Raw genomic sequence first — 352,801 nt, 5'->3', positions numbered from 1 at the left:
CCAACGTTGCATAATCAGCCAGTTCATTCGTTTTTTTAAGAAATTACCTATTTTGGGCCCGTCCATGATTTTTTAAAAGTACGCATTATGAAATTGATTCAGTTAGAATATTTTATTTCACCTTCTAAAGAATTCAATCTGTATATCTCCATCGACTTTTTCAAATCACCTTCAGACCATTCAATATTTCTTTTTGATGGCTTATGTTCAAGTCTATTAGAACTTTTATTTCGCTCAAGTCGTTCTTCTACATCTGCCCCAAGCTCGACAAAGTAAACCGTACCTCCTCTGGACTCGAACAGCTGAGAGACTTCATTCACATAATCCCAGTCCTCTTGCCTATCAAACGCCCAGACATAAGTGAAAATCATTCCATACAAATCACTCTTTGATACTTCTTCAAATATCTCACGTCGAAACAGACTGACTAATCTCTTTCCTTCTTTCGTGCCGTAATCAAAGAAATGACCAACCAAATCAATCGTCATATGATTATGAAAAAGTTTCAAATCCGTTATTTTAGCTAATTCCTGTCCAACGGTCATTTTACCAACCGCTTGAGGTCCAAATACAAAGACAAATTTCATGAGCTCTCTCCTTCATTAACCTTATAAAGTTCGTCTGAAAAAATTATCGTCATGCTTTGTAACATTATGTATCTCCAAGCCAGCATCCCTTCACTTCTACTGATGCCGAAAATCAAACTCCTCATCCGGAACATCCAACGACACCCCATTGACCACCACCGTATCTTCATCTGTCCACTTAATCTCTGCCGTCTCTTCCCGGTAGTTCCAATAGATATTTTTCCTCTTGTCCTCTTTTTCATTGAATACTAACTCGCCTCTAACAGCATAGGCAGTCGTCGCTCCACCATTCGTCACATATGCCCGCAATGTGTACTTCCCGTCGGGGGACGATTCTTCTGACAGGAACTCCCCTTTCGGCAGCCTGTTCATATCATAAAAAGCCCAATAGACCCCATATATCACGAATGCCACGACACATAAACAAAAGATGCCCAATATAGTAAAAACTACTTTCTTTTCGGTTTCTACACCATGATTTGCCCCCATGTTATGTACTCCTTTTGAAAAACTTGCGTTATGGTTATCATTTGCTATCAATTTCTCAGTAAAAATGGCCGCTCACGTGGAAAAACCGATCCTGCCTTGGCCAATATACAGGTATCATCCCGTCATTCCACTGCATCATAAGCCACCAAATCCACTTATCGGCGAAAAACGGATTTTATCGGCGATATTTTCAATATAACGGCGAAATTCTCATTTTATCGGCGAACTATCAAATATATCAGCGAATCGCCCCAATCAGGGACGGACCTCGATTGAATGATTCTTTCAACCTTCTAAAAACGCTTATTGAAATGATCTAAACGCATGATCGTTCCTCGTAACCTACTAAAGTAGCTCACTACCAATTATTTCAAATGTGTAACGTAAACTCAATCCCATATAAAAAAAGAACTCAACCAATTTAGTCGAGCCCCTTCTGATCATCATAATACTTCCCAATCTCCCGACCCAGTGCAGAAAATCGCTCATTCCCTTCTAAGGAGAAATCCCTGCTGCAGGCCGAATTCGTCACCTGGAACTCATCATATACAATCTCTTATTACGAACGGCTCATACGCGTCAAAGTGCACATGATTCATCGCACTAAATCACACCCAAACGTCCCTACCACTCCTCTCTAAACACCCTCTCCACCACCCACCTGATCAAGTAAGAAAGAACGATATTGATTCATTCATACGTAAGAATCATGACTTTTTCCCCTTCCACATAACTTGATAGCATGTTAAAATTACCCAAAAATAAAAATTCCTTCCCTTCTTAAAGAAAGGAGATCAAGAAAATGTCAAGAAATCGTGAGCTGCTTACCATTTTGCAGACGCTCCAAACCTATTCAGATTGTGATATCACCCAGTCATTTTCTGAACATGATTCTGACGTATTGCTGGTTTCTTACTCTAAGGAATTAAACTCATTTGTCATCACTCATCATGACTCTGAGAAAAGCTATCATGATATCGACTCCGCTCTGACCATACTGGAAAATGTTTTACAGACCTAGCTTCTTATGAATGATCCATAGATTAAACACAAGAAGACCCGTCGTCGATCGACAGGTCTTCTTGTGTTTCTGTAACCATCCGGTGGCTATTTATTGCTGTTGGACTTGTTTGAACTATTGGAGTTGTTCGAGTTGCTGGAGTTACTGGACTGGCTTCCGCCTTTCGCTCCGATTTCCTGATAGAATTTCTTGTCGTGATTTTCTGAGGTTGCTTCTCCACCTTTTTCACCGATCTCTTGGTAGAATTCTTTGTCATGGTTCTTCGCCGTTTGTTCGCCGCCTTTACGGCCAGCTTCTTCGTAACTCATTTTGTTGTTACTGTTTTTACTATTGTTGCTGTTGTTATTGCTGTTACTGTTTGCCATAAATAAAATCCTCCTTAAGTTTAGTGAAAATGGTGTTGCTTTGTACATTGGTTATATACCTCGTGAGATGAGAGTCAAACAGATAATGGTGGTTTTTAACATTTCTGTAATTTAATTTACACCGGATTCATGACAGGAAGCTTCATAATTAGAAGTGCTCCTTGAAGAGGGGTATGATGGAGGTATCAAAGAAGATTAGTAGAAAGGGAGTCTTGCTACATGGATTACATCAAACGGGGAACACCGGCCTTTAGAAATGCAAACCTCGCCCTGTTTGCAGGCGGATTCAGCACCTTTGCCATCCTGTGGGGAACACAGCCCCTGCTTCCGGACATCGCAAGTGAGTTCGATGTCTCACCAGCCACTTCAAGCCTCAGCCAGTCATCCACTACGATCGCCCTCGCCATTAGTCTATTAATCGCAGGTTCATTATCCGATGTTTATGGAAGAAAATCCGTCATGACCTTCTCGTTACTGGTCTCTTCCATTCTCGCCGTCAGCACAGGATTCGCCTCAAGCTTCCCTATGCTCATCATTGGCCGGATCCTGCTCGGGATAACGCTTGCCGGGCTTCCAGCTGTCGCCATGGCCTACTTGGGTGAGGAAATCGAAGCGAAGAGTCTCGGGATGGCCATGGGATTATACATCAGCGGAAACTCCATCGGGGGAATGTCCGGTCGGATCATCAGCGGCGTCCTTACCGACCACTTCAACTGGCATATTGCATTGATGGGAGTCGGGATGATCAGTATGCTCTCAACCGTCATCTTCCTGGTGCTCATCCCGCCGTCTGCCCATTTCAAACCGCAGGCCTTTCAGCTGAAATCATTGACCGGTTCCCTGTTCAGCCAATTCAAAGTACCGGGGCTCACCCTTCTCTTCACCATCGGATTTCTGTTGATGGGCGGATTCGTCTCCCTCTACAATTACATCGGATTCGAGCTGATCGCACCACCTTATTCACTCAGCCAGACCGTTGTCGGATTCATCTTCATCGTCTATATCGTCGGCACCTTCAGCTCGACCTGGATGGGAATGCTCGCCGATCAGTATGGAAAAAAAAGAATCCTGCCCCTGTCGCTGATCATCATGTTATCCGGGGTCTTAATCACCCTGCATCCGAATCTGTGGGTGAAAATCATCGGGATTGCCATCTTTACCTACGGATTCTTCGCCGGCCACTCCATCGCCAGCAGCTGGGTCGGACGATTGGCCGTCCATGATAAAGCACAGGCTTCGGCACTCTACTTATCTGCCTATTACGCAGGCTCGAGTGTCGGAGGAACCGTCAGCGGCAGCTTCTATCACCAATTCGAATGGTCCGGTGTGGTGTGGATGATCGTAACTCTTTCCGTGATTTCGATCGGGATATCGATGCGATTGGGGAGAAGGAGCATGGCACAATCATAAAAGAGGACTTGCCATGAAGTCCTCTTTATTGGTCGAGATGAGGAGAAGTCACCCCTTCACTCCCGCTTGCGGATCCCACGACCCCTGTAATTTTCTAATATAAAGAATTTGTCCTGCATGGTAAGTGGTGTGGATGGTGAGGTGGGCAATGCTATCAGCCCAGTTATTCAGGTTCGCTTCATCTGCCTCTTCAACCGCCTTCTTCCAGTCAGCCATCAACTGATCGATCCGCACGATCGTTTCTTCCCAGCTGAGACCTTCCCTGTTCAAAAACGTACTCTCTCCTGTACTCTCTTCATTCTCGCTCCCATTCAATCGATTTAAATGGCGCTGATTATAGTAGATGAGATGATGGACGATTTCAGAAATCGAATTGGTGGCTTCATTGGCCTTCCACGTTGCTTGTTCCTCGGTGAGATCCTTGATCGAATTGATCAACGAGACAAACCAGGTATTTTGATCGTGACAGGCAACCAGTTGCATGAGTAGAACTTGTTTGGCGTTCATTTTATTCCCCTCCAGTATTTTCATATCACTAATACTTTCAAGATAGAGAAGGGTGATTCCTTTTTCACATATGGATTCTCCATTCAAAAAAGTCCTCTTTTTTAAAAAGGGACCTCCACCGTTTCATGAAACGTCATCCCGAAGTACTGATACTCGACCATCACCCGACTGACTGCTTCGTCATGAAACACATGCACCGCATAAAGGGTATCGTCTTTCGTCGCAGTCCCAGCATCTAAACTCTCCAATTGTTCCGAATTCGTTGGACCCGCCTTGATGGATACGTCCTCTAAGTTCTGTAAGCTCACTTCTATTGGAAGTTGATCACCAATATCATCAATTATGACGTATCCTTTCAGAAGATTACTGACCTGCATCTTCACTTTTTCAGGAGCATCATTATTATTGACTGTGACCCTCACCACTTTCGCTTCACGAAAACCATGATTGGTTACTTCAACCAGGACAGATGTCCCATCCTCATTCTGACCGATCATGCCAATCTCCATTGGGGGATTCTCTTTCACCCATAAATAAGTCCCTCCCCCTACAACAGCCACCACGAGCAGTACAACTGCAATCCAACTTTTTTTCATCCCTTAGCCCCCTTTATCTCCCAAAAAACTCCGGCAACGGTACCCCAAGATCGAATAATGCGCTCGTCACAAGAAGGATCAGCACCGGAATTACACAGAGCAACACGATCACCGTCCAAATTTTATGGGAAGAGTCCTCACGCTTTTTCTTCCGATATAGCTCTTGAACCCGTTTTTGCTTTTCATTGGTATGCTGGCTCATATGTTCCTCCTTACCTATCGCAATCTTTGGTTATCCGTCCCATCACTCCCTGTTTTCACTCTAAAATATTCGCCAGGCCATAATAATAATCCTGTTTTTTCCAAGTTTAATATATCTCCAAATCTATGTTGAGAGCCCTATATCGGAATAAAAAAACGATCCTAAGTGTGGACCGTTTCGATGACAGTATGGTTCTCTCCGCATTACAAAAGTATTTCCTAATCAACTGATCGCGCACTCCTTTATAATGGAGAGACTTAAAATCCTGAACCCATATCAGCCTGTTCACCTTTACCACCAGAATCATCATAAACTCCGACTTTTAGGGTAGCGGGCGAATTCAACCTACGAATCACTTTCCTTTATCAATTGAAGCTGATGATATCCCCAAAACACTGGCACCAATCCCATCACAAATAAAATCCCGCCACCTACTAAAAAGGTATTCATATATCCTCTTATCACAAGGTGGTAATAACCCATATCCGCTTCTCCACGACCGGCTAACCAGGCATCCGCACTGGAAGTTCCAAAATAAACGTTAAAAAACAGCATGATAAATCCAGCAATCGCTAACACAACACCTAAGCTGATGACATTGGTCAAATAATCTTTTGACATCGCTTCTCCCCCTATATGGAGTTCATCTCATTAAAAATAAGTAACAATCATCAGCACCAAACTGATCAACGTAAACAACACCGCTCCATAAAACACTCCCCCTACATTGCTTTTCAGTTCATTATCCTTCTGAATCTTCCACCCTGCCTCACTCGCTTCCAGAGTGGCCCCCTTGGATAACGCACCGCCACTGCTGTTGAAAAAGAATAGTCCCACCGTTATTCCGAGACCGATGAAAAAGCTCCATTCTCCGTAAGAAAAATTGATCAGAAGGCTCCCGATCCAGATAGCAATAGCAAGTATCGCAGCCGTTACTAATGATGTTCTTGTTATGAATTTCTTCATAATTTATACCCCCTCGTATTACTTACATTTACGAATGGATCCACTGAAAAGTTTCAATTTTCAGTCAACGATGCATTGTAATACTTTTACTCATCCTGCAAACTAAGCTTATCTTCTGTTGATAGATTCCTTAAAGCGCTTTATCCAAGTGCCCGATCAATAGAAATCCTATCACATGAGGTAATATCTCACTCATAATCCCTAAAACCATGAAAAACATTCCATACCGTTTTTTCTCGTAGTCCTTTTTTAAGACCAGCCCCACACAAAAGGCGATGAAACCGTGAAAAAACCAAGGAGTGAAGAAGGCCAAAATGACCGACAACCAACCGACGAATATCAGTATGTTCGTGCCTTTCTTATCTTTCATACTATCTCTCCCGTCTTAAATTGACTGATTTCTCGGAGCAGTCTTGAAAAATGCCTCTCTCACATAAATCGTATAAATCAAGACCATGACCGAAAAAACCACATTTCCTATAATGGGCTGTTGAGGTTCATTCGTTAATAACAGGAAACTGATGAATCCAAATAGGACCGAATACATGATCATTAACCAAAAACCCCATATTTTCATTCTCATGTATCCATAAACCATCCACAGGGAAACTACTCCAAATCCTTCTCCACCCAATGCCCCTCATCCGAATTTCTCACCACCACATCAAAAAGCTCGCTCTTCGGATGCATGAAGACTTCATATTGAATTCTCCGCTCTTCATGGGTTTTCCGTAGATATTCCACCTCCATCCCTCTTTCGGAAACATCGCGGATTCCCCTTCTCATGAGCTCTGTCTCACCATCCGTATAAAAGTAAATTTTGAGGTCGTATAAGTCGGGATTGCTGAATGCAACAGACATCCCTTCTACAATCGTCAGATTATTTTAGGACGAGATGAGCTGACTTCGTTCATAAGGGACGTCCAATGTGTAGAAATCCATCTCTTCCCTAACCATCTTGATATCCCGATCGAGTGCGAGTAGGTGGTGTGCCGCAGGATGACAGGCGGTCATTTTGGATTGATGGATTTCATTGTTGTATTCATATTGAATGGAGGTGTGTTTTCTCACGTCAGAATTGACGATATAGGGATCGGTGTTGATATAATTGACCCTTTTTCTTTCAAGGTGCGTCAAAAGCTTTTTGGCAAACGTAGTTTTACCGGAAGCACCATGCCCTGAAATGCCGATGACCATTCTTCCATCCATCTTGTTTATTCGATTGACTATGTTATGTAAGATATTATCCATGAGTTCTCTCCTTAATATTAAACTTATCCTTAATCATCCCCGCTGACATCGATTTCTAAATCACCCTCGTCCCCATCCTCATGCCGATCAAGATTCCGGTCTGGATGCCCCATTTCAAACATCCGATTCCGCAACCTTAATTGCTTGACGACCATTGCCAGGAGGAAACCGGCCAACGATAGGTAGAGCAGGTAATCGAGATCGAAAAACAAAGAAACACATAATAACAGAATGGAAGGAAGGGCAATTATCCCTTGTATCTTTTTCATCGGGAAGCTGCCAATCTCACAAATTCCTCGCTATCCCCTACACATAGCCTCATCCCTTTTTCCCAAAAGGCTTCCTCCGTAATGTCTTCCCCCAAATGCTTCATGACGAGGTCTTCTGCCGACATGCTTCCTGAATCCCGCAAGAGGTGCATGTAATGTTCCTCGAATCCTTTCCCCGTTTCCTTCGCCATTGCGAAGAAGTTGAGTGCAAGTAAATATCCAAAGGTGTAAGGAAAGTTGTAGAAAGGAGATTCTGTTTTATAAAAATGAGGCGTCCATACCCATGAATGAACGGGAATCTCATCCAGGGAACCGGCATAGCCTTCTTTCATGGCAGCCCCCATCAGTTCGTTCAAGCGTGCTGCAGGGACAAACCCCTTTTTCCGTTCTTCGTGAAAATTCTTTTCGAAGATAAATCTGGCATGCAGGTTCATTAAGTTCATGACGCTGCGCTTCAGTTTCTCATCAAGAATGAACAGCTTCTCTTCGTCCGTCTCCGCTTTTTCCATGGTCGCCTCCAGTATGATCATCTCTGCGAAGGTGGATGCCGTTTCGGCCAGGCTCATAGGGTAGGACTTGTTCATCCCGTTCACCGATTTCATCGCATGGTTATGAAAGGCATGGCCCAGTTCATGCACAAGGGTCAATACCCCTTTGAATGTGCCGGGGAAGGTCAGGAACACCCTGGACTCCCCCGTTAACGGAAACCCTGCACAAATGGGAACCGCAGACTTACCCGGACGATTTTCTGCCTCGACCCAGCCTTCACGGAATGCTGTCTCGGCAAACTGTCCCATTTCGGTACCAAATGCGCGAAATTGCTCCTCGACCAAAGCCGCCGCCTCTCCGTATTCCATTCCTTGATGGACATGATTCATTGGGGACCAAAAGTGGTAGGACTTCATTTTGGCATCGCCGTTCATTGCTGCCTTCACATTCATGTATTGAACAAACGGTTCTTTATATCTCTCCATCACTGAAAACATCGCATTCAGCGTTTCTTCCTTCATCCGGTTTTGGGCCAGGGGAACATGCAGGACGTCCTCGATCCCCATGCCCTTATACATATTCAACCGGAAACCGGCCAGGTGATTCAGGATCTCGGCAAACTGCCCCTCATGCTCGGTCCACTTTTCCACCAGCGCCTCATGAGATTCTTTCCGAACCGAAGCATCGTGGTGCGAACGCAGATTGATGGCCTGCCCAACAGAGAAATCCTGACCATTCACCTGGACCTTAATGCTGCTCATGAATGATTGATAGAACTGTCCCCAGGCGTGGTATCCGTCTGCCATAAGCTCCGACACCTCCTGTGAAGGCGCCCTGTCCGCTTCATCCCGCCATTCTTGGAGGATGAAGCGATACTCCTTCAGTTCCTCTGAAGCAAACAGGCTCATCCACTCCGATTCCTCTGCAAGTGCTAATTTCTTTTTCAAGCTACCGGTAATAGAGTCATATTTTGATTGAAGAACCGTGGTTTCCCCTCTATAGAATTGTGCTCCCTGGTCTTTCGGATTTTCTGAAAGAAGACAGATGGCGTAGGATCTTGCTTGGGATATGGACATCTTTATGTCCCTAAGTCGATTAAGAACATCGACCAGTTGATCCGACTCCAGCGTCACTTCTCCCATGGTTTCTTCCAGATCGGAAATTCTGTCTTCCGTCTGTTTCATATGATTATGTAATTCAGGTGAAGTGCTACCACCTTTGAAGATGCTATCGAGATTCCATACTGGTTTATATTTTGTGTGAGTCATCATTATTCCCTCCTATCAAGTTCCGAATGAAACGTATGTTCTTATTCTACCTTATTTTGTAGTTTCTTCCAACTTATACTAGTCTGAATTTCAAAAGTTTTAATCCTACTAATTTTAAGGAATGATAGCTTGAACCCCACTTACAATAAGCTAAAGAAAGTTTCCCTTACTTCTGATTCAGTAAAACCCTCACGATTTTTCGACAAAAGGATCATAAGTTGAAATTTAGGGGGCATAACTCAAAAACCCGGATCATAAAGTGCTGAAACCGGGTCATAAATCCCCCAAGCGGATCATAAGTCACGGAAACCGGATTATATTTCCAGGAGGGCATGAAATTTTTATAAGTGAACAGACAAATGAACCTACAATGAGGCTAAAAAAGCACACTTACAATCCCAAAAGCGGTTATTTTATCAAAAAAAAGCAGAATTCCATCTCAAAATGACGAACTCAATAAATGTCCCGTCCTGAACCTCCACCATCTAATGATTGACCATCACTGAACTATCGCGGCCGTCTCTTAAATAATTCATAAATACATCCTTCACCATCTCTGTCTTTCCAACCTCGACCAATTTATTCCCTTTCACCGAAGCGTATCCACATACTTCTTCATACAACATTGGAGATCCTGTCCCTACCAAGTAGACCTTCTCTTCCACCAGGCCTTCTCCATTCACTTTAACATCGGAAATGACGCCATCATGACGACTCCATGTAACTCCAGAGAACCCTAAAGCCCCAATCGGGATCCCGTGCGGCCTGAATCCATTTCCGTATACCTGTTTGGAGGTAACCTCCCCATTAAAACTATCCTCTATCAATCTCGCAATCTGTTCACCCTTAAGCTCCATCAACACAGGAGAATGCATGCTTTTGCATCGATTGTACACATCCCCCTTCGTCACATCGCCGGATTGCAGACCTTGATCCACTGCGGCTCCGCCATACATAATGCCAATCTCAGACTTCCAATAGTCCCGAACGGCTTCAGCCATGAACTGAATGATATCAGCATGAGTAAGGTCTTCCCTCGTCGTGTACAATACCTCAGAGAAAAACTCATTCGTTTCCTCGCGACCTTTTTCTAAAATGGCTTCCATACTGGCATCGGCTTCTGACTCGGGAGTGATCTCAACTAATTTCCCCTCAAAGGATTCGATCTTATCAAGACCATTCTCGATATGTACATCCATTTTCAACTCACCTACATATTGCCCATGAGACCCCGCTTGAACAATCAGGACACCGGATTCGACAACGGGACTTTGAAGCACCGTATGAGAATGAGCTCCCACGATCACATCGACCAGGCCACTGACTTCTTTCGCCATCTCCATATCGGCACCATGGCCCAAGTGGGATAAAAAGACGATGATATCTGCGCCTTGCTCTTTCAAATCAGCAACGGCTTTTTTTATGGCCGTAAGGGTTTCCAGATTCCTGAATCCGTGCTTATTCTCATAAAGATCCCCGAATTGATCGGTGGCTCCAAATAATCCAACCTTCACACCGTTATCGACTGTCACAAGGAGCGTTTCTTTGACCCCGCCGATGGGAGTCCCATCTCCCTCTACCAGATTCGATAACAACCACGGCACTCTGGTCTCCCGGCTATGCTTTCGAATCAACGCCGGCGTCGATCGCAGCAGCTCATTATTCCCCACTGACATTGCATGATACCCGACATCCGCAAGCATCTCTAAATGCATCTGGCCATTCGTCGCCAGGCACTCATTGATGCTCATATCCATATGATCCCCGCCTTCCAGCAATAAGTAACTCTCCCCTTGCGCTTTAAGCTCCCTGACACGTTTCTTTATGTAGGCAGCCTGCCGTACGACCAGGTCATAGTTTCCGTGAAGGTCGTTGGTGTGAAGAATGGTGATGGTTTTGTTCATATGTATTTCCCCCTGTTTATAAGTGCTTGCTTAACTCGATGTCTGCGTAGTGATCAGGACTGTGCTCCTTATGCCCCAATGTACGACAATATCTTCTCTTTCAAACCACCATTACTCGTGAACAGAATATACGTTTCTGAACCTGTTTGGATCACGACTCTATCCGTGTGTCCATATGGATAACCTATTCTCATTGCTGTTTTCTCTTCACCGCCATATGTATCATCATTTCGCACTTCTTTAATATCAGATAAAGGAATATTGATATTACTTAACTGCCACTTGATATTTAAGTTTTCGTCTTTTCTTGATACCTTTACTTCCATATGTTCCACTCCTGTCTTTATTTACATTTACGAAAATTCCAATAATTTTTCAGGAATTTGAATCATCATTGGATCTGATATTCTTTTTTAAACAGCATAGTCTTCATATCTGTCGCGAAACCTATTCGGTAAATAACTCGCTCCTGGCACAAGAGAAAAAACTATAGCGTCTTTCCAAAATAAACTACTCCCCCACAATCCTCATATCCTTAAGCGGATAAAACACAACCTTCGTAGTGCCAACAATTTCCTCCACAGGAATTGCCCCAATATGCCGGCTATCCTTGCTATCCCTTCTGTTATCCCCCATCACGAACAGATGACCTTCCGGAACGGTCGGTTGTCCCACAGCCGTATCCTCCAAGTTAAAAGGCATGGTCAAGTCCCCCTGTACATTCTCTTTTTGCTCATCCAGGTAAGGCTCCTCATAAACTTTCCCATTTACATATAACGTGTCCCCTTTATACTCGATCGTATCTCCGGGAAGGCCGATCACGCGCTTAATATAATCCTGTTCCTCATTTGCGTGAAACACAACGATATCAAACCGCTCGGTGTCCCCTAATTTAGACACAATCATCCGTTCCTGGTCCTGCAGCGTCGTATTCATGGAAGATCCCTTCACCATGATAGGAGTGACCAAGAAGGTACGGACAATAAATACAACGACTAACGCGATCACCAAAGCTTTCACCCATTCTAACACCACATTTTCCTTTTCAACCACGCTCTCCATCCTCTTTTCTTCCCTTAAATGAACCATGGCACCTTTTACACTGGCTGCTCATTTTACTTTTTCTTACATACGTTTGAATCCGCTGAAAGTTTCATTTATTGGAAATTTATAAGAAAAGCTAAAGACCAAATGGCTTAACTGAACTCCAGTTTTTGAAAATGATTAATCAAACACACCAAAAAAATCCGTACTAAAAATCAATAGCAACGACAACGAAAAAAAGACTAGCTGAGAAATAGTGAATTTATAATCATTCCTATTTTCTGCGTATCGCTTCTCCATAACAGCTGTAACCGTTTCAGACAGAGTGAAAAGGACAATAAGCAGGACATGAGTTTCAAAGAACCACATTCTTTCTAGTGGAGGCTGGGTAGCATTGTAGAAGCCGCCAATGACAATCAAGATAGCGAAAGTTATTCTGATCGTCCAATCTATCCACTTATGTTTTTTATTTAAATGATGATAGGAGAAGTGCTTCTTCTTTTTTACCTTAAACCACTTTCTCATTCCTTTATTAAACAAAAATATTAATAAGGCATAACTCGCAATAAATAGAAAAGCTTTCAACCAGAATTGATCCATGTAATCGTCCTCCCTCTGCCCCAATCCATTCCACTCTAAACAGACTCCTTCACACTATCTCTTAAGTGTGAAGGAGTCCTCTTTCCCATCCCACTGAATCACGACATGAAATTCATCGTCTTCAACCGTTTTGGCACAACCGGAACAAGCTGTTGAGCGTGTAAAAACTTTCCCGTCCACATTGATATTCCCACTACTATCCCCTGCACGGGAAGTGATGAAATATTCGATCTCCCCTATGCTCTCTTCCCCGGTATATCCAAACATAAATTCACCATTTTCACTGTTTGAAGTCTGATTGCTGATATAACTTCCTTCCCAATAATCTCCTTTCCCTTCAAAGGAAAGCGTTTTTTGCTGACATCCCGTCAGTAAGGTAACAATGGTATAGAAGGTCATACTGACAAGCAGCATCCTTTTCATCCTGTTCACCCCACTTTTTCTACTCCCATCAATCCCGTGGCAACATCTTTCGTATCATCCTTATCTGACCTCTATGATTGATTTCATCCTCGTATACGTGAAACCAGATAAAATAGTGATTAGAAGGATGGCCATCCCATTGTCGATCCTCATACAACCAATCATCTTGCAGGTGGGCAAATTCCTCCAACGTTCTGCGTCTTACTTCTTCAAGCTTCTCAATATAATACTCCAACGGGTTCCCCTTGATGCTCTCTCGACCTTTGTCCCCGAGGCTGTACGGCGGTCCCCACTCCTTCATCTCTTGTTCATTCGGGCGTCTCCCATCAAATATTTCGATTTGAAACCCTTTCTCAACTGCGGCCATATGTAATAAAAGAGCCCCGATGCTATTCCCATCCTCACTTGGCAAGTAATCCAATTCGGATTTGGTTAGACCCTTTACCGCTTCCAAAGTTGTGTACCTCGCATAATCCATCTGCGAGACAAGATGACCAACCTGTGGAGTGAAATCTATCCGCTTATCAATCTTGAATTTCATATATAACTCATCCCATTTTCTTTTTTACTACCAATTATTTCAAAACAAGGCAGTGAACTCAATATTTTATTTCATAAAAATAAGGAAGCTTCCCCCTTTTTGAGGAACCCCCCCTGTGATTGTAGTAATTTTTATAAAAGTAGTAATGGCAATGATTCTCCAGCCATTATCAATTCAATTTTTTTCAGCTCTCTTCCGCTGGTCAGCAAACTATCCCTCATCCTCTATAGCTGTCGATAATATAACTGTATCCCCAGTAAAATTACCTGTACATCGCTTCAAAATATACTGCTTCTTTCGCCCCTCTTCATTGGTCACCACATTTTCACACCGGTATTCTTCAATGAATTCTTCATCTACACTGCGATAGACGTGGACAGACTCCCCATTATAGGTCAATTCTTCAACCACTCTCTGTCCTTCAATCCCGTAATGGATCACATTGATCTTGGCTTTTTGATGATCTTTCAGCTTATCAACAAAGGTATCTAAGGATTCAATATTACTGATGTTTCCGTGTTCATTGATGACTTCTTCTACGTTCGTATGGGAGACTTGCTCATCATCTGAGAATCCATCCTTGATTATTTCTTTCACCTCTTCACCTTGAAATACAAAGAACGCAACGATTGCTAACGTGCACAAAATGATACTTCCGAATAGCAATGAAGGAATGAATCCTTTTTTCTTCGTCATGCTATGTCCCCCCCTAGAGCCTCGGTTCATTTACTACCAATTATTTCAAAATCGAACACTAATCACAATCATTAATTTTCAAAAAAAAAAATGACCACCCTCAGGATGATCATTCTCTCTTCTCCATTTATACGTTTCGAACAGCCTCTTCGATCCCATCATTTCCTGAAATCAAATCGAAGCCCTTATGAAATGTACGTTCTTCTCCCAGGCTCGCTACGATCGTGCCCGCTACATCTTCACGGGGAATCGATGCTCTTGATAGGTTCTCTCCTGCGGTCACCTTCCCTGTACCTGCTTCATTCAATAAACCGCCAGGACGGATGATGGTATAGGTTAATCCGCTCTGTTCCAGTGCACGGTCGGCAAAATGCTTCGCCACATAATACGGCTTCAAGGATTCGTTCCAGTTCTCACGATTGTGAGCCTGCAGGGCACTTACCAGGATGAACCGGTCGATTCCTGCCTGCTTGGCCGCTTCCATCGTTTTGACCGCTCCGTCTAAATCGATGAGCAATGTTTTATCCGCGCCCGTGTTGCCACCGGATCCGGCTGTGAATACGACGGCATCGGCACCCTTCAGACCCTGTGTAATCTCCTCCACTGTTCCTTCCAAATCAACCAGTGAAGATTGGACCCCATCCTGTTCAAAGGCCCGTGCCTGCTCTTCCTTTCTCACAATGGCCTTTGGCGTATGCTCGTTGCTTTCTTTTAAGAGCCCGATTACTTGCTTCCCGATTTGTCCATTCGCTCCTACTACTGCTACGTTCACATCCTCATCTCCTTATTCCGATAAATTTGGTATGAATTTATCTTCACATGTTTCGTGAATGATGACAAATCATCTGTTTGGGCAGTACGTTTCATATAAATAGAATAATCCTTCTTTTCTATTGATACGCTATATAAACACATCATATTGATTAGGAGAATGACGGATGAAGAAAATCATTTTGTTTGCGGATCCCGGCATTGATGATTCCATTGCCATCATGTACGCCCTGCTGAACCCTGACATTCAGGTACTCGCCATCGTATCCAGCTATGGGAATACATCCAAAGAGCAGGCAACGGATAATATCGCCTACTTGCTCAAGCTTGCGGGAAGAGAGGATGTTCCGATCATCGGGGGAACCAATAGTCCATCCTCTGGGGAAATCCCCACGTACTATCCTGAGATTCACGGACAGGAAGGGCTCGGACCCATCAGACCGCCTGAGAGCTTTTCAGGTGAACTCACCAATTTCTCGGAACTCTACAAAATCATCAAGGGTCAGGATGATATCACTATAGTTGACGTAGGGAGGAATACTTCCCTTGCCTCCCTTCATTTGTTAGGGGAAAACATCGTCGAAGACATCAAGGAATTTTACATTATGGGAGGCGCCTTTATGGTTCCCGGGAACGTGACCCCGTCTGCAGAAGCGAATTTCTATGGAGATCCCATTGCCTCACAGGTGGTGGTCAGGGATCTGAACAATCTATACATCGTTCCCCTGAATGTCTCGAATAAAGCCATCATCACCATGGACCAAATCCGTTACATTCAGCAGATGTCCGATAACCCATTGATCGAGATCATGGATGAAGTCATGGAATACTATATTGAAGCCTATAAGAAGCTCGTTCCCGGTATAAACGGTGCCCCCTTGCACGATGTCGTGACCCTATCCCTGATGGTGAACCCGGAAATGGGGCAGTCCATCAGAAGGGAGGTCAACATCTTGTCCACGGGAATCGGAAAGGGAACGTCCATCGCGGATTTCAGGCCCAGTTCCAAGCCGGCTGAGAAAAACGTCAACATCTTCCTTGATTTGGACTATCAAAAGTTTGTCGAGGATTTCATCAATGTCATGGGTAAGGCAGACGGAAAACCCTGAAAGATCAATGAGCTTTCTTTTCCAAATAAACAAAGACATTCGTGATCCATTTCGCCATCAGACCGACCACCACGTAGCCAATGAATAAGGTGAAATAATTCGTCCCATCGCCCATTTCAAACAGACCTATCGTAACAAGCAATGGCTTGAAAGCGAATGCAAAGACTGCACTGAGCAGCACCATGAATAAATAATAATTCTTATGATGGTTTAATGTAAATTGATACATGAGCATGTAGGCAACGGGAACCAAGGACACATCCAATGAGACCGAGCTCGCAAGTACCGGGAAAATTTTATATGGATAGAACCACTTCACCATATTGGCTCCTATCGCATCTACGTATGTAAAGAAAACATGAACATTATATCCATAGAACCCTAAAAGAAGGGCCTTTCGTTTATCTATTCTAAAAAAAAGCACGATCAAAGGAAGAACAAACAATGCAACCAATACCCAAAACGGCCAGGTGGCAAAATCGGAATATTGCTGCCAATAGCTGGTCCACATATCGGTTTGATTCTCCTGGATCTCTTTTAAACGGTCAAGCATGGTCTGCTGAGATTCACTCATGGTTCTCGCTCCTTTAAACGTATATGCTATAGTATGAGCATGAAAAGGACCGATTATGTTTTTCCAGTATAAAAAGCGGGTCAGACCCGCTTTTCTTTCCCGGCCTGAATCGGGATCTCATTCAACTACACTGCGCCCCCCTGCCTTTTCACCTTCAAATACCGGCCAGATTTACTGATCTCATAAGCGGCTTTTCCTCTTTGTCTCACTTCTTCCGACAATACAGACGCCTTTGTCCATCCATTCCCATTTATAACCGAGGGATCTATCAGCCTCACCTTTCCTTTATGGTGAATGTCATAATCGGCTTTATTTTCTTCTATACATACGTCTTGCTTGAGTTCAGTTAGTAGCCTCTCCATGTGGTCATCTGCCTTTTGGAGCTTCAAGAGGACCTCTTGATCCACCCCAAGAAAATCATCCAAACTGATCCAGCCTTTTTCTAATGCCGCCTTTAATACGTTGGAAAGTGCATGATTTCCATAGATATTCAGTGGATTCATGAAGAAATCAATGACCTCTGTATAATATGTCTTCACAAACCACTCCGCTGCACCAATGGATTTCACACAGATCTTCCCTTCCACCACTGCGACCTCGTCCAGGAAATCGTGGACCTCTTTCAATGAAATATACCCGTATCTGTACATATCCCTCAACGTGTAATCCACCCGGTCTGCACAAAGCTCGGGTGCCGGTTGCTCCAGTATGGACCATTTTGAATCATCCAGCAGGATATCCCTATAGTCATAATCGTATTTCTCCAAAATCTGTGGAATCTCAGATTGAAGGATGACCTGTTCGAATATGTCTTCGTGGTAATCCTCAGAAAGATTATCGAGAACACCATCGATCACATGGGAAAAGGCCGTATGGGACACATCATGCAGTAACCCTGCCATCTGCTCCTCTACCTCACCTCCCAGTTTTTTGATCAAAAGCATCACTCCTACTGAGTGCTCGTATCTGGTTACATCCCACATTTCATTGACCAGGAAACTGGCTCCGCCTTGATGGATCCCCTTTAATCGCTGAACCGGATCACTAAGAATCAGTTCTTCCAATACACTGTCCACCTTGAATTCTCCGTACAGATCATCCTTTATCCACATAACCCATTCCCCCTTAGATATAAATAAAAGTGCCCCCTGATAATCAGGAGGCACTGCGCTACGATCGATCACACATCGTCATTAACCAAATGGACGCCAACATAGTTTCCTATGTCACCTATATATTTTCGAAATTATCATACACCAATTGTCAGGTCGTGGCAAGGAAAATCAACGACCCTCTGAACACTTACGTTTGTCATGTATTGAACTCTGTTTCCAATCGTCTCTCGAAAGTTCAACCCTCAAATGATCGAATACAATTCTTCCACACTCGTCACAACGAAATCAGCATGAGGGTTTTCTTCAACCTGATCCGTAAAATAACAGGAACTGATCCCTGCATTTTTCCCCGATAATAAATCCAAATCCCGGTCCCCGATCATGATCGCTTCCGAATGATCGATATGATGGGTTCGAATCAGGTGTTGAATGGCGTTAGGACTCGGCTTCCTCTCAAACCCGTGCTGGGAGGTGATGAAGTCAGAAAAGTATCCTGTCAGCCCATAACCCTCCAGCATCTTGATCGAAGACTCGCCCCTGTGGGTGTACAAATAATTCCTTCTCCCCGTGGAATGAATATACTTACAAAGCTCCACAATCCCTTCGAAGGGCTTGGACAAATCGAATTCCACTGCTTTTCTGCGTGAATCGTAGGCTGTGATAAACTCGTCCCCGATTCCGTACTTCTCACCATAATGATTGAAAGCATATGTCATCGATACCTTCATATGTTTCGTAATTTCCTCCAACGGCTCTTCGATTCCCTGGCTTTCTAGCGTTTCCTTGAAGCTTCCCGCCATCACGGGATAGGTATCAAAAAGAGTGCCATCGAAGTCCCATATGATATGTTTGTACATGGTCATTCCTCCCCCTTTTGTAAACTATCCTAATTTTACCATAACCTTCACTTTCTTCGTCCATCATAAAAAAGGACTCATGCAGAATAGGAAAAATATGCTAAAATAGTGATAAAGAACAACCAAGGGGGACCCCATGATCCGTTCACGGCAAACGCTTTTCCTCATAAGTTCGGCCGCCCTGTTTTTCGCAGGGATCATTCTTCTTTCCTATCGAATATACGTATGGGGACTGCTGCCGCTGCTAGGGCTTCTCATTCTCTATCTGGCAACCAGAGTCAACCGGTCCGTCTTGTCCTTATTCCTTTTCTTCCTTCTCGGGTTCCTGCTGTTTCAATTCGCAACCGGCTGGATGAACGAATGGGATATTTCAAAAGAAATGAAAATCGTGTTGAACAGAGCTTTCCTTCTATTGATACTGATGTCTATAGCCGTCTCACACATGATATCAAAAGAAAAGATCCGTTTTCACACCAGATTTCCGGTTTGGAAAAAGCGCTTCTCCATGCCTTCCCATACCATTTCACTGCCCTTATTCTTACTGATCGGGCTCGCAGGATCATGCACCATCTTCATCCCCCTCATCTGGTCACCGGGAATCAGTGAGGTGAAATCATTATGGCTATTCGCACTGGGATTCACCATCCTGAACGCTACACTGGAAGAGCTCATCTGGAGAGGCGTCATGCTGTCATCGTTGAAACGAAACGTCTCCGTCCTTTATGCCGTCACGGTCACAAGCCTCGGATTCGGTCTGTTGCAGCTATCCATCGGAATCCCGGTACTTCTCAGTCTCCTCTTTTCTTTCGGTGGACTCTTCTATAGCATCGTCGTGCTTAAGACGGATAGCATCTATCCTTCGATCGTGTTCCATATGGTGATGAATATGGGGATGGTGTTGAATGGGTGGATAAATTAGTTTTCGATACTTCAAGAAAGAGGGAGAAGGATAAACTAAAATATTTGTCTTTCATTCCGGTTATGACAGGAAATTAATCCACTCTGTACCTGGCTTAAAGAATCAAAGAATAGCCTTAATGTATGCGGAGGTGAACGTATGGAAATTCCATTCATCATTTTAGGGGCACTCGTTAGTCTACTCATTTTCTACATGATTATTGAAAGAGCTGTCCGGGACGGTATCAATAATTCTTCAATCGGGAGATACCTCGAAGAAAAGCATGGCATTAAAGAACCACAGGGGGATGAGGATTTATTCGACGATAAGTAATTCTTATGGTGTTCTTTTTACGGGACAATACAACCCTTGAGCCAAAAGATGGAAAAATGAACGATATGTAGTGGGTAAGGGGAGAAAGAAATCTCACTTGACTATGAACATCATCCCCAACACCCTTCATCCTGTACGTCACCCTGGTCTATAGTGGACACGAAGTCTGTATCCAAAAAAAAAGTATCATTAACATTTACGTCAATGACACTGAGATTCTTCACTGCATTTTATTCTTCCCCACTTACCTTACAACTTCCCATCTACCTCAGACGTATCCACATCATCCCCGAACCAATCACTCAACTTCGCCTTAGCCTTCGCTTTGACCTCGTCATCGATAAACATGGCCACCTGCAATAAAGCAATACCCAGGGCACCTAAGTCGTCTGTGAAACCAATCCCTACTGCCATGTCCGGAATGAAATCTGTCGGAAGGATGAAATATCCAAGTGCCCCGATGATGATCATCTTCGACTTCTTTGGAACATCCGGCTTTTGCAGGACAAAATAAAGAAGCAGCGCCGTATACACGACGGAATGTCCCGCCTTCAACCCGTACCTTTTCAACTTACTCCAGAACTTTTCTTCTGAATAGTGTTTCTCGGTATTATCCATTACTTCCACCTCCAGTACGAGACGAACGTCCATCTCTTGTTCCTTTTATTGTAGAAGGTTTGGTGGAAATAGACAAATGTTTGGAAAGGTTGATTTTAAACCTAAGGCACCGAAGTACGTTATAATCCAATTACATAAACTTATATAGGATGTGATCCACATGTTAAATGCCATCATACTGTTTTTCATTGCAGGAATCGCCGAAATTGGAGGAGGCTACCTCATCTGGCTATGGCTCCGGGAAGGAAAGCCAGCCTATTGGGGCCTAGCCGGCGGAATCGCCCTGGCCCTGTACGGCGTCATCGCAACCTTCCAATCTTTCCCTTCATTCGGCAGGGTCTACGCCGCTTATGGTGGGGTGTTCATTGTCCTGTCCGTTCTGTGGGGATGGGGAATTGACAAGAAGACACCTGATCTGTATGACTGGGTTGGAGCGGGGATTTGTTTGGTTGGGGTTGGTGTGATGCTGCTTGGGCCTAGGCATTAGACATACCCCCGAACAATCGGGGCAATACCAGAATCGATGCCGTCGAAGCCTGGAATGAAATCAAGAAGCTTGCTGGGAGAAATAAAGTGTCTTCTCCCTGCGTGAAGACACCGGCGTAAAAACGCCATTCCACTGGACTTTCATTCATATGTATGTACATCCCATTCACAACCCCATATGGTTTTCGCCCTTTATATAGAGCTTAAGAAAAGAAGGCTCTCCTACTGTAATGGTGGGAGAGTCTTTCAAATCAGCTTATTTTTTTTACAAGTGACCCAGAAATCACGAAAGTGTTACCCTTTCACCCTCTCCCGCTTCATAAGCACCCCCATCGGAAGATACGTCACGAAAAACACCACAAGTGCCGCAATTTCCAGATTGATATAATACATGACACCCGATCCGAAAAAGGAAAGGATCGTTTTGGATTCCGTCGGATTGGCTAAGTAAAAGAAGTTCGTATCGAGAAGAAGATTAAGAAAGAAAATCGGCAGGGCGAGAAGATTGACCATAAGAAAGCCGGTCCATACAGCTTTTCTTGGCACCCGGTATCCCTCATACACGATGAAATAAAGGACGGACCAGGCAATGGCTGCATGATGGAGGAAGTATTTCAGAAAACGGTAATGAGGAAATTGGTAAAACATTTCAGGTGTTACCATGCTTAAAATCGGTGGAAGCAACCCGATAAAGAACAGTAAATAAAAAGCTTTCTTATTCGGTTTCAAGAACAAATAAATCGATACGAATGTACTGATGGAACATAGCTGCAGAGGCAGGTCACCAACCTCCCACTGTCCCGTTGCCACGAGCCAAATATGCCATGATAGCTCGCTTAGGACTAAGATTCCAAGTAACGTCCACTTGATAATCGGCTGATAAGGTTCCAGGAGTCGTTTACCATAAATCAGAAAAAAAGATATAGCCACAAACATCAAAAGCACAGCAATATGCGGAACAGAAAACAACTCGAACGTACGCATCTCTGTCACCGAAAACATCATGCCACCCCTATTCCTTTTGAAAGTGGTTATCATGAATAGTCTATTCGGCTTATAGGTTGATTAAGAATGGAGTTTAAGAATAGAAAAAACCCCCTTTAACAGGGGGACCACCATCCTACATCGTAAACGGCGGAATATAACGTCCATCCACATCCGTGAACCCATACTCCTTCGCCAGGTCCCCTGCTTTCAACACCTGTCCCGTCTTCTCCATCACCCCTGGATCCATTGCCAGCGCCGTGATGGCACGTCCAATATAATAAGGGGTCTCCGATTTCCTTAAGTCTTCCGATTCCTGCCAATGATCCTCGTCCATCCCCATATGGTCGAGTACAAGCTCCGTCCTCATAAATCCAGGTGAAACAGCAAGGACCGAGATATTATCCCCTTTTAATTCTTCTGAAAGTCCGTACGCCATTCGAACGAGAGCATTCTTCGCCAGATCATAATAGAACTGCCCCGTGTACTTACCATCATCCCAGAAGGTCGTGTGAATGATGAGGGCTTCATTATTCTCACGAAGTAACGGGATGGCAAAATGATTCGTCGCCAGCTGAGCCCGCACACCGGCCGTAAACATCGTATCCCAATTGGCAAGGGGCAGCTCCCAGAATGCCCCCGGGTTAACCCCGATGTCGTGCGCTCCCCACACATTATTGATCAGAATATCGAGCTTCCCCTGTTCTTCACGAATCTGCCTGATGACCGATTCCGTTTCCGAATCAACCGTATGATCACAACGAACCGCGATCCCCTTTCCACCTGCTTCTTCTATTTGTGAAGCCGTGTCATCAATCGTTCCAGGAAAGCCTTTCGTGGAATTCCCTTTCGTACTTCGTCCCGTGACATAAACCGTCGCGCCGGCTTTCCCCAATTCAACGGCGATCGCACGGCCCGCTCCCCTGCTTCCTCCCGTTACGAGAGCAACCTTTCCAATCAATGATTTCATTCATCCCATTCCTTTCATCTTTAAGATACATTTATTATACGATCCCATTCTTGACATCCACTGTCATATTTAATTAAATAAACTTAATAAATTCAGGAAAAAGGTGAAGCAGATGAGAGGCGACCGACTGGTATCCATTCTTTTATTATTACAATCACACGGGCAAATGACCGCAAAAGCACTGTCAGAGAGATTGGAAGTTTCTGAACGGACGATTTACAGAGACATGGACGCTCTGAGCGGAACAGAGATCCCCGTGGTGGCAGAGCGCGGAAAAAACGGAGGCTGGTCATTACTCGAAGACTATCAGACGGATCTGACCGGTCTGAAAGAATCTGAAATCCGCGCGTTGTTCGTGTCACCTTCATCCCAGCTCCTTGACGATCTCGGCTTGACCCGAACGTCCGAGGAAGCCAGAAACAAACTCATCGCCTCCCTTCCATCTATCTACCGTGAAAACGCGAAAGACGTATGGAACCGGATCCATATCGACACAAGTTCATGGAGGAAGCAGAAGGAAAAAATAGCCTCCTTTGAAGTGATCAAAGAAGCCATTTGGAAGGAGCAGAAACTTGGGATTACCTACCAGCGTGCAGACGGAAAAACAGATGACCGCATTGTGGAACCACTCGGACTCGTGGCAAAGGGTGATCTCTGGTACCTCGTGGCTTCCAAGGAAAACGGAGACATCCGGAATTACAGGGCCTCCCGTATCCTCTCCGCCGATTCTTTAGCCGAAGCGTTCGTAAGACCCCAGGGATTCGACCTGGCTCAGTACTGGACATCCTCCACTCTATCCTTCATTAAACGGCTGCCCTCTTATGAAGTGAAAGTCGAGGTCTCTCCACTTGCTTTATCAAGGCTGACATTCACCGGACGCTTTGCCCGTGTCCTTGAGATGGGGGATAGAAACAAAGAGAACTGGATACCGGTGACCCTTTCATTTGATACAGAAGACGAAGCAAAGGGGTATATCCTCGGTTTTGCCGATCAGGTAAGAGTGATTGAACCGAAGAATCTTCGTCAAAAGATACTAGAGATGGCAGAGGCGGCGGTTGCCTTTCATCGATAATTGACTTGAATCATTAGAGGATTTCATCTTGGTCAGGACAGAGAGAATCGTACAAAAAGAAGGGATGGGCATCTACTTCCACCCACCCCTTCCACTCTTTATTTATCCTTATCCCCAATAGTGATTAACTCTTCAAGGAACACGTCAAGATCCCCCACTAACACTCCGCCATGGCCTGTACACATCACGTCCGGGTCGTATTCCTGCATGATTCTTAGTCCGTTCAGAAATACCGGTAAGTCCAACTTTGCAACTCCACCACCTTGGAGATATTCAATCCAGGCCTGTCTAAGATCGTCCCCTTTTGAAACAAGCCCCCCATCCGACAAAGGATCCCCAAAGAAACAGAGGAAATCCCCCGTAAACAGAGTTCTGGTGGGCCGATGAAAGAAAATCACCGAACCCGGAGAATGATAGCCGACTCTGGTATATTCGTAATCTCCTATCGTTCCCCTCTCAAGAAGCTTCCCGCTAATGGAAGAAGCCACCGGCAACGTCTCATCAGCATGAATGACCTTTCGTGCATTCGTAAATAACGTCGCCCCTCCCACATGATCCTCATGACCATGGGTGACGAGCATAAGCTTTACATCGTCTGACGTTTTCCCGATTTTGTTTAGGGCGTGCTGGAGAAACACCACGTGCTCCTCTTTACACGAATCGACCACTGTCAATCCAGCTTCTTCCTGAATCAAGTACGCATTGGTATATGTATTCCATTCCGCATCCCAAACCGCCACCACATATATATGATCCTTCACCCGTTCTAACAGATAATCCACAGTCGCTCCCCCTTCTGATCTCTACTAGAATCCATTCAACAAACTGGGGGGATTCTCCTTTTTATGATGAAGAAGTTAGTAGATAAAGCCTTCGATGGACACCAGGAGCAATAAAGCAGATACGCCAAATAACAGATAGCTTCGATAAGACTTCCGGTTCTTCTGGCGTTCTTCCGCTCCCATGATCACCATGAGGATCGCCAATCCTGCCATGGTAAAAGGAAGCATTTCATTATGATTTGAAAACAGTCCATAAAGTGATAGACCCAGGACGATGATGCTGATCGTCATTCTTATTTTTTTAAGCATAGTTTTTCCCTCGTTTCGTCTTATACAAGTGAAGTTCTTCTACATCCTTATTTTACCACATTCATGATCCTTACTATATAAAAAGGCGTCTAACCTCCATTTCAGGTCAGACACCCATCCATTCGCTAGTAACCTTCTACCAACCCTACTTCGCATCCTTATCCGGCTGGTGAATTCCAAATACATTGCCTTCCGTATCTGTGTAGTAACCTTGCCACGCCATTCCCGGAAGGGCGTACTTAGGCATCGCTACCTTGCCACCATGGTCAAGAATGAGTTTCTCCGTTTCATCATAATTCTCAACACCCATCGTACACGAATATCCGTTCATCGGCTGGTTCGGTTCTGGAGGGGCACTTTGACGCTGCATCAACGCGCCATTGATTCCCATCTCGTTCTCGTCCCCGGTCACAGCCCCGACGTAAGGCATTCCGGCGTATTCACTCCAGTCCTCGAACTTCCAGGCGAATACTCCCCCATAAAACGTTTTTGCCCGTTCCATATCATCCACATGTACTTCGAAATGCACTAATCTCCCCATTGTTCATACCTCCTTGAATTCTATCATTCACTATAATCATTCTGTTTTAGAACCAAAATCCCTTCTTTTTCCTTCAGGACTCTTCAAAATTAAATCAAAATCTGAAATTCTATGATCCAAATCATATTAGAAATCGTTTCCTTAGTGCCTCTCTATAAAGAATTCGAAAGCGAGAAACCCAATTGTGTGAGAAATATGAAGACCAATTGTCCATTTTGTTACAAGTCAACATTTTTTCACATTTTCTAACAATCATTCTCTTGAATAAACTATGAACCTTCCATACTATTTAACTATAAAGCGATTTCATTCGAAAGGACGTTGATTATGCTGCCCATCGACAGACAACAACAGATTTTAACATGGCTGGAAGAGGAAGGGACACTGCGTGTATCGGAAATCAGCTCCCGGCTTGAGGTTTCTGAGATGACGGTGTATCGGGACTTGAAGCCTCTTCTTGAAGAGAACAAGGTCCACAAAACCTCCAACGGCATTTCAACCATCATGGATCAGGGCATTCCGACGAATGCCTGCATCTATTGCCTGAAGCCGGCAACTTCCAGAAGATCGGTTCAATTAGTGAAGAAGGATCACACGATCGAGCAGGCCTGCTGCCCTCATTGTGGATTACTCCGTTACGGGGACATTCAGGAAGAGGTGGTGCAGATCCTCTGTCGCAATTTCTTAACGGATATGACCATAAGTGGGAAGACCGCCACTTTCCTGATCAATGCGGACTTAAACCTGAACTGCTGCCAGCCCCAGGTCATCGTATTCGAATCGGACAAACAAGCCAGACAATTCCAAACAGGATTTGGAGGGCATCTTCACAGTTTCAAAGAGGCCATATCGGTCATTTCAAAAGAAATGTCAGGTACAGACTGCTGTCATGACTAAGAAAAGAGGAACCCACTATGCGTAAAAAATCGAATATGTCTCCTTATCAAACGATTTGGAGATGGCATTTCTATGCGGGGATCATCATTTCCCCGTTCTTACTGATCCTGGCTGTGACGGGGTCCATTTATCTATTCAAGCCCCAGATCGAACAGAATCTTTACAAAGAATATTACGAGGTCAAAGCACAAGGGGAGAAACTTCCTGCTTCCGAACAAATCGAAGAAGTGAAGACACTCCACCCGGATGCACAAATCACCAAGTATCGTCCGGGAGAAAGCCCCGAGCGCTCCAGTGAAATCGGTATCAGTACCGAAGATGGTTCAGCCACTGTCTTCCTGGACCCCTATACCGGGAAGTCACTTGGCGAGTTAAAGCCTGAAGACCGGATCATGGATAAAATAGTGGAATTCCACGGGGAGCTGATGGCGGGAACTCTCGGAGACCGCATCGTTGAGCTTGTCGCCTCCTGGGCCATCGTCCTAATTGTTACAGGATTATTCCTATGGTTTCCCCGGAAGAAGGACAAGCTGTCGGGAGTGTTCTTCCCCCGTTTCGGTAAGGGAAAAAGCATCCTGCGCCGGGATCTCCACGCTGTACCGGCATTCTGGATTACATCGGGAATGCTGTTCCTGATCATGACAGGCTTGCCTTGGTCGGGCTTATGGGGAACGAACTTCCAGAATCTCATGACCAATTCAGGGGCCGGATATCCTCCATCCATCTGGACAGGGGATGCACCACAGTCCGTCCTGAAAACAAAAGAAATCGCCGACGTCCCTTGGGCAGCGGAAAACCTCGAGGTCCCTGTATCGGCACTCGAAGGCTACACACCTGTATCGATTAATGATGTAGTGAACATTGCCGAAAGAGAAGGAATCGATCCGAGCTACACGGTGTACATCCCTGAGGATGAGAAAGGCGTCTATACCCTATCTGCCTTCCCTGCCAAAGCTCAGAATGAGGTCACCATGCATCTTGACCAGTATTCAGGAGCGGTCCTGGCTGATTATCGCTTCGACCATTACGGTATCGGCGGAAAAATCGTCGCCATGGGGATCACCCTGCATACTGGCACACAATTCGGTTTCATTAACCAATTGATCAGTCTCTTCATTTGCCTCGGGATCATCATAGTGGTGCTGAGCGGATTCTATCTATGGTTAAAGCGAAAACCGAAAAAGGAAATGGGAGCGCCGAAAGCGCCAAGCATCTTTAAAATGAAGCTCTTCCTGCTTCTCATGATCATCTTGGGCATCCTCTTCCCACTGGTTGGAGTTTCCTTAATCGTGATCCTGCTTCTTGACTGGCTGGTTATCAAACGGATACCTGCTTTAAATAAATTCCTCGGTGCGGAATAAGAAAGGACGATGCTTCATGAAGAACCGTAAGAAATACCTTGGTCTCATCCTGATCTGCACGATGCTCGGAGCCTGTTCCCCGAAAGAGGATGCAGCCGACCTTTACCGTCAGGAATCCCCCCTTCAGGCGGATATCACCATGCCTGAAGACTTTTCCGGAAGTGAGCCGATCAAGATTGCCCTTACACAAAGCGGTCAATCCGTCGATGATGCCGATTTTGTCCATGTCGAAATATGGAAAGGTGACGGCTCCTTACATGATCAAATGGAAGAAGCCGAAAATGCCGGGGATGGTAACTATACATTCAACAAAAAGCTGACGGACGATGGACTCTATTACATCAAGGTCCATGCCGGAAGCAACGGATCCACCATTATGCCGACCCTGCCTTTCGCTGTCGGTGAGCTGTCCAAGGCTGACGTCGAAGCCCTGAACGATCAAACTCCAGATGATAGTGGAAACCAGGAATCTCACCACTGATGACAAAAGACCGAAAGCAGATACTTGCTTCCGGTCTTTTCTTTTGAATGAAAGACTTCCCTCATAATCACTTCCCCCATATTTTCCCTCTAAGAGACTACACCTTTGCTATAATGGATTCATAGATAAACCACAGAAAGGAGCCCTCATCATGATCATTCGGGAAACCAAGGATTCATTTATCATGATCAGACAGCATGACCATGCCTATTTATCAGGCGAAACCATCAAGCACTTGAAGCCGTCTCTACTAAAATCAGATTCATTCTTTGACGATGCCTTATACGCAGCCTATCAGCACGACCGGAGCTGGATCGGTTTGGACGACACTCCGATTTGGAATGACAGGGAAAAGATCCCCTACACCTTTTCTGACTACCCTCTCCTGCCAAAGCTCGCATTCTACAAAATCGGTGTGGACGAGATTGAGAGGGTGAACACCTATGCGAGTCTCCTGTGCAGCCTGCACTTCTGTTCCTTCTTTTCACAATCTAACAATAAAGACTGCCTCGTCTTTTTAACAGGAGAAGCCAGGAGGCAAATGAGACTTAAGGAGGCGTTCCCTGACCTAGATGAAGAATTGCTTCAGCAGCATTTCCGCTTACTGCAATTCTCAGATAACCTGTCCTTATATCTTTGCCTGAATGAGCCGGGAGTGGATAAAGAGGAGGAACATCCCTGGTTTAAAAATGGATTTCAGAATACAGAGATGTTTCATCCGGAAAATCAGCCGCTTATGGCCCGGTGGATGAATGAAAAGGAAGTGACCCTTGATCCTTATCCTTTTGAGAAGGACTTCCGCGTATCCTTACCGTACAAAATAGTCGCAAAGGGATTGATTGAAGAGAAGGGGATTGCTGAGGCTTATGAGAAGAGTGATATGGGTGAAAGAGTGATTTTCGTTCGCCAATAGTTTCGAAAAAAATAGAAAAACATGAGGACGGCTTGCTCCCCATGTTTTTCTTGAAATATTATTTTTCCGGAAGCAAAAGGATCTTCCCCAGTTTTCCAGAGTTCTTGAAGTACGTTTGTGCTTCTCCCGCTTTTTCGAGAGGATAGGTACGATCGATGACCGGCTTGATCTTACCTGCAGTGATGGCGTCAAGCATCCGTTTAAACTCGTCTCTCGTTCCTAATACGGATCCATATAACGTGATATGTTTTAAATAAACGGTCCTAAAATCGAGTTCCGTCTTCTGTCCCCCGGCCGAGCCTGATATACAAAACTTCCCGCCATTCTTTAAAGCGCTTATGGATGTCGCAAACAACGCATCCCCGACTACGTCCAATACTGAATCCACCGGACCTCCATTGACTTCCATTATTTCATCGGCAAGTGAAGGGGACTTATAGGATAATACATGAGTCGCCCCCAGTTCTTTCATTCTACCTTCTAAACCCATGTCTCCTACAATCGCAATCACCTTCGATTCAAATACGTTGGAAGCGATTTGAACATTCAACGACCCTACACCGCCATTGGCACCGGTCACGACGACCGTTTCTCCCGGCTTAGCCTGGATCTGCTCCACCATATGCCATGCGGTCAATCCGCTGACAGAAAAAACGGCACTTTCTTCATATGTAGAGAGAGGCATATCATAACAGAGTTCTGACGGCCAAACGACGTATTCAGCATACCCTCCATCATATTCGGAACCAATGAACGACATATCCTCTGAAATATGCTCATACCCCTCAATGCCACTTGAAGTGAAAGGAAACAGAACGACATTCTTGCCGATCACCGTCTCAGAAACATTGGAACCTACTCCTACGATTTCACCGGTTATATCGGATCCCGGAATTCTCGGGAACTGTACACCTTCAGGACGCCAGCCTGACTTCTCCCCTGTTCCATATGCGCCTTCTCTCATCCAAATTTCCGTATTGTTTATGGCACACGCCTTTACCTTTACAAGGACTTCACCTTTTCCCGGAGTCGGGATCGAAATATCAACCAGTTCTAATTTGTCGATTCCTCCATATCCGGTGACTTGAACAGCCTTCATCATACTCGCCCTCTCTTCTATTGAATCTTCATGATTAGTTTATACCCTTATCGGGAAGCCATACAGACTCTTGTTTATTTCTATTAACTTCCCTGAACAACCTTGGTCAAAACATCTAAAATATCCACACACCACCATAATTTTCAGAATTAATTGACAAATAAACCACATTAGAACATATAATGGTATTACCATATAAAAAATTGGTATGACCAATCAGGAGGTGTACATTCCAGTGAAAGGACGTTCATCCGACATCATCGCCGGAAAACTCATTCAATCCATTTTAGAAGGGCACATCAAGGTTCATGAATCCCTACAATCAGAAAGAGAATTGGCCACCCGTTTTCAAGTGGGAAGACCTACCATCCGGGAAGCACTGCAGCGGATGGAACGGGACGGCTGGATCACGGGACGGAAAGGGATGCCCGCTGTTGTGAACGATTATTGGAAACAGGGGAATTTAATGACGATCGTGAATATTCTCGAGCACCAGGAAGAAGTACCCGATGAATTCATCCATCATATGCTCGAGCTGAGAATCTCTTTGACACCCACCTATTTCAGGGATGCCCTGAACCATCACAGGCTCAAGATCATTACACTCTTCGTTCCGCTTGAAGAGGTGCAGGACGATGCGCGATCATATGCGGATTTCGACTGGCAGCTGCAGCAAAGCGTGGCCAAGTTATCGGCGAACCCCATCTATCTCCTCATCCTGAACAGCTTCAAAGACTTCTATAGCAGGATGGCGGAGAAATATTTCAGCGAGCCGGATCATCGCAAAGCTTCGCGGGACTATTACGAAAAACTGTTGGACTCCATCTTAAAAGGGGACATGGAAGAGGCAGAGCACCTCATTAAAGAAATGATGGAAACCAGCTTAAGGTTGTGGAAACAAAAAATGAATGGGGGAAGTTGAGGATGAAAGAAAATCGATTGTATCGGGATTTCTTCTTACACTTTGATATTTTGGTCATGGTAGGAATCTTTCTTGTGGTGGTCGGCTTTTTGATGACCATGGAGCTTTCTTTATACGCCTTCTTATTTTTTGCCATAGGGATCGTCGCTTACATGTTCAGTGAATACCTCACCCACCGCTTTGTCTTTCACATCAAGTCACCGAAGAACGCTTTTCTTCTAAAATTGATGAAGCGCCTGCATTACGACCATCATAAAAAACCGAATGACCTGAAGCTCCTGTTTTTACCCATTTGGTACAGTGTACCGAGCCTGTCCATCCTATGTCTGCTGTTTTACTTCGTGATCGGCTCGATCTCAGCCACCCTTGCCTTTGCAACCGGCATCCTGTTCATGTTCTTTGTCTACGAGTGGAAGCACTATGTCGCCCATCGCCCCCTCAAACCGAAAACACGGTTCGGGAAATGGCTCAAAAAGACACATGTCCTGCATCACTACAAAAATGAAAACTACTGGTATGGCGTCTCCACCCCCTTCGTCGATGCGCTGTTCGGCACCTTGAAGAATGAAAAGGATGTGGAAACGAGTCAAACTGCGAAGGATTTGGAGAAGAGGGCGTGAGAAAATCCAATCGGGTTGATCCGATTGGACTTTCTTTATTCATATCAACATGAAATAACCAACTCTACAACCAAATAAAAAAAGAACCCAGGTGATCCTAAGCTCTTATCTTCAAGAAGTGTCTATTAAAGTCTCAGAAAAGCTAATAGTTTTTGGTTGCTATTAATCTGTAAGATTTTAAATTCATTTTTTATATAAAAATCATTTAAATAAGGAATATCATCATACTCTACACAAACCCTTAAACCTGTTAAATCAAAAATTAATTCGCAGTTTTCAAGCGCTAGCCCAAGTATAACTTCCCCGCTAATTGCACCCTTGTATCGATCAGATCTCCCTAATTGAGCAATCAGAATAGAATTAAATACTACTGCTTCTTTATCTCCGGTTAATTTCCTTCTTGATTCCTTTGAGACTTCACCCGTAATTTCAAATGGTTTTATCAAGAGAGTGAAATAACCAATTATTTCTATTTCACTCTCTTGATCATCGTCCACAACTAAACTCGTACGGGTAAAAGCTCTATTTTCATTTGGAATGGCTAATGAGTGCAAGAACGATTCAACATCCTTATTCTTCTCACATTTAAACGAACTCAAATAATGGATGATTTCATTCTCGTCTTCGGCTACTTCCAACAAACTCGATAAACTGATTACTTGCATCGACGTTTGTTTAATACCCTTTCAGCATTTGCCATTCTTTCCGTTTTATTAAGCTTTAAATCATTTAATATACCAGTATTCTTAATGATCGTACGCGGAGAGGAAATAATTTTTCTTGAAGCTTCCTCATCGAGGGAAAATCGCTGAGAAATTGTTTCAGTAGTCATCTTACCATCCTCCTTCTCACACATACCCATCACCCTTTTCTTAAAAAGTAGTAATTAGTATATGCCATTATTAGTAAAATTATAACATTTCCTAAAAAGCTAATCCACTCTGTAAAACTCCTCTAAGTTCATTTCCAGAATATCTCTTTAATAAAAACTGTCTATTTTATAATCGTTTCTACTCCCACTTAAACACATAACTAGCCAGCGTAAACCCGCCAACCAGCCAGGCACCCAATATCAGCGTCTCCATCCCCAATTCCATAAACGGGGTTCCAAGATTCATCGTTTCCCGCAACGCCGAACTCAAATGGGCGATCGGCAGCACCTTCACGATCGGCTGGATGAGATCCGGCATATTGTTGATCGGGAAGAACACGCCACCAAGAAACAGCATCGGAAACGTCACGAATCCAGCAATCGGACCGGCACTCTCCGGGTTCTTTGCCATACCGGCGATAATGAAGCCAAGTGCCATAAACGCAAGGGTTCCAAGAATGATGAAGAAGATCATGGCAAGCCACGAACCGGCGACGTTAATGTCAAAGATGAGATCGGCGATCAGGACGACGAGCAATGCCTGTGTTCCGTTTAGCATCAGGCGCGCCGTGATCTGGGCTGCGATGAACGTGGATGCTTTCAATCTCGTCCCCTGCATTCTCCGCAGGATCCCCCGTTCACGCCAGGCGGAAATTTGACCCGCCACCCCGTTCATGTTGTTGCTCATGATCATCATGGCAACGATCCCCGGTACCAGGAAATCAACATATCGGAGGTTCAGCGCCTCGATTCCTACCTTCTCGACCGTCACTAGCGGCTTATAGTCAACCAGGTCCTTGCTGTATTGATCGATGATGCCGTTCACCACCGTCAATCCAAGCTCTGACGTGGTCAGGTTTTTTTCATTATAGTACACAGGAAGAGAGGAAGCCTCCTCCCCATCTTTAAGGTTCGCTTCATAGCCTTTCGGGATTTCGATGAGAAGCTGGATATCTCCATTTTCAACGGCTTCTTTACCCGTCTTGACGCTCTCATATTTCGTGGTCTCGAGTCCCTCATTTTTATAAAATAAGTCCTTTAAGTCCTTCGAAGCTTCAGATTGATCCCCGTCGATCATTCCTACTGTTAACGAGAGGGAATTCCCCCCGCCTGCAAAGGACCCGAGTGCCACCATCAGGATGACCGGGAAGAGTAACGTAAAAAAGAGGACCTGCTTGTTTCGTCCAAAGATCCGTAATTGTGCCAAGGTTAACTGCCAATAAGCTCTCATGATTCCCGCAACTTCCTTCCTGTCATATGAATGAATACATCCTCTAATGTCGCCTGGCGCGTCTTTAGATCCTCGATTCTCAGATTGTGTTCCGTCGACACGGAAATCAGGGAGGTCAACGCCAGCTGAAGCTCATCGGTATAGAGCTGGACGAAGCTATCCTTGATCGCCGCTTCCTCCACTCCATCCATTTTCAAGAACCATTCCTGTTCAGGAGGATTGTTGAGATGAAATTCGATCGTACTCGTTGACTGCAGGGATTTCACCAGATTCGTCGGCGTGTCCAGGGCGATCAATTCCCCTTGATCCATGATGCCGATGCGGTCACAAAGCACATGGGCTTCATCCATATAGTGCGTGGACAGAATCACCGTCTTCCCCCGCTCCTTCAGCCGCAGCACAATGTCCCACAACGTCCGTCTCGCCTGGGGATCCAGTCCCGTCGTCGGTTCATCCAGAAACACAATCTCCGGATCATGAATCAGCGCCAGGGCAATCGCGAGACGCTGCTTCTGCCCGCCCGAAAGCCCCTTGATCCGGTCCTTCCGCTTCTCGGTCAGGAGCATATCCTCAATCAGTTGATTGATATCCACATGACTCGGATAAAAGCTCGCATACAAATGAAGGATCTCCTCGACCTTGAGGAGCTCAAACAACGAGGTCGACTGTAGCTGGACCCCGATCACCTCTTTCACCTTATTCACTTCTTTCCGCACGTCGTACCCCGCAAGTGCGGCCGTCCCTTCATCGGGCTTACGAAGTCCGACGAGCATCTCGATCGTCGTCGTCTTCCCGGCCCCATTCGGACCAAGCAAGCCGAAGATTTCACCCTTCTCCACCTGGAACCGCACTCCCTTCACTGCCGTAAAGGAACCATATCTTTTCACTAAATCTTTTACATCCACCATGACTTCGTTCGGCATAACGAGCCTCCTTTAACAAAAATGTAACCGCCCAAGAGTGAGCGGTCCTTCTGTGTTGTTTATACGCGATGATGATCTGCACGCCAAGTTTGTATCGTTTTTTTAATATCTTTGGCCGTTAAGTTCTCTGTTAATGTACGGTCCACTAATCCTGGGAATTCTTCATCAGGAGCAAAGCGGAGCGCAATCATCTGCTTCATGGATAACCTGGCATCCGGCGGATTCCCCGTTAAGCGATAATAGCGGAAACTTTCCTCCGTGCGGATGATGCGATCCTGTAGCTGAAGAGCATAGGTTCTTAGCTTTATCCCTATCAGGATGATCGTCAACACAACAAACAGCACCACAAAGCTGAGCAAAGTCTCTGTCCCGACATTCTTAACGAAAAACGTAATCGTCAGGATAAGTGTGATGAGTGATAATAGCGCAATCCCAGCATGATAGGCAGGATCGATCTTACTGTGGTTCTCATAGTTTTGCTGTTTCATATGTACCTCCTGAAGGTTATAGGTTTATTATAACGTAGTTGCGGAACAAAAAAAGAGCACACCTAAGAATATTATTCCGGTTTGAGATCTACCATTCCAATTAGATCTAAATCTTATTGGCACCAAGATCAATGGGCCATCCTACTTTGCGTTTGCATTAACACCTATATTTTTCCATATGATAATGGTAAGATGGTAGCAGAAGCACCACCTACAGGACGTTCACCTGCTTTTACCTAATAAGGTTTAGAAAAAGGAGGTTTCAAAAATGGTTTGGTTATTCGTTTTGATTCCCTTATCCTTCATGGCTGGGGTGGTTATCGTGGGCAGTATTAAAGAATCATTTTTCTCCCAGGGCTATCTCAAGGGGGAAAGTTATGACACCCACAGGGCAGAAGGACATAACAGTTTCAGCAGGGGACAGTCTAATTCCTACAAGTGGTACACAGGTGGAAATTGACGCAAACATCATGCAATCAGGTTTAATTCAGTAGCTTGCAGAGTAAAAAAGCAATAGTTGAAGGAGATCACCAAGTAAACATCAGAAGCAACACCTTCAAGACGATCACTTGCTTTTACCTAACAAGGTTTATAAAAAAAGGAGGTTTTCCAAATTGGTTTGGTTATTCGTTCTGATTCCCTTGTCCTTTATGGCTGGGGTGGTTATCGTGGTCAGTATTAAAGAAACTTACTTTTCTCAAGGCTATCTTACTGGTGATTGCTATGATACACACAAGAGTGAAGCTTATAATGCTTATTGGAATGGGCAGTCTAATCAGGCAAGGGGTTCTTATTGTGCCTGGTAAAGGGTAGTTCCTTTTTATAAGTCGGCTTTTTACTAAGGCATTGCTGAGCGCAATGCCTTTTTCCTGTTGAATAGCTGGGATACAGATTTTTCGATTACAAAGAATTTGATTGAAATGTCCCGTTTTTACTTTATCTTATTTATTTGTTCCGTCAGCTCTTTAAACTTTCGATCCAGTTCTGCATATTCCTTATCCCCCGGCATCATAAAACTGAGCCTTCCCAACACTTCCTGTCTCTCCGTCTCAAGCTTCAACCGCCATTCTCCCTGGTCATCCCGTTCTGAAACTGGTTCATTTAACTGCTTCCCGATGGTTCCATTCTCGATTACAAATTATAGCAAAAGGAAAAATGAAGTTCCGCCATTGGATGTTACCTATTCATTTAGAACATTTGAATGAGGTCAACTTTTAGTTATTTTCATTCTTTAATACATACAATTTCTTTGATTTATTCATAGTACCCAAAAAGACATCATTTATATCTGCGATGTTTTCTTTAAACAACTGACTCATTAGCCATCCTTCGTCTACTTGAAATTCCTTTAAGTTCTCATGTACGATCTTACCTTCATTTATGACGACGAGGGGGATATCAGTTGCACTTACAGGGAGATTCAGGTCCTTGGGTGTCACATGGGATTCCCGATCGTATTTCATGACGGATATAAACCCGTTTGGCTCTAAGATGGCATATTTGACCTGGCTTATATCGAAGACATCGTTTACCCGGAGTTCAGATAGGAGCAGCTCGACATTGATAAATTGCCGCTTTAGATTTTTCAGCACAATCCTTCCATTATCGATCAGGATTGCAGGCTTCCCATTAAAGAAGAAGCTGAACCTTCTGTTTTTCAGTGAAATCAGGCTGAACACGATGTGCCAGAAGAATAAAGTCAACAACGGAACCAGCATATAAGTAAATGATACCTTTCCATCCAACAAGGGAGATACCGTAATGGCACCGAGAATCCAAATCAGGGCAAAATCATACGTTGTCAATTGGCTTACGGATCGCCTTGATACCAATCTTCCCACAAAGAATCCAACAACTCCGACAATCAGTGTCCTGATTAAATACCCCCATAATGATATCTCCTCAATCACTCCAAATACATCAGGCAATGAAAGCTCCTCCTTAATGAATGAACAATTCATTCTGTTCGGTTATAAGACCAAGATTGACCTCTTCAATATCCGTTACATTCTGCTCTTTTAATTGGAAGTAAACCCAGTCTATACTAAGGTGTTTCTCCTTCATTATTTTTCTATCAACTTTTCCGTCATAAATCAAAATTTTAGTGAGTTCTTTCGTGGTCATTGGAATACCCATACTGGATTTAGTGACCGGTAAAGAAAGGCTGTCTTTCGCTACACTGAAATCTCCGTTCGGTTCTGCAATGACATATTCGACATTTTGCAAATCAAAGACATTCTTCTTTCTTAATATAGATAACAAGTTATCGATGGTGAGCATGGACTTCCTTAAATTCCCTTTACTCACTTTACCTTTTTTTACGAGGACTTTCTGTTTTTTAGAAGCAATGTAAGGTGAGACCTTTATGTAACTATAAGAGACCAATAAGATGATTAAGATATAAACAAATGTGATCGCAATCGCATCAATTGGCCGTGAAGCGGGCTGCACCATTCGAGATGCGGCAATGTGACTAATACCGGCAGCCACCAAAAAATTATAAGGAGTCACAATACCTGGCTGTCGAAATCCCAACGATTTATCTGCTAAAAAAAGAACAAAATACAAAATCGTGGTCCGGAGAAATAACTCCAGATAATTAAGCTCTTCCGCTTTAAAAAGTAAATTTTCCCACTCCAAGATAATCCATCTCCTTAATAACCCTAGATGATTAATTAATGGGGTATGTTATTAGTATTTGAGGTATGTCACTAAAGAATACCCATTCTATTACCGTTTTCTTGGAACGGAGTCTGCCCGTACTTTTCTCTCGAAAAAACTATCGTCCTTAAAGTATCAGATGTAAAATAAGTGGTAAGATAAACACTGTGGACTTATTTTCGAAAGGATAACATCACTGCCTTTTCACTAGGAAGGAGTTTTACGTTTGGAATCAATCTGGTTAGAATATGGATGGACATTACTGATCCTTATCGGCCTTGAAGGCTTGTTATCAGCGGATAATGCCCTTGTCCTCGCCGTCATTGCGAAACATCTTCCGGACGATGAGAAGAAAAGGGCCATTAAATACGGGATTTTTCTTGCCTTTGCCTTTCGTTTTGGTGCCTTGTTTGCGATTTCCTTTATCGCAAATGTCTGGCAAATCCAGGCGATTGGTGCAGCCTACCTTCTTTACCTGGGCTTAAAGCATGTCATCAAAGCACGTTTTGGAAAAGAAAACGAAAATATTCGTGAAGACACAGAAGAGGAAGCTGCCGGAAAAGGCTTTTGGCCGACAGTCGGGAAGATTGCATTGGCAGACCTTGCCTTTGCGATTGATTCGATCCTCGCAGCCGTGGCCCTTGCCCTTGGACTCCCCGATTCTCCCCTTGATGATTTTGGCGGGATGGACGGCGGACAATTTATCATCGTTGTCCTCGGAGGAATTGCCGGGCTGATTTTGATCAAATATGCTGCAACCTGGTTTGTGCAGCTGCTTGAAAAGCGCCCTGCTTTAGAGACAACCGCCTATGCCATTGTTGCCTGGGTCGGGGTGAAGCTCGCGGTCATCACACTGGCTCATGAAGATATTGATATCCTGGATCACGATTTCCCTCATAGCACCCTTTGGACCCTCACGTTTTACGGAGTCCTTGTGGGTATCGCCTTGTTTGGGTGGTTCGCACCGGGTAACAAAGAATCTCAGCATAGTGAAAGTTAAATAAAAGAAATGCCCTGTGAATCTTCACAGGGCATTTCTTTTCAAGACTGACTCCCTACACTCCCGGGAACCAGCCAGGCGTATTCACAATTGCATTCCATAACGGATCGGGAACGACCAATTCTTCCTGTTTCCCCTTATCGATCTCCGTTACAATGTCATCTTCTCTTCCATCTTCTATCTTCTTCAGCCAATCGGGATCAATGATCAGTTCACGACCAAGGGCCAATAGCGGAACGCCAGTACTGAACGCTTTATGTGCATCGTCGGCAGAGTAGATGGAACCTACACCAAGCAGTGGTGTACGGTCACCGATGGTTTCCAATAGATAATCCATTCTTGTTTTCTCAACGTCCTCCACGCCTCTTCTTGGCTTCGAAAAGAACTCGAACAGGGAAACGTGAAGATAATCAAGGTCCTTGTCTGCAAGGGCATCTACAAGGGTAAGGGTGTCACCCATCGTGAACCCATTGTCTTCAGGCTCCTCAGGTGAGAAACGGTATCCAACGAGGAACGATGGATCCGCATGCTCAGCGGCCACACTCTTCACCTTATCCACGATGGCAAGCGGGAACGTCATCCGTTTTTCCAGGCTGCCCCCATAACGGTCATCACGACGATTTGTCATCGGGGAGAAGAATTGATGGATCAGATAACCGTTCGCTCCGTGGATCTCCACGCCATCATATCCCGCTTCAATCGCTCGGCGGGTCGTCTCACCGAAGGCATCGATGATATTATCGATTTCTGCTTCCGTTAACGCTCTGGCTTTCTTCTCTCCGTTCTCACTCATTATGTCACTGGCACTCACAACATCCCCGTCTGGAACCAAATCAGGCGGGCATTGTACACCTCCGTGGAAAATCTGCAGGACGGCTTTTGCACCTTGGTCCTTGATTCCCTTTGCCAAACGTTCAAGGCTCGGGATCATTTCATCGGAGTCCCCGCCGAACTCACCCGGGAATCCCTTTCCATCAGGCGTGACATATGTGCAGGCCGTGATCACCATGCTGACATCTTTTGAACGTCTTGCATAGTAGTTGACCTCTGCATCCGTTACGTTACCCTGCTCATCAGACGAGAAATTCGTCATCGGTGCCATGATGATGCGGTTCTTTAATTCGACTCCGTTTTTGAATGTATAGGGAGATAATAGCTCTTTATATTTGTTGTTCATGATTTTGCCTCCTTGTGGTTGTTCAAGGGACATCTTAATAGATAAACAGGCTTATTGACCAGACATCTGCTTGGAGGATGTGCCGATGTGATCTAAAATGGGCATCCCTCAATGATTGAGGGATGCCCAGGATTTTGCTTTAGAGTGTGGTTTTAAGCAGGTATTCAAAAAAATTCTTCACCGCTTCATGAGAGAAGTCGATGTCACATGTATTTTCTGCGCTGACCGTGAACGTGTCAAATTCATCGTCGATATCAAGGTTTTATTTTAGAATCAGCTTCGCCACAACTTCTACGTGCGCAGTCTGCGGGAACATATCCACCGGCTGCAAATACTCCACCCGATACTGCTTCTTCAAATAATCGATATCCTTGGCGAGGGTCGATGGGTTGCAGGATACATACACGAATGTCTTCGGTTTTACTTCTTTCAGCGTATCAAGAAGCTTGTTGTCGCAACCGGTTCGTGGCGGATCGACCACGACCACATCCGGACGCCAGCCTTCGTTTTTCCATTTTGGCATGAGGGTTTCGGCACCTCCGACGAAGTATTCAGCGTGATCGACTCCGAACTTCTTGGCGTTCTTCTTCGCGTCATCGATTCCTTCCTTGATGACATCCATTCCGCGGATTTCTTTGGTTCCATCAGCAAGCCATAATCCGATGGTTCCGACGCCACAGTAGGCATCGACGACTTTTTCTTCACCTGTAAGGGCCGCTGCTTTCTTCGCTTCATTATATAACTTACTCGTCTGGATCGGGTTGAGCTGGAAGAACGCACGTGCGGATAGTTCGTAGGTGAACTCTTCCAGGCGTTCTTCGATGCTTTCTTTTCCGGACAAATGGATTGTTTCATCCCCAAATACGAGTGCCGTTTTTTTCGGGTTGATGTTTTGGGCGATGGAGACGACTTCCGGAAGTCGTTTCTGGATCTCGTTGATCAGCAATTCCTTGCGGGGGATTTTTTTCTCAGACGTCACGAGTACGACCTGAACTTCCCCTGTTTCAAAGCCGACACGGGTGACGATCGTTTTCAGGATCGGCTTCTTCTTTTTATCATCAAAGACAGGGATGTTGAAGTCGTTGATGATGCGCTTGATTTCGGTTGTCACTTTATTTGTCAGCGGGTGCTGAACGATACACTCATCGATGTCGATCAGCTTGTTAGAGTTCATGCTGTATAGGCCTGCGATGGCCTTGCCGTGTTGGATCCCCACTTGGAATTGGCTTTTGTTCCGGTAGTGCCATGGATTGTCCATTCCAATCGTCGGACGGATGTCCAAGTCTTCCAATCTAAGCTTCGTGTGACGCTCGAGAGATTGAAGCAGGATGTCCCGTTTGGCATCCAGTTGTCCTTCATATGAGAGATGCTGAAGCTGGCAGCCTCCGCACTGCTCGTATACCGGGCATGGAGCTTTGGTACGCTGTGGTGACTTCTTCCGTATCTTTTTGATGCGGGCTTCGGTGAATTTCGGGTGGACCTTGGTCACTTCGACGACCACTTCTTCTCCGGTCAGTGCTCCAGGTACGAAGACGATCTTTCGTTTAAAGAAACCGACTCCTTCACCGTTGATGCCGATTTTTTTTATGGTCAGAGGAAACTGTTGTTTCAGCTCGATTTTCACTTCATTATGTTGCTTTTTCTCGTATTGCTTTTTCATTGGTTCACGTCCGTTCTATTCGATACTTCTCCATAAATACAAGGATGCATAGCTTAAATAAGGATGCCAGGATGTGCTGAATTGGTCAAGCTCATCCATGGTCGGTTTTTGATCCATTTGGAATAATTTCTTGACGGCATTTTGGATGCCGATATCCGCTTTCGGGAAGAGATTCGGCCGACCGAGTCCGAATAACAGAAAGCTTTGGGCTGTCCATGGGCCGATGCCCCGGATTTTGGTAAGTTCCTTGATCACTTCTTCGTCCGGCTGCTCGGCCAGTTTGTCCAGGTCCAGTTCGCCGTTCGATACCTTTTGCCCGATGCCGATCGCATATTCCGCTTTCCGCTGACTGAATTGCAGCTCCCGCAGTTCTTCCACAGTGAGCCCGGCGACTATTTCCGGTGATGGATAGAACCAGACCCCATCCTTTTGCCAGCCATATTTTGTGACAAAACGATGGGTCAGGGTGAAGGCAAATTTCAGGTTCAGCTGCTGATGGACGATGCTTTTGATAATCGTTGCAAACGGGTCGAATTCCAAGATGATGGGCGTCCCGATATGCTCCTCGAAAATGGGCTTCAGGTCGGTCTGCAGGAAGTGCTCATGCATGTCCCGGAGACCGGTGTGCCACTGGAAAATGTCCGAGATTCGGCTCTGCTTCTCTTCAAGATTTTCTTCATTTTCAAACGTCATGCTGAACTCAGGCTGATCCGTGGTGCCTGTCGCCTGAACCTTGATGACCTCCCCTTTCCCATCAGAGAGATAGTAGGGAACCTTCACGCTTCGGTCTTCCTGATCCACTGCGTTCAACGGATCCAGCGCCAGCCTCTCCAGTACCCGGTCAAAATCATACGGACCTTCAACCTTAACATTCCTTATCACCATCATCCTCATCCTTCCGCACAAAACTTGTATGTGTATTATAGCATACCGTCGGTGTAACACCTCAACGTTGTCGTTCGTCTAATACAATAGCTGAGGGACGGACCTCTGAAAGTATGGGGGCTGAAGTACAGGGACGGACCTCATGGAATTTCTGAAAGGGATGATGTAATTGGTGAAGAGATGGATGATGGCTGGTTTGTTCCTTTTATTCTGTGTGGGTGGTTGCGGGGAGCCCGGCAATCAGGTGGAGACTCAAGCGGGGAAACAAGCGGGGGCTTATGAGCCTGTGGAGACAGATATAGTGAATACTCATGGGAATGTAGAGAATATGGAGAGGTTTGAAGAGTTTTATCAGAATGTGGTGGATGATGTGGAGGATCGCATTCGGATTGTTTCTTATACAGAAGAAGGTGATCCTATTTTGCACGACCTCGAGTTTGACGGGAATGTCCTTCATTCCGTAAGGGACTCACGGCGGGATACGTTCGGTAATGGTGAGATTGTAAAGATGTCCTGTGAGAATATCGAGTATGTACAAAACGGGGAAATGGCGGACCATATGTATAGGTTGGCCGATTGTGACCGGAAAGATGCCGATGACAGTGTGCTTTGGTATTAAAGAGTTGAGGGACGGACCTCATTTCCTAGGACCAGGTCCTAGGAATGAAGGTCCGTCCCTCTTATTTTTTCATCATTGGATGTTCATCCAGGCTTTTGAAGGTGTAGCCTCTTTTCTTTAGGTCCTTTATGGATTTTTCCATGGCGTCTGCGTTGTCTTTGGAGACGGAGTGCAGAAGGATGATCGCGCCTGGGTGGGCTTGGGCCATGATATTGTCGTACGAGTATTGCCATCCTCTTTGCTGATCGGTTTTCCAATCGATAAAGGCGAGGGACCAAAAGACGTGAGTGTAACCTTCCTCTTTCGCAATTTGGAGAGTGCGTTCAGAGAATACACCTCTTGGGGGACGCAGGTAGTTCATTTCTTTCTGACCTGTCAGTTCCTTCGTTTTCACTTTTACTTTTTGCAGCTCTTCCCGGATTTTTTGATCCGAGCTTGCCGTGAAGTCCGGGTGATGCCAGGAATGGTTCCCGACGATATGCCCTTCTTTCACCATGCGCTTGACCAGATCTTCAGCGCTAAGTAAATAGTGACCTGTCACGAAGAAGGTCGCCGGTACTTTTTCCTGTTTCAAGACATCAAGGATCTGACCTGTGTAGCCATTTTCATACCCGTTATCAAAGGTCAGATACAGGACTTTTTTATCCGGTGATCCTTTGTAAAAAGCATCATATTTCTCAAGCAGCCGATCATGCTGAGTTCCTGCTTCTGCAGGAACTTCATTCTGACTCTTCTTAAATCCCCAGCCAATCGGATTATTCGAAACTGCATAAGCTTGTGCAGGGATGAGTAATACTAAGATTGACGCTATCATCAACACTTTTAGTGAATTCCGCAAAATTGAACCCTTCTTTCACTTCCGTTTCCCTTAGTTTTTGAGAATGGGGAGGATTCATGTGTACTAAAAGTATCCATATATGGGTGTGATGATGTGAATTTTTGTTTTGCAGCAAAGATTTGTTGCGGTACCTTCAATGTTTGTCGCGGCACTTATCAACACTTGCTGCGCCAAATTGTGAACAGACAAGCTCTAAAGGTCCGTCCCTCACTCAAAAAACGTCTGATACTTCGTGGCCATTTCGGTTAGTTTTCCGTTGTGTTCATCGATGAATTGAGATACGATTTTTTTATCCCAGATGGCTTGGCCAGTTGGGAATTCTTCAAATTCATCCTGGAGGTTCTTGACCATTTTTTCCCTTGAAACGGATACCATGGATTCGTCTACTTGGAAGTGATATTCCTCTGCATTCGGAACGAGAAGGGTCAGGTAGATGGCGTTGTAATAAAAGTTCTTCCGGTCGGCATGATTACCATCAAACCAAAACTCATTCACTTCACTTTGAGTGAGGCTCTCTTCTTTATGGCCATAGGTCACCTTCACCATTTCCCCTGAAAGATCGATCTCCTGAATCGTTTCCCCCCCGGGCAATTCCTGAAGGATCGCACTGACTTTGGAGTTATCCCCCACATAGGTTCCACTGTTTTCTTTTAACGTATCAACGTTCACATCTTTAATGGAAGTGATATTCGATTTTTCACTATTGCTTGCACACCCTGTTAAGAACACCATCAAGGAAAGAAACAACATGCTCACTAATTTATTGAAAATCATCGTAGCCCTCCAGATCCTGTTTGTATGTAATACGAAAAATAGTCTTTATGGTTTCATATTTTAACATAAATACCCAATAGAAAAACCACCCCGCAACTTTAACGAGGTGGTTCCATTTCCTTATTTAAAAACAGGCTCTTTAAACTGAGCTAATTTTTCCAATGACGATTTATCCACTTCTTCATGCAGGCTGTTACCATGGGAATCCATCGTCACAACCGCTGTGAAGCCTTCCACATTCAGGTGCCACATCGCTTCTGGAATACCGAACTGCATCAGATCCACTCCGTCTACACCCTTGATACAATCTGCATAGTACTGAGCCGCTCCACCGATGGCATTCAGGTACACTCCGCCGTGATCTTTCAAGGCAGCAAGGGTTTTCGGACCCATTCCGCCTTTTCCGATGACCGCCCGGATACCGAAACGCTTCATGATATCCCCTTGATAAGGCTCCTCGCGAATCGATGTCGTCGGACCAGCCGCTTTCACGTGCCAGTTGCCCTCATCGTCCTTCAGCATGACCGGACCACAGTGATAGATGATTTGACCGTCAAGATCAACCGGTGCATCGTTGTCGCTCAAGTGTTTATGGATCGCGTCACGGCCGGTGTACATACGGCCGTTGATATGAACCACGTCTCCCACTTTCAGCTCACGGATTTTTTCTTCGGTAATCGGTGCTTCCAGTACGACTACGTTTGGCTGTTCCCCGGAAGAAGCCGCTGCCGTTTCAAGCTCGGCCTCTGATCCTTGAGTCAGGTCGATTTTCTCGCCTTCCTGGTAGAACCATTCGTCGATACCGCCCGATTCCACATCAAGCTTCACCCCTAAACGACGGAATGCCCAGCAGTTATACGCAACGGATACGAAGAAGCTGGCAGGAATGCGGTTCATTACACCAACCTTACATCCTAGCAGAGTCGTTTCGCCGCCGAATCCCATCGTGCCGATTCCAAGCTCATTTGCATGGTCCATCACATACTCTTCCAACTTGCGAAGATCTTCATTCGCATTCACATCATCAACGGAACGGAATAGTTGTTCTTTTGCCAGGTCATAGCCTGAAGAACGGTCTCCCCCGATTCCAACGCCGATGAAGCCGGCACTGCAGCCTTGTCCCTGGGCCTGATACACCGAATGCATCACGCATTTACGGATTCCATCCAGGTCACGTCCGGCACGGCCCAGCCCTTCAAGTTCACACGGAAGGCTGTACTGGATGTTTTTATTTTCACAACCGCCACCTTTTAAGATCAGACGCGCATCGATATAATCCTTTTCCCACTGCTCGAACTTGATGACCGGTGTCCCTAAGCCCAGATTGTCCCCTGAGTTTGCCCCAGTCAATGAATCAACGGAGTTTGGACGAAGCTTCCCGTCCTTCGTCGCCTGTACCATGGCAGCATAGATCGCTTCTTTGATTTCAAGCTGATTCACGCCGACGGGTGTTTTTATTTTAAAAGTCGGAAGTCCCGTATCTTGACAAATCGGTGATACATTGTCATCCGCCATCTTTACGTTATTTGAAATCGTGTCCAAGCTCATCGCCGAACGCGTACCGGCGTTCTCACGGGCTTTCGCCGACCGGATCGCACGTCTGACATCCTTTGGCAGGTTCGTGGATGTTTCCACAATCAAATCGTACATACTTTGCTGTAATGTCTCTTTATTCATCGTTCTCCCCCTCTAAAGATCTCAATAACAGTCTTAATTTTCATACATCATTATACTCCTATAAGAATAAGATTGAAAGGGATTTCACAATGGAATTTCCTTCTCGAAATAACATGAAACATCGTCTTCATCCTTATAGATGTACCCGTTGTTTTGGTAAAATCGGATGGCATCCGACCACTGTTTGTTCGTTTCGAGGATGAGGCTGCGAGCCCCAAGGGAGTGTGCTTTTTCTTCCAGAAATTTGAGCATGATGCACCCGAGACCACGTTTCCTGTAGGGGGATTGGACTGACATCCTCACAATCTGATACGTGTGGGGTGATTCTTTTCGGATGGCGCCTGTGCAGATGATGTCGTCACCCTCTCTTCCTACAAAAAAATGATGTTGCATGCCGTCATACTCTACGGATATGTCCTGAATATCTGGATTCAAAGTGTGATCGATGAGTCCGAATCGCTCGAGGAAACCGGACAGGATCACATCTTTAGCTGCCTGGCATTGGTGTTTTTCGATGGGTGTGATGATCATGGGGATTGCTCGCTCCTTTAATATGGCTTTGTATTAAAGTTAGACGTTTATGCGGGGATTTCCTGCTTGTGCATGCTTGCCTTATGGGCTGCATATGATGGAGAGTGGGGTCATCGACCGATCTATTTTGAGGGACGGACCTTTCAAGGAAGGAGGTCCGTCCCTCAAAAAAAATAAGAGCCCCATCCAGGACTCCTACTCACTCTTTTTAAATTGCTCGCATTTTACTTCTATATCATCGATCATCGCAATAAGGCGATCGATATCGTCTATATCCGCTTGTTCGGGATCGATTGAGTCCAGAACGTCGACGAACAGGTTCAGGCGTTGTTTTAAATAGCTTACTTGTGAGTCTTTATCGTTGATTGCTTTACCCAAGAGTTCTCTCTCCTTTCAATACGTTTACTATGGTAACCAATAACTTTCGGATTGACAAGGGCTGGACGTTTCTCAATAATGAATAGGTGACTTACTTAAAAAGGAGCTTTTATAATGAAAACTGATACTCTCTCCAAGAAAATGTCGATTGACCATGACCCTTGGGAGGCTTACTTAGATGTGGATGAGCATGGTGATATCACGCTTTCCAATATAGAATTCACCACCACGACACTCTGTAACATGAGGTGCGAGCACTGTGCAGTCGGTTATACCCTGTCCCCGAAGGATCCAAGCGCCCTTCCCATTGAATTGATTCTCCAGAAGCTCGACGATATCAAAACACTTCGTTCCCTTAGTATTACCGGCGGAGAGCCGATGATGTCCAAGAAATCAGTTGAAAATTATGTCTTGCCATTACTGAAGTATGCACATTCCAGAGGCGTACATACCCAGATCAACTCAAATCTGACCCTGGATCTCGAACGCTACTTGATGATTGCCCCATACCTGGATGTGCTGCACATCTCGCACAACTGGGGAACGATCGATGAGTTCATCGACGTCGGTTTTGCCAATATGGAACGAAAGCCAACAAGGGAGCAGCGTCAGAAGCTGTTTGACCGCATGATTGAAAACAGCCGCGCTCTATCTCAAGAGGGAGTCCTCGTATCGGCAGAAACCATGTTAAATAAAAATACCCTGCCTTACCTGGAAAAAATCCACCGTCAGGTAGTAGACGAAATGAAGTGCGGTCGTCACGAAATTCACCCGATGTACCCTTCCGATTTCGCGTCAAGCTTAGAAACCCTTTCATTGGAAGAAACCAGGGAAGCCATCAGGGACATTCTTTCCTTCCGTGATGAAAACGTGTGGATGCTATTTGGAACACTTCCATTCTACCCTTGCAGCTCTTCACAGGAAGACTTGGATTTTCTGACGGAACTTTATGCTGCTAAAAATGTCAGCGTCCGTAATGACCCTGACGGCCGTTCTCGTCTGAATGTAAATATTTTCACCGGTGATGTCATCGTCACTGACTTCGGTGACACGCCACCACTCGGAAATATAGCGAAGGATACGCTTCCTGCCATTTTTGAAAAGTGGAAACAACAGCCTCTTGCGAAAGAGTTGAATTGCCACTGCCCGATGGCCCGATGCCTTGGACCAAATGTACTTGTGAAGTCTATGTATTATGGAGATGTTGACTTTTCGAAGCGTGAAGCGAGGATTTCTCGATAGAAATAGTATGGGGGCTCAAATCTGTTATGGATTTGGGCTTTTTGTATGAAAAATGGGATCCGAAACCAAGGTCCGTCCCTCCCATTCCATTTCCACTTCACTAACCCCAAAACCAAGGTCCGTCCCTCACCAAAAACCAAAAAAAAGCACAACGGACATTCATCCGGTGTGCTTCTTATCCGATTGGGCCGCGGTGGTTTTCTTTTACGGGTTGGTCCATTTTCTGTAGGGCCGGGTCCATTGCGTTGTATGGTTGATTCTTAAGGCTTTCGGCATATACTTTTGCTCTTTTCGCTCCGAACCAAATTCTTATTGCTGTGTACGCAATCAGGATCCCGCCAAAAATAAGTAGATACTCCATGATATCCCTCCTTTAATTCTGAATATTCTAATTATTATAACATATCAACGAAAATAATAAAAGAGTGAAATTAAGATTTACCCCATTTCACTCCTCTTTAAACATTTATCTTGGTGTTTCGCTTGCCATGAAGCCGAAGTGGACGTGATCCTGGACTGGAATCCAGGCTCCGACTCCTTGGGATGTAACATTTTTCACGACGACGGAGCGTTTAGTTCCCTTCATCACAAGGAACACTTCGCCGTAGGTCACTTTTCCTTTTTCATTGATCGCCGGAGCGTAGGCATAGAGGTAGCCAAGTCGCTTAGGTGAGATATTGTACACCTGATCCTTCTTCGTCCCTGCTCCTACAATGGTTTGGAATGCAAGGGGCAGCTTTGATTTATCCATGGCTTTGATGAGCATCATCTTTTCGACATCATCGGCGTGTGGGACTTTAGCCGTCAATCCACCCTTCACTACTTTTTGTGCTTCCTGGACGTAGTGAATTTGATAATTGGATTTGCCGCCGCGGTTATCGAAGTAGTTCGTGTTGACCTTTTGATACTCCCAGTTAGGAGAGGTCTCGGTTGAAGCATAGTTTAAAGGCCATTCCCCTAAATAGATCGTTGCCCGCAATCCAATGGTTGGTGCTTTATTCATGGTGGATTCATTCAGCATCCGGATCAGATTCGGGTTTTCAATTCTCACATTCGATGTTTCGATTAATTCCTGGGACCATTCGCTCGGTTGAAGATACGGTTGATCCTGGGTTGAATTGGGATACGTATTCTCCTTTGCAATGTTCAATACTGAGTTTGGGATCTTTACGCTGGTATCTTCAGTTGGTTTCGGAGTTTTCTCCGTCGTTTTTGGTGCTTTGTCATTTTCTTTTTTTGGACTATTTTCAGCGTGAATACCCGTTGTTGCAACGAAAAATGCGAGTATGACCATAAGAACAGTGCGCATGATTTTCATGTGTTGACTCCTTTCAAGCTTAAGGGTTTGCCGTTAGTTTTTCCTAGTTGAAAAAGCTTATCCCAAAAACTTTATTTGAAAGAATATTTACAAAATTCAACTACTATTTTATACTAAATTGAAAAGAAAACAGTCAGGCTTCTACCTGCAAAGCATACTGGCCTGTTTTCAATTATTCCTACATTCCCTAAAAAAGCAGGGGAGTTCATCATTGAACTCCCCTGCTTTTTTAATCATATTCGCAAGAGCACTCTTCCGGTGGACAGACACATTTGATGTGCACTTCATACGGCTTGGTGGAAATCTTCTTGCCATCCATGACGACATAAGCTTGGATTGAGATACGATCATGCATTCCGTATTCAGAAATGATTTTTGCTGAATAGTTTCCTTCCTCGTCTGTGATGGCAGGATTGGGTGCGATGACCCCCTTATAGTGCTCTTCTTTTACTTCAAAGTGAACCTTTATATCTTCAAGTGGCCTGGAGTCACACAGCACTCTCCCTGTGAGGCGTGCTCCTTTGCATCCCACATACGGCGGCACCTTAAATATCAGTTTCACTTCACTGCATTTCCGGCAGCCTGCATAAACAAAGGCTTTTTCTACAATTTCCTCATCCTCTATCACGATGCTTGCCGAATAGATAACGTCTTTGAACGGCGTGTTCGGCGGCACTTTCGCGTCACTGGTAAACCTGCCATGTTCATCTGTAGACACAACATGGGGGTCAAAGTGTAAAGTCGGACTGGACAACTTCACTTTTACATCATGCAAAGGTTTCTTGTCACAACATACTTTACCGCTCACTTTTCCACAGCAGTCTATTTCTTTTATATGATCCAGTTCAATGGTCGGTTCTTTGCATTGGCAATGGATTTTGACCGTTTTGATCATCGACTTGATCACTGTGTCACCAAATATGGTCGTCGCCTGAATCGATATGTCTTCAGATTTCCCCGATACTGGAGTGATCATCGTTTCATATTCACCATGCTCATTGGTCCGGGCAGGATTTGGATTCACTTCCACAGCACCTGGGGATGAATCTATGATCGCAATCTTGATTGCTGCATGTCGGATAGGGGTTCCGTCGCATGTTAATTGTCCGGTCAATTTAGTGCCTTTACAAGGGATGACCTCGCACGGCACTTCGAGAGTCAGTTTAGGCTTTTCACACTTGTTACAACCTGCAATGACTCGATCGGTGTCCGAAACTGTTTTTCCATCCACCTTTGCTTCCGCTTTATAGAAAGCGGACTGAAACTTTGTTCCGTTTTTCACTTTGACGACCGCTGAAAATTCTCCCTTCTCATTAGTCACTGGGACAGGCGGCTTATACTTCAGAATCGGGGAGCCGGTTAATGTTACCGGGACATTCGCCTGAGGTACGCCATCACAGGTAACTTTCCCACTCACGATGGCACGGCAATCGATTTTCTTTAAATTGGTTACCTTTATGTCCGGATTCTCACATTTGACGCATCGAACCTTCACTTCTCTCGTTTCCGAGGTAACCTTTTTACCTCCGAGTTTCGTTATTGCTGTAATGGTAATGGTCTCCTTCACATCAGGAAAAAGGACCAGGGTTGCCGTGAATTTCCCGTCACTCTGAGTAATCGCAGGATTTGGAGTGATCACGATACGCTTGGATGGTGATTCAATGATAAATGAAATGGCCGCATTCCCTATTGCCCTTCCATCGCATAATAGCCGTCCAGAAAGTTTTGCCCCCTTGCACCCGACCGGTTCCTTGATCGGATCCAGCATAAGTTCAGGATGTTTACATTTAATACAGTCCACTCTCACCGATATCGAATCCTTGATGGTTTTCCCGATGACCATTGCCGTTGCGGTCACGATTACGTTAGGTATGATCGAAGTACCCGGAGCCACAGTCACTCTCGTTGAAAACCGGCCGGTGCTGTCCGTGACAGGAGTCTCGTTATCAAAGACCAGTCCCGTGAAAGATGAAGACAATGTAACCGTGACACCTTGGAGGGGCTGATAATCACATAGCACTCTGCCGCTGATGATGCCTTCACAGCTGATCATTCCTTTTTGATCTAGTTGAATGATAGGATTTGTACACCCTTCAAAGGGAAAAATCCCGGGACATCCTCTGGGAGGTAAATCGATTTTACAATCAATGACTTTGCCTAAAATCGGTTTTTTCTTTTTTCTCACCATTCTCATTCCTTTGCACAAAAACTCTTCTGTTATCTTATTCAGGATTGAGTAGGCGGTTCACACGAATTTTCACGGGACAAAGAAAAGGCCCGACAGACTGACCTGCCGGGTTCTCCATTATATTATAGTAGATAAAATCCAATCCCCATGATGAAGTAGGCTGCCAAAAGGGTAAGACCCTCAAACCAGTTCGTCTCCCCGTCATTGGATATGACGATCGTGACAAGTACGGCTGATACCATGGCCACAAGCTCCGGTAACGTAAACACAAGCGGCATGCTCGTTTCGAAAAACAGTGAAATCAACACAAGAACCGGCGCTACAAACATCGCAATCTGCAAGGTCGATCCGACTGCAATCTCCACAGCGATATCCATCTTATTTTTATAAGCCATAATGATCGCCGACGCATGCTCAGCAGCATTTCCGACGATGGCTACGATGATGACCCCGATGAACAGTTCGCTCCAGCCGAACGTGTTCCCGACCTCTTCAAACGTATGAACGAGGCGTTCCGATACATAGGCAACGGCTGCAGTGGAAGCGGCAAGGATCAGCAACGCTTTCCCCTTACTCCACTCCGGCTCTTCATGAGCGTGCGCACCCTCTTCGCTTTCATGCTGATACACCCCGCGGTGAGTCACTAACTTGAAGAATAAGGCAAATAAATAAAGGGCGATTAAGATGACCGAAACACCGATGGAAAGGGTCATGGTCTTCGCTTCGTTCATATCCTGGGCGAATACTTCCGGAATCACGAATGCCACGATGATCGCAAACATGAGCAGCCCCGAGTTGTGGCGGGCATCAAACACATTGAACTTCTGACGTTTGAACTTGATTCCCCCAACAAAAAAGGACAAACCGGCAACTAAGAGCAGATTTCCAAGCACAGATCCCGTCAAGGACGCCAGCACGACGCCGATCAAACCAGCTTTTAACGCAAAAATAGAAATAATGAGTTCAACCGCGTTTCCAAAGGTCGCATTCAATAATCCGCCGATACGGGGTCCCGACACAACGGCCAAACTTTCCGTCGATCTTCCCATAAAAGCTGCAAGGGCAATGATCGTCACACAGTAGATCACGAACATGATGACATTCGGCCAATGAAGCAGTGAGCCGATGACCGAGATCGGAACTCCTGCAAATACAAGCAGTGCAAATACTTTATTCATCTGTAAGATCCTTCTTTCCTAAAGAAAATTTGTTTAAATCAAGGGAGATGAGACACATTATAGATAGAACCCAATTAGGAGGTACAACCCATGTCACAAACCTTAAAAGATAAGATCGTTGAGCTTTTTTCCCACCATAAAATCGGCACCCTTGCCACGATTCGCGACAACAAACCGTATTCACGCTTTATGATGTTTTACCATGAAGACCTTACACTCTACACCGCAACCAATGAGCATGCGCACAAAGCGGAAGACATCGCGCAGAACCCTCATGTTCATATCCTTCTGGGCCATGACCGCGATTCCGATCATGAACACTATGTAGAAATCGAAGCAGAAGCTTCCGTCGAAGAATCCAAAGAACTCAAAGAAAAATTCTGGAACGACCAACTCAAATCCTGGATCGCAAGCCCCGACGACCCGGAATACATGCTCCTCAAACTCACACCCAAAACCATCCTCTACTACGAAAAAACAGGCAAAGAACCACAAGAACTAAGCCTGTAGAGGGAACCTTGAAGAGGGACGGACCTCTAAATCAGATGAGAACCTTGATGTAGTGGGGTTTATGCTGAGATAGAGGTCCGTCCTTTACCATTTTACTGTATTGAGGGACGTACCTTCATCTGGGCTATAACCTTTATACAATGAGGCTTGTAGCTGTTTTGAGGTCCGTCCCTCATTACTTTACTGCACTGAAGGACGGACCTTCATCTAGTTATAAACCTTGATTCAATAGGCCTCATACTCCTTAAAGGTCCGTCCCTCATCGCCGTCCCTCATCGCTCTTTCTCAACGTCTTACTGCACTAACTCAAAGGTTTCTTCGATTTTGATGCTGTCTTGTACGGATTGGACCATGGAGCAGTTTTTGCGTGTGAGCTTCATGGCTTTTTCGATTTTGTTTTTGTCGAGGTCCGTCCCTCTGATGGTGAAGTGAAGGGAGATGGCTTCGACGCGGTTGGCTTCGGCTTCGTTACGGGTGACGTCTGCTTTGATATGTATGTCGTCAAATTCGATGCGCATTTTCTCCAGGACTTTTCGGAGGACTCCCCCGCTGCACACGGCTACGGATGAAACCAATAATTGGAATGGACGAAAGCCATACTCTTCGTTACCCGAAACCTCCAGCTTCCCAAACCCTAAATCTGTGTAAAATCCGCCTTCTTGCATGTTAAATTCCATTTTCACTTCATTCCTTCCTTATTATGTTAGTAGATGTTTTGATTTTACTCTATTCGTTTCGTATTGCCAAACATTGAAATTGGGGGTACCATCTAAGAAGTAATCATCAATGATTGGGAGTTTTTGCAAATGAATCAAACACTAACCTTCCGTTTCTGGGTCCTTGTCGGAATCGTCGCGATTTCGGGGTTCTCACAAGGGATGCTCCTTCCTTTAATCGCCATCATATTCGAACAGGACGGCGTTTCTTCCTCCTTGAACGGATTAAACGCAACCGCACTATATATAGGAATCTTACTCGCCTCTCCATTAATGGAAAGACCACTTCAGAAGATGGGATACAAACCGATGATCATCATCGGGGGAATCGTGGTGGCAGCGTCACTCTTACTGTTCCCGGTCTGGAAATCCTTCTGGTTCTGGTTCTTCCTGCGTCTTTGCATCGGAATCGGCGATCACATGCTTCACTTTGCCACCCAGACATGGATCACATCGTTTTCATCGAAAGAACATCGCGGACGTAACATATCCATCTACGGGGTCTCTTTTGGAGTCGGCTTTGCCGTCGGACCGATGATGACACAGCTCATCACCATCCATCAAGCACTGCCATTCATCATCTCTTCCTTATTAAGCCTGACCGTGTGGATGTTCGTCTTTAAATTACAAAACGAATTCCCCGACCAGCATAATATCGGCAGTGCCTCGTTCCTTGGATCTTTTCACCGTTTCGGAAAGGTTCTCAAGTATGCCTGGGTCGCCCTGCTGCCTCCATTGGGATACGGATTCCTGGAAGCTTCATTAAACGGGAACTTTCCTGTTTTCGCACTGCGAAACGGTCTTTCCATTGAAGCCGTCGCGATCCTCCTGCCTGCTTTTGCAGTAGGAAGCATCATATCCCAGGTTCCACTTGGAATTGTGAGTGACAAATATGGCAGACAAAATGTCCTGCTCATCGTCATGATGATCGGCTTCCTCTGCTTTTCTGCCGCAGGAATCGTCTCTGAATCCACCATTGGCCTATTTATCTGCTTTACTTTAGCCGGCATGGCCGTCGGATCGACTTTTTCACTCGGTATTAGTTATATGACGGATCTTCTGCCTAAAGAATTACTTCCTGCCGGTAACATCATGTGCGGAATCTTCTTCAGCTTTGGAAGCATGATCGGACCATTCGTAGGAGGGATCACGATCGACTGGTTTAAAGGCTCGAGTTTCTTCTATTTAATCGCATGCATGATGCTGATGATTTTTGTGAGCTTACTCGTCTTTTCCCTTCAAAATCGACGCAATGAAATAACCCAGAATAACTAGCACAAAACTCTTTCCATTCTCATATACATGTGATAGGATTAGATTATAATAATTATAAATTACTAACTTCATATAAAATCATCTAAGAGCACGTGCAGTTTTGCTGTCACCTTTCATTGGTGGCAGCTTTCGTCGTTTTATAAGGGTATTGACGTTGATTATTATTCTCAATGAGAATCCCGTATTTTCATTTAACTAAAGGAGGAATACGCTATGAGCTCACAATCCAAAGCCTTAACCATGGGGACACCTAATGAAAAAATTAACTTCTTTGAAAAAATAAAGACTCATGCAGAATTGATCGCCGCACTGGTCAGCGGTGTGTTTATTTTACTGGGATGGTTGACGTCTAACAACGACTCCACCTTAAGCATCACCTTCTATCTCCTCGCCTTTGCCATCGGCGGGTTCGCCAAAGCCAAAGAAGGAATCGAAGAAACCATTGAAAACAAAGAACTGAATGTAGAAATGCTGATGATTTTTGCCGCTGTCGGATCTGCCATCATCGGTTACTGGACAGAGGGCGCCATCCTCATCTTCATCTTCGCAGTCAGTGGCGCACTTGAAACGTATACCATGAACAAAAGTCAGAAGGAGATCTCCGCACTCATGCAGCTTCAACCTGAAGAAGCATGGCTCGTGACAGGATCTGGTGAAAAGAAAGTCCACGTTTCAAGTCTTGAGATCGGCGACCATATTTTAATTAAACCAGGTGAACGCGTGCCAACAGATGGTGTTGTCGTAAAAGGAACAACGTCCATCGATGAAGCAGCCATTTCAGGGGAAGCCGTCCCTGTAACAAAAGGTCAAACAGATGAAGTGTTCGCTGGAACGGTCAACATCAACGGTGCCATCACCATTGAAATGACCAAACCAAGCAGCGAAACCCTATTTCAGAAAATCATTGATCTCGTGCAATCAGCCCAAAGCGAAAAATCGCCTTCCCAGCAGTTCATCGAACGCTTTGAAGGAACCTATGTAAAAGTCGTGCTTGCCGTAGTCTTCCTGATGATGTTCGTTCCACACTTCTTCCTCGGATGGAGCTGGACAGAAACATTCTACCGGGCAATGGTCCTGCTTGTTGTGGCTTCACCTTGTGCACTGGTTGCCGCGATCACGCCAGCGAGTTTATCGGCCATTTCAAACGGTGCCCGTCACGGAATTCTTTTCAAAGGCGGCGCCCACTTGGAAAACTTAAGCAACATCAAAGCGATTGCCTTTGATAAAACGGGGACGTTGACGAAAGGAAAGCCAGTCGTGACCGATATAGTAGTTGCGAATCATGTGGATGAACGTGAAGTCATGGCTACCGTTGCTTCGATTGAAAACCAGTCGAATCATCCACTTGCTCAAGCCATCGTCCGCCACGCAACCCGCGAGTTAAACCTGGAACTCTCACAGCCTGATTCCCTCGAGGACGTATCCGGCTGGGGAGTCAGAGCGGTTGTGGACGGTGCCGAATGGAAAATCGGGAAAGCCGATTTTGTGGATAAAGTGTTAGCAGAACAATTTAAGGATGGTGCCTTTGGAAGAATCGCTTCTGAAGGAAAAACGACGGTCTTCGTTGCCAAAGAGAATGAAATTGTCGCATTGATCGCACTGAAAGATGTGATGCGTGAAGAAACCATTAAAGCTTTGCAGCTCCTGAAAGATGAAGGCGTCCAAACGATCATGCTGACAGGAGACAATGAAAAGACGGCCCGTGCCATTGCCGAAGAAGCCAAAGTTGCCTCCTTCATTGCCGAGTGCCTGCCGGAAACGAAAGTAGACGAACTGAAAAGGCTGAAACGCCAATTCGGCACGGTCGGAATGGTCGGGGACGGGATCAACGACGCGCCGGCACTTGCAACGGCCAACGTCGGAATCGCCATGGGTGAAGGAACCGATGTCGCCCTGGAAACAGCCGATGTGGTGTTGATGAAAAATGACCTTACCCGAATTGCGGAAGCGATTAAACTATCGAAAAAAATGAAGCGGATTGTGCAACAAAATGTAGTCTTCTCCATCGCTGTCATCATGCTGTTGATCGCGTCGAACTTCCTGCAAATCCTCGATCTCCCTTATGGAGTGATTGGGCATGAAGGTAGTACGATATTGGTCATCTTAAATGGTCTGCGATTGTTGAAATAATGGTGATAAGCATCCAATCTTGAGAGATCGGATGCTTTTTTCTTGAATACGCGGTGAATTCGTCAGGAATTAATTGAATTAGAATGTCGGCTCATCAATCCTCCGACACTTATCCACATCCTTATTCCATCCACAATGACTCCACCATTCCCCCCCTTAAAATTATCCACAATCCACAATCCATCCCTCCCTTCCATTCCTCCCCCTACTAAACAACCAGGGTAGTTATCCACTTTCCCTGCAACACCTCTTCCCCTACCAAGGTCCGTCCCTCCAGCTAATAATATTTTCCTAAAATAATATTTTGTTGTTGCTTTCTTGAAAGGGATATCATAAAATGTGTTTAGTTAGTGCAAACGGTTGCATCTATTTTCATGTTACATAGCACTCTAATGATGAAGAGGCACCCATCAGCATTTCATTTAATCTGAAATGTAAACGCACACATGTCATTCCATGTAAAATATATAGACAAATAGATTGATATTTAAGGAGGAAACGGGTTTATGAAGAATTTATTGTCGTTTGATTTTTGGCAGAAGTTCGGGAAAGCATTGCTTGTGGTAGTGGCCGTCATGCCAGCTGCAGGGATCATGATTTCCCTCGGTAAGTTGATTGCGATGATGGGTGGAGACATCACATTAGTGCAAACGATTGCAAGAGTAATGGAGGATATCGGTTGGGGAGTCATCACCAACCTTCACATCCTGTTCGCCGTGGCCATCGGTGGCTCGTGGGCGAAAGAACGTGCGGGCGGTGCCTTCGCTGCATTGATCGCCTTCGTCCTGATCAACCGTATTACCGGAGCGATCTTCGGAGTTAATGGAGATATGCTCGGTGATCCCGAAGCAACGGTCTCTTCTCTTTTCGGACAAACATTAGTGGTTTCTGATTACTTCACATCGGTTCTTGGTGCACCTGCTTTAAACATGGGTGTATTCGTCGGAATCATCTCCGGTTTCTTAGGAGCCAATCTGTTCAACAAATATTATAACTACAGTAAATTACCCGATGCCCTTTCCTTCTTTAATGGAAAACGTTTCGTACCATTTGTTGTGATCGTTGGCTCCATCGTCATTGCTGTCATCATGGCGATTGTATGGCCAGTCATCCAGGGGTTACTGAATGACTTCGGTCAATGGATCGCAACTTCCCGGAACACGGCACCAATCATTGCGCCATTTGTATTCGGTGCATTAGAGCGTCTATTATTACCATTCGGTCTGCATCATATGTTAACGGTTCCAATTAACTACACGGAACTCGGCGGAACTTACAAAATCCTGACTGGTTCAGGTGCAGGTTCGACGGTTGCCGGTCAAGATCCACTATGGCTTGCCTGGATCGCTGACTTAAACAACTTCCTGGCTGCAGGAGATACAGAAAGCTACAAGCAATTATTGAATGACGTGACACCTGCCCGCTTCAAAGTAGGTCAAATGATTTTATCCACAGCTGCCCTGATCGGTATCGCTTATGCCATGTACCGCAATGTGGATAAAGACAAGAGGAAGAAATACAAATCGATGTTCCTATCAGCTGGTTTAGCTGTATTCTTAACAGGTGTTACAGAACCAATCGAATTCATGTTCATGTTCGCAGCCCCACTTTTATACGTTGTATATGCCATCATGACGGGACTTGCTTTCGCGATTGTGGATATCGTCAACATCCGCGTTCACTCTTTCGGATCCATCGAACTGTTGACCCGTGTTCCGATGATCCTCAAAGCCGGTCTATGGGTCGACCTTGTGAACTTCGTGATTGCTTGTATCGTATTCTTTGCTCTTAACTTTACGGTTGCCAATTTCTTGATCAAAAAGTTCAACTTCCCGACACCGGGTCGTAATGGTAACTATATTGAAGATGAAGCTGCAACCGGCGGCGGTACCGTAAGTGCCGATTCCATCGCTCCGAAAGTCGTTGCCATGCTTGGCGGTAAAGACAACATCGTAGACGTGGATGCATGTATGACCCGCCTTCGTGTAACAGTAAAAGACACAAGCCTTGTCGGGACTGAACAGGATTGGAAGAAAAACGGAGCATTGGGACTCATCCTGAAAGACAAAGGCGTACAAGCCATCTATGGTCCGAAAGCAGACGTCATCAAGTCTGACATTCAAGATCTGCTGGGAGCGTAAGACATGAAATTACTCACGTTGAATGGTCACTCATGGCAAGAAGACAACCAACTCGAAAAAATCTCGATCCTGGCCACTGACATCGCGGATAAATCCTATGATGTCATCGCCTTGCAGGAAGTCAGTCAGCTGATCGAAAGTGAACCAGTGGAGGGCTTAGTTAAAAAAGACAATTTTGCCCTCGTCCTTCTTGGGGAATTGGAGAAATGCGGCGTGACGGATTACACACTCGTCTGGGACTTCGCTCATATCGGGTACGACGTCTATGAAGAAGGCGTGGCGATATTGACGAAGCACCCGGTCATAGAAGAACACCGCTTCTTCATCTCAAAAAGCCATGACCCATCCTACTGGAAAACCCGGAAGATCGTAGGGGCCACGATTTCATATGAAGGAAAGCCCCTCACCTTCTACTCCTGCCACCTCGGCTGGTGGACGGACGAAGAAGAACCGTTCAAGTTTCAGGTTGATTCCTTGATGGAGCAAGTCACCCCTGAATTCCCCTACTTTTTAATGGGGGACTTCAACAACAATGCATGGGTTCGTGAGGAAGGATACGATTATCTTCTTTCAAAAGGACTTGTCGACACATTTGATGAGGCTGCAGAACGGGGCCTCGGCGTCACCGTTGAAGGGAAGATTGCCGGTTGGGATGAGAATAAGGTCGATTTAAGGATTGATCTTGTACTGTCCAGTGAGAAAGTGGACGTCAGGTCGTCCCGGGTCATTTTTAATGATGTGAATAAGCCTGTAGTTTCAGATCACTTCGGGGTTGAAGTGGTTTTGGATGACGGGAAAAGCAGCTGATCTTGGATTGGGTGGTTATAATGGGGGGGCTATTTTTGGATTAGTCTAAAGCCTTCCCACACTTAATACCAACAAAAAAGCACAGCGCCCAAAAGACGCTGTACCCCCACTCCTTACTTCAACTCCACATTATCTATCACTACATCGTGTGCGCCAAGCACCTCTCCAGTGGCACCCAGCAAAAACTTCAAACTCGTTTCCTCCCTCAAAGGGGTAGTAAACGTATATTCAAAGCGACCCAGATTTTCATCAAGCTCTGCAGTTTCCGAAAGGTACCTATTATACTGACTGTTTTCCAGCGTTACTTCCATCGACCGGGCTACCGAAGAGCTTGCATCGAAGGAAAGCGTGTATTCTTTCCCGGGCTCAAGCACCAGATTACCTTGAAAGAGTTGAACGCTCCATGCTTCGTTGCCTTCATTTCCGATGGAGATATGCGCTTCACCTTCAACATGCTGTATGCTTGCTCCTGCGTCAAAATGAATATAGGACTCCCAAGGGGCTAAACCATTATCGAATGACCCATTTTTAATAGGGAACGGATCAACAGGTCCCGCTTTTTTCAATAGTTTCATATTATCGAGCTTCACCTCATGAGTGCTGCCCCCAAGGTGGATGATCAGCTGCGCTTCCAAATCGGTCACATCCGGCATCGAAAACGTCATGCCATGACTTTCCCAATCCCCACTCAGAGGAATCGTTTCCGTTGCATAGGAAACCTCTCCATCCTTGCTTCTCAACTCAATCTGAATATCACGGGCACTTTCAGCTACCCCATCCAGTGTCAGTTCATATTCACTTCCAGCCTGAAGCTGAACACCTTTTTGCACTAATTGTACTCCGTCTGTTTCATTTAAAGGCTTAGCCGAAAATACCCGTTCTTCGGGATCCACCCCGATGAACTCAGCATTCTCTGAATCTACCAAATTCCAATATAGCAAACGGTCAGGGAATCCCTGGTCGAACGTTCCATTATAGACAAGGTTCCCGTCAGGAAGTGCAGGCTTGGAAGCATCCGGATCCACTTTCACAGGAGGGATTTCCTCGACCCGGACATTTCCGATCCAGACAGGCAGGGTGGACAAGCCTAAGTTAAACTCCAGTCGGGCTGCAAGATCGGTTTCCTCCGTCATTTGGAACACCGTTTCATAGGTTTGCACCTGGTCCGTTAACTCAAACGACTCATTACTTGAATACGTGGCATATCCCCTCTCTGCACCTCCACTGACTTTTACATTAATCGGACGCGCCTCACTGGACTTCGCATCAAAAGACACTCGATAATAACGTCCTTTTCCAATGGAGGCATCTTGTATCAGCTGGACAGAATAAGGTTGATTACCGGGCTCCTGTATATCGACTTTTGCGTAGTTCACGCTATCCAACTGATCAAGAGACACATTCGCCTTCCCTCCAAATTCAGGGACGGTCAAGAAATACCAATGATCTGTATTCGGTACTCCTGCAATCCCTTCAACGTCTTCCCATTCCTGATCAAATCCATTGTTGTAAATGAGATTCCCGTCTTCAAGGGGTTGTTTTGCCTCTTCCGGTAGTGGCTGCTGTTCGAATACAGGCAGCTCCGGCGTTTTATACGGTCTTCCCGTCAGATCATAAACCCGCACATAGTCAACGTCCATGGACTGAGGGAACATCGTATCCTCTGTCGGTTCCCCATCGAAATTCCCGCCGATCGCCACATTCAACAACATGTGGAAAGGCTGATCGAATGGTGCAGGATACGTGAAGTTGGCCGCATTGCCTGTCCCTTTGCTATACCAATTGTTCTGGGTTTGTCGGAGCTTCCCGTCCACATACCAGCGGATTTCCCCCGGCTCCCATTCAACCGAGTATACATGCTCATCGGCAATCGTCGAGCCATCTTCAAAGGCATAGTGAGCGCCGGTGTATTTGTTGTTTGGCCAGCTCTCACCATAGTGAATCGTGCCAATCGCTTCATGGGGATTGCTTCCCTGGGCTTCTAAAATATCGATTTCCCCGGAGGCTGCCCATCCACCATACTTATCATCTTCCGGGAGCATCCAGAACGCCGGCCAGTAGCCTTTCCCGACTGGAAGGGATGCCTTCATTTCGAATTTCCCGAATGCCTTTGAAAAAAGACCTTTCGTTTTCAAGCGGGATGACGTATAAGCAAAACCTTCATATTCTTCTTTCTTGGCCGTGATCAATAGCTTCCCATCTTCTGTCCTCGCGTTTTCCGGACGGTCTGTGTAATATTGCTTTTCATTATTTCCCCAACCCGGGATAAATTGACCGTTCGCATCGGTATATCCGTTGCCGATATCAAACGTCCACTTTCCACGGTCAATCTCAGCCTGATTGAATTCGTCATTCCATACGAGGGACCATGGTGAAGCAAAAGAAGATGCATCACTTGTTTCTTCTCCCTTATATGTAATGGTGCCGTTCAAGGTTGCCTTCTCCACGTTACCCTCTCCAGCGATGACCGATCCTTGACCGGATGCTGATACAGTAAGTTCCTTTACTAACGCATCCGTAGCAAGGTTAACAGTTGAAAGCGCGTTCATTTCCAACCGATCTGCAACGCCGTCAAGTTCTACTTGGGCCTCTCCCTTCTTACCAGTGGTTGTAATCGTTTCGAACTCGCCTTTTAAATTAGCCTTCTTCGTTTTGACCGTGGATGCCGATACGGTTACATCCTGGAATCCAGCGGAGGTAATCTCTCTTTCTTCCAACAATACATTTCCATCCAACACGGTTTCTTCAACGATCGATTCTCCAGAGACGGTGATCTTTGTAGGGTGACCAGGTCCTTGAACCGATAGATTGTGTAACTCCGAATCGGACAGCTGAAGAGTATCAGGCGCTTTCCCTTTAATAAGGGTCTTCCCGTGAACCGTCACGTTTTCAAGGGTAATGTCCTTTCCGGCATCAGGTGTGATCACCAGGTCGCCTTCAATCGTTTTATCTATTAATGTCGAATCCTTGAGGTGAAAAGGCTTTTCTTTCTGCTCTGCTTTTCCTATGTTTCCTGGGGTAAGACTCATGATGAGACATGCGGCGGTAAAAGAAGTGACTGCTTTTTTTATCATTGGAACGCCTCCTGTATTCAAATATGTCTCACGTGGGACATTTGTATATAACTATAAAACCATCCCCACTCTTTGACAACATTTTTTTACAATAACAATCTCTTTCTCTATTAAAAAAATGCTGACTCCCTTGGGAATACAGCATTTTCTTTTCTTTTATTATTTTTTTTGACGGCAGGAATCTCGTTTGACGAGTGTCGCTTGAAATGGACTCATATTTTCATAAGGGAGCTCCTCGATTCCGTGAATCAACTGCTCCACCAGGGACACCGCCATCTCAACTCTTGGAACATTCATGGTCGTTAATGCAGGGGACGTATATTCCGTAAGCAATAGATTATCAAAGCCAATGAGAGACACGTCGTCAGGAACTTTCCGGTTGGCTGCCTTTAACGCCTTGAGGGCACCGAATGCAATATGATCATTGGAACAGACGATGGCTGAAGGAAGAGTTCCCTGGCCAATCCAATGATGGACGGCATCCCTGCCTGATTCTTCGATGAACTTCCCTTTATATATGTAAGGCGATTGAACCGGGAGCCCTGCTGCCTCCATCGCTTTTTGATAGCCGCTTAAACGCTCCATTGCTGCAGAATTATTTTCATCACCCGTGATGATCCCAATCTCCTCATGACCAAGCTCTATGAAGTGATTGGTCGCCACCATCGCACTCCCTTCGTTTTGTAATAAGGGCATCGGGATCTCAGGTGCCCGCCTTGACACATTGTTTTGATCAAAGACTCCCACCAAAAAGCCCGCTGATGTAATTTGATCCACGATGGATTGGACGTTACTCCAACTGATGATGATTCCCGCATCGATACTCTTTTCACGGTAAAGCTTTAAAACGGGGGAGGAATCATTCAGATCCGTCATGGTCACAAGCATATTATATCCCCGCTCTGAGCAGGCATTGATCATGGCGCCGATCACCACACTGTAAAAAAGGTCATCCGAATAAATACGGTGCTTCTGAGGATCTTGAATGATAAAAAGCCCGATCGTGTGAGTCTTTTTCTTTACCAGCCTTCTCGCTGAAACATTAGGCTGATAGTGATGCTCCTCCATGATCTGCAGAATGCGTTCACGGGTCTCGGGTCGTACCTGGTCCGAATGGTTCAGCACCCGCTGCACCGTCTTCCTGGACACCCCCGCAATCCTCGCAATATCAAATATGTCCATAAAATCCTCCTGAATAGTTCTTTCTATCTATTATAGCGAATGATGCTTGGATTGGATATATGACCTTGATGGCAGATCGCCCTTCCCAACCGAACGCTCCCCCAAAAAAACAAATGAAACCTCCCCACCCCCTCATCCGTATATACACTATAAACAGAAGCACTTGAAAGGGGAACACTATGGGAAATATATTACTATTTTCAGTCATTGTCGGATTGGTCATGGCCTTACTCGTCGTACCGGTGACAATCATGAAAAAGCAGAATAAAAAAGAGGGGTATCCGTCATTTGCCGCACTGTTCGGAGCAACCCTCCTGATCACAACGATCATTGTATTCGTCTTCTATTACATGACGAATCTGGATCAGAACTTTACAAGCATGTGGATCTTGCTCATCGTAGCTGCAGGATTCGGTGCCACACTTGCAACCGTGACCGAACGAATGGTGAAGGGGGCGCTGTTCCTTGGAAGTCTCCTCGTCGGGGCTTACTTCCTGACCGCCTTCGTGTTCAACGCCGATCAGAAATTTGAATCAGCGCAAATGGACGTAAAAACGGAAATCGAAGCGTTTGATGAGAAGGAAACGCCTGCAAGCGTCCCTCCACAATTCGCCCGCAACAAGATGAAGAAAGCATTCGGTCAGGTTCCGAATACGAGTTACTATGAGCTTGGACGCCTGCAGATTCAGAAGGTCAATGGGGAGTACGTCTACATTGCACCGGTTGAATTCTCCGGCTTCTTCAAATGGTTCAAGGGAGATGAAACACCTGGTTACTTCACCCTAAGTGCCACCGACTCATCATCAAACCCTAAATTCATCAAAGAAGAAATGGTCTTCACACCATCTGCTTTCTTTAATAAAAAAATTGAGCGACACATCCGCTTGAACTATCCGAAGCAGATTTTCAATGGCGATGTTCAGCTTGAGATCGATGACGAAGGAAAGCCATTCTATATTCGAACGTACGGTGAATTCATTTCCGCACGTAACGGATTTGAAGCGAAAGGTATCGTCATGGTCGATCCGAAATCCGGGGATACCAAGTCTTACAAAATCGATGAAGTCCCGGCTTTCATTGATGGCGCGATTTCACCAGAAACCGTCAGCCTCCAAAACAGTTATTTCGGTAATTACGTTCAAGGATTCTGGAACAGCCGCTTCGGTAAATCAGACGTCAAGCTTCCTTCTGATGAAGGAACGGAAGCCAATGTGAGCCCTATTTTTGACGAAAATGGTGACATGTACTACTTCACCGATTTCACCTCGCCAAAAGAAGGCGTCGATTCCATGCTCGGTTACTCCTTAACGAACTCAAGAACGGGAGAAGCGACGTTCTATACAGGAAATCTTGAAGATTCCTACATGGATTCACAAGGTGCCCTGCAGATCATCCAAAAGAAATTCATCGAGAAAAAATGGGACGGCGAAATGCCGGTGCTCTATAACTTCTACGGAGAAGCAAGCTGGCTGACTCCGGTACTCGATGCGAATGGTTTCTTACAAAACTACTTCATCGTCTCAGCTGCCAACCCGGAAATCTCAGCCTATGCGAATACACCAAACCAGGCATTGAAGCAATACAAAACCGCGCTTCAACGGGGAGGCGGCAGTGTGGACGGCAGCTCGAAAGCTGAGGAAAAACAGTCAAAGGGTACAGTCGTCCGTGTCTACAAAGAAAAGACAGGTGACTACACGGTCGTATCATTCTTACTCGACAACGGCCAAAACTATATCGTCTCTTCCGAAAACAGCTTACTTGCGATCTACCTGAAGGAAAATGACAAGGTGAGCGTGAAATACATGGATACAGGGGAAGAATTCCTGCCAGTGAAAGAACTGACCATCGAAGGCTTATAATAAAAAAACGATGAGGGCCATAAGCTCTCATCGTTTTTTTATTACTCTCCTGCATTCACATAATACACCAGATTATCCGTCCACTTCCCAAATTCATAAATGAATCCTTTCCGGGTGCACTCATACTGCATTCCGACACTTTCTGCAAGGCTGATCGATGGCGCGTTATCCAGATTGATATGGGCCTCGACCCGGTGATAATTCAATTTCACAAAAGCCAGCTGAAGGGCTGCCTTCACCGCTTCCTTCCCGTAGCCACGGTTCCAGTAACGATTATGTACCGTGTAACCGACCCTGCCCCAGTTAAAGTTGTACCGCATCAGAGTGGAGAAGTCGATGGTCCCGATACTCGCACCACCTTCTTTCAGAAAAATCCCCAGAATATAGACCTGGTCCCGATCGATCATCTCATCATGCTTCAGAAGCATCTCCCGGAACCAAAACTCCGTGCACTCACTCATGTCCTGATAGCCAACGTCATATTTATGCTGGGATGGGAGCCTGTTCAGATGTTCCCTTAACCAGTTTTGGTAATCCCGGTTTACAAAGGGTCTGATGACCAACCTTGGCGTTTCAATGGTCAAGTCCTTGTACTTCATCCTTGCCCCTCCCTTTTCATTTATCTCTATTTTAATAGTATCAACCTGCCATTTAGAATGGTAGTCCTTTTTAAAAAACGGAAGGCGTCCCTCTGCTGAGAAACGCCTTTGTCATTACTTGTCTTTATACCATTCTTCCTCTAATTCCTTCTCGATCTGCTCATCGGACAAGTATTCTTCATCCAGCTGCTGCACATGCTCGGTGATCCGGTTGAGCTTGGAATGCACGACCCAAAGGCTGACTACCACGACTGCCATGAATAAAACAAGGATGAGTTCAAACTCCATATAATCGATGCCTCCTTTACCTATGTTTATTAATCAAACACGGGAAAAAGAAGGCTTTAGGAAGAAAAAGGACGGAAGGACCATTCTTTTGTCTCTTAATACGCTTTCGCCCAATACACCAAGTGTTTCGCATCCTTATTACAGCACACACATGTAACCGACACCTGCTCCTGCTCAAACGGCATGCACCGTGAAGTGGCACTCGTTTCTTCCTTGATCTTGTCTTCACAAGCCCTATCCCCGCACCACATCGCTTTGACGAATCCGCCTTTTTCCCTAACCGTCGTTTTGAACTCCTCAAACGTTTTGGCTACCGTTGTTTTTTCATCGCGATGTGCTCTCGCTTTTTCTAAAAGATTGAGCTGAATGTCCTTCAGAAGTTCAGCGACACCCACTTCAAGGTCTTCCATCGTGACCGTGATTTTCTCCCCTGTATCACGTCTCGCCAATACCACCTGACCGTTCTCGATGTCCCGTGGACCAACCTCCAGGCGAAGTGGGATGCCCTTCATTTCATATTCATTGAACTTCCAGCCCGGCTTTTTATCACTCGCGTCGATGTCGACACGGGCAACGCCGGCAAGCTGGCTTTTCAGATTATAGGCAAAATCAAGGACGCCTTCCTTGTGCTGGGCAATCGGCACGATCATCAGCTGAGTCGGTGCGATCCTTGGTGGAACCACCAGCCCCCGGTCATCCCCGTGCACCATGATCATGGCCCCGATGATCCGGGTCGTGAATCCCCAGGACGTTTGCTGCACATGCTGAAGTTTTCCATCACGGTCCGTGAATTGAATGCCGAATGCTTTCGCAAATCCGTCACCTAAATGGTGGGACGTTCCTGATTGCAAAGCCTTCCCGTCATGCATCAGGCTTTCGATCGTATACGTATATTTCGCACCGGCAAACTTTTCTTTTTCCGTTTTTTGCCCCTTGATGACCGGGATCGCCAGCAGCTCTTCACAAAGCTCCGCGTACACCTCCAGCATTTTCACCGTTTCATCATGAGCCTCCTGGTCCGTTTCATGACACGTATGACCCTCCTGCCAGAGGAATTCCAATGTTCGCAGGAATGGACGGGTCGTCTTTTCCCAGCGGACCACATTGGCCCACTGGTTATAAAGCTTAGGCAGGTCACGGTAGGAATGGATGATGTTCTTGTAGTGTTCACCGAACAATACCTCAGAAGTTGGACGCACACAAAGTCGTTCCGCCAGCTCCTCTTCCCCTCCATGAGTCACCCATGCCACTTCAGGCGCGAAACCTTCGATATGATCCTTCTCCCGTTGCAGGAGGCTTTCAAGTATAAATAGTGGCATATACACATTTTCATGCCCTGTTTCTTTTATTTTCGCATCGAGGGCATCCTTGATATTTTCCCACAGGGCGTATCCGTAAGGTCTGATGATCATCGACCCGCGGACGCTCGAGTAATCGATCAGCTCCGCCTTCGTCACGACATCCGTATACCACTGGGCAAAGTCTTCATCCATGCCCGTTACATCTTTTACAAATTCTTTTGCCATTTGAGAGCACCTCATTTTTAATTGGATTAATTTTAACGGCGATATTTTGATTTTATCGGCGATATTTTAGATTTAACGGCGAAATCCTGATTTTATCGAGCGAAATTCCAAATATATCGGCGAGCTGCCCGACACTCACATAAAACAAAAAAAGCCCCGCTTCTCATCAGGGACCATTTCTGGCGGTACCACCCTGATTCAAAGCAAAGCTTTACACTCATTCCATGATAACGGTATCGGACCGCTGATATCTTCATTCGATACAGAACTTAGAGGCAGGTTCAAAGGTTCATCAATGGGAGCTTTTCACCAAACCGCTCCCTCTCTTTAAAAGACAAGATCCCTTTACTGATCCTCGGCAATGTTTCAGTTATTTTAGATGATTATATATAGATATGCAGGGGCTGTCAATATTTGTTACAGAGAATATATCTTCTCCATTTCCCGACTGAAGAAATCATTCCCATTCCTCTCATCAAAATCCCCGGCGATCTCTTCCGCAATCTCACTCATCACATCAATGGCAAACCCCGGACGATGACCGGCTTCCACAAGCTTACGGTGAAGAACAATCGCACTCATATAAAAGTAAAACATCCCGTAAGGATCCTTCCCACTATCCGCATACTCGATGTGACGCTCCAATACTTTGATTCCCCTGACTGGTTCCGTTAAGGCAAGAAACCTGATATGCTCGGAAGCTTCGACTAAAAAGTGTGGCTTATCGTAAATGAAAAAGTATCCTTCCGACTGATAGCGCGAGGCTTCCTCCACCCGGCCATCTTCAAGATAGGGCAAGAGCAGCTTACTATAGGTCAAGTGGGGGATTTCACCACATGTCACTTCTTTTGATAATAAAAGCATTTCAATGGGTCTGGCTTTTTCCTTTTCACCGGTAAAGTAAAAATACTCAAGCTGTGTCTGGTATTCACAGGCTTCACAGTCTGAAAGGGAATCCCTTTCCGACGCTATCCACATTTGATAATACTCTTCCGCTTCTTCTGCATTCCCTGTTTTCAACGCACGTCTATGCTGATGCTGGTAAAAGGGACGCAGACTATAGCCATAACGGTCATACGCTTCTTGAAAATCAGTGAAAAAGGCATCTAACAGTTCCGTGTCAATGCCGGGCATCTTCACCAGATGCTCCGCCATCCATTTATAGATCCAGAAGAAGCTTTCCACCCAATCCTGCAGGCTCTCTTCGTTATCTAAAAAGAAGCCGTTGCACCACTCGAAGTGGTCGAATAATTCCTCATACTCCCCAAGATAGTTGACCGTCCTCATGATCCCGAAACGGCAGCAAAACTCCTTATAGAGGTCCTTTTCTTTCTGCGCAATGGACAACAGATCCTCTAAACCGTTCCACTTCTCATAACTTGCTTCTCCCCGGCCCATCAACTCTTCCCACCGGTCCCAGTATTGATCAGCCGTCATTTTCATCTACTGACCCCCTTTGTGTCTTTTTTTATTTATTATAACATTCAGAATGACGTCTTAACTTTTTTTCCCAGGAATTCCTGGTAGAGCTACTATATAAAATCACTGTGACCCCAAGCATGATGACAGAACCCGCTGCCACAACAAATCGAATCGACACCAGTTCAGCTCCCACTCCAATAAGCACCGTAGAAAGGATGACCAATACCCCTTCCAACAATCCATAAATACTAGCTACCCGTCCCATGATCTCCACGGGAATATGTTCTTGATAAAAGGTTTCAAACCCTGTCGTCGCAAAGGCCAACGCGAAGGATAAAACAGCGAACCCGATCGCCGCAATCAAGAAACCACCTGAAAAGGAATATATCAGATATCCTCCCGAAACGACCAGAGAACCAAATCCCATCAGGTGCATATAATTGAGTCTGTGAGAAAGTGCCGTGTTCAGGATCGATCCGAGTATAAATCCTGCCCCTGCAATACTTACAAGAAATCCATACGTGCTGTTCGATAGATGAAGCACCTCTTTTGAAAATGCGGCTTCCAGGGAATCAATCGCCGCCGTCATCACCAGCATACAGCTGAACAAGACATAGAGGACCATCACATACGCGCTGCGCCGGCTGAACCTCCACACCATCCGCCAATCCTCTTTGATGACTTCCCATTTGGTATCACCTGTATCAACGGGGATCCCATCCTCAAGCTTCGGCAGAAATAGGGTGATCACTCCTGATAAAAAGAGGGCCAATGCATTCATATAAAGGGCAAACGTCGGTGTCCCCATCATGAACATCAGTCCGGCAATTCCCGGTCCAATGAGAAACGCACCCGATCCGATCAGCCCCCTGAGAGCATTGAATCGCTGTCTGTTCCCCCGGGGAATGATGGTCGTGATGTACGCCATGGACGCCGGATAAAACATGGCGCTTCCCATATTGATGATCAACACAACCGCATACACCCACCAACTCGACGAAAGAAAAGGCAATGCCGCAATTAACACCCCTCTGAAAAAATCAAGCCCTGCCATCAGATTCCGCTTGTTGACCCTGTCAATCAAGCTTCCCGCCCAGCCATTTGTCAAAAGGGCAGCCACAGGCTTCAATACATATAAAATCACCACTGCCAGAGGTGATCCCCACTCGTCTAAAACAATCAGATTTAGGGCGATTAAATAAATCCACCCTCCTACATTCGAAATCCCGATGCCTGTCAGCAGCAATAAAGGATACTTCCACTTCCTCATTGGTTATTCCTCCCCGCGATATGTTTTGTGAAACAAAAAAATCCCACCCCCAAGACGTTGATCTTGGGGGCGAGATTCTATATCGCGGTGCCACCCCAGTTCGTTAATATGTCGCCATACTAACCTTTTCAGGTACGGCCAACCGGCTTATACCCTAGCCCGATAACGGGAGCTCCCGTCACACCATCCCCTGACCCGGTTCCGATGCACTGCTCAGAGTCTTGGTTCAATACCGTCCCTCTTGCTCCCTTTCAGCTGCCGGAGCTCTCTGTTAAAGAATTCAGGATATCTACTCTTCTCTTCATGGCATTTAATTGAAATTTTTATTATGATAGCATGTTTATTGAAGGAAGTAAATGGAATATTCACATCGGCAATCTTTGATTCAACATTTCTTGGTATCCTGGTTTTTGTTTGATGATGGTGATGATGAGTTGTTGAAGTTCTTCAAGTTCCCTGGTATCTGCCGTCGTTTCACATTCTGAATGATAGTACTCATATTCATCATTATTCATTCTTATCTTCATCATGTAATTCTCAAGGGAAAGAATGGTGCAACCCTCTCTGTAAGACAACGGTTTGTTTCCTTTCAGATCCAGGCTCTCTATTTTTGTATAAATCTCACTTCTTTCGTCTTTCGTGAAGGCCAGTGCTTTCACCTTCCCATCCTGATTTGTGATCGTGTCCGTAACTGTACTTATGGTCGTACCCCCATCGTAATGGATCTCCACATCAAAGTTCGATTTATTTGTAAAATAACCACTCAGTTTCTCGCTCCCAAGGAATCCCCATTGCTCCCCCTTCACTACGGCAAAAGCAAAAACGACGATAAGAACAATAGCGAAACTGATCAATGGAGCATACCACCTGCGCCGATACTCTTTTGGCGTCTTCCCCTCAGCCACTCTTTTCCGTACCTGATCCTTCATTTGGTTGTTAAAATCGAATCCTTGCAAGCCTTCATCCGTCATTTTTCTAACCTGTCGCTGAAGTTCCCTATCCATCCTGATGCACCCCTTCTGGATACATTTTCTTTAGTTTCTCTTTCCCTGTTTTCAAACGGGTTTTAGCGGTATTGATGTTGATTTCCAAACACTCGGCAATTTCCGAGATTTTCAGTTCCTCATAATAATACAGAAATAGGACTTCCCTGTATTTGATTGGCAAAGATAATAACCTGGAATTCAGTTCTCTGCCCGTTTCCCTATGTATCGTTTGAGATTCCGGCCATCGACTCCTGCTCTCCTGAATCCATTCACTAAGCTTATTTGTAAAAAGCAGCTTCCTCGTTTCCCACTTCTTGAGATGATCCTTACTCTGATTGATGGCAATCCGGATGACCCACGTCTTCAACGAGGAATCTCCCCGAAACGAATCGTACCTTTGATAAAATCGGACAAACACCTCTTGAGCGATATCTTCAGCAAGACCGTGATCCTTCACATAAGAATAAGCGATATACAAAACTTCTTTGCCGTATTCATTCATCACTTCTTCCAGAATTTCCTCCTTCGACTCGGTGAATTTGCATTCCTGGACTTCATTCAATCGGAGATCACCTCTTTTCTAGTACTTTGACGACAGCGGAAACGAAAAGGTTTGATTTTTTTGTGGAACTGGATTTTTGAAGGGAATTATAGTGGGATGATGAGGTTGATTTCGGGTTTATCGACCGTTCCTCATATAGCGACATATTTCGCACACCCAACCGCTCCCCACCAACAGCAACTCCAGCACAAAAAAAAGAGCACTCCCCAATTCCCGAGCGCTCTTCCCCATTAGCTCCCCATCTTACGACGAGTATTGCTGGGCTTCTTCGTTTGTTGACTTTGCATGCGTTGATTGGAAGCAAGGCCCCCAGTTGCTTGCTTGCCGCCTGCCTGAGCTTCTTTCTTCTTTGCCAGCTGCTGCTTCATCGCTTCCTGCAGGCTGATTTTTTTCTTTTCTGGCTGTATTTGCTGATCATTATTATTCGACATAAGGGAATCTCCTTTTGAGACTACTAAATTTTTGAAACTACCTCTATTATAATACATCCACCACCAGAAAACATCTCAAGTTCCAAATAAAAAAGCCAACCCGTAAAGGATTGGCCGTCATTTTCTAGTGATATCCATTCTGCCCGTTAGCAGAACCGGATGTTTTCTGTTTCGGTTTGTGCTTGCCGTTTTGCTTTGTACCGCCGTCTTTTTTCGTTTTCTTTGTCATGCTGAATCACTCCTAATAATTAGTCGTCATCAAGAAAACTTGTGGTTTTATGAACCATTCTTATTTTGTGCCAAAAAAGAAAAGAGTCTCCCGGTAATTACCGGAAAACTCTTTTTCATCAAGCTGCTGTTTGAGGAACGTCTTCGTCGACTTGAATGATGGATCCATCGTTTAAGCGCTTTCGTAATGTGTAAATAAATGCTAGGATCGCGGCGATAGTTACAACTGTTGCTCCCATATACGCTGTGCTCATTGGTAAACCGAAACCGATTGGAGCACTCAGGATATACGTAAATGTCACCATCGTCATGAAGATCGCTGGAATCGTTGCAACCCAGTGAGGTTTCTTTTGCAGCGCCAGATACATGGCACCTACCCAAAGGGCAATCATCGCTGTCGATTGGTTCGCCCAGGAGAAGTATCTCCATAATAGGTTAAAGTCGATTCGTGTCAACACGACTGAGATCACAAATAATGGAATCGCAATCCAAAGCCTGCTGGAGATTTTCACTTGTCCTACTTTGATATAATCGGCAATGATCATACGCGCACTTCGGAATGAAGTATCACCAGACGTGATCGGAAGAATGATAACCCCAAGGATTGCCAGTGTTCCACCGATTGATCCAAGCATAAGAACAGATACTTCACTTACAACCGCTGCAGGTCCGCCTTCTTTCAAGATGGCATTCAGTTCACCCGGCTGGAATAAGCTCATGGCAGCCGCTGCCCAGATCATCGCAATGATCGCTTCTAAAATCATCATACCGTAGAAAATCTTGCGTCCGTTCTTTTCATTTTGCGTCGTTCTTGAAATGATCGGTGATTGTGTGGCATGGAACCCTGAAAGTGCCCCACAAGAAATCGTCAAGAATAATAATGGGAAAATCGCTACAGATTCAGGATGCATATTCGTTAAGCTGATCTCAGGAATATCCGCCCCTGTAATCACTAATCCTGCACCGATACCCACCGCACTCACCACAAGCAGTGCTCCGAAAAGCGGGTAAACCTTACCGATGATTTTATCAATCGGTAATAGGGTTGCGACAATGTAATAAATAAAGATTGCGGCGATAATGACACCTAATGAAATCCAGGCTGGCGTCAGATTCGCGATTAATGCTGCAGGTGCTGTAACGAAAACCGTTCCCACCAGTACGAGCAAAAGAATCGAGAATGCGTTCACCACATGCTTCATCGTCTTACCAAGGAATCGTCCCGCAAGCTCCGGCAAATGAGCTCCACCGTTACGGATCGAAATCATCCCCGTTAAGTAATCATGAACCGCTCCGGCAAAAATCGCGCCAAGTACGATCCAAAGGAAGGCAACCGGCCCATAAAGTGCTCCCATGATCGGACCGAAAATGGGTCCTACACCAGCAATATTCAACAGCTGAATCATGGAGTTTTTCCCCGTCTTCATTGGAATATAGTCCACTCCATCCGCTTTTGCATAAGCAGGAGTCGAACGACTTTCATTGATTCCAAAAATCTTTTCAATTAACTTTCCATATGTGAAATAACCTATAATTAATACAACAATCGAGACCAGAAATGTGACCATGCTTATGATCCCCTTTCGTTCATTTATGAATACGCTTTCATTATAGCAATCATATTCACCATTTCGTCACATTCTGTTTAAGATGTCGGAAATTGGGGTTGAGGTGTTCTGTGGGAGGATTAATGTGCATGGTGGAAAAGTTGGGTGCCTGGCACTATTAGACGGTTTGGTGCCTGGCACCGATTGTTCGATTGGTGCCAGGCACTTAAAGTCAAAATTGTACCTGGTACAAATCCCCTCATCTGTACCAGGTACAAACACTCCTCTTTGTACCTGGTACACTCAAAAAACCACAACCACCTACAACTCCAACCGCTCCCTCAATTCCTTCACATAATTCCGGCTCACCGGAATCGCCTCATCCGCTCCATGAACCTTCAACTGATACACACCGCTCCCCCACGGGATGAGCTCCTCCACGAAGGGCAGCTGAACGAGGTAGCTTTTATGAACCCGGAAAAATGGATAGGTACTGAGCTTTGATTCCAATTCCTTGATCGGCAAGCGGCACGTATACTTCTTTTTCTTCGTACAAATAAAGGTCTCCCGCTCTTCCCGGAAGATATATAGAATGTCTTTCGGGCTGATGAAAACAATTTTATCTTCATCCTGAACCGCCAGTTTCCCCATCGACGGGCTTTCGCTCTGCTCTTTCATTCCGACTTTCAGAAGATTCTTCAAGCGCTCCATCGTTTGTGCGAGCTGATCTTCTTCAAATGGTTTCAATAAGTAGTCAACGGCTTCCACCCGGAACGCTTTCAGGGCATAATCCGGATACGCAGTGGCAAAGACGATTTCCGGTTTGTGCTTCATTTTCTGAAGGGCTTCTGCCAAGTCGACCCCGCTCATGCCCGGCATTTCTATATCAAGGAATAAGACGTCGGGTTCTTTTGTTAAAATGATTTCCAATCCCTTTTCAGCAGAGCTTGCTTCCCCGACTACCTCCACCCATGAATATCCACTTAAAAGATGTTTCATTTCCTCACGGCTATAAGGTTCGTCATCGATAATGGCAACTTTCATTCTTTCTCACTCCTTACCGTAAATTGAACGGTGGTTCCGTTTCCTGTTGATGATGTGATTGTTAGACCTGCTTCTTTCCCCATCATCATTTCCAATCGTTTGTTCACGTTATAGAGCCCGATTCCTGTACCGGTCTGTGATTCTACGGGTTCAAGCAAAAGCTTCTCCACTCTCCCTTCATCAATCCCCGCACCGTTATCCTCAACACGAACAGTCACCTCATCACCATTAAGCGTAATCGAAATCTTCAAAACAAATCCTTCTTCAATATTCTTCATCCCGTGCTTGATTGCATTTTCAACAAGAGGCTGAAGGGTAATCGAAGGGACCTTCGCCTGCAGGGCATTTTCGTCCATCTCATACACCACTTCCAGCCGGTCAAAAAATCGTGCTTCTTCAATGGCGAGATAGGCCTTTACATGCTGTCCTTCTTCTTTAAGGGGCGAGGTGGATTTCGTGCTTCCTGTCAGGTTCTGACGGACAAATTGAGATAGTGAAATCAGCAGGGTCCTCGCCTTATCGGGATTGATCCTCGTCAACGAAACAATGACATTGATGGTGTTGAACAAGAAATGCGGATTGATCTGTGCCTGCAGCGCCTTTACTTCCGATTCTTTCGCAAGCTCTTTATGGGTGTCGATTTCAGCAAGCTCCAACTGGTGACTAAGCAGGGTCGCAATCCCCTTCGTTAATTCCATCAGGATCGGCGTTATCTCTTTTTCCGAATGAAAATAGAATTTAAGCGTTCCGACAATTTCATCCCCTTTTAAAAGAGGCGCCATGATCGCCGCTCCCAATGGACATCCATTCCGGTCGCATTGTATATCCTCTCTTCCCACCTTCATGAGCTCTCCCGTTTCGATGACCCGTTTCGTCGCTTCGGTCTGAATCGGGCGCCCCTGCTGATGGTGATCCGAGGCCAGGCCGACATGAGCGAGGATGTGGGAAGTGTTCGTGATGGAAACCGCCAACGCGTTCACATCTCTCATCAGAATCTCACACGTAGCCTGTGCAGAGGCTGCATTCAATCCCTTTCGCATATATTTCACCGTGCTATCCGCCAAGCGCAATGCTTTCTGGGATTGTACCGCTCCCATCCGCTCTTCTTCATAAAAAACGCTTTTAATGATCAGCAGGAAAATCCCGGTTCCGACTCCATTTGCAAGGATCATCGGCCATCCGATGTCGGAAACGAGTAAATAAGCATCATCAAATGGCTTTGACAATAGAAGAATGAGAAGCATCTGCATCCCTTCTGCCACAAAACCAACCAAAAACGCTTTTTGAGGGGAAACAAGCCTGTTTTTCTTTTCCCGCTTCCCGATCCATCCCGCCAGCAATCCCGCTAAAACCGTCGAGATCCCGCACGAGAAGGCCGTGAATCCTCCAAGAAAATACCGATGGACTCCTGCGACCAATCCTGCTCCAAGTCCGATCCATGGACCACCCAGTAACCCGGCGACCACGACACCGATCACCCTGGAATTGGCGATCGCTTCATTCTGTTGTAGATGCCACTGCCATTTTGTATATTCTTCTTGAAATGGATTCACGATCAATCCTGTATATGTACCGACGATCCCGAAGAAACCAAACAGCAGGATGAGGAGCAGAGTCTGGGATTTCTTCACATGTGTTCTTTGTTCGATTAAATGACGGAAGAAACTGATCCTCGTCATCACAAAGGCTATCGTCACAATGATACCAAGCCTCTCCACCATCGCAGCTATCAACATAGGCTCCACCTCGCTTTCTATTTCACATCAAAAAAAGAAGATCCCCTTAAACACGAATGTTTAATAGAATCTTCCCCTACTTGTTCCTGTCCTATGTCCGGGGAATGATTTCCCCTATTTTAACACGAATCTTTATCTTTAATCGTTACGAGTGCATTGATTTCTCCGCCGATCATGATGATGATTCCCGTTAAGTAGAACCAGATCATGAGGACGATGATCCCTCCGATGCTGCCGTATGTGGCCGAATAATTTCCAAAGCTTCCTACGTAATAAGAAAACGCCAAGGAAGCGAGTACCCAGCCAAGCGTCGCAAAGATCGCCCCTGGGAAGGCACTTAAGCACTTGATCCGTTTACTCGGGGCAAAATAATACAACCCTACGAAAATGATAAAGAGAATGATGGGACTGATCGCCCAGCGAATCCCGTTCCATACCGTTAAAAATTGCTCTGAAAATCCGAATTGAGAAAATAATAATAGGCCGATCTGCTTTCCGAACACCGGAAGTAAAAGAGCTACGACAAATACGAGAATCATGGCTAGTGTCAATAATATAGACATGAGACGGGTCGCAATGAATGATCTTGTTTCCTCCACATCATAGGCACGATTTAAACTTTTCACGATGGCATTCATCCCATTGGAAGCCGACCAGATCGTGGCGATGATACTGACAGAAAGTAAACCGGAATTCCGGTTCGACATGACGTCCTGAAGGGTTTCCTCGATCATGGACATCGTTTCCCCGGGTGCAAAATCCCGGACCAGACCCAGTATGTCCCCCTGCTCGACGGGAAGGTATGGTAAAAGTGTCACGATAAAAATCAGCAGTGGAAAGAGCGATAAAAGAAAGTAATAGGCAATTTGCGCGGCCAGCCCCGTTACATCATTCGCACTAATATGTGAGAAAAGATTTTTAGAAAATCCTTTCCATCCTCCTTTGACCGTCTCATCCGACATGTTCTCACCTCGTTTCGTTAATACCCCTTAAATGAAGACGCAATAGGTTGACTCTCTTCATCCTGAGTTGTTAGTTCATTGGATGTTTCCCTATCTGAAAACGTTTCCTTATAAGCTTCTGAAGAGTCTTCAAAGGTTTCCTTTGTCTCCTCGATGATCTCTTTCACCTGTGGGGTCATCCCTTTGATTTCATCCACTTTTTCACTGATGAAATGAATATCCCTGCTCACCTGATCGGCTGTCGTGCGTAATTTCTCATATACTTCCTTCGATGACTCGACCAGTCTTTGAGGATTTTTTGAATACGTTGAAAGATAATTCCCGCTGTTCTTTAAAGATGTCCCCATTTCCTGACGGGTCGTTTTATCCAGCAGGGAAAGAAGACCTCCTGCTACAGCACCTAACAAAACCCCTTTGAAAAATTTATTGCTTCCCATATGTATTACCCTCCTTTAAATTCTTTAGATTATTTTCTATAAGAATGGCTAAATTTCCTTCATGAGCACAAAATTGATGCCAACGCTCTTCTTTTAACGTTTTAGCTTACCTACACATTTCCCATTCCTTAATAGTGTAAAACATTCTCCGAAAAAAATCCTTCTCGGGTGGAAGTTATGTTGACAGGTTGAAGGAATCATGGAAAGATAAATGTAATGAATGCACGTTAGAAAGGACGATCCAAATGGATTTATCACAAAACACAACCGAAAATATTGAATTCATGGTCACTGCCATCAAAGAAAAATTAAAAATAGTCAATGCCGGTGCCGTAAAGCCAGAAGATTTCAATGAAGAAATGTATGAAGATCTTCATGACCTATATGTAATGGTGGATCGCAAGGACAGATTCAGCCCGAGTGAAATGACGGCGATCATTGAAGAAATGGGTAACCTGCGTAAATAGTAGTCAGACGTGATAGGAAAAAGGGGACATTCCCTCAAAGGTACAAAATACCTTGGGGAATGTCCCCTTTCATTTACTTGCCCTATTTCGAAAGAAGCGCCAGTGATTCACGGTTGAATGCCGGAAGATCATCCGGTGTTCTGCTTGTCACAAGCTGGTTGCCGCATACGACGACTTCTTTATCCTCGTACGTCACACCTGCATATTCCATATCCACTTTAATGGACTTGAAGCCTGTCGCTTTTCGTCCTTCCAGTGCTTTTGCCGTGATGAGTAATTGTGGACCATGGCAAATCGCGAATACCGGTTTCTTCTCATCCATGAAATGCTTCGTGAATTTCACGAAACGGTCATCTGCACGCAGCTGATCCGGAGAGAATCCCCCTGGTAATAATAAGGCATCAAAGTCTGCAGGATTGACGTCATCAATGCTTTCATCGATCTTCACCGTTGCATCGCCCTGCTTGCCTTTCACTGATTTTCCTTTTTCTTTTTCAATCGTCACCACTTCATGTCCTGCTTCTTTAAACGCTTTTTCAGGATCTGTAAATTCTACGTCTTCAAACATGTCTGTCATTAACGTTGCTATTTTAGCCATAAAATTAAAACACTCCTAGTTATCGTTTGTTTTTTATTCACACAGGTACTTTACCCTTTGTGCATGAATTCAAACCCGACTCCCTTATTTATCCATTGTGAATTGGGAGAAAATCGTGTTCCTCTGCACTTCATATACCTCTTCACCAACGATGTCATTGATGATTTGAATATTCCGGTCCACAGCCAATCCTAAGTTCGTTGCCCCTGCACCGTGAGAATGCTCCAGGCTCGTCACCGTATAGAAGTGATGCCCCCGGTCTCTGTTCTCTTTAAATTCAAGCTTATAATTTCGGGAGACTTTATACTTCTTCTCATCTTCCCAGACGATTTTGTCCTCGAACTCCTCAAAAAACCATTCGGGAATATTCGGCTTATAACCCGTCGCCAAAATCACCTTATCCGCCTGATAGGAAAAATCACGTTCTTCCTGCCATTGACGGCAATTCAGGACGTACCGTTCTTCCTCTTTCCGGATCTTATTCACTTCCGTTAAAGGCTGGATCGTGATGTCAGGCGAGTGATCACTGACTGAATGGTTATAAAGGATATTGTAAATATTATTGAGGGTATCCGGATCGATCCCATTCCGCAGCTGATCCAACGTTGCTAATGCCTCCACACGCTTCTCATACGTCAATCCATGGAAATAATCCACATAGTCAGGGGCAAAGAATTCCTGCCCGAGCTTCGACGACTCGAGCTGCAAGATCCCTTCGGAACGGGTCAGCCATGTCAGGTGATAGGAATGATCCTTCTGTTCTTTCAAAAGGTCAAAGAACACCTCGGCAGCACTTTGCCCGGACCCGACAATCGTAATCGAGGAACCTTCCATCGTCGTGTTTTTATGGAATAGATACTTACTCGTATGATGGACATCCTCATCCGGCAGCCCCTCCATCCCATCTAAAATCAACGGCTTGCTTCCTGTCCCCATCACCACATGCTTCGCATAATAGATCTCACGCTCGTCGGTCAACCGGTTATCGATCACAACCTTATAGCAGTCGCCTTCATCCGTGACCCCGATCACTTCGCTATGAAATTGACAGCTGCTAAGATGACTGACCACCCAGCGGGCATAATCATTGTACTCCTGCCTCGGCATTTCAAACTTGTGAAAAAAGAAAAATTTATATAAACGATTATGGGTATGTAAATAATTCAAATAACTGTACCGGCTCTGTGGATTCGCAAACGTCACCAAATCCGCGATAAAAGGCACCTGCAGATCCGTCAGATTGATCAACATCCCCGGATGCCACTGAAACTCCGGAGTTTGATCAAAAAACTTCACCTTCAGATCCGTCTTCTCCTCCATCAACGCCGCCAAACTCAAATTATACGGACCTATCCCAATGCCGATACAATCATGCAATTCTCTACTCAATTGGCTCTCCTCCACATTTGTAATCATCTTTCTATTTTTACCCTAAAACGATGGGGGATTACCCTTTTTTAGTGAAAAAATTGTGACGTATGTGTGTGCGGAGTATTAAAGGGACAAATACGTATTGGTTCGTCCCTAAAAGGGGGGTGCGTGTCTCTTTATTATCGAGTTCACCCTATATATTATCGACTTTCGGATTATATTATCGACTAAGAAAAATCGACACAAACCGATATCCACCTCCGCCACATGCCAACACCACACATCCAAACAAAAAACCGATCTCCATCTTAAGGATCAGTTCTTCCTGAATATCATCACGTACCATCCGCCTTCTTTCACGATCGGTTCGACGGACTCCACTTTGAAGTTTGTTTTACTGGCCAATGTCTCCATCTCCTTCTGGGACGGAATGGGATACAGGTTCTGGAATGTCATGAAGAAGCTGTTGAAGGCACTGGAAAACTGCTGCCCATGCTTTGATTTCTGCATCGGGGTCAGAACAAAGAACAAACCTTCTGATTCCAGCCACGAAGATGCTTTTTCAAAGAACTGCAGGCGCTCGGACGGATCGATATAGTGAAAGAGATTATTGGCCATGATCATGTCAAAGAGCTGTTCAGGCTCATATTCATGTAGGTCCTTACAAAGGATTTCAATATTTTCATAGTCTTGAAGAGACTCTTCAGCAGCCTTAGCGACGGCTTCATGAATCTCGATCCCTACCATTCTCTTATCAGGATAGCGGTCTCCTATTCTCTTCACATATCCGCCTTCACCACAGCCAAGATCCAATATCGAATCCACATTATACTTTTTAATCGCCTTCTGTACCTTTGGAAAGGCAAAGCGCTCTAACAGTATCGACGTTTTCGCTACAGTTGAACCATGGACATCCGAGTTGAAATGCTGCTTCGTTTGATTACGTAATAATTGTGGATACGACAACAGGGCCGGTATGTGCAGCTCCATCATTTCTTTTAACAAAATGCCTGATGAATGCGGGTCCTTCTTTGAAGTCGGCAGCTTCCAGCGGTTCCTCGTGGTGACTTTCCCATCCTCCACCCGCTTCATATGCTTAATGGTGATCCCGACCTCTACCCACTGTTCAAGGAGGTCCATTTCGATATTTTGAGCAAGTGCCACTTCCTGAATGGAGGCAGGCTTTGTAAAACGATCAAACAGATCCATTTCATACCCTACGTAGGCATGCCAGCTGTACAGGAATGGAACATTTTTTTTCATCCATGTTCTTGCCCTCCATACTTTCACCATTTCTCCGATCATAGTAGGCCCTCCTTTCCTTTCCAGGGATAATCCTGGATTTCTGTAAATTTAGTGTTTGATTTCTCTTCTTCTGTCAACGAATCCTTTCTGATCGGGAGCACTCCCCCCTGGACCATCCGGTCGTACAGGGTTTCTCTCCACATGCCGAGACCGGATATGTTGAGCATTTGCTTGTAATGGGAGATCGAATCCCTCTCCATGCGCTGAAGGCTTTTATTTCGCAGCCAGCCGACCGGGCGATACGGATACGAGTAGACGAGGGCCGATAAATGACTGAGATGCATTTGATGGGCCACCCTTCTTTTCCGGACCTTTGGGTACCATTCCAGATTAGCCGGATCTAATTTACCGGCCGAGTACATATCACACAGCAATTCTCCAAGAATGCTCCCATCCTGTATGGCCATATTCATTCCTTCTCCGGCCATGGGGTGTACCGTATGCACCGCATCTCCAATCAGGGCAAGATGGTCCTTCACATAGGTATCCGCATGATATTTCTGGGGAACCATCAGCTGGATTTTCTTCCAGTCCTCAATTTGGTTCACGTAGCCATCGAGATCGGGACACATTTGGATATAAAGCTTATGAAATTCTGAAATCGGTTTTTTCCGAAGGGTCTTGTATTCCCCTGCCGGAATGAGATATACGGATCGTACTTCATCGTTTGGTAACGGGAATAGACCCAGGAATGATTGATAGGTAGAAATGATACGTCCCTTCACCATTTCCTTGGGCCGCGGAAATGTCACTGTTAAGAAATGATGGTTGTACTTTTTTTCCTTCACATCCACTTCCATATAGTCACGGGTGACAGAGCTTCTTCCTTCTGCCCCGATAATGAAATCGCTATGAATCTCTTGAGCCTCTTTCGTCTCGCGATCCTCGATGATCACGGTATGACCGTCTATTTTCTTACAAACGGTATTCGATTGGTAATGGAAGGAAGGGTACTCCTCTCCTTTTTCCCGTAGAATCTCCTTTAACGTTTCATGATGGATCATTAATGAATAGGGGTATCGACTGGGAAGAATCGAGTAGCTCATCGTGGAGTTCTCAGCTTCTGATTTTGCACTTTTCAATTCAATGAGTTCCAAATCGGAAATGATATGACCATTTTTGAAGACGGAGTCGCTGACCCCCAATGAATCAAATATTTCCAGACTTTTTGGCTGGAGGAGCTCTCCCTTGTATACGGAGCTTGGCCCTGGTAACCGTTCCACAACCGTTACGTCTATATTGCACTGTGCTAATTTCAGGCCGAGTGTCAGACCGCCAATTCCTCCACCACTAATCAAGACGTTCGTCTTCATCTCTCCTCACCTCTTTCTCTCTCTTTAACCTTTTCCCAGAATGTTGAAACGTGGCGATGTGCTCCCATCTAAATCGCCATGAGTAGACAGGTTCTTAAGAATGAAAAGAGAAATACGAAATTTGTAGAACGTACTATTTCCCGGAAAATATAAGCTTTTCATAAGTCCATTCTCTCTGGCATTTACATTTTTTGTCGGAATATTCCCTAATGGCCCTTCGACAATTCTCGAGGAAATAAAAAGACTCCACAGCAAGAGTTTCCTCTCACATGTGGAGTTCTTTCTATCTTTCTTTTGCAATCGGCAGCAAAATCGTAACGGTCGTTCCTTCTGTTACATTGCTTTGGATCGATAGTGATCCGTGATGCTCTTTGATGATTTTCTGGCAAATCATCAATCCGAGTCCGGTCCCTTTTTCTTTCGTGCTGTAGAACGGTTCTCCTAAATGCTTCATGCGCTCAGGAGGGATTCCGTTTCCGTTGTCCTGGATGGAGATTTTCGCATAGCCGTCCTCTTTTTCAAGTTGAACACTCAGGAGACCGCCACTCGGCATAGCTTCGAGAGCATTTTTCATGACGTTTAAGATGACCTGTTTCATTTGATGGGAGTCACAATAAATTTCCGCTTCTTCCACAGAGAATCTTACATCGACTCCTTGCTTCAGGCACTCCATCTTTATGAATTCAACAGAGCTTGTGAGCAGGGTCGTTAAGGACGTCAGGGAAAATTGAACGGCTCTTGGTTTCGCCAATGCGAGAAATTCATTGGTGATGATTTCGATTCGATCGAGCTCTCCCTGGATGACCCCCAAGTAAAAGTCGTCTTTCGCGTTTTCTTTCATCAGTTGAAGGAAGCCTTTCAGGGTCGTCAGGGGATTTCTGATTTCATGGGCCACTCCCGCTGCAAGCTGTCCGATCATCGCTAACTGTTCCGATTTCTTCAGTAAGTCTTCATTTCGTTTCTTCTCGGATAAATCCCGGATGATGGCCGAAATACCGATCAGGTTTCCATCATCATTTATGATCGGGTTCATGTTAAAGGCTATTTCGATCGGCGTGCCGTCTTTTCGGTACCGCACCGTTTCATAATCCTTTATTCGCTTCCCGGCCTTGATGGTCATTAAATTCTGTCTGAACTGTCCTACTTGGTCTTCCTGGTGAATAAAGGTGATTTTCCGTCCTGTAATTTCATCCTTATTCCAGCCGAACATCGATTCAAACTGCTGATTGACCTTTAATACGCTTCCCTCTGGATCTAAAAGGACAATTCCGTCTCCGGCATGCTCGAAGTACGCTTCCAGTAATTCTTTCGCTTCCTTTAGCTCTTCTTCCATCTTCAGTTTTTCTGTGATGTCCTGACCGAATCCATAAATTCCGATGACCTTGTTTTTGACCCGGATCGGGATGTTGGTGACCGCGACATGGCTTTTGCCACCTTCTCCATTTTCGAAGGTGGTGACAAATCTTGACGCTTCTCCTTTAAGGGCGACTTCAAAGTGATAGATGGCTGAATGCTTGCTGCCTTCCGCGATGAATTCACTGAAGTGACTGCCGATCATATGAGGAGAGATATGATTCCACTGCGTTTTCACAGCGGGGTTCACCTCCTGGATGATCCCTTTTGTATCGACCATATAAATATTGTCAGGACTGTATTTCACAATCGACTTATACTTTTGTTCGCTTTCGATCAGTTTTCTCTGAATATCTTTGATCAGGGAAATGTCCGAAATGGAACAGATGATTTCCACTACGTTTCCATCCTGCACCACTGGAACGATGGAGGCGATATATTCTAATTCCTTGTATTCATCCTCATACGTCAACTCTTCCCCTGTTTCCCATATGCGCTTTAGTTTAGGTTGGATTTTCCCTAAGTGATGGGAATCAAATACTTCTTCAATGGTTTTACCAATCACCTTTGAAGGAGTCAGATTCAATTTTTTTAATAGCTCCCCTGCCGCCATCTCGATCACAAATTCATTGTCTCTCTTATTGATCTTATAGGTGATCGTCTTTTGGAGCCGGAGCGTGTTCTCGAGTTCCGCTTTCAATGAGACCAGTTCGTTTTCATAGTTTTTCTTCTCCGTGATGTCGTGAAGGATGATTCCGACACTGTCTACGGTCCCATCACTTTTGTAATTGGCCGGGGAAATTGTAATATTGCATGTAATCTTCCGTTCCTTATTCATGATGAAGGTTACTTCTTCCCCGGTTGTATTCACTCCCCTTATTCCGTTCATCACTAAGGTAATAAAGGATTGATTCTGAAGGGGTGTTTGATTACAAAGGGACTCACCCAGAACGGTATCCGGAATATGAAACAGATCCTGAAAGGACTGATTCATTTCCACGACTCTCCCTTTTTTATCAAGGATACATACACAAGTCGGGGTGTTATAAATAAGAGACTCATATATGGCCGAGCGGGAGTTATTCGAATAATCATGAGAAACGTGCTTCTCTCCACAGGCCTCTGGAACAATCATCACTAATTCTTTTTGCTCATCCATCTGTTTACGTTTCACTGTGTAGGTATAATGATTTAAGCGAATGGAACAATTCTTTTCTTCTAACATTCTCTGAAGAAAATTATCTTCTTGCAGGGTCAATCCTTTCCATTCTTCATTTTCTTCAATAAAAGCTTGGTTTTTCACATCTATTATTGCAGCCGGGACTGGAATCGAATCAACACTCAATGCATGATAGGGTTGCAAATCAGCCATATTACCTTCCTTTTTCGTAACGTTATTTACCACCATTTTACCCTACCTCCAGTTACATATAAATGACCAATATATTTAAATGAAAAAACCCGGGCTTTTACAATCTGCCCCGGGTTCACTATTTTCACATAGATTAGAAGCTTTCTACCTTGGCTAGCTTGGCGTAATGAACCGCAATATCTGCTCCTACGTGAGCATTGTTCTTCACGAGGGCGATATTCGCTGTAAGGCTCTTTCCGTCTGTTAAATCCTTTACTTTACCCAAGAGGAATGGTGTTGCTTCCTTTCCGGCAATCCCTTGTTCTTCCACTTCGTTTAATGCTTTTTCTATGATCCTATTCATCTCGTTTTCATCCAGGGCATCCTCGGCAGGGATCGGGTTAGCGACCACCACGCCTCCCTTCAATCCAAGATCCCATTTCGCTTTTAATATATCAGCCGTCTCTTCCGGTGTCTCTACTTTATAGTTCACTGAAAAAGGACTGCTTCGTGTGTAAAAGGACGGTAAGGACTCTGTTTGGTATCCTAGGACAGGCACTCCTTTTGTTTCCAGGTATTCCATCGTCAAGCCTATATCCAGAATGGATTTTGCCCCTGCACAGACAACGGCCACATTCGTCACGGCAAGTTCTTCGAGATCCGCGGAAACATCCATCGTCACCTCTGCATTTCTGTGAACACCGCCGATGCCCCCTGTCACGAAAACGGAAATATCAGCTAGCTCCGCGCAAATCATGGTAGCAGCAACCGTAGTCGCACCGTCCTTTTTGGAAGCAAGAATATAAGGGATATCGCGGCGACTTGCCTTGATCACGTCTGTTGCCTGCCCTAAATATTCGATCTCTTCATGGGACAACCCAATCTTGATTTTCCCGTTCAAAATGGCAATCGTTGCGGGAACGGCCTCCTTGGAACGAATGATATCCTCTACTTCACGAGCGGTCTTCACATTTTGTGGATAGGGCATTCCGTGAGAAATAATCGTTGATTCCAATGCCACAATCGCCTTTCCTGTCTTTCTGGCTTCTCTCACTTCCTGTGAGTATTCAATATATGAGTCGATATTCATGTACATTTCCCCCTCTAACTAATAGAAAAGACTAAACTCTTGTTGAAGCTTCGTCTTGTTCAGCGTAGGCGCCACCGTATATTTGGATTGCAGAGTGATCGACGAGCAGATCACCCCGATCCGGCAGGCACCGTCTGTATCGGACCCTTTTAAATAACCGAATAATATTCCCGCGACAAGGGCATCTCCTGCACCTGTCACGTCAGCGACTTCAACCTTGGGAGGCAAAACGGCTCTCGCCTCTTTATAAGTAGTGTAATAGATCAATCCCTGATCTCCCCGGGTAATCACGACCCTCTCTGCCCCTCTTTGGGTGATGGCTTTAGCCGCTTTAAAATAGTCACCCTCTGTCTCAATCGTCATTCCTACATACGTTTCCGCTTCCCCTTTGTTGCATATGAACCAGGAAACCCCTTCCAATGATGTTGGCAGCTTCAACACTTTCGGTTCAGAAACCGGGATGATCGTAAGGGGCACCCCCTCGGTTTGGCACCTGCGGATGATGTATTTAAGTACATCCTCTGGAAAATTGGTGTCGAGGAGCACCATTTCCGATGAAGATATCAACCCCCATCTCTTATCAATAAAACCAATGTCAACGCTTTCATAAATGTTCATATCAGCCAGGGCAAACAGCATTTCCCCTTCTTCGTCCAGTATGGCGGAGTAAGCCCCGGTGCTTTCATTTAGAAGTCGCTGGGATGCCGATACATCGGCAAACGATTTCGTATGAGATAAAAGAAAGCTTCCTTCCGTATCTTCTCCAACCACCGTGATCAAATTGGCCTGTTTCCCTAAACGTCCTAAGTTCTCGGCGATATTGCGTGCCACGCCACCACTGGATTGCTCTGTTTTCGCAGGGTTTGAGGTTTCAGGAATCAATCTCCCGTCCAACTGAAGCTTACGGTCGATATTCGCTCCCCCTATGCACGTAATCCCATTTTTCTTTGGAAGAACATACGCACGCCCCATGATTTTCCCCTGTTTCACCAGATTCGAGATATATCCTGCAACGGCTGAGCGCGATAATCCACTTCGCTCCGACAATTCCTGTTGAGTCATAAACGGATTTTCCTCAATATACGTCAACAAAAGCTTTTCTTTATCGTTCACAAGCTCCCACCCCTATTAAGAAAAATGACTTTTGTTAATATTCTAAACTTTTGTTTAAATTTAGACAAGATGGAAACTTAAGGAAATTATTATTATTTATTATCTAACACGATACAGGATAGAAAAACAAAAAAAGACTTGCTCTCCCTCTCGGAAAAACAAGTCTATTCGACTATGATATTTTCTTTTCTTTTACCTTGCCAGTGTCTTTCAAATAATACTCATCTGACGTAAAGAATTCATGTGTAAGTCTCTTCACTTCTTTACTTAGGAGAAGTACCGCAATGATATTCGGAATTAAGATCGCCGCAAGGGCCAAGTCAAGGAATTGCCAAATGACCTTTGCTGCTCCAACGGAACCAAGCACAATCGCAACCGTATAAACAATCTTGATTCCTTGTGCTGCTTTGTAGCCAAATAGGAACTCTGCCTGCTTTGCTCCATAAAAGACGATGACAATGATCGTCGATAACACGAAGAAAATCAATGAAATCGTCACGAGGATTCCACCAAATTCCCCGAAATAACTTGAGAAAGCTTCTGTTGTCAGTGCTGAAGGATCATCCAATGCATTCTCAGCTGTCCATACCCCTGAAGATAACACGACGAAGGCCGTTGCTGTACAAACGATGATGGTATCGATCACGATTCCAACAATCGCCCAAAGTCCCTGACGAACAGGGTGATCGGTCTGTGCCGCCGCATGGGCAATCGGCGCCGTTCCAAGTCCGGCCTCATTGGAATATAACCCACGGGCAAATCCCCATCGGATGGTCTCAGCCACCGCTACCCCGGCGAACCCACCCATTGCAGACATGGGTTGAAATGCGTTCGACAGTATCAGACTGAAGAATTCCGGTACTGCATCGATATTCATAAATAGAATCACCAATGCGCTTCCTACATAGATCAGAGCCATGAACGGTACAAAGATTTCCGTCACTTTCCCAATACGCTTTATGCCGCCAAATACGATTAATACAACGATGAGGGCAATGACAATGCCCGTGATAAGTCCATCTACATTAAAGGTTTCCTCTACCGTTGATGCCACAGCATTCCCCTGCACCATCACACTTGGAATCAGCTCGATCATAAGGGCAAAAGCAAACCATACCCCGAGCCATCTCATGTTTAATCCTTTTGTCATGTAGTACATGGGACCGCCAACATATTCTCCCTTTTCGTTCTTCTCACGATAGCGAACCGCAAGTACACTCTCGGAAAACTTAAGGGCCATTCCAATTAAGGCAATCACCCACATCCAGAAGATGGCCCCCGGTCCACCAAACATGATCGCTGCCGGTACACCGACAATATTCGCCGCCCCGATCGTGGACGACAAAGCCGACGTCAACGCCTGCAACGGTGTCACCGTTCCTTCGCCTTTCGGCTTCTTAAAAACGCTCCCTATCGTTTGCTTAAATATGTAGAGAGGATAGCGAAATTGTATGAATTTCAATAAAAATGTCAGGTACAAACCCGTTGCACCCAGGACAATGATTAATGGGGGCCCCCATAACCATGCCGAAACTTTACCTATGATGTCAAAAAACGTATCCAATCGTGCTCCTCCTTTTAGTAGAGGCAGTGGCTAAGGTTTGGAATTCTTGATTGGGGCAGACGTAAATGATGATACAAACGTATGTATAATGCCTTTGTTCTTCTAAATGAGACCCCTGTTCCTGAAAAATTAGCCACAGCTTCTAAATGGTTTTTCAAACTTTTCCCTAAATTTGGTTGTGTGAAACATTTTGTTTGAAAATGAAGAAGGATAAGGATCATTCAGTTGGTGGAAAACTATTTGATTGGGTTTCAGGAAGTGGTTTCCATTCGACAAAAACCGTTCATTTCCCTGGAAATACGGCAACTTCAATAAAAAAATCTGCAGTCGAATTCTGACTGCAGATCCTGTTTCTTATTCCGATACCCTTGGCAGAATCAACACTTCCACCCGGCGGTTTTGTCCCCGGCCTTCTGATGTAGCATTGTCGGCAATCGGTTCAAATTCTCCAAATCCTTTAGCGCTGAACCACTGGGGATCAAGCTTAGGATTGTCCAAGATGATTTTCATGAAATTGACCGCCCGCATGACGCTTAGCTCCCAGTTTGAATCGTATTCCGCGTTGCTGATCGGGACGTTGTCCGTGTGTCCGCTGATGATAATGTTCCGTGGAGGATTCATTTCAAGAAGTGCCGATAGTTCACCGGCCACGCTCAGGTCATTTCCTTGGACTATGGCTGATCCCGAGGCGAATAATACATTGTCCCGGATCGTGAGAAGCAATCCTTCATCGGTAAGCTTCGTGACGAATTGAGCTTCTAAATGATTCGTTTTGATATACTGATTGATTTTTTCCTGAATTCCCCTCAGCTCTTCCTGATCCTTCAGGAAAGCCTGCTTTTCCAGATCTTCTTTCGTTAGTTCCTTCTCTTTTTCCTCTTCATTTCCTGCAGAGGCTGCCTGTTTGCTTTCCTGATCGCTCGACTGCTGAGGAGCTACGGGACTGGGATACTCCATCATTCCGGTTCCTCCCGTGAAGATTTCACTAAACACCTGGGAAAGTTCCCTGAATTTTTGAGCGTCCACCGAGCTTGACGCATAAAGCACGATAAACAGGGCCAGTAACAGGGTTAGCAAATCCGCGTAAGGGATCAGCCAGGACTCGTCCATATGCTCGTCGTCATGTTTCTTCTTACGCCGCCTCATCCTCATCCCCCTTTAACAACAATAATCGTTCACTTGCCGGTAAGTAGGATGCCAGCTTCTGTTCGATCACCCGTGGCGATTCTCCTTCGATGATCGATAGGATCCCTTCTACCATCATCATTTTCATCTGTACTTCACGCTTTGACTTACGCTTCAGCTTGTTAGCAAACGGGTGCCAGAGAACGTATCCCGTGAAAATACCGAGGAGCGTCGCAACGAAGGCCGCTGAAATGGCATAACCAAGTTCATCCGTATTGTCCATGTGACTGAGGGCCGCAATAAGTCCAATTACCGCTCCAAGTACGCCGAGGGTCGGTGCATAGGTCCCCGCTTGTGTGAAGATGAGCGCCCCGGCACTATGTCTCTCTTCCATGGCATCAATTTCTTCATGCAGCACATCCCGTATATAATCAGCGCTTTGTCCATCAACTGCTAATGAAAGTCCGTCCCTCAAAAAAAGGTCATCCACTTCCTGGGTTTTGGCCTCGAGTGCAAGCAGTCCTTCCTTTCGGGCAAGATCTGCTAATTGGGAGAAAAATTGAATCGTTTGTTTCGGGTCCTGCAGTTTTTGTTCTTTAAACAGTATGCCGAATAGCTTCGGTACTTTTTTAATTTCATGGGTTGGAAAGGCAATGGTCACCGCTGCCACTGTTCCCAGTAAAATAATCAAAATGGCTGCTGGGTTAAGCAAGGCAACAGGGCTTACTCCTTTGAAAACCATCCCCACTCCAACCGCTATCAATCCTAAAATGACTCCTATTAAAGACGTCTTATCCATCGATCGCTCCACCTTACTCTTCGTAGTCTACTACTAATATCGGATGGAACTTCTAATTATTGAGAGGCAAAAGCGTTCGAAATTTTCTCATAAATTACCGTAAACCGTTATAAAGCACAACCTTTTTTTGTCGATATATGTAATATATAGGTATTTATATTAAAGGAGAGAACCGTCATGACCCCAAAGCAATTGAAAGAAATCGATAGTAAAAGGAAAAATCTGCTGCTTCTTATCACCTATTCCATCAGCCTGGCCGCAGCCCTGACGTATTCCATCTTAAATGAGTCAGGAGTCATAACCGTAATCGTTTTCGCTTCACAGATTCTCTTTCTGTCTGCATACTTCATTGTGCTGCAATTAATGTTGAAAAAGCCACATTCTTTTGTGTATTTCAGCATTCCTACTGTTTATGCCATTATCGGAATCTGGCTGTTTTTAGAAGGGTCCAATCCCAACGAAATAGTCATCTTATTATTTTTGGCTGTCATAAGTGCGATTCATTTCAATCCAGTGATCTTTGGAATCGGTTACGGTTCCGGACTGGCCTTATTCATCTTAAATGGAGCTCTTGCACCTGCAAACGACCCGATTTTCACAGAATTATTTATTCCCGCCCTGCTTGTTTATGTACTATTGGGGACGGTCCTTGGAGTGGTGATTCACTTGAACCGCAATCAATTCAAGCAGCTTCAGGAATTCATCAAGATGACAGAAAGCGAAAGCATGAAAAAAGAAGAACAACGAAACTTCCTACAGAAAGAATTAGCGACCATCTCTACAAGCATTCATCAAATCAACGAGCAGATTCAAACTCACCTCGTCTCACATGATGAAATGAGAACGGCCGTGAATGAAATATCAGCGGGAAGCGTCACACAAAGTGATCAGATAAACAACATTGCTGCCGTTTCCGAGACGACGATGAGTAAAATGGAGGAGGTTTCCAAGCTTTCAAACAATCTCACTGTCCATTCCACTCAAGCGAATTCCATTGCTGTTTCGGGCAGTGAGCGCGTCACTTACTTGCAGGAAAACATGATTGAGTTGAAAAACATCATTGAAGGCCTTCGTCAAACGTTCAGCGAATTAACAAGCAAAATAGAAGAAACGAATACGTTCATTGGAAGCATTCAAGACATTACGGATCAAACCAATCTGCTCGCTCTGAATGCGTCCATTGAAGCGGCGAGGGCAGGAGAAGCCGGACGGGGATTCAGTATAGTAGCCGATGAAATTCGGAAACTGGCAGAGATTACACGAAACACAGCCACCCGCATTAACGATAATCTCGCTTCTGTTAATTCAGTGAACTCTTCTGCTGTCGAAATCATGAATCTAAGCTCAGAAAAGCTGGATGAAAATGTCGGAGCAACCGGTGAGGTAACAGATTATTTCACGACACTGCGTGAAAAGCTTGCTTCCTTGTCAAACCAGTTCAATACGTTAACCTCTACGGCATCAGAAGTAAGAGACCAAACCGAAGAAGCTGAGCTATCGACGAAAGAGCTTGCAGCTGTCATTCAACAAACCTCTGCAGGACTTGAGGAAATCAGCGCTACCATTGAAACCCTACATGGGGATAACCGCATGATTGCTCAATATGTTCAAGACACTGCCACAAGTGCGGAACGAATTCAACGCAGTGTCGAGGTGTAAAATATGATAAACTAAAAGCATCATTAGAGTACTAAAGGATGTGGCACCTTGAAACGAAGAATCATTATGATGATTCCCATCATGTTTATCGTAGCTGTCGTAGCAAATTGGATGCTCGGCAAAGGATACTCTGAAATTCCTTCCGAAGCCAAGACCATGATCATCATTGGAGCGGCACTCTTATCCGGAGTGATCTCATTCTTCTTATTTAAAGAGGAACCCCGGAAGAAATAAAGAAACACCACTTTCCTTGTCGAAAGTGGTGTTTTCATTATTTCAGCAGCTTGTTTTCTATTTTATGCTCATAATTTTTGAATAAAGAACCATTTGTATTGATTCTTTTCTTGGATAGCATTGCGTTGTATTTCAGCATGTTTTCATTCAGATTCTTCTGCAGCTCCTGCTTCTCCAAGTCGTCATCGCATGCTTTGATCAAGTCTTCTATCCGCATCATTTCTTTTTTTATATTCATTTCATCCGTCGTATATCCGGCATTCTTCATCATCCGGTGAGCCATCTTCAACTCCTGTGGCACTCCTGAATCGTCGTCTAACTGAAGCGGTTTACCGTAGCCCGGCAGCTCTTTAAATTCGCCCTCTTCATAAGCCTTCTTTATTCGTTGCTCAGATATGATCATCGAAAAATCCATCCATAACCCCTCCTGCTTCAAACTAAAGTGGACGCGGCTGGTCTTTGACGTATCGATTACTCCCCACTTGTTACCATTAGTATATCCAAAAGACTCCAGGTCTGTATGTGTAAGATACGTCTGTTTTCTGACAATTCCTCTTCACATATTTTCGTATGAGCTGGAAAAACTACCTGTATCACGGATGAAAAGGAGTGGCTTACATGGCACGTGGAAAATCGTTCGACTCAAAGAAAAAGGGACATCCAGGAAACTTCCCTCAGCATAGTGCACCAGAGGGAAAACACTCAGAAGACGCAGCCGGGGATGAAGAACTGATTGTGACCCAGGAAGCATTTAAAAATCGAGTGGATGAGGATGAACATCGCTTATAAAAACGAAAAAACGCCAGGGCTTCCTGGCGTTCTTCTGTTTGCCGAACCGCTTTTTAAACATTTACAATTTCCTTCTTCGATAAATCCATCGCTGGACCGAAGAATTCGAAGTGAATGTTCGATTCAGGAACTCCCATCTCTTTCAACGTAGAGATGACAACTTTCATAAATGGTACCGGCCCGCATACATAGCATTCCGTTTCTCTATCCACATATTGAGAAAGGATCTCTTTGTTCACATATCCTTTAAAATGACCTTGAGATTCGTTACGGGGATTTTCGTAAACATAGCAAGCTTCCGCATTCATCAACTCTTTGATTAGACTGTCGACCTCATTTCTAAAGGCATGGATCCCCTCATGTTTGCTTGCATGAATAAAGGCAGTAGGTCTCTCCAGCTTCGTTCGCGCGACCGTTTCAAGCATACTCATCATAGGCGTGATTCCGACACCTCCGCTTATAAAGGCAACGGGTGATTCGCCATCCGCTAAATAGAAATCGCCGGCTGGTGCACTGACTTCAATCTCACTTCCTACGGCTGCCTTGTCATGCAAGAAATTAGACACCTTCCCTTTCGGATCGAATTCTGCTTCTCTTTTAACAGAAATTCTGAAGAGATTCTCCATAGGCGCACTTGATAAACTGTACTGACGGATATGGGTGAACTCTTCACCAGGGATCGTCACCCGTACGGATATATATTGACCTGGCATGTAAGTTGGGACATTGCCCCCTTCTTTTGGTTGAAGATAGAAGGAAGTGATACAATCGCTTTCCACTACCTTTTTCGCGACGATAAACGGTTTAAAGTCTCTGTATCCGGCGTCTTTGTTCTCCGTTTCTTTGTACATTTCTTCTTCTACATCAATAAATACTCCGGCGATGACACCGTATGCTTCTCCCCATGCTTCAATGATTTCATCTGTCGCTGCGTCTCCAAGAACTTGTTTGATGGCTTGAAGTAAGTGCTCCCCAACGATCGGATAATGCTCCGACTTAACCCCTAAACTTCTATGCTTGTGAGCGATTTGCTTTACAACCGGCAGGATCATCTCGAGCTTATCAATATTCTGTGCAGCTGCATACACCGTATTGGCTAATGCGGTTTGCTGTCTTCCCTTTTTTTGATTGGCATGATTGAAGATATTTAGCAGTTCCGGATGATTAGTAAATAAATTTTTATAAAAAGTGGACGTAATTTCCGTTCCTTTGACTTCTAACACAGGTGCAGTTGACTTCACGATTTCAATGGTTTTTTGAGATAGCATTTTGGTCACCTCTAAAGATATATTTTGAATACACCTTTAGGGTACTCCTCTTTTTTCCACAAAGCAATATATAAAATACATCTTTAACAAAACAGCCACATTTAGACACAAACATGCTTCCTTCTGTATAATAAAAATAACGGATTGGAAAGGTGAGATAAATGAGACTAACTTTATACACTGACTACTCACTGAGAGTCCTGATCTTTCTGGCTTCAAAACCAAAAGAGGAACTCTCTAATATAAAAGAAATCGCTGATGCCTACAGCATCTCAAAGAATCACCTGATGAAAGTGACGTATGAGCTGGGGAAAAACGGTCTGATTGAAACGATCCGCGGCAGAAACGGCGGTATCAAACTGGCACACTCCCCAGAAGATATAAATATCGGAAAACTCGTCCGGACCACAGAAGAAGACTTCCATCTTGTCGAATGCTTTGACGCCACAAACAACAACTGCGTCATCACTCCAGTCTGCGGACTAAAGCATGTTCTCGGCAAAGCGTTGAACGCCTATCTCTCTGTCCTTGACGAATACACCCTGGCCGACTTGATCCAAAACCCGATGGACTACCGTTTCTTATTTCAAGAGCAACAGCAGGATGAAGCGTCAACTTAGGTGTGAAAACTCCTCTCCATTTTGATGGGGAGGAGTTTTTTTGTAGTGGAGCAGTTTAGTGGTGCGGTGCCAGGCACTTTTCGTCCAGATTGTACCTGGTACATTTCACACGATTTGTACCAGGTACAACTACCAAAAAGCCTGTTTTCCAACTGAAAACAGGCCCCTCTTCTACTTCTTGCTCTCACTATATTTAAATGTCATGAACACGAATAGGAAAAAGCTGAGTAATAACGTGCTTCCTCCTACTATATAGAAGACCATCGTGAAGCTCCCTGGCAGGTTGAATGGATTTAAGTTGTACATCCACATTCCGACGGTTAATCCGAGCGAACCGATAATTGCCGTCCATACGTGGGCAAATGCCAGTTTAGAAGATTTCGGTACTTGATAGGAACGATAATAGGATGAAAATGCAAATAAGCTTAGCCAGCCGACTACTAAAATATGAGCATGAATGGGCTTAAATGCATACGATCCGGCTCCTGCCATATGAGACCCAAGAAATGCTCCAATAAACCCATAGATGGCGGACATTCGTAATAAAAGGACATTCCACGGCACTGTTTCTTCCCCCTTTTTTATCTAAAGTATTGCTTCAATCATTATAGTATAGTTGCCCCTTGGTTCGCTATGTTTCTTGTTTGGTTGCCACAGAACGTTCATTTTCATCATGCACAAAACAAATACTTTTCCATACTTTCGCATACGATAGAAAGATGGGTGTAAACACTTGCAAACGGTGCCCGCACTGATACAATAAGAATGTAATAGAACATTCTGAAAAAAGGAGAATACATATGTCTAATTTCCAACAAAATCTTGAGAAATACGCTAGCCTGGCTGTTGAAGTCGGCGTCAATGTTCAGAAGGGTCAGACCCTGGTCATCAACACTTCCATCGATTCGGCAGAATTTGTCCGTTTAGTGGTAAAGAAAGCCTATGAAGTTGGGGCTAAGCATGTCTACGTTAACTGGAATGATGATGTGGTAAACCGTACGAAATATGATCTTGCTCCAGACGAAGCATTCCAGGAGTTCCCTCAGTGGAAAGCAAGAGAAGTTGAAGAGCTTGCTGAGGGTGGAGCTGCCTTCATGAGTATCGTATCTTCAAGCCCTGATTTGCTTAAAGGGGTAAATCCAGATCGCATCTCAAACTTCCAAAAAGCAGCTGGGAAAGCAATGTCCAAATACCGTCAATTCATTCAATCGGACAAAGTGAGCTGGTGCGTACTGGCAGCCCCATCTAAAAATTGGGCTGCAAAAGTATTCCCCGATGCTTCTGAAAAAGAGCAAGTGGATTTACTTTGGGATGCCATCTTCAAAGCCGTACGTGCCGACCAGGCGGACCCTGTCCAGGCATGGAAGGATCACGACGCAAACCTGCATGAAAAAGTGGAATACCTGAACGAAAAGAACTACAAAAAACTACACTACACGGCACCAGGGACGGACCTTACGATCGAGCTTCCTCAAGGTCACCTGTGGGTAGGCGCCGGAAGTGTGAACGAACAAGGAACCACTTTCATGGCGAACATGCCAACGGAAGAAGTATTCACGGTTCCATTAAAAACAGGTGTGAACGGAACAGTATCAAGCACGAAGCCGCTTAGCTACGGCGGAAACGTGATTGACAACTTTACGATTACATTCGAAAACGGCCGCATTGTGGACGTTAAGGCTGAGGAAGGCGAAGAAATCCTGAAGCGCCTTGTGGATACAGATGAAGGATCTCATTACCTTGGGGAAATCGCCCTTGTTCCTCATCAGTCCCCCATCTCTCAATCGAATGTGTTATTCTATAACACATTATTCGATGAGAACGCATCGAATCACCTTGCGATCGGAAATGCCTACGCATTCTGTATCGAAGGCGGAAAGAAAATGAATGAAGAAGAGCTTGAGAAAAACGGCTTGAACAACAGTATCACACACGTTGATTTCATGATCGGCTCTGACAAAATGAACATCGATGGAGTGAAAGAAGACGGCTCGACTGAAGCCGTATTCCGCGATGGCGGCTGGGCATTTTAAGATTTGACTGTCGAGGATCCCGGAAGGTGGTTTGGCTGCCTTTTGGGATTTTTTTATGGAGATGAGGTGGGGATTTGGATAGGATCGTTTGACTGAGCGCTCAATCTATTGTATGTAAATGGAAAAAAACGCATTTATCGAAATTTTGACGCATAAATTTGGAAAAAGACGCATAAATCAAAATAAAGACGCATAAAATTATATTTTGACGCAAAAAACACGAATAAGACGCAATCCCCTCCCCTTCAATCCGTGTATCCTTCTCCCATGATCCCATCTACCTTCCCTTCCTCATGTTATAAGTCCATTCTTCGAAACAAATCCTCCTCTTTCGGTCAAAAAGCTCCCCCATACTGCTTCGTCAACGCAATGGCTGCAATCGTTGCTCCGGCTGCCTGGGCATAGCTTCCGAATGCGGTGATCTGTAAGCCGATCTCCTTCATTTCCTTTAAAATATATACTTCTCCTATCGCTTCAATTGCTGCACCAAGGGATTGAAGTGTATTTCCGGCTGCCAGGAGATCTGAAAACTCCCGGGTACCCAACGTGGCCCCATATGCTTCCAATCCCGCCCCCAAGGATTGGACGGTGTCTCCAAATATATCAAGATTCAATCCTTCCACTTCTCTTCCTGCGAATTGGAGTTCAGCTGCTGCGACATTTGTGACATTTCCTGAAGCTTGAATCCAATCACCAATCACTCTTAACGTTTCACCAAACGAACCGTCTGACAGCTTTTCCGCTCCCACACCCTGAAGTGCATTTCCTGCCGCTTCAAATCCGTTTCCGATGGAGACCAACCGAAATCCGAGAGGCTCTTGACTGTATCGTTCTTCTTGTATGACCATGGTTTCGCCAATTGCTGCAATCACCGTTCCGATCACCTGCGTCCATGCACCGGTAATAAGGATTAGCCTATCGATCACCTCCACCCACCGTTCCTTTCCCTTTCAATACTTTTAATGTATTCAGAAAGGAGAAAATGGTATCTTTAGACGCCGCTTCAGCATGAGTAAATATTTTGTAAATACCAGTAAATCAGTCTTGTATATTTTGTCCTATCGAGCTATGATATTCTAGTTCATCTAGCGTTCATCGAGGGGAGGAATATAGATGAGAATTAGAGATTGGGACCGTAATTTAAAGGTTCGGCTGTTTGGGGAAGCAGCGATTAACATTACCTTCTGGATGTTCTTTCCGTTTTTGACGATTTATTTCACAGAATCATTCGGAAAGCAGACGGCAGGATTACTATTGGTTCTCTCGCAGGTATTTGCCGTACTCGCTAACCTGATGGGAGGCTATTGTGCAGACCGCTTTGGCCGTAAGCGAATGATGGTCATTTCGGCCTTTGGACAAGGTTGTGCTTTTTTAATCTTTGGACTGGCCAGTTCACCTTGGCTCGATTCAGCTATGATCGGCTTTATCTGTTTTAGTTTGGTAGGGGTATTTGGATCGTTTTATTGGCCTGCAAGTCAGGCGATGGTGGCCGATGTGGTGGATGAAAAGGACCGCAGTCATGTGTTTGCCGTTTTTTACACATCCATTAATATTGCCGTGGTGGTCGGCCCGATACTTGGTGGGATTTTCTATGTTCACTACCGCTTCGAGCTTTTAATTGCCGCTGCGCTTATTTGCATGCTCTTAGCTCTTCTTTTATATAAAATGACGAGAGAAACAGCACCTACAGACACTAGTAAGCTATTAGTGACAGAAGGAAAAAAGAAAGTCTGGCATAGCGTGATAGCCGATCAGATGAAGGATTATAGTGTTATTTTTAAAGACAAAACGTTTTTATTATTTATTTTAGCCGGAGTCCTGGTAGGTCAAACGTTCATGCAATTGGACCTCCTGATTCCTGTATATATTAAAGATGTCGTCGATCAGGCCACATTGTTCAGCTTCGGGGACTGGTCATTGACCCTTGTGAGTGAGCAGGTATTCGGATTAATTTTATCTGAAAATGGATTCCTGGTGGCCCTTCTTACGGTGGTCATCACGAGATGGATCACGAAATTCCGTGAGCGTAATGTGTTCATCCTATCCTCCGTCATCTACGCCGTCTCCATCTTTATGTTTGGACAAACGAGCTCGGTCTGGATGTTCGTGATTGCCATGGCGGTGTTCACATTCGCAGAGCTCATGACAGCGGGTATCCAGCAAAGCTTCGTATCAAAGCTCGCTCCGGATCATATGCGGGGGCAGTACTTTGCCGCAGCCAGCCTGCGTTTCACAGTTGCGAGAACGATCGCACCTCTATCCATCACTCTATCGCTTTATGTAGGATATGATTGGACGTTTATCATCCTGTCGATCCTTGCGCTGGTGAGTGCCGGACTCTTCTTCATCATGTTCGAGCGCTTTGAAAAAGAAGAACTGGAATTGAAGAAAGCTGTTCAATAAAAAGGAATGATCCGATGCGGATCATTCCTTTTCTTTTATCTTGCAACCCCAGACTGTTGCATTGTATTACCCAGGATATGTCGAAAGACCAAGGTTGGACTCACTGGCTGAAAACTCTTCATTTTCCACAAAAAAGTTTTCAGAAAAGGATGAATCCGAAAAATTCCCTTTTCCCCCTTTTTTCATTAAAAATGAGATGTTACAATGTACAACCGTAAGCAATCTTAACGTAGCTCATGCGAAGAGCTAGTCGGAGATTCCAATCAATACTACGCAAAGAAAGGATGTATATTTCAATGCATATCGGAAGCAAAGGCTGGTACGTACAAGAACTAAAAAAAGCAGGCGTACGCCACTACGAGGAACGCTATGTAGAATCCTACAAAAAACACGTTCTGGCAAACCTATTAGAACGCACAAAATAAGAAGATACAAGAGAGGGACGGACCTCAATTCCTATGACCAGGTCATAGGAATGAAGGTCCGTCCCTCTTTTTTATTTCAGCAGAAAGATAGTCATAGAGATTCACCACGTTTTTCCATGCTTTTCTTTTATAAAAAACTATTGTGGTCGTCTTCCGTCGTGTGGTAGAGTAGAAAACATATTTCAAATCAACTTCATACGAATTCCTTATATATCTATGGTGATATGGACCATAAGTCTCTACCTGGCAGCCTTAAAGTGCCGGACTATAAGGAAAGTCTTTTCTATATGCTGTTTGTGTATGGAGACTTTCCCTATTTTTTAGAGAATGTCTTCATGCACTTTTTTTATTTGTTTTCACGAGAGGTCTGACATCATACGACATAACCTTGAGAATTCGTTGAAGATTACATGTTGGGGGATTGGTATTATGAGTTTAGTATATGGCATCTTATCATTACTTGGAGTTATATTTTTGGCCTGGTTGTTGAGCAGCAACCGATCAGCCATTCAATGGCGTACGATCATCATTGGGATTTGCCTTGAGTTCCTGCTTGTCTTATTTGTATTAAAAGTCCCATTCGGACAAACCATTTTGAAAAAAGCAGCCTTGGGCGTACAGAAAGTCATCGACTACAGCAATGAAGGAATCATGTTCGTGTTCGGAGGATTCTTCGAAAAAGGTACAAATATTTCATTTGTCTTCGCAATCAATGTCCTGGGTGCGATCATCTTTATTTCTGCACTCATTTCAGCACTTTATTACTTACGCATCATCCCGTTCTTTGTAAAATATATCGGAATCGGGTTGGGTAAAATCCTTGGGACGACAAAGGTTGAGTCGTTTAATGCGATCGGGAATTCCTTTCTTGGTTTGGCAGAGGCTCCCCTGTTGATTAAGCCTTATTTAGCTAAGCTGACACGTTCTGAACTTTTTGCCGTGATGGTTGGGGGTACAGCTTCAGCAAGCGGAGCGATATTAATCGGATATTCATTGATGGGAATCGACATGAAATTCCTTCTTCTATCCGTCTTCAGTGTGCCAATCGTCTCTCTTGTGATGGCCAAAATCATCGAGCCTGAAACGGAAGAATCCAAGACGAATGGGGATATTTCGTTAGGAAAAACCAGTCATACGAACGTATTCGAAGCGATTTCCGAAGGTGCCCTCAGTGGTACACAGCTGGCCATCAATATTGGGGGACTGCTCATCGCGTTCATCGGTATCCTTGCTTTCATCAACGGATTGCTGGGTGCAGTCGATATGAGCCTTTCCACGGTCTTCGGCTATCTGTTCTATCCACTGGCACTTCTCGTCGGTATTCCAATGGATGAAGCGTTCCGTGCGGCCTCCATCATCGGGACGAAGCTTTCTGTGAATGAATTCGTTGCATACAAAGAACTTTCAGGAATGATGAACGAGCTTTCTCCTAAGACCGTTGCCATTCTTTCTGTTGCCCTTTGTAACTTTGCGAACCTGTCTTCGATCGGTCAATTGATCGTCGGCTTGGGTTCTTTGGAGCCGACACAGCGTCCAATGGTTTCTAAGTTAAGCTTGAAGGCCATCATAGCGGGTACACTGGCCAGCTTCATAACGGCCATTATCATTAGTATATTTCTATAATTTTTTCTCGCGATTATGTTTCTTCCGACCCCCTTTAGTGAATAGTATAAGGTAGCAATCTTTTTTCACATTGACAACGGAAGGTGAATTCATTGAGAGAAAAAAAGTTCATGAAAGAAACGAAAACAAGTAAAACGACCCACGTTCTTCCACCCGACACCAACCATCATGGTACATTGTTCGGTGGAAAACTGATGGCCTATATAGACGACGTGGCCTCCATTGCCGCTACCCGTCACGCCCGCAAGCCCGTCGTAACGGCTTCAACAGATTCCGTCGACTTCCTGCAGCCCATCAAAGTCGGGGATGCCGTGACTTTGGAAGCGATGGTCACGTATACTGGACGCAGTTCCATGGAGGTTTGTGTGAAGGTCACTTCAGAGGTGCTTCTAACAGGAGAAACCAATGTGGCAGCCATCTCCTTCTTGACCTTTGTTGCTTTAGAAGGCAATAAACCAGCCGTCATTGCGGAAGTCGTACCGGAAACAGAAGAAGAAAAATGGCTGAACGAAACAGCCAAGAACCGTGCCGAGCACCGTAAAGCACGCAAAAAACATAGTCAGGAACTTGCGGAATTTTTCCGTAAGGCGTATTGATGAATGGGAGATGCTTGATGAGAGCATCTCTTTTTTTGTCGGGAAAGAACTTGAAAATTGTCTGTTCGCCGTTATATTTGGAATTTCGCCGTTAAAAGTGAGATTTCGCCGTTATATTGAAAATATCGCCGTTAAAATGGGAATTTCGCCGTTATCTTGGATTCCGTTCTCCTGCTGATTATTAATCGTACGAGAATTCGTAGGATTAATTAAGACATCGATTCCGCCGTCCGCTGATACCTCGTGTTCGATGCCTAAAACACTTCTCATTCACCGTCCTAAATCCACCCCCTCCCCTTTTCCGATCATTTCAATTGCGATTCTACCCCGGATAATTGTAATTTTTCATTTAGTTGATAATTCTCTCCGGAAACTCCAGTCACCCCCACAACACTTTTTTCCCTCCTCCCCTTCATAATAGGTCCGTCCCTCCGATAATACAGAGGTACGGACATGTGAAGTGTCTCAACATTGACTTATTTGGAGGTAGCGTTTTGAAAAGAATAATCAGCATGTTTCTTCTTGTTATGCTTGTTGTGGCGGGATGTTCCACGCCTATGACGGAAGAAGCGGGTATAGAAAAGCAGCAGAGTATTGGAATCCTTCTCTCTGACACAGGGCTCGGAGATGGATCGTTTAACGATTCGGCATTTAGAGGATTAGAAAAGGCACGGGATGAATTAGGAATTTTATTTGATTATAGAGAAGCACCGGACGGGAACTTTGAGGAAGCACTCCAGGAGCTTGTCGATCAGAAGCATGAGCTTGTGATCGGTCTTGGGTTTTCGATTCAAGATGCGATCGAAAAGATTGCAAAAGAAAATCCTGACCAGAAATTTCTTTTGATAGACGGATTTTCAGATGTGGAGAATATCACATCGATTACGTTTAAAGAACATGAAGGCAGCTTCCTTCTCGGTATGGTGGCGGCCATGAAATCAAAGAGCAACACGATTGGATTCATTAGCGGGGCCGATGTTCCTGTTATTCAACGTTTTGAAAAAGGGTTTGAACAAGGGGCTCAGTACATCAACCCTTCCATAAAGGTATTGAAAGACAATGCCGACAACTTTGGTGACGCTGAGCTTGGCGGGAAAATAGCTGAGAACCAAATGAAACAAGGCGCCGATTTTATTTATCCTGCCGCTGGTTTTACAGGAGTGGGAGCGATTCAGGCTGCGCAAAAAGCAGGCATTTTGTCTGGAGGGGTCGACTCGGATCAATACTTCATCGCCGAAAAGTCCGTCGTCACGTCCATGGTCAAAAAAGTGGATAACGCGGTTTTCAACATTACAAAAGAACTCATATCAAATCAGAAAATAACTCAACAAGCCTTCGAGCTGGGTCTCAAGGAAGACGGAGTGGGATTAGCTCCCATTCGAGTCACCAGCTTGTCTTCTGAAGAAACAAAACAACTTGAAGACGCTAAAAACAAAATCATCTCTGGGGACATTACGATTAAATTGCAATAAATCTCATCTAAGGAGTATTCTCATGGCATTAAAAAAACGTTTACTGATTTTGGGACTTATCCCCCTTATCCTTTCGACGATTATCATTGGGTACATCGTCTCTCAATTGATTTCTCTTCAAAATTCTGCAAATGAAGATGTACAAGTGCTTCTGGAAACAGAAACATTACGGGGAGATTTGATTGTGGCAAAGCAGGCACTATCCAATTACTCCGTCAATTCAACAGCAGAAAACAAACAAATGGTAGAAGGTATGCTGGAAGAAACTTCTACGCAGATATCCGTTTTGAAAAAGCTTTTGACCGTTAAAAATCAGCAAGAAACCCTTTCATCCATCGAGACGAAATTCACAGATTTGAAGACTGCCTCAGATGCAGCCCTATCTGACATGAACAAAGCGGAGATCAAACGTCAGTCGATTCGTATCTCCGGAGTCCTGAACGATATGTATCTCTTAACGAAACAAACAAATGATTGGTATCAGAATCTATTAAAAGATAACAAGAGGCAAATCGAATTTATCGTGTGGGTGGCAGTGATTGGATTTATCTTGACCATCATCCTATCTATGGCAGCATCCATCTTACTGACTCAGCGGATTGTGAAGCCTTTAAACATTATGGTGGATAACGCTGAAAAGATGGCCAATGGTGATTTAACGATTTCAGTTGATTCGGTTAAAGAGAAGAACAGTAAATTTGAAGTGGACAAACTCCAAACGGCTTTCCACCATATGGTTCTGAACCTGCGGAGTACGGTTCAATCCGTCCATGAGATCGGATCAAATGTAGAGAAGTTCACCAAGGATGTACGCTCACAAATGACGAGTCTGGCAGAAAGCAGCAACCAGGTCGCGATTTCGACTGAAGAACTGGCAAAGGGAAGTCAATCCATCTCTGAAGACATTCAATCAACGGCTGCTTTAATGTCTGTGATGGGAGATGATTTTGCCCAGAATGTGCGACAAAGCGGAGAATCATCCGCTAGCAGTAAAGTGGCATTGGATTCGGTTGAACATGGCCGGGCATCCTTAAACAAGCAGCAGCAATTCGCTGAAATGATCGCTGAATCTTCTTCATCCATCATGGATTCCATCGAATCTTTTGCCCAGTATACCGGTGAAATTGAACATGCCTCCCATGCGGTCAGGGAAATTGCCGATCAAACCAATCTCTTGGCACTGAACGCAGCAATCGAAGCAGCCAGAGCCGGGGACGCAGGAAAAGGATTCGCCGTCGTTGCCCAGGAAGTCCGAAAACTGGCAGAAGACTCCTCCGTTGCAACCGAGCGAATCGGTAACATGGTCGGAAATATCAAAAACGGCATCCACTCTATTATGGAAGCTTCCCAAAAGGGAAAATCCCTTTCTACTCAGCAAGTGGACTCCATGAGTGTGACAGAGCATGCGTTTGAAGACATCTCCGGAAATGTTTCAACCATTTATGAAAATTTAGTACAACTTGAAAACGGCATGCTTGCTTCAAATGAGCGTACCAACCAGGTGATTGCAGCCATTGAAAACATCTCGGCCATCACAGAGGAAACCGCTGCCGGAACAGAAGAAATTTCTTCTTCAACAGAAGAGCAGCTGAGGTACTTCGAGCAAATGAATGAACAGGTAGGAAAATTGAACGGAATGACAGCAGAAATGAAAAAAGAATTGGAGCGATTTACGCTTTGATAATGAGAAAATGCCTCTTATAGTGGGGGCATTTTTTTGTTTGATAGATTGATTGATAAAGACGGTGTATCGACTACCACCATCCGACTACTCCAAACATCCCCATCTATATTACAGAACGTTTAAATTTTTTTAACGAACAAAAATTCAAGGTCCGTCCCCTTTTACCCATATAGGTATACAAAAACCCTCTATCATAGACTTTTACTTTTTTAATAACGCTTTCACTTCTGTCATACTTTGTAATAATTTGTCGGTGGTAAATATCTCCACCTTCATAACCCTCAAAAATCTCCTATACTGTATAGAAGGTTATACTGTCTAGAATTCTTATAGTTGGAGGAATATTGATGTTATCAAACTCTGAAATTGGTATCGATTTAGGAACTGCAAATATACTTGTTTATAGTAAAAATAAAGGAATTATACTTAATGAACCATCTGTTGTCGCGATTGACACAGAGAATAAAACGGTATTGGCAGTTGGAACCGAAGCCAAGAGCATGATCGGGAAAACGCCAGGAAAGATTGTGGCTGTGCGCCCGCTTAAAGATGGTGTGATTGCCGACTTTGACGTGACGACTGAAATGTTAAAACAAGTGATGAAAAAAGCGAGTAAAAAACTTGGATTCTCTATCCGCAAGCCAACGGTTGTTGTTTGTACGCCTTCTGGTGCTACAAGTGTCGAGAGAAGAGCGATTCAGGATGCCGTGAGAGGAAGCGGCGCGAAATCCGTGACCCTTATTGAAGAACCTGTCGCTGCTGCGATCGGTGCTGACTTGCCTGTAGGCGAGCCTGTTGCCAACGTAATCGTTGATATCGGTGGAGGAACGACGGAAGTAGCGATCATCTCTTACGGTGGCGTTGTTTCCTGTAACACGATCCGTATCGGTGGAGATCAAATGGATGAGGATATCGTTCAGTACGTTCGCAAACGTTACAATCTGTTGATTGGTGAAAGAACGGCAGAATTAGTGAAAATCGAAGTAGGTCAAGCACTGATCGACCATGAAGAAAGAACGATGGATATTCGTGGACGTGACCTCGTGACTGGACTTCCAAAAACGATTGAACTATCATCAAACGAAATTCAGGATGCGCTGAAAGAATCTCTTCTTCACATTTTGGAAACGATCCGAGCGACATTGGAAAATTGTCCTCCTGAACTAAGTGGGGATATCGTCGATCGCGGCGTGATTCTGACTGGTGGCGGAGCACTATTAAACGGACTTCAAGATTGGCTAAGTCAAGAGATTGTTGTACCGGTTCACTTAGCTCCAAACCCGCTGGAATCAGTGGCAATCGGCACAGGACGTTCCCTATCCGTGATTCACAAATTACAAAAAGTAAAATAAGAAGAAGTTATCCCCCATTTTGTTTGGGGGATATTTTTGTAATCAACTCCAAACTCACCCCTTACCCCACTAACCATTTTTCCAAACATTTGTGATCCAAATTCTAATTTCATTCGTTAGCTCAGTAAGCTTTTTAAAATTGAGTTCAGCCCCGTTGTTTAGTATCCTTATTGTATTCATTCCAAAGATAAGGAGCGTATTATGCCCAATGAACGCAAGGATATAGAACTGTATCAACAAGTTTTAGCCAAAGATCCGACTGCATTACGACAGCTTTATCAACAATATGAAAAACTGATTTATTCTTTCTCCTATAAAATGACAGGGGACCGTGAAATGGCCGAGGAAGTGATTCAGGAGGTTTTCATGAAGCTCTGGAAAAAACACTCACCTTATGATCACAGTAAAGGAAAATTTTCGTCCTGGCTGTTAACGATGACGAGGAATACTTGCCTCGACGCGATAAGGAAACGAAAGAAACACGAGTCTGTTGAATATATAGAGAAAGACTCCCTGCAGGTCACTCATGAAACTCCGGCCGACCAATTGGAATGGAAGGAAAAAGGAGCAGCGATTCGGGATTGCATCCAGTCTCTGAAAGATGATCAGCAAAACATTGTCCAATTATTCTATTATAAAGGATTGACTCAACAAACCATTGCCGAGTCCACTGACATTCCACTCGGGACTGTCAAGGGAAGAATCCGCCTAGCATTAAAGCATTTACACACGTGTCTTAAAGGGAAAGGAGGTCAATTCGAATGACTACACAACAATGCGATCACTTACTGGATTACTACAACGGTCATTTATCTGAACTTGAGAAAGCCCAATTTGAAAAGCATCTGGAAAGCTGTCCCCAGTGTCAGGAAGAACTTCATGAACTGGAGCAGTTAGCAGAATTCATGCCTTTCGCATCCGAAGTTGTCGAACCTCCCAAAGACCTGGAAGAACGTGTTTTTGCCAACATAATAGGTGAAGAGGAAGTGCATTCAAACGCCCGGCCCCTTTCCAGAAAGAAAAAGAAGTCATGGTTCCTCCCTTCTGTCGCTGCAGCTCTCGCCCTTTCTTTAATCGGGAATGCCTATCTGTTTACGCAGCTTGAGGATCAAAACGAAGTGGTGGAACAAGCAACGATTGATCAGGTTGTGCAATATGTAGACCTTGCACCTGTCAATAGTGATGCAAAGGGAACAGCCAGCATCATCAAGCAAGGCGAACAAACGAGCATGGTGGTCCAGGCTTCTGAGCTTCAAGATATTTCCAACGGGGAAGTCTATCAGGTATGGCTCATTAAAGATGATAAGCCGGAACGCGCCGGAACATTTGTCACGAGCCAGGACGGAAAAGGCTCGGTCGTTTTCAAATTCAATAAAGAATTCTCGAAGAAAGATTGGGATACAGTCGCGATCACTCTTGAGCCCGATGCCAACAGTCAGCTTCCACAGGGAGAAATTGTGTTGGCTTCAGAAATTTAATAAATCGTTTTCCCTTGCCCGGCAGTCCAGCACTGCCGGGCCTTTTTTCATTTTAATGAAGCTCCTGCAAGCAATACTTACATCCTACTTTTAATCCTTTTAAAAAATAATAGAAAAGTTTTTCAAAAAAAGTGATCCAAGTTTCATCTTCCGTCGTTAGCTCTATGAAAATATAAAAAAAGGAGAGATTCGACGATGAAAATGAAAAAAGGATATTTAGCGGTCCCACTAAGTATGACATTACTAGTACCAACTGCAGGTACAGTTTCAGCCCACAACGGTGAAGATCATTCAAACGAGGCGAAAGTGGATACCCCAGCCGGAGAATTAAGAACAACATTAGATCACTTACTTACTGAGCATGCATACTTAGCGGTGGAAGCCATGAGACGCGGAGCTGAAGGTGCTGAAGATTTTGATGCAGCAGCCGCGGCCCTGAACGATAACGCAGCCGATTTAAAAGGAGCGATCGCTTCCGTATACGGTGAAGAAGCAGGTAATCAATTCAACACAATCTGGACGAATCACATCGGATTCTTCGTTGACTATGTAAAAGCTACAGGTGCTGATGATCAAGCGGCGAAAGACGAAGCACTGGCAAATCTTGCAGGCTACAAAGAAGAGTTCTCTAACTTCCTTGAAACGGCAACGGGTGAACGTTTAAAATCTGATAGTTTGGCAGAAGGACTTCAAATGCATATCAACCAACTGATCGGTGCATTTGATAGTTATGTAGCCGGTGACTATGAAAAGGCTTACGAATACGAACGTGAGGCGATCGGACATATGGGAATGGTATCAAAAGGATTATCAAGTGCGATCACGGATCAATATCCTGACAAATTCGAAAATACGATGGCCGTTACACCGGCAACGGATTTACGTTCAACTCTTAATCACCTGTTAACAGAGCATGCTGCCCTTGCAACGATGGCGATGCAAAATGGGATTGACGGATCAGAAGATTTCGATGCTTCTGTTGGTGCCCTGAATGCAAATACTGAAGACCTGTCTGCAGCGATCGCTTCCGTATACGGTGAAGAAGCGGGTAACCAATTTAAGGATATGTGGTCCAAGCACATCGGATTCTTCGTTGATTATGTAGAAGCAACAGGTGCTGAAGATGAAGCAGCAAAAGAAGAAGCCCTTAAGAACCTGGATGGATATCGGGCAGAATTCTCCAAATTCCTTGAAACGGCAACGGACGGCCGATTGAAATCTGATGCCCTGGCAGAAGGACTTCAAATGCACGTGGATCAACTGATTGGAGCATTCGACAGCTATGCAGCCGGGGATTACGATAAATCATGGGATCAAATCCGCATGGCGTATGAGCATATGCTGAATCCGGCAAAAGGTTTATCAGGAGCATTTGCTGATCAGTTCCCTGACAAATTCAAAGCCAATATGCCTTCAGAAATGCCCAACACCGGTATGGGTGGAACAGCCGGAAGCGAATTCCCGTTCGAATTCCTTCTTGCAGCCCTCTTAATCATCGCTGGTGGAACCACACTCGGAATGAAAAAATACGCTACACACAAAAAATAATTTTAAATGATGAGAGGGACGGACCTATTAAGGTCCGTCCCCCAGTGTGAAGATGAAAGGAGTGGCTTCACATAATGTATACTATGAGGGTTGTACTACTTGTGCTTGTACTATTGCCCATTTCTGCCTGTTCTGCAGGATTAAGTTCAAGTTCTCAACAGGAAAAAGCTGAAACGCAAACAATCGAAAAGCAAGAAGAAAAGCCGAAAGCTCAAATGGCGAGTACCACCACTTCCCCTTCCCCATTTGCTGATACGATCATTAAGGATGAGCGAAGCGGAATCATGCCAACGACCATTGAAATCCCGGCAATCGATTTATCGGCACCAGTAGAGGCTGTCGGGTTAAAGGAAAATGGTGAAATGGCCGTAACCGAAAGCTTCGAGAAGACTGGATGGTACGAAGGCGGATACAAACCGGGCGAACCAGGAAATGCTGTCATCGGCGGTCATGTCGACAGCCGGAATGGCCCCGCTATTTTTTATAACCTGAACAAGCTTTCAAAAGGTGATGAAATCATTGTTAAAAATAAAGATGGTGAAGACCGTACCTTCGTTGTAACGGACATGAAGGAATATCCTTGGGATGACGCCCCTCTTCAATCGATCTTTGGTTACTCACACGCAAGTACCCTTAATTTGATCACTTGCACAGGTGATTTTGACCGTTCCTCAAGAAACTACAGTAAGCGCCTGGTCGTTTATACCGAATTGAAGCAATAGACAAACAGCACGGACTCCTTCCGTTGCTGTTTTTTTATGGATATTTTTACAAGATAGAGAAAACCTACTAGAAAGGAAGGTGAAGATAATGAACGAACATCAACTTGAAGATCTGTTCAGCTTTTATGGATATGAAGATCTATACAAACGATTCAAGACGCCTCTTTATGTGACTGGCATTATGGATGATGCCGACACAGAATTAGTTGAAGATTTCTTTGAGAATTTCACATTCGATGGTCCTGTCTTATTTGATGAATTCAGGTTTTGGTTTCAATATTATGAAGTGTCCAAACGTCCGCCCTTTACCTATTAAAAAAAGCTGCTTTCTGTACGAAACAGAAAACAGCTCCCCTTAATAAGGTCTATCCTGGTAGAAATAATTAGTGGTATTCCACGTATTGTCGTATTCTTTATGAAATATATGAGTCGTTGCCGGTGATACAGGTGGTATCAACCATGTCCAGTCCCCGGTCACATCACGGTCAGCACTCTTCTCGTTCTCTTCAAACAAGCGGAACTGCTGGGCAGCCGTATGATGATCGACGATGCTGACCCCATCTTCTTTAAAGGAATGGAGTACGGCGATATTCAACTCGATCAGCGCTTTATCTTTCCACAACGTTGCCGCTCTCGACATATCCAACCCCATGCAGCTCGCTACTTTCGGCAGAAGATTATAGCGGTTCTCATCCGCAAGATTTCGTGCGCCGATTTCCGTTTCCATATACCAGCCGTTAAACGGAGCTGCTTTATATGAGATGCCCCCGATTTTCAATTCCATATCAGAAATGATCGGGACTCCATACCACTTCAACCCGAGATCCTGAAACCAGTCAAATTCCGGATGACGGAGAGGGACCTCCAACCTGAGTCGAGCTTCAATCTCTTTCCACTGTGGAGGTCCGTCCCCGATTTGCACGACGAAAGGCAGGACATCAAAGTGAGTCCCCTGCCCGTTCCAGCCGAGTCCTTCGCATTTCTTGGTAAACTCAACGGAATGTGGATCCCCTGTATATTGTCCATCCTCCACATAGCCGGCATATCTGATCAATTGATGATTCCATAATCGAATGTCCGGTTGATGTGGCTGAGAGGGTCTGAAGATGGTAATCGTCGGACGGATTCTTCCATTATTGGAAGCATAGTCAAGGTGGCGCTCTAACGCTCTGAACACCTCGTCCTCCGTCGACGCTTCCCGTTCGTCAAACACGTTCAGTGAATTCCAGAACAACCGGCCGATACAGCGATTGCTGTTTCTCCACGCCATCTTGGCTCCGTGCACTAGCTCTTCTGTCGTATGAGTATAGGTTCCTTCTGTTCTTAGTTCATCTTCTATTTGTTGTAAGCGAAGCACCATGTCTGATTCGCTTTTATTTAATTCCTGATAACATTGCTCAATGAAGGCCCTCGCCTCATCCCAAATCGGTGTCAATATAATCGCTTCCCTGCTTTCTTATTCAGCGCATACTGTACCTTCAAGTATACCATTTATCCCATCCTCTTTTCCTTGGTACATTTGAACAAGGATTGAATCTTAAAGAGTCAGTGCTTTCTCATAACAGCGATATTCCTGATGCCCCTCTGGTTTAGAAGTGAAATAGACCGAACCCCGGTACTCATAGCCCATTTTTTCATAAAGGTAGTTGGCCCCTGTGTTTCTTGAATACGCATCTAACCGGATGCTTCCGAATCCACTATCACGAGCGAGCTCTTCACACTTTTCCATGAATATTTTCCCCCATCCATTTCCCTGCTGAAGGGGATCAAGAAACAACGCATGAATCACCCACTCGTTCTCGTGCTTCCAAGGAATCTCGGACCATTCGGGGGATTGCCATTCATTCAGGGTGGCGGATCCTGCTATTTTTTCATCTATCATGAGTACGTACAGATTTCCATTGGTCATTTCTTCTTCAAAATACTCACGGCTTGGGTAGACTTCATTCCATTGAAGCAATCCCTTTTCATCCAGATCTTTTTTACATCTCAGGTAAACGTCCATAATGGTGTCCAGATGGTCAGGGTTCGGTTTTTTTAGTTGTATGTTCATTTCATTTCCTCTACTTATCATTGAATTTATGTACTCTACTAGTGTTTCTTGATGATAGGGTGCTTATTCTGAATCCCCACGATCAACCTTACACGATTGATGATCCCTTCAGCTTTTCTGCCACTCTTTCCCCGGCTGAAATCCCGGATAAATAAGCACTTTCAAACCGTGTTCTTCCTGCTTCATCCTTTTCTCTGAGAAAAACATCTCCACAAACCATAACCCGCTGATTACGTCCAAGTTCCACATAAGGAGAGCGAACGACTTCTTCGGCCTCAGCGTATTTCCAGCGTTTCAATTGAGCATCGACAATTTGATTACCTTCTCCAAGATAAAGTTCTGCAACCTTCTGAATTTCAGCCAAAATGGTGTCGTCCTCAAGGTCAAAGCGTTTCTTCGACCAGTCTCCCGTCATATACACACTCACCGTTACGGTAGAAGAAATTCCTTTCTTGTGATGATCCACCACGCGTTCTACTCCCGGGGGCAGCTGTTCGTCCTTATGTCCCGGAGCAGGTACGATGCTATCCTTATCAAAGGTGAACATACCTACGAAGCATGGAGCGAAGGTGATATGCTTTAGCTCCGTGCCCTCGATTTCAGGTAGCAGTGTATGGGCTTGAGGTACAGGGGCCGTTACGATGATCTGTTTTCCCAGGATTTTTTCTCCATTGTCCAGCTCCACTTCCAGAGGTCCGTCCCTCCCATCACGGATGGAGGAGACTTTCGTATTAAGCTCTATAGGAAGTGCTTCGGCCAAGTTTTTGGCCAGGGCGTTCATTCCATTGACGGAGGTGTAGCGCGGGTAGGGGTTGCCGAACCATCTTTTGATCCAGCCAGCCTGCAGCCATTTCTCAACGTCTGTTTGAAGTTCTGGGGAACGCACCGTGAAGAATTGAGCGCCGTGATCCGCTTTTCCGTTTTGAATCCGTCTCGTGGCGAGTCTCCCTCCGACACTTCTACTCTTTTCAATGATGATGATATCTGTTATTCCTTTATCCATTAACGTTTTGGCCGCCATGATCCCTGACAGGCCGCCACCGATGATGATCACTTCTTTTTTAGACATTCATTTTCATCCTCTCTTCTTTTCCATTATACAAAGGTTATTGGAAATTATGGAAGGGAGATGACTTCAACGTCATCTCCCTTCTACACTAACCCATTAATTCTTCCAACTCCTGATACATTTTGTCCCGATCCTGCTCTTTCTGTTCTTTTTCCTTATACAGTTCCTGAAGGATGTCCAAGTCTTTTTGTGAAAGAAGCATCTCTTCAATGGAAAAAATCTCTTCTTCAACCCGTTCCAGCTCAGCTTCCACCTCTTCCATCTTCCGCGACGGTTTTATCGGGGCCACTTTAGGGGGCGCTTCTTTTTTCACGGGTGCTTCAGGCACTTCCTGTGGAATCAGTTCAGGGAGCTTTTCCTTTGCCCAGCTATAAGGGCCATCAAAGAAATAAAGTTTTCCCTTATGAATCCAGTACGTTTTTTTAAATAACTTATTTAAAAAGTACCGGTCATGAGAGACAGCCAGAATCGTGCCTTTAAAGTCTTCCAGGGCGTCCTCCAACACCTCCCGTGAATCAATATCCAGATGGTTCGTCGGCTCATCCAGGACAAGGAAGTTAATGTCCTGATGCATCAATTGGGCAAGGCGGAGTCTCATCTTTTCCCCACCGCTCAGCTGACCGACTTTCCTGAACACATTCGGTCCGTAAAATAAAAACCTGGCGAGAATATGCCGGGCATCCCCCTCTGTCACGGGAACCTCTTCCCGGAACGCATCAATCAAACGAACACTCGGATCCGCCACCGTAAACTGCTGAGAGAGGTATCCTAACTTCACATTGCTTCCGATTTTCACCACACCTGCATCGGCGGTCTCTTCTCCCAGCAGCATTCTGATAATCGTTGATTTACCGGTTCCATTCTGTCCGACAATCGCCGTACGATCCTTGAAATGGACGAGGAGATCGGCGCCACTGAACAAGCATTTGTCTCCATAAGCCTTTGAAGCATCCTCCATGGAAAACACGATTTTCCCGCTTCGATCACTTCCTTCAAACTCCAATCCCATCTTCTTACGGTCCAGAATCGGGCGCTTGACCTTCTCCATCCGTTCTAACGCCCTCTCCATGTTACGTGCCCGTTTATGCAAAGCTTCATTAGGAGGATTGGCCTGATTCGCCCATTCTTTCAATCGTTTGATGGCTTCCTTCATTTTCTTGATTTTCTTCTGCTGCTCCTGATAGGCTTGAAATTCAATCATCAGACGTTCTTCCTTTTCCCTCACAAAACCGGAGTAGTTCGTGTGATAAATCGTTAATTCCCCATCCTCTAAGTCATACACCTTGGTAATCACGTGATCGAGAAAATAGCGATCATGGGAGATACAGACGACGGTTCCTTCATACTCCTTCAAAAATTCCTCCAGCCACTCAACGGCTCCGATATCCAAGTGGTTCGTTGGTTCATCAAGGAGCAGAAGGTCAGGTTTTTGCAATAGGATCAAGCCTAAACCAAGCTTGGTTTGTTCCCCACCGCTGCAGTCATTGAATTCCTTATCCACCAGTTCACTGATGTCCAATCCATTGACGATTTTTGAAATGTTGGATTCCATTTCATATCCCCCGGCAAGGGTGAATCCGTCCTGGATTTTACCGTATTCCTCTAATAAACGGTTGAGAGTGTCAGCACCCTGCTCCATCCCCATTTGAAATTCCAACTCTTTTAGGCGCTCACCGGTCTTGATCAAATGGGAAAACGCAGAGCGCAATACGTCGAGTCCTTTCGTCCCTTCCGGATAGTCAGGGATTTGCGCAAGATAGCCTACCTTGGCTCCCTTTTTTAAATGAACGAGACCTTTATCAGGGGATTCGGCTCCTGATAATAATTTAAAAATCGTCGTCTTCCCCGTCCCATTTCTGCCAACGAGACCGATTCTTGCCCTTTCCGGTATTTCAAAGGATAAGTCCTCAAATATTAAATGTCCTCCAAACATCTTGCTTAATTCCTGTGCACTGCATAATATCATTTTCCTCTTCCTTTCGGTCATCTATTTTTAGGTAAGAGGTATTCATCACAAAAAAGCCATGAGGAAGCAGACGGCTCACCCATGGCTGACATGAAATGCGATTGTACCGCATTTCCCCTTTTATAAAAGAAGGCATAAAAAAAGAGAGCGAAAACGCCCCCTTTTTCCGATTCTTTATAGAAAAGTGATTGGAATTGAGACCTCTTACCGTTCAGTATTCATATTCACTTGCTGAAAAAGGGCATACGTGTCCCCTTGAACGCAAATGCATGAAAAATTGCACGGCAAATGTAAATATAGTCTAAATACTTCCCACGCAATCCTACAGAACGATTCATCTCAATTCCACCTCCTTCTCCATTACACGTTAGTTAATATCATCATTATATAATTATTCTGAAAGCTTTTGCAATGTGTTTATTTCTTTTTATATAAAATTCTTGATAACACAAGACCGATCACTCCGATTGGAATCAGAATCATGGCACGGATCGTGAAATCCAGGAACACCAGATCTGCCAGGAAGAATTTCACCAATGCCAGGGCTAAAAAACTGATCCCCACCCAGCGGTAAAAGGCGTCCTTCCTGCTTTCACCGAAAATGAGGTAAGCAATGGACAGGGTCGCAATCGCTACGGTGAAGGCGGTTGTCCGTGGGGTATAATCCCAACCGATTACAATGAAATCGGTCAAACGTAACACGAAGAACATCACAAGCCCTGTCAACACGACTTTAATCGCCGTTTTCGACACGTTTAAGAAAGTGGCCTCATTTGTATTGTAATGGGAGAACAGATACACATACCCAAAAGCGATCACAAAAATCGGCAGTTCAATCGTGAAGAAATCATCTGATGCACCCACCAGCACTGCGAGGATTGAATACAACATCAAAAGGATGGAAGCAGCCAAACCAAGATAGCTTTCCCTTCTTCCCGCAAGCCATAAAAGGGCCGTAGCCTGAATGCCGACTAAGACAAAGCGCCAATCGTATTCGAACAGTTCAAATAAGAAGAGGAGCACATGCAGGAAACCCAAGACGAGCAGAACATCCTTAGTTTGTTTCTTTTCCTTCGGTTCAATGAATGATACGCCGATATACACCGCAGCGAAAGTCACATAGTAAAAGAGCGGGATCACTGCGTAAATATCATTCAATAATCCAAGAAGGATGAATGAGCCTGACACTAGAGCAGGAATCATTTCGGCATTCGCGCGCTCATCGCGGCCCAGCACGATCAACAGTAAAATATAGGCGTGCTGAATCGCGAATGGGATCAGAACGGTCAGCGTCATCGCCCCTACTCCAAAGGCAGCAAAGAAAAACAGTGAGAAATATAGTAAATAATAATGAATATTCCAGGCAATCCGGTATCGTTTCACCGTACTGAACGTCATTAACACAAAGAACAACACTAACTCATATCCGTAAAACAACCACTCATTCCGTTCGTCCCCTGCGAAAATAAACGGAAACAGATACGCCCCTGCCCCGATCAAGCACAGAACAACTTCAGAACGGTGCTTATGAGAAGTCCACAATCCGACAGAAATAATGACCATTAATAGTAGATTGGTGGTGAGTCCACCTATATATCCATACAAAATGTTTGCTGAGAATAACGTAATGATCGCAAGGACGATGCTTCCCGATAGCAGCGTGATGGATAATTTCCTCTGATCCCGGCTATACCGTTCTCCTAAGAAATACATTACGATACTGATGACAGCCCCCGTTAACACCCTTAAACCAGGCGTTACCCAGCCATTTTGAGAAGCAGCCATAAAGCCCCAGATACTTCCTATCAGAAGAACAAATAGAAACACTTTCGGAAGCCAGCGTTCTACAGAAAAATCGAATGGTTCTTTTTCGATGAATGGCTCATCTTTTTCAGCAGGGAACGGCTTTTCAGGTTCCGCATACACTTCTGCTTTTTGAATAACAGGCGCTTCACTTTCGCTCTTCGCTTGGATCAACTGCCTTTTCACCAGGTATAACTCTTTTTCCAGAGTGCTGATTTTCCGTTCCAGGCGTTCAAACTCTTCTTTCTCCATATTTCCACCCCCTACTTTAACTTCCTGCGCCCGCACGCAACTCTGGAGGGAAGGGTTCCTGTAGTGAATCCGGACCTTGAGAAACTGCCGACTATGCCTGCCAGGTGGACGAAGTTGATTAGCCTGGCTCAGGACTGGATCATCGACCAAACCGCCTAACTTTTGTTTAGCTGAGCCCTTAACCAGCAATCGGCGGAGCGAACTCTTGACAAACCGAACTGGCCAATGGTTTAAAATGGCTGAACCAAGGGCTTATTTGGCATGCCTTCTTTTGTCCCCTTCGCCCTTGATGAACACCTCACAAACCATTGGCGTGTTTGTCAAGAGCGATTGCGGCGACCAAGAACCTTACTTTTGGGTTAAAGATAGTGCCCTTTACAACTTTTCATAAGTTTTTTGACACTACCCTTCTATTTATACAGGAAAAGGGTAATATTTTCCTTTATTTTACGGAAAGTAGAACGATATTTTTTGACAAGGCTCCATTTGTAAACATTGTTGCTATTTATATAGAGAAAGTACAGCCCGTGGGCATCCACGCCGATCTTTTGGGTCTCTCCCACTGATTATGCGCAGATTTCAAAAAAAGTAAATTTACCTATTGAATGAATCGTACTGTAAAAACATGGACCGTTCCTTTCCGCTCCAGGCACAAGATTCCCCGGGGAGGAAGTCGAGCCTCCTCGGGCTTTGCCCTGCGGGGTCTCGACTTTTCCTCTATCTCCCGCAGGAGTCAAGTGCCTTCCGCTACAATCCACTCTCTGCCACTAAATTCTGACAGCTATAAATATGGATATACAAACGAAAAAATACTCCTATTGTAGATAAGTTGAGCTTTCATTCCCAAAACGGACTATCTACAAAGGAGTAAAAGAAAATTTAATGTTAACTCAGATCGGTGGATCATCTAACTATCTATCAAATGAAACAAACAATGCTACCGTGGATAAGGACAACTTTTAAAGAGAGCAGTAGTCCGTTTTCTCCAGATAGTTTTTGTCACTATTAAGCTCTGTAACGAAATTCCCTTATAGATGGTGAGGGGAACTGCGTAGACTCCTGCGGAAGTACGGTCGTACCGAGACACCGTTCGGCTAAGCTGAGGAGGCTCGGCCGAACGCTAGCTGCAAGCGAAGCAGTTCCCCTCTCCATCTGAGCATACACTGATTGACAGAGCCAATGCAGTTCCTATGTAACTAAAAAACAATCTTTGCAAAAAGAGCTTTTGACAAAGAAAAAGCTCCACCTTATTGAAAGGTGAAGCTTTGTTTCTATGCCAATCGTTTGAAGTTTTGACCGAGTATTTCATTCATCGTATGGACCGTGATGAAGGCGCGATTATCAACCTGGGTGATGAATCCTTTCAGCTTGGTAAAGTCCTTTCGACCAAGGATGGTCGTGATGACTTCCTTTTCATCGGACGTGAACGCTCCCGTTGCCGTATGAATCGTCGCTCCTTTTCCCAATTCATGAACGATATAAGACTTGATTTCATCGCTGTATCGGCTGATGATCACAATCTCTTTATTTGAATTGAATTGCTGCAATGCATAATCGATGACCAGTCCGTTCAGGATGACACCGAAGAAGGCATACATTCCGACTTGCGGTCCGAATAGTACGGCTGAGGACGTAGCGATTGATAAATCTGCCAGTAAAACACCTCTGCCTACATCTATATTGAAATATTTATTAAAGATCAGGGCCACGATGTCCGTTCCACCCGTTGATGCCTGCTGGTTGAACACAATCGCCATACCGATTGCGGCAATGCACTGACCAATGATCAGTTGAATCAAGATATCTTCACTTAGTGGTGCACTCATGGGAGCAACTGTCTCTAATAACCAAACATAGAATGAAAGGGCGAAACTCGCGTAAATCGTTTTCGCACCGAAATTAAAACCGAGAAAAATCACACCGACGATAAATAACACGATATTGATTATGATCATGAACAGTCCAAGGGATAACCCTGGAAACAGATCGTTCATGATGATTGACAATCCACTTACTCCCCCTGTCGCTAAATTATTAGGCGATAAGAAAAAATGGACATTCACTGAAACAAGAAATGCTCCAAGATTCATCATTAAGAAGGAAAATATTCTTTGTCGCATCACCGCAACCTCCTTTTTCTTTAAAATTTTTTTTGGGTTTTCCGTAAATAGTTGAACAACGGGATTATAAAGCCCATCAAGACCCTTTGTAAAGGGAATCCGGTCAAAAAAATAAGGTTTAATAATTGTGAAAATTGGAAGGGTTTTCAGATGTGATGAGGATGGGGTTTGGGTTTAGGGGTTAACCATTAGGGTATAGTAGGAATTTTAGCTTCCACCGCAAAAAAAAGAACGATCCCATTAAAGAATCGTCCTTCCCATCTTATCGATTATCAATTTTCTCCGGATACAAATCATGGTTCATCAAGCGGTGGTCTGCCATTGTTTCGTATTTCGTACCTGGCTTTCCGTAGTTACAGTATGGATCAATGCTGATTCCGCCGCGTGGGGTGAACTTCCCCCACACTTCGATGTAGCGTGGATCCATCAATTCGATGAGGTCATTCATGATGATGTTCATGCAGTCTTCATGGAAATCCCCATGATTTCTGAAGCTGAATAAGTAAAGCTTGAGTGATTTACTTTCCACCATCTTTTCACCTGGTATATAGCTGATGTAGATGGCAGCGAAGTCCGGTTGACCTGTTTTCGGACAGAGACTTGTGAATTCAGGACAGTTGAACTTCACAAAATAATCCCGGTTCGGATGCTTATTGTCGAATGCTTCCAAAATGTGTGGAGCATACTCGAATAAGTAATTTGTTCCTTGATTTCCTAATAATGATAGATCTGTTAAATCTTCGTCTTTTCTTCCTGACATGTGAAAATCCTCCCCTTCAGAGTGCCTCGAATGAAGGAGGACATAGCATTAGCCTAAGAATCGGAGTAACAGGCAGTAAAATTGCAAAAATTGTCTTATCCTGTTACGCTTTAAGGATAACATGTTTTAGAAAACCTCATGTTAGATTCATAGAACCATAGTTTTTTATAGAGGGTTAATGCTATGAACCTCTCTCAGGTACTTGAGTTTAGTGTTACAGAGGTTATATTAAATAAGAACATTGGGAAAGTCAATCCAATTATAGATTGAAATTTGTAGCAGGAATTTCAATTCTATCTATTGAATATAGTTATTGGTATTTTTGCTAGGAGTGATCATAAATGAATCAGCTGGTCCAGGCTTTCACCAAGTCTATTCTCGCGGGAGACGTGCATTCATTAATGGAATTACATTCGTCTTCTATTCACTCAAAAATAGATAATTTTACTTTTTATGAGAAAATTATCAAACCATCTATGTATAGGATCGGTGATCTTTGGGAGAAAAATCAAATTACCGTTGCAGATGAGCATTTAGCTACTGCAACCCTTAAATATTTACTTGCTACCGTATTTACCCATCAAGAAGCTTTGGAAAACCACCCTAAAGCTCTTTTATTTTGTATAGAAGGTGAACATCACAGTTTAGGGCTGGAACTTGCGAACGAAGTATTCAAAGAAAAGCAATGGAATACTCGTTACTTGGGAGCCAACGTCCCTGTCAAAGATGTATTAACCTTTATTAGTGCCTGGAGACCCCATGCCATTGGAATATCCATCGGGATGACAACGGAACTGACTCGATTGAAAGAGTGCGTCGAAGAGATCAGAGAGCATCATCAAGAGATTGAAATTCTGGTCGGGGGCCGGTTGATTTCAAACTACACCCTGGATTTTCTGGAAAAATCACAGGTAGAAAGCTTTAATGACTTGTTAGAACTCGATGCGTACCTGACGGATATGTCCGGACAGCTCCTTTCCCAGAAAGGCTGACTCCTTCATTTCATCCAGCCAAACTTAAAAAGGTTCAACTGAATGTTATCCCACATGAAACTTTTCTCAGTAGAGAGGAACGGGGCAATGACGTCCATTTACTTTCCCAAAGGAGTGATCATGTGGAAAATCTGCATTTATGCCCGATTCCTTATCTACTATTGGATAGGCAATTTAATTTAATTGATGCTTCTAATTCGGGTTATGACTTTTTAAAGCCTGGAGAAAACTTCATGTCTATAGTAGAAGACGATAGCTCGCCAAAGTTCGCACGGATTATTCATAAGAATTTATCAGGTGAAATGGAATTGAATTTGAAGAAAAATGATTCATTTGAGCTATTTGATATCTTCTATCAGTTTTCCGATATACAGCAATATTATCATGTTGCCGTCATTTCTAAGGACGCTCAATACAAGAAAGTGTCCGATCAAATGAATGGCTTATTTGATCTTATGGGTAAGTCCACGTATCCACGAAAAGAACCGAATTTGACAGAGGTACTGGCTAAAGTATCTTCTCTTTATTTGAAACTTTCCAATACGTCTGATTGGAATCGACAAGAAATTATGGATAAAATAAAAGAGATAGAAAATCACCTTCAGCTAAATGTGAAGTGATAAAAATTTACTTTATGGGAGAGACGACATGACTTTATTAACGAACATACTTGATTACAACCAACAGTTTGTACAAGAGCAATCGTACGAAGAGTACAGAACAACCAAGTTTCCAGACAAACGATTAGTTATTCTTACTTGTATGGATACCCGTTTAGTAGAGCTTCTGCCTAAATCCATGAACATGAAAAATGGCGACGTGAAAATCGTTAAAAACGCCGGTGCTGTCGTGAGTCATCCATTTGGTAGTATCATGCGCAGCCTCCTCGTTGCGGTCTATGAACTCCAGGCAGATGAAGTACTCGTGATCGGTCACCACGACTGCGGAATGAGCGCCATCAACAGCGATAGTATCCTGGACAAAATGAAAGAACGCGGGGTGGCGGATGAAACACTCGAAACCGTCAACTACTCCGGAATCGACCTCCATGACTGGCTAAAAGGCTTCAGCTCCGTACAGGAAAGCGTCGCCCACAGCGTCGACATGATCAAGAACCATCCGTTGATGGATAAAAAAATCCCTGTTCACGGACTCGTCATCAGTCCTGAAACAGGAAAGCTGGACTTGGTTGTAGAAGGGTACAAATAAAGCCTTGCCCTATTCCGACTACCAGCCCAACCTCCCCCTGAAGGAGTAACTCCTTCAGGGGGTTTTTCACGTCACTTTGAGCGTTTTGAGGGACGGACCTCCAATTTCCACAAAAACCCGTCCCTATAGCCTTCTTGCCAATTGAATTTCAATTAAAGGTCCGTCCCTCCAGAGAAATTCTTCAATTCCTTCAGAATCGGCATCTTTTCCATTTCGTCTTCTGATACGTGGTCCCATTCGATGCCCTGTGGTTTTGGGTATGGGGTGTGGGTTTCGGTGATGCCTGCTTCGGTGATGATCCAGTCGACGGCCAGGTCATAGGAATCTCTTGGGATATCGTCTCCTACAAGCTGCTCACTGTTTATGGTCGTGATGACCGGCACCGGCTCGTTTCCGATTTCACGAAGGATGGCGTATTCACGATCGGCATAGCCCTCTCCTTTTCCGAGTCTTCTCCCATCACGATGAATCGCAACGGAACCGACCACTATCAGGTCAATGGGAGGTATATCCATGAGCGGTACGACTTTTCCATATGTATTCATATGCTTGATGCTCGCCGCCTTTCTCTCTTCTCCCCGGGGCACCCATTCAGGCTTAATCATGACAAATCCATCCTTTAAGCGCGGCGTTGGAATGAGCAGGATTTTCCCGTCCTTCAACACAGTTGCGCGAAGTGGAAGCTGAGGTGCATCCGGATTCACCTTTACGACCTCGGCATCCTTGTAAATATCCATATCCCGAACAAAAGAAGCAGCTGTTTCAGCTCCTTTGAAATTTGGAATCCGGCCCGTTAGAGGAAATGGAAAACCGCCTAATTTTCTCTCTGTCAACCGATTCCATACCTTATGCCTGATTTCATCTTTCTCACTCATACTTTCCTCTCCTCTCTTTTCAAAAAAAACCTGGAAACAGGTACTAATTTACTATACAATGAAATCTGTTCAAAATTTCCTTAAATGGAGGTGAAAAACATGTCAATGTATGGATTATTGGTTCTTGTCCACATCGTTGCTGCAGCAGCTGGACTTGGTGCAAGCTTTGCGATGCCCGTGGTGATGAAGACACCCGAAACGTCACATCAAGCGAAATTCTCTTTAGAGCTTAGCAAAAAGATCGAAACCTTTGCAAAAATCGGCAGTATCGTGTTACTTATCACTGGTCTCATTATGGGTATTATGAACCCCTATTTATTCAAAACTGGTTGGTATATCGCGTCCATCGTGATCTACATAGGTGTCCAGTTCATCGTTGCAGGGATCATGCCGAAAAAAGTAAAGCAGATGGCGGAAATCATCCACAACCACGAAGGTGACGACGTCCCTGAATCTTACGGAAAAATCAACTCAGAATTAAAACCATTCAATATTATTATACATAGTGCTGCCATTATTCTTATCATCTTAATGTCTATCAAACCGTTTTAATCTGAGTCGCCAGCCTGCTTGATGTGGGCTGGTTTTTTTATGGGTGTGTGCCGGGAACCGGGTCTCCATTGAACTCCCCGTTTTATGTTTGACGGTATCCCACTATACTCTTCTCTTTGAATAAAGAGGTTGCCCGGACTCGTCGGTCTAAACCCACGAGCCCCGGCACCGATGCCCCTGACACGTAACCCTCGTCTGCAGTTTCATATATTGATACATAAGAAAAGCATGCCTACCTTTTCGAGAATCGGGGTTGATTTCATTTTTCAGCTTCCTCATAAACATCCGGTCACACTGGCAGCTTGGACCGTATCGCTCATAACATAGGTCATGGGCCTTGCATGCTGCGTCTACTGAATTGATGGGAGAACCGGGTCCGCTGCATCCTGGTCCGCACCATTTGTATTCCGGGAAAATACACAGGTTTGGACCTGTCTTATTTCTTCTCATATTCATCGTCCTTTCTACTCACTCTGCACAATAATACGTTTTGTTTCTCACATAAAGGGAAATACTCTCCATGTAAGCAAAATAAATTACTATACTGTATGTATTTCAATCTGGTCAGGATTGTCCTAATGCCTATCTGACTGGAAAGAAATCAATAGGAGGAATGAATAATGGCAACTTTTCAATTAAATGATACGGTACCAAATTTCACGCTCCCGGCAGTTTCAGGTGAAACGTTCTCATTTGAGGACCATCAAAAAGAACATCAAAGCTGGCATCTCATCGTTTTCTTCAGGGGCTCATGGTGCCCGGTATGTCAAGAAGAACTTAGAGAGCTGCAAGCAAACAAAGAGGATTTTGAAAAACATAATGTTCACATACTTGCGATTTCCAGTGATAAAATGGAGGACTTGCAGGAGTTTGCAAACAAAGAGGATTTAACTTTCCCTGTCTTAGCAGACGAAAAGTTAGAGGCCATCAAAGCCTATGATGTGTTCTATCACGGTGAAGATGCCCCTTATGAGGATCACGGACAACATGGTGAACCGGCTTACTTCCTTGTGAATGAAAAAGGACAAACCATGTACCAGCAAAGACAAACGAGCCCCTTTGGCCGTCCACATGCGAATGAACTAAGAAAAATCGTGAAGTATATCCAAAAAAACGTTAAATAATTTCAGAAGAGGGACGGACCTTGTGTTACTCACCAAGGTCCGTCCCTCTTATTCTCTTATTAATGCAAGCTCATCCCAACTATTCGCCACATTCACCCCACCTTTCTCAAGTGTTATTCTTTGTAGAACCTAAACTCCATGTGATAAGTTTCTAATAATCGGAAGAAATTTTCAGCTTAAAATTACGAGGAGGAATCATGATGTTACCCGATAAGCAGCAACAAATCCAATTAGTCACCCGTCCTGAAGGAATGCCTGTAAAAGAGGATTTCAACTTCAAAGAAATTGAAGTTCCTAAACCATCCAAAGGACAAGTATTAGTCAAAACACTTTATCTTTCCGTGGATCCTTATATGCGGGGCAGAATGTCTGATGCCAAGTCGTATGTAGAACCATTCCAATTGAACGAAGCGTTGGCTGGCGGAGCGGTTGGAGAAGTCGTTGAATCAGAATCTGAACATTTCCAAAAAGGGGATTTCGTAGTAGGAATGCTGCCTTGGCAGGAATATTCCCTTGCCAATGAGAAACAGGTCCGCTCCATCGATCCGAATGTCGCCCCTATCTCTACTCACCTTAGTATACTGGGAATGACTGGATTGACCGCTTATTTCGGACTCCTTGACATCGGTCAACCGAAAGAAGGCGAAACCGTGGTTGTATCCGGTGCTGCAGGTGCAGTCGGCTCTGTTGTCGGACAAATAGCCAAAATCAAAGGAGCCCGTGTCGTCGGGATTGCAGGTTCTGATGAAAAAGTAAGCTATCTGACAGATACGCTTGGATTCGACGAAGGAATCAACTACAAAACAACGGACAACATCTACGCTGCGTTAAAAGAAGCGTGTCCAAACGGCATCGATGTGTATTTCGAAAACGTTGGTGGTGAAATTGGTGACGCTGCCCTTAGTTTACTAAATAAACATGCACGTGTACCAGTGTGCGGAGCGATTTCTTCTTATAACAAAACGGATCGTGATCTGGGACCTCGCGTACAAACCAGATTGATCAAATCAAGCGCACTCATGAAAGGCTTTGTCGTCAACGACTACAATGACCGCTTCAAAGAAGGAGCAACAGAACTTGGCCAATGGCTTTCCCAAGGAAAACTCCAATACGAAGAAACCATCACAGAAGGCTTGGAAAACGTAACCGACGCCTTCCTCGGACTCTTCCAAGGCAAAAACATCGGCAAACAACTCGTTAAAATCGCAGAACCAAGTAAATAACCCTTACTGAGGGACGGACCTCCATTTTTACCCAAATCCTATTAAATCAACACTTTGGTTGAAGGATTGAGTGAAGCGAGGTCCGTCCCTCTATTCATTTTATTTCCAGAAGTGAACCAACACACTCATTTAATCCCTTTTATATCAAGGTCTTAGCTTAATATATGAATGGAACGAGGTCCGTCCCTCGCACATCCCCATGTTTACCTTTCCCCATTGAACGGGAAAAGAGGGAGATATGATGAGAAACAGTTTTATGAGGAGGAGTAATCGTGAAGAAATATCAGATGTATATTAATGGTGAGTTTGTGGATAGTACGTCGAAGGAGACGTTGGATGTGATCAATCCCGCGAATGAGGAGACGATTTCTTCCATTCAGATGGGAACGGAAGAGGATGTCAATCACGCGATTGATGCTGCTCATTCTGCTTTTCTTTCATGGGAGAAGGTCCCTTCCAAGGAGCGAGCCTCCTATTTATATAAAATAGCCGATAAGCTGGGAGAACGGAAAGACCAATTTGTTCAGATGCTGACAGAAGAAAACGGGAAGACATTGGATGCTTCAGAGGGTGAGCTCGATTTTGCCATCGAGTATTTTCGCTACATGGCAGGCTGGGCGTTAAGATATGAAGGTGAAATCCTTGAGAGTGAACGCTCGAACGAAAACATACTTGTATACAAGAAACCGATCGGTGTCGTAGCAGGAATCGTTCCCTGGAACTTCCCTATGTTCATCCTCGCCAGGAAAGTTGCCCCTGCGATTGTGACAGGCTGTACGATCGTGATGAAGCCGAGTCAATACACACCAAATACAGCATGCGAGTTTGCTAAGATCATAGACGAAATCGGGCTGCCAAAAGGGGTCTTTAACCTTGTAACCGGGAAAGGGTCCGATATCGGAAACCCAATGTCCAGTCACCCTAAAGTACGCATGGTGTCCATGACGGGAAGTTACCCGGCTGGTTCAAAAGTGATGGAAGCAGCATCGAAGTCCATTACAAAGGTAAACCTGGAGCTTGGCGGTAAAGCCCCTGCCATCGTCACCAAGCATGCAAATATTGATCTTGCCGTTGAAAAGATCAAAACGTCCAGAATCACCAACTCCGGGCAGGCATGTACGAACGCGGAACGAGTGTATGTCCACGAGGATGTAGCAGAAGAATTCATCAGTAAAATGACCCAAGCGATGAAAAACACGACAGTCGGAGAGCCGACAAACCGGGATAATGACATCGGGCCTCTTGTGAATAAAGAACGCCTCGAGACCGTAACCAAAATGGTCAATACAGCCGTTGAAAACGGAGCAAAAATCCTTACCGGCGGGAAACCGCTCAGTATGGATAAAGGGTTCTACTACGAGCCTACCATTCTTGTAGATGTAAAACAGGATATGGAGATCATCCAGGAAGAGATCTTTGGACCGGTCCTTCCAATTATGACATACAAGGATTTTGATGAAGTCATCGAGCTTGCCAACGATACGGAATATGGTCTTTCTTCCTCGATCTTCAGTGAAAACCTCCATGAAATCATGAGGGCGGCGAATGAACTTCGATACGGAGAAACCTTCGTGAATCGTGAGAACTTTGAAGCCATCAATGGTTTCCACGCTGGTCGCGGTCAATCCGGAATCGGCGGAGCAGATGGAAAACACGGCCTTAACGAATACCTGGAAACTCATGTTGTTTATCTAGAGTACGATGAAAACTATAAAGGATAAGTACCAAAAGAAAAGCCTGCCCGCTTTAATCCCAAAGCGGGCAGGCTTTTTCAATGGAGGGATTTGCCCAACAAAAAAAGTCCTACTAAACAGTCAGGACTTTTTAAATCACAACAATATGATTAGGCAAGGATAAAGAAATTTGCTAATGCGAGTAATAATAGAATAATAGCAACTCCGGAACTCATCCAAAGAATATCGTTAAAATCCATTTTCAAATCGGCTAATTTATCTTTGTTTAGCAACGAACTTCACTCCCTTGAAAATTTTCAATAAATCCGATGACTTTAAAAATCGAAAGGTCCATTTTAGGATCTGTAGATGTTGAACAATGAGAGCACTCGATTTGGTTGACATTCATCGTTGAACGGAATTCATTCTCACAGTGTGTGCACTCCAGAATATGCAGATCCTTTTTCTTACCCTTGCGATCAAATTGAATGCGCTCTCTACCTTGGTTAATATAGCTCACTTTTCTCTCTCCCGTCGTGTGTTATTTAGTACATATTTACCCGATGGAAAGAACATAAAACATGATTTATCTGATTTCTTTAAGAAAATGTCTTCAAAAGCATATTGGAGATTTTATAGAAGAAAAAACTCCAATAAAAAAACAACCAGACCCTGCTGGTTGCTACAATCGTTTCTCCATAAAATACTGACTCTGACCTTTAGGAAAATCTTTAAGGACTCCGAATTCCTTATACCCTAATTTTTTATAAAAATGAGGGGCCTGAAAGCTGAATGTATCTAATATAACGAGATGGCATCCCTTCTCCCTGGCATACGCTTCTATCCGGTTAATCAATTTGGAGCCGTACCCTCCATGCCGATAGTCATCTGCCACCCACAGAAAATCAATATGGAGATGATGCCAGAACATTTCTCCGACCACCCCGCCAACGATTTCATCTTCATCGTTTCTCATAACAAAACTGATTTGCTCCAGGGGCGTCTTTGTCTGCTCATCTACTTGTGACATATTGTATTCAATTAATTTCTTACGTATATAATCACTATCTTCCTGAATCCACTGCTTCTCTATATTCATTGGTTCTCCTCCCTTCCCCTCTCCTATTTTTTCCTATTAAAGTCCTTTCGTCAATTCCCTTTTTTTACAAAATGATGTTTAAGAGGGGGCTCTACCGTTTATATGAAAAGTAAGCATTCTATAAGGAGGAATTACATGTCTTTCAAAAAAACACTGAGCGTACTGGAAAACTTGTACTTACAAAAACCTGATAAATTATTGACTGTATACTTGAATACGGACCGCAGCGACCCCGATCAACAGGGAGGCGAATGGAAAATCGCCCTCAAAAACGGATTCAACCGTCTGGAAGAATACCTTGAAAGTGCTCCCGAGGAAAAAGAAAGGCTTCAATCGATCCGTCCGAAAGTAGAAAACTATGTATATAGTTTAGAACGTGAACTGCCAAGAAGCTTTATCATCTTCGCCTCAGCAGACAGCGGTATTTGGGAAACCTTCGAACTTCAAGTACCCGTTGAAACGAATTTCTATTGGGAGGAGAACCCTCATCTGGATCAATTAAAATCCCTGCACAAAGATTATCCTTACACTGGATTGGTGCTTCTTCAGCAAAATCAAATCAAAATCCTCACCTCTGCCTTTGGAGAGATTCAGTCCAGCGAATTTATGGAGTTCGATTTAGAAACAGATGATTGGCGAAAGCATGAGGGTCCTCACCACGCAGACGTCAGCATGGGAAGCGGCGGCGGAAAAGCCAATCAGCAGGAAGAATTCGAAAATCGCCTCAAGGCCAATCAACAACGCTGGTGGAAAAGCCTCGGCAGCATCCTGGATAAAAAGGCCGCCGATGAAAAATGGGAACGAATCGTCCTCGTCGGGGATAAAGAAGAAGCCGCTGTATTGGAAGATAGCATGAATAAAGAGGTTCACGAAACAATCGGTAAAAACTTGCTGAATGAGAATGAACATAAAGTTATAGAGAAACTGCTGGCATAATAGTAGAGCCCACCTTCCTAGAATGAGAAGGTGGGCTCTATTGGTTAGAGAACAAGTAATGTGAGAGTTGCTTTCCGCCGGGTATTTCGAACTGCCATTTCCGGGATCTCCGTGCCATATTTTCATTACATCTGCCATTACATACATAGACAAAGTCAGCCCAATGCCCTCCTCCACCAATCTTCCCCCTCCCCAAAAACAATTCCCTCAAACAGGCACACGCCCCCCATTCATTCATACACTGAAATAAGGAGGTGTGTGTCCGTGCTTTCACGAATTAAATGGTTGTCCTTTTCAATTGAATTGTTTTTAGCTGTTCCTATCTTTGGCAATATTGCTGGAGATGCAATCCCATTTCTCCTTTGTTTAGTGGCTCTGTGGCATGCGAGCGTGTTGTATATCTCAAAATCAGAAGATCAGCCGATCCTTGGAAGTGTCCTTGGTATCCTTGCTTCCTTCTTAAACTTCTTCCCGGTCATCCGGTTGATTGCACACGCAATCACTGCAATTGTACTTATATTTGAAATTCAGAAGGCTCCCGGGATGGAGTAAACAGGAATTGGCACCAACCAAAAAGGATGGTTCTCCAAAGAGAATCATCCTTTTTCGTTTCGTAATATATTCAGGAACTGTTCATCCAGCCTACTGTACAACTCCTCCAGCATTCACATATCTTGCATTGAACTCCTGAAGAAATTGATTCGTGATGGCATCGTCATGGATGATGAGCATGTTTTCGTCATTCACATTATTGCCGTTTTCACTCCAGTTGGTCGACCCTACGATGACGGTCGGATCACTGTTGGTGTCTGCATCGATGAGCATCGTTTTGGCATGAAGCTTGCGGCTTTCATTTGCCTTGTACACGGGTGCAGGGTTTGCCCAGCGCGTATTTGGATTGTTCGTACTCGTTTGGGTAGCCGTTCTTCCTGTCATTTCAATGCTCGCTGACCACCATTGGTTCCAGAAGCTGGCATCGTATAGACCTTTCACATCAAAGCCGGTCAACGTTCCCTGGTTATCCACATAGCTTCCTTCCCACTTATTCTTCAATTCGTCCACAAGGGCCTGGTCGCTCCATGCGAAAATGGTGAAATAGGCATTTTCGTCTGCTTCTGTTTTCACTAGCTCTGTCATACGTCCCACCGCATCGTCTCCTGAAGAGAAGTACACTTCTACCGTATCTCCTCCAATGGTCAACGTATGAGGTGTGTTATCGACTTTCCTTGTGCTGAAGTTCGATACTTTATGATTCGGAGTCGTGGAACCACTCCCCCACATTTCTTCAAATTCCGTTTTATAAATGGAGGCAAGTTCAGGAGAGTGAACTTCCACGACATGCTGCTGGTTGCCGTCCAGGATTCCCTGGTTCATGTTTTCCTCAGAACCATATAAACCTGTTACGGTAAAATTCCAGCTTCCTGTGAAAACCCATTTCCCATCCACAACAGCAAATTTATTATGCATTTGATTCCCTGGAGAATAGTAGCTGTCCGTTTCTTTCCATTCCCCTTCCACAAACATATAGCCTGTTGTCGCCGTGCTGCCAACCGTCACGTTTCGCTGCGGGAAATCGCTGAAGCTTGCAGGTAAATCGTAAGCTGCCCGCTTCACGGCATCTTCCACTACAAACATAGGGGAATCTGATAAAATATGAGCATCATCCGCTGATCCTACTATTCCATCCTGACCGCGGACAAGCTTCTCCAGATATAATCTCATAGTTTCATATCGCTCTGCGTAATGAGGGTCCGATCCATCCTTGGCATCAGCGAGAATCCGGACGTCCACCCCTTGTGCCGCTTTGGCCATCAATGTATCGACCACTCGCGGCAAATTGATTTCATACGTGGCGAAGTCAATGGACGTGGTCGCTTCATTCAAACGTTCAATGAGACGATCTTCAAGGTTCACGTTGTAGTTTGCTTCGTTACCCTGCATGGCATATTGAGTCGATGCACTTTTATTAAAGTAGACGTTGATGGCACCCGGCGCCTCGCTTACATTGGTAAGTGATTCACTTCCACTTCCACTTCCCGAAGGAACAGCTGAATTAGCCACTTTAGGTGTTCCAAATCCACCTTCATAGGAAGCCGTCGAGGTGCTCCAATTGGCCGGATCCGTACCGCTGATAGAACGATCGTTTCGTTCCATCGTGGCTTTCGTGGTGTTGTCACCAGCGTACCAGCTGTTCACTTCATCGATAACCGAACCCGACGCATCCTTTAAATAAAGAACTTCATTGGAATTCCCAAGACTTCCTGTATACACTTGATCCGCTGCGACAGTTGAAATCGTGTCATCGCTTGTCCTTTCCAGTAAAAAATACCCCTGTGCCGGCACGGATCCGCTTAAAGCTATACTCGGTGATCCGTCCTGGGCTTCAATGGTCCATCCCTCCAAGGAAAGGTCGGATGAAGTGGTATTGGATAGTTCCATCCATTCATTGTTGTAAGAGCCCGTCGTCCCCATCCAGGCCACTTCATTTATTACGGCAGACTGAGGTGCAGCTGCCACTCCCTTGTCCATACTTTCTTGAGGCTGAATGAAACCTCCAGTCAGTAAAAACAGAATACTGATAATCGATAATGAAATCTTTTTCGTCCTCATAGCCTTTCCCCCTTCAGTTAAAAAACAAATATATTTAAATGATTACAGTACAAGTATATTTTGTCGCATTTTGTAATGTAATGGGATAATGGACACTATTTTTCTTATTATTTTGTAAATTATGTATAGAAATTGTAAACCTCTATCACAATCATCCTACTATATTTACTTAATTTTCTATCTAACCATCTAATTTCTTGAAAGATTGCTTTAATAGCCACGAGGAATCTTCATTAGGTATAAAGTCCTTTTCATCTGACAAATAAAAAACAGCAAAGCCCTCTCCAGACTTTGCTGCTTTCTACCATTCGAATTCCCATTCTTCGCTTAATCTCAGGTATAAAAGGAGAAGGGTATCCTCAAGCTCCTCATATGTCTTATCCTGCACGTCTAATCCAAGTTTCGGATAGAGGATAAGGGCAAGCTTTTTGGTTAATTGGTTTCGTTCTGAAAGGGGGAGCTGAACGAATCGGTTGCTGTACGTTTTGACCAGATTCCATTCCTTCGCGCCGAGCTGCTTTAATTCCCACTCTTCCACCGTTAAATCCTCTTTCCTCAAACCCCGGCGACGGATTTCCTTCTCGATGGCTTTTTCTTTTCGCTTTCCTTTGACGCGTCGCTCATGAACGACGATGGTTCCGGCAACGAGATCCCCTACCCTCTTATGCTTGGAATGAAGGAAGATCATGACCATACCAATGAAATAGGAAACGGGAAGCATGTCGATGATTCTTAATAGATTTCGAATGAAACAGGATAAGAGCGTGACGCTGTGTCCGTTTTCCTGCATCACCCGGATCCCCAGCATTCGCTTTCCTACCGTCTTTCCACCCCAGAAGAATTCTAACGCAAAGAAATACCCCCAGTTGAGAAAGAAGATGGAGATGATGGCGATCCCCCATAATGTCGAGTTGATTTCCAACAAGCTAAATATGCCATTATTCCCTGACGTTATAAAGAATAGGAGTACAAGGATCAGGATGTTTACGATTGTTAACAGCAGCTGATCTATCAACAGGGCTGCAGCCCGGCTGCCTAAGCCTGCAGGTTGAAATTGCAGGGAAACATATTCGGGGGTTTTAATATCGACTTGTTCTTCATGCAATACAATCCCCTCCTTATGGATGAATTTACCTTTAATGGTTTCTATTTTTTTCTTAACTTACTATAATAAGAGATAAGAAATCAAAAGAACAAGTAGGTGTCACAATGAACGTGAAGCAATTTGTCAAACAGCACCGGGACGACTGGAAGCAGTTAGAAGATCTCCTCGGAACTCTTCGCAAGAGGAAGAACACAACAGGCACGGCCATTGATCAATTCAACCGTCTTTATCAAAAGGCCGCCCAGAACCTTTCCTACAGCCAGACCTATTTTCCCGGCGAAGAAGTCACCGATTATTTGAACGGCCTCGTATCAAAGTCTCATAATCTATTATATAAAGACCAGATCTCAAGTGGAAAACAGATTAGACATTTTTTCTCTACGACATTTATCGGATTACTGCTTGAACAGTGGAAGTTCGTTGTCGCGGCGATGCTTTTATTTACGATTGGTGCTCTCGGTGCCTTCATTTCTGTCGTGAATGATCCCCTTCACCTTTATTCCATCCTGCCAGCTGAGATGTCTCAAGGGGTGGACCCCTCTAATCTCGGGAAAAGTGATGGAAGAGTGGATTCTTCGCTAATGTCGGCTGCCATTATGACCAATAATATCAAAGTCGCCTTCCTTGCCTTTGCCGGCGGTGTGACATTTGGCCTGTTGACGGTCTATATGCTTGTGTACAATGGAATCATTGTAGGTGCCCTGGCCGCTGTCTTCTGGCACCAGGGGATGAGCTATGAATTCTGGGCTTACATCGTCCCCCACGGAATGATCGAGCTTACAGCCATCTTTATTGCAGGCGGTGCGGGTCTTTTGATGGGCTATAAACTCTTTGTACCTGGACGTTTCTCACGGAGCTACCAATTAAAGCAGCAGGCGAAACGATCCGTCCAGCTGCTCCTCGGGACGGTACCCCTGTTTGTGATCGCCGGAATCATCGAAGGCTTCATTACGCCTGCTGCCATACCGCTTCCCGCAAAATATATGGTTGCTTTCTTAACGGTTATTGGTTTGATTCTCTATATGACAATCGGAAAGCTTCGCCTAAACAAAGCGGGGCTACAGTAATCCTCTGTTCATCATATCGATATAGTAAGAAACAGCCGTTGCGGCCAGTTTCTCTTCACGGGCCTCCACCATCAGGAGGCCCTGCTTTTCCCACTTGGCTTTCTCCCTCTTCTTCACGAGCATCTGCTTCTGGGCCATGCTCTTCATCATCGCCTGCTCTGAATCAACTGGCTCTGTCTTGATCCGCTTGACCAACGTTTCGTCTTCTACCCCAATCGTTAAAAAGAGATGCTGTTTCCGCATGCGCTGTAAATAAAACAGGGCGCTGTCTTCATGAAGGAAGGTGTGTACGTCACTGAATAATAAGAGCAGACTCCGCTTTTTCTGAACCGTTTGAACATAGTGGAGGACGGCAGCATAATTGGACTCGGCTGCGTCCACTTCCAAATGATAAATACGATGAAGGATCGTTTGCAGATGCGCCATCCCTTTGGCCGGAGGGATATATACCTTCACATCCTTACTGAAAGCAAGGATCGACACATAGTCCCCGTTTTGCAGGGCCGCTGCCGTCACGGTCAGGGCGGCCTCCAGGGATTTCTCCAACCGGTTTCCTTTTTTCAGTTCAGCTCCCATCATTCTTCCGCAATCAATGAGAATCGTGATGTACTTTCCATGCTCCGGTTCATATTCATTGGTCATCACTTCCCGGAGCTTTGCGGTTTGACGCCAGTTGATCTTTCTGGGGTCGTCCCCGAGTACATAATTTCTAATCTTGGAGAACTCTCCGGCACCGCTTTGCTGCTTACGGATCTTCACTCCTTCATACAGCAGGAACTGCTGAGCACTTTCCAATACTTTTTTCGTTTCAGTGAGATCTGGAATGACTTTCACCCCATCCTGGAGCTCCATTGTTTTTTGTTTTTCCCACAAACCGAGGGAGCTTCGATAGCGAAGATACAGCTTCGTCAGGTTATAGTCCCCCCGCACCTGTGTCACCACATCATAGGTAAGGGTCCCTGCTGATTCCTGTTCAAGCTTTCCTTCTAAGGGAAAGGATGTTTGAAAGCTTTGCGGTGTACCATCCAGGATCCGATACTCCATGCCACGGGAAGATCTGTTTATGATGTCCAGATCGACGGCATAATCAAGACCCCTTTCCATTTGATCCGGGATATGGCGCTTGATGTCCACATCCTTTTTGGATGGCGACAGAGTCAGGTCCATGAGACTCACGACGATAAATAAGCCGTTCAATACAAAAATCAGCGTCCATGACAGTCCAATAAACGTTCCGGCAAGAAGGATGACGGAGAATAGGAGATATGAGATCAACAACCTCCCCGTCGGCAATATCCCCTTATCTTGGAACAGGAATCGACCCAACAAGCTCTTGGATGACTTGGTCAATGGTCACTCCCTCCAATTCTACGTGCGGGGATAGCTGTATACGATGTCTTAGGGCAGGTCTTGCCACGATCTTGATATCATCCGGTGTGACATAGTCACGTCCTGACAGATAGGCCCATGCCCGTCCCGCTTTTCCAATCGAAATCGCCGCCCTTGTACTTGCCCCGAAGCGGATCGATTCCGTTTCACGGGTTTTTCTCACAATCTGCATAATGTAATCCAACACGGCGTCACTTAGTGTGACCTCCCCGATTTCCCTTCTGATGGAGAGGAAGGTCTCCATGTCGAGAATCGCCCCCACTTCACTTGCATCATAATGATTCTCGATCACTTGTTTTAATACGCTTTTCTCTTCTTCAAAGGTAGGAAAATCGATGTCCAGCTTAAACAGGAATCGATCCTGCTGGGCCTCAGGCAGTGGATAGGTACCCTCGAATTCAATCGGATTCTGGGTGGCTACCACGAAAAATACCTCTTCAAGGGGATACGTTGCCCCTTGGATCGTCACCTGCTTCTCTTCCATGGCTTCGAGGAGGGCCGCCTGGGTTTTGGCCGGTGTCCGGTTGATTTCATCAGCCAATAGTACATTGGTGAAAATCGGCCCTTTGATCGTTTGGAAGCTGCTATCCTTCATATTGTAAATCGTACTACCCGTGATATCACTCGGTAGCAGATCCGGTGTGAATTGAATGCGGTTAAAGCTTCCCCCGAGCAACCGTGAAAGGGTCTTGACCATCTGTGTCTTCCCTGTCCCCGGGACTCCCTCGATCAGTACATGCCCTCCTGCCAGAATGGAAGACAACAAGAGTTTAAGATTCGTGCCCTGACCTACAATGCGCTCTTCATATTTCTCCATTAAGGATGTGATTTCTGGTTTCAACGATCCTCCACCTCTTTCCTGAATAGTTCTATTCTTTTCGACCATAGTACGTATTCCTGTTTACTGATGCGCTCTTTCTCTAATTCAGCCCTTATCCCTGTTAAAAACGAATCGATTTCTTTTTTAGAAACGGTGGTTAATCTCCGTTCTAACGGTTCGTCCAATTCCGACCATTCCTTATTCGTCGGAATCCCCCAACGTTCCTGGAACAGAACTCTGACATACTCGGCTTGAATCACTAAGGACTCTTTGTATTGGCGCCCTTTTAAATACCAGGCAGAAAGCGCCTTGATTCGTTCATCACTGAATCGGACCGTCTCTTCCCTTGGTAGGAGAATATCTCCGAATCGTTTCCCCCGCATCCAGAGCCAAAGGGCGGTGAGGATCAGCAATTGAAGGATGATAATGAGCAGCCACTGGGGATAAAGGGTAGTAAGGCTTGCCTCACTCTCCCCCCCGTGAAGGTATTCATCGACGAGGATCGTTTTCCGGTCGGCTCCCCCGCTTTCTAATAGAGTGAGAACCAGCGGGAGATGGTCACTATCAAGAATATTCCCGTTCATCGCCCATGCCGGTGAAGTAGAGACAATCAATTGACCCTTTCCCATAGGAGAGCTGTAGGCAATCGTTCCATCCCCATCATCTAATAAGATGGTATCTTGATCCGTCGTTTCCAGTCTTACGTCCGATAAAATATCCGTTTGATATGTATTCCCTTTTCCATCACGTATAAGAGGATTATCGAGCCCTTCCCCTAATAGGAACGTCTTCGTGTCAAACATTCCTTTTGGATTATCTTTTAATAAAAGAATGGTATTGCCCGCCCTCATGAAATTCTCGTAAGCTTTCATTTCTTCTTGTTCAGGGATTGAAAAAGGTTCTACCATAATCAGTAATTGATCAGATTCAGCTGCTGGCAGCCTGTCAGGTGAAAAAGACCACCGTTGTATAGACGCACCTTCGTTTTCCAAGAAAGTATAAAGGGCTTTTATTCCAGAAGGAGAGGGAGACTCGGAAACATAGGCTGGATACTCCTTAGGCTTTTCAGGAGAAAGAAATACACCGATGATGATAAATAAGCTTAGTAGAGTAGTGAGCCAGACCCACGCCTTTAGATTTGTTTTCAATGCTCGTTCCTACCTCCTTTCTCTTATGCGTAAGGCTTTGAATCCGTTTCATTTCCCAACCAGCTTAGAGCTTCGTGCTTATAGGAAAGATACTCTTCTTCCTCCACTTCCCGCTCTCCATAGGCCACCTCATCAAACAGAAGGGCCAGCCTGTAGAATCGCTCTGCCCAATCCCGATTCACTTTACGCAGTTCATCATAATACTCCCAATTTGTTTTCCATACCTTTGCTTCGAGATAGTCTCTTTCGTGGAAGTATAAAAGGAGTGCCAGGAACATATGACGGGTAGCTTTCGAATAATCTTCGAGCCCCTCTTGTTTATAAGCTTCTTCTAAATGTTTATCATAGGACCACTCCATCTCATTCATGGATTGAAGTGGTTTATTCGAACGGAATTTCCGTTTTCGGACTCCGTTCCGAATGGCGAAGAATGCAACAACGAGGAGAATGGCCACAACAATGACAATCAACGTGATGAGGATGCCCGATGCCGCACCGCCTGTCGGTTCAAGGGAAGGGAACAGTTTTCCCAGCTGTTCTGATAGCCATTCCTTTGCCTTCCCCCACCAACTGGCAAGCAGTCCTTGTGACTCATCACGATAGGCCTTGTATTCCTCCCCATCCAAGATTTCTTCAATGTGATCTCTTGCTCTGTTTTCATTCAACATTTTCTTCACCTGGCTTTCAGATCAAAAGCCCGGAAGCATGAGACTTCCGGAGCCTGACTGGATACTTCAATTGTTCAAGGAAACTATTGGATTGTGTTATAATCATCGATCATTTCATTTAAATCATCTGCGTCATGTCTCGTTTTAAGGTCAAGGAACATAACCCCGAAACCAACGGCGAACAGCATTGACGTGAATAAAGACACAACGTTTACAATCATGCCATACAGGACACTATTCCCTAATACCAACCCGAACGTTAATTCGAAGGCAGAGCTTACGATTCCAACGATCAAGCCGAATACAATGAATAATAACAGAAGGATCCATCCACGCTTCTTCGTCAGCCTCCAGCTCCTGCCGAGACCGGGTGCGTCATTTTCTATGGCTGCCGCTCCAAAATAAAAGCTCCAACGTGTTAAGAAGTAAGCTACAGCAACCGCGAATGCAAGCAACAGGACAACTCCGGTGACCACAATCCCGACGCCCGGCTCAAGAAGTGAAGCCCCGAATACTCCGGCAAAACCAAATATGAAAATCGGAACAAATACGATACCGAATACAATCACTCCGAATAGGAGACTGCTTCCGATAATCGGCCAAAAACGGGAGAATGCCTGCTTGATCACAAGCTTCACCGTAAAGTCTTCATTTTTCCTCATATGATTAAGGGCAAATAAAATTGCAGCTTGAGCGATTGGAGCGAGGATTATACTGATAAGTCCAATAAGACCTGTACCAAGCTCAGCCGCCAGATTTACTTCTGGACCCCCTTCTTCAGTAAACTCGCCTGAAAAGCTGTTGACAATCCCATCGAACCAGTTTTCCCCTGTACCGACCGTTCTAAAGAAACTTACCCCTGCTGCCAGTTCAATGAGTGCCTGCAGTAAATATACAGGCCCTAACAGAATAAGGAAAATAAGAAAAAAGTCTTTAAAGCGGTTTTTACTTAATCGAAATGTATGGTCCAGTATTTCACCGAACCCTTTAGGCTTACTGAATTTTGTGTTCACGTCGTATCCCCCTACCGGTTATTTTTCAATATTTGACAATATATCGCTTATTCTACCATTATTCCTCCTCCCGTTGATGATAGATTTGTATTTTTTTCATTCTTGTTACCAAAATGCACCAATCCTTATTAGATGTATATTTCATGCTTGGATTCTCATGCTTGGCATTTTGGGGAAGGGATCCGTTTGCTTTCTTCTTTCTATACGAAAAAGTGACCCAAAAAGTTTTCTTTTTGGGTCACTTTCTCTTGTTTATGGCTCTTTTCGTAAACTTTGTTGCTTTTAAAAAAGCGAGTAGTGGTTGATTTCCGCTCCAGGTGCTCGCTTTCCGCGGGGCGTGAGTTGAGCCTCCTCGGGCTGCGCGAGGCCACTGAAAAAGTGTTATTACAATTAAGCATTTTTCATTTTCATAAAGATTGTCTAACTTTTTTATTTTATAATTAGGGTATTAGCGAAAAGGTGGTGTTCTTCATGTTATCAAAACAAGAAGAATTAGTATTAAGTCCATACTACGATTTGTACAATCTTGTAGTTCCAAAAGATAACATACTCCGACAAACGAAAGAACTCGTTGACTTCTCTTTTATTCTGGATGAACTAAAGAATAATTATAGTATTGATAATGGTCGAAACGCCATACCACCCATTCGAATGTTTAAATACCTCTTATTAAAAGTGTTTTATAACTTATCAGATGTCGATGTTGTCGAACGCTCTCGGTACGATTTGTCATTTAAATATTTCCTGGATATGGCCCCAGAGGAATCAGTCATTGATCCAAGTTCTCTTACTAAATTCCGAAGGTTGTGTATTAAGGATATAAAATTACTTGATTTATTAATCGAAAAGACAGTAGAAATTGCCCTTAAGCACAATCTCTTTTTAGGAAAATCAATTATCTTAGACGCTACACATTCCAGTTCTCGCTATAACTCCAAGCCAGCTACACAATACTTACAAGAATTGTCCAAAAAGCTTCGTAAGACGATTTATCAATTTGATGAAAAGATGAAAGAGAAATTTCCAAGTAAACCGGTAGATGGCGGTTACCAAGAAGAACTCACATATACAGAACAGTTAGTTTCTGTGATAGAAAACTCCCCCCAGATCGCTAAGGTGCCTTCCGTGAAGGAAAAGCTTAACGTTCTAAAGGAAGCTGTTGAAGATAGTAAGCATAATACTCATTTTTCAACCGACCCAGACGCAAGAGTCGGACACAAATCTGAAGACTATTCTTTCCATGGTTATAAGACCCACCTTGCCCTCTCGGAAGAAAGGATTATTACTGCGGCCGTTATTACATCAGGTGAAAAATCAGATGGCGAATACCTACCTGATTTGATTGAGAAAACTAAAAGAACCGGGTTGAAAATAAATACAGTAATTGGTGATACAGCCTACTCTCGAAAAGACAATCTTATTTACGCGAAAAAAGAAAAATTTAAGTTGGTTTCTAAATTACACCCCGTTATTACAAATGGCACAAGAAAAGATGATCATTTCATTTATAATAAAGATGCAGGCCGCTATATGTGCCCAGCAGGACACTTGTCTAAAAACAGTGGACAACTTAAAAAAAGAGACAAGAACCGTAACACGAGAATTAAGTTCTATTGGGACATTAAGAAATGTAAAGAGTGTCCGATTCGCGAAGGGTGTTATACAGAAGGGGCAAAGACAAAGAGCTACTCTCTGACAATTAAGTCAAAGGAACACTCGGAACACGAGACATTCCAACATACCGAAGAGTTCAAAGAACTGGCCCGGTCCAGATATAAAATTGAAGCTAAGAATAGTGAACTTAAAAATAGACACGGGTACAATAAAGCTATTGCCGCGGGTCTATTAGGTATGCACATTCAAGGGGCCACCTCCATCTTCGCGGTGAATATCAAGCGAATAATAAAACTAATAAACGAAAAAGAGTAAGAAATAAATAAGGATTAGGGTGTATTAGGGGCTGAAAATTCCAAAATACACTCTTTTTTTGTTCCTTAAAAATAATTTCTCTCTTACAAAATATAAAATCGTTATATTATCAGTGGCCTCGGCTGCGCCCTGTGGGGTCTCAACTTTCTAGCTCCGGCGGCTAGCCCCTCGAGGTGATAAGCTAAATGGGCCAAGAAGTCAAAGAACGCCTTCTAGGCCCATTTAGCTTATGCTTGTCGGGGCTGTGCGAGCCGCCTACGCTTTTCGTACTTTCCCGCTATTCCCGCAGGAGTCGAGCACCTTCCGCTCCAATCAACTTTCTAAGTGTGAGTTTCTTTCTATAGACTAAAATAAATATCATAAACGTTTAGAATACAACATTTTTCAAAGTGTAAAGTCAATTTTAGCTTGTATATAGAAATACTGTTTCTTTCAATTGTTTATTGGCATAAATAAGATCCTGCACAAAATGGTTGACAGAGTCCTGGCAGATTCTATGTTAGAAAACAACAATCATTGCAAAAGAGCCTTTTTTATTTAGCTAAGTCATGTTTAAAAGCATAGATCACAGCTTGGGTCCGGTCCTGGACTCCGAGCTTGGAAAGGATATTGCTCACGTGGGTTTTCACTGTTTTCAGGGCGATGAATAATTCATCGGCAATTTCCTGGTTCGTTTTCCCTTGTGTCATCAGGAGAAGGATTTCCAGTTCGCGGTTGGTGAGCTCTTCATGGGGATGAGAAACGGTCTTCTGTCTCATACGTGTCATCATTTTCCCCGTGACTTCCGGTTCGAGAATCGATTGACCGTTGTACGTCTTACGTACCGCTTCGGCAATCTCACTCGCTTTCGACGTTTTCAGCATATAGCTGACCGCGCCGGCTTCCAGGGCTGGGTACACCTTATCATCATCCAGGAAGCTGGTGACGATGATGATCTTTGCGTCCGGCCACTCTTGAATGATCTCCTTTGTCGCCTGGATGCCATCCATTTCTTTCATCACAAGATCCATGAGAATGATATCAGGCCGAAGCTCCAGGGCAAGCTGGACGCCTTCTTTCCCATCCGACGCTTCCCCGACGACATCAATATCCGCCTGAGCCGATAGATAAGAAGAAACCCCGATTCTTACCATTTCATGATCATCTACAAATACCACTTTAATCATTTTTTTCACCTTCATTCTCCACAACGGGAACCTTCACTTCCAAGCGTGTTCCCTTATTCGGTACACTGATGATTTTAAACGTACCACCGATTTCAATGGCCCGCTCCCTCATATTCTGAAGCCCATAGGAGCTTGTAACCTTCGATTCGTTGACATCAAAGCCCTGACCATCATCCACTACCCGTAAAATAATGATCGATTCCCTTTTGATCAATCGAATATCCAAGGAAGTCGCCTTCGCATGTCGCAAGGTGTTTGAAACCGACTCCTGCAGTATTCTGAAGAGATGATCTTCGATTCCTTTATCAAGGCTCATGTCTTCTATTTTCCACTCGACATCAAGGGGGACCTTCTGAGCTAATTCGACCAACAGCTCCTTCATTCCTTCTTGAAGATTCTTTCCTTTTAACGCAACGGGGCGAAGATGAAGGAGGAGGGCCCTCATTTCAAGCTGAGACTGATGAATCATCTGCTCCACCATGCCCAGCTGCTTTTCTTCATGAGGCGTTCGGCCGGGTGATGATGTTTCCGTAATGGCTGACATCAGCATCGATGCGGCAAATAGCTGCTGACTGACCGAGTCATGTAATTCCCTCGCCAAACGGTTCCGCTCCTGGGAAACGATCTCCTGGATTCTCTTCTCCTGCTCTTCCGCCTTTTCATTGGCTAGCTTCTGGGAATATCGCGCTTGATCCGTAAGATGCTTCCCTAACGCATCGACCTTTTTCCATACCTGTTGCACTTCCGAGGTTGCCGTTTCAGGGAGTGTGACCAATCGGCCCTGCTGCACATTCATAAGGGCATCTTCTATCTCCCTCAGCTGCCGTTTATCCTTCAACCCTGTCCGGATGCCAAACACCATCCCGATAAGGATACTTACAACGAGGATAAACCCTGCTCCCGGTATATCCATAATCTCTACTTCCCATAATAGGGACCAATCCTCCAAGGGATACAAATAAAGATAGGATAGGGATAAAAAGACCACCATCCCAAGGGAGAAGAGAATGCCTGCAACAATCTGCTTACTGACTGTGCTCATATTCTCTTCACCTCTAAATCCCCAATCCACATAGAGGTGACAATCTTCACCCGCTGGACAGCCGTATCATAACCAGGTGTTTGATAATAAAGGGACTGATTGATCGCTTTCGGCTCCACTTCTTCAAAAATCTCAATCGAACCGGCAAGTACCGAGTGATGGACACTCACTTCCACATCGTAAGGAATCAAGATTTCAATATTGCCTAAAATATTTCGAATCGACACGACGGACGTCCCTTTAGGAAGCACCGTATTTCCAATATCGATGACCGAGTCTCCGATCACACCCTGAATGTTGATATCATTCCATTCATATACGTCTTCCGGAGTCCGTTTCGGGCCGAACCATTCGTTTTGAAGAGCGGACTTCTTCATGACGAATGGCTCACTTGTGTGGGTGAACGTTTCTTTAATCGTCGGAGTGATGTATTTAGGATGTTTCTTGGAATCAGCAAAACGGACGATGATAAATAGAAGAATGGCAAACAATAAAAATTTAAACGCTACGGTATTAAAGATATTGATGGCTAAGCTGATGATCCCGAACCACAGCAGGAGCTTTCCAAGAGTACTCGGAAGCTTCTTTCTTCCAATATAGATACAGAAGGCCGCAATCGAGAGAAAGACGAGAACCCCCCCATCGTAGAATGATACTTCCAACAGTATTAAAAGGGTTCCTATTAAAATAATCCAGCTAATCCCGTCTGAACGTAAACGATTGAACAAGGGGGTTCCTCCTTTCTGGTTATGTATTTTTTTGAATGAGGATTTTTCGACAAGAGGTTCATATATCGTGATTCCGGATCAAAAAGTTCGTAATGTGGTTCATATTTTCTGATTTCGGTTCATAAATCCCAAATCCGGTCCATATCTCCTCATTTCGGGCCATAAATCTCAAATCCGGATTATAATATAAATTTCTCATCCTGACATATATATGATGCTAAAACGGGGTGAACCCGCTTGGGCTCCCCCTTTGTTTATCGTTTCGATTCGTTTTCTTAGATTAGAATACCATGTTTTACGAAGGAATGGCTTCCGTTTCCTCTTTTTTCACTTCTTTTTCTAATTTGGCGATCTTTGCGTCGATCGTATTTCGATAATAAGAGGAGTTCACACCATGCTCTAGATGATCTAAGTATGTTTCAATTTCATCGAATTTAGAGAAAGCCTGGCTGTTATAGCCTGAAGACGATTCAAGTACAGAATTCACCTTGTTATGGGCACGGGCGATATTCTCCCTTCCCATCAGCTCCATTCGCTTGATGTACATATCCTTCAGCTTGTGTTTCATCTCTTCATATTTTCTCTCAAGCTCCTCAAGCTCTTTCGTTGCTTTCAGCTTGGAGTCCTGGATGCGCACAGCGCGCTCTTCATAGTATTTTTGTTCCTGCAGGGCAAATTCATACAGGCCTTCTTCATTTGCCTTCGATGCAACCTCAGCCTGGTATTTTCGTTTGTCAGCTAATGCAGAAGCCTGCTGATACTCTTTTTGGAACTCTTCTTTTAATAGATACTGTCTTTCCACAAGCTTACTTACTTTTTCTACTTCCTGTTCACATTGTCTTAAATAATGATTCAACACGGCAATTGGATTTTTCTTTTCCTTTTTATCTAATGCTTCGTGCAGGTCGGACATGACTGTATTTTTTATTCTTTGAATTAAGTTTGCCATAGTAGTGAAATCTCTCCTTTAGTTTTTTAATTGAGACCATTCTCTTTCAAAATTAGTGAATGGATCCGATGAATTTTCTTCTATAATGTTTTCTTCTTTTTTCCAGTTCTTGTAGATCACATACAGAACGTATAGAGCAACCAATCCGATGATCGCCGGGAAGTTGGATATCGATGCACTGAATGCCGCAAGACCGATCAGTGCCCATAAGATCTTCTTCATTGTGGAATCTGTTTTCACAAACCCTTTAAAGCTGTAATACATGATCACTAAAGAGATGGCGAGCCCGACGATCGGTCCTAAATTGGCAAGCAGGACAATGGCTGCAATCCCTCCGGCTAAAAGCAATCCGAATTTCTTCATATGTTGTTGCCTCCTTTCTTCTTCATGTCTCTATCCTATCTATTTTCCGGGTTTCCCATAACGAGCCAGAGCTTTATTTTCGTATCAGACTTGAGGCTTAGGGGTGGTAGGACCTGTCGTTTTTTGGTGTTTCTGGGGAGGGGGCGGGGCACGAAATTTGTCGCTTTTTGAAGGAGGGTCGATATATTGAAGATACGGATGATAAATCGATAAACCTGAACAACGGTGGATAATCCCATATCAGTCTTTCTACTCAAAAAACAAGGTCCGTCCCCAAAATGGAACGGACCCTAAAGCATTATTCTGTTAACTCAAGAAATTCTTCTACGTCTGCTATGCATAGCTTGATACCTTTTTCCCAGAAGGCTTCTTTGGTGATGTCTTCACCGAGGTGCTTCATCGCAAGCTCCTCGACATTCATGACCGCTGTGTCACGAAGTAATGCCATGTATTTATCCTCATAGCTTTCATCCGACTCCAGGGCTTTGGCGTAAATACTCAGTGAGAACAAGTATCCAAAGGTGTACGGGAAGTTATAGAACGGCACTCCTGTAATATAGAAATGAAGCTTCGATGCCCAGAAGCGCGGGTGAACCTCTCCAAGGGAGTCTGAGAATGCTTCCTTCTGGGCGTCCACCATCAGTTCGTTGAGTTTATCGGCAGGTACAATCCCCTTCTTACGTTCTTCATAAAAACGGGTCTCGAATAAGAAGCGGGCATGGATGTTCATGAAGAACGCGACACTCCGCTGCAGTTTATCTTCCACTAAGGCAATCTTTTCTGCCTTCGTCTCCGCTTCTTTTACGGCAGCATCGGCGACGATCATTTCGGCAAAAGTCGATGCGGTCTCGGCAACGTTCATGGCATAGTTCCGATTCAATGTGTGCATCGGCTTTAACGCATAGGAATGAAACGCATGCCCTAACTCGTGTGCAAGTGTGGAGACATTCGACATAGAGCCGGAATACGTCATAAAAATACGGGATTGATCACTTAACGGGAAGGATGTGCAGAACCCGCCCGGACGTTTTCCGGACCGGTCCTCTGCTTCGATCCATTGGTTCTCGAATGCCTTTTCAGCAAACCGGGCCATCTCCTCACCAAATCGGGAGAACTGCTTGAGAATGAATTTTGCCCCCTCATCATATGACAAGGTGCCAGTCGACTCCCCCACGGGTGCGTCCAGGTCATACCAATCGAGTCGGTCTTTTCCGATTAGTTCCGCTTTTCTTTCCAGGTACTGAACGAAAGGCTGCTTGTGCTTTGAAATAGCGCCCCACATGGCATCCAGTGTTTCTTGCTTCATACGATTATATTCGAGGGGTTCCTTCATCAATTCATCCCAGCCACGCTTCTTATAGACATTCAAGCGAAAGCCGCCCAGGTGATTGAGGGTACGTGCAAAGAGTTCCTCATTTTGTTCCCAGGCCTTCTCTAATTTTTCAAAAACCTCTTTGCGCGTATTGGCATCTTTACTTGATAGCAGGTTATTCGCCTGACCGACCGATAGTCTTTTTCCATCGTGTTCAATCTCCATGGCCCCCACAATCGTGTCATACATCTGTCCCCAGCCGTGATAACCGTCGACGGCTAACGCCTGGATCAGTGACTCTTCTGTGCTGGATAGCTTATCTTTCGCTTTTTGTCTCCACTCATTGAGGACGAACGTAATTTCACTCAGTTGATCATGCTGAAGCAGTTCATTCCAGACCTCCTCTCTGCAATCTGAAAGCTGCTGCTGAAACTTTGTAAAAGTAGAAGAAAAGTCGGCACTCAGGCTGGTCACTTCCGCGCGGAGAGAATCTGCTTTTCGGTCATGCATATTTTGAGCTTCAAGACAGCTCACGAAGGCACCGGCCTGACGCAAATACAGCATCACTTCTTTGGCTTCTTCAATCAGGTTCCACACCAGGTCAGCATCACTAGCCGATTGAGGCGGATGAAAAGCGAGTGCATTTTCTGCGAAGTCATTTTTCTTTTTTTCTAACGTATCGAGGTGCTTTCTGAATTCTGGTGATTCACTACCTCCTTGGAAAAAACATCTAAATCCCAAACATCCGAATATGTATGATTTGTACGGTCCATAATGTCCCCCTAATAGATTTTCTCATTGTCCCTATCCTATTTCTAATTCTCGATAAATCCCTTAAATCCTTCCTGATCTTTCACTAATCCTTTTTCCCTAACTCTCTTCATTTGGTTTTTAATCTGACAAGAGTGGAATATTATATAACATCACTACTTACAGGGGGTACACTGAATGAAACTGATCTTGAATATTTTAGCATTCGCTTTAGTGATCGTGATGAATACGCTGGCTGTGACTTTGCCTTTGAATAATCAATCCACTGGTGAAATCAGTGACAGGCTCGATATCATGATCACTCCGGCGGGTTATGTCTTTTCCATCTGGAGCCTGATTTATCTGCTGCTCGCGATTTGGATCATCCGCCAGTTCCCTAAAGACAGAAGAGATCTTCCCCTTTATCAGGAAACAAGCGGACTATTCATCCTGAGCTGTTTATTGAACTCAGCATGGATCTTCGTTTGGCACTACAATTACTTTCTCGTTTCCGTCTTTATCATGATCGGACTTCTATTAACTCTTATTGCCCTTTATAGACGGGTGAAGAGCACAGGTCCGTCCCTCCTGGATAAAGCCCCTTTTTCGATATACTTAGGTTGGATTTCGGTTGCCACGATTGTGAATATCACGTATTACTTAACGGATATTGGCTGGGGCGGGTTTGGCATTTCTGAATTGGTGTGGGCTTATCTCGGACTGATTCTCGCAACGATCCTTGCTTTCTGGTTCCGCATCGGGCAGCATGACATGCTCTATCCACTTGTGTTTGTTTGGGCTTTTGTCGGTATCGGAGTAAAGAACATGGCAGAACACTCAACCTATGCCTATACTGCTTACGCCCTCGCCATTATCATCCTCATCTTTGACCTGGTCTACAAGCGCACACGTCAATCATAATGTACACGAAGGTCCGTCCCTCGGGCCTTCTTTTTTTGTATAGGAATCCTTCCGATGACTTACATTAAGTGATAGGGGGTGTGTTGTATGAACCAGCAGAAGAGAAACGTGACTCGTTCCGGAACGGATATTGATGAAGTCAAACGACTCAATCAGGATTCAGGGCTGACGTATAATCAAGTGAAACAGTTACTGGGAGAACAATATAGCAGGAAGAAGTAACCGTAAAAAAAAAGAAAGCGTCGACTTAGTCGGCGCTTTCTTGATTCGTTTCATTTTGAGCTTTTATGATTTCTTTTTCACGTTGAACCGTAAGCTTCTCCTGAATCTTATTCTTTTCCTTACAGGGCTTAGTGAGACTGACAATGACATCTCCCTGCTCAATCTTAGGTGAAGCACCTTCTGTGAAGAATTCAATCCTTCCTGCAGGTTTAAGGGCAAATATTAATAATGTGTTCTCATCCCGCTCCTGCAGATAAGATTCAAAGGTGTACTTTTCAGTAATATTTGTTTTTCTAAACACGTCTCCACGTTCAATGCGTTTGTTCAGCTCTTCCCACGTCACATGGTTCTGGAATAGGATCCGTCCGCCAATCGTATGAACCATATCTTCAAGATCATCATCCCGCTGGCTGCGCAGACTCAGTTGGAAGAGGTTATTACGGCCAATCTCCGGAACAAATGTGGTACAGACAAGAGCGTTGTAAGAATCCAGCTCCGTAGCCGCAATCATGTATTCATATGGAGTCATATCCAGATAGTATTCCGTTTGTTCAGATAAGATTTCACCCCGATAGAAGGGGATCCCGGCTTTTCTGACTGAAAATAATCGCTGCCATGAGGAATCCGAAATCAAGACCGGAATCTTCAGGTCTTGAAGGGTTTTGGCAAATTCAGTACTGAATTTGCTGCCTCCTACTATCATTACTCCTGGTCTATCATCAATGGCTAAATCCAATTTCTTCGCCATCCATTTAATGGAGAAGCCGTGTGCACATACGGTAGAGAATACAAGAGCAAAGGTTAAGGACGTTAGAATCGCCGCATCTTCAAAGCCTTTTTCTAATAGTACCGATGCAAAATAACTTGAGACGGTCAGCGCGACTATTCCCCTGGGGGCAATCCACCCGACCAGTAGTTTTTCCTTGTTAGAGAGGTCCGTCCCTATCGTAGACAACCAGATCGATAACGGTCGGACAATGAATAGCATAAGCAGGACGAATGCGACGATGTTCCAGTTAAAGATTCGTAAAAGCGTGTCTACGGTTAATGATGCCGTCAGCATGACAAAAATGGTTGAAATGAGCAGAACCGAAATGTTTTCTTTAAAGTGACGCATATCGTCGATGGATGAGATATGCATATTCGCAAGGGTCATCCCCATTGCTGTGACAGCTAATAGTCCCGTTTCATGTGTGATCTGATCAGATACTGTGAAGCAGGCAAGAACCAGTGCAAAAACGACAGGTGACTTCAAGAACTCCGGTACATGTCCATTTTCAAAAATAAAGCCTGTGAATTTCCCCAGTGCCCATCCAAAGACAACGGCAAATAGAGAAGCTGCAAAAAACAGTAATAGGGTTAACCCTGTTACGTCATCACTAATTAAAAAGTTGATGATTTCAAAAGCAAATACGGCGAGAAGTGCCCCGAATGGATCGACCACTATCCCTTCCCATTTCAGGATCGCTGCCGGTCTAGGTTTAAGCTTTGCCTGTCTGAGCAGCGGCAGGATGACGGTGGGCCCGGTTACGATGAATAATCCACCTATCACAAAGGACACAGCCCAGGATAAACCCGCTACATAGTGGGCGCCAAGTGAACCCAATATCCAAGCTAGTAAAGCTCCAAAGGTCACAATCCTGAATAATGGCTTGCCTAATCCCTTTACTTCCCGAAAATTAAGATTTAAGCTTCCTTCAAAAAGGATGATGGCAACGGCCATGGATATAATGGGTTTGAAGACCTCCCCAAAATCGTCCTTTGGATTAATGAGTCCAAATATTGGCCCCACCAGCAATCCAACAATTGACATGACGACGATGGCAGGAAGCCTGAATCTCCAGGCAATCCATTGGGAAGCGATCCCGAGCACTCCGACTAACATGATGTTAAATAAAATAGAATCGATCATAGCTTTCTCCTTTGAAGGTTATGAAATCAGCCATCATAACAGTAAATAGTATGTACGTGTTATCAGAATAAAAGATTGGACCCTCTTTGTGCAAAACAAAAGGGTTTAAAAGGGCACATTGTGTTTTTGTTTAGTTTACAATTTAATTGCTGATTTTAACCAAAGAGTCGTTTCCAATTCTCTGCAGATCGTAAAGTAATGAAGCATGGTGATCAGAACGGCCCCCGCGTTCATGCCAAGAATGACTCCTTCCATTCCAAAACGGGAACCCAGCAAGTATATCAGTGTAAACGAAAATATACTCGACCAGACGGTATGAAGGAGAGCATCCTTTACCAACCCGAGTCCGATTAAAAAGGCCTGAAGAGGAAACACCAGGAAATGAAAAAGGAAATACGGCCAGAGCAACTTCAAATAATAGGCTGATGCCACAGAATGAAAGAACGTTTCTGTAATATAGTCCCCAAGCAAATAGTATAAAAACACTGCCGGAACACCATATCCTAATGTAATCCACATGACCTGCTTAAGATGGGTAAGGATTCCATCAAAGTCCTTTGATGACACCTTTTCCGATACAGTCGGAATTAACACGATCAACATCGAAAAGCCAATAAAAGATGGGAAGAATCCGACGGTAAGGGCAATTCCAGCCAACATCCCGAAATGCTCATTCGCCTCAAGTGCCCCCATACCTGAAAGAACTAACGCCCATTTGATCAAAAATGGCTGAACCGCATGGGTGAGAGCGTGAAAAATCCGCAGCACCGTCGTCGGAATCGACACAGATAACACTGATTTTCTCATCTCAAATGTCGATAATGTAGAATGACTGTTCTTTCTTTTACCCCTAATCTCAAGTACGTAAGCATGAATCAGATAAACAAATACGACCGCTTCACTCGCAATCAGCGTCCCAAGGGCTATGAGGATCGACGTATTGATACCAAACGATAGAAAATTATAGATCGAAACCAGTAAAAAAAGCTGAATTCCTTTACGCAGAAAATTAGCGACGGCAATTTTACCCATCTGCTGGATCCCCATAAAATAGCCCCTGGTGATCGAAGTAAACGCCACAATGGGAATGACAATCATAATGAGCCAGCGAATTCCTGGGTGGTATCCTTCAAATAAAGGAGTCCAGGCATATATGAGGACCATGACAATTAAGAGAATGCACGTCGTGATGACCGCAAATCGAAAGGCATAATGAAGCATGCCCCGATGATACTTTTCTTCCCGTTCGGCAAAGAATTTGGAAAGGCTGATCGGAAGTTCCATGCTCGACAAAATGACAATCAGAAACACAGTCGGCAGAATTGACATATACGTGCCAAGACCAGCTTCCCCAAGCTCTCGAGCCAAAATCATATTGATCACAAACTCCAAACACTCTCCTAAAAAAGCCGTCACCACCAGCACCAATGTACCTCTTAAAAACAGACTCATATGTTTGTACCCTGCCTTTGTTTTAGATGGTCTATTCTATGATGGTTGTCCGGGGAATATGTGAAGGGGTGCGTCTAACTTCAACGCATAAAAGCAGCCCTCTACAGGACTGCTTTTCAATCAACTAATCATAAATGTCGTTATGGAATGCAAGGGAAGAGTCGTGGTGAAACTTCCATGCCCACAGGATAACGAAATCTCTTCATCATGGTCATTTCCATTCATGGCAACCACCACAATCTCCCCATCCATATTTTCAAAGGCGGTAGCTATAATGGTTGTATTTGAAACATCGCTCCAAATACGTCTGGCTCCAGGCTTGATATACTTACTAAAATGGCCAATATAATAATAAGAGCTATTATAGTGTACCTTGTCCTTCCCTGTATCTACGATCACCGGGGCATCGCAATAATTTCCTACGTGATTAGGTCCGCCTTCTTCATTCAATACCAGGTTCCAATCGATCCAGGCTTCAAGATAATTGTTCAAGTCACCGATGATATTCCTGCCGTAACGCTCGCCTGTGTCCCATGAACCTACTTGGACTCCGCCTTCCATGCACCCTTCTGTAAAAATCAGATGCTTATCAGGGAAAGCATGATGTACTTTAGAAAGATTTTCAAACTCCTCTGATACATACCAGTGCAAACCAGTTCCCCATACGTACTTAGCCGCTTCAGGATCCGATAACACAGCATGGGCACGCTCATAAATCACATCACGATTATGGTCCCATATGATGACCTTCACATCATCATGCCCATTTTTCACCAGGGACGGACCTAGATGATTTTTGATGAAGTCACGTTCTTCTGCTCCTGAATACAAACAGGAATCCCACACCTGCTTTGCTTCAGGTTCATTTTGAATCGTGATGCCCCAGATTCGGATCCCCTCTTTTTCCATCGCTTCTATGTACTTTGAATAATAATCAGCCCACACAGATTCATACTCGGATAAAAGTTTCCCGCCATTGTTCATTTCGCCGTTCGTCTTCATCCATGAAGGCGGACTCCAGGGTGAAGCTACAATGGAAAGCTCTTCTCCTGCTGCATCCATGGCTTCTTGAATAAGAGGAATCACGAGCTTCTTCTCACGTTCGATGGAAAAGCTTCCTAACGACGTATCGCCATCCTCGACATACGTATAGTTCCCTAATGAGAAATCACAGCTATTGATATGTGTTCTGCCTAAACGATAGCCCAAACCTTCAATCGGATCGAAATACCGGCGGATGATTTCTTCCCGCTTTTCCGGGCTGATGAGGGACAGGCTGTGAGCCGCCGCTTCGGTGAACGCGCCACCAAATCCTAACAATTCTTGATATTTCCGCTCCGGATCAAGCTGGATATGAGTATCTGATGGAGCAAGATCAGAAGAAAAGGAAACCGGTTCTTTTTCAGAGAACCGCTCTCCTGTTTCTTTGGCTGTCAAAATCACCTTTACTTGCTTTGCCTTCATTGTGCTACTTCCTCAGCATTTGTTTGAAGGCCATGTTTCCCTTTATGCTCCCGGATGATTTCAGCATAACGGAAGGCGCTGTCTTTCCAAATCCGCTCCTGCGTATCGAAATCCACATAAAGGATGCCGAATCGCTTATCATATCCGAAGCTCCACTCGAAGTTATCCATCAGTGACCATAGATAATATCCTTGAATGTTCATGCCTTCTTCATTAAGGTCAGAAACCGCTTGAAGATGCAGATTCAAGTAGTCAACACGTTCCTGGTCATGAACTCTTCCATTTTCCAATACATCGTCAAAAGCCGCTCCATTTTCCGTGATATAGATTGGCAGATCCGTATAAACTTGTCTCAGGCGGCGGATGAGGTCCTTGAATTCATTCGGCGCAATATCCCAGCCCATCCCTGTTTTCTCATAATCGGAGTAGGCTCCTTTATGCATGAAGTCATGGGCCGCACTGAACTCGACGATTCCCCGACTGTAATAGTTGATGCCGAAGAAGTCGCATTCCGTTGAAATAAGCTCCATATCCCCTTCTTTGATGAAGTCATAGGTATGAACATATTTTGAGAACAGGTTCATCATGTCTTTTGGATATTCGCCCTTGAATACCGGATCAAGGAACCAGCGATTCGAATAACCATCTGCATTGTTGGCAGCTAATGCATCGTTCACTGAATCCGAATTGGGATAAACCGGTGATAGATTCAACGTGATGCCGATATCCGTTTGGGATTGGAATTCTTTCTTCAGCATTTCAACCGCTTTCCCGTGAGAAAGCAGCATGTGATGGACAGCTTTAACCGCTTCATCCAAATTGGTATGCCCCGGAGCATGTACCCCTTGATGGTAGCCAAGGAAGCCCGCACACCAAGGCTCATTATGGGTGATCCAAGAATCGACTACGGAATCAAGCTCTGTAAAGCATGCTCTCGCATAATCCAAGAACCATTGTACCGATTCACGATTGACCCATCCGCCTTCCTCATGAGCCCACATTGGCAGATCCCAATGATATAGCGTAACGGCCGGCTTGATCCCTTCTTCTTGAAGTCTTCTTGCAAGTGTTTTATAAAAGTCCATGCCCTCTTGATTATATTTCCCTTTCTCAGGGTAAATTCTCGGCCAGGCAATGGAGAAGCGATACGTATCCACTCCAAGGCGTTTGATATGCTGGATGTCTTCTTCAAATCGGTGATAGTGGTCACAGGCGATATCCCCGTTATGCTGCTTATACACTCTTCCCGGAATGTCACAGAACATATCCCAAATGGACGGAGTTCTGCCCCCTTCCTGATGTGCACCTTCGATTTGATACGATGATGTGGCGGTTCCAAAGGTAAATGTTTGATCAAATTTCATAGGTCATTCTCTCCTCTATTCTTTGATTGATCCTGCTGAAATACTGTTGACGATATATTTAGATAGGAATAGGAACGCAATCATGATAGGAACGACTGAAATCGCGATACCTAAATACATTGATCCTAAATTTTGTGCCACTTGAGATCCTTTCAAGAATCCCATTAGCACTGGTAAGGTGTATTTTTCAGGTGAGAACAAGATGACCAAAGGCATAATGTAGTTATTCCAAGATCCAATGAATGTAAAAATTGACATCGTTGCAACGGCCGGCATCATGATCGGAATCGCAACCGTATGGAAAATCTTGAACTCACTCGCCCCATCGATGCGGGCTGCTTCAATTAAACTTGGATGAAGTGTCGTCTGGATGTATTGTCTTAAGAAGAAGACGACAAACGGACTTGCTATGGCTGGAACGATCAGTGGAATGAAGGAATCCAGTATCCCCAGGTTCTTACTCAATTCATAAAATCCGATAAGCCCCAATTGTCCGGGAACCATCATCATCACAAGCATGAATACGAACAAGAAATTCTTTCCCCTGAATGTATAAAATGCAAATCCATAGGCAGTCAATGCTGAGAAATATCCTGATAATAAAGTCGTAAGGACAGAGATGATCAGACTATTCTTGAACCCAGACCAAATGTTTACGTATTCCATCATCGTGGTATAGTTTTCGACGATAGAACTGCCTGGGATCAACGTGAATCCAGAAAGGATCGCTTCATTTGATCTTGTGGCATTTACAAGCATCATAAGGAATGGGATGAAACAAACGATTGCCATCAATACAAGAAGGATATAGATGAGGCTTTTCACAATGGTAATTCTGGTCTTTAGTTTGGACTCATGCGGTAAAAGTTCTGGCTTTTGTTTTTCTACCTTTTGAGTCGATACATTTTTTTCAACGGCTGTTTTTCCCAACATGCTTTACACCTTCCTTGCTTGTTTGCGCTCATTTCCATACATCCCTTTGAAGACAATCGCCGAGAAGATCAAGGTAATGACGAACAATCCATATGCCACAGCTGATGCATATCCATAGTTATTAAACTTGAATGCCTGATTGTACAGATACAACACCATGGTATTCAGTGATCCATCCGGAGAACCAATTCCGTCTGTCAGAAGCATCGGCAGATCAAACAACTGAAGGCCGCCGATCAGGGACGTGATCATGATATAGAGTAAAATCGGTTTTAATAAAGGAATGGTGATTTTCGTAAAGGTCTGCCACCTGTTTGCTCCGTCAATCAGTGCAGCCTCATAGTAGTCCTTCGATATTCCGGATACCCCCGCCATGACGACAATGAACGAATGACCGAACCACATCCAGGTAAGGATCAGGGATACAGACAACTGTGCAGTCGCAGGCTCGTTCAGCCAATTAATCGGTTCTGATATAAGACCTATATTTAATAGAATCATATTTAATGATCCATGCTGCCAGTCCAGTAAAATACCAAACAGCAGAGCGACCGAACTAATCGTGATTAAATTAGGTAAATAAAAGATCGATCTGAAAAATGCCAAACCTCTCAACTTCATTCTCATATCAGAGAAGATTAATGCGAGTACAAGGGCAAGCCCGATTTGCAGGACAAAATTGATTCCCCATATTTTCCACGTGTTAAAAAATGCTTCCACAAAATAACTGTCCGTGAGTAAACGGGTATAGTTGGCAAGACCGATGACTTCCGCTGTCCCGCTTCCTGAATAGTTTGTAAAGCTGTAGTAGAATGTAAGAGCAACAGGATAAATGCTAAATATTAAAAAGATGATCCAAAACGGGGCGATAAACAGATAACCAAATCGATCTACTTTCTTCATTCCCCAGCCCCCCTAGTTGATAGATTTGACAGGTGGCACGGTTCCATGCCACCTGCCCTGAATTTTTTTCTTGTTAATTTTTTGGTACTTTTATGTCCGGATATGCGTTTTGTACTTTTTTATAGAACTCTTTGATGGCATCATCTTTGGATTTCTTTCCGTCCACATACTGTTGAACGGCATTTCCGTAGAATGTATCAATCTGTTGATCGTATTTCGTTACGATACCAGGCTCGATTTCTTTCGCCTGCTCAAGGAAGAATTGATAGTTGTTTTGACCGCCAAGGAATTCTTCGCTGAAGTCATCCTTAATTTTGTTTGTTACAGGCAGATAAGATAAAACATCTCCCGTTTCTTTTGCCCAATCGGTCAGGAACTCGTCTTCCTGAGTCATCATTTTCACAAAGTCATAAGCAAGTTCTTTGTTCTCTGACTTTTCGTAGACACCTAACCATGTTCCACCCCAGAAGTATGGGCTTGGTCCACTTGTCACGGCCCAGTCACCGGCAGTTTCTTTTACATTCGTTTTCAGGACGCTGTGAAGTCCCCAAGTAGGAAGAACATAGGAGAATACTTGTGTTTCTTTCTCTTTTCCGTTTTCTTTCATTTTAATCGGCTTATCCATCGCTTCGAACCATGAAGGAGACCACTCAGCTGCAAGTGCTGTATAGTTGTTCTCACGAAGTTTTTTGGCAGATTCCATGTATTCGATCTTTTCATCAGTCAACTGAAGCTCATTCTTGTTGTTCACCCAAGGCTGTGGATTATCTCCTTGAGAGAACCAGCGGATAGAGCCCTCATCCGGGAACATGCTGTAGCCTTTTTCCTTCATCTTTTCAGCCACTTTGAATACATTGTCCATTGAGTTCATCATGTTTCCTACCTCGGTTGGATCATCTGTACCAAGTACTTCTTTCGCGATGCTTCTTCTATAGAAGATCCCGCCAGGAGTTGTCTGCCATGATAAAGCCCTTACATTTCCATCTTTATCTTTGCCTAAGTCGAATACGTAAGGTACGTATTTATCTTTGATTTCATCTACATTGTATGGTTTTTCCGATAAGTTTTCCCAGTAACCTGCGTCCACCCATTGCTTTAGGAACGCGATTTCACCAGTGAATACATCAGGTGCCCCTACTCCACTTTCTAATACAGGCTTTAATTTCGTCGGGTAATCAGCGATCGGGACAATCGTCAATTCCACTTTCACACCATTTTTCTCTTCAAACTTCGTAATCGGTTTCTTTAACTCATCCGTGAATGACCAAACCTTTAAATCTACATCTTTATCTTTTGAACTGCCCGATGACTTGGAATCTCCGGAGCAAGCTGACAACACCCCTGCCAGCAGTACAAGCGTCATAAATATCCCTAAAAATTTCTTCATTATTATCCCCCTTTGTTCTTTTTCAATATTGTTTCGAAAGCGGTTTCGATTTGCTTCTTTTAAAAATCCCGAAACCGGTTTCGGAATTACTAAAAAATAAAAATTAATTCTTTTTTTCTTTTTTTGGTGATGTACATGATTCTCTAATGATTAGTTCTACTGGAATGATTTCCGTTGTAATAAGTTTCTTTTTTTGAATGATCTGTTTAATTAGTAGTTGTCCTGCACGAGCACCGATTATATCCGTGTCTTGTCTGACTGTGGTAAGTTTCGGTGTAACATACGCCGACATTTCAATGTCATCATACCCTATGACGGATATATCTTCCGGTATTTTTAATCCCTTTTCTTTAATGGCTTCCATTGCTCCAATGGCCATATGGTCACCTGCTACAAAGACAGCAGTCGGCCATTCGTCAAGTGAGAGAAGAGATTCCATTGCTGCTCTACCCTCTTCAATGGAAAACAATCCACCGTTCACTAGGTATTCTTGATGAATCGGAAGGTTTAAATCATTCATGGCCTTAGAAAACCCTTTAATCCTTTGTGCTCCTGCATCTATGTTTGGATCTCCTGATATATGAGCGATTCTTGTATGGCCTAATGAATGAAGATAATTCACGGCCAGCCTTCCTCCCTCAATATTATCGGAATAGACAACGCTGCAGTTCTGGTTGCTCATATCAATCACGACAATCGGCACATGATTATTAATCATGTCTTGCACCTGCGGGTCGTTAGGATCTGAACATATCACGACGATCCCATCCACCGCACGGTACATAAAATGTTCCAAATAACTAGTATCCCGATTTCGCAGATTGCGAGAAGCAAAGATTAAATCATAGCCTTCCCGTTCTACATGCTTTCGAAAACTTTCAATGAGTGCGCTAAAGAAAGGATGCTTCATCCCGACCTCGTTATCCTCAGCGAACATTACACCGATCGTCCAGGATTTTTTTGTCGATAAAGACTGGGCGTGGGCATTTGGTAAATACCCCATTTCAGCTGCTGCATCGAGGATTTTTTGTTTCGTTTTCTGACTCACATCTGTGTAATTGTTAAGAGCTTTAGAAACTGTCGTACTGGAAAAACCAGTCCTTTTTGCTAAGTCATAGATTGTAACCATTGTTATCTCCTCTTCATCGAAAGCGCTTTCGTTAATGTTATTATAGTCCAGACTTTTGATGGAATCAATACTATTTTTCAGAAAATTTATATACAAGGTAAAAAAAGCAGCCCCGCAACAGGACTGCTTTCCTCAACCTACTCTTTTACTGCCTTACGTTTACGTCGACCAATCTTTCCTTTCATTTTCATCAGGATTTCATACACGATCGGCACAACGACAAGTGTTAATAGTGTCGAACTTGTCAGACCGCCAATTACGGTCACACCTAGTCCTTTCGAGATCAATCCGCTTCCTTCAAGACCCAATGCCAACGGGAACAGTGCCCCTATTGTCGCAATGGCTGTCATAAGGATCGGACGAAGTCGGGTGGCACCGGCTTCCAGTAATGCTTCCCGTGTGGATAGACCCTCGTTTTCCTTATGAATCACCCGGTCGATAAGAACGATGGCGTTGGTTACAACGATACCAATCAGCATGAGGGCACCGATCATGGAGGAAATACTGATTGTTTCTCCTGCCATCAATAGTCCAACCAATGCCCCGATGATCGTAAATGGCAGCGAGAACAGAATCGCAAACGGTGCAAGCCCTCCGCCGAATGTGATCACGAGGATCAAGTACACAATGGCAATGGCTGCGAGCATCGCTAATCCTAACTGTGTGAAGGATTCCTGGATGTCTTCTGTTACTCCACCCATGTCTACGTTAATACCCGCTGGCAAATCAAGCTCTTCGATTTCTTTTTGAATGTCTTGCGAAGCTTTTGATACATCATCCGATTTTAATTCTCCGCTCACTTGAGCAAATACTTTTCCGTCCCTTCTTGAAACGGTATCGGATGTTTTACCTTCCTGCACTTCAACGACGTCTTTAATCGGAACTTCAATGCCCAGTGGTGATTGGATCGTTTTATCCGTCAAGTCGTTGATGCTTTCGTAGTCTTCTTTCTCAACGTCTAAATAGACATTTACCTCTTCTCCATCCTTTTCGATGGTGGTGAGGACTGGACGCTGACGTGTCTGACCAAGCTCCATGGCGATTTGACCCGCTGTCAGGCCAAATTCACTCAGTTTTTCCTGATCTGCGATGAACGAATACTCATCGTACGATTCAGAGATACTTGATCCCACTTTTTTGAAATCTTTTTTATCTTCCATCATAGCTTGAATATCGTTTACGACAGGTTCGATTTCCTTCAGGGTTTCTCCGTACACGTACACGACAATTTCATTGCTGCCGGCACTTGCGGAGAAGTCTTGTGAAGCCCATTCCCCTTTATCTGTTGTTTCTTGCAGGTCTTTAATGACTTGTTCTTTTTCTTCAGAGAAATTCTCTGTATCATCACTGTATTGAACATAGAATATTGCATTGTTTGAGCTTCCCGGACTCATCGGGTTCTCTCCGCCAACCGAGTACTGAATCGTTTCAGCCCCACTACGTCCTTGGAAGTAATCTTCTGCATCTTGCGCGATTGTATTTACATCTTCTTCTGTTTGACCAGGTTCCGGTTTATACGTGGCCATGATCATCTTCTCTTCATCTGATGGCAGGAAGCTCACACCGATGAGCGGAACCAGGAACAAGCTTCCAACAAGCATCGCGACAGCCAGGAGTGACGTAATGATTTTATGGTTCAGCGTCCAGTTCAATACGCCTTTGTACCAAATCGCTAAACGGCTTTGCTTTTCAACATGCTTCTTCCCGACACCCTTTTTAAACATCGAGTGGGCAAGCATCGGCACAATCGTTACTGCCACAAGAAGTGAAGCCAATAGGGCAAACACGATGGTCAATGCGAATGGAAGGAATAATTCCCCGATCATTCCTTGAACCAATCCTAATGGAAGGAACACAGCGATCGTTACAATCGTGGAAGACGCGATCGGAACGAACATTTCCTTCGTTGCTTCCCGGATCAATTCTTTTCCTTTCAACATCTCACCTTTAAGGGACATCCGTCGGTAAATGTTCTCCACTACTACGATGGAGTCATCAATGACCCGTCCAATGGCTACAGTCATGGCCCCAAGAGTCATGATATTTAACGTGATATCCATCTGTTTTAAAAGTAAAATCGCGATTAACAGCGATAGGGGAATCGATACGACGGAGATAAGCGTCGATTTAATATCCCGTAAGAATAGCAGAATGATGATGACCGCAAATATGGCCCCGAATAATGCTTTGTTCAGCATGGTGCTGACTGATTCTTCAATCGGTTCCCCTTGGTCGAAGGTAGAGATGATTTCTACCCCATCCAGGTCTTTTTCAAAAACTTTCACTTCTTCTTTTACCGCGTTTACTACGTCTACCGTGTTGGCATCTGCTGTTTTCACGACTTGAAGTCCGATGGATTCCTTCCCATTGGTTCTTGAAATCGATTCGGCTTTCCCTTTCAGCTCGATATCAGCAATGTCTGATAGTTGTACGGTGGGGATCTTCATCCCCGCAGGTGCTTCCTGAGCTTGAGGCGTTTCTACAGGTTGACCTTGAGCAGCTTGACCACCAGGCTTTTGACCTTGCGGCGCTTCCGTATTCCCGGCTGAAGGCATCACAGGAATCTTCATCTCTTTCAAATCTTCGATCGTTGTAATATTTCCATCAACCATCACAGATTTTTGACTGTCTTTAAACGTGTAAAGTCCCAATGGTGCTGTCACATCAGAACCTTTGATCATATTCTGGACCGTTTCTTCGGTTAAGCCGTATTGAGCAAGCTTTTCCTGATCAAAAACGACTTGTGCTTCTTGAACTTGTTGACCTGAAACTTGAACAGATGCTACCCCGTCCACTCCTTCTAACTGTGGTACGATTGTTTCTTCTACAGTCGAAGTCAGTTGAGCAAGAGATTGGTCCTCATTTGCTACACTGAGTGCGATGATCGGGAAAGCGTTAAAGCTTAATCTTGATACTTCCGGCTCATTCACCCCTTCTGGAAAAGAGAGATCCGAAAGAGCATCTTCCACTTCAGTCTTTGCTTCGTCCATATCTTTCGAAAACTTGTATTCTATCTGAACGGCTGAAGCATTTTGATAAGACGTGGAGCTGACAACATTTACCCCATTTAAATTCTTCAAACGTTTTTCGATTGGTTCAGAAACCTTTTCGGCTACATCTTCAGGAGTGGCTCCCGGATACACCGTCGTAACACTTACGATCGGGGTATTAATGTTTGGTAAGGTTTCGAGTTTCATATTAAATCCTGAATATAAGCCTGCAATAATGACGATGATGGTCATTAACCATACGGCAAACTTATTCTTGAGTACGAAATTAATAATACTATTCACTCTTTATTCGTCCCTTCTCTCATTTTCTGACCGACTAGTCATAACATAATCTAATATAACTGACCGTACAGTCATAAGTCAATATACTAATAAAAGAAAAGGTTTATTTTTTGTGACCAATCGGTCATAATGAAGGTAAGGAGTTTATCAAGGAGAGGAACGCATGAAGGAAAAAGAGAAATTAATTATAGAAACATCAATCAAGCTGTTTGCCACGAAAGGGTTTAACGCCACCTCGGTGCAAGAAATCGTGAACGAGTGTGAGATATCCAAAGGTGCATTCTATTTGTATTTCAAATCAAAGGAAGCCCTTCTGTTAGCCATCATGAACTACTATTTTAAAATGATCACGGCTAAAGTAAATGAGATTGAAAACGAGGATTTGCCTCCTTATGAAAAATTCCAAAAGCAATTAGAGTGTCAGTTTATTGAAATCTGTAAACATAAAGAGTTTATCATCATGCAGATCAGAGAGAATGCCATGCCGTTTAACGATGAAATCCATGATCTCCTCAGTGAGATGAAAATGGACACCCATCGCTATTATAAAAGAAGATTATATGGGATATACGGAAAAAAAATCGAGCCCTACTTCTGGGATATCACCATGATGATTCAAGGTTTTTTCCATTCTTATTTGGAATTGGTGATGCTTGATAAAATCGAATTGGATTTTGCCTATTTATCCCGATTCATATTGAAACGTACGGATGATTTGGTGGAAGGTCTCCTGAAAAGCGGGGATCAGCCTGTCCTTTCCTTTGAAAAAGTGGAGGATCTGGTGAAGGATTTCACTTTATCTAACAGGACCAATGAGTCTACACTTGTTCATATGATCGAAGATGCACGTGAAGTAGCAGAGGACGAAAACACCAAAATTTCGTTGGAAGTCATTCAAGAGGAAATTCAAAAGGATGAAACCCGTCCGGTCGTCATCAAAGGAATGATTGTGAATCTTGAAGAGGATCCGTCACTGAAGCATCTCGTGAATGCCCTGAGACATTTTTATGCATTCTAAACGCGAAAGACCCGCTTAGTTCAATTGCGGGTCTTTTGTTTTGCTGATGTTATTTTACAGCTGCTGAATTTGATCCGATTCATGGATGGTTACTCTTTCACCGTCAGGGCCATTGGCGGCACGGTACATTCCATAAGCCACCTGACGTCCCGAAATGCTTCTGTATTTTTTCAGCCTGCCTATCATTACCGGGCTGATGGCTCTGGAGAAGAGTTCTCCCGCTTTTTCCCCAAGGCGGAATTCATCTCTTTCCCCTAAAAGAAGGGATGGCCTGAAAATGTGCAGGGCGGGATAATACAGGGCTATTAAGTCTTCCTCGAGCTCCCCTTTCACCTTACTATAAAAGAACGGTGACCCTGAGCTCGCCCCAATAGCTGATATGACCATATATTGTTTGGCTCCATGGTCCTTACCGAGGTTCCCTAGTTGAACGGGGTACTCGTAATCTACCTTTCTAAACGCTTCCTTCGTCTGCGCCTTCTTGATGGTCGTTCCAAGACAACAAAATACATCATCGATTTCCTCGTGGGGCAGGAGCTTCATCTGATCGAATGGGATGATTCGTTCATCCAACTTCTCATGCTTCACCCCACTGCTTCTTCTCACGAACGAAATCACTTTTTTATACTTGGGACTCTTGATCAGTATTTCTATCAGGTGTGAACCAACCAAACCTGTGGATCCTGCAACTAGGGCAACCTTTGTCATCAGCATTCCCTCTCTTTTTTAGTGACATGTTTATTTCAAATAATCTATTCCAGCGTTTGTAGTGGTGAACAGCAATACCTGCCGGATGAGGCTGCCAGCTTGCTAAGATTGGCAGGCCTATCACTTTGTTTCCTTATCTTTCAACAAGTTTGCCTTTTTCAGTTTGTTTTATTCTTCCTTTTAAGTATAGAGTTTTTTCCTTTATTGAAAAGATGAAATTTTCGAAAAAGGATAACTTACCTTTATATGTGAAACCCTAACATTAATTGTCTATGATTAATTTCATTCTTTTTCTTTACAACTCTTTTCTACCTGTGAGATAGTAGGACCTTGTGTTTTTTCATAGGTAAAAAATAAAGGAGCATTTGTCTTATATGTCTACTAAAAATCATTACACGTCCAAGATTGATTGGCCCGTATTTGCCATCAGTGGAGGATTATTAATCGTTTTCGTTATCGCTGCTTTTCTCAGTCTGGACAGCGTTACCGCATTTGTGAATGGAGGCTTCGCCTGGTCTTCGAAATACTTTGGTGCTTTCTGGCAGGTGTTAATGCTACTGCATTTTCTAGTGGCACTTTACATTGCATTCTCTAAATACGGGAATGTACGGTTAGGGTTTATGGAAAAACCGGAGATTGGAACGTATAAATGGTTATCGATCATAATGGCAACCTTACTTGCAGGCGGCGGCGTGTTCTGGGCAGCTGCTGAGCCAATGTATCACTTTATGACGGTTCCTCCAATGCATGAAGGAATCACTGCTAAAACCCAGGAAGCAATCATGCCTGCCTTGGCACAAAGCTATATGCACTGGGGCTTTCTCGCTTGGGCAATCTTAGGAACTTTGAGTGCCGTCGTTATGATGTACGGCCATTACCATAGAGGGATGCCACTGAAACCGCGAACTCTGCTATATCCCATATTCGGCGAAAAGCTTAAAACGAGCATCCTCGGAACGTTCATTGATGCATTTGCCATTATTGCTGTAGCGGCTGGTACAATCGGACCGATTGGATTCCTCGGTTTACAGGCTAGTTACGGTCTGTCTACTCTTTTCGGCATACCTGACCAGTTCTCGACGCAGCTTGCCATCATTATCTGTTTAGTGATTGTCTCCACCGTGTCAGCTGCAACAGGAATTCATAAAGGGATACAAATCCTGAGTAATTTTAATGTACGCTTGGCCTTCGGATTGATTCTTTTCGTCTTACTATTCGGTCCCGGAGGATTCATTATCGATTCCTTCGTCTCCTCATTCGGGTACTATGTGGATCACTTTATTCAAATCAGTACATTCCGGTCGGATAAAAGTTGGTTGGGGAGCTGGACCGTGTTTTTCTGGGGATGGTTCATTGGGTATGGACCTATGATGGCTATTCTTGTAAGCCGTATTTCACGCGGCAGAACCATTCGTCAAATTATTCTGGCCATTGCGATCATCGCTCCCATTGTCACCACCTTCTGGTTTACCGTTGTAGGTGGCTCAGGTATATTCTATGAATTGCAAAATCCAGGGAGTGTCTCACAGGAATTAATGAGTGGAGGTATGCCTGCTGCAATGATCGCCATCACAAACCAACTGCCAGTCGCAGGGATTATTTCACCACTGTTTCTATTGCTGACGATCATTTTTGTCGTCACAACAGGAGATTCAATGTCCTATACGATTGCGATGGCCGTTTCCGGAGAAGGAGATCCCAAGGTTTCCTTACGTGTATTCTGGGCAATCTTGATGGGCTTCATCGCAGCAATCCTCCTTTATATAGGTGATGGGGGTGTAACGGCACTCCAGAACTTTATCGTAGTGACCGCTGTTCCCGTCTCACTTCTTTTATTACCAACGCTATGGCTCGCACCAAAAGTATCAAAAGAGTTGTTGATCGAACAGTCACGTCAAACAAAGTAATATCAAAAGCGCCAATCTACTTTATGATTGGCGCTTCTTATTTTACTAACGATTCACACTTCAAACACGATGGATTACTTCCTACAGCTCTTCATCCTCAAAAAATTGCTGTAATTTCTCATCTTGTTCAGGGTCTGCATTTTCAGACGCATATGGATTATCCTTGACTCCTGCCGTATCCATATTTGTTTTGATGGCGAGAAAAGGTCCTTTCGGTTCCTCTGCTATGACACGGTCGTTTAACTGTTTGAAATCCGGCATGTCTTTATTTCCTTTATTTCCTTTATTCACTTTATCTTCTGCCTTCAATGGTTTCACCACCATTCTTATAAGCGATTAGAATAATATCCTCGTTCGTTTGCTGACGAAGTTCACTCTCCATATTCTGCACTTGATTCAACGTATCTTCTGATAGGTTTGCCACCGGAAACTCTTTATTCATCCTATTCTTCACCTCTTAACTATTTTCGTTTGCTTGTCCGATTTCTTTTTCGGCAATGAACCCGTTTCCTTCTTCTATTGCATGATGTTCCTCTACTGACTCTCCCGGCACATACACCTGACTGGGGGTGCGAACCTCATTGTTCAGTGTAAACTCAGGATTAAGCGGTGTATCCATACGTAGATCTTCAGGTTTCTTATGATCTCTCATCTATTCCACCTCCATTATTTAGTATGGCTACTGATAAAAGAATCATCCAAACTTCATTTAACTCAAAAAAGCGTTAAGCAACTTACGCTGCTTAACGCCCTGGTTCATCTTCATACCCACGTATAATCCCTTCCCCAACTATCCCGGGCAAGGTCTTTGATTTCATCGACAATCTCATTTTCCACAGCAAAAGCATCTCCCTGTTCATAAGGGTTGTAGTGGAATGCGTAAAGCCTGGAAACAAACTCGTGAAACGGAAGAGAGCATTCTCCTTCCAGTTCCCCGTTTTCCATGACAGAAGGTTCGATACCCTGACCCCAGTTCTGGGAGCCGTCGTTATTCGGATTATAGAAATAGATCCGATATTCTCCCTTGGGATCTTGGGTGATTCTCAGAATCGAAACGGCATGGAAACCAAGCAGCTTCCCATGAACATTTGTGATGAAGATCCCGACCGGATTTGGATAGATCAACCCGTAATCATCATTGTATTCCGGGTGGTGAGTGGCATAGAACAGGCGCACGAATCCCGGATAGTCAGAAATGAGGCCTGTTAATGAATCAATGACAGTGCTAAACCCTTTTTGAACCCAATCTCCATAAAATTCCGGATTCACCCAGCGGTGTCCATCTTCCCCTCTAAGCGATACACGTCTCATCATCTCACTGTAAATACGGTCAAGATGAGGAACGAGAACAAGTGACACAGGATCAAGCTCTTGATGAAGCTCAGGTGCCAGCCCTCCGCTTAATTCTTTCGAATGGACCGGTGTACCTTCAAACATAATATCGATATCTCCGTCCCTCGCTGCCCTTGGAATCAGTTCGAGTAAGTATCCCGGAGCATGCTGTGCCCAAAGGCTGATCCCCCGCGCTGTTTGACAGGTCGGATTTAAGCCTTGACCAATTCCGATAGGTTGACCGAGGACATTGATGACACCGGCAAGAAGGACAGAATTCGCTGTAATTCCGTCTCCTGCTTTACACGAATTAAGGAGCGTCTTCCGTACTTCCGGTCGAATATCAAGCTCAATCAGCCTTTTCAGTCCCGGTGATACCGGAGATGATGATAGCACTCCCCGTTCAAGCATAAGGGCAAGTCCGTAAACCGATTGCTTTGTGGCTGGATAGATGGCCACTTTTATGAGCTGGAAGACGAGTTCCTTATGTTCATCCAAGTTTGCTTTGCCTTTGTCATTTAACTGAAGGGCAGCCGGAACAAGCTCTTGAACCTTTCTGCTTAGAAATCTTAGTAAAATCGCATGCTGAGGGGCAACAAGCCCCGTTTCACGCATGGACCCCGCAAAGGCAACAGCTTCCTTCTCCAGTTCCACCTTAGACAAGTCCATAAGCTTCTTACGGTATTCACCCGGCTGGGAAATGCTCTTGCTTAAGAGGGACGGACCTTCGATAGCAGACACATACTTTTCCAAAACAAGTCGTTCCGCTACGCTTAAGTCTGAATGAAGCATCTTTTTCGCTGTTTCTATCATCGACACTGTCCGCTTCACCATGATTGGACGTTGTGCGGTCAACCGTTCAATTTCTTTAATCAGTGTAGTCGTAAGCGCTTGATAGGAAAGCTTATCGGATAGAAATCGAAATAACTCCGTTGCCCTTTCACTCTGCTCCCCACCTTCAATCCGTGCTGCTTCTGTCGCTTCAGGGAAAAGCAGGTTCAGATTCAGAACCATGACTTCATTGAGGAAATCCTCTGCCATTTCAGTCGAAACATCGGGATGTTCATATTGACCTTCTGCAATGGATAACATTCTTAACTCACTAAGAATTTCAATGATCGAAGGAAGCCCCTTCGCTTGAAGTGACCCGGCCACAAGAGGTGGTTGAAGCTTGGACGCCTTTTCCCACGGACCGTCCTGGAAGACCCCGGCCATTTCAAAGCGACTTGCGCTTCGATATAGAATCTCCAATCCTTCATCCGTATCCAACAATCTTTGCGCTTCCTGGTAGACGTCAGTTTGATACATTGATTTTGCAAATGAAGCTGCGCTCTCCAGATGATTAAGCGCTTGCAGAAATCGATCTTCCAGCTTAGACGTTAATTCAAATGCCATTTCAAAACTCCTTTATCGATCAAAATACCAGTGGATGAGAGAATTAGATATAGAAGTTAAACTGTTCGTATTCCTTTAATAGACCCCTCATGATTTCACTGTCTTCCCCATAGAAGAAGATCGTTCCGTAATGATTACCGAAGCCGATTCGCTGAGCTACTTTCCCTTGAGCCGGACTGAACATATCATGTTTTTCAAAATAGGCATGGTTCTCCAGTTCATCGGGTACCTCCAGTTTCTCCACATAATTAACATGCGGATGGACCATTAAACAACCTGCATGGGCTTTTGCCTTTTCACCTGTAGAAGGGAAAAACTCTCTAAGCTCTTCTTCTGTTGTATTGGGATCACTACAAAGGATTTGCGCTTGATATGCATTAAATCCATAAGCCCGCTCGATCAAATCAAAGATATGTCCGCCAGGGACTCTGGCTGCCACTTCACCGAAATGAAGAGTACCATCGGACGTAATGAAATATTCCGGATGAATAACACCGTATTCAATCTCAAACGCATCAATGAGCTGTTGAATCGCCTCACGGATGACCGGACGCTTTTCTTCAAGGGTTGGAGATGCCGGTACGAAATTAGAGTAGCCTAATCGCACATACTCCGTTATATTTAAAAATTGGATCTTTCCATTATGAATAAACGCTTCACACGAGAATTCCTGTCCGTCTAAATGACTTTCCATCAGAAGGGGAAACTCAGACTCCGTGAGAGCATCGATATCTTCCGGATTCTCAATGGCACGGTGTCCGACAGACCCTGCTTTATCAAGAGGTTTTACGTGAATGGGATCGTTCTTATCTCCTTCGACTTTCAAGAGGGCTTCATTCACACGTTTCAAGAAGCGTCTTACATCTTCCTTATCCCGTGCTTCTTCAAATACACCTACTTTGATTCCGGCAATTTGCGCTTTACGCTTCATCATCCCTTTATCTCTTAATAGAAGAGAACGGTTGAAGACGCGCGGTTCGTTACGGAAACGGGAGTTTAATGCCCCGGACCACTCCACACACTCTTCATACAAAGGAACAGCCACTTCTGCACCCATTGCCTTCAACTGCTTATAAAGATGATCTGAACCTTCATTTAACCGATCGAAGTCCCAGCCGATAAAGGCAATATCATGCTTTTCTGCATAGCCCTCAAAATCAGGCGGCCCAACTACGACGAACGGTCTATTTAGCTTCGTACACGCTTCGATTGCCGGCAGACTCCAACCGATCAATGCCGTTAGATAGGGTTTGGTTTTTCCCTTTCGATCCACGTTCTGTTCTGCTTGCTGTAATTCAAGTTGATCTAGTCCCATATTTTCCTCTCCCTTATCACGAATTTATTCAGATTCCTCTTTAGCATAACAAAGCAGATAGGGAGTTTGAAGTATTTTGCTGAATTTTCAATCTATTCGACAAATAAAGTGGTAAAGTGACATAATCAGCGGAGATGCTCGAATAAAAAAACCCCTGATGCGCTCAGCATCAGAGGTCTTTCATTCTATCATTCACCTAAATCAACGTTATGATATACCTGCTGAACATCTTCCAAATCTTCAATCGCATCGATCATTTTTTCGAATTGAGCTTGACCGTCTTCTGGAAGTTCGACATCATTCTGTGCAAGCATTGTCAGTTCCGCTACTGTAAACTCAGTGATACCGGCACCTTTGAACGCTTCTTGAACCGCATGGAATTGATCTGGTTCAGTGTAAACGATCACAGCTTCATCTTCTTCGATAATATCACGTGCGTCTACATCCGCTTCCATCAGGATCTCCATGACTTCTTCTTCAGATTTCCCTTCAATACCGATAACGGCTGTTGCGTCGAACATGTAGGCAACCGATCCGCTTACACCCATGTTACCGCCATTTTTACCAAAGGCAGCACGCACTTCGGACGCTGTACGGTTTACGTTATTCGTCAGGGCATCAACAATGACCATGGAACCATTCGGTCCGAAGCCTTCATAGCGAAGTTCATCATAGTTTTCTTCTGAACCACCCTTTGCTTTTTCAATGGCACGGTCGACGATGTGTTTCGGAACACTGTATGTTTTCGCACGCTCAAGAACAAATTTCAGCGTTTGGTTCAGTTCTGGATCCGGCTCGCCTTGCTTTGCCGCAACATAGATCTCGCGACCGAATTTCGCATAAATACGACTCGTATTTGCATCCTTAGACGCTTTCTTTTCTTTAATATTATTCCATTTACGTCCCATATCGTTTCACTCTCTTTCACATTTATCTATAGATACTTTCAATCTTAAAAGGTATTTTCGTTTCTATTATACATGAAAACAACTATTTTTGTTGAAGTGATTATTGCTACCCCTGCCTGAAAAAAAAGCCGACTCAGATGAGTCAGCTCCCTTCCTGGTATGCACTTATCGCTTCATATTCTTCTTCCAGCAAACGTGGAACGCGAATAAAGATGGGCATCAGCTTCGTATAAGCCGCCGTTGCTTTCGGATCAGGCTGATGGGAATGAACGGAACCGACCATTTCACTCACTTCTTCCAGTGAGTCGATCATCCCGCTGCCATACATTCCAAGTACCACCGCCCCAAGACATGAGCTTTCGAAGCTTTCCGGCACTTCCACTTCCTGATCAAATACATCGGCAAGCATTTGACGCCACATTTCAGATCGGGCAAATCCACCCGTTGCCTGGACCCTTTTCGGTGTTCCGATTAATTCTTCAAGGGCCAGAAGAACGCTGTATAAATTCATGACAATTCCTTCTAAGACAGCTCGGATCATATGCTCTTTTTTATGATGCATGCCGAGTCCGAAGAAGGATCCCCGTGCTTTTGCGTTCCAAAGAGGCGCTCGCTCCCCGGCCATATATGGATGGAAGAGTAATCCTTCTGATCCCGGTTCTACTTTAGAAGCAATATCCGTAAGGACTTCATAAGGATCTTTCCCTAACCGGCTCGCCACTTCCACCTCTGCAGAAGCCAGCTCGTCCCGCACCCAACGGAAAATCATGCCACCGTTATTGACTGGCCCGCCAATCACCCAATGATTATCCGTCAACGCATAACAGAAAATACGTCCTTTCGGATCCGTTACCGGACGGTCCGTTACAGCACGGATCGCACCACTCGTTCCGATCGTAACGGCTACGACACCCGGTTCGATGGCGTTGACCCCAAGATTCGATAGGACACCGTCACTTGCTCCGACGACAAACGGTGTGTCGGCTGATAAGCCCAACATGTCCGTATACTCAGATTTCAATCCAACTAAGCTTTCAGTCGTTGAGACCGGAACCGAAAGTTGATCCTTTGTGACACCTGCCACCTTCAACGCTTCTTCATCCCAAGCCAGGTTTTCCAGATGGAACATACCTGTTGCAGATGCGATGGAGTAATCCACGACATATTTTCCGAAAAAGCGATGGAACACGAATTCTTTAATGGATATGAATTTAGCCGCTTTCTTAAATAATCCCGGTTCCTCATGCTGCAGCCACGCAAGCTTTACAAGCGGGGACATCGGGTGAATCGGGGTCCCTGTTCTGCGATAGATCTCCATTCCATTCATTTCTTTCTTAATCTTATCCGCCCAATCGGCACTTCGGTTATCAGCCCAAGTAATGGAAGGAGTCAGCGGCTGGTCCTTCTCATCCACCAGGATCAAGCTGTGCATAGCAGAGCTGAACGACACAAACGAGATTTTCTCACTTGTATTCGAGGTCACTTCCTTTATACAACTGATGACGGCGCGGAAGATTTCTTCGGGATCCTGTTCAGCGGTCCCCGGTGCTGGTGTATGTAATGGATATTCGACCCCATGACGATCGATCGCTTCTCCCTTTTCATTAAAAAGTACTGCTTTTGTACTGGTTGTCCCGATATCGACACCAATCATGAATTCTGACATCTTCGTTCCTCCTAAATAAATAGAGAAAAGGAAGAAGCGACATGGCTCTTCCCTCTTCCACTTTATTCTATCCTATTTTAACCAATGAATATCCCTATAATGAATACTACGGAAAAACCTACAAACCCGATGAGCGTTTCCATCATCGTCCATGATTTTAACGTATCTTTCACATCTAATCCAAAATAACGGTTCACTAACCAGAATCCGCTATCATTTACATGAGAGAAGACGGTTGCTCCTGCTGCAATGGAAATAACCATTAAGCCAAGGACCGGCCCTTCTAAACCAAGAGTTGAAATTAATGGACTCATCAACCCTGCTGCCGTCACCATGGATACAGTGGCTGAACCCTGTGCCACACGAACCACCATGGCAATTAAGAAAGCAAGGGCAATTGGAGGCAAGCTTGAACCGGCCATCATTTCCCCAAGTACTTCACCGACACCTGAATCGATCAGAACCTGCTTGAACACTCCACCGGCACCTGTAACAAGGATGATGATCCCAGCCGGCTCAAGTGCTTTTGTCGCAATATCTTGAACGTCCTGACGGGAGTATCCACGTCTTGTTCCTAATAATGTAAACGTCAGTAGAGTCGCAATCGTTAACGCTACGAACGGATGACCTAAGAAAGTCAGGATCGAACGAATGGTATTTCCTTCATCCAGCAAAACACCCGAAAGCGTATTCAATAAAATCAGCACTAAAGGAATCGAGATAAGTGACGCAATCATGGCAAAGCTCGGAAGCTCTTTATCGTACTCGATCTCTTCCACTTGCATATAATCCGGAACCACTGCATGAATTCGTTTCGAAATGAATTTTGCAAAAAGTGGACCAGCGATGATCATGGATGGAATACCCGCAAGAGTACCGAATAAGATGACCCAGCCAAGATCCGCTCCGATTAAATCAGCAACAGCAATCGGTCCTGGAGTAGGCGGAATGAAGCTGTGTGTTACTGCAAGTCCTGCAAGTAAAGGAATCCCATAGTATAGTAGAGACTTTCCTGTTTTCTTTGCCAATCCATATACAATCGGTACAAGGATGATGAATCCCACATCGAAGAATACGGGAATGGCAACCAGGAAACCTGTAATACCGAGGGACCATTGCGCTTTATCTTCACCAAATTTATTAATCAGGGTTTGAGCTAATCGTTCCGCTCCGCCTGAAACCTCAAGCATACGACCGAACATCGCACCTAAACCAACAACGACAGCGACAAACCCGAGGGTCCCGCCCATTCCGCTTTGAATCGAAGCGACAACTTCCTGAAGAGGCATCCCTGCGGCGATCCCTACAATTAAACTTACTAATAATAGGGCAACGAAAGCATGAAGCTTCGTTTTGATAACTAAAAATAATAGAAGAAAAATTCCGGCTAATGCAACTAAAATAAGCATTTGATCAGACATCTCTATCCCTACCTTTCTTTTTTGACGACAGCTTGGCTGCCAGATTTTTTTATAACGATTGATCCTGACTGCCAGTGAAAGTAAAACGTTTACACTTTTCTCTATGTAACTTCTACTCTTTGATCTACTAAACGGAAATGGCTAAAGGAAGTTCATTTCACAGTTTAATATAATCAGGAAAATTATTTTCTGTATATCTCTATTATAAAAAATATTTTTCTTTTTGCAACCGTTTACAGAAATTATTTTTATTTTTCTATTATTCTTGTATAATAAAACTATGAAAACCCTTACAGGAGTGATGTCTATGAGTCAACATCAGCATTGTTTAGCCAGTATACGCTCACACTATCCTCAATTTAGCGTGACCGAGAAAAAAATTGCAGACTATATCCTTGAAAATCCAACCGAGATTATTCATTCAACGATTAATGGTTTGGCAGAAGATTTAGGAGTCGCGGACTCCACTGTCTTCCGTTTTTGTAAGCGAATCGGCTTTAAAGGATACCAAGCGATGAAAATCGCCCTTGCTTCAGAAATTGTGACGGGACTTAAGGATATCCACGAGCGCATCGATGAAGGGGATACGACGCAAACCATTGCCACAAAAGTATTCCGTTCCAACATCAAGACCATCGAAGACACCTTAATGGTCGTTGACGAAAAGAAACTATTAAAAGCTGTGGATATTATGAGCAGCGCACGCTCAATCGAATTTTTCGGCAGTGGCGGATCCGGCGTCATTGCCCTTGACGCCTATCATAAATTCATTCGAACCGGTCTGCGCGTTCATGCTGCGAGCGACAGTCATATACAGCTGATGACCGCTTCCCAAATGACGAGTGAAGATTGTGCTGTATTCATTTCCCATTCCGGTTCAACGAAAGATATCCTCCAGGTTCTTGACATCGTCAAAGAAACCGGGGCAAAGACGATCTGCATCACCAACTTTGCAAAATCACCTTTGAGCCAAAGAGTCGATACACCGCTTTTCACTGTCTCAGAAGAAACCGACTATCGCTCCGAGGCTCTCTCTTCCCGTATTGCGCAATTAACGATAATTGATGCTCTGTACGTAAACCTGATGATGAGAAGAGAAGCGGAAGGTCAGGATGCCCTCCGGAAAATGAGGAAGGCTATTTCGGTTAAAAGACTATAAAAAAAGGTTGATCAGTGTAAAACTGATCAACCTTTTCTTATGCTATGGGAATTCAATCAAGATGGCTCATCAACACTTCTTCATACTCCGTTATAGCTTCATCCAACATCGCCAGTCCATCATCAATTTGTTCTTTCGTTACAGTCAGTGGCGGAATCATACGGATCACTTCACTATGATTGCCGCACAAGTAGAATAACACGCCTTTATCCAGGGCCCGATCAAGAATGTCCATTAAGCCTTCCTGATTTGGTTTTCCTGTTTGAGGATGAACGATTTCAATGCCAATCATCAGTCCGACTGATCGTATGCTGCCGATTACGTTATGCTTTTCCTTCAGGAGTTCAAGTCTTGATTCTGCATAAGCCCCCATCGTTTTCGTATTATCGAGAAGTTTTTCTTCCTTCATGACTTCTAATGTCGCAAGTCCAACGGAACACGCAATCGGGTTCCCTCCAAACGTCGTCCCATGGCTCCCGAGAGGCCATTGTTTCATGAGCTTATTGGATGCGACCGTCGCGCTCAGGGGAAGCCCCGAGGCAATCCCTTTGGCAATCGCCATGATATCCGGTGTTACATCAAAGGTTTGAGCGGCAAACCAATTTCCCGTACGCCCAAAGCCTGTTTGGACTTCATCGAAGATTAGTAAAATATCGTGACGATCACAAATCTCCCTTACTTTTTTGAGCCATGCTTTCGGAGGGACGATGTATCCACCTTCACCAAGGACAGGTTCCAAAATGACACATGCTACCTCCTCAGGTGTGACCTGATGATTAAAGAGAGTTTCGAAATCCTTTTCAAGCTTCTCAACCACATAACGGACCGAGTCAAGTCCCTCAGGGCACTCTCGTTCGTTCGCATATGGAACTTGATAAGTCAGGCCGGATGGCTGCATAAACTTACGATACTTACTCTTGGAAGTCGTGACACTTAACGCACCGAGAGAACGTCCGTGAAAACAGCCGGTAAAGGAAACGACATAAGGGCGCTTCGTTACGTATTTCGCAAGTTTGATTGCCCCCTCAATCGCTTCAGTACCACTATTGGCAAAGAAGAAACTATCTAAATCCCCTGGAAGGATCTCCGCCAGCTCATCAGCCAATCGAAGGATCGATTCATACATGATCACACCTGAAGGGCCATGCATCAGCCCATCTGCTGCATCTTTAATCGCTTGTACAATTTTCGGATGACGATGCCCAACATTCGTTACGGCAATTCCAGAGGTAAAATCAAGATATTTCTTTCCGTCCAACCCGTAATAATAGCACCCCTCTTCTTTTACTACCGGTAAGTTCGGGTGATCCTTTGCCATACTGGGTGCCAGACGATTAGGCATATTTTGAATAAGCTGTTCAAAAGTTTGTTCCATTCTAGTAACCTCCATATTCGTGACAGACAAATTTGTTTTTTACATAAAGAAGAAATGAGCCAATAAAGCGACGATAGGTAACGTGATAATCGTACGTTGGATAAAAATGATGAATAAATCTAAAAAGCTGATCGGAATCTTGGACTTGATTAAGAGAATACCAATCTCAGACATGTAAATTAATTGAGTCAAGGACATGGCAGCAATGACGAATCTAGTTAACTCACTCTCAATCCCACTGCCCACTACAGCAGGCAAAAACATGTCTGCAAAGCCAACGATCATGGCAGGAGCCGCATCTGCCGCCTGTGGAATTTGCAATAGCTCTAACAATGGTACAATCGGATAGGCCAATACATTAAACACAGGTGTATATTCCGCTACCACTAAAGCAATCGTTCCAAGGGCCATTACTAAAGGAATAAGACCAAACCAGATATCCAGGACGTTCTGAAATCCTTTTTTTGCTACCTCTCCGACACTTTTCACTTCTGATGCTTTTTCTACTGCTTTTTCAAACCCCCATTGAAAACGGGATACATTTTCAGGAACGGTTTCTGAGATTTGCATGCCAACCGGCTCATAATAGGTGTCTTTTTTGCGGGAAAGAGGTGGAATACGCGGACATATGACCGCAGCTGCTATCCCTGCAATAACCACTGTCGCATACAGTTGAACAAACATGGATTCCAATCCGATGAAGCTGACAATCACAAGACTGAAAGCGATCGAAGCAACGGAAAAGTTTGTCGCAATGACTGCTGCTTCCCGCTTTGTGTAATAGCCCTCTTCAAATTGTTTCGTTGTAATCAATACGCCTACGGTACCACTCCCCATCCAGGACGCAAGAGCATCGATAGACGATCGTCCCGGCAATTGGAAAAGCGGCTTCATGATTTTCTGCAGCAGAGTGCCGAAGAAATCCATCAATCCAAAATCCAAAAGCAGAGGCATCAATAAGCCTGCAAATAAAAACCAAGTGGCTAAAACAGGAACTAACGAATACAATACGGTTCCTCCCGTAAAGTCAGAAATAATCCACTCCGGACCACTTCCATTTACCGTCATCACGGCAAATATCGAACCGAGGACACGAACAACAATCCAAAAGTATCCTACGTCGAATAGTCCTTTTAAAAATGATTGATTCACAATCCACTGAGGTTTAAAAACTTTTGTATAAATAGCCATAAGAGCTGATAAAGCAAAAACCACTGTCATGAATAATGGCAGTACACCTTCGAGTATCCCTTGAAAATAAGAAGCAAAGATCCCGACCCCGATTGTCATATTCCCTTCAAATGTTACAGGCACTAAGAACAACAATACCCCTAATAAGGACGGAATGATAAACTTCATTGCTTCCCTTGACGTTCTGCCTGACCGGGTTTCTAATTGACTAACATTTTGTTTTCCGACTTCCATTGTCAAACACCCCTTTAAAATTTATCCATAACCCCTAATCATTCAAAAACCACTTAAGCGTCGTAATAATATCCCCCTTCACCTTTCAGTACTTTTCACCTTATTACCTGCAAGTATCATGCCAATATTTTATTTTATTTTGTATTTTTTAAGTTTTCTGACTATTGAAGGTTGACTGATTCCCAGGTTTTGAGCCATTTGGGTAGTAGTCTTATGCTTCTCCCTCGCATTCTTTAATACTTGTTCTTCGACTGATTCAAGAATGTCTTTTAATGATTGACCATTGTACTCAAATCCTGAAATATCAGCATTATGCTTGGTGTATGGACCAGGCAGGTTTTCCATTTCAATTAATGGCTTAGAAGATGTCACAATCAGCCTTTCAATTAAATTCATCAGCTCCCTGACATTCCCATTCCAATCTTGAATCAATAACTGGTGAACAACTCCTTCATCCAGCTCTCTTTGGCGCTGATATTTTTCACAAAAATAATTGACAAAGTAATCGATCATCGTGATAATGTCTGATGTTCGCTCTCTCAGTGGAGGAATCGTAATAGGAACCACGTTCAAACGGAAGAAGAGATCCCTCCTGAATTCTTTCTCATCTACAGCCACCTCTAAATCCTTGTTCGTAGCTGCCAGAACCCGGAAGTCAACCTTCCTTTGCTTCGTACCGCCTACACGATAAAATTGTTTCTCCTGAATGAATTTTAGAATTTTGACCTGGTTTGACAGAGATAACTCTCCTATTTCATCTAAAAACAGGGTGCCGCCTTCAGCAAGTTCTGCTAATCCAATCTTTCCTTTGCGGTCCGCCCCCGTGAAAGAACCTGGTTCATAACCAAAAAACTCTGCTTCAAATAACGAGTCTGGTATCGCTCCGCAATTGACCTCAATGAACGGGCCGCCTTTTCGTTGACTTTTGTTATGTATGAATTTCGCGATATGAGACTTACCGACACCTGATTCCCCCAGCAACAGGACGTTTACATCGACTTCTGCTACTTGCAGGGCAACCTGTAACACCTTTTTCATCTCATCACTTGAGGCAATGATCCCATCCGAATAATAATGACGGCTTCTAAGGATTTCAAGCTCGCTTTTCACCCTCTCCATCTCATCTTCCATTTCTGTTAAATACTTTTTCATATTCAATAATTCCGTTACATCGTGGGAATAGCTTACGATTCTCACTAGTTCACCGGTTTCATTGAATACCGGGATCCCTGTAACAAGCAGTTTCTTGCCTTCTTTACTCGTCTGAACCAACGTAATTTTTTTCTTTTCTTTTAAAACGATCGGAGTTAATATCGGAGAAAAAACGCCTTCTTTTTCCAGATCATATACAGATTTCCCTACCATTTCTGCCGAGTTCACGTTATATATGTCACCGGTTGCGTCACTTACTTTCAAGATGATCCCATCCGTATTGGTTACTAAAATATCATCTTGCAGCGAATGAAGAATCGCTTCATTTTCATTCCAACTTTTTTTCATTTCAGTCACAGACAGCATCCCCTTTGCAAGTCTCGAAATTATTCAATAATGAATAATTATCCTGATTTATTTTATATTAATTCAGTTATACCAGAGTTTTTTGATTTTTTATACATTTTTGAATAATTTATTCAAAAATAAATACTTTTTACTTAACTCATTTGTGAAAAGCTAATACTTTTATTCAAGAGAGCAGTAGTTGATTTCCGCTACAGGTGCTCGCTTTCCGCGGGGCGTGAGTTGAGCCTCCTCGGGCTTTGCCCTGTGGGGTCTCAACTTTCCCGCTATTCCCGCAGGAGTCGAGCACCTTCCGCTCCAATCAACTTTCTAAGCATGAGTTTTCATTAAAGCTAGATAAAACCAAAATAATTCTGGAAAACAACTTTGTTGAAGAAATCACATGTTTATTTCTATTTTGTTATGTACTAGTCATTCAGTTTTCTTAAGATTGTAGTTTCTTCACCATCTCGCACACTCCGGTTGACAGGACTCATAACAATTTTTATGTCGTAAAACCACAAATTTTGGTGAAAAGAACCTCCTAAAAAACCAATATACTATGACAGACCTAATAATTATTTTACTATTCAAACCATTTGGATTATTATTTTGGTAAGACTGTTTAAGGTGGGATAGGGATGACAGATGGAGAGAAGTTGACGTTGGAACATGCTCAGGAATTGGACAGGCAGGACTCATTGGCCCATTTCCGGAATGAATTTTACATAAAGAAAGGTCACTATTATATGGATGGGAACTCCTTAGGCTTATTATCTAAACGGGCGGAGAAGTCGTTGCTTACGTCTTTGGAAGATTGGAAGGAACATGGAATCGATGGCTGGATGGATGGGCAGGAGCCCTGGTTCTATTATTCTGAGAAGCTTGGTGAAATGACGGCCCCTTTAGTTGGGGCAGAAAAGGAGGAAGTGATTGTGACGGGTTCGATTACGACGAACCTTCATCAGTTACTCGCCACCTTCTATCAGCCCCAAGGAAAACGCACCAAAGTCTTAGCGGATGAATTGACTTTCCCTTCGGATATTTACGCGATCCAAAGTCAGCTGGAGTTAAAAGGCTACACCTCTGATGAACATCTGATTCAGGTAAAAAGCAGTGACGGATACACAATAAGAGAAGAGGACATCATCAGGGAGATGACGGATGAGATTGCCCTGATTCTCTTACCATCCGTTCTCTATCGAAGCGGACAGCTCCTGGATGTGAATCGATTGACGAGGGAAGCCCATAAACGTGGCATTGTGATTGGATTCGATCTGGCCCATTCGATTGGAGCTTTTCCTCATCAATTACATGATGACGGAGTGGACTTTGCTGTTTGGTGCAATTACAAATATTTAAATAGCGGGCCGGGTGGTGTAGGTGGATTATTTGTTCATAACAGGCATAAAGGGAAAAAACCCGGCCTTTCCGGATGGTTCAGCTCCCGTAAGGATAAGCAGTTTGATATGGATCATACGTTGACCCATGCAAATTCTGCAGGTGCCTTCCAAATTGGGACCCCGCATATATTAAGCAGTGCTCCTCTACTAGGCTCGCTTGAGTTATTTAAAGAAGCCGGCATTGAGAATCTGAGAAAAAAATCCCTTTCTCTTACACGATTTATGATGGATCTATTTCAACAAGAACTTCCACAGTACGGGTTTACAATCTGTAACCCACTTGAAGATGATCGGAGAGGCGGGCACATTAGCTTAAAGCATGAAGAGGCAGCAAGAATTTGTAAAGCCTTGAAAGTGAACAAAGTCACACCTGACTTCCGTTCACCAAATGTGATACGCCTTGCTCCCGTCGCTCTCTATACTTCCTATGAAGATGTGTGGGAGACCATCCAAATTTTGAAAACCATCATGGACAAGGAAGAATATAAGGAGTTTGAAAATACGCGGAATGTTGTAGCGTAACTTCTTTTAGAAAGGATGAGACCGTTTGAAGATCATTGATATTTCCCGCCCGTTGCACAATGGTACTCCTGTTTGGCCGGGGGACACTCCCTTTTCTTTCTCACTGAATTGGACGAAGGAGGAAACGGAATCCGTGAATGTCGGTCAGCTCACCATGAGTTCTCATACTGGAACACACGTCGACGCCCCCTTCCACTTTGACAATGAGGGTAAGAGAATATTGGACCTGCCATTAGAGAGGTTTGTGGGACCGGCCATCGTTGTATCCGTGGAGAATGCTGCAGAAATAAGTAGTGAACGATTGGAAGAGGTCGACTTGTCAGGAGTTAAGAAGGTACTTTTCAAGACGAATGCCTGGAAGAATCCTGAGGAGTTTCCCGAACGCATTCCACCCATTGCGAAAGATCTCGCACCTTTTTTGAAGGAAAAAGGCGTTGATCTGATTGGAGTGGACCTTCCTTCAGTGGATCCATTGGATAGTAAGGAGCTGAATGCTCACCATTCATTACGGGAACATGACATCGGAATATTGGAAGGGATTCTCCTTGACCATGTAGAGCCTGGACGATATGAATTGGTGGCCCTACCCCTCCCTCTTAAAGAAGGAGATGGATCTCCCGTCCGGGCCATTTTAATGGACCTGACATGATAAGATTCCTTTACAGGTTTTCCCTTCATTTTGTATAATAGAATAGAAAAGTTCATTCATGAAATACAGAGTCCTGGCTGCCACCAGAACTCTGACAGTATACATTGCCGTGAGCAATTTTATCCTTAATAAGATCGAAGTAACCTTTCCCTTGCAGTTGTCATAGTGGGTGGGTTACTTCTTTTTTTGTTGCGTGACTGCGATTATTGCTACTGTTAATGTACCAAAGGCAATCATCAATTGTAGTACGTCTGCGGTTTCGATCATTCCTGCTCATCACCTCCCATCTTTAGGGAGCTGCCTCTTGCCCACCCAGCTATGTACACCGTAGATTCATTTTAACATAAAAAACGAACGTATGTTCTATAATTATGAGCATATTTAGAAAATAGTTCCTTTTTACTGAATTATCACCGCCTATAAATTGTTTTCAATCGCATATATTCCCTCCTCCCATTCATAGACTAACGATATAGATGTTTAAAATGGTGAAAATTGGACCATAGCTAATTTTAAAAAGGAGGCGGCACAATGGGAATCACAATCACTTTGGGTTTAATCGTGATGCTGGGAATGATTTTGGGTATTCTTATTTATTTCTTAAGACAAGCTTTGGATTCAAATGATTCGAAAAAGATCGACTCTCAGGATCATGATCATTTTTCTCAATGATGGTTTGTATTAAAGACCGATTCGAAATTATCGCTGTTTGCAGAGAGATCGATCATCAAAGCAAAAAGCCCGGGCATCCTCTCTAGCAGGACGCCCGGGCTCTTTTTATTCAGTGATTTCCTTTTCACCCAGTTTCATTGAACTTGAGCATAGGGGACAAACCTTGGATTCTGTATCTTCATGGGTTTCCGGTCTCTGCCAGGCAATGCACTTGGTGTTTGTGCAAACCCAGGCCAAGATCTTACTCACCTTCCCACTCCTCGGCTTTTTATTTATTTTCGGCTGATCCGTGTGGGGAGTGTTCGTAAATAAGTCTGCAATAAAACGGGAGCATTTCCGCTGTTCACCTTGATAATAGGCAGGAGAAGAAATAAATAACTTCTCTTTTGCCCTCGTGATGGCGACATACGCGAGCCGTCTTTCTTCCTCTACTGCACCCAAAGCCTTTTCTTTCTGATTCGGATCTTTGTACACCTTATCTTCAAGCTTATTGGCATTCAATGCTGAGCTGTGGGGAAGGTTTCCTTCAATGGCGCCGATTAAAAACACGACGGGGAACTCCAGGCCTTTGGAACGGTGAATCGTCATTAATGATACGCTGTTTGTGTTCTTCTTCTGACTCTGATTTGAATAGATTTCTTCATACTTTGCTTTCATTTCATCAATAAAGGTAATAAAACTCGAAATCGTATCAAAGCGCTTTGCCGATCCTTCAAGCTCGTCCAGCATTTCTTTAATGAGTTCCTTCTGTTCTGTTACTACATGTGATTCCTGGGCATCGATGTACTGATGATAGAACTCTTTCCTGATCCGTTTGATTGCAGCTTCCGGTGACTGGTCTCCGATGGACTTTAGAAATTTCATCCGTTCTTTTATATTCTTTACCTGAAACGGCTTCAATCCTGATAATGTCGTTAAATGGATAAGAGGATATTTCTTTCTCTCCTTACGATCTTCCTCCAGAATATGAGCCATACCCCGGTCCCTTCTTATGAACAGAGTCGGCAGCAGTGATTCCATGGCTGAAAAGTTCCTTGGAACCATCGATAGCCGCAAGTAATCCACCACCGGTTTCACTGTCCAGTTTTCATAGAAGAGGGAATCCTTTTGATTATATGGCGTAAAAGGAATTTCCTTTAATAGCAGTTGCTCAAAGACCGCCCGCCCGCTGCTCATCGTGCGGTGAAGAATTGTCATATCCCCGTACGTATAGCCTTCTTCTATTAACCGATGGATTTCTTCTGTGATCCAAACGGCCTCTTCATCTGCAGTCGCTGGCCTTGAATAAAGCGGCTGTTGTCCTTCCGCCTTAGTGGCGATGAGCTCTTTAACACGACGGTGTTCATTCTGTCCGATCACTTTATTACCCAACCCGATGATATACGCATCAGACCGGTAGTTCTCTTTCAAAGTTACAACCCTTGCATCCGGGAACTCTTCATCAAAATCCAAAATAAATTCGTTTCTGGCGCCGTTAAAGGTGTAGATCGTTTGGTCATCATCCCCTACTACGAACAAGTTCCGATGAGCCGCGATCAGCTTCATAAGCTCATATTGTACAAGATTCGTATCCTGGAACTCATCTACCATCACATACTGGAAACGGTGCTGAAGAGAGGTCAAGAGGTTGGGGTTCGAAAGTAATAATTGATATGCTTCTGTCAAAATATCATCGAAATCCATTTTATGATTCATTCGCTTCCACTCTTCATATTTTAAGAGAATGTCACGCACTTCTTTTTCCGACTTGGATTTCTGTGGAAGATCCCTGATATCTTTTTGGTTCAGCTTATAATGAGAGAGTTTTGCGAGGAGCGTCTCCGCATCATAAGGGTCATATATCTTCATTTCTCTCTGTATCTGCTTCAAGATGATTTGTTTATAGCGCTCGTTCCCGATCACTTCTTGTGTGTAGTGACGGGATCTGAGTAGATAAAGAAACAGGGCATGAAACGTGCTGGCATGAACCTGTCCGCCCGCTTCCGTCCCCGGCAGGCTTGAAATCCGCTGCTTCATTTCTTCCGCCGCTTTCTTAGTAAAAGTCACCAGTAAAATATTCTTCGGCTGAATATTCTTCACGCTCATCAAGTAGCCTGCCCGGCAAACGAGGACCGTCGTCTTTCCAGTCCCTGCACCTGCCAGGGTTAAGCACGGTCCCTTCACATGGCGCACAGCCTCTATCTGGGAAGCATTCAAGTGAATGCCTGCTTCCTCCATCGTCCGAAAGAAAAAAGAATCCTCTTCATGGGAGGATATCAGTTGTTTCGTCGTTTCCCCTTTATGGAGTGGCGCTACCGGGATTTCCTTCTTTTCCGCTTCATATGGATAAATAGAATAGTTGGTTAATACTTTATTCAAAGCTCATTCTCCTAGCTTTTCTTTACGATTCATAACCTTCTCATCATAACAAGAGCCCTTCAAAAATAGCAATGACAATCTCAGGTTGATAGGGATGGACTACTGGATATGTAAATACTGTTAAACGATTGTTTAATCCCTTGAACCCTAGTAGAATAAATGTTTTGAAGTACTAATCAAACGTTTGTTTAAATCCGATATGCTCCCCGGGGATTAACATATTGAAAGAAAAGGTAATAGAACATTAGGTGATAAATGATGAATCTAACAAAATGGGGCTTTACCCGCTTCAACAGCATCAAAGCAGAATTCGACCACTTCCCCCACTCCCTTGTCATCCTCAGGAAAATCAGAAACTATTACTTCATAAATAAAGTTCACTGGTCCAACCTCGATCCAGTCGTGGAAACACATCACCTCGAAGAAATGGAGCTCCTCGTGAACCGGGAGCTGGATTTGGAAAAATATTATCTTAATAGAAGATTAGATTAATGGCTCTGTTTGTTGCTCATTTCATATTTTCAAAATGAGCTTTAAGGTTATTGATTGTCCATATTTATAAGCAAAAAAATGTAGTTGCACAGAGTGGATTGGAGCGGAAGGCACTTTACTCCTGCGGGAAATAGAGGAAAAGTCGAGACCCCACAGGGCAAAGCCCGAGGAGGCTCGACTTCCTCCCCGCGGAAAGAAAGTGCCTGGAGCGAAAAGGAACGGTCCATGTATAATTGAATCCACTTTTTCAGAAGCTACTTACTTTTTTGAAAAGAATTTTTAAAAAAACTAGAAAAATTGAGATAAAGTAAGATAACCGACTATTTCATCCTAAAAAACAGCCCAAATCGTATTATATTGATTATTCTGAACATTTGCATTAATTTTATAATTTGTTAATATATAATTAATAAAAGATTTACAAACACAAAACTTTAAAGGAAGGCGTGATTCCAATGAAGTAAGCTAGCAAAGCATGTCAGCATCACATCTCGCTTTTGAGATCGGCCCGTGAAAACTGATTTCAAGATGTGTGGATATGCGGGAATGCGCAATCTTATTTCAGGAGATGATTCCAATGAAGAGTGTAAGCGAAGCATGCTAACATCATGGTACGCAAGAAGGTAGCCCGTGAAAACTATCTTCGTAACATGTGGGCGTGTGGGAAAATCAGCGGCAAATGAAAATAAACTAAATATTACATGCAAGACCATTAATTGAAATGAATGTTAAGTATGTGTATTAGTAAGAAAGGATAGTAAAGTTAATTGAATAAGATTTACTTAAGTTAAGGCGCTGTTTATGTGATATAGGCATAAGCAGCGTCTTAAATTTTGTTTAAAACTCTTCTTTTAACAGGGAACAAACAGCTGCATCGCAAAAGATACCCTTTTCAAATGCCGCTTTTCTCAATACTCCTTCGAACATGAATCCTGCTTTTTCAAGACATTTCTTTGAAGCCGTGTTCTCCGGATCATAAAAAGCTTCTATTCGATTAAGGGACATTTCTTCAAACCCGTACTTCAAGGTAGGTCTTAACACCTCGGACATGACCCCTTGTCTCCAATAGTCTGGGTGGATCTCAAATCCCACCTCGGCTTTAAAGTGCTCTTTTTCCCACTGATGAAAACCGCAGCTGCCAATGATTTCGTCTGTGTCTTTTAAAGCAATCCCCCACCTGATCCCTTCGTTTTCCTGAAATTTCCCATTCCATCTGTTGATGATTTCAATGGCTTGTTTTTCTTCTTGAAATGATTCCAGATCATAATATCGAGTGACTTCATCTTTTGAAAAATAGTCAAATACTCTGGGAGCATCTCCTTCTTCCATCTTTCTTAAGCGGAATCTTTCAGTTTCAAGCACCGGAAAGGTTCTTGTCAGCATAATCATTCTCCTTTTCTTCTTGTTCTCTTTTACTATTCAACATTGTTTTTTTAATGCCTTCTTGAAAATTGAACTTCTCATAAAATCTTACACTCGTGATTAGAAGCGCTGGTTTGTATTCTTTCCTTATTCTGGTTACAATCGATTTAATAGGATGAAAAGGATTGGAGAAGAGATGTTGGATCATAAAGCTCATAAAATGATTGTAAGTAAAGCCATATTTACCGGGAATGCTTTATCCCCTTTTGATGGGTTCGTGGCCGTTCGGGATGACCGTATTATTGGAGTAGGTCCCCGCTCAGAGATGGTAAGCTTTATTGGACCGTCGACAGAAACATGGGATGTCGGAAACCGCCTGGTGACGGCAGGGTTTCATGATTTCCATCTTCATTTGTTTTTAGGGGCAATGTTTGAGGGGTTCTGTCAGCTGACATTCGGTTATTCAGAAGATGCGACGGCAAAAATGGTTGCGGAGTATGCAATGGACCACCCGAACGATGAATGGGTACTTGGATTCGGCTGGCATCACGTGCGTTGGCCAGGTCAGGCTACCCCCTCCCGTCACTCTCTGGATCAGTACATTCCCCACCGTCCTGTTGTGCTTCTGAATGAAGAAGCTCATAGCGCTTGGCTGAATACAGCTGCCCTTCAGAAATTAGGGATTCACCGTGATACACCCGAACCTCCTTTTGGAAGGATTGAAAAAGACGAGCATGGGGAGCCGACCGGCTTTTTGTATGAGACGGCTGTTCAGTATGTCATTGAAGCTTTTTCGTTTGATGAAAATGTGAAAGCCAGGCTGATGAACGGGATGTTGGCAAAGACTTCATCCTACGGCATCACCTCTGTTTCTGATATGCTTCCTCTTCCCGGATATACTTTAGGGGATCCGGCTTTTTATAGGACCTTTGAGGAAAAAGGAGAGCTGACGACGAGAATTCATTTTTTGGATGTTTTGGACGGAAACCTTGAGCGTGGTATCCGATTCAGGGGAAAGTATCAATCCGATAAGCTTCAATTTTCCGGCTTGAAGCAGTTCCTGGATGGTGTCCCCCTCACCTATACCGGCTTTTTACTTCAGCCGTACTTTGACCGTCCTTCTGAAACGGGCGGCACCATCTATGATCCTCATGTGTACCAAGAATGGATTGATGAGGCTGACCGGGAAGGTTTCAGGATCCGCCTACACGCATGTGGAGACGCGGCGGTCCGGTTGGGCCTGGATTTGTATGAGCATGCCGGGAGTGTAAATGGCATGCGGGATTCCCGCCATACAATCGAGCATATTGAAGTTTGCGACCCAAGTGACTTTCATCGGTTTGAGAAGTTAGGCGTCATAGCGTCCATTCAGCCTGAACACCTGACATCAGGGTCCATGGATACCCATGCCTATTTAGACAGGCTCGGTCCTGATAGGGCTCGATTCACCTGGCCTATAGGGTCCTTGCAGAATCACAGGACCAGTATCGCGTTCGGAACGGACTTTCCGATTGTGGACCTGAATCCCATGCTTGGTCTTTACCGGGCGGTTACTCGTAAACATGAAGACGGCACTCCACATGGAGGATGGAATCCTGACGAGAAAATTCCAATGGCACATGCCCTGATGCATTACACGAAATCCCCTGCCTACGGAAACTTCAGAGAGCATGATTTAGGAACGATCGAAGTTGGGAAGAAAGCTGATTTAGTCGTCTTGGATCGGAACTTGTTTGAAGCGGAAGCAGAGGAGATGCTGGAGACCGGTGTATGGATGACAATGATGGATGGTAACGTTGTGTATGGGAAATAGAGTTATAATTTGGGATGGGTAGACGTCACCACATCCAGTCAAAAAACAGAGGTCCGTCCCTCAAAACCTGGGGACGGACCTCTAATTTTTCATCTTATTTTTGTTCTGGCGTTTGAAGTCCCCCACCGCGAATGGTTTTTTCCTGGAATGGGAGATTGAGTTCTTTGCTCAGTTTCTCGAGGAAGCTCAGCTCGCGTTTGGTTACGAGGCAGATAACGGTTCCTTCCGCTCCCATTCGCCCGGTTCTTCCTGAGCGGTGAATGTATTGTTTCGTATCGCTAGGGAAGTCGTAATGGACAACGTGTGTGACATCTGTAATATCCAGACCGCGTGCTGCGACGTCTGTTGTCAGAAGCATCGACACTTTTCCTGAGCGGAAGCGGTCCAATGATTGCTTACGCTCCATCTTGTTTGATTCCCCTGCCAGGACTTCCAGTTCGACACCCTTATACTTCAGCTTTTCTTCTATTTCAGAAAGCTTTTCCAATTGATTAAAAAAGACAAGGGCCTTGATTCCTTTGAAGTAGGAGATGCTTCTTAGAGCTTCCATTTTGTCTCGCATCTCACTGTATACATACACATGATCCACTTTCGGGTTATCGAGATTGGCTTCCATTTTCACGATTTCATGGTTTTGCAATAGGGATTCTGCTACGTGCTCGGTTTCGTCTGATAAAGTGGCCGAGAAGAATAAAACTTGACGCTCTTTTAAAGTTGCCTTGATGATATCCTTCACTTCACGGATATGTTCTGAGGAAATCATTAAGTCGAACTCATCGACGACGATGGTTTTCACTTCATGCATCTTCATTTTCTTCATTTTCATCAGTTCGATCAAGCGACCCGTTGTTCCCACTACAATATGCGGCTTTTTCTTCAGCTTCTCGACTTGCTTTTTAATGTTTGCTCCTCCAATGAAGGCAGCACTCGTGACGTCGGTTCCCTTCGCCCACTTCTGGATCTCCTGGTGGATTTGCATGACAAGCTCCCTTGATGGAGCAAGTATCACAGCTTGAGCCTGTTTTCTTGATGGATCAATGGCCTGGATGATTGGAAGAAGATACGCAAGCGTCTTCCCTGTTCCAGTCGGCGATTCACAAACAACATCTTTCCCTTCCATGATGAGAGGTACTACACGCTCCTGTACAGGAGTTAAAGAAGTGAATCCTGATTCTTCCCAGTTTTTTTGGATTGATGGGGTATTGATAATAGTTGAAATTGAGTTCATGCTATTAGTCCTTTCTTAATCGGCAGAGGCAGCAGGAATCTGTTCGTCCACGATCGGCAAGCTGATTTCCACTGCGGTTCCTTTTTCTTTTTCACTTTGAAACTGTATATGTCCTTTATGTCGTTCAATGATCTTTTGACAGACGGCCAGTCCCAGGCCCGTTCCTTTTTCTTTCGTTGAATAAAATGGCTCTCCAAGGTGGCCGATTCTCTCCGGTTCCATGCCTACACCGTTATCCTCAACGATAACATGGACGTCGTCGTCGCCTCTAGTGACCAATGTAATGGAAACATTTCCATCCTTGTTTTCAGGTATCGATTCAACTGCATTTTTAATGATGTTAATGAACACTTGTTTGAGCTGGTTTCCTTCACCCAATACGTACAAAGGTTTTTCCGCCAGGTTTTTATATTGAATGGATACATTATCAAGATGAGCCTGTGCTTCCATCAGTACCAGTACTTGTTTCAGGATATCATCCAGTTTTTCACGACGAAGGTCGAACTCCTGCTGTTTACCCAGTATCAGCATCTCCCCTGAGATCAAGTCAATCCGATCGACTTCAGAGAGCATGATATCCAAATGATCATGGTTGATTCGATTACTGATTTGCATAAGCTGGATGAACCCTTTTAGGGACGTAAGGGGATTACGGATTTCATGCGCAACAGCCGCAGCCAGCTGGCCAATGACAGAAAGCTTTTCCGATGCTATCACCATTTCTTCATTTTCCCGATAAAGAGTGATATCCCTGGCAATGGCAAACATCCCCGTCACTTTTTGATTAACAATAATCGGTACAAGTGAACAGCGCAATATTTTCCGGTTGTTATTGGCTAAATGAATGGTCGTTTCAAAGGTAGACGCCCAGCCTTTGAAGGTTTGGAAGAAGTATTCCGTTACTCTTTTCATCTCGACTTCATCCAAAAATTCGCTGAATTTCACTTCTTTCAACTCTTCATGAGTTGATTCCAGCAATCCTTCAGCTTCGGAGTTCACGGATACCACATTGCCCTCCAGGCTAAGCTCTAGGACTGCATCCGAGTTTTGTTCAAATAGAGAATGATAATGCTGATTCCTTATTTGAAGCTGTCTCTCTTTTTTCTTCAACTTTTCATTCGAGATTATTAATTCACTGGTTCTCCGAAACACCAATAGAAAAATGACCACACCTGTTACAAGTGTAAATAACCAGCCTTTATAGCGCTGAAAATAAATATACATGCTAAGCTTTTCATGAGCGAGGATCATGGAAAAATAGTCGGATAGTATAATCCACAGGATGCCTAATAATACGTAGGTGACAGAAATTTTTAAGGCAATGTCTTTTGCTTGTTTCATCGTTGATGGTTCACCTAAATTCAAAATAGTCTTTCTCCTATGGTTTCTCAGTTCTTACCAATTTATCATAAATTCTTTGAAGACTTATTTTCCTTTCAAAAAGAAAGTCGTCAAAGGGTAAATTCCTATGCTTTGTATGATGAGAGAAAGCAGGATGACACCAAATGTCAAGGAATGGAGCAGCTCAGGTCCTTGCCCATCTATACTCAGTAATAAAGCAACAGACATAGTTCCTTTAATACCGGACCAAGTTAATATGAATACTTCCTTCCATCCGTAAGTTTTTCTCCACGTTTTATTCATTTTGACAACACCAATAATAATAACATAGCGAACCACCAAGGAGAGAATAAATAGGAAGAAGATCCACCCGATTAATGAGAAAGATAAATACTGTGTCGCCTGAATCCCGATTAATAGGAATAAAAAGGTGAGAATGGTCGGTTCCATGACGGTCCAGAAACCATCCAGATCCTTTCTAAAATGATGTTCCTTAATCGTTCTTCCGTATTCATACGAGAGCATGATCCCTGAGAACACAGTAGCCAGTACGCCTGAAACACCAAGCGCTTCCCCTATGTAAAAGGTTCCATAAGCAAGAATGATGCTAAGCATGATCTGATAGCTGGAATCTGTTGTGAAGTGGATGGCTTTACTCGCCAGCCAGCCGAGTGACACACCAATTGCGATTCCTCCTAAGGAAACCAACAGAAATTCCAATAGAAAAGAAGGCATTGAAATGGTTCCTTCCCCAAAGTAGACTCCTGCCACAACCGTAAAGAGCACGATGCTTGTCCCATCATTGATCATGGACTCACCTTCTACAACATCTGCAATGTCCTGGTGATTGGAAGATTCCTTTAGTATAGAGACAACGGACACAGGATCCGTAGGTGTCAGGATCGTCGCCATCAATAGAGCTTCTACAAACGAAAGGGAAAGCCACGGATGCAAACCGTAATAAAAGAGCAGGCTCATCAGAAGGGTCGTAATGATAATTCCCACTGTACTAAGGATAGAGATGATTCCAACATGCTTTTTTAAGGCTTTGGTTGAAAATTGATAGGCGGAAATAAATAATAAGGATGGTAGAAACCATTCAAAGATGATTTCTTTCGTTAAGTTGACGTCAGAAAAAGCGGGTACGTACGACAGCCCTATTCCAATCAGAAGTAAAACGACTGGAACAGGAACATTCTTCTTCTTTTTATCAATGGTAAAAACACTGTAGCCGATTACAAGCAAAAACAGAATGTGTATTGGATCGATGATTCACACCTCCAAACTAGGGGTTATACCTTTTTATTCCACTGATCCCCCTCCCATTAAACACACCCCAACCTTCTTCCTATTTTTTCAAAATTGTGTTTATTTTTCATGTAAGAGGAAAAAAGAGAAGCAATGATAGTGAAGGCAGGTGATGCTCCATGTTGAGCACGATATATGGTAGCAAAACATTTAGTAAAAGCGGTACGATTACCCTCCCACACAAATGGCGGGAACCGTTTGGACTGGTTCCAGGAAGACTTGCAGAACTCGTCTACCAAAACAACTGTATCTATATTAAGCGAGCGGTCAAAGACTCTACTCATAACAAGCGCTACGTCTCTGAAAAAGGAACCGTCCACATCCCAAAAGAACTCCGCGAAGAAATGGGCATGACCCATCAATCATCCTACTACCTGATCGTAAATGAAACAGATAATTGTTTTATGATTTCAAGAGAAAAATAACCATACGAACCAAGCTCTTCCCTTCACCAAACAAGGTCCGTCCCTCGCCTGTTTCAAAGCGACGAGGGACGGACCTTTGGTTGTTCGATGGTGATGCTGCTTCCCGATGGGGAGATGGATAGTTTGCGGACGTTCATGCTTGGGAAGGACTGTTCGAGCTGTCGTGCGAGCCATTCACTTGCTTCCCGTTCCACGAAGCAGGCAATCGTCGGGCCGGCACCGCTTAAGGCGACACCGAATGCCCCGAAACGGCCCGCAACCTCTTCCACTGCATCATAGTGAGGAAGCAGCTTTCTCCGGTGGGGCTGATGATACCTGTCCCGCTTCATCATTTTCCCAACCATTTCCCAGTCCCCTGTTAAAAACGCAGCCACCAGTACATTTGAAATCGCTCCGGCTTCCACGGATTCTTCAAAGGAAAGACTCTCCGGAAGTACATTTCGGGAATCCGATGTTTTCAGTTCAGCTTTAGGAATCACGCATACCACATCAACGGGCAGATCAGGAACCGATAAAAGACTCACGCCTTTTTCATGCTGACAGCTGACCACAAACCCACCATAGAGGGACGCTCCTACGTTATCAGGATGACCTTCAAACCGATTCGCAAGTGCCAGTTTCTTTTCCTGGGTCAGATTCAGCTCACACAGGGCATTGGCAAGCTCAATGCCCGCCACAACCGCTGCTGCGCTGGAGCCTAACCCTCTCGTTAACGGAATGTCACTGGATATGTAGAGGTGACACGGAGACGGCTTCTTACCATAGTCATCTGCCACCTCTTTCACGATCTCTACAATGAAATGTGTCTCATCAACCGGAAAGACCTCCAGGGCAGAAGAAAGGGGAATCACTTGCCAATCTTCCGCTTCATGTACCTCCAAGGTTAAAAATACATTTAAAGCCAAGCCCAGAGAATCAAATCCAGCTCCTAAATTGGCTGTGCTTCCAGGGACAATGATCTTCCATGAGCGGGGGTCACGTCTTTTCATACGCCAATGGTCCCTTTAATATAGTCCTTCACCATTTCACGATCGTTTGGCAACTTCGCCGGTATGACCGGACTGCAATCCATGGCCGTAACCGGATCCTTTAAGCCATTACCTGTCAATACCGCCACTACCTTTGAACCTTTTTTGATCAAGCCTTTATCCAATGATTTCTTTATTCCCGCAATCGATGCACATGAAGCGGGCTCAGCAAAGATCCCTTCTTTACTTGCAAGCAGCTGATAGGCCTCTAGAATTTCTTCATCGCTTACTTCATCGATATGTCCATTTGATTCCTCCAGAGCGTCTACAGCTAATGACCAGCTTGCCGGGTTCCCGATTCGGATCGCCGTCGCAATCGTTTCAGGCTGAGGAAACACCCTGTCATGGACCAAAGCTGCTGCTCCAGATGCTTCAAAGCCAAACATTCGAGGTAAAGTCGAAGCTTTGAGCTCATGATATTCTTTGAAACCTTTCCAGTATGCTGAAATATTCCCCGCATTACCAACAGGGATCGCAAGCACATCAGGGGCCATACCCAACCCTTCGATGACTTCAAAAGCTGCTGTTTTCTGGCCTTCCAAACGATACGGATTCACTGAATTCACAAGAGTGACAGATTCGGTTTTACTCAGCTCACGGACGATTTCCAGGGCTTCATCAAAATTCCCTTCGATGGAAATGATTTCGGCACCATACATGACAGCTTGAGCCAGTTTCCCTTGAGCAATTTTCCCCTCGGGGATGACCACGATACATTTGATTCCTGCCCTCGCTGCATAGGCTGCAGCTGAAGCGGAGGTATTTCCGGTAGAGGCGCAAATGACCGTCGAACTCCCTGACTCTACCGCTTTGGCAACGGCGAGAACCATTCCGCGATCTTTAAAGGATCCGGTAGGGTTTGCTCCCTCAACCTTTACATTCAACTCGATGCCCCATTCCCGGGACAGCGTTTTTAATTCAACCAAGGGAGTATTCCCTTCATTTAACGTTAAAAGAGGAGTGTCATCATTTAATGGAAGATGCTCCCTATACTGCTCCAGTAACCCTTTCCATCTCATCCTTTGTCTCCCCCTTCTACACGGTATGAACTTTCAATCGAATGAACCGCTTCATAATCCTTCAGCTCCATCAATATGTCTTCGTAATGATCAAGAGATGCTTTATGAGTCACAAGGACAATTTCAGCAAATTCATCACTGTCCAATGGATTCTGTAGAATCTTCTCAAAACTGACGCCGTGATTCGAGAAGATGGAAGTGAGTTTTGCTAAGACGCCTACTTCATCCTGAACGTGCAGACGCAAGAAATATTTTGAGTGAATTTCATTCCGTTCTTTTAACTTTTTAGGGAATTGCGGGTTCACCGCACTCTTACCCGTGACTCCCAATCTCATATTCTTCATAATTCCTACCATATCTGATACGACGGCTGTGGCCGTTGGAAGACTTCCTGCCCCCGGACCGTAAAACATCGTTTCACCAACCGCTTCCCCATATACGTACACTGCGTTATATTCATCATGAACGGATGCGAGAGGATGCTCATTTTGCAGCAGAGTGGGCTCCACGCTCACTTCTACACTTTCTCCTTCACGGTGAGCGTAGCCGATGAGCTTCATTGTGTAGCCGAATTGCTCGGCATATTGGATGTCATCACCCGTCACTTCCGTAATACCTTTCACTTTCACATCGGCTAGATCGACGTTCATGGAAAACCCTAACGTTGAAAGGATCGCCATCTTCCTCGCTGCATCCAAGCCGCCTACATCTGCCGTCGGATCCGCTTCTGCATACCCTAAGTCCTGAGCTTCCTTGAGAACATCATCGAAGGTCCGTCCCTCTTTCGTCATCTTCGTCAGTATGAAGTTCGTCGTTCCGTTGACGATTCCCATCATTTTCGTGATGCGATCGGAGGCGAGGCCATCTACTAAACTTCTTAAAATCGGGATTCCCCCTGCGACGCTGGCTTCGTAGAATAGGTCGCAGCCGTTTTCTGAGGCGGCCCTTAGTAATTCCGGTCCGTGAAGGGCCATGAGATCCTTGTTTGCCGTTACGACATGCTTCTTCTGGTGCAGTGCATGGATGAGATGTTCTTTCGTTGCTTCAATTCCTCCCATTACCTCGACCACAATATCAATTTCAGGATCAAACAGGACTTCCTCAGGATTTAAGGTCAGTATGCTGTTTACCATTTCCAGTCCTCTATCTTTCTCTAAATCCTGAACAAGGGCTTTCTTTACCTTCACAGGACAGCCGATTTGGTGGGACAGTTTATCCTGATGATTCTCTACAATCTTCACCACTCCGGCTCCCACCGTTCCGAGTCCTAAAAGTCCGATTGAAATTGATTCCATAAGCCGAAAACCTCCATTTGTTTATTTCACATGTACATTTGTTCTTATATAGTGGACATTATAGTTGAAAAAATTACCTATTACAATAGGTATTTACGTATTTCTCGAATGTAAGAGTTTTCATTATTCATATATTGTGAGAATTGTTTTTAATAAACTCCATCACTTATAAACAGAGGACCGCTCCTAACTAACAACGTAGTTAAGAGCCGTCCTTCTTTCACACAATATGGTGCAGCTGTCTGGCCATTTTGGATAGATCCCGGTACACAGGGATCTTGCTTGGATCGGCATTTCCGCCACTGATGACACAGCCGACTTTCTTTCCTTGTACCTTGACCTTTTGGCACATGGCTGCCGCTAAGGATGCGGCTCCCGCTCCTTCCACCAGCGTTTTTTCCCGTTGAAGCATAAACATGATACTATAGGAGATTTCTTCATCGGTCACGGTGACCATGTCGTCCACATACTTCCGGATGATCGGAAACGTGAGCTCTCCAGGCTTCTTGACGAGGATCCCGTCAGCAATGGTGTGTACATGCTCCAGGGGCCCTTTGTTTCTTCCTGTAAAAAAGTTATACGTAGCCGGTGCTCCCAGTGCCTGTACGCCGACGATCTGTACTCGGGGGTTAAAGGCTTTTACGGCCAGTGCCATTCCGGCCAACAGACCCCCTCCGCCAACAGGTACCAGAATCATGTCTAAATCACTAAGCTGCTGAAGCATTTCCAGTGCGACTGTCCCTTGCCCAGCCATCACTTTATGATCATCAAATGCATGAACATACGTCGAGCCATTTCTGATTTTCTCTTGGAGTGCTGCCCCGTAGGCTTCCTGATAGGTGTCTCCAGTCAGGACAATCTCAGCTCCGTAATGTTTCGTTGCCGCAATTTTTGTGGAAGGTGTTCGTTTTGGCATGAAGATTTTCGACGGAACTCCGCGCAGGGATGAAGCCAGTGCCACACCTTGGGCATGATTTCCTGCAGATGCGGCAATGATGCCTCTGCCCGCTTCTTCTTCAGACAATGACATGATTTTATTCATTGCGCCTCTTACTTTGAAGGAACCTGTTCGCTGCAGGTTCTCCATTTTCAAATAGATCTCTCCACCTGTGAACGTATTCAGCGTCGATGATTGCTTTAACGGTGTTCGATGCACCTGATGGCTGATTCTTTCCATCGCTTCTACAACTTCAGTGTTATCCATTAAATTCCCAAGCCACTCACCTCATAATTTTTTTCGTATTCTTCAATATTTTTTCCGTAATGTAACGTCAAATCAATTTCATCCAGTCCCTTTAACAACATCGTCTTCCAGTAAGGATCGATGTCAAAAGAGACACGAAGCCCTTCGGAATCACAAATGGTCTGATGCTCAAGGGAAACTTCCATTTTATATAAATCTACATGACTCTCATTTCTTAAAAGAGCATCCACTGTCTTCTCTTCAAGCTGAATGGGCAGGATCCCATTCTTCAAACAGTTGTTATAAAAAATATCTGCAAAGCTTTTGGCGATGATTACTTTAAACCCATAGTCCTGAAGGGCCCACGGAGCGTGCTCCCTCGAAGATCCGCACCCAAAATTCTTACCGCCAAGGAGAACCTCGGCGTTTTGATATTGGGGTGTGTCTAATAAGAAATCGTCTCTTAGCGACTTTCCATCGTCTTCAAAGCGCCAATGATAAAACAAGAACTGTCCAAACCCTTTACGTTCAATCCTTTTTAAAAACTGTTTCGGTATGATTTGATCGGTATCGACATTGTCTCTCCTGAGAGGAAATACTTTTCCTTCCACATGATTGATCGCCACCTTCTCACCTCCTATGAAATCGGCATTTTTTCAAGCTTCCGTACATCTGTCAGCTTCCCGGTCACGGCCGCGGCTGCGGCCATGGACGGGCTGAGTAGATGCGTTCTTGATCCATTTCCTTGCCTGCCTTCAAAGTTCCGGTTGGAAGTCGATGCACAGCGTTTGCCTGGAGGCACGATATCATCATTCATGGCCAGGCACATGCTGCAGCCTGCTTCCCTCCACTGGAATCCGGCTTCTTTAAAAATGGTATCCAATCCTTCCTCTTCAGCCTCTTTCTTCACTTTAAACGAACCCGGAACAACCAAAGCGGTCACGCCCGGCTTTACAGTTTGGCCTTTCACCACCTCAGCCGCCGCTCTCAAGTCACTCAAGCGCGAATTCGTACACGAGCCAATAAACACATAATCAACCTCTATGTCCTCGATTCTCATCCCCGCTTCGAGCCCCATATAATGAAGAGCCCTTTCAACCCCTTCTCTTTCAGAAGGATCTGCGTACTGTTCCGGATGAGGGACGGACCTCGAAATCGATGCGCCCATTCCAGGATTGGTTCCCCATGTTACATGAGGTTCGATCTCCTCACCTTTCACCTCCATTTTGTGATCATAGGTTGCGTCCTTGTCACTCTTTAAGGATCTCCATTCTTCTTTGCATTGTTCAAACGATTTGTCTTTAGGAAGATATTCTTTCCCCTTTAGATAATCGAAGGTCGTCTCGTCAGGACTGATCAATCCCGCTTTGGCTCCTGCTTCAATGCTCATATTACAGACGGTCATTCTTTCTTCCATGGATAGATTGCGGATCACGTCACCGGTGAATTCGATGACATATCCGGTTCCAAATCCTACCCCGTAGGTAGAAATGATGTGTAAGATCACGTCTTTGGCTGTGACACCGAATCCCAACTCTCCCGTCACGTCCACTTGAAGAGTTTTCGGCTTTGATTGCCAGAGGGTTTGGGTTGCCATAACATGCTCCACTTCACTCGTGCCAATCCCGAAGGCCAGTGCTCCGAAGGCTCCGTGGGTTGAGGTATGACTGTCTCCGCAAACAATGGTTTTCCCCGGCTGAGTCAAACCGAGCTCTGGACCGATGACGTGGACAATCCCTTGATCGGGATGATGAATATCGGCAAGAGTGACACCAAATTCTTCACAATTTTTCTTTAACGTATCCATCTGCAGTCGAGCGATTTCATCCCTGATGATGTGACGCTCTCTCGTCGGTACATTGTGATCCATCGTGGCATAGGTCAAATCGGGTCTTCTCACCTTGCGATTTTTCAAGCGCAGCCCTTCAAATGCTTGGGGAGACGTAACTTCATGTACAAGGTGCAGATCAATATACAGTAAATCCGGCTTTCCCTTTTCTCTGTGCACTATGTGTTTTTCCCATATCTTTTCGATGATATTTTTCCCTGCCATGAACTCCCTCCTGGTTTGGTTAGATTTTTATTCAGTTAAGGCTGTATTAATAGAATTGTTACTGAGTGAGTAGTGGTTGATTTCCGCTCCAATCAACTTCTTTATAATCTAATTGCTTACACAAAAGCAATTCAAGTAAATCCTATCCTACAAGTAAGCCGCCAGGATGGAAGACAGGGCATGATCCGCTTCCAGTCGCTCTACAACCAGCTGACTCATGGCACCGGTCCCCACAACGGTTCCGCGTCCCATGGTCCAAAGGTCTCCTGTACGGTAGCCTGCGTTGAGGACCTCCTGAACGGCCATTTCGATCATTTCCGCTTCTTCTTTTAAGCCGAAGGAGTGTCGCAGCATCATGGCAACCGATAGAATCATGGCCAGTGGATTGGCTTTTCCTTTTCCGGCGATATCGGGTGCTGATCCGTGTACCGGTTCGTAAAGCCCGAAGGAGTCCCCTCTTAAACTGGCTGAAGGAAGCATTCCCAGTGAGCCTGTGATCATGGAGGCTTCGTCACTCAGGATGTCTCCGAACATATTCTCCGTTACCAAAACATCGAATTGCTTCGGCTGATACATTAACTTCATGGCCGCTACATCGACCAGCATGTGCTCCACTTCCACATCCGGGTATTCAACGGCGACTTCATTCACGACTTCGCGCCACATTCGACTGGTTTCCAGAACATTTGCCTTGTCGACGGACGTTAATTTTTTCTTGCGCTTTTGAGCCAACTTGAAGGCCTTATGAACGATTCGTTCGATTTCACTTTTTTCATAGACAAGGGTATCAACTGCTACTTCATCTCTCTTCCCTTGACGACCGGACGGCTGACCGAAGTACAATCCTCCTGTCAGTTCCCTGACTATCACCAGATCTACTTCTTCTACAATCTCCCGCTTTAGCGGGGATGCACCCAGTAAACTTTCAATTGCTTTCACCGGCCTCAGATTCGCAAATAGCTCGAACTCTTTGCGAATCGCCAGGAGACCTTTTTCAGGACGAAGCTCTTTGGGAAGATGCTCCCACTTAGGACCTCCTACGGCTCCTAATAATACGGCGTCACTATCTCTACAAAGCTTGATCGTTTCAGGAGGTAATGGAGTACCGAAGCGATCGACGGCAGACCCGCCGATGTGACCTTTCTCGACTTCGAATTCATGACCGAACCAATCACCCACTGCCTTCAGTACTTCTAATGCCCCGTCCATGATCTCTTGACCGATACCGTCTCCTGGTAGTACAGCGATTTTCTTCTTCATTAGAATTACCTCCTGTTTTGGTTGGCTTTTTTATGTGAGAGCCTTGGTATACTTGATATACAAGGCTCCTCCTTGTTATAAGCTGGCTTTCACCGCTTCCTTCTCCAAGGACTGTGACTTCCGTTGAGCGGATCGATTCACTGCATTAAGGTAAGCGCGTGCCGATGCTTCTAATACATCCTGGGCAGTTCCCCGTCCGCTTGTCTTTTCTCCGTTATATTCAAGTCTTACATAGACTTCTGCAAGAGCATCCCGGCCACCACCGACTGAGTTGATCTTGTAATCTAATAATCTAGAAGGACTTGGCAGGATTTTTTCGATCGTATTGTAGATGGCTTCTACACTCCCTGATCCCGTTGAAGCAAGCCGGGTTACACTTCCGTCCTCAAACTTCAATTCGATCGTGGCCGTCGGGATATTGTCCATGCCATATTGGACCTGCATTCTTTCTAATGTAAAGCCGACAGCTTCGGCCATTTCCGTTTGCTTATTCGTCAGGATGCTGAAGAGATCTTCATCGACGATTTCCTTTTTCTTATCCGCCAGATCCTTGAATGCATGAAATGCTTCATTGAGCTTCTCCTCTGAAAGTTCAAATCCCAATTCAACCACTTTATTTTTAAAGGCGTGACGTCCTGAGTGTTTTCCAAGCACCAGGCGGGTGGCATTCACTCCAATCAGTTCAGGGGTGATGATTTCGTACGTTGTTTTTTCCTTCAGCATTCCGTCCTGGTGAATACCCGATTCATGAGCGAAAGCATTATCACCTACAACCGCTTTGTTAGCCGGTACCCTCATCCCCGTCAGCTTACTGACAAGAGAGCTTGTTTTCTTGATTTCGTCGAGTTTCAGGCGGGTGGTGGCTCCGTAAAAATCTTCCCGGATTCTAAGAGCCACTGCGATCTCTTCCAGAGCTGCATTTCCAGCCCTTTCCCCGATCCCATTGATCGTTCCTTCGATTTGATCGGCTCCGTTTTCAATGGCAGCCAGTGAATTGGCTGTCGCCATTCCCAAATCATCATGACAATGAGCCGATAGCTTTACTCCGTCGATATTCGGAACGTTTTCTCTTACGTACCGAAACAATTCACCGTATTTATGAGGGGTGATATACCCTACCGTGTCAGGAAGGTTAATGACGGAAGCTCCTGCCTCAATCACCTTCTCCATGATTTTCACTAAAAAATTGAGATCTGAACGGCACGCATCTTCTGCCGACCACTGAACCACCGGGAAAAATTTCTTCGCATACTGAACGGCCTGGACCGCTGTATCGATGACCTGATCCGGTGTCATCTTCAGCTTATGGGTCATGTGAATGGGAGAGGTGGCAAGGAACACATGTAACCTTGGTTCGGCCGTTCCTTTAAGCGATTCCCATACCGCATCGATGTCCCGCTGCTGAGCTCGGGCAAGCCCCGTAACAGAGCTGTTCTTGATCGTGGAACCGATCCGCTGTACGGCATCGAAGTCCCCTTTTGAAGCTGCAGGAAAACCTGCTTCAATGACGTCCACCCCGAGCCTTTCCAGTTGTCTCGCCACTTCGATCTTTTCAATCGTATTAAGATTTACACCCGCTGACTGTTCACCGTCCCGTAGAGTTGTGTCAAAGATCTCAATGGTTCGCACTCGCAACCACTTCCTTTTCTTTAGTAGAAGGTTTCTGTACAAATGGCATCATTTTACGAAGCTCTCTCCCAACGACTTCGATCGGGTGCTGACTTTCACGTTGATTGATGGCGTTGAATTCCGGACGGTTCGCCTGGTTCTCCAGGATCCATCCCTTCGCAAATTTTCCTGTTTGGATATCCGTTAATACTTCCTTCATGCGGGCTTTCGTTTCTTCGTTCACCACCCGTGGACCTGAAACGAAGTCTCCCCATTGAGCCGTGTCTGAGATTGAGAAGCGCATTCCTTCTAATCCCTGCTCATACATCAGGTCAACGATCAGCTTCAATTCATGTAAACACTCGAAATAGGCGACCTCTTTTTGATAACCTGCTTCCACCAGCGTTTCGAATCCTGCTTTCACAAGGGATGTCACCCCTCCACACAGGACTGCCTGTTCACCGAATAGATCGGTTTCCGTCTCCTCCTGGAAGGATGTTTCCAAGATCCCTGCGCGTCCTGCCCCAACACCTTTTGCATACGCAAGGGCCAGTTCGGAGGCATGACCTGAAGCGTCTTGATAAACCCCGAAGAGTGCAGGCACTCCGGCTCCTTCTTCAAACGTTCTTCTTACCAGGTGTCCCGGTCCTTTTGGTGCTACCAGGAATACGTCTACATCTTCCGGAGGAACGACTTGATGGAAATGGATATTAAATCCGTGTGCAAATGCCAGTGCTTTGCCTTTCGAGAGGGCCGGCTTGATTTCTGCCTCATACACTTTCGGTTGATGCTCATCCGGCAGGAGAACCATGATGACGTCTGCCTGTTCACTTGCTTCGCGGACCGAGTAGACATCGAAACCGTCTTTTTCCGCCTGGTCCCAGGACTTCCCTTTTCGTAATCCGACTACAACATCAAATCCGCTTTCCTTCAGGTTCTGAGCATGTGCGTGACCTTGTGAACCATAACCGACAACCGCTACCTTCTTTCCTTTTAAAACCTCTTCATTCACATCTCCGTTATAATATACCTTTACCATTTCCCTCATCCTCTCCGTTTTTTGAATAATTAGTTTTTTGTAAATGTGGAGCTTCTAATTCACAATTGAATACTGTTTCAGGTCTGTGACCGACTTGCCATTTCCCCTGGCGAATGCCGTGATGCCTGTTCGGGCAATCTCTTTGATGCCGTAAGGTCTTAACAAGTCGATGATCGCTTCTATTTTCGATGTTTCACCCGTTACCTGGACGGTTACGCTGTCCCTTGCCACATCAATGATGGCGGCTCTGAATGGTTCTACGATCCCATTGATTTCGGACCGGGTCTGTCCTGTACTCAACACCTTGATGAGTGCCAGTTCCCTTGCGACGACGCCTTGATCCGTGATGTCGGAGACCTTAAGGACATCGATTTGTTTATGCAGCTGTTTTAACAGCTGTTCAATTTTGCCATCGTCTTCAACATTGACGACAAACGTCATTCTCGAAATCCCTTCGACTTCTGTGTAGCCCACTGAAATGCTTTCGATGTTGAACTGACGCTTTGTAAACAATCCGGTCACCCGGTTCAGGACACCACTCCGGTTATGAACGAGAGCCGTTACAATCCGTTTCCTCATGGTTTCACTCCTAACATTTCATGTAATCCTTTTCCTGGAGCCACCATCGGGTAGACATTTTCTTTTGGATTCACCCAGCAATCAATGAGTACCGGTTCATCACTTGTTAGTGCTTCTTTTAACACAGAATCGACTTCCTCCTGGGTTTTCACCTGATACCCTTTGATTCCGTATGATTCAGCCAGTTTCACAAAATCCGGCTGGGTGTTGAACACCGATTGTGAGTATCTCTTTTCAAAGAAGGTTTCCTGCCACTGTCTCACCATCCCCAGTGTGCCGTTATTGAGAAGGACTACTTTTACTGGAAGATTCAATTCTTTCAGGAGAACCAGCTCCTGAAGGGTCATTTGGAATCCTCCATCTCCTACAAAGGCGACCACTGTACTGTCCGGGTTCGCTAACTGAGCCCCGATCGCTGCCGGAAATCCGAATCCCATCGTGCCAAGGCCTCCGGAAGTGACCCAATTATTCGGCTTCTTAAAAGAGTAATACTGTGCCGCCCACATTTGATGCTGCCCCACGTCTGTTGTGACAACCGCTTCCCCGTTCGTCATTTCATACACCTGTTCAATCAGGCGTTGAGGAGATAGCACATCATGAGCCTGGTTATACCAGAAAGGATATTCTCTTTTGTATGACTTAAGATGCTGATGCCAGGCATCGAAATCAGGCTTCTCTTCCTCATGTTGAAGGAGTTTTTCCAGTGCCTGTTTGGCATCGGCTACGATCGGAATCTGCGTTTTGACATTCTTCCCGATTTCAGCCGGGTCGATATCGATATGGACCACCTTGGCACTCGGCGCAAAGGTAGCGAGATTCCCGGTCAACCTGTCGTCAAATCGGGCACCGATATTGATGAGCAAGTCACATTCGTGGAGCGCCATATTGCTTGCATAACACCCATGCATCCCTGCCATGCCGAGAAACAACGGGTGATCTGCCGGAAATCCACCTAAACCTAAGAGGGTGTGAATCACCGGGAGTTCATATTGTTCTGCGAAAGTCTTCAGTTCCTCCGTTGCCTTTCCGTGAAGGACTCCTGCCCCGGCTAAGATGACCGGCTGCCGGGAAACTTTGATGGCTTCCACCAGCTTCTTGATTTGAAGTGGATTGGGGTAGAAGTTAGGCTGGTACCCCGGTAAGTCCATTTCCACATCGCGTACCGGATAAGCTTGCTGCAAGGTCAAGTCTTTCGGAATGTCGACAAGTACGGGGCCAGGCCTGCCGGTTGATGCGATATGAAAGGCCTCCTTCACAATCCTCGGTAAGTCTTTAATATCACGCACCTGGTAATTATGCTTGGTGATCGGCATCGTAATCCCGACTACGTCCGCTTCCTGGAAAGCATCAGTTCCGATGACCCCAGAAGCCACCTGCCCGGTAAAGATAACAAGAGGAAGTGAATCCATCATGGCATCGGCAATCCCTGTCACTAAATTCGTTGCTCCCGGTCCTGACGTGGCAATGACCACACCCGGTCTCCCTGATACACGGGCATATCCTTCTGCCGCATGGATGGCGCCTTGCTCATGACGAGCGAGAACGTGCTTGATCGGGGCTTTGTATAGAGCATCGTAAATCGGCAAGACCGCTCCTCCAGGGTACCCAAACAGAATCTCAACCTTTTCCTCCTTCAAAGCTTTCATGAGCATATCAGCACCGTTGACATGTTCTGTTAGTGTCTGTGAAGCAAGTTCCGCCTCTACCTTCGCTCTCATTGCCTATCTCCTCCATTTCTTACTTTTTTCAAACAAAAAAGACCTTTCCACCCACTACGACAGAGTTCATCTTTCGCAGGGGCGAAAAGGTCTTCATCCTTTCCACGGTACCACCCTAGTTCAGAGATGATCGTTATCATCTCCCTTGGCAGGCTGATCGATTTCACCAGCCTTTGTTTTTGTAACGAGTATCATCTACTCGATCGTTCCTACTTTCAGAGGTTCAGAACGATACTCAGAGGGGATGTCGGTATTGGATGTATTACTGGTTTGCAGCACCACCAGCTCTCTGTAAATACGATTTCCAATCCTTTTACCTCTTCAACGCTTTCCTTTATTCCGTTTTCAAAATTCCACCTGTACTCGCTGATGTTACAAGCTTGGCATATCTTGCTAAGTAACCTTTTCTGATCTTTGGAGGAGGCTGTACCCACTCCTTTTGCCTGAACTGAAGTTCTGTTTCTGAAACCATGAGGGAAATCGTTCGATTGGTGAGATCAATGAAGATGGGATCTCCATTTTCCACCACGCCGATCGGTCCTCCTTCAGCAGCTTCCGGTGAGACATGACCGATTGAAATGCCCCGGGATGCTCCTGAAAACCTGCCGTCCGTCATGAGTGCGACTTTCTTCTCAAGGCCCCTTCCGGCAATGGCTGCCGTTGGTGCCAGCATCTCCGGCATTCCCGGACCACCCTTTGGTCCTTCATACCGGATCACCACTACATGCCCTTCTCTCACTTCTCCACTTTCAATGCCTGCAAGTGCGTCATCCTGAGATTCATATATAATCGCTTCACCCATGAAGGTTTTAATGGATGGGTCGACTGCTCCGACTTTGATGACTCCTCCGTTTGGAGCGATATTCCCAAAGAGTACGGATAATCCTCCGACTGGACTGTGGGCATTTTCCTTGCGACGGATGACATCGTCATTTTGAATATGAGCATCCTTCACATTTTCATAAAGTGACTTTCCTGTAACGGTGATGCGATCTTTGTTTACAGCTTCCATTTCACATAGCTCTTTAATGATAGCGCTGACCCCTCCAGCGTTATGGACGTCCTGCATGGAGTAATCCGAGGCCGGGCTTATTTTAGATAAATAGGGGACTCGTTCAGCAACTTTATTGATCCGGTTGATGTCATAATCGATTTCCGCTTCATTCGCAATCGCCAGTGTGTGGAGAACGGTATTCGTGGAACCTCCCATGGCCATGTCTAAAGCGAATGCATCATCGATGGTGTCTTTCGTTATGATGTCTCTTGGTTTAATATCTTTCTTGATCATTTCCACCAGGTATTTGGCTGCATCCTTGATTAACTGATGCCGTTCTTCCGATGTGGCAACAATCGTGCCATTTCCCGGAGGAGCCATTCCAAGCATTTCCATCAGGGAATTCATGGAGTTCGCCGTGAACATCCCTGAGCATGATCCACATGTCGGACATGCATTGGCTTCGATGTCGAGAAGCTGTTCCGCGGTCATCCTTCCTGACTGATGGGCGCCCACTCCTTCGAAAACGGATACGAGTGATAATGGTTTCCCTTCACTGGAAACCCCCGCTTCCATCGGCCCTCCCGATACGAAAACCGATGGGACGTTTGTTCGGACCGCTGACATGAGCATTCCCGGAGTGATCTTGTCACAGTTCGGAATGTAGAACACTCCGTCGAACCAGTGAGCGTTGATGACGGTTTCTGCTGAGTCGGCAATCAGTTCCCGGCTCGGGAGTGAGTACCTCATCCCGATATGTCCCATGGCGATCCCATCATCCACACCGATTGTGTTGAATTCGAATGGGATCCCGCCGGCTTCCCGGATTGCTTCTTTCACCACTTGGGCAAATCCGTTTAAATGCATATGACCGGGAATGATATCGATGTAAGAGTTGCACACCCCGATAAATGGTTTTTCCATGTCTTCGAGCTTGACTCCCGTCGCATATAGTAAACTGCGGTGGGGAGCCCGGTCGATTCCTTTCTTGATCATGTCACTTCTCACGTCATCACCTCCACTTAGCCAACTTGAGCATTCTGTTTGTAAACTTTTCTTCCATCCTGCGTGACAGTGCTTCTGAACTCCTGCAATAATTGGGTTGTATACTTTCCAGGTTTTCCTTCACCGATTACACGTCCGTCAACTTTTACAACGGCAATGACTTCGGCGGCTGTGCCTGTTAAGAACACTTCATCCGCTGTATACACATCATGACGGGTGAAGACTTCTTCCTTCATCTCGAATCCTAATTTCCCGGCAATCTCAATGATGGCATTACGGGTGATCCCTTCAAGGGCCCCTACATATCCGGGAGGTGTCAGGATCTTTCCTTTTTTGACAATGAAGATATTGTCTGCGGATCCCTCTGCTACATATCCTTGATCGTTCAACATCAATGCTTCGCTTACACCAGCGAGGTTCGCTTCGATTTTAACGAGAATGTTATTTAAGTAATTTAAGGATTTAACCTTTGGTGAAAGAACATCTGCCCGATTTCGGCGGCTGGCCACTGTAACGATATCGATGCCCGTTTCGTATAAGCTTTTCGGGAATAGGGCCAGTTGTTCTGCAATGACGATGATTTGTGGTTTCCTACAAGTAAATGGATCCAATCCCAGGTTTCCAACACCTCTGGAAATGACCACTCGTATGTAGGCATTCTCAAGTTGATTCTTTTTCAATGTATCTACGATAATATCGCTCATCTCTTCTTTAGAGACTTCAATATGCAACATGATGGATTTTGCTGAGTCATAAAGGCGATCAACATGCTCTTCCAGACGGAACACATTCCCATCATACATTCGAATCCCTTCGAACACTCCATCTCCATATAGAAAACCATGGTCGTACACAGATACAACTGCGTCTTCCTTTTTTACAAATTGTCCGTCTAAGTAGATCCACTGTTCGTTCATGTTAATCATTCCTTTCCCGGTTGAAATTTATTTGATTATTCAGTAATTTATTTTTGCAACGAAAGTACGTTGACTGTAAGCCTGTTGAGAGGGGGCAGAATCGGTTTATGACTGCCGCTTACCGCCGGCTCAGGTTTTTATATTGAGGACAATATTACTCCCGTTTCACAGGAAGGTCAACAGGGTTTTTGTAAATTTTTTGACTATTTAGATTTATCTGATTACAAGTAAACGCTTACATCTTTGTCCTAATAGAGTTTAAGGTGGGAAAAAAATATTTAAGATTTTTTTCATTAGAGGGGTGAATCGTCATTCAGAAGTGGCGAAAATCTCAATCAAAAATTTTTCGACAAAATCCTACAGGAATGCAGGCTCGGGGAGTTTGTACCCAGTCGGATCGGGACTGGTGCATCCTTTTCACCATCTTACAACGGAGAATGTGTCTGTCTTTTGAAGCGACATGCTTTTTCCATTCCCCAAAAAAAGAATCAATCCAGAAAGCAGGGCCCCCTGGATTGATTCTTCTATACCCATGTATACATATAATTCTCATCTTCGACATCGTTTGCTTTTTTGACAATTTTCAACGGCTTGAAGGTATCGATCATGACAGCGAGCTCCAACGTTTCTTTTTTTCCGATACTGGCTTCCGTCGTTCCTGGATGAGGACCGTGTGGAATCCCACTCGGGTGGAGGGTGATCGATCCTTCTTTGATTCCCTTTCTGCTCATGAAGTTTCCTTCCACATAGTACAGCAGCTCATCACTGTTCACGTTGCTGTGATTATAAGGAGCCGGAATCGATTCCGGATGGTAGTCGTATAACCTTGGAACAAATGAGCAGACAACAAAGTTATGCCCTTCAAATGTTTGATGAACAGGCGGCGGCTGATGAACACGACCGGTGATCGGCTCGAAATCCTCTATGTTGAATACCCAGGGATACAGATAACCATCCCAGCCGACGACGTCAAGTGGATGGTGATTCAATACGTGGGAATGAAGCGCACCCCTTGACTTGGTGATCACCTCAAACTCGCCCTTTTCATCCTTGGTTTCAAGCTTTTCCGGCCCCCGCAGATCCCGTTCACAGAAGGGACTGTGTTCCAGCAGCTGCCCGTACTCGTTTCGGTAGCGACGAGGAGTCGTAATCTGGCTGAATGACTCGACGATCAGCATCTTCGTCTCTTCTTCAGGAACGACACGGTAGATGGTCCCAATCGGAATCACCACATAATCACCTTTTCCATAGGTTAGCGTTCCGAACATCGTCTCTACCTTTCCTTTACCAAAATGGATATAAAGCATCTCATCTCCATCACCATTCCGGTAAAAGCTTGTCATCTCTTCTGTGACATAGGAAGTTCCAATCAATAAATCGGAATTACCAAGTAAATACTCACGGCTCTTTAAGGCACAGCCTTTCTTTTCTACCTTGTCTGTAAAGAAATGTCGATGGCGCAGAGCACCCTCTTCCTCAAATTCCGGCATATAACTGCCTAAATACTCTGTTTTCGCCACCGCCGTCGGCAAATGATGATGATACAGAATCGACTGTGTTCCCGAGAATCCCTTCGTCCCCATCACCTGCTCCCTGTAGAGGGTGCCGTCGTCTTTTTTAAACATGGTGTGACGTTTGTGAGGTATTTTCCCCAGTTGACGATAGTACATGGTTTTCCTCCTCTCTTCTGCTTACAATTGTATTACGCAGAACCCCTAATCCCGTAATCTCTAATTCCACTACGTCCCCAGGCTTCAGCCACGGATGTGTCTCAGTACCCAGCTCTAAAATGCATCCTGTTCCTACAGTACCGGATCCAATCACTTCGCCGGGATACAGGGTGACGTCTTTGGAGGCGCGCTCGATCATGTCTGCAAATGTATAATGGATATCCTGATAGTTACCCTTGGATAGGAGTTTCCCATTCACCTTCCCCGTCATAGGCAGGTCAAAACGATCTCCCTTTCTATAGGTATCCAGTTCATCTTTCGTCACTAAATAAGGTCCGAAAGATGTGGCAAAGTCCTTTCCTTTCGCCGGACCAAGTCCCACTTTCATCTCATGCTTCTGGATGTCCCTTGCACTCCAGTCGTTCATGATAAAATAACCATAAATATAGTCTTCCGCGTTTTCTTTTGTAATGTTTTTTCCTTCTTTGCCAATCACGCAGGCGATTTCCAGTTCATAATCAAGCCACTCACAGTCAGCCGGCTTTTCAATATGATCGAGAGGACCCTTTACAGCTAAATGATTCGTAAAATAGAAGACGGGAATGTCATACCATTCCGGCACAACATCCAGTCCCCTCCGTTTACGGGCCGTTTTCACATGCTCTTCAAACGCATAGAAATCCCGGATGCTGACTGGCCTTGGAATCGGTGACTTCAGGGTGACTTCTCGTAATGAATGTACTCCCATGTCTTTTTCCGACAAGGTACCGAGCCCCTTCATCCTTTTCATGCCTTCTTCTCCAAGATCGATAACGGATAACATGTCTTTAGGGAGCGATCCATTGCTGACAGCATGGATGTCCACGACAAGGTCATCCTGAACGAATCCTGCCCTTACTTCTCCTTCTTTTAAAAAACTAACCAGCTTCACGTAAGATCACCTTTTTCGAATCAATTCAAATGAATCGGATAATGGTTTGGTGTACATCTGACCGGCAAGTCTTCCCACCGGCTTGAGTTCCTTTGAATCTATTTTTCCGTCGTAATAGAGTTCATCATTGATTCTCACACATTCTACCTTCCCGATGACAAGGCTACCTGCACCAGGATGATCGCCGAAATGAAGAACCTCATGAAGGACGCATTCCAACTGCACCTTACTTTCAGATACTCCTGGAGGCTTTACCGTAATGGACTCCTTCTTCGTCAGCCCGACCTGCTCGAATTCATCAACGCCAGGTTCAAATTCAATGGCACAGTTATTCATTTCCTCCACAAACTCTTCACTAACGATATTGATGACGAATTCCTTCGTTTTCTCGATATTTCGGAGGGTATCCTTTTTGCTGCCATCCTTCCCTCTTCTCATGGGGGAGAAGCAAACGAGCATAGGCTCTGCACAAATCGCCGTAAAGAAGCTGTAAGGGGCCAGGTTTGCAATCCCATCTTCATCAAGGGATGAAACGAAGGCAATCGGCCGGGGCAAAATCGAGCCGATCATCAGTTTATAGGCTGACTGCCACTCAAGCGTCTGGGGTTTGATATCCATTTAGTTCACTCCTTCGTTTTCCAAAATGTCTTCCAGTGCTCCCACGAATCTCTTGTTATCGTCCTCTGTTCCAATCGTGACACGAACCGTGGTCGGATATCCGAGAAGAGTTCCTGAACGGACGACGAGCCCCCTTTTCACAAGTTCATATGAGACCGTGTCACCATTCATTCCCGTGTCCACCATGATAAAGTTCGATTGAGACGGGAAATAGGATATGCCCAGACGATCAAATTCACTTTCCAAATAAAGACGGCCCTGCTCGTTCTTATGGGTACACTCCCTGATAAACGCTTGATCTTCCAGGGCAATGATCGCTGACTTCTGGGCAACGGTATTCACATTGAATACATCTTTCACTTTACGAAGCTGTTCTGCAATCTCCTCATTCATGACCCCGAACCCGACTCTTAGTCCGGCCAGGCCATATATTTTCGAAAATGTTCTAAGGACGATCAGGTTTTCGAATGCTGACAGAAGAGGCAGGGTTTCTAAATAGTCATCGGTTGTAACGTACTCCATATAGGCTTCATCCACCACTACCAGGATGTGAGAAGGGACGCTCTCGATAAAGTGCAGGAGTTCTTTTTTTCCGACAATGGTCCCAGTCGGGTTATTCGGGTTGCACACAAAGACCAGCTTCGTTTCTGAAGTGATGTGGTCAAGCATCCCCTGCAAGTCATGGGTACCGTCTACGAGAGGGACAATGACCGGAGTGCCTCCCTCCAGGAACACATTGGTCTGGTACCTGGGAAATGTAATATCGGCCATAACGGCTTCGTCGCCAGCGCTCAAGTAAGCTCTCGTCAACAGCCGGATCACTTCATCCGAGCCATTCCCGAATACGATCTGTTCTTTCGGAACCCCTAAAAACGCTGAAACCTTTTGACTAAGATCGACGGCAGCTCCGTCCGGATACAAAAACAGGTCGCTCCCATTTTCTTTAAACCACTGCTTCACTTTCGGGGAGCAGCCATATATATTTTCATTTTCTGACAGCTTTCTGATTGAGGAGAGACCATGCTCCTTCTGTAAGTCGCCAAGCGTCTTCCCCAGCACATATGGAGCGATATGTGTGACTGCTTCTCTTGTTTTGAACTTTAATGTCATACATGAATCCTCGCCTTCCTCATGGATGAAGGGGGTCGACTCACGTGTTAGCTTATCTTCTGTTCAAATATGGTACCTGCAAACTGTACGATATTATAAGTAGAAGCAGCTAATCTCTTCATGAGTTAACCCCCTGACCGGTCCTTTGACCCCCGTTATATATACTAATCTCTATCTATTTATTATAGGTTTCCTCTGCGTTCTTGCTCGCGCTCGATGGATTCGAATAATGCTTTGAAGTTTCCTTCTCCGAATCCTCTTGCACCCTTACGTTGAATCACTTCAATGAATAGAGTAGGACGATCTACGATTGGCTTTGTGAATATTTGAAGCAGGTAGCCTTCGTCATCACGGTCTACCAGAATATTCAACTCTTTGATCTTGGAGATCTCTTCGTCGATTTCCCCTACACGCTCTGAAAGCATGTCGTAATAGGAATCCGGTGTATTTAGGAATTCCACACCATTTTCCTTCAAGATCCCAACTGTCTTCACGATATCCTCGGTCAGGATGGCAATATGCTGAACCCCTGGACCACCGTAGAACTCAAGATATTCCTGAATTTGTGATTTGCGCTTTCCTTCAGCAGGCTCATTGATCGGGAATTTAATGCGACCGCCGTTATGCATAACCTTGGACATAAGGGCCGAGTATTCCGTTGTAATGTCTTCATTTGTGAAGTGGCGCATTTCCTTGAAGCCCATCACTTTTTCATAGTACTCCACCCACTCTTCCATTCGCTCCACGTTTCCAACTACGTGATCCACAGCGATGATACCGGCATCTTCATGTTTAAGAGTAGAATCATATTTTTCAAAGCCCGGCATGAAGATCCCTTTATAATCTTTACGTTCCACAAGGGTATGGATCGTATCCCCGTATGTACCAATGATGGCTTTCTTCAATTTTCCATTATCATCTTCGAGGGTCGAAGGTGGCATGATTTCAATCGCACCGCGGGATACCGCTCCAGTGTAAGCCTTTTCAACATCATCCACCACAAGGGCGATATCTTTAATGCCGTCTCCGTGATGCTTTACGAATTGGGCCACCCGGCTGCCTTCGTGCAGGCTTCCTGTTATGACCAACCGGACTTTGTTTTGTTGCAGTACATAGGATACTGTGTCACGATTTCCTGTTTCCAGCCCTGAATAGGCAACGGTCTTAAAACCGAAAGCTGTACAGAAGAAGTGAGCAGCCTGCTTTGCATTACCCGTATAATACTCCAAAAAATCCACATCTCTTACCGGGAAGATATCTTCTACTTTATCCTGCTTTTTTGCTACATTCTCTTGCATCCTAATCCCTCCATTAACGTTAGTATATTCTGAATATTATATTAAATAGTTTTATAGAACTTCTCAAGAGCGGCTAGTAAAGCTTAAACGCTTCTCTGTGTAAAAGCGTGTTCCTCACTTTACCTGGCAAGCTCCTCTTTTCGAGGAGGCATGTGCACGGCGTCTCCCTTTAATCCTTCGACCGCTTCGAGCAGACTTTCATTCATACTTGGGTGCGGATAAAGTGGAAAACGAAAGTCCTCATCTCTCGCTGCCATCTCAAGGCCGAGCACACCTGATGTGATCAGCTCGGCTGCCCCCTTCCCCATCATATGAATCCCAAGAATCATATCCGTTTCACTGTCTGACACGACTTTCACGAATCCATCCTTTTCATCCGTCAGCTGAGCATACCCGTTTCCTCTGACAGGGTTCTCACTCACTGTAACCGAATAACCTGCCCGTCTTGCTTCTTCCTCCGTCAATCCTGCACATGCAATGGGAGGACTCATCTGCACCACCGTCGGCACAAACTGCAGATCCACTTCCACTTGTAGCCCAGCCATCGCCTCGGCCGCCGCCTTCCCCTGTTTGATCGCTTTGACTGCGAGGGACGGACCTTCCGTGACATCCCCGATCGCCCATATATTCGGAATGGAGGTCCGTCCCTCCCGATCTGTCCGGATATAATCCTCCTCCGTTAATTCAACACGGAGACGGTCAAGTCCGATGTCTGATAGGTTCGGCTTAACTTTTCCACTTGCGACGAAGTGAGAGCCTTCAATTGAAACGATTTCCCCGTTCCCTTTGTCCATGCTCACTGTGACTTTTGCTTCAGCTTGGCTCGCAGCTTGCAGCGTAGAATTCTTGATTACATTGACCTTCTGCTTTTTCAGCTGTCTGAACAGTTCTTTTGATATGGCAGAGTCAAATGGAAATTCCCCGTTCAAAATAAGGGTGACACGGCTTCCCAATATGGAGAAAATAGCCGCGACCTCCAATGAAATATAATCGCTCCCATATATGATCAGCTCCCCAGGGATTTCCTCGAGCTGAAAGATTTCTTTCTCTTTCAGGACACGATCCGAGTCAAATTCAATTCCATCCGGGTATTGAATCTCACCACCTGTCGCGACGATTGCCTGTTTGAAATTAAACAGGGAAAACTCATGACCGTTTTCAACTCCAATACGGGATTCTGACAGGAAGGATGCCGAGCCCTTTACGATTTCAACCTTATTCGCTTTGCACAGTGATTCTACCCCTGCTCGGAGCTGGGTGATTTTTTTATTTTTATAGTTTTGAAGAGAAGAAAGATTGGCTACCACTTCCCCAAACTCCATCCCCATTTCCTTCAGGTGTTTCGTCTTTTTAAATTCCTGGGCAAAATGGGTGAATACCTTTGACGGAATGCATCCTTTATTTAAACAGGTCCCGCCTACATCCTCCCGTTCGATCAACGTCACCTGTCTACCGAGGCTCGCGGCTCTGATGGCTGCGTGATAGCCCCCGGGACCTCCTCCGATGACGACAATGTCTTTATCTTCCGTAATCTCTCCCACTACCATTTACATCAACTCCAAAAGCATGGATTGAGGTTCTTCAATCAGATCCCGTAATCGATTCGTGAATTTCACAGCTGTTCCGCCGTCTACCACCCTATGATCAAAGGACATCGAAACATTCATCATGGAACGGACGACAATTTCATCTTTTTCGTTCACCATCGGACGCTTCTTCGTTTTATGAAAGGCGAGGAGGGCTACTTCCGGTTCGTTAATGATGGGAGTCGCTCCGATCGATCCGTTCAGCGGTCCTACGTTACTGACCGTGAAGGTTCCTCCTTTGATATCCTTCATTGTTAACTTGCCTTCCTGTGCTTTTACGGTCAGTTCCTTCATTTCGCCGTGAATGTCCTTGATGGTTTTCCGTTCAACCTGTTTGATGACAGGGACGATCAGTCCTTCCTCTGTATCGACAGCGATTCCTATATTGTGATGGGACTGAAGTTCGACACACTCCTCCTGTTCATTAAGACGGGCATTGAAGACGGGAAACTCTTTTAAACAGACAGAAATGACTTTGATAAAATAAGCTCCAACGGAAATGGACCCGCCGCCCGCTTTCATGGTATCTTTCCAGGCTAATAGATTCGTCACGTCGACTTCTTCAAAATGGGTACAGTGCGGGATGGTTCTGAGTGACTGTGACATTTTGGAAGCAATCTGTTTGCGTCTGCCCCGGAAAGGAATCGTTTCAGCGTCAGGTTCGGTCGGTGCTGCTGGGGCAATAGTTTCAGGTTCTTCAACCGGGACCGGCACTGACTGACTTTCTCCATTCATATAAAGGAAAATATCTTCATCGAGGATTCTACCACCAGCTCCGGAACCAACCACTTCTTCTATGTTAATACCATTCTCCCTTGCTATTTTCCTCGTATACGGGGAAGCAAGGATCCTTCTCTTCTTCAATACTTGAGTTGTTTGGGGAAAGGACCCCTCGCCTCCATACGGCTTCTGTTCCTTTTCCATCAACAGGACCGTAGATCCCACTGGGATCGTTTCCCCTTCACTGACGGTAAACTCCTTGATCACCCCTGAAAATGGTGCCGGGATCTCTGCCGTCATTTTATCTGTTTGTACCTCTACCAGTGGTTGATCCGCTCTCACGACCTCCCCCACTTTTACAAGAAAGTGATTGATATTGGCTTCGGTCATGCCTTCCCCAATATCATGAAGCTTAACTTCCATGGACTCCCTCCTTGTCTAATAGCGGGCTACATTTTCCACTGCAGCCAGCACACGTTTACTGTCAGGCAAATAGAAATCTTCAAATCCGAAATATGGGACAGGTGTATCGAATCCTGTTACCCTTTCAGTCGGTGCTTTTTGATATAAAAAGGATTTGTCATTGATGATCGCCAGTACATCATTTCCGACTCCACCAGTGGCGTGTGCTTCATGGACAATCACGGTTCTGCCTGTCTTCTGCACAGAGGTCGAAATAAGGTCTTTATCCAGAGGGTAGAGTGTTCTAAGATCAAGGACTTCACAGTCGATGCCTTTACCAGCCGCTTCCTTCGCAGCGTCCTCAGCTACCTTCACCATGGCTCCCCACGCAATGATCGTGACATCCTCGCCCTCTTTGACTACCTTGCCTTTCCCGATTTCCACGGTGTACTTCTCTTCAGGCACTTCTTCCCTGGAAGAACGGTAACATCTCATGGGCTCCAGGAACAGAACGGGATCAGGGTCCTCGATGGCTGCAATCAGGAGTCCCTTTGCATCATATGGAGTTGCGGGGCAAACAACCTTGATTCCCGGCATATGAGTGAAAAGTGCTTCCGTGCTATCGGAATGAATCTCAGGCGCCCTTACACCAGCCCCATACGGAGCCCTGATGACCAATGGACAGGTGAAATGTCCCAGGGTACGGGCACGTATTCTGGATGCATGCGTCATGATCTGTTCGTATGCCGGGTAGATGAACCCTAAAAATTGGACCTCGGCTACTGGACGAAATCCGTTCAGCCCCATCCCGATGGCCGCTCCAATAAAGCCGGCTTCACTTAAGGGTGTATCAAGAACCCGGTCTTCACCGAATTCCTGTTGAAGACCGTCCGTCGCCCGGAATACTCCGCCGTTCGTCCCGATATCTTCACCCATCAACAGAACATCTTCGCTTTCCTGAAGCATCACTCTCATAGCATCCGTTATGGCTTGAACCATTGTCAGCGTCTTCATTTTCGTTAAGGTGCTCATTCTACTCACCTCTCCATCGCTCAAGGAGCTTTTCTTTTTGTTCCTGGATCGTCCAGGTCGGTGTCGCAAATACATAATCAAAGATCACACTGGGATCGGCTGCCGGATATGCTTCCAGTTCCTCGACTGCAAGATCTACTTCCTTTGCACATTCCTTTTGAACAGAGGTCATCCACTCTTCGTCATCCCAGCCTCGATGCTTCATGAATTTCGTCAACCGGTCGACAGGGTCATTTTCCTTACGTCGGGTCTCACTTTCCTGTTGATCACGATACTTCGTCGGATCATCTGCGGTTGTATGGGCACCGTATCTCCAGGTCACGGACTCGATCAAGGTAGGTCCGTCCCCGTTTCGTGCTCTCTCCAGCGCCTTCAACGTTTCAAAGTAAACAGCAAAAATATCATTGCCGTCGATGCGTACGCTTGGAATGTCATAGGCAAGTGATTTCTGGGCAATGGTCTTTGTTTTCATTTGCTTGTGCATGGGAACGGAGATGGCGTAATGATTGTTTTGATTGAAAAAGACGACCGGGGCCTCCCAGACGCTTGCCAGGTTCAATCCTTCATGAAAGTCGCCTTCAGAGGTTGCCCCATCACCAAAATAAACGATGGCTGCATTCCGGGTCCCTTTTCTCTTCTCGGCGAAAGCTGCCCCTACCGCATGGGGAAGCTGTGTCGCAATCGGAATGCCGGGAGTGAAGATATTCTTTCCTTCAGGAGGCACGCATCCTTCATTTCTCCCCTTCCAGAATAGAAGGATATGAAGCAGGGAGTGTCCGAATGTCATGGTTGCCCCATGATCCCGATAGGAAGGGAATAACCAGTCCTTCTCTTGTAGTGCAAGGGCACTCCCCACCTGTGAAGCCTCCTGTCCCTCAAATGGTGCGTAAGTTCCGATCCGGCCTTGACGCTGGAGGCTAACGGCTTTGCGGTCAAAGGTACGGATCCTGATTAGATGACGATAAAAAGTGCGGGCCAAGTCTTCTGAAATGTCCTCTTTATACTCGCTTTGAACCAGTTCTCCTTGTTGATCCATCACCTGGACCAATTGAAATTCCTCGATCATTTCATCACCTCTTTTGGTGCTTTTTTGTTGGTACGATAACCTAAGCTTTTTTTATGTCCTAACCGACCATTTCGGACGTTTCGCATGGGAGAAGAAGCTGTTTCTTCTTGTTCGTGCGTGGATTCTATCCTCACAGAACCGGTTGGCTGCTTCGACTGTGGTCATATGCTGGTTTTCTGATTGCAGGTAAATATTTTGAAGGCTATTATAGATGGCACTTGTCTTTTGAAGGACGCGTTCTTTGTTTGGTTCGTACAATTCGTCCGCTACCTGGATCAACCCGCCTGCATTGACGATGTAATCAGGTGCATATAAGATTCCTTTTTCGTGCAGCTTCATTCCATGGGAAAGGTCTAATAATTGGTTGTTGGCAGAACCGACGACCGCTTTTACTTTCAGCTGATCTACCGTGTGATCATTAATGATTCCACCGATGGCACAAGGAATGAAGACATCTGCATCAACCGAGTAGATCTCATCCCCTGATACGACTTTAATGGCTGCTCCCATCCTGTTTGCCTTGGCTACTAACTGATCGATGGATTTCTGACTGATATCCGTTACATAGAGGTCTGCTCCCTCTTCAAGTAGACGCTCGGCTACTTTAAAGCCCACTTTTCCTAACCCTTGAATGGCATAGCTTTTTCCATGGAGGTCCTTTGAGCCCCATACGTTTTGGTTGGTTGCCTGTAAGCCGTAGATCACGCCCATGGCAGTCGGGATGGATGAATCTCCGCTTCCACCGTATTCTTCATTGACGCCAACAATGCAATTCGTTTCTTTTAAGGCATAAACAAAGTCATCAGGAGTCGTGCCCATGTCTGTCCCGGTATAGAATCTTCCGTTCAGGGATTCAACAAATTGGCCGAAAGCACGGAACAGCTCAGGATGTTTGTCTTTTTCAGGATCTCCGATGATGACGGCTTTTCCTCCACCGAAGTCCACATCGGCCGCTGCACATTTGTAGGTCATCCCTTTTGATAAACGCAAAACATCCTCAAGTGCTTCATCTACTGATGTGTAGGGTCTCATTCGACAGCCGCCCAGTGCAGGTCCAAGAGTCGTATTATGTATGGCGATGATGGCTTTCAGTCCTGTTTCTTCATCATTGCAAAATACAACCTGTTCATGATTTTGTATTTTTTCAAACATATCCATTTCTCCGCCCCCTGCAAGCTCTCTGTTTGTAACCGCTTCCATTTTAGTGAATACGTTAGACACTCATCTTCCTCCTTTTATACTCCTATTGATGAAGTAGATCAAAACTAGTTCTCTTTTATTCTTTCATTAATGATCTCTTTAGGGAGTACCACTTGTTTGACTTCACCTTTCCCAATGAGTCTGTCATTTTCTCTATCTCTGACAGTCACTGCGGTCACGATGATGTTTCGTTCATATTTAATTACGCTCGCTTTAATTTCAAGAGAGGAACCGTTTTTCGCCGGAGTCATATGCTCGACGTTCACCTTGGCTCCCATTCCCTCTTCATGATCTTCCAAATAGGGTAGAATGATCTTTCTTGATGCCCATTCCATGTGGTAAACCATTGAGACGGTCGAATACACCGGGTGTACCACGTCTCCTTCAAACTGGGCATACATGCTGGGGATTACTTCTGTCGTGACGACGGCCGTATGTCCTTCTGCTAATCCAGACTTCATTGCTTTCCCCCTTTAAACCAACAAATTATATATTTTTATATAACGTTAATTCAACGATATAATAACATTTTGTTTTATAAATAGTCAATAAATTGTTAAAATTTAAAATATTATATTAATATAAGTTATGCAGAGGGACGGACCTTCGGCTTTGCCGAGGTCCGTCCCTCACTCCTTTAACGCAAAAAAGCAACGAAACAGAGTCTCGTTGCTTTTTGTAGAAGGTTGTTTATTGTTTTTATTAGCTTATGAAAGAAGTGCCCGGTCGCTGGCGAGTTTGCTTCCACGGATTCGCTGAAATTCGTGGAGAAGTCCTTCGACTGTGAGGTGTTTTTTCTCTTCTTCATTTACCTCTAATATAATCTGGCCCTTATCCATCATAATCAACCGGTTGCCAAGGTCCAGCGCCTGCTGCATATTATGGGTGACCATCAACGTGGTCAGCTTATACTTCTCTACAATCTCTTTTGTCAGGTTCGTAATCAGATCCGCTCTGGCGGGATCCAACGCTGCCGTATGTTCATCCAGCAATAAGATCGAAGGTTCTGTGAATGTGGCCATCAGTAGAGAGAGCGCCTGTCTTTCCCCTCCTGATAGCAGCCCGACCTTTGCATTCAATCGATTCTCAAGCCCGAGGTGAAGTGTTTCCAGTACTTCCTTAAAAAACACTTTCCGTTTTTTGGTCACACCCAGTTTAAAGGTGCGGGTACGATTTCTGGAATATGCCATGGCCAGGTTCTCTTCGATGGTCATAGTAGGTGCGGTTCCTGCCATTGGATCCTGGAACACGCGACCGATAAGCTTAGACCTTTTATACTCGGACACCTTAGAAACATCATGATCGTCAATCAGGACATTTCCCACATCAGGCAGCAGTACACCTGAAACGATATTCATCAATGTCGATTTCCCGGCTCCATTGCTTCCAATCACAGTGACGAAATCTCCAGGTTTTAAAGAGAGCTGAATGTCATCAAGGGCGATTTTTTCATCGGGTGTCCCTTCATTAAATACTTTATGGATTCTATTTAATTGTAACACCGCTCTCACCCTTTCCATCTGTGATTGAAGACCTGTCCAATCGTTCTGCCATACGTTGCGCTTTTCGTTTCCTATCCTTGTAACGGTCCATCACCTTAGGCATGACAAGGGCAAGAATCACGATTGTCGCTGTGATAAGCTTCATATCCCCTGTTTCCAGGAAATCGACGCGAAGTGCCATGGATACGACTAATCGATAGATAATCGCTCCACCAATGACGGCGAGCGTCGTACGGGCGATCGTCTTGGTTCCGAACAATGCTTCACCGATGATAACGGAAGCAAGTCCAATGATAATCATCCCGATTCCCATTCCCACATCAGCAAATCGGCTATACTGGGCAATCAATGCTCCCGACAGTGCCACCATCCCATTCGATATTCCCAACCCCAGAATAATCATCAGATTCGTATTAGCAGAGAAGCTGCGGATCATCCGCTGATTATCCCCAGTCGCCCGCAATGCCAACCCGATTTCCGTTTTCAAGAATCCGTCTGTAATAAACTTGATGACAAGCGTGATGATGATCATAATAAATAAAATGCTCCACGTTCCCGGTACAGGCTCACCAAGCCCCACTGCCATCCACAATTTATTGAGTGCGGCATCGATTCCGAGAGATGACCAAAATCCTTCCATCCCTGTAAACGCAGTATCCTGACTTAGTAAAGGTACATTCGACCGTCCCATTATCCTGAGATTGATAGAATACAGGGCGATCATCATGAGAATCCCTGATAATAGGGCATTGATTTTTCCAAACGTGTGAAGCAGTCCCGTTATACATCCTGCAACAAATCCGATGATAATCGCTGTAATGGTTGCGATGACTGGATTTACGCCACTAACAATCATGGTGGCAGCGACAGCGGCTCCTGTAACGAAGCTGCCGTCGACTGTTAAATCGGGAAAATCCAATATCCGAAAGGACAAGTAGACTCCGAGGGCCATAATAGCGTAAATGATTCCAGATTCAAAGGATGCGAATATTGCTGTTGGCACGAATCATCAACCCTTCCTATTTTTCTTCTAAAAATTTCCCGAGCTCAGACCAGGCTTCCTGTACTTCCACACCTTGTTCTTCAGCTGCCGCTTTATTGAACATCAACTCGAAGTTTTCCGGAGCCTGTACAGGGATTTCAGAAGGTTTCTTCTCCCCTTTTAGAATCTTCACTGCCATTAACCCAGTTTGATAACCAAGATCCTCATAGTTGAATCCACTCGCTGCAATCGCCCCTTTTTTCAATGAATCGAGTTCTCCTACAAAAAGAGGAATATCCTTTTCATTCGCTACCGTGATGACTGATTCCAGCGCTGAAACGACTGTATTATCTTTCGGGATGTAAATGGCATCGACTCTTCCCACCAGGGATTCAGTCGCCTGTTTGACATCAGCGGATGTTGAAACCGTAGCTTCTGCCACTTCCACGCCTTTTTCTTCGGCAAGCTTATTCACTTCAGCTACTTGAACGACAGCATTTTGTTCGCCGGAATTATAAACAACTCCAATCTTCTTCGCTTTCATTTCATCCGTGATGAATTGAAGGGTCTTTGAAATCGCTTCCGGGTGAGTATCGGTCGTTCCCGTGATATTTTCACCAGGCTCTTCAAAAGACTTAACCAATTCGGCACCGACAGGATCAGTAACAGAAGTAAAAACGATTGGAATCTCTTTCGTTGCATTCAATGCGTGTTGAGCACTTGGGGTTGAGTTAGCAAAGATAAGGTCGACACCGTCTCCAACAAAGTTCTTGGCAGCACTTTGTGAATTACTTTGATCTCCTTGGGCGATTTGAACATCATATTTTACATTTTCGCCTTCTTTGAAACCGTTTTCAGCCAATGCCTTCTTAAAACCTTCAAATGCTGCATCTAAAGACGGATGTTCCACAATCTGGGTTACCCCGATCACATATTGCTTTTCACCATCTTCTCCACCTGAGCTTGTATCACTACCACAGCCCGCTAAAAACAGCATTCCCAGCATCATAGAAATGACAATAAGTAATAAACTCTTCTTCTTCACAGAAATCCCCCTTTTTCTCTTCCTGATATATGATCAGTAGTCTCGTAGACTAGCAAATCCAAGTATGATAAAAATGAACACCAACGTAAATACAACGTTATATTATCACTCCTGTCACAAAATAGTCAATAATATTCGGAAAATTTAAAAATTAATACTAGTATAGTCGGTATTGATGATGATTTCTAGAGGGATTGCGGGAAAATTTTTTCTGTAGTTGGGCTGAGGATGTGGTGAGGGACTCAGATAATCGTGGATATTTAATAGTTTCGTGCTATAGTTTTTTCACTTCACGTTGTGCCGGAATCTATTAAACTTGTGCCAAATTGTGAACATCAACATAAAAAAGACACTTCCCCAATCAAGGAAAAGCGCCTTTTCATAACCATCTATTAAGATTCCACACCACTTCCTGATAGCTTCCTGAAAATCCCCTTGGCATCGATCATCATTCCTTCAACCAATTCCTTCACCGTCGGTACATCCGATACGAGACCGGACACTTGGCCTCCATTGATAAATCCCTGATCGAGCTTCCCTTCAAGTGCTCCTACACGGTGATAATCTTCTGAGGTCATTCGACTGAACTCTTCAAGAGCTACTCCCTCTTGTTCTTTTTGAATCAGTTGTGCAGCATAGGGCGTTTTCATGACCCTTCTTACCCTTCCGACAGAACGACCGACGATGACGGTGCTATCGTCTTTTGCTTCCACTAGTGCCGTTTTATAGTTTTCATGAAAAGGAGCTTCCTGTGTAGCGATGAACCGCGTACCCATTTGCACACCACTGGCACCAAGGGCAAGCATGGAAGCGAGTCCCCTCCCATCACCGATCCCTCCTGCTGCGACCACAGGAATGTCCACGGTATCGACGAGTTGTGGAATAAGGGCAAGGGTTGTCGTTTCAAGGTTGGAGTTGATCCCGGCAGCTTCATAGCCTTCTGCCACGATTACATCCGCACCGGCGTCTTCCGCTTTCTTTCCTTGCTTTTTCGAAGCGACGACACAGATCACTTTTACGTTGTGTTCATGAAAATACGGAATCAGCGGGGCAGGATTTCCTGCTGATAAGGAAACGATCGGTATTCCATGTGTCACCACTAAGCGGATCATCTCTTTCAAATGAGGAGTTATGGAGATTGGGATGTTTAGAGCGAAAGGCTTACTGGTTCTCTTCTTCGTTTCAAGGATGATCCCTTCCACTTCCTCCACGCCCATGGTGCCGACACCGATTGTACCGAGAGCCCCTGCCTCCGAGATTGCCGCCGTCAAGGGTGCGTTGCTGATGTTCCCCATGCCACCTTGAATGATTGGATATTTTATATGTAATAAATCCGTTAAGCTATTCATTAAAATCCCCCTTCGTTAAATTAATGTTATACTCTTTCGAATTGTTAGACAAGTATCTTTAGTTGATTTCAGAGGTCCGTCCCTCAAAAAAACCACTTGCCAAACCGGCAAGTGGTTTTTGTCAGTCTAATAATAATGGGTGGGTCATGACGTTGTAGCTCAGGTCTTTGTTTTTGAGTTCGTTGCCGTCTTCGAAGACACTTTCGAAGAATCGTGAGGCAGGTTCTGCGAGTTCTTTGTAGTATTCTCCGAACAGGGAGGCAGCGTGTGCCCCGAGCCATTTTTCAGGCAGCAGCTCTTCCGGCAGGCCGGGATCGACAAAAAGGAATTTGCGATACTCATGGACGAGCTTGGTTCTTTCCACGAAGCATTCAGCGTCGCTCATCTGTCCTCTTCCGATTTTACTTTTATCGATCATGTATTTCTGGCTGTAGTGAGAAATGAATTCCTGATAGCGGTCATTGATTTCTATCAGGTCCCAGCTTTTTTCGATCAAACGCTGATTCTCATTTGGGCCTTCATATTCAGCAATGAAGAAATCGACATAATCCTTAATCTCGTATTTCCCAATCAGGGATTGGACTTGCTTCTCCAAATTGTTAGGAGAGATCCACGTGCTTGTAGAAAGGGTTCCAAAACCGCTCCAAACCAGTTCTTTCCTCAGTTCATCACGGATGCTTCTAATCTCTTCCGGAATCGAGTACATCAGGATTCTCCATTTGCCGTCCCATTGCTCAGGCTTCAGCTTGAAGATCCTGTTTGCCGCTTCCTCCATTCGGATCACACCGCGTTCTGTGAGGGAGTAGTAGCTTTTGTTCCCTTGCTTCTCTGCCTGTACCCAGCCTTGCTTATTCATTCTTGAAATGGCTGCACGGACTGCTTGATCGTTGTGACCGAATTCATTCAGAAGACGTATCAAACTGCCGATCCATATCTTATTGCCGTAATGCCGTATGTAGTCCCCATATAGTGTAAAGATCATTGATCGTGTATTCATCGGTGCCTCTCCTTTAGATATATTCCGTTTGTTTATGACGTTTAATTTACGTTTGATTTATATATTATCATAAACTTTCTATGAAAATAAATGAATATTCATGATTTTTAAGTTTGGAAATGAATTTCAGGCAAAAAAAAATCAGGCTCACCTACAGAGCCTGACCCTCAATGATACATCCTCAACATCTCCAGCATCTTCACAAATTCATACGAATTGACAACCTGTTCCTTCGACCAATTCTCCTCGATCCATCTCACGAGCTCTTCCTGGCTGTTGAACACTTCCCCACTCGTATCGGCTTTCCTTATCAAATACCTACCGTTATCCTCATCCGCGACTACGAGACAAGGAATCTCACTTTCTTTTGTCATGATTTCAAATTCCATCTCACTCACCTCACTCTTATCTTTTCTAAATAGGGGCGATTCTAATCACAAAAAGAGCCCTGCGCATACAGGACTCAAGCTATTAAATTTCAATATTCTCTACTAAAGTCGCAATCCCCTGCCCGACACCAATACACATGGTAGACAAGCCGTACCGTACCTTTCTCTTTTTCATTTCATACAGAAGGGTGGTAAGGATACGTGCTCCACTTGCTCCAAGTGGATGCCCGAATGCGATGGCTCCTCCATTGACATTGACGATCTCTTCATTCAAACCAAGCTCACGGATGCAGGCAATGGATTGTGCTGCGAACGCTTCATTAAGCTCCACTAAGCCGATTTGGTCAAGGGCAAGGCCAGACCGTTTCAGTACCTTCTGTGTGGCATAGATCGGCCCCAGACCCATCACGGAAGGTTCAAGCCCTGAAGTGGCCGATGTCATGTAGCGGGCCAGCGGTGTAACGCCTAATTCCTCTGCCTTCTCCCTGCTCATTAATAAAAGGGCGGATGCACCATCATTCACTCCTGATGCGTTCCCAGCTGTCACCGTTCCCCCTTGGAATAAGGGCTTAAGCTTCTGCAGTTTCTCACTATTGGTATCGGGCCTTGGGTGTTCATCGAACTGGAAGGTAGAAAGGTTCCCTTTACGGTCACGTAATTCAACGGGCACGATTTCCTCTTTAAACCGCTCTTCATCCACGGCACGTTTCGCTTTCATTTGGCTCCAGTAAGCAAAGTGATCTTGTTCTTCCCTCGAAATGCCGAACTGTTTCGCAACGTTTTCGGCTGTTTCCGGCATAGAATCGGTCCCGTATTTTTCTTTGAGACGGGAATTGACGAAGCGCCACCCGATCGTCGTATCGAACATTTCCATATTGCCTCTTGGATAATCCTTTGAAGGCTTTGCCATGACGTACGGAGCCCGCGTCATACTTTCAGTCCCGCCTGCAATGAAAACATCCCCTTCATTAGCCAAAATGGCTCTAGCCGCATAGTTCACAGCGTCCAGTCCGGAACCGCATAAACGGTTGATGGTAGTGGCCCCGACTTCAACTGGGAGGCCTGCCAGGAGTGTCGACATCCGCGCGACATTCCTATTGTCCTCGCCTGCACCATTTGCATTTCCAAGTACCACCTCTTCAATCGTATCCACCGGGACGAGGGGATTTCGTTCGACGAGGGCTTTAATCACATGTGCACCCAAATCATCAGGGCGCACCTCTTTTAAAGAGCCTTTGTATTTTCCAATCGGGGTCCTGACAGCATCGACAATGACAACCTCTCTCATGACTGGTGCTCCTTTTCCTTTGTTTCCGAGTAATCGTAAACGCCCTTACCCGTTTTTCGGCCAAGACGTCCTGCCTTCACATATTTTTCTAAAAGAGGGGCCGGGCGATACTTTTCTCCAAGCTTTTCATGAAGGTACTTAAGATTATTCAATCGGGTATCCAGTCCGACTAAATCCCCAAGTTCAAATGGACCCATCGGGTAATTTAATCCGAGCTTGATCGCTTTATCGATTTCTTCAGGAGAACCGAGTCCTTCCTGGAGCATGTAAAAGGCTTCATTCCCAACGAGGGCAGAGATCCTGCTTGTGACAAAACCAGGGAACTCATTGATGACCACTGTTTCTTTCCCCATCAGGCGGGCTACTTGCTGGATCACCTCCGTCGTTTCATCACTTGTTTCCAAGCCCTTCACGATTTCAACGAGTGGCATTTTATGTACGGGGTTGAAAAAGTGCATGGCAATGACTTTGTCAGGTCGTTTCGTAAATGAGGCAATTTCCGTCGGGCTCATGGTGGAGGTATTCGTTGCCAGGTAGCAATACTCCGGGGCATGCGCGTCCAGAACTTCAAATACGCCACGCTTGATGTCTGTCTTTTCCGGAACCGCTTCGATGACCACATCGGCATCCCGTACGGCAATCGAAAGATTCGTTGAATAGCTCATTAGCTCTTTTGCTTCTACGTACTGTTGCTGAGTAAGCTTATTTTTTTCAATTCCTCTTTGGAAAATGAGCCCAATCTCATTCCTGGCATGATCCAACTGCTCTTGTTTAATATCAACCAGTGTGGTACGGAAGCCTCCTACTGCACTTACATAAGCGATCCCTCTACCCATTACTCCGGAACCAACTACCACGATATGCTGCGTCATGTTTATTTTCCCCTTTCTTGCAATAAGGGGTTGACCCTGATAGGACAACCCCCTGCTTGTTTATTTCTTCTTACAAACCAAATGGGTTTAACGGACGGTTTCCGAAGTAAGAAATGATACTCTTTGTTTCTGTGTAAAGATCGAGCGTTTCAACACAAAGTTCACGGCCGAATCCGGACTGCTTGTATCCTCCGAATGGCGTACCCGGGAAAGCGGAGAACGGGCAGTTCACCATCACGATTCCGGCCTGGATCGCTTTCGATACTCTTGTCGCACGGCCATGATTTTGAGTCCACACGGCTGAACCGAGTCCATATTCGCTATCGTTGGCCATTTTGATCGCTTCTTTTTCATCTTTGAATTTCATTACCACCACAACTGGTCCGAAGATTTCTTCTTTTACAACCTTCATGTCGTGATTCACATCTGTAATGATGGTTGGCTCATACCAATAGCCTTTTTCAAAGCCTTCAACCTTCGCAGGGCTTCCCCCGGCTAAGATCGTTGCCCCTTCTTCTTTGGCAGATTGAACATATCCGTCGATCGAGTCCAGTTGCTCCTGGTTGATGATCGCCCCGATATGAGTCCCTTTATCATGGGGGTCAGCCAGTTTCAGCTTCTTCGTTTTCTCAACGAATTTTTCCATGAACTCATCATAGATGTCTTCGTGAACATACAGTCTGGAGCGTGCTTCACAGGACTGACCTGTATTATAGAAGATTCCGAACAGGGAACCATCCACTGCTGCATCTACATCTGCATCTTCAAATACGATGTTTGGTGACTTCCCACCTAATTCAAGAGTGACTCTCTTTAGGGTTTGAGACGCCTTTTCCATAATGTTTTTACCGATAGGAGTGGAACCTGTGAAGGCTACTTTATCAACCTTTTTATGCTCAACTAAGTAATTACCGACAGAAGAACCTGCACCCGGGATGATGTTGACAACACCTTCAGGAACGCCGGCTTCAATACAAATTTCACCCAGGACAATCGCTGTTAATGGTGTAAGAGTCGCTGGTTTCACGACAACCGAACAGCCTGACGCAATGGCAGGTGCAATTTTCCACGCTGCCATCATCAATGGATAATTCCAAGGAATGATTTGAGCACATACACCGACCGGCTCTTTCTCCGCAACATTCATGAATTGACCTGGTACATTATTGACCGTTCCACGATGGCCCACAATCGCTCCTGCGTAGAATTCAAAGTCTTCGATCGCTTGCATCACTTGACCTTGTGCGGCGGATAGTGATTTCCCGCTATCCATGATCTCAAGAGAGACAAGTTCATTAAAGCGAGATCGCATAATGCCTGCAATTTTATTGAGCACGCGGGAACGCTTATTGATCGGGAACTTCTTCCACTTACCGTAGTCAAACGCGTTTCTCGCTGCTTCAACCGCTTTTTCAGCATCTTCCACAGATGCCAGTGAAACAGTGGCAATCGCCTCACCTGTCGCTGGATTGTACGTCGTAAAGGTTTCACCCGAACCGCTTTCCATACGTTGGCCGTTGATCACCAATGAATAATGTTCTCTTTTCATTTCAAGGACTTCAAAGCTTTGCTCTTTTACTGTAGACATAACTCCATCTCCTTATTGATTGAATTATTTTCCGTGAAAGGCTGGTCTTCTTTTTTCCATAAATGCTGTCACACCTTCGCGGTGATCTTGTGTCTTGCCTGCGATCCGCTGGGCACAGGCTTCTTTTTCTAAGTATTCGTGGAATGATTGGTCAGCGCTGCCTTTTAATAAACGCTTCATCAAGCCGATTGCCTTCGTTGGCATAGAGGCGATTCGTTCGGCAAACGCCGCCGTCTCTTCCTGCCACTCTTCAAGCGATATGATTTTCGTGACAAGACCCAGCTTTTCTGCATCGAACGCCTTTATCTTCTCTCCAAACACCGCGAGTTCCAGCGCTTTTGCGTAGCCAACAATCTTTGATAAATAATAAAGATTCCCTGAATCCGGCATTAATCCGACATGCACAAATGCTTGCACAAAGCTCGCTTTCTCAGACACAAGTCTGAAGTCACAGGCAAGGGCCAGGCTGAATCCCGCTCCTGCCGCCACTCCATTAACGGCTGCAATGACCGGCTTTTCACACTGCTCGATTTCTTTCACCATCGGTCCGTAGTTATTTCGAAGGACCTCTCCATGATCCATCGATTCATCCACTTCGCTTAAATCCTGGCCCGAACAAAAAGCCCTGCCTTCACCTGTTATTACGATGGCTCTAACTTCTTCATTTCTTGAAGAGTCCTTCATCGCCTTTTGGATTTCCAGATTGAGTTGACGGATGAAAGCATTCAGCTTATCAGGACGGTTCAAGGTAATCCAGGCTACGTTATTTTTCACTTCATATTTAATCGTTTCAAACATGCGGCAGCCTCCTTATTTCCCTTTAAAATTCGGTCTCCGTTTTTCCACAAAAGCCTTCATGCCTTCTTTCTGATCTTCAGAGGCAAAAAGAAGATAGAAGTTCTTCCGCTCATATTGCATCCCTTCATAAATCGAAGAATCGACGGCTTTATGGACAGATTCTTTGATCAAACGCAGGGAAAGCGGTGGCTTTGCAGCTAATTTCTTCGCAAACTTCTCGGTTTCTTCTATTAATAATTCTTTCGGAATCGCCCGGTTGATGACTCCCCACTCGAGAGCCTGCGTGGCTGTAAACATGTCTCCTGATAACAGCCATTCCATCGCTCTTGATTTCCCTATCAGCTTGGTGAGCCTCTGGGTCCCACCCGCTCCAGGCATGACCCCAAGATTCACTTCAGGAAATCCGAAGCTTGCACCCTCTGAAGCGAATAGAATGTCGCAGCAAAGAGCTAACTCAAACCCGCCTCCTAATGCAAACCCCTGGACCGCTCCGATGATCGGCTTCTTAATCCAGGCCAGGCGGTCCCATTCGGTGAATTGATTCAAGAGCTCTAAATCTATGGCTCCGTCCTCTGCCATTTCATCAATGTCCGCTCCTGCAGCAAAGGCTCTGCCCCTACCGGATAAAACAATTGCTTTCACACTGTCGTTCCGGTCAAATGCCTCGAAAGCATTGACCAGCTCTGATACCATAGGACGATTGATGGCGTTCAAAACTTTAGGTCTATTCAATTCAATAAAGCCAAGTCCGTCCCTCTCGCTCACTACGATATATTCGAACTCTTTACTCATTCACTTCTTCACCGATCATAAGAGTGACTAACTCTGCGGCGAAGCCCATAAGGTCCTTCCCGGAGGCTTTGCCTTCATCGGATTTCATGGCAGCTTTCATCGCTTCATGATTGTCATAATACATTTCGCACATTAAGTAGTATTTGCCTTCCCCACCCATAGGTGAACCGACGATTTTCGTTACATCCATCTTTTTAAGTCCAGGAATTTTTGCCGTGATCGGAGCGTGGGTATTGAAGTAATGCTCATCGAATTTCTCTTTGTTTTCAGGGTGCTTATACAATGCGATTAGTTTTACCATAGTGGAATCTCTCCTTTGATTTTCAGTAGTTTAATAGTTTTTTACATCATTGTTGATATTGGTTTCATGGCTTCGAACGGGTTGCGGCATTGCTTGCAGTATAGGATGCTTCTGCAGGCGGTGGGACCGAACAGGTTCTCCATGGAGGTATAGGGGGAATCACAATATGGACAATGAATCTCCCAATTTTCTTCCCCCGTGAAATGTTCAGGCGGGGGTGCGATGCCGAACTCCTTCAGTCTCTCCCGGCCATTTTCGGTTAACCGGTCGGAGGTCCAGGGAGGCGAATAGACAAATTTCACCTGTATGGATTGAATTCCAAGCTGATCCCGACAAGCCTTCTCCACATTTCCTTTGATAATGTCCAATGCAGGACAGCCTACAAAGGTTGGGAGGAGTTCAATCATCAGAGCATCTTCCTCGTGATGGATACGATTGACCATTCCAAGATCCACAATGCTGATGGAATCTATCTCAGGATCTTTCACAGTTTGAAGAACATCTAATACGGTTGCCGTCATTTACCTTCATCCTTTACCAGCTTGCTGCGGGATTTGTTTGATAGACTTCGCTCAGGGTGGAAAGTGCCGTATCCAGTTCAGGAGTATGTTCACCTAAGCGTCCATTCCCTTTTTTCATGCTTACATTCGGAGGAAAGGATAGTTGAGTAGATTGGAAGACCGGTTGAATGGCCAGCTCCCATCGTTTCGCTAAGCTTTCTTCTCCTTCGATCAGAGCCATAAGTGACATTTCTTTCCCCAGTGGCCCCAGGGTCAGGACTCCCCGGAATTCATTTAATACTCGTTCAATCGCCTTATTCATGCGCTCCCTTGCTTCCCCGCCTGCATTCATTAATTGAATGAACCAGGTTTTCCAGTGCAGCAGGTGATAATATAATTCTGTGTTGATTTTGATCGCCATTTCAGCAAGTGGTTCATAGGAGGAGTTCTTTAACGAGTCGATTCGCACCTTTTTGGCGACGCTGTAGAAATAATGTCTTACAACCGCAAAGGCCCAGTCGTAACGGGGTTCTTGTAAGTAGTGTCCGGGTCCATTCACTTCTTCCAGTAAGATGGCATTTCTTCGTTCTGGCGCCTTCCTTCCATGTGCCAGATGGTCCTGATCCCCTTCCCCTAACTCTTCAAGGAGCTGATAGAACATGGTGGCATGCCCCATCGTGTCTTGATTAATGGAGGAAAACGCAACATCCTCTTCAATATGAGGAGCGAGTCCCAGCCATTCAGAACCGCGGTAAGCAAGGATGAAATCATCGTCGGCCAGTTGATAGAGCAGGCTCAGAAGCGCTTCTTTATAATCTCGGTTCGGGATGTCATTTGGACTTTTCACTTTCATTTCTTCTTCACCAACTCTCCCCATGACATGATTTCTTTCTCATCGAGCATTTCCTGTTCGTACTGTCTCCACTTCTTCTTCAGATAACCGTAGCCTTTGGCGTTCCGGTAATCTTTATTATCAAGACGGCCGACACTCTCTCTTTCCTCAGGTGTCATCATCCGCACGTCCGACCGCTTCACAACCCATATATCCGAAACCGGCTCTCTTCTCATGAAATTCTCTTGAGCCATCACCATGGCAAGCTCATGGTTGGGTGCTAACAGACTGAATTGATGCTGCATCTGCGCACCGTCCGTCCTCTTACTAAACACTTCAAATTCCTGATAAAAATTCTGCCCCTTGTCAGACATCCAACTCATTCCCTTCTAGCTTACTTGGTCACTAGGGCTTAATGCTTCTCGAACCCACGCATTATTGTCGTAGGATAATTCTCTTAAACGAAGGCGATCCTTTGATTTCGGCCCATTGTTCCGAATGATTTCCTTGAAGCGGTTCCAGTCGGGCTGCTTATAGATCCATAAGTCCTTTTCTTCATCGAAGTACATCGTTTCATCAGGAAGAGTCAGACCTAACGACAGCATCCTCGGAACATATTTCGTGAAAAAGTCCTGTCTCAGCTGTTCATTTGTTTTCGTCCGGATGTTGTATTTGATGGTGATATCCTGCTTAGAGGAACCTGTCGTTTTCGCGTCACCCGGTCCAAAGAACATAAGAAGCGATTCCCACCAGCGGTCCACTGCATCCTGAACTAATGCCCTTTGCTCGGGAGTCCCTTCTGCCAGAGCCATGATGATGGCTTCACCATGCTGTGCATGGAACACTTCTTCCGCACAAATCCGCTTTAGCGCCCGGGCATATGGCCCGTATGAGGCATGGAGCATATTCGTTTGAGTGATGATCGCTGCCCCGTCCACAAGCCAGCCGATCAATCCAGCGTCTCCCCAAGTAGGCGCCTCCATGTGAAAGACGTTATGAAACTTTAAATCTCCTGAGAACAAATCTCTCATAATATGCTCTCTTGTTTTCCCATAAGGCTTCATTAAATCTTCCGCTACACGAAGCAGAAGCTGTCCATGCCCCATCTCGTCCTGTACCTTTGCCATGATTCCAAGCTTCCTTCTTAGTGTAGGTGCTTTCGGTACCCACTCCTTCTCGGGAAGTGCCCCCATGATTTCACTGATCCCATGCATGGAAATCAGCTTGATCAGTGCATTTCGATATTCATCCGGCATCCAATCATCCGCTTCGATCTTTTCGTCATTTTCAATCTTTCTCATAAAATGAGCCATACGCTCTTCGTCCGTCAGTTGTTGATTTGATAATACGTCACTCATTGTAGCTCCTCCTTTATCACACAGTTACTACGCGGGAACTATATTGTGTGATAACTTTTTTCTCAAAAAAAATTATTGAAACATGGCTTCTCCTCTAAGATCCACAATCCGGATGGCTTTCCCTTCTGAACGGGGGATTTCTTTCGGTCCCCTGATTTTCACATCCATGGAAACATAGCAACGATCTTTCATGAGGCTTTTCACTTTTGCTTCCAAGTGATTGATTCCTTCATGCTTTAGGTCTTGAGACATTTCTTGGTAGCATTCATCCGTGACCTCAACCTGCAGCTCCACCCTATCAAGTGCCCCTTTTTTCTTTAAGTGAACCTGATAATGTGGTGCAAGCTCCCTTATCTGAAGCAGGAAGTGTTCCATTTCTGATGGAAACACGTTCACTCCCCTGATGATGAGCATGTCATCCACCCTTCCCTTAACACGGGACATCTTCACCGTCGTTCGTCCACATGAGCATGTTCCGTGCTGAATCGAAGCGATATCTCCGGTTCTATAACGGATGATCGGAAAGGCTTCCTTCGTTAAACTTGTAAACACCAGCTCACCGACTTCACCCTCTTGTAAAGGCTCTAACGTATCAGGGTTTATGACCTCCACCAGGAAGTGATCCTCTGCGATATGTAGGCCATCCTGAGCTTCGTGGCATTCCATGGCAACTCCCGGTCCGATGACTTCACTTAAGCCATATATGTCACACGCTTTAATATTGAGCTTTCTTTCCAATGTTTCTCTCAGCGTATTCGACCAGGGCTCAGCCCCGAATATTCCATATCGTAAGGATAGTGAAGCCGGATCCTTCCCCTGTGCCTCCATTGATTCTGCCAAATTGAGAACGTAAGATGGGGTGCCGCATATGACCGTGGGCTGAAAGTCTTCCAATAAAGTGATTTGTCTGGACATGTTTCCGCCGGATACCGGCACCGTGATCATCCCCAGCTTCTCACTCCCATAATGAAGGCCCAAACCACCTGTGAATAGTCCGTATCCATATGCATTATGGAGGACGTCCCCGGGCTTTCCACCTGACATGGCAATGGCCCGGGCCACAATTTCTTCCCATATGTTGATATCGTTCCGGGTATACCCTACAACCGTTGGCTTTCCACTTGTTCCGGAAGATGCATGGACCCTTACCATTTCTTCACGCTTGACCGCGAACAGGCCAAAAGGGTAATTCTCCCGTAAATCTTTCTTTTTTGTAAGCGGTAACATTTTAAGGTTTGACAAAGACTTTATATCCTGTGGCTTCAGACCTCTCTGGTCAAATTGTTCACGGTAAAAAGGGACTCGTTCATACACATAAGCAGCAATATGTTGTAATCTCTCTAGTTGAAGGCGTTCCATTTGCGATCGACTGGCAGTTTCAATCTCATGCAAAATCAACGTATCGGCCTCCTGTCACTATATAAAAATATATTTATATAACGTTATTAATTCGTTTATGTAATTATGTGTTATATTTATCTACTCAAAAGATAACGTTTCTGTTGGAAATTGTCAATATATTTTCAGAAAATTTCATCAAAGTAAATTAGGTGACAGCCAGGCAAGAAGCAAGCTTGTGGAAAGGTATCTTTTTTGTATGCGGGCATAGAGTGGCGTGAGAATCCGTTTCGCCGTTATATTGAGAATGGTCAGGTGTCATTTTAGGAATTTGGAGGCACCTGATTTTGGATCAGCCTCTTTTTCGTATATGATAGACATTATGAAATAATAGACCTGAATGGATGATGAAAGTGAAGAAAAGACAAACCGCAGAGTTTAGAGTGTATGGGCAACTGAAAGATGCCTTACTTGCCAGAAAGATCGCTCCGGGAACCCAGCTTGTGGAACAAATCATCTCTCTGAAGATGGATGTGAGCAGAACCCCCATCCGACATGCGTTGAAACGACTGGAAGCCGAAGGACTGGTTCAGATCATTCCGAATCGAGGCGCATTTGTCGTCCATCCCACAAAAGAAGAGATTATATCTTTCTTCGAATTAAGGAAAGAACTAGAATTCCTTTCTGTAAAATACGGCCTCCCAAAGGTGAAAAAATCGCATATGTCAAAGCTTTATGAGTTTCTTGAGAACGAACAGGAAACCTATAAACAAAAGGATTTGTTAAAATACGTCGAGCTCAATAAACAGTTTCATTTATTCCTCGCAGAAGTCAGCGGGAATAAATTCCTGTTACGATATATGGATGAAATGCTTACTCAGTCTAACGTCTATCTGTTTTTATTTGATGTGTTTTATCATGTGGAACCAGGTGAGAACGTCCGTTTCCGCGAACATGAAGAAATGGTGAAGGCGATCGAAGACAAAGATCAGCAAACATTGTTGGAACTGATCGATCTTCATATGAAGCATAGTTTTGATGATTTGAGACTGGATGATAATGGGTATTCATCACTTGAGTCTGTTTTAGTAGATTAATGTACAAAAAAAGCCGGTTCCCACCTTGCCTTTGCGTGGGAATCGGCTTTTACCATTAGAATAATTTTGTTGTCCAGTTTTCACAGTTCCATACTTCCGTCGCCACATCCTGATAGAATTCAGGTTCATGACTGATTAAGAGAACAGTGCCTTTGTATTCTTTAAGGGCCCTTTTCAATTCTTCTTTAGCCTCAACGTCCAAGTGGTTGGTCGGTTCGTCGAATACAAGGACGTTCGATTCTTTGTTCATCAATTTACATAGGCGGACCTTCGCTTTTTCTCCACCGCTCAGCACTTCTACCTTGCTTTCGATATGCTTTGTCGTCAGGCCGCATTTCGCCAGGGCAGCTCGCACTTCCGCTTGATTGAAGGACGGGAACTCATTCCATACCTCTTCAATACACGTGTTATTATTCCTTGTCTTGATTTCCTGTTCAAAATAACCGATATGAAGATAGTCTCCCAGCTCCACTGAACCTGAAATGGGTTTGATTTCTCCCAATATACTTCTTAGTAGCGTCGTCTTCCCGATACCGTTGGCTCCGGATAGAGCAATCTTCTGACCGCGTTCCATCTTGAGATTGAGTGGTTTGGACAATGGTTCATTATAACCGATCACAAGATCCTTCGTTTCAAAAATGACCCTGCCGGCGGTTCTTGCTTGTTTGAAATGAAACTCTGGCTTTGGCTTTTCAGCAGCCAGTTCAATCATGTCCATCTTATCCAGCTTCTTCTGACGGGACATCGCCATGTTTCGAGTGGATACTCGCGCTTTGTTACGGGCTACGAAATCCTTCAGCTCTGAAATTTCCTGCTGCTGTCTCTTGAAAGCTGACTCAAGTTGCTGCTTCTTCATTTCATGGACGCGTTTGAATTCATGGTAATCTCCAGCATAACGATTCAGCTCTTGATTTTCCATATGATAAATAAGGTTAATCACACTATTTAAGAATGGAATATCATGAGAGATCAGGATAAACGCATTTTCATATTCCTGCAGGTAGCGTCTCAACCAATTGATATGCTGTTCATCAAGGTAGTTGGTCGGCTCATCGAGTAGTAGAATTTCCGGTTTTTCAAGCAGGAGTTTAGCCAGTAAGACTTTCGTTCTTTGTCCTCCACTTAAATCGTGAACATCCTTATCCAAACCAATATCATCTAATCCCAGACCTCGCCCGATTTCTTCTACCTTTGCGTCAATGATATAAAAATCATTATTCGTAAGGGCGTCTTGAAGAGTCCCGGTTTCCTCCAGCAATCCTTCCAGCTCTTCTGGAGTTGCCTCACCCATTTTGGCAAATAACTCATTCATTTCTGTTTCCATGTCAAACAGGTATTGAAAGGCTGTCTTCAGCACATCCCGAATCGTCATGCCCTGCATAAGCTTCGCATGCTGATCTAAGTAACCGATACGAATTCGCTTCGCCCACTCCACTTTTCCTTCATCAGGCTCAAGTTTTCCTGTAATGATGTTCATAAAGGTAGACTTTCCTTCTCCGTTAGCACCAATCAAGCCGATATGCTCACCCTTTAACAAACGGAAAGAAACGTCATTAAAAATCGCACGGTCACCGAAACCGTGAGTCAAATTTTGAACTGATAATAAACTCATATTGTAAACACCTTTTCTTTATATACTAAAATTCGCTCCCTTTATTATAAGGGTCATTACGCTTAGAAGATAGAGGGAAATGAGCTGGTGTTTTTTTCTTCCTATACTCGGATGGCCCCTGCTACATCATAGTCGGCTGGATCCAGTTCAGTAGGTTCACCGAGTGCAAGCTTCGCAAGCTCCGAACCAAGATACGGGCCGACCGTCAGTCCGGATGCTCCAAGTCCATTCGCTACCAGCACCCCGGGAAGTCCCGGCATCGCTCCGAAAACGGGGAGAAAACCGGGAGTGAACGGGCGAAACCCCACCCTCGTTTCCATCACTGTACTGTCCTGGATGCCGGGTGCCACTTCAATCGCTTTGTGAAGTACTTCATATAAACCACCTGCTGTCACACGACGGTCGGACCCCCTATCATTTTCATGTGTGGCTCCTGCTACGACTCTTCCCTCAGGAAAAGCAAGAAGGTATTGGTCATTCGGCGGCATGACGACAGGCCACCCACTCGTTTCTTCCCCCATTACCTCTAAATGAAGAATTTGCGCTTTTTGGGAAGATACCATAAAGGTTATTCCCAGTGGCTCAAATAGTTCCTTCGCCCAAACACCTGCTGTGACAATCACTTCATCTGCTGCAAGCTTTTCTTCGTCTATTGTGACACCCGTGATCCTGTTATGTTCTTTTAGAAGCCCGGCATCCCCTTTGCGGAATATCGCCCCGTACTTCTTGGCTCCATTGATAAGCGCCTGCCGCATCGCTCTTCCATCAACTCGTGCCGCCCCACTTACATGAACAGCTTGATATTCTTCAGATAAAAGCGGGAAATGCCGACGTGTTTCCTCAGCCGTAAGAATCGTGAGTTCACCGATTTCAGGTGCATCCTCCCGGCGTTTTTCCGCTCGCTCCACCATTTTCCGAAGCTTATTTTCATCGGTATGAAGGCTGATCGCCCCTACACGCATATATCCTGTTTCTGTTTCCCCGTCTGCTTCCAGCTGCTGAATGATGCTCGGATAATACTTCGCACCACCTTTGGCCAGTCGATACCACACTTTATTCCGGCGCTGGGACAGCCACGGACAGACAATCCCCGCTGCAGCATCGGTTGCTTGTCCAGGGTCCTGACGGTCTACTACTGTTACGTGCGCTCCGGCCTTAGCAAGGTGATACGCCGTAGATGCCCCAAGAATCCCAGCTCCGACCACAATATATGATTTCATTTAAAACACCTTTTCATTTCGTTTTTTCTTTATTTTACTTGAGAAGAAAGGGGAACTCAATGGAGATGCGGTTTTCAAGGAGTTTGATCTTGTTATTCCAGATACAACCAACATCCTGACCACACCAAATACCACCAACAATTCCAGACAATTCTCACTACTTTTTTCAAAATATATTGACAAGTTGTTTTGTTTCATGATAAAAATTGTATAACCTAATATTGAATAAGCTTTGATGGAAACAAGTAGCGAACATTTCCCTGTTAAAGAGAGCCGGTGGTCGGTGTGAACCGGTACAAAGATGATTGGTGAATTTCGATTCCGGAGCTTCTTTTGACGAGATCAAAAGACGGTTAAGGCCGTTATGTGTGAAGAGTGATGAGAATCGATTTCTCATAACTAGGGTGGTACCGCGATATCCAAATCGTCCCTACGATATGTAGGGGCGATTTTTTTGTGTTATTTGAAAGCGGCACTCAATAATAAACAGAAAACAGAAAGGAGAATGAGAATGAGTCAACGTGAACAATGGTCATCAAAGATTGGCTTTATATTAGCGGCAGCAGGATCTGCGATTGGATTGGGGGCAATATGGAAGTTCCCTTATATCGCCGGTCAAAATGGAGGCGGAGCCTTCTTCCTGATCTTCATTCTATTTACTTTATTGCTCGGACTTCCATTACTACTGGCTGAATTCTCCATCGGACGTACTGCAGAGAGCAACGCCGTTGATTCGTATCGGAAAATCGCCCCCGGTACACGCTGGCATTGGGTCGGGATCCTTGGAATGGTTACTTCCTTTATCTTACTCTCCTTCTACAGCGTGATTGGCGGATGGATTGTTGTTTATTTGTTTAAAGCCATTACGGGTCAATTGAACAATCTATCCTCGGATCAATACGCAGAAGTATTTGGTGCAACGATCTCAAATCCTGTAACAAGTGTGTTTGTTCAGTTCCTTTTCATCTTGATGACCATCATCGTGGTTGCTAAAGGGGTTCAAAAAGGGATAGAACTGGCCAGTAAAATCATGATGCCGGCATTATTTATTTTATTTATTCTTTTGGTCGTTCGTGCGGTCACTCTTGATAATGCCATGGCTGGAATCACCTTCCTGTTGCAACCTGACTTTTCAAAGGTGACATCACAAACCATATTAGAAGCGATGGGACAATCGTTCTTCACGCTAAGTGTGGGTGTATCGGTGATGGTGACATATAGTTCTTACCTGCCGAAAACGCAGAGCCTGCCCAGATCAGCCATATCCATTGTGGCTATGAATATCTTCATCGTACTGTTAGCAGGTTTGGCCATTTTCCCGGCAGTCTTTGCCTTTGATTTAGAACCTGGGGCGGGCCCGGTACTACTGTTTAATGTTTTACCGACCGTGTTCAGTCAACTTCCTTTTGGGATGTTGTTCTTTATTGCATTCCTTGTCCTGTTCTTGTTCGCCGCTTTAACATCCGCGTTCTCCATGCTCGAAATCATCGTTTCGGTCATTTCAAAAGGAGAACCTGAAAAGCGCAAGAAATGGTCTTGGATCATTGGTCTTGCCATCTTTGTTTTCGGTATTCCATCGGCATTATCATTTGGGATACTTGGGGATATCACGCTATTCGATAAGACCATTTTTGACTTGGCTGATTTCGCTGTCAGTAATGTGCTGCTTCCGATTGGATCACTGCTTATTGCATTGTTCGTACCTATGAAAATGAAGAAAACAGCACTTTACGAAGAGTTGAAGCAAGGAAGTGGATTGAAGCGTGGATTATTCGAAACCTGGTTCTTCCTGATCCGCTTTGTAGCTCCATTGCTAATCGTTATTGTCATGCTTGATGTATTGGGCCTATTCTAATAGATGATGAAAGAGGAGGGTTGACCTGTCAAGGGTCAACCCTTTTTCATTAGACTCCATACCCCATAACGACTCCGCATGCGAGCCGTTTCCCCGCATCTCCTGAGGGCTGTGATCTGTAGTCATCCGGGCTTTGATGGATGATGACCCCTTTGCCTATCACGTCTTTCACTTTGAATTTATTCGTAAAAAAGGACATTTTAGCGTATCCGTCGTTTGAAAACAGGACTGGAAAATCACCCGCATGATTACCATGAGGCTGACCCGTCGGATTCCAATGTCCCCCGGCAGAAGAGAAAGGCTTCTTAGGGTCGCCTATTTCACAGACTCCTTTTTCATGTAAGTGAAATCCATGAGGCCCGATCGGATTTTGATCACCTTTTCCTTCTTTATATGATGGTAAACCTGTTACCTCTGCATATACTTCCACCCCATTTTGCACTTCGCGAAAAAAAACATAGCCCTGCAATCCTGGGGCTAATGGACCTCCCTGTATTTGAGCGAAGGCCATGTCAGGAGCGTTTCGATAATATGAATAACCAGGATACCCATATTGATAATAATTCATCATTGGTTCACCTTCCTTCAAGACATTTTATGTTGAAAGTATTGGTGACATGATGAAAAAACCAGAACTTCACTTTTTAACCAAACGTTTGTTTAACCTCTGAAAACCTTATCTACTCAATTGTTCATCCTATCAGTCAAACGTTTGTTTAAATTCCTGCTAATGAGATTGACACATTGACCGCAAGTCCGAAGGTTCTCACCGGCTTCTTTCATTCAATACTACCTTCAAAACTATTAAATCCCCTCCCCTATGCTTAAAGAAAGAAAAATATGATTGGTTTTATTTTCCTATTACCATTATCCCTTTTCATTTTGTCCAAAAAATGTTATATTTTCAGAAACTTCAGATTTTTAATGCAGTACCATTTTAGGAGGGATTGATATGCAAGGTGAAATTAGGTTAATTCCATATTTCATGGACGAAATGATTGTTGATGCAAATGAAATTCCTAAAGGCGTTGATTTAATTCAATCTCCTAGTATGTGGAAGAATGGATTCAAAGGAAAAGGGACGACCATCGCCGTCCTGGATACAGGATGCGATATGAACCATCCCGATCTGGCAGGAAAAGTGAAGGGTTTCCGGAATTTCACAGACGATGACAACGGTGCTGAAGATAACGTTACTGATTATAGCGGTCATGGTACCCATGTCGCGGGTACGATTGCTGCAAGTGAAAATGGTGATGGGGTTATCGGGGTTGCGCCACTGGCCGATTTATTGGTTATTAAAGTACTGGCGGGCAGCCGCGGGAGTGGAAAATACGATTGGATCGTGAACGGCATTCTGTATGCGATCGAACAAAAGGTGGACATCATCTCCATGTCATTGGGGGGTCCCACTGACCACAAGCCTCTGCACGAAGCAATTCAAAAAGCGGTGGATGCAAATATATCAGTTGTTTGTGCAGCAGGTAACGAAGGTGACTCGAACAGCAGCACCGATGAATTTTCTTTTCCCGCTTGTTACAATGAAGTGATTTCTGTAGGAGCCATCGACCTTCAAAGAAAATCTTCTTACTTTACGAATTCCAATAATGAAGTCGACTTAGTGGCACCGGGTGAACAAATTTTATCTACCATTCCCGGTGAAAAATACGCTAAACTCAGCGGTACCTCCATGTCGGCTCCACACGTTTCCGGAGCATTAGCCCTCATCAAAGAATTCGAGCAAGCAGCTTTCGACCGCAAGCTTTCAGAAACCGAATTGTATGCACAACTTATTAAACGCACCGTTCCACTCGGATTTCCAAAAACATTGGAAGGAAATGGTTTGTTGTTTATCACAGCACCCGATTTATTACGGGAGCATTTGAGAAACCAGCCCCTAGCTCAGATTGGGTGAAGGACTTTATACTGGTTGATTTTTGGCTCATTTCCGCCATAACGAAAAGAACCCCCGGCATAAATGCATTTATGCCGGGGGTTCTTTTCGTTATGGCGACCTTTCAGCTTTGCTGAAAGGAGAGTGAAACGGACGTTTCACTCGAATGAGCCAAAAATCGTGCACTCACCCTTCTTATTACTATGCTACTGAAAAAGAACAGCCACCAAAGACTGTTCTTTTTGCACTACACTGGTTTTTTACTATTGTAACCTGCTCTCAACTTGCTGACATACTTCATCAGCACTTAGTCCACTTGCTTCGATCACAGATCCTTGAGTAGCTACGTTTTGAATCCCCATTACATTGGAATCCATTCCTGTCACTACGCAGCAGTCACAGCCGTTTGCGTCTGTTTCCTGTTTTAGTTCAACGACGTCATGCCCCTTTTCACGTAAGGCTTGCACGACGTTTTGTAAGGATTGTTCAACACCAATTCTCATGCCTTTACACCTCCTGGTTCTACATATAGGTTTTTCTTCCGGGGAAAAAGATATTCGTCATTTATTTTTTATTTACTTGTTTGCCACTTTTTTTCTGACTTTGGCCTTTTGAATTCCCCACCTGAATATCAGTTCCGAATTCCACATCATTCTTGGCCTTTTGCTTTGCCAACTGTTCTGATGTTTGGTCCATACTTTTCTTTCCCTGTTTAGACATTCTCATCCCTCCTCTGACTTTTATAGAATTAGAATCCCCATTTCAAGGCAAAATATTTGAAGGGCATTCGATTACTTTCAGAATGTTTATTTGTCACTTTGCCGGGTAAATACTTTATATAACAATAAACAAAAGGGTGGTATTCAAATGGATGAAGCAAAATTAAAAGAATTAATCGATGGATTAAATGAAGATTTATCGAATGAATATGCTGCAGTTATTCTTTACACAAATTACGCTGCTGTCGTGAGCGGCTTATACCGTCAAATCTTAAAGCCTTTCTTCGAAGAGGAGATCCCGGATGAACAGGGACATGCTTTATACTTAGCGGAAAAAATTAAAACATTGGGCGGAGATCCGACGACCACTCCGGCTGCCGTGAAACAAACAGATAATGTGAAGGAAATGTTAGAGGAAGGCCGTAAAGCTGAGGCTAATACAATCGAACGCTATAAAATACGTAAAGAGCAAGCTGAGGAATTGGGTCTTGTTGAGCTTAGCATCAAGCTGGATGACATGATTGCAGATGAAACCCATCACCTGGAAGAATTCGATCGCTTACTAAAGGATCCTTCTTTTAACTAAATACACGGAAAAGACCGCTATACCAGCGGTCTTTTTTCATGTATGATTCGATAATCCTTCCATTCTTCAAGCAGTAATGACTGGTATTTCGGTGACAGATAGCGATCGTCGATCAATCTGAGGACTCCCGTATCCTCCTCTGAACGGATCAGTCTTCCCCCGGATTGAAAGACTTTATTTAATCCCGGGTAGACATACGCATGATCGAATCCATTTAACCCCCGTTCATTAAAATAGTCCTTAATGATTTCATGATCCCTGCTTGGCTGAGGCAGCCCTACTCCTACAACAATTACACCCTTTAATCGATCTCCTTTCAGATCGATACCCTCTGAGAAGATGCCTCCCAATACGGCAAATCCAATAACCGGACGGTCTCTGTCGCTTTGATACTCGTTTAAAAATTTCTCTCTGTCTGCTTCTTTCATATTAGGCTCCTGGATGATGAATTCTGCATTCATTCCTTCCTTAATCATTTCCTCGAAGGCTTCCCGCATATAGGCGTACGATGAAAAGAAGACCAGATAATTCCCTTTATTCTCATTGAAAGCTTCTGTAATGGAACGTGTAATCGAGGAAAGGGTTCTTTCTCTGTCCTTAAAACGGGTTGAAATCGGATGGATCCCAACCTGCCATTGTTCTTTTTCAAATGGTGAAGGAATCAGAAACCGATAATCCTCTTCACACCCACCCAGTTGCTGAAAATAGTACGAAAAGGGGTGAAGCGTGGCTGAGAAAAATACGGAAGATCGAAACGACCTCGTTATTTGTTTAATAAGCTTTGAAGGATCAATGCAAAATAGTTTTACTTCTACACCTTTAGGCGTTTGATCGATCACAAAGCGATGTTCATCAGAAAAGAGGTTGGAAATCCTCACAAAATGTAATGCATCAAAGTACAATTGAAGAAAGTCCTCAGACCAATCCTCTTCCGCTTCTCCCAAGTATTTTTCTGCTATCTCAACAAAACTTTGCACCTCATCCACTAACTCTGCATCCAACTTATTACGCACATCCTCTCCTTGTTCTTTTTCCAAACGGAGGAACTGCTTATTAACCTCGGCAACGCTTTGCTTCAAGTCCACATATTCCGGATACTTTCTTTTGATTTCTAAAAAATCGGACTTCCTCAGGGTGGCTGAATACATTTCCCGTCCCCTGCCAACAAGATTATGTGCTTCATCAATGAGTAGAGTCGTCTTTTTCTTCCCTTCATCACTCATTCTTTTTAATGAAACCTTCGGGTCGAAGATGTAGTTATAATCACAGATGACACCGTCCACTATATAGGAAAGGTCGATTGAAAATTCAAACGGGCATACCCGGTGCTTCCTGGCGTATGTTTCAACGATTGGACGTGTGAGGATGGTTTCTTGCGTTAATATATCAATGAGCGCGCCGTTAATTCGATCATAATAGCCATTCGCAAATTCACAATATTCTTTCTGACAAATCGTTTCTTCCTGAAAACAGATTTTGTCTTTTGCTGTAATGGTAATCGCCCTGTGTGATAACCCTTCCCGTTCTAAAAGAGCCAGCGCCTCCTCTGCGACAGTACGGGTAATCGTCTTGGCTGTCACATAAAACCACTTTGAAAGTCCTTTCTCCATCGCTTTAATCGTCGGGAATAAGGTCGAAATGGTTTTCCCTGTTCCCGTCGGAGCATTCGCATACAAAGATTTGGATTCAGTAACCGTTTTATAGACAGCACCGGCAAGGTTTTTTTGCCCTTTTCGATAAGTTGGATAAGGAAATACCAGGTCTGGAATACTCTTTATTCGGTTTTCCTGATTGCTGAGTATAAGTGAAGCAAATGGAGTATAAGCAACCAGGGTCTCGTCAACGATGTGTTGGAGCTCTTCCATTGTATAAGTACGGGTGAAAGACTTCGTTTTTTCAGATTCTACCTCTATGTACGTGAGCTGCACGCCAATACCCTTTAACTGCCTTTCTTTTGCCAATAAGTAGGCATAGCATTCACCTTGTGCCCAGTGGACACGGGCACCTTCTTCGATCTGAGCTATTGTTCTTGCCGTTGATTTAATTTCTTCTACGATTACTTCCCCGTTTTCATAATGGATCCCATCACAGCGGCCTTCCAGTTGATAGACAATATCCTCCACCGCTCTTTCTCCTTTTAGAAAGACTTCTTTCTCATCACCTTCTTTGTATTCTTTCTGTAGTTTTTGATGAAGCTTGGTTCCGATGGTCATGGAAGAACGGGCTTGAAACCTGACATCTATGCTTCCTTCTTTATATACGAACTCTACTAATTCCCTTATTGAAATCTTGAACGTTTTCTTCATGTGACGTTTCACCTCTGGCTTTCCCACACAAATTATCATTCTAATTTTTTTCAGTGAACATATATATTAGACAAGCTTTTTCGAACGGAGGATTCGGGGAATGAAGGCAAGATTCATTTTTTACAGTATAGGATTACTGGCATTATCATTAGGAGTTTCTCTTATTATTAAAGGTGATTTGGGGGCGGCTCCCTGGGATGCACTGGCCGTTGGTGAATCTACTTTGTTCAACCTTTCCATCGGGACATGCATCTTCATCAATGGATGTATTCTCATCTGTATAAACGCTCTGTTATTGAGAAAGCCCATTCAATGGTTAGCTGCACTTTCCATCTTCGTCATCGGGATGATGGTTGATTATTGGATCACGATCGGTCTTGAAACCCTTGAACCGTCCGGATTCTTTCAGCAATTGTCTCTCGTGCTGACAGGTATATTGCTACTCGGCATCGGAATCTCCATTTATCTTCAAGCCAAGCTTCCTTCAAGCCCCATGGATACATTTATGGTCGCGATTCATAGACGGTTCGGTTTGAATTTACGTAATTCCCGTTTATTGAACGAAGCGATTGCCATTACGTTAGCCATGCTGTTTCATGGAGCGGTTGGCATCGGCACGGTGATTGTCGCCTGTACGCTTGGTTTTATTATTCATATCTTCTATCCTATCATGGAACGTATGTACGGGAAATGGAGTTGAATCATTTTTATTTTGTCTTGTTGTTCCATAAAAAAACACTTAGTGATTTTCCTAAGCGTTTGGGTTGTTCATATATGTATTGGGGAAATTGGAATCAAATTTTGCAACCTTATCACCATTTAATGGAAGATCGATCGTAACGACCGTTCCTTTATTCACAATGCTTGAATAATGGATATGACCACCCATGGCTTCGATGATGCGCAAGGATACCGAAGTTCCTAATCCGGTACCTTGGACCTTTGTTGTGAAAAACAAGGTGCCAATCCTTGAGATTTGGTCTTTAGTCATCCCTTTTCCTGTGTCTTCCACCGTGATGATGGCTTGTGTATGGGTGACTTCTAAATTCACGCTAACGTTTCCTTGAGGCGGAGTCGCTTCAATGGCATTCTTTATAATATTGACGAATGCTTGTTTCAACTTATTCCGATCTGTCAAAAGAAATCCATCCTCTTTCAGGTCCGCTTCAAGGTAAACACCCTCTTTGAGGGCATACGCATTCAGGAGGACCGTGACATCCGAGAGAACTTCTTTCACATTGATTTTCTCGATCTTTTCGAACTCTGGCTTAGCAAAATTCAAATAATCATTAATGATTTCCTCTGCCCTGCCTAACTCGCTCAATACGATTTTCAAATATTCATCATGAGTCCCTGTCACTTGCTTCTTCATTAATTGAAGGAATCCTTTGACGACGGTTAGAGGATTGCGCACTTCATGAGCAATGGAAGCAGCAAGTTCTCCCAATGTATTGAGCTTTTCAGATTTCAGGATCTCTTCACGAAGCAATCGTTTCTCAATCATCCACTCATTGAGTTGTGCAGCCACACCGACCCCTAATACCTGGATGCCCCCGAATATCAGAACGTAGATGCCCATTTCTTTATTACCCGAAACAGGAACTCCCGCGATGAATGCGAAAGACAAAAGGATTCCCAGCATCACAAGCGCTGGCCAAAATCCAAGTAACACGGCAAATGTTACCCGTTTCTTTGGTGGAAATGTCCAGAATCGATTGGAAATCAGGAAAGGAAGGGTCCCTGCAAGAAACGCACTTACAAATCCAAAAATGATGGCATCCCCGCCATTGATGACCCGTGCGGTTAAAATAAACACAAGAACAATGACCCCGGCTTTTCTCCCTCCATATAGCATTGAAAGAACCAGTGGAATGTATCGGAAATCCCAATACAATCCGAAACTTTCATAAGCGAATATTAAACACATGAACGCGGCAATCCCATGCAATACACCGATGAAAACAGGTGATTTACCGAGCCTGTGGTTTTCAAGGAGTGAAGTTTGAATGAGAACAGGAGCCAATATAATCAATACATGTAATAATAATTTCTCGATAATCATCGATTTGTCTCCCAATAAATATAGTCATTACTTTACACATACGACAAAATTCTCGTAAATCCTCTTTCATCTATCACAAAATCAAGAAAAAAGTAACGGAAGAGGGACGGACCTCGAGGGTTGCTGTCGAGGTCCGTCCCTTAAGTGAATTTCTAATCCAGTTTACCTTTGTAAGTGAGGTCTTTTGGTTCAAGGTGGTTGTATTGTCCTTGGAGTATTTTATGAATGTCTTGGATGGTCTGTTGGATTGGGACGCTTTGCCCTTTTGTTTGGGTGAATTCTTCTGCCACGTAGAATGGCTGGCTCAAGTAGGCTTCCAGTCGTTCTCCTATCTGAAATAGATCGAGATCGGCTTCAGGTATTTTTTCTTTACCGATTGTATTCAAGAGGACGCGGATTTCTTTGTAGCGCCTTAGCAGTTTCTTCGCTTTCTTATGAATAGTCGTGTGTCCTGAGTCCATGGCGTCATCTTCCAGTAAAATCGATGTCGACTGTACGGGGTGGATGGCTGGGTACATCCCCCGGGTAGAGAGATCTATATCGAAGTAACATAAGGTATCAAGGGGACCGAACGGGTCATCCTCATCCACTGCTTCACCGGTGGGATCGAATAATATAGTTGTGATCTCTGGATAACTCTCTCCTTCAAATCGTTCCCTCAATTCATATAATTCCCCTGAGACAATATAAGAACGGTCCACATATAGGAGAATTCTGTCTTTCTCCTCCATAAGGCTGACTTCTGAAAAGGCATCATCAATCGAGTGGCATTTCGCATCAACAAATCCTTCAAGGTCACTCAAACCAGGATAGGTTTTATCCGGCGTCAATAAGATCGATTGATATCCTTTTTCTTTCAGCACTTTCGTCATTTCCGCTAAAACAACAAATTGACCCACCTGCGATCTCGCCACGAATCCATTCGTTCCTCCATGGACAATCGGGGCAAACAAATCGAGCGTTTTGATTCCCGTTTCAATCATAGTTAGTTTCCCTCCTTGAATAATTAGTTCATCCAGCGTGCAATTGGCCAGATTCGCTAAAGTTACAATCGTTTTCACTTCGGCACGTCCCACTGAAATTTTTCCGGTACATAGATTAGATACCGTTGCAGGTCGTAACCCTACTGTTTTGGCAGCTGATGTTAAATTGGGTACACGCCGCCGCAGCAATGAAACATTCAACCTTAAATTCTCTTTCATGGTAAATATCCCCTCCTTACTTTATAGAGTAATATACTTTACTCCTAAAAGCAATAGGTTTTTTCATTAAACGTAATTTTTTTACCTCATAGAGTAATATATAGATAAAAAGTGAAAAACCTCTTTGCAGTAAATAGTCATTTTCTTCTATCACCTGATAATTTCATAAAGATTAACCCCTATAATACTACAAAAATTACAAATATATTTGTAACGTTCATACTATTGACCTATATAAGTATTTGTCAATGTCTGTTAGGCTTAAATTAAGTCAAATGACGAAAGAAGAATTAATATGACAGTAAATGTATTTTTAGACGATTACCGCCACTGTCCTCAAGGGTACATTCTCGCGAAAGACATCGATGAATGTATTGACCTGCTTCTGAATTTTTCTATCGCTCATCTTTCATTGGATCATGACTTAGAAAGCAAGACCCGCAATGGCTTAATGCTTGTACACTACATGGTGGAAAAGCAGCTATTTGCAGAACGGATCACGATTCATTCCGCCAACTCTGTTGCAGGCAAACAAATGTTCAAGTATTTAAAAGAGGCTCAGAGTGAACACAAGATGCCTAAATCAATCAAGATTTTGTTACGACCTTTACCTCTCAGATGAGTTATCATATAAAAAAGAACTGTTCCGGGAGCAGTTCTTTTTTTTTGTCCATTCATTTCAATTGGGTTTTTCTTACTATATAATGAAGGCGACAGCCATTTATAAAAGAGGGTTAAATTATGGAGTTTCTGAAAAAAATTCAATTTGTCGGAGGCAGAATAGCCAAAACCGGTATTGCCGTTTTTTTAACGGCTCTTGTGTGTGAGCTTTTAAATTGGCCAGCGACCTTTGCCGTCATTACAGCCATAGTCACCATCGAGCCCACAGCCGCCAATTCAATCAAGAAAGCATTCATCCGTTTTCCCGCTTCGGCGATAGGAGCACTCTTTGCGGTGATCATTGCTTCCACGTTTGGCGATCACCCCATTACATATGCCCTGGTCGCACTGCTCACAATCATCACCTGCCACAAACTCCATTTAGGGGCAGGTATCCTGGTCGCTACATTAACAGGGATTGCCATGATCCCCACCATACACGATCACTATGTAGCTACCTTTTTCATTCGCCTGGGGACGACCACCATCGGGCTGATTGTATCAACATTAGTGAACTTGTGGATCCTTCCACCAAAATACTCGAAAACGATTACGACCAAGATTCATAATCTCTATTTCAAAACGGGCAATTTATTAGAAAAAAGAGGCTCTGAAGTTCTTCAGAATCACTCTCTTCACCGGGATACAAAATTGATCTTCAATGATATTTTGAGAGACATAGAATCGACGGACACCCTTTGCGAATACCAAAAGGAAGAATGGAAGCTTCACCGCTCCAGTCGTGAGGAATTGCGTTATTTCCATTATGAGTACAAAAAACTGAACCTTTTAAGGCAGATCCTTTTCCATATTGGGAACTTAATTTACTTACCTGTTCAGTATTCATTCAGTGAAGAAGAGAAAGATCGCATCTTACATGCGACTCAATCGTTGAAAGGGATCATGCATCATCCCTCGTTTCACATTCCTGAACAACATTTCACTCTTATGAAAGATTTACTCGAGGAATTCTGGGACGATCATGAAGGACTTCATACAAAACCCTTTCAGTCCATGAAGCATCACTTTTCCTGTGAAACGGTCATGCTATACGAATTACTATCCATTCACGACCTTTTAGAGGAGCTCAGTGAAATACATGTACTAGAAGCTCAGCATCAAACCGTCCTGGAAAAAACGTTACACCCGTAGACACTAATAAAGGTATAGACAATATCCTGTCTATACCTTTTCTATTAAAATCTTATTTCAAAGCGTTATTCGCTAACATTCCTATCACCATATCATCCATCGGCGGATTGTGAAGTCCTGCCCTGACATCACGATAGTATCGCTGCATCGGGTTCGAGCGGAAAAGGCTTTTGGCTCCAACAATTCTCATGGCGGTGTCCACAATGTGAAAAGCGCTGTTCGTGACAACATGTTTTACAGAAGCAAGCTCTGAAGCCATGTCTTTCCGTTTTTCAGGCTCCCTCACCCACTTGTCAGCTACTGAATAGAGAATTTGCCTGGCCTTAAATAGCTCTAATTCAATTTCACCAATTTTCCGTTGAACTTCAGGTACATCCTTGATCGGTCCCGGCAGACTGTTTGGTGAATAGTCCTTCGCAAATTGGATGGCATAGTTGCGTGCGGCTATAGCAACTCCTATATAGCAAGCGGGTATGTGCAGAAGCCATGCTTTAGGAAGATCATTCTTCCCTCTTGGGTTTACACTATCACGTTCGACCAGGGCAGAAGATGGGAGATGAACATCCGTGAGAACAAGATCATCACTGCCCGTTCCTTTCATGGAAATCGTATCCCACGTTTCTTCGATGCTAACTCCTTCCTGGTCATGATCCACCAGGAAGAATCCTTTCTCTTCGGTGTCACCAATTGTGGCTGATACTAAAGAATAATCCAGAACTCTCGCCATAGAAGTAAAGGACTTCCTGCCTGTTAAACTCCATCCCTCTTCGGTTTTCACTGCTTTGGTTTCGGGAAGTCCTCCACGAGTGGGGCTCCCCGTTGCCGGTTCGGATGCTGCCCGGTTAATAAGAGCGCTGTTGGCTACAATCTCCTCACACAGTTCCTTGAACACCCCTTCATCCCAAATCCGGTTTTCCGTCAGTTCCATCAGTCCCCCGAGATGCCAACCAATGGACAAAGCCGTTGCCGCGTCCCCTGTAGCTAGCCTTTCTTGAATCATCACCAGCTCATATAAGCTGATTTCTTCTCCGCCGTACTCTTTAGGAAGAGATAATGTTCCATACCCCTTTTTCTTCAGGTCGTTGAAATTTTCATAAGGAAATTCATCCTCCCTGTCATACGCTTCCCCTCGTTCAGAAAAAGCATCAGCAAGCTCACCAGCTAAATCAACCAGATTTCTTTGGCGGTCATTCTGTATATACGGTTCATATAAGTCCATTCAAACTGCACCTCCTGAATAATATCACGTTTTTACATCTTTTATTTATCATAATCAATTCACATGTCTAACTCAAAGATATTGTTTACTAATCTGATCGGAATACACTTTTACCATTTTTCGTATAAATCCATTTTTATTAAACCAATCTAAGAGTAAGTTATCTCGTCATCCTTATAGGAGGGAACCATCGTGAGTCATAAAAAAAATAAAATTTACATATTTATTCTGATGCTCGTTTCTTGGTTATTTCTTTTTTTTGCAGGAAAAGAGAGTTTAAAAAAGTATTTACCTGCCTCTATGTTTATGTCATTGCTCGTTTATTCCGAAAATATTTTCGCAGAAAGAGTGAAATGGTGGACCATCACTTCCAGGCTCTTCCCGAAAGTGAATGGCATTATGCCTTTTGTGATTGGGGTATTCCTGAGTGGCTCTGTATGGATCCTTAAATTCACTTATAAAAATATTTATCTTTATTTGTTTGTTAATATTCTGGTTGATACATTCTTTTCATACCCTTTTTACTCGCTTTTCAAAAAACTCGGTGTGTGGAAGCTGATCAGATTAAAGCAGTATCAGCTATCACTCCTGTTTTTCATTAAATCATTACTTATGTATGCGTTTCAGAAGTATATCGGTGATCGGCTTTATTCGAGGTTTTTTATATGACTCTTTTCTTAAGATTTGTTGCTTTATAAATGTGATAGTGCGATAACAGGGACCGTTACTTTCCGCTCCAGCCACTTGCTTTCCGCGGGGAGGAAGTCAAGCCTCCTCGGGCTTTGCCCTGTGGGGTCTCGACCTTTCCTCTATCTCCCGCAGGAGTCAAGTGCCTTCCGCTACAATCCACTCTGTACTTCTTTATTATGGGTGCATTGGACTACAAACCAAATAGGACATTGAAAGTCAGGTAGAAGTCCCCAAATATACCTAAAAATGAAACAGGCAAGAGGCTACCAGAAAGACAAAAACAGATTCGTTTAGAAAACACCCTTCACTTTAAAAAGTTGGTGTTCTCTAATTGTTTGGAATCCTAATAGCACTGTTCATCACAATAACCATGATACGAAAATAGTTTTAGAAAAACCGAAAAAAACCTGCTGCCCAGATTAGGCAGCAGGTTTTTTATAGGTTAGGAAGCATTTTCTTTGTCTTCTACTTTGTACTCCTGCTCCCAGAACTCTGCATTCTTGATTCCGAGCTTTTTGGAGTTGAAGACTGGGTCAAGGCCTTGTTTCTTCTGTTCTTCGTAATCCTTAAGTGCTTTTAAAGCAGGTTTGGCAAGGATAAGGATGGCGATTAAGTTCAGCCACACCATGATTCCGAGACCGATATCCCCCAGTGCCCATGCTAATGCGGCTTCTCTTACTGCTCCATAGAATGTGGCAGCAAGCAGGACAACCTTCAAAATACCCATCGCCACTTTTGAATTCTTACCTCTCAATAAGTAGGCAACATTCGTTTCCGCCATATAGTAGTAAGCCATGATCGTTGTAAAAGCAAAGAAGAATAAGGCGATCGCGACAAATGATGCTCCGAATCCAGGGATGACTGATTCGATGGCTGCCTGTGTATAACCAGGCCCGGCTTCGATGCCTTCTAAATTATTCGCAAGCATGGTTCCATCAGGCGCTTCTGTGTTGAAGGATCCCGTAAACAGGATCATGAATGCGGTAGCCGAACAAACCAGAAGAGTATCGATGTACACGGAAAACGCTTGAACCAGCCCTTGTTTAGCAGGGTGGGACACTTCAGCTGCCGCTGCAGCATGTGGTCCTGTACCTTGACCTGCTTCGTTGGAATAAATTCCGCGTTTCACTCCCCAAGATACGGCCATCCCGATGATTCCACCGAATGCTGAATCAAAGCCGAATGCACTTTTGAAGATAAGGGCAAAAACTGCCGGGATTTCAGCAATATTCATTCCTACAATGACAAGAGATAGAAGAATATAGGCAATCGCCATAAATGGGACTACGTAAGAAGCTACTCCAGCGATACGTTTGACACCACCGAAAATGATGACCCCGATTAACACGACAACACCAATACCCGTTACTGTTGTACTAAGCCCAAATGCATTTTCAAGACCCAATGCAATGGAGTTTGATTGAATACCAGGCATCAAAATACTCATCGCAAGCAATGTAGCCAGTGAGAATAGAACGGCATACCATTTCCAACCGATCCCTTTTTCAATATAATAGGCTGGTCCTCCACGGTATTCCCCATCCTGCTTCACTTTGTAAATTTGAGCAAGTGTGGACTCAATGAAGGCACTGCTTGCACCGATGAATGCAATCGTCCACATCCAGAAAACCGCCCCTGGACCACCGAAAGCGATGGCCGTTGCTGTACCGGCGATGTTACCCGTCCCGACACGTCCTGATAACGACAGCGCCAAGGCCTGGAATGAAGACACACCTGCTTTGGAGCTGCCCCCCTTAAACATTTGAACCACCATATCTTTAATCAACCGGACTTGTAAAAACTTCGTTAAAATAGAAAATAATAATCCTACACCCAAACAGAAGTAAATCATGACCGGAGACCAAAGTATTCCTACCAACTTGCCAACTAATTCTTCCACGGCATTTCCCCCTTTTCTTTGTAAAAATGTTCTAACTATTAAGAATTATATTTTATTTGACACAAATTAGACAATCTTTTTTTATGACGGATTTTTCTTAAACGTGGAAAAACCCTTATATGACAAGACTCTATACTCATAAAAAAATATTTGGGCAATCTAAAAAAGGGGTGAAAATATGTCGAGAAGAAAACTTCTTGTACCTGAATCCCGGGCTGCGATGGATCAATTAAAAGCGAAAGTCTCTGGTACGCTAGATCCCCAAGAAGCGAAATATGAAATCGCCAAGGAACAAGGTATTCCTCTGCAAAAGGGTTATAATGGAAAATTAACGTCTGAGCAAGCAGGAAAAGTTGGCGGTAGAATTGGCGGTAACATGGTGAAGGAGCTTGTGCGAATGGCTCAGGAGAATTTAAATAAGAAATAACATAAAGAAGGCTGACAATTAGTTAAGTGTCAGCCTTCTTTATGTTATTTCTCCCTGAGGATTTCTTTCAACTTATCCAGGTCTTTATAAATTTCTTTTTCTAATGAGCGATTGTAGAAGATCGATGCAGGATGAAAGGTCGGAAATATGGAGTAGCTTTCATCGCTCATGACCCACTCGTTTGAATCAAGATCTTTTAACCGCCTGACTTTAGCGTGAATCAGCCGGCCATGCCTTTGTGATATCGTATACTGATTCCCCAATAGTCTTTGTAACCCGATATTCCCCAATGTTACAAGTTGTTTAGGCTTAATATGCTGCATCTCATAATCCAGGATCGGAGCATGGGCCAGCTGTTCTTTACGATTCGGAGCCCTGTTATACTTCTTCTCCACAATCTCATTTTCCCCTACTTTCTTAGGGACCATTTTATAAGGTCTGCTTCTGACCGTTGAGGTAAAATAAATGTCTTCCCTTGGAACCTCCAGATACTGAAAGAACTCATCCAGCACTTTTCCTGCCCGCCCACTAAACGGCATTCCATTATGAATCTCGGTTTCACCCGGGGCTTCCCCAACAATCATGATCGTCGGCTGCTCCGGGCCGCGTCCGTATACAAACCCCTCACAGGGATACGGCTCCATCCTTTTCTTACAGATATCGACTAGCTCTTCCGGTATCACGCTCATCATCCTTTGTTTCTTTGTTATTTTCGTTATTCCCGGACAGTACCTGAATTACACATTACCATGTTTAATTTACCTTCATCAAAGGAATAGTATGGATATAAATGAACCTTTAAAGGAGATGGATTGTGTGTCACAAGCTGAACTGAAACAACAAATCTTAAAAGTGCTCGATGAAAGCAAAGTAGGGACACTCGCAACGGTTAAAAATAATAAACCTCACTCCCGTTATATGACGTTTTCACATGATGAGCTGACTCTATATACGCCAACAAACAAGGAAACCCATAAGACAGATGAAATTGAGGACAACCCGAATGTACATATTCTTCTCGGCTACGAAGGAGAGGGGTATGGAGATACCTTCGTCGAAATCGAAGGTCGCGCCTCCATTGAAGAGTCCACTCATTATAAGGAAAAACTGTGGAATGACCATATGAAAAGATGGTTTGAAGGGCCAGACGATCCGGAATACATCGTCCTCAAAATTCAACCTGTCAGCATCCGCTTAATGAACGATGATGAGGATTCGCCGCAGTCACTTGAATTATAAATTCCCTTGACACGTTTTAATTTTGATGTTATATTTAGTTATTGTAATCTTGTAACATACATTAAAACGATAGAGAAGATAATTCGTAATTCTATTCTGTTTTGATTTAACAACTTATTCACACTGGATCGGCTTCGGAGCCGTTAGGATGTAAGAGAGGTAGGGCTTACGTCGTTTAGGTATATCAAACGACTCAAGGAATTGCCCGCGGCTGTTTATTATCTGCAAACAACGTTCAAGATATAAATATATTACTTGTGATGTTGCAAGTTACAGAGTTGCCTTTATCCGATTAAGGCAACACCAAAGGGATCGCTAACGGGATGATTAGCCCCTTAAAGAAAAAAACACCTCAAAAGTGCTGACTTTTGAGGTGTTTTTTTGTATTCAGGATGAATGCCGTTCGCATTTCCGTCAGTTTTGCAGTCGATTTTCCACCGATTTTATTTTCAAATCCCAGAATTCATTTTCAAAACCGGAATTCCCGCGAAGATTCATACAACCCATCAGCCGCTCTCCTTCAGCTGACTATGATACAACCCATGATAGAACCCTCTTTGCTTGAGAAGCTCATTATGAGATCCCCGTTCAATGATTCTTCCTTGATCAAGGACCAGTATTTGATCGGCCTGGCGGATGGTGTTAAGACGGTGGGCCACCACTACACTTGTTCTCCCCTTCATCAATCGCTTGAGGGCTTCCTGAATCTTCAGCTCTGTAATCGTATCGATGCTGCTCGTGGCTTCATCTAGAATCAGGATCGACGGATTTGAAAGGATCGCTCTTGCAATGGATAATAACTGTTTCTGTCCCTGGCTGATCCCGCTGCCATCATGTCTTAACATGGTATCGTAGCCCTCAGGCATTTTCTCTATGAAGGAATGGGCATTGGCCAATTTCGCCGCTTCCCTTACTTCTTCATCGCCTGCCTCGAGTCTGCCGTAACGGATATTGTCTGCAATCGTTCCTTGAAACAGGAAGCTATCCTGCAGGACAAAGCCCATCTGCTGTCGAAGACTCTTTCGTTTGATCGTTTGGATATTCTGGTCGTCAATCTCAATGGTGCCTTCATTCAGTTCATAGAAACGAGACAGAAGGTTGGTAATCGTCGTTTTACCTGCTCCTGTCGGTCCGACCAAAGCAACGGTCTCACCCGGTGTAATGGTGAAGGATACATCCTGAAGCGTTTGATCCCCTTTTTCATACGAGAAAGAAACGTGTTGAAATTCTACTTTCCCTTCAACGGAATCGATTTCCACGGCATCCCCCTCATCCTTGGCTTCTTCCTCTTCGTCTAAAATTTGAAAGACTCGCTCAGCACCGGCAATGGCTGATAATAGCGTGTTATATTGGTTCGCGAGCTCATTCAACGGACGGGTGAATTGACGGGCATATTCAGCAAAGATCACAATGACTCCAATGGTGATCATGCCATTTAATGCGAAGATCCCTCCGACTCCGGCAATGACGGCAAAGCTCAAATTATTCAACACATTCATAAGCTTCGGAATAAAACCGGAATAGGTATCAGCCCAATAAGCAGCCGTTCTCAATCGTTGATTTTTTTCTCCAAAATCCTTTATGGCAGTATCCTCACGGGAAAAGGTTTTAATGATGCTGTGCCCCGAAATCGTCTCTTCGATATAGCCATTTAGCTCTCCGATATTTTGTTGATATTGTTTAAACAAACGTCCTGTCCTTTTCGTAATCCACTTCATACCGAGAGCCATCAGAGGAACGATGGTTAAAGTGATCAAGGTAAGCAACGGACTGAGCCAGAGCATGATCGAGACGGTCCCCGCTAATGTCAGGACACTGGATATGATTTGAATGAACGAACTATTCAACGTGGCACTCACATTATCAATATCATTTGTCACTCTGCTCATTAATTCCCCATGCTTCCGTTTGTCAAAGAAAGGGATCGATAGTTGATGCAATTGATGAAAAAGGTCCTTCCGCAAGCGATAGACCGTATCCTGAGCCACACCGATCATCCAATAATTCTGGAACCATACGGACAGGGAGTGGAAGATGTACACTGCCACTAAACCGATAACAAGACCAATCAATCCGGAAGTCTCTTTCGTTACAATGTATTCATCAATCGCTTTCCCCACAAGGAAAGGCCCAAAGAGAGCTGCTGCTGAACTGATGAACACCATTAAAATCACGAGATACAGGATCACTTTCATTTCGGAAAGGTAGTTCCAAAGACGACGCAGCGTCCCTCGTGCATCTTTCGCTTTATCGTTTTTCCCCAGTTTCTTTCGGACGTGCTTAGACATGATGTATTTCCTCCTCTCCGAATTGAGATTGAAAAATCCGCTGATAGAGAGAGGAATCTTCCAATAGGGATGTGTGGGTCCCCTCTCCGATTAACACTCCATCTTCAAGGAGCAGAATCGTATCAGATTCCATGGCTGTACTTATTTTCTGTGTAATGATCATCGTCGTACATTCGTATTGCTTCAGAGCTTGAAGCAGCTTGGATTCTGTTTTCAAATCCAACGCACTCGTACTATCATCCAGTAATAAAATCTTCGGTTTTCGAATAAGTGCTCTCGCAATCGACAGACGCTGTTTCTGTCCTCCTGAAAGATTGACCCCTTTTTGACCGAGTACTGTGTCATATCCATGGGAGAGATTCAGGATGGTCTCATGGATTTGGGCATCCTTTGCAGCTTGGATCATTTCTTCCCTGGTGGCATCTTCTTTTCCCCATAGGAGGTTTTCTGATACTGACCCGGAAAACAGGACCGCTTCCTGGGGCACGTACCCAATATTTTTCCTTACGTGATCCAAAGAGATGGATCGGATGGATTGACCATCCAGTTCCACAGACCCTTCCGTCGTATCGTACAGGCGGGGAATGAGTTGGAACAGGGATGTCTTACCGGATCCGGTGGCTCCCAGGATCGAAACCGTTTCGCCAGCCTTCACTTTAAACGATACACCTGCCAGCACCTTCCCACGGGTGGAAGGGTATTGAAACGATACATCTTTAAATGTAATCTCTCCGTTCATCACTGTGTTTTCCTGTCGTACTTCCTCTCCGTCTTTCAAATCAATCTCGGTTTGCAGAACCTCTTCTACCCTGCCGGCTGAAGCCCTTGCTCTTGAAAAGCTCGTAATGATAAATGAGAAAATTGAAAAAACAGAAGAGATTCTCGTAACATAGGTGACAATCGCTACGACTTCTCCAACACTCGCCCCACCTGTGGCCACATCTATACTTCCAAACCACAAAACGGATAGGAGGGCCAGATTCATCACGAGCATCAGAAGCGGCATGATGATTTCCATAAAACGAAGAGCCTTCACAGTCCGATCCTTCAAATCTTCATTCGCACCATGGAATCGGCTTTCTTCATACTTGCTTCGTGTATAAGCTTTAATTACCCTCATCCCGGAGAGGTTTTCCTTCATGACCTCGTTCACTTTGTCGAGACGGGATTGAACTCTTTCAAAAAGACTCCATCCCCGTTTCAGGACCCATAACAGGAACAGCCATAATACCGGAATCACGATTAATAAAATAAGGGCAAGACGAGCATTGACGATGAGTGCCATGATCGCTGATCCGACAACTAGCAGCGGGGCCCTTAGCATAATGCGCAAACTCATGAAGATTGTATTCTGCAATTGCCTTACGTCATTGGTCATCCTGGTGATCAAGGATGATGCAGGGAGCTTATGAAAGCTTGCAAAGGAAAACGACTGAACCTTTTTATATAAGCTTTCCCGCACATCATAGCCAAATCCCTGACTCGTGTGAGCGGCGAAAAATGAATTCGTCACGCCTGAAATAAACGCGAGGAGAGACATCCCCACCATGATGAAGCCCCATTTCATCACCACGTCCAGGTCTCCATTCATAATTCCTTCATCAATAATCCGTGCCATAAACAGCGGATTTAATAGTTCAACAGCAAGCTCTACCAGCATTAAACTCCAGGCAACCGCCATGGCAACACGGTAAGGCTTTAAAAAATGTATGACCTTCAAATGAACACCCCTCTGACAAAAGACTTCCATTATGTATATATGTATCATCATATCGTTTTTTTATGCCGGGTGGTAGTTGGAAGTGTTATGGCGGAAGCTGAAGGTCATTTTCGTAGAACTTATCAAATCTAAATCGTTTTCCCTAACAAAAAAGAGGCTGGGACAAATCTAAAATCCCACGATATAAAGACGAACAATAGAAGTGTAGGTTCCTAATACCGCTAATGATTTCCGTGCAAGACTACGCTTTCCGCGGGTAGCCCGTGAGCCTCCTCGGCAAGCCTGCGGGGTCTCACATAAGCTACTTTTCCCGCAGGAGTCTTCGTCTTGCACTCCAATCAACCGCTGGAAACAGATAAAATCAAGTGTACCGAAAATAAATAATAAACCCGAACATATCTGCCAACTAGGAAGCAGATTTGTTCGGGTTTTACTTAGACTAAAACACTTTTGTCCCAGCCTCTTTTTTTATTATTGATTAAAAGGAGGTGTATCTGTTCCGCCATTGTTAGGTCTGTTCTTTTCTTCTTCAATTTTCCGATCCAGTTTAGAAAGGTATTTTTGTGCAAAGTCCTTTCCACCCAGACCAAAGGCCAAACCGAAGGCTAGTGCCAGTCCACCGAGAATCAGCATGAAGGCAATATTGACGATGGAGTCAGCCACTTTTAATTGATCCAAGGCCATGAAGAAGCTTAAGGCAATGATGGCATATTTCGTGATGGTTCCAAGTACTTGGAAGTTATCACTCAATACGTTGGATATGATGCTCTTGACTAAGTTACCTAAGTATAAGCCTGCCCCAAGAATGACGATGGCTGCCAATACATGCGGTAAATACGCAAGGACACCTGTTGCCAGAGCGACCAGGAATTCCAATCGCACAATTTCCAGGGCTTCTACAACAAATAGAAAAACAATGATGATCTGAACGACTCTACCTACAAGTCCTGATAGATTCATATAAGTTGAGCCTGTTGGTTCATACGGATTCTTATTAGTATTTATTCGTCCAATACCCATATTACGTAAGAGAGAATTGAATCCTACCCGGTTCAATAAACGGGCAACCATGGCTCCAACCCATTTACCAACCCAGATTCCCGCAAGAATGAGTAGAATCGCAATCGCAATATTCGGAAGCATCACAAGGACCTGATTCAGCATGTTAATCGCCGGGTCTGAAATCCCACGAATGTTCAGCTGATCCAATGCAGAAATCGTAACCGGAATCATAATGAGCACGAATACAATCGTACCAATGACCGATGAAACCGTTGTTCCCTGAAAGAGCTTGTTAATGCCGAATCGTTCAGCGACTCTCTCTGTTCCAATCGCCTGTAAGAAGTTCGTGATAATATCCCGGACGATTTTGGCTACAAACCATCCAACCAGGAGAATGATAGCTGCGGCAAACAGTTTAGGAATAAACCCTAGGAAGTTTTGGAGCATTTCCGTGAAAGGCCCTGAAACCCCTGTGATATTAAGAGCTGCTAACACCCCCGGTAAGAATATGAGAAGCACGAGATAGAAGACAATTCTAGCAGCCGTATAGACATAGCGATGTACATCGTTTTCATCTTTCGCTAATTTAGATCTTACCAGAGTGCTTTTAACTGCGGGTCTCGTACCCAGTTTCTCTATCAATACCTTCAGTACAGAAGCAACGATCCATGCAAATAATAGAATGAGTGCTGCTTTTAATACATTGGGAATCGCCGCTGCCATCGTACTCAGCATACCGACTAAAGGTGAAGCAATGAAGTTCAAGTCCAACATGTTGAAGAAGGCAATAAACACGAACACAAGCAGAATAAAGTACACAATTTTACTTATGACTTTCTCCGATGTCCATTTCCGTTCTCCGTTCCTGCTGCCAAAATAAAGGTTGTCATCAATCTTCACCCGTTTTAAAATTCCGTAAACAGCTTTTTCGACAGCCTTTGCAATGATCCACCCGATCAATAACACTAATAAAGCCAATAACAGATCAGGAAGCTTCCCTAAGTACCCGTACCATTCTTGCGTTATATCATTGTTCATTCGATGTTCTCCCTTCAATTATGGAAATTGTATAATGCTAATACTTATCTACCCCTAGATTTTTTTTCAAAACCTGACAAAAAAAGATAGTCTAAATGATACATCAGGGAGTCTTAAGTAATAGAAACCCCTTAAGGCAGAGCGCCTTAAGGGGTTTCATCATGGGAGGTCAATCGCGTTTTCTTCTATAAAATCGTCTAAAGAGTAAGCAGTCACTTTCTTATGTGATACTGTATAAAGCTGATTATCAATATATAGGAGTCTTTGAATCTGGTCTTCCCACTGTTCGTAATCTTCTTTGTTTTTGTTTTCTTCATCTGTGAGCTGAGATTTTAAAACGATTCCCTTTTCAGGTGTGATTTCATAAAGAAGGGCACCTTGATAGTCAAAATCCAGTTCATGCCTGCTTCCCTCTTTTTCATGATAAACAGAAATGGGAAAACCATATAGATTTCTTGAAGGTTCATGAAGCAATGCTTTGTGATCTTCCAACAAATAAGAGTGAGTACCCGTCCCCCCTATTATTTCAGTGTCCGTTTCCTTCGGATGCTGAAAGTCTGTAATATCAAACAAAGAGACCTTCATTCCGCGTCTAACGATTCTCGGTTCCTCATTGGTTGCTTTGTTATCATCCACCACTTTCGTATCAAAACCAAACCCGATGAGGTGATGCTCATCAATGGGGTGAAGATAGGTGCTGAAACCAGGAATCTTCAACTCCCCCAATACCTTTGGAGCTTTCGGATCTGCCGTATCGATGACAAAAAGGGGATCGACTTCTTTGAAGGTGACCATATATGCCTTATCTCCCATAAACCTGACAGAATAGATTTGTTCTCCCCTGGCTAAATCCGTTACTTCGCCAACATTCTTCATGTTTTCATCTAAAATATAGAGAGCGTTGGATGAAGGTGAATCACTGTTCCACACCTCCCCTTTTGTCGTTGCAATCCGAAAGTAGCCTTCATGTTCATCCATGGAAAATTGATTTAACACCCTTCCTTCCACATTCCCTGATGAAGAATACGCAATGTTCCCATCACGGACGGAAAATTTATAAATCTCCGTATTGGAAGAGGTCCAGCCGTTCATATCATCTTCATTGTATTTTTCTACAGCCACATAAAGATTGTTTTTAGACATATATACTTTATCGCCGCTTCCAAGATAGGATTGAATGTTTAGAGAAGCTTTGGGATCCTCCATATTCATTGCTGTCAATAAGGTATAGTTAGGGGACTGGGACTGCGGAAAATACTTAATGTCCTGTATTGGAAGCGGCGTCATTTCATCACCTGTTAAACTATCTTTCACCCGGGGTCTCAGATCAGGATTTTGCCCCTGTTCGATCGTCCAGTAGTTTGGATACAAATTCGAAATGAAATAGACAGTGGAATCAATCTTCCTGGACGTCACATATTGACCTTCAAGCTCAACATGCCTGAGGAGAGATGGTTTTTCTTTGTCGGAGATATCATACAGAAGCGCAACAGTCGTTCCGTCTACAGGCATAGTGGAAGCGATTGACTTTTGTTTATCCTCTTGAAAATGGGCAGGCGCCCAGCTGTTACCGATGACGAGCAGCTTATCTTTCTGTAAAAATAGATGGTGGGGCTGCATATTTTCTTTATAGCTGGTAGAAGATACTACTTTCATTTCCTTGACAGGATTCGCCTTTGTAATCAGCAGCCTACGGTCGGTTAATTGGTAAATATAGCTTCCATCAGTCTTCACTATATCCCCTTCGTCAACTCCTTTGACCTGATTATTCGTTTCAGAAAAATTGGATCCCGATTGAGACGACTCTCCAGCCGCACTATCTTCCGATGACTCGGACTCCATAGTTCCCTCTCTTCCGAATAGGGAAAACTCCGTATCTTCCTTATTTTTCTTTAAGATTTGTTTAAAATAGTTCGTTAGCTCTTCCTTGGATTGAATTCTGGGTAGTTTAGAGGTTACAGAAAAAGGGATTTCTGTGTCTCCGTTATAGGAAAAACCCCATTTGGTTTTCACTTTCGGAGAGATATGAAGTGTATACTGGTGTGGGTCAGAAGGATACCCTCCTGACGGTGCTTGAATTTGCAGGGTCTTTCGATTTTCATTCAACTTGAAAGAGACATTGATCCTCTCTCCATTGGAGTCTTCTACATAAATGTTCTGGGGCGTCACCGTTTCTTTCTTTAGTGCCGCTGAAAATTGCAGATTCCATGAGTTATTCTCCATTACGAGAAGATCCCCATCCATCTTTCCCTCGGCCATCACAACAGGTCTTTGACTATACGCAAACGTTCCAAGCGCCACCAGCAGCACAATACCAGCAATAATGAGCAGATACGACTTCTTACTCATGTATGACCCTCCTATATGTTCTATTTGTTGATTAGACGTTGGGGGGCAGAAAATGTTACATGGGCGCGGAGTCTGCAGGGAGATTCATTTCGTCCAACTTTGTTTCTATGCTCTGCTGAAGCCAAGAAAAAAAGACCCCACAAAAGTAAGGTCCGTCCCTCTATCTCATTCGTCTTGCGCTTGCGTTCAGGCGTGCGTTTCGGATGACTTGGTTGATGACTTCTGAGAAAATGAGCCCGATGGCGATGGAGCCTGAGATCATGAAGGCTTTTGCTGCCAGGTTGATGGCGGCATTATAATCGTTTTGAACGAAGTTTCTCATGGCATCGTACGCGAGTCCTCCAGGTACAAGGGGGATAATGCCGGCTACAGAGAAGATGATGACCGGGGTTCTATATATTTTCGCAAATACCTGACTGATCACAGCCACCACAAAGGAGGCAAGTAATGTCGCAAGGACCGCATCGGCGTCGTTTAAACTCATAAGTATGTATATGATCCAGCCTAACATTCCAACAATTCCGCATTTGAAAAGGGACTGCTTTGGAGCGTTGAAAATGATTCCGAATGCAGCAGCGGCGATGAAGCTGGTCACTAATTGTTCGATGATGTGCATTCCCTTTTCACCTCAATCTTTTTTCCTAATCCTAAACAAAGTCACCCTACGTCAGAGTGAAAACTACGGCAATACCCGTCCCGATGGCAAACGCTGTTAAAAAAGCTTCTGCTCCCTTCGATAAACCCGATACCAAATGCCCTGCCATTAAATCCCGCACGGCATTTGTGATAAGGAGCCCGGGAACCAGAGGCATCACTGATCCTATAATAATCTTATCCAACTCCTGTCCGACTCCAAGCTGGACGAATCCATAGGAAAGCATTCCGATAATAAAGGAAGCAAGAAACTCAGCAAAGAACTTGATGGGAACGAGGCGGTGTAAATATATCAGGCTTGTAAACCCGACACCTCCTGTGATCAGAGCAGGAATGAAGTCCTTCCACATCCCCTGGAACATGATGAGAAAACAACCACTGGCAATCGAAGCGGCCAATACTTGAATCACAAAGGAGTATGATAGATCAGATTGATCCAGTTTTTCCAGGGCATTGTAGGCTTCTTCAAGGGTGAGGTGCCCCTTACTGATTTGCCTTGAAATACTATTCACGAGGGTTACCTTTTCCAGATCGGTCGACCGCTCGTTAATTCGAATCAGCTTCGTTTTCGTTGGTTCAGACGTTTCAATCGAAAAGATGATTCCGGTAGGCGTCACATAACTGTGAGATTCTGAAATCCCATAAGAAGCGGCGATACGCATCATCGTATCCTCGACGCGATACGTCTCTGCACCACTTTGCAACATGATCTTACCCGCCAGCAAGCTGACTTCCATAATGTCATATCTTCTTATCATTTTTGCTTCCATACGATCTCTCCACACGTGCTATTTTTTGAATAGGTCTAGTTTATAGGAAAGAAGGGGTGTAATCAATGAGGAATGGGATGATTTAACGTAGTTTTAATCTGTGTAGAGGGTGTTAGGGTCGAATGATCGAGCAACTTGTCGAAAAATCTCCAGTCTCCGAATCTTTACTTGTCATCCTCCTATTCCCTTTTCTCTCTTCCTTTTAAAAAGAATGTACAAAGCAGTGACCAGCACAAACCCTGTCAGAACCAACAGTTGATATTCTTCTGCCAGCCCCATAATCACTTCTCTATCACCCTCATAGAACTTGCCTATACTTAAGAATAAAAAGGTAGACGGAGCAATACCCAACATAGTAAGGAGAGAATACACTTTCAGATTCATTTTTGCCATGCCTGCCATGAAGGGAATTACATTTCCTAAGTGAAGGGGGCTTGCGATCGCTACGCTCCAGATTCCGTAGCTGCTGAACTTTTCCTGCGCTTCTTTAAGCTTCTTCCGTTTTTCAGGGTTAAGCTTTGCCTCAAGCTTCACACCTAATGTTAAGCTGATAAAATAAGGAATATAGCTCCCGACTGTATAAAGTAAGCTTCCTACTAGAGAAATGACTCCTATCTCCAGCCACGTTAATTCTAAAATAAATCCCATTGTTACGATAAAAAAAGTGCCCACAAAAGGGAAAGCACTTCCTTCAATAAATAAAGAAAGCAATACACTCCATACCCCCCAGTCAGCCGTGTGATTTGCCATGATTTCTTCCATCAAGGTCACTCCTATGCGTACGAATATCTTAAGTATAAAAAAATCGACAACATGCAAACAGTAGCTGTAGAAGTAATTGCTTCTAAGACCTGGGGTGTATTTTCCCAACGCTCTTTTCGTAAAGATTTTTTTAAACATTCGTTCTGCAAGGCTCTGTCAATTAGTGTGTGCTGGATGATGAGGGGAACTGCTCCGCTTGCAGCTAGCGTTCGGCCGAGCCTCCTCAGCTTAGCCGAACGGGGTCTCGGCACGCCCGTACTTCTGCAGGAGTCTGCGCAGTTCCCCTCACCATCTTTAATAGTTTTTTTGTGACAGAGCTTCAATGTGTACCAGAAAACAATATAAGTAGAAAAAATAATTCTTCTTTCCTAAAAGGACAAATCAATCTCTACTTACCTTAAATGAGATCGTTTGCTAAAAAGCTTGTTTTAATTGTTTTCGATTAAGGATACATGCTCAGAAAGTTGATTCTCGCTGCAGGATGATCGACTCCTGCGGGAATAGCTGGACAGGTGAGACCCCGGAGGCGCAGCCGAGGAGGCTCACCGCCAGCCCCGCGGAAAGCGAGCATCCTGGAACGGAAATCAACTAGTACTATCTTATCTACAATAGCAACAAGCTTTACGAAAAGATCCCTTCACAAAAAAAGACCAGCCTCTTTATAGGAGCGGGTCCGGATGATCTATGATGCCTTCTGACTAATTCTGATTTCTATGTTCACACCTTTTTATGTTTTATACATGAAAAAGAGATTTTAATAGATAAGAAGATTACTTTTTCAGACTTGATCAAGGTGACTCATTAAGAGGGTCGTGAAGTATGATGACGGGCATTGACTTAGGGGTAACCATGAATCCATAGACTTTACCATCCTTGTCCTTATACGCTACAGAATAATCTCCAAACTGGGGTGAGAATTCGACGTTTTGGTATTCGAGGTCAAGATCCTGATACTTCAGGCTAACATACAGGTTGGTGGCGATTCTTGCGGTCAGGTGTTGCACACTGGAAATCCGGTTGGCTACTATTATGAGGATGATTGCTAAACACAGTAACATGACTTTCTTTGTTCCAGACAATCTGATCATTCATCAAGCCCCCTTTTATTTCTTCATGACTACTATACTCCTATACTCTCTATTATATACCTATTCACTGAACCATGACAAAAGAGCTACTTTTTTTAGTAACGGGTTCCGTTTCCTGTCGCAAAATCCGAAAATGCAGCCTAATTTGTACTACTTTTTGTATCTGTTATTGCGATTAAAAATAAATGGCTCAGTTCACTATATTGAGCCGTTTAACCTTTTTGGAAAAGAGCGGCCTCTCACGGACCCAGAGATGAGGAATCAGCATGCTGTGATAAATAAGCGGAGAAATTTCTCTTATTTAGGAAAAAAAATAAAAAACACCTTAAATAGACGGAAAAATTCCGACTATTGACTCGTAAAACGTGTAAATGGGTAATTTTAATTTGCTTAACCGGAAAAATTCCGCCTATATACCCCGTACCTAGCTCTATTCTGCAAACTAAACGGAAAAACTCCGGTTATTTTAATATCACTGGTTACTAAATTAAGGATAAGACTTCACATTAACATATATAGGGAATTTGAATGTGTAGTGTAGCATTTTTGGCGTGACAAATTGTATACCAAATTGAGGGTAAAATGGTAGGGGTACAACAGCCATTTTACCCCTACCATTTGCGGTGCAATTTCCTATATAAAATCCCCTATAAATGGATTTAAACCAATGAAAAATGCGTATGCATTTAATAGGCAAATGGATGCGCATTTTAACTTACATTTTTAATGTTGACGATAGTTAACGGAACCCGTTATTTTTTTATCAGCTCTTTTGTCTTGTATATAATCTCCAAATTAATATGACTCTCGATTATTATTTCTACAGTGTTAAACAACCGTTTAACCCTTTCTACCTTGTCAGATCAACAACTTTCTCTCTTAATCAAACGTTTGTTTAGTTGTCTAACATCTTCACCAAACGGGAAATTTGGGTATGTAATTCATCGATTGGAACGAATCGGGCCTTCCTGAACATTTCTTTTCCCTCTACAAATACGATGACGACCGGTACAGTGAAGATGGAGTACTCACCGGCTATTTCCGGCATTTCTTCTACGTCGGCATGAATGGACTTTATATCTTGAAACTCTTCCAGCAGCCCTTTCACTTGGGGTAGCAAAGCATGACAAACAGAGCAGTTGCGTCTGGATATGTATAGTAACACCATCTTTTCCCCTGCCAGTGTAGCCTTGATGGTTTCTAAAGAATGAACTTCTTCCATATCTTATGGCCTCCCTTCTGTGATTTCACCTTCATAATAGGTATACCCACATCTCCAAACGTTTACCATTAAAAACCTGCGGGAAAAGATAAACGACAAAACAATTTGAATGATGGAGGCGACCTGAAATGAAACCGACTGTCAAGGAATTTTATGACGATAAGGAATTAATTACAGAAGTTGAAAAGCTTTCTTCTCAAGGAGTGGACAAACATAATCTTTATGTATTATCCCATGATGATGACCGGACGGACAGAGTAGCTGATGGAGCGGACGCCAATGAAATCGGTGTAAAGGAAACAGGCATCGGGACTGCAGTGGGGAACATGATTCTGAATAAAGGCGACGAACTCCGAAACAAGCTGATGGAAGTTGGATTTTCTCACGAAGAAGCGGATCAGTACGAAGAAAAGCTCGATGAAGGAAAGATATTATTGATTGTTAAGAACTAACCTTTTAGAAAATTGACTTAGGATGATTCCCCGGAATCATCCTTTTTTGTCTTGAAAAACATAAAGCTTCCCGTTTACCGGTCTTCTAAACTTAGGACCTCTAAACCCTCGTTTAATCAGCTCTTTTCTCATAAACAGCATAATTCCGCCATGGCCTACAATGAGAACGTCCTCACCCTCTTGCATGACCGTATCGACAATGCCGTTGATTCTTTTGAGGATCTCATTCTTACTTTCAGGCTGAGAACGATGATTAAACCACCAGGCTACACGGATCATAAACAAATGTAAAAACAGTGGAAGCTTCCTCTTGGAACTGAATATGGGAGATAGTCTGATTTCACGTAGTTCCTTCAACGATACGATATCCCCGGCATAGACATTTCGAGCTGTTACTTCTGCCCTGGTTAAGTCACTTGCGTAGCACTTCCTCCACTCAATATCATGAAGATCAACCTCATTCTCTTCTACATCAGACTCATCGTACTCTTCTACCCAATTCATTAGTTCTTCGGATGTCACAAATCTATCAGGATATCCTCTTGTTACTTTAAAATGCCTCACGAGACCAATCTTCACACTTTCGCCCCCTCCCTTTTCATTATACTATTATTTGGAAAAGAAAAAAGCATGCGATCTAAGCCGCATGCTTACTTTTATTATCCCAATGATACGTCCAGAATCATCATCACAACAAATCCAAGCATGAGTCCCAATGTAGCCAAGTCTGTACTTCCAGAGGATTGAGACTCTGGGATCAGCTCTTCTACTACCACGAAAATCATGGCCCCTGCGGCAAAAGCAAGTGCGTAAGGAAGCAATGGCTGCACTAAAAGGACAGCAGCTGCACCAATTACGGCAGCCATGGGTTCAACGATGGCTGAAAGCTGACCATAGTTGAAGGACCTCAGACGTGACATTCCTTCTCCGCGCAACGGAATGGACAGGGCCGCACCTTCAGGCATGTTCTGTATGCCAATTCCGATTGCAAGCCCGATTGCCCCTACCAATGTTGCGTCACCAAGTCCCATTGACGCCGCCCCAAAAGCCACACCGATGGCTAAACCTTCAGGAATGTTATGAAGGGTGATTGCAAGAAATAGTAAGGTTGATTTTTTAAATTTAGTTGGAGGTCCCTCGGCTTTTTCCGCTGAGTTCCCGAGATGCAAATGAGGTACTACAAAATCCAACAGTCTAATAAACAGGCCGCCAAGCAAAAAACCAATAGCAGGAGCGAGCCATGGAATCTGACCATTTTGCTCACTGAACTCTATAGAAGGAGCAAGAAGTGACCAAAACGATGCCGCTATCATGACACCTGCAGCAAATCCAAGCATCATATTCAATGTATGCTTTTCAATTTTGGTGAAGAAAAAAACCGATGCAGCCCCCAGTGCGGTTAACCCCCATGTCAGCGTACCGCCAAACAGAGCCTGGACAACTGGATTGAATCCACTTAACCAATCTAAGAACATGCCAATCCTCTCCTCCGATCAAAAATTTTCAATACCACCATTTTGCATCAAGGAAACTTTCTTTGTCAAAGGAAATGTCATATTTCATATTTACTACGTTTTTTCACTTTTATATATATATGCTTTTCATCTATTTTTGTGTTTGTATCATACTTATACTTCCAAATCCCAGGGACCTTATTCACAAGGCAGATAGCTCTCTCAAATATTTTTCATTTCCCCTCTTCCCAAACTGGCAGAACTTGTTATATACTTAACTGTATTAAGACACATAGTACACTGTATACAGTTGGGAGGGTGGATATGTTTGAGCTTGATTTAAGAAGTCGAAAGCCCATTTATGAACAATTAGTGGAGAAGTTAAAAGAGTTAATCATTAATGAGGTGTTGAAGCCTGACGAACAATTGCCTTCCGTTCGTGCATTGGCTCAGCAACTGACGATAAATCCAAACACAATCCAAAAAGCTTATAGGGAACTTGAAACTCAAAGGTTCATTTATTCTGTGAAAGGACGGGGTAGCTTTGTTAATCCATCAAATCACATTCAAAACGCGGAGAAAATCATGAAAGTAAAAGAAGAGTTGTCTAAACTTTTGTCTGAAGCTCTATATTTAGGGATCACGCCTGAAGATTTAAAGCAGATGATTGCTGACATCGAGGCATCGGTAGGAGGGAATCAATCTGATGATAAAGATTAAATCATTAAGTAAATCCTTTGAAGGTAATACAATCATCCATGACGTTTCGTTCTCTGTTCAAAAGGGATCGATTTACGGACTGCTCGGATCGAATGGTGCAGGAAAGACGACACTACTCAAATCCATTTCTGGAGTTCTGAAGCCCGAAAGTGGAGATATTTATTTAAAAGATCAACCGGTCTTTGAAAATATCCAAACGAAAGAAACCTTGGTCTTCATTCCTGATCAACCGTTTTTCTTCGCTCATTATACCTTAAATCAAATGGCAAGATTTTATCAAAATACCTATAGTCGTTGGGATGAGCATGAATATAAATCTCTAGCCGGCCTATTTGGGATAGACCCTCACAAAAAGCTTCATAAGTATTCCAAAGGAGTCCAGCGTCAGGCAGCTTTCATTCTTGCATTATCCACTCAACCGGATGTGCTCATTCTGGACGAACCCCTTGACGGATTAGACCCTGTCGTGCGTAAGAAGGTAAAAAGCGTACTGATCACCGAAGTGGCCAACCGGGAGATGACGATCCTTATCTCCTCTCACAACCTGCGTGAGGTGGAAGATATTTGTGATCATATCGGAATTTTGCATCAGGGAAGATTTTTACTGGAGAAAGAGCTTGATGATTTGAAATCCGGGATTCATAAACTTCAGTTGGCCTTTAAAGGCGAGATACCTAAGAAGCTCTTTACTGAGCTTGATCTTCTGCACGAAGAGACCAGGGGAAGCGTATCGCTCTGCATCGTAAGAGGTGACGAAAAGCATGTGAGAAGCATGATCCACCCTTATCATCCGGTGATCTTCGATATGTTACCGTTGACCCTTGAAGAAATATTTGTTTATGAAATGGAGGACGTCGGATATGCCATCCAAAACATCATGGATCAATAAGGAAGTCATCATTCAAAGCCTTCGGAATGTTGGGTGGGTAGGAATCGTTTATTTTATCGGACTTCTCTTTTCTTTGCCGGTTGACATTATCGGTAAACTATCTAATGACAATCAGCCCTATCCGATTGCCATTTACGAAAACCTATTCAAAATGCAATACCCGATCCAAATGGGTTTGATGCTGTTCGTTCCAGTCATCCTATCCCTTTTCCTTTTCCGTTATTTACATGTAAAACAGGCTGCAGACTTCATGCATAGCCTTCCACTGACACGCAGCAAATTGTTTTATCATTTTACCGTTACAGGGTTTGTCATTCTCATCACGCCAATTGTACTGAATACAGCGATTTTACTTTCCCTTTATTCATTAACGGATCTTCATCAATTTATTAGTGTTCAAGACATTTTCATCTGGTGCGGCATCACCATCCTTATGAACAGCCTTCTGTTCACAGCCGCTACCTTTATGGCCATGATAACGGGACTGACAGCTGTACAGGGCGTAATGACTTACATCCTGCTCCTATTACCGGCTGGAATGTTTATGCTCGTATGCTTCAGCCTGAAAAATCTATTATATGGATTTCCTGAGGATTATTTTTTCAATATCCAAATTGAACAATACTCCCCAGTCATCAAGGCCGTATATCTGGAAAATAAAATCTTTTCCGGAATGGATGTAACACTGTTCATAGCTATCACTCTCCTACTCTATGTTTTATCGTATGTATTGTATAAAACGAGAAAAGTAGAAGCAGCATCCCTTGCCATTGTTTATCCTGTCCTCAGACCCCTGTTCAAATATGGAGTCGCATTCTGTTTCATGCTGGTTGGCGGCATGTACTTTAATGGAATCTACCAAGAGACGGAATGGACCTTATTCGGCTATTTTATAGGCTCATTCATTGGCTACTATCTTGCAGAAATGGTTTTACAAAAACATTGGAGAGTGTTCAGTTATTGGAAGGGCTATGTCGGGTTTGCCGTGGCCATCTCTCTTATCGGTTTATTCATTCAGTTCGATTTGTTTCAATATGAAAAGAAGATTCCTGAATTGGAAGATGTAGAAAAAGTGCATGTGAGCCCAAGCTATTATTCCTTGACGGACAATCCAGAAACACTCATTGAAGAGCCATTTATTAGCGAAGATAAAACAATTGAAGCGGTTCTGGACCTTCATGAAGAAATTGTTAACAACCCTGGCCAAAATATCGTTCACCGTGACGGTAGCGAGCAGATCTTTTTCTATTACAAGATGAAAGATGGCAGTAAGCTGGTGAGGAACTACCAAGTGAATATAGACGAATTCAAATCCCAGTACGCTTCACTCTATGAAATGAAAAATTATAAAGAAACGACGGAACAAATCTTTTCCGTTGATTCAAGCAAGGTAGACAAACTATCGATTTATTCTGATTTGGGGAATAGACAGAGTATAAGCATTGTCGATCCCGAACAAATCAATGAAGCCATCGGGATTTTAAAAGAAGAAACCTATAATGATACGTTTGAAGATCGCGACAGAGTGAACCTCTATAACGTTGAATTACTTCTTTCAGAGAACCAATGGACCCATGTCGGGGTACGGAATAACGATAAGAAATTCGAATCCTGGCTACAGGAGAATGGATACCTTGAAGATATAAGGGTGACTGCAGATGATGTAGAGTGGATGTACGTGATCGATCAAGAGCGTTACCGCAACCGTCTGTTCAACGTCGTAGATCTAGATACGGCAGCCCTGGAGTTAAAGAAAGAAAACAAAGGGGTCGAAGTAGCGGACTCCAAACACGTAGAAGCCATCATGAATCAACTCGTATACAATCAGATGACCAATGAATATATAGTGATCATCAAGTATAAAACCCACGGAAATATCGAAGTGCGAGGCTTAAAAGCTGAAGATACGCCTTCATTCCTGAAGAATAAAACGGACAATTGACTATAGAAAGTCGAGGTGAAGCCATATGGACACACTACAGATGCAACCATCTCCTCTCACGTTAGAGGAAATGTATGGACAATTTCATAAACTGATCTATCATATCGCTTATACGATGACAAAGGACGCTCATCTATCACAGGATATCGTTCAAGAAACCTTTCTCAAGGCTTACATCAGGATGGATACTTTACTCGATGTGACGAAAACGAAGTCCTGGCTCACTTCTATCGCAAGATGTACAGCAATCGATTTCATCCGAAAAGAATCGAAACGCAATGAAGTCTATATGGAAGTTGAGGAAGAGGTTCAATCCATACAGGATCATAACCCTCTGGAAATAGAGATTGAAGCACGATTTCTTAAGAGCAGCATCCAGGAAAATATTAAGAGGCTGCCACTTTCTCAGCAGGAAGTCATGTCATTGAAAGTGACACAGGATCTTAGTGATGGGGAGATTGCTTTAAAGCTGAACCTCTCTCCCTCCACCGTCAAAACCCGTTTTCACCGGGGAAGAAAGCAGCTGTATTCGATCGTTTATGCACAGACTGCATAGAAAAAGGAGCCTTGTTGAAGGGCTCCTTTTGTCGTAGAATTTTGGATTTGAAAATAAATGTTCTCAAATGGGGATATGACCTCTGGGTTTATAACGTTTCCCCTAAATATGACCCAAAATTATAGCACTTTACTTAAAAACGCCTGGGTTCGTTCATGTTTCGGATTGCCAAAGAGCTCAGACGGCAGGTTTTCTTCCACGATATACCCGCCGTCCATAAAGATGACACGGTCCCCTACTTCTCTGGCGAAACCCATTTCATGGGTTACGACCACCATGGTCATGCCTTCCTTCGCCAGTTGTTTCATTACCTCCAGCACCTCTCCTACCATTTCGGGATCAAGGGCTGAAGTGGGCTCATCGAACAGCATGATTTCAGGCTCCATGGCAAGTGCCCGTGCAATGGCGACCCGCTGTTTCTGCCCTCCTGATAAGGAGTCCGGGTACACATAAGCCTTTTCAGACAGTCCCACTTTTTCAAGAAGTTCCAACGCCTTCTGCTCCGCTTTATTTTTTTGCCACTTTCTCACCTTCATCGGTGAGAGCATAATGTTCTGGATCACCGTCTTATGAGGGAACAGATTAAATTGTTGAAAAACCATCCCCACATCGGTCCGGACCTTATTGATGTCTGTTTGCTTGGACGTGATGTCCCGATCTTTAATATAGACATGTCCATCGGTAATCGATTCCAAAAGGTTCAAACAACGCAGAAACGTTGATTTCCCTGAACCCGATGGCCCAATTACCACTACCACTTCTTGCGGTTCGATATTGACATTGATATCTTTCAATACTTCTAATTCTCCAAAGGACTTCTTAAGATTCACTGCTTTAATCATTCGGTTGCCATCCTCCGCTCAATATAGTTTAGTAGATACGTAAGAGATAGAGTAAGGATTAAATAGATAATAGCGACTGCCAGGTACGGTTCCCACACACGATAATATTGCCCCTGCATGGCCCGGCCCCAGTACATAAGCTCCGGAGCGGCAATGACCGCTGCCAGGGAAGAATCTTTCAGTAGCACGATAAACTCATTTCCAAGTGGCGGAATCATCCGCTTAAATGCTTGAGGGATAATGATATGCCTCATCGCCTGGAGATTGGTCATCCCCAAAGATCTGGCCGCTTCCATCTGACCCCGGTCAATGGATTGAATGCCCCCACGGAAGATCTCGGCGATATATGCTGTGGCATTCAACGATAATGCCACTAATGCAGACACAGCCGGATTAATTTCCGACATGATCATTGGCATCACACCAAAGTGAATGAGTAGGATCTGCACGAATAATGGTGTTCCTCTAAAAAAGTTTATGTACCAAATGAAAGGTGTTCGAACGAGGAGATAGGGGGAAATTCTGAATATCCCCATCAGCAGTCCGAAGATTAAGCCTAAAAAGATGGCTCCAACCGATAAACCAATTGTTAATAGTGCTCCCTTTAGAAAAAAAGGTAAGTATTCCCCAATAATGTCCCATCTGAAATCCAGCATATCCTAACTCCTTTTGTCTCGGTAACGGCGTTATCCCGCTTTCCTTTTCAATAGTAGTAATTAGATTCATATAAAAGGGGCAGGTGAAGAAGGAACAATCCTCTTTAAAATCGATAAAGAAGATCCTCCCCATTTTCACTACGCCCCTTGTTCCCTTATTCTGCTTGTTCTAATAAAGCGTCAGTGTTCGGTTCTGTACCAAACCATTCTTTGTAAATTTCAGCATATGTTCCATTTTCAATCACTTCTTTTACCGCTTTATCAAATTCAGACTTCAACTCACTGTCTTTCGGAAACATTAAGCCATAAAATTCAGATTCGAAGTTTTCCGGATCTTCTACTGTATTGAAATTGTCATCCGGATTGTTTTTCACATATTCATTTACAACCGTATTATCGGTGACAACAGCATCGACTTGACCTTGCTTTAATGCCGTAATGGCTACTACATTGTTTTCGTATTTAGAGATATCAGAGCTGTTCTGCCCAACAATTTTCTCTGCTGCCGCCTGACCGGTCGTTCCATTTTGAACCCCGATCTTCAGTCCTTTCAGGTCCTGGGCACTTTTGATATCCACACCTTCGCCAAACATGATCATGTGAGTGGATTCAAAGTAAGGATTGGAAAAATCAAACGTTTCTTTACGATCATCATTGATGGTGATCCCGGAAATCCCCATATCGACTTCCTTGCCGCCTTGAACGGCTGCAAATAATGGATCCCATCCAATGTTCTTCACTTCGTACTCATAACCGGCTTCTTTCATGACGGCCTCTAAAAAATCAATATCAAATCCGACAATTTCCCCTTTATCCATATATTCAAATGGAGCAAAGGCTGCATCGGTCCCCACTACAAGCTTTTCTTTTTTATCTCCGCTTGCTTCTTCACTTCCACAGGCAGTCATGATCACTGCCATTCCAATCATCAATACTAGAAATAATCCTCTTACTTTCTTCTTCATCATTGGCCCCCTAAAATAGTTTGTATTTTCTAATAATTATAATTATACAACTTTTTTACTAGAAAACCAATAACTATTGGAAAATTACTAGTTTTCAGACTAATTATCTTTCTAGTGATACGGATTTTTGTATATTAAAATGTATAAAAAGATGCATCTGATATCTTTGTTTTATCTCCATTAATACCTTTAACATTGACAGTCTCCTCTATAGGTTTCAGAATAAGAGTATAAGCCAAGTTTAAAGGGAGAGTTTATGGATACACATTCGTCTGATTTATATGAATACTTAGTTGATCATGCCTTAGATTTCACTGAAGACTGGTTGAAGTTCCAGAATATTAAATCCGGATCTCACTATTCGCCTGATTCTCCTCCAGAGGTACTCAACAAAATAAAAGAACAAAACTCTAATTATGTGAAAATCATCGCCAGGTGTCTGTTACTTTCTCAAGAAGAGTCAAAAGAATTGATTTATAACTGGACTTCACAAACAGCTGCAGATCGTAGTAAATCCAGTACGACTCTCGATGAGGTTGTTCGTAACTCAGGTGTGTTCAGAAGAGTGTATTGGACGTATGTCGAAAAGTTTGTGGAAGAATCGAACGTAAACGTCCAGTTGAAAGAAGTATTCGAGTGGGAACGAAAGATCAATTTCGCATTGGATTATGTGTTAGAAACATTCACTTCCACGTTCCTGAACATATTAATGAATCGACTCCAGGCACAGTCAACCCTGATTAAGGAATTAAGTACACCGGTCATTTCTTTAACTTCAGAGGTAGGACTTCTGCCTATCATTGGAGATATTGATACGACACGGGCCCGTATGATATTAGATGCAACCCTTCAACAAAGTGCCGATGCCCATTTATCCATGCTGATCATCGACTTATCAGGTGTGGTATTGGTTGATACCATGGTCGCTCAGCAAATCTTTCACCTCATCGATGCCTTAAATCTGCTTGGAGTGAAGAGCGTCATCACCGGGATTCGTCCTGAAGTTGCCCAGACAGCCATCCATTTAGGATTGGATTTCTCCAATATCCATACTGAAAATTCACTCGAGCGAATCATTGCCGATGTCATTCAGGAAAATAGCTCATTTTTGCAGGTATAGGAAGATGGAGGCAAAATAAAAGGCTCATTTCATAAAAGATGTTGCTATTGTAGAAGAGAAAGTAATAGTTGATTCCCTTTTAAAGATGAATTCTGTTTTCTAGTTAGATTGTTTCTGGACACCTTGTAGCTCTGTCACGAAAATTCTCGTGAAGATGGTGAGGGGAACTGCGTAGACTCCTGCGGAAGTACGGTCGTGCCGAGACCCCGGAAGCGAAGCTGAGGAGGCTCGGCCGAACGTCCGCGGAAAGCGAAGCAGTTCCCCTCACCATCTAGCACACACTAATTGACAGAGCCTTGCAGAGCTTATGTTAAAAGATAACAACCATTGCGAAAAGAGCAATATAAAAAGACTGATTCTCGCAGGGCACCCCCCTGCAGAATCAGTCTTTTTTATTAAGAATAATGATGAGAAGCTTTATAACTTGCTTTCACCATATATTCATGTTGAAGCAGTTTCACTTCGAATAAAGTGATCGGGTCGAAATATCGCTCCGGATTTGCTTTCATTTTCTTTAATGTTTCTTTGTCGCTTGCAATATCCGTTTCTGTATCTTTAATCGTGACGGCCAGTTGTTTAAATGGCTCTGCGAAGAAAGAGTGAACATCCTGCTGCAATGATTTTTCGAACAAATCAAATTGAAGGAAAAATTTATTGACGACAGATGCCGTGATATCCTGATAATCTTCGTTCTCTAAGTAGCGCTTGTATTGATTGTAGAGTAACGACTTATTCTGAGGTAACACACCTAACAGCTTTCCGGCACTCTTCAATAGGAACTGAGCCGGTTTAAAGCGCAATAGAATATTCTCTTTATCAATCTGGGCTCTCGTTCCCATTCGGTTTACATCCCGGCGCCAGTCGTCCATAACTTGGAAATCACATTGTAAAACGACTTTATCTTTTCCGAATAACTCGTTGAAGGTCTCACTCATCTCATTTAAATAGTTCTGGCTGTCTTTAAGTTCCTGCTTTGAAAAGCCAAGCCATTCTTCAAGGGATTTGACGTAACGGGGCATGAGATCATCTTGGATATACCCTTGAATCCGCGTATTCATCGCTTCATTTAGCTCTGTATGGATCTGTTTGAAATCACTTTCTTCACTGATCAGGTCAGAGCAGCCGCTAAGGATACGGGGAATTTTCTCAGAGATTTCCTTCTTCATCGCTTCTTTCTTTTTATGGAAAGAATCCTTAATGACTGATACCTTATCGCTCTGCATGTCACCCAAGTAGTTTTCAAAACCGTTCAAACGAGTCAGGATATCTTCATTCTTCTCGATTGTGTCTTTCAGCTCATTTTCACGATTCTTACGTTTTGAGTATAGATCTCTTAATGTTTTTCTGACCAGGTAAAATAATTTGGCTCCACGTTCCGCTTTGAGCACGTTTCCATTCATCATATACTGTTTCTTTAGGAAGGACTGAACATCCTGTCGCTGCAGATGAACGGCTTCCAGGGATGAATATGGCAACACCTCTGCGTCCGGGAACCATTCCCGGGCTTTGTTTCGGGCTGATTCAATGATCTCTTCTGTACGGTCGGAATGAGATACTTTGTCCATCTTATTTAATAGGAAATGTACGTTCACAGGCTGTCCGATTTCCGCTAATTTTCTTAAGGTTTGTCTGTCCTCTGCATTAAACGGGGCATCGGCATTCAAGACATACAGTAATCCATCCGCTACAGGATAAAAGGCCGTTAGATCATCCAGATGCCTTTTGCCGGTTTGAACGTCAATGATGGCACTTCTATTTTTCTTAAGAAACTCAGACGGGAGCTTGTATTCTACGAATGCTTCCCTTTGCATCAGCTCTTCAAAATCAGCTATGCTCTCGACTTTGTGAACCCCATGATCGTGAATCTCCTTCACTTCTACCTGCTGATCATGATAGCTATAAATGATGGTGGAGTCTTCAGCCTCACCGACGCTCTCACCTAAAACGGATTGAACGAAGGAAGATTTTCCGCTTGAGCCACTCCCTGCGATCAATAAGTGGTGTTCACTCAGATCCATTAACTGCTCCGCAATCCATTTTGTTTTATAACCTACAGAAGCATCATTTCGTTCTGACCAATCCATAATTTTATTTAAGAACAGAATTATGTCTTCAAAGCGGGCCTGATAGGAGTCTCCTTCCAGCAGGATCATTTCCGCCTCATCCGTCACCATCTGTTCAATGCTGTACGAAAAGACATCGTTCCAGGCTAAAACGGCCGCTGCCGGGAAAAGTGGTTGATGGTCCCTGCTCACTTTCAGCCAATTGCTCAGCATGCTTGGCATAAAGCCTTCCAGGTCTTTCACTAAGTAGTTGCCTTCCAGGAATCCTACGTATGCTTCCTGGAATTGGGATAAGATGTCCTCCCATGATTCGTTCGGGAGTATTTCTACATATTCAAAGATTGTATTGACCGTCAGCATCCATTCAATATGTGCGACCGGATTGCTTCTGTAACTTGTCCACAGAGCAGATACGAGATCCTTAAATTGTTTACGATCCTTTTCATAGACCGCAATCAGTAAGTCGTAGAAATAGGTAGGTGCAAAGGATGTTGTGTAACCTTGATCCCCATATTCCCTCAGAATCATGAACCAGGCAGGATCCTGGGTACGGATCGATTCCTGAACCGCCAGTTCCACGGCTTTATTCCAGTCCTCTTGTTCTTCATAAAAAGCCCGGGCGAGTTCAGTTACGTTGGGATAATCCGGATCGATCGCCAGGGCTTTGTCGATGGTACGATAAGCTGACTGAATCTTATTTCGTTCGATATATAGAGAGAATAGCTGCAGGGATACTTCCAGCGTTAAAATCGTACTTTCCGTTTGAATAGCTGTATAGACATCCTCCGCTGACGATAACAACCCAATCTCATAGTAAGAATCCGCAATATTCTTCTTTGCCCAGGGTTCCAATTCGTTCTGGATGCTTTCCCATTTGAAAATAGCCGCTTCATAGTCCTTGCTATGAAAATAGACCTCCCCCTGAGCATAGCGAATGAACGTTAAATCATACGGCTCATTTTGCTGCTCTTCTACAAAAGCTTGACCAAGTACTTCAATTGGATGACGGTTCGTGTCATAGTCTACTAAAAAAGTTCCATAGAATGACTTTTCCATTAGTAATTTTTCTTCTGTCATAATGTCCTCCGTTATATGTGGATCCCCCTGTTCAAGGAACCTCACAGACTAGTCTATTTCTATCATTCTAACAGAATTTCCTTGGGATAAAATTTCATTTCCTTTTCAATTTCCGATTGATACTTTCTGCCGTGATTCATAGGGATCACTTCCATTACAGAAGAAAGGACTATCCGTTACTAAAGGCTGCTTGCGCCTTCAAAAACAGATAGTCCTTTTTACTTACCACCATTGTTCAGCCATCAAACTAGGCGGATGTCTGGTGAACAAACTTTTTTTGTTTGCGCCCCTCAAGTATCGCTACAACTAAAGCAATGAGCAGGAATAAGCTTGAAATTTGGAATAAAACACCCGTCTCAACATATTGTGCAAGCACTCCGAATACTAAGCCGCTTAAGCCGATTCCAAGATCAATGGAAGAGAAAAACATTCCATTGGCTACTCCCCTTCTATTGTCAGGAGTTAATGACAAAGTCCAGGATTGGAGTGTTGGAATAAGAGATCCAAATCCAACTCCAAACAAAATACCTGATACGATGATGAGGAAATCAGAATGGGCATAGGATAATACCCACATACCGATAAAGGTAATCACGATACAAAAGAGAACAAGCCCCTTAGGTCCGCGTTCATCAAACCATTTCCCGGCAATCGGTCTTGATAGGGACGCCATGATTGCATTGCATAAATAGAATAAGAAGATATGCTGGATTCCACGTTCTTCCCCAAAGATGACGATAAAGGTAACGATCGACCCGTAGCCAAAGGTCACCATTATCGTAATGAACGCTGGAAACCAGCTGGATTTTTCAACTAATGAACCCAGGTATGAAAATTTCAAGTCTTCCTTTTTCGTTTCTTTGACGACTGGAGGTGTACGGTAATGAACGACACCTAACAAGATAGCCGCGATGACACCCAGTGCGCTGGAAGTAATGATCAGGTTCGTGAACGTCGTTACCTGGAATAAATAAATCCCGAGACTCGGAGCTATAATCATTCCGATCGTAATCGACAATCCGTAATACCCCATCCCTTCACCTAAGCGGGATTTAGGCACCACATCCACGGCTGCCGTCCCATTCACCGTTGTGGACCATCCCCATGCCAATCCGTGTACAAACCGGAATAAAAGAAAGATGAAGACCACACTGGACAATGGATAAATCACCGTAATCAACAATAACGAGACCCCGCCTATCAGAACGAGAGGTTTCCTGTCCCTATACTCCAACATAAACCCAATGAAAGGCCTGCTTAACACTGCCCCTATCGAAAATAACGTCGTCACTAATCCAATTTCCAACCCTGAAGCCCCGATCGACTTTATATAAGGCGGAAGCGTCGGTATCAGCATTTGAAACGACATAAACACAAACAAGTTTCCTACCATCAGCATAATAAAAGACCTCGTCCATAAAGGATCCTTTACCTTATCCATCAGAAAACCCCCTTTCACCATCTATCAATAATCCTCCCAATACATTCAGGAGGATAATATTTCGGATTACTAAATAATAGCACATAAAACACAAATGCGATACGATTTAAAACCGGCGAAAACATGCTAGTTTTTTACAAATATTGCGAAGTGAAAATTGAAGGATTTATACGATTGAATTCAGGTATATAAAGGGATATTAGTACTAACTTTTTTTTGGCTCATTCCGGGGAGAGAAGGACAACCCAAGGAGCAAATTCATTTGCTCCTTGGGTTGTCCTTCTCTCCCCGGCCTTTCAGCACCAGCTGAAAGGCGAGTGAAACGAACGTTTCACTCGAATGAGCCAAAAAAATGGGCAAACTAACCATATCCACACACACCATGATTCTTTGAAGAACCATCTAATTCCCAACCTTTTATTGAAAAGACAAAGAATTATACTATAATAACAACATGGCGTAAATTTCTGAATAATCTTATTTGCACGCCTAATCATACATAAATATTTTCTATTTTTTATAAACATACATACACGACTGGAGGTAGTTCTTTGAATTATTCGTTACGACCCCTAGGCGATCATGCCATCGTTATACAATTAGGGAACTCAATTCAGCAAGAAACACACGAAATGGTCAAAACCGTCACCACCTTTTTTGAAACCCGGACAATCGAATGGCTTGTGGAAATCATCCCGGCATTTACAACCGTCACACTTTATTACGATCCGATCAAAATCATCGAATCTCACAAACCTTTTCAGAATACATTACCGTACACGATTGTCTGTTCAGAAATTGAACATATGCTTTCCCAACTTACATTCGGTGAACAATCAGATTCGCGAATCGTCGACATCCCCGTCTGCTACGGTGGAGAATTTGGACCAGACCTTGAAGAAGTCGCGAACCACAATCACATGTCTACTGAAGAAGTCATCGCGAAACATTCCAATGGTGATTACCTCGTATACATGATTGGATTTGCCCCGGGATTCCCTTATATAGGAGGCATGTCCCCGGATATTGCGACACCGAGAAGAGAATCACCCCGCCTCAAAATCCCGGCAGGCTCCGTTGGGATTGCCGGGGAACAAACAGGCGTTTACCCGATTGAAACACCGGGGGGATGGCAGCTGATTGGCCGTACCCCCTTAAAATTATTCAAACCAACTAACGACGACTCACCAAGCTTACTAGAAGCAGGAGATCGAATTCGTTTCACCCCCATTTCATTTGAAGAATATAAAGCATTGGAGGAGGAACAATGATTAATGTAATGAAACCGGGTCTCCTTTCAACGATTCAGGACCTGGGAAGGTATGGCTATCAAAAATATGGTGTCATCGTCAGTGGGAGTATGGATCCTCTCGCTCATAAAATCTCTAATCTGCTTGTAGGGAATGATGAAAACGAGGCTACTCTTGAAATGACACTTATGGGTCCAATGCTTGAGTTCCGGGAAACCACACTTATTTCCATTTGCGGAGGAGACTTATCTCCAACCATTGACGGGAAGCCGGTTCCTTTAAGAAGATCACTATTGATCAAAGCTGGAAGTGTTCTCAAATTCGGAGCATGCAAGAGTGGATGCCGCAGTTACCTTGCGATCGCAGGTGGATTCAATGTAGAAACGGTGATGAACAGCAAATCAACTTACGTAAGGGCAGGGATTGGAGGATTGAATGGGCGCTCCTTAAAAGAAGGTGACCACCTTGAACCAGGAACGATTAAGAAAGAATCTGAAAATATTATCGAATATTTACTTCCCTTTTTAGAGGACAATGATTTTACAGAAATCGATTGGTCCATCTCATCTGAATTCATCTCGGCATATCAACAGAAAAAAACCATCCGAGTGATACCGGGAGCCGAGTACGATCTATTTTCACCAGAAAGCCGGGAACACTTCTTCAATGAACCCTTTAAGGTGTCGGCTCAATCAGATCGAATGGGCTACCGTTTGGAAGGTCCGTCCCTCCATCTCGAGAAGGATTTTGATATGATTTCAGAAGCGGTTGCCTTTGGGACGATTCAGGTTCCTTCGAATGGGAAGCCTATTGTTCTGTTAGCGGATCGGCAAACGATGGGAGGCTATCCAAGAATCGGTCAAATCGCATCAGTGGATCTTCCTCTGATTGCTCAAGCAAAGCCAGGAGAAGAGTTGACCTTTACAATGGTTTCTCATGAAAAAGCCCAGGAACTCTACATAGATCGTGAACGACAAGTAAGGCATTTAAAACAAGGTGTTGCCTTGAAATTCAACTCATGACATGACAGCAAAGGAGCGAACTTCTTGAAGAAAAAAAAATCAAATTTCAGTGTATTGTTAGGGGCTGCGTTCTTAATGGCCACATCCGCCATCGGACCAGGCTTCCTGACTCAAACGACCGTATTTACTCAAACCCTGGCGGCAAGCTTTGGTTTCGTCATCCTTGTTTCGATCCTCATTGATATTGGTGCCCAGCTTAATATATGGCGCATCATTGCCATTTCTGAAAAAAGGGCTCAGGATATTGCCAACGATGCCTTGCCGGGATTAGGTTACTTCCTTGCCATCCTAATCGTGCTGGGCGGATTGGCCTTTAACATTGGAAATATCGCCGGAGCTGGATTAGGTACGAATGTCCTGTTTGGTATTTCGCCTGAAATGGGCGCATTATTCAGTGGAATTGTCGCAGTAGGAATCTTCCTGGTGAAAGAAGCCGGTAGATTAATGGACAAGTTCGCCCAGATCCTCGGGTTACTCATGATTATGCTTACGGTGTACGTGATGTTTACAGCAAATCCTCCTGTAGGAGAAGCTGTTGCGAAAACATTTGCACCAGACACCATTGATTTTCTGGCCATCATTACGCTTGTAGGCGGAACCGTTGGTGGATATATCACATTCGCCGGTGGTCACCGGTTACTAGAAGCTGGAATAACAGGGAAACAAGCACTTCCTGAAATCACGAAAAGCTCAGTATCCGCAATCGGTATCGCGTCCATCATGCGAATCTTCCTTTTCCTTGCGGCTTTAGGAATTGTGTCACAAGGTCTGCAGTTGGACCCTTCCAACCCGCCAGCCTCCGTATTCCAACTGGCTGCCGGTGATATTGGGTACAAGATGTTCGGGATCGTCATGTGGTCCGCTGCTGTTTCATCCGTTGTGGGCGCTGCCTATACATCGGTTTCCTTCATTCGAACGTTCAGCCCACTTCTCGAGAAATATCATAAGTGGCTAATCGTAGGATTCATTACCGTTTCAACACTAGTATTCGTCGTTGTAGGTAAGCCTGTCGCGATTTTAATCCTCGTTGGTGCACTTAATGGATTGATTTTGCCAATAGCATTGGGAGTTATGCTGATCGCCGCTCATAAAACCAAAATCGTCGGTGATTACAAGCACCCGATCTGGATGACCATTTTCGGTGCGTTGATTGTCGTGGCCATGTCCTACATGGGTGTATACGCGTTAATCAAAGGCATTCCTCAATTGTTTAGTTAAGTGTAAAAGAAGGACCTCGATCCATAACGGATCGAGGTCCTTTTTGTTTATGGGATTCGATGGCGGAGACTTGTTTGGTGCCTTTGATTGGTGCCAGGCACCGATCTACACTTTTGTCCTGGCGCCAAAATAACCCAGAGATAAAAAAAGAGGCCACCAAAGGCCTCTCTCCTTACACTACTGGATAATATTCTTCACTCGCCCAACTTGTCCATCTTCTAACCGGACTTTAATGCCATGGGGATGATTCGGTGAATTGGTTAAAATATCTTTTACAATCCCGCGTGTCAGTTTGTTTGTTCTTTGGTCTTTTTTCAGGACGATATCCACTTCAAGACCTTGTTTAATATTGGAACGTTGTTGTCCGCTCATTGTATTTCCTCGTTTCATTAGGTGATTTCCGAAAGACTAGTCTTCATCCTTCACATCGATATCTTCCGGAATCGGTTCACTTAGGTAATCTGCAAGCTGACGCTTCATTTTTTCCATTTGCTCCAGATGCTGATTGAATTGGTCCCGGTATAATAAATATTGATCTCCGTCGTGGACCGCCCGTATTTTATTTTGCTGAATGAGGCTCTCAATATACGATTCCGGCAGTGACAGATATTCGGCTGTTTCTTTAATTGTGAGATACATCGGCTTTCTTCCTCGCTTATTCTACTAACTCAATCTTCGCAACGGCTTCACAGTGCATCGTTTGCGGAAACATATCAACAGGCTGGACCTCGGTTGTCTTGTACCCGCCATCCTCTAGAATTCTTAGGTCGCGGGCAAGTGTCGCAAGGTTACAGGATACATAGACAACGCGCTTCGGTTTCATGGACAGGATGGTATTCAGAAGCGCTTCATCGCAGCCCTTCCGTGGAGGATCCACTACCAGGACGTCGGCTCTGATTCCATCTTTATACCAGGTGGGAATGACGACTTCTGCAGGTCCTGCTTCAAACTCTACATTGGTCATATCATTCAACTCTGCATTCTTCTTCGCATCTTCTATCGCCTGTGGGACGATTTCAACTCCATACACCTTCTTTGCCTTTTGGGCAAGGAATAAGGATATCGTTCCAATCCCGCAATACGCATCAATGACCGTTTCTTCTCCTTGTAAATCAGCATATTCCAATGCTTTATCATAAAGCACCTTCGTTTGTTCAGGATTCACCTGGTAGAAGGATCTTGCCGAGATCGCAAACTTCACGTCCCCGATATAGTCATGGATTACTTCTTCCCCCCACAGGACGCGTGTGTAATCACCCATGATCACATTTGTTTTCTTAGGATTCACGTTGTGAACAATCGATTTCAATCCTTCAATATTCTCGACAAGAGCATCGATGATTGCATTCTTATAGGGAAGCTCCGGCGTACGAGTGACCAATACGACCATCACTTCACCCGTCGTATAAGCCGTCCGGGTCATAATATGACGCAGGGTCCCTTTATGATTCTTCTCATCATAGGGACGGACCTCCAGTTTCTCGCATATATCCTTCACATGCTGAATCACTTCATCATTTTTTTCATACTGGATGATACATTTGTCCATATCGATGATTTCATGGCTTCGTTTTTGATAGAAGCCGGCAACAAAGCGCCCGTCTTTTTCCCCTACAGGTACTTGGGCTTTATTGCGGTAGCGCCATGGTTCTTTCATTCCCAAAACCGGGTGAACTAATACGTCATGAAGCTTTCCGATACGCTGCATGACATCGCTGACATTTTTCCCTTTTGCCTGCAGCTGTCCTTCATAGGTCATGTGCTGAATTTGGCAGCCACCGCATTCTTTGTAGATCGGACATGGAGGCTCCTGGCGAAACGGACTTTCCTTGGTTCGCTCTGTCAGTCGACCAAATCCATAGCCTTTACCCGGTTTCACGACTTTAACCTTCCCTTCCTCACCTGGCAGGGCATTTGGAACGAATAACGGATAGCCATCAACCTTCATCACGCCATTCCCATCATGGGTTAAGTCTTCAAATACCGCTTCATCTATATAATCATTTTTTTGAACTGGTGCTTTTTTACTCACGTATATCTTCCTTTACGAATTCCTTTTTAAGACTCTACTGATTGTACCATAAATGGAGTTGGAGAATGAAATGAATGGAGGTCCGTCCCTCTCTATATAAAAAACACATCGACCTCTGTGGCTCGATGCTTTTATCGTTTAGTTTGCCGGCATGTTTTCACGATCTGCCTTTTGAATGGACTTGATTGCTTCATTGAGATAAAGTTTGAAGTCTTCACCCTTTTCAACACTGCTCATTTCAAGAGATTCGATGATACATTTGAAATTATCAATGAGGTGATCTGATTTCATACCTCTGCTCACCAGCACACTGTTCAACCAAAGGGCATAGTCAGAAAAAACGTTTGATTGCGCGACTTCAGATGCCGATTCCAGATAGTTAAAGTGGTGAACATTGTCTTCGTAGCATTTCTTTCGTCCGACCTCACCGTACTTTACTGCTAATTCAGGGTATCGTTCGTACAATCTTTCAACTGCTTCATCTATGACACTCTTATACTTATTTTCCATCAGTACGCCACCACCTTAAAGCGATCAATCGATGGAATGATCGAGGCGAGCTCCTGATCCGGATATTTCTTCTCCAGTTCGTGAATCCGTTTATAGTCCTCACTTTGCACCCACGTCATGAAGTGCTCCTTCGAATCCCATTCCATATGAACCGTTATTTCTCCCGGCTTTTTCTCATTTTGTAAGAGGAGGAATCGCTGAAACCCTTCCGCTTCGTCTACTAAACCTGAACGGGAATGGTAGATTGAAATCACTTCATCCGCCTTCTCATCAGGAACTACAAATGTTGAATGTACGATATACATTGAATTCACCCTTCCAGTGGCACTATATGTCCGACATACTTTTAATCCACTGTAACATAGTCACTAAGTGAGAGGGAATACAAAATTTAACAAACGTTCACTATATGACACTCTCAAGCCATAAGGGGTTTCATGACTTTACATTTCCCAGTCGGGTTGTTAAAACTTACCTCGTTTTATGCGCTGAAGAAAGGGTAAAATGGTATGTGCAACAATTCTAGAAAAGAAGGTAGATAAACATGAACCCGGACTTCTTAGTCAACCTTATCCTGGTAGGGAATGTTTTTCTTGGGGTGTTATTTGCTCTCAAGTCAAGAAGATGGTGGCTACCCTACATATTCATTGCAGTCACATTTTTAACCTTGACCTTTGGATTCGGGATTTCCCTTTTATTAAATAAAGAATCCATACTGGCTTATCTATTTGTGTTTGTGGTCGGACAATTGATATGGGTCTTTGCATTTGTAATCATCGCCCACATTTTGTCATGGATCGTGAGAAAAGTTCCGTTCCGGCATAAGCAACAGATCGGATGGGGCTTTCTGATTGGTTTCCCATTGTCATTTAGCGTGTTCTTGTTAGTAAATTGAGAATAAAAAAAGGAATGCCATTACCCCAAATGGCATTCCTTTTCATCATTCAGCTTTATCTTCCGGGCGGATTTTATCAAGAGGGACAAATACCTGCAAATGGCGGTAAAGGTTTTCAAATTCTGCAGGAAGGACTCCTCCCAGCTCACCATCTACATTCAGCTGCACCTTTTCTTTTGCTTTGATCTTGATTCGATTGGCCTGTGTGTAAATGACGTTGGGATCATTTACATGCTCACCTCGAACGGCCAATGTCGCAATGCGGATAAACTCGGCCAAATTTGTCTTCTTTAAAATCAAAAGCGAGAATAAGCCATCATTGATTGACGCATCCGGAGCCAACCTTTCAAAGCCACCTACTGAGTTGGTTAAACCGATCAGGAACAGCATTGCTTCCCCTTCAAACAGCTTTCCATCATACTCGATGGAAACGTCCGTCGGCTTGATGGATGGGAGCATTTCAATCCCTTTTAAATAGTAGGCCAGCTGCCCCATCATCGTCTTAAGCTTGCTCGGCACTTCATAGGTCAATTCGGTTATTCTTCCTCCACCGGCGATGTTAATGAAGTAGCGTTCATTCATGCGCCCGATATCGACAGGAATGGTTTCACCCTTTGTGATGACATCAATGGCTGATCCAATATCCTTTGGAATGTGAAGAGCCCGTGCGAAGTCATTCGTTGTCCCCATTGGAACGATTCCAAGCTTTGGTCGGTAATCCTGTTCGGCTAATCCGTTAACTACCTCATTTAACGTGCCGTCTCCACCGGCAGCGACAACAATATCGTATTTACGTTCTACAGCAATTCGTGCCGCTTCAGTGGCATCCCCCTCGCAAATGGTTGCGTGAACGGAGGTTTCATATCCTGCTTGTTCTAATTTGATTAATACTTCTGCAAGGTGCTTTTTGAAGAGCTCTCGACCAGAAGTAGGATTATAAATAATTCTTGCTCGTTTCATATCCCATCATCCTAATCTGTATTAATTCCTAAGACTCGTCCTTTTATATTCCATCTTTTAACATCATATACTTATTATTTTTATTCATGCAATTTTTATTCCGCAGGTTATTTATTATAAAGCGTCTACCGGTCAATATCATAACTCTTTTCGCTGGAAAAATCTAATGAAAAATGAAATTTGTAAAGCACTTCCCCCCTATTGTTGTAATAAAAAATACATAAATCGGCACTCCCATTCGTAATGTTTATAGATTACTCATCATGGAGGTGCTCAGATGGAATGGTTGATTCTTTTACATGTGCTGTCTGCCATTATAGGGGTTGGGCCTACATTCTTTGCTCATGTTTTGACCAGGCCGGACAAAACCATTGAACAATTAAAGGTTACGACGGATTTGAATAAACGATTGGAGTACTTCCCTAAAATTGGCGGAAGCATTGCCATGTTAACGGGGTTCATCCTTTTTTATATAGGGGACTATGGCAGCTTTGCACAACTGTGGATTCTGGGGTCTGTCCTACTTTATGTTTTCATTCAAATCATTGTCATCGGCTTCATCACACCCGTCTCTAAAAAAATCAACGAATGGATATCCTTACCGGAGAATGAACACCTTACAGGGGCCCCACCCGAAGAAATCCAACGTTATTTAGTGAAAATTGACCGGTACTTTTATATGGCGTCCACTCTCGGAATTCTACTATTCATATTTATGATTATGAAACCTTAAATATATAAAAAAACCATCCAGAATATCAACACGATATTCCAGACGGTCTATGGGAACAGCTTGATATTCCGTTGTTGCAAAAACTGGATGGACTCCTGCAGGGATGATGCATCAAAGTGGTAGACTTCCCCGACGATATCTTTCCACTTATCAAAATCTTTCATTTGATATTCACGGATGTTTCGGTAGGTCATCACTTTCAAGGTCTGATTGCGAAGAAAGTAGCACTGATTGCCCTGGAAGCGGACTGCGGTGATTCTTCTCATTGTAATGTTATCATCAGAATCCAAGTAGGATGCTTCTATATCGGACTCTAATTCTTCTTCCTCTAACGGGATCCACTCTATGGTTTTTTTTACAAAGGATTTGCCATTTGAACGTCGATCCACTTCAAATTCACGAATGTCTTTCTGGGTAAAAATGATTTCTTCCCCGAAACCGTGAAGAAGATGCTTCTGCCTTGCTTCAAGCTCCACAGGCTTCATGATCGGGGATCCATATCCAACATCCACATAGAGCTTACGATTATCGATGGTAATCATTAATCCAAGATGACCCGGTTTCACTCTGACAAACTGACACTGGAAGCCTAACTGTTTCAGCAGTCTTCCAAAGTTGATGTTTAATGTAAAACAGGTGCCTCCCCACCCTTTAGAGTGGAGATTCTCTGCGAAAGTGTGCAAGGAAGGCACAAAGGATTCACCTTGAGAAAAGTAATAGAATTTACTAAAGGTCTCATAAGGAATCCTGATCAAATGCTGCCCGATAAGTCGTTGCAAATAGTTCAATGTAGGCGGCTCTTTATCCATATTTAAATAGTTTACATATTTTTTTACTGCTTCCAATCCGATCACTCTTTCTACTTTTTCATCAGGCAGACTGTAAACTGGTGCTGAAGAGTAAACTCACGAATAGGATCGTAACGCCCGGACAGGAACGTATGTAATGATTGGAGTAATCCCTCTTTCTCACTATCCTCTAAATGAGAGAACCAAGATAAGGAGCCTACCCGCTCACACCAGGACTGTAACGTAAAGTCGACTGCGTAATAAAATGTGTAAAAGTCTTTCAAGTTAAAGTCAGCTTCCTGCCATTCTAACAGCCATTCGACAGGAAATCCATTCAATTGATTCCCTGATCCCGCGGGAGTCATATCTATATATTCATTTAAAAACGTCATTGTATCCTTTGCCACTTCATGATCCCGAACGAAGCTTGAATCACTCACAATGAACGTCCCTTTTTCCTTCAATATCCGCTTCATTTCGCTGATCGCCTTTGGACGGTCGAATAAATGCCAGCTTCTGTGAATCATCGTGATATCATAGTACTGATCCGGCAGATTCGTAGATTCAGCTGTACCTGTAAGATATGGGATGTCCAAGTATTGCTTGCTCTCTAATGCCTTGGCAGCTTTCCTGAGCTCAATGGACGGCTCGACCCCGATCACTTCTGCTCCACGCTTGTGCAGCTTTCGTGTCAAAGCACCGGTACCCGACCCAATTTCAGCTACCTTCCTTCCTTCCCACACAATTCCCCTCACCTTTAATGTATCAAAAAATTGATGCGGAATATCCTCACCAGACGCAGCATAACGAGAGGTCACATGACCAAAATTAACTTCCATATACTCTCTTCCCCTATCATAATTGAATTTCCCTCAAATGAGCATTACGATTTCATGTCAACTCCATCACAAAACCCTGCCAACAACACCATACCTACTACATTCTGTACCCTGTCCCAAAACTCCTGCCAGGGACGGACCTTGACGATTTTTATATCGTAATAATTAAAAATCTTCTAAATAAACTCTTACTTTAAGGGATTATCCTGTTTTGCCTGGTTATAAACCTTGAGTTATATTATATTTCTATCATTTGAGAAGGGAAAACGAATAAGAAACGGAGGTCCGTCCCTAACCTAAAAAAAAAACGGTCATCAGAAATGACCGTTTGAGATGTGATGATGTTTAGTTGTTTGCTCCAGCTGCGATTCGCTTTACGTTTTGTTCAGCGGTTTTTGTCAGGTCTGGAGTGAATCCATTTCTCATTCGTTGATTTTCTTCATTGAAGTAGTCTTGAACTTCTTGATCAAATTCCACTTCGATGAGATCACGAATGTCTGTAATTCTAAGGGCGATCATAATGGAAACAAGATGAGCCACCGTTAAGGATTTCTTCTTGAAATTCACTAGCTCATTAATCGTAGCCACTCTCAACCCTGTTAAGCGATGAAGATCGCCTTGTGTCAATCCTCTTTCGCGCAGGATTTCTCCCAATTTTATGTGAATTTTATGGGGAAATTTATTTAGCGCTTCTATCACAATTGTGTTTGTCTTTTGGTGAATCATGATGCTTCAGCTCCTCATCCTCTACCATATTAACGCGAATTCCGTCATTCGTGAACCGGCAAAAAATCCCATGCCGACGGGTACTTTTTACCATTCAATTTTGAGTGAGTGTGAGGGCATCATGCCCTAAAAAAAGAAGACTCCAGGAACCGACCGGATGTCTTCTACTATTCGTTTCGTTTTACATCAGCACATTCTGTACAAGACTCGTTTTCAGGCTTTCATATACTTCCTGCCATACTTCTTGGTCTTTCGTATATTGAGAAGTTAAGCGTTGAATCATTTCCTTCTGCTTTTCCGGGAAAAGCTCATGATCCTTCGGGGGCAGCTTCGCTCGTTCGTCATCCACGATTTTCTTTACCATCGGAGCTCTTGGACCCCATACAAGCTTCTCATTCCCATCACGATCGATGAAAATAAAAATGGGAATCGCTCTCGATGTGCCATTCGTTAAGTATTGATCCATCAGTTCAAGGTTTTCGTCCCGTAAAATCATGCGAACGTCCATGTCAGCGGATTTTGCCACTTTTAACAAAATGGGGATATTCAGCATGGCATCCCCACACCAATCCTCCGTGATGGCAATCACTCGTAAAGAGTGTTCTCCAAGTTTATTCAATACCTCTATGTCTTCGGGTGGAATCGTAAAGTTTTTCTTGATCGCTTCGGTATTTTCTTTATGTACACTCATATATTCCAAGTAATCTTCAGGTGTCATCCCTTTACTGAACCATTGTTCTAAGTTCATGTTTTTTCCTCCTCCAGCGCCACACATTCCAGTGAAGCACGTACAACATTTCTCTTAATTTCTCTTTATAGCATATTCATGTTTGTCGTATTCCACAAGGAAAATATACTTTATATTCTATTCAAAATTTCAATTGTACGATTATGCCTGTAGGAATATAATATAAGAAAAGCACCATAATGGACAGGTTTACAGGTTCTTATGAACTCCTTCTATTATCACTCTGCAACCAAAAAAAAAGGAATAGCATACTGCTACTCCTCAGGCTTTCTTTCCAGAGGGGGAGGGAAATAGATAAGTATGCGAAGAGAAATATCTTTCATACATCTTTCCTTAACAGAAAAAAAGCTGACTCAATTGTCAGTTTCATCCTCACATTTTTTGGTTAAAGTAGATAGGTATAGGACTACTCTTCAATTGACTCATCTTAGACATCTTGTGATTTCTCAATTATTTTTGCCACTTTATTATAGTAGTAGTTCAGCTCGACTAGGCTATCTGCCTCCTTCAGTCTTTTTATATACTGATTTGCTTTTTCATAGTCTTCTGGTGGCAGTTCAACCTTGATTCTTTTTTTCCTCCACTTCGCCAACAGGTTTCACCTCATTATGGTTTGGAGATCCTCCCTTAGAGGTCGGTTCGAGCTGATAATGAGATAGCTCTTGGATATAAGACGCTTTGGTGTTTGCTAAATTTTGTTCGATTTTTCGTGTGATGACGGAACTTCCCCCGATTCCTGATAATAAACTAATATAGATGACATACCAGATCGGGACCGTTTCAACAACCGGTAATACTGACAGATACCCTGCTAGAATGCCTATGATAATATCCTTTGTTGAGCCAAAAAGATAGTGCTTCTCACCTTGGTCATCGATAAATTTTCGCGGAAAAGTGAAATGACCATTTTTGAAAACCAGAATATGTCCTAAGCCTCCAATACCACCCATTAACATTGGCAACAAGATCACTTCGAATAAGGACATTCTATCCACCCTCTGGAATCATTTACTATTATTATACATTATTTACAGAAAATTCAGAATAGATAATTGGACGCAATTTTGTCCACTAAAGGAGTGCCAAAATGAGAAAAATCGTGATGAAAGTCTCGTCAGTCGACAAACTTCGATTCCAAAACTACATGATGCATTTAAAGAGAGCTGAATCAAAAGTCGAAGCGGATACCTATTACCGCTTGGCTAAACAGATCCTTGAGAAAGCAAAAAGGAAGCAAATATAACAGTTAATGAGAAAGTGCCGAAAAAGTATCCACCGTGCATATACGTCCCTCGTGCCTTGATAAGGTTCAGGAACTTTATAAATCAAAGAAAAGAAGAGCCATAACAGCCCTTCTATTCAATCAGTCTATTTAATTGACACCTACTGCATTGTACGCCGCGTTCACACTCGCCACCTCGGCACTTCCTGCACCATATAGATCTGTAGCCGCTTGAACTGCTGCTGAACGAAGCTGGCTAAAGTTTGAAGATGGTGTCAAGTATTGAGTTAATGCACGGTAATAGATCGCCCCGGTTTTATCCGTACCGATTCCCGTCACCTTCACACCATAGTGAGTTCCACCCTGACTTAGCAGATAGGCCGCTTTATTTCCTATTCCACTATTGATATGAACCCCACCATTGTCCTGCGTCCCTGTGTATCTTACAGAATAGTGATCCGGATCACCGTATTTTGCCGGATCAGACATGGAGCGAAGAGCGTCCCCACCTTGATTAGGCGTGTAGATGTCTTCCCCGATCTCCCAATCAGGATTATTATTTGTATCGTATTCTACCAATGTTCCAAAGATATCAGACATAGATTCGTTGATGGCCCCTGACTCATTTTGGTAAATCAGATCAGCTGTTGTATCCGTTACGGCATGTGTAAGCTCATGTCCTACAACGTCCAATCCTCCTGAAAGAGCAACAAATGTTGAGCCGTCTCCATCACCATATACCATTTGCTGTCCATTCCAGAATGCATTATTGTAGTTTCGGCTATAATGAACCGTTGAATTGAGGGCTGCGCCATTCCCATCATAACTGTTTCGGTTATGTGTATCGGCGTAATAATCGTAAGTTTGACCTGCGTAATAGTGAGCATCTACAGCAGCTGCATCATAGCTTGCATTGAAAAGATTGTCGCTGTCTGCCCATAGGGAACCTGGCAGACGGGTACGACTCCCTGCGTCATAGGTGAATACTCCTCCACCTCTTGTACGGTCCTGCAAATAATAAGTAGACGATGAGAGGTAGGTATTTAACGATTTCGTGTCTCCCAGTACCCCTGTTCCTGATCCAACTGCATCGGTTCCACCACTTCCGGGACCTCCACCGCCGCCAGGCTTGCCACCGCCTACACCTTTAGCTTCATGAAGCTCATTTACTTTCCCCAGAATGTCACCTGTCACAGCATCAACGAAATAATTCCAGTTCCCTGGTTCCGGAGCAAGGAAATTATAGTTTACGAGATAAGCGTAATGGGCTTCCCCATCTTTCGTATAGATCACTGAATCGGATTTCGGTGCATATTCATAGTCAGGTTGGCTGCCTACATGGGCTACCAGGTCTTTTTCCCCTGCCGAAACTGCTTCTTTTTTAGATAATTTTTTGGTTTGTTTCAGATTTTGTTTTTGATCCAGGTTCGTAGCTGGTGCTCCCGATAATGCAGTCAGGACACCCTCCTTATTCACATGAGCTGTTAGAACTGCTCCGTATACAGGCGTTCCTTTATACACCTGCTGGATACGGAGATATGTAAATCCTAAATCATCCTTACGTTTTTCTGTCACTTTGAAGGAAAGCTTGGAGTCTCCTTTGAACTTGAAGGCCTTTTGTTTTTCCATTAAGTAATCAAAGACAATTGTTTCCGGGGCATTGGTGGATGCCTTGGTTAATTTCCCCGATATAAACTGAGGAGTCCCCGTCTTCTCATTGAAGTTTACCTTTTCACTCACATTCGGAGCACCCAATGCTTCCGGAGAAAATACCGGGCTCATCATTAATCCTGCTGTTAACCCTAATGCAACGACTTTTTTCTTCAATTACAACACCTCTTTATAAGAATTTTCTGACTATTTAAAACATTAGATTTACTATAGTACAAGCACTACCCACAACGAATGAGTTAATAGACCTACATTCTTCCTTTTTCAACATCGGGTTAAAATACCTACACAAAACGCAGGGAAATCATGCTTTTCAGGAAAACTTGAACTGAAAAGAGGGACGGACCTTGTATTTATTTCAAGGTCCGTCCCTCTTCCGTACAAAAACAGCCCCTGGAAATATAAGGTTTCCAGGGGCTGTGACTATATTTTTAGCGTTTTTGAATTTCTTGAAGCAGCAGTTTGTTTACAAGCGGCGGGTTGGCCTGGCCTTTTGTTGCTTTCATGATCTGACCAACGAGGAAGCCGATGGCGCGGTCTTTCCCGTTCTTGTAATCTTCGATGGATTGTGGATTGGCATCGAGGGTCTCCGTCACAATCTTGAGTAAGGCACCTTCGTCAGAGATTTGAACAAGACCCTTATCTTTCACGATTTGTTCTGGATCTCCCCCGTTTTCCACTAGTTCTTTGAACACTTTCTTCGCAATCTTGGAAGAAATCGTTCCTTTTTCGATTAACGCAATCATGCCAGCTAATCCTTGAGGAGTCAGCTTAACGTCTTGAAGCTCTTTTTGACCGGCATTTAAGTAAGCTGAAACTTCACCCATCAACCAGTTGGACGCAAGCTTCGCATCCGCTCCTGCCTCAACGGTTTCCTGGAAGAAATCAGACATTTCTTTCGTCAATGTCAGAACCATGGCATCATACGCAGGTAAGCCCAAATCTTCTACATAGCGCTTTTTACGCTCATCCGGAAGCTCAGGAATCTCTGCACGGATGCGGTCCATCCACTCTTGATCGATGTGGAGATGCAATAAATCAGGTTCAGGGAAGTAACGGTAGTCATCCGATCCTTCTTTGACACGCATGAGGATCGTTTTACCTGTTGATTCATCGAAACGAAGCGTTTCCTGTTGGATCATTCCTCCGGATAAAAGGACCTTTTCCTGACGGACGATTTCATACTCCAATCCTTTTTTAACAAAGTTAAAGGAGTTCAGGTTTTTAAGCTCGGCTTTCGTTCCGAACTTTTCCCGGCCGATTGGACGGAGGGAAATGTTGGCGTCACAACGAAGCGACCCTTCTTCCATCTTACAATCGGAAACCCCTGTGTATTGAATGATGGATTTCAGTTTCTCAAGATACGCATACGCTTCTTCCGGTGTGCGGATGTCCGGCTCAGATACAATCTCAATAAGAGGAGTACCTTGGCGGTTATAGTCGACAAGGGAATAACCGTCGCCTGAGTGCGTCAGCTTTCCAGCATCTTCTTCCAGGTGAAGGCGGGTGATTCCGATGCGTTTCTTCTCACCGTTCACTTCAATTTCGATCCAGCCGTTTTCACCGATCGGCTTGTCAAATTGAGAAATTTGATACGCTTTCGGGTTATCCGGATAGAAATAGTTTTTACGGTCAAACTTCGTATCCGTTGCAATTTCACAATTCAATGCGATTGCGGCTTTCATTCCGAACTCAATGGCACGCTTGTTCACCACGGGAAGTACGCCGGGATATCCAAGGTCGATGACGTTTGTATTCGTGTTCGGCTCTGCTCCGAAATGGTTCGGTGCCGGAGAGAACATCTTACTGTCCGTTTTTAATTCTACGTGGACTTCTAGTCCGATTACTGGTTCAAAGTTCATTGATTTCACCCCTTACAGTTGTGGTCTTTTTGTATGGAAGTCTGTAGCTTGCTCGAACGCATGAGCTACGCGATAAATCGTGCTTTCGTCAAAATGCTTTCCGATGATTTGCAATCCAAGTGGCAATCCAGTTGAAGAGAATCCACAAGGTACAGAGATTCCCGGTACACCTGCTAGGTTTACTGGAATCGTTAAAATATCGTTTGCATACATCGTTAATGGATCATCGATTTTTTCTCCAATTTTGAAAGCCGGAGTAGGTGTTGTTGGTCCAATAATGACATCATATTTAGCAAATACATCTTCAAAATCTTTCTTGATCAGTGTACGTGCCTGCTGTGCTTTTTTGTAGTAAGCATCATAGTATCCGGAACTAAGTGCAAATGTTCCAAGCATAATACGACGCTTCACTTCATCCCCGAATCCTTCTGCACGGGTTTTCTTGTAAAGATCAAGAAGGTTTTCTGCGTTCGGAGTGCGGTAACCGTAACGGACACCATCGAAACGCGCAAGGTTGGCAGATGCTTCAGACGATGCTAACAGGTAGTATGTTGAAACACCGAATTTAGAATGAGGAAGAGAAACTTCTTCCCATGTCGCTCCCATGCCTTCCAACACTTTCAATGAAGCAAGCACGGACTGACGGGCTTCTTCGCCGACACCTTCTCCTAAATATTCTTTCGGCACAGCAATCTTCAAGCCTTTCACATCGCCTGTCAGAGCCGCCGCGTAGTTCGGAACCTCAACATTCGCTGAAGTAGAATCATTCGGATCAAGACCAGCGATCGCTTGCAATAAGTAGGCATTATCTTCTACGTTACGAGTGATCGGCCCGATTTGATCCAGAGAAGAAGCGAATGCTACAAGACCGAAACGGGATACACGTCCGTACGTTGGTTTTAAACCGACAGTACCCGTGAATGCTGCTGGCTGGCGAATCGATCCACCTGTATCAGAACCCAATGAGAAAGGTACTTCCCCTGCTGCTACGGATGCTGCTGAACCACCTGAAGATCCACCGGGAACCGTTTCAAGATTCCATGGATTGCTCGTTTTCTGGAAACCGGAGTTCTCAGTAGATGAACCCATCGCGAACTCATCCATATTCAGTTTTCCGATCGTAATCGTGTCGGCACTATGTAATTTATTGATAACCGTCGCATCATAAATCGGATTGAAGTTTTCAAGGATTTTACTGGCACATGTTGTACGAAGTCCTTTTGTGACGATATTATCCTTAATCCCGATCGGCATTCCGAAAAGCAGACCTTTGCTTTCGTCTGTACCAAGCTTTGCATCCATTTCTTTCGCTTTACTGCGGGCATTTTCTTCATCTAATGTTAAAAATGCTTTTACTTTATCTTCAACGGCATCAATACGTTTGTATGATTCGTCTACAAGATCTGTGACAGATACTTCTTTCTTATGTAAAAGCTCATGAAGCTCTGATAATTTATGGTCAAATAATGACATGAGGTCCCCTCCTTAGTCCAAGATCGATGGAACGCGTACTTGTCCATCTTGTTTGTCTGGTGCGTTCTTTAATACTTCTTCACGTGGCAGTCCTTCAACAGGCTTATCTTCACGCATAACGTTCTTCATATCCAACACATGACTCGTTGCTTCCACATTTGAAGTATCCAATTCATTCAGCTGCTCGGCAAACCCGATAATCGCATCTAATTGAGTTGTAAACTTTTTCGCTTCATCCTCTGTGATGGCTAGTCGTGCAAGGTGGGCAACATGCTTTACTTGCTCTTCAGAAATTCTAGTCATCTTCTTCACCTCCGTATATGTTCGAACACTCACAATACTATTGATAATACCAAAATTCGCTTCATTAAAGCAACTATGATAAGAGATAACGATGGTTAAGAGCATGGATGATTCTTGTCCATACCTCCATTCATTCTACCACGAATCGGTGAGGGTATGTGCCATTTTGTGAGGGACGGACCTTGGGTGGGGGGTTCTCTGTATGGTCTCCAAGAAGAATCGAGGATGCAAGATGGTAGAAATCGAGGAGTTGGACACAATTTCGGGAGGTTTTTCAAAGGTGAAAACTGGTTCATTTGTGTATGGTTTGTTTGAGGTAGGGATTATAAGTCGATTAAGTGGCCAATCCCAAAAATCGGCTCTCCTTCGAGGGAGAATCATGCGGGATTTCAAATAATCGTGCAGGATGTCGAATTTTCTTTATTAGCTTCTTATAATTGATACTCATCCTTCATCTCAAGCTTCCAACTATGGCAACAGGATGAGGCTCGGTTCCTTAAAACAGCGTATCTTTGGTTTTCGGTCCCCTTATTGATGATATTGCTTATGTGAAACAGACTTTATTGAGCGGTACTTGCAAATTGATGGAAGAAGGGCTGTCCACGTGGACCAATGCGTAAGGGATTGCGTCGTTTTAGGCTTTGATTGCGTCTTTTTCCGGATAATTGCGTCATTTTAGGCTTCCATTGCGTCTTTTTCCAGATAATTGCGTCTTCATCCTTATAATTGCGTCGTTTTCACACCTGATTGCGTCTTTATCCTTATAATTGCGTCATTCCCCATATAATGGATAAACTTTCATTCTCTCCTCCCCATTAAAGGATTTCTCATCCACAAAACCGAACCTATAAAAAGAGGTGATTCCATGAAAATTTACAGTTTCAAACAAAATACCGGTAAATCCATTCAAAAATTCAACAGCCAACACGTGAGCATCCATCCATTATTAAAGCCTGATGAGCCATTTCAGATCGGTTACTTTTATTTAGAAGCAAACAGCGTACTGGGAATGCATCCCGCCATGTGCGATCAGCTTCTGATGATCACGTCGGGAAGTGGATGGGTGAGAGTCGAAGGGGAAGAAAAGATCGTAGTGGAACCAGGAATGGCCGTCTTTTGGGAGGAAGGGGAAATGCACGAATCCGGATCTGAGGACGGAATGACTGCAATTGTTGCAGAAGGTAGCAGACTCGACCCCGAGCGATATCTCCCTACCAACTAATGCATTCCATTTGCTTCCTCTCCTCCAATTGATTACCTTTAAACAGAGTATATAAAATGAGAGGATTTTCAACATGCATCCTATTCTATTAGCCTTTGTCGTCGGAGTCGCGGGCGGCGGGGTATTCACGCTGCTTCACCTCCCCCTGTCCTGGCTCCTCGGTTCCATGATTTCCATCTTTTTCGTTAATAAATGGACAAAGCTTGATTTAGCGTGGCCGTCTTATTTCAGGGATATTGGATTAATCATTGTAGGCTATGCCATTGGTCAATCCTTTAGTCAGGAAACCATGATTGAAATCGTCACCCAGCTCCCTTCCATGCTGACGATGACGATTGCCATCATTGTCTTCAGTATGGTACTTGCTTATATTACTTCTAAAATGACGGGGATCGGTCTGTCCTCAACCATTACAGGGAGTATACCTGGCGGGCTTTCTCAAATGGTGGCTCTTGGAGAAGAGATGAAGAATATAGACTTAACGGTTGTGACAATCCTGCAGGTGATCCGTTTATTATCGGTCATCTTTGTTGTACCGTTTCTGGTGTTCAGCCCTCTTTTTAAAAGCGGTGGTGGATCCGGTTCCGGGAATGCGTTACCACCCTTCGAAGTCCCCTCATTCCAGTGGGTCTTCATCCTATTCTTCATCATTGCCATTCTATCAGGGATTGTGGCTAAAAGAATCCATTTACCCACCCCGGCGATGCTAGGACCGATATTAGTCATCGGCGGCTTCATGGTGGCGGGGTTTTCTGTACCCCACATGCCCGATCCATTGATCATTCTGGCTCAATTATCCCTGGGCATATATTTTAGTTTCATGATGAATTTCTCTTCATCTAAAGAGTTGTCCAAGTTCATCCTTTGGTCTTTATTTACTTCCCTCTGCCTGCTATTATGCTGCGCGGGCCTAAGCTTAGTATTAAGTCGCTGGCATGACATTACATTCCTGACTGCCTTTATCAGCCTGGCTCCGGGGGGAATGGCTGAAATGGCCTTGGTGGGACAAGCCGTCAACGCAGACCTTTCCATCATTACCGGATATCACTTGTTTCGGATATTGTTTATTCTGTTTATCATACCAGCGAGTTTGAAAGGACTGTTTAAGCTCTCTTTCTTTCAAAAGGGCCAACAGTATTAGAAAAGCTTGTTTTTAATCGATGAAAATAGGCTTTTCTTTGGCTTTTGCTTCGTTTTGGCTTCAGAGGTCTTTTCACTTTTTTTCTTCACATAGATTTCCTCTTGATCAACGGCATGATCATAAGCGAGGACGAGGCCAATATCGGTTTCGATTTCCTTATTTGTCACCATTGAAAACGAGACATGATACGTATCAGCGAGCTTGATGTACTTAGATAAGTAGGAGTAGCTCATATTACCATTTAATAAAAGCTTCGCCTCTGGATGTTTCTTCAGGCTTTCCTGAACTTCCTTGTACACACCCTTTTCCCTTACCTGACTCTGAGTCAGGGCAATGACGATTCGTTCCCGCAAGCTCCCGAGAAACCTTCTTCTTTCATCAGGCTTCGTTTGCTTCTGACCATATATTCCATTATCCAGGTAATCATCAATCGTTGGTTTACTCAAAACCACAAGCACCTCCAAAACGGTCTAATTACAGTTTCTCCTACACTATATGTTTACATGTGTTTGTTTGGTTCAGTACTATTTTCTCTTATGGAAATGCTTTCAGGCAACTAAAAGGTCCGCTTCCATCCAGAAGCGGACCTTTTGGCTTTAAACAAATAGTGATTGCAGTATGGCCTTCTGTACATGTAATCGATTCTCCGCTTGCTGAAATACGGCAGAACATGGCCCGTCTATGACAGCCGCTGTCACTTCTTCTTCACGGTGTGCCGGAAGACAATGGAGAAATTTCACTTCGGGTGCAGCATGCTGAAGCAGCTGTTCATTCACTTGATAAGGCTTGAAGTCTTTAAGACGCTTACTCGCTTCATCCTCCTGCCCCATGCTTGCCCATACATCGGTGTATACGATATCCGCATTCTTTACCGCTTCAACCGGATCGTAAGAAAGCGTAAAGCTGCCGCCGTTCACTCCGGCAATCTCCACCGTCTTCCCGACAATCTCTTTAGCCGGTTCATAGCCATCAGGACAAGAAACGACTACGTCCATTCCAAGGTTCGCACAAAGAATCATAAAGGAGTGTGCCACATTATTCCCGTCCCCTATATACACAACCTTCAATCCTTCCAGCGTTCCCTTCAGCTCCAAAATCGTGAGAACATCCGCCAATGCCTGACAAGGATGGTACGTATCACAAAGCCCGTTGATGACTGGAACATCCGCGTATTGGGCCAGTTCTGTAACTTTCTGAGTTTCAAACGTACGGATCATGATGCCATCCACATAAGAAGAAAGGACCCGTGCCGTATCTGCGATCGACTCTCCTCTACCCAGCTGTATATCACGGGCATTCAGGTAGATGGCATGACCTCCCATCTGGAGCATTCCCGCTTCAAAAGAGACACGGGTTCTTGTGGACGACTTCTCAAAGATCATACCAAGGGTTTTCCCTTCCAACGCCTTTGAATAAGGATTTTTCTTCAAGTACTGTGCCAGTGATAAGAGCTCATGTACCTCTTCCGTTGTGTAATCCAACCACGTGACAAGATCTCTCCCTTTCAAGGAAACCAGCGACGTAGCAACATTTGTATTCATCATACTCTGCTCACTCCCTGTACGGATTTTGATGGTGCCAATGGAATGGGGTTCACTTTATTCACTTTCATACTTCGAATAAAGGCCAATAAGGTCTCTGCTTCCGTTAAAACGGTGACCCCTGCTTCTAATGCAGCAATTCTTCTCTTCTTCATTTCAACCGTTTCTTCATGACTGAAATACACAGTGGCATTGCTTGTTTCAACCCAGTCACTAAACGAAGTTTCCGTAGAAGTCTGATACTGTTTTAATTCTTTCTGGTCACTATCTATATAAACCGTCCCACCAGTTTCTATAGCTTCATGCAACCCTTCAAATACTTTAAACAGGGCTTCTTCAACCGTCTTACCCAGACATAATCCTTCTCCCGTTGACTTCATATTGGCTCCGAGTGTTTGATCGATCTCCGGCAGGGCGTGTGATGAGAATACAGGATACTTCACTCCAACAACGTCTATTTCTTTAGGAGGGCTAAAGGCGTCTATCTTCAATGCCTCATCGCACATAAGGTCTGTGGCCATATCGATTAATGAGTAACCAAGAACCTTGCTGACCACCGGAACCGTCCGACTTGCTCTCGGGTTCACTTCCAACACGAATACCTCTTCACCCTGCAGCAAAAATTGAATATTCATGATCCCTTTGTAATGAAGGGAAGACACAATCTTCCGGGCGTAACCTTCAATCGTTCTCTTGATTTCAATTGACAAGGATTCAGAAGGAAAAATAGACATGCTGTCCCCTGAATGGACGCCTGCCCGTTCAATATGCTCCATGACTCCGGGAACATACACTCCGTCTCCATCCCCCACCAGGTCAACTTCCATTTCCTTACCTTCTTTAAATTCATCTATTAAAATAGGAAAGTACTCTTCATCCGCTTCCTGTATAAACCTCTCGATCTCGGGTGGTGTCGTTACCTTCACCATCCCTTTCCCTCCAATCACATAGGATGGACGGCAAAGAAGAGGAAAGGCTAAATGTTGTGCTACTTGTAATGCTTCCTCTTTACTGTGACAGATATCTCCTTTCACCCGGGGTATCTCCAGTCCATCCAGCAGTTGATAAAAACGTTCGCGATCCTCTACACGGTCAATGATATCTGAAGACGTCCCAAATAATCGGATGCCTTTCTTCTCTAGAATAGAAGCCAGGTTTAATGCCGTTTGTCCGCCGAATTGAACGAGTACGGTATCGACGTTCTCGTGCTGGATAATGGAAAGGACCGATTCTTTCGTAATAGGTTCAAAGTACAATCGATCTGCCGTCTCATAATCCGTGCTCACGGTTTCTGGGTTATTATTCACCATGATGGTGGTGTATCCATGCTCTTTCAATCGATGAATCGCCTTAACGGCACTGTAGTCAAACTCGACCCCCTGACCGATTCGAATCGGTCCCGCTCCAACAATCAGGACCTTCTTCTCCCCTTGTAACGGTTGAATCTCATTGTCCCCATAATAAGTGGAGTAGGCATAATTGGTGATCGCTTCGAATTCACCTGCACATGTATCCACCATTTTAAAGGCGGGCACAATTCCTTCCTCCATTCTCACTTTTTCAATGGACGCTTCCGGTTTCCCCATTAATCCCGCTATTGTTTTATCTTCAAAACGGAATTTCTTTGCTTCTTTCAAGAGATCAGAAGTGAAGTTGGACATTCTTAGTTTATTTTCCATGAATACTAAGTTACTCAAGATAGTCAAGAACAGCTTATCGATTCCTGTCTTTTCATGAAGAGTGTGAATCGAATGGCCTCTTCTCAACAATTCCAGCAGTTCAAAAAAGCGAAGATCCGTTGGTGTTCCAACCCTCTTTTCCAGTTCTTCATGAGATAAGCAGGCTAGTTCAGTCTTGACGTTCTCCAAGGACAGATCCAACGACTGAAGAGCTTTATGAAAAGCAGCCTCTAACGAACGCTCGATCGCCATCACTTCACCCGTTGCTTTCATTTTCGTTCCGAGCACTCGATTCGCCTCAGGAAATTTATCGAATGGCCATCTTGGAAACTTGACGACCACGTAATCAAGAGCAGGTTCAAAGCTTGCAAAAGTGGTTCTCGTCAGCGGATTGATGATTTCGTTCAATGTATAGCCGACAGCAAGCTTCACCGCTATTTTGGCGATGGGATAACCCGTTGCCTTCGATGCCAAAGCAGAAGATCTGCTCACCCGTGGGTTCACTTCAATTACATAGTACTGGTTACTGTCAGGGTCTAAAGCAAATTGTATATTGCATCCTCCCACCACTTCTAACGCACTGATAATATCAAACGCCGCTGTACGGAGCATATGAAACTCTTGATCTGTCAGGGTTTGGGACGGAGCGACGACGATGGAGTCACCCGTATGGACGCCAACAGGATCGAAATTTTCCATATTACAGACGGATATACAATTTCCTTTCGAATCTCTCATGACTTCATACTCAATCTCTTTGAACCCGGCAATGCTTTTTTCCACCAGTACTTGATGAATCGGACTCGCCTTTAACCCGGTTTGAACGAGTTTACTATATTCCTCCCTGGTTGAAGCGATACCGCCGCCTCTTCCACCCAATGTATAAGCCGGGCGTACAATGATCGGGAAGGAAATCCTTTCAGAAAAGAGTAGCGCCCCTTGAAGATCGTGTACGATAGCACTTTCTGCCGTTGGATGTCCCAATGTGTTCATCAAGTTTCGAAATTTCTCTCTGTCTTCCCCTTTTTGAATCGAATCCACAGAGGTACCAAGCAGTGTCACTTCATACTCCGCGAGAACTCCTCTTTCATCCAGCTCCACTGCAAGATTCAGAGCGGTTTGACCTCCAAGATTTGCGACGATTCCGTCGGGGCGTTCACTAGCGATAATGGCAGTTAATGTTTTGAGCGTTAAGGGCTCGCAGTACACTTTGTCAGCGTAGGTCGTATCCGTCATAATCGTCGCCGGATTATGATTCACGAGTATTACTTCATATCCTTCATCCTTCAGGGCAAGGCAGCCTTGTGTACCTGAATAATCAAACTCTGCTGCTTGCCCGATGATGATGGGACCTGATCCGATTATGAGGATTTTTTGAATACTGGAATCTTTAGGCATACATCTTCTCTCTCCCTGGTTGTTTAATCGTTTGATAGAATTGTTGGAATATCCACGAAGCATCTTCAGGACCCGGACGCGCTTCAGGATGAAATTGAACCGAAAAGATAGGCTTGCTTATATGTTGAAGCCCTTCAAGGGAACCGTCATTGACGTTTATAAAACGCGGTTCCAACCCGGTTCCTGTTAAACTGGCCCCGTTCACGACATAATTATGATTTTGTGATGTGATAAACACCTCTCCGGTTTGGTTATCGATGACAGGATGATTCGCCCCTCTATGACCGAATAATAGTCGTTCGGTATTTCCTCCGAGTGCCAGAGCGATTAATTGATGCCCTAGACAAATCCCGAGGGTCGGAAGCTCCATGATCTTTTCCTTCAGCTTGGGTAAAAGACTCATCATTTCTTTCGGATCTCCCGGACCGTTCGACAGCACCAATCCGTCAACGTTCATCTGATCCAGATGCTCAAGCTGATGATAGGGAATGACGGTAACAAGACAATCCATCTTTATCAGACTGGATAGAATCGATTTCTTCACACCGAAATCGACGACGGCTATATGCTTGTTTCCACTCCCCATCTTACGGATCTGAGAAAGGGCTACCTTTTCGATTTGGCCTGTGAGTTTCTCTTTTTCAGGAAGCACTTCTGTATAAGCTATACACGCATTTTGACTTCCAACATCACGGATCGCCTTCACTACCTGCCTCGTATCCACACCTGTCATGAAGGGAATCTTCCACTTCCCGAGATAATCTTTAAGGGAAGAAGTGGCATGATAATGGGAATACAACTCCGGTGATTGGAGCATGATGACTCCCTTCACCTGGGGCTGTGAGCTCTCGAAGTCATCTTCGTTCACGCCATATTGCCCGATGAGCGGATAGGTGAAAACAACGATTTGATCTTTATAGGAAGGATCGGTCAGTACTTCCTGGTATCCCGTCATCCCCGTAAAAAATACAATCTCACCCTGAACGGGATCTTCTTCATCCATTGTGACTTCTCCTATAAAGGTCTTTCCGTTTTCTAAACATAAGTAACCTGACATGAAACCGCCTCCTACATTTGAATATTTATATAATTTTAAGTATTTTTATACATTTATCCCTAAAAAAATCAGCAGACGCCAGCTGATTGATGCTGTTTTAGCGTGCCCACCAGTATGTGAAGTGCCTGATCGAGTTCGTCATAGGTGACCGTTAAAGGTGGTAATAGACGGATGACATGAGTACCTGCCGGAAGCGTCAATAATCCATTGATCCGTAGCTCATCGATGATTTTTTTTACTTCCATATCGAATTGAATGCCGATCATAAAGCCTATCCCTTTTACCTCTTTTACGCTCTGACATTCCTGTAGTTGATTCTTTAGCTCCTGCATAAAGTACTTGGATTTCCTTTGTACTTCTTGCAAGAATACTTCATCAACTATCGTTTCAAGAGTCGCTTTCGCTGCTGCCATCGCTAATGGATTGCCTCCGAATGTCGACCCGTGAGTTCCTGGTGAAAAGGAGGAAACAAGATCTTTTTTGCCCATCATCGCACCTACGGGAAAACCGCTTCCCAGTCCTTTAGCCGTCGTGACGATATCCGGCTGCAGGGAATAATGCTGATAAGCAAATGGAGCCCCCGTACGCCCGATCCCTGTTTGGACTTCATCGATAATGAGTAAAGCATCCATCTCCTTGCACTTCATTTCAACTGCCTGCAAAAAAGAAAGAGTACCAGGGTTCACCCCGCCTTCCCCTTGAACCACTTCCAACATGATGGCCGCAACGTCTTTTTCTTTCACGCCGGAAAGAGCCTGTTCATCGTTATAAGGAAGATAGTCAAAGGTTGGAACCAATGGACCGAAGCCGCTATGAATCTTCTCCTGCCCCGTTGCACTCATGGTCGCAAACGTCCGGCCATGAAACGATTGCTTGAAGGTCAGGATCTTCGTTTTCCCCGTGTGCTTTTTGGATAACTTAATCGCTGCTTCGTTCGCTTCAGCTCCACTATTACAGAAGAAGACTGAATTCAATCCGCTGGCGGAAGCAAGAAGTGAAGCTGCTTCTTCCTGCAGCGTAATCGGAAATAGGTTGGATACATGCCAAAGTTTATCCAACTGCTTTTCAAGAGCCTCTTTAACAACATGAGGAGAGTGACCTAAATTACAAACCGCTATACCTGAAATGAAATCCAAATAAGATTGCCCGTTTTGATCTTGAACAACCGTGCCGTTTCCTGAAACCAATTCAATATCCAACCGATTATAAGTAGGAAATAAATGACTCATACCGCCCCTCCTCCTCCTTCTGTTATACGTGTACCCAGCATTTCTCCATCTTGAATGATCGTGTCCTGACACCCGACGATCATGACTTCTTTAATATTAAGCTGCAGAACCGATAGCGCTGCCTGCACCTTTGGGATCATTCCGCCGTGGATGATTCCGGTTTCTATATAATGAAGGATTTCTTTCTTTGTTACACGTGAAACAATTTCCCCTTCTATTAAAATTCCGGGAACGTCTGTGACAAAGACCAGCTTCTCTACTTCCAGGGCTTCTGCTATGGCTGATGCAGCCAGGTCTGCATTCACATTTAGCTTTTCCCCCTTGTCTGTAGTGGCAAGGGGAGCGATAACAGGCACGTAGTTCAGCGAAAGCAGATTGTTTAACAGAGTAAGGTTAACCTCTTCCACTTTGCCAACATAACCCAGAGATCCTTCATCCAGGAGGCTGGCCTTTAACAAATGGGCATCGTACCCGCTTAATCCGATTGCGTTTATCCCTGCCAGATTAAGTTGATGTGTTAACTCGCTATTCACTTTGCCCTTTAACACCTGTTCAACGACTCCAAATACCTTCTTTGTCGTTTTTCGCTGACCATTGATGAAGGTGGATTCGATGGCCAGCTTGTTCAGCATCGCCGTAATCTCAGGGCCACCCCCGTGAACTAGTACTACATGGTAGTGCTTCTGAAGATCTTTTATACTTTCATAGAAAAGGGATGAGAGCTTAGATAGGACACTTCCTCCCAGTTTGATTGCAATCACTGGCTTATGTTCGATAACTTGCATTGATTTTGACGTAATCATACGTAAGATCGCACCCCCAGGCTTTTCCTTTTCCATCTCCACCATGCAACCCGACAGATATGATCACATGTTCCGCTTGCATATCCTGACTTACACTCTCTTCATTGAATGGCTGTGGAGTACCATTTGAAAACACGAGGGTTTCTCCAATATAAATGTCACATTGATGGGGATCGATCGTCACCTCACTGTGTCCCATGGCACCGACGATTCTTCCCCAGTTTGGATCCCCGCCAAAGAGTGCCGTTTTGACTAAATTGGAACCGACGATTTTTTTGGCTAAAATATTGGCGTCATGATGGGAGTGAGCCCCTTTAACGTTCACTTCCACGAGCTTGGTTGCTCCTTCACCATCCCTGGCAATTTGTTTGGCCAGATCTTGGCATACGTGAATGAACCCCTCTTGAAAGTGATGCCAATCAGGATGGCTTTCATGTAAAGTGTCGTGCTCTACCATCCCGTTTGCCATGGCAATGACCATGTCATTCGTAGACGTTTCGCCATCTACAGTGATTTGATTAAAGGATTGATCGATCGCTGTTTTAAGTGCTTTTTGCAGGAGGGTGGATGAAATCGATGCATCCGTTGTAATGAAGCCAAGCATCGTCGCCATATTCGGATGAATCATACCAGATCCCTTCGCACACCCTCCGATTGTGACTGTTTCTCCATCTATTTTCACGCTATAGCATGAAGTCTTTTCAATAAGATCCGTCGTTAGGATGGCCTGTTGAAAAGACTCTGCACTCTGCTCCGTCGAAGCAACCTCGATTTCGTTGCAGCCCTTTTCAATCTTCTCCATAGGAAGCCACTCACCAATGACTCCTGTCGAAGCAACGGCTACGTACTCTTCCGGAATTTGAAATCGTTTGGCCGTCCACTCCCTCGTTTGATAAGCATCTTTTAATCCTTGTTCACCCGTACAGGCATTTGCGATTGCACTGTTCACCACAACCACTTGCAGAGTGTGAGATTTCAAGATGCTTTCTTGCGTGACCTTTAGGGGAGCAGCTTGAAAGTGACTTTGCGTATAAACCGCTCCGACTTGTGCAGGCTTCTCACTGTAAATGACCCCGAAGTCTTTCTTTGCGTAACGAAGACCGGTGTGCATCCCCCCTGCCTTGTACCCGAGAGGTGAAAGAATCGTTCCTCCAGGAATGGGTTGAACAGCCTTTTCTTTTACTAGTTTCATTGATTCTCCTCCTCTTATGGATAAATTGGATAGTGATAGAGTCCCGTTGTTTCGTCTAAACCGAGCATCAGATTCATGTTTTGAACCGCTTGGCCGGCAGCTCCTTTTAGCAAGTTATCGATCACAGACACAATCGTCACCCGATTCGTCCGTGGATCTGCTTTTATCGCGATATCGCAAAAATTCGTGCCGAACACTTCTTTTGTACTTGGGAACTGCCCCACAGGACGGACCCTGATGAAGGGATGCTTCTCGTAATAGTCTTGGTAAATGTTGTGCAACTGTTCAGTGGTGTATGTGCTTTTTAATTCTGTATACATCGTAGCCATAATCCCACGGGTCATGGGAATAAGGTGAGTCGTAAAGGTAACGGGTCCCGCTTCCCTGTTCCACTCCTTCAATTGCTGTTCAATTTCAGGGGTGTGCTGGTGTTGATGAACCTTATAGATTCGTAGATTTTCCTGCGTCTCTGAAAAGTGACTGGATTGAGTCGCTTTTCTCCCCGCTCCCGATAATCCCGTTTTGGCATCGATAATGATGGAATGGGGTTCAACTAGCTCATGATGGAAAAGCGGAGCCAATCCTAGAAGGGTGGCTGTCGGAAAGCAGCCTGGGTTCGCGATCAGTTCCGCCTCTTGTATGGATTGTCGATTGCATTCAGTGAGACCATACACCGCTTTCTGTAAAGTATCTGAAGATGCTGATTCACCTTTGTACCACTCTTCGTATTCTTGAGGATTCTTCAAACGCAAGTCCCCGGAAAGATCGACCACTTTCGCCTTTTCACCGAGGAGCTTCTGAGATAATTCCTTCGATACACCGGAAGGAACAGCCAAAAAGACGAAATCAAGCTGCTTCATCTCCTCGATTCTGATAGGATTCACTACTTCATGTGACAGATCAAAGAGGTGTGGATATTGCTCTGCATAAGGTGCACCATCCAAATAAGATGAATACAAAATACAATTATCTACATTCGGATGATTCGATAACAACCGATGCAACTCCACTCCACCATAACCCGTACTACCAACGATACCAACATTCATAACTATTCACCACACAGATTAAATTTAAATTAGCTCTAATTATATGTATGTATATTAATAAAATCAATAGTATATTTATAAATAATTTCTATAAAGTTAAACTATTCACAAATTTACTTCGATAGTACTAGATTGCGGATCGCCTAAAAAAGGTCCGTCCCTCGGGGAATAGCAACCCCCGAGGGACGGACCTTCATTATATTTTTATTCAACTGGATTTATTAGAATTGAGCAGCCTCTGTAGACCCTTTAAGGGCTGTTGTAGAGGATGTTCCACCTGAGATCACCATCGATACTTCGTCAAAGTAGCCTGTTCCTACTTCACGCTGATGTCTCGTAGCTGAATAGCCATGCTTCTCGCTGGCAAATTCCGCTTCTTGAAGCTGGGAATATGCAGCCATCCCACGCTCTTTGTATCCTCTCGCAAGCTCGAACATGCTATGGTTCAGTGCATGGAATCCTGCAAGCGTGACGAACTGGAATTTATAGCCCATTTTCCCAAGCTCTTTCTGGAACTTAGCAATCGTTTCATCGTCCAGTTTCTTCTTCCAGTTAAAGGATGGTGAGCAGTTATACGCCAATAATTTCCCTGGATACTCAGCATGAATCGCCTCAGCAAATTGGCGGGCTTCCTCAAGGCTCGGTTCCGATGTTTCACACCACACAAGATCTGCATAAGGAGCATAAGCCAAGCCTCTTGCAATCGCCTGATCAAGGCCCGCCCTTGTACGGAAGAACCCTTCAGGAGTGCGTTCCCCTGTAATGAACTGCGCATCATACGGGTCCACATCGCTCGTGATTAAATCTGCTGCATTCGCATCTGTACGGGCTACGATTAATGTTGGCACACCCATTACATCCGCAGCCAGACGTGCAGAAATTAAATTCTTCACGGACGTTTGAGTAGGCAGTAATACTTTGCCTCCCAAGTGTCCGCACTTCTTCTCAGAAGAAAGCTGATCTTCAAAGTGGACGGCTGAAGCCCCTGCTTCGATCATACCCTTCATGAGTTCGAATACATTAAGCTGTCCGCCAAAGCCTGCTTCTGCATCGGCTACAATCGGGACAAACCAATCGATCGATTCATCACCTTCAACATAGTGAACCTGGTCAGCACGCTGTAAGGCTTGATTGATTCTCTTTACGACGGATGGTACAGAGTTCGCAGGATACAAGCTTTGATCGGGATACATCTGCCCGGCCAGGTTGGCATCCGCCGCTACCTGCCACCCGCTTAAGTAGATTGCTTTCAGACCGGCTCTCACTTGTTGGACAGCCTGATTTCCAGTCAAGGCACCAAGGGCATTGATATAGTCTTCTTTATGAAGCAGATTCCATAGCTTTTCAGATCCGTGTCGGGCAAGGGTATGCTCAATATCGATTGATCCTCTTAAACGAATAACATCCTCAGCCGAATAAGGTCGGGATACTCCCTTCCATCTTTGATCCATTTCCCAATTCTCTTGCAGTGCGTTTACGCGTTCGTTATTTGCTTTTACCATTGATAATCTCTCCCTTTTGTTTGTTTATTGGTTTTGAATTTCTATAAGAATCAAGCGAATTTCTTTGGTGAATTTCTATTTATCCGACGTGCAGTTAGTTTGTGAGGTCCGTCCCTCCAATCACTGCAGCGGTAATTCGTTAAAGTGTTTAAGCTTGTGTCTTCAACCTATTTTGCTTTGTTGATGCTTTTTGCAGGTCCGTCCCTCTAAAGGATTCGGTAGCCAGGGATGGTGAGGAAGTCTGTGAATTGGTCGTTCTGGATGAGTTGGTCGAATAGTTGGACGGCTTCTGAGAACCGGCGCTCTTTGTACAGTTGTTCTCCCATTTGGCTTTTGAGTTTGGTTAGTTCTTCTTGCTTTAGTTGTTCATAGAGATCGATGGTGATGTTCCGGCCGTCGTCAAGAACTCCTTTGGGATGACGGATCCATTGCCATAGCTGAGCCCGGGAAATTTCAGCCGTTGCCACGTCTTCCATTAAGTTGTGGATCGGTGCTGCTCCTTGGCCGCTCAGCCAGGAAGATATATATTGAATTCCGACGTTAATATTTAAGCGGACACCTTCTTCTGTTATCGTCCCTTGAGGAACTTCAAGAAGCTCCTGCTCTGACACGCTTAGATCATCTAATGTTTTCTCTGCAATTTGATTATCATTTTTCATTTCCTGATTGAAAACGTCCATGGCAACAGGTACGAGACCAGGATGAGCTACCCATGTGCCATCATGACCATCCCGCGCTTCTCTTTCTTTATCTGCTCTCACCTTGTTAAATGCTTCTTCGTTTTTAACAGGATCGTTTTTAACAGGGATCTGCGCCGCCATTCCTCCGATTGCAGGAGCTCCCCTTCTGTGACAGGTCTTTATCGTGAGCAAGGAATACGATCTCATAAAGGGTGCTGTCATCGAAACCGTTGAACGGTCAGGTAGGATCACATCCTCTTGCTCCCGGAGTTTTTTAATATAGCTGAAAATATAATCCCATCTTCCACAGTTCAATCCTGCTGAATGCTCCTTTAGTTCATAAAGGATTTCATCCATTTCAAATGCCGCTGTGATGGTTTCTATCAGGACTGTTGCTTTGATCGTCTCTTGAGGAATTCCGATATATTCCTGTGCAAATATAAACACATCATTCCAGAAGCGCGCTTCCAGGTGACTTTCTAATTTAGGTAAGTAAAAATAAGGACCTTTGTTCGTTGAGGTTAAATGAGTTGCATTATGAAAAAAGAATAAACCAAAGTCGACAAGGCTTGCTGATATTGATTTCCCATCCAGTTCGATATGTTTCTCTTCCAGATGTAAGCCTCTGGGCCGAACAATTAATACGGCATGTTCTTCTTTTAATTCATAACGCTTCCCATTCGGATTCGTGAAGTCTATTGTTTGATGTACTGCATCTCTGAGGTTGATTTGTCCTTCTATGAGGTTCGTCCATGTAGGTGAAGTGGCATCTTCAAAACATGCCATAAAACATTTTGCACCAGAGTTCAATGCGTTGATGACCATTTTACGGTCAACAGGTCCAGTGATCTCCACCCTTCTATCTTGTAAAGCTTGAGGAATCGGACTCACTTTCCATTCACTTTGTCGAATCGATTCTGTTTCAGGCAAGAAGCGAGGAAGCTCTCCTCCATTGATCCTTTCCTGCTGTTTCTCTCTGTTGTGTAACAGCTCTTTCCGCTTTGCTCCGAATCGGCGCTCCAGTTGTTCTAAAAACTGCAATGCTTTCTGGGATAAAATTTCATCAAAGCCTGGTTGAAGTTCCCCAGTTACCTTGATACCAACCATTTTAGTAGACATTGAACACCATCACTCCTTAGCAGTATTAAACAAATCTTTATTGTTATAATACAGATTATTTATCATGTTTGTATTATATAACAGACTATTTAAATTTGGAACAACTTTCTGAAAATTTTCTTTCGACAAATTTCGCAACACTATCAAGAAGGACATATATCACAAATCTCTTCTAATGTAAAAAAGAAAACATAACAAAAAAAGAGGTCCGTCCCTCAGCCACTGTGAAGTGACGAGGGACGGACCTCTTTTCGATATTGAAATTATTTTACGATGTCTTTGGCAACAGCTTCGTCGAATTCAGCTTGGATTTCAGCACTTGGTTGTGGTCCAACCTTACTGAAGATCACGATTGCCAGCATAGCAAGGAAGAATCCTGGAACAATTTCATACAGTTCGAATGGAATAACTCCAGCTACAGTCAGCTGTTTCCAAACGACAACTGTTACAGCACCAGTGATCATACCAGCCAATGCACCGTTTCGTGTCATACCTTTCCAGTATAGAGACAACAGGACGATCGGTCCGAATGCGGCACCGAATCCACCCCATGCGTAACTTACCAGATCGAGAATCTTCGTACCTCCGCCATTCGCAGGGTTCCCTTGAATAGCAAGCATGATCGCAATGAATGCGATTAGCAGCACTCCGATACGACCTACCCATACAAGTTCGTTGTCAGAAGCATTCTTACGGATGATCGCTTTATAGAAATCCTCCGCTAATGCACTGGATGAAACGAGTAATTGGGAATCGATTGTACTCATGATAGCAGATAGAATCGCTGCTAACAGAATTCCGGATACCCATGGGTTGAATAAGACGTCTGTGAAGAAGATAAATACTTTCTCAGAATTATCAACATCACCTGTGATCAACGGCATATCAGCGAAATAGGCGATACCGGAGAAACCAACCAGTACAGCACCAATCATTGATAATGTCATCCAGCTCATACCAATCCAGCGTGCCTTTGGTACATCTTTGGTGGATTTAAGTGCCATAAAGCGGGTGATGATATGCGGCTGACCGAAGTAACCAAGTCCCCAAGCAAGGAGTGAAACGACTCCAATACCCGTCATCGTGTTCATTGTATCAAGATTTGCCGCGTCAACAGAACGAACAGCATCAACTGTAGCATTCCATCCACCCAGCTCTGTAATAGCAACGATTGGTGTAATGATTAGCGCAAGGAACATGAGAATACCTTGTACGAAGTCAGTCCAACTTACTGCTAAGAATCCTCCAAGGAATGTGTAAGAGATGATTACAGTGGCACCAATCCAAAGTGATTGATTGTAAGACATCCCAAACGTTTCCTGGAATAATAACGCTCCGCCTACAAGACCTGAAGATGTGTAGAAGGTAAAGAATACCAAAATGATAACTGCTGAAATGACACGAAGGAGACGGGAACCATCTCTAAAACGATTTTCAAAGAAGTCCGGAACCGTGATAGAATCGTTTGCAACCTCCGTGTAAGCACGTAGTCTTGAAGCGACGAATCTCCAGTTTAAATAAGCACCAATTACTAACCCAATACTTAACCAGATCGAACCTAAACCAATTGCATAAGCAAGGCCAGGAAGTCCCAGTAATAACCATGAACTCATATCTGAAGCACCAGCACTTAACGCTGCTACCCCCGGTCCTAAACTACGTCCTCCAAGAACGTAATCCGATAAATTACTTGTTAATTTGTAAGAAATAATACCGATTGCGAGCATTCCAACTAAATATACGATAAAGGTGACTAAAGTAGCTATATCCATTGTGTAGTTAGCATTCTCCTTTCAATAAATTTGTATTGCTTTTCGTTAGGTGCTTAATCTAACTTTCGACCCATGCTAAAAGACATCTCAAATTGTAAATCCAACAGTTCTTTACCCCATGCATACGGGTTGTAAACTTATTCACTCAATAATGTTTGAAAAAGTTTATTCTGCGAAGCGACGTTCCGTAACAAGTTCACAACGTTATTAATACTAACATACATTCATAACGTTAACAGACAGAATATTCTAAATACATTTACCTATATGAATAATTATTCATATAAATTGCATATATTTTTATGAAAGCGCTTTTTTAGCTATATCTATTCATAAAAATTTATAAAATTAAGTTACTTTTTGTTCACAAATCTGTTTCATTTACTGGTTTTCACTAACGTTAGCCTCATTATTTTGCAACAAATGATACATTCATATACATGAAGAGAACTGGGGGAATAGAAAATTTTCTGGATGGGTCCTTGAAACGGGTATACAGTTTATGTCATTCCTCTGTAAAAGCCAAATAAAAAAGCCTGAGATACCCCAAGCTTTTTACCGATTACACTTTGTTCTCTAATTCCTTCACTCTCTTTTCTAATTTTTTGTTTTGTTCAAGAAGGATCATGACGATCGAGAAAGCCCCTCCAGCTATAACAAGTGCGATGATTTCCATCAGTCTTCCACCTTTCCTTGTTTTTGTTTTTAATCTATATATGGATTACGGATATCCGTGACATTTGGTTTCATTTTTTGGACATCTCTACAGTCCTATCCTCCAAAAAAAAAAGAACTAACCCATAAGATTAGTCCCTCTTCTCTTCTATTCGTAAATGTGCAAATATGTTTCTTTACTGCCAGGCTTTTTCACAATCAGGGCTTCCGGTCCATAGGATGATGACACGAGGAGTTCCACGTCCCAGGTGTCTGGCGTCTGCTTGCTGACCATGTCGGAAAGATGCTGGGCAAATCCGATGGTTTCTGCTTTTCCTTGGAAGGACAGGGCTACCTCGAATTTCATATTGGACAGTTTCTGGTTCTGATAGAGTGCTTGTCCCGTCAGACCCGTGTAAACAGGAAAGTATTTTTCGATATCCGTTTTCAGCTCGTTAAATACTTTGTAATCGTTTGGATGATTATCCTGGGCTTCCGGAGAAGGGAATAAGTAGAATTCTTCATTAATTCCTTCCCAGTTTTGGATGCTGCTTTCGTTTGCTTCAACGGTTGTGTAGGCGAAGAAGTGACCAGGGACGACCTGTTCTTTTGGAGCCTGTTTATAAAGTGAGATCATGATCGGAACGTTTTGAAGCTCTTTTTTCTGACGAAGACGATTGAGGACTTCGTCGGCAATTCTCGCTCCTTGTTCCTTTAAGACTTCATTGCTAATGTTTTTTACTGTTCTTGTTCCAGATGAGAGATTGGTTTCGTACTGAACCGAATTCAATGATAGAGCGATGGCTACTCCACCCAGATGAACCTTGTTGTCTTCTTTTTTCATCAAGTAATTATGTTCAATCACATGGGCTAAGTAGATCGGTGCATTCTCACCTTCCGTCTGGACGGGATTCAGCCCCACATTCTCAGATTCTTGAAGTCCTTTTTCTTTCAGCTGTTCACTTGTATATTTTCGTTGAAGCCAGCTATCAACTGTTTTCTTTGTGAGGAATTGTCCCTCTTTGAAAAAATATTCATCCGTTGAGAAACGATTTTGGGCTACCCTCAATAAGCCCGTTTCGATTTCATTAATATCATATCTTGATCCTAAATCATTGACGACGACTCCACGGGTTTTACTCGTTTCATATGGAAGCATCGTCTTATAGTATTCCTTGGATATCTGGAAGCTTGGAATGATCGCTTTTTTTGCTTCGCTATCTTGATTTTCCTGAACGACCTGATCCTGCTTTTCAAATGTCGGAGCACAGCCCCCTAGTAACAATAGTGCGGAGAGAGCGACCGAAATCCCTTTTTTCATTACTCGTTACACCTCTTATCGGTTAAGTTCTTCCATCAGCTTGTCCTCATCCCATACTTCGATGTTCAACTCATTGGCTTTCGCAAGCTTTGATCCTGCTTCTTCCCCTGCGATGACAAGATCGGTTTTCTTACTGACACTGCCAGTGACTTTTCCACCGAGCATTTCTATCTTTTCTTTTGCTTCATTTCTGCTTAATCGCTCAATTTTTCCGGTTAATACAATGGTTTTTCCTGCAAAATAAGAGTCGACTTCACTTGCAGCTACCGGCTTCGGTCCTTTGTATTCAAGATTCACACCGGCATCCTTCAGTTCCTCGATCAGTTCTTTTACTTCATCATTTTCAAAATAGGCCACAATGGCATCAGCCATTTTATCGCCGATTTCGTTTACATTGGTCAGCTCTTCTTTGCCCAGGTTCATTAACTTATCCATGGATCCGAACTCTTGAGCCAATGTTTTCGCCGCTTTTGCTCCAACATGACGGATTCCAAGTCCAAAGAGCAATTTCTCCAGGGAATTGGCTTTAGAGGCTTGAATGGCATCCAATAGGTTATCCGCGGATTTCTCACCCATGCGCTCCAGTTGAAGAAGTTGATCACGTTCTAATCGGTATAAGTCTGCCACATCTTCAATCAATTTCTCCCTGAATAACTGACTGATCACCTTTTCTCCCAGACCATCGATGTTCATGGCATTTCTGGATACAAAATGAATCAGACCTTCCCGGATCTGTGCTGGACATTTAGGGTTGATACAGCGAAGGGCTACTTCCCCTTCCAGTCGGACCAGCTCACTTTCGCATTCAGGACAATGAGTAGGCATATGAAATTCCTGTTCGTCACCCGTCCTCTTGTCTTCTAATACGTTGACCACTTCAGGGATGATGTCACCTGCTTTTTTAATGACGACATGATCGCCGATTTTAATATCTTTTTCTCTAATAAGATCTTCATTATGAAGGGACGCACGTTGAACGGTTGTACCAGCGACACGTACAGGCGCAAGTATCGCCGTTGGTGTCACCACGCCGGTACGGCCAACACTCAGTTCAATCTCTTTTAAGACGGTTACCACTTCTTCAGCAGGGAACTTGAAGGCAGTTGCCCAGCGTGGACTTTTCGCTGTCGTCCCGAGCTGTTCCTGCTGCTCCAGTGAATTGACTTTAATCACGATCCCGTCAATGTCATACGACAGATTCGGACGTTGATCGGTCCATTTGCCGACGTAATCAATGACTTCTTCAATTGTCGCACACTGCTTCCGTTCAGGATTCGTTTTAAACCCGAGGCTGTCTAATTTATCTAACCCTTCACTGTGAGAGTCAATCCCCGTATCTCCAATATCCGCTAATGCATATAAGAAGAGATCGAGATTTCGTGATGCTGCGATTTTAGGATCGAGCTGACGGAGGGAACCTGCAGCTGCATTGCGGGGGTTGGCAAAAGGCTCTTCCCCTTTTTCATCTTTGATTTTATTTAACGCTTCGAAGGAACCTTTAGGCATAAAGGCTTCTCCACGAACTTCAAAGGAAATCTTTTCAGAAATCTTCAAGGGAATGGAACGGATGGTCTTAAGGTTTGATGTAATATCTTCTCCTATCGATCCGTCCCCCCTTGTCGCCCCTTGAGCCAAGACGCCATCTTCATAACGAAGAGAAACAGCCAACCCATCGATTTTCAGCTCACATACATAAGAAAAGTCATCTCCAACGGCTTGACGGACACGACGATCAAAGTCACGCAAATCCTCTTCGTTGAAAGCATTCCCCAAGCTGAGCATCGGCGTTCGATGTTCGACTTTTTCAAAGGCATCCAATATCGCTCCACCGACACGCTGAGAAGGTGAATCGGATGTTTTCAAATCAGGAAATAGACCTTCCAAGTCGATGAGTTCTCTCAGTAGCTGATCATACTCAGAATCGGAAACAGATGGTTTATCAAGAACATGATATTCATAGTTATACTGATTTAATAATTCATGTAGTTCATTTATTCGGTTTTCGGCTGATTGTCGGTCCATTTCCACAACCCTTTCCTGCTAAAGTGTTCAGAATGATTGAGTTAAGCCGGGAGGGAACTTCCCTCCCGACTTTAGATTGTTACGCTTTTTCTATTGGTGCGAATTTGGCAAGAAGACGCTTGATTCCCATTGGACTTGGGAACGCGATATCGAGCTCTACACTGTCTCCGGATCCTTTCACACTGACAACCGTACCTGTTCCCCATTTCTTATGCTGGGCTTTGTCCCCTACTTGCCAGGCAACTGATTCTCCACCTGTAGTCGTTTGAACCGGTCGTGAAACGGGCTTACGCGGGGCAGGACGCGTTGGTGCTTTCGCCGCTGATTTCCCGAAAGGTGTGAAGGCACTCTTCTTCTCTGCCATCACGTCATCCAATAGTTCAGCTGGAATCTCCTGGATGAACCGGGACACAGGGTTCATCTTCGTCTGCCCGTAGAGTGTTCTCATTTGTGCATTTGTTAAATAGAGCTGTTCTTCTGCACGGGTGATCCCTACATAAGCCAGGCGGCGTTCTTCTTCCATCTCATCTTCTTCCATGAGGGAACGACTGTGTGGGAAGACCCCTTCCTCCATTCCCATCAGGAATACGATAGGGAACTCAAGACCTTTTGCAGCATGAAGAGTCATCAGAATAACCGAGTCTTTTGGCTGATCATCTTCATCAAGCTTATCGATATCCGCCACTAATGCCAGATCCGTTAAAAATGCGACAAGACTCTTGTCATCGTTGGACTGTTCGAAGCTTTTCGTTACAGACAGGAACTCGTCCAAATTCTCCAAGCGGCTTTGAGACTCGATCGACTTTTCTGCTTTTAACATATCGATGTAACCGGATTTCTCCAGTATTTCTTCTACAAGTTCTGTTACAGACAGATATTCCTGCATGCTTGTATAACCTTTCACCATTTCCTTGAATTCGATGACGGCTTTCGTGATTTTCGGACTTAGGCCGACAAAATCCGCTTCTTCCAACGCACTGAACATGGAAATATCGTGATCCTGTGCATAACGGGCAATTTTATCTATTGAGGTTGCTCCTACGCCACGCTTCGGAACGTTAATGACACGCATAAGGCTGATGTCATCATCCGGATTCGAGATAAGTCTCAGGTAAGCCAAAATGTCCTTGATCTCTTTACGGTCATAGAACTTGATGCCGCCGACGATGGAGTATTCAATATTTGATTTTAAAAGAACTTCCTCCATCACACGGGACTGGGCGTTTGTTCGATAAAGAATGGCGAAATCGGAATACTTCCTCTTACCGCTTTCCGTCATTTCCTTGATTTTACCTGTCACAAATTGAGCTTCGGTCTGCTCGGTATCCGCTCTGAAATACGAGATCTTTTCACCGTCATGATTTTCCGTCCATAGATTCTTCGGTTTACGATTGGAGTTCTTTTGGATCACTTCATTTGCCGCCTGCAGGATTCTCTTCGTTGAACGATAGTTTTGTTCAAGGAAAATAACGGTTGCTCTTGGATAATCCTTTTCAAAGGAAAGGATATTGGCAATGTCCGCACCACGCCAGCGATAAATCGATTGATCGGAATCCCCGACTACACACAAGTTCTGAAAGCGGGAAGCCAGCAGTTTAACGAGCATATATTGAGCTCTGTTCGTATCCTGATACTCATCGACATGGATGTATTGGAACTTCCTTTGATAGAACTCCAGGACTTCCGGTACACGCTGAAACAGTTGAATCGTCGTCATGATGAGATCATCGAAATCCAACGCCTGATTCTTGCGTAAACGCTTCTGATATTCTGTGTACACATCAGAGACCACCTGATCGTAATATCCTCCTACCTGTTTGGATAATTCTTCGGGAGTCGTCAGCTCATTCTTCGCAGAGCTGATGGATCCCAAAAGCGAACGGGGATCAAATTTTTTCGGATCAATATTCTTTTCTTTTAAAATCGCTTTGATCACCGACTGCTGATCGGTAGAATCAAGTATCGTAAAATTACGGTTCATCCCGATGCGATCAATATCACGGCGAAGGATTCTCACACACATGCTGTGGAAGGTTGAGATCCAAATGTTATCGGAAGCCCCGCCCAGAATGTTTTCAATACGATCCTTCATCTCTCTAGCTGCTTTATTTGTAAAGGTAATCGCTAAAATATTATAAGGGTTGACCCCTTTTTCAACCATCAGATACGCAATTCGATGCGTCAGTACTCTTGTCTTACCGGAGCCTGCCCCTGCCATGATCAGTAACGGCCCTTCTGTCGCCTTCACAGCTTCTGCCTGCTCAGGATTCATTCCATTCAACAATCGATCAGTCAAAAATTGCATACTCTCACACCACCATAACGAACGTACGTTCTATATTTGTATTTCTATTATATCCTATTTAGGGACGGACCTCCAGTTCAATCCTTACCCTTTAACTGCTTTTACCGTCTTTAACGCTTCTTTCAAATTGTCATAGACAGCGTTTCCCACTACGACAACATCTGATACTGCAGCCATTTCCTGCGCCTGCTGGACAGTTCTAATGCCGCCACCATAGAATAATGTTGTGTTTTCCAGTGAATCTCTGACCTCTTTCACCGTTTCAACATCCCCATATGTACCACTGTACTCCAGGTAAAAGATTGGCAGGTTGAACATTCTTTCTGCCATCATGGCATATGCTGCCGCGTCTTCACTTGAAATATCTGTATCGGCCTCTGTAACCTGTGCCGCCTTACAGTCTTTGTTTAATATACAATATCCTTCTACAAGGATTTCATCCCAATTCATAATTTCCCCATATTCCTTTACAGCCTGGTGATGCAATCCTGTTACCCAGTTCATGTTCGAACTGTTCATCACCATCGGAATGAAATATAAATCGAAGCCCGGAGTGATCGACTCCAAATTAGATACCTCCAGAATACAAGGAACAGTATATCGTCTCACCCGTGCCATCAAATCAAGAACCTTTTCAAGGGTTACACCGTCCGTTCCCCCTACAATAATGGCGTCTGTTCCCGATTCACATACAGATTCTAAATCTCCATCATCGATTGTCTTATTCGGATCTAGTTTAAATACATGGCTCCACTTTTGGGCATCATACATGCTTTGTTCCTCCATTCATACATCCATCTCACGTATTATATCATTTGTGGGAAGGAGCCGCATCACCTACAAAAGCGGAGGCGGCTTGGTCAGAGGCGACAAGCATAAGATGAACCTGCCGGAAAGGCGCCCTTTGCCTTTTTGGCAGGTTTAGCTTATGACCTCGAGCCTCTAGCCGCCGGAGCTAGATGACACCAAAAGCGGAGGCGGCTCGCCAGACAAATCTACCCCCACAAAAAAACAAAGACCGCTCATCATGACGACAGCGGTCCCTTCTATTATTTTTCTTCCTGATGCACACGATCCAATACCAGCTCATAGGCATCATTTCCGTAGTTTAAGCAACGCTTCACACGGGAAATGGTTGCGGTGCTTGCACCTGTTTCGGTTTCAATCTTATGATAGGTTTTCCCATCCTGCAGCATACGAGCCACTTCAAGGCGCTGAGCAAGAGATTGAATTTCATTGATTGTGCAAAGGTCATCGAAGAAACGATAACACTCTTCAAGATCTTGTAGAGATAGAACAGCATTGAATAACTGATCCAGCTCCTTGCCTCTTAATTTATTTATTTGCATTAAAAAGACTCCTTTTTCCATCTATTCTTGATATGACACCGACCCCGCCAAGCCTGGAGAACTTGGAATGATATTGATCCACGTAGATCCTTTTCGCAAACTGACAGGTTTATTATTTTCGAAAGGTAGGATTCTGCCATCTACGTTCTTCCACTGAACTTCCCGGAGCTTTCCTTCTTGAATCAAGTACGCATTCCCGCCGGATTCAAAATCAATGTTTCGTCTGCCAGCATCGTCGACTATTTTATGAGACGCTTCCACTATAAAGAGATTTTCTACTAAAACAGGGTCTTTGGAATCGTAATCAATGGTTTGTTCACCATTTGAGTAACGCTCGTATTTGCCCTCTTCTTCGTTGAAATCATACACTACGTTAAACAGCGGATTATTGTTATATGATATCATGACGGATTGAGATCCCTCTCCGCTTACCGGCCCTTTATCACTAAAGTTTAATGCTTCCGGCGGACGTTCCATATCAAAGTCGTTCTGCTCCGCTCCCTCTTCGATATGCTCAAAGGAGATATAGGAATTATGAGGAGCCTTACGGAAGCTTGCACGCTTGAACAGCGTTCCATCATATTTCATGCCGTTTAAATTGTCAATAAAGCCGCTAGTCAGCATTTCCTGTGCTTCCGGACTATATCCATGGGCAACATATAGACTATCATATCCTTTGGCAAGCTCTACATAGTAATCTCTGGCACTTCGTACAGGACCGATTTCTTCAGGCTTTTGGCTTTGATATATCGCCAGGAATCGAGTGACATCCCCTTCTGCCAGGACTTCATACACAATATCTGCTTTTGAAAGGCCTGATTGGGGACGCGCCTTCGGGTGATTGTTCACCATGACAGCAACCGCTCGCGCCGTGGATTCTTTCTTTTGTACCTCACCTGTTAGCGGTGATTGGTTTTTCTCTTCCGTTTCTACGCCTGTCTCAACCGGAGTTGCAGCTTCTTTATCAGATTCTTTCTTTATCTCTTTATCTGAACTACATGCGACAAGTGTAAACGAGCTTAAAGCAATGATTAAAGCTCTTTTCAGCATGTTTTTTGACACCCCTATTTTATAGAAATCCTTTTCCCTATACTTTACTATTTTAACGCATTATCGTTGGAAAGAGTACCGTTTTCTTCATTACATCATAGATTCCCTTTTGTGTCATCCGTATATAAGGCAGATGAGTGGACTGAAGAAATAGCAGTGTATAAATGGGATCCGAGAAGCGATATCCTCTTTCTTTTAACAAACCTTTAAGTATCTTTTCTTCCTCGATAAGGTCCGGCATCTCTTTATGAGAGAGCAGGCCGCTTAATGGAAGTGGTATTTCATGAAGGACTTCACCCTTCTCCGTCAAAACAATTCCGCCTCCGATTTCCTTCATCCGTTTAAAGGCAGCAATCATATCTGACTTGTTCTTACCAATTAAGATGATGTCCCCTGTATTCGAATAGGAAGAAGCAAAGCCCATGACACCCGTTGAGAATCCTTTGATCATAGTGCTGATTCTCCATTCTCCCTTTCGATCCAGAAGCATGAGGAACGATTGATCATGATCAAGATCCAGCTCCTCCATAGATGGATTGATGGATATGGAATAAGGCTTGGTGATGACATCGTTCACCATTTCAATTCCAAAGGGCATGGAAAACTGGAGGTCATCGTAGTCCACTTCCCAATTCAGGGATAATGGTTTAAACCCGTTTGTCTCCCAATTTATTTCTGTTGAATCTTCTATTTGCTCTCCGTCTCTCTGTACCCACTCCCCTTTTGAGAGAACGGACTTCGGGGTTGGGTCATCAATTGACGAAAGGAAGTTAATATTTGCCACTCTGCCTGTAGCGATCATCCCGTGCAAATGAGTGATGTGATAGTAATTTGCGACGTTGTAGCTAGCCATATTATATGCTTCGATTGGGGGGATGCCCTTATCAATCGCCATTTTTATCATGAAATCCAATACACCTTGTTCATAAAAGCCCGGTGTCGATCCGTCCGTTGTGAACAGTAGGGAATCATATGAATCGATGCCTTTTTCTTTTAACCCGTCTAAAAGGACCGGCAAATCCGGTCGGATGGAGGAGTGGCGCAATGTGACGGTCAGCCCTTGAATAAGCCGCTTATAGACATCTTCACCCGTCATGGCTTCATGATCACCATCAATCCCCAATAAACGAAGCTTGGCTATGGTTTTGTCTGATGCTCCCGGCAGATGTCCTTCAACGATCTTACCCATTCTTTTCGCTTCCTGCATCCAGTGGAGAATCAGATCATCTCCCTGAAGCAGTCTCGGCCAGGCGGTCAGTTCTCCTCCCTGCAGCACGGAGTCATGTTCCAGCCATGATTTTACTTCTCCATTTGAAAAGGTTACCTCTTCATTCTCCATCTCCGTTTGAGAATCGAATCTTGTCCACCAATACATCGTGACGGGCATTTTATTAAACTCTCCCAATAAAGAAAACGCTTTCTTTTTTTCCAATTGCAAAAACATCATCAGGTTATCATTTACGAATGTCGTTGTACCGGTTTGGGATGCATACTTGGAAAAAGATTGGGGATTATAAAGCTGAAACGGATGTACATGCGGTTCAATATATCCTGGAACGAGGTACTGTGAGTCACAGTCCACGATTTCGCATTTCTCAAGGTTATCCGGGAGCTGATCGCCTGTATAAACAATTCGATCACGGTAAACCCAAATGTGTCCCTGCACCCATTTCTTTAGAGTCGAGTGAAGGTACGTTGCATTCTTTAAAAGAATGCTCGGAGATATTTCTCCGTTCAGTACTTGTACATGTTCTCTTAGTTGTTTGTTCTTCCATCTGTAGCGCTGTTCCAATGTGAACACTCCTCTAGTGGAATGGTATTAGTTTAAGTTTCAATTTATGTTAACATATTTTACTATTTAACGCATTAACGGTTTACAACAATTATGTGAATTTTCTATTAAGGAGGAGTTTACAAATGAAAGTATCATCAAACATCGGGATTATCAATGCCCTTATCCGCATCACCGTTGGTTTTACGATTCTGGCCTGGAGTACATCAAAGCTTGCGAGACGTCCTTGGCGGGACTCTTATCTCGTGATGGCTGTGATCGGAGCCATGAAGGTAGGAGAAGGAATTCTTCGCTACTGCCCTGTTACAGCCCTATTTGAAAAAAGCGCAGAGGGAAATGGCGGAAGCGGTGGATTTGGCGGTTTCAAAGCAAAGGATATGATGAACTTTAAAGACATGCTGAAATCCGACAAATCAACAGATCACAAAGATCACCACCCAACAAACGAACACAAACAAGACCCCCTGGACAATACCAAAAAAGAATCCAACTTCAATCCCGAAGAACTCACCAACAAAGATGTCCAGGCAGCATTGAATGGGGATAAAGGGACGGACCTTCTTTCTTAGGGACATCATGAGTGTATAGGTGCAATAATTCCCTTATGTCTCCCTATTTAAAGGCATTTTCACCTGATTTAAATTCCGCTAATAGCAAGAGTGCCAAGGTCCGTCCCTCAAATGGGTTAGACCTGGCACTCATGTTTAATATTTTTTATTATAAATAAAGGAGTTGCTCATTTATGTTTTGGGAATATTTAACGGATATGTCGTATGTGTTGTTTTCCCTGATTGGCGGCATTATTGCCATTGCTTTTGTTTATGTTCGCAGAACTAGGAAGAGACGTGTTCGATAGCTTTCTTCCCAATATCTCTTCTGTAAAACAACCCATTCCAATCCACCTTATCTAATTCTTTATAGACTTTAGCCTGCGCTTTTTCCACAGAAGCTGCAGAAGAAGCTACAAGTAACACTCTCCCACCATTTGAAACAAGGGCAGCTTCAGCATTCTGTTCGGTTCCAGCATGGTATACGAGGGTTTCTTTATCCATTGACTCTTCAAGGTTCGGAAGGGCTATTCCTTTTGCATAATCACCTGGATAGCCATCAGCCGCTAACACAACCCCAAGAACAGCTTCTTTAGACCATTCTAATTGCACAGGCTTCCCTTCAATCATGTTCTTCACAACAAGGCCAAAGTCAGAAGTCAAACGCGGCAGTACGACCTGGGTTTCCGGATCGCCAAATCGCGCATTGAACTCGATGACCTTTGGGCCTTCACTTGTGAGCATCAGACCTGCGTAAAGAATGCCGGTAAACGAGCGATTCTCCTTTACCATCGCTTGAGCCGTCGGATACAGTACAGTTGAAATCGATTCTTGCACGACATCGTCCGAAATATGAGGTACCGGGGAATACGCCCCCATTCCGCCTGTATTCGGTCCCTGATCTCCATCGAAAGCACGCTTATGGTCCTGTGCAATCACCATCGGATAAACGGATTCACCATGTACAAAGGCCATTAAAGAAAACTCTTCCCCAAACAGACACTCTTCCACTACCACTTTAGAAGAAGCATCACCAAACTTTTCATCAAGGAGCATTTCTTCCAATGCACTGATTGCTTCTTCTTCTGTTTCTGCAACCACGACGCCCTTGCCTGCAGCCAGTCCATCCGCCTTCACGACAATCGGGGCGCCAACTTCTCTTACATATTCGATTGCTTTCTCAATACTTGTGAACACTTCATATTTAGCCGTTGGAATATTGTACTTTTTCATTAATTCCTTAGAGAACGATTTGCTTCCTTCTATGATGGCCGCTTCTTTGGTCGGTCCAAATATGTGCAGGCCCTCTTTCTGGAAGCGATTTACGATACCATCCAATAATGGGTTTTCAGGACCTACAAAGGTATAAGCGATATGCTCTTTTTTGGCAAAAGCAATGAGATCATTCACATCGGATTCACTGTATGGAAGATTCGTCGCAACGCTTGCAATACCTGCATTTCCGGGCGCACAGAACACCTCTGTCACACTTTCACTTTCCGCTAACTTCTTACATATGGCATGCTCGCGACCACCGCGGCCGATAACAAGTACTTTCATCTTGAAAAGCCCCCTTTTTAAGAAAACCTCTCCTACCTGAGTTGAAGATGGGGAGAGGTTGTATGTGGAATGGATCTATGGTTAGGCGGGGTTAGAGGATATGGAAATGGGTATGAGCTTGGCTGAGGTCCGAGGTCCGTCCCTCAGCCCACTCTCTGACTAATCACCCAGTTCCCAACAAGTCGTTCCCCATATGGTTTATACGATAATTTCAAAAAACTTCTTTCTAAGATTGGAGGTCCGTCCCTCAAATTAATGTTTGAAGTGGCGGATTCCTGTGAAGACCATGGTGATGCCGTGTTGGTCGGCTTTTTTGATGGAGTCTTCGTCCCGGATGGAGCCTCCTGGCTGGATGATGGCTGTTACGCCTGCATTGGCAGCTGCTTCTACGGTGTCGTCCATTGGGAAGAATGCGTCAGATGCCATCGCTGCCCCTTTGGCTTTTTCCCCGGCTTGCCCGAGGGCTATGGTTGCAGCACCTACTCGGTTCATTTGTCCTGCCCCTACTCCAACCGTCATATGAGCATCCGTTACAACGATTGCGTTGGATTTCACATGCTTCACAACTTTCCAACCTAATTTCATGCTTGCCCACTCTTCTTCTGTTGGCTGACGTTTTGTTACCACTCTCAGATCAGCATCCTCTAGGGTGAATGTGTCATCCGCCTGAACCAGCAATCCACCTTCAACCGTCGTTAATTTGCGCTCGATGTTGTTTGTGGATTCAAAGGGAACCGTCAATAAGCGGATATTCTTCTTGCTTGAAAGAATCTCAAATGCTTCATCGCTAAAAGCAGGAGCGATGACGATCTCCAGGAAAATTTCATGAAGCTGCTTAGCTGTTTCTTCATCCACGATGCGGTTCAGAGCGACAATCCCTCCAAAGATGGATGTAGAATCCGCTTCATACGCTTTCGAGAAGGCTTCATTGATGGTCGAGCCAACGCCGACTCCACACGGATTCATATGCTTCACAGCAACAGCGGCCGGTTCCGTAAACTCTTTCACGATTTGAAGTGCAGCATTCGCATCATTGATATTATTATAGGAAAGCTCTTTTCCATGAAGCTGTCTTGCCATGGCTACAGAGAATTCAGAGCCAAGTGGCGCACGGTAGAAAGAAGCCTGCTGATGAGGATTTTCTCCGTAGCGCAGTGTTTGTTTTAACTCGTACGTTCTTGTAAAACGCTCTGGGTTTTCTTCACCTGAAATGTCTGTCATGTACTCAGCAATGAACGCATCGTAAGCAGCTGTATGACGGAACACTTTAGCCGCCAGCTTACGGCGTTTTTCTAATGATAATTCCCCTTGAACCTTTAACTCCGCAATGACTTCATCATAGTCTAGCGCATCGACTACCACCGTTACATATTGATGATTTTTCGCTGCCGCTCTCAGCATCGTTGGACCGCCGATATCGATATTCTCAATCGCTTCCTCTACACCGACATTCGGCTTAGCGATGATTTGTTGAAACGGATAAAGGTTGACACATACCAGGTCGATTCCTTCAATTCCTTGTTCCTGAAGTTGCTGGCGATGGCTTTCTTCACCGCGTTTTGCGAGGAGTCCACCGTGGATATTGGGGTGAAGTGTTTTAACGCGTCCCTCTAATATTTCCGGGAAACCTGTTACTTCTTCTACTCCCATCACTTCAACGTCACTTTCCAGAAGGAGCTTCTTTGTTCCACCTGTCGAAATGATTTCGTACCCAAGTGACTTTAATTCTTTAGCAAATTCGATTACTCCGCTCTTATCTGAAACACTGATTAATGCTCTCTTTTTCAAAGTACGATCCTCCTCTGCCTGCTGTATTGCTGATTTTATTTCATTATTTGGTTGAGTTTGAGATGGATTTGAGGTTTTTACTTAAAATTCGAATCCAAACCCAAGGTCCGCCCCTCACCACTTTACCACACTACCATAATAAAGTATTCTCTTTCCACTCTACACCTTTAGTAGCCTGTGGTGAGAAAGAGGTGGTTGAGGGTGGTTGGATACAGGTGGTGTTCGACGTGTTGGATTTTGTCCTGGAGTGATTGTTTGGTTTCGCCTGTTGTGACTCGGACGATTTCTTGTGCGATGATTTCGCCTGTATCCATGCCGGCGTCTACATAGTGGATGGTGACGCCGGTGATCTTCACTCCACCATCGATGGCTTGCCCGATGGCATCTTTTCCTGGAAAGGATGGGAGAAGAGAAGGGTGGATATTCACGATCCGTCCTCCGAAGCTTTCCAGTAAGGTAGGACCAATCAATCTCATATACCCTGCTAATACAATAAAATCAACACCCAAATGAGCCAGCTCATTTAGGATTTCCTGTTCAAATGCCTGCTTGCTTTCATAATCTTTAGCCCGAAAAACGAAAGTAGGGATCCCTGCTGATTGGGCGCGGTGAATCACGAACGCTCCCGGTTGGTCACATACAAGAAGTCTGATATTCGCTTTCAGTGTTCCACTTTGAACAGCATCTACCAATGCTTGAAAATTACTTCCGCTTCCTGATGCAAAAATGGCAATCTGTCTCATGACTAAGCCCCCGTTATTGACTTGCTCACCCTTCATTTCAACGAACGAAACGTACTCCATTTCCAGTGGTCACACGTCCAATGATAAAGGCTTCTTCTCCCTGTTCGTTGAAAAATTGAAGAATGTCTTCTGCTTCCTTTTCTTCAACCGCTAACACAAATCCAATTCCCATGTTGAAAATGTTGTACATTTCGCTGCGGGGAATTTCTCCATAGTGTTCAAGGGCAGTGAAAATGCTTGGAATATTCCAGCTGCCTTCTGTGATGTCTGCTTGCAAATGATCCGGCAGCATACGGGGAACATTTTCAATGAAGCCACCGCCTGTAATATGGGACATTCCCTTGATGGAGAACTGTTTCAGTGCCGCTAATACTGGTTTCACGTAAATCTTGGTTGGTGTAAGTAACGCTTCTTTTAGTGTGGTCCCGACCTCCGGTAATGATTCTTCCAAAGAGAACGACTGATCTTCGAAGAATACTTTTCGCACTAAAGAGTACCCATTACTGTGTATACCACTGGAACCCAGTCCGACTAACACATTTCCTTCGGAAATTTTTTCGCCTGTGATGATCTCTTTTTTTTCACAAGCCCCTACTGCAAAGCCGGCGATATCATATTCTTCCTCGGAATACATACCCGGCATTTCGGCGGTTTCGCCTCCGATCAAAGCGCAGCCCGCCATTTCACACCCGTCCGCAATACCTTTTACAATACCTTCTATCTTCTCTGGAAGTGCTTTTCCAGTCGCTATATAATCTAAGAAATACAGTGGTTCCGCACCTTGAACGACAATGTCATTCACACACATGGCCACACAATCGATCCCGATCGTATCGTGTTTGTCTGCCATGAACGCAAGCTTCAGTTTCGTTCCGACTCCGTCTGTACCTGATACAAGAACAGGCTCTTTTAAATTCAAAGAAGATAAATCGAACATTCCGCCAAAACTGCCTAATTGACCAAGAACCCCTTCTCGAGCGGTTCTTTTCACATGCTTTTTGATGCGGTCGACTGACTCGTATCCCGCTTCAATATCTACTCCTGCTTGACGATACGCATTTGCCATCATGATCCCCCCTATTTCACTAACTCTTTTTCATGTGGATGAAGTGTATCCGGGTAGATTTCGGTTGGATACTTCCCTGTAAAGCAAGCTAAGCATTGACCGCGATTTTCTGACGAATCATTTCGGTCGATCGCTTTTAACACACCATCTGTACTCAAGAAGGTCAGTGAATCGGCTCCGATGATCTGGCGCATTTCCTCCACTGAATTGGAAGAAGCGATCAGCTCTTCATGAGTCGATGTATCAATGCCGTAGAAGCAAGGATTCTTGATGGGCGGCGAACTGATGCACACATGAACTTCTTTCGCTCCCGCTTCTTTCAACATGCTGACGATTCGTCTACTTGTCGTTCCCCGAACGATTGAATCGTCTACCATTACCACGCGTTTCCCTTCTACCACTCCTCTGACTGGTGAAAGCTTCATCTTCACACCTTGCTCACGAAGAGATTGAGAAGGCTGTATAAACGTGCGCCCTACATAACGGTTCTTAATAAGACCCAATTCGTACGGAATACCTGATGCTTCTGCATAGCCGATCGCACTTGAGATACTGGAATCAGGTACACCCGTTACAACGTCCGCTTCAATCGGCGCTTCTTTCGCAAGTTCCATTCCCATTCTTTTTCTGGCGGAGTGAACGTTGATTCCTTGAATGTTGCTGTCTGGTCTTGAGAAGTATACGTATTCCATCGTACACATCGCATTTCCACCTGAAAAACTAAACCGTTCTGAGGTCATTCCCTCATCATTGATGATCACAAGCTCCCCCGGCTCGATATCACGGACAAATTCAGCTCCTACGATATCAAAGGCACATGTTTCAGACGCAACACAGTAAGCATCCCCAAGCTTACCAAGTGATAGTGGACGAAGACCGTGCGGATCCAGTGCCACCATCATCTCCGTTTCCGTCATGACAAGAAACGCATAGGCCCCTTTCAGCATGGTCAGCGCATTTTTAACGCGGTCTTTCAATTGAAAATAACCGCTTCTTTTAATCAAATGGGCCAGCACTTCTGTATCAGAACTTGTTTGAAAAATACTCCCTTGCCCTTCAAGCTGGTGCTTTAAGGCGTTCGCATTGACGAGATTCCCGTTGTGAGCAAGAGCCAGTCCCCCATTCTGCGAGTTGAAAAGGAGAGGCTGAACATTTTCGTAGCCCCCACCTCCCGCAGTAGCATAACGGACATGACCAATGGCTGAATTCCCTTCTAGCTTCTCGATGGTTCCTTCTTGAAACACTTCCGTTACGAGGCCTTCCCCTTTTAAGCAACGTAACTTCTCACCATCCGAAACGACAATTCCAGTGCCTTCCTGCCCTCTATGTTGTAAACTATGAAGTCCATAATACGTAATTTGTGCCGCATTGGGGTGTCCCCAAATACCAAACACTCCACATTCTTCGTTTAAACCTTTGATTTCAGCAGGCATGGGATCGCTCCTTTCCAAGCTGACTCTAATTCCTCGACGGATGCATGTAAGATGACTTCTCCATTTTCAGATGACACGTTGATTTCTCCATGATCCGCTACGTTTCCTACTACTTTGGCATCAGGAACAAGTTTCTCAAACTCGTCTTTGTTTTCAGGTTTGACTGAAACGACGAAACGGGATTGTGTTTCACTGAACAGATCGGCCACATTGTTTTCTCCGGAAACCTGAACGTCTGCTCCCAATCCTTTTGTTCCAAACGTGGATTCTGCAAGAGCGACGGCGAAACCACCTTCAGCGATATCATGAGCCGATGCCACAAGACCTTTTTGAATCGCTTCTAAAAGCTGCATTTGACGGCGAAGCTCCGTTTTCAAGTCAATTTTCGGTGCCTGACCGAAAATCTTTCCTTCTGTCAGCTTTTGAAGCTCACTTCCTCCAAATTCTTCATGGGTTTCACCGATGACAAAGATATAGTCTCCGGCTTCCTTGAAGCTTTGAGTTGTAATATGATCAACATCCTCGATCAATCCAACCATTCCAACGACTGGTGTCGGATAAACAGCAGTACCCATTGATTCGTTATATAGGGACACATTTCCACCGATGACTGGAGTGGACAGCTCACGACATGCCTCACTCATTCCGTCAACAGACTTCTCGATCTGCCAGAAGATTTCCGGTTTCTCTGGATTTCCGAAGTTTAAGCAATCCGTGATCGCCAGTGGAATCGCTCCTGAACACACGATATTTCGTGCTGCTTCCGCTACGGCAATCTTTCCTCCGACCTCTGGATCCAGGTAAAGGTAACGGGAATTGCAATCCGTTGTCATGGCAAGGGCTTTTCTTGTACCACGTACCCGTACGACCGCTGCATCAGAACCAGGACTTACAACTGTACTTGTTCTTACTTGATGATCATATTGATCGTATACCCATTCTTTACTTGCGATTGTCGGCTGCTGTAAGAGCGCCTTGAGAGTTTCTTTATGATCCTCTACTTTTGGGACATGAGTTTCCATTGCTTGAAACTCTTTATAGTAAGCTGCTTCTTGAGAGGGCTTGTTATAAACGGGAGCTTCCTCAGCAAGTGCATCAACCGGCACATCCGCCACGACTTCTCCTTTATGAAGGAGGCGAAGACGCTTATCATCCGTTACTTTACCGATCGAAACTGCTTCTAAGTCATATTTTGAAAAAAGATCAACGATTTCTTGTTCCCGTCCTTTTTCAACGACGATCAGCATACGCTCCTGTGATTCTGAGAGCATCATTTCATATGCCGTCATTCCTCTTTCACGCTGCGGGACAAGATCCAGGTTCATTTCGATACCGGATCCCGCTTTACTTGCCATTTCAGCTGATGAGCTTGTAAGACCAGCCGCTCCCATATCTTGTATCCCAACAAGGGCATCGTTCTGAACGAGTTCCAAACACGCTTCAAGAAGTAATTTTTCCATGAATGGATCTCCCACTTGAACCGCCGGGCGCTTCTCTTCTGATCCTTCATTTAATTCCTCAGATGCGAATGTAGCTCCATGAATGCCATCACGACCCGTTTTTGCCCCGACATACATGACCGTATTACCGACACCGTGGGCCTGACCTTTTTTAATATCTTTATGGTCGATCAAACCGACACACATAGCGTTTACAAGGGGGTTTCCTTCGTAAGAGGCATCGAATTGAACTTCCCCGCCTACTGTTGGGATTCCGATACAGTTCCCGTACCCGGCAATACCCGCTACGACTTCTTTAAATAGATACTGAACACGAGGAGAATCCAGTTCTCCAAAGCGTAAAGAGTTGAGGAGTGCGACAGGTCTTGCCCCCATCGAGAATACGTCCCGTATAATACCTCCGACACCCGTTGCCGCTCCTTGAAAAGGCTCGATGGCTGACGGATGATTGTGACTCTCGATTTTGAACACCACTGCTTGATCGTCGCCAATATCAACAATTCCAGCTCCTTCTCCTGGTCCCTGAAGAACTCGTTCACCTGTCGTTGGGAATTTCATCAGTACAGGCTTCGAATTTTTGTAGCTGCAATGCTCTGACCACATAACAGAGAAAAGGCCGGTCTCTGTGTAGTTCGGTGTTCTTCCCAGGATGTTTTCCACCATTGAAAATTCTTCGTCTGTTAAACCCATCTCACGATAAAGCTGCTCTTCTTTCACTTTTGTTGAAGTTGGTTCAAGCATTAACGACATGTTTTTCCCTCCAGTGTTTCACAATCGATTGAAATAGTTTCTTCCCGTCTTCACTACCTAGTAAAGTGTCCATGGCGCGCTCAGGGTGAGGCATCATCCCAAGCACATTACCTTCTTTATTAGTGATCCCCGCAATATTCTCAACGCTTCCGTTCGGATTTTCATCGCTATAGGTGAATACAATTTGATTATTTTCACGTAAAGTGGTCATCGTCTCTTCATCACAGAAGTAATTTCCTTCACCGTGAGCGATCGGAATTTGGATCACATCATTCTTTTCATAGCCATTCGTAAACATCGTCTCATTGTTAAGAACGGTTAACGGCACTGTTTTACAAATGAATTTCAAGCTATCATTCCTGCGCATGGCCCCTGGTAATAACCCTGTTTCCAGTAAAACCTGAAATCCATTGCATACACCAAGAACCGGCTTACCCTGCTCTGCCGCTTTCACGACCTCTTTCATGACGTTCGAGAAACGGGCAATCGCTCCTGAACGAAGGTAATCCCCGTAAGAGAATCCCCCTGGTAATAGAATCGCATCATAGTTTTCCAGATTATCAGCATCGTGCCAAACGTATTCAACTTCTTCACCGATTTCATCTTTGATCGCATGGTACATATCAATGTCACAGTTAGAGCCTGGGAATACTATTACTGCAAACTTCATTGAGCGACACTCTCCTCGATTTCATATCGGTAATCCTCGATAACAGGGTTGGCCAGTAGTCGATGACACATTTCTTCTACTGTCGCTTCGACATTTTCTACAGTGGATGGCAGAGTCAACTCCATATACTTCCCGACGCGCACATCTTCAACCGATTTAAATTCCATTGAATGCAACGCCTGTTTCACAACACTACCTTGAGGATCTAATACACTTTCTCTTAATGTGATATAAACCTTTACTTTGTACATAGCTTGTTTCCTCCTAAGCGTTCTAAAATGATTGAATATACTTCTGTTAAACTGCCTATATCTCTTCTGAAAACATCTTTATCCAGCTTTTGATTGGTCTCTGCATCCCACAATCGGCATGTGTCAGGCGATATTTCATCCCCTAATAAAATTGAACCGTTTCGATCTTTCCCAAACTCTAATTTGAAATCGACAAGCGTGACTCCCGCTTCTTTGAAGATCCCTTGAAGGACCTCATTCACACCAAGAGCCATTTCCCTTATCTCAGTTCGTTCTTCCCGTGAAGCTATCTCCAGGTAATCAATGTGATCGTCCGTGATGAGGGGATCACCCAGATCATCGTCCTTATAGTAGAATTCGATGATCGGCTTTTGAAGGGGCGTACCCTCTTCTTTACCGAGTCGCTTTGAAAGGCTTCCCGCTATCACATTGCGAACCACGACTTCAAGCGGGATGATACGTACACGTTTGACCAGCTGCTCATCATCCGATAATTGTTTAATAAAGTGACTCTGTATTCCTTTTTCAGCAAGCTTTGAAAATAGCAAGCTCGAAATCTTATTATTTAATACCCCTTTGCCATCAATGTCCGCTTTTTTCTCCCCGTTAAAAGCAGTGGCAGAATTCTTATACTGAATCCAAACAACATCCTCATCCTGCGTTGCAAAGATTTGTTTCGCTTTGCCTTCATATAAAAGTGTCCCTTTTTCCATGTGAAATCCCCCCGTTAACGTAATATTGCCAATCTTCAGTCTATATTTCCATAAAAAAAGGGAGGGATTTTACTAAAACCCCTGCCCTATTCAATTATCAGAAGGACTTATTCCACCAAGCCGCAACGTTCAAAGATTGTATCCACATGCTTCAAGTGATAGTTGTAATCGAAACAATCATCAATATCAGCCGGTGAAAGCTTGGACGTGATGGTTGCATCCTCTTCAATAAGAGAACGGAAGGCCACTTGCTTCTCCCATGCCTCCATCGCTTTCGGCTGAACCGTATCATACGCTTCCTCACGCGTCATCCCTTTATCGATAAGGGCTAATAGGACGCGTTGAGAATAGATCAAACCAAGCGTACGATCCATATTGCGCTGCATATTCTCCGGGAATACCGTTAAGTTCTTGATGATATTTCCGAACCGGTTCAGCATGTAATTAAGAGCAATCGTTGCATCCGGCAGGATCACACGCTCTGCTGATGAGTGAGAGATATCACGCTCATGCCATAGAGGCACGTTCTCATAAGCTGTCAGCATGTATCCTCTGATCACACGCGCCATTCCCGTCATATTCTCAGAACCGATCGGGTTACGTTTATGAGGCATGGCCGATGATCCTTTTTGACCTTTTGCGAAGAACTCTTCCACTTCACGGGTTTCACTCTTCTGCAGGCCGCGAACCTCAACAGAAAACTTCTCGATGGAAGTCGCAATCAGTGCAAGTGTCCCCATGTAATGAGCATGACGATCACGCTGTAATGTTTGTGTAGAAACAGGAGCTGGCTTGATTCCCAGCTTTTCACACACATATGACTCTACGAATGGATCGATATTCGCATACGTTCCAACAGCACCGGAAATCTTTCCAAATTCCACTCCGTCTGCCGCTGCTTTGAATCGCTCTACGTTACGCTTCATCTCTTCATACCAAAGGGCAAGCTTTAAACCGAAAGTAGTCGGTTCAGCATGAACACCATGCGTACGCCCCATCATGACCGTATGTTTGTGCTCGATCGCTTTGTTCTTTAAAATTTCTACGAATCGCTCTAAGTCTTTCAGAATGATATCGTTTGCCTGCTTTAATTGATAAGAAAGAGCCGTATCCACTACGTCAGTAGAAGTCAGTCCGTAATGGACCCACTTTCTTTCTTCTCCGAGGGTTTCGGAAACCGCTCTGGTGAAAGCTACAACATCGTGTCGCGTTTCTTCTTCGATTTCCTTGATACGATCTACATTGAATCCGGCGTTCTCACGAATCTTCGCAACATCCTCTTTCGGAATGTCCCCGATCTCAGCCCACGCTTCACAAGCCAAAATTTCTACTTCAAGCCATGCTTGAAAACGATTTTCCTCTGTCCAAATTGCTCCCATTTCAGGGCGTGTATAACGTTCTATCATACCAGTCGTCCTCCGATCTTTTCTTGCACCTTCCAAATGCCAGCTTCGTTTATACTCGTCAATGTCTCTTCAATATCATTTGTTAAAAGAGTGACGTGCCCCATCTTACGTTTCGGCTTTGGTACATCCTTGCCGTAAAGATGAATAAACCAGTCTGGATGCTTTGGAACAGCCTTCATAATAGGCTCGATATGCTCTCCTAATAGGTTAACCATCACAGCGTCCTTTAATAAGGTGGGTTGAACGAGCGGCCAGTTACATACCGCTTTTATATGTTGGGCGAATTGTGAGTAGTCACACGCTTCAATCGAATAATGACCGGAATTATGAGGTCTCGGAGCCAGTTCATTAATGTAGATGTCACCATCCTCCGTCAGGAACATTTCAATCGCGAGCGTTCCCACCAGGTCAAGGGTCTCACTTATTCTCTTCGCCATCTCGATCGCTTTATCCGCTACTTCTCCACTCACCCTTGCCGGGGCAATCGTTTCATGTAAAATATTATCCACATGAATATTCTCCACCACCGGAAAGTTGGTTTGCTGCCCATCGGGATTTCGTGTCACAATGACGGATAACTCTTTTTCAAAAGGTATCCATTTCTCTAACACACATGGACCGTTCTCCAATAAAAAAGCGGCTTCTTCTATCCCGCTCTCTTCACGGATCACATATTGCCCTTTCCCGTCATAACCACCTCTGGATGTTTTCAGAACCACTGGATAGCCAAGCTTTTCTATATTATCATAGATGTCCTGTTGTTGTTTAATCACAGCATAAGGAGCTACTTTCACCCCTGCAAACGTAAGGGCTTCCTTTTCCATGATGCGATCCTGTGTAATGCGGATCAGCTCTGCCCCTTGAGGTAAATAGGCACGCTCCGACAACCATTTCAACGCTTCATAATCGATGTTTTCAAATTCATATGTAATCACGTCACACTCTTCTGCCAGTCTATAAAGGGCATCATACTGGTCAAAGCCCGCCGTGATTACAAGATCTGCTACTTGGGCACATGGTGATTGTGGTGCCGGGTCTAAAACAGCCACCCGGAAGCCATTTTGTTTCGCAGCAAGGGCCATCATTCGTCCGAGCTGTCCTCCGCCAATGATTCCGATCATCTGTCCTGGTAAAATCGTCTTCTTATTCAAGGTCATCACTACTTTCCAACACCTTTTCCCGTAACGCGTCTCTTCTATTTTCTAAAGTAGCGGCCAAGTCTGTATTTTCTATCGAAAGGATTTGTGCTGCTAACAGCCCGGCATTTGTAGCTCCTGCCTTCCCGATCGCAACCGTCGCAACCGGAACGCCCCCTGGCATCTGCACGATCGACAGCAACGAATCCATCCCATTAAGGGCTTTCGATTGTACCGGAACCCCAATCACAGGTAATGTCGTCTTCGCTGCCACCATTCCAGGTAAGTGAGCGGCACCGCCTGCACCTGCAATAATGACCTTCACTCCTCGATCTCTGGCACCTTCTGCAAACTCAAACATATAATCAGGCGTCCTGTGAGCCGATACAACTCGTTTCTCAAACGGAATCTCTAACTCTTCCAATACCTCACACGCATGCTTCATTGTCTCCCAGTCCGATGTACTTCCCATGATTACTGATATCATAATGGTGACAGGCACCTCCCGTAGTTTAATCCCTTTTAACAAAAAATACCCAGATCAATTGTTCTCTACTTTTTGAGAGAAAGCAATTGATCTGGGTATTTTACAGAGAATGGTCCCGTTTTATCCGATAGGGTCCACAAACGAGCTCGTATCCAGACAGCTACTTTCCCTCATAGTCCGACCATTTACGGTAGTCAGGTAGAGACTCATGGGCCATATTCCCATTATTATATGAGGGTATTCGGTTTATTTGTCTCCATCATAACGTGATATCGAATCTCTGTCAACGAATAATCGAACGATAATAAATGTCTGAAAATTAATGTTCGGATTTGAAGCGTTTACTCTTCAATCTTCTTCCCCTCAAAGACAATTGTCTGTTTAATAGGGACATACTCTGTTTTCTTTCCATCTTTTTGTTCTTCAAACACAGGTTTTTCCATCCGTCTTACCGGCATATAACCCATTTCCTTCATACGGTCTAAACAATCTGTAATCGTCTCATTCTCCTGCACTTCAAATAATAATTTCTTTTTGCTCATTCTTTTAATTTTCCTTTGCGAATATTTCGGACTGTCTTCACCCAGAACCCTCCGTGAATCGCCTTCGGTTCATACGCAATAATAAATGCCTTTGGGTCAAGCTCTTTTATTGTATCATACAGCTTCATCTCATACTTTCGCGGAGTCAGGATCTGCAGGGCCATCCGGTTTCCTTCCAGTCCATTCGCTTCCCAGTTCGTCACCCCGTAGCCTCTGGCACGGAGTTCATTCGGAAGGGCCTTATCATACTCCTTCGTGATTACATTCACTGTAATATACCCCAGAGCCAGCTTCTCCTCGATTTTCATCCCGACAATCACACCGAGGCCATAACCGACCGCATATGCAATCAGATTCTGAATCTCATTCAGGTTGTCCAATACCAGTCCAAGACCGACAACATAAATCACTACTTCAAATGTACTCACAAAAGCTGCAATATATCGATAACCCTTCAACGTCAAAATCATTCTGATCGTAAAAAAGGATACGTATACAACATTGATGATCAAAATAATTGCTACCATCACAAAACTATTGTCTAACACCGAGATGCTCCTCTCTCCACTACTACTTGTAGTATGCTCAAATTAAGTTCCTATTTTACTAGAAAAGAACCATAATATGAACCAGTTCAAGAAAAATTACTAGTTATTTTTCGATGACAATTTTTAGAAAATCTGATGTCCTACTTTGTGTCTTTCCCAGTTTGGTCTGTTTAAAACATAAAAAGGCTTTATGGCAGCTTGTCATCGCAGCCATAAAGCCATCTTGCTTTCTTATTTTATAACGATTTCAGCTTCTCTATCACTTCAGAAGGTTCCACACGATCTTTGTAATCGGCTTTCGTATATTCGTAAGCAATCGTTCCGTCCTGCTTGATAATATATGTTGCTGAAACAGGGAGCGTCCATGCATCACTATCATTCGCTTTCTCCAGATCCAGACCTTTTTCTTTGTAGATATCCACTAAGTAAGGTGGCAGCTTGTAAACCAACTTATACTCATCTGCCACTTTATTTCCTTCATCACTTAGCACAAAATAATCCAGTTCATTCTTCTCTTTTGTAGATAGGGACGCATCAGGCGTTTGCGGACTGACCGCAATCAGCTCGGCACCTGCCGATTTAATGTATTCCATTAGCTGTTGGTATGCACGCAGCTCCATATTGCAATATGGACACCATCCACCACGATAAAACGTAAGGATGACCGGACCATTCTTCAGTACATCTTCCAGTGCGACTCCTTTTCCTGTCGCATCCGGTAACGTAAAGTTCGGTGCTTTTTCCCCTACACGAAGACCTTTACCATCATCAGAGCGCTCCAATTCGTTGATTGCTTCTCCCATTTTATCCTGTACTTCCTGAGATGCATTCTGCTTAAATTTAGAAATATATTCATTGTACTGTTCTAGCATGTTGGTTGCTGTCATTTTAAAAACCTCCCTTTAGAACTTATTTATAGTATAGGAGCAGTTTATTCATAAGAAAAGCGATGTGCTTGGTTGGGTACTGTGATGGATAGGGCTGGGTGATGTTTTGACGGCTTATTGTGTTTTCGAATTTGTGGATTTGGCAAGTTATGAAGATAGATGTGATAATTGGTAGTTAAAAGAATGATAGAATTGCTTTTTATTACAAGTTCGTAAATTGCAATATTAAATGCAACACTCTTTCATGGTCCTAGGGGAACTCCCGTTGTGTAGCGTTGGTGGCCTAGGCCACCAACGCTACACAACGGTCGAATTGTTCATCAGGTGTCTCGTAATTTAAGATTTTGCGAGGCAGCCCATTCATCCAGGCTTGTACCTCAGTAAGCGTATCATCCGTGTAGGAATGAATTGGTTGTCCTTTTTTAATAAATCTTCGAATCACGCCGTTGTGGCGCTCGTTTGTACCTCGTTCGTAGGATGCGTAAGGATGGGAAAAATAGACGGAGATCCCTTTGTCTTGTTGGAGCGCTCCCAATTCACTGAACTCCGACCCGTTGTCCGCTGTAATACTCTTGAAGACATCTCGGAGACACCCCTTAAACGATCCTAATATTTGATTTAAGCCACTTTCTACACTAGAAGCTGTTTTACTCGGTAGTCTCGTGATGAATTCTTTACGTGTCTTTCGTTCGATCAGGGTCAGTAAGACTTCGTCATTCGATTTCTGGCCAATGACCGTATCAATTTCCCAATGCCCGAATTCTTCTCTGTTCTCAACTGAATCACATCGTTCTTCAATACTAGGACCTAATGTGCGTTTGTTTTTTCGTGAGTGTCTTACTTTAGTCGATCGACGCATTTTCATCGCTAAATCAATGTTGCGAATAGATAGAGAACCAGAATCTATCCAATTATAAAGTGTTTTTGTACACGGAATATAAGAGTCTTCGAAATCCTTCGTTTTCTTCGCGTGCCCAATGATGGCATCGGGTGACCACTTAT

The 352,801-nt window shown here is 44.3% G+C and carries 337 protein-coding genes, 6 pseudogenes, 2 riboswitches and 4 other annotated features; of the genes and pseudogenes, 90 read left to right on the top strand and 253 right to left on the bottom strand.

Annotated elements, in window-relative coordinates; translation table 11 throughout:
• Positions 1-110: 110 nt before the first annotated feature.
• Both DET59_RS06420 and DET59_RS06415 read right to left on the bottom strand, forming a co-directional pair.
• A pseudogene (locus DET59_RS06420) lies at positions 111-587 on the bottom strand (AAA family ATPase); the annotation flags it as partial.
• A gap of 96 nt (positions 588-683) precedes the next feature.
• A complete protein-coding gene (locus tag DET59_RS06415; protein ID WP_113968766.1) occupies positions 684-1,076 on the bottom strand; it encodes a DUF5412 domain-containing protein in 393 nt (130 codons plus the stop codon).
• 802 nt (positions 1,077-1,878) lie between these two features.
• Here DET59_RS06415 and DET59_RS06410 point away from each other — a divergent pair.
• Entirely contained in the window at positions 1,879-2,097 is a 219-nt protein-coding gene (locus tag DET59_RS06410; RefSeq protein WP_113968765.1) for a hypothetical protein, read from the top strand.
• A 137-nt stretch (positions 2,098-2,234) separates the two neighbouring features.
• Here DET59_RS06410 and DET59_RS06405 read toward each other — a convergent pair.
• A pseudogene (locus DET59_RS06405) lies at positions 2,235-2,462 on the bottom strand (KGG domain-containing protein); the annotation flags it as partial.
• 219 nt (positions 2,463-2,681) lie between these two features.
• Between DET59_RS06405 and DET59_RS06400 the strand changes: the two are divergent.
• Positions 2,682-3,872: an MFS transporter gene (locus DET59_RS06400; RefSeq protein WP_113968763.1), complete on the top strand. Its 1,191-nt coding sequence runs from the start codon at positions 2,682-2,684 to the stop codon at positions 3,870-3,872.
• 48 nt (positions 3,873-3,920) lie between these two features.
• Here DET59_RS06400 and DET59_RS06395 read toward each other — a convergent pair whose 3' ends face one another.
• From DET59_RS06395 to DET59_RS06305, 18 genes and pseudogenes are all read right to left on the bottom strand, one after another.
• Entirely contained in the window at positions 3,921-4,379 is a 459-nt protein-coding gene (locus tag DET59_RS06395; RefSeq protein ID WP_113968798.1) for a DinB family protein, read from the bottom strand.
• A 101-nt stretch (positions 4,380-4,480) separates the two neighbouring features.
• A complete protein-coding gene (locus DET59_RS06390; RefSeq protein WP_113968762.1) occupies positions 4,481-4,975 on the bottom strand; it encodes a hypothetical protein in 495 nt (164 codons plus the stop codon).
• Positions 4,976-4,988: 13 nt separating this feature from the next.
• Positions 4,989-5,177 carry a hypothetical protein gene (locus tag DET59_RS06385; RefSeq protein WP_113968761.1) on the bottom strand — a complete coding sequence of 63 codons (189 nt, stop codon included), beginning with the start codon at positions 5,175-5,177 and terminating at the stop codon, positions 4,989-4,991.
• 345 nt (positions 5,178-5,522) lie between these two features.
• Entirely contained in the window at positions 5,523-5,798 is a 276-nt protein-coding gene (locus DET59_RS06380) for a hypothetical protein (protein WP_113968760.1), read from the bottom strand.
• A 30-nt stretch (positions 5,799-5,828) separates the two neighbouring features.
• Entirely contained in the window at positions 5,829-6,143 is a 315-nt protein-coding gene (locus tag DET59_RS06375) for a hypothetical protein (RefSeq protein ID WP_113968759.1), read from the bottom strand.
• 130 nt (positions 6,144-6,273) lie between these two features.
• The gene (locus tag DET59_RS06370) at positions 6,274-6,513 is read right to left on the bottom strand and encodes a hypothetical protein (RefSeq protein ID WP_113968758.1); all 240 of its coding nucleotides are present in this window, start codon (positions 6,511-6,513) and stop codon (positions 6,274-6,276) included.
• Positions 6,514-6,528: 15 nt separating this feature from the next.
• The gene (locus DET59_RS06365; RefSeq protein ID WP_142675567.1) at positions 6,529-6,720 is read right to left on the bottom strand and encodes a hypothetical protein; all 192 of its coding nucleotides are present in this window, start codon (positions 6,718-6,720) and stop codon (positions 6,529-6,531) included.
• Between the two features lie 32 nt (positions 6,721-6,752).
• A pseudogene (locus DET59_RS06360) lies at positions 6,753-7,394 on the bottom strand (uridine kinase family protein).
• A gap of 29 nt (positions 7,395-7,423) precedes the next feature.
• On the bottom strand, positions 7,424-7,663 hold the full coding sequence (locus tag DET59_RS06355) for a hypothetical protein (RefSeq protein WP_113968756.1): 240 nt from the start codon (positions 7,661-7,663) through the stop codon (positions 7,424-7,426).
• Positions 7,660-9,420, bottom strand: coding sequence for a M3 family oligoendopeptidase (locus DET59_RS06350; RefSeq protein ID WP_113968755.1), 1,761 nt, complete (start codon positions 9,418-9,420; stop codon positions 7,660-7,662). The genes DET59_RS06355 and DET59_RS06350 overlap by 4 nt, the downstream gene beginning before the upstream one ends.
• A 485-nt stretch (positions 9,421-9,905) precedes the next feature.
• Positions 9,906-11,324, bottom strand: a complete 1,419-nt coding sequence (locus tag DET59_RS06340; RefSeq protein ID WP_113968753.1) for a bifunctional metallophosphatase/5'-nucleotidase — start codon at positions 11,322-11,324, stop codon at positions 9,906-9,908.
• Positions 11,325-11,392: 68 nt separating this feature from the next.
• Positions 11,393-11,650 carry a SunI/YnzG family protein gene (locus DET59_RS06335; protein WP_113968752.1) on the bottom strand — a complete coding sequence of 86 codons (258 nt, stop codon included), beginning with the start codon at positions 11,648-11,650 and terminating at the stop codon, positions 11,393-11,395.
• A gap of 184 nt (positions 11,651-11,834) precedes the next feature.
• Positions 11,835-12,377: a signal peptidase I gene (lepB, locus tag DET59_RS06330; protein WP_113968797.1), complete on the bottom strand. Its 543-nt coding sequence runs from the start codon at positions 12,375-12,377 to the stop codon at positions 11,835-11,837.
• Between the two features lie 171 nt (positions 12,378-12,548).
• Positions 12,549-12,968 (bottom strand): DUF4181 domain-containing protein, encoded by a 420-nt coding sequence (locus tag DET59_RS06325; protein WP_113968751.1) that lies wholly within the window; start codon positions 12,966-12,968, stop codon positions 12,549-12,551.
• 54 nt (positions 12,969-13,022) lie between these two features.
• Entirely contained in the window at positions 13,023-13,391 is a 369-nt protein-coding gene (locus DET59_RS06320) for a hypothetical protein (protein ID WP_142675566.1), read from the bottom strand.
• Between the two features lie 28 nt (positions 13,392-13,419).
• Complete coding sequence (locus DET59_RS06315) at positions 13,420-13,932, bottom strand: DinB family protein (protein WP_113968749.1); 513 nt, start codon at positions 13,930-13,932, stop codon at positions 13,420-13,422.
• 210 nt (positions 13,933-14,142) lie between these two features.
• Positions 14,143-14,628 carry a DUF4362 domain-containing protein gene (locus DET59_RS06310; protein ID WP_181778072.1) on the bottom strand — a complete coding sequence of 162 codons (486 nt, stop codon included), beginning with the start codon at positions 14,626-14,628 and terminating at the stop codon, positions 14,143-14,145.
• A 127-nt stretch (positions 14,629-14,755) separates the two neighbouring features.
• Entirely contained in the window at positions 14,756-15,400 is a 645-nt protein-coding gene (locus DET59_RS06305) for an SDR family oxidoreductase (RefSeq protein WP_113968747.1), read from the bottom strand.
• Positions 15,401-15,566: 166 nt separating this feature from the next.
• On the opposite strand from DET59_RS06305, the gene DET59_RS06300 reads away from it, so the two are divergent.
• Positions 15,567-16,508, top strand: a complete 942-nt coding sequence (locus DET59_RS06300; protein WP_113968746.1) for a nucleoside hydrolase — start codon at positions 15,567-15,569, stop codon at positions 16,506-16,508.
• A 4-nt stretch (positions 16,509-16,512) separates the two neighbouring features.
• Here the strand turns inward: DET59_RS06300 and DET59_RS06295 are convergent, their stop codons facing one another.
• The 3 genes from DET59_RS06295 to DET59_RS06285 form a co-directional block, all read right to left on the bottom strand.
• Positions 16,513-17,082 (bottom strand): CBO0543 family protein, encoded by a 570-nt coding sequence (locus DET59_RS06295; RefSeq protein ID WP_113968745.1) that lies wholly within the window; start codon positions 17,080-17,082, stop codon positions 16,513-16,515.
• Positions 17,083-17,207: 125 nt separating this feature from the next.
• On the bottom strand, positions 17,208-18,194 hold the full coding sequence (locus tag DET59_RS06290) for an HD domain-containing protein (protein WP_113968744.1): 987 nt from the start codon (positions 18,192-18,194) through the stop codon (positions 17,208-17,210).
• A gap of 245 nt (positions 18,195-18,439) precedes the next feature.
• A complete protein-coding gene (locus DET59_RS06285; RefSeq protein WP_113968743.1) occupies positions 18,440-19,054 on the bottom strand; it encodes an HAD-IA family hydrolase in 615 nt (204 codons plus the stop codon).
• A gap of 136 nt (positions 19,055-19,190) precedes the next feature.
• On the opposite strand from DET59_RS06285, the gene DET59_RS06280 reads away from it, so the two are divergent.
• Positions 19,191-19,973, top strand: a complete 783-nt coding sequence (locus DET59_RS06280) for a CPBP family intramembrane glutamic endopeptidase (RefSeq protein WP_258549588.1) — start codon at positions 19,191-19,193, stop codon at positions 19,971-19,973.
• A gap of 138 nt (positions 19,974-20,111) precedes the next feature.
• Positions 20,112-20,285, top strand: coding sequence for a hypothetical protein (locus tag DET59_RS21575; protein WP_181778071.1), 174 nt, complete (start codon positions 20,112-20,114; stop codon positions 20,283-20,285).
• Positions 20,286-20,534: 249 nt separating this feature from the next.
• Here the strand turns inward: DET59_RS21575 and DET59_RS06275 are convergent, their stop codons facing one another.
• Entirely contained in the window at positions 20,535-20,903 is a 369-nt protein-coding gene (locus tag DET59_RS06275) for a YkvA family protein (protein WP_113968742.1), read from the bottom strand.
• Between the two features lie 160 nt (positions 20,904-21,063).
• On the opposite strand from DET59_RS06275, the gene DET59_RS06270 reads away from it, so the two are divergent.
• Positions 21,064-21,390 carry a YnfA family protein gene (locus DET59_RS06270; RefSeq protein ID WP_113968741.1) on the top strand — a complete coding sequence of 109 codons (327 nt, stop codon included), beginning with the start codon at positions 21,064-21,066 and terminating at the stop codon, positions 21,388-21,390.
• Here the strand turns inward: DET59_RS06270 and DET59_RS21570 are convergent.
• From DET59_RS21570 to DET59_RS06260, 3 genes are all read right to left on the bottom strand, one after another.
• A complete protein-coding gene (locus DET59_RS21570) occupies positions 21,380-21,538 on the bottom strand; it encodes a hypothetical protein (RefSeq protein ID WP_181778070.1) in 159 nt (52 codons plus the stop codon). The genes DET59_RS06270 and DET59_RS21570 overlap by 11 nt on opposite strands.
• 145 nt (positions 21,539-21,683) lie before the next feature.
• Positions 21,684-22,391, bottom strand: a complete 708-nt coding sequence (locus DET59_RS06265; RefSeq protein ID WP_113968740.1) for a YwaF family protein — start codon at positions 22,389-22,391, stop codon at positions 21,684-21,686.
• A 118-nt stretch (positions 22,392-22,509) separates the two neighbouring features.
• Positions 22,510-23,343 carry an SDR family NAD(P)-dependent oxidoreductase gene (locus DET59_RS06260; RefSeq protein WP_113968739.1) on the bottom strand — a complete coding sequence of 278 codons (834 nt, stop codon included), beginning with the start codon at positions 23,341-23,343 and terminating at the stop codon, positions 22,510-22,512.
• 112 nt (positions 23,344-23,455) lie between these two features.
• On the opposite strand from DET59_RS06260, the gene DET59_RS06255 reads away from it, so the two are divergent.
• Positions 23,456-24,415, top strand: coding sequence for a helix-turn-helix transcriptional regulator (locus DET59_RS06255; RefSeq protein ID WP_113968738.1), 960 nt, complete (start codon positions 23,456-23,458; stop codon positions 24,413-24,415).
• A gap of 98 nt (positions 24,416-24,513) precedes the next feature.
• Here DET59_RS06255 and DET59_RS06250 read toward each other — a convergent pair whose 3' ends face one another.
• The 3 genes from DET59_RS06250 to DET59_RS06240 all read right to left on the bottom strand — a co-directional run bounded on the left by DET59_RS06250 (position 24,514) and on the right by DET59_RS06240 (position 26,047).
• Positions 24,514-25,197, bottom strand: coding sequence for an MBL fold metallo-hydrolase (locus DET59_RS06250; RefSeq protein ID WP_113968737.1), 684 nt, complete (start codon positions 25,195-25,197; stop codon positions 24,514-24,516).
• A gap of 75 nt (positions 25,198-25,272) precedes the next feature.
• A complete protein-coding gene (locus DET59_RS06245) occupies positions 25,273-25,506 on the bottom strand; it encodes a DUF3953 domain-containing protein (RefSeq protein ID WP_113968736.1) in 234 nt (77 codons plus the stop codon).
• 145 nt (positions 25,507-25,651) lie between these two features.
• Positions 25,652-26,047 carry a VOC family protein gene (locus tag DET59_RS06240; protein WP_113968735.1) on the bottom strand — a complete coding sequence of 132 codons (396 nt, stop codon included), beginning with the start codon at positions 26,045-26,047 and terminating at the stop codon, positions 25,652-25,654.
• A gap of 327 nt (positions 26,048-26,374) precedes the next feature.
• On the opposite strand from DET59_RS06240, the gene DET59_RS06235 reads away from it, so the two are divergent.
• The 4 genes from DET59_RS06235 (at position 26,375) to DET59_RS06220 (ending at position 29,699) form a co-directional block, all read left to right on the top strand.
• Positions 26,375-26,944 (top strand): DeoR family transcriptional regulator, encoded by a 570-nt coding sequence (locus DET59_RS06235; protein ID WP_113968734.1) that lies wholly within the window; start codon positions 26,375-26,377, stop codon positions 26,942-26,944.
• A 17-nt stretch (positions 26,945-26,961) separates the two neighbouring features.
• Positions 26,962-28,305, top strand: a complete 1,344-nt coding sequence (locus tag DET59_RS06230) for a PepSY-associated TM helix domain-containing protein (protein ID WP_113968733.1) — start codon at positions 26,962-26,964, stop codon at positions 28,303-28,305.
• Positions 28,306-28,321: 16 nt separating this feature from the next.
• A complete protein-coding gene (locus DET59_RS06225; RefSeq protein WP_113968732.1) occupies positions 28,322-28,786 on the top strand; it encodes a FixH family protein in 465 nt (154 codons plus the stop codon).
• Between the two features lie 151 nt (positions 28,787-28,937).
• Complete coding sequence (locus DET59_RS06220; RefSeq protein ID WP_113968731.1) at positions 28,938-29,699, top strand: DUF3891 family protein; 762 nt, start codon at positions 28,938-28,940, stop codon at positions 29,697-29,699.
• A 58-nt stretch (positions 29,700-29,757) separates the two neighbouring features.
• Here DET59_RS06220 and DET59_RS06215 read toward each other — a convergent pair whose 3' ends face one another.
• Positions 29,758-30,798 carry a zinc-binding dehydrogenase gene (locus DET59_RS06215; RefSeq protein WP_113968795.1) on the bottom strand — a complete coding sequence of 347 codons (1,041 nt, stop codon included), beginning with the start codon at positions 30,796-30,798 and terminating at the stop codon, positions 29,758-29,760.
• 229 nt (positions 30,799-31,027) lie between these two features.
• Between DET59_RS06215 and DET59_RS06210 the strand changes: the two genes are divergently transcribed.
• On the top strand, positions 31,028-31,720 hold the full coding sequence (locus tag DET59_RS06210) for a GntR family transcriptional regulator (protein ID WP_113968794.1): 693 nt from the start codon (positions 31,028-31,030) through the stop codon (positions 31,718-31,720).
• A gap of 2 nt (positions 31,721-31,722) precedes the next feature.
• On the top strand, positions 31,723-32,340 hold the full coding sequence (locus tag DET59_RS06205; protein ID WP_113968730.1) for a sterol desaturase family protein: 618 nt from the start codon (positions 31,723-31,725) through the stop codon (positions 32,338-32,340).
• 125 nt (positions 32,341-32,465) lie between these two features.
• Here the strand turns inward: DET59_RS06205 and DET59_RS06200 are convergent, their stop codons facing one another.
• The 5 genes from DET59_RS06200 to DET59_RS06185 all read right to left on the bottom strand — a co-directional run bounded on the left by DET59_RS06200 (position 32,466) and on the right by DET59_RS06185 (position 35,853).
• Entirely contained in the window at positions 32,466-33,005 is a 540-nt protein-coding gene (locus tag DET59_RS06200; protein ID WP_113968729.1) for a hypothetical protein, read from the bottom strand.
• Complete coding sequence (locus DET59_RS21565) at positions 32,996-33,172, bottom strand: hypothetical protein (RefSeq protein ID WP_181778069.1); 177 nt, start codon at positions 33,170-33,172, stop codon at positions 32,996-32,998. Before DET59_RS21565 ends, DET59_RS06200 begins: the two co-directional genes overlap by 10 nt.
• A 178-nt stretch (positions 33,173-33,350) precedes the next feature.
• Positions 33,351-34,442, bottom strand: coding sequence for an ABC transporter permease (locus tag DET59_RS06195; protein WP_113968728.1), 1,092 nt, complete (start codon positions 34,440-34,442; stop codon positions 33,351-33,353).
• The gene (locus tag DET59_RS06190) at positions 34,439-35,365 is read right to left on the bottom strand and encodes an ABC transporter ATP-binding protein (protein ID WP_113968727.1); all 927 of its coding nucleotides are present in this window, start codon (positions 35,363-35,365) and stop codon (positions 34,439-34,441) included. The genes DET59_RS06195 and DET59_RS06190 overlap by 4 nt, the downstream gene beginning before the upstream one ends.
• 59 nt (positions 35,366-35,424) lie before the next feature.
• Complete coding sequence (locus tag DET59_RS06185) at positions 35,425-35,853, bottom strand: DUF6526 family protein (RefSeq protein WP_113968726.1); 429 nt, start codon at positions 35,851-35,853, stop codon at positions 35,425-35,427.
• A gap of 614 nt (positions 35,854-36,467) precedes the next feature.
• Here DET59_RS06185 and DET59_RS06175 point away from each other — a divergent pair.
• Positions 36,468-36,659, top strand: coding sequence for a hypothetical protein (locus DET59_RS06175; RefSeq protein WP_113968724.1), 192 nt, complete (start codon positions 36,468-36,470; stop codon positions 36,657-36,659).
• 125 nt (positions 36,660-36,784) lie between these two features.
• On the opposite strand, the pseudogene DET59_RS21980 reads toward DET59_RS06175, so the two are convergent.
• From DET59_RS21980 to DET59_RS06165, 3 genes and pseudogenes are all read right to left on the bottom strand, one after another.
• Positions 36,785-36,988 (bottom strand): annotated as a pseudogene (locus DET59_RS21980) (ABC transporter ATP-binding protein); the annotation flags it as partial.
• Positions 36,989-37,067: 79 nt separating this feature from the next.
• Entirely contained in the window at positions 37,068-37,781 is a 714-nt protein-coding gene (locus DET59_RS06170; RefSeq protein WP_181778068.1) for a YetF domain-containing protein, read from the bottom strand.
• A 13-nt stretch (positions 37,782-37,794) separates the two neighbouring features.
• The gene (locus DET59_RS06165; RefSeq protein ID WP_113968722.1) at positions 37,795-38,493 is read right to left on the bottom strand and encodes a YetF domain-containing protein; all 699 of its coding nucleotides are present in this window, start codon (positions 38,491-38,493) and stop codon (positions 37,795-37,797) included.
• Between the two features lie 247 nt (positions 38,494-38,740).
• On the opposite strand from DET59_RS06165, the gene DET59_RS06160 reads away from it, so the two are divergent.
• Positions 38,741-39,514 carry a TerC family protein gene (locus tag DET59_RS06160; RefSeq protein WP_113968721.1) on the top strand — a complete coding sequence of 258 codons (774 nt, stop codon included), beginning with the start codon at positions 38,741-38,743 and terminating at the stop codon, positions 39,512-39,514.
• Between the two features lie 55 nt (positions 39,515-39,569).
• Here the strand turns inward: DET59_RS06160 and DET59_RS06155 are convergent, their stop codons facing one another.
• From DET59_RS06155 to DET59_RS06145, 3 genes are all read right to left on the bottom strand, one after another.
• On the bottom strand, positions 39,570-40,691 hold the full coding sequence (locus DET59_RS06155; RefSeq protein ID WP_113968720.1) for an NADH-dependent flavin oxidoreductase: 1,122 nt from the start codon (positions 40,689-40,691) through the stop codon (positions 39,570-39,572).
• Positions 40,692-40,953: 262 nt separating this feature from the next.
• On the bottom strand, positions 40,954-42,351 hold the full coding sequence (gene rlmD / locus DET59_RS06150; RefSeq protein WP_113968719.1) for a 23S rRNA (uracil(1939)-C(5))-methyltransferase RlmD: 1,398 nt from the start codon (positions 42,349-42,351) through the stop codon (positions 40,954-40,956).
• Between the two features lie 15 nt (positions 42,352-42,366).
• Complete coding sequence (locus DET59_RS06145) at positions 42,367-43,236, bottom strand: DNA-3-methyladenine glycosylase family protein (RefSeq protein ID WP_113968718.1); 870 nt, start codon at positions 43,234-43,236, stop codon at positions 42,367-42,369.
• Positions 43,237-43,408: 172 nt separating this feature from the next.
• On the opposite strand from DET59_RS06145, the gene DET59_RS06140 reads away from it, so the two are divergent.
• Positions 43,409-43,855 carry a DUF4362 domain-containing protein gene (locus DET59_RS06140; protein WP_142675565.1) on the top strand — a complete coding sequence of 149 codons (447 nt, stop codon included), beginning with the start codon at positions 43,409-43,411 and terminating at the stop codon, positions 43,853-43,855.
• Positions 43,856-43,916: 61 nt separating this feature from the next.
• Here the strand turns inward: DET59_RS06140 and pdaA are convergent, their stop codons facing one another.
• The 5 genes from pdaA to DET59_RS06115 all read right to left on the bottom strand — a co-directional run bounded on the left by pdaA (position 43,917) and on the right by DET59_RS06115 (position 48,053).
• Complete coding sequence (gene pdaA / locus DET59_RS06135; protein WP_113968793.1) at positions 43,917-44,669, bottom strand: delta-lactam-biosynthetic de-N-acetylase; 753 nt, start codon at positions 44,667-44,669, stop codon at positions 43,917-43,919.
• A 231-nt stretch (positions 44,670-44,900) separates the two neighbouring features.
• A complete protein-coding gene (locus DET59_RS06130; RefSeq protein ID WP_113968716.1) occupies positions 44,901-45,467 on the bottom strand; it encodes a DUF4825 domain-containing protein in 567 nt (188 codons plus the stop codon).
• A 120-nt stretch (positions 45,468-45,587) separates the two neighbouring features.
• Positions 45,588-47,144: a fumarate hydratase gene (locus DET59_RS06125; protein ID WP_113968715.1), complete on the bottom strand. Its 1,557-nt coding sequence runs from the start codon at positions 47,142-47,144 to the stop codon at positions 45,588-45,590.
• 84 nt (positions 47,145-47,228) lie between these two features.
• Positions 47,229-47,675, bottom strand: a complete 447-nt coding sequence (locus DET59_RS06120) for a GNAT family N-acetyltransferase (RefSeq protein WP_113968714.1) — start codon at positions 47,673-47,675, stop codon at positions 47,229-47,231.
• Positions 47,676-47,870: 195 nt separating this feature from the next.
• The gene (locus tag DET59_RS06115) at positions 47,871-48,053 is read right to left on the bottom strand and encodes an SE1561 family protein (RefSeq protein ID WP_034761313.1); all 183 of its coding nucleotides are present in this window, start codon (positions 48,051-48,053) and stop codon (positions 47,871-47,873) included.
• Between the two features lie 114 nt (positions 48,054-48,167).
• Here DET59_RS06115 and yfkAB point away from each other — a divergent pair, with 114 nt between their 5' ends.
• Positions 48,168-49,295: a radical SAM/CxCxxxxC motif protein YfkAB gene (yfkAB, locus tag DET59_RS06110; protein WP_113968713.1), complete on the top strand. Its 1,128-nt coding sequence runs from the start codon at positions 48,168-48,170 to the stop codon at positions 49,293-49,295.
• Positions 49,296-49,470: 175 nt separating this feature from the next.
• On the opposite strand, the gene DET59_RS06105 is transcribed toward yfkAB, so the two are convergent.
• The 4 genes from DET59_RS06105 to cax form a co-directional block, all read right to left on the bottom strand.
• Positions 49,471-49,656 carry a hypothetical protein gene (locus tag DET59_RS06105; protein WP_113968712.1) on the bottom strand — a complete coding sequence of 62 codons (186 nt, stop codon included), beginning with the start codon at positions 49,654-49,656 and terminating at the stop codon, positions 49,471-49,473.
• Positions 49,657-49,761: 105 nt separating this feature from the next.
• Positions 49,762-50,613 (bottom strand): YfkD famly protein, encoded by an 852-nt coding sequence (locus tag DET59_RS06100; RefSeq protein ID WP_113968711.1) that lies wholly within the window; start codon positions 50,611-50,613, stop codon positions 49,762-49,764.
• A 229-nt stretch (positions 50,614-50,842) separates the two neighbouring features.
• Positions 50,843-52,798, bottom strand: coding sequence for a transthyretin-like family protein (locus tag DET59_RS06095; protein WP_142675564.1), 1,956 nt, complete (start codon positions 52,796-52,798; stop codon positions 50,843-50,845).
• A 125-nt stretch (positions 52,799-52,923) separates the two neighbouring features.
• Positions 52,924-53,979 (bottom strand): calcium/proton exchanger, encoded by a 1,056-nt coding sequence (gene cax / locus DET59_RS06090; RefSeq protein WP_113968709.1) that lies wholly within the window; start codon positions 53,977-53,979, stop codon positions 52,924-52,926.
• A gap of 90 nt (positions 53,980-54,069) precedes the next feature.
• Here cax and DET59_RS06085 point away from each other — a divergent pair, with 90 nt between their 5' ends.
• Positions 54,070-54,489, top strand: coding sequence for a pyridoxamine 5'-phosphate oxidase family protein (locus DET59_RS06085; protein WP_113968708.1), 420 nt, complete (start codon positions 54,070-54,072; stop codon positions 54,487-54,489).
• 293 nt (positions 54,490-54,782) lie between these two features.
• Here the strand turns inward: DET59_RS06085 and DET59_RS06080 are convergent, their stop codons facing one another.
• Positions 54,783-55,166: an OsmC family protein gene (locus DET59_RS06080; protein ID WP_113968792.1), complete on the bottom strand. Its 384-nt coding sequence runs from the start codon at positions 55,164-55,166 to the stop codon at positions 54,783-54,785.
• 129 nt (positions 55,167-55,295) lie between these two features.
• On the opposite strand from DET59_RS06080, the gene DET59_RS06075 reads away from it, so the two are divergent.
• From DET59_RS06075 to DET59_RS06060, 4 genes are all read left to right on the top strand, one after another.
• Positions 55,296-56,480, top strand: coding sequence for an MFS transporter (locus DET59_RS06075; protein ID WP_113968707.1), 1,185 nt, complete (start codon positions 55,296-55,298; stop codon positions 56,478-56,480).
• A 213-nt stretch (positions 56,481-56,693) separates the two neighbouring features.
• The gene (locus DET59_RS06070) at positions 56,694-58,610 is read left to right on the top strand and encodes a heavy metal translocating P-type ATPase (protein ID WP_113968706.1); all 1,917 of its coding nucleotides are present in this window, start codon (positions 56,694-56,696) and stop codon (positions 58,608-58,610) included.
• A gap of 506 nt (positions 58,611-59,116) precedes the next feature.
• Entirely contained in the window at positions 59,117-60,751 is a 1,635-nt protein-coding gene (locus DET59_RS06065; protein WP_113968705.1) for a PTS transporter subunit IIBC, read from the top strand.
• Between the two features lie 3 nt (positions 60,752-60,754).
• On the top strand, positions 60,755-61,558 hold the full coding sequence (locus DET59_RS06060) for an endonuclease/exonuclease/phosphatase family protein (protein WP_113968704.1): 804 nt from the start codon (positions 60,755-60,757) through the stop codon (positions 61,556-61,558).
• Between the two features lie 113 nt (positions 61,559-61,671).
• On the opposite strand, the gene DET59_RS06055 is transcribed toward DET59_RS06060, so the two are convergent.
• Positions 61,672-64,632, bottom strand: coding sequence for a carbohydrate binding domain-containing protein (locus tag DET59_RS06055; protein WP_113968703.1), 2,961 nt, complete (start codon positions 64,630-64,632; stop codon positions 61,672-61,674).
• Positions 64,633-64,791: 159 nt separating this feature from the next.
• On the bottom strand, positions 64,792-65,814 hold the full coding sequence (locus DET59_RS06050) for a LacI family DNA-binding transcriptional regulator (protein ID WP_113968702.1): 1,023 nt from the start codon (positions 65,812-65,814) through the stop codon (positions 64,792-64,794).
• 179 nt (positions 65,815-65,993) lie between these two features.
• Between DET59_RS06050 and DET59_RS06045 the strand changes: the two genes are divergently transcribed.
• Positions 65,994-67,673, top strand: coding sequence for a hypothetical protein (locus DET59_RS06045; RefSeq protein WP_113968701.1), 1,680 nt, complete (start codon positions 65,994-65,996; stop codon positions 67,671-67,673).
• A 41-nt stretch (positions 67,674-67,714) separates the two neighbouring features.
• On the opposite strand, the gene DET59_RS06040 is transcribed toward DET59_RS06045, so the two are convergent.
• From DET59_RS06040 to DET59_RS05985, 13 genes are all read right to left on the bottom strand, one after another.
• A complete protein-coding gene (locus DET59_RS06040) occupies positions 67,715-68,272 on the bottom strand; it encodes a GNAT family N-acetyltransferase (protein ID WP_113968700.1) in 558 nt (185 codons plus the stop codon).
• A gap of 114 nt (positions 68,273-68,386) precedes the next feature.
• Positions 68,387-68,560: a hypothetical protein gene (locus DET59_RS21560; RefSeq protein WP_181778067.1), complete on the bottom strand. Its 174-nt coding sequence runs from the start codon at positions 68,558-68,560 to the stop codon at positions 68,387-68,389.
• Positions 68,561-68,655: 95 nt separating this feature from the next.
• Positions 68,656-70,086 carry a proline--tRNA ligase gene (proS, locus tag DET59_RS06035; RefSeq protein WP_113968699.1) on the bottom strand — a complete coding sequence of 477 codons (1,431 nt, stop codon included), beginning with the start codon at positions 70,084-70,086 and terminating at the stop codon, positions 68,656-68,658.
• A gap of 165 nt (positions 70,087-70,251) precedes the next feature.
• Positions 70,252-70,457 (bottom strand) — a binding site (T-box leader).
• A 46-nt stretch (positions 70,458-70,503) separates the two neighbouring features.
• Entirely contained in the window at positions 70,504-71,529 is a 1,026-nt protein-coding gene (locus DET59_RS06030; RefSeq protein ID WP_113968698.1) for a hypothetical protein, read from the bottom strand.
• Between the two features lie 25 nt (positions 71,530-71,554).
• The gene (locus DET59_RS06025) at positions 71,555-72,778 is read right to left on the bottom strand and encodes an MFS transporter (protein WP_113968697.1); all 1,224 of its coding nucleotides are present in this window, start codon (positions 72,776-72,778) and stop codon (positions 71,555-71,557) included.
• 62 nt (positions 72,779-72,840) lie between these two features.
• Positions 72,841-73,092, bottom strand: a binding site (T-box leader).
• 51 nt (positions 73,093-73,143) lie between these two features.
• Positions 73,144-73,782: a hypothetical protein gene (locus DET59_RS06020; protein WP_113968696.1), complete on the bottom strand. Its 639-nt coding sequence runs from the start codon at positions 73,780-73,782 to the stop codon at positions 73,144-73,146.
• Positions 73,775-74,326 (bottom strand): sigma-70 family RNA polymerase sigma factor, encoded by a 552-nt coding sequence (locus DET59_RS06015; protein ID WP_258549587.1) that lies wholly within the window; start codon positions 74,324-74,326, stop codon positions 73,775-73,777. Before DET59_RS06015 ends, DET59_RS06020 begins: the two co-directional genes overlap by 8 nt.
• A gap of 230 nt (positions 74,327-74,556) precedes the next feature.
• Positions 74,557-74,757 carry a hypothetical protein gene (locus DET59_RS06010; RefSeq protein ID WP_113968695.1) on the bottom strand — a complete coding sequence of 67 codons (201 nt, stop codon included), beginning with the start codon at positions 74,755-74,757 and terminating at the stop codon, positions 74,557-74,559.
• 347 nt (positions 74,758-75,104) lie between these two features.
• Positions 75,105-76,553, bottom strand: a complete 1,449-nt coding sequence (locus DET59_RS06005) for a carbon starvation CstA family protein (RefSeq protein WP_113968694.1) — start codon at positions 76,551-76,553, stop codon at positions 75,105-75,107.
• 300 nt (positions 76,554-76,853) lie between these two features.
• Positions 76,854-77,576 carry a LytR/AlgR family response regulator transcription factor gene (locus DET59_RS06000; protein WP_113968693.1) on the bottom strand — a complete coding sequence of 241 codons (723 nt, stop codon included), beginning with the start codon at positions 77,574-77,576 and terminating at the stop codon, positions 76,854-76,856.
• On the bottom strand, positions 77,573-79,312 hold the full coding sequence (locus tag DET59_RS05995) for a sensor histidine kinase (RefSeq protein WP_113968692.1): 1,740 nt from the start codon (positions 79,310-79,312) through the stop codon (positions 77,573-77,575). The genes DET59_RS06000 and DET59_RS05995 overlap by 4 nt, the downstream gene beginning before the upstream one ends.
• Positions 79,313-79,431: 119 nt before the next feature.
• Positions 79,432-80,274, bottom strand: a complete 843-nt coding sequence (locus DET59_RS05990; RefSeq protein ID WP_113968691.1) for a YihY/virulence factor BrkB family protein — start codon at positions 80,272-80,274, stop codon at positions 79,432-79,434.
• A 17-nt stretch (positions 80,275-80,291) separates the two neighbouring features.
• The gene (locus tag DET59_RS05985) at positions 80,292-80,711 is read right to left on the bottom strand and encodes a hypothetical protein (RefSeq protein ID WP_113968690.1); all 420 of its coding nucleotides are present in this window, start codon (positions 80,709-80,711) and stop codon (positions 80,292-80,294) included.
• A 245-nt stretch (positions 80,712-80,956) separates the two neighbouring features.
• On the opposite strand from DET59_RS05985, the gene DET59_RS05980 reads away from it, so the two are divergent.
• Positions 80,957-81,178: a DUF1128 domain-containing protein gene (locus DET59_RS05980; RefSeq protein ID WP_044338940.1), complete on the top strand. Its 222-nt coding sequence runs from the start codon at positions 80,957-80,959 to the stop codon at positions 81,176-81,178.
• An 82-nt stretch (positions 81,179-81,260) separates the two neighbouring features.
• On the opposite strand, the gene DET59_RS05975 is transcribed toward DET59_RS05980, so the two are convergent.
• The 10 genes from DET59_RS05975 to motA form a co-directional block, all read right to left on the bottom strand.
• Positions 81,261-81,776 (bottom strand): type 1 glutamine amidotransferase domain-containing protein, encoded by a 516-nt coding sequence (locus DET59_RS05975; RefSeq protein ID WP_113968689.1) that lies wholly within the window; start codon positions 81,774-81,776, stop codon positions 81,261-81,263.
• A gap of 84 nt (positions 81,777-81,860) precedes the next feature.
• On the bottom strand, positions 81,861-83,165 hold the full coding sequence (locus DET59_RS05970; protein WP_113968688.1) for a lysine N(6)-hydroxylase/L-ornithine N(5)-oxygenase family protein: 1,305 nt from the start codon (positions 83,163-83,165) through the stop codon (positions 81,861-81,863).
• Between the two features lie 297 nt (positions 83,166-83,462).
• Complete coding sequence (locus DET59_RS05965; protein ID WP_113968687.1) at positions 83,463-84,452, bottom strand: class I SAM-dependent methyltransferase; 990 nt, start codon at positions 84,450-84,452, stop codon at positions 83,463-83,465.
• A complete protein-coding gene (locus DET59_RS05960; RefSeq protein ID WP_113968686.1) occupies positions 84,449-85,765 on the bottom strand; it encodes an FAD-dependent oxidoreductase in 1,317 nt (438 codons plus the stop codon). The genes DET59_RS05965 and DET59_RS05960 overlap by 4 nt, the downstream gene beginning before the upstream one ends.
• 283 nt (positions 85,766-86,048) lie before the next feature.
• The gene (locus DET59_RS05950; protein ID WP_113968684.1) at positions 86,049-88,526 is read right to left on the bottom strand and encodes a PAS domain-containing protein; all 2,478 of its coding nucleotides are present in this window, start codon (positions 88,524-88,526) and stop codon (positions 86,049-86,051) included.
• 97 nt (positions 88,527-88,623) lie between these two features.
• The gene (locus DET59_RS05945) at positions 88,624-89,559 is read right to left on the bottom strand and encodes a pseudouridine-5'-phosphate glycosidase (RefSeq protein ID WP_181778066.1); all 936 of its coding nucleotides are present in this window, start codon (positions 89,557-89,559) and stop codon (positions 88,624-88,626) included.
• Positions 89,560-89,577: 18 nt separating this feature from the next.
• Positions 89,578-90,672 carry a carbohydrate kinase gene (locus DET59_RS05940; RefSeq protein ID WP_113968683.1) on the bottom strand — a complete coding sequence of 365 codons (1,095 nt, stop codon included), beginning with the start codon at positions 90,670-90,672 and terminating at the stop codon, positions 89,578-89,580.
• A 172-nt stretch (positions 90,673-90,844) separates the two neighbouring features.
• Complete coding sequence (locus tag DET59_RS05935) at positions 90,845-92,236, bottom strand: alanine/glycine:cation symporter family protein (RefSeq protein ID WP_113968682.1); 1,392 nt, start codon at positions 92,234-92,236, stop codon at positions 90,845-90,847.
• Positions 92,237-92,590: 354 nt separating this feature from the next.
• A complete protein-coding gene (gene motB / locus DET59_RS05930; protein ID WP_258549586.1) occupies positions 92,591-93,382 on the bottom strand; it encodes a flagellar motor protein MotB in 792 nt (263 codons plus the stop codon).
• The gene (gene motA, locus DET59_RS05925) at positions 93,369-94,160 is read right to left on the bottom strand and encodes a flagellar motor stator protein MotA (RefSeq protein WP_113968680.1); all 792 of its coding nucleotides are present in this window, start codon (positions 94,158-94,160) and stop codon (positions 93,369-93,371) included. The genes motB and motA overlap by 14 nt, the downstream gene beginning before the upstream one ends.
• 177 nt (positions 94,161-94,337) lie before the next feature.
• Between motA and DET59_RS05920 the strand changes: the two genes are divergently transcribed.
• Together DET59_RS05920 and DET59_RS05915 are read left to right on the top strand one after the other, a co-directional pair.
• Positions 94,338-95,819 carry a methyl-accepting chemotaxis protein gene (locus tag DET59_RS05920; RefSeq protein WP_113968679.1) on the top strand — a complete coding sequence of 494 codons (1,482 nt, stop codon included), beginning with the start codon at positions 94,338-94,340 and terminating at the stop codon, positions 95,817-95,819.
• Between the two features lie 48 nt (positions 95,820-95,867).
• Positions 95,868-96,053 carry a histidine kinase gene (locus DET59_RS05915; protein ID WP_113968678.1) on the top strand — a complete coding sequence of 62 codons (186 nt, stop codon included), beginning with the start codon at positions 95,868-95,870 and terminating at the stop codon, positions 96,051-96,053.
• A gap of 37 nt (positions 96,054-96,090) precedes the next feature.
• Here the strand turns inward: DET59_RS05915 and DET59_RS05910 are convergent, their stop codons facing one another.
• Positions 96,091-96,468 carry a DnaJ family domain-containing protein gene (locus DET59_RS05910; RefSeq protein WP_113968677.1) on the bottom strand — a complete coding sequence of 126 codons (378 nt, stop codon included), beginning with the start codon at positions 96,466-96,468 and terminating at the stop codon, positions 96,091-96,093.
• 203 nt (positions 96,469-96,671) lie between these two features.
• Between DET59_RS05910 and DET59_RS21555 the strand changes: the two genes are divergently transcribed.
• Positions 96,672-96,842, top strand: coding sequence for a hypothetical protein (locus DET59_RS21555; protein WP_181778065.1), 171 nt, complete (start codon positions 96,672-96,674; stop codon positions 96,840-96,842).
• Positions 96,843-96,895: 53 nt separating this feature from the next.
• Here the strand turns inward: DET59_RS21555 and hmpA are convergent, their stop codons facing one another.
• Positions 96,896-98,110 (bottom strand): NO-inducible flavohemoprotein, encoded by a 1,215-nt coding sequence (hmpA, locus tag DET59_RS05905; protein WP_113968676.1) that lies wholly within the window; start codon positions 98,108-98,110, stop codon positions 96,896-96,898.
• 161 nt (positions 98,111-98,271) lie between these two features.
• Here hmpA and DET59_RS05900 point away from each other — a divergent pair, with 161 nt between their 5' ends.
• A complete protein-coding gene (locus tag DET59_RS05900) occupies positions 98,272-98,730 on the top strand; it encodes an RrF2 family transcriptional regulator (RefSeq protein ID WP_113968675.1) in 459 nt (152 codons plus the stop codon).
• A 171-nt stretch (positions 98,731-98,901) separates the two neighbouring features.
• On the opposite strand, the gene DET59_RS05895 is transcribed toward DET59_RS05900, so the two are convergent.
• Positions 98,902-99,294, bottom strand: coding sequence for a hypothetical protein (locus DET59_RS05895; protein ID WP_397540917.1), 393 nt, complete (start codon positions 99,292-99,294; stop codon positions 98,902-98,904).
• A 236-nt stretch (positions 99,295-99,530) separates the two neighbouring features.
• On the opposite strand from DET59_RS05895, the gene DET59_RS05890 reads away from it, so the two are divergent.
• Positions 99,531-100,763: an aminopeptidase gene (locus DET59_RS05890; protein WP_113968674.1), complete on the top strand. Its 1,233-nt coding sequence runs from the start codon at positions 99,531-99,533 to the stop codon at positions 100,761-100,763.
• Between the two features lie 335 nt (positions 100,764-101,098).
• Here DET59_RS05890 and DET59_RS05885 read toward each other — a convergent pair whose 3' ends face one another.
• The gene (locus DET59_RS05885; protein ID WP_113968673.1) at positions 101,099-101,689 is read right to left on the bottom strand and encodes a DUF6944 family repetitive protein; all 591 of its coding nucleotides are present in this window, start codon (positions 101,687-101,689) and stop codon (positions 101,099-101,101) included.
• Between the two features lie 187 nt (positions 101,690-101,876).
• Here DET59_RS05885 and DET59_RS05880 point away from each other — a divergent pair, with 187 nt between their 5' ends.
• The 4 genes from DET59_RS05880 to DET59_RS05865 all read left to right on the top strand — a co-directional run bounded on the left by DET59_RS05880 (position 101,877) and on the right by DET59_RS05865 (position 105,810).
• Complete coding sequence (locus tag DET59_RS05880; protein WP_113968672.1) at positions 101,877-103,166, top strand: MDR family MFS transporter; 1,290 nt, start codon at positions 101,877-101,879, stop codon at positions 103,164-103,166.
• Positions 103,167-103,462: 296 nt separating this feature from the next.
• Complete coding sequence (locus DET59_RS05875; RefSeq protein WP_082386245.1) at positions 103,463-103,591, top strand: YflJ family protein; 129 nt, start codon at positions 103,463-103,465, stop codon at positions 103,589-103,591.
• 186 nt (positions 103,592-103,777) lie between these two features.
• Positions 103,778-103,879: riboswitch (purine riboswitch) on the top strand.
• A 141-nt stretch (positions 103,880-104,020) separates the two neighbouring features.
• Positions 104,021-105,214, top strand: a complete 1,194-nt coding sequence (locus tag DET59_RS05870; RefSeq protein ID WP_113968671.1) for a NupC/NupG family nucleoside CNT transporter — start codon at positions 104,021-104,023, stop codon at positions 105,212-105,214.
• Positions 105,215-105,306: 92 nt separating this feature from the next.
• A complete protein-coding gene (locus DET59_RS05865; RefSeq protein WP_113968670.1) occupies positions 105,307-105,810 on the top strand; it encodes an acyl-CoA thioesterase in 504 nt (167 codons plus the stop codon).
• Between the two features lie 111 nt (positions 105,811-105,921).
• On the opposite strand, the gene DET59_RS21550 is transcribed toward DET59_RS05865, so the two are convergent.
• Complete coding sequence (locus DET59_RS21550) at positions 105,922-106,080, bottom strand: hypothetical protein (RefSeq protein WP_181778064.1); 159 nt, start codon at positions 106,078-106,080, stop codon at positions 105,922-105,924.
• A 224-nt stretch (positions 106,081-106,304) separates the two neighbouring features.
• Here DET59_RS21550 and DET59_RS05860 point away from each other — a divergent pair, with 224 nt between their 5' ends.
• From DET59_RS05860 to DET59_RS05825, 8 genes are all read left to right on the top strand, one after another.
• Entirely contained in the window at positions 106,305-107,282 is a 978-nt protein-coding gene (locus tag DET59_RS05860; protein ID WP_113968669.1) for a BMP family lipoprotein, read from the top strand.
• Positions 107,283-107,304: 22 nt separating this feature from the next.
• A complete protein-coding gene (locus DET59_RS05855; RefSeq protein ID WP_113968668.1) occupies positions 107,305-108,963 on the top strand; it encodes a methyl-accepting chemotaxis protein in 1,659 nt (552 codons plus the stop codon).
• Positions 108,964-109,313: 350 nt separating this feature from the next.
• Positions 109,314-110,318, top strand: a complete 1,005-nt coding sequence (gene mreBH / locus DET59_RS05850; protein WP_034761217.1) for a rod-share determining protein MreBH — start codon at positions 109,314-109,316, stop codon at positions 110,316-110,318.
• Positions 110,319-110,519: 201 nt separating this feature from the next.
• Positions 110,520-111,083, top strand: coding sequence for an RNA polymerase sigma factor (locus DET59_RS05845; protein ID WP_113968667.1), 564 nt, complete (start codon positions 110,520-110,522; stop codon positions 111,081-111,083).
• Positions 111,080-111,796: an anti-sigma factor gene (locus tag DET59_RS05840; protein WP_113968666.1), complete on the top strand. Its 717-nt coding sequence runs from the start codon at positions 111,080-111,082 to the stop codon at positions 111,794-111,796. Before DET59_RS05845 ends, DET59_RS05840 begins: the two co-directional genes overlap by 4 nt.
• 195 nt (positions 111,797-111,991) lie before the next feature.
• A complete protein-coding gene (locus DET59_RS05835) occupies positions 111,992-113,344 on the top strand; it encodes a copper amine oxidase (protein ID WP_113968665.1) in 1,353 nt (450 codons plus the stop codon).
• Positions 113,345-113,418: 74 nt separating this feature from the next.
• Positions 113,419-114,066, top strand: coding sequence for a class F sortase (locus tag DET59_RS05830; protein ID WP_113968664.1), 648 nt, complete (start codon positions 113,419-113,421; stop codon positions 114,064-114,066).
• 88 nt (positions 114,067-114,154) lie between these two features.
• A complete protein-coding gene (locus DET59_RS05825) occupies positions 114,155-114,382 on the top strand; it encodes a hypothetical protein (RefSeq protein WP_113968663.1) in 228 nt (75 codons plus the stop codon).
• A 39-nt stretch (positions 114,383-114,421) separates the two neighbouring features.
• Here the strand turns inward: DET59_RS05825 and DET59_RS05820 are convergent, their stop codons facing one another.
• The 6 genes from DET59_RS05820 to DET59_RS05800 form a co-directional block, all read right to left on the bottom strand.
• Positions 114,422-115,501 (bottom strand): nitric oxide synthase oxygenase, encoded by a 1,080-nt coding sequence (locus tag DET59_RS05820; RefSeq protein ID WP_113968662.1) that lies wholly within the window; start codon positions 115,499-115,501, stop codon positions 114,422-114,424.
• A 102-nt stretch (positions 115,502-115,603) separates the two neighbouring features.
• Entirely contained in the window at positions 115,604-116,119 is a 516-nt protein-coding gene (locus tag DET59_RS05815; protein WP_181778063.1) for a GNAT family N-acetyltransferase, read from the bottom strand.
• 88 nt (positions 116,120-116,207) lie between these two features.
• Positions 116,208-117,188, bottom strand: coding sequence for an NAD(P)/FAD-dependent oxidoreductase (locus DET59_RS05810; RefSeq protein WP_113968660.1), 981 nt, complete (start codon positions 117,186-117,188; stop codon positions 116,208-116,210).
• Between the two features lie 88 nt (positions 117,189-117,276).
• Positions 117,277-119,154: a ribosomal protection-like ABC-F family protein gene (gene abc-f, locus DET59_RS05805; RefSeq protein WP_113968659.1), complete on the bottom strand. Its 1,878-nt coding sequence runs from the start codon at positions 119,152-119,154 to the stop codon at positions 117,277-117,279.
• A 224-nt stretch (positions 119,155-119,378) separates the two neighbouring features.
• The gene (locus DET59_RS22235; protein ID WP_098351140.1) at positions 119,379-119,492 is read right to left on the bottom strand and encodes an RAxF-45 family protein; all 114 of its coding nucleotides are present in this window, start codon (positions 119,490-119,492) and stop codon (positions 119,379-119,381) included.
• Positions 119,493-119,571: 79 nt separating this feature from the next.
• Complete coding sequence (locus tag DET59_RS05800) at positions 119,572-121,209, bottom strand: DUF2339 domain-containing protein (protein ID WP_113968658.1); 1,638 nt, start codon at positions 121,207-121,209, stop codon at positions 119,572-119,574.
• A 9-nt stretch (positions 121,210-121,218) separates the two neighbouring features.
• On the opposite strand from DET59_RS05800, the pseudogene DET59_RS22345 reads away from it, so the two are divergent.
• Positions 121,219-121,368 (top strand): annotated as a pseudogene (locus DET59_RS22345) (DDE-type integrase/transposase/recombinase); the annotation flags it as partial.
• 1,112 nt (positions 121,369-122,480) lie between these two features.
• Here DET59_RS22345 and DET59_RS05785 read toward each other — a convergent pair.
• The gene (locus DET59_RS05785) at positions 122,481-123,329 is read right to left on the bottom strand and encodes a YitT family protein (protein WP_113968656.1); all 849 of its coding nucleotides are present in this window, start codon (positions 123,327-123,329) and stop codon (positions 122,481-122,483) included.
• 262 nt (positions 123,330-123,591) lie between these two features.
• Entirely contained in the window at positions 123,592-124,089 is a 498-nt protein-coding gene (queF, locus tag DET59_RS05780; RefSeq protein WP_113968655.1) for a preQ(1) synthase, read from the bottom strand.
• Positions 124,090-124,430: 341 nt separating this feature from the next.
• Here queF and DET59_RS05775 point away from each other — a divergent pair, with 341 nt between their 5' ends.
• From DET59_RS05775 to DET59_RS05765, 3 genes are all read left to right on the top strand, one after another.
• Positions 124,431-125,081, top strand: coding sequence for a cobalamin B12-binding domain-containing protein (locus tag DET59_RS05775; protein ID WP_113968654.1), 651 nt, complete (start codon positions 124,431-124,433; stop codon positions 125,079-125,081).
• A 122-nt stretch (positions 125,082-125,203) separates the two neighbouring features.
• Positions 125,204-125,701 carry a hypothetical protein gene (locus DET59_RS05770; protein ID WP_113968653.1) on the top strand — a complete coding sequence of 166 codons (498 nt, stop codon included), beginning with the start codon at positions 125,204-125,206 and terminating at the stop codon, positions 125,699-125,701.
• Between the two features lie 28 nt (positions 125,702-125,729).
• Entirely contained in the window at positions 125,730-126,290 is a 561-nt protein-coding gene (locus DET59_RS05765) for a beta-class carbonic anhydrase (protein WP_113968652.1), read from the top strand.
• A gap of 152 nt (positions 126,291-126,442) precedes the next feature.
• Here DET59_RS05765 and DET59_RS05760 read toward each other — a convergent pair whose 3' ends face one another.
• On the bottom strand, positions 126,443-127,165 hold the full coding sequence (locus tag DET59_RS05760) for a 5-formyltetrahydrofolate cyclo-ligase (protein ID WP_113968651.1): 723 nt from the start codon (positions 127,163-127,165) through the stop codon (positions 126,443-126,445).
• A 99-nt stretch (positions 127,166-127,264) separates the two neighbouring features.
• Between DET59_RS05760 and DET59_RS05755 the strand changes: the two genes are divergently transcribed.
• Positions 127,265-127,717 carry a DUF2269 family protein gene (locus DET59_RS05755; RefSeq protein WP_113968650.1) on the top strand — a complete coding sequence of 151 codons (453 nt, stop codon included), beginning with the start codon at positions 127,265-127,267 and terminating at the stop codon, positions 127,715-127,717.
• Positions 127,718-127,864: 147 nt separating this feature from the next.
• Here the strand turns inward: DET59_RS05755 and DET59_RS21860 are convergent, their stop codons facing one another.
• Positions 127,865-128,167 (bottom strand): phospholipase, encoded by a 303-nt coding sequence (locus DET59_RS21860; RefSeq protein WP_309472433.1) that lies wholly within the window; start codon positions 128,165-128,167, stop codon positions 127,865-127,867.
• Between the two features lie 170 nt (positions 128,168-128,337).
• On the opposite strand from DET59_RS21860, the gene DET59_RS05745 reads away from it, so the two are divergent.
• The 3 genes from DET59_RS05745 to aldA all read left to right on the top strand — a co-directional run bounded on the left by DET59_RS05745 (position 128,338) and on the right by aldA (position 131,785).
• Positions 128,338-128,841, top strand: coding sequence for a peroxiredoxin family protein (locus tag DET59_RS05745; RefSeq protein WP_113968648.1), 504 nt, complete (start codon positions 128,338-128,340; stop codon positions 128,839-128,841).
• Positions 128,842-129,041: 200 nt separating this feature from the next.
• A complete protein-coding gene (locus DET59_RS05740) occupies positions 129,042-130,064 on the top strand; it encodes an NADP-dependent oxidoreductase (protein WP_113968647.1) in 1,023 nt (340 codons plus the stop codon).
• Positions 130,065-130,336: 272 nt separating this feature from the next.
• Positions 130,337-131,785, top strand: coding sequence for an aldehyde dehydrogenase (gene aldA / locus DET59_RS05735; RefSeq protein ID WP_113968646.1), 1,449 nt, complete (start codon positions 130,337-130,339; stop codon positions 131,783-131,785).
• A 238-nt stretch (positions 131,786-132,023) separates the two neighbouring features.
• Here aldA and DET59_RS05730 read toward each other — a convergent pair whose 3' ends face one another.
• Together DET59_RS05730 and DET59_RS05725 are read right to left on the bottom strand one after the other, a co-directional pair.
• Positions 132,024-132,257, bottom strand: a complete 234-nt coding sequence (locus DET59_RS05730; protein WP_113968645.1) for a hypothetical protein — start codon at positions 132,255-132,257, stop codon at positions 132,024-132,026.
• A 162-nt stretch (positions 132,258-132,419) separates the two neighbouring features.
• Positions 132,420-132,836, bottom strand: coding sequence for a GNAT family N-acetyltransferase (locus DET59_RS05725; RefSeq protein WP_113968644.1), 417 nt, complete (start codon positions 132,834-132,836; stop codon positions 132,420-132,422).
• Between the two features lie 135 nt (positions 132,837-132,971).
• On the opposite strand from DET59_RS05725, the gene DET59_RS05720 reads away from it, so the two are divergent.
• The gene (locus DET59_RS05720; RefSeq protein ID WP_113968643.1) at positions 132,972-133,772 is read left to right on the top strand and encodes a VLRF1 family aeRF1-type release factor; all 801 of its coding nucleotides are present in this window, start codon (positions 132,972-132,974) and stop codon (positions 133,770-133,772) included.
• A 264-nt stretch (positions 133,773-134,036) separates the two neighbouring features.
• Positions 134,037-134,324 (top strand): hypothetical protein, encoded by a 288-nt coding sequence (locus tag DET59_RS05715; RefSeq protein ID WP_113968642.1) that lies wholly within the window; start codon positions 134,037-134,039, stop codon positions 134,322-134,324.
• Positions 134,325-134,414: 90 nt separating this feature from the next.
• Here DET59_RS05715 and DET59_RS05710 read toward each other — a convergent pair whose 3' ends face one another.
• A complete protein-coding gene (locus tag DET59_RS05710; protein WP_113968641.1) occupies positions 134,415-136,382 on the bottom strand; it encodes a phospholipase D-like domain-containing protein in 1,968 nt (655 codons plus the stop codon).
• Between the two features lie 301 nt (positions 136,383-136,683).
• Positions 136,684-137,487 (bottom strand): RDD family protein, encoded by an 804-nt coding sequence (locus tag DET59_RS05705; protein ID WP_113968640.1) that lies wholly within the window; start codon positions 137,485-137,487, stop codon positions 136,684-136,686.
• Positions 137,488-137,591: 104 nt separating this feature from the next.
• Between DET59_RS05705 and DET59_RS05700 the strand changes: the two genes are divergently transcribed.
• Positions 137,592-138,554, top strand: coding sequence for a stage II sporulation protein M (locus DET59_RS05700; RefSeq protein WP_113968639.1), 963 nt, complete (start codon positions 137,592-137,594; stop codon positions 138,552-138,554).
• Here DET59_RS05700 and DET59_RS05695 read toward each other — a convergent pair.
• The 5 genes from DET59_RS05695 to DET59_RS05675 all read right to left on the bottom strand — a co-directional run bounded on the left by DET59_RS05695 (position 138,546) and on the right by DET59_RS05675 (position 143,592).
• Positions 138,546-139,904, bottom strand: a complete 1,359-nt coding sequence (locus tag DET59_RS05695) for a DUF58 domain-containing protein (protein WP_258549583.1) — start codon at positions 139,902-139,904, stop codon at positions 138,546-138,548. The genes DET59_RS05700 and DET59_RS05695 overlap by 9 nt on opposite strands.
• Positions 139,855-140,784 carry an AAA family ATPase gene (locus DET59_RS05690; protein WP_113968638.1) on the bottom strand — a complete coding sequence of 310 codons (930 nt, stop codon included), beginning with the start codon at positions 140,782-140,784 and terminating at the stop codon, positions 139,855-139,857. The genes DET59_RS05695 and DET59_RS05690 overlap by 50 nt, the downstream gene beginning before the upstream one ends.
• A complete protein-coding gene (locus DET59_RS05685) occupies positions 140,781-141,911 on the bottom strand; it encodes a DUF4350 domain-containing protein (RefSeq protein WP_113968637.1) in 1,131 nt (376 codons plus the stop codon). The genes DET59_RS05690 and DET59_RS05685 overlap by 4 nt, the downstream gene beginning before the upstream one ends.
• A 23-nt stretch (positions 141,912-141,934) precedes the next feature.
• A complete protein-coding gene (locus tag DET59_RS05680) occupies positions 141,935-142,579 on the bottom strand; it encodes a DUF4129 domain-containing protein (RefSeq protein WP_113968636.1) in 645 nt (214 codons plus the stop codon).
• Positions 142,580-142,662: 83 nt separating this feature from the next.
• Positions 142,663-143,592: a hypothetical protein gene (locus tag DET59_RS05675; RefSeq protein ID WP_113968635.1), complete on the bottom strand. Its 930-nt coding sequence runs from the start codon at positions 143,590-143,592 to the stop codon at positions 142,663-142,665.
• 471 nt (positions 143,593-144,063) lie between these two features.
• Between DET59_RS05675 and DET59_RS05670 the strand changes: the two genes are divergently transcribed.
• Complete coding sequence (locus DET59_RS05670; protein ID WP_113968634.1) at positions 144,064-145,521, top strand: IS1182 family transposase; 1,458 nt, start codon at positions 144,064-144,066, stop codon at positions 145,519-145,521.
• Between the two features lie 533 nt (positions 145,522-146,054).
• Here DET59_RS05670 and DET59_RS05665 read toward each other — a convergent pair.
• From DET59_RS05665 to DET59_RS05640, 6 genes and pseudogenes are all read right to left on the bottom strand, one after another.
• Complete coding sequence (locus DET59_RS05665) at positions 146,055-146,687, bottom strand: response regulator transcription factor (RefSeq protein WP_113968787.1); 633 nt, start codon at positions 146,685-146,687, stop codon at positions 146,055-146,057.
• A complete protein-coding gene (locus tag DET59_RS05660; protein WP_113968633.1) occupies positions 146,680-147,729 on the bottom strand; it encodes a sensor histidine kinase in 1,050 nt (349 codons plus the stop codon). The genes DET59_RS05665 and DET59_RS05660 overlap by 8 nt, the downstream gene beginning before the upstream one ends.
• Positions 147,726-148,457 carry a cell wall-active antibiotics response protein LiaF gene (gene liaF / locus DET59_RS05655; protein WP_113968632.1) on the bottom strand — a complete coding sequence of 244 codons (732 nt, stop codon included), beginning with the start codon at positions 148,455-148,457 and terminating at the stop codon, positions 147,726-147,728. Before liaF ends, DET59_RS05660 begins: the two co-directional genes overlap by 4 nt.
• A gap of 295 nt (positions 148,458-148,752) precedes the next feature.
• The gene (locus DET59_RS05650; protein ID WP_113968631.1) at positions 148,753-149,406 is read right to left on the bottom strand and encodes a PspA/IM30 family protein; all 654 of its coding nucleotides are present in this window, start codon (positions 149,404-149,406) and stop codon (positions 148,753-148,755) included.
• An 18-nt stretch (positions 149,407-149,424) separates the two neighbouring features.
• A complete protein-coding gene (locus DET59_RS05645) occupies positions 149,425-149,769 on the bottom strand; it encodes a lmo0954 family membrane protein (protein WP_113968630.1) in 345 nt (114 codons plus the stop codon).
• 298 nt (positions 149,770-150,067) lie between these two features.
• Positions 150,068-151,854 (bottom strand): annotated as a pseudogene (locus tag DET59_RS05640) (M3 family oligoendopeptidase).
• A gap of 175 nt (positions 151,855-152,029) precedes the next feature.
• On the opposite strand from DET59_RS05640, the gene DET59_RS05635 reads away from it, so the two are divergent.
• Together DET59_RS05635 and DET59_RS21975 are read left to right on the top strand one after the other, a co-directional pair.
• The gene (locus tag DET59_RS05635; RefSeq protein ID WP_113968629.1) at positions 152,030-152,752 is read left to right on the top strand and encodes a TspO/MBR family protein; all 723 of its coding nucleotides are present in this window, start codon (positions 152,030-152,032) and stop codon (positions 152,750-152,752) included.
• An 87-nt stretch (positions 152,753-152,839) separates the two neighbouring features.
• Positions 152,840-152,974 (top strand): hypothetical protein, encoded by a 135-nt coding sequence (locus DET59_RS21975; protein WP_258549582.1) that lies wholly within the window; start codon positions 152,840-152,842, stop codon positions 152,972-152,974.
• A gap of 25 nt (positions 152,975-152,999) precedes the next feature.
• Here DET59_RS21975 and DET59_RS05630 read toward each other — a convergent pair whose 3' ends face one another.
• The 9 genes from DET59_RS05630 to DET59_RS05590 form a co-directional block, all read right to left on the bottom strand.
• On the bottom strand, positions 153,000-154,886 hold the full coding sequence (locus DET59_RS05630; RefSeq protein WP_181778062.1) for a cation:proton antiporter: 1,887 nt from the start codon (positions 154,884-154,886) through the stop codon (positions 153,000-153,002).
• Between the two features lie 135 nt (positions 154,887-155,021).
• The gene (locus DET59_RS05625; RefSeq protein ID WP_113968628.1) at positions 155,022-156,338 is read right to left on the bottom strand and encodes an oligosaccharide flippase family protein; all 1,317 of its coding nucleotides are present in this window, start codon (positions 156,336-156,338) and stop codon (positions 155,022-155,024) included.
• Positions 156,339-156,458: 120 nt separating this feature from the next.
• A complete protein-coding gene (locus tag DET59_RS05620) occupies positions 156,459-157,802 on the bottom strand; it encodes a glycoside hydrolase family 30 protein (RefSeq protein ID WP_113968627.1) in 1,344 nt (447 codons plus the stop codon).
• Positions 157,799-159,166: a GH1 family beta-glucosidase gene (locus DET59_RS05615; protein WP_113968626.1), complete on the bottom strand. Its 1,368-nt coding sequence runs from the start codon at positions 159,164-159,166 to the stop codon at positions 157,799-157,801. Before DET59_RS05615 ends, DET59_RS05620 begins: the two co-directional genes overlap by 4 nt.
• 15 nt (positions 159,167-159,181) lie before the next feature.
• Positions 159,182-159,958: a carbohydrate ABC transporter permease gene (locus DET59_RS05610; RefSeq protein ID WP_258549591.1), complete on the bottom strand. Its 777-nt coding sequence runs from the start codon at positions 159,956-159,958 to the stop codon at positions 159,182-159,184.
• Positions 159,959-160,102: 144 nt separating this feature from the next.
• Entirely contained in the window at positions 160,103-161,002 is a 900-nt protein-coding gene (locus DET59_RS05605; RefSeq protein ID WP_113968624.1) for a carbohydrate ABC transporter permease, read from the bottom strand.
• A gap of 73 nt (positions 161,003-161,075) precedes the next feature.
• The gene (locus DET59_RS05600) at positions 161,076-162,389 is read right to left on the bottom strand and encodes an ABC transporter substrate-binding protein (RefSeq protein ID WP_113968623.1); all 1,314 of its coding nucleotides are present in this window, start codon (positions 162,387-162,389) and stop codon (positions 161,076-161,078) included.
• A gap of 103 nt (positions 162,390-162,492) precedes the next feature.
• Entirely contained in the window at positions 162,493-163,518 is a 1,026-nt protein-coding gene (locus tag DET59_RS05595) for a LacI family DNA-binding transcriptional regulator (RefSeq protein WP_113968622.1), read from the bottom strand.
• Between the two features lie 137 nt (positions 163,519-163,655).
• Positions 163,656-166,811, bottom strand: a complete 3,156-nt coding sequence (locus tag DET59_RS05590) for an efflux RND transporter permease subunit (protein ID WP_113968621.1) — start codon at positions 166,809-166,811, stop codon at positions 163,656-163,658.
• A 163-nt stretch (positions 166,812-166,974) separates the two neighbouring features.
• On the opposite strand from DET59_RS05590, the gene DET59_RS05585 reads away from it, so the two are divergent.
• Positions 166,975-167,829 carry a TetR/AcrR family transcriptional regulator gene (locus DET59_RS05585; RefSeq protein ID WP_113968620.1) on the top strand — a complete coding sequence of 285 codons (855 nt, stop codon included), beginning with the start codon at positions 166,975-166,977 and terminating at the stop codon, positions 167,827-167,829.
• 54 nt (positions 167,830-167,883) lie between these two features.
• On the opposite strand, the gene DET59_RS05580 is transcribed toward DET59_RS05585, so the two are convergent.
• Positions 167,884-168,537 (bottom strand): NAD-dependent epimerase/dehydratase family protein, encoded by a 654-nt coding sequence (locus DET59_RS05580; protein ID WP_113968619.1) that lies wholly within the window; start codon positions 168,535-168,537, stop codon positions 167,884-167,886.
• Between the two features lie 374 nt (positions 168,538-168,911).
• On the opposite strand from DET59_RS05580, the gene DET59_RS05575 reads away from it, so the two are divergent.
• A complete protein-coding gene (locus tag DET59_RS05575) occupies positions 168,912-170,444 on the top strand; it encodes a BCCT family transporter (RefSeq protein WP_113968618.1) in 1,533 nt (510 codons plus the stop codon).
• A gap of 81 nt (positions 170,445-170,525) precedes the next feature.
• On the opposite strand, the gene DET59_RS05570 is transcribed toward DET59_RS05575, so the two are convergent.
• From DET59_RS05570 to DET59_RS05540, 8 genes are all read right to left on the bottom strand, one after another.
• Positions 170,526-170,753, bottom strand: a complete 228-nt coding sequence (locus tag DET59_RS05570) for a hypothetical protein (RefSeq protein WP_258549581.1) — start codon at positions 170,751-170,753, stop codon at positions 170,526-170,528.
• On the bottom strand, positions 170,737-170,886 hold the full coding sequence (locus tag DET59_RS21545) for a hypothetical protein (protein WP_181778061.1): 150 nt from the start codon (positions 170,884-170,886) through the stop codon (positions 170,737-170,739). The genes DET59_RS05570 and DET59_RS21545 overlap by 17 nt, the downstream gene beginning before the upstream one ends.
• 15 nt (positions 170,887-170,901) lie before the next feature.
• Positions 170,902-171,096, bottom strand: coding sequence for a hypothetical protein (locus DET59_RS05565; RefSeq protein ID WP_113968616.1), 195 nt, complete (start codon positions 171,094-171,096; stop codon positions 170,902-170,904).
• A 110-nt stretch (positions 171,097-171,206) separates the two neighbouring features.
• Positions 171,207-173,171, bottom strand: a complete 1,965-nt coding sequence (locus DET59_RS05560; protein WP_113968615.1) for a hypothetical protein — start codon at positions 173,169-173,171, stop codon at positions 171,207-171,209.
• Between the two features lie 43 nt (positions 173,172-173,214).
• Positions 173,215-174,486: an ATP-grasp domain-containing protein gene (locus DET59_RS05555; RefSeq protein ID WP_113968614.1), complete on the bottom strand. Its 1,272-nt coding sequence runs from the start codon at positions 174,484-174,486 to the stop codon at positions 173,215-173,217.
• Between the two features lie 188 nt (positions 174,487-174,674).
• Positions 174,675-175,394 carry a YebC/PmpR family DNA-binding transcriptional regulator gene (locus DET59_RS05550; RefSeq protein WP_113968613.1) on the bottom strand — a complete coding sequence of 240 codons (720 nt, stop codon included), beginning with the start codon at positions 175,392-175,394 and terminating at the stop codon, positions 174,675-174,677.
• Positions 175,395-175,536: 142 nt separating this feature from the next.
• Complete coding sequence (gene gntK / locus DET59_RS05545) at positions 175,537-177,048, bottom strand: gluconokinase (RefSeq protein ID WP_113968785.1); 1,512 nt, start codon at positions 177,046-177,048, stop codon at positions 175,537-175,539.
• An 89-nt stretch (positions 177,049-177,137) separates the two neighbouring features.
• Complete coding sequence (locus DET59_RS05540; protein ID WP_113968612.1) at positions 177,138-178,481, bottom strand: GntP family permease; 1,344 nt, start codon at positions 178,479-178,481, stop codon at positions 177,138-177,140.
• A gap of 307 nt (positions 178,482-178,788) precedes the next feature.
• Here DET59_RS05540 and DET59_RS05535 point away from each other — a divergent pair, with 307 nt between their 5' ends.
• Positions 178,789-179,640, top strand: a complete 852-nt coding sequence (locus tag DET59_RS05535; RefSeq protein WP_113968611.1) for a MurR/RpiR family transcriptional regulator — start codon at positions 178,789-178,791, stop codon at positions 179,638-179,640.
• A gap of 52 nt (positions 179,641-179,692) precedes the next feature.
• Here DET59_RS05535 and DET59_RS05530 read toward each other — a convergent pair whose 3' ends face one another.
• From DET59_RS05530 to DET59_RS05520, 3 genes are all read right to left on the bottom strand, one after another.
• The gene (locus tag DET59_RS05530; protein WP_113968610.1) at positions 179,693-181,015 is read right to left on the bottom strand and encodes an aspartate aminotransferase family protein; all 1,323 of its coding nucleotides are present in this window, start codon (positions 181,013-181,015) and stop codon (positions 179,693-179,695) included.
• 39 nt (positions 181,016-181,054) lie between these two features.
• Positions 181,055-182,440, bottom strand: a complete 1,386-nt coding sequence (locus DET59_RS05525) for a YjiH family protein (protein ID WP_113968609.1) — start codon at positions 182,438-182,440, stop codon at positions 181,055-181,057.
• 129 nt (positions 182,441-182,569) lie between these two features.
• The gene (locus DET59_RS05520; RefSeq protein WP_113968784.1) at positions 182,570-183,940 is read right to left on the bottom strand and encodes a sigma-54 interaction domain-containing protein; all 1,371 of its coding nucleotides are present in this window, start codon (positions 183,938-183,940) and stop codon (positions 182,570-182,572) included.
• A 638-nt stretch (positions 183,941-184,578) separates the two neighbouring features.
• Between DET59_RS05520 and kynU the strand changes: the two genes are divergently transcribed.
• Positions 184,579-185,862, top strand: coding sequence for a kynureninase (kynU, locus tag DET59_RS05515; protein WP_113968608.1), 1,284 nt, complete (start codon positions 184,579-184,581; stop codon positions 185,860-185,862).
• A gap of 25 nt (positions 185,863-185,887) precedes the next feature.
• Entirely contained in the window at positions 185,888-186,511 is a 624-nt protein-coding gene (kynB, locus tag DET59_RS05510; RefSeq protein ID WP_113968607.1) for an arylformamidase, read from the top strand.
• 174 nt (positions 186,512-186,685) lie between these two features.
• Here the strand turns inward: kynB and DET59_RS21855 are convergent, their stop codons facing one another.
• Positions 186,686-186,778, bottom strand: coding sequence for a putative holin-like toxin (locus DET59_RS21855; RefSeq protein ID WP_220154057.1), 93 nt, complete (start codon positions 186,776-186,778; stop codon positions 186,686-186,688).
• Between the two features lie 264 nt (positions 186,779-187,042).
• On the opposite strand from DET59_RS21855, the gene DET59_RS21540 reads away from it, so the two are divergent.
• Positions 187,043-187,183 (top strand): hypothetical protein, encoded by a 141-nt coding sequence (locus tag DET59_RS21540; RefSeq protein ID WP_181778060.1) that lies wholly within the window; start codon positions 187,043-187,045, stop codon positions 187,181-187,183.
• 105 nt (positions 187,184-187,288) lie between these two features.
• Here DET59_RS21540 and DET59_RS05505 read toward each other — a convergent pair whose 3' ends face one another.
• Positions 187,289-189,541, bottom strand: a complete 2,253-nt coding sequence (locus DET59_RS05505) for a UvrD-helicase domain-containing protein (protein WP_258549580.1) — start codon at positions 189,539-189,541, stop codon at positions 187,289-187,291.
• Positions 189,542-189,799: 258 nt separating this feature from the next.
• Between DET59_RS05505 and DET59_RS05500 the strand changes: the two genes are divergently transcribed.
• Positions 189,800-190,033: a hypothetical protein gene (locus DET59_RS05500; RefSeq protein ID WP_113968606.1), complete on the top strand. Its 234-nt coding sequence runs from the start codon at positions 189,800-189,802 to the stop codon at positions 190,031-190,033.
• 837 nt (positions 190,034-190,870) lie between these two features.
• On the opposite strand, the gene DET59_RS05495 is transcribed toward DET59_RS05500, so the two are convergent.
• The gene (locus tag DET59_RS05495; RefSeq protein ID WP_258549579.1) at positions 190,871-191,416 is read right to left on the bottom strand and encodes a GNAT family N-acetyltransferase; all 546 of its coding nucleotides are present in this window, start codon (positions 191,414-191,416) and stop codon (positions 190,871-190,873) included.
• Positions 191,417-191,594: 178 nt separating this feature from the next.
• Here DET59_RS05495 and DET59_RS05490 point away from each other — a divergent pair, with 178 nt between their 5' ends.
• Positions 191,595-193,208, top strand: a complete 1,614-nt coding sequence (locus tag DET59_RS05490) for an amidohydrolase (RefSeq protein ID WP_113968782.1) — start codon at positions 191,595-191,597, stop codon at positions 193,206-193,208.
• Positions 193,209-193,302: 94 nt separating this feature from the next.
• Here DET59_RS05490 and DET59_RS05485 read toward each other — a convergent pair whose 3' ends face one another.
• The 3 genes from DET59_RS05485 to DET59_RS05475 are packed head-to-tail and all read right to left on the bottom strand — an operon-like array spanning position 193,303 to position 197,022.
• The gene (locus DET59_RS05485) at positions 193,303-194,436 is read right to left on the bottom strand and encodes a DEAD/DEAH box helicase (protein ID WP_113968604.1); all 1,134 of its coding nucleotides are present in this window, start codon (positions 194,434-194,436) and stop codon (positions 193,303-193,305) included.
• A gap of 15 nt (positions 194,437-194,451) precedes the next feature.
• The gene (locus DET59_RS05480; protein WP_258549578.1) at positions 194,452-195,801 is read right to left on the bottom strand and encodes an ATP-binding protein; all 1,350 of its coding nucleotides are present in this window, start codon (positions 195,799-195,801) and stop codon (positions 194,452-194,454) included.
• A 60-nt stretch (positions 195,802-195,861) separates the two neighbouring features.
• A complete protein-coding gene (locus DET59_RS05475) occupies positions 195,862-197,022 on the bottom strand; it encodes a cation:proton antiporter (protein ID WP_258549577.1) in 1,161 nt (386 codons plus the stop codon).
• 182 nt (positions 197,023-197,204) lie between these two features.
• On the opposite strand from DET59_RS05475, the gene DET59_RS05470 reads away from it, so the two are divergent.
• A complete protein-coding gene (locus DET59_RS05470) occupies positions 197,205-197,510 on the top strand; it encodes an AbrB/MazE/SpoVT family DNA-binding domain-containing protein (RefSeq protein WP_113968602.1) in 306 nt (101 codons plus the stop codon).
• Positions 197,511-197,563: 53 nt separating this feature from the next.
• Here DET59_RS05470 and thrB read toward each other — a convergent pair whose 3' ends face one another.
• The 41 genes from thrB to DET59_RS05265 all read right to left on the bottom strand — a co-directional run bounded on the left by thrB (position 197,564) and on the right by DET59_RS05265 (position 240,832).
• On the bottom strand, positions 197,564-198,499 hold the full coding sequence (gene thrB / locus DET59_RS05465; protein WP_113968601.1) for a homoserine kinase: 936 nt from the start codon (positions 198,497-198,499) through the stop codon (positions 197,564-197,566).
• Positions 198,496-199,557 (bottom strand): threonine synthase, encoded by a 1,062-nt coding sequence (thrC, locus tag DET59_RS05460; RefSeq protein ID WP_113968600.1) that lies wholly within the window; start codon positions 199,555-199,557, stop codon positions 198,496-198,498. Before thrC ends, thrB begins: the two co-directional genes overlap by 4 nt.
• Positions 199,554-200,852, bottom strand: a complete 1,299-nt coding sequence (locus DET59_RS05455) for a homoserine dehydrogenase (RefSeq protein WP_113968599.1) — start codon at positions 200,850-200,852, stop codon at positions 199,554-199,556. Before DET59_RS05455 ends, thrC begins: the two co-directional genes overlap by 4 nt.
• Before the next feature lie 220 nt (positions 200,853-201,072).
• Entirely contained in the window at positions 201,073-202,056 is a 984-nt protein-coding gene (gene ilvA, locus DET59_RS05450) for a threonine ammonia-lyase (protein ID WP_258549576.1), read from the bottom strand.
• Complete coding sequence (gene leuD, locus DET59_RS05445; protein ID WP_113968598.1) at positions 202,056-202,661, bottom strand: 3-isopropylmalate dehydratase small subunit; 606 nt, start codon at positions 202,659-202,661, stop codon at positions 202,056-202,058. Before leuD ends, ilvA begins: the two co-directional genes overlap by 1 nt.
• 11 nt (positions 202,662-202,672) lie before the next feature.
• Positions 202,673-204,088, bottom strand: a complete 1,416-nt coding sequence (gene leuC, locus DET59_RS05440; RefSeq protein WP_113968597.1) for a 3-isopropylmalate dehydratase large subunit — start codon at positions 204,086-204,088, stop codon at positions 202,673-202,675.
• Positions 204,089-204,235: 147 nt separating this feature from the next.
• Entirely contained in the window at positions 204,236-205,348 is a 1,113-nt protein-coding gene (leuB, locus tag DET59_RS05435; protein ID WP_113968596.1) for a 3-isopropylmalate dehydrogenase, read from the bottom strand.
• A 75-nt stretch (positions 205,349-205,423) separates the two neighbouring features.
• Entirely contained in the window at positions 205,424-206,977 is a 1,554-nt protein-coding gene (locus DET59_RS05430; protein WP_113968595.1) for a 2-isopropylmalate synthase, read from the bottom strand.
• Positions 206,964-207,995, bottom strand: a complete 1,032-nt coding sequence (ilvC, locus tag DET59_RS05425) for a ketol-acid reductoisomerase (RefSeq protein WP_113968594.1) — start codon at positions 207,993-207,995, stop codon at positions 206,964-206,966. Before ilvC ends, DET59_RS05430 begins: the two co-directional genes overlap by 14 nt.
• 54 nt (positions 207,996-208,049) lie before the next feature.
• Positions 208,050-208,574: an acetolactate synthase small subunit gene (ilvN, locus tag DET59_RS05420; protein WP_113968593.1), complete on the bottom strand. Its 525-nt coding sequence runs from the start codon at positions 208,572-208,574 to the stop codon at positions 208,050-208,052.
• Complete coding sequence (gene ilvB / locus DET59_RS05415; protein ID WP_113968592.1) at positions 208,571-210,292, bottom strand: acetolactate synthase large subunit; 1,722 nt, start codon at positions 210,290-210,292, stop codon at positions 208,571-208,573. The genes ilvN and ilvB overlap by 4 nt, the downstream gene beginning before the upstream one ends.
• 74 nt (positions 210,293-210,366) lie before the next feature.
• Positions 210,367-210,626, bottom strand: a binding site (T-box leader).
• Entirely contained in the window at positions 210,627-212,294 is a 1,668-nt protein-coding gene (gene ilvD, locus DET59_RS05410) for a dihydroxy-acid dehydratase (RefSeq protein ID WP_113968591.1), read from the bottom strand.
• A 14-nt stretch (positions 212,295-212,308) separates the two neighbouring features.
• A complete protein-coding gene (gene ilvE / locus DET59_RS05405; RefSeq protein ID WP_113968590.1) occupies positions 212,309-213,208 on the bottom strand; it encodes a branched-chain-amino-acid transaminase in 900 nt (299 codons plus the stop codon).
• A gap of 524 nt (positions 213,209-213,732) precedes the next feature.
• A complete protein-coding gene (locus DET59_RS05400; protein WP_113968589.1) occupies positions 213,733-214,878 on the bottom strand; it encodes a homogentisate 1,2-dioxygenase in 1,146 nt (381 codons plus the stop codon).
• Complete coding sequence (locus tag DET59_RS05395) at positions 214,826-215,809, bottom strand: fumarylacetoacetate hydrolase family protein (protein ID WP_113968588.1); 984 nt, start codon at positions 215,807-215,809, stop codon at positions 214,826-214,828. Before DET59_RS05395 ends, DET59_RS05400 begins: the two co-directional genes overlap by 53 nt.
• A gap of 6 nt (positions 215,810-215,815) precedes the next feature.
• Positions 215,816-216,427, bottom strand: coding sequence for a flavin reductase family protein (locus DET59_RS05390; protein WP_113968587.1), 612 nt, complete (start codon positions 216,425-216,427; stop codon positions 215,816-215,818).
• Positions 216,428-217,537, bottom strand: coding sequence for a histidinol-phosphate transaminase (gene hisC / locus DET59_RS05385; RefSeq protein ID WP_113968586.1), 1,110 nt, complete (start codon positions 217,535-217,537; stop codon positions 216,428-216,430).
• Positions 217,538-217,719: 182 nt separating this feature from the next.
• On the bottom strand, positions 217,720-218,835 hold the full coding sequence (hppD, locus tag DET59_RS05380) for a 4-hydroxyphenylpyruvate dioxygenase (protein WP_113968585.1): 1,116 nt from the start codon (positions 218,833-218,835) through the stop codon (positions 217,720-217,722).
• A gap of 119 nt (positions 218,836-218,954) precedes the next feature.
• On the bottom strand, positions 218,955-220,382 hold the full coding sequence (lpdA, locus tag DET59_RS05375; RefSeq protein ID WP_113968584.1) for a dihydrolipoyl dehydrogenase: 1,428 nt from the start codon (positions 220,380-220,382) through the stop codon (positions 218,955-218,957).
• A complete protein-coding gene (locus DET59_RS05370; RefSeq protein WP_113968583.1) occupies positions 220,383-221,564 on the bottom strand; it encodes a dihydrolipoamide acetyltransferase family protein in 1,182 nt (393 codons plus the stop codon).
• 15 nt (positions 221,565-221,579) lie between these two features.
• Positions 221,580-222,575 carry an alpha-ketoacid dehydrogenase subunit beta gene (locus tag DET59_RS05365; protein ID WP_113968582.1) on the bottom strand — a complete coding sequence of 332 codons (996 nt, stop codon included), beginning with the start codon at positions 222,573-222,575 and terminating at the stop codon, positions 221,580-221,582.
• Position 222,576: 1 nt separating this feature from the next.
• Complete coding sequence (gene pdhA / locus DET59_RS05360) at positions 222,577-223,641, bottom strand: pyruvate dehydrogenase (acetyl-transferring) E1 component subunit alpha (RefSeq protein ID WP_113968581.1); 1,065 nt, start codon at positions 223,639-223,641, stop codon at positions 222,577-222,579.
• Positions 223,642-223,692: 51 nt separating this feature from the next.
• Positions 223,693-224,799: a Leu/Phe/Val dehydrogenase gene (locus DET59_RS05355; protein WP_181778075.1), complete on the bottom strand. Its 1,107-nt coding sequence runs from the start codon at positions 224,797-224,799 to the stop codon at positions 223,693-223,695.
• Positions 224,800-224,906: 107 nt separating this feature from the next.
• The gene (locus DET59_RS05350) at positions 224,907-225,302 is read right to left on the bottom strand and encodes a thioesterase family protein (RefSeq protein ID WP_113968580.1); all 396 of its coding nucleotides are present in this window, start codon (positions 225,300-225,302) and stop codon (positions 224,907-224,909) included.
• 246 nt (positions 225,303-225,548) lie between these two features.
• Positions 225,549-226,343, bottom strand: a complete 795-nt coding sequence (locus DET59_RS05345; RefSeq protein ID WP_113968579.1) for an ABC transporter ATP-binding protein — start codon at positions 226,341-226,343, stop codon at positions 225,549-225,551.
• Entirely contained in the window at positions 226,327-227,346 is a 1,020-nt protein-coding gene (locus DET59_RS05340) for an ABC transporter permease (RefSeq protein WP_113968578.1), read from the bottom strand. Before DET59_RS05340 ends, DET59_RS05345 begins: the two co-directional genes overlap by 17 nt.
• A gap of 16 nt (positions 227,347-227,362) precedes the next feature.
• Positions 227,363-228,334, bottom strand: a complete 972-nt coding sequence (locus tag DET59_RS05335; protein WP_113968778.1) for an ABC transporter substrate-binding protein — start codon at positions 228,332-228,334, stop codon at positions 227,363-227,365.
• Between the two features lie 428 nt (positions 228,335-228,762).
• Entirely contained in the window at positions 228,763-229,719 is a 957-nt protein-coding gene (locus DET59_RS05330; RefSeq protein ID WP_113968577.1) for an NAD(P)H-dependent flavin oxidoreductase, read from the bottom strand.
• Between the two features lie 121 nt (positions 229,720-229,840).
• Positions 229,841-230,716 carry a phenylacetic acid degradation operon negative regulatory protein PaaX gene (paaX, locus tag DET59_RS05325; RefSeq protein WP_113968576.1) on the bottom strand — a complete coding sequence of 292 codons (876 nt, stop codon included), beginning with the start codon at positions 230,714-230,716 and terminating at the stop codon, positions 229,841-229,843.
• A gap of 167 nt (positions 230,717-230,883) precedes the next feature.
• Complete coding sequence (locus tag DET59_RS05320; protein WP_113968575.1) at positions 230,884-231,105, bottom strand: hypothetical protein; 222 nt, start codon at positions 231,103-231,105, stop codon at positions 230,884-230,886.
• Positions 231,106-231,187: 82 nt separating this feature from the next.
• A complete protein-coding gene (locus DET59_RS05315; RefSeq protein WP_113968574.1) occupies positions 231,188-232,393 on the bottom strand; it encodes a thiolase family protein in 1,206 nt (401 codons plus the stop codon).
• Positions 232,390-233,265 carry a 3-hydroxyacyl-CoA dehydrogenase gene (locus tag DET59_RS05310; protein WP_113968573.1) on the bottom strand — a complete coding sequence of 292 codons (876 nt, stop codon included), beginning with the start codon at positions 233,263-233,265 and terminating at the stop codon, positions 232,390-232,392. Before DET59_RS05310 ends, DET59_RS05315 begins: the two co-directional genes overlap by 4 nt.
• Positions 233,266-233,335: 70 nt before the next feature.
• A complete protein-coding gene (locus DET59_RS05305) occupies positions 233,336-234,853 on the bottom strand; it encodes an aldehyde dehydrogenase family protein (protein WP_113968572.1) in 1,518 nt (505 codons plus the stop codon).
• A gap of 24 nt (positions 234,854-234,877) precedes the next feature.
• The gene (locus tag DET59_RS05300) at positions 234,878-235,651 is read right to left on the bottom strand and encodes an enoyl-CoA hydratase-related protein (RefSeq protein ID WP_113968571.1); all 774 of its coding nucleotides are present in this window, start codon (positions 235,649-235,651) and stop codon (positions 234,878-234,880) included.
• Between the two features lie 12 nt (positions 235,652-235,663).
• Positions 235,664-236,443 (bottom strand): enoyl-CoA hydratase/isomerase family protein, encoded by a 780-nt coding sequence (locus DET59_RS05295; protein WP_113968570.1) that lies wholly within the window; start codon positions 236,441-236,443, stop codon positions 235,664-235,666.
• Positions 236,436-236,744 carry an EthD family reductase gene (locus DET59_RS05290; protein ID WP_113968569.1) on the bottom strand — a complete coding sequence of 103 codons (309 nt, stop codon included), beginning with the start codon at positions 236,742-236,744 and terminating at the stop codon, positions 236,436-236,438. Before DET59_RS05290 ends, DET59_RS05295 begins: the two co-directional genes overlap by 8 nt.
• 41 nt (positions 236,745-236,785) lie before the next feature.
• Positions 236,786-237,265 (bottom strand): 1,2-phenylacetyl-CoA epoxidase subunit PaaD, encoded by a 480-nt coding sequence (paaD, locus tag DET59_RS05285; RefSeq protein ID WP_113968568.1) that lies wholly within the window; start codon positions 237,263-237,265, stop codon positions 236,786-236,788.
• Between the two features lie 13 nt (positions 237,266-237,278).
• Complete coding sequence (paaC, locus tag DET59_RS05280) at positions 237,279-238,097, bottom strand: 1,2-phenylacetyl-CoA epoxidase subunit PaaC (protein WP_113968567.1); 819 nt, start codon at positions 238,095-238,097, stop codon at positions 237,279-237,281.
• The gene (gene paaB / locus DET59_RS05275; RefSeq protein WP_113968566.1) at positions 238,094-238,450 is read right to left on the bottom strand and encodes a 1,2-phenylacetyl-CoA epoxidase subunit PaaB; all 357 of its coding nucleotides are present in this window, start codon (positions 238,448-238,450) and stop codon (positions 238,094-238,096) included. Before paaB ends, paaC begins: the two co-directional genes overlap by 4 nt.
• A 15-nt stretch (positions 238,451-238,465) precedes the next feature.
• Complete coding sequence (paaA, locus tag DET59_RS05270; RefSeq protein WP_113968565.1) at positions 238,466-239,434, bottom strand: 1,2-phenylacetyl-CoA epoxidase subunit PaaA; 969 nt, start codon at positions 239,432-239,434, stop codon at positions 238,466-238,468.
• Positions 239,435-239,506: 72 nt separating this feature from the next.
• Entirely contained in the window at positions 239,507-240,832 is a 1,326-nt protein-coding gene (locus tag DET59_RS05265; protein ID WP_113968564.1) for a phenylacetate--CoA ligase family protein, read from the bottom strand.
• A 353-nt stretch (positions 240,833-241,185) separates the two neighbouring features.
• Between DET59_RS05265 and DET59_RS05260 the strand changes: the two genes are divergently transcribed.
• Positions 241,186-241,869, top strand: coding sequence for a GntR family transcriptional regulator (locus tag DET59_RS05260; RefSeq protein ID WP_181778058.1), 684 nt, complete (start codon positions 241,186-241,188; stop codon positions 241,867-241,869).
• 55 nt (positions 241,870-241,924) lie between these two features.
• On the opposite strand, the gene DET59_RS05255 is transcribed toward DET59_RS05260, so the two are convergent.
• Positions 241,925-243,481: an ABC-F family ATP-binding cassette domain-containing protein gene (locus tag DET59_RS05255; RefSeq protein ID WP_113968562.1), complete on the bottom strand. Its 1,557-nt coding sequence runs from the start codon at positions 243,479-243,481 to the stop codon at positions 241,925-241,927.
• A gap of 101 nt (positions 243,482-243,582) precedes the next feature.
• The gene (locus DET59_RS05250; RefSeq protein WP_113968561.1) at positions 243,583-244,701 is read right to left on the bottom strand and encodes an NAD(P)/FAD-dependent oxidoreductase; all 1,119 of its coding nucleotides are present in this window, start codon (positions 244,699-244,701) and stop codon (positions 243,583-243,585) included.
• A 223-nt stretch (positions 244,702-244,924) separates the two neighbouring features.
• Positions 244,925-245,136 (top strand) — a binding site (T-box leader).
• 76 nt (positions 245,137-245,212) lie between these two features.
• Here DET59_RS05250 and DET59_RS05245 point away from each other — a divergent pair.
• Complete coding sequence (locus DET59_RS05245) at positions 245,213-246,556, top strand: sodium-dependent transporter (RefSeq protein WP_113968560.1); 1,344 nt, start codon at positions 245,213-245,215, stop codon at positions 246,554-246,556.
• Positions 246,557-246,605: 49 nt separating this feature from the next.
• Here the strand turns inward: DET59_RS05245 and DET59_RS05240 are convergent, their stop codons facing one another.
• Positions 246,606-247,124, bottom strand: a complete 519-nt coding sequence (locus DET59_RS05240; RefSeq protein WP_113968777.1) for a superoxide dismutase family protein — start codon at positions 247,122-247,124, stop codon at positions 246,606-246,608.
• 384 nt (positions 247,125-247,508) lie between these two features.
• Here DET59_RS05240 and DET59_RS05235 point away from each other — a divergent pair, with 384 nt between their 5' ends.
• Positions 247,509-248,471: a S8 family peptidase gene (locus tag DET59_RS05235; RefSeq protein WP_113968559.1), complete on the top strand. Its 963-nt coding sequence runs from the start codon at positions 247,509-247,511 to the stop codon at positions 248,469-248,471.
• A 242-nt stretch (positions 248,472-248,713) separates the two neighbouring features.
• Here the strand turns inward: DET59_RS05235 and DET59_RS05230 are convergent, their stop codons facing one another.
• Positions 248,714-248,953 (bottom strand): YkuS family protein, encoded by a 240-nt coding sequence (locus DET59_RS05230; protein WP_113968558.1) that lies wholly within the window; start codon positions 248,951-248,953, stop codon positions 248,714-248,716.
• Positions 248,954-249,014: 61 nt separating this feature from the next.
• A complete protein-coding gene (locus DET59_RS21535; protein ID WP_181778057.1) occupies positions 249,015-249,170 on the bottom strand; it encodes a hypothetical protein in 156 nt (51 codons plus the stop codon).
• Positions 249,171-249,317: 147 nt separating this feature from the next.
• Between DET59_RS21535 and DET59_RS05225 the strand changes: the two genes are divergently transcribed.
• Positions 249,318-249,755, top strand: coding sequence for a ferritin-like domain-containing protein (locus DET59_RS05225; RefSeq protein WP_113968557.1), 438 nt, complete (start codon positions 249,318-249,320; stop codon positions 249,753-249,755).
• Between the two features lie 17 nt (positions 249,756-249,772).
• On the opposite strand, the gene DET59_RS05220 is transcribed toward DET59_RS05225, so the two are convergent.
• Positions 249,773-252,061: an ATP-dependent DNA helicase gene (locus DET59_RS05220; protein WP_113968556.1), complete on the bottom strand. Its 2,289-nt coding sequence runs from the start codon at positions 252,059-252,061 to the stop codon at positions 249,773-249,775.
• A gap of 100 nt (positions 252,062-252,161) precedes the next feature.
• Here DET59_RS05220 and DET59_RS05215 point away from each other — a divergent pair, with 100 nt between their 5' ends.
• Positions 252,162-252,761: a YczE/YyaS/YitT family protein gene (locus tag DET59_RS05215; RefSeq protein ID WP_113968555.1), complete on the top strand. Its 600-nt coding sequence runs from the start codon at positions 252,162-252,164 to the stop codon at positions 252,759-252,761.
• A 51-nt stretch (positions 252,762-252,812) separates the two neighbouring features.
• On the opposite strand, the gene DET59_RS05210 is transcribed toward DET59_RS05215, so the two are convergent.
• Both DET59_RS05210 and DET59_RS05205 read right to left on the bottom strand, forming a co-directional pair.
• A complete protein-coding gene (locus tag DET59_RS05210; RefSeq protein ID WP_397540920.1) occupies positions 252,813-254,069 on the bottom strand; it encodes an ATP-binding protein in 1,257 nt (418 codons plus the stop codon).
• Positions 254,070-254,275: 206 nt separating this feature from the next.
• Positions 254,276-255,325 (bottom strand): ATP synthase beta subunit C-terminal domain-containing protein, encoded by a 1,050-nt coding sequence (locus DET59_RS05205; RefSeq protein WP_113968553.1) that lies wholly within the window; start codon positions 255,323-255,325, stop codon positions 254,276-254,278.
• A 295-nt stretch (positions 255,326-255,620) separates the two neighbouring features.
• Between DET59_RS05205 and DET59_RS05200 the strand changes: the two genes are divergently transcribed.
• Both DET59_RS05200 and DET59_RS05195 read left to right on the top strand, forming a co-directional pair.
• Positions 255,621-255,947 carry a cyclic-phosphate processing receiver domain-containing protein gene (locus tag DET59_RS05200; protein ID WP_113968552.1) on the top strand — a complete coding sequence of 109 codons (327 nt, stop codon included), beginning with the start codon at positions 255,621-255,623 and terminating at the stop codon, positions 255,945-255,947.
• Between the two features lie 119 nt (positions 255,948-256,066).
• Positions 256,067-257,137, top strand: coding sequence for an aromatic acid exporter family protein (locus DET59_RS05195; protein WP_113968551.1), 1,071 nt, complete (start codon positions 256,067-256,069; stop codon positions 257,135-257,137).
• Between the two features lie 52 nt (positions 257,138-257,189).
• On the opposite strand, the gene DET59_RS05190 is transcribed toward DET59_RS05195, so the two are convergent.
• Positions 257,190-258,356, bottom strand: coding sequence for an acyl-CoA dehydrogenase family protein (locus DET59_RS05190; RefSeq protein ID WP_113968550.1), 1,167 nt, complete (start codon positions 258,354-258,356; stop codon positions 257,190-257,192).
• Between the two features lie 192 nt (positions 258,357-258,548).
• On the opposite strand from DET59_RS05190, the gene DET59_RS05185 reads away from it, so the two are divergent.
• Positions 258,549-259,025 carry a hypothetical protein gene (locus DET59_RS05185; RefSeq protein WP_258549575.1) on the top strand — a complete coding sequence of 159 codons (477 nt, stop codon included), beginning with the start codon at positions 258,549-258,551 and terminating at the stop codon, positions 259,023-259,025.
• A 463-nt stretch (positions 259,026-259,488) separates the two neighbouring features.
• On the opposite strand, the gene DET59_RS05180 is transcribed toward DET59_RS05185, so the two are convergent.
• Positions 259,489-260,898, bottom strand: a complete 1,410-nt coding sequence (locus tag DET59_RS05180; RefSeq protein WP_113968775.1) for an alanine/glycine:cation symporter family protein — start codon at positions 260,896-260,898, stop codon at positions 259,489-259,491.
• 226 nt (positions 260,899-261,124) lie between these two features.
• On the opposite strand from DET59_RS05180, the gene DET59_RS05175 reads away from it, so the two are divergent.
• Positions 261,125-261,373 (top strand): alpha/beta-type small acid-soluble spore protein, encoded by a 249-nt coding sequence (locus tag DET59_RS05175; RefSeq protein WP_113968549.1) that lies wholly within the window; start codon positions 261,125-261,127, stop codon positions 261,371-261,373.
• A 44-nt stretch (positions 261,374-261,417) separates the two neighbouring features.
• On the opposite strand, the gene DET59_RS05170 is transcribed toward DET59_RS05175, so the two are convergent.
• Positions 261,418-262,062, bottom strand: a complete 645-nt coding sequence (locus DET59_RS05170; RefSeq protein WP_113968548.1) for a uracil-DNA glycosylase — start codon at positions 262,060-262,062, stop codon at positions 261,418-261,420.
• Positions 262,063-262,189: 127 nt separating this feature from the next.
• On the opposite strand from DET59_RS05170, the gene DET59_RS05165 reads away from it, so the two are divergent.
• Positions 262,190-262,612, top strand: coding sequence for a pyridoxamine 5'-phosphate oxidase family protein (locus DET59_RS05165; protein ID WP_113968547.1), 423 nt, complete (start codon positions 262,190-262,192; stop codon positions 262,610-262,612).
• Positions 262,613-263,118: 506 nt separating this feature from the next.
• On the opposite strand, the gene DET59_RS05160 is transcribed toward DET59_RS05165, so the two are convergent.
• The 9 genes from DET59_RS05160 to DET59_RS05120 form a co-directional block, all read right to left on the bottom strand.
• Positions 263,119-264,900: an ABC transporter ATP-binding protein gene (locus tag DET59_RS05160; protein ID WP_113968546.1), complete on the bottom strand. Its 1,782-nt coding sequence runs from the start codon at positions 264,898-264,900 to the stop codon at positions 263,119-263,121.
• Positions 264,893-266,650, bottom strand: coding sequence for an ABC transporter ATP-binding protein (locus DET59_RS05155; protein ID WP_113968545.1), 1,758 nt, complete (start codon positions 266,648-266,650; stop codon positions 264,893-264,895). Before DET59_RS05155 ends, DET59_RS05160 begins: the two co-directional genes overlap by 8 nt.
• Positions 266,651-267,091: 441 nt before the next feature.
• Positions 267,092-268,660, bottom strand: a complete 1,569-nt coding sequence (locus DET59_RS05150; RefSeq protein ID WP_113968544.1) for a mechanosensitive ion channel — start codon at positions 268,658-268,660, stop codon at positions 267,092-267,094.
• Between the two features lie 159 nt (positions 268,661-268,819).
• The gene (locus DET59_RS05145) at positions 268,820-271,009 is read right to left on the bottom strand and encodes a beta-propeller domain-containing protein (RefSeq protein ID WP_113968543.1); all 2,190 of its coding nucleotides are present in this window, start codon (positions 271,007-271,009) and stop codon (positions 268,820-268,822) included.
• Positions 271,010-271,169: 160 nt separating this feature from the next.
• Positions 271,170-271,625 (bottom strand): threonine/serine exporter family protein, encoded by a 456-nt coding sequence (locus tag DET59_RS05140; protein WP_113968542.1) that lies wholly within the window; start codon positions 271,623-271,625, stop codon positions 271,170-271,172.
• A gap of 46 nt (positions 271,626-271,671) precedes the next feature.
• Positions 271,672-272,433: a threonine/serine exporter family protein gene (locus DET59_RS05135; protein ID WP_113968541.1), complete on the bottom strand. Its 762-nt coding sequence runs from the start codon at positions 272,431-272,433 to the stop codon at positions 271,672-271,674.
• 171 nt (positions 272,434-272,604) lie between these two features.
• Positions 272,605-273,195 carry a DedA family protein gene (locus DET59_RS05130; RefSeq protein WP_181778056.1) on the bottom strand — a complete coding sequence of 197 codons (591 nt, stop codon included), beginning with the start codon at positions 273,193-273,195 and terminating at the stop codon, positions 272,605-272,607.
• A 788-nt stretch (positions 273,196-273,983) separates the two neighbouring features.
• The gene (locus DET59_RS05125) at positions 273,984-274,283 is read right to left on the bottom strand and encodes a hypothetical protein (protein WP_113968539.1); all 300 of its coding nucleotides are present in this window, start codon (positions 274,281-274,283) and stop codon (positions 273,984-273,986) included.
• 895 nt (positions 274,284-275,178) lie between these two features.
• A complete protein-coding gene (locus DET59_RS05120; protein ID WP_113968538.1) occupies positions 275,179-275,505 on the bottom strand; it encodes a thioredoxin family protein in 327 nt (108 codons plus the stop codon).
• A gap of 128 nt (positions 275,506-275,633) precedes the next feature.
• Between DET59_RS05120 and DET59_RS05115 the strand changes: the two genes are divergently transcribed.
• Positions 275,634-275,957: a YflT domain-containing protein gene (locus DET59_RS05115; RefSeq protein ID WP_113968537.1), complete on the top strand. Its 324-nt coding sequence runs from the start codon at positions 275,634-275,636 to the stop codon at positions 275,955-275,957.
• Between the two features lie 36 nt (positions 275,958-275,993).
• On the opposite strand, the gene DET59_RS05110 is transcribed toward DET59_RS05115, so the two are convergent.
• A complete protein-coding gene (locus DET59_RS05110) occupies positions 275,994-276,536 on the bottom strand; it encodes a histidine phosphatase family protein (protein WP_113968536.1) in 543 nt (180 codons plus the stop codon).
• 80 nt (positions 276,537-276,616) lie between these two features.
• A complete protein-coding gene (locus DET59_RS05105; protein ID WP_113968535.1) occupies positions 276,617-277,432 on the bottom strand; it encodes a ZIP family metal transporter in 816 nt (271 codons plus the stop codon).
• Between the two features lie 303 nt (positions 277,433-277,735).
• Here DET59_RS05105 and DET59_RS05100 point away from each other — a divergent pair, with 303 nt between their 5' ends.
• Genes DET59_RS05100 through DET59_RS05085 form a run of 4 tightly spaced genes read left to right on the top strand, consistent with a single transcriptional unit; the run spans position 277,736 to position 281,518 of the window.
• Complete coding sequence (locus DET59_RS05100; RefSeq protein WP_113968534.1) at positions 277,736-278,131, top strand: GntR family transcriptional regulator; 396 nt, start codon at positions 277,736-277,738, stop codon at positions 278,129-278,131.
• Positions 278,118-279,020: an ABC transporter ATP-binding protein gene (locus DET59_RS05095; RefSeq protein ID WP_113968533.1), complete on the top strand. Its 903-nt coding sequence runs from the start codon at positions 278,118-278,120 to the stop codon at positions 279,018-279,020. The genes DET59_RS05100 and DET59_RS05095 overlap by 14 nt, the downstream gene beginning before the upstream one ends.
• The gene (locus tag DET59_RS05090; protein WP_113968532.1) at positions 278,992-280,962 is read left to right on the top strand and encodes a DUF6449 domain-containing protein; all 1,971 of its coding nucleotides are present in this window, start codon (positions 278,992-278,994) and stop codon (positions 280,960-280,962) included. The genes DET59_RS05095 and DET59_RS05090 overlap by 29 nt, the downstream gene beginning before the upstream one ends.
• A 25-nt stretch (positions 280,963-280,987) precedes the next feature.
• The gene (locus tag DET59_RS05085; protein WP_113968531.1) at positions 280,988-281,518 is read left to right on the top strand and encodes an RNA polymerase sigma factor; all 531 of its coding nucleotides are present in this window, start codon (positions 280,988-280,990) and stop codon (positions 281,516-281,518) included.
• A gap of 119 nt (positions 281,519-281,637) precedes the next feature.
• On the opposite strand, the gene DET59_RS05080 is transcribed toward DET59_RS05085, so the two are convergent.
• From DET59_RS05080 to DET59_RS05070, 3 genes are all read right to left on the bottom strand, one after another.
• Positions 281,638-282,360, bottom strand: coding sequence for an amino acid ABC transporter ATP-binding protein (locus DET59_RS05080; protein WP_113968530.1), 723 nt, complete (start codon positions 282,358-282,360; stop codon positions 281,638-281,640).
• Entirely contained in the window at positions 282,357-283,013 is a 657-nt protein-coding gene (locus DET59_RS05075) for an amino acid ABC transporter permease (RefSeq protein ID WP_113968774.1), read from the bottom strand. Before DET59_RS05075 ends, DET59_RS05080 begins: the two co-directional genes overlap by 4 nt.
• A 158-nt stretch (positions 283,014-283,171) precedes the next feature.
• Positions 283,172-283,981, bottom strand: coding sequence for a basic amino acid ABC transporter substrate-binding protein (locus DET59_RS05070; RefSeq protein WP_113968529.1), 810 nt, complete (start codon positions 283,979-283,981; stop codon positions 283,172-283,174).
• A gap of 256 nt (positions 283,982-284,237) precedes the next feature.
• Between DET59_RS05070 and DET59_RS05065 the strand changes: the two genes are divergently transcribed.
• A complete protein-coding gene (locus DET59_RS05065; protein WP_113968528.1) occupies positions 284,238-285,101 on the top strand; it encodes an STAS domain-containing protein in 864 nt (287 codons plus the stop codon).
• 395 nt (positions 285,102-285,496) lie between these two features.
• Here DET59_RS05065 and DET59_RS05060 read toward each other — a convergent pair whose 3' ends face one another.
• Together DET59_RS05060 and DET59_RS05055 are read right to left on the bottom strand one after the other, a co-directional pair.
• Positions 285,497-288,241 (bottom strand): GTP-binding protein, encoded by a 2,745-nt coding sequence (locus tag DET59_RS05060; RefSeq protein WP_113968527.1) that lies wholly within the window; start codon positions 288,239-288,241, stop codon positions 285,497-285,499.
• A 247-nt stretch (positions 288,242-288,488) separates the two neighbouring features.
• Complete coding sequence (locus DET59_RS05055) at positions 288,489-289,682, bottom strand: MFS transporter (RefSeq protein ID WP_258549574.1); 1,194 nt, start codon at positions 289,680-289,682, stop codon at positions 288,489-288,491.
• Between the two features lie 551 nt (positions 289,683-290,233).
• On the opposite strand from DET59_RS05055, the gene pxpB reads away from it, so the two are divergent.
• The 3 genes from pxpB to DET59_RS05040 all read left to right on the top strand — a co-directional run bounded on the left by pxpB (position 290,234) and on the right by DET59_RS05040 (position 293,172).
• Positions 290,234-290,953 (top strand): 5-oxoprolinase subunit PxpB, encoded by a 720-nt coding sequence (gene pxpB / locus DET59_RS05050; RefSeq protein WP_113968525.1) that lies wholly within the window; start codon positions 290,234-290,236, stop codon positions 290,951-290,953.
• Entirely contained in the window at positions 290,950-291,954 is a 1,005-nt protein-coding gene (locus DET59_RS05045; protein ID WP_113968524.1) for a 5-oxoprolinase subunit C family protein, read from the top strand. The genes pxpB and DET59_RS05045 overlap by 4 nt, the downstream gene beginning before the upstream one ends.
• A gap of 75 nt (positions 291,955-292,029) precedes the next feature.
• A complete protein-coding gene (locus DET59_RS05040; protein WP_113968773.1) occupies positions 292,030-293,172 on the top strand; it encodes an NRAMP family divalent metal transporter in 1,143 nt (380 codons plus the stop codon).
• A gap of 177 nt (positions 293,173-293,349) precedes the next feature.
• Here the strand turns inward: DET59_RS05040 and DET59_RS05035 are convergent, their stop codons facing one another.
• The 5 genes from DET59_RS05035 to DET59_RS05015 form a co-directional block, all read right to left on the bottom strand.
• The gene (locus DET59_RS05035; RefSeq protein ID WP_044339059.1) at positions 293,350-293,544 is read right to left on the bottom strand and encodes a YwbE family protein; all 195 of its coding nucleotides are present in this window, start codon (positions 293,542-293,544) and stop codon (positions 293,350-293,352) included.
• A gap of 36 nt (positions 293,545-293,580) precedes the next feature.
• Positions 293,581-293,811, bottom strand: coding sequence for an excisionase family DNA-binding protein (locus DET59_RS05030; RefSeq protein ID WP_113968523.1), 231 nt, complete (start codon positions 293,809-293,811; stop codon positions 293,581-293,583).
• A gap of 16 nt (positions 293,812-293,827) precedes the next feature.
• Positions 293,828-295,204, bottom strand: coding sequence for a 23S rRNA (uracil(1939)-C(5))-methyltransferase RlmD (gene rlmD / locus DET59_RS05025; RefSeq protein WP_113968522.1), 1,377 nt, complete (start codon positions 295,202-295,204; stop codon positions 293,828-293,830).
• Positions 295,205-295,342: 138 nt separating this feature from the next.
• The gene (locus DET59_RS05020; protein ID WP_113968521.1) at positions 295,343-295,714 is read right to left on the bottom strand and encodes a hypothetical protein; all 372 of its coding nucleotides are present in this window, start codon (positions 295,712-295,714) and stop codon (positions 295,343-295,345) included.
• The gene (locus tag DET59_RS05015) at positions 295,714-296,019 is read right to left on the bottom strand and encodes an antibiotic biosynthesis monooxygenase family protein (RefSeq protein WP_113968520.1); all 306 of its coding nucleotides are present in this window, start codon (positions 296,017-296,019) and stop codon (positions 295,714-295,716) included. Before DET59_RS05015 ends, DET59_RS05020 begins: the two co-directional genes overlap by 1 nt.
• Before the next feature lie 239 nt (positions 296,020-296,258).
• On the opposite strand from DET59_RS05015, the gene DET59_RS05010 reads away from it, so the two are divergent.
• On the top strand, positions 296,259-296,609 hold the full coding sequence (locus DET59_RS05010) for a hypothetical protein (protein WP_113968519.1): 351 nt from the start codon (positions 296,259-296,261) through the stop codon (positions 296,607-296,609).
• 45 nt (positions 296,610-296,654) lie between these two features.
• On the opposite strand, the gene DET59_RS05005 is transcribed toward DET59_RS05010, so the two are convergent.
• Positions 296,655-297,569: a diacylglycerol kinase gene (locus DET59_RS05005; protein WP_113968518.1), complete on the bottom strand. Its 915-nt coding sequence runs from the start codon at positions 297,567-297,569 to the stop codon at positions 296,655-296,657.
• Positions 297,570-297,846: 277 nt separating this feature from the next.
• Here DET59_RS05005 and DET59_RS05000 point away from each other — a divergent pair, with 277 nt between their 5' ends.
• On the top strand, positions 297,847-298,302 hold the full coding sequence (locus tag DET59_RS05000; protein ID WP_113968517.1) for a DUF2269 family protein: 456 nt from the start codon (positions 297,847-297,849) through the stop codon (positions 298,300-298,302).
• A gap of 47 nt (positions 298,303-298,349) precedes the next feature.
• On the opposite strand, the gene DET59_RS04995 is transcribed toward DET59_RS05000, so the two are convergent.
• The 6 genes from DET59_RS04995 to DET59_RS04975 form a co-directional block, all read right to left on the bottom strand.
• Positions 298,350-299,147 (bottom strand): arylamine N-acetyltransferase, encoded by a 798-nt coding sequence (locus DET59_RS04995; RefSeq protein WP_258549573.1) that lies wholly within the window; start codon positions 299,145-299,147, stop codon positions 298,350-298,352.
• Positions 299,148-299,161: 14 nt separating this feature from the next.
• Positions 299,162-299,929 carry a class I SAM-dependent methyltransferase gene (locus tag DET59_RS04990; protein ID WP_113968516.1) on the bottom strand — a complete coding sequence of 256 codons (768 nt, stop codon included), beginning with the start codon at positions 299,927-299,929 and terminating at the stop codon, positions 299,162-299,164.
• A 345-nt stretch (positions 299,930-300,274) separates the two neighbouring features.
• Positions 300,275-300,655, bottom strand: coding sequence for a helix-turn-helix domain-containing protein (locus DET59_RS04985; protein ID WP_113968515.1), 381 nt, complete (start codon positions 300,653-300,655; stop codon positions 300,275-300,277).
• A 181-nt stretch (positions 300,656-300,836) separates the two neighbouring features.
• Positions 300,837-301,403 carry a thioredoxin family protein gene (locus DET59_RS04980; RefSeq protein WP_113968514.1) on the bottom strand — a complete coding sequence of 189 codons (567 nt, stop codon included), beginning with the start codon at positions 301,401-301,403 and terminating at the stop codon, positions 300,837-300,839.
• A 427-nt stretch (positions 301,404-301,830) separates the two neighbouring features.
• Positions 301,831-301,995 (bottom strand): hypothetical protein, encoded by a 165-nt coding sequence (locus DET59_RS21530; RefSeq protein ID WP_181778055.1) that lies wholly within the window; start codon positions 301,993-301,995, stop codon positions 301,831-301,833.
• A complete protein-coding gene (locus DET59_RS04975; RefSeq protein ID WP_113968513.1) occupies positions 301,961-302,389 on the bottom strand; it encodes a DUF4257 domain-containing protein in 429 nt (142 codons plus the stop codon). Before DET59_RS04975 ends, DET59_RS21530 begins: the two co-directional genes overlap by 35 nt.
• Positions 302,390-302,490: 101 nt before the next feature.
• On the opposite strand from DET59_RS04975, the gene DET59_RS21525 reads away from it, so the two are divergent.
• Positions 302,491-302,646 (top strand): hypothetical protein, encoded by a 156-nt coding sequence (locus DET59_RS21525; RefSeq protein WP_181778054.1) that lies wholly within the window; start codon positions 302,491-302,493, stop codon positions 302,644-302,646.
• A gap of 129 nt (positions 302,647-302,775) precedes the next feature.
• Here DET59_RS21525 and DET59_RS04970 read toward each other — a convergent pair whose 3' ends face one another.
• The 4 genes from DET59_RS04970 to gatC form a co-directional block, all read right to left on the bottom strand.
• Complete coding sequence (locus DET59_RS04970; RefSeq protein WP_309472429.1) at positions 302,776-304,452, bottom strand: M4 family metallopeptidase; 1,677 nt, start codon at positions 304,450-304,452, stop codon at positions 302,776-302,778.
• Between the two features lie 275 nt (positions 304,453-304,727).
• On the bottom strand, positions 304,728-306,158 hold the full coding sequence (gene gatB, locus DET59_RS04965; RefSeq protein ID WP_113968512.1) for an Asp-tRNA(Asn)/Glu-tRNA(Gln) amidotransferase subunit GatB: 1,431 nt from the start codon (positions 306,156-306,158) through the stop codon (positions 304,728-304,730).
• A 12-nt stretch (positions 306,159-306,170) separates the two neighbouring features.
• Positions 306,171-307,631 carry an Asp-tRNA(Asn)/Glu-tRNA(Gln) amidotransferase subunit GatA gene (gene gatA / locus DET59_RS04960; protein ID WP_113968511.1) on the bottom strand — a complete coding sequence of 487 codons (1,461 nt, stop codon included), beginning with the start codon at positions 307,629-307,631 and terminating at the stop codon, positions 306,171-306,173.
• 12 nt (positions 307,632-307,643) lie between these two features.
• Positions 307,644-307,934, bottom strand: a complete 291-nt coding sequence (gatC, locus tag DET59_RS04955; protein ID WP_113968770.1) for an Asp-tRNA(Asn)/Glu-tRNA(Gln) amidotransferase subunit GatC — start codon at positions 307,932-307,934, stop codon at positions 307,644-307,646.
• Between the two features lie 865 nt (positions 307,935-308,799).
• On the opposite strand from gatC, the gene DET59_RS04945 reads away from it, so the two are divergent.
• Both DET59_RS04945 and DET59_RS04940 read left to right on the top strand, forming a co-directional pair.
• On the top strand, positions 308,800-309,156 hold the full coding sequence (locus DET59_RS04945; RefSeq protein WP_113968509.1) for a cupin domain-containing protein: 357 nt from the start codon (positions 308,800-308,802) through the stop codon (positions 309,154-309,156).
• A 73-nt stretch (positions 309,157-309,229) separates the two neighbouring features.
• A complete protein-coding gene (locus DET59_RS04940) occupies positions 309,230-310,297 on the top strand; it encodes an AbrB family transcriptional regulator (protein WP_113968508.1) in 1,068 nt (355 codons plus the stop codon).
• On the opposite strand, the gene DET59_RS04935 is transcribed toward DET59_RS04940, so the two are convergent.
• The 18 genes from DET59_RS04935 to DET59_RS04850 form a co-directional block, all read right to left on the bottom strand.
• The gene (locus tag DET59_RS04935) at positions 310,294-310,743 is read right to left on the bottom strand and encodes a YueI family protein (protein ID WP_113968769.1); all 450 of its coding nucleotides are present in this window, start codon (positions 310,741-310,743) and stop codon (positions 310,294-310,296) included. The two genes, DET59_RS04940 and DET59_RS04935, sit on opposite strands and share 4 nt — an antisense overlap.
• Positions 310,744-310,893: 150 nt before the next feature.
• Complete coding sequence (gene argF, locus DET59_RS04930; RefSeq protein WP_113968507.1) at positions 310,894-311,841, bottom strand: ornithine carbamoyltransferase; 948 nt, start codon at positions 311,839-311,841, stop codon at positions 310,894-310,896.
• Positions 311,838-314,915: a carbamoyl phosphate synthase large subunit gene (locus DET59_RS04925; RefSeq protein ID WP_113968506.1), complete on the bottom strand. Its 3,078-nt coding sequence runs from the start codon at positions 314,913-314,915 to the stop codon at positions 311,838-311,840. The genes argF and DET59_RS04925 overlap by 4 nt, the downstream gene beginning before the upstream one ends.
• Positions 314,908-315,972: a carbamoyl phosphate synthase small subunit gene (locus DET59_RS04920; RefSeq protein ID WP_113968505.1), complete on the bottom strand. Its 1,065-nt coding sequence runs from the start codon at positions 315,970-315,972 to the stop codon at positions 314,908-314,910. The genes DET59_RS04925 and DET59_RS04920 overlap by 8 nt, the downstream gene beginning before the upstream one ends.
• A 68-nt stretch (positions 315,973-316,040) precedes the next feature.
• On the bottom strand, positions 316,041-317,201 hold the full coding sequence (locus tag DET59_RS04915; RefSeq protein ID WP_113968504.1) for an acetylornithine transaminase: 1,161 nt from the start codon (positions 317,199-317,201) through the stop codon (positions 316,041-316,043).
• Positions 317,198-318,004, bottom strand: coding sequence for an acetylglutamate kinase (gene argB / locus DET59_RS04910; RefSeq protein WP_258549572.1), 807 nt, complete (start codon positions 318,002-318,004; stop codon positions 317,198-317,200). The genes DET59_RS04915 and argB overlap by 4 nt, the downstream gene beginning before the upstream one ends.
• Complete coding sequence (gene argJ / locus DET59_RS04905) at positions 317,967-319,196, bottom strand: bifunctional ornithine acetyltransferase/N-acetylglutamate synthase (RefSeq protein WP_113968502.1); 1,230 nt, start codon at positions 319,194-319,196, stop codon at positions 317,967-317,969. The genes argB and argJ overlap by 38 nt, the downstream gene beginning before the upstream one ends.
• 14 nt (positions 319,197-319,210) lie before the next feature.
• Positions 319,211-320,245, bottom strand: a complete 1,035-nt coding sequence (gene argC, locus DET59_RS04900; RefSeq protein ID WP_113968501.1) for an N-acetyl-gamma-glutamyl-phosphate reductase — start codon at positions 320,243-320,245, stop codon at positions 319,211-319,213.
• 221 nt (positions 320,246-320,466) lie between these two features.
• On the bottom strand, positions 320,467-321,747 hold the full coding sequence (gene aceA / locus DET59_RS04895) for an isocitrate lyase (protein ID WP_113968500.1): 1,281 nt from the start codon (positions 321,745-321,747) through the stop codon (positions 320,467-320,469).
• Positions 321,748-321,953: 206 nt separating this feature from the next.
• Positions 321,954-323,546, bottom strand: coding sequence for a malate synthase A (gene aceB / locus DET59_RS04890; protein WP_113968499.1), 1,593 nt, complete (start codon positions 323,544-323,546; stop codon positions 321,954-321,956).
• A gap of 263 nt (positions 323,547-323,809) precedes the next feature.
• The gene (gene putP / locus DET59_RS04885; RefSeq protein ID WP_113968498.1) at positions 323,810-325,318 is read right to left on the bottom strand and encodes a sodium/proline symporter PutP; all 1,509 of its coding nucleotides are present in this window, start codon (positions 325,316-325,318) and stop codon (positions 323,810-323,812) included.
• 823 nt (positions 325,319-326,141) lie between these two features.
• On the bottom strand, positions 326,142-327,293 hold the full coding sequence (locus DET59_RS04880) for a CamS family sex pheromone protein (protein WP_113968497.1): 1,152 nt from the start codon (positions 327,291-327,293) through the stop codon (positions 326,142-326,144).
• A gap of 15 nt (positions 327,294-327,308) precedes the next feature.
• Positions 327,309-329,315 (bottom strand): NAD-dependent DNA ligase LigA, encoded by a 2,007-nt coding sequence (gene ligA, locus DET59_RS04875; RefSeq protein ID WP_113968496.1) that lies wholly within the window; start codon positions 329,313-329,315, stop codon positions 327,309-327,311.
• 79 nt (positions 329,316-329,394) lie between these two features.
• Entirely contained in the window at positions 329,395-331,620 is a 2,226-nt protein-coding gene (gene pcrA / locus DET59_RS04870; protein ID WP_113968495.1) for a DNA helicase PcrA, read from the bottom strand.
• A gap of 84 nt (positions 331,621-331,704) precedes the next feature.
• Entirely contained in the window at positions 331,705-332,391 is a 687-nt protein-coding gene (gene pcrB, locus DET59_RS04865; RefSeq protein ID WP_113968494.1) for a heptaprenylglyceryl phosphate synthase, read from the bottom strand.
• Between the two features lie 278 nt (positions 332,392-332,669).
• Positions 332,670-332,969 (bottom strand): YerC/YecD family TrpR-related protein, encoded by a 300-nt coding sequence (locus DET59_RS04860; RefSeq protein WP_113968493.1) that lies wholly within the window; start codon positions 332,967-332,969, stop codon positions 332,670-332,672.
• Positions 332,970-332,990: 21 nt separating this feature from the next.
• Positions 332,991-334,019, bottom strand: a complete 1,029-nt coding sequence (locus DET59_RS04855) for a DUF3048 domain-containing protein (protein WP_113968492.1) — start codon at positions 334,017-334,019, stop codon at positions 332,991-332,993.
• A 52-nt stretch (positions 334,020-334,071) separates the two neighbouring features.
• Positions 334,072-335,811, bottom strand: a complete 1,740-nt coding sequence (locus DET59_RS04850; protein WP_113968491.1) for an adenine deaminase C-terminal domain-containing protein — start codon at positions 335,809-335,811, stop codon at positions 334,072-334,074.
• A gap of 125 nt (positions 335,812-335,936) precedes the next feature.
• Between DET59_RS04850 and DET59_RS04845 the strand changes: the two genes are divergently transcribed.
• Both DET59_RS04845 and DET59_RS22305 read left to right on the top strand, forming a co-directional pair.
• Positions 335,937-336,380 (top strand): YgaP family membrane protein, encoded by a 444-nt coding sequence (locus DET59_RS04845; protein WP_113968490.1) that lies wholly within the window; start codon positions 335,937-335,939, stop codon positions 336,378-336,380.
• Positions 336,381-336,553: 173 nt separating this feature from the next.
• Entirely contained in the window at positions 336,554-336,667 is a 114-nt protein-coding gene (locus tag DET59_RS22305) for an EYxxD motif small membrane protein (protein ID WP_324746437.1), read from the top strand.
• Here DET59_RS22305 and purD read toward each other — a convergent pair.
• From purD to DET59_RS04765, 16 genes are all read right to left on the bottom strand, one after another.
• A complete protein-coding gene (gene purD / locus DET59_RS04840; RefSeq protein ID WP_113968489.1) occupies positions 336,645-337,919 on the bottom strand; it encodes a phosphoribosylamine--glycine ligase in 1,275 nt (424 codons plus the stop codon). The two genes, DET59_RS22305 and purD, sit on opposite strands and share 23 nt — an antisense overlap.
• Before the next feature lie 252 nt (positions 337,920-338,171).
• Positions 338,172-339,707 carry a bifunctional phosphoribosylaminoimidazolecarboxamide formyltransferase/IMP cyclohydrolase gene (gene purH, locus DET59_RS04835; protein ID WP_113968488.1) on the bottom strand — a complete coding sequence of 512 codons (1,536 nt, stop codon included), beginning with the start codon at positions 339,705-339,707 and terminating at the stop codon, positions 338,172-338,174.
• Between the two features lie 167 nt (positions 339,708-339,874).
• Positions 339,875-340,450, bottom strand: a complete 576-nt coding sequence (gene purN / locus DET59_RS04830) for a phosphoribosylglycinamide formyltransferase (RefSeq protein ID WP_113968768.1) — start codon at positions 340,448-340,450, stop codon at positions 339,875-339,877.
• Positions 340,451-340,487: 37 nt separating this feature from the next.
• Positions 340,488-341,516, bottom strand: a complete 1,029-nt coding sequence (purM, locus tag DET59_RS04825; RefSeq protein WP_113968487.1) for a phosphoribosylformylglycinamidine cyclo-ligase — start codon at positions 341,514-341,516, stop codon at positions 340,488-340,490.
• Between the two features lie 11 nt (positions 341,517-341,527).
• Positions 341,528-342,949 (bottom strand): amidophosphoribosyltransferase, encoded by a 1,422-nt coding sequence (gene purF, locus DET59_RS04820; RefSeq protein ID WP_113968486.1) that lies wholly within the window; start codon positions 342,947-342,949, stop codon positions 341,528-341,530.
• Positions 342,925-345,159: a phosphoribosylformylglycinamidine synthase subunit PurL gene (gene purL, locus DET59_RS04815; RefSeq protein WP_113968485.1), complete on the bottom strand. Its 2,235-nt coding sequence runs from the start codon at positions 345,157-345,159 to the stop codon at positions 342,925-342,927. The genes purF and purL overlap by 25 nt, the downstream gene beginning before the upstream one ends.
• Positions 345,143-345,829 carry a phosphoribosylformylglycinamidine synthase subunit PurQ gene (gene purQ / locus DET59_RS04810; protein WP_113968484.1) on the bottom strand — a complete coding sequence of 229 codons (687 nt, stop codon included), beginning with the start codon at positions 345,827-345,829 and terminating at the stop codon, positions 345,143-345,145. Before purQ ends, purL begins: the two co-directional genes overlap by 17 nt.
• The gene (gene purS / locus DET59_RS04805; RefSeq protein WP_113968483.1) at positions 345,826-346,080 is read right to left on the bottom strand and encodes a phosphoribosylformylglycinamidine synthase subunit PurS; all 255 of its coding nucleotides are present in this window, start codon (positions 346,078-346,080) and stop codon (positions 345,826-345,828) included. Before purS ends, purQ begins: the two co-directional genes overlap by 4 nt.
• Complete coding sequence (purC, locus tag DET59_RS04800; protein WP_113968482.1) at positions 346,068-346,793, bottom strand: phosphoribosylaminoimidazolesuccinocarboxamide synthase; 726 nt, start codon at positions 346,791-346,793, stop codon at positions 346,068-346,070. Before purC ends, purS begins: the two co-directional genes overlap by 13 nt.
• A gap of 107 nt (positions 346,794-346,900) precedes the next feature.
• A complete protein-coding gene (purB, locus tag DET59_RS04795) occupies positions 346,901-348,199 on the bottom strand; it encodes an adenylosuccinate lyase (RefSeq protein WP_113968481.1) in 1,299 nt (432 codons plus the stop codon).
• Complete coding sequence (gene purK / locus DET59_RS04790) at positions 348,196-349,356, bottom strand: 5-(carboxyamino)imidazole ribonucleotide synthase (protein ID WP_181778074.1); 1,161 nt, start codon at positions 349,354-349,356, stop codon at positions 348,196-348,198. The genes purB and purK overlap by 4 nt, the downstream gene beginning before the upstream one ends.
• Positions 349,343-349,822: a 5-(carboxyamino)imidazole ribonucleotide mutase gene (purE, locus tag DET59_RS04785; protein WP_113968480.1), complete on the bottom strand. Its 480-nt coding sequence runs from the start codon at positions 349,820-349,822 to the stop codon at positions 349,343-349,345. Before purE ends, purK begins: the two co-directional genes overlap by 14 nt.
• A gap of 153 nt (positions 349,823-349,975) precedes the next feature.
• Positions 349,976-350,077, bottom strand: a riboswitch (purine riboswitch).
• A gap of 86 nt (positions 350,078-350,163) precedes the next feature.
• Complete coding sequence (locus DET59_RS04780) at positions 350,164-350,364, bottom strand: NETI motif-containing protein (RefSeq protein WP_113968479.1); 201 nt, start codon at positions 350,362-350,364, stop codon at positions 350,164-350,166.
• The gene (locus tag DET59_RS04775) at positions 350,361-350,912 is read right to left on the bottom strand and encodes a DUF2179 domain-containing protein (protein ID WP_060671612.1); all 552 of its coding nucleotides are present in this window, start codon (positions 350,910-350,912) and stop codon (positions 350,361-350,363) included. The genes DET59_RS04780 and DET59_RS04775 overlap by 4 nt, the downstream gene beginning before the upstream one ends.
• Before the next feature lie 236 nt (positions 350,913-351,148).
• Entirely contained in the window at positions 351,149-351,799 is a 651-nt protein-coding gene (locus DET59_RS04770) for a peroxiredoxin-like family protein (RefSeq protein WP_113968478.1), read from the bottom strand.
• A 283-nt stretch (positions 351,800-352,082) separates the two neighbouring features.
• A partial coding sequence (locus tag DET59_RS04765; protein WP_113968477.1) for an IS30 family transposase occupies positions 352,083-352,801 on the bottom strand: 719 nt, incomplete at its 5' end.

Origin of the sequence: Rossellomorea aquimaris, assembly GCF_003315075.1 — a bacterium.
Lineage (GTDB): Bacteria > Bacillota > Bacilli > Bacillales > Bacillaceae_B > Rossellomorea > Rossellomorea aquimaris_C.
This window is presented reverse-complemented; position numbering and strand designations above follow the sequence as displayed.

Coding starts and splice junctions, on each gene's coding strand:
- DET59_RS06415 (WP_113968766.1), bottom strand. CDS start 1,076: ATGGGGGCAAATCATGGTGTAGAAACCGAAAAGAAAGTAGTTTTTACT.
- DET59_RS06410 (WP_113968765.1), top strand. CDS start 1,879: ATGTCAAGAAATCGTGAGCTGCTTACCATTTTGCAGACGCTCCAAACC.
- DET59_RS06400 (WP_113968763.1), top strand. CDS start 2,682: ATGGATTACATCAAACGGGGAACACCGGCCTTTAGAAATGCAAACCTC.
- DET59_RS06395 (WP_113968798.1), bottom strand. CDS start 4,379: ATGAACGCCAAACAAGTTCTACTCATGCAACTGGTTGCCTGTCACGAT.
- DET59_RS06390 (WP_113968762.1), bottom strand. CDS start 4,975: ATGAAAAAAAGTTGGATTGCAGTTGTACTGCTCGTGGTGGCTGTTGTA.
- DET59_RS06385 (WP_113968761.1), bottom strand. CDS start 5,177: ATGAGCCAGCATACCAATGAAAAGCAAAAACGGGTTCAAGAGCTATAT.
- DET59_RS06380 (WP_113968760.1), bottom strand. CDS start 5,798: ATGTCAAAAGATTATTTGACCAATGTCATCAGCTTAGGTGTTGTGTTA.
- DET59_RS06375 (WP_113968759.1), bottom strand. CDS start 6,143: ATGAAGAAATTCATAACAAGAACATCATTAGTAACGGCTGCGATACTT.
- DET59_RS06370 (WP_113968758.1), bottom strand. CDS start 6,513: ATGAAAGATAAGAAAGGCACGAACATACTGATATTCGTCGGTTGGTTG.
- DET59_RS06365 (WP_142675567.1), bottom strand. CDS start 6,720: ATGAAAATATGGGGTTTTTGGTTAATGATCATGTATTCGGTCCTATTT.
- DET59_RS06355 (WP_113968756.1), bottom strand. CDS start 7,663: ATGAAAAAGATACAAGGGATAATTGCCCTTCCTTCCATTCTGTTATTA.
- DET59_RS06350 (WP_113968755.1), bottom strand. CDS start 9,420: ATGACTCACACAAAATATAAACCAGTATGGAATCTCGATAGCATCTTC.
- DET59_RS06340 (WP_113968753.1), bottom strand. CDS start 11,324: ATGAACAAAACCATCACCATTCTTCACACCAACGACCTTCACGGAAAC.
- DET59_RS06335 (WP_113968752.1), bottom strand. CDS start 11,650: ATGGAAGTAAAGGTATCAAGAAAAGACGAAAACTTAAATATCAAGTGG.
- DET59_RS06325 (WP_113968751.1), bottom strand. CDS start 12,968: ATGGATCAATTCTGGTTGAAAGCTTTTCTATTTATTGCGAGTTATGCC.
- DET59_RS06320 (WP_142675566.1), bottom strand. CDS start 13,391: ATGAAAAGGATGCTGCTTGTCAGTATGACCTTCTATACCATTGTTACC.
- DET59_RS06315 (WP_113968749.1), bottom strand. CDS start 13,932: ATGAAATTCAAGATTGATAAGCGGATAGATTTCACTCCACAGGTTGGT.
- DET59_RS06310 (WP_181778072.1), bottom strand. CDS start 14,628: ATGACGAAGAAAAAAGGATTCATTCCTTCATTGCTATTCGGAAGTATC.
- DET59_RS06300 (WP_113968746.1), top strand. CDS start 15,567: ATGAAGAAAATCATTTTGTTTGCGGATCCCGGCATTGATGATTCCATT.
- DET59_RS06295 (WP_113968745.1), bottom strand. CDS start 17,082: ATGAGTGAATCTCAGCAGACCATGCTTGACCGTTTAAAAGAGATCCAG.
- DET59_RS06290 (WP_113968744.1), bottom strand. CDS start 18,194: ATGTGGATAAAGGATGATCTGTACGGAGAATTCAAGGTGGACAGTGTA.
- DET59_RS06285 (WP_113968743.1), bottom strand. CDS start 19,054: ATGTACAAACATATCATATGGGACTTCGATGGCACTCTTTTTGATACC.
- DET59_RS06280 (WP_258549588.1), top strand. CDS start 19,191: ATGATCCGTTCACGGCAAACGCTTTTCCTCATAAGTTCGGCCGCCCTG.
- DET59_RS21575 (WP_181778071.1), top strand. CDS start 20,112: ATGGAAATTCCATTCATCATTTTAGGGGCACTCGTTAGTCTACTCATT.
- DET59_RS06275 (WP_113968742.1), bottom strand. CDS start 20,903: ATGGATAATACCGAGAAACACTATTCAGAAGAAAAGTTCTGGAGTAAG.
- DET59_RS06270 (WP_113968741.1), top strand. CDS start 21,064: ATGTTAAATGCCATCATACTGTTTTTCATTGCAGGAATCGCCGAAATT.
- DET59_RS21570 (WP_181778070.1), bottom strand. CDS start 21,538: ATGAATGAAAGTCCAGTGGAATGGCGTTTTTACGCCGGTGTCTTCACG.
- DET59_RS06265 (WP_113968740.1), bottom strand. CDS start 22,391: ATGTTTTCGGTGACAGAGATGCGTACGTTCGAGTTGTTTTCTGTTCCG.
- DET59_RS06260 (WP_113968739.1), bottom strand. CDS start 23,343: ATGAAATCATTGATTGGAAAGGTTGCTCTCGTAACGGGAGGAAGCAGG.
- DET59_RS06255 (WP_113968738.1), top strand. CDS start 23,456: ATGAGAGGCGACCGACTGGTATCCATTCTTTTATTATTACAATCACAC.
- DET59_RS06245 (WP_113968736.1), bottom strand. CDS start 25,506: ATGCTTAAAAAAATAAGAATGACGATCAGCATCATCGTCCTGGGTCTA.
- DET59_RS06240 (WP_113968735.1), bottom strand. CDS start 26,047: ATGGGGAGATTAGTGCATTTCGAAGTACATGTGGATGATATGGAACGG.
- DET59_RS06235 (WP_113968734.1), top strand. CDS start 26,375: ATGCTGCCCATCGACAGACAACAACAGATTTTAACATGGCTGGAAGAG.
- DET59_RS06230 (WP_113968733.1), top strand. CDS start 26,962: ATGCGTAAAAAATCGAATATGTCTCCTTATCAAACGATTTGGAGATGG.
- DET59_RS06225 (WP_113968732.1), top strand. CDS start 28,322: ATGAAGAACCGTAAGAAATACCTTGGTCTCATCCTGATCTGCACGATG.
- DET59_RS06220 (WP_113968731.1), top strand. CDS start 28,938: ATGATCATTCGGGAAACCAAGGATTCATTTATCATGATCAGACAGCAT.
- DET59_RS06215 (WP_113968795.1), bottom strand. CDS start 30,798: ATGAAGGCTGTTCAAGTCACCGGATATGGAGGAATCGACAAATTAGAA.
- DET59_RS06205 (WP_113968730.1), top strand. CDS start 31,723: ATGAAAGAAAATCGATTGTATCGGGATTTCTTCTTACACTTTGATATT.
- DET59_RS06200 (WP_113968729.1), bottom strand. CDS start 33,005: ATGCAAGTAATCAGTTTATCGAGTTTGTTGGAAGTAGCCGAAGACGAG.
- DET59_RS21565 (WP_181778069.1), bottom strand. CDS start 33,172: ATGACTACTGAAACAATTTCTCAGCGATTTTCCCTCGATGAGGAAGCT.
- DET59_RS06195 (WP_113968728.1), bottom strand. CDS start 34,442: ATGAGAGCTTATTGGCAGTTAACCTTGGCACAATTACGGATCTTTGGA.
- DET59_RS06190 (WP_113968727.1), bottom strand. CDS start 35,365: ATGCCGAACGAAGTCATGGTGGATGTAAAAGATTTAGTGAAAAGATAT.
- DET59_RS06185 (WP_113968726.1), bottom strand. CDS start 35,853: ATGAAACAGCAAAACTATGAGAACCACAGTAAGATCGATCCTGCCTAT.
- DET59_RS06155 (WP_113968720.1), bottom strand. CDS start 40,691: ATGAACAACAAATATAAAGAGCTATTATCTCCCTATACATTCAAAAAC.
- rlmD (WP_113968719.1), bottom strand. CDS start 42,351: ATGAAAAAGCAATACGAGAAAAAGCAACATAATGAAGTGAAAATCGAG.
- DET59_RS06145 (WP_113968718.1), bottom strand. CDS start 43,236: ATGGTGATAAGGAATGTTAAGGTTGAAGGTCCGTATGATTTTGACCGG.
- pdaA (WP_113968793.1), bottom strand. CDS start 44,669: ATGATAGCGTCAATCTTAGTATTACTCATCCCTGCACAAGCTTATGCA.
- DET59_RS06130 (WP_113968716.1), bottom strand. CDS start 45,467: ATGATTTTCAATAAATTAGTGAGCATGTTGTTTCTTTCCTTGATGGTG.
- DET59_RS06125 (WP_113968715.1), bottom strand. CDS start 47,144: ATGAATAAAGAGACATTACAGCAAAGTATGTACGATTTGATTGTGGAA.
- DET59_RS06120 (WP_113968714.1), bottom strand. CDS start 47,675: ATGATCATCACACCCATCGAAAAACACCAATGCCAGGCAGCTAAAGAT.
- yfkAB (WP_113968713.1), top strand. CDS start 48,168: ATGAAAACTGATACTCTCTCCAAGAAAATGTCGATTGACCATGACCCT.
- DET59_RS06105 (WP_113968712.1), bottom strand. CDS start 49,656: ATGGAGTATCTACTTATTTTTGGCGGGATCCTGATTGCGTACACAGCA.
- DET59_RS06100 (WP_113968711.1), bottom strand. CDS start 50,613: ATGAAAATCATGCGCACTGTTCTTATGGTCATACTCGCATTTTTCGTT.
- cax (WP_113968709.1), bottom strand. CDS start 53,979: ATGAATAAAGTATTTGCACTGCTTGTATTTGCAGGAGTTCCGATCTCG.
- DET59_RS06085 (WP_113968708.1), top strand. CDS start 54,070: ATGTCACAAACCTTAAAAGATAAGATCGTTGAGCTTTTTTCCCACCAT.
- DET59_RS06080 (WP_113968792.1), bottom strand. CDS start 55,166: ATGGAATTTAACATGCAAGAAGGCGGATTTTACACAGATTTAGGGTTT.
- DET59_RS06075 (WP_113968707.1), top strand. CDS start 55,296: ATGAATCAAACACTAACCTTCCGTTTCTGGGTCCTTGTCGGAATCGTC.
- DET59_RS06070 (WP_113968706.1), top strand. CDS start 56,694: ATGAGCTCACAATCCAAAGCCTTAACCATGGGGACACCTAATGAAAAA.
- DET59_RS06065 (WP_113968705.1), top strand. CDS start 59,117: ATGAAGAATTTATTGTCGTTTGATTTTTGGCAGAAGTTCGGGAAAGCA.
- DET59_RS06060 (WP_113968704.1), top strand. CDS start 60,755: ATGAAATTACTCACGTTGAATGGTCACTCATGGCAAGAAGACAACCAA.
- DET59_RS06055 (WP_113968703.1), bottom strand. CDS start 64,632: ATGATAAAAAAAGCAGTCACTTCTTTTACCGCCGCATGTCTCATCATG.
- DET59_RS06050 (WP_113968702.1), bottom strand. CDS start 65,814: ATGGACATATTTGATATTGCGAGGATTGCGGGGGTGTCCAGGAAGACG.
- DET59_RS06045 (WP_113968701.1), top strand. CDS start 65,994: ATGGGAAATATATTACTATTTTCAGTCATTGTCGGATTGGTCATGGCC.
- DET59_RS06040 (WP_113968700.1), bottom strand. CDS start 68,272: ATGAAGTACAAGGACTTGACCATTGAAACGCCAAGGTTGGTCATCAGA.
- DET59_RS21560 (WP_181778067.1), bottom strand. CDS start 68,560: ATGGAGTTTGAACTCATCCTTGTTTTATTCATGGCAGTCGTGGTAGTC.
- proS (WP_113968699.1), bottom strand. CDS start 70,086: ATGGCAAAAGAATTTGTAAAAGATGTAACGGGCATGGATGAAGACTTT.
- DET59_RS06030 (WP_113968698.1), bottom strand. CDS start 71,529: ATGAAAATGACGGCTGATCAATACTGGGACCGGTGGGAAGAGTTGATG.
- DET59_RS06025 (WP_113968697.1), bottom strand. CDS start 72,778: ATGAGGAAGTGGAAGTATCCTTTATTGCTGCTGACAGGCATCGGGATT.
- DET59_RS06020 (WP_113968696.1), bottom strand. CDS start 73,782: ATGGATAGGGAACTTCAGCGACAGGTTAGAAAAATGACGGATGAAGGC.
- DET59_RS06010 (WP_113968695.1), bottom strand. CDS start 74,757: ATGTCGAATAATAATGATCAGCAAATACAGCCAGAAAAGAAAAAAATC.
- DET59_RS06005 (WP_113968694.1), bottom strand. CDS start 76,553: ATGGTCACATTTCTGGTCTCGATTGTTGTATTAATTATAGGTTATTTC.
- DET59_RS06000 (WP_113968693.1), bottom strand. CDS start 77,576: ATGAAAGTTGCCATTATCGATGACGAACCTTATAGCCGTGAGGAAATG.
- DET59_RS05995 (WP_113968692.1), bottom strand. CDS start 79,312: ATGTTGATAGCTGCGATGGTGGAGAGGCTTGGTATCATTGTGACGATA.
- DET59_RS05990 (WP_113968691.1), bottom strand. CDS start 80,274: ATGTCGGATGAGACGGTCAAAGGAGGATGGAAAGGATTTTCTAAAAAT.
- DET59_RS05985 (WP_113968690.1), bottom strand. CDS start 80,711: ATGGGAAGCAATAAATTTTTCAAAGGGGTTTTGTTAGGTGCTGTAGCA.
- DET59_RS05980 (WP_044338940.1), top strand. CDS start 80,957: ATGGATTTATCACAAAACACAACCGAAAATATTGAATTCATGGTCACT.
- DET59_RS05975 (WP_113968689.1), bottom strand. CDS start 81,776: ATGGCTAAAATAGCAACGTTAATGACAGACATGTTTGAAGACGTAGAA.
- DET59_RS05965 (WP_113968687.1), bottom strand. CDS start 84,452: ATGATCGGAGAAATGGTGAAAGTATGGAGGGCAAGAACATGGATGAAA.
- DET59_RS05960 (WP_113968686.1), bottom strand. CDS start 85,765: ATGAAGACGAACGTCTTGATTAGTGGTGGAGGAATTGGCGGTCTGACA.
- DET59_RS05950 (WP_113968684.1), bottom strand. CDS start 88,526: ATGGTGGTAAATAACGTTACGAAAAAGGAAGGTAATATGGCTGATTTG.
- DET59_RS05945 (WP_181778066.1), bottom strand. CDS start 89,559: ATGAATATCGACTCATATATTGAATACTCACAGGAAGTGAGAGAAGCC.
- motB (WP_258549586.1), bottom strand. CDS start 93,382: ATGAGGCGGCGTAAGAAGAAACATGACGACGAGCATATGGACGAGTCC.
- motA (WP_113968680.1), bottom strand. CDS start 94,160: ATGGATAAGACGTCTTTAATAGGAGTCATTTTAGGATTGATAGCGGTT.
- DET59_RS05920 (WP_113968679.1), top strand. CDS start 94,338: ATGACCCCAAAGCAATTGAAAGAAATCGATAGTAAAAGGAAAAATCTG.
- DET59_RS05910 (WP_113968677.1), bottom strand. CDS start 96,468: ATGGATTTTTCGATGATCATATCTGAGCAACGAATAAAGAAGGCTTAT.
- DET59_RS21555 (WP_181778065.1), top strand. CDS start 96,672: ATGGCACGTGGAAAATCGTTCGACTCAAAGAAAAAGGGACATCCAGGA.
- hmpA (WP_113968676.1), bottom strand. CDS start 98,110: ATGCTATCTCAAAAAACCATTGAAATCGTGAAGTCAACTGCACCTGTG.
- DET59_RS05900 (WP_113968675.1), top strand. CDS start 98,272: ATGAGACTAACTTTATACACTGACTACTCACTGAGAGTCCTGATCTTT.
- DET59_RS05890 (WP_113968674.1), top strand. CDS start 99,531: ATGTCTAATTTCCAACAAAATCTTGAGAAATACGCTAGCCTGGCTGTT.
- DET59_RS05880 (WP_113968672.1), top strand. CDS start 101,877: ATGAGAATTAGAGATTGGGACCGTAATTTAAAGGTTCGGCTGTTTGGG.
- DET59_RS05875 (WP_082386245.1), top strand. CDS start 103,463: ATGCATATCGGAAGCAAAGGCTGGTACGTACAAGAACTAAAAAAAGCA.
- DET59_RS05870 (WP_113968671.1), top strand. CDS start 104,021: ATGAGTTTAGTATATGGCATCTTATCATTACTTGGAGTTATATTTTTG.
- DET59_RS21550 (WP_181778064.1), bottom strand. CDS start 106,080: ATGAGAAGTGTTTTAGGCATCGAACACGAGGTATCAGCGGACGGCGGA.
- DET59_RS05855 (WP_113968668.1), top strand. CDS start 107,305: ATGGCATTAAAAAAACGTTTACTGATTTTGGGACTTATCCCCCTTATC.
- mreBH (WP_034761217.1), top strand. CDS start 109,314: ATGTTATCAAACTCTGAAATTGGTATCGATTTAGGAACTGCAAATATA.
- DET59_RS05845 (WP_113968667.1), top strand. CDS start 110,520: ATGCCCAATGAACGCAAGGATATAGAACTGTATCAACAAGTTTTAGCC.
- DET59_RS05840 (WP_113968666.1), top strand. CDS start 111,080: ATGACTACACAACAATGCGATCACTTACTGGATTACTACAACGGTCAT.
- DET59_RS05835 (WP_113968665.1), top strand. CDS start 111,992: ATGAAAATGAAAAAAGGATATTTAGCGGTCCCACTAAGTATGACATTA.
- DET59_RS05830 (WP_113968664.1), top strand. CDS start 113,419: ATGTATACTATGAGGGTTGTACTACTTGTGCTTGTACTATTGCCCATT.
- DET59_RS05825 (WP_113968663.1), top strand. CDS start 114,155: ATGAACGAACATCAACTTGAAGATCTGTTCAGCTTTTATGGATATGAA.
- DET59_RS05815 (WP_181778063.1), bottom strand. CDS start 116,119: ATGAACATACAACTAAAAAAACCGAACCCTGACCATCTGGACACCATT.
- DET59_RS05810 (WP_113968660.1), bottom strand. CDS start 117,188: ATGTCTAAAAAAGAAGTGATCATCATCGGTGGCGGCCTGTCAGGGATC.
- abc-f (WP_113968659.1), bottom strand. CDS start 119,154: ATGATATTATGCAGTGCACAGGAATTAAGCAAGATGTTTGGAGGACAT.
- DET59_RS22235 (WP_098351140.1), bottom strand. CDS start 119,492: ATGAATCGTTCTGTAGGATTGCGTGGGAAGTATTTAGACTATATTTAC.
- DET59_RS05800 (WP_113968658.1), bottom strand. CDS start 121,209: ATGGAGAAAGAAGAGTTTGAACGCCTGGAACGGAAAATCAGCACTCTG.
- DET59_RS05785 (WP_113968656.1), bottom strand. CDS start 123,329: ATGCGACAAAGAATATTTTCCTTCTTAATGATGAATCTTGGAGCATTT.
- queF (WP_113968655.1), bottom strand. CDS start 124,089: ATGTCAGGAAGAAAAGACGAAGATTTAACAGATCTATCATTATTAGGA.
- DET59_RS05775 (WP_113968654.1), top strand. CDS start 124,431: ATGAATCAGCTGGTCCAGGCTTTCACCAAGTCTATTCTCGCGGGAGAC.
- DET59_RS05765 (WP_113968652.1), top strand. CDS start 125,730: ATGACTTTATTAACGAACATACTTGATTACAACCAACAGTTTGTACAA.
- DET59_RS05760 (WP_113968651.1), bottom strand. CDS start 127,165: ATGAGTGAGAAAGATGAAATCAGGCATAAGGTATGGAATCGGTTGACA.
- DET59_RS05755 (WP_113968650.1), top strand. CDS start 127,265: ATGTCAATGTATGGATTATTGGTTCTTGTCCACATCGTTGCTGCAGCA.
- DET59_RS21860 (WP_309472433.1), bottom strand. CDS start 128,167: ATGAGAAGAAATAAGACAGGTCCAAACCTGTGTATTTTCCCGGAATAC.
- DET59_RS05745 (WP_113968648.1), top strand. CDS start 128,338: ATGGCAACTTTTCAATTAAATGATACGGTACCAAATTTCACGCTCCCG.
- DET59_RS05740 (WP_113968647.1), top strand. CDS start 129,042: ATGTTACCCGATAAGCAGCAACAAATCCAATTAGTCACCCGTCCTGAA.
- DET59_RS05725 (WP_113968644.1), bottom strand. CDS start 132,836: ATGAATATAGAGAAGCAGTGGATTCAGGAAGATAGTGATTATATACGT.
- DET59_RS05720 (WP_113968643.1), top strand. CDS start 132,972: ATGTCTTTCAAAAAAACACTGAGCGTACTGGAAAACTTGTACTTACAA.
- DET59_RS05710 (WP_113968641.1), bottom strand. CDS start 136,382: ATGAGGACGAAAAAGATTTCATTATCGATTATCAGTATTCTGTTTTTA.
- DET59_RS05700 (WP_113968639.1), top strand. CDS start 137,592: ATGAACGTGAAGCAATTTGTCAAACAGCACCGGGACGACTGGAAGCAG.
- DET59_RS05680 (WP_113968636.1), bottom strand. CDS start 142,579: ATGTTGAATGAAAACAGAGCAAGAGATCACATTGAAGAAATCTTGGAT.
- DET59_RS05670 (WP_113968634.1), top strand. CDS start 144,064: ATGTTATCAAAACAAGAAGAATTAGTATTAAGTCCATACTACGATTTG.
- DET59_RS05665 (WP_113968787.1), bottom strand. CDS start 146,687: ATGATTAAAGTGGTATTTGTAGATGATCATGAAATGGTAAGAATCGGG.
- DET59_RS05660 (WP_113968633.1), bottom strand. CDS start 147,729: ATGAGCACAGTCAGTAAGCAGATTGTTGCAGGCATTCTCTTCTCCCTT.
- DET59_RS05650 (WP_113968631.1), bottom strand. CDS start 149,406: ATGGCAAACTTAATTCAAAGAATAAAAAATACAGTCATGTCCGACCTG.
- DET59_RS05645 (WP_113968630.1), bottom strand. CDS start 149,769: ATGAAGAAATTCGGATTGCTTTTAGCCGGAGGGATTGCAGCCATTGTC.
- DET59_RS05635 (WP_113968629.1), top strand. CDS start 152,030: ATGAAACTGATCTTGAATATTTTAGCATTCGCTTTAGTGATCGTGATG.
- DET59_RS21975 (WP_258549582.1), top strand. CDS start 152,840: ATGAACCAGCAGAAGAGAAACGTGACTCGTTCCGGAACGGATATTGAT.
- DET59_RS05630 (WP_181778062.1), bottom strand. CDS start 154,886: ATGATCGATTCTATTTTATTTAACATCATGTTAGTCGGAGTGCTCGGG.
- DET59_RS05625 (WP_113968628.1), bottom strand. CDS start 156,338: ATGAGTCTGTTTTTAAGAGGTACATTGGTGCTGGTGGTGACGGCTTTT.
- DET59_RS05620 (WP_113968627.1), bottom strand. CDS start 157,802: ATGAAGGCAAAGCAAGTAAAGGTGATTTTGACAGCCAAAGAAACAGGA.
- DET59_RS05615 (WP_113968626.1), bottom strand. CDS start 159,166: ATGAAATTTGATCAAACATTTACCTTTGGAACCGCCACATCATCGTAT.
- DET59_RS05610 (WP_258549591.1), bottom strand. CDS start 159,958: ATGGCAATCGTTTGTTTCATCCCATTCCTTATGATGCTTGTAAATGCC.
- DET59_RS05605 (WP_113968624.1), bottom strand. CDS start 161,002: ATGAAGAAAGTAGATCGATTTGGTTATCTGTTTATCGCCCCGTTTTGG.
- DET59_RS05600 (WP_113968623.1), bottom strand. CDS start 162,389: ATGAAGAAATTTTTAGGGATATTTATGACGCTTGTACTGCTGGCAGGG.
- DET59_RS05595 (WP_113968622.1), bottom strand. CDS start 163,518: ATGGTTACAATCTATGACTTAGCAAAAAGGACTGGTTTTTCCAGTACG.
- DET59_RS05585 (WP_113968620.1), top strand. CDS start 166,975: ATGAAGGAAAAAGAGAAATTAATTATAGAAACATCAATCAAGCTGTTT.
- DET59_RS05580 (WP_113968619.1), bottom strand. CDS start 168,537: ATGACAAAGGTTGCCCTAGTTGCAGGATCCACAGGTTTGGTTGGTTCA.
- DET59_RS05575 (WP_113968618.1), top strand. CDS start 168,912: ATGTCTACTAAAAATCATTACACGTCCAAGATTGATTGGCCCGTATTT.
- DET59_RS21545 (WP_181778061.1), bottom strand. CDS start 170,886: ATGAATAAAGAGTTTCCGGTGGCAAACCTATCAGAAGATACGTTGAAT.
- DET59_RS05565 (WP_113968616.1), bottom strand. CDS start 171,096: ATGAGAGATCATAAGAAACCTGAAGATCTACGTATGGATACACCGCTT.
- DET59_RS05560 (WP_113968615.1), bottom strand. CDS start 173,171: ATGGCATTTGAATTAACGTCTAAGCTGGAAGATCGATTTCTGCAAGCG.
- DET59_RS05555 (WP_113968614.1), bottom strand. CDS start 174,486: ATGGGACTAGATCAACTTGAATTACAGCAAGCAGAACAGAACGTGGAT.
- DET59_RS05550 (WP_113968613.1), bottom strand. CDS start 175,394: ATGGGACGTAAATGGAATAATATTAAAGAAAAGAAAGCGTCTAAGGAT.
- gntK (WP_113968785.1), bottom strand. CDS start 177,048: ATGATTGGTGTCGATATCGGGACAACCAGTACAAAAGCAGTACTTTTT.
- DET59_RS05540 (WP_113968612.1), bottom strand. CDS start 178,481: ATGTCTGATCAAATGCTTATTTTAGTTGCATTAGCCGGAATTTTTCTT.
- DET59_RS05535 (WP_113968611.1), top strand. CDS start 178,789: ATGAGTCAACATCAGCATTGTTTAGCCAGTATACGCTCACACTATCCT.
- DET59_RS05530 (WP_113968610.1), bottom strand. CDS start 181,015: ATGGAACAAACTTTTGAACAGCTTATTCAAAATATGCCTAATCGTCTG.
- DET59_RS05525 (WP_113968609.1), bottom strand. CDS start 182,440: ATGGAAGTCGGAAAACAAAATGTTAGTCAATTAGAAACCCGGTCAGGC.
- DET59_RS05520 (WP_113968784.1), bottom strand. CDS start 183,940: ATGAAAAAAAGTTGGAATGAAAATGAAGCGATTCTTCATTCGCTGCAA.
- kynU (WP_113968608.1), top strand. CDS start 184,579: ATGACAGATGGAGAGAAGTTGACGTTGGAACATGCTCAGGAATTGGAC.
- DET59_RS21855 (WP_220154057.1), bottom strand. CDS start 186,778: ATGATCGAAACCGCAGACGTACTACAATTGATGATTGCCTTTGGTACA.
- DET59_RS21540 (WP_181778060.1), top strand. CDS start 187,043: ATGGGAATCACAATCACTTTGGGTTTAATCGTGATGCTGGGAATGATT.
- DET59_RS05500 (WP_113968606.1), top strand. CDS start 189,800: ATGAATCTAACAAAATGGGGCTTTACCCGCTTCAACAGCATCAAAGCA.
- DET59_RS05495 (WP_258549579.1), bottom strand. CDS start 191,416: ATGCTGACAAGAACCTTTCCGGTGCTTGAAACTGAAAGATTCCGCTTA.
- DET59_RS05485 (WP_113968604.1), bottom strand. CDS start 194,436: ATGAACTCAATTTCAACTATTATCAATACCCCATCAATCCAAAAAAAC.
- DET59_RS05470 (WP_113968602.1), top strand. CDS start 197,205: ATGTTGAGCACGATATATGGTAGCAAAACATTTAGTAAAAGCGGTACG.
- thrB (WP_113968601.1), bottom strand. CDS start 198,499: ATGAAAAGACGTGACCCCCGCTCATGGAAGATCATTGTCCCTGGAAGC.
- thrC (WP_113968600.1), bottom strand. CDS start 199,557: ATGAGATGGAAAGGGTTACTGGAGCAGTATAGGGAGCATCTTCCATTA.
- DET59_RS05455 (WP_113968599.1), bottom strand. CDS start 200,852: ATGGAATCAATTTCAATCGGACTTTTAGGACTCGGAACGGTGGGAGCC.
- ilvA (WP_258549576.1), bottom strand. CDS start 202,056: ATGGATAACACTGAAGTTGTAGAAGCGATGGAAAGAATCAGCCATCAG.
- leuC (WP_113968597.1), bottom strand. CDS start 204,088: ATGGCAGGGAAAAATATCATCGAAAAGATATGGGAAAAACACATAGTG.
- leuB (WP_113968596.1), bottom strand. CDS start 205,348: ATGAAGAAGAAAATCGCTGTACTACCAGGAGACGGTATCGGTCAAGAG.
- ilvC (WP_113968594.1), bottom strand. CDS start 207,995: ATGGTAAAGGTATATTATAACGGAGATGTGAATGAAGAGGTTTTAAAA.
- ilvN (WP_113968593.1), bottom strand. CDS start 208,574: ATGAGGAAACGGATTGTAACGGCTCTCGTTCATAACCGGAGTGGTGTC.
- ilvB (WP_113968592.1), bottom strand. CDS start 210,292: ATGAGAGCGAAGGTAGAGGCGGAACTTGCTTCACAGACACTAACAGAA.
- ilvE (WP_113968590.1), bottom strand. CDS start 213,208: ATGAACGAACAGTGGATCTACTTAGACGGACAATTTGTAAAAAAGGAA.
- DET59_RS05400 (WP_113968589.1), bottom strand. CDS start 214,878: ATGTACTATCGTCAACTGGGGAAAATACCTCACAAACGTCACACCATG.
- DET59_RS05390 (WP_113968587.1), bottom strand. CDS start 216,427: ATGGATATCAAACCCCAGACGCTTGAGTGGCAGTCAGCCTATAAACTG.
- hisC (WP_113968586.1), bottom strand. CDS start 217,537: ATGACATTAAAGTTCAAAACAAGAGAAGCAGTCACACATATCGCTCCA.
- hppD (WP_113968585.1), bottom strand. CDS start 218,835: ATGCAAGAGAATGTAGCAAAAAAGCAGGATAAAGTAGAAGATATCTTC.
- lpdA (WP_113968584.1), bottom strand. CDS start 220,382: ATGGTAGTGGGAGAGATTACGGAAGATAAAGACATTGTCGTCATCGGA.
- DET59_RS05370 (WP_113968583.1), bottom strand. CDS start 221,564: ATGGAAGTTAAGCTTCATGATATTGGGGAAGGCATGACCGAAGCCAAT.
- DET59_RS05365 (WP_113968582.1), bottom strand. CDS start 222,575: ATGAGCACCTTAACGAAAATGAAGACGCTGACAATGGTTCAAGCCATA.
- pdhA (WP_113968581.1), bottom strand. CDS start 223,641: ATGATCGAGGAATTTCAATTGGTCCAGGTGATGGATCAACAAGGAGAA.
- DET59_RS05355 (WP_181778075.1), bottom strand. CDS start 224,799: ATGGATATGTTTGAAAAAATACAAAATCATGAACAGGTTGTATTTTGC.
- DET59_RS05350 (WP_113968580.1), bottom strand. CDS start 225,302: ATGAAGTCTGGATTAGCAGAAGGACATACGGCCGTCGTCACGACAGAA.
- DET59_RS05335 (WP_113968778.1), bottom strand. CDS start 228,334: ATGATGCTGGGAATGCTGTTTTTAGCGGGCTGTGGTAGTGATACAAGC.
- DET59_RS05330 (WP_113968577.1), bottom strand. CDS start 229,719: ATGAATAGCTTAACGGATTTATTACATATAAAATATCCAATCATTCAA.
- paaX (WP_113968576.1), bottom strand. CDS start 230,716: ATGAATACACGATCAATGATCTTTACACTATATGGGGACTACATACGG.
- DET59_RS05320 (WP_113968575.1), bottom strand. CDS start 231,105: ATGGAATTTGAAATCATGACAAAAGAAAGTGAGATTCCTTGTCTCGTA.
- DET59_RS05315 (WP_113968574.1), bottom strand. CDS start 232,393: ATGAGAGAGGTTGTCATTGTCGATGCTGTCAGGACCCCGATTGGAAAA.
- DET59_RS05310 (WP_113968573.1), bottom strand. CDS start 233,265: ATGACGCAGCATATCGTGGTAGTTGGTTCCGGAGTAATGGGTAGAGGG.
- DET59_RS05305 (WP_113968572.1), bottom strand. CDS start 234,853: ATGTCTACAGTAAAAGAGCAAAGCTTTGAAGTCCTTGAAATGAAAAGA.
- DET59_RS05300 (WP_113968571.1), bottom strand. CDS start 235,651: ATGTTTGAAACGATTAAATATGAAGTGAAAAATAACGTAGCCTGGATT.
- DET59_RS05295 (WP_113968570.1), bottom strand. CDS start 236,443: ATGAGTAAAGAGTTCGAATATATCGTAGTGAGCGAGAGGGACGGACTT.
- DET59_RS05290 (WP_113968569.1), bottom strand. CDS start 236,744: ATGGTAAAACTAATCGCATTGTATAAGCACCCTGAAAACAAAGAGAAA.
- paaD (WP_113968568.1), bottom strand. CDS start 237,265: ATGACGGCAACCGTATTAGATGTTCTTCAAACTGTGAAAGATCCTGAG.
- paaC (WP_113968567.1), bottom strand. CDS start 238,097: ATGAAAGTGAAAAGTCCAAATGACATCCCGAACCGAGATTATAAAGAA.
- paaB (WP_113968566.1), bottom strand. CDS start 238,450: ATGTCTGACAAGGGGCAGAATTTTTATCAGGAATTTGAAGTGTTTAGT.
- paaA (WP_113968565.1), bottom strand. CDS start 239,434: ATGAGTGACGTATTATCAAATCAACAACTGACGGACGAAGAGCGTATG.
- DET59_RS05255 (WP_113968562.1), bottom strand. CDS start 243,481: ATGAGTTTATTATCAGTTCAAAATTTGACTCACGGTTTCGGTGACCGT.
- DET59_RS05250 (WP_113968561.1), bottom strand. CDS start 244,701: ATGAAATCATATATTGTGGTCGGAGCTGGGATTCTTGGGGCATCTACG.
- DET59_RS05245 (WP_113968560.1), top strand. CDS start 245,213: ATGAGTCAACGTGAACAATGGTCATCAAAGATTGGCTTTATATTAGCG.
- DET59_RS05240 (WP_113968777.1), bottom strand. CDS start 247,124: ATGAATTATTATCAATATGGGTATCCTGGTTATTCATATTATCGAAAC.
- DET59_RS05235 (WP_113968559.1), top strand. CDS start 247,509: ATGCAAGGTGAAATTAGGTTAATTCCATATTTCATGGACGAAATGATT.
- DET59_RS05230 (WP_113968558.1), bottom strand. CDS start 248,953: ATGAGAATTGGTGTTGAACAATCCTTACAAAACGTCGTGCAAGCCTTA.
- DET59_RS21535 (WP_181778057.1), bottom strand. CDS start 249,170: ATGTCTAAACAGGGAAAGAAAAGTATGGACCAAACATCAGAACAGTTG.
- DET59_RS05225 (WP_113968557.1), top strand. CDS start 249,318: ATGGATGAAGCAAAATTAAAAGAATTAATCGATGGATTAAATGAAGAT.
- DET59_RS05220 (WP_113968556.1), bottom strand. CDS start 252,061: ATGAAGAAAACGTTCAAGATTTCAATAAGGGAATTAGTAGAGTTCGTA.
- DET59_RS05215 (WP_113968555.1), top strand. CDS start 252,162: ATGAAGGCAAGATTCATTTTTTACAGTATAGGATTACTGGCATTATCA.
- DET59_RS05205 (WP_113968553.1), bottom strand. CDS start 255,325: ATGAAAGAGAATTTAAGGTTGAATGTTTCATTGCTGCGGCGGCGTGTA.
- DET59_RS05200 (WP_113968552.1), top strand. CDS start 255,621: ATGACAGTAAATGTATTTTTAGACGATTACCGCCACTGTCCTCAAGGG.
- DET59_RS05195 (WP_113968551.1), top strand. CDS start 256,067: ATGGAGTTTCTGAAAAAAATTCAATTTGTCGGAGGCAGAATAGCCAAA.
- DET59_RS05190 (WP_113968550.1), bottom strand. CDS start 258,356: ATGGACTTATATGAACCGTATATACAGAATGACCGCCAAAGAAATCTG.
- DET59_RS05180 (WP_113968775.1), bottom strand. CDS start 260,898: ATGATTTACTTCTGTTTGGGTGTAGGATTATTATTTTCTATTTTAACG.
- DET59_RS05175 (WP_113968549.1), top strand. CDS start 261,125: ATGTCGAGAAGAAAACTTCTTGTACCTGAATCCCGGGCTGCGATGGAT.
- DET59_RS05170 (WP_113968548.1), bottom strand. CDS start 262,062: ATGAGCGTGATACCGGAAGAGCTAGTCGATATCTGTAAGAAAAGGATG.
- DET59_RS05160 (WP_113968546.1), bottom strand. CDS start 264,900: ATGTCTAAGCACGTCCGAAAGAAACTGGGGAAAAACGATAAAGCGAAA.
- DET59_RS05155 (WP_113968545.1), bottom strand. CDS start 266,650: ATGGAAGTCTTTTGTCAGAGGGGTGTTCATTTGAAGGTCATACATTTT.
- DET59_RS05150 (WP_113968544.1), bottom strand. CDS start 268,660: ATGAACAATGATATAACGCAAGAATGGTACGGGTACTTAGGGAAGCTT.
- DET59_RS05145 (WP_113968543.1), bottom strand. CDS start 271,009: ATGAGTAAGAAGTCGTATCTGCTCATTATTGCTGGTATTGTGCTGCTG.
- DET59_RS05140 (WP_113968542.1), bottom strand. CDS start 271,625: ATGCACATCATCGAACAATTAGTGACCAGCTTCATCGCCGCTGCTGCA.
- DET59_RS05135 (WP_113968541.1), bottom strand. CDS start 272,433: ATGGAAGCAAAAATGATAAGAAGATATGACATTATGGAAGTCAGCTTG.
- DET59_RS05130 (WP_181778056.1), bottom strand. CDS start 273,195: ATGGAAGAAATCATGGCAAATCACACGGCTGACTGGGGGGTATGGAGT.
- DET59_RS05125 (WP_113968539.1), bottom strand. CDS start 274,283: ATGATCAGATTGTCTGGAACAAAGAAAGTCATGTTACTGTGTTTAGCA.
- DET59_RS05120 (WP_113968538.1), bottom strand. CDS start 275,505: ATGGAAGAAGTTCATTCTTTAGAAACCATCAAGGCTACACTGGCAGGG.
- DET59_RS05115 (WP_113968537.1), top strand. CDS start 275,634: ATGAAACCGACTGTCAAGGAATTTTATGACGATAAGGAATTAATTACA.
- DET59_RS05105 (WP_113968535.1), bottom strand. CDS start 277,432: ATGTTCTTAGATTGGTTAAGTGGATTCAATCCAGTTGTCCAGGCTCTG.
- DET59_RS05100 (WP_113968534.1), top strand. CDS start 277,736: ATGTTTGAGCTTGATTTAAGAAGTCGAAAGCCCATTTATGAACAATTA.
- DET59_RS05095 (WP_113968533.1), top strand. CDS start 278,118: ATGATAAAGATTAAATCATTAAGTAAATCCTTTGAAGGTAATACAATC.
- DET59_RS05090 (WP_113968532.1), top strand. CDS start 278,992: ATGCCATCCAAAACATCATGGATCAATAAGGAAGTCATCATTCAAAGC.
- DET59_RS05085 (WP_113968531.1), top strand. CDS start 280,988: ATGGACACACTACAGATGCAACCATCTCCTCTCACGTTAGAGGAAATG.
- DET59_RS05080 (WP_113968530.1), bottom strand. CDS start 282,360: ATGATTAAAGCAGTGAATCTTAAGAAGTCCTTTGGAGAATTAGAAGTA.
- DET59_RS05070 (WP_113968529.1), bottom strand. CDS start 283,981: ATGAAGAAGAAAGTAAGAGGATTATTTCTAGTATTGATGATTGGAATG.
- DET59_RS05065 (WP_113968528.1), top strand. CDS start 284,238: ATGGATACACATTCGTCTGATTTATATGAATACTTAGTTGATCATGCC.
- DET59_RS05060 (WP_113968527.1), bottom strand. CDS start 288,241: ATGACAGAAGAAAAATTACTAATGGAAAAGTCATTCTATGGAACTTTT.
- DET59_RS05055 (WP_258549574.1), bottom strand. CDS start 289,682: ATGGATAAGGTAAAGGATCCTTTATGGACGAGGTCTTTTATTATGCTG.
- DET59_RS05045 (WP_113968524.1), top strand. CDS start 290,950: ATGATTAATGTAATGAAACCGGGTCTCCTTTCAACGATTCAGGACCTG.
- DET59_RS05040 (WP_113968773.1), top strand. CDS start 292,030: ATGGCCACATCCGCCATCGGACCAGGCTTCCTGACTCAAACGACCGTA.
- DET59_RS05035 (WP_044339059.1), bottom strand. CDS start 293,544: ATGAGCGGACAACAACGTTCCAATATTAAACAAGGTCTTGAAGTGGAT.
- DET59_RS05030 (WP_113968523.1), bottom strand. CDS start 293,811: ATGTATCTCACAATTAAAGAAACAGCCGAATATCTGTCACTGCCGGAA.
- DET59_RS05020 (WP_113968521.1), bottom strand. CDS start 295,714: ATGGAAAATAAGTATAAGAGTGTCATAGATGAAGCAGTTGAAAGATTG.
- DET59_RS05015 (WP_113968520.1), bottom strand. CDS start 296,019: ATGTATATCGTACATTCAACATTTGTAGTTCCTGATGAGAAGGCGGAT.
- DET59_RS05010 (WP_113968519.1), top strand. CDS start 296,259: ATGAACCCGGACTTCTTAGTCAACCTTATCCTGGTAGGGAATGTTTTT.
- DET59_RS05005 (WP_113968518.1), bottom strand. CDS start 297,569: ATGAAACGAGCAAGAATTATTTATAATCCTACTTCTGGTCGAGAGCTC.
- DET59_RS05000 (WP_113968517.1), top strand. CDS start 297,847: ATGGAATGGTTGATTCTTTTACATGTGCTGTCTGCCATTATAGGGGTT.
- DET59_RS04990 (WP_113968516.1), bottom strand. CDS start 299,929: ATGGAAGTTAATTTTGGTCATGTGACCTCTCGTTATGCTGCGTCTGGT.
- DET59_RS04985 (WP_113968515.1), bottom strand. CDS start 300,655: ATGATTCACCAAAAGACAAACACAATTGTGATAGAAGCGCTAAATAAA.
- DET59_RS04980 (WP_113968514.1), bottom strand. CDS start 301,403: ATGAACTTAGAACAATGGTTCAGTAAAGGGATGACACCTGAAGATTAC.
- DET59_RS04975 (WP_113968513.1), bottom strand. CDS start 302,389: ATGTCCTTATTCGAAGTGATCTTGTTGCCAATGTTAATGGGTGGTATT.
- DET59_RS21525 (WP_181778054.1), top strand. CDS start 302,491: ATGAGAAAAATCGTGATGAAAGTCTCGTCAGTCGACAAACTTCGATTC.
- gatB (WP_113968512.1), bottom strand. CDS start 306,158: ATGAACTTTGAACCAGTAATCGGACTAGAAGTCCACGTAGAATTAAAA.
- gatA (WP_113968511.1), bottom strand. CDS start 307,631: ATGTCATTATTTGACCATAAATTATCAGAGCTTCATGAGCTTTTACAT.
- gatC (WP_113968770.1), bottom strand. CDS start 307,934: ATGACTAGAATTTCTGAAGAGCAAGTAAAGCATGTTGCCCACCTTGCA.
- DET59_RS04945 (WP_113968509.1), top strand. CDS start 308,800: ATGAAAATTTACAGTTTCAAACAAAATACCGGTAAATCCATTCAAAAA.
- DET59_RS04940 (WP_113968508.1), top strand. CDS start 309,230: ATGCATCCTATTCTATTAGCCTTTGTCGTCGGAGTCGCGGGCGGCGGG.
- argF (WP_113968507.1), bottom strand. CDS start 311,841: ATGATGAATACAAATGTTGCTACGTCGCTGGTTTCCTTGAAAGGGAGA.
- DET59_RS04925 (WP_113968506.1), bottom strand. CDS start 314,915: ATGCCTAAAGATTCCAGTATTCAAAAAATCCTCATAATCGGATCAGGT.
- DET59_RS04920 (WP_113968505.1), bottom strand. CDS start 315,972: ATGTCAGGTTACTTATGTTTAGAAAACGGAAAGACCTTTATAGGAGAA.
- DET59_RS04915 (WP_113968504.1), bottom strand. CDS start 317,201: ATGAGTCATTTATTTCCTACTTATAATCGGTTGGATATTGAATTGGTT.
- argB (WP_258549572.1), bottom strand. CDS start 318,004: ATGATTACGTCAAAATCAATGCAAGTTATCGAACATAAGCCAGTGATT.
- argJ (WP_113968502.1), bottom strand. CDS start 319,196: ATGAAACTAGTAAAAGAAAAGGCTGTTCAACCCATTCCTGGAGGAACG.
- argC (WP_113968501.1), bottom strand. CDS start 320,245: ATGAATGTTGGTATCGTTGGTAGTACGGGTTATGGTGGAGTGGAGTTG.
- aceA (WP_113968500.1), bottom strand. CDS start 321,747: ATGGTAAAAGCAAATAACGAACGCGTAAACGCACTGCAAGAGAATTGG.
- aceB (WP_113968499.1), bottom strand. CDS start 323,546: ATGTCTACTAAAATGGTTGGTATCAAGGTAACTGGGGAACTTCAACCA.
- putP (WP_113968498.1), bottom strand. CDS start 325,318: ATGGATATAGCTACTTTAGTCACCTTTATCGTATATTTAGTTGGAATG.
- DET59_RS04880 (WP_113968497.1), bottom strand. CDS start 327,293: ATGAAAAAAGGGATTTCGGTCGCTCTCTCCGCACTATTGTTACTAGGG.
- ligA (WP_113968496.1), bottom strand. CDS start 329,315: ATGGACCGACAATCAGCCGAAAACCGAATAAATGAACTACATGAATTA.
- pcrA (WP_113968495.1), bottom strand. CDS start 331,620: ATGCAATTTTTGACTGATCGATTGTTGAATGGAATGAATCCTGAGCAG.
- pcrB (WP_113968494.1), bottom strand. CDS start 332,391: ATGTATGATGCCCAAAAGTGGAGCCATGTATTTAAACTAGATCCGAAT.
- DET59_RS04860 (WP_113968493.1), bottom strand. CDS start 332,969: ATGCAAATAAATAAATTAAGAGGCAAGGAGCTGGATCAGTTATTCAAT.
- DET59_RS04855 (WP_113968492.1), bottom strand. CDS start 334,019: ATGCTGAAAAGAGCTTTAATCATTGCTTTAAGCTCGTTTACACTTGTC.
- DET59_RS04845 (WP_113968490.1), top strand. CDS start 335,937: ATGAAAGTATCATCAAACATCGGGATTATCAATGCCCTTATCCGCATC.
- DET59_RS22305 (WP_324746437.1), top strand. CDS start 336,554: ATGTTTTGGGAATATTTAACGGATATGTCGTATGTGTTGTTTTCCCTG.
- purD (WP_113968489.1), bottom strand. CDS start 337,919: ATGAAAGTACTTGTTATCGGCCGCGGTGGTCGCGAGCATGCCATATGT.
- purN (WP_113968768.1), bottom strand. CDS start 340,450: ATGAGACAGATTGCCATTTTTGCATCAGGAAGCGGAAGTAATTTTCAA.
- purM (WP_113968487.1), bottom strand. CDS start 341,516: ATGGCAAATGCGTATCGTCAAGCAGGAGTAGATATTGAAGCGGGATAC.
- purF (WP_113968486.1), bottom strand. CDS start 342,949: ATGCCTGCTGAAATCAAAGGTTTAAACGAAGAATGTGGAGTGTTTGGT.
- purL (WP_113968485.1), bottom strand. CDS start 345,159: ATGTCGTTAATGCTTGAACCAACTTCAACAAAAGTGAAAGAAGAGCAG.
- purQ (WP_113968484.1), bottom strand. CDS start 345,829: ATGAAGTTTGCAGTAATAGTATTCCCAGGCTCTAACTGTGACATTGAT.
- purS (WP_113968483.1), bottom strand. CDS start 346,080: ATGTACAAAGTAAAGGTTTATATCACATTAAGAGAAAGTGTATTAGAT.
- purC (WP_113968482.1), bottom strand. CDS start 346,793: ATGGAAAAAGGGACACTTTTATATGAAGGCAAAGCGAAACAAATCTTT.
- purB (WP_113968481.1), bottom strand. CDS start 348,199: ATGATAGAACGTTATACACGCCCTGAAATGGGAGCAATTTGGACAGAG.
- purK (WP_181778074.1), bottom strand. CDS start 349,356: ATGACCTTGAATAAGAAGACGATTTTACCAGGACAGATGATCGGAATC.
- purE (WP_113968480.1), bottom strand. CDS start 349,822: ATGATATCAGTAATCATGGGAAGTACATCGGACTGGGAGACAATGAAG.
- DET59_RS04780 (WP_113968479.1), bottom strand. CDS start 350,364: ATGAGCAAAAAGAAATTATTATTTGAAGTGCAGGAGAATGAGACGATT.
- DET59_RS04770 (WP_113968478.1), bottom strand. CDS start 351,799: ATGACAGCAACCAACATGCTAGAACAGTACAATGAATATATTTCTAAA.